The organism is Paenibacillus sp. 2003, from assembly GCF_031455635.1.
Taxonomy (GTDB): Bacteria; Bacillota; Bacilli; order Paenibacillales; family Paenibacillaceae; genus Paenibacillus; species Paenibacillus amylolyticus_B.
On record NZ_JAVDTB010000003.1, the window covers coordinates 115,343 to 570,632 of the forward strand.

The 455,290-nt window shown below is 46.8% G+C and carries 379 protein-coding genes, 2 pseudogenes and 1 other annotated feature (1 of these 382 only partly in view); of the genes and pseudogenes, 272 read left to right on the forward strand and 109 right to left on the reverse strand.

From position 1 onward, the window contains the following. Nucleotides 1-540, reverse strand: partial view of a hypothetical protein gene (locus J2X75_RS16025; protein ID WP_310337818.1) — the 5' portion only. 42 nt of this gene lie to the left of the window's left edge; only the first 540 of its 582 coding nucleotides appear in the window; the start codon lies at nt 538-540; its stop codon lies beyond the left edge, outside the window. A gap of 1,045 nt (nt 541-1,585) precedes the next feature. Between J2X75_RS16025 and J2X75_RS16030 the strand changes: the two genes are divergently transcribed. The 9 genes from J2X75_RS16030 to J2X75_RS16070 all read left to right on the forward strand — a co-directional run bounded on the left by J2X75_RS16030 (nt 1,586) and on the right by J2X75_RS16070 (nt 17,075). Next, a complete protein-coding gene (locus J2X75_RS16030; protein ID WP_310337820.1) occupies nt 1,586-2,608 on the forward strand; it encodes an ATP-grasp domain-containing protein in 1,023 nt (340 codons plus the stop codon). Nucleotides 2,609-2,718: 110 nt separating this feature from the next. Further along, nucleotides 2,719-4,137, forward strand: coding sequence for a diaminobutyrate--2-oxoglutarate transaminase (locus J2X75_RS16035; protein WP_310338494.1), 1,419 nt, complete (start codon nt 2,719-2,721; stop codon nt 4,135-4,137). Nucleotides 4,138-4,148: 11 nt separating this feature from the next. Then, complete coding sequence (locus J2X75_RS16040; RefSeq protein ID WP_310337822.1) at nt 4,149-5,564, forward strand: MFS transporter; 1,416 nt, start codon at nt 4,149-4,151, stop codon at nt 5,562-5,564. Beyond that, entirely contained in the window at nt 5,542-7,329 is a 1,788-nt protein-coding gene (locus J2X75_RS16045) for an IucA/IucC family protein (RefSeq protein ID WP_310338497.1), read from the forward strand. Before J2X75_RS16040 ends, J2X75_RS16045 begins: the two co-directional genes overlap by 23 nt. Then, a complete protein-coding gene (locus J2X75_RS16050; protein WP_310337824.1) occupies nt 7,304-9,316 on the forward strand; it encodes an IucA/IucC family protein in 2,013 nt (670 codons plus the stop codon). The genes J2X75_RS16045 and J2X75_RS16050 overlap by 26 nt, the downstream gene beginning before the upstream one ends. Further along, nucleotides 9,313-10,089 (forward strand): HpcH/HpaI aldolase family protein, encoded by a 777-nt coding sequence (locus tag J2X75_RS16055; RefSeq protein ID WP_310337826.1) that lies wholly within the window; start codon nt 9,313-9,315, stop codon nt 10,087-10,089. The genes J2X75_RS16050 and J2X75_RS16055 overlap by 4 nt, the downstream gene beginning before the upstream one ends. Next, entirely contained in the window at nt 10,086-11,465 is a 1,380-nt protein-coding gene (locus J2X75_RS16060; protein ID WP_310337827.1) for a type III PLP-dependent enzyme, read from the forward strand. The genes J2X75_RS16055 and J2X75_RS16060 overlap by 4 nt, the downstream gene beginning before the upstream one ends. Next, a complete protein-coding gene (locus tag J2X75_RS16065) occupies nt 11,425-13,272 on the forward strand; it encodes an IucA/IucC family protein (RefSeq protein ID WP_310337829.1) in 1,848 nt (615 codons plus the stop codon). Before J2X75_RS16060 ends, J2X75_RS16065 begins: the two co-directional genes overlap by 41 nt. A gap of 317 nt (nt 13,273-13,589) precedes the next feature. Further along, a complete protein-coding gene (locus tag J2X75_RS16070) occupies nt 13,590-17,075 on the forward strand; it encodes a glycoside hydrolase family 2 TIM barrel-domain containing protein (protein ID WP_310337830.1) in 3,486 nt (1,161 codons plus the stop codon). Nucleotides 17,076-17,184: 109 nt separating this feature from the next. Here the strand turns inward: J2X75_RS16070 and J2X75_RS16075 are convergent, their stop codons facing one another. Beyond that, a complete protein-coding gene (locus J2X75_RS16075; RefSeq protein WP_310337833.1) occupies nt 17,185-17,634 on the reverse strand; it encodes a hypothetical protein in 450 nt (149 codons plus the stop codon). A gap of 174 nt (nt 17,635-17,808) precedes the next feature. Here J2X75_RS16075 and J2X75_RS16080 point away from each other — a divergent pair, with 174 nt between their 5' ends. Then, the gene (locus J2X75_RS16080; protein ID WP_310337835.1) at nt 17,809-18,279 is read left to right on the forward strand and encodes a DUF4362 domain-containing protein; all 471 of its coding nucleotides are present in this window, start codon (nt 17,809-17,811) and stop codon (nt 18,277-18,279) included. Between the two features lie 153 nt (nt 18,280-18,432). Here J2X75_RS16080 and J2X75_RS16085 read toward each other — a convergent pair whose 3' ends face one another. Continuing rightward, nucleotides 18,433-18,663, reverse strand: coding sequence for a hypothetical protein (locus J2X75_RS16085; RefSeq protein ID WP_310337837.1), 231 nt, complete (start codon nt 18,661-18,663; stop codon nt 18,433-18,435). 87 nt (nt 18,664-18,750) lie between these two features. Between J2X75_RS16085 and J2X75_RS16090 the strand changes: the two genes are divergently transcribed. The 6 genes from J2X75_RS16090 (at nt 18,751) to J2X75_RS16115 (ending at nt 26,192) form a co-directional block, all read left to right on the forward strand. After that, complete coding sequence (locus tag J2X75_RS16090) at nt 18,751-19,131, forward strand: hypothetical protein (protein WP_310337840.1); 381 nt, start codon at nt 18,751-18,753, stop codon at nt 19,129-19,131. A gap of 481 nt (nt 19,132-19,612) precedes the next feature. Next, nucleotides 19,613-20,560, forward strand: a complete 948-nt coding sequence (locus tag J2X75_RS16095; protein ID WP_310337842.1) for a DUF4183 domain-containing protein — start codon at nt 19,613-19,615, stop codon at nt 20,558-20,560. 82 nt (nt 20,561-20,642) lie between these two features. Further along, complete coding sequence (locus J2X75_RS16100) at nt 20,643-20,927, forward strand: DUF4183 domain-containing protein (protein WP_310337843.1); 285 nt, start codon at nt 20,643-20,645, stop codon at nt 20,925-20,927. 255 nt (nt 20,928-21,182) lie between these two features. Next, nucleotides 21,183-22,391 carry a WXG100 family type VII secretion target gene (locus J2X75_RS16105; protein ID WP_310337845.1) on the forward strand — a complete coding sequence of 403 codons (1,209 nt, stop codon included), beginning with the start codon at nt 21,183-21,185 and terminating at the stop codon, nt 22,389-22,391. Then, nucleotides 22,391-22,867, forward strand: a complete 477-nt coding sequence (locus J2X75_RS16110) for a hypothetical protein (RefSeq protein WP_310337847.1) — start codon at nt 22,391-22,393, stop codon at nt 22,865-22,867. The genes J2X75_RS16105 and J2X75_RS16110 overlap by 1 nt, the downstream gene beginning before the upstream one ends. Before the next feature lie 187 nt (nt 22,868-23,054). Beyond that, nucleotides 23,055-26,192 carry a DUF3427 domain-containing protein gene (locus tag J2X75_RS16115; RefSeq protein WP_310337849.1) on the forward strand — a complete coding sequence of 1,046 codons (3,138 nt, stop codon included), beginning with the start codon at nt 23,055-23,057 and terminating at the stop codon, nt 26,190-26,192. Between the two features lie 223 nt (nt 26,193-26,415). On the opposite strand, the gene J2X75_RS16120 is transcribed toward J2X75_RS16115, so the two are convergent. After that, entirely contained in the window at nt 26,416-26,757 is a 342-nt protein-coding gene (locus J2X75_RS16120; RefSeq protein ID WP_210109680.1) for a helix-turn-helix domain-containing protein, read from the reverse strand. Between the two features lie 141 nt (nt 26,758-26,898). Here J2X75_RS16120 and J2X75_RS16125 point away from each other — a divergent pair, with 141 nt between their 5' ends. From J2X75_RS16125 to J2X75_RS16165, 9 genes and pseudogenes are all read left to right on the forward strand, one after another. Next, nucleotides 26,899-27,414 (forward strand): hypothetical protein, encoded by a 516-nt coding sequence (locus J2X75_RS16125; RefSeq protein WP_310337851.1) that lies wholly within the window; start codon nt 26,899-26,901, stop codon nt 27,412-27,414. A gap of 144 nt (nt 27,415-27,558) precedes the next feature. Further along, on the forward strand, nt 27,559-27,831 hold the full coding sequence (locus J2X75_RS16130; protein ID WP_310337853.1) for a hypothetical protein: 273 nt from the start codon (nt 27,559-27,561) through the stop codon (nt 27,829-27,831). Between the two features lie 161 nt (nt 27,832-27,992). After that, entirely contained in the window at nt 27,993-29,123 is a 1,131-nt protein-coding gene (locus J2X75_RS16135) for a WXG100 family type VII secretion target (protein ID WP_310337855.1), read from the forward strand. Further along, on the forward strand, nt 29,120-29,758 hold the full coding sequence (locus J2X75_RS16140) for a hypothetical protein (RefSeq protein ID WP_310337857.1): 639 nt from the start codon (nt 29,120-29,122) through the stop codon (nt 29,756-29,758). The genes J2X75_RS16135 and J2X75_RS16140 overlap by 4 nt, the downstream gene beginning before the upstream one ends. 138 nt (nt 29,759-29,896) lie before the next feature. Next, nucleotides 29,897-30,394 carry a hypothetical protein gene (locus J2X75_RS16145; RefSeq protein ID WP_310337859.1) on the forward strand — a complete coding sequence of 166 codons (498 nt, stop codon included), beginning with the start codon at nt 29,897-29,899 and terminating at the stop codon, nt 30,392-30,394. 226 nt (nt 30,395-30,620) lie between these two features. After that, nucleotides 30,621-30,946, forward strand: a pseudogene (locus tag J2X75_RS16150) (nucleoside triphosphate pyrophosphohydrolase). Beyond that, nucleotides 30,930-33,389 (forward strand): DEAD/DEAH box helicase family protein, encoded by a 2,460-nt coding sequence (locus J2X75_RS16155; RefSeq protein ID WP_310337860.1) that lies wholly within the window; start codon nt 30,930-30,932, stop codon nt 33,387-33,389. Before J2X75_RS16150 ends, J2X75_RS16155 begins: the two are co-directional and overlap by 17 nt. Nucleotides 33,390-33,914: 525 nt before the next feature. Beyond that, on the forward strand, nt 33,915-35,105 hold the full coding sequence (locus tag J2X75_RS16160; protein WP_310337862.1) for a matrixin family metalloprotease: 1,191 nt from the start codon (nt 33,915-33,917) through the stop codon (nt 35,103-35,105). 228 nt (nt 35,106-35,333) lie between these two features. Beyond that, a complete protein-coding gene (locus tag J2X75_RS16165; protein ID WP_310337864.1) occupies nt 35,334-35,717 on the forward strand; it encodes a hypothetical protein in 384 nt (127 codons plus the stop codon). 404 nt (nt 35,718-36,121) lie between these two features. On the opposite strand, the gene J2X75_RS16170 is transcribed toward J2X75_RS16165, so the two are convergent. From J2X75_RS16170 to J2X75_RS16190, 4 genes and pseudogenes are all read right to left on the reverse strand, one after another. Beyond that, nucleotides 36,122-36,460, reverse strand: coding sequence for a hypothetical protein (locus J2X75_RS16170; RefSeq protein WP_310337865.1), 339 nt, complete (start codon nt 36,458-36,460; stop codon nt 36,122-36,124). A gap of 329 nt (nt 36,461-36,789) precedes the next feature. Beyond that, nucleotides 36,790-37,556, reverse strand: a pseudogene (locus J2X75_RS16180) (MerR family transcriptional regulator). Then, nucleotides 37,531-38,457 carry a DUF2268 domain-containing putative Zn-dependent protease gene (locus J2X75_RS16185; RefSeq protein ID WP_310337869.1) on the reverse strand — a complete coding sequence of 309 codons (927 nt, stop codon included), beginning with the start codon at nt 38,455-38,457 and terminating at the stop codon, nt 37,531-37,533. Before J2X75_RS16185 ends, J2X75_RS16180 begins: the two are co-directional and overlap by 26 nt. 59 nt (nt 38,458-38,516) lie before the next feature. Then, the gene (locus tag J2X75_RS16190) at nt 38,517-39,776 is read right to left on the reverse strand and encodes an MFS transporter (protein ID WP_310337871.1); all 1,260 of its coding nucleotides are present in this window, start codon (nt 39,774-39,776) and stop codon (nt 38,517-38,519) included. Between the two features lie 273 nt (nt 39,777-40,049). On the opposite strand from J2X75_RS16190, the gene J2X75_RS16195 reads away from it, so the two are divergent. From J2X75_RS16195 to J2X75_RS16205, 3 genes are all read left to right on the forward strand, one after another. Next, nucleotides 40,050-41,339, forward strand: a complete 1,290-nt coding sequence (locus J2X75_RS16195; protein WP_310337873.1) for a galactokinase — start codon at nt 40,050-40,052, stop codon at nt 41,337-41,339. 240 nt (nt 41,340-41,579) lie between these two features. Next, nucleotides 41,580-41,861 (forward strand): hypothetical protein, encoded by a 282-nt coding sequence (locus tag J2X75_RS16200; protein ID WP_310337875.1) that lies wholly within the window; start codon nt 41,580-41,582, stop codon nt 41,859-41,861. A gap of 23 nt (nt 41,862-41,884) precedes the next feature. After that, nucleotides 41,885-42,013 (forward strand): hypothetical protein, encoded by a 129-nt coding sequence (locus J2X75_RS16205; RefSeq protein WP_310337876.1) that lies wholly within the window; start codon nt 41,885-41,887, stop codon nt 42,011-42,013. Nucleotides 42,014-42,353: 340 nt separating this feature from the next. Here J2X75_RS16205 and J2X75_RS16210 read toward each other — a convergent pair whose 3' ends face one another. Further along, complete coding sequence (locus J2X75_RS16210; RefSeq protein WP_150366238.1) at nt 42,354-42,602, reverse strand: hypothetical protein; 249 nt, start codon at nt 42,600-42,602, stop codon at nt 42,354-42,356. A gap of 148 nt (nt 42,603-42,750) precedes the next feature. On the opposite strand from J2X75_RS16210, the gene J2X75_RS16215 reads away from it, so the two are divergent. Then, nucleotides 42,751-44,112 carry a lipase family protein gene (locus tag J2X75_RS16215; RefSeq protein ID WP_310337879.1) on the forward strand — a complete coding sequence of 454 codons (1,362 nt, stop codon included), beginning with the start codon at nt 42,751-42,753 and terminating at the stop codon, nt 44,110-44,112. A 42-nt stretch (nt 44,113-44,154) separates the two neighbouring features. Beyond that, a complete protein-coding gene (locus J2X75_RS16220) occupies nt 44,155-44,451 on the forward strand; it encodes a WXG100 family type VII secretion target (protein ID WP_105600972.1) in 297 nt (98 codons plus the stop codon). A gap of 114 nt (nt 44,452-44,565) precedes the next feature. Here J2X75_RS16220 and J2X75_RS16225 read toward each other — a convergent pair whose 3' ends face one another. Together J2X75_RS16225 and J2X75_RS16230 are read right to left on the reverse strand one after the other, a co-directional pair. Further along, nucleotides 44,566-45,099 (reverse strand): hypothetical protein, encoded by a 534-nt coding sequence (locus J2X75_RS16225; protein WP_310337883.1) that lies wholly within the window; start codon nt 45,097-45,099, stop codon nt 44,566-44,568. 141 nt (nt 45,100-45,240) lie between these two features. After that, the gene (locus J2X75_RS16230) at nt 45,241-45,573 is read right to left on the reverse strand and encodes a hypothetical protein (protein ID WP_310337885.1); all 333 of its coding nucleotides are present in this window, start codon (nt 45,571-45,573) and stop codon (nt 45,241-45,243) included. 98 nt (nt 45,574-45,671) lie between these two features. Between J2X75_RS16230 and J2X75_RS16235 the strand changes: the two genes are divergently transcribed. Both J2X75_RS16235 and J2X75_RS16240 read left to right on the forward strand, forming a co-directional pair. After that, nucleotides 45,672-46,043: a hypothetical protein gene (locus J2X75_RS16235; RefSeq protein ID WP_310337887.1), complete on the forward strand. Its 372-nt coding sequence runs from the start codon at nt 45,672-45,674 to the stop codon at nt 46,041-46,043. Beyond that, nucleotides 46,040-46,543 (forward strand): hypothetical protein, encoded by a 504-nt coding sequence (locus J2X75_RS16240; protein WP_310337888.1) that lies wholly within the window; start codon nt 46,040-46,042, stop codon nt 46,541-46,543. Before J2X75_RS16235 ends, J2X75_RS16240 begins: the two co-directional genes overlap by 4 nt. Before the next feature lie 88 nt (nt 46,544-46,631). Here the strand turns inward: J2X75_RS16240 and J2X75_RS16245 are convergent, their stop codons facing one another. From J2X75_RS16245 to J2X75_RS16255, 3 genes are read right to left on the reverse strand one after another with little or no spacing between them, the layout of a single operon-like run. Next, nucleotides 46,632-47,795 (reverse strand): Ger(x)C family spore germination protein, encoded by a 1,164-nt coding sequence (locus tag J2X75_RS16245; RefSeq protein WP_310337889.1) that lies wholly within the window; start codon nt 47,793-47,795, stop codon nt 46,632-46,634. After that, complete coding sequence (locus tag J2X75_RS16250; RefSeq protein WP_310337891.1) at nt 47,792-49,294, reverse strand: spore germination protein; 1,503 nt, start codon at nt 49,292-49,294, stop codon at nt 47,792-47,794. The genes J2X75_RS16245 and J2X75_RS16250 overlap by 4 nt, the downstream gene beginning before the upstream one ends. Next, the gene (locus J2X75_RS16255; protein ID WP_310337893.1) at nt 49,266-50,387 is read right to left on the reverse strand and encodes a GerAB/ArcD/ProY family transporter; all 1,122 of its coding nucleotides are present in this window, start codon (nt 50,385-50,387) and stop codon (nt 49,266-49,268) included. The genes J2X75_RS16250 and J2X75_RS16255 overlap by 29 nt, the downstream gene beginning before the upstream one ends. Before the next feature lie 195 nt (nt 50,388-50,582). On the opposite strand from J2X75_RS16255, the gene J2X75_RS16260 reads away from it, so the two are divergent. From J2X75_RS16260 to J2X75_RS16355, 20 genes are all read left to right on the forward strand, one after another. Beyond that, nucleotides 50,583-51,476 carry an NAD(P)-dependent oxidoreductase gene (locus J2X75_RS16260; RefSeq protein WP_310337895.1) on the forward strand — a complete coding sequence of 298 codons (894 nt, stop codon included), beginning with the start codon at nt 50,583-50,585 and terminating at the stop codon, nt 51,474-51,476. A gap of 277 nt (nt 51,477-51,753) precedes the next feature. Continuing rightward, a complete protein-coding gene (locus J2X75_RS16265; RefSeq protein WP_017690394.1) occupies nt 51,754-52,485 on the forward strand; it encodes a nuclease-related domain-containing protein in 732 nt (243 codons plus the stop codon). Nucleotides 52,486-52,748: 263 nt separating this feature from the next. Beyond that, the gene (locus J2X75_RS16270; protein ID WP_310337897.1) at nt 52,749-53,639 is read left to right on the forward strand and encodes a hypothetical protein; all 891 of its coding nucleotides are present in this window, start codon (nt 52,749-52,751) and stop codon (nt 53,637-53,639) included. 227 nt (nt 53,640-53,866) lie between these two features. Then, nucleotides 53,867-55,642, forward strand: a complete 1,776-nt coding sequence (locus tag J2X75_RS16275) for a cache domain-containing sensor histidine kinase (RefSeq protein WP_310337898.1) — start codon at nt 53,867-53,869, stop codon at nt 55,640-55,642. Continuing rightward, nucleotides 55,639-56,703: a response regulator transcription factor gene (locus J2X75_RS16280; RefSeq protein WP_310337900.1), complete on the forward strand. Its 1,065-nt coding sequence runs from the start codon at nt 55,639-55,641 to the stop codon at nt 56,701-56,703. The genes J2X75_RS16275 and J2X75_RS16280 overlap by 4 nt, the downstream gene beginning before the upstream one ends. Before the next feature lie 271 nt (nt 56,704-56,974). Next, the gene (locus J2X75_RS16285) at nt 56,975-57,892 is read left to right on the forward strand and encodes an ABC transporter permease (RefSeq protein WP_310338498.1); all 918 of its coding nucleotides are present in this window, start codon (nt 56,975-56,977) and stop codon (nt 57,890-57,892) included. Between the two features lie 14 nt (nt 57,893-57,906). Next, complete coding sequence (locus J2X75_RS16290; RefSeq protein ID WP_310337902.1) at nt 57,907-58,776, forward strand: carbohydrate ABC transporter permease; 870 nt, start codon at nt 57,907-57,909, stop codon at nt 58,774-58,776. A gap of 60 nt (nt 58,777-58,836) precedes the next feature. Continuing rightward, nucleotides 58,837-60,492, forward strand: coding sequence for a type 2 periplasmic-binding domain-containing protein (locus J2X75_RS16295; RefSeq protein ID WP_310337904.1), 1,656 nt, complete (start codon nt 58,837-58,839; stop codon nt 60,490-60,492). Nucleotides 60,493-60,835: 343 nt separating this feature from the next. Continuing rightward, nucleotides 60,836-61,282: a tellurite resistance TerB family protein gene (locus J2X75_RS16300; RefSeq protein WP_091015805.1), complete on the forward strand. Its 447-nt coding sequence runs from the start codon at nt 60,836-60,838 to the stop codon at nt 61,280-61,282. A 40-nt stretch (nt 61,283-61,322) separates the two neighbouring features. Beyond that, nucleotides 61,323-61,916 carry a TerD family protein gene (locus J2X75_RS16305; RefSeq protein WP_091015803.1) on the forward strand — a complete coding sequence of 198 codons (594 nt, stop codon included), beginning with the start codon at nt 61,323-61,325 and terminating at the stop codon, nt 61,914-61,916. A gap of 90 nt (nt 61,917-62,006) precedes the next feature. Beyond that, entirely contained in the window at nt 62,007-62,582 is a 576-nt protein-coding gene (locus J2X75_RS16310) for a TerD family protein (RefSeq protein WP_076213449.1), read from the forward strand. Nucleotides 62,583-62,675: 93 nt separating this feature from the next. Continuing rightward, nucleotides 62,676-63,257 (forward strand): TerD family protein, encoded by a 582-nt coding sequence (locus J2X75_RS16315; protein ID WP_310337909.1) that lies wholly within the window; start codon nt 62,676-62,678, stop codon nt 63,255-63,257. A gap of 25 nt (nt 63,258-63,282) precedes the next feature. Then, on the forward strand, nt 63,283-64,539 hold the full coding sequence (locus tag J2X75_RS16320) for a TerD family protein (protein ID WP_310337910.1): 1,257 nt from the start codon (nt 63,283-63,285) through the stop codon (nt 64,537-64,539). 191 nt (nt 64,540-64,730) lie between these two features. After that, entirely contained in the window at nt 64,731-65,951 is a 1,221-nt protein-coding gene (locus J2X75_RS16325) for an HpcH/HpaI aldolase/citrate lyase family protein (RefSeq protein WP_150366329.1), read from the forward strand. Between the two features lie 67 nt (nt 65,952-66,018). After that, nucleotides 66,019-67,314: a phosphoribosyltransferase family protein gene (locus J2X75_RS16330; protein WP_397383873.1), complete on the forward strand. Its 1,296-nt coding sequence runs from the start codon at nt 66,019-66,021 to the stop codon at nt 67,312-67,314. Next, nucleotides 67,311-68,462, forward strand: a complete 1,152-nt coding sequence (locus tag J2X75_RS16335; RefSeq protein ID WP_310337915.1) for a cysteine protease StiP family protein — start codon at nt 67,311-67,313, stop codon at nt 68,460-68,462. Before J2X75_RS16330 ends, J2X75_RS16335 begins: the two co-directional genes overlap by 4 nt. Continuing rightward, nucleotides 68,462-69,310 carry an HAD family hydrolase gene (locus J2X75_RS16340; RefSeq protein WP_310338502.1) on the forward strand — a complete coding sequence of 283 codons (849 nt, stop codon included), beginning with the start codon at nt 68,462-68,464 and terminating at the stop codon, nt 69,308-69,310. Before J2X75_RS16335 ends, J2X75_RS16340 begins: the two co-directional genes overlap by 1 nt. Next, a complete protein-coding gene (locus J2X75_RS16345) occupies nt 69,311-70,360 on the forward strand; it encodes an ATP-grasp domain-containing protein (protein WP_124117250.1) in 1,050 nt (349 codons plus the stop codon). It abuts the gene before it with no gap. A gap of 305 nt (nt 70,361-70,665) precedes the next feature. Next, nucleotides 70,666-71,418, forward strand: a complete 753-nt coding sequence (locus tag J2X75_RS16350; RefSeq protein WP_307539514.1) for a hypothetical protein — start codon at nt 70,666-70,668, stop codon at nt 71,416-71,418. An 11-nt stretch (nt 71,419-71,429) separates the two neighbouring features. Then, the gene (locus J2X75_RS16355) at nt 71,430-72,533 is read left to right on the forward strand and encodes a toxic anion resistance protein (RefSeq protein WP_036606281.1); all 1,104 of its coding nucleotides are present in this window, start codon (nt 71,430-71,432) and stop codon (nt 72,531-72,533) included. Between the two features lie 326 nt (nt 72,534-72,859). On the opposite strand, the gene J2X75_RS16360 is transcribed toward J2X75_RS16355, so the two are convergent. The 3 genes from J2X75_RS16360 to J2X75_RS16370 are packed head-to-tail and all read right to left on the reverse strand — an operon-like array spanning nt 72,860 to nt 76,855. Further along, nucleotides 72,860-74,047 (reverse strand): Ger(x)C family spore germination protein, encoded by a 1,188-nt coding sequence (locus J2X75_RS16360; protein WP_310337919.1) that lies wholly within the window; start codon nt 74,045-74,047, stop codon nt 72,860-72,862. Continuing rightward, nucleotides 74,044-75,141, reverse strand: a complete 1,098-nt coding sequence (locus J2X75_RS16365) for a GerAB/ArcD/ProY family transporter (RefSeq protein ID WP_310337920.1) — start codon at nt 75,139-75,141, stop codon at nt 74,044-74,046. Before J2X75_RS16365 ends, J2X75_RS16360 begins: the two co-directional genes overlap by 4 nt. A 19-nt stretch (nt 75,142-75,160) precedes the next feature. Beyond that, a complete protein-coding gene (locus J2X75_RS16370; protein WP_310337922.1) occupies nt 75,161-76,855 on the reverse strand; it encodes a spore germination protein in 1,695 nt (564 codons plus the stop codon). A gap of 350 nt (nt 76,856-77,205) precedes the next feature. Between J2X75_RS16370 and J2X75_RS16375 the strand changes: the two genes are divergently transcribed. The 3 genes from J2X75_RS16375 to J2X75_RS16385 all read left to right on the forward strand — a co-directional run bounded on the left by J2X75_RS16375 (nt 77,206) and on the right by J2X75_RS16385 (nt 81,795). Next, on the forward strand, nt 77,206-79,014 hold the full coding sequence (locus J2X75_RS16375) for an ABC transporter ATP-binding protein (protein WP_310337924.1): 1,809 nt from the start codon (nt 77,206-77,208) through the stop codon (nt 79,012-79,014). Continuing rightward, nucleotides 78,995-80,833 carry an ABC transporter ATP-binding protein gene (locus J2X75_RS16380; RefSeq protein ID WP_310337926.1) on the forward strand — a complete coding sequence of 613 codons (1,839 nt, stop codon included), beginning with the start codon at nt 78,995-78,997 and terminating at the stop codon, nt 80,831-80,833. Before J2X75_RS16375 ends, J2X75_RS16380 begins: the two co-directional genes overlap by 20 nt. Nucleotides 80,834-81,459: 626 nt before the next feature. After that, nucleotides 81,460-81,795: a hypothetical protein gene (locus J2X75_RS16385; RefSeq protein WP_310337928.1), complete on the forward strand. Its 336-nt coding sequence runs from the start codon at nt 81,460-81,462 to the stop codon at nt 81,793-81,795. A 92-nt stretch (nt 81,796-81,887) separates the two neighbouring features. On the opposite strand, the gene J2X75_RS16390 is transcribed toward J2X75_RS16385, so the two are convergent. Beyond that, nucleotides 81,888-83,537, reverse strand: a complete 1,650-nt coding sequence (locus tag J2X75_RS16390) for a bifunctional metallophosphatase/5'-nucleotidase (RefSeq protein ID WP_310337929.1) — start codon at nt 83,535-83,537, stop codon at nt 81,888-81,890. Between the two features lie 259 nt (nt 83,538-83,796). Here J2X75_RS16390 and J2X75_RS16395 point away from each other — a divergent pair, with 259 nt between their 5' ends. The 5 genes from J2X75_RS16395 to J2X75_RS16415 all read left to right on the forward strand — a co-directional run bounded on the left by J2X75_RS16395 (nt 83,797) and on the right by J2X75_RS16415 (nt 87,997). Next, the gene (locus tag J2X75_RS16395; protein ID WP_397383784.1) at nt 83,797-84,792 is read left to right on the forward strand and encodes a phosphate/phosphite/phosphonate ABC transporter substrate-binding protein; all 996 of its coding nucleotides are present in this window, start codon (nt 83,797-83,799) and stop codon (nt 84,790-84,792) included. Between the two features lie 178 nt (nt 84,793-84,970). Then, nucleotides 84,971-85,768, forward strand: coding sequence for a phosphonate ABC transporter ATP-binding protein (phnC, locus tag J2X75_RS16400; RefSeq protein ID WP_310337932.1), 798 nt, complete (start codon nt 84,971-84,973; stop codon nt 85,766-85,768). Further along, the gene (phnE, locus tag J2X75_RS16405) at nt 85,765-86,616 is read left to right on the forward strand and encodes a phosphonate ABC transporter, permease protein PhnE (RefSeq protein WP_307539468.1); all 852 of its coding nucleotides are present in this window, start codon (nt 85,765-85,767) and stop codon (nt 86,614-86,616) included. The genes phnC and phnE (J2X75_RS16405) overlap by 4 nt, the downstream gene beginning before the upstream one ends. Further along, nucleotides 86,613-87,419, forward strand: a complete 807-nt coding sequence (phnE, locus tag J2X75_RS16410) for a phosphonate ABC transporter, permease protein PhnE (RefSeq protein ID WP_017690380.1) — start codon at nt 86,613-86,615, stop codon at nt 87,417-87,419. The genes phnE (J2X75_RS16405) and phnE (J2X75_RS16410) overlap by 4 nt, the downstream gene beginning before the upstream one ends. Before the next feature lie 317 nt (nt 87,420-87,736). Next, nucleotides 87,737-87,997: a hypothetical protein gene (locus J2X75_RS16415; protein ID WP_310337934.1), complete on the forward strand. Its 261-nt coding sequence runs from the start codon at nt 87,737-87,739 to the stop codon at nt 87,995-87,997. A 107-nt stretch (nt 87,998-88,104) separates the two neighbouring features. Here the strand turns inward: J2X75_RS16415 and J2X75_RS16420 are convergent, their stop codons facing one another. Beyond that, the gene (locus J2X75_RS16420) at nt 88,105-90,891 is read right to left on the reverse strand and encodes a DUF5689 domain-containing protein (protein ID WP_397383875.1); all 2,787 of its coding nucleotides are present in this window, start codon (nt 90,889-90,891) and stop codon (nt 88,105-88,107) included. Between the two features lie 222 nt (nt 90,892-91,113). Further along, on the reverse strand, nt 91,114-91,590 hold the full coding sequence (locus J2X75_RS16425) for an RNA polymerase sigma factor (RefSeq protein WP_076253376.1): 477 nt from the start codon (nt 91,588-91,590) through the stop codon (nt 91,114-91,116). 215 nt (nt 91,591-91,805) lie between these two features. On the opposite strand from J2X75_RS16425, the gene J2X75_RS16430 reads away from it, so the two are divergent. The 10 genes from J2X75_RS16430 to melA all read left to right on the forward strand — a co-directional run bounded on the left by J2X75_RS16430 (nt 91,806) and on the right by melA (nt 107,317). Continuing rightward, nucleotides 91,806-92,519, forward strand: coding sequence for a response regulator transcription factor (locus J2X75_RS16430; protein ID WP_036606313.1), 714 nt, complete (start codon nt 91,806-91,808; stop codon nt 92,517-92,519). Next, nucleotides 92,516-93,982, forward strand: coding sequence for a sensor histidine kinase (locus J2X75_RS16435; RefSeq protein ID WP_091015776.1), 1,467 nt, complete (start codon nt 92,516-92,518; stop codon nt 93,980-93,982). Before J2X75_RS16430 ends, J2X75_RS16435 begins: the two co-directional genes overlap by 4 nt. Further along, complete coding sequence (locus J2X75_RS16440; RefSeq protein WP_310337938.1) at nt 93,979-95,142, forward strand: hypothetical protein; 1,164 nt, start codon at nt 93,979-93,981, stop codon at nt 95,140-95,142. Before J2X75_RS16435 ends, J2X75_RS16440 begins: the two co-directional genes overlap by 4 nt. A 213-nt stretch (nt 95,143-95,355) precedes the next feature. Further along, entirely contained in the window at nt 95,356-96,039 is a 684-nt protein-coding gene (locus J2X75_RS16445; protein ID WP_310337940.1) for an ABC transporter ATP-binding protein, read from the forward strand. An 18-nt stretch (nt 96,040-96,057) separates the two neighbouring features. Beyond that, nucleotides 96,058-97,425 (forward strand): ABC transporter permease, encoded by a 1,368-nt coding sequence (locus J2X75_RS16450; protein WP_310337942.1) that lies wholly within the window; start codon nt 96,058-96,060, stop codon nt 97,423-97,425. 28 nt (nt 97,426-97,453) lie between these two features. After that, entirely contained in the window at nt 97,454-98,530 is a 1,077-nt protein-coding gene (locus tag J2X75_RS16455) for an efflux RND transporter periplasmic adaptor subunit (RefSeq protein WP_310337943.1), read from the forward strand. Between the two features lie 571 nt (nt 98,531-99,101). Beyond that, nucleotides 99,102-101,546, forward strand: coding sequence for a glycoside hydrolase family 6 protein (locus tag J2X75_RS16460; RefSeq protein ID WP_310337945.1), 2,445 nt, complete (start codon nt 99,102-99,104; stop codon nt 101,544-101,546). A 538-nt stretch (nt 101,547-102,084) separates the two neighbouring features. Then, nucleotides 102,085-104,421: a rhamnogalacturonan lyase gene (locus tag J2X75_RS16465; RefSeq protein WP_310338511.1), complete on the forward strand. Its 2,337-nt coding sequence runs from the start codon at nt 102,085-102,087 to the stop codon at nt 104,419-104,421. 241 nt (nt 104,422-104,662) lie between these two features. After that, nucleotides 104,663-105,676, forward strand: coding sequence for an AraC family transcriptional regulator (locus J2X75_RS16470; protein WP_310337946.1), 1,014 nt, complete (start codon nt 104,663-104,665; stop codon nt 105,674-105,676). Nucleotides 105,677-105,811: 135 nt separating this feature from the next. Then, on the forward strand, nt 105,812-107,317 hold the full coding sequence (gene melA / locus J2X75_RS16475; protein WP_310337947.1) for an alpha-glucosidase/alpha-galactosidase: 1,506 nt from the start codon (nt 105,812-105,814) through the stop codon (nt 107,315-107,317). Nucleotides 107,318-107,366: 49 nt separating this feature from the next. Here the strand turns inward: melA and J2X75_RS16480 are convergent, their stop codons facing one another. After that, nucleotides 107,367-107,792 (reverse strand): hypothetical protein, encoded by a 426-nt coding sequence (locus J2X75_RS16480; protein WP_310337949.1) that lies wholly within the window; start codon nt 107,790-107,792, stop codon nt 107,367-107,369. 308 nt (nt 107,793-108,100) lie between these two features. On the opposite strand from J2X75_RS16480, the gene J2X75_RS16485 reads away from it, so the two are divergent. From J2X75_RS16485 to J2X75_RS16515, 7 genes are all read left to right on the forward strand, one after another. After that, nucleotides 108,101-108,460, forward strand: a complete 360-nt coding sequence (locus J2X75_RS16485; protein WP_307539442.1) for a PadR family transcriptional regulator — start codon at nt 108,101-108,103, stop codon at nt 108,458-108,460. Further along, nucleotides 108,457-109,152: a permease prefix domain 1-containing protein gene (locus J2X75_RS16490; protein WP_310337950.1), complete on the forward strand. Its 696-nt coding sequence runs from the start codon at nt 108,457-108,459 to the stop codon at nt 109,150-109,152. Before J2X75_RS16485 ends, J2X75_RS16490 begins: the two co-directional genes overlap by 4 nt. Continuing rightward, nucleotides 109,149-109,706, forward strand: a complete 558-nt coding sequence (locus J2X75_RS16495; RefSeq protein WP_310337951.1) for a DUF4825 domain-containing protein — start codon at nt 109,149-109,151, stop codon at nt 109,704-109,706. The genes J2X75_RS16490 and J2X75_RS16495 overlap by 4 nt, the downstream gene beginning before the upstream one ends. Nucleotides 109,707-109,838: 132 nt before the next feature. Beyond that, nucleotides 109,839-110,609 carry an amino acid ABC transporter substrate-binding protein gene (locus J2X75_RS16500; RefSeq protein ID WP_036672520.1) on the forward strand — a complete coding sequence of 257 codons (771 nt, stop codon included), beginning with the start codon at nt 109,839-109,841 and terminating at the stop codon, nt 110,607-110,609. A 112-nt stretch (nt 110,610-110,721) separates the two neighbouring features. Then, nucleotides 110,722-111,381, forward strand: coding sequence for an amino acid ABC transporter permease (locus tag J2X75_RS16505; RefSeq protein WP_105600918.1), 660 nt, complete (start codon nt 110,722-110,724; stop codon nt 111,379-111,381). 33 nt (nt 111,382-111,414) lie between these two features. Then, on the forward strand, nt 111,415-112,170 hold the full coding sequence (locus tag J2X75_RS16510; protein ID WP_310337955.1) for an amino acid ABC transporter ATP-binding protein: 756 nt from the start codon (nt 111,415-111,417) through the stop codon (nt 112,168-112,170). 438 nt (nt 112,171-112,608) lie between these two features. Next, complete coding sequence (locus J2X75_RS16515; RefSeq protein WP_100526593.1) at nt 112,609-112,950, forward strand: DUF4190 domain-containing protein; 342 nt, start codon at nt 112,609-112,611, stop codon at nt 112,948-112,950. 130 nt (nt 112,951-113,080) lie between these two features. On the opposite strand, the gene J2X75_RS16520 is transcribed toward J2X75_RS16515, so the two are convergent. The 4 genes from J2X75_RS16520 to J2X75_RS16535 form a co-directional block, all read right to left on the reverse strand. After that, a complete protein-coding gene (locus J2X75_RS16520) occupies nt 113,081-115,267 on the reverse strand; it encodes a YhgE/Pip family protein (RefSeq protein ID WP_310338513.1) in 2,187 nt (728 codons plus the stop codon). 77 nt (nt 115,268-115,344) lie between these two features. Next, the gene (locus tag J2X75_RS16525; protein ID WP_310337959.1) at nt 115,345-115,923 is read right to left on the reverse strand and encodes a TetR/AcrR family transcriptional regulator; all 579 of its coding nucleotides are present in this window, start codon (nt 115,921-115,923) and stop codon (nt 115,345-115,347) included. A gap of 312 nt (nt 115,924-116,235) precedes the next feature. Continuing rightward, nucleotides 116,236-116,715, reverse strand: coding sequence for a hypothetical protein (locus J2X75_RS16530; protein ID WP_310337960.1), 480 nt, complete (start codon nt 116,713-116,715; stop codon nt 116,236-116,238). A 523-nt stretch (nt 116,716-117,238) separates the two neighbouring features. Then, entirely contained in the window at nt 117,239-118,975 is a 1,737-nt protein-coding gene (locus tag J2X75_RS16535; protein ID WP_310338516.1) for a methyl-accepting chemotaxis protein, read from the reverse strand. Between the two features lie 583 nt (nt 118,976-119,558). Here J2X75_RS16535 and J2X75_RS16540 point away from each other — a divergent pair. The 10 genes from J2X75_RS16540 (at nt 119,559) to J2X75_RS16585 (ending at nt 136,117) form a co-directional block, all read left to right on the forward strand. Continuing rightward, complete coding sequence (locus tag J2X75_RS16540) at nt 119,559-119,768, forward strand: tautomerase family protein (protein WP_076213555.1); 210 nt, start codon at nt 119,559-119,561, stop codon at nt 119,766-119,768. Nucleotides 119,769-119,824: 56 nt separating this feature from the next. Beyond that, entirely contained in the window at nt 119,825-120,742 is a 918-nt protein-coding gene (locus J2X75_RS16545; RefSeq protein ID WP_076213628.1) for an ABC transporter permease, read from the forward strand. A 12-nt stretch (nt 120,743-120,754) separates the two neighbouring features. Further along, nucleotides 120,755-121,633: a carbohydrate ABC transporter permease gene (locus J2X75_RS16550; protein WP_310337962.1), complete on the forward strand. Its 879-nt coding sequence runs from the start codon at nt 120,755-120,757 to the stop codon at nt 121,631-121,633. A 42-nt stretch (nt 121,634-121,675) separates the two neighbouring features. Then, complete coding sequence (locus J2X75_RS16555) at nt 121,676-122,713, forward strand: response regulator transcription factor (protein ID WP_310337963.1); 1,038 nt, start codon at nt 121,676-121,678, stop codon at nt 122,711-122,713. Then, complete coding sequence (locus tag J2X75_RS16560; protein ID WP_310337964.1) at nt 122,710-124,548, forward strand: cache domain-containing sensor histidine kinase; 1,839 nt, start codon at nt 122,710-122,712, stop codon at nt 124,546-124,548. Before J2X75_RS16555 ends, J2X75_RS16560 begins: the two co-directional genes overlap by 4 nt. A gap of 31 nt (nt 124,549-124,579) precedes the next feature. Beyond that, entirely contained in the window at nt 124,580-125,347 is a 768-nt protein-coding gene (locus J2X75_RS16565; protein WP_310337965.1) for an SDR family NAD(P)-dependent oxidoreductase, read from the forward strand. Between the two features lie 34 nt (nt 125,348-125,381). Further along, on the forward strand, nt 125,382-127,790 hold the full coding sequence (locus tag J2X75_RS16570) for a DUF4962 domain-containing protein (protein ID WP_310337966.1): 2,409 nt from the start codon (nt 125,382-125,384) through the stop codon (nt 127,788-127,790). 141 nt (nt 127,791-127,931) lie between these two features. After that, on the forward strand, nt 127,932-129,482 hold the full coding sequence (locus tag J2X75_RS16575; protein ID WP_310337967.1) for an extracellular solute-binding protein: 1,551 nt from the start codon (nt 127,932-127,934) through the stop codon (nt 129,480-129,482). 53 nt (nt 129,483-129,535) lie between these two features. Continuing rightward, the gene (locus tag J2X75_RS16580) at nt 129,536-133,969 is read left to right on the forward strand and encodes an alpha/beta hydrolase fold domain-containing protein (RefSeq protein ID WP_310337968.1); all 4,434 of its coding nucleotides are present in this window, start codon (nt 129,536-129,538) and stop codon (nt 133,967-133,969) included. A gap of 147 nt (nt 133,970-134,116) precedes the next feature. Then, a complete protein-coding gene (locus J2X75_RS16585; protein ID WP_310337970.1) occupies nt 134,117-136,117 on the forward strand; it encodes a CotH kinase family protein in 2,001 nt (666 codons plus the stop codon). Nucleotides 136,118-136,179: 62 nt separating this feature from the next. Here the strand turns inward: J2X75_RS16585 and J2X75_RS16590 are convergent, their stop codons facing one another. The 4 genes from J2X75_RS16590 to J2X75_RS16605 all read right to left on the reverse strand — a co-directional run bounded on the left by J2X75_RS16590 (nt 136,180) and on the right by J2X75_RS16605 (nt 139,298). Then, the gene (locus J2X75_RS16590) at nt 136,180-136,656 is read right to left on the reverse strand and encodes a DMT family transporter (RefSeq protein WP_310337972.1); all 477 of its coding nucleotides are present in this window, start codon (nt 136,654-136,656) and stop codon (nt 136,180-136,182) included. Nucleotides 136,657-136,865: 209 nt separating this feature from the next. Further along, nucleotides 136,866-137,255, reverse strand: coding sequence for a Rid family detoxifying hydrolase (locus J2X75_RS16595; protein ID WP_310337974.1), 390 nt, complete (start codon nt 137,253-137,255; stop codon nt 136,866-136,868). A 114-nt stretch (nt 137,256-137,369) separates the two neighbouring features. After that, nucleotides 137,370-138,371, reverse strand: coding sequence for an alpha/beta hydrolase (locus J2X75_RS16600; protein WP_310337976.1), 1,002 nt, complete (start codon nt 138,369-138,371; stop codon nt 137,370-137,372). A gap of 33 nt (nt 138,372-138,404) precedes the next feature. Further along, on the reverse strand, nt 138,405-139,298 hold the full coding sequence (locus tag J2X75_RS16605) for an MBL fold metallo-hydrolase (RefSeq protein ID WP_307539400.1): 894 nt from the start codon (nt 139,296-139,298) through the stop codon (nt 138,405-138,407). Between the two features lie 255 nt (nt 139,299-139,553). Here J2X75_RS16605 and J2X75_RS16610 point away from each other — a divergent pair, with 255 nt between their 5' ends. From J2X75_RS16610 to J2X75_RS16620, 3 genes are all read left to right on the forward strand, one after another. Further along, nucleotides 139,554-140,099 carry a helix-turn-helix domain-containing protein gene (locus J2X75_RS16610; RefSeq protein WP_307539398.1) on the forward strand — a complete coding sequence of 182 codons (546 nt, stop codon included), beginning with the start codon at nt 139,554-139,556 and terminating at the stop codon, nt 140,097-140,099. Between the two features lie 347 nt (nt 140,100-140,446). Beyond that, entirely contained in the window at nt 140,447-142,135 is a 1,689-nt protein-coding gene (locus J2X75_RS16615) for a methyl-accepting chemotaxis protein (protein WP_310337978.1), read from the forward strand. A 35-nt stretch (nt 142,136-142,170) separates the two neighbouring features. Continuing rightward, nucleotides 142,171-142,815: a Vat family streptogramin A O-acetyltransferase gene (locus tag J2X75_RS16620; protein WP_310337980.1), complete on the forward strand. Its 645-nt coding sequence runs from the start codon at nt 142,171-142,173 to the stop codon at nt 142,813-142,815. 332 nt (nt 142,816-143,147) lie between these two features. On the opposite strand, the gene J2X75_RS16625 is transcribed toward J2X75_RS16620, so the two are convergent. Then, complete coding sequence (locus J2X75_RS16625) at nt 143,148-143,420, reverse strand: HU family DNA-binding protein (protein ID WP_124117202.1); 273 nt, start codon at nt 143,418-143,420, stop codon at nt 143,148-143,150. Between the two features lie 97 nt (nt 143,421-143,517). Continuing rightward, nucleotides 143,518-143,718, reverse strand: a complete 201-nt coding sequence (locus J2X75_RS16630) for a cold-shock protein (RefSeq protein ID WP_017690333.1) — start codon at nt 143,716-143,718, stop codon at nt 143,518-143,520. 168 nt (nt 143,719-143,886) lie between these two features. Here J2X75_RS16630 and J2X75_RS16635 point away from each other — a divergent pair, with 168 nt between their 5' ends. The 7 genes from J2X75_RS16635 (at nt 143,887) to mglC (ending at nt 153,677) form a co-directional block, all read left to right on the forward strand. Further along, nucleotides 143,887-144,789 (forward strand): tyrosine-type recombinase/integrase, encoded by a 903-nt coding sequence (locus J2X75_RS16635; RefSeq protein WP_310337983.1) that lies wholly within the window; start codon nt 143,887-143,889, stop codon nt 144,787-144,789. Nucleotides 144,790-145,128: 339 nt separating this feature from the next. Further along, on the forward strand, nt 145,129-146,862 hold the full coding sequence (locus J2X75_RS16640; RefSeq protein WP_310337985.1) for a response regulator: 1,734 nt from the start codon (nt 145,129-145,131) through the stop codon (nt 146,860-146,862). Nucleotides 146,863-146,888: 26 nt separating this feature from the next. Next, entirely contained in the window at nt 146,889-148,685 is a 1,797-nt protein-coding gene (locus tag J2X75_RS16645; protein WP_310337987.1) for a histidine kinase, read from the forward strand. After that, complete coding sequence (locus J2X75_RS16650) at nt 148,663-149,838, forward strand: substrate-binding domain-containing protein (protein WP_310337988.1); 1,176 nt, start codon at nt 148,663-148,665, stop codon at nt 149,836-149,838. Before J2X75_RS16645 ends, J2X75_RS16650 begins: the two co-directional genes overlap by 23 nt. Before the next feature lie 162 nt (nt 149,839-150,000). After that, nucleotides 150,001-151,062: a galactose ABC transporter substrate-binding protein gene (locus J2X75_RS16655; RefSeq protein ID WP_310337990.1), complete on the forward strand. Its 1,062-nt coding sequence runs from the start codon at nt 150,001-150,003 to the stop codon at nt 151,060-151,062. 74 nt (nt 151,063-151,136) lie between these two features. Continuing rightward, entirely contained in the window at nt 151,137-152,642 is a 1,506-nt protein-coding gene (locus tag J2X75_RS16660; RefSeq protein ID WP_310337992.1) for a sugar ABC transporter ATP-binding protein, read from the forward strand. A gap of 15 nt (nt 152,643-152,657) precedes the next feature. Beyond that, nucleotides 152,658-153,677: a galactose/methyl galactoside ABC transporter permease MglC gene (gene mglC, locus J2X75_RS16665; RefSeq protein ID WP_017690326.1), complete on the forward strand. Its 1,020-nt coding sequence runs from the start codon at nt 152,658-152,660 to the stop codon at nt 153,675-153,677. A 277-nt stretch (nt 153,678-153,954) separates the two neighbouring features. Here mglC and J2X75_RS16670 read toward each other — a convergent pair whose 3' ends face one another. Then, nucleotides 153,955-154,290: a hypothetical protein gene (locus J2X75_RS16670; protein WP_105600891.1), complete on the reverse strand. Its 336-nt coding sequence runs from the start codon at nt 154,288-154,290 to the stop codon at nt 153,955-153,957. Nucleotides 154,291-154,705: 415 nt separating this feature from the next. Between J2X75_RS16670 and J2X75_RS16675 the strand changes: the two genes are divergently transcribed. Then, the gene (locus J2X75_RS16675) at nt 154,706-156,121 is read left to right on the forward strand and encodes an ATP-binding protein (RefSeq protein WP_310337996.1); all 1,416 of its coding nucleotides are present in this window, start codon (nt 154,706-154,708) and stop codon (nt 156,119-156,121) included. 137 nt (nt 156,122-156,258) lie between these two features. Here J2X75_RS16675 and J2X75_RS16680 read toward each other — a convergent pair whose 3' ends face one another. The 3 genes from J2X75_RS16680 to J2X75_RS16690 all read right to left on the reverse strand — a co-directional run bounded on the left by J2X75_RS16680 (nt 156,259) and on the right by J2X75_RS16690 (nt 160,406). Continuing rightward, nucleotides 156,259-158,091: an ABC transporter ATP-binding protein gene (locus J2X75_RS16680; protein ID WP_310337998.1), complete on the reverse strand. Its 1,833-nt coding sequence runs from the start codon at nt 158,089-158,091 to the stop codon at nt 156,259-156,261. Next, the gene (locus J2X75_RS16685) at nt 158,084-159,868 is read right to left on the reverse strand and encodes an ABC transporter ATP-binding protein (RefSeq protein WP_310338000.1); all 1,785 of its coding nucleotides are present in this window, start codon (nt 159,866-159,868) and stop codon (nt 158,084-158,086) included. Before J2X75_RS16685 ends, J2X75_RS16680 begins: the two co-directional genes overlap by 8 nt. A 103-nt stretch (nt 159,869-159,971) precedes the next feature. Then, nucleotides 159,972-160,406, reverse strand: a complete 435-nt coding sequence (locus tag J2X75_RS16690) for a MarR family winged helix-turn-helix transcriptional regulator (protein ID WP_310338002.1) — start codon at nt 160,404-160,406, stop codon at nt 159,972-159,974. Nucleotides 160,407-160,646: 240 nt separating this feature from the next. Between J2X75_RS16690 and J2X75_RS16695 the strand changes: the two genes are divergently transcribed. The 4 genes from J2X75_RS16695 to J2X75_RS16710 all read left to right on the forward strand — a co-directional run bounded on the left by J2X75_RS16695 (nt 160,647) and on the right by J2X75_RS16710 (nt 163,649). Then, nucleotides 160,647-161,585 carry an NUDIX domain-containing protein gene (locus J2X75_RS16695; RefSeq protein WP_310338004.1) on the forward strand — a complete coding sequence of 313 codons (939 nt, stop codon included), beginning with the start codon at nt 160,647-160,649 and terminating at the stop codon, nt 161,583-161,585. Nucleotides 161,586-161,695: 110 nt separating this feature from the next. After that, a complete protein-coding gene (locus J2X75_RS16700; protein ID WP_310338007.1) occupies nt 161,696-162,181 on the forward strand; it encodes a riboflavin biosynthesis intermediates N-glycosidase in 486 nt (161 codons plus the stop codon). A 112-nt stretch (nt 162,182-162,293) separates the two neighbouring features. Beyond that, the gene (locus J2X75_RS16705; protein WP_310338519.1) at nt 162,294-163,166 is read left to right on the forward strand and encodes a TIGR02452 family protein; all 873 of its coding nucleotides are present in this window, start codon (nt 162,294-162,296) and stop codon (nt 163,164-163,166) included. A gap of 60 nt (nt 163,167-163,226) precedes the next feature. Beyond that, complete coding sequence (locus J2X75_RS16710; protein WP_310338009.1) at nt 163,227-163,649, forward strand: macro domain-containing protein; 423 nt, start codon at nt 163,227-163,229, stop codon at nt 163,647-163,649. A 130-nt stretch (nt 163,650-163,779) separates the two neighbouring features. Here the strand turns inward: J2X75_RS16710 and J2X75_RS16715 are convergent, their stop codons facing one another. From J2X75_RS16715 to J2X75_RS16730, 4 genes are all read right to left on the reverse strand, one after another. Beyond that, nucleotides 163,780-164,727: an iron-hydroxamate ABC transporter substrate-binding protein gene (locus tag J2X75_RS16715; RefSeq protein WP_310338011.1), complete on the reverse strand. Its 948-nt coding sequence runs from the start codon at nt 164,725-164,727 to the stop codon at nt 163,780-163,782. 65 nt (nt 164,728-164,792) lie between these two features. After that, a complete protein-coding gene (locus tag J2X75_RS16720; RefSeq protein ID WP_310338013.1) occupies nt 164,793-165,815 on the reverse strand; it encodes a FecCD family ABC transporter permease in 1,023 nt (340 codons plus the stop codon). Nucleotides 165,816-165,817: 2 nt separating this feature from the next. Beyond that, nucleotides 165,818-166,891 carry a FecCD family ABC transporter permease gene (locus J2X75_RS16725; protein ID WP_310338014.1) on the reverse strand — a complete coding sequence of 358 codons (1,074 nt, stop codon included), beginning with the start codon at nt 166,889-166,891 and terminating at the stop codon, nt 165,818-165,820. Nucleotides 166,892-166,990: 99 nt separating this feature from the next. Next, nucleotides 166,991-168,721 carry an AraC family transcriptional regulator gene (locus J2X75_RS16730; RefSeq protein ID WP_310338016.1) on the reverse strand — a complete coding sequence of 577 codons (1,731 nt, stop codon included), beginning with the start codon at nt 168,719-168,721 and terminating at the stop codon, nt 166,991-166,993. A gap of 549 nt (nt 168,722-169,270) precedes the next feature. Between J2X75_RS16730 and J2X75_RS16735 the strand changes: the two genes are divergently transcribed. Together J2X75_RS16735 and J2X75_RS16740 are read left to right on the forward strand one after the other, a co-directional pair. After that, the gene (locus J2X75_RS16735; protein ID WP_310338017.1) at nt 169,271-170,272 is read left to right on the forward strand and encodes a Gfo/Idh/MocA family protein; all 1,002 of its coding nucleotides are present in this window, start codon (nt 169,271-169,273) and stop codon (nt 170,270-170,272) included. 21 nt (nt 170,273-170,293) lie between these two features. Beyond that, nucleotides 170,294-170,917 carry a pyroglutamyl-peptidase I gene (locus J2X75_RS16740; RefSeq protein ID WP_310338019.1) on the forward strand — a complete coding sequence of 208 codons (624 nt, stop codon included), beginning with the start codon at nt 170,294-170,296 and terminating at the stop codon, nt 170,915-170,917. Nucleotides 170,918-171,804: 887 nt separating this feature from the next. On the opposite strand, the gene J2X75_RS16745 is transcribed toward J2X75_RS16740, so the two are convergent. Both J2X75_RS16745 and J2X75_RS16750 read right to left on the reverse strand, forming a co-directional pair. Next, nucleotides 171,805-172,647, reverse strand: coding sequence for a 1,4-dihydroxy-6-naphtoate synthase (locus J2X75_RS16745; RefSeq protein WP_036672450.1), 843 nt, complete (start codon nt 172,645-172,647; stop codon nt 171,805-171,807). Continuing rightward, nucleotides 172,644-173,549, reverse strand: a complete 906-nt coding sequence (locus tag J2X75_RS16750) for a futalosine hydrolase (protein ID WP_310338022.1) — start codon at nt 173,547-173,549, stop codon at nt 172,644-172,646. The genes J2X75_RS16745 and J2X75_RS16750 overlap by 4 nt, the downstream gene beginning before the upstream one ends. 1,268 nt (nt 173,550-174,817) lie before the next feature. On the opposite strand from J2X75_RS16750, the gene J2X75_RS16755 reads away from it, so the two are divergent. The 11 genes from J2X75_RS16755 (at nt 174,818) to J2X75_RS16805 (ending at nt 186,945) form a co-directional block, all read left to right on the forward strand. Continuing rightward, nucleotides 174,818-175,207 carry a GntR family transcriptional regulator gene (locus tag J2X75_RS16755; protein ID WP_036606399.1) on the forward strand — a complete coding sequence of 130 codons (390 nt, stop codon included), beginning with the start codon at nt 174,818-174,820 and terminating at the stop codon, nt 175,205-175,207. Beyond that, a complete protein-coding gene (locus J2X75_RS16760; RefSeq protein WP_310338025.1) occupies nt 175,200-176,102 on the forward strand; it encodes an ABC transporter ATP-binding protein in 903 nt (300 codons plus the stop codon). The genes J2X75_RS16755 and J2X75_RS16760 overlap by 8 nt, the downstream gene beginning before the upstream one ends. Further along, on the forward strand, nt 176,077-178,104 hold the full coding sequence (locus tag J2X75_RS16765) for a hypothetical protein (protein ID WP_310338027.1): 2,028 nt from the start codon (nt 176,077-176,079) through the stop codon (nt 178,102-178,104). The genes J2X75_RS16760 and J2X75_RS16765 overlap by 26 nt, the downstream gene beginning before the upstream one ends. A gap of 478 nt (nt 178,105-178,582) precedes the next feature. After that, nucleotides 178,583-179,698: a hypothetical protein gene (locus J2X75_RS16770; protein ID WP_310338028.1), complete on the forward strand. Its 1,116-nt coding sequence runs from the start codon at nt 178,583-178,585 to the stop codon at nt 179,696-179,698. Between the two features lie 80 nt (nt 179,699-179,778). Beyond that, nucleotides 179,779-180,804 (forward strand): alpha/beta hydrolase, encoded by a 1,026-nt coding sequence (locus J2X75_RS16775; protein ID WP_310338030.1) that lies wholly within the window; start codon nt 179,779-179,781, stop codon nt 180,802-180,804. Nucleotides 180,805-180,856: 52 nt separating this feature from the next. Beyond that, nucleotides 180,857-181,399 carry a nickel-responsive transcriptional regulator NikR gene (gene nikR, locus J2X75_RS16780; RefSeq protein WP_091015683.1) on the forward strand — a complete coding sequence of 181 codons (543 nt, stop codon included), beginning with the start codon at nt 180,857-180,859 and terminating at the stop codon, nt 181,397-181,399. A 284-nt stretch (nt 181,400-181,683) separates the two neighbouring features. Beyond that, entirely contained in the window at nt 181,684-183,342 is a 1,659-nt protein-coding gene (locus tag J2X75_RS16785) for an ABC transporter substrate-binding protein (protein WP_310338033.1), read from the forward strand. 49 nt (nt 183,343-183,391) lie between these two features. Beyond that, on the forward strand, nt 183,392-184,387 hold the full coding sequence (locus J2X75_RS16790; protein ID WP_307539342.1) for an ABC transporter permease: 996 nt from the start codon (nt 183,392-183,394) through the stop codon (nt 184,385-184,387). Continuing rightward, on the forward strand, nt 184,384-185,391 hold the full coding sequence (locus tag J2X75_RS16795; protein ID WP_310338035.1) for an ABC transporter permease: 1,008 nt from the start codon (nt 184,384-184,386) through the stop codon (nt 185,389-185,391). The genes J2X75_RS16790 and J2X75_RS16795 overlap by 4 nt, the downstream gene beginning before the upstream one ends. Nucleotides 185,392-185,393: 2 nt before the next feature. Continuing rightward, nucleotides 185,394-186,350, forward strand: coding sequence for an ABC transporter ATP-binding protein (locus tag J2X75_RS16800; protein ID WP_310338037.1), 957 nt, complete (start codon nt 185,394-185,396; stop codon nt 186,348-186,350). Further along, nucleotides 186,340-186,945 (forward strand): ABC transporter ATP-binding protein, encoded by a 606-nt coding sequence (locus tag J2X75_RS16805; protein ID WP_310338040.1) that lies wholly within the window; start codon nt 186,340-186,342, stop codon nt 186,943-186,945. Before J2X75_RS16800 ends, J2X75_RS16805 begins: the two co-directional genes overlap by 11 nt. Nucleotides 186,946-187,129: 184 nt before the next feature. Here the strand turns inward: J2X75_RS16805 and J2X75_RS16810 are convergent, their stop codons facing one another. After that, the gene (locus J2X75_RS16810; RefSeq protein ID WP_310338041.1) at nt 187,130-188,323 is read right to left on the reverse strand and encodes a MalY/PatB family protein; all 1,194 of its coding nucleotides are present in this window, start codon (nt 188,321-188,323) and stop codon (nt 187,130-187,132) included. Between the two features lie 411 nt (nt 188,324-188,734). On the opposite strand from J2X75_RS16810, the gene J2X75_RS16815 reads away from it, so the two are divergent. Then, entirely contained in the window at nt 188,735-189,424 is a 690-nt protein-coding gene (locus J2X75_RS16815; RefSeq protein WP_310338043.1) for a stalk domain-containing protein, read from the forward strand. 198 nt (nt 189,425-189,622) lie between these two features. Here J2X75_RS16815 and J2X75_RS16820 read toward each other — a convergent pair whose 3' ends face one another. Continuing rightward, the gene (locus tag J2X75_RS16820; RefSeq protein WP_310338044.1) at nt 189,623-191,632 is read right to left on the reverse strand and encodes a S9 family peptidase; all 2,010 of its coding nucleotides are present in this window, start codon (nt 191,630-191,632) and stop codon (nt 189,623-189,625) included. 395 nt (nt 191,633-192,027) lie between these two features. Here J2X75_RS16820 and J2X75_RS16825 point away from each other — a divergent pair, with 395 nt between their 5' ends. The 6 genes from J2X75_RS16825 (at nt 192,028) to J2X75_RS16850 (ending at nt 196,219) form a co-directional block, all read left to right on the forward strand. Then, nucleotides 192,028-192,585, forward strand: coding sequence for an STM3941 family protein (locus J2X75_RS16825; RefSeq protein WP_307539327.1), 558 nt, complete (start codon nt 192,028-192,030; stop codon nt 192,583-192,585). Nucleotides 192,586-192,628: 43 nt separating this feature from the next. Next, the gene (locus J2X75_RS16830; protein ID WP_310338045.1) at nt 192,629-193,495 is read left to right on the forward strand and encodes an aldo/keto reductase; all 867 of its coding nucleotides are present in this window, start codon (nt 192,629-192,631) and stop codon (nt 193,493-193,495) included. 223 nt (nt 193,496-193,718) lie between these two features. Beyond that, nucleotides 193,719-194,105 carry a GntR family transcriptional regulator gene (locus J2X75_RS16835; RefSeq protein WP_091015665.1) on the forward strand — a complete coding sequence of 129 codons (387 nt, stop codon included), beginning with the start codon at nt 193,719-193,721 and terminating at the stop codon, nt 194,103-194,105. Further along, a complete protein-coding gene (locus J2X75_RS16840) occupies nt 194,098-194,796 on the forward strand; it encodes an ABC transporter ATP-binding protein (RefSeq protein WP_307539321.1) in 699 nt (232 codons plus the stop codon). Before J2X75_RS16835 ends, J2X75_RS16840 begins: the two co-directional genes overlap by 8 nt. Next, the gene (locus J2X75_RS16845; protein WP_210109606.1) at nt 194,793-195,533 is read left to right on the forward strand and encodes a hypothetical protein; all 741 of its coding nucleotides are present in this window, start codon (nt 194,793-194,795) and stop codon (nt 195,531-195,533) included. Before J2X75_RS16840 ends, J2X75_RS16845 begins: the two co-directional genes overlap by 4 nt. A gap of 185 nt (nt 195,534-195,718) precedes the next feature. Beyond that, nucleotides 195,719-196,219: an LURP-one-related family protein gene (locus tag J2X75_RS16850; RefSeq protein WP_310338048.1), complete on the forward strand. Its 501-nt coding sequence runs from the start codon at nt 195,719-195,721 to the stop codon at nt 196,217-196,219. Nucleotides 196,220-196,323: 104 nt separating this feature from the next. Here the strand turns inward: J2X75_RS16850 and J2X75_RS16855 are convergent, their stop codons facing one another. Next, the gene (locus J2X75_RS16855) at nt 196,324-197,208 is read right to left on the reverse strand and encodes a WYL domain-containing protein (protein ID WP_310338050.1); all 885 of its coding nucleotides are present in this window, start codon (nt 197,206-197,208) and stop codon (nt 196,324-196,326) included. Then, nucleotides 197,156-198,511 carry a helix-turn-helix transcriptional regulator gene (locus J2X75_RS16860; RefSeq protein ID WP_310338051.1) on the reverse strand — a complete coding sequence of 452 codons (1,356 nt, stop codon included), beginning with the start codon at nt 198,509-198,511 and terminating at the stop codon, nt 197,156-197,158. The genes J2X75_RS16855 and J2X75_RS16860 overlap by 53 nt, the downstream gene beginning before the upstream one ends. A gap of 370 nt (nt 198,512-198,881) precedes the next feature. Here J2X75_RS16860 and J2X75_RS16865 point away from each other — a divergent pair, with 370 nt between their 5' ends. The 3 genes from J2X75_RS16865 to J2X75_RS16875 are packed head-to-tail and all read left to right on the forward strand — an operon-like array spanning nt 198,882 to nt 201,657. Further along, entirely contained in the window at nt 198,882-200,375 is a 1,494-nt protein-coding gene (locus J2X75_RS16865; RefSeq protein ID WP_310338052.1) for a TROVE domain-containing protein, read from the forward strand. 26 nt (nt 200,376-200,401) lie between these two features. Continuing rightward, on the forward strand, nt 200,402-201,205 hold the full coding sequence (locus tag J2X75_RS16870) for a nucleotidyltransferase domain-containing protein (protein ID WP_310338054.1): 804 nt from the start codon (nt 200,402-200,404) through the stop codon (nt 201,203-201,205). An 11-nt stretch (nt 201,206-201,216) separates the two neighbouring features. Beyond that, complete coding sequence (locus J2X75_RS16875) at nt 201,217-201,657, forward strand: copper amine oxidase N-terminal domain-containing protein (protein ID WP_310338056.1); 441 nt, start codon at nt 201,217-201,219, stop codon at nt 201,655-201,657. Nucleotides 201,658-201,791: 134 nt separating this feature from the next. Here J2X75_RS16875 and J2X75_RS16880 read toward each other — a convergent pair whose 3' ends face one another. After that, nucleotides 201,792-202,184, reverse strand: a complete 393-nt coding sequence (locus J2X75_RS16880) for a RidA family protein (protein ID WP_310338058.1) — start codon at nt 202,182-202,184, stop codon at nt 201,792-201,794. A 276-nt stretch (nt 202,185-202,460) separates the two neighbouring features. Between J2X75_RS16880 and J2X75_RS16885 the strand changes: the two genes are divergently transcribed. Continuing rightward, nucleotides 202,461-202,712 carry an RNA-binding protein gene (locus J2X75_RS16885; RefSeq protein WP_047841868.1) on the forward strand — a complete coding sequence of 84 codons (252 nt, stop codon included), beginning with the start codon at nt 202,461-202,463 and terminating at the stop codon, nt 202,710-202,712. Between the two features lie 64 nt (nt 202,713-202,776). On the opposite strand, the gene J2X75_RS16890 is transcribed toward J2X75_RS16885, so the two are convergent. Beyond that, nucleotides 202,777-203,697 carry an AEC family transporter gene (locus J2X75_RS16890; RefSeq protein WP_017690279.1) on the reverse strand — a complete coding sequence of 307 codons (921 nt, stop codon included), beginning with the start codon at nt 203,695-203,697 and terminating at the stop codon, nt 202,777-202,779. Nucleotides 203,698-203,818: 121 nt separating this feature from the next. On the opposite strand from J2X75_RS16890, the gene J2X75_RS16895 reads away from it, so the two are divergent. From J2X75_RS16895 to J2X75_RS16905, 3 genes are all read left to right on the forward strand, one after another. Further along, on the forward strand, nt 203,819-204,334 hold the full coding sequence (locus tag J2X75_RS16895) for a mismatch-specific DNA-glycosylase (protein WP_310338060.1): 516 nt from the start codon (nt 203,819-203,821) through the stop codon (nt 204,332-204,334). Between the two features lie 226 nt (nt 204,335-204,560). Beyond that, on the forward strand, nt 204,561-205,136 hold the full coding sequence (locus J2X75_RS16900) for an RNA polymerase sigma factor (RefSeq protein ID WP_310338062.1): 576 nt from the start codon (nt 204,561-204,563) through the stop codon (nt 205,134-205,136). Further along, on the forward strand, nt 205,114-206,727 hold the full coding sequence (locus tag J2X75_RS16905; protein WP_310338064.1) for a hypothetical protein: 1,614 nt from the start codon (nt 205,114-205,116) through the stop codon (nt 206,725-206,727). The genes J2X75_RS16900 and J2X75_RS16905 overlap by 23 nt, the downstream gene beginning before the upstream one ends. Before the next feature lie 223 nt (nt 206,728-206,950). On the opposite strand, the gene J2X75_RS16910 is transcribed toward J2X75_RS16905, so the two are convergent. Continuing rightward, a complete protein-coding gene (locus tag J2X75_RS16910; protein WP_310338065.1) occupies nt 206,951-208,015 on the reverse strand; it encodes a LacI family DNA-binding transcriptional regulator in 1,065 nt (354 codons plus the stop codon). Nucleotides 208,016-208,214: 199 nt separating this feature from the next. On the opposite strand from J2X75_RS16910, the gene J2X75_RS16915 reads away from it, so the two are divergent. Next, complete coding sequence (locus J2X75_RS16915; RefSeq protein WP_310338067.1) at nt 208,215-209,534, forward strand: glycoside hydrolase family 125 protein; 1,320 nt, start codon at nt 208,215-208,217, stop codon at nt 209,532-209,534. Between the two features lie 304 nt (nt 209,535-209,838). Here J2X75_RS16915 and J2X75_RS16920 read toward each other — a convergent pair whose 3' ends face one another. Further along, nucleotides 209,839-210,894, reverse strand: a complete 1,056-nt coding sequence (locus J2X75_RS16920) for a Gfo/Idh/MocA family protein (RefSeq protein ID WP_310338068.1) — start codon at nt 210,892-210,894, stop codon at nt 209,839-209,841. A gap of 48 nt (nt 210,895-210,942) precedes the next feature. Further along, nucleotides 210,943-211,830: a sugar phosphate isomerase/epimerase family protein gene (locus J2X75_RS16925; RefSeq protein WP_310338070.1), complete on the reverse strand. Its 888-nt coding sequence runs from the start codon at nt 211,828-211,830 to the stop codon at nt 210,943-210,945. A 127-nt stretch (nt 211,831-211,957) separates the two neighbouring features. Between J2X75_RS16925 and J2X75_RS16930 the strand changes: the two genes are divergently transcribed. Beyond that, nucleotides 211,958-212,854: a helix-turn-helix transcriptional regulator gene (locus J2X75_RS16930; protein ID WP_310338072.1), complete on the forward strand. Its 897-nt coding sequence runs from the start codon at nt 211,958-211,960 to the stop codon at nt 212,852-212,854. 273 nt (nt 212,855-213,127) lie between these two features. Here the strand turns inward: J2X75_RS16930 and J2X75_RS16935 are convergent, their stop codons facing one another. Next, nucleotides 213,128-213,811, reverse strand: coding sequence for a serine/threonine protein kinase (locus J2X75_RS16935; protein ID WP_310338073.1), 684 nt, complete (start codon nt 213,809-213,811; stop codon nt 213,128-213,130). A 513-nt stretch (nt 213,812-214,324) separates the two neighbouring features. Between J2X75_RS16935 and J2X75_RS16940 the strand changes: the two genes are divergently transcribed. After that, a complete protein-coding gene (locus tag J2X75_RS16940; RefSeq protein WP_307539283.1) occupies nt 214,325-215,242 on the forward strand; it encodes a PD-(D/E)XK nuclease family protein in 918 nt (305 codons plus the stop codon). Nucleotides 215,243-215,409: 167 nt separating this feature from the next. Here the strand turns inward: J2X75_RS16940 and ald are convergent, their stop codons facing one another. After that, entirely contained in the window at nt 215,410-216,543 is a 1,134-nt protein-coding gene (gene ald, locus J2X75_RS16945) for an alanine dehydrogenase (RefSeq protein WP_310338075.1), read from the reverse strand. A 189-nt stretch (nt 216,544-216,732) separates the two neighbouring features. Here ald and J2X75_RS16950 point away from each other — a divergent pair, with 189 nt between their 5' ends. Then, a complete protein-coding gene (locus J2X75_RS16950) occupies nt 216,733-218,403 on the forward strand; it encodes a PucR family transcriptional regulator (protein WP_310338077.1) in 1,671 nt (556 codons plus the stop codon). A gap of 59 nt (nt 218,404-218,462) precedes the next feature. Here the strand turns inward: J2X75_RS16950 and J2X75_RS16955 are convergent, their stop codons facing one another. Further along, nucleotides 218,463-218,753, reverse strand: a complete 291-nt coding sequence (locus J2X75_RS16955; RefSeq protein ID WP_310338078.1) for a hypothetical protein — start codon at nt 218,751-218,753, stop codon at nt 218,463-218,465. 309 nt (nt 218,754-219,062) lie between these two features. Here J2X75_RS16955 and J2X75_RS16960 point away from each other — a divergent pair, with 309 nt between their 5' ends. Then, nucleotides 219,063-221,132, forward strand: a complete 2,070-nt coding sequence (locus J2X75_RS16960) for an nSTAND1 domain-containing NTPase (protein ID WP_310338080.1) — start codon at nt 219,063-219,065, stop codon at nt 221,130-221,132. 47 nt (nt 221,133-221,179) lie between these two features. Here the strand turns inward: J2X75_RS16960 and J2X75_RS16965 are convergent, their stop codons facing one another. Further along, on the reverse strand, nt 221,180-223,033 hold the full coding sequence (locus tag J2X75_RS16965) for a sigma-54 interaction domain-containing protein (RefSeq protein WP_310338082.1): 1,854 nt from the start codon (nt 223,031-223,033) through the stop codon (nt 221,180-221,182). A gap of 534 nt (nt 223,034-223,567) precedes the next feature. Next, complete coding sequence (locus tag J2X75_RS16970; protein WP_310338084.1) at nt 223,568-224,491, reverse strand: proline dehydrogenase family protein; 924 nt, start codon at nt 224,489-224,491, stop codon at nt 223,568-223,570. Between the two features lie 445 nt (nt 224,492-224,936). Between J2X75_RS16970 and pruA the strand changes: the two genes are divergently transcribed. Then, entirely contained in the window at nt 224,937-226,484 is a 1,548-nt protein-coding gene (gene pruA, locus J2X75_RS16975; protein WP_310338086.1) for an L-glutamate gamma-semialdehyde dehydrogenase, read from the forward strand. An 86-nt stretch (nt 226,485-226,570) separates the two neighbouring features. After that, nucleotides 226,571-227,875, forward strand: a complete 1,305-nt coding sequence (rpoN, locus tag J2X75_RS16980) for an RNA polymerase factor sigma-54 (protein ID WP_310338088.1) — start codon at nt 226,571-226,573, stop codon at nt 227,873-227,875. A gap of 123 nt (nt 227,876-227,998) precedes the next feature. Here the strand turns inward: rpoN and J2X75_RS16985 are convergent, their stop codons facing one another. Then, the gene (locus tag J2X75_RS16985) at nt 227,999-229,432 is read right to left on the reverse strand and encodes an aspartate ammonia-lyase (protein WP_124117146.1); all 1,434 of its coding nucleotides are present in this window, start codon (nt 229,430-229,432) and stop codon (nt 227,999-228,001) included. Nucleotides 229,433-229,766: 334 nt separating this feature from the next. On the opposite strand from J2X75_RS16985, the gene J2X75_RS16990 reads away from it, so the two are divergent. The 3 genes from J2X75_RS16990 (at nt 229,767) to J2X75_RS17000 (ending at nt 233,067) form a co-directional block, all read left to right on the forward strand. Beyond that, a complete protein-coding gene (locus tag J2X75_RS16990) occupies nt 229,767-231,044 on the forward strand; it encodes a methyl-accepting chemotaxis protein (protein WP_221819020.1) in 1,278 nt (425 codons plus the stop codon). Nucleotides 231,045-231,244: 200 nt separating this feature from the next. Beyond that, nucleotides 231,245-232,090, forward strand: a complete 846-nt coding sequence (locus tag J2X75_RS16995) for a hypothetical protein (RefSeq protein ID WP_310338090.1) — start codon at nt 231,245-231,247, stop codon at nt 232,088-232,090. 269 nt (nt 232,091-232,359) lie between these two features. Next, nucleotides 232,360-233,067 carry a stalk domain-containing protein gene (locus tag J2X75_RS17000; RefSeq protein WP_310338092.1) on the forward strand — a complete coding sequence of 236 codons (708 nt, stop codon included), beginning with the start codon at nt 232,360-232,362 and terminating at the stop codon, nt 233,065-233,067. Between the two features lie 145 nt (nt 233,068-233,212). On the opposite strand, the gene J2X75_RS17005 is transcribed toward J2X75_RS17000, so the two are convergent. Beyond that, complete coding sequence (locus J2X75_RS17005; RefSeq protein ID WP_310338094.1) at nt 233,213-234,187, reverse strand: ring-cleaving dioxygenase; 975 nt, start codon at nt 234,185-234,187, stop codon at nt 233,213-233,215. A 264-nt stretch (nt 234,188-234,451) separates the two neighbouring features. Here J2X75_RS17005 and J2X75_RS17010 point away from each other — a divergent pair, with 264 nt between their 5' ends. Further along, nucleotides 234,452-235,213 (forward strand): YwaF family protein, encoded by a 762-nt coding sequence (locus tag J2X75_RS17010; RefSeq protein WP_310338096.1) that lies wholly within the window; start codon nt 234,452-234,454, stop codon nt 235,211-235,213. 191 nt (nt 235,214-235,404) lie between these two features. On the opposite strand, the gene J2X75_RS17015 is transcribed toward J2X75_RS17010, so the two are convergent. The 3 genes from J2X75_RS17015 to J2X75_RS17025 all read right to left on the reverse strand — a co-directional run bounded on the left by J2X75_RS17015 (nt 235,405) and on the right by J2X75_RS17025 (nt 237,803). Further along, a complete protein-coding gene (locus J2X75_RS17015; RefSeq protein WP_036612094.1) occupies nt 235,405-236,199 on the reverse strand; it encodes an SDR family oxidoreductase in 795 nt (264 codons plus the stop codon). Nucleotides 236,200-236,409: 210 nt separating this feature from the next. After that, nucleotides 236,410-236,670 (reverse strand): YqkE family protein, encoded by a 261-nt coding sequence (locus J2X75_RS17020; RefSeq protein ID WP_310338098.1) that lies wholly within the window; start codon nt 236,668-236,670, stop codon nt 236,410-236,412. A gap of 485 nt (nt 236,671-237,155) precedes the next feature. Further along, nucleotides 237,156-237,803, reverse strand: a complete 648-nt coding sequence (locus J2X75_RS17025; RefSeq protein ID WP_124117140.1) for a peptidylprolyl isomerase — start codon at nt 237,801-237,803, stop codon at nt 237,156-237,158. A gap of 255 nt (nt 237,804-238,058) precedes the next feature. Here J2X75_RS17025 and J2X75_RS17030 point away from each other — a divergent pair, with 255 nt between their 5' ends. Continuing rightward, nucleotides 238,059-239,273: an MFS transporter gene (locus tag J2X75_RS17030; protein ID WP_307539252.1), complete on the forward strand. Its 1,215-nt coding sequence runs from the start codon at nt 238,059-238,061 to the stop codon at nt 239,271-239,273. A gap of 102 nt (nt 239,274-239,375) precedes the next feature. On the opposite strand, the gene J2X75_RS17035 is transcribed toward J2X75_RS17030, so the two are convergent. The 3 genes from J2X75_RS17035 to J2X75_RS17045 all read right to left on the reverse strand — a co-directional run bounded on the left by J2X75_RS17035 (nt 239,376) and on the right by J2X75_RS17045 (nt 240,261). Then, nucleotides 239,376-239,567, reverse strand: coding sequence for a hypothetical protein (locus J2X75_RS17035; RefSeq protein WP_036611535.1), 192 nt, complete (start codon nt 239,565-239,567; stop codon nt 239,376-239,378). Nucleotides 239,568-239,606: 39 nt separating this feature from the next. Further along, nucleotides 239,607-239,978, reverse strand: coding sequence for a hypothetical protein (locus tag J2X75_RS17040; protein WP_307539250.1), 372 nt, complete (start codon nt 239,976-239,978; stop codon nt 239,607-239,609). 121 nt (nt 239,979-240,099) lie between these two features. Further along, nucleotides 240,100-240,261, reverse strand: coding sequence for a hypothetical protein (locus J2X75_RS17045; protein WP_167483752.1), 162 nt, complete (start codon nt 240,259-240,261; stop codon nt 240,100-240,102). Nucleotides 240,262-240,406: 145 nt separating this feature from the next. Here J2X75_RS17045 and J2X75_RS17050 point away from each other — a divergent pair, with 145 nt between their 5' ends. Further along, nucleotides 240,407-240,688, forward strand: a complete 282-nt coding sequence (locus J2X75_RS17050; protein WP_017690238.1) for a hypothetical protein — start codon at nt 240,407-240,409, stop codon at nt 240,686-240,688. Nucleotides 240,689-240,841: 153 nt separating this feature from the next. Next, entirely contained in the window at nt 240,842-242,740 is a 1,899-nt protein-coding gene (locus tag J2X75_RS17055; protein ID WP_310338106.1) for a HAMP domain-containing sensor histidine kinase, read from the forward strand. A 77-nt stretch (nt 242,741-242,817) separates the two neighbouring features. Here J2X75_RS17055 and J2X75_RS17060 read toward each other — a convergent pair whose 3' ends face one another. After that, nucleotides 242,818-243,060, reverse strand: a complete 243-nt coding sequence (locus J2X75_RS17060; protein WP_091015589.1) for an NHLP leader peptide family RiPP precursor — start codon at nt 243,058-243,060, stop codon at nt 242,818-242,820. A 54-nt stretch (nt 243,061-243,114) separates the two neighbouring features. Then, nucleotides 243,115-244,062, reverse strand: coding sequence for a hypothetical protein (locus J2X75_RS17065; RefSeq protein ID WP_310338109.1), 948 nt, complete (start codon nt 244,060-244,062; stop codon nt 243,115-243,117). Between the two features lie 219 nt (nt 244,063-244,281). Here J2X75_RS17065 and J2X75_RS17070 point away from each other — a divergent pair, with 219 nt between their 5' ends. Continuing rightward, entirely contained in the window at nt 244,282-245,019 is a 738-nt protein-coding gene (locus tag J2X75_RS17070) for a hypothetical protein (protein WP_307539243.1), read from the forward strand. A gap of 36 nt (nt 245,020-245,055) precedes the next feature. Here the strand turns inward: J2X75_RS17070 and J2X75_RS17075 are convergent, their stop codons facing one another. Together J2X75_RS17075 and J2X75_RS17080 are read right to left on the reverse strand one after the other, a co-directional pair. Beyond that, entirely contained in the window at nt 245,056-246,309 is a 1,254-nt protein-coding gene (locus tag J2X75_RS17075; protein WP_310338110.1) for an acyltransferase, read from the reverse strand. A 176-nt stretch (nt 246,310-246,485) separates the two neighbouring features. Continuing rightward, the gene (locus J2X75_RS17080) at nt 246,486-247,481 is read right to left on the reverse strand and encodes an LCP family protein (protein ID WP_310338112.1); all 996 of its coding nucleotides are present in this window, start codon (nt 247,479-247,481) and stop codon (nt 246,486-246,488) included. Nucleotides 247,482-247,665: 184 nt separating this feature from the next. On the opposite strand from J2X75_RS17080, the gene J2X75_RS17085 reads away from it, so the two are divergent. From J2X75_RS17085 to J2X75_RS17105, 5 genes are all read left to right on the forward strand, one after another. Further along, nucleotides 247,666-248,217, forward strand: a complete 552-nt coding sequence (locus J2X75_RS17085; RefSeq protein WP_310338114.1) for an undecaprenyl-diphosphatase — start codon at nt 247,666-247,668, stop codon at nt 248,215-248,217. Between the two features lie 206 nt (nt 248,218-248,423). Next, nucleotides 248,424-250,160, forward strand: coding sequence for a methyl-accepting chemotaxis protein (locus J2X75_RS17090; protein WP_310338115.1), 1,737 nt, complete (start codon nt 248,424-248,426; stop codon nt 250,158-250,160). A gap of 341 nt (nt 250,161-250,501) precedes the next feature. Next, on the forward strand, nt 250,502-253,495 hold the full coding sequence (locus tag J2X75_RS17095; protein WP_310338526.1) for a glycoside hydrolase family 9 protein: 2,994 nt from the start codon (nt 250,502-250,504) through the stop codon (nt 253,493-253,495). A gap of 88 nt (nt 253,496-253,583) precedes the next feature. After that, entirely contained in the window at nt 253,584-256,859 is a 3,276-nt protein-coding gene (locus tag J2X75_RS17100; protein ID WP_310338117.1) for a glycoside hydrolase family 48 protein, read from the forward strand. A 528-nt stretch (nt 256,860-257,387) separates the two neighbouring features. Further along, nucleotides 257,388-258,182, forward strand: a complete 795-nt coding sequence (locus J2X75_RS17105) for a C40 family peptidase (RefSeq protein ID WP_310338118.1) — start codon at nt 257,388-257,390, stop codon at nt 258,180-258,182. Nucleotides 258,183-258,301: 119 nt separating this feature from the next. On the opposite strand, the gene J2X75_RS17110 is transcribed toward J2X75_RS17105, so the two are convergent. Next, complete coding sequence (locus tag J2X75_RS17110) at nt 258,302-259,207, reverse strand: ArsR/SmtB family transcription factor (RefSeq protein WP_047844139.1); 906 nt, start codon at nt 259,205-259,207, stop codon at nt 258,302-258,304. Nucleotides 259,208-259,389: 182 nt separating this feature from the next. Between J2X75_RS17110 and arfA the strand changes: the two genes are divergently transcribed. Further along, nucleotides 259,390-260,895 (forward strand): arabinosylfuranosidase ArfA, encoded by a 1,506-nt coding sequence (gene arfA, locus J2X75_RS17115; protein WP_310338122.1) that lies wholly within the window; start codon nt 259,390-259,392, stop codon nt 260,893-260,895. 517 nt (nt 260,896-261,412) lie between these two features. Here the strand turns inward: arfA and J2X75_RS17120 are convergent. Then, nucleotides 261,413-262,165 (reverse strand): MBL fold metallo-hydrolase, encoded by a 753-nt coding sequence (locus J2X75_RS17120; protein WP_310338125.1) that lies wholly within the window; start codon nt 262,163-262,165, stop codon nt 261,413-261,415. A 131-nt stretch (nt 262,166-262,296) separates the two neighbouring features. Between J2X75_RS17120 and J2X75_RS17125 the strand changes: the two genes are divergently transcribed. Then, complete coding sequence (locus J2X75_RS17125; RefSeq protein ID WP_310338128.1) at nt 262,297-262,728, forward strand: Lrp/AsnC family transcriptional regulator; 432 nt, start codon at nt 262,297-262,299, stop codon at nt 262,726-262,728. A 34-nt stretch (nt 262,729-262,762) separates the two neighbouring features. On the opposite strand, the gene J2X75_RS17130 is transcribed toward J2X75_RS17125, so the two are convergent. The 3 genes from J2X75_RS17130 to J2X75_RS17140 all read right to left on the reverse strand — a co-directional run bounded on the left by J2X75_RS17130 (nt 262,763) and on the right by J2X75_RS17140 (nt 266,920). Beyond that, nucleotides 262,763-263,263, reverse strand: a complete 501-nt coding sequence (locus tag J2X75_RS17130) for a hypothetical protein (RefSeq protein ID WP_310338131.1) — start codon at nt 263,261-263,263, stop codon at nt 262,763-262,765. Between the two features lie 104 nt (nt 263,264-263,367). Then, the gene (locus J2X75_RS17135; protein WP_310338133.1) at nt 263,368-265,185 is read right to left on the reverse strand and encodes an ABC transporter ATP-binding protein; all 1,818 of its coding nucleotides are present in this window, start codon (nt 265,183-265,185) and stop codon (nt 263,368-263,370) included. Then, complete coding sequence (locus J2X75_RS17140) at nt 265,178-266,920, reverse strand: ABC transporter ATP-binding protein (RefSeq protein ID WP_310338134.1); 1,743 nt, start codon at nt 266,918-266,920, stop codon at nt 265,178-265,180. Before J2X75_RS17140 ends, J2X75_RS17135 begins: the two co-directional genes overlap by 8 nt. A 361-nt stretch (nt 266,921-267,281) precedes the next feature. Between J2X75_RS17140 and J2X75_RS17145 the strand changes: the two genes are divergently transcribed. The 8 genes from J2X75_RS17145 (at nt 267,282) to J2X75_RS17180 (ending at nt 278,697) form a co-directional block, all read left to right on the forward strand. Continuing rightward, nucleotides 267,282-268,205: an S-layer homology domain-containing protein gene (locus J2X75_RS17145; RefSeq protein WP_091015562.1), complete on the forward strand. Its 924-nt coding sequence runs from the start codon at nt 267,282-267,284 to the stop codon at nt 268,203-268,205. 782 nt (nt 268,206-268,987) lie between these two features. Then, nucleotides 268,988-269,959, forward strand: coding sequence for an ABC transporter permease (locus tag J2X75_RS17150; RefSeq protein ID WP_036668763.1), 972 nt, complete (start codon nt 268,988-268,990; stop codon nt 269,957-269,959). Between the two features lie 15 nt (nt 269,960-269,974). After that, complete coding sequence (locus J2X75_RS17155; protein ID WP_036668765.1) at nt 269,975-270,883, forward strand: carbohydrate ABC transporter permease; 909 nt, start codon at nt 269,975-269,977, stop codon at nt 270,881-270,883. A gap of 41 nt (nt 270,884-270,924) precedes the next feature. Continuing rightward, the gene (locus J2X75_RS17160) at nt 270,925-272,520 is read left to right on the forward strand and encodes an extracellular solute-binding protein (protein ID WP_091015558.1); all 1,596 of its coding nucleotides are present in this window, start codon (nt 270,925-270,927) and stop codon (nt 272,518-272,520) included. A gap of 105 nt (nt 272,521-272,625) precedes the next feature. After that, entirely contained in the window at nt 272,626-273,912 is a 1,287-nt protein-coding gene (locus tag J2X75_RS17165) for an alpha-L-fucosidase (RefSeq protein ID WP_310338140.1), read from the forward strand. Nucleotides 273,913-273,975: 63 nt separating this feature from the next. After that, nucleotides 273,976-274,998, forward strand: a complete 1,023-nt coding sequence (locus J2X75_RS17170; protein ID WP_310338143.1) for a carbohydrate-binding family 9-like protein — start codon at nt 273,976-273,978, stop codon at nt 274,996-274,998. A 7-nt stretch (nt 274,999-275,005) separates the two neighbouring features. Further along, on the forward strand, nt 275,006-277,639 hold the full coding sequence (locus J2X75_RS17175) for a transglutaminase domain-containing protein (RefSeq protein WP_310338146.1): 2,634 nt from the start codon (nt 275,006-275,008) through the stop codon (nt 277,637-277,639). A gap of 5 nt (nt 277,640-277,644) precedes the next feature. Further along, nucleotides 277,645-278,697 (forward strand): glycoside hydrolase family 18 protein, encoded by a 1,053-nt coding sequence (locus J2X75_RS17180; RefSeq protein ID WP_310338148.1) that lies wholly within the window; start codon nt 277,645-277,647, stop codon nt 278,695-278,697. A gap of 198 nt (nt 278,698-278,895) precedes the next feature. Here J2X75_RS17180 and J2X75_RS17185 read toward each other — a convergent pair whose 3' ends face one another. Together J2X75_RS17185 and J2X75_RS17190 are read right to left on the reverse strand one after the other, a co-directional pair. Beyond that, the gene (locus J2X75_RS17185; protein WP_310338151.1) at nt 278,896-281,202 is read right to left on the reverse strand and encodes a helix-turn-helix domain-containing protein; all 2,307 of its coding nucleotides are present in this window, start codon (nt 281,200-281,202) and stop codon (nt 278,896-278,898) included. Between the two features lie 315 nt (nt 281,203-281,517). Continuing rightward, nucleotides 281,518-283,032, reverse strand: coding sequence for a glycoside hydrolase family 43 protein (locus tag J2X75_RS17190; RefSeq protein ID WP_310338529.1), 1,515 nt, complete (start codon nt 283,030-283,032; stop codon nt 281,518-281,520). 167 nt (nt 283,033-283,199) lie between these two features. Here J2X75_RS17190 and J2X75_RS17195 point away from each other — a divergent pair, with 167 nt between their 5' ends. Continuing rightward, nucleotides 283,200-284,069: a helix-turn-helix domain-containing protein gene (locus tag J2X75_RS17195; protein WP_397383827.1), complete on the forward strand. Its 870-nt coding sequence runs from the start codon at nt 283,200-283,202 to the stop codon at nt 284,067-284,069. Between the two features lie 73 nt (nt 284,070-284,142). Here the strand turns inward: J2X75_RS17195 and J2X75_RS17200 are convergent, their stop codons facing one another. The 4 genes from J2X75_RS17200 to J2X75_RS17215 form a co-directional block, all read right to left on the reverse strand. Then, a complete protein-coding gene (locus J2X75_RS17200) occupies nt 284,143-284,712 on the reverse strand; it encodes a YdeI/OmpD-associated family protein (protein ID WP_310338156.1) in 570 nt (189 codons plus the stop codon). Nucleotides 284,713-284,723: 11 nt separating this feature from the next. Next, entirely contained in the window at nt 284,724-285,233 is a 510-nt protein-coding gene (locus tag J2X75_RS17205; protein ID WP_124117111.1) for a DinB family protein, read from the reverse strand. 83 nt (nt 285,234-285,316) lie between these two features. Next, entirely contained in the window at nt 285,317-286,234 is a 918-nt protein-coding gene (locus J2X75_RS17210; protein ID WP_310338159.1) for a helix-turn-helix transcriptional regulator, read from the reverse strand. Nucleotides 286,235-286,508: 274 nt separating this feature from the next. Then, nucleotides 286,509-287,426, reverse strand: a complete 918-nt coding sequence (locus J2X75_RS17215) for an ArsR/SmtB family transcription factor (RefSeq protein WP_091033990.1) — start codon at nt 287,424-287,426, stop codon at nt 286,509-286,511. A 397-nt stretch (nt 287,427-287,823) separates the two neighbouring features. Here J2X75_RS17215 and abnA point away from each other — a divergent pair, with 397 nt between their 5' ends. From abnA to J2X75_RS17255, 8 genes are all read left to right on the forward strand, one after another. Continuing rightward, complete coding sequence (abnA, locus tag J2X75_RS17220) at nt 287,824-288,735, forward strand: arabinan endo-1,5-alpha-L-arabinosidase AbnA (RefSeq protein ID WP_206099161.1); 912 nt, start codon at nt 287,824-287,826, stop codon at nt 288,733-288,735. A gap of 131 nt (nt 288,736-288,866) precedes the next feature. Further along, on the forward strand, nt 288,867-290,210 hold the full coding sequence (locus J2X75_RS17225; protein WP_124117108.1) for an ABC transporter substrate-binding protein: 1,344 nt from the start codon (nt 288,867-288,869) through the stop codon (nt 290,208-290,210). A 157-nt stretch (nt 290,211-290,367) separates the two neighbouring features. Beyond that, entirely contained in the window at nt 290,368-291,258 is an 891-nt protein-coding gene (locus J2X75_RS17230) for a carbohydrate ABC transporter permease (RefSeq protein WP_124117107.1), read from the forward strand. 26 nt (nt 291,259-291,284) lie between these two features. Beyond that, nucleotides 291,285-292,127 carry a carbohydrate ABC transporter permease gene (locus J2X75_RS17235; protein ID WP_124117106.1) on the forward strand — a complete coding sequence of 281 codons (843 nt, stop codon included), beginning with the start codon at nt 291,285-291,287 and terminating at the stop codon, nt 292,125-292,127. Between the two features lie 56 nt (nt 292,128-292,183). Continuing rightward, nucleotides 292,184-293,605, forward strand: a complete 1,422-nt coding sequence (locus J2X75_RS17240; RefSeq protein WP_310338532.1) for an arabinan endo-1,5-alpha-L-arabinosidase — start codon at nt 292,184-292,186, stop codon at nt 293,603-293,605. Between the two features lie 562 nt (nt 293,606-294,167). Next, nucleotides 294,168-295,148, forward strand: a complete 981-nt coding sequence (locus J2X75_RS17245) for a glycoside hydrolase family 43 protein (RefSeq protein WP_310338171.1) — start codon at nt 294,168-294,170, stop codon at nt 295,146-295,148. 194 nt (nt 295,149-295,342) lie between these two features. Next, nucleotides 295,343-296,188 (forward strand): EcsC family protein, encoded by an 846-nt coding sequence (locus J2X75_RS17250; RefSeq protein ID WP_307539189.1) that lies wholly within the window; start codon nt 295,343-295,345, stop codon nt 296,186-296,188. A 58-nt stretch (nt 296,189-296,246) separates the two neighbouring features. Continuing rightward, entirely contained in the window at nt 296,247-296,735 is a 489-nt protein-coding gene (locus J2X75_RS17255) for a prolyl-tRNA synthetase associated domain-containing protein (protein WP_310338175.1), read from the forward strand. 124 nt (nt 296,736-296,859) lie between these two features. On the opposite strand, the gene J2X75_RS17260 is transcribed toward J2X75_RS17255, so the two are convergent. Continuing rightward, nucleotides 296,860-298,134 carry an MFS transporter gene (locus J2X75_RS17260; protein ID WP_310338178.1) on the reverse strand — a complete coding sequence of 425 codons (1,275 nt, stop codon included), beginning with the start codon at nt 298,132-298,134 and terminating at the stop codon, nt 296,860-296,862. Nucleotides 298,135-298,387: 253 nt separating this feature from the next. On the opposite strand from J2X75_RS17260, the gene J2X75_RS17265 reads away from it, so the two are divergent. Continuing rightward, nucleotides 298,388-298,600 (forward strand): hypothetical protein, encoded by a 213-nt coding sequence (locus J2X75_RS17265; protein WP_310338181.1) that lies wholly within the window; start codon nt 298,388-298,390, stop codon nt 298,598-298,600. 365 nt (nt 298,601-298,965) lie between these two features. Here J2X75_RS17265 and queF read toward each other — a convergent pair whose 3' ends face one another. The 6 genes from queF to J2X75_RS17295 all read right to left on the reverse strand — a co-directional run bounded on the left by queF (nt 298,966) and on the right by J2X75_RS17295 (nt 303,104). Beyond that, nucleotides 298,966-299,457: a preQ(1) synthase gene (queF, locus tag J2X75_RS17270; RefSeq protein ID WP_124117099.1), complete on the reverse strand. Its 492-nt coding sequence runs from the start codon at nt 299,455-299,457 to the stop codon at nt 298,966-298,968. Nucleotides 299,458-299,607: 150 nt separating this feature from the next. Next, nucleotides 299,608-300,381 (reverse strand): 7-carboxy-7-deazaguanine synthase QueE, encoded by a 774-nt coding sequence (gene queE, locus J2X75_RS17275; RefSeq protein ID WP_310338186.1) that lies wholly within the window; start codon nt 300,379-300,381, stop codon nt 299,608-299,610. Further along, on the reverse strand, nt 300,374-300,865 hold the full coding sequence (gene queD / locus J2X75_RS17280; protein WP_310338189.1) for a 6-carboxytetrahydropterin synthase QueD: 492 nt from the start codon (nt 300,863-300,865) through the stop codon (nt 300,374-300,376). The genes queE and queD overlap by 8 nt, the downstream gene beginning before the upstream one ends. Beyond that, the gene (queC, locus tag J2X75_RS17285; protein ID WP_310338535.1) at nt 300,862-301,539 is read right to left on the reverse strand and encodes a 7-cyano-7-deazaguanine synthase QueC; all 678 of its coding nucleotides are present in this window, start codon (nt 301,537-301,539) and stop codon (nt 300,862-300,864) included. Before queC ends, queD begins: the two co-directional genes overlap by 4 nt. A 386-nt stretch (nt 301,540-301,925) precedes the next feature. Then, complete coding sequence (locus J2X75_RS17290; RefSeq protein ID WP_124117097.1) at nt 301,926-302,630, reverse strand: AIM24 family protein; 705 nt, start codon at nt 302,628-302,630, stop codon at nt 301,926-301,928. Nucleotides 302,631-302,648: 18 nt separating this feature from the next. Continuing rightward, nucleotides 302,649-303,104, reverse strand: a complete 456-nt coding sequence (locus tag J2X75_RS17295; RefSeq protein ID WP_124117096.1) for a hypothetical protein — start codon at nt 303,102-303,104, stop codon at nt 302,649-302,651. A 330-nt stretch (nt 303,105-303,434) separates the two neighbouring features. Between J2X75_RS17295 and J2X75_RS17300 the strand changes: the two genes are divergently transcribed. The 3 genes from J2X75_RS17300 to J2X75_RS17310 all read left to right on the forward strand — a co-directional run bounded on the left by J2X75_RS17300 (nt 303,435) and on the right by J2X75_RS17310 (nt 305,637). Then, nucleotides 303,435-303,602, forward strand: a complete 168-nt coding sequence (locus tag J2X75_RS17300; RefSeq protein WP_017690196.1) for a hypothetical protein — start codon at nt 303,435-303,437, stop codon at nt 303,600-303,602. A 207-nt stretch (nt 303,603-303,809) separates the two neighbouring features. After that, nucleotides 303,810-304,514: a hypothetical protein gene (locus J2X75_RS17305; RefSeq protein ID WP_307539179.1), complete on the forward strand. Its 705-nt coding sequence runs from the start codon at nt 303,810-303,812 to the stop codon at nt 304,512-304,514. 151 nt (nt 304,515-304,665) lie between these two features. After that, the gene (locus tag J2X75_RS17310) at nt 304,666-305,637 is read left to right on the forward strand and encodes a helix-turn-helix transcriptional regulator (protein WP_310338203.1); all 972 of its coding nucleotides are present in this window, start codon (nt 304,666-304,668) and stop codon (nt 305,635-305,637) included. 57 nt (nt 305,638-305,694) lie between these two features. On the opposite strand, the gene J2X75_RS17315 is transcribed toward J2X75_RS17310, so the two are convergent. Further along, nucleotides 305,695-306,366, reverse strand: coding sequence for a 3'-5' exonuclease (locus J2X75_RS17315; protein ID WP_017690193.1), 672 nt, complete (start codon nt 306,364-306,366; stop codon nt 305,695-305,697). 435 nt (nt 306,367-306,801) lie between these two features. On the opposite strand from J2X75_RS17315, the gene J2X75_RS17320 reads away from it, so the two are divergent. Then, on the forward strand, nt 306,802-308,748 hold the full coding sequence (locus tag J2X75_RS17320; protein WP_310338208.1) for an FAD-dependent oxidoreductase: 1,947 nt from the start codon (nt 306,802-306,804) through the stop codon (nt 308,746-308,748). Nucleotides 308,749-309,115: 367 nt separating this feature from the next. Next, the gene (locus J2X75_RS17325) at nt 309,116-310,900 is read left to right on the forward strand and encodes a proline--tRNA ligase (protein ID WP_310338211.1); all 1,785 of its coding nucleotides are present in this window, start codon (nt 309,116-309,118) and stop codon (nt 310,898-310,900) included. A gap of 828 nt (nt 310,901-311,728) precedes the next feature. On the opposite strand, the gene J2X75_RS17330 is transcribed toward J2X75_RS17325, so the two are convergent. From J2X75_RS17330 to J2X75_RS17340, 3 genes are all read right to left on the reverse strand, one after another. Next, entirely contained in the window at nt 311,729-313,531 is a 1,803-nt protein-coding gene (locus tag J2X75_RS17330; RefSeq protein WP_310338214.1) for a 5'-nucleotidase C-terminal domain-containing protein, read from the reverse strand. Nucleotides 313,532-313,703: 172 nt separating this feature from the next. Continuing rightward, a complete protein-coding gene (locus J2X75_RS17335; protein WP_310338217.1) occupies nt 313,704-314,120 on the reverse strand; it encodes an ImmA/IrrE family metallo-endopeptidase in 417 nt (138 codons plus the stop codon). 42 nt (nt 314,121-314,162) lie between these two features. Further along, nucleotides 314,163-314,606 carry a helix-turn-helix domain-containing protein gene (locus tag J2X75_RS17340; RefSeq protein ID WP_310338539.1) on the reverse strand — a complete coding sequence of 148 codons (444 nt, stop codon included), beginning with the start codon at nt 314,604-314,606 and terminating at the stop codon, nt 314,163-314,165. Between the two features lie 744 nt (nt 314,607-315,350). Here J2X75_RS17340 and J2X75_RS17345 point away from each other — a divergent pair. The 7 genes from J2X75_RS17345 (at nt 315,351) to J2X75_RS17375 (ending at nt 321,336) form a co-directional block, all read left to right on the forward strand. Beyond that, the gene (locus J2X75_RS17345) at nt 315,351-315,833 is read left to right on the forward strand and encodes an ArpU family phage packaging/lysis transcriptional regulator (protein WP_310338220.1); all 483 of its coding nucleotides are present in this window, start codon (nt 315,351-315,353) and stop codon (nt 315,831-315,833) included. A gap of 55 nt (nt 315,834-315,888) precedes the next feature. Continuing rightward, a complete protein-coding gene (locus tag J2X75_RS17350) occupies nt 315,889-317,601 on the forward strand; it encodes a GAF domain-containing sensor histidine kinase (RefSeq protein WP_310338222.1) in 1,713 nt (570 codons plus the stop codon). Nucleotides 317,602-317,619: 18 nt separating this feature from the next. After that, on the forward strand, nt 317,620-318,354 hold the full coding sequence (locus tag J2X75_RS17355; protein WP_310338225.1) for a response regulator: 735 nt from the start codon (nt 317,620-317,622) through the stop codon (nt 318,352-318,354). Nucleotides 318,355-318,541: 187 nt separating this feature from the next. Next, entirely contained in the window at nt 318,542-319,117 is a 576-nt protein-coding gene (locus J2X75_RS17360) for an NADPH-dependent FMN reductase (protein ID WP_036611439.1), read from the forward strand. 44 nt (nt 319,118-319,161) lie between these two features. Beyond that, complete coding sequence (locus J2X75_RS17365) at nt 319,162-319,623, forward strand: VOC family protein (RefSeq protein ID WP_310338229.1); 462 nt, start codon at nt 319,162-319,164, stop codon at nt 319,621-319,623. After that, nucleotides 319,620-320,255 (forward strand): VOC family protein, encoded by a 636-nt coding sequence (locus J2X75_RS17370; protein ID WP_310338232.1) that lies wholly within the window; start codon nt 319,620-319,622, stop codon nt 320,253-320,255. The genes J2X75_RS17365 and J2X75_RS17370 overlap by 4 nt, the downstream gene beginning before the upstream one ends. A 121-nt stretch (nt 320,256-320,376) precedes the next feature. Continuing rightward, entirely contained in the window at nt 320,377-321,336 is a 960-nt protein-coding gene (locus tag J2X75_RS17375; protein WP_310338235.1) for a hypothetical protein, read from the forward strand. A gap of 99 nt (nt 321,337-321,435) precedes the next feature. Here the strand turns inward: J2X75_RS17375 and J2X75_RS17380 are convergent, their stop codons facing one another. Then, nucleotides 321,436-321,918 (reverse strand): hypothetical protein, encoded by a 483-nt coding sequence (locus tag J2X75_RS17380; protein WP_091015510.1) that lies wholly within the window; start codon nt 321,916-321,918, stop codon nt 321,436-321,438. Nucleotides 321,919-322,261: 343 nt separating this feature from the next. On the opposite strand from J2X75_RS17380, the gene J2X75_RS17385 reads away from it, so the two are divergent. Then, nucleotides 322,262-324,112, forward strand: a complete 1,851-nt coding sequence (locus J2X75_RS17385; protein ID WP_310338239.1) for a DUF4127 family protein — start codon at nt 322,262-322,264, stop codon at nt 324,110-324,112. Nucleotides 324,113-324,116: 4 nt separating this feature from the next. On the opposite strand, the gene J2X75_RS17390 is transcribed toward J2X75_RS17385, so the two are convergent. Beyond that, nucleotides 324,117-324,461, reverse strand: coding sequence for a DUF3139 domain-containing protein (locus J2X75_RS17390; protein ID WP_310338243.1), 345 nt, complete (start codon nt 324,459-324,461; stop codon nt 324,117-324,119). Between the two features lie 448 nt (nt 324,462-324,909). Here J2X75_RS17390 and J2X75_RS17395 point away from each other — a divergent pair, with 448 nt between their 5' ends. The 23 genes from J2X75_RS17395 (at nt 324,910) to J2X75_RS17505 (ending at nt 352,273) form a co-directional block, all read left to right on the forward strand. Beyond that, nucleotides 324,910-325,833, forward strand: a complete 924-nt coding sequence (locus J2X75_RS17395; RefSeq protein ID WP_310338246.1) for a hypothetical protein — start codon at nt 324,910-324,912, stop codon at nt 325,831-325,833. Nucleotides 325,834-326,027: 194 nt separating this feature from the next. Further along, nucleotides 326,028-326,228, forward strand: coding sequence for a YqzN/YkzM domain-containing protein (locus J2X75_RS17400; protein ID WP_310338249.1), 201 nt, complete (start codon nt 326,028-326,030; stop codon nt 326,226-326,228). Beyond that, complete coding sequence (locus J2X75_RS17405) at nt 326,228-327,691, forward strand: phage tail sheath subtilisin-like domain-containing protein (protein ID WP_310338252.1); 1,464 nt, start codon at nt 326,228-326,230, stop codon at nt 327,689-327,691. Before J2X75_RS17400 ends, J2X75_RS17405 begins: the two co-directional genes overlap by 1 nt. Nucleotides 327,692-327,841: 150 nt before the next feature. Then, nucleotides 327,842-328,249 carry a phage tail tube protein gene (locus J2X75_RS17410; RefSeq protein WP_124117078.1) on the forward strand — a complete coding sequence of 136 codons (408 nt, stop codon included), beginning with the start codon at nt 327,842-327,844 and terminating at the stop codon, nt 328,247-328,249. Nucleotides 328,250-328,417: 168 nt separating this feature from the next. Next, the gene (locus J2X75_RS17415) at nt 328,418-328,852 is read left to right on the forward strand and encodes a phage tail assembly chaperone (protein ID WP_017690174.1); all 435 of its coding nucleotides are present in this window, start codon (nt 328,418-328,420) and stop codon (nt 328,850-328,852) included. 183 nt (nt 328,853-329,035) lie between these two features. Next, nucleotides 329,036-330,778, forward strand: coding sequence for a hypothetical protein (locus J2X75_RS17420; protein ID WP_310338259.1), 1,743 nt, complete (start codon nt 329,036-329,038; stop codon nt 330,776-330,778). A 56-nt stretch (nt 330,779-330,834) separates the two neighbouring features. Further along, on the forward strand, nt 330,835-331,467 hold the full coding sequence (locus J2X75_RS17425) for a LysM peptidoglycan-binding domain-containing protein (protein ID WP_253509411.1): 633 nt from the start codon (nt 330,835-330,837) through the stop codon (nt 331,465-331,467). Further along, nucleotides 331,464-332,450: an XkdQ/YqbQ family protein gene (locus J2X75_RS17430; protein ID WP_310338261.1), complete on the forward strand. Its 987-nt coding sequence runs from the start codon at nt 331,464-331,466 to the stop codon at nt 332,448-332,450. The genes J2X75_RS17425 and J2X75_RS17430 overlap by 4 nt, the downstream gene beginning before the upstream one ends. Further along, a complete protein-coding gene (locus tag J2X75_RS17435; protein WP_145146389.1) occupies nt 332,443-332,853 on the forward strand; it encodes a hypothetical protein in 411 nt (136 codons plus the stop codon). The genes J2X75_RS17430 and J2X75_RS17435 overlap by 8 nt, the downstream gene beginning before the upstream one ends. Further along, nucleotides 332,846-333,301 carry a DUF2634 domain-containing protein gene (locus tag J2X75_RS17440; protein WP_310338264.1) on the forward strand — a complete coding sequence of 152 codons (456 nt, stop codon included), beginning with the start codon at nt 332,846-332,848 and terminating at the stop codon, nt 333,299-333,301. The genes J2X75_RS17435 and J2X75_RS17440 overlap by 8 nt, the downstream gene beginning before the upstream one ends. Before the next feature lie 4 nt (nt 333,302-333,305). Beyond that, nucleotides 333,306-334,445: a baseplate J/gp47 family protein gene (locus tag J2X75_RS17445; RefSeq protein ID WP_310338266.1), complete on the forward strand. Its 1,140-nt coding sequence runs from the start codon at nt 333,306-333,308 to the stop codon at nt 334,443-334,445. Between the two features lie 137 nt (nt 334,446-334,582). After that, on the forward strand, nt 334,583-335,173 hold the full coding sequence (locus J2X75_RS17450; RefSeq protein ID WP_310338269.1) for a YmfQ family protein: 591 nt from the start codon (nt 334,583-334,585) through the stop codon (nt 335,171-335,173). Next, entirely contained in the window at nt 335,173-336,411 is a 1,239-nt protein-coding gene (locus tag J2X75_RS17455; RefSeq protein WP_310338273.1) for a pyocin knob domain-containing protein, read from the forward strand. The genes J2X75_RS17450 and J2X75_RS17455 overlap by 1 nt, the downstream gene beginning before the upstream one ends. A 353-nt stretch (nt 336,412-336,764) precedes the next feature. Then, nucleotides 336,765-337,265, forward strand: coding sequence for a phage holin family protein (locus J2X75_RS17460; protein WP_310338275.1), 501 nt, complete (start codon nt 336,765-336,767; stop codon nt 337,263-337,265). Between the two features lie 378 nt (nt 337,266-337,643). Beyond that, entirely contained in the window at nt 337,644-338,591 is a 948-nt protein-coding gene (locus J2X75_RS17465) for a glycoside hydrolase family 25 protein (protein WP_310338277.1), read from the forward strand. A 917-nt stretch (nt 338,592-339,508) separates the two neighbouring features. Continuing rightward, nucleotides 339,509-341,155 (forward strand): ABC transporter substrate-binding protein, encoded by a 1,647-nt coding sequence (locus tag J2X75_RS17470; RefSeq protein ID WP_310338544.1) that lies wholly within the window; start codon nt 339,509-339,511, stop codon nt 341,153-341,155. 199 nt (nt 341,156-341,354) lie between these two features. Further along, a complete protein-coding gene (locus tag J2X75_RS17475; RefSeq protein ID WP_249911555.1) occupies nt 341,355-342,359 on the forward strand; it encodes an ABC transporter permease in 1,005 nt (334 codons plus the stop codon). A 36-nt stretch (nt 342,360-342,395) separates the two neighbouring features. Next, nucleotides 342,396-343,295: a nickel transporter permease gene (gene nikC / locus J2X75_RS17480; protein ID WP_124117053.1), complete on the forward strand. Its 900-nt coding sequence runs from the start codon at nt 342,396-342,398 to the stop codon at nt 343,293-343,295. 730 nt (nt 343,296-344,025) lie between these two features. Further along, on the forward strand, nt 344,026-345,906 hold the full coding sequence (gene htpG, locus J2X75_RS17485; protein ID WP_307539096.1) for a molecular chaperone HtpG: 1,881 nt from the start codon (nt 344,026-344,028) through the stop codon (nt 345,904-345,906). 589 nt (nt 345,907-346,495) lie between these two features. Then, the gene (locus J2X75_RS17490) at nt 346,496-347,911 is read left to right on the forward strand and encodes a deoxyguanosinetriphosphate triphosphohydrolase family protein (RefSeq protein WP_310338286.1); all 1,416 of its coding nucleotides are present in this window, start codon (nt 346,496-346,498) and stop codon (nt 347,909-347,911) included. 21 nt (nt 347,912-347,932) lie between these two features. Further along, nucleotides 347,933-348,958, forward strand: a complete 1,026-nt coding sequence (locus J2X75_RS17495) for an MsnO8 family LLM class oxidoreductase (protein WP_397383844.1) — start codon at nt 347,933-347,935, stop codon at nt 348,956-348,958. A gap of 285 nt (nt 348,959-349,243) precedes the next feature. Beyond that, complete coding sequence (locus J2X75_RS17500; RefSeq protein WP_310338289.1) at nt 349,244-350,956, forward strand: methyl-accepting chemotaxis protein; 1,713 nt, start codon at nt 349,244-349,246, stop codon at nt 350,954-350,956. Between the two features lie 339 nt (nt 350,957-351,295). Further along, nucleotides 351,296-352,273 (forward strand): TRM11 family SAM-dependent methyltransferase, encoded by a 978-nt coding sequence (locus tag J2X75_RS17505; RefSeq protein WP_310338292.1) that lies wholly within the window; start codon nt 351,296-351,298, stop codon nt 352,271-352,273. 178 nt (nt 352,274-352,451) lie between these two features. On the opposite strand, the gene J2X75_RS17510 is transcribed toward J2X75_RS17505, so the two are convergent. Then, a complete protein-coding gene (locus tag J2X75_RS17510; protein ID WP_310338296.1) occupies nt 352,452-353,408 on the reverse strand; it encodes a D-2-hydroxyacid dehydrogenase in 957 nt (318 codons plus the stop codon). 207 nt (nt 353,409-353,615) lie between these two features. Between J2X75_RS17510 and thpR the strand changes: the two genes are divergently transcribed. Together thpR and J2X75_RS17520 are read left to right on the forward strand one after the other, a co-directional pair. Further along, nucleotides 353,616-354,218 (forward strand): RNA 2',3'-cyclic phosphodiesterase, encoded by a 603-nt coding sequence (gene thpR / locus J2X75_RS17515; RefSeq protein ID WP_310338298.1) that lies wholly within the window; start codon nt 353,616-353,618, stop codon nt 354,216-354,218. Nucleotides 354,219-354,348: 130 nt separating this feature from the next. Further along, nucleotides 354,349-355,206: a cell wall hydrolase gene (locus tag J2X75_RS17520; protein ID WP_091033869.1), complete on the forward strand. Its 858-nt coding sequence runs from the start codon at nt 354,349-354,351 to the stop codon at nt 355,204-355,206. Nucleotides 355,207-355,480: 274 nt separating this feature from the next. On the opposite strand, the gene J2X75_RS17525 is transcribed toward J2X75_RS17520, so the two are convergent. Continuing rightward, entirely contained in the window at nt 355,481-356,695 is a 1,215-nt protein-coding gene (locus tag J2X75_RS17525) for an MGDG synthase family glycosyltransferase (protein ID WP_310338305.1), read from the reverse strand. Nucleotides 356,696-357,077: 382 nt separating this feature from the next. On the opposite strand from J2X75_RS17525, the gene J2X75_RS17530 reads away from it, so the two are divergent. From J2X75_RS17530 to gltB, 3 genes are all read left to right on the forward strand, one after another. Beyond that, nucleotides 357,078-357,659 carry a TetR/AcrR family transcriptional regulator gene (locus J2X75_RS17530; protein ID WP_036611349.1) on the forward strand — a complete coding sequence of 194 codons (582 nt, stop codon included), beginning with the start codon at nt 357,078-357,080 and terminating at the stop codon, nt 357,657-357,659. A gap of 206 nt (nt 357,660-357,865) precedes the next feature. Beyond that, nucleotides 357,866-360,148, forward strand: a complete 2,283-nt coding sequence (locus tag J2X75_RS17535) for a YhgE/Pip family protein (RefSeq protein ID WP_310338311.1) — start codon at nt 357,866-357,868, stop codon at nt 360,146-360,148. 672 nt (nt 360,149-360,820) lie between these two features. After that, nucleotides 360,821-365,419 carry a glutamate synthase large subunit gene (gene gltB, locus J2X75_RS17540; protein ID WP_150366613.1) on the forward strand — a complete coding sequence of 1,533 codons (4,599 nt, stop codon included), beginning with the start codon at nt 360,821-360,823 and terminating at the stop codon, nt 365,417-365,419. Nucleotides 365,420-365,902: 483 nt separating this feature from the next. On the opposite strand, the gene J2X75_RS17545 is transcribed toward gltB, so the two are convergent. Beyond that, nucleotides 365,903-366,271 (reverse strand): helix-turn-helix domain-containing protein, encoded by a 369-nt coding sequence (locus tag J2X75_RS17545; protein WP_076251429.1) that lies wholly within the window; start codon nt 366,269-366,271, stop codon nt 365,903-365,905. Nucleotides 366,272-366,649: 378 nt separating this feature from the next. Between J2X75_RS17545 and J2X75_RS17550 the strand changes: the two genes are divergently transcribed. The 28 genes from J2X75_RS17550 (at nt 366,650) to J2X75_RS17685 (ending at nt 393,918) form a co-directional block, all read left to right on the forward strand. Beyond that, nucleotides 366,650-367,054 (forward strand): hypothetical protein, encoded by a 405-nt coding sequence (locus tag J2X75_RS17550; protein ID WP_310338318.1) that lies wholly within the window; start codon nt 366,650-366,652, stop codon nt 367,052-367,054. A 155-nt stretch (nt 367,055-367,209) separates the two neighbouring features. Continuing rightward, nucleotides 367,210-367,968: a tyrosine-protein phosphatase gene (locus J2X75_RS17555; RefSeq protein ID WP_105597655.1), complete on the forward strand. Its 759-nt coding sequence runs from the start codon at nt 367,210-367,212 to the stop codon at nt 367,966-367,968. A gap of 32 nt (nt 367,969-368,000) precedes the next feature. After that, entirely contained in the window at nt 368,001-368,756 is a 756-nt protein-coding gene (locus tag J2X75_RS17560) for a YveK family protein (RefSeq protein ID WP_235431525.1), read from the forward strand. Then, nucleotides 368,737-369,414 carry a CpsD/CapB family tyrosine-protein kinase gene (locus J2X75_RS17565; RefSeq protein ID WP_091033856.1) on the forward strand — a complete coding sequence of 226 codons (678 nt, stop codon included), beginning with the start codon at nt 368,737-368,739 and terminating at the stop codon, nt 369,412-369,414. Before J2X75_RS17560 ends, J2X75_RS17565 begins: the two co-directional genes overlap by 20 nt. A 187-nt stretch (nt 369,415-369,601) precedes the next feature. Next, complete coding sequence (gene galU, locus J2X75_RS17570) at nt 369,602-370,504, forward strand: UTP--glucose-1-phosphate uridylyltransferase GalU (RefSeq protein WP_091035105.1); 903 nt, start codon at nt 369,602-369,604, stop codon at nt 370,502-370,504. Next, nucleotides 370,501-371,199, forward strand: a complete 699-nt coding sequence (locus J2X75_RS17575) for a sugar transferase (protein ID WP_397383849.1) — start codon at nt 370,501-370,503, stop codon at nt 371,197-371,199. The genes galU and J2X75_RS17575 overlap by 4 nt, the downstream gene beginning before the upstream one ends. A 34-nt stretch (nt 371,200-371,233) precedes the next feature. After that, nucleotides 371,234-372,610: an O-antigen ligase family protein gene (locus J2X75_RS17580; RefSeq protein WP_150366612.1), complete on the forward strand. Its 1,377-nt coding sequence runs from the start codon at nt 371,234-371,236 to the stop codon at nt 372,608-372,610. Then, nucleotides 372,607-373,065 (forward strand): PssD/Cps14F family polysaccharide biosynthesis glycosyltransferase, encoded by a 459-nt coding sequence (gene pssD / locus J2X75_RS17585; RefSeq protein ID WP_036611329.1) that lies wholly within the window; start codon nt 372,607-372,609, stop codon nt 373,063-373,065. Before J2X75_RS17580 ends, pssD begins: the two co-directional genes overlap by 4 nt. After that, complete coding sequence (gene pssE / locus J2X75_RS17590; protein ID WP_310338332.1) at nt 373,062-373,541, forward strand: PssE/Cps14G family polysaccharide biosynthesis glycosyltransferase; 480 nt, start codon at nt 373,062-373,064, stop codon at nt 373,539-373,541. Before pssD ends, pssE begins: the two co-directional genes overlap by 4 nt. Before the next feature lie 38 nt (nt 373,542-373,579). Beyond that, nucleotides 373,580-374,647 carry a glycosyltransferase family 4 protein gene (locus J2X75_RS17595; RefSeq protein ID WP_310338335.1) on the forward strand — a complete coding sequence of 356 codons (1,068 nt, stop codon included), beginning with the start codon at nt 373,580-373,582 and terminating at the stop codon, nt 374,645-374,647. Between the two features lie 21 nt (nt 374,648-374,668). After that, nucleotides 374,669-375,613 (forward strand): glycosyltransferase family 2 protein, encoded by a 945-nt coding sequence (locus J2X75_RS17600; protein ID WP_310338338.1) that lies wholly within the window; start codon nt 374,669-374,671, stop codon nt 375,611-375,613. Nucleotides 375,614-375,624: 11 nt separating this feature from the next. Further along, entirely contained in the window at nt 375,625-376,647 is a 1,023-nt protein-coding gene (locus J2X75_RS17605) for a glycosyltransferase (RefSeq protein WP_310338341.1), read from the forward strand. 43 nt (nt 376,648-376,690) lie between these two features. Beyond that, on the forward strand, nt 376,691-377,596 hold the full coding sequence (locus J2X75_RS17610; protein ID WP_307539070.1) for a glycosyltransferase: 906 nt from the start codon (nt 376,691-376,693) through the stop codon (nt 377,594-377,596). 8 nt (nt 377,597-377,604) lie between these two features. Next, nucleotides 377,605-378,981 (forward strand): lipopolysaccharide biosynthesis protein, encoded by a 1,377-nt coding sequence (locus tag J2X75_RS17615; protein ID WP_062833046.1) that lies wholly within the window; start codon nt 377,605-377,607, stop codon nt 378,979-378,981. After that, nucleotides 378,968-379,996, forward strand: coding sequence for a polysaccharide pyruvyl transferase family protein (locus J2X75_RS17620; protein ID WP_307539067.1), 1,029 nt, complete (start codon nt 378,968-378,970; stop codon nt 379,994-379,996). The genes J2X75_RS17615 and J2X75_RS17620 overlap by 14 nt, the downstream gene beginning before the upstream one ends. Beyond that, nucleotides 379,993-381,375 carry a sugar phosphate nucleotidyltransferase gene (locus tag J2X75_RS17625; RefSeq protein ID WP_310338349.1) on the forward strand — a complete coding sequence of 461 codons (1,383 nt, stop codon included), beginning with the start codon at nt 379,993-379,995 and terminating at the stop codon, nt 381,373-381,375. Before J2X75_RS17620 ends, J2X75_RS17625 begins: the two co-directional genes overlap by 4 nt. Nucleotides 381,376-381,407: 32 nt before the next feature. Continuing rightward, on the forward strand, nt 381,408-382,739 hold the full coding sequence (locus J2X75_RS17630) for a UDP-glucose dehydrogenase family protein (protein ID WP_307539063.1): 1,332 nt from the start codon (nt 381,408-381,410) through the stop codon (nt 382,737-382,739). Between the two features lie 13 nt (nt 382,740-382,752). After that, entirely contained in the window at nt 382,753-383,673 is a 921-nt protein-coding gene (locus tag J2X75_RS17635; RefSeq protein ID WP_310338353.1) for an LCP family glycopolymer transferase, read from the forward strand. A 21-nt stretch (nt 383,674-383,694) separates the two neighbouring features. After that, nucleotides 383,695-385,854, forward strand: coding sequence for a WD40/YVTN/BNR-like repeat-containing protein (locus J2X75_RS17640; protein ID WP_310338356.1), 2,160 nt, complete (start codon nt 383,695-383,697; stop codon nt 385,852-385,854). 16 nt (nt 385,855-385,870) lie between these two features. Next, nucleotides 385,871-386,449 carry a VanZ family protein gene (locus J2X75_RS17645; RefSeq protein WP_310338359.1) on the forward strand — a complete coding sequence of 193 codons (579 nt, stop codon included), beginning with the start codon at nt 385,871-385,873 and terminating at the stop codon, nt 386,447-386,449. Between the two features lie 84 nt (nt 386,450-386,533). Then, nucleotides 386,534-387,055, forward strand: a complete 522-nt coding sequence (locus J2X75_RS17650) for a hypothetical protein (RefSeq protein WP_307539056.1) — start codon at nt 386,534-386,536, stop codon at nt 387,053-387,055. A gap of 251 nt (nt 387,056-387,306) precedes the next feature. Next, complete coding sequence (locus tag J2X75_RS17655) at nt 387,307-387,558, forward strand: hypothetical protein (protein WP_143760279.1); 252 nt, start codon at nt 387,307-387,309, stop codon at nt 387,556-387,558. 32 nt (nt 387,559-387,590) lie between these two features. Further along, nucleotides 387,591-388,499, forward strand: coding sequence for an ABC transporter ATP-binding protein (locus tag J2X75_RS17660; protein WP_310338365.1), 909 nt, complete (start codon nt 387,591-387,593; stop codon nt 388,497-388,499). Continuing rightward, nucleotides 388,492-389,283 (forward strand): ABC transporter permease, encoded by a 792-nt coding sequence (locus tag J2X75_RS17665; protein ID WP_036668933.1) that lies wholly within the window; start codon nt 388,492-388,494, stop codon nt 389,281-389,283. Before J2X75_RS17660 ends, J2X75_RS17665 begins: the two co-directional genes overlap by 8 nt. A gap of 177 nt (nt 389,284-389,460) precedes the next feature. Further along, a complete protein-coding gene (locus J2X75_RS17670; RefSeq protein WP_091015415.1) occupies nt 389,461-390,534 on the forward strand; it encodes an AI-2E family transporter in 1,074 nt (357 codons plus the stop codon). Nucleotides 390,535-390,750: 216 nt separating this feature from the next. Then, nucleotides 390,751-391,146, forward strand: a complete 396-nt coding sequence (locus J2X75_RS17675; protein ID WP_310338369.1) for a GntR family transcriptional regulator — start codon at nt 390,751-390,753, stop codon at nt 391,144-391,146. Between the two features lie 23 nt (nt 391,147-391,169). After that, nucleotides 391,170-392,270: a DUF1648 domain-containing protein gene (locus J2X75_RS17680; protein WP_310338372.1), complete on the forward strand. Its 1,101-nt coding sequence runs from the start codon at nt 391,170-391,172 to the stop codon at nt 392,268-392,270. A gap of 58 nt (nt 392,271-392,328) precedes the next feature. Continuing rightward, nucleotides 392,329-393,918, forward strand: a complete 1,590-nt coding sequence (locus J2X75_RS17685; RefSeq protein ID WP_310338375.1) for an alpha/beta hydrolase family protein — start codon at nt 392,329-392,331, stop codon at nt 393,916-393,918. A gap of 125 nt (nt 393,919-394,043) precedes the next feature. On the opposite strand, the gene J2X75_RS17690 is transcribed toward J2X75_RS17685, so the two are convergent. Beyond that, a complete protein-coding gene (locus tag J2X75_RS17690) occupies nt 394,044-395,402 on the reverse strand; it encodes a hemolysin family protein (protein ID WP_124117020.1) in 1,359 nt (452 codons plus the stop codon). Nucleotides 395,403-395,778: 376 nt separating this feature from the next. Here J2X75_RS17690 and cls point away from each other — a divergent pair, with 376 nt between their 5' ends. Both cls and J2X75_RS17700 read left to right on the forward strand, forming a co-directional pair. Beyond that, entirely contained in the window at nt 395,779-397,218 is a 1,440-nt protein-coding gene (cls, locus tag J2X75_RS17695; protein ID WP_310338377.1) for a cardiolipin synthase, read from the forward strand. Between the two features lie 349 nt (nt 397,219-397,567). Beyond that, nucleotides 397,568-398,479 carry a YitT family protein gene (locus J2X75_RS17700; protein WP_307539037.1) on the forward strand — a complete coding sequence of 304 codons (912 nt, stop codon included), beginning with the start codon at nt 397,568-397,570 and terminating at the stop codon, nt 398,477-398,479. 55 nt (nt 398,480-398,534) lie between these two features. Here J2X75_RS17700 and ligD read toward each other — a convergent pair whose 3' ends face one another. From ligD to ku, 5 genes are all read right to left on the reverse strand, one after another. Continuing rightward, on the reverse strand, nt 398,535-399,425 hold the full coding sequence (gene ligD / locus J2X75_RS17705; protein ID WP_150366596.1) for a non-homologous end-joining DNA ligase: 891 nt from the start codon (nt 399,423-399,425) through the stop codon (nt 398,535-398,537). Between the two features lie 40 nt (nt 399,426-399,465). Next, nucleotides 399,466-400,416 (reverse strand): ATP-dependent DNA ligase, encoded by a 951-nt coding sequence (locus J2X75_RS17710; protein ID WP_310338383.1) that lies wholly within the window; start codon nt 400,414-400,416, stop codon nt 399,466-399,468. A gap of 53 nt (nt 400,417-400,469) precedes the next feature. Further along, nucleotides 400,470-401,567: a GerAB/ArcD/ProY family transporter gene (locus J2X75_RS17715; RefSeq protein ID WP_310338386.1), complete on the reverse strand. Its 1,098-nt coding sequence runs from the start codon at nt 401,565-401,567 to the stop codon at nt 400,470-400,472. Nucleotides 401,568-401,744: 177 nt separating this feature from the next. Next, nucleotides 401,745-402,614 carry a VOC family protein gene (locus tag J2X75_RS17720; RefSeq protein ID WP_310338389.1) on the reverse strand — a complete coding sequence of 290 codons (870 nt, stop codon included), beginning with the start codon at nt 402,612-402,614 and terminating at the stop codon, nt 401,745-401,747. 317 nt (nt 402,615-402,931) lie between these two features. Next, on the reverse strand, nt 402,932-403,846 hold the full coding sequence (ku, locus tag J2X75_RS17725; protein ID WP_017690092.1) for a non-homologous end joining protein Ku: 915 nt from the start codon (nt 403,844-403,846) through the stop codon (nt 402,932-402,934). Nucleotides 403,847-404,095: 249 nt separating this feature from the next. Here ku and J2X75_RS17730 point away from each other — a divergent pair, with 249 nt between their 5' ends. The 7 genes from J2X75_RS17730 to J2X75_RS17760 all read left to right on the forward strand — a co-directional run bounded on the left by J2X75_RS17730 (nt 404,096) and on the right by J2X75_RS17760 (nt 410,734). Next, the gene (locus tag J2X75_RS17730) at nt 404,096-404,392 is read left to right on the forward strand and encodes a hypothetical protein (RefSeq protein WP_192133236.1); all 297 of its coding nucleotides are present in this window, start codon (nt 404,096-404,098) and stop codon (nt 404,390-404,392) included. 4 nt (nt 404,393-404,396) lie between these two features. Then, on the forward strand, nt 404,397-404,573 hold the full coding sequence (locus J2X75_RS17735) for an H-type small acid-soluble spore protein (protein WP_026081228.1): 177 nt from the start codon (nt 404,397-404,399) through the stop codon (nt 404,571-404,573). 265 nt (nt 404,574-404,838) lie between these two features. Then, nucleotides 404,839-405,321 carry a tRNA (adenosine(37)-N6)-threonylcarbamoyltransferase complex ATPase subunit type 1 TsaE gene (tsaE, locus tag J2X75_RS17740; protein ID WP_310338395.1) on the forward strand — a complete coding sequence of 161 codons (483 nt, stop codon included), beginning with the start codon at nt 404,839-404,841 and terminating at the stop codon, nt 405,319-405,321. Nucleotides 405,322-405,323: 2 nt separating this feature from the next. Further along, the gene (gene tsaB, locus J2X75_RS17745) at nt 405,324-406,172 is read left to right on the forward strand and encodes a tRNA (adenosine(37)-N6)-threonylcarbamoyltransferase complex dimerization subunit type 1 TsaB (protein WP_397383881.1); all 849 of its coding nucleotides are present in this window, start codon (nt 405,324-405,326) and stop codon (nt 406,170-406,172) included. A gap of 239 nt (nt 406,173-406,411) precedes the next feature. Next, nucleotides 406,412-406,933, forward strand: coding sequence for a ribosomal protein S18-alanine N-acetyltransferase (rimI, locus tag J2X75_RS17750; protein ID WP_310338399.1), 522 nt, complete (start codon nt 406,412-406,414; stop codon nt 406,931-406,933). Continuing rightward, complete coding sequence (gene tsaD / locus J2X75_RS17755; protein ID WP_310338402.1) at nt 406,930-407,985, forward strand: tRNA (adenosine(37)-N6)-threonylcarbamoyltransferase complex transferase subunit TsaD; 1,056 nt, start codon at nt 406,930-406,932, stop codon at nt 407,983-407,985. Before rimI ends, tsaD begins: the two co-directional genes overlap by 4 nt. 515 nt (nt 407,986-408,500) lie before the next feature. Next, nucleotides 408,501-408,837 (forward strand) — a binding site (T-box leader). A 337-nt stretch (nt 408,838-409,174) separates the two neighbouring features. Continuing rightward, nucleotides 409,175-410,734, forward strand: a complete 1,560-nt coding sequence (locus J2X75_RS17760; protein WP_310338404.1) for a 2-isopropylmalate synthase — start codon at nt 409,175-409,177, stop codon at nt 410,732-410,734. A gap of 587 nt (nt 410,735-411,321) precedes the next feature. On the opposite strand, the gene J2X75_RS17765 is transcribed toward J2X75_RS17760, so the two are convergent. Then, entirely contained in the window at nt 411,322-413,280 is a 1,959-nt protein-coding gene (locus J2X75_RS17765) for an ABC-F family ATP-binding cassette domain-containing protein (RefSeq protein ID WP_307543280.1), read from the reverse strand. A gap of 279 nt (nt 413,281-413,559) precedes the next feature. Between J2X75_RS17765 and J2X75_RS17770 the strand changes: the two genes are divergently transcribed. From J2X75_RS17770 to J2X75_RS17805, 8 genes are all read left to right on the forward strand, one after another. After that, the gene (locus tag J2X75_RS17770; protein ID WP_310338407.1) at nt 413,560-414,198 is read left to right on the forward strand and encodes a 5-formyltetrahydrofolate cyclo-ligase; all 639 of its coding nucleotides are present in this window, start codon (nt 413,560-413,562) and stop codon (nt 414,196-414,198) included. Between the two features lie 15 nt (nt 414,199-414,213). Then, nucleotides 414,214-414,717, forward strand: coding sequence for a cyclic pyranopterin monophosphate synthase MoaC (moaC, locus tag J2X75_RS17775; protein WP_223869015.1), 504 nt, complete (start codon nt 414,214-414,216; stop codon nt 414,715-414,717). 37 nt (nt 414,718-414,754) lie between these two features. After that, nucleotides 414,755-415,240 carry a MogA/MoaB family molybdenum cofactor biosynthesis protein gene (locus tag J2X75_RS17780; RefSeq protein ID WP_017690080.1) on the forward strand — a complete coding sequence of 162 codons (486 nt, stop codon included), beginning with the start codon at nt 414,755-414,757 and terminating at the stop codon, nt 415,238-415,240. A 209-nt stretch (nt 415,241-415,449) separates the two neighbouring features. Continuing rightward, the gene (tatA, locus tag J2X75_RS17785) at nt 415,450-415,698 is read left to right on the forward strand and encodes a twin-arginine translocase TatA/TatE family subunit (protein WP_036611264.1); all 249 of its coding nucleotides are present in this window, start codon (nt 415,450-415,452) and stop codon (nt 415,696-415,698) included. 78 nt (nt 415,699-415,776) lie between these two features. Beyond that, a complete protein-coding gene (tatC, locus tag J2X75_RS17790) occupies nt 415,777-416,559 on the forward strand; it encodes a twin-arginine translocase subunit TatC (RefSeq protein WP_310338412.1) in 783 nt (260 codons plus the stop codon). A 473-nt stretch (nt 416,560-417,032) separates the two neighbouring features. Beyond that, nucleotides 417,033-417,314, forward strand: coding sequence for a co-chaperone GroES (groES, locus tag J2X75_RS17795; protein ID WP_017690077.1), 282 nt, complete (start codon nt 417,033-417,035; stop codon nt 417,312-417,314). Nucleotides 417,315-417,387: 73 nt separating this feature from the next. Continuing rightward, nucleotides 417,388-419,022, forward strand: a complete 1,635-nt coding sequence (groL, locus tag J2X75_RS17800; RefSeq protein WP_036611259.1) for a chaperonin GroEL — start codon at nt 417,388-417,390, stop codon at nt 419,020-419,022. A 182-nt stretch (nt 419,023-419,204) separates the two neighbouring features. Further along, nucleotides 419,205-419,441, forward strand: coding sequence for a hypothetical protein (locus J2X75_RS17805; protein ID WP_150366569.1), 237 nt, complete (start codon nt 419,205-419,207; stop codon nt 419,439-419,441). A gap of 606 nt (nt 419,442-420,047) precedes the next feature. On the opposite strand, the gene J2X75_RS17810 is transcribed toward J2X75_RS17805, so the two are convergent. Continuing rightward, complete coding sequence (locus J2X75_RS17810) at nt 420,048-420,734, reverse strand: hypothetical protein (RefSeq protein ID WP_310338417.1); 687 nt, start codon at nt 420,732-420,734, stop codon at nt 420,048-420,050. 151 nt (nt 420,735-420,885) lie between these two features. Beyond that, nucleotides 420,886-424,005 carry a beta-galactosidase, LacZ type gene (gene lacZ, locus J2X75_RS17815; protein WP_310338420.1) on the reverse strand — a complete coding sequence of 1,040 codons (3,120 nt, stop codon included), beginning with the start codon at nt 424,003-424,005 and terminating at the stop codon, nt 420,886-420,888. A gap of 105 nt (nt 424,006-424,110) precedes the next feature. Here lacZ and J2X75_RS17820 point away from each other — a divergent pair, with 105 nt between their 5' ends. The 14 genes from J2X75_RS17820 (at nt 424,111) to J2X75_RS17885 (ending at nt 442,847) form a co-directional block, all read left to right on the forward strand. Continuing rightward, a complete protein-coding gene (locus J2X75_RS17820; protein ID WP_310338423.1) occupies nt 424,111-424,965 on the forward strand; it encodes a helix-turn-helix transcriptional regulator in 855 nt (284 codons plus the stop codon). Nucleotides 424,966-425,204: 239 nt separating this feature from the next. Beyond that, complete coding sequence (locus tag J2X75_RS17825) at nt 425,205-426,140, forward strand: helix-turn-helix domain-containing protein (RefSeq protein ID WP_310338426.1); 936 nt, start codon at nt 425,205-425,207, stop codon at nt 426,138-426,140. Between the two features lie 27 nt (nt 426,141-426,167). After that, on the forward strand, nt 426,168-426,656 hold the full coding sequence (locus J2X75_RS17830; RefSeq protein WP_091033740.1) for a DinB family protein: 489 nt from the start codon (nt 426,168-426,170) through the stop codon (nt 426,654-426,656). 188 nt (nt 426,657-426,844) lie between these two features. Beyond that, nucleotides 426,845-427,132, forward strand: coding sequence for a hypothetical protein (locus tag J2X75_RS17835; protein ID WP_310338432.1), 288 nt, complete (start codon nt 426,845-426,847; stop codon nt 427,130-427,132). Nucleotides 427,133-427,314: 182 nt separating this feature from the next. Further along, nucleotides 427,315-427,650, forward strand: a complete 336-nt coding sequence (locus J2X75_RS17840; protein WP_310338435.1) for a hypothetical protein — start codon at nt 427,315-427,317, stop codon at nt 427,648-427,650. A gap of 119 nt (nt 427,651-427,769) precedes the next feature. Continuing rightward, nucleotides 427,770-428,294: a GNAT family N-acetyltransferase gene (locus tag J2X75_RS17845; RefSeq protein WP_307538996.1), complete on the forward strand. Its 525-nt coding sequence runs from the start codon at nt 427,770-427,772 to the stop codon at nt 428,292-428,294. Nucleotides 428,295-428,678: 384 nt separating this feature from the next. Beyond that, complete coding sequence (gene rhaD, locus J2X75_RS17850) at nt 428,679-429,524, forward strand: rhamnulose-1-phosphate aldolase (RefSeq protein ID WP_310338438.1); 846 nt, start codon at nt 428,679-428,681, stop codon at nt 429,522-429,524. A gap of 261 nt (nt 429,525-429,785) precedes the next feature. Beyond that, nucleotides 429,786-431,603 (forward strand): APC family permease, encoded by a 1,818-nt coding sequence (locus tag J2X75_RS17855; protein WP_091015362.1) that lies wholly within the window; start codon nt 429,786-429,788, stop codon nt 431,601-431,603. Between the two features lie 343 nt (nt 431,604-431,946). Further along, complete coding sequence (locus J2X75_RS17860) at nt 431,947-432,909, forward strand: carbohydrate ABC transporter permease (RefSeq protein ID WP_307538990.1); 963 nt, start codon at nt 431,947-431,949, stop codon at nt 432,907-432,909. Continuing rightward, nucleotides 432,906-433,727 carry a carbohydrate ABC transporter permease gene (locus J2X75_RS17865; RefSeq protein WP_036669010.1) on the forward strand — a complete coding sequence of 274 codons (822 nt, stop codon included), beginning with the start codon at nt 432,906-432,908 and terminating at the stop codon, nt 433,725-433,727. Before J2X75_RS17860 ends, J2X75_RS17865 begins: the two co-directional genes overlap by 4 nt. A 308-nt stretch (nt 433,728-434,035) precedes the next feature. After that, nucleotides 434,036-435,394, forward strand: coding sequence for an ABC transporter substrate-binding protein (locus J2X75_RS17870; RefSeq protein ID WP_397383865.1), 1,359 nt, complete (start codon nt 434,036-434,038; stop codon nt 435,392-435,394). 187 nt (nt 435,395-435,581) lie between these two features. Beyond that, complete coding sequence (locus tag J2X75_RS17875; RefSeq protein WP_310338443.1) at nt 435,582-436,736, forward strand: copper amine oxidase N-terminal domain-containing protein; 1,155 nt, start codon at nt 435,582-435,584, stop codon at nt 436,734-436,736. A 610-nt stretch (nt 436,737-437,346) separates the two neighbouring features. Continuing rightward, nucleotides 437,347-442,500: an S-layer homology domain-containing protein gene (locus J2X75_RS17880; protein ID WP_310338446.1), complete on the forward strand. Its 5,154-nt coding sequence runs from the start codon at nt 437,347-437,349 to the stop codon at nt 442,498-442,500. Nucleotides 442,501-442,634: 134 nt separating this feature from the next. Further along, a complete protein-coding gene (locus J2X75_RS17885) occupies nt 442,635-442,847 on the forward strand; it encodes an immunity 17 family protein (protein WP_047842001.1) in 213 nt (70 codons plus the stop codon). A gap of 253 nt (nt 442,848-443,100) precedes the next feature. Here J2X75_RS17885 and J2X75_RS17890 read toward each other — a convergent pair whose 3' ends face one another. Both J2X75_RS17890 and J2X75_RS17895 read right to left on the reverse strand, forming a co-directional pair. Then, complete coding sequence (locus J2X75_RS17890) at nt 443,101-445,689, reverse strand: glycine betaine ABC transporter substrate-binding protein (protein ID WP_310338453.1); 2,589 nt, start codon at nt 445,687-445,689, stop codon at nt 443,101-443,103. Then, nucleotides 445,655-446,884, reverse strand: coding sequence for a quaternary amine ABC transporter ATP-binding protein (locus J2X75_RS17895; protein ID WP_124116993.1), 1,230 nt, complete (start codon nt 446,882-446,884; stop codon nt 445,655-445,657). The genes J2X75_RS17890 and J2X75_RS17895 overlap by 35 nt, the downstream gene beginning before the upstream one ends. A 501-nt stretch (nt 446,885-447,385) precedes the next feature. Between J2X75_RS17895 and J2X75_RS17900 the strand changes: the two genes are divergently transcribed. Beyond that, a complete protein-coding gene (locus tag J2X75_RS17900) occupies nt 447,386-447,961 on the forward strand; it encodes a GbsR/MarR family transcriptional regulator (protein WP_105597693.1) in 576 nt (191 codons plus the stop codon). Between the two features lie 127 nt (nt 447,962-448,088). Here the strand turns inward: J2X75_RS17900 and J2X75_RS17905 are convergent, their stop codons facing one another. Continuing rightward, the gene (locus J2X75_RS17905; RefSeq protein ID WP_310338460.1) at nt 448,089-449,720 is read right to left on the reverse strand and encodes a helix-turn-helix domain-containing protein; all 1,632 of its coding nucleotides are present in this window, start codon (nt 449,718-449,720) and stop codon (nt 448,089-448,091) included. Between the two features lie 187 nt (nt 449,721-449,907). Continuing rightward, nucleotides 449,908-451,194 (reverse strand): DUF5050 domain-containing protein, encoded by a 1,287-nt coding sequence (locus J2X75_RS17910; protein WP_307538978.1) that lies wholly within the window; start codon nt 451,192-451,194, stop codon nt 449,908-449,910. Between the two features lie 242 nt (nt 451,195-451,436). Between J2X75_RS17910 and J2X75_RS17915 the strand changes: the two genes are divergently transcribed. Next, nucleotides 451,437-452,450, forward strand: a complete 1,014-nt coding sequence (locus J2X75_RS17915; RefSeq protein WP_310338465.1) for a Gfo/Idh/MocA family oxidoreductase — start codon at nt 451,437-451,439, stop codon at nt 452,448-452,450. 32 nt (nt 452,451-452,482) lie between these two features. Then, a complete protein-coding gene (locus J2X75_RS17920; protein WP_310338559.1) occupies nt 452,483-453,469 on the forward strand; it encodes a Gfo/Idh/MocA family protein in 987 nt (328 codons plus the stop codon). Nucleotides 453,470-453,472: 3 nt separating this feature from the next. Here J2X75_RS17920 and J2X75_RS17925 read toward each other — a convergent pair whose 3' ends face one another. Beyond that, nucleotides 453,473-454,267, reverse strand: a complete 795-nt coding sequence (locus J2X75_RS17925; protein WP_310338468.1) for a MurR/RpiR family transcriptional regulator — start codon at nt 454,265-454,267, stop codon at nt 453,473-453,475. 136 nt (nt 454,268-454,403) lie between these two features. Then, nucleotides 454,404-455,237 carry an ABC transporter permease subunit gene (locus J2X75_RS17930; RefSeq protein WP_124116987.1) on the reverse strand — a complete coding sequence of 278 codons (834 nt, stop codon included), beginning with the start codon at nt 455,235-455,237 and terminating at the stop codon, nt 454,404-454,406. Nucleotides 455,238-455,290 lie beyond the last annotated feature (53 nt).

Here is a 455,290-nt window from a genome sequence, read left to right on the forward strand (position 1 = left end):
TTTGTGAAACTTCTCGATATTTTTCTTGCCAGCAGCAATTTTGGCATTGGATTGTTTCAGGAGAGCACTGTTTACCGTTGTTTTGGAGACCGCTTTTTTAGCAAGTTGGAATCCTTCCAGCTGTGTATAGCTACCTTTGATCAAGTTGGCATGGATTTTTTTCAGCTCTGCATTTTGCGGTTTAATAAGCTTCAGCTTGGATACATATTTGGTGTAGTTAGGAATCGCAGTGTTGGTCAGTTTCAGGTAAACGGACTTGCGATTGGAAGATGTAATGTAAAATCCACCTCCCAAAGCATTAAAGGCTTTCTCCTCATATACCGACGCGGTATCCAACTGATCCAGGTAGTTCAGGAAATCTTCTTCTTCGGCTGTAGGGATCGGTTCTTGTTCGGACGTGTCAACTTCTTCATAGTATTCGTCTTCCGAATATGTAGTGGTTGAGTCATCCGCAGCTGAGGCGTAGGACCCCGCAGGTGCGAATACCCCGCCAAGCAAGACAAAACTCATAATGATTGATAGTACCCATGATTTCTTCACGTGTTAATATCCCCTATCTATAGATGTGATTTTATTCCAATGGATAATCTAACATAGTGCGACAAGAAATTACAGGAATTGTTTTACAGTAAAACCCTTGGTTGAATGCATATGAATGAATAATGTTTCACCAGCAAAAAGGGCATGCACTAGATGAAGCTAAAAGTAAGAAGAGAAATTGGTATGTTAATTAAGAAAGAAAAAATTACATATATGGTTGATGTGGAATTGGATTATATCGTTGATTTCAGAAGTGATATGGTTTGAAGTAGAATGAAAATTTTTTCCAAATAAATGCTTGTATAATGATTTCATCTCCATTACAATTCAGTTGATAATGAGATTCAATATCATTTATGAGAAAAAGGGAGACGGGTTACATCACATTGTGGCTGTTTACAACAAGTCCATCTACGTAGAAAGGTAAACCGGAAGATCTCGTTACACAGGACATGGTCCAGAAGGTTTTCCAGATGGAGTGTGAGATTGCAGTCGTCCACTGTCCGGCACACCAACCATTATCCCGCATGGAAGGGGAAGGAAGCTGAATGGAGAACAGCGTTACACTCAGCTGGCCTGAGGATCTGATGATGCAGATTTTGGCTGCGGAATATCGACTGACGAAGATCCCAAGAATTACTGTCCGACCTGTCTCAATTTAAACCATTAAGTATTTCTCTACGTGTTCCATGATTACTTCAATAATGATTCGACGAATGATTCAAGCTATATCTCTATTTTTAACCCTCCTCGTCAACGCTTCTACGTTCAATGCAGATAACAGAAACAGGCAAGCTCTTGCTTTCATTCGATCCAGAGATTGCCGCGTTTGTTGTACCTGTTATTCGATGTAACAAAACCACGCCGACATAAACTCACGTCAAAATCAATCTTATTTTTACTTAAAAGTTTATTATTGACAACAAAGAACGAATTGCCATAAAATAGATTTTATATGATATTGATAATCATTATCAATATAAATCACAATAAATATTGATGAACGTATGAGCGAGTACCTTCATTCGATCGAGGAGGATTTTCAGTGTTTCCGAAAGGGATTCATAATCTGCAAAACCGACTCATTATAAGTAAAGCAAGAGAAATGGGCATCACCTGTGAGCCACTTCTTGAGGGATGCGAAGATTTCTTGAAGCTGTCTGTAGGGGAAAAAGAGATCATCATTAACAAGACCAGATCTCATCGTCTGCCGTTAATCGCTGGACTGCTCGCGAAGAACAAGCAGGCATGTAATAAGCTGCTGCATGAACAGGGCATGCCTGTACCTTCCTTTATCGTGATTCCAGAGATGGGAAGCGAAGCAGTAACTTTTCTGAATAGATACGGCTCCATTGTAGTGAAACCGCTGGATGCGAGCAGCAGTGTGGGAGTAACGCTGGATGTGCGTACTGAAGAAGAACTGGAGACAGCCATTCATCTTGCGAGTGTCCACGGCAGCAGCATTATGTTGCAGCAATATGTAACCGGAATCGATTACAGAGTGCTGATCATCAACGGAGAAGTAGCGGCTGTAAACCAGTATCGGCCCGTCTATGTCGAGGGAGACGGAACTTCAACCGTTCGGGCATTAATTGAGCAGTTGAATCAGGAACGAATGAAGATGACGTCCATTGGTGAGTATGAAGCGTTTCCCCAGGTGGATGCAGAATCCGAACGACTGCTGGAGGTATTGCATGCACAAGGGACAACTCTGGATGAAGTTCCTGCTGCTGGTGAAGAAATCGAGCTATATGATCTCCGTAACTCAGCCGCCGGAAAAATCAGTGAATTCTACAAGGATTGTACCGAAAACATTCATCCCGAGAATGCGCAAATGATCATTCAGGCGGCCAAAACTCTTCAGATTGATGTAGCAGGGGTCGATGTTCGTTGTCGTGATATCCGCACGCCGATCTCCAGAGAAGAAGGGGGCATTCTGGAAGTGAACGCCTTGCCAGATCTGACACACCACGTCTTTCCCCATGGGGGGACAACTCGTGATGTGGTTCGGTTATATCTGGAATACTTGTGTCAGGAACAACTTGAATATAAGTCGTATAACTTATAACAACGTATAGATGACAATATATAACGAATATCAGATGACAGATGATAGATAACATCATTTATAAATCGGAACTTACCATGATTTTGAACCAATACTATGTCATATGCAAAATGCAAAACAAGAATCACAGGCAGCAGTTTCGGCTTGAATCGATTATAAGGAGCGTTAGGGCTATGTCAGTAGAGGTGCAGACGGAATATCTGAAGATGCAAAATGAGAAGGAGTCCAATGCAAGATCGTACCCCAGACATTTCCCGCTTGTCATTAGCAAGGCCCATGGGGTGAAGATTACGGATACGGAAGGCCGCGTATTCTACGACTGCCTAGCTGGTGCAGGGACATTGGCGCTGGGGCACAACCATGACACGGTGGTCAACGCCATTCGCGATGTTCTGGATCAGCAGATTCCGCTTCATACACTGGATTTAGCAACGCCGCTGAAGCTTTCATATATGCAAGAACTGTTTTCCATTCTTCCGGCAGAGATGCGAGACATAGCCAAAATCCAGTTCTGTGGTCCAACCGGAGCGGATGCAGTAGAAGCAGCCATTAAGCTGGTCAAACATGCAACAGGCGGCAAGTCCATTCTTGCCTTTCAGGGTGGTTATCACGGTTCGACCCAAGCGACGATGTCGATGAGTGGCAACCTGAGCAAGAAACAACATTTGCAAAGCCTGCTGCCGGATGTTCATTTCCTGCCGTTTCCTTATGAATACCGTTGCCCATTTGGTGTTGGTGAGGGCATGACGGCCCGGTTAAGCGCACAGTATATCGAGAACTTGCTCGATGATTGCGAGAGCGGTATTGCCGCACCATGCGGAGTCATTGTGGAGACGGTGCAGGGAGAGGGTGGAGCGATTCCAGCGGATATCGAATGGCTCAAGGAGTTACGCCGAATCACAGCAGAGCGAAGTATTCCGCTCATCATTGACGAAGTGCAGACCGGAATCGGACGGACAGGACGAATGTTTTCGTTCGAACATGCTGGAATCATTCCCGATGTAATCATCTGCTCCAAAGCGGTTGGCGGAAGTCTGCCCATGTCTGTTGTCATCTACCGGGAAGAACTGGATCAATGGCAACCTGGTGCACACACAGGTACGTTCCGTGGCAATCAACTAGCCATGGCAGCGGGACTTGCGACACTTCGTTATATTCGGGAACAGGATGTTTTACACAACGTACATCTGCGCAGTGAGCAGTTCATGAATCAACTGAATGCATTGAAAGAGCGGTATGCAGAGATTGGTGATGTGCGAGGCAGAGGATTGATGATTGGCGTTGAGGTGGTTGATTCAATGGGACGGAAGGATCGTCTGGGACATTATCTGCCTAATGGTGCGCTGGCTGAGTCTATTCAGCGTGAATGTTTCAAGAATGGATTAATTGTGGAACTGGGCGGGCGTCATTCAGCTGTTGTTCGTTTTCTGCCTCCGCTGAATATTACGGAGCAAGAAACGAATGCAATCCTTGCGATCTTTGAGAAATCGGTGGCTGAAGCGATTGCCTTAGCAACGTCCGCATGCTGAAGCTGTCCCTGATGAAAAGGCATGCAGTATTACTCGCGATTCTGATCGGTGCTTTTTCGCTGGTGCTGACCAACAGTGCATTCAACCTGCTGCTGCCTTATTTTGTGCAATATTATCAGATCTCTACGACAGCAGGAGGATGGATCATCGCCCTCTACATGCTAGCTATGACGTTAACGATGCCGCTGGCTTCCTTAATCGTAGACCGATTGGGCCGTAAGCAGACGTATATGTTGGGCATCAGTTTATACGGATTGTTCTCGGTGGCAGGTGCGTTGTTTTATCACTCCATCGAAGTACTCTTGCTGGTTCGTTTCATGCATGGCGTTGCCGCGGGACTGATGATTCCGTTATCACTTGTGTTGCTGTTTGATGTATACGGACCAGAGGTGCGAGGACGAATTACAGGAGCGTGGGGTTTGCTGCTTATGTTGGCTCCGGCTGCAGGGCCTACGCTGGGTGGATTCATCATTCAGTATGGACGGCTTGAAATGCTGTTCTGGCTTAATGTGCCGCTGGCTATATTCTCGTTCATCGGGTGCGGTCGAGTCATTCAGACCTATATCCCTGCACGTAGGAAAAAATGGCATCCATCCAGTGTCATAATGCTGATCTGCGCTGTAGGTGCCCTTAGTCTGGGGGTACAGTTGTACGCAAGTCCTGTCGTGGCAGTATGGGTACCTTGGATGCTGATTGCGCTTGGTGTGGTGTTGCTTATTCGTTTTGTCCAAACCGAGAATGGTCGCAAGGAACCACTGATCCGGTACCAGTTACTGCGGCGTAATGCCGTCTTTCCACTGACCGTGCTGATCTCGACCATTCAGGATTGTGTCATGTTTGGCGTGATCTTTGCATTGCCGTTATTGTTCCAGGACGTCTTCCACCTGTCGCCGGCCCTGTCCGGTGCGTTGTTCATTCCCTTGTCGATCTGTACAAGTCTGTTCATGTGGATTGGCGGCAGCTTGCTGGATCGTGGTCGGTCCATGCATTTTATCGCATGGGGTACGTTGCTGGTGTCCATATCGATCTTGTCGTTTGCGGTTCTGCCGATGGGAGCATCGATCTGGATCATCGGTATGCTCATGGCGTGCCGCGGAATTGGCGTTGGTCTGTCAGGCATGAGTATCTCGGCTATTGGTCTGCAAGCCTTACCGGATGAAGACATGCACGAAGGGTCGGTGTTATCAACCACGATTGAGCGTCTGGCTTCTTCGTTTGCGGTGATGGGCATGACCCTGTATTACGATATGCGCTGGCAATGGCTTGCCGGGGCAGGAACGTCCTTGGAGATGGCAAAATGGGGGGCGCTCAAAGAGATCTGTATCGGACTTGGCTGCGCCATACTGCTTACACTTCCCCTGGTCATACTTATAACCCGAAAGAAGGTTGGCATCATTGTTCGAGATGGAAAACAAGCTCCGGTCTGAGGCTGAGCAGCAGGCCCATGAACATTCGTGCAAGCTGTTGCTGAACTGTTACATACGTGAGCTTGCGCTAGAGAAAGAAAGCGATATTCGGATCAATCCAAATACGCTGTCGTACACTGTTACTTTTCAAGCTAGTAGGGTGAAGGTGACAGGACGCTTGTCTTATTATTCTGCCATAGGGGAGCATGAATACCTCAGCATGGAATCTGGCGGGGAAGCGGTGCATTATCACGACCTGGTTCGTTGGATCACATCTGAGCTAAGCGGGAATGGGGAACAGGGAGCGAGTTTGGATCAACGTGGAATGTTGAAGAGTGCGGTGGAAATGAAAAGTTCACTTGAGCTGGAGAATATACATCCATTGGGTGAAAATACGAACCGTGTCGAGGCGGCGTATGCCAGAGATTTTGCACAAAAGGTAGATAACAGTGTGCGTAACCTTACCTTGTATATCGAACAAGCAGCGGGTCTCGACATCCACGACTATCGCACATCGGAACAGTCTTTGTTGGTTGGTCATCCGTTTCACCCGTTCCCGAAGAACTCCAAAGGCTTCAGTGAGCAGGATGTGCAGAAGTACAGTCCGGAGTTACGGACATCATTTCAACTCTGTTATATCGCCGTGAGGCAGGATGTCTATATGCAGGAATGGGTCGATGACGAGGCGGCAATGGATTTGCATGACCTCCTGCGGAGTCATATGGAGCCTATTTTAAAAGGAAAGAGTGAAATGTATGGGCTGCTTCCCGTCCATCCATGGCAATACGCATACATATCACGGTTGTCCGAGGTACAGCACTATATTCGAGATGAAAAATTAATTTTGCTCGGCAGTGCGGGGCCAATCGTCTATCCAACTTCTTCTGTCCGTACAGTCTATATTCCGGCATGGAACTGCAATATCAAGCTGTCACTGAACATGCAGATCACCAACATGATCCGCACCAACAGTGCTGAGCAGATGCGCAGAACACTGGATGCCTCCAGATATGTCAGGCAGCATGACTGCTTCGGTGCTGAACCGAACACCCATATTGCGTATGAGACAGGTGTAGCGACTTGTGCTTTTGAAGATGAAGAGTTAACCAGTCTGTTTACGATAGCTTATCGGCCCGTTGAGTTTGACGTCGAGAATACGTATGTCTTATCCAGTCTGGTTGAAGCACCGCTTCCTGGGATGCGGTCGCGACTGATGACGATGCTGGGTGATGGACGTGACATAGCTGAGCGCTGGATGGATCGTTATCTGGCATGTTCTCTGCTGCCGATTGTACGGGCGGCGGGAGAGAAAGGCATTCACTTTGAAGCCCATTTGCAGAATACGCTTGTGACATTAAAGGATGGCATGCCTGTGGACTTTATCGTCCGCGATCTGGAAGGGGTCAGTGTGGATGAGGAACTTATCCGTGAGCAGGATCGTGCTGCGTCCGATTTATTATTTTATTCGCGAGAGAACGCCTGGTCGCGGACATCGTACTACTTTATCGTCAATCATCTGGGTTCTCTGATTCATGTCCTGGCGCGAGATGTGAACGTTCCGGAGGAGCATTATTGGAAGCAGGTACGTAAGGTACTTGAGGATGAACTGGAACGAACGGGCAATGCGTATGTACGGCATCTGCTGACTACGGAAGCATTCCTGGCCAAGCAAAATTTGGTGAGTTGTCTAAGGGGTATCAGCCAGACTCCGGTTTATGTGCCGGTGAGCAATCCAATGAAACGAATAGGGAGTGAAGTGCGTGGGAGTTGTGGGATACAGGGCTGAAGCAGGCGGCAGGACAGAAGCAGTCTACGTGGGTGTACAGGAACGGATCATGCGGCAGACGCTGGAGGCGATGTGGTTCGAAGGCATTTTGGACAGTGATGTGAGTGGAAGCGAATGGCGAACCAGCGGCCTTACATCTTCCGGCGATTCTGTGGCGTACACGTGTGAAGCCGAGCGGAAGTTTTCATTTGGCCGGGTGAAGGTGAAGAAGGGTTCGATTCAAAGGGAAGGCGTACCTTGCACCGATCTGGATCTGTTTTTGGAGGAAATCGTGCTGAACTCATTGAAGGGTGCCAATGTGACGGCTTTTATTCAGGAACTGCTCGAAACGATGGCAAAAGACAGCCAGTGCCGGGCGATATTACCCTTGAACATTCCGCGTGAAGATCGGCATTATGATGCGCTTGAAAGTCATATGACCGACGGTCATCTGTATCACCCGAGTTATAAGTCGAGGTTGGGATTTTCTCTGAAAGACAATCTGGCCTATGGCCCTGAGTTTAACTCTGAAGTTGCATTAGTCTGGGTGGCGGTGAAAAAAGAACTCGCTCAGATCGCTGTATCCGAGGGCTATAGCTCGGAAGAATTGGTAAGGCAGCATCTGACCGCGGAGGATGTACAGCGATATCAACACATCCTGCAACAACAAGGTCGAACGGGCATAGGTGAGACGGTCAACTTATATGTGGCGGGTGCAGGTCAGTTGGGGAGCAGTACCGAAGTTCGTGAGGGCGTTGGAGAGACAAGCCAAGCGAAGCTTCATGGGGCAGTTCGTGAAAAAGGTGAAACAGTCCGTAGCCCGGGCAGAGAAGGTAGCAAAGTTGATGGGGAAATAGCTTCTGACGCGGGTGATCGATATGTGTTCATTCCGGTTCATCCATGGCAGTGGGAGCACCAGTTGGAGTCGGTATTTGCCCGTCAACTGATGGATGGAGACATCGTGTATCTCGGTCCATCGTCTTCGCCCTATCGTGCACAGCAGTCAATCCGTTCACTATCGAACCGGGTGAACTCGGAAGCCCCTTACATTAAGCTGGCTCTCAGCATTACCAACACGTCGAGCACACGTATTCTGGCACAGCATACAACCCAGAACGCACCGTTGATCAGCGATTGGCTGGATAATCTCGTTCGTGAAGATGAGCTGTTGCAGCAAGAGCAGTTTGGCATTTTAAAAGAAATCATGGGACTGTCGTTCCGTTATGAGCAGTTGCCTGCAACGCAGTATGGACGGGCCTACGGTACACTCGGAGCCATCTGGCGGGAGAATGTATCGGTTCACCTGAAGCAAGGTGAGACGGCGTGGCCGCTGAATGCGCTGATGTTGGTACAACCGGATGGTGTTCCATTTATCCAGAATGCTGTAGAACGACATGGTGTGGAAAAGTGGAGCGAGGCTCTCGTTCGCACGGTTACACTGCCGATTATTCATCTGCTCTATGCACACGGGATTGCGCTGGAGTCTCATGCTCAGAATATCATTTTGGTACTGGAAGACGATCTCCCGAAACGAATCATTATCAAGGATCTGCATGATGGTGTCCGCTACGTACCGGATCAACTGTTACACCCGCAACAGGCACCGAAGCTGAACCCCGAGCCGGAAACTCATCGCAAGTTCAATCGGTATTCTTTCATCTATGCGGGAGATGTGTCGGAAGTCCGTGACTATACGTATGACGCATTCTTCTTTATCTGCATGACGGATATTGCGTTGGCCTTTGAGAAGTTTGGATTGTCAGAGCAGTCATTCTGGCAGCTATGCGCAGGTGTAATTGTGAATTATCAGAAGCAGCACCCGGAATACGCAGAGCGGTTTGTTGCATTTGACCTTTTTGCCGAAGATGCACTGATCGAAGAGATGACCAAGCGCCGTCTGTATGGGGATGGGGAGTTGTACTTCCGTAAGGCGAGCAATCCACTCAAGGTATCGAAGGATGAACTGGAATCACAGGGAACGCCCGAATTAAAGGGAATCATCGAATGAGAATTAATACGCTGAAGGAAAAAATTGCACGGAAACAGCCGGTGTATGGCCTTTTTGTATCTATCCCGCATCCAATCATCATTGAGATGATCGGGCATGCGGAATATGACTTTGTCATCATTGATCTGGAACATGCCACAACATCCATGGAGTCGATAGAGGAATTGATCCGGGCGGCGGAACTGGTCGGCCTAACTCCATTGGTACGTATCTCGAAGGTAGAGCGAGCGGAGATTCTTAAAGTGCTGGACTGTGGCGCCCAGGGCATCGTTATTCCGCATGTCGAGCAGCTGGAGCAGGTGGAAGAAGCGGTTCGTCACGCCTACTATCATCCGGTTGGCATGCGGAGTCTGAATAGTGGTCGTCCTGGTGTATTCGGGAAATATCCGCTCACGAGATACATTGGGGAAGCGAACGAACAAGTGATGATTGTCCCCATGATTGAAAGTGCAGAGGGCGTTCGGCAAAGTGCACAGATTCTGTCTCATCCTCAGGTGAGTTTTGTATTGGAAGGGGCGGCGGATCTGTCGCAATCCCTCGGCGTGCCATGGCAGACCGAGCACCCGGATGTGAGACGTGCGCTGGATGAATTGCATGCTACCGCGCAGCAGTGCGAAGTACCTTATGCTACGGTCACGAGAGGCGTGGAAGACATGGCGCTCTGGGCTGAGCGGGGAGTACATATATACGTGCTGGGTGATGATCGGAATACGGCGTTTCGGGCGTATGCCCAAAAGCGGAATGACTACAGAAATGTGGGTGGGCAGATATGAAACCGAGTGTATGGCATGCGATTGATGAACTACAACGCGGGATGGGAGAACCGGTATGTGCGTACGTCTATGATCTGGCTGGCATTCAGGAACAGGTACGTCAGATGTTGGGCAGCATGCCCCGGAACACACAATTGTTCTACGCGATCAAGGCGAATCCAGATCCACGCATCATTGAGGCGTTGCTTCCATTGGTAAAGGGCTTTGAAGTGGCTTCCATCGGAGAACTGCTCAAGGTAAAGGCTGTAAGTCGAGAGGTTCCGATTCTGTTTGGAGGTCCGGGTAAAAAGGAGAACGAGCTACGGTTAGCAATCGAGAATAACGTGAGTTATATCCATGTGGAAAGTCTGCTGGAGCTGAGGCGCATCATTGCGATTGCGAGGGTGCGAGCGATGGATCAGGAGCAGGCGCAGGGGAGCAGGCAGAAGCAAGATTGGGAGGAGGCGTATGAAGGCAAGCACATGCGAGGACAGGAGCAGGCACAGGAGGACAAGCATGAGCATTACGACGGTCAAGCGCAGGAAGTGCGCATTCTGCTCCGAATCAATCTTCGAAGCAGCACGTTACCCCGGACGAAGATTGTCATGGGCGGTGGGCCAAGTCCTTTTGGCATCGATGAAGAGTCGGTGGAAGAAGCGATCGAACTCATTCGTGTGGAAGGCGCGGGTATTGTTCGGTTGAGCGGGTTCCATTTTCACTCTTTGTCCAACAATATGGACGCCAGACTGCACGCCGAGATGATTGAGCTGTATTTGCAAAAGGTAGAGCAGTGGCAGCACCAGTATGGTCTTCCTGTGGAAGTGGTGAATGCAGGAGGTGGATTCGGGGTGACGTATGATGGAAGTCCCGGATTCGATTGGTCGCTGTTTACTTCCCTGCTTGAACAAAGTGAAGCCAGACAACGCCTTGCCACAAGTGGAGGCGAGTTGTATTTTGAATCGGGTCGACTGCTTGTGGCAGACCATGGGTATTATGCCGCAGAGGTTACGGATATCAAAACTTCTCATGATCAGCATTTTGCCGTGTTAAGAGGAGGTACGCACCACAATCGTTTACCTGCTTCATGGGGGCATAACCACCCGTTTCAAATTATGGAGACGGACCGTTGGAAGCATTCATTTGCCCGTCCAGAGGTAAGAGATCATCGAGTCCATATCGTAGGTGAGCTGTGTACACCCAAGGATCGCATGCATTCTGATGTGGAGGTAGCACTGCTGCGGGTGGGAGACATTGTTTTGTTTGAAAAGTCCGGAGCTTATTGTTGGACCATCTCGCATCATGATTTTCTGGGACATCCGCACCCGGCATTCCATTATCTAACGGAGGACAATAATCATGTCAACACTGATGAAGCGTTCCAGTCTGCAAGCCGCTGAACGCCGGATTATGGCGGATCTGATGAATTCATTTTTGGCCGAGCAATTACTCCCACTGGAGGATCACCCATTCATTGATTTTGCCGCAGCACCTGCACCGTTCAGACGATTGTATAAGGAATATGACGGCGAGGAGCAGAGACAGAATGGTGCTTCTAACATTAGATTGCATACGCAAGGCGTATTGTGCCTGATTGAAACAGGAGTAAGACAAGCGATTCAGTGGGTTCAGGGTTCAGCAATCTACGAAGAGAAAGCAGATGGAAACTGGGTTCTCCTTGATTCTCCGGCAGAGGTTGGACGTGCGGTGTTACAGAGGGCTTTGTCAGATGAAGACTATAGGCAACCCGGAGTGGCGGATTTCCTGACTAGTCTGGATATTGCTGTAGAGCAGTATGCTCTAGGCTGGGAACAAGTCCAGTATCTGTCCGCCAGCGTTCCGGCGACTGCTTATGAGTGGTTTATCAAAGGTGAACGTGTTGCTGCATTGCGGGATCGTCCATTCCACCCATCGTCCAAAGCCAAGGTGGGGTTCAATGCAGAGGATGTCACACAGTATGCAGCGGAGTTCGGGAAGGCGATTTCGCTCCGCTGGATGGCTATCCGTCTGGATGACGTGCAGCAAGGTTGCGAAGATGGACTGTCCATTTTGGACGTGTTAGACGATGTTCAGCGCGGAGTTTTGGAAGACGAGTTTGCCCAAAAAGGGATCACGCTCTACGAATATCTGCCGATGCCTGTTCATCCGTGGCAATTGGAACATGTGATTCTGCCTCGCTTCACTAGAGAAATTAAAGAGGGCAGCATTGTTGTATTGGATATAGAAGTGGGCGAAGTACAGGCCACATCCTCTCTACGCTCGATGGCTCCGTCAACCGAATCTAATTTGATGCTCAAGCTACCCGTTAGTGTGCTTTCGCTGGGGGCTGCTCGTTATCTGCCGGTGGTCAAACTGTTGAATGGTCTTGTGGGAGAACGGATGTTAAGACAGGCCGTTGCTTGTGACGAGATGTTGCAGGACAAGGTATATATGTGCGAAGAGCAGAACTGGTGGGGCTTCATGCCCGAATCCATGGGATTGTTCGACGATCATCCCCGGCATCTGGCTGCACAGATTCGTGTTTATCCCGCTGAATTGCTGAGTGAAGCCTACAAAGTCATCCCCATGGCTGCACTGAGTGTGAATCTGGAAGGGCATCATCTATTAACGGAGATTCTGGGAGATGACCTGAGCAGCGCGGATGTTCTCGACTTTTATACTAACGTAGCGACTACGTTCTATGACATCGTGATGCGTCTATTCAAGGTGGGCGTTGTACCTGAGATTCATGGTCAGAACTGCTGTCTGGTGTTACGGGATAATCAGGTAAACGGTCTCTTGTTCCGCGACCATGATTCCGTGCGTCTGCATCAGCCTTATCTGGATCAGCATGGTATTGCAGACCCTGCCTATCATATTCGACCTGGCTACTCGAACAGTCTGTATAACGAGACGATCCAGAAGCTGATCTTTTATGTTCAGTCGCTCGGGACGCAGGTGAATCTGGCTGCGATCATGGAGGCACTTAGCGAGGTGTATCACATCCCGGAAACGAAGTTATGGGAGATCACGGAGCAGGCCTGGAAGGAAGCGCTGACGCAGGTGCAGCTTCCTGAGGGTGACCGGGCTGCTCTTGCTCAAGCGATATTTGAGAGCGAGGCGTGGCCCGTGAAGTTAGTTGTCCGTCCGCTGCTTGAAGCGGATGGGGTGCCTGGCGCGATGCCATCGGGCAAAGGCAAAGGGTGGAACCCTTTTTACAAGGGATAGAGGTTGAGTAGTTAGTATAGGAGTGTAGAGAGAAGCGTGGCGGGATAAAGGATAGATATGGAACAGAGAAGGTGACCCGTTTGACGGGTTGCCTTTTTGGCTTATTGTCATTGGGAGTTGAAATGCTTGGAGGGGGAAAACGTTCAACAATCTGGCTAAAAAAACTTATGAAATGGGGGTACAGGAAAGAGACTGATGGTATAATCGGGTTATGTGTTATAGTCATAGTTGTGTATTACCGAAAAGGTTTTCGTAAAAATCGATATTTATTGTTGTAACCGTAATCATAATTTACTTCAAGAAAGTGAGAATCTACCATGAATCAGAAGAGGCTTTTTAATGATGGATGGCAATTTGCGAAAAGTAAGCTGGATGTCACGGAATCTGCGGGTCTGTTGTTCGAACCGGTTGAACTCCCCCACGATTGGCTGATCTACAACACGTTGGAACTGTACGAGGATAGCATTGGATGGTATCGCAAGACGTTCCGTTACACGAAGGATGAGCAGCAGATTTTGCTTTGTTTTGATGGCGTATATATGGATTCTTCGGTGTATGTGAACGGGTTGCTGGTTGGGGAGTGGAAGTATGGATATTCTGCTTTTGAACATGAGATCACGAATGCACTGGTGGAAGGCGAGAATGAGATTGTGGTCAAAGTGGTACATCAGAGTCCGAACAGCAGATGGTATTCCGGGGCTGGAATCTATCGCAACGTGTGGCTGAAGACAAGGGACCGCAACCATATTGTTACGGATGGAACGTATGTATCTATCAAGCAACAGCCAGATGGCTGGCAGGTGGAAGTGGATACGGAACTGAACCTGGAACAGAATCAGCAGGCAGAGTTGGTGCATACGATCCGGTATGAAGGTCAGGTGGTGGCATCCAGCCAAGCGAATGTTACGGCTTCGGTGGGTGAGAACGCGGTTGTATCGACAGATAGCCAACAGATCATTGTGGAGAATCCAAACCTGTGGAGCCCAGATGCACCGCATCTGTATGAGCTGGTCACCGAACTGAAACTGATCTCGGAAGATCAGAGCGAGAAGATCATTGAGACTGTATCCCAACGTATTGGATTCAAGGACGTTAAACTTGATCCGAGTGAAGGTTTCTATCTGAATGGGGTCCATACGAAGATGAATGGCGTGTGTGAACACCATGATCTCGGGGCGTTGGGTGCTGCTTTTAACCTGACGGCACTGAGAAGAAGATTCATCCTGCTGAAAGAGATGGGTGTCAACGCCATTCGAACTGCGCATAATATGCCAGCCAAAGAGTTCATGGAACTTGCGGACGAGATGGGGATGCTCGTGGTATCTGAAGCCTTCGATATGTGGGAACGTGCCAAAACGCCATATGACTATGCGAGGTTCTTCCCGGAGTGGGCGCATACGGACGTGAAGAGCTGGGTGAAGCGTGACCGTAACCATGTCAGTCTGATCATGTGGAGTATCGGGAATGAAATCTATGATACCCATGCGGATGAACGCGGCCAGGAAGTGACTGGGATGCTGATGGATTATGTGCTGGAATTTGATCCAAAGGGCAATGCGGGCGTGACCATTGGTTCCAACTACATGCCATGGGAAAATGCTCAAAAATGTGCGGATATCGTGAAGCTGGCTGGCTACAACTACGCGGAAAAGTACTACGACCAACATCATGCAGAACATCCGGACTGGATTATCTATGGCAGTGAGACCTCATCAGTGGTGCAAAGTCGTGGCATCTATCACTTCCCGTTCGAACAGCCTATTCTGGCTGATGATGACGAGCAGTGCTCGGCACTCGGGAACAGTACGACAAGCTGGGGCGCCAAGTCGGCAGAATATTGCATTCTGGCTGAGCGGGATCGTCCGTATTCACTGGGCCAATTCCTGTGGACCGGATTCGACTATATTGGAGAACCGACTCCGTATCATACGAAGAATTCGTATTTTGGACAGCTGGACACGGCAACGTTCCCGAAAGACGCTTATTATATCTACCAGGCGGCATGGACGGATTATAAGAAAAATCCGATGGTTCACCTGTTCCCTTATTGGGATTTCAACCCGGGTCAGATCATTGATGTACGCGTGTGCAGCAACGCGCCGAAGATTGAGCTGCAACTCAACGGGTTGACGATCGGCACCTACGACATCGATCACGCCCATGGAACACAGCTATCCGGCTGGTGGAAAGTCCCTTATGAAGAGGGTGAGCTGAAGGCGATCGCTTATGATGAGAACGGTGTTGTGATTGCAACCGATGTACAACGCTCCTTTACGGATGCGAAGAAGATTCGTCTGCAGGCGGATCGGGAGCAGCTACAGGCGAGCGGTACTGATCTCATTTTCGTGGAAATTACGGTGGAAGACGAATCGGGTAATCCGGTGCACAATGCAAACAACCGCGTGCAGGTTCAGGTGTCCGGTGCCGGGCGATTACTGGGTCTGGATAACGGTGACAGCACGGACTATGATCCATATAAAGGAGTCAGCAGAAGGTTGTTTAGCGGTAAACTGATGGCCATTATCGGGGCAACGGATGAGGCTGGAACCGTACGGATCGAAGTATCTTCGAAAGGATTGGAAGGTGCCGCAGCTGAGTATGAAGTGCAGGTTGTGGATGCGACGGATGTCGATGATCAGAAACAAGTGCAACCAGTTTTCATGGTCAATGAAGAACGTCCGGTGCTGACAGGTAACGCTCAGGAGATTCCTTTGCGGAAAATTGAGATCATCAGCGAATCAGGACAGCTTCTCGATCCGTCCAACCCGGAGCTGGTCGTAACGGCCAAGCTGTATCCGGAGAACACGTCCTATCGGGACATCGAGTGGGCCGCTGTGAATGATGGGGGCATCGAATCCAACATTGCCAAGGTGGAAGTCATTCCTGCGGGAACGGATGGCAATGGAGAGAATCAACATACGGTGAAAGTATCAGCGATTGGTGACGGGGCGTTCCGACTTCGCGCTACCAGTACAAATGGTACGGATAAAACGAAACTCATCTCACAGCTGGAATTCAAGGCGGACGGTCTCGGTACAGCCTACAAAGATCCATATGGATTCATCACTGGCGGACTGTACGATTACACTAAAGGTGAGGTTGGTAACGGGAATGAACGGGGTGTAGCAACAAGTCGGGATGGGGAGACCCATGTGGGCTTCCGCAATATCGACTTTGGACCCTATGGTTCCGATACGATCACCATTCCGATCTTTGCATTGTCGAGCGAGGAGTACTTTATTCAGATCTGGGAAGGCATGCCTGACGAAGAGGGCAGCACAATGATCGCGGATGTGGTATATGACAAGGAATCCAAATGGAATGTGTACCAGGAAGAGACATATCATCTGTCCAAACGCCTGAGTGGGATTACGTCGATCTGCTTTGTATTGAAGCAGAAGATTCATATTAAAGGGTTCTCCTTCGAGCGTCAGAGTCAGGCCTTTGAACAAAATGCGGCGGCATCCTGTGACCAACTCTATGGAGATACGTTCAAAATTGAGGGTGACCGTGTTGAAGGCATCGGGAACAACGTGTCGTTGGAGTTCGAAAACATGGACTTTACGGCAGAAGGCACGTCGAAGCTTGTCATTCATGGCCATTCACCAATAGATAAGAATACAATTCATATCCGCTTCGCAGGTGAGGATGGCCAGAGTAACCAGCTGGTTGAGTTCACACAATCCGAAGGATATGAGGAGCGTGTATTTGAGCTTGAACGGGTGACAGGTGTGCAAAAGGTAATCTTTATCTTCTTGCCGGGAAGTCAGTTTGACTTCGACTGGTTCCGTTTCGAGAAGTAAGTGTGATGTAAATATAAAACCCCTTCAAGCAGGCATCAGTTCATGGAAACGTGGATCTGAATCGCTTGCGTGAAGGGTTTTTTCTTATATGTAGGTGTGGGAGAAAACATCAATGAACCTGCTCTGCTTCAACTAAGAGATCTAAGTGATGACCTATTCGGCTATAAATGTACAACTTAATATCCGTGTCTTGTAATGCAAGCAGATTGATCGTTTTATCATTATTTCTGCTGATAGATGTTTCCATAGGTTCACTTACTTCATTGACATACATCTTCACATATACCGTGTGGTTGCTGTTGTTTTCAATCGAGATGTTGGCATTTTTTCCATTGGAAGAAACCATTGTGAAGCTGCCATTGTATGCGGAACGACCTTCATGTTGAGTTGGGGCAATGAGAAGAACAGAAGTAGATGCTGGGACGGAACGCTCCATTTCATGGGGTAATCCGTTTGACTGCGGTTTGTCCGTTGAAGCTAGAGTCGCTGTATTTGCCGAATGGGTGGATTTAAGTACAGATAGAGCCAGTGCTACACCAAGCATTGTTTTTAACATCATGAAATGAACCCCCTGCTGAATGATAAAATACTCTAAAATTTCGGTTCCTGTTACCTATACATTTCTATGATTCTAAACGTTCGAAACAGCAGGAGGGTTACGGGTAAATGGAAAAATAAGAATAATGATGCAACAAAGGATAATATTGAAACGTTCCATACATGAGGTGATGGAATGAAAATTATGCTTATCTTATTGTTAGCATTCATGCTGTTAACTGCCTGTGAGGCAAATAATCCAACAACGGATGCTCCCGGAATTACGCAAGCTTTTCCAGAAATTATTGAGCCCCATAATTCAGAGCAAGCGGAGCAAAGTGGGGATGTGGTTGTGCTTCATGGAGACATACGGAACGAAGATAAGTGGGACACATTTATGAAAAATGTGGAGAAAAAACAGCAGGATCAGGTTCGTGTAACGATGTATACCATTGAAGGTGGGGCTATTATCCAGGAATTGATATACGATGGCTCAGCTATTCAAGCGACTTACGATAACTCAAGGGATCTCTATGGCTCCAAACAGGGAATGAAGACCGACACCTGCAAAGGGATCAGGACGATGAAGAGTGAGCAGGGACGTATTTTTTACGTGTTAACTGGTTGTGAGAAGGAAGAGAACCCCTTTTGGATGCCTAAGCTTTAAATGAGATGTATCCACATGCAATTTCTTAATAAAAACTGTGAAGCCGAGGCTGGCTGTGCAGGTTTTTGTAGTTATATGAAAGGTGGAAAATCGGGATTTTATCTGTACAAAGCATTGGACTCTTTATTATAAAACGCGTCTGTTAAATCATTCTCAGACTACTTCATCGCCCTGAATCTCATAACCCAACTTCACTTCATGATCTGTATAGGTTTCATTAAGCAGGGTGATGGTAAGCCCTTCTACAGTTTTGGTTTGAGTTGGGATGTTTGAATCGGGAAGTGCGGATTCTACCTTATTAGTAACAAAAAAATAAAGTACAAGCGGAAGTAGCAATATGACAAGACCAATAATGAGAGCAATGATAATATTCTTTTTGTTCAATGTGAGTGCTCCTTTCAGAGAAAAAATGTATTGAAGTGCAGTTGATCATTAATAACCAATTATATCATATTCTGGAGGAGGGATTTAATGAAGAGGTTCTGGATGTTATGTATATTAATACTCCTATTAACAGGATGTGGTCAGGACAGTAGAGAGAAAGCCATAGAACAACTAACTCAGTTTCAGAGGAATGATGCATCACTTATTGTATTTACCGACCGTACTGCGGAGCGGCCATTTATTGTTGATTTACAGACGCAATTAAATAAAATGAATAACGAGAATTTGAGGGAAGAAGGTCCAATTACTAACGTGACCTTTTATAATGTCCGTGATGAAAACAAGTTTAATTATGAGAAGATTTTTGGTCTGAAATCATATCCATACATGATCCTGTTCGAGAAAGGCCAGATCACATTGGAAACGCAGGAACCGGAAGAGATCGTTCAGTATTTTAAGAAAAAGTAAGAGTCTACTGAAAAAGCTTGCCCGAACACGCAAAATATCTGGCCAATGAATTTTTCCATCTACTGCAACTTGAACGAGAAAATGAATCCTCCGTTTGATTCCAATCGACTTCGTTGAAATTTGCGTATAATTACTACGGTCAAGTTGGCGGGTGAAGATAGAATACAACCTATTGAGATTCATCCCGATGGATCGTCTGAGTTAAACATAAAATGTGATATGCGAGGTCTTGTCTGGAAAGACAAAAGACAACTATAGCAGGACTCTTGTCTTTTTTATTGGGCTTCATTCATAGTTATTCGCACACTCTCCGAATGTGCCACTGACATATACATAGGGCATACACACTATGTGCATCGGCCTAAGGAGAGTGACTATTTTGAAGAATCTGAACAAGAGGACAGCTACCCTCAACAAATTAAGGCCCAGACGTGCTAGATTAAAATGCAAAAACAAAATTCCACGAAAACGGAAATATAAGATGATTCGTAAAGTGTGCCGAAGAAAGTACCGCTCCCTGAAGCGTTCATTAAGATTACAGAAAATGGCCCGTGACAAAAAAGTCATTGCATTACCGAGAGGGGCAGGCAGCAACCTGGTATGTCGTGAGCCGAGCCCCATGCATGCTCCGTTGAGACAACATGAATTAAAGACTGTGAGTCTCCCCGGGACGCAAGGTGTGGCAGGCGCCCAAGGTCCCGCGGGCTCTCAAGGTGGGCTGGGTCAACCGGGAGTTCCCGGAGCACAGGGTCCCGCAGGCCCTCAAGGTGGGCTGGGTCAACCGGGGGTACCCGGAGCACAGGGTCCCGCAGGCCCTCAAGGCGAACCGGGTCAACCGGGAGCTCCCGGAGCGCAGGGTCCCGCAGGCCCTCAAGGTGAACCGGGTCAACCGGGAGCTCCCGGAGCGCAAGGCCCCGCAGGCCCTCAAGGTGAACCGGGTCAACCGGGGCTCCCCGGAGCACAGGGTCCCGCAGGCCCTCAGGGTGAGCCGGGCCAACCGGGGCTCCCCGGAGCGCAAGGCCCAGCAGGCCCTCAGGGTGAACCGGGCCAACCGGGAACTCCTGGAGCGCAAGGACCAACGGGGCCCCCAGGTGAGCAAGGTCCGCCGGGTACCATACCCGGAATTGAAATCATTCCTACGGCAAACCGATACTTTTATTTTCCGGACACCGATCTGGATTTGTCGGCCTCAGTTATAATTCCAGCCACAGCATTCACAAATGACGATGGCGGCAGCATAACCGAATTTGCCGGGATTGGACTTAACAGTTTTAACAATCTTTATATCAACGGGATTGTCCAACCAGGAAACTCATATAGTGTAAGTGCTGATAGGTTGTTTTTTTCGTCACAAAACGGTGTGATCTTTGCAGGGACGCCTATTATTATCGAGGTTATTATAATAACAACCAATATCATAAATGGTTAAAATTGGTTCTATTCACCGGTTCCTTTGCCCTCACTGCGCTCGAATCTACCACATATACTATGTCAGGTAGGAGGTGAGAAACATGCCACTCGTGACACCATTTCAGAACAGTTTGAGATTTGCTGCAACCATTGGTGATGGAACCGGGACTGGAGCAACGTTTGCGATTGCTGCGACCGCTTTTACAAATGATGCGGGTGTAGCTGCAACTGCATTCCCAGGCACCTACAACTACTACAATCTTTATATTAATGGTCTTATGCAAACAGCAGATACATCCTCGGCTACGACGACTACAATTACAATCCCTGGTGGAGATGCATTAAATGCAGGGACTCCAATTGTCGTACAATTTGTAGTGTCTTAATGAAGATGTAATCATGCTGTATCGTTATCTTGTGCGACTTCTATCTGAGGGTAGAAGTCGTTCTTTTTGTACAAGACTCTCGTCGACATAACAGTATTCATTCATGCATGAATGTGCAAAAATGGTTACCAAAGGATATTGCCCAACTACCGGATAACCTCTGAGGAAATGATCCTTCCGTTTGATTCCAATCCTCACTCTCACTTGTTAAAATTTAGGTACATAAACTATGGTCAGGTTGGCGGTGAAGATAGGATGCAACGTATTCAGGTACATCCCGATGTGTTGGACGAGAAAGCTCGATTGGTCCAGCAGAAGAAACAGGAACTGGAGCGAATGGTCTGGGAACTGGAGAAATCCATCTATATGTTGCAATCCGATTGGTCGGGTGTGACCGGAGAACGTTTCTTCTGGGATTTTATGCAGGCAAAAGAAGTGTTCCCGACTACACTCGGGCTGTTGGACGAAATCCAGAAAGAGTTTACGTTTATCGCAATGAACTTCAGAACAACGGACGGCTCAGGTGAGGTTGCGCTGTACATTCCAGAAGAACTAAAGCCAAGCTTCGGCACCGGACTGGTCGATAAAGCAATTGGTGACACCGTTACGGGACTTGGTGAGATGGCAGAATCGTTCATTTATAATCCGTTTAGTACATTAACCAGTCTGGCCTATGCCATGACCGTAGGCAAAGTTGTAGACGTTGGGCGGGGTATTGGATTTGCATGGGATGCGGCTTGGGGCACAGGAACGGCAAGGTCTGACATCGAGCAGTTTGTGGATGAGCAGAAGAAGCAGCTCGATGAGAGTGGAGCAGGATATTACGGTGGAGCGATGACGGGACAGGCCTTAGCATATGTATTGTTTGGGAAAGCCTTTCGTTCGATGGATGACAAGCATACCGATCTGGGTGGATCTGGTGGGGGCAAGAAGGAGGCAGATAAAGGGGGGAACCAATTTAATGCTGCAGCTACAAAAAAGACGAATAAAGGTTTAGAAATCGAATTTGAAAACCCGTACGGTAGTATAATAAAATGGGTTGAACAAAACCCTAAAAATATTCCAAGTGCAATCGAAAGTGCGATCAATAGTAGCAATACTGGCAAAGCAATTGAAGGTAAAGTAGGAGATTTCGTTCAGGGAAAAGTTGAAGTTACAGGATTTGGGCTAAAGTTAGATAATATATCTACTGGCAAACCTGCGGGGGATATTGATGTTATGACGAATAATCAAATCATAGAGGTTAAGAAGTCAATATCTTCTGTTAAAATGGATCAAATCGATAAGTACGTTAATCCAAATAACTCTCAATTTTTTAACTACGAGGGAAGAAGGATCGTGCTTTATATCGATGAAAGTTTTGATATCGCAAATAAGCAAACAGATAAAATGATTAAAGAATTCAATAGTAAAGGTGTAACTGTTGTGAATTCACTCGAAGAGCTAGGAGGAGTATTGAAATAATGGGAATGTCATCGTTTTTATTATTCAAACGTGGAGAAAGCACGTCAGCAAGTAATTTATTGAGTACTATTAATAATATATGTATAAAAGAGAAACTATTCTTTGATAATGATGAAGAAACTTACGATAGCGAAGGTACATTAAAATATACTCGACTATATATAAGCGACACGCCATTTAAGGAGAATTATTCAAGGACTCTTAGCTTTAGTGTATATGATGAACCTTACGAATTTCAAACCGTTACTTATGACTGGGATGATACGCAAAATGAATATTTTAAAGCAGTAGTTTCTGATGACTTTGATGATAATGAGGATTTATTATTTAAATTCCTTTTTGCTTTTCTGAATGAATTCCCCGATGCAAGAGTATGGATTGAAGAAGATTGGTTTTACAATCTAGAAGATATGAAACAGATAAAGGCATCCTACAATAATGATTGGTGTTATATCAACCCCAAAAACAACATTTAAATGAAGCACAAAAATTAAGATTTAGGCACTTCTACCAGACGGTGAGTAGAGGTGCTTTTTTCTATGAAATCAAACAACTAATGAAATCTTCCACCAATTGGTCGATAATATAGAAGAAGCAATTTTTAGCTCATTATATACATAAAGAACTATCCACAACCATCCTACACCCACACGAGGTACATTCATGAAACAAGGCATATATGAACAGCTTATCAACACCATCACCAGGCAGGAGATTTCTGCGCTGGACCCGGATGTGTATAACATTGGGACCGAGAAGCTGGATGCAGAGGAAGCACGTAAATTGCTGTCCACGTATTTGGCGGCGGTGACCCGACGAGCGCTCAAGATTGTACGGGAACAGACGGAAGATAAGACGGCAGTGTTGGCGCAGATTCGAACGTGTAATGAGATTATTGCTACCCTGAAAGGCACGCTGGGGGAAGAAGAGTACAACGAATTGCAACTCGATGAGCAGGGGGAAGTGTTGACCCATGTGTATTCCAAGCTGAACAGCATTCGTGCGGTCCGGGGTACACGAATCGTTCGTCCAGATACGCCGATCTCCCAAAGCTCGTTATTCACAGGTGCAAAGTCCGAACCGAGTATGTTATTGGAGCTGCAAAAGGAGATCGTGACCGCCGATCGGATCGATTGGCTGGTGTCATTTATTAAATTCAGCGGGCTTCGCCTGCTTCTGGAACAGCTTCAACAATTCACAGCGGGCGGTGGGAAACTGCGGATCATCACGACCACCTATATGGAGGCAACCGACCTTAAGGCTATTACCGAACTGAGCAAATTACCTAACACAGAGATCCAGATTTCCTATGATACCAAAGTGACCCGGCTGCACGCTAAAACGTACATTTTTCACCGCGATACTGGATTCACTACAGCCTATGTCGGCTCCTCTAACTTGTCCAACCCGGCGCTAACCAGTGGTATGGAGTGGAACCTCAAGGTGACGGAGAAGGACTCACTCGATGTGCTGCGCAAGATTGAAGCGACCTTCGAGAGTTATTGGAATGACCGTGAATTTACGCTATATGTAGCTGAAGATGAAGGCAATGAGGCACAGCTGAAGGCGGCTCTGAATCGTAAAAAAGATCAATCCAACCACTTTCACCTCGACATCCAGCCTTACGATTATCAAAAGGAAGTGCTGGAACAGCTGGACGCTGAGCGTACGCTGTACGGACGAAACCGCAACCTGATCGTCGCCGCCACAGGCGTTGGCAAAACGGTCATCTCTGCCTTTGACTACAAGCGATTCCGGGCAAGCCATGCGGAAGCCAAGCTGCTTTTTGTCGCCCATCGGGAAGAAATCTTGAAGCAAAGCCGGGACACGTTCCGGTATATCCTGAAGGATATGAACTTTGGCGAGCTGCATGTCGGGAATCATCGAGCAGAGGCGCTGGATCACTTGTTTGTTAGTATTCAGAGTCTTAACTCTATGAAGCTGACGGAGGTCACTAGCTCAGACTATTACGATTACATCATTGTGGATGAATTCCACCATACCGCTGCACCTTCATACCAGAAGCTGTTGTCCCATTACGAACCGCAGATTCTACTCGGACTCACTGCTACGCCTGAACGGATGGATGGCAGAGACATTACCGCCTACTTCGATCATACGATTGCCGCTGAGATCCGTCTAACCGATGCCATTGACCGGAAGCTACTGAGTCCTTTTCAATATTTTGGCGTCACCGATACTGTCGATCTATCTCAGGTGAAGTGGTCGCGTAAAGGCTACGATCTGAACGAACTGGAGAAGCTCTATACCCATAACAAAATCCGTGCCAACCAGATCATCCAAAGTCTGAACAAATACGTAACCGATCTGGACGATGTGAAGGGGCTTGGGTTCTGCGTAGGGGTGGATCATGCAATGTATATGGCAAAAATATTTAACGAAGTCGGCATTCCATCCATAGCCCTGCATGGCGGGTCGAGCGAACAGGAACGTCATTCTGCGAAAGGACAGCTGGTGAACGGGGAACTGCGCATGATCTTTGTCGTGGATCTGTACAATGAGGGCGTGGATATCCCTGAGGTGAACACCATCCTGTTCCTGCGTCCTACCGAAAGTCTGACCGTATTCCTGCAACAGTTGGGACGTGGACTACGGATGGCGGATGGCAAAGAGTGCTTGACCGTGCTCGACTTCATCGGGCAAGCGCATCAGGAATACAGGTTCCAGGATAAATTCCGCGCCCTGATCGGCGCTACTAAACATTCCATCTCGTACTACGTTGAGAATGGATTTTCGAACTTACCACGCGGCACGTTTATTCAATTGGAAAAGCAAGCGAAGGAATACGTCATGCGCAACCTCAAGCAGATGAGTCGTAATCGTAGAGCTTTGATCCAGAAGCTGCAAACGTTCCAGCAAGACACCGGACTGCCCCTGACCTTGGCTCATTTTGTGGAACATCACGGGATGACACTATATGATTTGTATGGTGGACGTACGGGGAGAAGGTATTTCCGGGGTATGTTGGCCGAAGCCGGACTGACAGAGCCAATCGAGAGTGAGCAAGATGAGTACATCCGCAGACTTCCGTCTGTGCTGACGATCAACTCCCGAAGCTGGCTGACGTTCCTGATCGACTTTATTGAAAAAGGGAAAGAACCGACCAACGCTGATGAACAACGCATGTTGATTATGTTCTATTACACTTTCCACCGGGCCGCGCCTGAGAAACTAGGGTTGAGCAGCATCGAAGAGGGTGTGCAGCGTGTGCTGTCTTGTGAAGCATTCCGAGCAGAGCTTGTGGATATTTTCCAATACAATCTGGCTCATCTGCGATTTGTGGATAAAAGCAATTCGTTCCCGTACACTTGTCCACTGGATATCCACTGTATGTATTCCATGGACCAAGTGCTTGCCGCCTTTGGTTATTGGAATGCCCAGCAATCGCCCACCTTCCGTGAAGGCGTGAAGTATTTTGCAGATGAACAGACCGATATCTTCTTCATTACATTGAACAAATCGGACAAAGATTTCTCACCATCTACGCTGTATGAGGATTATGCGATTAATGAGCGGCTATTCCACTGGCAGACACAGAGCCGAGTGTCGGAGCATACGGCTACGGCGCAGCGATATATTCATCATCAAGAGACAGGTAACCGGATTTTACTGTTCGTGCGGGAGTATAAGGAGGAGCATGGCTATACATCTCCATTTGTCTTCTTGGGGGAAGCCGATTATGTGAGTCATGAGGGGAACAAACCGATGAGCTTTGTATGGCGACTCCGGGAAGAGATGCCTGCGAAGATGGTGGCGGTGGCGAATAAGTGTATTGTTTGAAAACTAGCAGTATTAGAATATGTATGGAGGCAAGGTCATGTGGGATAGAATTTTGGATGCACAATTTTTATCTAAATTAGGCGGAGTGGGCGGGATTATTGCTCTTCGTAGCTTTATGCGGACTTTTTTAAGAAAGATCAGGTAATTACTTCTTTAATTTCTTCCAAGTTCGAGTAGAGAGAAACCCTATCAATCCATAAATGGACGGATAGGGTTTGCTGTTTTACATCAATACTCCTTTAATAACATTTTTGGCAACACGAATATTATCAGGAGAAGAATCTCTTAGCAGTTGTACAATTTCTTTGATTTGTTTCTCATCTTCAGTTACCTCAAACTCTTCTTCTATATAAGCAAATAATTGAATCAAATTAACATCCAGTGACTCAGCAATCTTTGCCAAGTTCACCAAAGAAACATTCTTTTCTCCACGTTCGATCTGTCCTATGTATGAAAAATGAAATCCACCTTTTTCTCCGAGGGATTCCTGTGAATACCCTCTTTCTTTGCGTAGTGCGCGAATTCTTGCTCCGACCAGCTTCAAAACTTCTCTGTCCTCGTTCATGGTATTCACCTCTCTATGTTCAAAAGTGTAGACAAGTTTCCTCAAGGTAAACACCAAACGAAGAATACAAATAATTTATTTGATTACTATATGTATCAATTTATTGTATAATACTGGTATTAACTCTTTGGAGGGATGACAATGGCAAGAAATTGGTCCATAACCGAAGCACATTGTAATCACCAAGTAGATTTTACCCCACGTTTGCAAGACCTTGATATCTCCACACAACCTAGGTCCAAACACATTCCTGCTTACCATATGCTACGTACCACAATAATGGCCTATCACCAACATGCTAAGTATCATCTCAAACTTGCCACCATCATGCGTAATCACAATCAGTTTAAAGCCTGCCTAATTCTATGTGATTGGGCTCTAGCCTCCATGATTAAGGCGCTTTATACCCATAAGTATCATTCAGTTCATCCACCCAAAGAACTCACCATGAACGAAATCTTGCCTCTAGTGCATACGGACAATGAACCCGGATTGGATATCGCTTTGTTCATCGGCACGATACAACATATGTCATCTTTAGAGGAATGCCAAGAGGATCAATATTTAGACCTTAATAACATCGAAAAGCTTCTTCAACGAACAGAAGAGATATTGGACGAGTTAGCCACTCGATTGAAGGATGATTTATCAGAGTAAGATGTTTTTTTATTGATCATTTGGGTTAAATGTTTGATTTATCTGTGTTACGCTTACAAAATGATATCATCCAAATAAAGGATATATGTTGCAGAGATTACAAAGGATTTTCTTTGCTTTGCATCGGGAAAGTAGGTGTACATCTTGAAAAGAGTAATTGCTATCGCGTTTTTCATATTATCTATATTGGAATTGGTTACTCTAATCCTAATTGGTAAAAGCATGATGACTGGGTATATGGAACCGAGTACGTTTAGCGGGATAATTTCATTCCCACTAGGCGCTACGTACCTCTCGATCTGGATGTTCTTTTCACGGCAAGAGTTTACCGGAGGACGAGTCGCGGCACAGATCAGTTTTACAGCGGCATTGTTGACGGCGTGCCCGTTGGTGTGTTTGTTGATCATTTTCTATTAAATGAAGAGATTAAGAAGATTTCCTTTGAATTAGGACCTATGAAGTACGTTGTTGGAAATATTGTTATGGTGAGAAAGGAAAAATCAGGATGTTAGAAGGATGTATATACACGAAGCTTCTGCTAACATGGTAAAATCCTAATTCTAACGGCGGAGAATAATATGAGTACAATTAAATTAACACCAGAGCAACTGTTGCATGTATCTAAACAGATTGAGCAAGGCAGGCAGCAGTTGGAAGGTATACGTAATGACCTGACTGCACGGATCGGATTCATCCAGTCTCAGTGGGCGGGAGCAACGCAGGAACGGTTTTTCTATGATTTTCAGCAGTCACGTTCAGTACTTGATCGAGCACTGGAAAGTATGGTTAAGTCATCCCAAGATCTGTTCGCGATCGCCGAGAGATTCGACCAAGCAGATCAGGAACAGGTGAGCTTGGGAGCCGTTGCTGGACAGATTGCTGCCCATATAATGATGAACCATAATATAAGTAACACAGAAGAACAAAGACGAATGGTATATAATCCTTTGTTTGGAGTTAACATGCCTGCGAGTGAAGCGGAGGATGGTATGCCAGGGCAAAAGGAGTTTGTTAAGTATTGGGAACAGGGTGGCACCTATGAAGAAATGAGAGCTGGACCGAAGCAACCGGAGTCTGGCGGTGTGGATATATATGATGAACAGATTAGCGCATTTAAGGAAGGTCATCATCCCGTAACTGGAGAATCCATACCTGCATGGCAAGCAGCAGTTTCTATAGGAGGTTTACAGGCTGCTAAGCTCGTGTTGGCTTTTTCAGGAACGTATAATAAGGGTTATAAGGTTCCGAAAGAAGGATTGAAGTTTCCGAACTCTAAACATGAAGTATCACCCGGAGGTTATCTATCTAATTCTGATAACGTGATGAAGAGTTCTAACGGAGGGAGATGGGGAGCACAAGATGTGCACCAGTATACTCAATACAAACAAACTCTTCTAAAAAAAGATGTGATGTCCAATTCGGAAGTTATAATTAGAGGCGAGAATCTATGGGATGAAAAGGCTAGAAAAACGTTAACAAGCAATGGTAGTAAAATAGAGGATTGGGCAAAAATGACATCCAAACAACAATATGAGACTCCCTATGGAAAGGGAGAAGTTCACTTCTACCAAAATCAAAAAACTGGAGAGCTGAGCACTTTTGACTTGAAGTTGAAAGTATCCAAACCTAGGAAGCTTAGGGAGGACGAAGATGACTTGTTTTGGATCATTGATCTAGATGGTAACTTTAACATAACTGGAGTGAGATGATGAGAGTACAACTTAAAAATAAATCGGAGATGCAAATAGATATATCTATTGATAAAAAATATACAGTATTTGAAATAGAGTCTATTCCGTCTGGAGAGCAGTATTACAGAATTGAAAATGATGCTAATCGGATTCTTTCTTATGATGCGACACTATTTAATGTGATCTCAGACAAACTTAGTGGTGAATGGATTGTATTAAATAAGCCCAATCAATCATCTACTAGACTGCCCGAGGAAATTGCATATTTAACCTTCTGGGAAGATTTCTACAATGATGAACCTAATGCGTTACGTGCATTCAAGCAAGTCAAATCCAGAGTATACTTAGAAGAATTAGAAGCTTCCGAGATAACAAATATTCTGGAGAGTGACAATCATGATGAGATTCATTTTGTCCTTAATGCATTTATAAGAGCTAAATGTGGAACTTATACGAAGGAAGTAATTCGGTTTGCAAAAACAAAGCTGAGTGATGATCTTTATTCAGAAGATGATATTTTATGGACTGCATTCAAATATTTGAGTTTATTTCAAGAGGAAGATATTAACGATTTCTTTGTGTACTACCTGACCAACATCGAGCTAGGGAATGATGATTTAACCGAAATTGCCAGTAACTACTTCGCATCATAATAGGAGTGGTGGATGGACGATCCATGTAAGTCCTATAACCAAAAGTTATTGAGCCGGCTGATATATCCATCTACAATACCGAATTATTGTCACATTGGAATTACATGAAAAGATTATATGATGTAAGAAGGTTTGGCTATGGACTTCATGGAAATGATTTTAATTGATTTTAACAAAAACAATTTAGATCAATTCATTAAGAATGATTTAAACATTCAGGTGGATCAGATCCAAAGTTCTCACTTTTATGATAACCGTAGTGAAAACGATATTGGATTTCAGCAAATAGAAAGCCTTGAAGAGATTCTTTCTCCTAAGGGAACGGGGAATATATTATTATCTCAGCTTAACCTAGGTCATACCTATAACGACGTGATGATTGTATTTTCATTCGATGAGGAATCTGGAGATATCGTTATGAATTTTCCTGAAGAGGAATTGTTCAGCGGAGAAAAACCAGAGACGATGTTAAAAGCTCAGAAATTAATAGAGTATATTCTTAATATTAAGAACAAGTATTCAATTGAGAAGGTTAGAATCGGTTATGAACCAGCTATGGATGATGACACTTGCTTGGTCGAGATTGATAAAGAAATGATGGATATGAAAACTATTATTGCAAAACTGTTGGCTTAGAATTCTTATGAACCAGTGTAGGATGCCGAACAATTAACATTACGAATTACTGAAAGCCCATTTCAACTCGAATACGAGTAGTCATGGGCTATTTTCATCTCTTGAATCCAATCTACTGCTTTACAAAATCAGCCTATCTCTTCCCATGGCAAATGGTATAATGGCAAAAAGGGAGATTCTGGCGCGAGGCTTGAAGGCTCTCACAGCAGAAAGGATGTTATACCACATGCCTACATACAACAAATTGGTGCGGGACGAGATCCGCATATTATCACATCCAGCGGTAAGGAATGCCGGACGCGCATTCTGGACCCGGAGGAATATAAGCAAGAACTAAGAACAAAGCTGCAAGAAGAATCGAATGAGTACTTAAGTGCAGGAACTGATCAGGAAGCGTTGGAAGAACTAGCCGACATGCTGGAGGTTATCCGGGCGCTGGCAGAGGTGCATGGTGCGAATGCGGCACAGCTGGATAAGCTACGGGCGGATAAGGCTGAGGCACGCGGTGGATTTCAGGAGAGAGTGTATCTGATCGATGTCGACGAAGCTTAACGTTAAACTCATTACAGATAACTTGGCAGACGAACTCATTTCCCGGATGCAGCATGCATCCGGGATTTATATTATGACGTCCTTTATCATGCAGTCCGGGGTGAAACTGCTGGCCCCGCACTTAAAGCGGGCGGCTGAGCGTGGGGCAGAAGTACGGATGCTCGCAGGAGATTATCTGTACATAACACAGCCAGAAGGATTGCGGGCGCTGTGTAAGGTTGATCCACGAATCGAGACACGGCTGTGGCGAAGTATGGGGACTTCTTTTCACCCGAAAGCGTATCTGTTCGATCATGACAACGGGGAAGGACTACTGATCGTCGGCTCGTCAAACTTTTCGTTCACGGCGCTGAAGACGGGGTATGAATGGAATCTCGCGATGAATGCGGAGGCGGAGCCGTATACGTTCCAGATGGCGTTGGACAAGTTCATGCAGAGCTTCTACCACGAGACAACCTTGCCGGTGAACCCGGATTCGATTGAACTGTATGAGGAAGAGTACCGCAAATATCACCAGAAGAATCCGGAGATGATCCAGCGCATTACGGAGATGGAAGAAGCGGAGTTTGGGACGGGTCTGCCAGAGGACAAAGAGGAAGAGACCGCCGAGCTGTCACTGGTGCCGATTCAACCGCGCTTTGCGCAGTTGGATGCCCTCGAAGCACTTCATGGCACGATGGAGGAGCAGTACGACAAGGCGATGGTAGTTATGGCGACCGGGCTCGGCAAAACGTATCTGGCGGGTTTCTTCGCCCAGCGGTTCCAGCGGGTGTTGTTTGTGGCGCATCGGGAAGAGATTCTGTTCCAGGCAAAGAAGTCTTTTCAACGGATCATGCCGGAGCGCAGTCATGGGATATATAACGGGCAGTATAAGGATGGGGCGGCGGATTGTGTGTATGCTTCGATCTTTACGCTGAGTATGCAGAAGCACCGGGATGGTTTTGCAATGGATGCATTTGATCTGATCGTGGTGGACGAATTCCATCATGCGGCGGCGAAGACGTATATGTCGGTGATTGAGCATTTTCAGCCGAAGTTCCTGCTAGGCATTACGGCGACCCCGGATCGACTGGATGGCAAGGATGTGTATGCGCTCTGTGATGGGAATGTGGCTTACCAGATGCATTTTATCGAAGCAATCCGACGAGGATGGCTGGCGCCATTTCAATATTACGGAGTATTCGACGATACGGATTATTCGCAGATTCGCTGGATCGGGACAAAGTATGATGAGGAACAGCTCATGGCCGTTCAGTTGCAAGAGGAGCACGTAGAGACGATCTATGCAGCCTGGTCCCGGCACAAACAGACGAGAACGATTGGTTTTTGCTCGTCGATCCGTCAGGCGGACTATTTAGCTGCGTATTTCCGAAGTCAGGGTGTGAAGGTACTTAGTCTGCATTCACGTACATCGGAGATGTCGCGGGAGGAAGCCATTCAGCAGCTTGATGCGGGTGAGCTGGAGGTTGTGCTGACGGTGGATCTGTTCAACGAAGGTACGGATATTCCACGTGTGGATAAGCTATTGTTCGTGCGTCCAACGGAGTCGCTCACGGTGTTTACCCAGCAGGTGGGGCGTGGTCTGCGGCTGGCGGAAGGCAAATCGCATTGTGTCATCATCGACCTGATCGGAAACTACCGGAATGCGGATGTGAAGCTGAGCCTTCTGGATGTGCGCGGAGACGAGGAATGCAGCGGAAAAACGATGGATTCGGCTGTGCCTGAAGTTCCGGCTAACTGTGGGATTCATCTGGAGACCCGTGTAGTGGACCTGCTTCAGGAGCTGAGCCGCAAACGGTTACCACGCCGCGAGAAATTGCATCATGATTCTCTGGATGTGAAGCGAGAACTGGGGCGTATTCCGACGTATCTGGAGCTGCACCTCATGGGGCGTTCGAAGAGTGTCGGGTATCGGAGCGAATTTGGCTCATATGTTGGGTTTCTGTATTGGGCAGAGCTGCTGACCCCATATGAGGGAGAGATGTACGTCCGGCACGAGGCTTGGCTGCGTGATGTGGAGAAGACGATTATGAACAAAAGCTACAAGATGATCGTGCTACTATACATGCTGGAGCGAGGCGAAGCGCACTGGATGGACCCGATCACGCCGGGGGAGATGGCGAGATTTTTCCATACGTACCTGACGGAGAAGGAATACCGGAAACGGAAGGACTTTTCAGACAAGGAAAAGCTTGCGCTCTGGGTATGGAACGAGAGGACGGCAACACGGATTGAGAAACTGATTATTGATATGCCGATGTCTATGTGGAGCAGGGCGAAGGGGAGTATGACGCGTTTCGAGGATGGCGTGTTTTCGCTGAATGTGCAGGTGCAGGATGCGGAGGAACAGGCGGTGTTATATCGCTGGACGAAGGAGATTTGTCTGTATCGGTTGCATGCGTATTTTGAACGTGGGACAGTAGCGGTTACATTAAGAGTTTAGTAATATTTTTATAACTAAATTATCATCGATGATATTCCTTGATAGTACCCCCATCTTTTTTTGAAAAGATATATGAAGCAATTGGAACCATTTCGGAATCAAGAAATACTACTTTGTAGCATGAAACCATGTGATCGTGATCTCCATTTTCACTGATACTATACACCTCACGGGTCTTAAAGGTATATCTTTTCAAGCTGCCAAATAAAGCCCGGAAAAAATACCATAAAGGTAAGGGGGGGGAGAAAATCGCCCTTTTTTTTCTTAAAGATTGCGAATTAGATAAAAAATAACATTTTAATGAAACTTGTACCTTTTTTTGTAGGGTATATATGGTATGTGCCCTTTTGCTTAGTAAAGCCTAGCACAACTTAGAATATAGAACACAATGCTTTATAAGCATTTCACGGGGAACCTTTGAAGGGAGGTGCTCTTTGGATTCTGTATGATCTAAGGTTCGAGCTCATTTCAGATCACGTTATTTTTAAGCTACTAAATTCTAGACTTATTGAGAGGGGAAAAAAGATGTCTAAAAAACAATTGAAAAAACCTTTAATTATAGCTGGCTCATTACTTTTGTTAATGAGTAGCGCAGGAACGTCTTTCGCTGCCTACAGTCATGATTTGTACCCTAACTATTGGCCACAGGGAAGATCAAGTGTCACTTATTCTATCCAATCTACTTTTGATTCTACTACCAAAACACAAATGCAAACTGCAATGAGCCAATGGAATAACGCATTGCCTTCAGGCAGCTTCCTTTACAAATCGGCTTCAGATACCAATGATTCGACACCAAGCCAAAACAACATCAATACTATAACAAAATATCCTTACGGAGCTGATGGGTTTACCGGCGAACATGTGCCTTATCTCAATTCTGCCGGAAAAGTAATTGAATCAGATATAAGAGTTAAAAGCAGCCACAACTGGTCCAACTCTCCAAAACCAAATTATCGTGATATTCAAAGTACGATGACTCATGAATTCGGTCATTCTCTTCGTGTAGGGCATTCTCCGATTTATGAAGATACCATGTTTGGCGAGGGATCATTGAATACAGACTACAAGAGAACGTTGACAACTGCTGATCGGGAGGCAGCCCAAGCTTCAGTGTCGAGATGGTTAACTAATTCACTGAGAACAAATGATGATGAAAGCTCCAATTCAGATCTTAGTGATAAGGTTGTTGTTCATTCTGAAGCTGAAGTTATTCAATTTGATAAGAATCAGCTTGTAAATGAAGCTGATGTTATTGTGTCTGGAACAGTTATTTCTCAAGAAGTGAAAAAAGACTTTGAAGGATTCCCTGTCACAGATACTACCATTCGGGTTCAAACTGTTTATAAAGGAGAACCTGGTGAAACAGTAACAATACGGGTTAAGGGTGGGGAAACAGATAATATGATTTACACCCTTAATGAAGAAGCCTCTTCTACATTTAAAATTGGAGAAGAAGCTATTGTATTTCTTACTGGCAATAAAGGATCGAGACCGGATAAGAACGATTTCGGCTATTATTTGGTAGGACAAGCTCAAGGAAAGTTTGAATCTGGTATCCAGTCACAGTCACAAGGCGTAGCCAAAAATAGTACAAATACTCACAGTTTGGATCTTAACAATATTCAGAATGAAATTAATTTGATCGAAAAATATAACAAATTAAATAACATTCCGAAATTATATCTTCCAGAAGGTCAAGAAAGTAATATTTAACTTGAACGGTATAAAAAAAGCAGTCCGAGTGGGCTGCTTTTTAAATTAAAATGCAACATTTATGGTTTTTATTACGTTTATTAGGTAACGAGTACCAAGGAGGGGATTGTCATAAAAGTAAAGTCAATATATTTTATTCTCAGTGTTGTAGCGGTTTTTTTACTGTCAGCTTGCGGAAGTGGTGTTACTGACTCAAGTCAGCAGAATGAACTAGGTGAACCTTATCGTGTGGCGTTGGATGAATTAATATCAACAGATAAGGCTCTTAATGAAAACATGGAGTATATCTCATTGGATTTCGATAAAGGACTTCCAATAAAGGATTCTGATAAAAAAAGCATCGAGGATTACCTTCAAAGCAAATATAATGTAAAGATATATAACCTAACCTATGAAGAATTGGTTGAAGAAGGACTGTCTGAACAGTCTGAAAGCAAGCTTAAAGGGGTTTTACTGAAAATTGAAAAGCAGGAGCAACAGTCAGATAATAACATTACCATAGAGGTCAGTAAGTATCGTTCCAATGAGGGTTCGCTCTCTGCAAAAATAACTTTAACCTATGAGAAAGGTCAATGGAGAATCGCTACTCATACTCCGACAAGAGAAAGTTAAAGAAAGTATTTGTGGATCACCCAAACACTGGTAAAGTATTTTATAATAATTTTAAAAGCCCTTATTAGGGCTTTTTTTGTCCTGTTTTTTCTGATTTTACTACCCTTAAAGAAAAGTTAGAATTATATTACATTACATTACATGTTCGTAAGAGTGCGACCATATTAGGCGTACATATAATCCTTAAAGGTATACCTTTAAGGACAAAGGAAAGGAAGCCTAGTGTTTACTAAGCTTCCTTGAAAACAGAAATTTAATGGGGTTTATGCTTTAGTCAGCATTATACAAATATTTATGAATACCGTCTTGTACTTTGTTGCTATGCCTCATTTCAGAATAGATAAGACTCAGTAAGACAGTTATCAGCACCAGTAAAACAGATACAATTTTTTGGAAATTATTCATTACCAATTATACCCTAAGTTAAATGTGTTACTTAAATCAAACATGTGTTCAACAGCACTGTGCCATTCCGTGACATGGCTTATTTGGAGTCCTGTATAAGGATATGCAGAAGCTGCCTTCCAACTGGTGCCGAGTTGAAAGTTATCTGTTGACTGAAGATTCTGTAACCAATCTGGTGTAATTACCCATTTTGCTGTGTCTGTGCTTTCTTCGGTTGTAGCAAAAAACAGCCCTTCTTTTGGTTCAATAGGAGCTGCATACAAAGATGTGCTAGTCACTGTGAACATAAGAGATGCAGGCAAGCTTAATCCAAACAATTTCACCTTGCCCTGAAACATTTCTTCACTCTCCTAAAATTATTTAAGCAGAAAATGATTGTATGTAACATAATATATATGAAATCATTTTCCAACTCTAATAATATATAACAAAATAAATCAAGAAAAGTTTCAGAAATATTATAAAATAGATTAAATTCACAAAAAAAAGGCGAATCGAAATGGTAATCGCCTTCTGATGATATTCTTGTTCCTCTGTGTCAGACAGTCCTCCGTAACTTATAAGCTTGACAAGTTATGGGCAAAAAAGACAAGGAGCGTTGGATTCTAGGAACGGGTGTAATTAATCGCTTGTCGTGTTACCGCGTCTGGAGGAGCTTGAAAGCAACTTATGCTTCCTCACCCTCCACATAAACCATAATCGCTTGATACAAAAACCTCAAAAAGTCCCCATCACCAAACTGATTAAAATAACCTACATAGCGGCGATCCGTCGTATAGGCTTCTGCGATACACCTCAGAATCTCATCATCACAGACCATAAACTGTTCCAGGCAACTCTTCCATTTACGACTAACGCTTGAACCTCACCAGAAGCAGGACTCAGATCCTGATGCTTCGCCAACTCCCGAAATATCTGCTCCATGTTAACCGAGAACTGCTGGTAGGCTTGTTCTTGCTCTTCCGCAGACAGCTGGCTCACATTGGCTTCAAATTCCTGATATTTCTCGGTATCTCCGTAGATGAACTTTGCCTCAGATTCATATTGTTGCTGGATAGACAGGATGGAAGAGTCGTCAAACAGATGAAGATGAGAGATATCCGTCCCATCCACATACTCGTCCAACTGGTCGATGATGGTTTCGAGTTTTTGTTTGCGTTGAACGAGTGTACTGCGATGCTCTCTTAGAATATTTTTTTGTTCACCTTTGGAGAGTTGCATCATGGCTGCAATGTCTTTCAAGGAGAAATTCATTTCTTTGAACAACAGAATCATTTGCAGATTCCCCAGTGCCTCTTGATCGTAATACCGATAGCCATTGTCCTCGACTTTGCTCGGTTTCAATAGATCTGTTTTATCGTAATAATGTAATGCGCGTTTGGTGATGCCTGTGATCTGAATAATATCTTTAACGGTGAAATAGGGTGTCTTCATTCCAAAAGTCCTTTGTTTCAGCAAGAATAACACTTGCCGGAGTAATAGTTGCTTCGGTGATCGGTGTACCTGTTTTGTTCAAGTAGTATTGAATTAGGTGATAACCGCAGGCATAGCCAGCCGCATAGGGCATACCTACGGGCGTGAAGTTTTGCATGATAGCAAGTTCATCGCCGTATAGATACGGATTAATCTGGTCAAAACCGGTGACATGCAGCTGGTCTTTCATTTTTGGTTTGATTACGGTATTCAAAGTCTCCATATCCGTTTTGGCTACCCAAGGGCCTAGCAACTTTGCTCCATACAGGGATGTCGCAAAGCTCTCGGCCAACCCCTCGCTAACAACCATCTCGCCAAGCGTAATCTGTGGATTCCACTGGATATATTGGTACCTCACATTATGATTGCATTCATGGGCTAACACGGATTGCATACGAGGTAGAGTATATCTATTTGGAATCAGGTTCGCAATAATGTAACCGGGGATTCCACCGTCTCCGCTGATACCTTCGTTCATGGTCAGTGAAGGGCTATTCTTATCACCCAATAAAATGGTATATAGATATTCGGAGACCGATAGCTCAATTCCGTGCTCTATAAAGGTGGATAGACTCGTATGAACAGCTTCATGACACTGTTGCCAAAATGTTTCAGACGAGATCGCAGCTAACGATTCGTTAATCTCAGGTGTGATATCTGCGGGAGCGATATTCATAAAGTTATTCATCATGATCACGTCGAAGCCATTAGGCTCTTGAGATCGAAACGGGATCTGTTGTATGTTCCATTTGTTCATAAAGGGACCCATCATACGCTCGCGGTATAACTCCAATTTCTCATCGGGTGCAGCCTGGATGATCTCTTCATAGATTTGATCTGAACGCAACGCGGTAATCTTCATCCTTAATCTCTCCTTCTTATTCGCTTGAGATCATTATCAAGTATGACCTAACGTAACAGTCAAGCGTTGATGTTAGGCTGCTGGTTCTCTGAATGATTCTTCATCTTTATGGTAAATACCAGACCAGACAGGATATAGATCAAGCTTAGCAAGAGATAAGGGAGTTGCAGCGAGAATACGCGATCGAACGTCGTTTCACTAACCCGCACCAATAGCCCACCGAGAAGCGTACCAACGGCACTAATGCCAAAGGACAGAAAGCGAAACACACTTCCGACCCGGCCAAGCATCTCATTAGGAACGGAACGTTGCAGGATGGAGGAACGGGTAACGTTGTAGACAATAATGAAAAATGCAGCACAGAAGTACAGACTGCCTACTAAGTACGCATTAGTAGTAAGACCCACCACACCGTAGATGATTCCCATGCACAGAATGGAGGAGATAATTAACTGTTTTGTGCTCCATTTCTTACGCATATATGCAACAGCCTGGCTACCTACAATGCTGCCGATGGTTGCGATGGAGATGAGGATACCGAATGCAAAAGCATCCAACTGAAGCACATCTCGTACAAAGAAAATCTGAGTAGCCAGAATGATGGAATACATCAGCGTAATGGTGACGGACAGAATGGCTAGACCACGCAGAAAACGATCATGATAGACATATTGAATACCGGACCACATCTCGCGTTTCCAATTCTTCATCGGGCGAACTTGCTTCTTGGTTGTTTCCGTATCCCCTGGGTAGAAGTTTCCCTTCAAACTGATCAAAAAGAGCAGAGCAATAACAGCCGTTACAGCGTCTATGGCAAAAGGAAAAACAATATGCAGGGTGATGATAAACCCTCCCAGAGCAACGCCCAGAATATCACTTGTGATTAACTGTCCTGCGGTGAACTGCCCATTCGCTTTCTCCAACTTACTTTCATCTACAAGTTGTGGGATGACCGTCTGTACTGTGCTGTCGAATACGACTCGGCTAAGACCAATTCCAAACATGAACAGAGCCAGAATCGGAATGCTCACCCATCCTCCCCAGATACATAACGTCAGTCCAAGCAGAAGCAACATTCGCGTAAAGCCTGCCCCAATCAGCATATGTTTGCGTGAGTATCGGTCGATGAGAACACCCACGGGCAGACTGAAGAGAAGCCAGGGTAAACGAAGTGCCGTCATGGTGACAGAGGCATACAGCGTATCGCTTGTAAGTGTTGAAATGAGCCAGGGAACGGCAGCAATTGTAAGACCATCACCCAAAAAAGTAAGCGAGAATGCACCGAATAACTTGGTATAGTTCGACTTAATTTTCATCATTCCCTCCACCAACAAGATGTAAAGCATAGCTATAATAAGAATGGGAAATAATGTGTTTTCACTTAATAACAATGTAAGTTATTGCAAAATGGATTTCAATCCTATTTTTACAATAAATAACTTCACAAAACGCTTACAAACTTTCAATTCTACCCTACCTTTTCCGCTGTGAAGCTGAGATAATGGGAGAGGAATAAGGCATGAAACAGATGCGACAACCATGTTCACCAACAGCCCAAAAATAAAAGCTGCACATCCATAGGAGGATTATTAATGACGACACAACCATTGAATCTGATCCAATCCACGGAGGGCCAAGCGTTACTAGCCCAAATGTATGGACAATCACAAGTAGAGGAACAGACCGCACGTTACACGAAGCTGAACGCAACGTTCGAAGAGTACTTTGGCGCACAAGAAGGAAGCAAGTTGTTCAGCGCGGCAGGACGCAGTGAGATTGGCGGCAATCATACGGATCATAACCATGGTAAAGTGCTGGCGGGCAGCATTACGCTGGATACGATTGCAGTGGCTGCACCAACTGCGGAGTCGGTTATTACCTTTTACTCAGAAGGTTATGACAAGAAATATGTAATCGATCTCACGGACCTCACGCCAAATACGGAAGACGATGGCACAACAGCATTGATTCGCGGTATGGCTGCGGGATTTGGAGAATTCGGATATAAGGTAGGCGGCTTCCAGGCGTACCTCTCCAGTAACGTGTTCTCGGCATCTGGGGTGAGTTCTTCGGCGTCATTCGAGATGCTGATCTGTACGATTTTGAATCACTTCTATAATGATGGTGCACTGGATGTTGTTACTTTGGCCAAAATCGGTCAGTATGCGGAGAACCATTATTGGAACAAACCTTCCGGTCTGCTGGATCAGATGGCTTGTGCGTACGGCGGACTGATTGCCATTGATTTTGAAAATCCTGCACAGCCGGTTATCGAGCCAGTTCAATGGGATTTCCAACAGAATGGTTACTCATTGGTCATTGTGAATACAGGTGGCAACCACGCCGATCTAACGGAAGATTACGCGGCTGTGCCCAATGAGATGAGAGCGGTTGCTCAGGCGCTGGGCAGTGAGTATGTTCGGGAAATTACAGCAGACACAATCTACGCCAACCTCAAGAAGGTTCGTGAAGCGGCTGGGGATCGTGCCGTGCTGCGTGCGCTTCATTTCCTGGAGGAAAATAATCGGGTCGATGGTGAGGTTCAGGCGTTGCGTGATGGACGTTTTGCTGATTTCCTGAAACTGATTACAGCATCCGGTAACTCGTCATGGAAGTGGCTGCAGAATGTATATCAGAGTGGTGCTGTGAAGGAACAGGAGATTGGCATCGCACTGGCACTGACCGAGAATTATCTGCAAAACCTAGGTGACGGCGCTTGTCGTATTCATGGTGGTGGATTCGCAGGGGTTATTCTTACAATTCTTCCGAACGAAAAAGTGGAAGAGTATATGTCATGGATGCACGACATGTTGGACACACCGATTATTGTTGTTAATGTGCGTGCGCAGGGTGCGGTATGCCTGAATGCATTGATCGCCTAATGCTGGCTAAACAGTACTCAGATAAATAGTTATAGTTATAATTCAGAAAAGTCCGGGCGATGCCCGGGCTTTTTGGGTTATTCCATTTTTGAAAAAACTTCAAACTTTTAAGGTCTGTAATGTGTTATTTAAGTAGTGGTTTAGTTAGGTTGGTAGTGACTAGAATACAGGCGTATTGATGATGGTTCGATTAGGTGAGAGGCTGTATCTCAATAATGTTCTCATGGGAGGAAGGATCAGATGATTACACCTACAGTGGCTGGGCAGGAAGAGACTCAATTATACGAGGAGTTGCGGCGTGCGATCGATGAATTCGAAGAGGGTGAGCAGCGGAAAATAGTTCTCAATCGGATGATTAAACAGCTAAGGTTCGCCAAGTGGCGCAAAGATCGAATGCGTAAGATCGATGCATACTGCCAAAAGATCAAGCCCGCGACACTTTGGATCATATTAGCCACAGGAGCACTTGCACCAGTCTTGTTGTTTAGTATGTTCATCTGGGTATCGTTGTGGGTGGAATGAAGCTGTAGAGAAGAGGGAAAAGTGTGAAGGAAAGATCGCTGACTGCGGTGGTGTACAGTGAATTACTGTGTCTGCTACTCGTAATCCAATTGATGAAACAGGAGGGCTTCGTATTTCACGTATCTGGTTCGAGTGAGGAGCTAGCATTATGAGTGTAGAGGCGGTGACGAGTGGAAAGATGTATATGGAGCGTCGCTGCCTGACAAAGTAATAAACCATTACTTTCACATATTTATGCAAATTGCTGAAATTATTCTGGTAACAACGTCCTATAACTAAAAATGTGTATGATTTACTGCCTGAAATTTATAAAGACTTTGTGCTCATTTCTTATATGTCGTATACACGATTAACAGAAGATGGACTATAATGATTCTACTTCTTTGGAAAAAAGAGGATGAGATTAGGCTATGAAATCCCTATTCATACATATGAAAGAGCCATGTATCTGTACAAGGCCCTATAGTTTTAAAAGTTAATATTTCTTATAAACTACTTAAGAGGTTTGATGTCTTCGGGCACTGAGCCTGTTTTGACTTCATAAGTATCATAATCCACCATTGAGAATATTTCTTGGGTCTTATTTCCTTTTACATACCCTGTCAGTGACACCGTATGAGACAAGTCAGACGGAATGAACTTGTGGCCTGTAAACTCAACATCAATTCCATAGGTTTCTTTAAAATAAGTTAGGCTTGCGATCTCGGCTTTTTGTACAATTTCTTTTTGCTCGTTCGACATACAACCTCCTAAAGTGAGTGTGATCGCGCAGATCATTAGTATAAAAAGTATAGCTGGTTTTTTCAATTTATCACCTCATATTCCTAATGTTGTCGTTTAGATATTGTGCATTATACAACTTTTGCTAAATAGAAGAAAGGGTGTCCCTATGAACGCCTACAAAACAGATGAATTATATATGAAAATTTCGGAACTTGCTTATACTGATGTTCCCGTAGGGAGAAGTAATATTCTGGACAAGGAAGAGTATAAAGATTGGAGAACAGTTGAACCTGACGGAGCAAAGCTGCACAGAAAATATTCTGGATTTGATGCAGTAGTACTTGAGAATCCCAAAACCAACCAAGTGATTATCGGTTATCGAGGAACTGAACCAGAAGGGAAGTTGACAGATAAATTCGCGGATTGGGAGACAGATGCTTTTGATGTCGTAGGAGGAAGAACGAGAAAGCTTGAAGATTCCATAACCGACCCAGAGCGTCATAATATCTTCAAAAATAGTCCATTCAAACTCATGATGGATAATTCAAGTTGGGAAAACAATCAGTTTCATCAAGCTGAAGAATTGTATGAGGCTGTACAGAAGGCTTATCCTGATTCAGATATTTCGTTAACAGGCCATTCTCTTGGCGGTGGTTTAGCTCAATATGTAGCTGCTCTTCATGATGTATCTGGTATGACGTATAGTGCTCCAAGTGTAATGAATCTGCTGGATGATATAAGTTTGGCTAAGGTGAATGAAGGTCACTTTGACAACAAAATGGTTAATGTGGTTCATCCGAGTGATTCTGTAGGAGCTGGCGGAGTAAGTGAATATGACAGGCACGTTGGACTTACGGTGTACAAGGGACAGGATTTTGATACCGCTAATGCAATGTATCAGAACTGGAAGTTTCAATTACAGTTAAAGGTCCCTTTTCAACCTCTCGGTGCAGGCTCCCCGATGTTGGTTCATGACGTTGGAATAGATGTAGATCTAGATAAGCTGTACATTGGAAATATCGTTAGATTATTGGATTCCTTCTCCAAGGACGAAGGCAAGGGGTACCACTCCATGAAGCAATATGAGTTTGATAAGGAGGGGAACTTAATTGGCCCGTTAATCGATCGGAGTACGGGAGAGACGCTTGATATTTCTCCAAGATGGACTGCACATCAGAAAGCAATGGCTGTGTTCTCTAATGTGATGTCTGGTGCAGTAGCTTCGTTTATATCTGGAGTAGGTAGTTCTGGTGGCGGTAAGATTCAATTAACACCGGAAGAATTAGCGCAGTCTGCTCGAGAAATGAGACTGAGTTTGAGTGGATTTTCCAACGATGCACAAGCTTCTTTTCAGATGTTCCAGACCCATATAGCAACGAGCGAAAGTCAGTCTTTTACACCTATTGCTTATAATGCAACAGCTACTTTGCAACAAATTAAGCGTTGGTACCAAGAATCCATAAGTGAGATTGCAGATTATATTGAACGAAAGAGAGAAGATTTCGTAATCGCCGATCAGCAAAAATAATAATGGAATTTATATAGATAGATTAACAGGAGGAAAGTGGACATGGGCAGAATATCCGTATCCCTGTCGGATTTACGAAGAGCCGTTCAACAATGCGAACAATTGCAGCAACGACTTGTACAACAGGAACAGAAGATGCGTTCGATTCATGGGAGGTTGCAGCAGGACTGGGTAGGAAGATCGGCAGAGGAGTTAACTTATAAGATGCAGTCTTTTGTAGAGGGAGCATCTGTGAAACTGACTGAACTTGAAGCTCATAAGGAGGAATTGAAGCAATACATTCGCAAGATGGAGGAAGCGGACAGAGAGGATCAAAGAAATCGCAGCAGGATACAGTGATTGTCTATATCTGCTCACACGTAAATAGTCAGATAGGAAGTAATCTTCCCACCTAACTATTGTTGCTTCGTTCATGTATCGATTGAAGTCACTTGCGCAAGCAGCTATTACTAATTAGTGTAAATCAGTATTATTCTTGTTCAAAGTTTGAATTTTCTCTTGGATATACTGGTGGTAATCGCGGAAGCTGCTGATGTGATGCAAAGAATCGGAGTTCTCAGACTGGATCTTAATTTTACCGTCCTGAGGCAAATTTTTCATCTCAGCAATGACGGATTTGGAACCTTGGATATCTCCGGACATGTCCTGAATTCGCTGTAATAATGCTGGATGTCCTTCATGCTGGAGCATTTCGGCGAGCGGTCTCATTTCCTCCAACTTTTGACTCGACCGTTCAAGTGTGGTCATCACCTTGTCTCCATCTGTACTTGCGCTAAGCGAAACCATTCGGTGGATGTGATCTTTCTCCATACGCTCAAGCGCCTCAAGATGGGAAGCTTCCAGTCGTTTGGGGTCGTTCCAACTTTCCGACCGAACAGTGTCATTTTGCTGCTGGGATGCATTATTCGCAGTGCCGTTACCACATCCCCATAACAGAGTCGAGCAGGTTAACACGGCTCCAATGGCGATGATACTTTTTAACCTCATGCTGTCACTCCTTCAATAATTTCCTGAAGGTAGTATGAGCTATAGTATTCAAAATCATGCTTCATCTTTTCATTTCTTTCCCATAATTAACAAAGGCAAAGAACGAGCTAACTGTATGTATCATTGCAGTGTAGCCGGATCTTATTTTTTGGGATTGCGGCTATCGATGAACCAACCCGGTCCTGTCACACTGATGACTTCACGTGTGTCATAGTTATATGAAACGGTAATATGCTCATCTTCGTGACCTGTTACATGACCATACAGGTACAAGCGGGAATGGACTGAAGGGTCGTCAATATCATGACTCGTGATGACAAAGTCTGCGTCATAATACTCCTTAATGTATTGGATGCTGACGGGTGTAGCTTTTTCAAGAATGTTTTGCTTATCTGATGTGGACAGGCTAGAACATCCTCCGATTGCAAGTGTAAAAACAAGTAAGTATAGAGCCATAAGTTTTGTTTTGATCAAGCTTTCATTCTCCTTTTTGGTGATAAACTCTAACGACACTTTTATTCTAATTTTTCTGCTAGTACAATTGCAACGGAATGTAACGAGGTGAGAAGTTAATGAATCTTTACACTAATAACATATGGCGCTGGACCATTAATCTTCTGTATCCTGCCATTATCTTTGTCTTCCAGAGCTGGGGACCAATATTGGATTCCTGGACGGGTCCCATTTTGTTTGTCGCGCTGTTCTGCTTTCTATGGAGCGATGTAAAAGACATGTTCCTCTCAACGGGACTGACATGGTTTATTGCCATCCCGTGTTGGTGGTATTGGATTGAACGTCCAAAACCATCGTTCGGTGCAGAACATTTTGCCGCACATCTATGGTTAATTGTACTTATGTACATTGTCTTCGTGCTTATTCCTCAGATGTTAATCCTGACTACTCGGTTGCGGGTAATGGATTATATTAGGGGGAAACAAATATGAGTCGCTTAAAAAGAATCAACAAGCCATACTTCATCTTCCTTATCTGGAATGTACTCATGATCGGCGCTGTACGTGGATTAACCTTCCAGCATGAGCCGGGTAGAGGGGTGTCTGGTAACGGTAACCTGGGACTTCTGGTGTTAGCTCCATCTCTTCTGACCTTTCTCATTCTCTGTATCTGGACGACAAATTTGTCCAAATGGTGGTTATATGATCAGCGTCAGCGCTGGGGAGGGAAGATATATGCCTGTGTACCCTTCGCGGCTCTCTTGCTGTGTGTGTTGTCTGTCGCTTGGGAGCTACACACCATCAACGACCTACACCTCCAGCTCAACGGATTTACGAATGATCCGGATTCGGCCGTTTACCGTTTTGGTTGGCTGAACCAGTACATAAACACCTTGTTTTATAACGTGCCGATCCTGCTGTTCGGCCTGTCTTTCTCCATATTGACAGGCTGGCTGATGGAATGGAAACTTCGCAGTCCTAGGTCCACCTAATCCGAACTGCAAACGAAATAAATCCTTCATCAAGACAAACACCCCTTAGCCGTCGTTTCATACGGGCAAAGGGGGGTTCACGTTCTTGCTAGACTTTCCTTTTATATTTCCCTGTATAGGGGATGGTGAGATGGATTTTCAGATCCTGGATCGAGTCTTCGGTAAGCATCATCTTGCTGCCATTGTTTGATAACTTACGCCAGAGCTTCGGATTTTTGCGATACAGTTTCTCCTGAAGGCCGTAAATATCCACACCACGCTCAAGGCCGTGACGATAGGTCTGCATAATCTGTTCCTGCAACTTCACTTCGCTAATCTGGATCATCTCCTCATAAGAGGTGGGCACCAGATATTCATACAGGGCAGTTAGGTATTGGGCATCAATATTGAACTTGACCTCTTCACCCTGAATGACAGGCTTGATTTTAATCTTTGGTAAACCTACACTGAGTGCCCCATAGATCGTTCCATCCTTCTGCACAAGCAAGGGAGCACGCCGCATGTCCTTGATCAGCCAGTGATAACCGGGAAGCTGACTGCGTGGAAGGTATTCAAAGTCAACGCCTGTCTTTTCGAAAAAGGCCCCCTCGATTAGAAATAAATCCTTTTTCTTCTCGTTCTCGGCCCATTGGGAATTGTTTAAGGCAATACTGGGCAGATACGTCGTGGTAGCCGGATCATTATGCGTTGCAATGAGCTTGAAGCTAAGCACGGGCGGATACAACGATTCTTCCAGATAAGTCGGGAGCGGATTATGAAGAATGCTATCCAAGGGCGACATATTATAAATGGACGTTGCACTTAGAATTTTCTCCAGTGGTTCGCGGGTTCCGTAGACCCAGGTCGTATAACGGGATTCTGGGAACCGTCCCAGCATATCGAACACTTCTTTGATGTGTTTGCTGGTGAGCACACCTTCCGCCATAACGATGGCTGTCACATGCCCCCAAGCCATGTGCAATTGAGCTGTGCGGAACAGTTCGTTCAGCGCCAGACTCATGGTTTTCCCTTCGGCATGGCCGACCCATACAGGTGGGATATCTGCACTTTTGGTTGAACTTTCACTTTTGGCGACACTGGCAAAATCCAGCGTTTGTACATACAGGTGATACATCCCGTCTTTGTAATCAATGCCAAAGGCTTTGGCGTAGTCTACCTGTTGAATCTCAAAAGCACTCCAGCATCCACTTGTCATCACGCACATCGATAGGCTTAACAGAACCAGCGTACATCTCCGCAACAAACGCTTCATCTTCCGTTCCCTTTCTTGCGGGGTTCTTGTGTTTCGAGATAGACGGGTCTGCGTTTACCCAGGCCTTTTGGCAGTTTGAATAATGAAGCTATCGCTTGTTTGAAATGAAGCGGTGTTAACGGCGTGAGATACGGAATGCCAAATGATTTGAGATCGGTCAGGTAGATGAGGAACAGAATCAACGACAGGATGAACCCAAAGATGCCGAGGGAAGCTCCCAGGACAAAACAAAGGAAGCGCAGGATCAGCACAGAACTGGTCATAACCTGGTTCACAATGGTTGCTCCCGCTACAACAGTGACTGCGATGATGACAATCATGAGGGGAGAGACCATACCGGCTCGAATGGCGGAATCTCCGATGATCAAACCGCCAACGACAGTTAATGTCTGGCCGATGGCACTCGGTAAACGTACCCCCGCCTCACGGAACAGCTCCATGAGCAGCATAATGAGAAACATCTCCACTCCCGATTCCATCGGCAGTCCCATACGGCCTACCGATATCGTGGCAACCAATGGGAAAGGAATCTGATCCATATGAAATGAGGTCAGCGCAATATAAAAGCCAGGCAGGAACACGGTGACCATCAGGCCAAGAAAGCGCAGCATCCGCCCTACGTTGACAGCTAAGAAGGGAAAGCTGGCATCTTCCGGTGATTTGAGCAAAAGAAACAGATTGACTGGCCCAATAATGGCGCTGGGATTGCCGTCTACAATGAGGATAAAACGTCCATTCAGGAGACATTCTGCAGCAAAGTCAGGCCTGCCCGTATAATGGGTGACGGGAAACAAAGTGATTTTCGAAGGTGACAGCAATTCTTCCAGTTCATTGGCGGTCAAAATACGTTCGGTCTCAATCTTACGCAACCGATCCTGGACGTCTTCTATTAGCTCCGGGTTCGCGATATTCTTGATATACATCAGGGCTACCTTGGTTGCAGAACGTGAACCGATCATTTCGATATTACAGGCCAGCTGGTTCGTACGCAGACGTGTACGTATCAGAGCAACATTGACGGCAAGGGGTTCAATGAATCCGTCTCTCGCTCCGCGAATCGAAACCTCGGTGGTCGATTCCTCCGGCGTTCGAGTGGGGATGTTGGAAATATCAATACTCCACATGGTTTGCAGGGAAGGAATACAGATCAACATATGGCCTTCAAATACACGGAGAGACATCAGTTCAGTTCCAAATGCCGGATCTTGCAGATCCATTCGGGTCCAATCCAGGCTGATGCATTTTTCAATGTCTGATGTACGGATAAAGTGTGTATTTTCATATGTTCGTTTGAGTTCTGGGAGAATAATATCGTAGATGGCTTCACTATCTACCATACCGCTGCAATAGGTCATAAGGAGTTGCATCGGAGGTTCTCCGAACATATGACTATTGATGATGACATCATCAGATCCGGCAAAAAAGGTATTCAGGTTGTGCTCGTTCATTCGGAACGGTTCAACTTCGCGGTTATTCTTGGGCTGGGTTGAGATCGGCATGTTCGGGAGCCTCCTTGTCCTTTTTGTGGATTAATGCGGCTATTGTTAATATCACGGTAACGACAGAGACATAGGCGAGCATGACCGGGAACTGAATATGGTCCACATAATAATCCACGTAATCAATGCGCCACCATTGCATCGCCATGAAGCTCATGATGACGGTGATGGTAAGAATGGCGATATATCGTTTCTTCGGCCTGCGGAAATTCAGCAGATCGACGATGAGATACAAAGATATGGCCACTCTTGCGAAAGAACCACTAAGCCACTGATAGATGGACAGAAAGTCAACGTGTTGCAGCAACTTGCCGATATTTACAAGTTTCCATTGCTCATAGGGACTGTTCCGTTGTTTTGCTGCTTCTTCTGGGCCGAATTCCACGATGGCTCCGATGGTTGGTCCAATCGCCATACTAAGCATGAACAAGCCGAGGATCAGAACATACCACCACCGAATTTTGCCTTTGACTTCATGTTGGAACAGCATGAGAATCCAGATTTCCATAAGCCCGGCAAGGGAGTAGATCATGCCCCGCCACACGGGGCCCATGCCGTTCTCCATGATCGGGAACAATAGGCTGTAGTCCTTATATTTCATATTGGCGGACATTACAAAATAACCGAGCAGAACTACAAAAGGCAGTAGAAGACTGGAAGTCATGGCAATGGAGCGTATGCCTTTAGCCGCTGCCCACGCAGCAACCAGTGCTCCGCCACCAGCCAGAACATAGGGAGGCGTGAATTGAAGATATGTGGATACGGTCCAGTTAGTTGTCTCGTACAACGTATGTGTGCCAAGTGTGAACAGCAGAATGGAAGCAGAGATCCGGAAGATCCAGGAAGGAACAGCACCGAATTCTCGTGTAATCCAATCTGTTAGCCGCTGTCCACGTACACGTCGAATGATGATATACATCATACACAGAAACAACATGAACAGTGGAGCGGCGGCTACGACAGACAACCAGCCGTCTCTGCCGCCAGCTTCGAGTATCGCTGGAACAGACAAGACATGGCAAACGAGCCCTGCACTTAATAAAAGGATGGAAAAGGACAACCAAATGGTAATTTGACCTTTTTCACGACTCATGGAAATCCTCCTTTCCAATGAAGGAAGTTTCCGTTAGGTTGTACAGCATACAGGAAGTTGATTCCTTTTTCAGATTTTTTCACAGAAAGTTGCAACCGATATGGACGGACTAAGCAGAAAGCTTTAACATACAGATATAGCAATGTCGAAGACAAGCACTGAGCGAAGCATAGAGAAATAGGGAGGAAACCTGCGATGACAAATACAACGAAGGCACCTGGAGAGACGAAAGTTGGCTTTATTGGTACAGGCGTGATGGGTAAAAGCATGGCTGGGCACATCCAGCAAGCGGGATACCCGCTTCATGTGTACACGCGAACTGCTGCCAAAGCGGAAGCGTTGGTGAAGGAAGGTGCCGTATGGCATGACACACCAGGCAAACTGGCTGCCGCGTGTGATGTCATCATCACAATGGTGGGGTATCCGAAGGATGTCGAGGAGATTTATCTCGGTGAGGATGGTCTCGTGGCCAATGCCAAACCGGGTTCATATCTGATTGATATGACAACATCCAGTCCGCTACTGGCTGCACGAATCTTTGAAGCTGCGGAAGCCAAAGGACTGCATGCACTGGACGCGCCTGTATCGGGCGGTGATATCGGAGCGCAGAACGCGAAGCTGTCCATTATGGTTGGAGGTAGCTCGGAGGCCTTTGAAGCCGTGCGTCCGCTGTTTGAGCAGATGGGCACCAACATTGTGCTGCAAGGCAAGGCGGGAGCCGGGCAGCATACCAAAATGTGCAACCAGATTGCCATTGCCTCTGGCATGATGGGGGTATGCGAAGCACTTGCCTATGCCAAGACGTCTGGTCTGGACGCGGAGACCGTGCTGAAGAGCATTGCTACCGGTGCAGCCGGAAGCTGGTCGCTCAGCAATCTCGGTCCGCGCATGATCGCAGGCGATTATGAGCCTGGATTCTATGTGAAACATTTTATCAAAGACATGGGAATTGCACTGGAGTCTGCAAAAGCGATGGGCATGAAAACGCCTGGTTTGGCTCTGGCCGAATCTCTGTATCAGGAAATAGCGAATAATGGTTTGGACGAGAAGGGTACTCAGGTGCTCTACACCTATTATCTTCAGGCTTAACATCCAAGAGAACAGCAGCGTATTCTTTTTCTATTCAGGAAAGGGTTGCGCTGTTTTTTTCAATTTTGCGGTTTGTTTATGCGTCTAAAGTCACGGAATTGGTTAAATGTTCATATGTACTTTGCGTATTGGAGAGATTTTGATCGTTTTCCCTTTATTTTTACCCCGCTTTATCCGACATAAGTAATAGAAGTTTACATAATGAATGTGTCAAAGGATGTTATTCCTCCTGTAATGGTCACCCGTAACCCACACTATAATAGAACGGAGCTTGCCCATGTTCAAGAAAATCCTGTCTCTGTTCAAGACACAACCAGAGCTTGCGAACCAGATTACAGCCTCCGCTTCAGCGTTACCATCGACGACAACCATTCCCCCGCGTATGGTCCGTAGTAAGCGCAAGAAAAAGGCGGAAGGGGATTGGACACGCCAGCCGGAGGAACCTAGTACAGCAGATCAGCTGATCGGTCTTCCAAGTCAATATAAAGTGCTGAACGACCTGCTCGTTACCAATCCGAAGTCACGCTCCGGTTATTCGCAGATTGATCATGTCGTGATCGGTCCGCGGGCAATCTTCGTGATCGAAACCCGAAATCTGACGACAGGTGAGATTCGCGGCGGAAGAAGAGAGGCCAATTGGTCAGTCAGCAGCAGCCGGGTCAAAATGTACAATCCACTCATGCAGCATCGTGCACATGTGGAAGCCATCCATGCACACCTCGGAGACTACAAAAGAGTACGTCTTGTCTCCATGGTGACCTTCACCAACCGTTGCCGCATCAGTGTTGATCCTGCTGTGAGATACGTGAATTCAGATGAACTGATCATCTACGATCATGAATTGGTGGAAACGATTCAGCGCAAGACGGAACGACTTGAGACTGAAGTTCCCGAAACAGTCTTTCAAGAGAAGGATATTCAGGCGATCTACGCTCTGCTCTCATCGGTCAATTCCACCGATCCTCAGATTCGGTCAGAGCATATGGAGAAGGCTAAAGGGATCAAATAATTACGCTTCACGAACACTGTTGTCCATACGGGCGGCAGTGTTTTTGTGTTGCGGTGGTAGTTAATGTGCGAGTAGTAAAAGGCTTTAGACACAGGTATATCGTCGTATACAACCGATTTTTAACTTATGATAGAATGTAAACCATGTCTAATTGTGTATCGCGCATGTTATATGAAAGGATATTTTTGTAAGTGAGTGTTCAAGTCTTGGAGCAGAGGTTAATGGTTCTCAGGAATATACATAGGATAGGGGAAGATTATACGATGAAATGGAATTATACGATAAAGACGTTCACAGTTATGCTTGGTTTGGCAGCGATTCTGACAGCTTGTGGTGGCGGAGCGAAGGAGACGTCATCGCTGGAGTCTGCTTCCGGTACAGAAGTTGCTTCATCAGAAACAAGCAGCTCGAATGCTGCCGTAACAGAAACCGCAGCAACCGGTTCGAATGGGAGTGAGGAGACAGGTTCAGCCGCAAAAGAATCTTCTTCAGCCGACGACGGCAAGATTGGAAAGGACTCCACACTGGAAGAGTTGAAGCAGCAGTATGCCGATAAACTCGGTTATATCCGTATCCCGCTTACGGATCATCCGGTGCGTCGGGTCAGTGAGGAAGGTTCCAAAAATATTAATGTAGCCAACTACAGCGATGCCGTTGTGGACATGAATGCAGGGGTGCCAATTCACTCTGATTCGCAGCGGTTGATTGATGATGCCTTTCCCTTTTTTACAACCGTACAAGCACCTGACGAATCTTATATAACTTGGGAAGAAGCAACCAATCTGGAGCGTGCCATGGTGAAAACACTGTTTATCGCGCGTGAAGGCCTGCTGATTACCGAAGATGCGATGAAAAATAAGGATTACAGCAGTACATCGTTCCAGGACTCCAAAGATTTTTTCAGCATTACCGCGAAATTTGAATCCATGGCGCCTGTCGCACAGCATCCGCGTGACATTACGTTGAGTACGTTATACGACAAAGCCCGCACGTCGTGGGGCAAGCTTGCTGCGATGGACCCGGAGCAGGATGAAGCGGCGTTTGCCGAGATGTACAAGACGACGAGAACCGATGCCAATAATGCCATGGGGTTGCTTAATGTTCTGTTGTCTACCAATGAGGAAGAACGGATCAAAGAGATTTACAGGGAATAAAAAAGCCGTGATTCAGAGTTAATCTGGATCATCCTGGTAACATGTCTGGATCACATGCCTTCAAACTCTGACTACCGATTGAAGCGGGGTCAGGGTTTTTCTGGTTTTTTCCAATAGGTGTATGATATGTTTTTAGGAGAAAGACATGTACGGAATATAGGTGAGGTGTGTGAAAGATGTGGTGGATGAAATTTTGTAAACGCTTTAAATTTAAAACGAAGCTTATCTTGTTTTTATCTACCGCAACGGTCTTAATCTCCGGAATCACAGGGTTGATCACCTATCGCATCCATATCGACCTGTTCAATGAAGAGGTCAGTCGCCAGTATAGTCTTACCGCAGAGCAGATTCTTGCACGTCTGGATTCCAGGGTACACGACATGTATAAAGTCACCGATTATATCACACTGAATCCCTCCGTAAAAAATGCCATCAAAGCACAGACCTCTGGCATCTCGTCCTATGATCAGATGAAGCTGGAAGATGAACTGGATGATCAGTTGTATCAGGTAAGGCTGGATGCACCGGAGATCATGGGGCTCCGCATATATGACCTGAAGGAAAACATATTTAATCTCGGCGCCTTTGCCGGCTCATTTCAACAGATGGATCCTTCCTATCTGGCAGAGATGGTTCATAGACTGGAAGGAACGGGCGGCGAATATGGTTGGAATCGTTTGGGGCCGGATGCTTTCTTGCAGGAGGAACAATCCAATTGGATTCTGGCGGGACGATTAATGCGGTCTGTTGATCTGGAGACCTATGGCGTAATGCTAATTCTGTTTAACACCTCGTTGTTCGAATCGTATCTCAAAGATCTGCGACTGAACGAGGAAGTTGCTGTCTACTTGTTTGACGCAGATGGTGAGCTTCTTTATGCCTTTCATAATCAGGATGCGGATCCACCACCACTTACCGAGCTAAGCCTAGGGGCGACTGAGATCAGGGACGAGCAGGGAACAACCCAATTGTATACGAAGCAAACGTCAGACAAAGCGGGCTTCACTTTGGTCAGCAAGGTCTCACTCGCTCAGATCCAGAACAAGGGAAAGATCATTGTAAAAGTTGCTGTGTTCTCTGCGCTAGCCAGCATATTATGCTCCTGGTTCATCATTACCGTAATTAGCGGCAGACTGTTGCGTCCACTTGCGAGTCTGGTCAACGCGATGAAAAGAGTGCGTGAAGGACAGTTCGATACACGGGTTCGGATCGAGACACGGGATGAGCTCGGTTTTATCGGTGAACGATTCAATGCAATGGCTTCCCGGATTGATACGCTTATACATGAAGTGTACGAGCGCGAACTCAGTGAAAAAGAAGCTGAACTCAAAGCTATTCAGGCCCAGCTGAATCCCCATTTTCTGTATAACACGCTGAGCATGTTTTTCTGGAAGTTCTATATGCTTGGTGATGAGAAATCGGCTCGCCTGGTCACTGCCTTGTCCGAGATGCTGCAGTATACGCTGGAACCCGTGCAGCAACTGACGACCGTGCAGGATGAGATGAAGCAAATAGATCACTACCTGCAGATTCAGCAGGCCCGGTATCAGGAAGCCTTGTCGATTGAAATTGCCGTTCCTGCTGAATTGCTTCGCTGTCAGGTGATCCGACTGTTGCTTCAGCCCATCGTGGAGAATGTTTTTGTTCATGCCTTCTCGGACAAAAGGAACAACCGCCATCTGGAGATTCGTGGCTCGCGGCAAAACGGGCATGAAGGAGAGCTGGATCTGCTCATCATTGAAATTTCAGATAACGGCTGCGGCATGCACGCATCGGTCATTGAACACATTATGACGCCAGTGGCACATGCGGATGAGGAACGTCAGCACATTGGCATGCGGAGTGTACTTCGAAGAATTGAGTTGATTCACGGTGAACCCTACGGTGTACAGATCGAGTCGACTGTGGGAGAGGGTACGCTAGTACGTCTTCGTTTGCCTTATCAGATCGGTGAGGACTCATGCCGGGAAATTCAGGTGACTGAGAGGAGTAGGTTCTGTTGAATGGACGTATGCTTGTAGTGGATGATGAAGCATTATTTCGTCAGGGTCTGATTCATCTGGTTCGCAATAACCCCCTCGGGTGGGAGGTCGTCGGGGAAGCGGCCGATGGAGAAGAAGCGATACAGGCTGTACACAGCTGCACACCCGATCTGATCATTACGGATATCAACATGCCTGTGATGGATGGTCTAGATTTGGCCGAACGCATACACGAGAGTGGACTGGACATTATGATTATCATTTTGACAGGTTATCGTGAGTTCGAATATGCACAGCGTGCCATCCGCTATGGAGCAATTGAATTTTTGTTAAAGCCGTTCTCGCTTGATGAAGCATGTCAGGTGTTACAAAAGGCACATGAACGATATCGCCGAAAACAGTCCGACATTCGGATCAGGGAACAATACAGCCAGGTGGACCGTACCGAGAGACTGCGAGAGGAACTGACTTCACTGGTGCTCCATCATCAATTCGGAGCGATAATGAATCGGATCGAGATGTTGCTAGAAGAAGCGTCCGGGATGAGCTTGTCACAAGGCAAAGCGGAGATTCATATGCTTATGAAGGTCATGATGGACTTACTGGTACAACAGCTTCAGCCTCAGGAATCCGGTGGTATGGACTCAACTGCCCCAGATCCACTGCTCTGGATTCATACCATACCTGAAGTCATCGCTTGGGCCAGATGCAAGAGCGAAGAGTGGGTGGATATGCTGATGCGGCTAACTCAGGAACAGCAGGATCATGTCGTTACACGAGTTATACAGTATATCGAAATGAACTATTCCAGCACATGCACGTTGCAGGCCGTGGCTGCCCATGTTCATGTGACACCCAACTACTTAAGCCATTTGTTCAAAAAAGAGACAGGACAAGGCTTCAGCCAATATGTCAGCAAGCGCCGAATCGATAAGGCGAAGTTGCTGCTGCACAGCACTCGGCAGAGCATGGCAGATATCGCGGAACTGACCGGGTTCGATAACTCCAGTTATTTTACAACCGTATTCAAACAGATGACGGGGGTATCGCCCCGCGAATATCGCAAGCAAGTAGCCAAGTAAAGTACCCGGTAGCAATCCTCCTTGAATTGCTGCAGGGTCACAATTAAAGAGAAGCCTCCTCTTAATATCTGTTCGTTTCCAAGGGCAACCCCACCATGTGGGGTTATTTTTGCGTAGAAAATTATAAAAGGATCGTTAAATAACAAATGTTTACGCTTACATTTTTATCTAAAATACAACTATAGTACATCAACAGTAGAGAGGAGTGATGGATGTGAAGGGGGAACTGACCGCAGGTCCGCCGTCTGGATTACAACCGCCGGATAGTGAAATGAAGCATCGGATTCGGCAGCAACGGCTTCGACGATTCAAGATGAATATACCGTTAATCTTGATGTTTGTTCCGGTGATTATGTTCTACCTTACCTTTCGTTATGCACCCATCGGAGGGCTGGTCATGGCCTTTAAGGATTACAACTTCTATGATGGGCTGTGGAACAGTCCATGGGTGGGCTTTCAGCATTTTCAGATGCTGTTCAGTGATCCGCGCACGGTGGAGATTATTCGCAACACCTTGTTCCTCAGTCTGTTAAGCATCATTATCGGGTTTCCCATTCCAATTATTCTGGCCATTATGCTGAATGAAGTGCGAAACATGGCCTTTAAGCGAACGGTGCAGACGGTGGTCTATATGCCACACTTCTTTTCCTGGGTCATCATTGCGATGATGATCATGACGGTTTTCTCTTTGGAAAATGGGATCGTAAATCGCTGGGTCGAGGCCTGGACGGGAGCACCTTATCCGTTCATGTACAACAAGGGTTCATGGGTTGCGGTGTTTGTTGGCTCAGGGATCTGGAAGGACATGGGCTTTAATGCCATCATTTTTCTCGCGGCACTAACGACCATTGATCCGAGCCAATACGAGGCTGCACAGATGGATGGGGCCAGCAAAATGCGCCAGATCTGGCATGTCACCCTTCCGGGTATACGCTCCACCATTATTCTCTTGCTGATTCTATCGATGGGGCGGGTGATGGAGGTCGGATTCGACCAGGTGTATATGCTTCAGAATTCCAATGTCAATGAGATAGCGGATGTAATCAGTACCTATATCTACCGCACCGGTCTTCAGGGAGCACAGTTCAGCCTGACAACAGCGATGGGATTGTTCGAATCACTTGTTGCATTTATCCTCATCTTTAGTGCAAATTATATCGCGCGTCGATTTAACGAAGGTTTGTGGTAGGGAGGGAGAACAGCATGAGAAAAACCAAAGGAGAAAAAGCCTTTTATCTAATCAATTATGTATTGTTGTCATTGGTTGCCGTCAGCTGTATCCTGCCCTTACTGAACATTGTTGCCTTGTCATTTAGTGATGCGAGAGCGGTTGTTTCAGGGCAAGTGGGGTTATGGCCCGTCGATTTCACCTGGTTCTCCTATCACAGCCTAATTACGGGAACGCCGATTCTGAATGCATTCTGGAATAGTGTGGAGATCACATTGATCGGTACAGGGCTCAGCATGGCGGTGACGATTATGGCGGCATATCCGCTGTCACGTAGACATTTTTATCATCGGCGCTTCTTTACGATGGCGATGGTGTTCACAATGATTTTTAACGGTGGACTCATCCCGACTTATTTGGTCGTGCAAAATCTCGGTCTTGTGAACAGTTACGGCGCGCTTTGGCTACCGGGCCTGGTGAGCACGTACAACATGCTGATTATGCGATCTTATTTTGAAAATCTGCCAGGGGAAGTGGACGAGGCTGCACGCATCGATGGTTGTGGTGAACTGGGGCTTTTGTTCCGCATCGTGTTGCCATTATCCAAACCTTTGCTGGCGACTATTGCTCTCTTTTACGGCGTGGGTTACTGGAATTCGTTCATGAGTGTGATGATTTATATCAATGATACGTCCAAATACAACATGACCGTGCTCGTCCAAAATATGATTATGTCCAATCTGAATGTACAGGATTTTACCGATCCAACGATGATATCGAATCTGACCCCGGAAGGCATTCGGGCAGCAGCTGTCATTGTGATGGTCATACCCATTTTGGCAGTGTATCCGTTCTTGCAGAAGTACTTCGTTAAAGGGGTCATGCTTGGATCAATTAAAGGTTAAAGCAGGCTGTGGGTTAACCCGCATGGGTTCATATTACAGGAGAGAAAGAGGGTCTTATCTATGGCGTTAACGATGAAGGCATGGATGAAGTCGGGTCTCGTTCTGGGCTTGATCGGTGGTTTGCTGGCGGGATGTACAGGAGGTAACGGTAGCGAACAGGCGGAAGGCGAAGGCAACAGGGGGAACATCACGTCAACAATCTATGATCGGGGCGCGGTCCCAAGCGGCATGGGTACAATCGAAGATAATATGTGGTCCAAGTGGATTAACGAGAATGGCCCGGCTAATGTAAAATATACAGCAGTTCCCCGCTGGGAATCCCAGTCCAAACTTAACGTATTATTCGCTTCTGGCAGCGCACCGGATATTATTTTTGAATTCGGTACGCCGATCCGTAACACACTGTTTAATCAGAAACAGCTGATGCCGTTGGATGAGTTGATCGAGAACTCGAGTGTGGAATACAAAGCCTTGATGGAGAAATATCCCCAGCTCAAGAAGGCCGGCATCAAAAGCGATGGTAAGCTCTATGAAGTGGGACGGATGAACGAGGTATTTCCACTGACGAGCTTTTTCATACGGGAAGACTGGCTGGAAAAGTTGAATCTGGAGGTACCGACCAATGAGGAAGAGATGTTGGCGGTAGCCAAGGCATTCACGGAAAATGATCCCGATGGAAACGGAGCTAATGATACATACGGCATCGGTGGATTTCAGTTCGGCGATACAGCGGGTCTGTTTCGCTATATGTACAACGCCAACTGGGTGAATGTGGAGGACGGGGAGATGGTGGTTGGTCCCAACAACATGAAAGAAGCCACGGCATTCAAACGTGCATTATATGAAGCAGGTGTGGTCGATAAGGACTTATTGACCGACAAGGATGGGGCCAAGGCGAAGCAGGATTTCCTGAATGGCAAAATCGGTATGTACGCGGCCATGACTTCGGATTATACCGGGTTTGCAGCGAAGGAACTGGATACACTGATGCAGAATGTTCCTGAGGCCAAATTAAAGGTCATCGCTCTGCCAACCACGTCCGTAGGACAGCACACGATGGTGTGGAATAACCCCGTTCAGATGACTGCAGCTGTGAATGCGCGAGCCAAAAATCTGGAAGCAGTTATGCAATATATCGATTTTCTGACCAAAACAGAGTCAGGCCGGACCTTCAAAAATGGATTTGAAAAAACGCATTATACGTTGAACGATCAAGGCTGTCCGCGTATCTCGGATCAGGAGAAATACAAGCAGGAGATCAGCTGGGCAGGCGATTACGCCATGTTGTACAGCCGTCTGGAGGAAGGCAAATGCGGGTACACAGAAATGCTGTTCAGCGAAGAGATTCCGTCGCAGAAGGAAGGACTTCGACTATTCAAAGAAGCGCGTGAGGTATACATGACGGATCTTCCGGTAGGAGAGGGTGTTACCCATTCAGAACATATGCCGCAGCTACCCAAGGAGCTTCAGGTGAAGTTGACCAATGTGACAACAGCGATCAACGATATTTTTACCCGTTCCATCATTGGCGGAAGCAAATATACGATCGAACAGGCTGCAACGGAAGCACAGCAGAAGTGGGAACAAGGCGGTGGCCCGGAGATTGAAGCATGGTACAAAGACTGGTGGGGCAAGGAAAAGGATAATGTACTCGTCTGGGACGACTTCTATGAAATCTATGAACAACAACAGGCTGATTTTGAAAAAGCAGAGTGAATTCATGGATTCAAATTATTCATAAAATTTATAATTTTGGTGTTGGTAGAAATAAGCGCTCTGATCCCCTGATCAGAGCCTTTTTATGTTTGGGCTTCAAATAGGGGAATATTTGACTGAAAAATGAAGTGAATAGAAAGTTCTCGCATCTCGCTTGAAACCATATCCAGAACGATGCGTATCATAAGGTATTAATTGTTTTTTAATGTAGAATATTGCCGTATTTCAGAGTATAGTTAAGGAATAATTTAACTTATATTCAATCATGATGTAAGGATGAAAATTACTGAAAACCATGAAAAAAAGTGAAGAGCACCATGTATGAAACTATTGGAGGTTGAGTATGAGTTCATTTAAAAGTTGGTTAAATTCAACAAAACAAGGACTTGAAGAGCAAGTCAAAAAGTTTAAAAATAAAGATTTTATGGATGCCGTGGTTGCAGGTTGTGCACTGGTTGCTTTTGCAGATGGTTCCATTGACGAAGCGGAAAAGAACAAGATGGCCGGTTATATCAACCTGAGTCAGGAATTGAAAGTATTCGATATGGCTGAAGTGATTACACGCTTCAATCATTATGTCGCGAACTTTGAGTTCTCTCCAGAGATCGGGAAGCAGGAAGCACTGAAGGCCATTGGGAAATTCAAAGGTAAGCCAGATGTAGGACGCGTTATTGTGGGCGTATGCAGTGCAATTGGTTCAGCGGACGGCAACTTTGATGATCAGGAGAAAAGAGTTGTTGCCGAGATCTGCAATGTACTTGGACTGAATCCGGGTGAATTCAATCTCTAAGTAGAGTAGATATTTTACATGTGAAGGGAGGTGAAAATCAGTGGCAAGCATTAATTTGGTCAAAGGACAGAAGATTGATTTAACCAAAGGCAATGCAGGACTTACGCAGGTGATTGCTGGTCTCGGTTGGGACCCGGTAACTGCCAAAGGGTTCTTCGGAAGAAAGAAACAAGCGGATATCGATTGTGATGCATCGGCGATCATGTTGAATGAAGAAGGCAAGTTGGTTAAGGACTCCAACCTGGTTTGCTTCCACAACAAGCAAAGTGCATGTGGTTCGGTTATCCACTCAGGTGACAATTTAACAGGACAGGGAGACGGTGACGATGAACAGATCAAAATGGATCTGTCCCGTATTCCTGCTGATGTTCATAAAGTATTAATCGTTGTTAATATCTACGATTGTGTCAATCGCAAGCAAGATTTTGGCATGATAGAGAAGGCTTATATTCGTATTCTGGATGGTAAAAACTCCAGTGAGCTCGTGAAGTTCAATCTATCCGATAACTACACAGGTTCAACAGCGTTGATCTGTGGGGAATTGTATCGTCATGGAGGCGAATGGAAATTCTCGGCAATTGGAGAGGGTTCCCATGCGGTACATATCAATGAACTCGCTCGCAGGTACTCCTAAGTACAAGATTTAACCTAAATCGACAATAATCCTGATATTCATATGTCACGATAACTACAATACACTTAAATAAGCGAGGATGATCATACGATGGCAATTAATCTCTCTAAAGGTCAAAAAATCGATCTGACTAAAACGAACCCAGGTTTGACAAAAATCACAGTAGGCTTGGGCTGGGATACCAATAAGTATGATGGTGGAAAAGACTTTGACCTGGATGTATCGGTATTCTGTGCCAATGCAAACGGTAAAGTAGAAGGCGAGAAAAACTTCATCTTCTTCAATAATCCACAAAATGAAAATGGTTCTGTTGTTCACACTGGTGACAACCGTACAGGAGATGGCGATGGTGATGATGAGCAGATCAATATCGACCTGCCTAACGTACCCGCCAATGTAGAGAAGATTGCATTCTCCATTACGATCTACGAAGCTACAGAACGTAGCCAGAACTTCGGACAAGTCTCCCGTGCTTATGTGCGAATCGTTAACGAAGCAAACAACGAAGAACTGATTCGTTTCGACCTGGGAGAAGACTTCTCCATCGAAACGGGTGTAGTTGTTGGTGAATTGTATCGTCATAGCGGCGAGTGGAAGTTCAGTGCCATCGGTAGTGGTTACCAGGATGGATTGGTTGGATTGACACGCGATTACGGTTTGCAATAGGACGTACAGAACGACTTACAGGATGGGAAGAACCGTCTCCTGGGCGGTTCTCCTTTTCATTTAATCACATATCTTGGAAAGGTGGAAAAACAAATGACGATCAGTCTTGCCAAAGGACAACGTATTGACCTGACTAAGACGAATCCGGGCCTTACCCGTGTGGTAGTTGGTTTAGGTTGGGACACGAACAAATATAGTGGTGGAGTCGATTTTGACCTGGACGCTTCGGCTTTTTTGTTGTACGAAGATGGAAAAGCCAAAGGTACGGATGACTTTGTTTTTTACAACAATCCAAGCGGCGGTGCGGGTTCAGTGACACATACCGGTGACAATCGTACGGGTGAGGGTGACGGCGATGATGAGCAAGTTGTCGTTGACTTCAGCAAAATCCCTGCGCAAATTCACCGGATCGGTATTACGGTAACCATCTATGATGGAGATGGACGAGGGCAGAATTTTGGACAAGTCTCCAATGCTTTTGTTCGTGTTGTAGATGCTGCAAGTGATCGGGAAGTGCTTCGGTTCGATCTCGGAGAAGACTACTCTACAGAAACAGCAGTAGTGTTCTGTGAGTTCTACCGTGCAGGTGCGGACTGGAAATTCCAGGCGGTAGGCAGCGGCTTCACAGGTGGACTATCTGCTTTATGCAAAAATTACGGACTGGATGCACAATAACTTGGCATAGAAAGGTGATTCTGCTATGGCGATTTCTGTCGTGAAAGGCCAGAAGAGTGATCTGACCAAAACCAATCCAGGCTTGTCCCGTCTAACGGTAGGCATTGGTTGGGAGGCAGCCTCGGGTGTGGAGCTGGACACATCCGCATTCCTTCTGGGTTCAGACAATAAAGTGGCTGGAGATGAGGATTTTATCTTCTATAACCAGCCCTCTACCGCGTTTATCACGTATATGGATGGTGGGCAGGTTAGCGGTGAGAAGAAACAGTTCGCCATTGAACTTGGCAAAATCCCTGCTCGAATTGAGAAAATCGCCTTCAGCCTGACGATTCATGACGGTGAAGCACGACGCCATCATTTTGGACAGGTTCAGCATGGTTTTCTACGGTTTGCCAATGCAGCTACAGGTCAGGAAGTGATGAGATATGATCTGGGAAGCGGTTTTACAGTGGAGACCGCGATTGTCATTGGTGAATTGTATCGCCATAACGGAGAATGGAAGTTCAATGCAATAGGATCGGGTTTTGCAGGAGGTTTGAATGCACTCTGTGCTAACTTTGGTGTGGATGTGGATGGTGGATCAGACGCTGCGCCAACCACATCAACCGTTCCCCCGACAGCTGCACCGACTCCACCACCCCCGGCACCCGCACCAGAACCGACGCCTGCTCCTGTCAATTCGATCAATTTCAGCAAAATTGAATTGAAGAAGAAGGGCGACACCATTAACCTCAAGAAAAATGCGGGGGGACTTGGTGAAATCCTGATTAACCTCAACTGGAATCAACAGGGTAGCAAAGGGTTATTTGGTCGCAGCAAGAGTGTGGATCTGGACTTGGGCTGCCTGTTCGAGATGAAGGATGGTACACGAGATGTGATTCAGGCATTGGGACAGACGTTTGGTTCACTCAACCGTTTCCCTTATATTGCACTGGATGGGGATGACCGGACGGGATCGGTTAAGACCGGAGAGAATCTACGGATTAATGGTGCCCGTATCTCGGAAATTGAGCGCATCTTGGTATTCACCTATATTTATGGTGGTGTGGCCAACTGGTCTCAAGTAGACGGTGTGGTAACCATCCAGCAGAAGGACGGCCCGGATATCATTGTCCGAATGAATGAATACGGGAGCCCGCTTGGCATGTGTGGCATCGCGATGTTACGCAATGTGAACAATGAGACATTCAGTATTGAACGAATCGTGCAGTTCTATAATGGGCATCAGGCGTTGGACGAGGCTCATGATTGGGGAATGCAGTGGGTTGCGGGAAGAAAGTAATCATTCGTATTTATTGAATATATAAACGCTGTATCGGTCAGCACCATTGCAAGGATACTGTTGACCAACGTTATCCTCGATAATAGACCATCAATCCCTCCAGACTAAGGAGGGATTGGTTTTTATGCCCCGACAGCTGGAATCAACTATTGCAGATTGGCTATTGCCAAAGGTGCGAGGAGGAGACAATCCTGAAATATTTTAACTTTTTGAGTCTGGAAGAAGAAGATACTCTATTTTTCTCTTCACCCGTCTCGTTCAATCACCGGACTTCCAAAGATTTACTGGCATATGCTGTTGGGGCTGCTTTATATATGCCCGCGACGCGCACACATATCGCGGACGACATTATGAATGGTAAACATGAAGGTCTGACGACCATTATTATTGATCTGGAGGATGCTGTGGGTGACGACCAAGTGGAGTTTGCCGAGCAGTGTCTGGTACAGCATCTAACTCAACTGATGACTTATATGGAGACAGGCATGCTGAGTCAGGATCAAATGCCTCTTCTGTTTGCACGTGTACGTTCACCACAACAGTTGGAACGTCTCATTGATACGTTGGGAGAATTGGTGTGCATGCTGACAGGCGTGGCATTGCCCAAGTTTTGTGTGGGCAATGGAAGAGCCTATTTTGACCAGATCCGCAAGTATAATCAACAGAAACCGGATCATTATCCCGTTCTCTATGGAATGCCTATATTGGAAACGGCTTCAATTATATATCGCGAGACACGTTGGGAGACCTTACTGGGCCTTCGGAACATCCTCGATGAAAATGTTGAATATGTGCTCAATGTACGCATTGGTGCGACCGATTTCTCCAGCCTTTTTGGACTACGCCGAAGCCCGGAATTGACCATATACGATATCGCCACGATCCGTGACTGCATCTCCGATATTATCAATCTGTTTGGACGAATGGACAAGCCGTATGTGATCTCAGGTCCTGTCTGGGAATATTTCAGTCAGCGGGAGCGTGTGTTCAAACCTCAATTACGACAGACTCCTTTCGAAGAAACCCTGGGTAAATCAGGGCTGCATCTGAGAATGAAATATATTACGAACACAATGGATGGATTGATGCGTGAAGTCATGATGGACAAGGAAAATGGAATTGTAGGCAAAACGATCATTCATCCTTCTCATATTAAGCCCGTACAAGCGATGTACGTTGTTACACATGAGGAATATTCCGATGCCCAAGACATTATCGCCCGTAATGACGGTAGCCTTGGTGTGTTCAAAAGTAATTACTATAACAAAATGAATGAGATTAAACCACACTTGAGCTGGGCGAATCGAATTCTAATCCGATCACAAATATATGGGGTGTTACATGAACAGCAGCATTTTGTCGGGCTCTTGCCCAAGCACGAACAACAACATAACTACGTTCCCAATTCTTGATCAATTCAGTCTGAACGTTCAGGTTACACATAACCCGCTGCAACTTCCACTAGAATCTCTATTTTCCATGGCTGCACGAATCAATAAGAAACGTTCATTTCTGTTTGTAAGCAGACTGCTGGGCAAGCACATCCCGGTTAACCCGTATACCTCGCTTCTGAGCGGCGCAGCATTAGCTGTTCTGTTATATGAGCACCTGACTGAAAAGACGGAAGAAACGAAAGTTCAGATCACCGAGTGGAAACGGGAAATGGTCGAAGGATTGATTGATCCCCAGCAAGCCCGGCAAGTGTATAACATGCTGTTGCAAGAAGGCTTGAGTTTGCCGGAAACGATTCGTTTTGTTGGTTTTGCCGAGACCGCTACAGCGTTGGGTCACAGCATGTACGAGATGTTTGCTGATCAAGCTTCCTATATTCACACCACTCGCGAATATGTTCCAGCGATGCATCCAGATATTCAATTTGAAGAAGAACATTCCCATGCGATGGCTCATCGTTGTTATGCGCTGGATCATGAAGCCTTTGCAGGAGAGGGCCCGATTGTTCTGGTGGACGACGAGATTACGACGGGCAAAACGACGTTGAATATCATTCGGGATATTCAGGCCAGATACCCCCGGAAGCAATATGTGATTGCTTCGCTGTTGGACTGGCGTACGGAAGCGGACGAGAATCGATTTGCCGAACTGGAAGCTGAACTGGGAATTACCATTACACCGTTAAGCCTGTTGAAGGGCCGCATTGAAGTGGTGGGTACTCCACAGTTGGAACCAACACAGCAAGATGAGCAGCTATCCCGTCCTGCCGTAACGCTTCAAACCTCTACCGTTGCCGATGCCTTCGATCAGCTGCACGCTACTTCGGAGGATGGTGAAGGTAAACGTAGCACAGCGAGCTACGTCCAGCATACGGGCAGGTTTGGTATGCAATCCCGGCATAATGGCATATTGCGCAAGGAGATTAGCCGAATTGCAGAGAGACTTCGGTCGCAGCGTAAGGGAGAACGGACGTTGGTGATGGGAACAGGGGAGTTCATGTACATTCCAATGCGTGTTGCTGCCGAGATGGGAGAAGGCGTGTTGTATCAATCCACTACCCGCAGTCCAATCCATACACATCCGGCTCCAGGATATGCTGTTAGTAGTGGTGCTGGATATGCCTCACCGGAAGACGCATCCGTTCGTAACTTTATCTATAACATCTCTCCAGGACAATATGACGAGATTTTTGTTCTGCTGGAGAGACAGATGTCCGAAGAACGAATGGAACCGATGTTGAAGGTACTGGGACAGTTGGGATGTGGACACATTCATATCGTATACTGCGGCTTGCCAGAGAAGACAGGGGACAACGAGCAATGAACTTAACTACACTGGAGCTTATCAGACAACGTGAGATTCCGTCTCCCGAGCCGATGGGCAGTTATGCTGCATCGGACGTTGTTTTCCTACTGAAGGATATCAGCCATGTGGATCTGGAAAAGGGAACGGGTGAACGGGAGCAAGCGATCCAATCCGGGGTTCATTATTCGGAGATGCTGCCCGTGGAATATCAGCCCACAGCAGAATACATCGAGCTGTTCCATCAGACGTTGGAACAATCCGCTGCAAGAATCGCGCGTCATACCGCTATTGTGGCTGAGAAGATTGTAGAGCGCAGGGGACTGAATCTGGTGCTGGTATCTCTGGCTCGAGCCGGAACGCCTGTGGGCATCCTGATCAAGCGTTATATTGAATTGAAATACAAAGTGACGATTCCGCATTATAGCATTTCAATTATTCGTGGCAAGGGTATGGACGAGAACGCAATTTTATATATTTTACAGCAGCATGGTCTGGAAACAGCCATTCAGTTTGTAGATGGTTGGACAGGAAAAGGGGCTATTCGCAAAGTGCTGAAAGAGTCCTGTGACCAAATGGAACGGACTTACGGTGTAAGCCTCGATGATGATCTTGCCGTGTTGGCCGATCCGGGGCAATGCTCAGGCACCTTTGGGACGAGGGAAGATTATCTCATTCCTAGCGCTTGTCTGAATTCCACTGTCTCTGGACTGGTGAGCCGTACAGTACTTCGCGATGATCTGATTGGGCCGGCAGATTTTCACGGGGCCAAATGGTATCGTGAATGGTCCTCTGCGGATGTGTCGACCCAATACGTGGATACTATTGCTCAGCATTTTCCGCAAATGATGGACCTGGCGGAAATTCAAACGGAGGACAATGCTACTGGTACTTCGGAAATTACCTGGAAAGGCTGGCAGGATATTGAGTCCATCCAGCAATCCTTTGGCATTACGAACATTAATCTGATCAAACCTGGAATCGGAGAAACAACACGGGTGTTACTGCGCCGTGTCCCTTGGAAGATTCTTGTGGACCGTCTGGATAATCCGGATTTGCAACATATCATGATGCTCGCCAGAGACAGAAATGTGCCGGTTGAGGTATATCCGGGACTAACCTATTCCTGTTGCGGTATTATTCAATCCCTGGGAGGTGGAGGAGAATGATGATCTACGCAAGTGATCTGGACCAGACGTTGGTGTACTCCCGTCGTGCGCTCCGTATTCCCGAAGATACACCGGGACTTGTTCCCGCAGAGTGGATTAACGGCAAGTTGTCCGCTTTTATGTCAGCATATGCACTGGAGCGGTTGCAGTCTTTGCCACAAGACATTGTATTTATGCCTGTGACGACACGTACCGTGGAGCAGTACCGACGTATTCATATTTTTCAGAACGAATGTATCCCGAAATATGCAGTGACGAGTAATGGTGGCAACATCATTGTTGACGGTCAGGTAGACGATGAATGGAATCTGCATATTCGTTCTTTGCTTCGTCAGCAGGCAGCTGCTCCCGAAGAGATCCTGGATTTATTTGACGATGTACTGAGCCCGGAATGGGTGATTAACCAGCGATTGTGTGATGAGCTGTTCTTTGCATTGCTAATCGAACGTGACAAGCTTCCTATGAAGCGCATTGCCGACAAGATTCGGGTGTTAGAGACGCTTGGATGGGAGAGTTCGATTCAGGGGCGGAAGCTCTATCTGGTGCCTTCGGCCGTGAACAAACGAGCTGCAGTGGAGCATATTAGGCAACGCATTGGCGATGTGCCTGTGATTGCTTCGGGTGATTCCTTGCTGGATCGTTGTTTGCTGGACTTTGCGCACCACGCCATTGCTCCGTCTCACGGAGAGTTACATGTGGAGAGACAGCGTGTACCTGAGCAGGTACCGTATCAATTTACGAAACAATTCGGTGCTTTTGCAGCAGATGAGATTCTCGATTACGTTCACCGTATTCATAACGATCAACAGACCCAGATAGACCATGCCGAGATAAGGGAGACCGTATAAATGAAAAAAATGAAGATTTACTTCAACCGTTGGTTCTCTGTAACGTATCATTATATGAATGCGATTCGGGACAATGAGGACGGCATGGAATTTGAGATCTACGGTACTCATCCTGATCCGGGACACATGGCATTACAGGGCTGTGATGTTGCAGAAGTTGAACCGCGTGTAACGGGCAGGGAATATGTTGATTTTTGCCTCGACTTTTGCCGCCGTCATCAGATTGATGTATTTATTCCACGCTGGAACATGCTGGACATCAGCAGACATATCTCCCTGTTCGAAGAGATCGGTACACGGGTTATCGTATGCTCGGACACGGAATTGCTGGAACAATTGATGGAGAAAGACCGGTTCTATGAATCGGTGCGTGAGAAAGGCATCATGGAGATTCCGGATTATTTCACGGTTAGTAATGCTGCACAATTCCAGCAAGCCTATGAGGCGCTGCGTGCACGTGGACATGATGTATGCTTCAAACCATGTAATGGTGAGGGTGGTATGGGATTCCGAGTGATTAACAATGAACGTGATCCGTTGCAGGAGTTGTTCGGATATGCGCTTAACTCGATTTCATATGAAGATGCCCTGCGTGCGTTCTCTTCTGCTCCGTCCTTTCCCAACGTCATGGTGATGGAGGTACTGGAAGGATATGAATACAGCATTGATTGTCTTTCGGATCGCAATGGGAAACTATTAACGGCTATTCCGCGTAGAAAAGAAAGAGGACGTTTGCGCTTGCTCGAAGAAAACGAGGAATTGCTGGCGATTGCCCGCAATGTGGCAGAGGTATATCGGATTCCTTATAATTTTAATATACAGATGAAATATCGCAAGGATACACCGAAGCTGCTGGAGATTAATCCGCGTATGTCGGGTGGGTTGCATATGTCTTGCCTGTCGGGCGTGAACTTCCCGTATCTGGCGGTCAAGTCTGCACTTGGCCATGATATTGGACCACTTCATCCGAAGTTTGGCATACTGGGAAGTCATATCGAACAGCCATTTATAATCGACGTTCAGAAGGTAAGCGGAGTACACCACGTCTAGCTGAGAATTTCCCTCAACATTGACACCTTCTGGATGGTTTTTTTACAATACGGATGAGAGGTTATTCAAAAAGTCCACTTTTGATTACGAATAATGCCTTACGGCATCATCAGCATCGAATATGAAATTCAGCCGAAATAAGCGGGAGGCTTACGAAGTATGTTTCCTTTGGATACATTGTGGTTGCTCACGTAGTTTTCCTACGCTCCGCTACTCCATTTCTATCTTCATTCCATCTTCTCGGTACTGAAAACAAGACTTTTTGAATATGCACTTTATGTGTTGTTAAGGCAGGAGGACAAGTAATGTTACGGAAAACGAAGATAGGTATAGGCGCATTGGTCGGTTATGGTCTCGCGGCCATCTCGAGTCCCTTTCTACCGGATGTCATCACGTGGGCAATTCCGGCACTGGCAACTGTGGTCGGGGGACTGATTCCTTCACGATCCACGTCACGTACACAGGTTCAGGGTTCGTCTTCAGCCCCTGTACCCATTACAGATATCGGAAATGAACCATCCCGCTTGAATGGTGGACAAGCACCGAGCGCAGTGCCAACAGGGGCAAGAGAAGCTTCTCTGGTACAGCCTCATTCGAGCTCCACTCCCGCACAACATGCGGGCTCAGAACAAGCGAAGCCTTCCCGCACCGAACCAGATCCTGTATTTGATCCGGTGATTGAATACCTGGAGGTTCTGGAGGACATGATCATCTCCGAAGGTCAGAAGAACGAGCTGGATAATGAGATCGTGGAGAAATCACTGGCTTTGTTTGCCCGTCTGCAGCGTGTGATTCCTTCTCTTCAGGAGCTAAACAACGGGGATATCAACCATACGGTGCGCAGACTTATTTTGAAAGACCTGAACGGGTTTATTAATCCATTTCTACGTTTAAGTGGAGAAGCCAAACGCAATAATCGGCGTATGCTTCTGAATGGTCTTCGAGACGTGGATTCCAAGATATCGGATATTGTATCAACGATTGAACATAAAGACTTAATGGAGCTCCAGAACAAAGCGGAACTAATACATCAACGGTATAACAGCTCTGAATTATAGGAGGGATTGGCATGGCAACGGAATGGGCTCAGTTGAAGCAGGAAGATGAGCAACGGATTAACCAGGAAGCAACGCAGCTTATTCAGAAAGTGTCCCAAAGTGATCCGGCTCATCTGGATACCTTAATGGATGATATCGGCAAGTTGGGCGTGAAAACACAAGAGAGAGCAGGACAGACTCTCAAGCTGCTTGATCGTCCAGTCAATGAACTGATGTCCGGGAATCGGGCAGAGGTATCCAACATGATCCTGAAGCTCCGTGATGAATGTGAGAGTTTGCAGCAGAGTAAAAATGTGAGTTTTGTCGGGAAGTTGTTACGTAAAAGCCCGCTGAAAAACTATGTATACCGTTATCAATCCGTTCGCACGAACATTGATGCCATCATTAACGGGTTGCGGGATGGCAAGGACAACCTGGAAGAAAGCATCGTGAACATGCGTCAATTGAAACGTTCTTCGATTCAGGAGATCTACAATCTGCAGACCAAAATCTCTTTTGGTAATCAATTGAAAGCATTGTTTGAAACCGAGATCGCCAAGCCTGAGAACGAGAATCGTAAAGCACATCTGGAGCGTGGGTTGCGCAAAGTGGTAACACGTACCCAATCCATGACAGAGATGATCATGCTGTACAATCAGGCGATTGCAGCTACCGACATCATTAATGATAACAATGACAAGCTGATTGATTCCGTTAATAACGCCATTGATAAAACAGCAAATCTGATCACCGTTTCGGCCATGATTGCGATGGCTCTTAATGATCAGGAGAAGGTTATTTCCGCTGTGGAAGCTACGAATAAGACGATTGAAGATCAGTTCAAGGAGAACGCCAGATTGTTGAAGACAACAACTGAGAAAACGAATGAACTGTTGTCCAAACCGGCCATGTCCCTTGAAGCGGTCAATCAGGCGATGGGTGATCTGATGTCTGCACTGGATCTGTCCGAGCAGTCTAATCGCCGGATCATCGAGAGCTGTAATGACTATACCAACAAGATGACAACACTTAACGCCAAAATGAGTGATCGACTGGGTCTGGAAGGGCCGAAAGCTGCTGCCATTCCGGAGAAAAATAAACCGGATTCCAGTGCATTAGGATCTTTCCTGGATTAGGGTAATAGGGCGAGACTCGCTGCATAAGCCAGGAGATTGCTAGATGTATATCTTTCTACGAGGGACGCCGAGTGCGTCTCTTTGTTTCATTTGTTTGATAAAATGAAGGTAAAATCTGAGGGGATTGGACGCTGCATCCATTTGACGGCATACTGATCCAAAACCGTGAAATGTGCAGTCTGATTGTATCAGAGCTGCTCCGTAACAAAGACTTTCATGTCATGTTGGCGTTTATGGAGGGACTTGGACCGGAAGATGCTGAACATCCAAGCTCTGATCCTGAGATCAGAGCTTTTTCTTTGTAGTATACCTTGCAGTGGTCTTCACTAATTTACGGTCATCGTAGAGGCGCCGGAATCTTCAATGTGTACCTTGACCTCAAAGGTTACAGGCACGGAAGTAAAAGCCTGATCCCAATTGTCTTTCAACTGTTCCCACAGACCGGGATGCTGAATTCGCAACGCCTGGCCAAAATTGGCCACCTCTACTTGCATTTTCTTCATTTTAGATATCGTGTGCTGTGCCAGATCCTTTATTCTGTCTTCGATAATAGCTGCTTCTCCGACCAGTACCTGACGGTCCATTTTCTTTTTATCCAAACCGAAGCTTTCGGAAAGACGACCGACCGACGATATAGTGACGTGAAACGAAACCTCGTTCTTATGAACGCGAGCCTTGATATCGCTTTTTGCCGATTTGATCTCATAAACGAAATCACGATGGGAGCGGGAGTCTGTACCCTTTACAACACCGCCTGTCAAATCTCCCTTAATCCATTGCAATCCCTCAACATCGGTTTCATTCAAGTATCCCGCGTATTTTTGCGTCTTCCCTCTGATTACACCCGCACCGGAAAGTTTGATGCCTTGTTTGATTGTGATGACATTAGGCAATACGAAGCTGGACTTCGATTTCAGCGGGCCAATCACTTTGGCCAGAGAAACCGGCTTAACAAGGCTGCTGTTGTGACTGCGGTTGTCAAAAAGATCTTTCAGCATGAAGGCAGGAGTTTTTCCCGATACCATTTCCTTGAACACATCGCTTGCTGTACCGGTACTTATAACGAGCAGAATGCTCAGCCGAATGTCGTTATCGGCTAAATAAAAATCCAGCAGTTCTTGCATGGGAACCTCCTGAAGCAATTCCGAGCTAATGACAATGGTTTTAAGGTGAAAGCCCGCAGGAGACTGATTGCTGAGATAGGATTTCCTTGTCATTTCCATGATTGAAACGCCCAGCTCTTCTTCATTATAAAACTTGTTTCCCTGTGAAGAAGAGCCCAAACTGCTTTCAGCTTCCGGAAGGATGAACTGAACAGTTCTCCGGATCTGTTTTTTCGGAGGCGGCTGGTCTGTTTCCTCGGCCGATGTCTCCGTTTGCTGCGATACCGCATCCAATGCAATACCGGCTTCCAGATTCCGTTCTTCAATGGGTGAACTGCTCCAGCAACCTGCAAGCAGTACGCAGCCAGCGATCATGGAAGTGGACAACAGGCGATGGCTCCACGTCTTCATGGCGAGTTCACCCGCCAACGGGCAATGAGGAGCAGAAGAAGAGGCATTGACGAGAACAGGATCATATTGGCCCTCCCAATGAATTGCCCCAGAGCGAAAACTTCATTTATGTTCTTGGGCAATTGGGACAGGATGCAGATAACGGGAAGAATAAGAAACAAACTTTTCTTATAGGGAACTTTGAAAATGTGGGATATGCCTAACGCAGCGCAATAAAAGACAATCGTAAAAATGGAAAAAATCTGTATGATCCAAATCGCGAGCAGCAGGGATTCGAAACGTTCCAGCAGGAGGTCTTCGACTTCCACGCTGCGGGCGAGATCAAAGAAAGGCCAGGTACGTGTAGGCACGCCTTCCAGAGAGAAAACGCCAATACAGATTATCACTGCAACCGTATAGAAGATGACGGCAAGTCCGATTCCCCATGCCATGGTTTGATAAGCTTTCTTGGGTGCTTGCATTCGGCACAATATAAACAGGAAACATTCGCTCCCACTGAAGGCGAGTGTGGTGGATGGCATACCTTTCATGATCGGCATCCATCCTTTTGCACCAACGGGACGGAGGTTGTTCAAGTCGAAAACAGAAAACCCTAGCAAATAGATAAGAATAAGCACGGTCACTGATATGGGGATAATAATCTGGCACAATTTTCCGATTGTGCTGATGCCTTCCATGCACAGATACAGGGATATCCACACAAACCAAGCCAAAATGGCCCAGCCTGGCGTACCCTCCAGCAGAAAGAAGGAGGCTACTTCTTCCATGGACCTCATCTCATAGCTGGCCAGATGAATGTAATACAGCACGACAACAAGCCCAATACATTTTCCGATGATTGTGCCTGTAATCTGCTGCACATATTCGTAGAAGTTGAGGTTTTGGAATCGCTGGCTGAGCAGGATCATAATGCAAGCTGTACCGAAGTTGAATACTCCTCCCAGAATGACCGATGCCCAGGCATCAACAGTGCCGACTTTATTAACAACTTCCCTTGGAAGGGTAAACAACTCCGCACCGATCATAAAACAAAGAATTAGCCCCAGCGTCTGTAATGTGGTTAGCTGATTCGATTCGGGCATTCCGGCTGTCATAATGAGATGCTCCTCTCCGTTAATTGCTGCGCTTGGGGTCCTTGGGCTTAAGCACCCCGGGACGATATTTCATAAATTGCAAAGGCACACGAATCATGTAGTCTTTCCAGTCTCTCAAGGATTGGGGTACAGCCAGATTCACATAAGAGATACCGAAGCTTTTCAGCTTGAGCATATGAACGACCAAAAATAAAAAAGACATGATTACGCCGTACAATCCGAACATGGCAGCGCTGAACATGATCGGAAAGCGCAGCAGACGCATGGATAGCCCTGCGCTGTACATCGGCACCGCAAACGAACAAATGGCCGTCACGGAAACGACGATGACCAGAATGGGGCTGACAATACCCGCATCCACCGCGGCCTGTCCAATGATAAGTCCGCCCACAATTCCCATGGCAGGACCAATAGGTTTAGGAAGACGAAGTCCCGCTTCACGCAATACTTCGATGGCGCCTTCCATGATGAAAGCCTCGATTAATGTCGAGAAGGGGACGCCTTGCCTTGTCCCGATAATGGATACAACCAGCTTGGTTGGGATTAGGCCAGGATGAAACGATATAAACGAAATGTACACTGCTGGGGCAAAAAGGGAAATTAACGTGGCTACAAAACGTAGGATACGAATCAGGGAGCTGGGAAGCCATCGTTCATAATAATCCTCTGGGGACTGTAACATCATGGCATAGGTCACCGGCATTAACAGCGCATAGGAAGATCCGTCCAGCAAAATGGCTACTCGGCCTTCCAGCAAGGCACCCATAACCCGGTCAGGGCGTTCAGTATTTTGAATCTGTGCAAATGGACTCAAAAAATTATCCTCGATCAGCTGTTCCACATACCCGTTCTCCAGCACTTCATCTACCTCAATCGTTTTTACGCGGCGTTTCACCTCTGCCACAAGGTCTTCATTGGCAATATCCTTAAAATACGTGACCATCAGCTGTTTCTGAACCCGTTTACCGACTTGGTAAGACACCATGGCAAGCCGATGGCTTTCCCCGTGTCTGCGCAGCATGGCCGTATTGTCGCTTAAGGTTTCCGTAAAGCCGATTCTGGGTCCGCGAAGAACGGCTTCCGAGACAGGTTCTTCTACAGAGCGAGTTTGTCCACGAGGGCTTCCCAACAGCAGGGCGCCTGGCATGCCCTCCATCAACAGCATGATGGAGCCGAATAAGACCTTGCGTAACGCTTGATGGACATCGACGACCCAATCGGTTTCCGAGATCAGCAAGACCTGCTTCACGAGGTAATCCTCCACCTTTTTATTCTTCCAATGCTCATCCTTTAAGGGTTCGTTCGCCCAGTCCAATAGGGGCTTTAATACATTCTGATCCAGTCCAGGTTTGTCGGTCAGGCCGTCCACAAAAAAAAGCACGGCTCGGGCCTTCACGTTTTCGAGATAAATGGACCTTTCTTTGATATCATCCATATCCAGAGCCACTCTTTTGAATTTGTCGAGATTCAGCTCATAGTCGCTGGTATAATGCAGCCCCCCTTCATCCGATTGCTGCCGGGTCTGACCCAGGTTTAATCCGAGTTCTTCTTCGGCTACCATCTCCTCTAATTTTTGCCTTCTTTGACTGTACCGCCCGTCAAATAGCTTAATTCGTCGTATGACAAGCAAAATGAGTAAAGGTGTAACAGTGAGAAAAAGGGCTTCAGCGATCGTACTCCATTCGGGTATGTGGTTCAGAATGAATTTCCACATATTGAGGCCTCCATTTCCAAAACAACCATTTTGTTTATATCATTACCAGAGATACCTAAATAATGTATGGGCTGTCGCGCAACTTTGCGGATTTTCATGTGAGCCATTCGAAGCCTGGGCATCCGGCTCCGTATGTTTGTTGCAGATCGATGTTCCCTGGTAGCCCATTTCAGGTTAATAATGAGAAGGTAGAAGATATTAACGATTTGGTGGTGCAAAATGCGATATAATAATCGTATTGGGTGCGTGAAGTTTTACATAAATTTAACCAAAAGAGATTAACGGAGCTGGCTGCGTGGACACCAAAAAATGAGTCACGATAACAAGCCCTCCGAGCCGGAGGAATGCTTATGATCAAGCTGTTGTACCACCTGAAGAAGTACCGAGTTGCCGCAATTGCAGCCCTGGTCATGATGTTAATTGAGCTGACGGTTGAGTTGGCTCAGCCTTACTTGATCTCCAAGATCATTGATAACGGGATTCAGCAGGAAGACCTGTCAGTCGTCTGGTTGTGGGGCGGCGTGCTCGTGGGCAGTGCTGTTGTGGCTTTTGCTGCCGGAATTGCAAGTTCGTTCTTTGCATCCCATGCGAGTTTGGGGTTCGGATACGATCTGCGCGAGAAGTTATATGAGAAAGTGCAAACGTTCTCTTATGCCGTATTCAATCGTTTCGCAACGTCGTCTCTGATTACGCGATTAACGGGGGATGTGACCCAGGTACAGGACACCGTCTTTATGAGTCTGCGCTTCATGACACGTGTGCCCCTGGTGGTGATTGGTAGCATGATTATGGCAGTGATCGTGAACCCGAGGTTAGGTCTGCTGCTGGTTGTCATGGTGCCTGTACTACTCATTGTTGTGGTGTGGATGATCAAAAAGGCAGCGCTGCTGTTCCGCAATGTGCAGCGCAGACTGGATGCCGTCAATGGAGTCATCCAGGAGAATCTGACAGGCATCCGGCTGATCCGTGTTTTCGTACGGATGGGCCATGAGATTGAACGCTTTGCCGGATTCAGCGGCAAGCTGATGAAAGGCACAATCTCCGCGCTGCGCCTGACGGAGACCACGATGCCGTTCATGCTGCTTATGATGAACGTTTGTATCATCGCCGTGTTATGGTTTGGACGAGTCGACATTGCCTCCGGTAATGCAACCGTGGGTGAAGTGGTCGCCGTCATTAACTACCTGCTTCGCACAATTGGTGCCATGTCTGCGTTGTCATGGATTCTGGTAACCTTCTCGAGAGCAAGCGCTTCGGCGCAACGACTGAATGAAGTGTTTAATACGGAGGATACATCGGAGACTGAACAGACGAAGTCGTTATCAACGTCTGCACCATCTGCTGGATCTATGAAATCTTCGCATTTTCCGCAATCTGTATACCCAGCGAAGAAACAGCGGGCTGTGCAGGGAGCGGTTGAATTCCGCAGTGTGGGCTTCAGTTATCCGAATAGTGAAATTACAGTACTGGATAACATCACATTCACGGCAAAAGCGGGGGAGCGCATTGCCATTATGGGAGCAACTGGCTCAGGCAAATCTTCACTGGTGCAGCTTATTCCCCGGTTATACACAGAGGATCAAGGAAAGGTACGGATTGATGGTGCTGATGCATCAGAGCTGGATCTGTCCATGCTGCGTGGTGCGATTGGTTATGTGCCTCAGGAGGTTGTCCTGTTTACCGGTTCCATACGGGAGAATATTGTCTGGGGTCAGGAAGATGCTACCTTGGAGGAGATCGTGGAAGCCGCGAAGCGCGCGCAGATCCATGAAACAATTGAGAATTTACCAAACGGTTATGATACATTGCTCGGTCAACGGGGAGTGAATCTCTCCGGTGGACAGAAGCAGCGACTTTCCATTGCACGAGCACTGGTACGTAGACCAAGAATTCTGATTCTGGACGATAGCACAAGTGCGCTGGATGTAGCTACGGAAGGCAGACTGCTCGATGCGCTGGAGGAATTGTCGTGTACCACGTTTATCATCACCCAGAAGATCAGTTCAACCACTTCGGCGGACCTGATTCTACTGCTTGATGATGGACAACTCATTGGGCAAGGAAAACATGAAGACCTGATGGAGTCGTCAGAGCTGTATCGTCGAATCCATGAATCACAATACGGGGAGGGTGCACAGCATGTTCAAAGCATTCATTGAGCCTTTCCGTCAGCCGCCACCGCCGATTGATCCGGAGACGTTACGATCAGGTGGTGGTCGCAAACCCAAGGCACGGGCGAAGAACTGGTCAGGTACGCTAGGTCGGATCTGGACCTATCTGGCACGTCGCAAGGTTAAGCTGTCCATGGTACTGTTGATGGTGTTTGCCAGTTCCGCACTCGCTTTGCTAGGCCCCTACATGGTAGGAGTGGCCGTAGATGATTTCATCGCGGGTGAAGCCGGCTCAAGCTGGACTCGGTTTCTGATTGGATTAACCGCAGTGTATGTCTTGTTCTCTCTTACATCATGGTTACAAAATATATGGATGATCGAAATTGCACAGGAAACCGTGTTCCGCATGAGGTATGATCTGTTCTCCCATCTGCACAAGCTGCCGATTCCATTCTTTGGTAAACGCCAGCAGGGGGAGATTATGAGTCGGGTGACCAATGATATCGAGAATGTCAGCGGTACGCTGAACAGCTCAGCCATCCAGATTTTTTCGAGTGTATTAACACTACTTGGGACATTTGGCGTTATGCTGTGGCTCAGTCCGCTACTGACCCTGCTTACCTTTATCGTTGTGCCTTTGATGGCCATTGGTATGCGTTGGATTACGCGCAGAACGGGACCTCTCTTCAAGGAGCGGCAGCGCAATCTCGGTGAACTTAACGGTTATATTGAAGAGACATTATCCGGGCAGCGGATCATTAAGGCATTCTCCCAAGAGGAGCGTGTGATTCGGGGTTTTGAGGAACGAAATACCCGCATCCGGATTTCCGGTTTCTGGGCACAGACGATCTCCGGTTTTATCCCGAAACTGATGAATGGATTGAATAACCTGAGCTTTGCGATTGTGGCAGGCATCGGTGGTATTCTGGCGATCCAGGGTTCCGTTACGGTCGGGGTGATTATTATCTTTGTGGAATATGCCCGTCAATTCACCCGTCCGCTGAATGATCTGGCGAACCAGTGGAATACGTTATTGTCCGCGATTGCGGGGGCTGAGCGCGTATTCGAGGTGCTGGACGAAGATGAGGAAGCGAAGGATGAAGGGGCAGCGGTATCTCTGGACAAGGTAGAGGGAGCGGTTCGTTTCGACAAAGTATCCTTTGGATACGATGAAGGACGTAACATTTTGCATGACATCAGCTTTGAAGCCAAACCGGGTGAGATGATTGCCCTTGTAGGTCCGACCGGAGCAGGGAAAACAACATTAATTCAGCTTTTATCCCGTTTCTATGATCCGACAGGTGGCACATTAACGGTAGATGGTCGTGATATGACCACCATTCGACGTGAGAATCTGCGGTCTCATATGGCGTTTGTGCTTCAGGATTCATTCCTGTTTCAGGGTACGATCCGGGAAAATATTCGGTTTGGCCGTCTGGACGCAACGGATGAAGAGGTGGAAGCAGCCTCCCGGCTGGCGAATGCCCATTCCTTCATTGTGAGAATGAAGGATGGATACGACAAAGTGCTCCAGGCCGACGGAAGCGGCATTAGTCAGGGACAGAAGCAGCTGCTCGCCATTGCCCGGGCAATTCTGGCGGACCCTTCCATCCTTGTGTTGGACGAGGCGACAAGCAGTATCGATACTGTTACGGAGATTAAAATTCAGGAAGGGCTGCAACGTCTGATGCAGGGACGAACCAGCTTTGTCATTGCCCACAGGCTGAACACGATCCGTCAGGCTGATCGAATCCTGGTGCTGAAGGATGGTCATCTGTTAGAGCAAGGATCGCATGATGACCTGCTGGAACAAGGTGGTTTCTACAGCGAGTTGTATTACAGTCAGTTGCGTAAGAAGGCGCAGTAGTCATTTGGGATAATATGTGAGAAGTAATAGAGGTTTTATTTTACAAAAAAAGAGCAGGGCTGGGGGCACGAAGCTCCTTACCTGCTCCTTTTTGCATATTGGTTTGAAGCATAAATGGATAATGGAGCCATGACGATATGTAAGCAGATGGATATAATGGAATAAGTTCATTTTTAAGGGAGGTCAACAGTGAATTGAAAAATGAAAAAGTCGCACACAGGCTTATTTTCTTCAATATCATCTATGCTATTACGCTTTTGCCGTATCCTTTTATATTGATAATGGGTCTATACACATATGTCTACAGTCAGTCGAGTAATCACCCATTGTTGGACATTATAACATCAGGCCTCATGGCTACGTATCCAATTGGTGTGTTAGTCTCGTTTATTTGTTGGGCGTTCTATCATTCCGGCAAATACAAATGGGCTGTAGCAACTGCCAATTTATTTCTGGTCTGGTTAGTTGCTTTTCTAATCGTTATCCTTATTTCTGACTATATTATGGCTTTCTTTTTGTTCAATGGACAGGGTAGTGAAGTAGCAATAAAGTAAAATGATTCTTATGGGAAAGATATGCTTCATACTAATGAAGTGATGCCTTAAAAGAGAGGAGGGCAATGCGGAATGGAATTCAAATTTGGGAATGCTGCTCTTCTTCTTCCCCCTTTACACATTATGATTATCGCAATAATTATTCTTTTCTTTCTGGTAAGGTGGAGCAAGCAATTAGAAACAAGGCGTTTTACGGTTTTCTTTTATTTTTTGATTAGTACGTTCATTACTCCAATTTATTCTCAAAGTACAACAAAAGGTGTCTTTGAGCTATGGATTCCTTTAGGATTTATAGTGATTTTCTTTTATTTGATTCGCAGCGAAAGAAATCATCCATCTAAAATGAAAGCAAGTATTCTAGGGTTTTCCATAGCCTTATATCAGTTAATTCTTCAATATATCGGATAACGGGATGGGACAGAATAGTTCAATAAGAACAAGTAAGCAATAGGTTGAAAACAAAAGAGCAGATCCTGATCACAGGACCCGCTCTTTCTCATTTAACTTCCAATAACTTTCCAGTTATTAGCCTGTTCAACCGTTAACGGTTGATGTCTGCGAATATAATCCTCCACCAGTGCGGCCATGTCCGTGGCACCTTCATGCAGTACCTTTTTGCCCGGGTACATTGCATAATCCCCGCCGCCAGCAGCACGGTAGCTGTTCATCACCACAGAGTACATGCCATCCATATCCATTGGCTTGCCTTCACGTTCCAACTTCACAACTCGACTGCCTACAGGTTGGGAGATATCCAGCTCGTATTCCATGCCAGCCCACATATCGTAATTATAATGTTGGGGTTTGGGTTCCATATAAGCCGGATTGACTGCCACCTCACCAGAAGCATTCACTTCAAAGTAACGAGCCGTTTGTTCCAGTGCCTCCCGGATATCCTGACCACTCAGCTCCAGCACCGTCAGCGTATTAGGATAGATGAAGTTGGATAACACGTCCCGAACGGTGATGTGACTCCCGAAACCGCGAGCTTCTTCACTCAGCATGGCGGTATTGGAGAGCTGCGCTCCAGTCGCTTCCATCTGCACTTGATGTACAAAAGCAATGAATGGATGTGCCTTGAGTCGCAGGGCCGTAGCATTGGTGATGGATAAATCCCCAGCCACCTGGCCAATGGGTTGATCAAGCCATGCTTGTGCCTCAGTTTCCAGATCATCTGTCAGTTTCATGACGGTTGCATCAGGTTCAATCTCATTATGTTCATCCAGAAGTAACAATCGAGCCTTCTTATCTGTAATCTGCCATTTCCCGCCCGATGATTGTTCCAACTGAACGGATACATGCCCCGCACCATTTCCGCTGAAGCCCGGCTGAATGACTGTTACACCATGAATATTAGCGGTAAGCTGACGATGCTGGTGTCCGGTAAGCAGCACATCGATACCTTCGATGTCCCGGCAGATGGCATAACCTAGATTTTCTCCAGTTAACCGTTCGGTGGGCTCGCCTGTCTCCAGATCACTCTCGAATCCGCCGTGATAACTGACAACCATTACATCTGGTTGTTCATGCTCATGGATATAGTTAACCCATGCACGAATAGTCTCTAAGGCATCAAGGAACTGTAACCCCTCAATATTTTTCGGATGCTCCCAGTTTGGAATGTAATGCGTAGTTGCGCCCAAGAGTGCAATTCGGACCCCGGAGGAGAGTGTCTTGATCAGATAGGGAGGCCCGAAGGCTGGTAGACCTGCACCTGGTGGAAGATCTGTCCGAGATTCTGATCCATTGGCACTGTCGTGCTCACCATGAACAATATTGGCTGACAGCCATGGGAAATTGGAAGCGCCAACTGCTCCGTGCAACAGATTCTGACCATAGTTAAACTCGTGATTGCCCATCACCGCCGCATCATAACCCAGTTCATTCAGTACTGTTATGAATGGATGCACTTCGTTGTTGGAAACCTGTGAAGCTGCATAGGAGGCCAAGGGTGATCCTTGCAGCAGATCCCCGTTATCCACCAGCATCAATTCAGGTGCACGTTCACGTTCCTTACGAATCAGGGAAGCCAGCAGGGCAAGTCCAGCCGGGCGGTAGGCGTTGGTATTGTAATGAATGGGACGGATGGCCCCGTGCAGATCACTGGTGAACAGAATGTCGAAGCTTGCCGTATGGTTTATGGATGTCATTTTACAATCTCCTCTAATATATAAGTTCAGATATATGGAATTACCATAAAACGGAGAAGACAGAATAGGCTGAAGAACCGAAGTATATGCCGTTATCTCCGATGTTCTTCCTAATATCTTCAACCATAATGAGCCTATTCTAACAGATACAAGTCCCGCTGACAGCCTGACAGGAAACTTTACAAAACTCCAAATTTCGTTTCACATCGCGCAAATATTTGGCAATTATAGTAGACAAGTACTGAAAAATAGAAACTCTTTGGAGGGTGTTCGTTTGAAGAAGTCTGCTTTATTTTTACCATTGTTGATTTTGGTTCTGTTTCTGAGTGCTTGTGGGTCTAGCAGTACAACAGGTTCGGCTAACGGGGATAATGCGAGTTCGAATGCATCCGGTACGTCTACGGCAGAGACAGAGAAAGCTGTCGAAGGTTATGTGCCAACTGAATTGACGGTTCAATTTGTTCCTTCCCAGAATGCAGATACGCTTGAAGCCAAAGCGAAACCGCTGGAGAAGCTGCTTGGTGACAAACTGGGCATTCCGGTAAAAGTCAGCGTATCCACCGACTACAACACAATTATTGAAGCAATGGCTTCCAACAAAGTAGACGTAGGTTTCTTGCCTCCGACAGCTTATGTACTGGCTAAAGAAAAAGGCGCTGCACAAGTTATTCTGCAAGCACAACGTTTTGGTGTTAATGATGAGACTGGAGCTCCTACAGAGCAACTGGCAGATTCATATAAATCCATGTTCATTGTAAAAAAAGATTCTCCGATTCAATCCATCGAGGACCTTAAAGGTAAAAAAGTCGCTTACCAAAACGTAACGTCTTCCGCAGGTTATGTATGGCCAGCAGGTCTGTTGCTGGACAGAGGGATTGATCCATTAAAAGATGTAACACCTGTAACGTTGAAAGGTCATGACCAAGGTGTTATCGCTGTATTGAACGGTGACGTTGATGCAGCAGCTATTTTCCAAGATGCCCGCAACACGGTAGCCAAAGACTACCCGACTGTATTTGAAGATACACGTGTACTGGCGTTCACTGAGCCTATTCCTAACGATACCATTGCCGTTCGTACAGACATGAATGCAGATTGGACTGCGAAGATCAAACAAGCCTTCATCGATATCGGTAAAGATACGGAAGGTCACCAGATCATCAAAGAAATCTATACGCATGAAGGTTATGTAGAGTCCGATGATAGCAAGTTTGAGATCGTTCGTCAGTATGGCGAAAAAGTGAAAGGTGAATAATTCTGATCCAAAAGTAGTTCGGGATCTGTTCACTTTGTAGTAGCTTTCTTGGATGGGAACAGCTTAATCGTAGCAATGGACAGGCCAGTTCAGCGTGATCTACGCTGCGCTGGCTTGTGCCATTATAGCAAGCACTTAGGTATGGTTGATCATTATGAATGAAAGAAGGATTATTGCCATGATTGAGCTTCATAACGTTACCAAAACTTACGCTAACGGCACCAAAGGCCTGGATAATATTAATCTGAAATTTGAGCAGGGGGAATTCATTGCTGTAGTGGGTCTGTCGGGTGCGGGTAAATCAACTCTCCTGCGATCCATTAATCGGCTGCACGACATTAGTGAGGGCGAGATTCTGATTAACGGAAGTTCCATCACGAAGGCGCAAGGCAAACGGCTACGCATGATCAGACGTGACATCGGCATGATCTTCCAGAGTTTCAATCTGGTGAAACGGTCCAGTGTACTTCGTAATGTACTCGCTGGACGCGTTGGATATCATTCCACCATGCGTACCATTCTGGGTCGTTTTCCAAAAGAGGATATTGAACTGGCATTCACTGCGCTGGATCGTGTGAATATCTCGGAGAAAGCTTATTCCCGTGCAGATCAGCTGTCTGGTGGACAACAACAGCGTGTGGCTATTGCCCGTGTACTGGCACAGGAAGCAAAAATCATTTTGGCCGACGAACCGGTTGCTTCACTTGACCCGCTTACAACAAAACAGGTCATGGATGACCTGAAACGCATCAATCAAGACCTTGGGATCACGACCATCGTCAACCTTCACTTTATTGATCTGGCGAGAGAGTATGCGACCCGTATTGTCGGATTGAGAGCAGGCGAGGTCGTATTCGACGGTCCGGTGGAAGAGGCAACGGATGAGCGCTTTGCAGAAATATACGGCAGACCGATTCTGGCTGACGAATTGTTGGACAAGCAGGCTGTGCATGAGCAGGGAGAAGTAATGGTATGAAGGGGCAGTCCAACGTTCCATTTCAGAATTCAGGCGGAGTGGGGAAGGAACCTGGTTCCAGCCCGGCTCAGGTTGTGAATCGCCCAAAACCGCCTGGGCGTACGAAACATCTGCTCACCTTAGTTATCATTCTGCTCTTATTGTGGGCAAGTGCGAAACAGACGGATGCCAGCTTTACGGAGTTGTTTGAAGGTTTTCCCAACATGTTGGATCTGCTGAAGGAGATGTTCCCACCCCGGTGGAGTTACTTTGATAATATCGTGCAAGGCATGCTGGAAACGATCCGAATGGCCCTGATTGGGACAACCATTGGTGCGATTATTGCGATTCCGGTCTCGATCATCTGTGCCGGTAACCTGATGCCAAGTCGCTGGATCTACTATCCGGCACGTTTTCTGCTGAACCTGATTCGGACTGTGCCGGATCTGCTGCTTGCTGCTTTGTTTGTCGCTGTGTTTGGTCTGGGACCCATCCCCGGAATCTTGGCACTGGCTGTGTTCTCGATAGGTCTGATTGCAAAGTTGACCTATGAGACGCTGGAAACCATTGATCAGGGGCCACTGGAAGCGATGACGGCTGTTGGTATGAATCGGATTCAGCTCATTGTATATGGCGTGGTGCCGCAACTGGCTGCCCAGTTCACATCGTATGTGCTGTATGCCTTCGAAATTAATGTACGTGCTGCTGCCATTCTGGGACTGGTGGGAGCCGGAGGAATCGGGCTCTATTACGAGGCCACACTTGGATTCCTGGAGTATGACAAGACCAGTGTAATCATTCTGTTTACCCTCGTCATTGTTCTAATCATTGATTATGTAAGTACTAAGCTGCGGGAGAAATTGCTATGATGAAAAATGAAACAAGCCGCATCCGGCCTAAACCACGGAAGAACCCACTTCGTTGGGTCATTGTGTTACTGCTGATCCTTGTGTATGTCTGGGCGCTTGCTGGTGTACCGTTTACTGGTTTCAAGGAAACCGCTGCTCAGATTATGAAGGCCATTGTAGCCGGGATTTTCTCACCGGATTGGGATTTTGTATATTTGCCTGAGGGGGAAGACCTGCTGCGAGGACTGCTGGATACACTGGCGATTTCCGTGCTGGGTACCGTAATCTCGGCTGTGCTCTGTATTCCATTTGCCTTCTGGTCTGCCCGTAACATGAGTGGGCATCGTTCCATCTCGGGCGCAGGTAAAATGGTACTGAGCTTTATCCGCACGTTCCCTGAGATTATCATGGCCTTGTTGTTCATTAAGGCAGTAGGTCCCGGATCGTTTGCAGGCGTACTCGCCCTTGGATTACACTCCATCGGCATGTTAGGCAAATTGTACGCGGATGAAGTTGAGAATATCGACTATGGCCCATCTGAGGCGCTGCTTGCCTCCGGAGCCAATCGCATGCAGCAGTTGTGGTTCGCCATCCTGCCGCAGGTTATGCCTGGATTCCTGAACTATACGTTGTATCGTTTTGAGATTAATGTACGTTCCGCGACCATACTGGGTGTAATCGGGGCAGGGGGGATTGGTACACCGTTAATCTTTGCACTTAGCACACGGAACTGGCCGCGAGTAGGTATTATCCTGCTGGGTATAATCGTGATGATCACGATTATTGACTTGATTTCGGGTTATATTCGTAAGAAGCTGGTGTAGAGTTAATGTGGAGCTACGAATATATTAGATGATAAATTAAGATAAGTTGATAGAGGAAGAAGAGAGGGCTATTCGGTGCCAGAATATTGGCAGGGATAGTCTTTTTTTGTGTCTGCAAAAAAACAACGGTGCATTCTTGTTGCTCAGCTAACCGTCGAGGAATAAGAATGTTCAAAGAATATGCATCACAATGATTGAATTATTTTCCAAATACATGTAAGATTAATAGGTTTCTATATAAAGGGAATTAAGGATATTAATTAATACTCCTCTTAGATATCCATACAAAAAATGAGTTTTTTAAAGGAAGGTGACCTATGGAATTATTTCAATATATATGGATTGGGTTTATGGTACTCCTATTACTGTACAGAATGATCTTTCAGAAGTTTAAAAAACATAACAAAGAAAATATTGGGCTCAGTGCAATCCTGATTATTTTCACAGGAAGCAGTTATACGATTACACAGATGAACTTAATTCTTGTCATTAGTGTCATCGCCGTGGCCGCTTATTGTGCTGTATGGAACAGCATTTTATTTGTTAGAAATGGATATGAGCCGGAACGATTGAAATGAGCTTATACTATTACCAAAAAACCGAAACCAATTTGCCCTGTGAATCAGGCGATGTTGGTTTCGGTTTTTTAGTTACTTGGTTAAACGTCAGGCTTCTTTACTGAGACTTAGCTAGCCAAAGGCAACGCTTTGGTTACTTGTACCGTAACTGTCTCGGTGCTGGTTACGCCTGCGGCGTTGATCAGCTCAGCACGGTACGTATACGTTCCGTTAGCGCGACCCGACAATTCAGTTGTAGCACTTTGAGAAGCTGGTGTTGCTGCGTTCAACGCTTGTGTATCAATCAATACATCATTCTCATAGAGACGGTATTCGGTTGCGTTTGTACCCCACCAGAGGTTCATGGATACGTTATAGTTGCCATCACCATCCCAGTTGTTTTGGGACAACGTAGCTTTGCCTGGAGCAGCATTGGTTACTTGTACCGTCAGCACGTCACTGCGTGTTGTGCCTTTGTCATTGGTCAACTCGGCTACGTAGGTATACGTGCCGTTTGCTTTACTTGTAATAGCTGTTTTGGAGGATTGAGCCGATGGTGAAGCCGCAGTCAACTTCTGCGTATCGATCAGAACGCCGTTCTCATACAGTTTGTACTCAGAACCGTTTTCGCCCCACCAGAGGTTCATGCTTACGTTATACGAACCTTCGAACAGGCCAGTGGTATATCCATTATCAGAAGAAAGCACCGGTTTACCCGGTGCTCCTGCAGCTGGAGTGGAAGGCACTTCGCCGCCACCTTGCTCTTCAGCAGGTACAAAATCATTCAAGCTTCTAGGTTTCAATTGATATACGTCTTTGAAAATAGCGGAAATGCCTGTGATATCGATATTGTCACCAGCAGCATAAGGGAAGGAAGTCTCCGTCACACCTGTACGGGTATCTACACGGATATGTGTGCTTGTTCCGTCTGCTGCTACGGCATCGAATTCAAATGATCCAACTGGTGTAGCACTGATGATATTCTCGATCGTTACATTTTTCAATTGAACCAGTTGACCTTGGTTCGCATCTGTAATTGCTGTAACTTCGATTGGAGCAGGTACGGAAGCCGCACCTGTTTTCTCAATCGCAATGATATCGGTAAGCTCGAACTCGCTGTTATAGATGGTTGTTGCTGCCGTTACTTTCACCTTGTCACCTGCATGGAAGCCGCTAGTATGCTGGAATACGTAGATTCCAGCAGTTTCATCTTGAAGATAGAAGGCTTGTCCACCAAACGCACCCGGCTCTGTCGTCACAACACCTTCGATAGTTACGGTAGTGCCAACGGCTTTGGTACGTGCTTCAGCAACTGTGATAGCTGCTGGAATCGGTCCTTCTTCTTCCGGAAGCTGTTCTGCTGGCACATTGCCAATAGTCACGGCATTGGTGATCAGGTTGCTGCCATTCAGACGCAGACGCAAGCTCGCAGCGCCAGTTGTACCTGGTTTGATACGGACGTTCAGATCTTTGATCCCACGACCTTGGCTGTCCGAGGTTACACTGAATGTGGAGCTATAGCCGTACGAAGTCGGCCAAGTACCACTTTCATTCTGTATCATGGCTACCTGTGTTCCGCCAGTCAGATAGATGCCGGCACTATAACCGGATACGGTTGTGTTTGGAGCCATGTTCTCCACAACGACACGAATCTGGAAGTCTTCTGCGTTTGGAAGTGTATCCTGTTTCACGAAGCTGTAAGCAGCGTTTGCGCTGGATGCAGGTCCACCGTAAGAACCAGCCTTGAACGTGGAACGATCGTACCACTTATATCCGGCAGCAGGTGCAGACCAAGGTTCAGCCTGTGGTTCTGTGGAAGCAGCCGGCTCTTCGAATGGCAACAGCGCTGTAGCTGTGTCCAGTTCAAGTCCGTTCACTTCAGTTAGGCTTGTGTAGTTCTCTTGTGTAGCGAGCCAGTTTACGGTGTTCACGAGCAACACGGCATCATCGGCTTCTTTAAAACCATCATAAGTCGTTTTGCGTGTGCCTGTCTCTTCACGCAAGTATTTTGGTGATGCATCTTCTACTGGAGAGGAGTCACCGATGAAGGCAGCTTTACCTGCGCCCAGCTTGGATACAGCCACATAAGGACCTTCTTCGATCCCGCCACCGTTGTAGACACCTTGGTCTACCGCGTTATTCCATTTTGCGTTGGTTTTTGGCAAGTACACAATACCTTTTGCCTTTTCCGGATCAGTGATTGCGAGGGTTGAACCTGCGTGCATGGCTACACCCGACACCCCTTCTGTGATGCCGAAGGCTTGATCTGCCGGTACTACGATATTGGCGTTGATATCGCCAAGTGCGTTATAGCGGAATCGTACGCCGAAGTTATCGGACAACCAGTCCGAACTGGTTATATTTTGCATCGCTTCAGAATTACGCTCATCTGTGCTCATGCCTTTGGCCGGATCTTCGAATGCTCCCCGACGATAGCCGTTGATGACTTCAGAGCCATCCCAGCGGTTTTTGTTACGGTCTGCATTATAGTGATCTCCCACAAAGAAGATGCTGCCACCCGTTTCAACATATTGTTTCAGTGCTGCTTGTTCGGATGTTTTGAAAGGAATTTGAGGCTCTGCAATAACGAATACGTTATACTCTTTCAGATCATCATAGGTAAATGGAGTTGTCTTGCGAAGTTCTTTGACATAGTAACCATCATTCGCGAGTGCATTCCCGAAGTCGGAGAAACCTCCATCAATGACCCAGTCTGCAGCTCCAGCCGTTTGGCCGTGAGAGTTGTCGAATAATACTTTCTTACCTGCATTTTGGTTCACAACCTTTGCCTGGATGAACGGTGCCGGGTCTGTCGGTCCTTCCGCATGAACCGATGCATCTCCGTTCCATAATCCGATCTGAAGCGGCAAAGCCATGGACAATGCCAGGAGTGATTTTAGAAATACTCCTCGCATACCTGTTAATTTACCCAACCAAATCCCTCCCAAATATTAGTTGATTCATGAGTTCGTCCATATTCTACCACATGAAAATCTCACATAGTCATAACAATTTGTAAAAATTAACTCGATATTTGTAAAATTGGGTCTTTTGACATATCCAAAGATAATTCGATCCGGTCTTTATTTATCCAATCTACCCTCGTATATTGATTTCGGCATAAAAAAAGCCATCTCTTATGAGATGACTTTGGCCCGAATTCGATTGACGGCATGGAAGACAGAGGATTTAATCATGCCTTCACTGCGATTCACCAGTTCTGCCGTTTCCTTAATGGAGTATCCGTGGATGAGGCGAAGTTCTAATATTTTACGATGTTCGGTGTTGTTAATATGGGAGACAAGATCATGAACACCTTCGCTAATTTCAAGGTGGGATGTATCGACGTGATGGGTAGGCACCTCCAGACGACTGTCTCGTCTGAGTGTACGGGTCCGCCTGCGGAAGCTGTCCATCGCCAGGTTACGGGCAATGCGTTTGAGATAATAGAGAATGCGATCTTCAGGGATATCCACGGTAACGTTCATTAGTCGAATGAAACAATCCTGTGCCAGATCTTCTGCGTCTTGCGGTTGTTTGACAATATGGGATAGATACCTTGTGATTTCTGATTTATAGTTGACATAAGCATCATTAATTTGTGTGCTGTTCATATGATGTGAATCCCCCTTGGATACAGATCAGGCTTGGGTCCGGTCTGGTATGAGTCTCTTATGATCCAAGTATATCGGGAGGTTGTTTCCAAAAGGTTCAGAGTTGTATCGGAGTTGTAACATTTCGTGCTTCCCTCTATTCAAGCATACGGCTTGGGATACAAAATATAGGCAGATGAAGGAAATTCATAGAGCAGGGAGATTACGAAAGTATCATGAGACAAAAAGAGATTTTAATTATTGAGGACGAGGAGTCCATTCGCGATATTTTGTCCTATTCGTTACGTAAGGAAGGATTTGAGATCAAGGAAGCAGCTACGGGAAAAGAGGGCCTGGATCTGCTTCGGGATTCGAAGCCGGATCTGATCCTGCTGGATCTGATGCTGCCAGATATGAGCGGTTTTGATGTGTGCAGGCAACTATCTGTGAACTCCAAGATCCCCGTCATCATGATCACTGCAAAGTCGGACATGCTGGACAAGGTACTTGGCATGGAGCTTGGGGCGGATGATTATATCACGAAGCCTTTTGATATCCGTGAGGTGGTTGCGCGCATTCGGGCGATTTTTCGTCGGATTGATCTGATCAGCGAGACACTGGAGAATCAGTCCTATGAGGTGGTAAGGCTAGGCAAGCATATTGAGATCCGCAAGGATGAACGGGAAGTGTGGAAAGACGGGGAACGGGCAGGACTCACGAATAAAGAATATGATCTGTTGTTATTTCTCGTGACCCATCATCGTAAGGTTCATACACGTTCTGAACTGCTGGACAAGGTATGGGGATTTGATTTTGCAGGGGATACCCGAACGGTGGACATTCATGTGCAACGGATTCGCAAGAAACTGGATAGTGGTGTGCAAGGCATTTCGATGATTGAAACGGTTTTCGGTGTGGGGTACAAGCTGAATATTCAGGTACAGACATGAAGTGGACGATCCAGTTCAAAATGGTGGTGCTATTCTCGGTCATTGTATTTATCGGATTCTCCGTCCTGCTGATTCTGTCCAATAAGGTAGCCCAGGAGAATATGTACCGGGAAGTGCATGAGGATATGGTGCAATCCAAAAGAAATCTGGATATCGCGCTGAATCAGTACTTCTTGATTCATAACAAACGCATGAGCAGAGACTCGCTCGAAGCAGGAAGTCGCGAGCTCGCGGAGCAGATTGGATCAGCCGTTGGTGGGGAGATTACGGTATACCGTCCCGATGCTTCGCCCTACGGATCTGCTGGTAGCAAGGTTAACGTTGCTAAGCGCTCTGACCATCCTGATGTGGAGGAAGCCATACAATCCCGGATCGCTTATACCACAGTTGTGGATAAAGGTCGGGTCACCTCCAGTCTGTCCTTCCCGCTTCAGATGGATCAACAATTGATTGGAATTGTGCAGTTGGAGAAGGATTACACCGACTTGTACAAACGCAATCTCCGGTTCCAGAATACGATCAAGCTGTTTGCAGCGGTTATTTTCGTATTTGTATTTATCGCATCCATCTTTATTTCCCGGAAAATTACACAACCCATCCGTGTACTGACGAAACGTTCTGCGGAAGTGGCCCATGGAAGTTTGAATGCGGACATTCAGATTACAACCAAGGATGAAATCGGTGAATTGGCTTCAAGCTTCACCGTCATGATTGATCGGGTACGGGAGCAGATTGATGTGATTGAGCGAGAGCGGGACGAAGTGAAGCAAGTACAGGCGCGAAGCAAAGTTTTTTTTGATAATGTGACGCATGAATTGAAGACACCCTTAACAACGATTCTGGGATACGCCCAGATTTTACGGGATAACGGATTTACCGACCAGGACTTTTTCGACAAGGGCATGAATTATATCATCAAGGAAAGCCAGCGTCTCAACACGATGGTTGCGGATATTCTGGAGGTCTCGGTCTCCTCTGCGGTCATTCAGGCGTACCGGTTCGAACGTATCGATATATCAGATATTATTCGTGAGGCTTGTGAGGACATGTCGATTAAGGCGAGCAAGTACAATATAGGCATTCACTATGAGCTGGAGGAACATCAGTATTTACAGGGAGATCGGGACAAGCTGAAAGAGGTCTTCCTCAACATCCTGGATAATTCGGTCAAATATAGTGATGTGAACTCCATTATCGAAGTACAATCCTTCCGGTTAGGTGATTCTATTGCTATTGTGATCCGTGATCAGGGGGAAGGAATCGGTGCTGAAGCGCTCCAACATGTATTTGAACCCTTTTACCAGGATAAAGGAATCAACAGGGCCGAGAAAGGCAGTGCCGGGCTGGGTTTGTCTATTGTGAAGAACATCGTTGAGCGTCATGGAGGAACAGTGGAGATGAAGAGCATCATGCGGGAAGGGACACAAGTGAATATCAGTCTTCCGGGGGAAATGAACGCATGAGACATCCTGGATTTTGGCGTAAAAACCGTGACAGATTGATGCTGTCAGGGTTGTTGATCGCATTTGTCAGCGGAATTTTTGGGATTGGGAGCCTGTTCAGTCTCGGAAATCTCAAACCAAGAACGGTGATTTTGCCAAGTGAGCAGTTCAACAGCCGTTTGGCACCACCACCGAGCAGTACGATTCAGATCGAGTCGGCTACCAAGATTCCAAATGACTTTGCGATCTTTGATTTTGAAGTGTTAGACCGGAATACGATTATATTTAATCAACCGGAATTTTCCTATTCGGGGCTCAAGCTGTCTCTCCTGCGTCTGGATGATAAGGAAGTGAAGAACATTGCGGCTAATACGGATTACGGTGTAACGATCAGCCCGGATCACAAGAAAATCATTTACTCCCAGTATCGGGCAGGTCAGACGCAGAAGACAACGTATGAGTATATGATACAGAGCGGGGAACGTCGCAAGCTTCCGTACGATAACTCGTATTATCGAGTGTTTGTAGGGGACAACTCCTACATCGGTCAGGATGATCTGTTATTTAAACAAGTTGATCTGAGCCAGGGGACGAGTCATGTCATCTACACGTATGAAGAGCTGATGAGCATGTTCACAGGACCAAGACAAGGGAAAGGTTCGAGTGATACGTTTATCGTTATGGATGTGTTGCAGGTCAGTGGGGATCACAAGCAGTTTTATATACTGGTGATGCTGAAAGACAAGTATGCCATCTATCGTGTATCGCTTGAGGATGAGCATGAAGTGAAGGCGTATGCTGCCATGGAAGACATCCAACAGTACAAGTTGCTGAAAAATGGTGACATGCTCATCCAGGGAACGATGAATAAGGTACAGGGGCTGTATCGATATCACGCAGCAGAGGGGCAGTATGACCTGTTATTACAAGGTTCGATCTGGAGCTTCGATCTGGATGCAGATGAATCGCGAATAGCTTACTTTTTCCCGATGGACAGTCAGAATCAAAAGAATGAGTTACATGTTGCCTACCTGAATGACAGCAAGATTTCGTCCGATACGGTGATCTATCGCAATATTGATAACTTCATCAGTCTGAAATGGAATGACGATGAATTATTTGCTGTAAGCAGCTCAGTGGATAAAAGTGAAATGTACCGCTTTAGTTTCAGAGCTTGGTAAGCTGTGGAAGGTATACGAATATAAGACCTTGGTCTGATGGAGCGATAGCTGCTCTGCGGACAAGGTCTTTTTGTTATGACATGTTACAAGTTGGATACAACTCCGGCCAGTCCAGATACATCTCCACCCTATAATGAAAAGGGAATGTGCTACGCGAATCTTTTTGAACAACCTCTGTACATATTTAGCAAGTAGAAAGGAAGAAATGTAGCAATGCTTCAAGTTGAACAATTATCCCACTCGTTCCGCAATGGCCAGGGAACCGTGCCGGTGCTTCAGGATATCAACCTGACGATTGAAGAAGGCAAGATGGTAGCCCTGTTGGGCAGTTCTGGTTCGGGTAAATCCACACTGCTGAATCTGATGGCGGGGCTGATGAAACCGGATCAGGGCAAGATTTGGATTGCGGGACAAGATATTGTACGTTTCAGTGAAAATCGCCTGGCTGAGTTCAGGCGCAGTCATATCGGGTTTATTTTCCAATCCTATGAGCTGCTGTCCAATCTTACGATCCGGGAAAATGTAGAGTTACCCTTGGTGTTCATGGGGATAAGCCCTTCGAAACGCAAAGCAAAAGCATTGAAGCTGTTGGAACAGGTTGGACTGGGTGAAAAAGCAAGCTTGTTTCCGTCCCAGTTGTCGGGCGGTCAACAACAACGTGTCAGTATTGCACGTTCGCTCATTACCGAACCCTCGGTGATCTTTGCAGATGAGCCTACCGGGAATCTGGATACCGAGACGGAGGAAGAGATTATTGCGATTTTGCAGCAGCTTAACCGGGATATGAATACAACCTTTGTCATTGTGACACATGAAGCAGAGGTCGCGGAGCAGATGCAAGTTGTGCTTACCCTGCAACATGGAATACTGGTCGAAGAGGCTGTAAGGGAAGTTTGAGGCAAAGGGAGAGGAAATGTGAGAATACGGGATGTAGCACGTATGGCCTGGGGACAGATCATTCGCAGAAAAATGGTCACACTGCTGTGTATGATGGGGCTGTCCATCGGCTCTGCCGCCATGATTATTGCACTTAGCGTAGGGCAGTCCGTACAGACCTATAGCGAGAAAACATTGAACGACAATTACAAGATGGATGAAATCACGATTACACCCAATGAAGGCATACGTACGGGGAACGGCAAGGGGAATGGTCAGACATCGAAGTTTGAACGGGGAGCTTTGACGTTGGAAAAGATTCAGATTATCCAAAGACTTCCTCATGTTGTTGCCGTGGCTCCCATGTTAAAGCTGGATTCGCTGGAAATGGTGCTTCCGGATGGTCGCAGCACGTATGTTGAGGTCATTGGTACCCAGCTGGAGACCCTGGGCGGGTTTGGATACAAGTATGCTGAGGGACGTGGTGCAGATGGTCGTATGGCGGTAACCAGTTATGGGACCGCATTCGGACTCGTAGATCCCAAAGTAACTCAGAAGTTATTCGAGCAGTTGAATGCTGATCCATATAACAATGCGCTTTTGGAAGAGTATATGACGATTGCATCGAAGCAGGATCAGCTCGTCCAGCAGCATGTTCAGTTTCGATATGAAGACTTTGTGAATGCGGGCAAAACCAGAATGAGCGGCTCTATACGCGTGTCTGGAGAGTTGAAGAAGCCTTCCAACATGGATGAGATGAGCGCTCAAAACGATAAAAAAGTATATCTGCCGCTCGATACAGCTCGTGCATTGCAGGATGAGCTTGGATTGCAACAGGCAGACAATAGTTCGGCCAAGCATCTTAACTCGGCTCTGGTCAAGGTTGAGGACAAACGTTATGTATCCCAGGTGGAAGAACAGATTAAAAAGCTGACGTTAAACACACAGAGTAATCTGTTCCAGGAGGAAGCGATGGCAGGTCAATTGGCGATGTACCAAAAAGCGGCATTGGGAATCGGTGGTTTTATCATGCTGCTGGCCTCATTATCCATTATTGTAGCGATGATTATGTCTACGCATCAGCGTCGTAAACAGATTGGTGTGATGAAGGTACTGGGCGCAAATCTGTGGCAGATCCGACAGATGTTTATTACGGAAGCAGCGATGCTTGGATTAATGGGCGGCGTGGCTGGTGTGGGGATTGCCTTTGCTGCCCTCGGCGGGGTGAATAGTCTGCTGGCGAGTCAGATGGCAGATCAGATGAATGGTCCGATGACCGTCGTTATTCAGCAGTCGGCTCTGCCACTGGGCATCGTGTTTGCTGTTCTGGTTGGCATTGTATCGGGTATATATCCGGCAATCAGCGCATCCCGAACCAATGCATTAACTGTGATCAAATCAATGTAATTTTATCAGCGAAAGGGAAATTGGGCACATGAAGAAATGGATTAAAATCATCATCACCGTTGTACTTTTGGCAGGTGCAGGGTACTGGTTGTATGAAAAGTACAAGCCAAAACCGGAGGTACCTATAGAGATTCCGCCCCCGATTACCTTTGATGTGACACAGGAAACGATGACACAAACGATACAGGTGAAAGGGAAATCCGTATACACCGATCAGACGGATATTTTCGCTCCGTATGCTTCCAACATCAAGCAGTGGCACGTGAAAAGTGGTGAGCAGGTGAGCAAAGGCGATATCCTTTTTACCCTCGATACTTCCACGTTACAAACGGAAGTAGAACAGTTGCAGAGTGATCTGGAGAAAGCCCAGCTAGAAAATAAGATGAATCAGGTTAGCCTGGATCAGGCGAATATGAGTGAGACGCTTGGCGTGACGGAAGAGGAGCGCAAGAAGGCATTTGCAGATCGGGAAGGTAAACGCCTGACGAATGAATTGAATCAAAAAGCGCTGGTCCTCAAGGAGAAGGAGATACAGAAAAAGCAGGCAGTAATAAGTAAGTCTGTTGTGTATGCTTCCGCTTCCGGTATATTTCAGATGAATGAAGAGGACAGCAAGACACGTGCGGTGACGGAAGGACAGCTGATCGGGTCCATTACAAATATCAGCAAACTGAAATTTATGACGATTGTTGGTGAGGAAGAAATGTTCAGGCTCAAGGTGGGAATGCCAGTTAAGGTGCGAATGACAGCACAGAAAGACCTGCAATTCACGGGGAAGGTGAGCAAGGTATCCAAATTCGCCCGCAAGAGTACGGATACGGACCTCAAGCAAGCATCCCAGTTTGACGTGGTCATTGATCTGAAGCCGGATGCCAGAATGTATGGAGGCGTGAGTCTGGAAGGCGATATCGAGACGATGCGGAAGGATAAAGTGACGGTAGTGTCCAGCCTCGCGATCATGCGGGATCAGACCGAGCCTTACGTACTGTTAGACAAAGGGAATGGACAGACAGAGCCGCTGACCATCCAGGCTGGAATGGAATCGGGGGACAAGACGGAAGTGGTTAGTGGCTTGAAACCAGGAGACATTGTCGTTTTGCCCTAGACGTAGGAATTTAAGAACAAGGCATTATATGTAATGATTATCTAGACGAAGGGTTGATTCGACCTTGAAAAACACGAGGTTCATTGTGGCATATAGCCATGATGAACCTTTTGTGTCGTTTGGAGCAAGGGAAGTCCAGATTCCTGCCTGGATTATGGAAAAAAATATAATTAAATTTATATAATTCAATTTACAGTAATATTTACATGTCGTATAATTAGAACATAAGGAGGTGAAACCGAACATCATGTTTGTAGATGGATAGGCGAAGACCTTTTTTTTTAACTGTTTGAAGAAAGCGCTTACCGAATTTAGGATTCAGACATCCCGTAGGTCATTATTCACACTTCTTCATGTCTAACACACGTTCAACCACACCCACCATATTATACTCATTCACATGATTCGCCCTCACACACCATTTGTTTGCTCAAGATTCCAGTTATACAACCAATTCTTTTGGAGGTGATACAACCAACTCATCCGAACGTTCTCTTCGTGCTAAGCATCATAATGACACAGAGGATCAGACATGAGTACAACCCAATCTAACTAAAGGAAAGGTGGAACTATGAAGACTAAATTGAAAACCAAATCGAGAGGTAAGAAGATCCTGCGCAAAGGTGTAAAACAAATGCTGGCAGCAACGCTGCTCGCTGCGGGGATTTTCCCTGGATTGTCTCCAGGCTTGACTCAGGCGGCTGAAGCACATGTGGATAATCCATTTGTAGGGGCAACGGCCTATCTGAATCAGGACTATTCAGCTCTCGTGGATACGTCCATTGCACTGACCAACGATGCTTCGTTGAAGGCCAAGATGGAGACTGTCAAATCGTATCCAACCGCAGTATGGGTTGACCGGATTGCTGCAATCTATGGCGGCACGGACAACGCTGGTCGCAAAAGTGTAGAGCAACATCTTGATGCCGTTCTCGCTCAAAAGAAGCCGGGTACACCGATAACCGCTTCATTTGTTATTTACAATCTGCCCGGACGGGATTGTCATGCACTCGCATCGAATGGTGAACTTCCACTAACACAGGCAGCACTGCAGACCTATAAAACGGATTATATTGATGTGCTTGCAGATATCTTCGCAGATCCGAAGTATCAGGACATTCGCATTATTGCCGTCATTGAACCGGACAGTCTGCCTAACCTTGTGACCAACCTGAGTACACCAGCTTGTGGTCAAGCCAGCTCAACAGGTATCTATGAGGCGGGTGTGAAGTATGCATTGGACAAGCTGCACGCCATTCCGAATGTGTACAACTATCTGGATATCGGCCACTCCGGCTGGCTCGGATGGGATAACAACCGTTCTGCAGCAGTAGCGCTGTATACAAGTGTTGTGCAAGGAACAGCCGCAGGTCTGAGCAGTGCAGATGGCTTCATTACAAATACAGCAAACACTACACCGCTGGGGGAGCCGAACCTGTCTAACCCTGATCTCAATATTGGTGGACAACCGATTAAATCTGCCAAGTTTTATGAGTGGAATCCTTATTTTGACGAAACCGATTTCACCGCTGCGCTGTATGCCGATTTCGTACAAGCTGGCTGGCCAAGCAGCACAGGTTTCCTCATTGATACTAGCCGGAATGGGTGGGGCGGGGTAGACCGTCCAGCATCTGCTACGGGCAGCAACATCAATGACTATGTGAATTCCGGACGTGTAGATCGCCGGGAGCATCGGGGGAACTGGTGTAATGCCAGTGGTGCAGGCATTGGTGAAGCACCTAAGGCTGCACCAGGACCAGCGCATCTGGATGCTTATGTATGGGTGAAACCTCCGGGTGAATCTGATGGCTCCAGCTCTGAAATTCCGAATAACGAAGGCAAAGGTTTCGACCGGATGTGTGATCCAACCTTCACAACTCGGGATGGTGTATTAACAGGTGCGTTGCCTAATGCTCCGGTATCGGGTCACTGGTTCCATGATCAATTCGTGGCACTGGTGAAAAACGCATTCCCTGTACTTCCTGCAAGTAACGGTGGAGGCAATCCTCCGGGGGGAACAACAGCTCCGGCAGCACCAGCAGCATTGACGGCTTCTGCCGGTAACGCTCAAGTCTCCTTGACGTGGACTGCTTCTACAGGGGCTACAAGTTATAGCGTGAAGCGGGCACTGAGTGCTTCAGGTCCATTCACAACGATTGCAGCTAATGTAAGTGGAACATCTTACAGCAACACCGGCCTGATCAATGGTACAACCTATTATTATGTGGTAACGGCAACAAATGCAGTAGGTGAAAGTGTTAACTCTGCAACAGCAATAGCTACACCGGTTGCAGGTGTAACGGCGCCAGCTGCACCGACTGCTCTTACAGCAACTGCAGGCAATGCGCAGGTGAGCCTGACGTGGACCGCTTCTACAGGTGCAACAAGTTATGATGTGAAACGCGCACTGAGTGCAACAGGTCCGTTCACAACAATCGCGGCGAATGTGAGCGGTACGTCCTACACCAACACTTCCCTGACGAACGGCACAACGTATCATTATGTGGTAAGTGCAGTGAATGCAGCAGGGCAAAGTGCCAATTCTGCTGTAGCTTCCGCGACACCTCAAAGTGTCGTTGTTCCAACGAGTGATCTTGTCGTGCAATATCGTGCTGGAGATACCAATGCTCAGGATAGCCAGATCAAACCGTATTTCAACATCAAAAATCTGGGTAGTACTGCTGTGAATCTGAGTGATCTGAAAATCAGATACTACTTTTCCAAAGAAGGCTCGGCTGCAATGGATTCTGCCATTGATTACGCTCAAGTTGGCGGAGCCAATATCCAGCGGACCTTCACAGACTCGTATGTGGAACTGAGCTTCACATCTGGCGCTGGCAACATTCAGGCTGGTGGACAGACTGGAGACATCCAGCTTCGCATGTACAAAACAGACTGGTCCAACTTTGACGAGACGAATGATTACTCCTTCGATCCAACGAAAACATCCTATCAGGATTGGAACAAAGTAACACTCTACCAAGGTGGAAACCTGGTGTGGGGCATTGAGCCTTAAAATTTAATGGTAATTGTCTTAACCGCAATCCTCCGTGTGTTAGAGGATTGCGGTTTTTGCTATGCATTACAAGAGTCATTCTAGATTGAAGTTCTTGATCATAAGAACGATTCGTAACCGGAACGGATAACCCTCAGAGTTGCAAGTACTTATTTCCTAAATGAGACTCCTAAAAACACTGATTATTGATCGTTTTGGACGGATATTTGCCTAGGGTCTGGCAGGCAGGATGTCTATAATAGAACCCGATGGGCGGGATCACCTCGCTCAGATTGGAAAGAGAATGAAAGGGGGACCGCACTCCGGTAGTCGGGCAAGCTGATTTCTCTTTTTTAATTTTGTAAGCGTAATCATTATGGGTTGAAACCTTCTTTCGAAGAAGGTCTGTGTGGATTAACGAACGTCCAATCATCATCAATGTGTATATGCGTCACCTATTCTGTCTCAAGGAGCGTGAAGGTGGATGAACTTAGAAACAACAGCGCCGGTACATAAGGGATCGGTGTCAGGTCGGCAATCCGGTCGCAGGAAGGCTCGTATGCCACTTGCAGCCAAGGTGCTCTCTTCGGCACTTAGCGTAGCTTTGCTCATTGGAGGAACAGTTGGCGTTACGGGAGCGGAAGCTTCCAACGGTAATGGGGCGACGGAGGCCAGCCTGCAATCACATAAGGGGGGCAGTCACGTGAAAGAGATTCAACTGGAATATCTGGATCGGGGTCTGGTGGCTGCTTCGACATCTGAAGGTGTTTTTCTTAGTTGGAGATTGCTTGGTGACGAAGCAACAGGGTATAGCGACAAAGGGCTGACAGGTACGGACTTTAACGTCTATCGTGATGGCAAAAAGATTGCTACTGTCACCGACAGCACCAACTATGTAGATGCAACGGGCAAATCGGATTCCCGTTATGAAGTGGCAGCGGTGAACAAGAAGGGCAAGGAAAGCAAACGCAGTGCATCCGTCAAACCTTGGGGGAACGGCTACGTGGATATTCCATTGCAGAAACCGGCCGATGGCGTGACGCCTGCCGGCGAAGCCTATACGTATTCCGCCAATGACATGAGCGTGGGTGATGTGGACGGGGATGGCCAGTATGAATTTTTCGTCAAATGGGACCCTTCCAACGCGAAGGACGTATCGCAAAAAGGATACACTGGTAAAACCTACATTGATGCGTACACCCTGGATGGACAGTTGTTGTACCGAATCGATCTTGGGGTTAACATCCGTGCAGGTGCTCACTATACACAGATGCTCGTTTATGATTTTGACGGGGATGGCAAAGCCGAGATGATGTTTAAGACTGCTCCGGGCACGAAGATTATCAAATATAATAAAAAAGGAAAAGTGACCTCCGAGAAGTACATCACGCTTCCGAAGCAGGATCGCAAGGCAGGGTACTCGAACGAAGATGATTATCGTTTAAGTGCTGATGGGTACTACGATCACGTGGTGGATATGTTCAGAAATTGGCATAAACATGATGAGGTTGTGAAGGGGAACTGGCCTGCGACATTGGAAGAGGCTTTTGGAATGGAGAAAAAATATAACTACCCATTATCTCAGCAGGATGCCGAGAGCCTGGCCGACTACTTCATTGATGTATATGCGGTAGAACGCAGCAACCGAAATGAGTTGCGCAAGTTTGAAGGTTTTATCGTGGATGGACCGGAGTACGTTACGGTATTTGAAGGTAAATCAGGCAAAGAGCTGGAGACCATCCCCTATGAACCTGAACGTCATGATGACGGCCTGATGTGGGGAGATTATGCCATGGCACGGATTGAACCGGGCAATCGGGTCGACCGTTTTCTGGCAGGCGTGGCGTATCTGGATGGCAAGAAACCGTCTGCAATCTTTGCACGCGGATACTACACACGTTCAACGATGGTTGCCTACAATTGGGACGGCAAGAAGCTGAAAAAGGAATGGAAAGTGGACAGCGGCTGGACACCGATGAAGAACCCATTTAATGACGGACCGCACGGCGTAGATGGCACAGATCCAGAGTACGGCTCCATAACAACCCAGGGAGCGCACTATTTCAGTGTGGCGGATGTGGATGGAGACGGCAAACAGGAGATTATCTATGGCTCCGCTACGATTGATCATGACGGCAGCGTGCTGTACAGCTCCACAGACCTGATGCCTGCCGAGAGTGCTGCACCGGGAACCATTGCTCGTCTGGGTCATGGGGACGCACTTCATGTGGCAGATATCGACCCGGATCGTCCGGGACTTGAGATATTCATGGTTCACGAGGGTGGTCCTTGGGCGCCATACGGCTATTCACTGCGTGATGCGAAGACCGGAGAAGTAATTTATGGTGGGTACACAGGGAAAGATACCGGTCGCGGCATGGTGGGGGATGTTGATCCGACTCGTCGTGGACTGGAGACATGGGCTGTAGGCTTGTGGACAGCTAAGGGTGAGAAAATCAGTGATCAGATGCCGGGAACAAATATGAATATCCGTTGGGCTGCCGATATGACGACACAGATCGTTGATGGTGCGATTGATGTTACACCAACCATCAAAGACTGGAGTCGTGGCACGTTGCTGACGGCGACAGGCACATTGACCAACAATCACACCAAAGGTACACCTGCTCTCGTGGCTGATGTGTTCGGGGATTGGCGAGAAGAGATGCTGGTAAGAACTGCGGACAGCTCAGCGATCCGCATCTATATGAGTACCGAGAAGACAGATCGCAAGTTGTACACGCTCATGCATGACGCGATGTATCGCGTGGGCATTGCAGGACAGAACAGTGGATACAACCAGCCTTCCTATCCGTCCTTCTACATGGCATCGGATATGGACTGGTCCAAAGTAACGCTGCCTAAGTTCTACACGCCAGGTAAGGGCGGAAAGTAAGCAGGCCGGAGTAATAATAGCTAGCAATAGCAACATAACATGTGTTCCTGATCAGCCTGTAACGTAACGCAGCGTCGTTAGTTTTAAGAGTTGGCATCGAAGCTTGGAAGCTCTGGAATCCCAATGTGTCCCGCACATGGAGGTTTCAGAGCTTTTTTTACATACAGTTTATATCCACCCGACAGAATTGTTACAATGGAGAAAAGTGAGGATTGATCGTTGAAGGACTGGAGGTATGCACATGAGTATCACTGAGCGCTGGACAGGAAGCCTATATCAGGAGGCATTGCGAACAGAGGACTGCGGGCCGCGTTTTTACGCGTATTATTACAAGCAATGGGACAACTACCGTATGTCCTATCACAATCATGATTCCACGGAGATCATGTATATTATTTCGGGAATGTGCCGGGTGGATGTGCAGATGCCGGATGGGAGTTCGGAACAGGCTGTTCTTAAAAAGGGGCAGTTCATTATGCTCGACGCTGGTGTCCCGCACCGTTTGCTGGTGGAAGATGGCGTGCCTTGCCGGATGCTCAATGTGGAGTTTGGATTCTCCGGATCGACAGCCGGTCAGCTGTCCATTCGACAGCTCGTACAGGAAGAGGAAGAAGTCCACACTTTGCTGGCTAATGCCTCGCCATATCTGGTACTGCCTGACCCGGAAGAGGTGTATCACATTATGAAAAGTCTGGTGCTGGAACTCGATCAGCGTGGTCTGTTGGAGCAGGGAAGATCGTCTGTCCCAATAGGCGTTATTCCCAGAGAGGACCGTGCACAACATCGCGAAGCCCGAAATCTGTCATCCCCGGAACAGGGAATGTTGGTGCGTACGTTGTTCATCCAGTTGATCGTCCGTGTGGCACGTCTGCGTGGGGAAATGAACCGGAGTGCGCCAGATCAGGCGGAGTTGTATGTCAAACGAACGATTGAATTCATGCATCATAATATGGATCGCAATATTCAGATGAAGGACATTGCCGCAGCCGTCAATCTGCATCCGGGTTATTTGCATCGCATTTTCCGTCAGCACACGCAGCGTACACCAACCGACTACCTGACGATGCTTCGCATGGAGAAGGCCAAGATGCTGCTTCAGCAGACCAATATCCCGATTTCAGAGATATCCGATTATGTCGGGGTAGGCAGTCGTCAGTATTTTCATATGTTGTTCAAAAAATATACAGGCTGTACGCCAGTTGAATTTCGCTCCTCTATGGAACGACATGTCAGTCAGTACCCGCCGAATGAATAAGTTAGGATTTTTGACAACAAGATCTTGAACAGGTCATGATTTTGATAACGCTTCCCTATTTGCCGTTGGTACAATGATTTCATGAAGAGAGTCATTAACCGAAGCGAAAGATTCGGATTAGGGGAGGATATAAACATGTCGTTTAAAGTGGCGTTTATCGGGGCAGGAAGTATCGGATTCACACGGGGATTGCTGCGGGATTTGCTGACGGTACCAGAGTTTAACAACATCGAAATTGCGTTCTGCGATATTAACCAGCACAATCTGGACATGGTGACTGAGCTGTGTCAGCGAGATATCCGTGAGAATGGATTGAATATTCCGATTCAACCGACAACGGATCGGAAAGAAGCGTTGAAAGATGCGAAGTATGTACTGTGTACGATTCGTGTTGGGGGACTGGAAGCATTTGCAACCGATGTGGATATTCCACTGAAATATGGGGTTGATCAATGTGTCGGCGACACGTTGTGTGCAGGTGGCATTATGTATGGACAACGCGGAATCGCTGAGATGTTGGATATCTGTAAAGATATTCGTGAGCAGAGCGCACCGGACGTGCTGCTCTTGAACTATTCCAATCCGATGGCAATGCTCACATGGGCTTGCAATAAGTATGGTGGTGTGCGGACGATCGGACTTTGTCATGGGGTACAACATGGTCATCATCAGATTGCTGAAGCTTTTGGTTTGAAAAAGAGTGAAGTGGATATTGTCTGTGCCGGCATCAACCATCAGACTTGGTATATTCAGGCTTCTCATGAAGGTAAAGATCTTACAGGTGATCTGCTCGAAGCTTTTGAGAAACATCCAGAGTACAGCCGTACCGAAAAAGTACGGATCGATATGCTGCGCCGCTTCGGATACTACAGTACGGAATCGAATGGTCACCTGAGTGAATATGTGCCGTGGTACCGCAAACGTCCGGAAGAGATCAACGAATGGATCGACCTGGGCAACTGGATCAATGGAGAGACAGGTGGCTATCTGCGGGTATGTACCGAGGGACGCAACTGGTTCGAGACTGATTTTCCTAACTGGATGAAGGATGAACCGATGCAATTCTTTCCGGAAAAACGGGGTGAGGAGCACGGTTCGTACATTATTGAAGGGCTGGAGACGGGACGTGTCTATCGCGGACATTTCAATACCGTTAATAATGGAGTAATCTCGAACCTGCCAGATGATGCGATTATTGAGGCACCGGGATATGTGGATCGCAACGGTATCTCCATGCCGCATGTAGGGGATCTGCCCCTTGGCCCGGCGGCGGTATGTAATGTGAGTATTTCCGTGCAACGTCTTGCGGTTGAAGCCGCTGTGAACGGAGACGACAAATTACTTCGTCAGGCGTTCATGATGGACCCGCTCGTGGGTGCCGTATGTAACCCAAAAGAGATCTGGCAGATGGTCGACGAGATGCTGGTTGCACAGGCCAAGTGGTTGCCACAGTATGGTGATGCTATCACTGCCGCAGAAGCGAGACTCGCTGCTGGTGACTTGATTCCAACGAAGGAATATGAAGGTGCAGCACGTCTTAAGGTGAAAACGGTGGAAGAAATGAAACAGGATCGCGATGCTGCCAACAAAAACGCGGGTGAATCCGATAAAGGGAAAGATAGAGAGAAAGTGCAGCAATAGATAAAAAGGCGTAAGGGCCTCTCCGAAATTGGAGGGGCCCTGTTTGTTTTTATTTTTTTTCGACACCACGGATCACAAAGGCAAAAGAGGTATCACCCAAGGAAACCTGCGAATTTTGAGGGGATGTCCACCGGGCAAAGGCTCCATAATAATGAGTTCCTTTTTCCTGTGACAACTGGAATGAACCTTCTCGCAAAGAGATGGGACGTGCCTTCCCATTCACATATTCAACCAGAGTGAACTCGTCAGGGGGTACATTCGTATCCAGATGAATAGATATATTCTCACCTACCAACACGGAGACAGGTACTTTACCTTCCAGCAGTTCCATATCCCCTGCATAGTCAGCACACATTCCCCAGCAATAACTGCCCTGTATAGCAGGAATAGAGATGCCGCTTTCGCTCTGAATAGTTGGCGTAGGTAGATTCTGAGGTAAGTTTGGCTCCGGTTCCTGAACCTGTTTTAATCCCATTTTGGCTTCCTTTACATTAGTTTCTGGTGGTGTTGCGGTAATATTTCTAGGGTTACTTGGAGTAGGATTACAGCCGAATAATATCAGCAAAGTTGATAGGCATACCAGTGAAGTCAATGTTCTGATCGTATTTAAGAATTGTATTCTAATCACCTCCCTGATATTTTCCAGACGAAAAACAAGAGAGGAATGTTGCTAATGTTGCTCACTGCGCGTCATATTTACCATGTGATACATATTACCTTTACAGACATAGTAATATGTCTTATAGTATACACAGGATTGAAGAAAGTCGGTGAAACTCGCAGATGGATGTGCAAGTGATTAACAGTGATCTGATTCGGGGCAATATTGACCCCATCATTCTGAGTGTACTTATACCCGCAGATAACTATGGCTACAGCATTATTAAGGAGATCTATCGTAAGAGCGGAGAGCAGTTTGAATTGAAGGAACCTACGCTTTATTCCAGTTTGAAGAGGCTGGAGAAGAGTGGATATGTGGAGTCCTACTGGGGGGAAGAGACGCAGGGAGGACGACGCAAATATTACCGAATTACATCGCAAGGCCTCGAAGCCTATAGAGAGCAGGTTCATGCTTGGCAAGCAGCCAAGGCACTGATTGATTGCATGATTGTCACTGGAGAAAAAGGAGATGAAGACCTATGAGATTGGATGCTCGCATCACCCGTCATGTGAATCGTTTGTTCGCTCACGCACAAGATACATTAGACAATCGAGAATTAAAAGAAGAGATTCACAGCAATCTCGTTGCGCGGATTGACGATTATATCTCGCAGGGGATGAGTGAAGAGAAGGCGTTCCAGACCGCCATTCAGTATATAGCTGGTATGGATGAAGTGATGAGTGACCATCGAAGGGTACAACGTGTTCCTTACTGGACAGCGTTGTTGCAGTCTGCTCTGATTTATAGCCTCATAGCCTGGATCATTACCATTCCAATGAGAGTGCTGATGCAAGGCTCCGCCATAAACAATCTGCTTATGATCGTGAGTCTCATTGTTGGTGGCACATATGTATTATATCTGTTGATTAACAAGTCGAACGATTCTGCAACTTCCGTGAAAACAACGGTTATTCGAATCCCTGCCTTAGTGCAGTGGAATCGCAGAATATGGTGGTTGTGGGCGGCATTAATACTCGTACTATGGGGAACGCAGGCGGCGTTGCGATTTGGAAGCAACATCTGGTTTAATCGACCCATTCAGGTGGATGGACCTTATCAGTTTGCTGTGATCGTCATTGCCTTTGCCATCCCATTACTGAGTGTTATTATTCCTTTAGTTGTGCATCGTGCGTATCGGATCATTAGCAAATATGAAGTGAGTGATGTGTCATGAGAGGGAAAAATATATGGATTATTGCACTCGTTGTTCTCGGTGTGGTTGGCCTCGTGTTCGTTGAGGGGTTTGTTAATCCGAGGAACGAGACAAAGCAGAATCGATATGAAGCAGAGCAGCAAAATCCGCTGACACATGATTTTGCCGCTTTAGCCAAATATCGCAGTCCCTACATGGGTGATAATTCAAACCTTAGTCATCTGAATCAGGCTTTACCTTTACGTGAAAGATTGAATGGTTACCAACTGTACCCGGAGACGTTCACGGTCCAAGTGAATTATAGCTTGGATACGCGTGAGACGGATGCAGAGGAACTTGAGCGGATACTGGTATATAATGCGGTTGCGAACTTTGTTATGATCGATAATCTGGAGCAGATCGTCTACCAGTTTGAGAATACCAGCCATACCTTACGTCGTGAATCTGCCCAACAATGGACAGGTACGGAATTAAAGGAGCTTCAGAACCCGGAGCTATGGAATTCGACTGTACGCGAGAAGCTGGTAGAACCGGTACAAGTGAAAGAGGCTTTTTCACAGATTGTTGACAATTAAGCTGCATGAAATAGAAGGAAATAGGCGAGAGACTCGACTCTTCTTCCATGCTATGTTATTATAAATCTCTGATAACGTGGTAACGAACTAAAGCGTTTGGGTTTTGGTTATAGACATGGAGGGGTTCGAGAGATGAGAAAAAAAGCGATTCTACTATTATTCATTAGCATATGTGTATTGATTGTGGCTGGTTGTTCCAGTTCCGCAAGCAAAGATGATAACACGATTGTTGTAGGAATTGACGACAAGTTTGCTCCAATGGGTTTCCGGGACGAGCAGAACGAAATTGTTGGTTTTGATATTGATTATGCAAGAGCTGCAGCGGAGAAAATGGGTAAAGAAATCACATTCCAACCAATCGACTGGTCTTCCAAAGAGTCAGAGCTGAACAGTGGCCGGATCGATATGATCTGGAACGGGTACACCATTACGGATGAGCGTAAAGAGAAAGTGCTCTTCACGAAGCCGTATTTGGAAAATAGTCAGGTAGCCATTACCTTGGCAGACTCACCAATTACAAAGCTGGATGAACTCGATGGTAAAAATGTGGGATTGCAGGCACTGTCCTCCGCGGCAGATGCACTTGCAGCAAGTCCCCTGAAGGATAAAGTCAAAGCTTCCGAATTTAAGGATAACGTGCTTGCACTGACGGATCTGAAGACAAAACGTCTGGATGCGGTCATCATTGATGAAGTGGTAGCGAGATACTACATGTCCAAAGAAGAGGGAACATTCAAACTGCTGGATGAATCTCTTGCACCGGAACAATATGGCATTGGTATCAAAAAAGGCAATGAAGAGCTTCTGAATCAGCTGCAAAAAGCGCTGGATGAGCTGAATGCAGACGGAACAGCAGCTAAGATCTCCACTCAATGGTTGGGTGAAGACAAGGTTCTGAAATAGGCAGGTTACACACCTGATATATAGTTAGAAACAAAACGGACCCCGTATTCCACGCTGGAGCGATTTATGCTTCGGAGGAATGCGGGGTTAACAGATTAGAGGAGACAAAACAATGAGTTGGGATTATCTATCGACCATTTTAAAACCGATGCTAGAGGGTGCGCAGACCACCATTTTCATGTTCTTGCTCGCGATCGTGTTATCCGTGCCGCTTGGATTTGCGGTCACGCTTGCGATGAGAAGCCAGATTAAACCACTGGCATGGATTGCCCATACGTATGTATATGTGATGCGAGGAACACCGCTACTGCTCCAAATTCTATTCTTCTGCTTCGGTTTACCGTTGCTGCCGGTGATTGGAGAGTATCTGGTGTTTGATCGTTTTGTTGCGGCAGGGATTGCTTTCATCCTGAACTATGCGGCGTACTTCGCTGAAATCTTCAGGGGAGGACTGCTTTCCATTGATAAAGGTCAACATGAGGCAGCGAAGGTACTGGGGTTAACAAAGTGGCAAACGATGACCAAAGTCATTATTCCTCAGATGATTCGTGTAGTATTGCCTGCAACGGCCAATGAGTCGATTACGCTCATCAAGGATACGGCACTGCTCTATGCCGTGGCTGTACCTGAGCTGTTGTATTACGCCCAAGCGGCGGTAAATCGCGACTTGCAGCTGATCCCTTTCTTCGTGGCAGCGGTTATGTATCTACTCATGACACTTGTGCTCACGGTGCTGTTCAAGGCATTGGAGAAGCGGTTTTCATTTGAATAAATTAAATCTGATCAATCAAAGGACTGTCTGCATATGACACATATAATAGAAGTAAATCAATTGAGAAAATCATTCGGCACACTTGATGTGCTGAAACAGGTATCCTTCAACGTGGAACCAGGCGAAGTAATTGCCGTCATCGGGCCTTCTGGTTCGGGAAAAAGTACGATGCTGCGCAGCCTGATTCATCTGGAGGATATTTCGGGCGGAACAATTCGTATTCAGGATCAGACGTTGGTTGATAATGGCCGTTACGCGAGTGCCGCAGATATTCGCAAGATTACGGATCGCATGGGCATGGTGTTTCAGCATTTTAACTTGTTCCCGCATCTGACCGTACAGGCTAATCTGGAACTTGCACCGAAAACTTTGAAAAAAGAAAGTTCAAGCGTCATCAGGCATCGCAGTCTTGAATTACTTGGAAAAGTAGGACTGTCGGACAAGGTTGATGCCTATCCAGCCAATCTGTCCGGTGGACAGAAACAGCGTGTTGCCATCGCTCGGGCACTGATGATGCAACCGGATATCCTCCTGTTCGATGAGCCGACGTCGGCGCTTGATCCAGAGCTGACTGGGGAAGTGTTGCGCGTAATCAAACAACTGGCGCAGGAAAATATGACGATGTTGATCGTCACGCATGAGATGGGCTTCGCCCGTGACGTTGCGGATCGTGTATTTTTCATGGATAACGGCGAGATCGCAGAGGCGGGGCCGCCAGAACAGATCTTCGGCAATCCAAAGCTTGCACGTACCCGGACGTTTTTGCAGCGGGTGGAAGTGGAAGGATAAAAGGCATTCCAAATCTAAGAAATGTCAAAAGAACGCAATCCTATGAGTAATAAGGGATTGCGTTCTTTTTTTTGAAAGTAATAGCTTATGTCCACAGGTATATGTTCCAGATCATCAATACTAGGGTCAACACGATATAAGTTACTACATTCCAATGTGTTCGAATTCTAAATGCCGTATAACTCATGATTCCAAACAAAACGATGCTAAAACATAAAACAGCTACATTATTTTGATAAAAAGCAATAAGTACAAGCATCACAATCATAAGTATATTCATGACTTTATCGATTTTCATCGTAGTGATCCCCCAAAGATATTCAGAAAAGTATTACGACTATAATAATATCTATATGTTAGAGGTATTCTTGATTTATATCATCACACGGATAAACGGGTCCTTAAATTCAAATCCTTAAAGAACAGGGAGGATTTACCTTGGAACATCGCGAAAATGATGTAGATCGTTATTATAACGACACATTGCCACCACCGCCTTATGTAGTACCAAAGACCAATAGTAAGTCGATTGTATCACTTGTTTTGGGGATTCTGTCCGTCACGATTCCTTACGTGGGTATTGTAATCGGCATCGTCGCGATTATATTTGCATCTTTGGCCTTCAAAGAGATCAGAGTTCGCATGGAGCAAGGAAAAGGGTTAGCGATTGCTGGCCTTGTCTGTGGAATCATAGGTACAGCCATTTATGTATTACTTATTTTGCTCGTACTATTGTTTAATTTCGCTATCTCAAGTTCTGAAATTTACTCTACATACTAGAAATATGAAGTTAGCAAACTTAGACTGTATCTTAAACTAAAAAAGCAAAGGCGTACTTTAAACTCACACCTCTTGTTGACCAGAAGAGGGTGGGGCTTAGGTACATGCCTTTGCTTTTTAATTTACGAATTTACAGGTGAAGTGCGACTTCACTGCTGACATTTTCGTTCTCCGACGTGCGATGCATCAGGAAATACGTTAAGGTTCCTCCAAGACCAATCACGGCGAAGATGCACAGAATACCAATCTGATCCCAAGCCACGCCGAACTGTTCACTTGAGATAACTGCTTTATAACCTGTTACCGAATAGGTCATAGGCAACCATGGGTTGAACACCTTCAACCAGTTTGGAATTAGTTCGAGCGGGAAGGTGCCCGCGCTGGTGGTGAGCTGGAAGATCAGCATCAGAATCGCGAGGAATCGTCCCGGATTTTCCAACCAAGTCACCAATGCCTGAATGATGTACATGAAGCTTAGGCTGGTCACAAAGCTGAACAAGAGGAACAACGGAACGCTCTGAACTTCCAGACCCAAGCCGTACAATACGAGCCATGAAGCAAGCAGGGATTGTACAGCACTCATGAGCGTGAAAGCCAGCGTTTTGCTCACAAAACGATTCCAGCCACTTGCCTCGCTAACCGTGCTGCCGCGTGTTGGCACAACCAGTGTGGCGATTAATGCCCCGACAAACAGCCCCAGTGACAGGAAGTATGGCGAGAATCCTGTACCGTAGTTAGGTACCTCGTTATATTTATGCTCATCGACTTGAACAGGCTCTGCATACATGGTTACCAGTTCATCGGTCTTTTTCACACTCCCCGTCTGCTCAGCCGCTTCATTCAGCTTGGTGGCAAGTTCGCCAGAGCCATCCGTTAACGTCAGCGTACCTTCTTTTAACTGACCGGCACCATCATCCAGCTTATGTGAGCCATCTGCAAGGGTTGAGATACCGTCTGTGAGCTGGCTTACACCCGCAACCAGCTTGCCTGTACCCGCATTTAATTGACCTGAACCGTCCGCAAGTTTGGCTCCTCCAGACGCTGCTTCGGATAATTTGGAATTGAATTGCTGTAGACCCGTCGCAAGCTTTTTATGTCCGGCGGATAATTGCGTGGCACCTTGTACCAGTTGTTGTTCACCCTGTACCAACTGGCTGCTGCCTTGATGCAGTTGCTGCTGTGCAGCGTACAGGTTTTGACTGCCTGCGACCAATTGCTGCCCGCCCTGATAGACCTGCTCGCTACCAGCGGCAACTGCCTGACTTGCGGCCAGGAGCTGCTGCACAGCTGGACTTGCGGCCAGTTCTGGACTCGCTTCGGCTAATTGGGCAAGACCTTGCGCAACCGCTTTGGCACCCTCGCTAACTTTGCCACTGCCCTCAACAGAACTTTGCAGCCCAGCAGTCAGCTTTGCACTGCCTTCCTCGGAAGCCGCCAGTCCTGCATCCAGTTTGGCTGCGCCTTCTTGAGCGGATTGAATCCCTGCCTGTAACTGTTTGCCACCTGCTTCAGCCTGCAATGCACCGTTACCAAGATTCGTGCCTGCCGCTGCCAATTGGGATAATCCATCGAACAGGGCACTCGCGCCTGTATGAAGATCATCTGTGCCTTGGGCGAGATTGGACGTACCTTCTTTTAATGTAACTACGCCCGTTTCGAGCTTGTCGGTACCTGCGGCCAGTTTGGACAGGTTCTCTTTTAATGCAGCAGTACCCTCATCCAGCTTGATTGCACCATCATGAATCTGACCTGCGCCATCCCCGGCATCCGCCAAACCGCCTGAAATTTTTTCGACCTGATCCAATAACGTTTCGGTATACGATTCTGTGACTTTGGCGGCGACTTTGGAGCGAATTTGTTTGACCGCCGTGCCGCCAATCTGACCTGCGAGGAAGTTGTATCCTTCATTGGGTTCATAGATCAGGTCTGCCGGCTCGGGGTGCTCATCCATCAGGGTTGTTGCTTTGGTGGAAAAGTCCTCCGGAATCACAATCGTCATATAATACGTGTTGTTTTGCATACCTTGTTCTGCTTGTTCACGAGTCACGAATTGCCAGTCGAAATCATCACTTTTTTTCAATTCATCGACGAGATTCTGACCGACCTCCAGTGATTTGTCATTGTAGACTGCGCCTTGATCCTTGTTGACCACGGCCACAGGTAACTCATTCATTTTGCCATAGGGATCCCAGAATGCGTTCAGGAACAGACCGCTATACAATACCGGAATGAACAGTACAACGAGAATTGGAATAAATACTTTTGGTTTCTTAAAGGCGGACTTCAGATCCTGCCCAAATACGTGGAATGATTTCATCATGTTCTCTCCCTATCCTTACGCTAATCCGTTTGTTCTATCTCTATTATGTGTTGAATCTAGTGGCATGCCTTTCTCTAGGTGGGGGATAAGCCATTCTGGAGAAAGAGGCCCACAAAATCCTTGATCTGATCCTTATGCAGCGTAGGGTGCGCTTTGTTCCAATCCGAGGTTAAGGTGACATACAGCTTCAGCAGGACAAAAGAAACCAGCTTGGGATTGTCCCTGCGAATCTGTTCCAACTCCATGGCACGGCTGACCTGACGCTCCAGATATTCGAGAATGGCTGTCTCCACTTTCTGCAAACCTTCCTTGGCTTGCGGTGTACCGAACTCGTTAACCTCCTGAAAGAGCTTGATCAACAGCTCATGTTCCTCCCGGTACTCCAGCAAAGAATCCATACTCATATGCACGTTATCCAGAAAGGAGTTTTCTTCCTTCACCGTCTGCTCTGTAATCTGTCTCATATCCGCAATGATCGAACGCAGAATCTCGCTGAACAGTTCTTCTTTATTTTCGAAAAAAGTATAGATCGTTCCCTTGCCCACATTGGCAAGTCTCGCAACCTGCTCCATCGTTGTGGCTTTGTAGCCAAACAGGGCAAAGGATTTCTCGGCAGAATCCATCACCTGTTGCCTTCGATCGATCGTTTTCATCGCGTATACACCTCCTTGTAGGTTGAAAGGTAATGGGTAAGGTAAATCCTTAGTGACCGTTTTACTATTATGGTCATTTGGTCGTTAACAACTGTAGCACTTGAACAGGGAAGATGGATGTGATCTTTGTCATAATAAAAGCTTGTAGAGGGAGAGAGGATATCTTACCAGATTCCTTGCATTAAAAAAGATGGTACGTGACTAAGAAACTAGTCACTATACCATCTTTTGTTTGTAATTAGTAATGTAGGAATACATTTTAGTAAATCAACCCTTTTAATCAGGCAGACAGGTAAAGAATGATTCTTAATGTTATTGTCCTCCTGTGTTAGTAGCCCATACAGGATACCATCCTTTAGCTATATTCTTTGTGTTGTACAGAACTAAATTTCCATCATTTTGCATGATTAGCAGGTCGCCCACAAGATTTTCAGGCACATTTCCCGGGCCATACCACGCATTGGCCCACGCCTGATTATCGGATGTCCAGTAGGGGGTATTGCTATAGTCCGTCAATTTCAATCTACCGTTGTATTGATCTATTACTAGCATATTTATTCTTAGATCTTTGACGTTGGTATTCCATAACAGAGTTTTATTGCGCACATTTCTTAACTCAAGAACTCCAAAGCCATTTAGTCCCATTATATATGTATTGTTGTTCGAGACTAACCGCTCTGCAGTGTGCATGGTGTCAGAAACCGTAAGTCTTTCTTGAAAAGCAAATGTTGTTGAGGAAAAAGGGAGAAGAAGTAGGAACATAGCTAAACTGAGCAAAAATGTCTTTTTCATGATATCCTCTTTTCTGGTTTTATTTGCTAAATGTAGAGTAACTATATCATAGTAAAGTTTTAAAATATATCATTATTTCCATAAATAAAAATAAATTGAATTTATAGAAATTGAAACATTCAACTCTTGCCCTGCGTCCAAAATCCAAGAGCCAATTATATATTAGAATGAGAGGAGGTCTACCTTGAAATATTGCTCCTACCTCCTGATGATATGTCTTGTCCTAATGGGTTGTTAAGACGCCTCATTGGATAGCAACGATACAACACCAGACCGAATTCAAAGAGAGGGACAAGACTTCACTTTTCAACCGGGAATAAGGTATAGAGGACAAGATGCCAACCACGAGATTTTCCATTTGAAACAACTTTTTGATATCGATCTGTAAATGGATGAAAAGACGATTTTAGAACCTACCCACCTACCCTGGTAACAACAAAAAAAACCAAGGCTTTGAGTTCAGTCGCTCATGAGCCTTGGTTTTTTACTGTGTCTTATTACTTTTATATATAACCTATTAATTCTATTCTGCGCGTACTTTAAAGAATGAGATCAGTTCTTGCAGTTGCTCGGATACAACCGAGAGCTCATCGGAGGCACTCACAATGGCTGCCATGGAGGCTTCCTGCTCATCAATTGACTGCTCAATTTGTTTACTACTGCTTGCTGCCTTGCTGACATTGGCAGACAGTTCATCGGCCGTGGCAGACATTTCTTGTGTGCTTGCCGAGATCTCTTCGGTAGAACTGGAGATATCCTGAATCTGGTTTGCAACTTTATTCGTAGCAGTCAGAATATTCTCGAAGAATACGCCAGTCTCTTGGGTAACTTCCAAGCCTTTGGTGACTTCCTTGGAACCCAACTGCATCGCCTCGGAAGATTGCATGATATCCCGTTGAATTTCTTCAATCAACTGTCGAATTTGCTTCGCTGATTCCTGGGATTGCTCTGCCAGGTTACGTACCTCACCTGCAACCACCGCAAAACCTCTTCCTTCTTCACCTGCGCGGGCTGCCTCGATTGAAGCGTTAAGTGCAAGCAAGTTGGTTTGTCCAGCAATCTCCGTAATCACGTTAACAATGTTGCTAATCTGGTTCGAGTTATTTTCCAAAGACTGAATCGAGTTTGACGTATTTTGCACCGCACCCGAGATCAGGCGCATCTGCTCAATGACTTGTTGCATTACCACATTACCTGTGCTGGAGCGCTGCTCCATGCTGAGTGCTTCATCTGCCACATCGGCTGAGCTGCTGGCGATCGTCTGCACTACCGTTGACATCTCTGTCATGGCACGTGCGTTCTCCACAGTGGCTTTGTCTTGTGACACCAGTCCAGTAGATATTTCTCGAATATTGGTGCTGATGGATTGAATGTTCACATTATTTTTCTCGGAAATGCCCAGTAGTTGTTTGGAAGATTCCGAGAGGTGATGCGAAGTATTCTGTACTTTATAGATGGTTGTATTGAATCGATCGATCATTGCATTGAACTTTTCGTTGATGATACCCAGATCATCTCGCCCGGTATCGATGGTTACGTCCAGATTACCCGTGCTGACTTCTTCGATACCTTTCATCAGATTGCGGATCGGAAGCAACGTTCTTTTCAGCAAAATGAATTGCAACACCATAAACAGGATCAGGAAACCGATCAGGAACATCAAACCGTACGTAAGCAGTTTGTTCAGACCTTTTGGAACGGCGCTTGCATCTACATCGAAGTAAAGAGCGGCGTACATGGAGCCATCTGCGTTATTAATCGGATAGATCAGAGTAGTCCAAGTTCCGTAGTCATCGGTGTAGAAATCACTGAAGGCCGGCTTTCCGTCCTTTTTCATCTGTTCCAGCACCACAACGTTATTCTCGGGCAGTGGGTACATGGCACCTGCGGGCAGATTGTCTTGCTCGAATGGCTCCAGCAGGTTCGTTGGAATTGCGATGATGGACGTTCCATTTCCTTGTTCGAGTTCTGAACCAAAAATGTACGCTTGCGCGATGTTTGGATAGAGTTCATGGATGGAATCGAGATAAGCCTTCATTTCCAGCTGTACAGGACCGGAGTAGCTTTTTTCCTTAGCCGCTTCTGCCACTTTGGCAGTGTCGAGATCGTCATACCATTTCTGGGTGATGACGGTAGCCTGATCGTGCAACTGTTCAACCAAAATGTTTTTTTGCAATTGATACGCGGCAGTAATCAGGATTACACCGATCAACATGATGCTGCCGAATGAAATCACCAAATTTTTGATGAAGAAAGGCATGGTACTCCAGCGAAGCTTATTAAACAAGATGATTCACTCCTTCTACGATTGTGAAAATGCACTATACCTGGATGGGATGCTATACGCTATGTAATCTAACGAATATTTAGTGGGAAATTGCTATCGTACAACTTCTATAATTCTGATTTTTGCTGTGGTTACGTGACATTCTCTCATGCTTCAGTGTGCTTTTTGCATTGTTTCAAGTTCTACTTCACTTATAGGACCCCCAGGTAAGTTACTTCGTAGATTATATCGTTATAAAGTCATGTTAATATTAGCTTTTAGAGCAAAAATGGTTCTAAGGTACTGGTTCTGTGGGCGTGTTTTTCGTTTTCGATCTTTATTACTACGTTTGTTAATGCAAGGTTCTAGTGAGATAGATGAAATTAATTACTATATATCCCGAAAATATTATGTTCCAAGAGGTCTCCATTCGTAAGGGGGCTTTTTGGGCTTGCTTGTCATGACCTAAAGAAAACACAAGTGAACGAAAAGACAGTCCATTGTTGCCCTATCGCAGGAACGCTAAGATGAAATTGTTAAAGCGTTTACATCACGTAAGGAAGGGAGCTTAAATCGGATGCCAGAAATTACGATCAGGCTGTATGAAGGCAGGACGGATGAGCAAAAGCAGGAGATAGTGGAGGTGTTCACACGCGAGCTCTCGCGTATTATCGACCGTGAGCCGGATTACATTTCTATCGAATTCAATGAAATCCCATGGGACGAGAACGTTCCTGATAACTTGAGAAGCACGCAATCACAGAAGCAGGGAGGGGAGAAGACGTGAAGCCGGCAGATATCGTGCCACCAAGCCGGGGTGCAACCGGACTTCACTCTTCTGGTCTGGGCGCTCGGCTCGGAGATGCGGGACGTTATCTGTGGCGATACCGGATACTATATCTGCTCTCATTACCGGGTATCCTGTATTTTTTCCTCTTCAAATATGTACCTTTATTCGGTTCAGTGATTGCCTTTCAGAACTACAACATTTTCAAAGGCATCACCGGAAGTGATTGGGTAGGCCTGGAGCACTTCCAGAAGATGTTCAGCCATTATGATTTTTTAAGAATTCTCAATAACACACTTCTGCTTGGACTATATGATCTTGTGATTGCATTCCCGGTACCGATCTTACTGGCGATTCTGCTGAATGAAGTGCGGATGATTGTTTTTAAGCGTTTGCTGCAAACGATTGTATACATGCCTCACTTTCTGTCCTGGGTCGTCATTAGCGGTATCTTCATGGGTATTTTCTCGATGGATGCCGGGGTGGTCAACAAGGCACTTGGATTTCTGGGCATGCAGCCGGTCTACTTCCTTGGAGAAGACTCGTACATTCGTTCCATTCTGATCGGTTCCGGGATCTGGCGCGACTCCGGGTACGGCACAATTATTTTCCTGGCAGCCATTGCGGGCATCAATCCCGATCTGTATGAGGCGGCAGAGGTGGACGGAGCCGGGCGTTTGAAGCAAATATGGTCGATTACCCTTCCATCCTTGCTGCCAACGATTATGATTCTGTTGCTGCTGCACATCGGAAAGTTCCTCGATCTGGGTTTTGAGCGTGTGTTTGTGTTCCTGAATCCGCTCAATCTGGAATCTGGTGAAATTCTGGATACGTATATCTACAAAGCCGGACTTCTCTCACAACAATACAGTTATACAACGGCCATCGGATTGTTCAAGTCGGTCGTGGGTTTGATGCTTATTCTACTCGGTAACTTCTTCAGCAAAAAAACAACCGGCGAAAGCCTGTATTAGGAGGCGAGATGGATGCGTACCCCCAGTGTCCGTTACCGTATATTTCGCATTGGAAATCTCGTTTTTCTTACGCTGCTCTCGTTGACGATGATTCTGCCTTTCATTAATGTGCTGGCCCAGTCACTTAGCAGCTCGGAAGCGATCATGGGCGGAAAGGTCAGCTTCTGGCCTGTAGCTTTTACCTGGATCAATTACGAATATGTATTCGGCGATGCTGCATTCTGGCGTGCCTTTGCGGTATCGGTTGGGGTGACGCTGTTCGGGACGCTGGTTAATCTTGCTGCAACGGCATCGCTGGCTTATCCCGTGTCCCGTCCAGAGTACAAGGGGCGATCTCTTGTTGTCATGTTTGTCCTGGTGACCGTCGTATTCTCGGCGCCGCTCATTCCGAACTTTATTCTGATGAAGGAGCTGCATCTGGTCAACAATCCACTGGTGCTGATTGTGCCAGGAGCGATTAACGCCTTTAACTTTTTCGTCATGCGTTCGTTCTTCTCACAGCTACCGGGTGAATTGATCGATGCCGCCCGCATCGATGGCTGTGGGGAGTTTGGCATCATCTGGCGTATCGTTATTCCATTGTCCAAACCGGCCATGGCATCACTCGGCATTTTCTATGCGGTCGGCCACTGGAATGCGTATTCCACCGCGCTTTATTATCTGAATGATCCGGCCTGGTGGCCAATCCAGGTCACACTCAAGAAGCTGTTTGAGAGTGACGATATTTCCGTCGATCCGGGTTCTGCCGTCTATAGCACCCTTGCACATACATCGCCGGAAGGCATCAAAATGGCGACCATCATCATCGCCACCTTGCCAATCATTATCATATACCCTTTCCTGCAAAAGCATTTTGTAAAAGGAATCATGGTCGGCTCCGTCAAATCTTAACTACAAGCAGCATACAGATCTGACGGAAACGGGGGAATGGCGATGTTCAGAATCTTGATTACGGACGATGAACCGATGATTCGGATGGGTCTGGCGAAGATGATTGAGCAAGCAGGTCTGTTCGATTGTGAGATTCGGCAGGCGGCGCATGGGGAAGAAGCCCTTCAGGTGGTGAAGGACTTTCGGCCACACATCCTGTTTACGGATATTCGCATGCCAACGATGGATGGCATTGAGTTGTGTCGACGTTTATCCGAGCAAGGCAGTACGATGCGCATTATTGTAGTCTCCGGTTATTCGGACTTTGAATATGCAAGAGCCTGTATGGATTATGGGGTAAAGCGATATTTGCTCAAACCTGTAGGACGACAGGAGCTTCATGAACTGCTGCTCAAATTGCTGGCGTCAGAAGAGGATAAACCTACGGTATCCCTTGTACCCGTGAGGGAGCTGAATGATTGGGCCATGCGTCTGGAAGAGGCTATATGGGAGTTAAGGCAATCCGATGTGACGGAGTTGCTCGCAGCATGGTCGAATCGTTATCCGGCATATGCCCTGGTGCCTGAGCAGATAGCAGAGCTTTTTCAGGAATTGCTGGAATTGATTGTGGCCCGCATGAACGCCCGTGGCAACGGAACGATGAGTACGTCCAGTGAGATAATTGTAAGCGCTTCCTCAAAGGAGTGCTTCGAGGCTCTGGGCAACGAAATCCAGACGTTGATGAATAGGATCAAGGAAAAGCGCAGTGGCAAGCGCAAGCATCCGGTGGAAGAAGCAAAGGCTTATCTGGAGCAGCATTTGCGCCGGGAAGTTTCACTGGACGAGATTGCTGCCAAGTTGGGCCTTAACCCGTCCTACTTCAGCCAACTGTTTAAACAGACCACCGGTCAGACCTTTATTCAATACCGGATACGCAGCAAAATGGAACTGGCCAAACGCATGCTGGAACAGCCGGGCAACCGGATTACGGATATATCCTACGAAGTGGGGTATGCGGATCATCCCCATTTTACCAAGACATTCAAGAAAATTACTGGACTGACCCCGTCTGAATACCGTAGCAAGTTGGGCATTGAATGATGAAGCGCAGCCTGTCGATCCGCTTGTTCTTTCATTTTGCCATCGTAATTACGTTGTCCCTGTCTGCCATTGGCTTGTTTACCTATACCTATGCCTCAACTGAGATGAACGATCAGCTGGCGGACAATATCGCCCAAACGATGCGTAATACGGCGTACCAGACCGATCTGTATTTGCAGAATTATGATCGTGCAACCTACTCCATCCTCTCAAATGGAAGTGTGAAGCACTTCCTCGATATGAATTCGGAGGATAGTTATGCCTATTACGATTATAGCCGCCAGATTAAAAGGAACGTGTTCCCGCCTGTTTTTATGTTATATCCACAGATCAAGTTCCTGTATGTTATCGGGGAGAACGGGCGGGTTGTCATCGATGACAACCAGAATTCAGCGGGCATACCCGATATCGATGCTGCACAGCAGTATAAGGAGTTGCTCGCTGCAACCCCTGCGAATGGCGAATCGACTTTGCTCACCCGCAGTATTCGCAGTGGACAGAGTTCGAATGTCATTACGATTGCACGCCGGATCAGGGGAATGTCCTCCTATACACCAAACGGAGTGCTGGCGATGGAAGTGAATGTGCTTGAGCTTGACAACATCTGGGGAGAACTCGATCTCGGTCAAGGGGGATATCAGTATGTGATGGATCAGAACGGAAATGTCATCTACCTTCCTGAGGTCGAGGAGGCGCAAACCGTGATGTCATCCAGCACCGTGGACAGACTTATGCACATGGAGGCAGGGTCACTGGAACAGAACACGGATGGCACCAAACGGCTGTTTATATCGGAACTGTCTGCCTATTCGGGCTGGCGCTTTGTTGCTTCCGTGCCGCTGTCAGAGCTTCAAAGGCCGATTGCAACGATTCGTTCAGCTACATTATGGGTTGGTGCAGGAACCTTGCTCGCAGCGCTTGTTGTGGCCTACCGGATCGGAGCATCTCAAGTGGAACCCATTCGGGTGCTGATGAACGGAATGAGACAGACGGAGAAGGGAATCTGGAACAAGGTGGAGATGAAGGAAAGGCGCGATGAGATCGGAGTGCTGATCCGCAGCTATAATCTGATGGTCAGCCGTTTGTCGGACATGATTGAGAGTGTATATGAGTCGGAGCTGCGCCGCCAGAAGTCGGAAATTGAGCTACAGCAGGAAGCGTTGGAACGACACCGTGCGGAATTCCAGGCGCTCCAGTTGCAGATCAATCCACATTTTCTCTACAACACATTGGAGACGATCAAATGTTATGCCGTCGTACAGGATTCCGAAGAAATTACGCAGATGGTGGAATCGATGGCTCATATGCTCCGTTATTCCATTCAGACCAATCTGGAGGAAATTACGGTTGCCAATGAGCTGAAGCATGTGCTGGCCTACCTTTCCATCATGAACCATCGCATGGATCGGGAGCTTGAAGTTGAGGTCATCATTGCACCGGATCTGTTGCTGGAAAAAATGGTTCGTCTCACCCTTCAGCCTCTGGTGGAAAATGTGCTGCAACATGCGTTTCCACAGGGCATGAACCCGGGCCATTTTATCCGCATCGATGCTCGGCGTCTGGAAGATCGATTTCTTGTCATCGTCCAGGATAATGGCATGGGCATGAGCAATGCACGTCTGGAGAAGCTGCGTCGCCGTCTGGAACTGAACCGTCTGGCAGGTGAAGACACCGATGATGTTTATCATCGCGGGGGGATCGGACTTATGAATGTACATCGCCGGATTCAGCTCGTATTTGGAGAAACGTACGGCTTGATGATGGAGAGTGAGGAAGGTATGGGAACGACCATTACGATGGCGCTTCCGGCGGACCAGCACAGCAAGCGAATTTAATTGAAACCAATAACAGGGAGGAAGATCAAACATGAATATCAATTTACAGAACAAAATTGCATTGGTAACAGGTTCCAGTGGAGGAATTGGTGCTGCTATTGCCGGAGCGTTGGCTCGTTGCGGGGCGAAGGTCGCTGTGAATGGTCTGCATAATATGGAGCGGGCGGAGGAAGTCGTGACTGCCATCCGGGATGCTGGTGGTGAAGCGGCGGCATTTCAGGCAGATGTGACGGATACGGATGCCATCAGAGCGATGGTTGGAGAGATAACACTCCGTTTCGGCGGTCCAATTGACCTGTTGGTTAACAACGCGGGACATCTGGTGGAGCGGAGCCCCATTGAAACGATGAGTGAGGAGCTGTACAACCGAATTATGGATGTCAATCTGAAGAGCACCGTCTTTGTCTCCAGAGCAGTCATTCCTGGCATGAAGGCAGCTGGAGGCGGGCGAATTATCAATCTGACCTCCGTAGCGGCTCATAATGGGGGCGGGCCGGGTGCAGCTATATACGCAGCATCCAAGGCGGCTGTCATTGCGTTAACCAAAGGACTCGCCAAAGAGCTGGCCCCTGGGGGGATTACGGTCAATGCCCTTTCACCGGGCTTCATCGGACAGACGGCGTTCCATGCTACGTTCACCTCAGCAGAAGGTCGGTCTTCTGCGGTAAACAGCATCCCGCTTGGACGGGAAGGAACTCCCGATGATGTCGCAGGAGCGGCGTTGTACCTGTGTTCCAACCTGGGTTCTTTTATAACCGGAGAGACGCTTGAAATCAATGGCGGCATGTATATGCGTTGATGTTACAACATTGCGATAAGGAGGGGACAAAACGATGGAAGTGAAGCGAAAGCTTGCAGAAAGATCGTTGTACCAACCCATCAGCGGGCCGTTCCATGTGGACTACGCTCCTGACGAGCATACCGTTCTGGCAGAGAACCCGCCAAGGTTTACCTGGATGGCGGCACAGCAGGAGGATGAGAATGCCTATCTGCTGCAAGTGTCGGCGAGCCCTTCTTTTCAGGAAGAAGAGACGATGACCTTTACGCCGCTCCCGTATAATTTTTTCACGCCTGACCTGGTGTTTGAACCTGGAGAGTATTATTGGCGATATGCGCTGCTTGTGGATCATCCAGTGCAGCAAGGGAGCGAATACGAAGCGGACGTCTTACAGGGGAAGCAAGGGACTGAAGTCGAAGGGCATGCCTCGCAAGGGAAGCAAGGGGAAATGTCGGCATGGAGTGAGGTGAGGCGGTTTATGGTCCCAGCGGGATTACCGGAGACACCTCTACCTTCCCGGGCACAGCGATACGTTTCCACAGACACATCTCGCCCAAGGCTGTGGCTTGGTGAGCGTGGACTGAATGCTCTTGCCGATGGCGTTGCGTCCGATTCCACGTATTGCGGCTGGGATGTGTTTATGGCAAATTCCGTGGAACCGTGGGCAAACCGTGAGCCAATTCGTGAACCGCTGCCTTACCCGGAGAACAAACGTGTCGCCACGTTGTGGAGACAAATGTACATTGACTGTCAGGAAACGTTATATGCGATTCGGCATCTCAGCATCGCGGGGCGGGTGCTTCGAGACGAACGGCTGCTTGAAGCGGCGAAAACCTGGCTGCTGCATGTGGCGGCCTGGGATACGGAGGGAACGACCTCCCGCGATTATAATGACGAGGCGGCCTTTCGGGTTGCCGCTGCGCTTGCTTGGGGTTATGACTGGCTGCATGATGAGTTGAACAGTGAAGAGCAGGAAGTGGTCAGGCGCAGTTTGCTTCGGCGGACAGAACAGGTAGCCCAGCATGTGATGGTCCGCTCGAAGATTCATCATGTGCCCTATGACAGCCATGCGGTGCGTTCATTGTCCTCCGTGCTTGTGCCCTGCTGTATGGCCTTGTTGCATGAGGAGCAGCAGGCTGCACAGTGGCTGGATTATGCGATCGATTATTATGCCTGTCTGTACTCCCCTTGGGGAGGGAGTGATGGAGGTTGGGCCGAAGGTCCAATGTATTGGACAACAGGCATGGCCTATGTGACCGAAGCGATGAATTTGCTGCGAAACTATGCGGGTATCGACTTTTTCCGTCGACCATTCTTCCAGCGTACCGGGGATTTTCCGTTCTACGTCTACCCGCCCGATGCACGGCGCGCCAGCTTTGGGGACCAGTCTACGCTGGGTGACCCGGTAAACTTGAAAACAGGTTATCTTGTGCGCCAACTGGCTGGGGTTACAGGCAATCGCTGGTACCAGTGGTATTTTGAGCGTGTACGCCAATCCGATCCGGGGACAGAGGGTGCTTTTTATAACTACGGTTGGTGGGACTTCCACTTTGACGAATTAGTATACCGCCACGATTATCCGCAGGTGGAGGAAGAGTCGCCTGTGGACATCGAGCCGCTTAAGTGGTTCCGTGATGTGGGGTGGGTAGCCATGCATCACCGGATGGACGATCCGGATGAGCATATGATGCTTCTGCTCAAGTCGAGCCGTTATGGCTCCATTAGCCACAGTCATGCCGATCAGAACAGCTTTACCCTGCATGCATTCGGTGAGCCGCTTGCAGCGGATACCGGCTATTATATCGCGCACGGCAGCTCCTTTCACCGGGAATGGCGCAGGCAGACACGCTCCAAAAACAATCTGCTGATTGGCGGAGCAGGTCAGTATGCCGAGAACAACAAAGTGCTGAACATGGCGGCAACCGGGCAGATCGAAGATGCCTATTGGCGGGATGGCGATGGCTATGTGCGCGCATTGGCGACCGATGCCTATGCCAGCACCGTACCCCATGTGAAGCGTGTTGTACGGGAAATACATTTTCTGCAATCATCCTACTTCGTCATTGTGGACCACATTGACCTGGAGAAACCAGACAGCGTCCAATGGCTGTTCCATGCACTGTACCCGCTACAACTGAAAGGGCAGACCTTCCGTCTGAACGGTACTAAGGCAGGGCTTGAGGGGACGTTTGTATATGCTTCCTCCGGTGAGCTGTCGCTCAGCCAGACAGATCAATTCGCAGAGGTGGACCCGGCAGAGTACGAAGGGCTGGACAGACATTATCATCTAAGTGCGGAAACACGGCCTGCCACAAGTCATACCATTGTAACGCTGCTTGTGCCATATAAGATTGAGGAGCCGAAGTATGTTCCCTATTTCATGGATGACCAGGATCACGGCATCCATCTTTATTTTACCGACAATGGTGTAACGAAGAAGATCGAGGTATCCAAGACGTACTAGTAAGTGATGACCTAAAGAAAACGCAATCTCATCTAAAACATCCCCATTGTTGCAGGCGGTGGGGATGTTTTACCATCTATATGTAAGCGCTTCACCGACAAGTGATACCTAAACCTAAATCAGGATGAAAAGAGGAGTAGCATGAAAAAGTGGATGGTCACAGGCATGGCGCTATTGCTGGCGGCAACCTTCATGGCGGGATGCAGCAAGGGAAGCGGGGCGGAATCCGGTGAGAATGGGGGAGACGGCAAGACAAGGTTCTCCATGTCACTGCGAACGCTGGCGTATACGTATGTGGAGAAGTCACCGGACATCAACCAGGATAAATGGGTTAAAAAGCTAGAGGAACTGACCAATAGTGATCTGAAAATCGTGCTCGTGCCTCATAAGGAATATGAGCAGAAAATGGTCCAGATGTTTGCCACCAACGATATTCCTGATGTGGTGCAGGGTGATGGCGGCGTCAACGGCAAGGAGATGGCGGGTTCGGTCGAAGCCGGAGTATTCCAGCCGCTGGATGAGCTGTTGCAGCAGTATGGGCAAGATTTGCTGAAAGCCGTGCCGAAGGAAGCATGGGACCAGGTCACCCATGACGGCCAGATCTATGCCATCCCCGAATATTTATCCAATCCATCCCGCCGGGCAACCTGGATTCGTAAGGATCTGCTGGATCAAACGGGATTGCCTGTGCCCACCACGGTGGATGAAACATTGGAAGTTCTGCGTGCCTTTAAAAAGCTTGGCGTGGAGAATCCATATATGGGGCGTGAAGATTTCAAATATGCAGATACCTTCTTTGGTGCCTATGATGTGCAACAGTTCCTCTCCATGATGGAGCAGCAGGGCGACCAGATTGTACCCAAGTTCATGGATAACGAGAATATGCAGCAAGCCCTGACGGTTTATAAGACAATGTACGAAGAAGGGCTGATTAACAAAGAGTTTGCGACCATCAATTCGACGGTATTCAAAAATACGATTCTCTCCGGTAAGGCGGGCATGTGGTCCATGAACGCCAACGAACTGATTCAATGGGAGAAGCAGATTAAAGCGTCGGTTCCCGATGCCAAAATCGAGATTATCCCTTCCCCTGTCGGCCCGGACGGAAAAGGCGGTTATTATCTGTACGGTCCGGTGACGCGTGCTTACTTTATTAATAAGGATGCGGCTGAACCGGCTTCCATTATCCGTTTCTTCAACTGGATGGTGTCCGACGAAGCCGAGAAATTCTTCACATACGGGACAGAAGGAGAGACCTATACAGAGGATAATGGTGTGATTTCATATACAGCACCAACGGATTCCGCTGGCGTGGACGAAGAGCGTTACCGTCAATCGTTCTTATGGTTCGTACAGGACACAACTTACAACAAAGGCTCCCTATCCCTGACTGAAGAAGGCAGAAAGCTGATGAATATTTATGATACGGTTTTAGCCAAAGAAGGTCGGGATGGCATCAACTTTGATCCACGGTTGGAGGCCTTTGTACAGAATCCGGAGATTGCTCCCAATTCGGATACACCCCCTCAGGTATTGCTTACTCACATGATCAAGATGGTTTATGGTAAGGAGCCGATCTCCGATTGGCCGAAGGTAGTTGAGGAATGGAAATCCAAAGGTGGCGATCAGGCCATTGAGGAAGCCACTCAGAAATTCAAGGACGGGGAAGGCATGTCTTTGCCGCGTCGCTAGAATTGTGCGGTATAAGCAATGATTACCATGAACAATAGGATGTCCTGATCACCGTGCGGAAGAAACAAGCCAACAAGAAGCAGCAGCTCTGGAGAACGGACAGATCGCAAAGGTATAACGTCAGAAGATTGGACTACCGTGCGGAGGGGATACAAGTGAATAAATTGTTCAAAACGTGGAAAAAGCGCGTTGTCCTTGTTGCCATGTCTATGATTCTCATTAACGGCACCATCGTTCCCGTGCATGAAGTTCGGGCGATGGAAGATGCTGTTCCTAGCTCTATTCTCAACCCTACACAGGAAGAAAGAGAAAATCTCTCGGAACCGGAGGGCCCGGAGTTGGAGATATACGCGGAAAACTTTGATGACCCGGATAATTTTGGCTCTACAGGCGGAATTGCGTTGAGAGCTCCCTGGCTCCAGGAAGGGGGAGGAGGAAGCAAGGCCAAGACGTCATCTTCCACAACTGCTCCCTCGCTGCCCAATATGATCAAGATGGACGGAACCGATGCGCTTGCACTGCCTCTAAACTTGACTGGGTACGGAAATATTCGGCTGAGCTACTACACGCGTGCTTCCTCCTATATAAGTGGAAGTGTGATTATTGAATGGTCGAAGGATGGTGGTACATCCTGGGCAACGCTGGAGACATTTGAACTTCCCCCGGGCACCCCGGACCTGAAGAACAAGGAAGGCAATACGCTAAAAAGCTGGACGCTGGGTTCGGAAGCGAACAATAACAGCAAGGTTAAAATTCGATTTCGGACAGGAGACGCCATGCAGGCCAACATGTATATCGACAATGTTGCCATTTACGGTCAGGCCATTCCGGGTATAGCGCCTGCCCCTTCCCCAGTGCCGCCTGGAGAAGAGAATACTGAGTTTACGCCACCCCAAGGAGTGACTTTATACGAGGATGTGGAGATTGGCATGGCTGGTGGGCGGCCGATGTATTCATCCATTGCCGTTCCCGAGACAGCGGCAGCTGAACCGATGCCAGTCGTGATCTATATTCACGGAGGTGGGTGGAATCACGGGGATCGGAAGCAGGCATTGAACTCCATATGCAATTATGTACTCAAACGCGGTTACATCGGTGTATCTCTGGACTACCGGCTGACGCCTGAGGCGCCTTTCCCTGCCCAGATTCAGGATGTCAAACTTGCTATCCGATATTTGCGGGCCCATGCCACCCAGTACAATCTGGACCCAAGTCGTATCGGCGTCTGGGGATCATCTGCGGGCGGTCACCTGGCCGCATTACTCGGGACCACGGGGGACTTGGTCGCTGGTGATCCCGTCGTGCTCGATACAGGGGTGACGGTAGATGTACCTGATCTGGAAGGTTCCGGCGGATGGCCTGAGTATTCCGACAAAGTGCAGGCGGTCGCCGACTGGTATGGACCCGCTGATTTTACGACGACATTTGCCAATAACTATAGCTCGGTCACGGCTCTGCTTGGCGGGCACCGTGCATTCGATGTACCGGAACAGGCCAGACTTGCCATGCCGGGCACCTATGCTTCACCGGATGATCCACCATTCTGGATTCGGCACGGTGATGCTGACGCCACCATTCCTTATACCGACAGTGTTACTTTTGCGGGACAGCTTCAATCTGCGGGTGTACCAATTGTGGATATGAAAGTCGTAGCTGGCCAGGGCCATGGATTTACAGGGACGGCTTCCGAGACCGCGAACGCAGAGGCATGGGCCTTCCTGGATGAACATGTGAAGAACCGGATCGTTACGGAGCCAATAATTTTCAAAAGCAATCCTGAAGACACTTCGCCTAGAGATGAAGAAGTGGATGAAGAAAAACCGTTGATTGAAAAGGTCATCGCCAGTAAGCTGCCAAGCGACGATGCGGCGATTGACAGCAGCAAGCCTGACCTGAATTTCAATCAGTCTACAGGTTCCAGCACCGGATTACTAAGCATCTCTTCCACTTCAACGACCCAAAAATATGTGTACTTCAAATTTGATATGTCCGGAAATGAGCCGGAAGGAGATCGGTATCGATTGCGGATTGCGGCCAAGAAAGGCACATCAAATGTTGATACCAAGTTGTCTCTGTACGGTTTGAATGAAACAGACTGGAGCGAATCTTCGTTAACCTGGTCGAATGCTCCGGTCCAAAGTCTGAGCGAAGGTTCGCTGCTGGACACATTCCAGGTTACGACAGATCGGAATGGAAGCCCGGCCGTCTATGAAGTGGATGTAACGGATGTTGTGAAGAGTCGTCCAGATGCGGGGCAGGTTGCATTTTTGCTTGCGGATGCGGAATCAACGGGTGTTTCCGTGAACGTATACACCAAGGAAGCGAACGGAACGAGTAATCCGCGTCCACAGTTATCTGTCATTGCTTTGATTGAAGAGGGCAGTGACACGCAGTCACCCGAATGGGAGCAGGGAGCCGAGCTGGAGATTCGCAACTGGGGAACGGATTTTGCGGAACTGAGATGGCCTGCTGCCAGTGACGATACGGCTGTATCTGCCTACCGGATTTATCGGGATGGAGTTCTGCTGAGCGAACAAGGTAAGCAGTCATTCCGGGACAGCGGACTTGCAGCGGAAACACCATATACATTTCAAGTGAGGGCGATTGACGAAGCGGGCAACATCAGCAGTACTTTATCAACCGAAATGACAACCCTTGGCGTCCCAGTATCGTCCCTGCCTGTGGCTTCTGTCACGGCAAGTGGCAGCGACGGCAACCTGGCGGCCAATACCCTCGACAATAACAGCTATACACGCTGGTCTGTTGCAGGAGAGGGGCAATGGATCACGTATGATCTGGGTCAGGTTCAGCAAGTGGGCTATGTTGGGATTGGTTTTTACAAAGGGGATGTCCGAAAGACATCTTTTGAGATTGAATCGTCTGTTGACGGTGAGCAGTGGACCCAGATATTTAACGGCGAAAGCAGTGGGGATACAACCGAAATGCAGGCATTTGATATCCCAGACACTTCTGTACGTTATGTACGGATCACCGGGCATGGCAATTCCGATGCAAGTATTTACACAAGTCTGACCGATGTGCATCTGTATGCCCCTTTTGCAAGGGGAGGGACACCTGTGGCTCTGATTCCATACGTCGTGCCACAACCACCTGAAGGGACGATGCCCTTTATCGCTCCAGGTCTGACGGAAACAGACGGCACACCACATGCTGTCCATGCTCCACATGCCGTGACCGGACGTACAATTGATGTACGGGATTATGGAGCAGATCCTGCTGACAACACGAGTGATGACCGACCAGCAATACAGGCCGCCATTGATGAGGCTAACGAGGGTGATGAAGTGTTCTTACCCAATGGGGTGTACAATTTGTTATCCGGGCCGGATGGAACCACCAACCTTATGCTCAAATCCGGGGTGAATCTGAGAGGAGAGAGCCGTGAAGGAACCGTGCTCCAGACATCGCTGGATCAGGTGACAGGCAGTGCCGTTCTGAAGGCATCAGCTCAGCATAGCATTCTCGTATCCAACATGACCCTAACTTCATCCTGGTCCGGCAGCTACACGACTGATCATCAATCCAATAATCCCTCCGCAGGGGGGCCGGATAGTCTGATTCACATCGCCAATTATGGCGAGGTACCATCGTATGACATTACAATTGACAGCGTAATTGTGGAAAAGTTCAAACGAATGGCTATCCGAATTGAGCACAGCCGCGATGTTGTTGTGAAGCATACAACTTTCCGCAATGCAACAGATCTGGGCCCTGGAGGTTCAGGTTACGGAATTTCGATTCAGGGAACGGCCAAGACCGATCGACTCGGCTTTGACAATGATACGTTATGGAATGTGGTGGAGGACAGTACATTTGAAGGTCCTTATCTCAGACATGGAGCACTGATTCAGTTTGTGGCTCACAATAACGTGTTACGCGGCAATACATTTAATGGAACCAAGCTGGATGCCATCGATCTTCATGGTGAACTTGAGTATTTAAATGAAATCTCCGGCAATGTCATTATGGATGTGCTGACAGGTGCAGGGATTGGGCTTGGCAATACAGGGGGTTCAGCGCCCAGCAACCACAGCAAGTCTGGCAAAGGGAACTACATTCATGACAACACAATCAAGAACAGCCGGATCGGTATTTCGGTGACGATGGGTACCCCCGATACTCTAATTGAGGATAATCTCATCGAGAATACAACCACGATTGCAGATGCGGCTGGAATCAAAGTATTGAATGGACCAGGTACGGTAATTCGGGGCAATGTGATTCGTAACAATACTGCCAATGGATACTGGGGCGTAAGGCTTGAGCGCGACAAAGGCGATGCTGGAGCTGGTAATATTGGCGAAGGGGACCCTGAGAACGTGTGGATTGAACATAACCTTATTGAAGGGAATACAAACGGAATCGGCCTCTTTGCAGGAGTAAGCATTCTAATGAAAGCCAACATTCTAAACAATGTAGATGAGGACTACTACAAAGCAGCAGGTGTGACCGTTACCGAGTTATAAAGAATCAGAATAAGTAGCCTGGCAGGTATCCAGCCTGAGGGGCTACTTTTTTTAATCATTGATTTAAGATTCACTAAAGGTTCGTCCCCTACCATGGTTACATAAGCCTCAGTTGCTTAACAGAAACCAAGAAGGAGGATTCATCATTTGAATATACTATTACGAAAAGTTGCAGTAACGGCTTTGTCCGTGACTATGGTAACGTCATCTTTTGGCCTGATGGCTGGTCCAAATGCGGCATTTGCCGAAGAGAGCACAGCGACAACCGTGAGTGCAGGCGTAACGCAAGCTTATGAATCGTTGTTCCAGACGGACAACGTGATTGATGTGAATGTAACGATTGATGATGCAGACTGGAAGAGTATGCTCGAAACCCCGCTGGATAAGGATTATAAGAAGGTAAGTGTGGAAGTGGACGGCAACAAGCTGGATAATGTTGGTTTCTCGACCAAGGGGAACCTGACCCTGAAAGCCGTAGCCTCGATGGAGGATTCGGATCGATACAGCTTCAGACTGAAGTTCGACAAATACGATAAAACACAAACCTTGCTCGGACTGGACAAAATGGTGCTGAATAACAACTATGCTGATCCATCCTACATGCGTGAGGTACTTCACTATGAAGCGCTTCGCAGTATTGGCATGGATGTACCGATGACAAACTACGTCAATCTGTATGTTAATGGCGAACTGGTAGGTTTCTACACCGGGGTTGAAGCCGTAGATGACAGTTACTTGGAACGCAATTACGGTGAGGATTACGAAGAAGGCGTGCTCTATGATACGGATGAGAAGAGTTATCTTCAATATGTAGAGGGCAGTGACTACAGTACACTCACCAAAGACTTGGGTACGGATAAGGACAAAGCCAAACTAAAAACCTTCATCCAAACGCTGAACGAGATGCCAGAAGGCGAAAAGGGTGATATCGAGAGTGTGCTGGACGTGGATTCGGCGCTTCAATATATTGCAGGCAACATGGTTTTTGGCAACTATGACAGTTATAACGGCGACAAAGGACACAACTACATGCTCTACAGTGATGCCGCTGGCAAGTTCACCGTTGTTCCTTGGGACTTCAACATGTCCTTCAACGGGTACTCGGGTGGAGGTGGACGTGGCACAACAACCGGCTCAACCACGACAAACACCAACGCAACAAACGTATCTGTGGACGAGCCCGTACTGGGCATTAACATGGAAAATGTACCGATGATTAATAACCTGCTTGCTGTGCCGGAGTATAAGGAAAAATATTTGAGCTACGTCAATGAACTGACAGACTATATGGAAGGCATTCAGGATCGTATTACTGGCCTTGCCGATGAGATTCGTCCTTATGTGGAAGCAGATCCCACGAAATTTTATACGACAGAACAGTTCGAATCCAACATCGCTTATTCTGCAAATGCAGACTCGGCAGGTGGTATGGGCGGTACACCACCAGCAGGATTTGAAGGCTTGACCCCACCTGAAGGCATGGAAGGTATGACGCCGCCTGAAGGTTTCGAAGGAATGACACCTCCAGATGGAACAACACCTCCAACTCAGCCGGGTGCTGCAACTGGAAACGGTACAACAGATGCAACAACGGGTACAGATAATACGCAGACACGTCCTGGCGGTAACTTTGGCGGTGGAGGCAGAGGTATGAGTTCCATGGCAGCCGGATCACTGACGACATTTGCACTGAACCGTCTTGCGAATCTGCAAGAGCAACTGGGACGTGAAGTGACACCTTTGCCGGAGACTGTGGAAGAGACAGGATCCAATACTTCATCCGGAGCAACGGACAAAACCATTTCCGTAACACTCGATGGTAAATCGATCACATTCCCGGACCAGGACCCGCTGCAGCAAAGTGGCCGAGTGATGGTTCCTGTGAACGCCATCCTTGAAGCTTTGGGTGCAGAAGTAACGTGGGACAAAACAGCGAAAATTGTAACAGCTGTTCTGAATGATCAGACCCTTGTCCTCAAGATCGGAAGCAGCACAGCAACGGTAAATGGAGAGACAATTGAAATTGATGCACCTGCGATCATTCAAAACAGTCGCACACTCGTACCCGTTCGCTTCATCTCAGAGGGACTGGGATTGACCGTGGATTGGGATCAAACCACTGCACAGGTAAGTCTTAGCTCCCAATAAAAACGATCTTCTGCCTGGCTGTCATTCTGCCGCTAAGAAGCAAGAAAAAGGGATTCGATAACTCATCGAATCCCTTGGTGTATTCTAATCGCTGTTCTTCGTACATAAGTTCTAATCGAGTTATATTCTTTCTCTATTGATAACGTTAAAACGTTGTTATAAGTATTTACTCTTTTTGGTAATCTCTGTATCGTTGATAGAATTACATCGCATACAATGAGGATGGAACCCCCAACTTGAACGAAGGTGACGGGAGTACCAAGCACGAAGAATCCAACCAACATAGCGACAAATTGTTGAAGATTGAGAAATATGGATGCTTTGGCGGCACCAACTTTTTGAATCTGATTGTTCCAGATGACTGCACATAAACCCTGGATGAGTAAAGCAGAACCAATTAAGAGCGCCCACCATATCAAGGAATGAGAACTTTGTTCATGGGGTTGCCATACAGCCACCGGGAACACGAGCATACAGCCGAGCAGCGTTGAATAGGCAGTTGCTTCGAGTGCGTCCATTCTTTGGGTGAGTTTTCTCATCAGGATGGCAGAACCGGAGAACGCAAGCAATGGAACACAGAGGAGATGGCAAGGCGGTATGCGGAATGATGCATGGCAGGAAATTCCTGTAGCACAAGGGAGCCGAATACGAAGTTGCTTCCATATAGAGTCGCACAAAGTAAGAGAAGTAGATAAGTTCGCAAGCCGATGCGCCTTCTTTCAAAAGTTTGACTAATCCAATAGTAGTTTTATTGGTTAAGTGGACGCTTGATGGCAACCAGTTCGATCTCAATCTCCGCGCCGCGTGGCAGCTTGGCTACCTGTACAGTGGTTCTTGCAGGATGATGGTTACCGAAATAATTGCTATACATATCATTCATTTCACCGAAGTGATCCAGGTTTGTCATAAAGACAGATGTTTTCACAACGTCTTCCAGGGTTAAGCTAGCTTCTGATAACACGTTCTGAAGATTCGTCAGGATCTGGCGGGTCTGTGCAACAATGCCTTCCTGTAATTTGCCCTCAGCATTGATCGGAAGTATTCCGGAAGTGTACAACGTATGATCAGTCATGATTGCTTGCGAATAAGGACCGATTGCTGCCGGCGCCTGTGTGGATGTAATAACCGTGTGATTCATGGAATATTTTCCTCCTTTAAGGTATAGATAGGTTGTTTATCTGTAAAGTGTAATGAAGAACCCGCGGCAATAAGCTGCGGGTCTCAGATCGGTTTGAAAACCGCTAACTGCGTGTTATTGACCCGCTGGTGCGTAGTTCTCATCCAGAAATGCTTGAACAGCCTGGAATGCTTGAACTCTATTTTTCTCGAGCAGTACCATATGAGTACCTTCACCAATCTCTACCCAACGGCGATAAGCAGCTCCGGTTAAGGAGGTAAAGAAATTTTGTGCCAAATCTAACGGTACATCAATATCCCACTCTGCATGAATGAGGAGTACAGGTACAGTGATATCTTTAGGTTCATAGAAGGCTTTGCCCACTGTCCAATATTCACGGATGTCCAAAATCGGTCCGTTGGTAGCGCGAATATGCTCCGGGTGTTCAGTTTTGTTAATAGGATCAGTAGCCAGAGTGGCTTCAACCCATTTTTCGAACCAACCCTCAGGGAGCAGGCTATCGCGTTTCCCTTCAGGAGCAGCACTTAACCAGCGTTCCTTCGTAGTACCTGCCGAAACAAGGCGGTAAGAGCCAAGCGGCCCGCCGGTATCGATAGGAATAGGTTTGTTGCTTAGCCACTGAGGAGCGATAAGGGTGAGTTTGTTCACTTTGTTGTTATTACGGCTTGTATATGCACCGGCGACTGTCCCACCCCAAGACATCCCAAGGATATTGACCTTCGACAGATTGCGATGTTGCAGGACGAAATCTACAGCTGAGCCAAAATCGCGAACTCCGGTTTCAGTACGGACAAGCGGAGGGTTCTGATCGGCTGGTTGTTCCATTTCCGGCGGTCTTGTGGACCCGCCATAACCACGAACATCTACGGCGTAGACGTCATAGCCATGACTTGCGAGGTAGTCCAGGAAAGTAAACCCGTCTAGCTCTACATCGTACAGGCTGCCAATGGGATACGTCGCACCATGGACCATGACGATTGTCTTCTCATTTGAGAACTCCTTCATAGATGCAGGACGTTTATTAAGGACGGATAGTTCAATTCCAGGCGTATCACTGGCTATCATAAAATTCTCAGATACGAGGGAGATCGATTTGTTGAATGTATGATTAGACATTATAGGTTTCGCCTCTCTTTGATGAAATATATTTTATATAAAGCGCCAGTTGAAGCCGTCTTCACTTCGGGTGACATAGCCGGCAGAACTCTCTGGGAAATGTGTGCTGAAATAAATAATGGGACGATCGGCGATGTATTCTAAAGCCCAGCGCCGTGAGGTCCGAGCCTGATCAGCAAATTCACAGTACATCGAATTCCAGTCTGGTCTTAAGACCTGTAATGGATGATGCATGATATCGGCGCCGAACAAAGCTTCTTCGCCACCGGAGGAGAGACGTATGGACATTTGCCCAATACTGTGACCTGGAGTCGGAATGAATGTAAATATGTCTAGAAACTTCCCGCCTTCTGGACCGATGGTCTCTGTCATGCCTGCCTCAATTATAGGAAGTATACTCTCTTCGTAAACATTGAAGTTTACTTCATTTACTTTGTTATGGCTTGCTTCGCTGGAGTAATATTCTTGTTCTGTAAGCGGAAATACGTACTTTGCATTCGGGAATGTCGGTATCCATTTGCCGTCAATCAGTCTCGTATTCCAACCAACATGATCTACATGCAAATGAGTAAGTAACACGTAATTAACTTCTTCCGGAGTAACACCAGCCTCTTGAAGCCGTTCCAGATAAGGCAACTGCAGATTAGAAAGATCCGGATTCAGTGGCAGGTTCTTGTCGTTTCCTGTAGCAGTATCAATAAGAATAGTATGATCAGGCGTCTTCACGACCCAGGTTCCAATACTCACGATCAGTTGTGAGTTTTCGTCAATTAAGCCCTCTGGTAAGGAGTGATGGTTCTCTTTCAGAAATGAAGGGTCCCATGTACCAGGGAAATAAATCTCTGGTGGGACGCCGCTGATTACCATCTCCGTGACTCGGGTAATCGTAGTGTCGCCTACAGTATAAGTCTTAGGCAGCTTAGTCATATGGCTCATCGCCTTCCTTAGAAATTTCGCTGGAAATGAAATGCTATATATAAAAGAATTATGTGTAAATGTCCCGGGATCATATTTGCACATCAACCTTACTAAAATCTTAGTCCAATAATGCTGTTAAATCAACGTTTTTGCACCGAAACTGAACCTTAGCAAGAAAGCTTGATATTGCTCAATATTTTAATTATGATCGAAATATAAATTTCGCTGACAGCGAAAAAAATAACTACACAGGAGAAACGAAGAATGAACTCTATAGGCGAGGTCATCAGAAATACCCGCAAAAAACAGAAATTAACCCTAAAAGATGTGGCAAAAGCAGGTTCCATCTCCTTATCTTTTCTCAGCGAAATCGAAAGAAACAAAGCGAATCCATCCATCAGCGTACTAAAACGGATTGCGAATGCGTTGAATGTAAATTTTACCGATCTATTTGGAGAAAAAGAGCAAAGTATTGTTGTGAGAAAAAAGGAACGTAAACCGCTGGTCCATTCTGAAGGCTCTCGTATTACATGGTATTCCCTTAGCGAGGGAGGCAGAAACAAGATGGGCCCCATATTGGGGGTGCTTGAAGAAGGAGCGACTTCTGGAAATATCGGGGTAGGACATAGCGAAGGCGAGGAGTTTCTGTATGTGCAGACAGGGTGCTTGGAGTTTGTACTAGGGAATGACAGATATACGTTAGATGAGGGAGACAGTATTTACTTTGATGCAAAGACACCACATAGCTATAAAAATGCATGGAAAGGAGAGACTGTGGTCATTGCCGTATCAACGCCTCCAACTTTTTGATTTCATGTCCCATGCCTACCGATAAAGGGTCACGTCTTTTCCGTGCAGGGAAGAGGTGTGGCTCTTTCTGTTTGGTTTAATATTCCATTGTTCACTGTTATTGAATTTTGGACATTCGTCTTGTTTAATCATTCACCAGAATTTCCAGACAGGAGGACTTTCTTACATGATTACGGAGAATGCGTAAAGTATTTGATTTTAATATGCGATTTTTGTGATAAAAATCACTGCGTCATTATAAATTATGTGATTACTACTACCGATAAGACTATAGTGATATTCGAAACGGAATCGAAATTGGCTTGGATATCCCCACAATTACATAGGGAAAAGGGTGGCTCACACACATGCGAAGCATGAGCATCGGTACCAAAATCAGTTTGATCGTTATCAGTATATTTATCGTCTTCTCTTCAGCCGTGGCGGTAAGTGTAATTCTGGAGATGAGACAGGGAATTACGACATTTGCTACAGAGAAGGCGAAGCGAGATCTGGAGATGGCGAATCATATCATCACATATAAGTATCCAGGAGATTGGGCCATCAAAGAAGGTCAATTATTCAAGGGAGATACTGCATTGGAAGGCAACTTCGAACTGGTGGATGAGATTGGACAAGCATCCGGGGACACGGTGACGATCTTCCGAGGTGACGAACGTGTTGCAACAAATGTCATGGTGGACGGAAAGCGTGCTGTTGGAACGAAGGTATCGGAAGAGGTCGCCCAGACCGTTTTGCAGCAAGGGGAAAAATATTTTGGTGAAGCCGTGGTTGTGGGTCAGAAATATCAAACGGCCTATGAACCCATCAAGAACGCATCCGGAGAGATTATAGGAATTTTCTATGTTGGTGCTTCTCAATCGTTAATTGATGTGATTATCTCCTCGTTCCTCAAAACATTCCTGATCGTATTCCTGCTTGCAATGTTGGTCGCAATTACCCTGATCCTGTTGTATGTTCGCAGGGTGAGAGCAAGAATCGAACGGGTATCTGGGGCGATTAAACGTGCGGGGACGGGCGATTTCACACAGCCGGTTGTGGACGACGTTCAAGACGAAATCGGCATGCTGGGCACGGGATACAATGAGATGAGAAGCAATCTGCAAATGATCATTCAGGGTGGACTTCAGGCTGCAGAGAAAGCAGAGCATTCGACTGGATTGCTGCTCAAGATTGCGGATCAGACGGCTAATGAATCGGGTCAGATCGCATCTTCTGTTGAACAAGTTGCACAGGGAGCGGAGCGTCAGACGATCAGCACGGAAGAAAATCTGCAGGCGATGGAAGAAGTGGCTATAGGCGTACAACGCATGGCAGATAAAGCTTCCAGCATTTCCGAGTCGGCACTGTATTCACGTAAACAGGCAGAAACCGGAGGTGAAGCGGTGCAACGTACCGTTCAGCAGATGTCTACAATTGAATCCTCTGTTACCAGAACGGATGAAGTCATTCGTCTACTGGAAGGGAAGTCGGCACAGATTAGCCAGATGGTATCCACCATTCATGAGATTGCGAATCAGACGAATCTGCTCGCCCTCAATGCATCCATTGAAGCGGCAAGAGCCGGGGAACATGGACGGGGATTCGCTGTAGTATCTACCGAGGTGCGTAAACTAGCTGAACAAGCTGGTGATTCTTCAGATCGTATTGAACAACTGGTCGAAGCCATGGAACAAGATATGAAGCAATCCCTTTCGGCGATGTCGAGAGTGAAAGACGACGTGCAGGAAGGGCTGCGCTTGACCCGGGAAACAGAACAAAACTTTAGTCTGATCCGGGATACGAACCTTTATATGGCCACCGAGATTGAAGACATGGCGGCAACGAGTGAGGAGATGTCCGCAGGTGTGGAGCAGATTGTGGCTTCCGTACATGAGATCGCTCGCCATGCACAGACGGCCAGTACCCATTCACAACAGGCGGCGGGTTCAGTGCACGAACAGCTTAAGTCGGTAGAGCAGATCAAAGCATCAGCGGCTATCTTGTCCGATGTGTCCTCAGAGCTACAGACCTCACTTAGTCCTTTTAAGATTTAATATCTGTTACAATAGGGAAAAGGAGGGACTGCACTATGGCTCCTGATAAAACAAAACTTTTCCCAAATGAGAATATTCGCACTGTATGTTACATTCAAAACCTGCCGCCACGTTCCAACGTGAACATTGGTGATTATACGTATTATAGCGATAACACGAATCCGCCAGAGCAATTCTATGACCGGATACAACATCATTATGACTTTATTGGTGATCGCCTGATAATTGGCAAGTTCTGTGCAATTGCGGAAGGTGTGACATTCATTATGAATGGTGCGAATCATCGGATGGAGGGGATGACCACGTATCCATTCAATATTTTTGGTGGAGGATGGGAGCGTGTGACACCTACACTGGAACAACTTCCATATAAGGGTGACACGGTACTGGGGAACGATGTATGGCTTGGACAACATGTGACGATCATGCCTGGTATCACGATTGGAGACGGGGCAATCGTTGCCTCCAATTCAACCGTTGTTAAGGACATTGAGCCCTATACGATTGTTGGTGGTAATCCAGCCAAGACTGTTAAAAAGCGTTTTGACGAAGAGACGATTGCACTGCTGCTGGAATTGAAGTGGTGGGATCAGGATGAGGAATGGCTGGATACGCATTTGGAACGTCTTGTCTCTACATATGATCTACAGATCGTGCGCGAACTTCTGAACAGCAAATAGGATGGTTGTGTATAAAAGACAAAAAAGCTGGTTCCTGACGGAGCCGGCTTCCAAGCAAATCAGGCCCTGGACCGTTTTGAGCGGATCAGGGCCTCTTGTTGTCCAAGATGAAATGTTAATTTAGCGGGTGGGTGGTCGTAGGTTGCAATCAGACTGTACTGATGGGGGCTTTAAATGAGTATGAGCTTCTGCATGATCCGAGTTTGTCTGTTTGCCTGAATAAAAGTTAATGATATCATCAACGGTAGTAAACACGACATTTAAATCCATATTATCATTGTGTGTTTGAATAAAAACCTCTTTTCAATGGGTTGTTACGTTTGTTACGTGGTTTAATTTAAAGCTTCTTTCATGCTTAAGCCTGCTGTGAATACAGGAACTTTACCTGCAGGTAGTTGAATTTCTTTGCCTGTTCTCCGACTTCTTCCCGTTCTTGCCTCACGCTTTTGTACTTCGAATTTCCCAAATCCAACCACTTGAACTTCTTTACCTTCTTTGAGAGCTTCGAGAATCGAATCCAGTACAACGGTTACAGCTTTTTCAGCATTCTTCTTGGAGAAACCGCCAGCCTTAGCTACTTCTGTGATCAATTGTTCTTTATCCATGGGAATACCTCGCTTTCATTCTTGGGATGTGAAACTTTGCTGTGACACCTATGAGTAAATAAAAAGCTGCCTTATTAATAAGGCAGCTTTCATATAATTAAAGTTTAGTAACGTTCTCAGCTTGTGGTCCACGGTTACCTTGAGTTACTTCAAATTGAACGCGTTGACCTTCGTCCAAAGATTTGTAACCTTCACCTTGAATTGCACTGAAATGAACGAATACGTCTGTTCCTTCTTCAGTTTCGATAAAGCCGAATCCTTTATCCGCGTTGAACCATTTCACTGTACCTGTTTGCATGTGATTCCTCCAAAAAATAAGTTTTTAGCCGATCATTATGACGAGTATAATTTAAAATTGACACTCACCTGGTGCATTTAAACCACGAACTTGATGTCCGCTAATGTATCGATTAATATTATAATACCATGTCCGCTAATATAAGTCAAGATTTGGAGGTATTTTCTAATGAATCAGTCATCAGGCATATCGGTGCAGCGGGAACCGACGATAGAAGAATTCATTCATATGCTTACCAATGAGGATGGATTGCATCCCAAAACCGTGAAGGAATATGCAAGTGATCTGAAGCACTTTATCGAATGGTACAAGGAAAGCACCATGCTTAGCGAAGAAATGACATTGCGAATCGAAGACGTAGATACATCCACTTTAGTCAACTATCGCGAAGATGCACACAAAGTTATGTTATTGAAGCCAGCCACCATTAACCGGAGGTTGATTACGCTGAAGCGTTTTTTCAAATGGGCTGTCTTGGAATCCAGGCTCAGTCATGACCCTTCCAAACCATTAAAATTCATTCCGGAAGACAAAGTCAGTCCACGCCGAATGACATCTGAAGAAGAGCAGGCATTCCTCGCGGCAGTGGAGAACGGTAACTCCCTTCGTGATCAGACCATCTTGACCCTTATGTTTCACACAGGCTTGCGAACGATGGAGGTATGCAACCTCAAGCCTCATGATATCGAACTAGGTAGACGAAGCGGTCACCTGACAGTTAGAGCCGATAAACGCAACGTGCAACGTATGATCCCTTTGAATATGCAGTGTGTTGTCATGTTGAATCAGTATTTATCTGATCTTGATACCGATCCTGCTTACCTTTTCCCTTCAGAGAAGACAAACGATCGTTTAACGGAGAGAGCATTGCGCCACCTGATTAAAAAAGTAATGATAGCAGCAGGGCTGGAAGGACTGAGTTCACACGACCTGCGTCATCGTTTTGGCTACGCCATGGCTGAGCATACGGCACTGCACCGCTTGGCCGAGATAATGGGACACACCAACCCAGATACAACAATGATTTATTTTAAAGCATTAAGTTCGAATCATCGTAGAGAACAAGAATGATGACTCTGAATTATAGTCAGAATCAAAACACCTCTTATTAGAAGTACTTCGAAATTTCCCGTGTTTGTATTACTTTAACCTACGCTTAGCATTCATATACTATCCTACCCATTTCACTTAGGCAGTGCCCGACAGGGTTGCCTTACCTCTATTAAAGAAAGCGATTACATATCCCTGATAATATTGTATATTATGATGGCAACCTTGGAACAGATCAACATGATCCCTTTGCATTTTGCTTCAATTCGGTGGGCAATAAGAAATCAAATGATTCACAATGCTACATATATTATTCGTTGCTAGGGCATAAGGCTCGTCATAAAAGGGAGGAATCCAATCGTGTACCGGGTACTGCTGGTGGATGATGAAGAAGATGTGCGTGAAGGACTTGTTGTAGAGGTCGATTGGGAAGCGCTCGATCTGCGGATTGTCGGTTTGGCTGAGAATGGGCGGGAAGCATTGGAGATGGCGGAGCGGGTAGAGCCGGATATTGTGGTGACGGATATCAGCATGCCATTCATGAATGGTCTGGAACTCGCGCAAAGATTGAGGAAGCGTAATCCACTCGTGAAGGTGGTCATTTTGACTGGATATGATGAATTTGATTATGCGAGGCAAGCCATCTCGTTAAGTGTGGATGAATATCTGCTGAAGCCGTTCTCGGCAGGGCATCTCACCGAACTGCTCACAAGATTGCGCGCCCAGATGGCGGCCGAAGTGGCCGAGCGTGAAGATGTACAGCAGCTGCGTGAGCACTATCATACCAGTTTGCCTTTATTACAGGCAGATCTGATGGCGACCTTACTCCATCGGCAGAAATCCTCGACATATATTCATAGCAAAGCCAAACAATGCGGATTGGATCTGACAGGAGAACGCTATGGGGTGTCCGTATTGACACTGCATATGGATGGAGATGTACAGAAGGAGAAGTCTGAGGGAGTATTCAGCGAGCCCCCACAGCTACATAACAAAACAACATCCGAGGTAGCGGATCAGTCTGAGATATTTGTTCCCGGAGGTTCCTTGCGTCAATCTGAGGATGCTGAGCTGAAACGCTTTGCTGCACTTAACATTGCCGCAGAAGTCTGGGCGGAGCATGGGGCTGGTCATGCCTTTATGCATCAGGAGACGATTGTCCTGCTCTATGTGGATCGCTCGGGCGGTACAGATGGAGCGAAGCGGCAACAGAAGGCATTGGAAAATGTGATGCGCAGCATCAACCACTATTTACGTATCCCGGCTACGGTGGGATCTGGTCAGATTGTCGATACACTCGCGGATGTGAATCATGCCTATGAAGATGCCCTGCTGGCATTGGATTATCGGCTTGTGCCCGGGACGGATTCAATCATATACATTGCGGACGTGGAGCGACAGACGGCGGGCAAGCTGCGATTCGACGAGTTGAAGCAGCAGACGCTGACACGATGTCTGAAGGCGGGTACGCAGGCGGAGCTGGAGGAAGCACTTGCGATCATTTTCCGGGAAATTACAGTGGAACACGGGCGAAGTGATATTCAGCTCTATTTAATTGAAGTATTAACAACAGTATGGAAGGCAGCACAGGCATCAGGAGAAGAGATGGAAGACATCTTTGGTGCAGGGTTCCAGTTGTATGCGGATTTGTTCCGACTGCCGGGTCTTACTGAGGCACAGAAGAAGGTACAGGAGGTCTGTCTACTCGTACAACATCGCATTGCCAGCGGTCGCCAGCATGTATACAAGGATATTGTCGAGCAGGCGTTAGTCTTCACCAAAGAGCATTATGCTGATCCGGACCTGTCCATTCAGAAGGTGTGCGGCCATCTGCATATCAGCTCCGGTTATTTTTGCGGCATTTTCAAAAAAGAAGTGCAACTTACCTTCCTGCAGTACCTGATGCAGATCCGAATGGAGGCAGCGCGTGAACTGCTTCGCTCGACAGAGCTGAAGTCGTTTGAGATTGCGGAGCAGGTTGGCTTTGCTGAACCAAATTACTTCAGTTTTTGTTTCAAAAAACATATTGGCGTCTCGCCCAAAGAATATCGTAAACAGGCTTCTCAGACGGCAAGTGAAGGTTCGATCCGATGAAGTTCTTTTCGAGATGGGGGAAGTCCATGGGACTTCAATTACGCTCCCGGCTGCGTTCGTCCAGAGTCAGCAGTATCCGGTTTATTATTACGTGGTCCTTTTCCGTTTTCATCGTCTTGGTGCTGACCATCATGGCGATGCTTCTGCATGACAAGTTCACGCAGGCTGCCGAGCGAAGTGCGGAACTGACGACGAGACAGATTGTGGATCAGGTCAGTTATAACCTGGAGGATTACGTCCGCAGTATGTCTCATCTGTACCGTGCCATTGAGGAACACATGTTGCGTGACGGGACATGGGAAGGGGAACTGGTGGACAAACAGCTCGACACACTGCTCAGCAGTCGGGAAGATATCATCTCTATTACTCTGCTTGATTCCACGGGGAAATTGCTCAAGAACCGACCTACAGCCGAATTAAAACCGAGTGCCCATGTGACACAGCAAGGGTGGTTTCAGTCTGCGCTTCGTGTGCCGGATCACCTGAGTTTCTCGTTACCTCATATTCAGAACATGTACACAGGCCCATATAAATGGGTCGTTTCCATGAGCAAAGGCATAACGATAAGGCAGAATGGTCAGGATCGGCAGGTTATTTTGCTGGTCGATATCAATTTCAAACAGATGGATGAACTGAGCCGTCGGGTCAGTCTGGGGCAACGAGGATACGTGTATATCATCGATGAGAGTGCGGGCAATATCGTGTACCATCCGCAGCAGCAATTGATGTATATGGGACTCAAAAGCGAGAATATCGAACAGGCTTTGGTGGCTTCCGGCAGTTACGAAGATGAAGCAGATGGACAGAAAAGGCTGAATACCGTGAAGTCCGTTGCCAATATCGGGTGGAAAATCGTCGGTGTTGCCTATCTGGATGAGATTATGACAACGCGTCAGGAAGTGAACGGATATCTCATTCGTGTATTGGTCGTTGTTCTGGTACTGGTCATTCTCGTATCCCTGTTTCTTTCCTCCAGTCTGACTCGCCCCATCCGGCGAATGGAACGGAAGATGAAGGCCGTAGAGCGCGGGGATTTCAACGTGGAGTTGCCTATTGAAGGGCCGCTGGAGGTTGAACGACTATCTCGTCGCTTCAACCTGATGGTTAATAAAATCAGGACCCTGATGGATGAGATTATCCACGAACAGGAACAGAAGCGGCGTCTGGAGCTGGAAGCCTTGCAGGCCCAGATCAATCCGCATTTTTTGTACAATACGCTGAATTCCGTGGTTCGCATGGTAGGTATGAGCCGTAATGAGGAAGTGATCACGATGATCACGTCTCTTTCGCGCCTGTTTCGCATCAGTCTAAGTCAAGGTAAAGCGATTATCACGATCAGGGAAGAGCTGGAGCATGCGCAGCATTATTTGACGATTCAGCAGATGAGGTTCAAGCGCAAATTCAACTTTACCATCAATGCAGATGAGACGCTCCTGGAATGCCTGACATTAAAGCTAGTGCTCCAACCCCTGATTGAGAACGCCATTGTTCATGGCATCGAGTACCACATGGACGAAGGACGTATTGAGGTCGATGTTTATTGTGAGTACAACAAGCTGGTGTTTCGCATTACAGATAATGGGGTCGGCATGACGGAAGAACAGATGTCGGGATTACTAAGTGGTCGTCCTGTGGTCAAAAGCGGTGCAGGCTCCGGCGTAGCGGTACGCAACGTCCATGACCGAATCCGGCTCTATTATGGGGAGGGCTTCGGACTTGAATTTGCAAGTGAGCTGGAAGAAGGCACCACGGTCTGGATTCGGATTCCCATTCAATCGCAGCAGAAGGAGGGCGAGCCTGATGACAGACAACCAAGTGAATAGGCACGATGACCATAGAGTTAAAGGATTGAATATTCGTACGTTTTGGAAAAAGGTTGCTGCGAGCTTCCCTGGAATTCGGAAACGTCGGTTAGTAACCCTGACAGCTGCAAGCTGCTGCTGTCTACTCATGTGCAGCGCCTGTGGCTTATCGAGTCCCGATGCTACGGCAGTACCGTCACGTATCGCGCTGATTACGCCAGCTGGGACAGGGGAACTTGCGGAAGCTATCCGGCTCGGCGCCGAAGCGGCTGCCAAAGAGAACGGAGCCGAACTGATTACCGTGGAAGCATACCCTTCCGATGGTGATGTGTACACGCCTGCCATTCTGGACTCTACTGGAAGTCAGATGCAGGTCAAACAGGCAAATATCCACAGCCAAAGGTTGTCTCGCAGTGCGCGAGAGCAGGCTCAAGTGGAGGCCGCCGCATCGGCTCTGAAGCAAGGGGCATCAGCTCTATTGGTTGACCCCCTAAGTGAGAAGGCTCTTAGCGATATCATTCAGGAGGCACAGACAACGAATTCCATTGGAACCATTGTTCCTGTTATTGTGCTTAACGATGAATTTCCCGTGAAAGGCATCACCAGCGTCATCTCCATGGATAATGTTGAGGCGGGAAGACAGGCCGGCCAGGCTATGGCGGAGCTTCTGGAAGGGAAAGGGCATGTGGCTTTATTGGGCCCCGATCCTCTTAATTCTGGTCTGATTCAGAGAGAGCAGGGAGTTATGGAAGCCTTGGTACAGTATCCTAATATTCAAGTGGAACCCAAATCGATATGTAATACACGGGATGGATGTTGGCAGACTGCGAAGCAATTGCTGGACCAGCAGGAAGTGGATGGCTTCATTACTCTTCAGGAACCGGCTTCTCTGGGAGCAGCTGATGAACTGAATCGACGCAAATCTGCGGACAAGGTAAGGATTGTTGGATTTGGCAGTGAACAACAGCAACTGGAGCAATTGCAAGAAGGGGTCTTTGATCATCTCATCGTCCAGAATGGATACAGTGCAGGTTATCTGGGATTGAATCAAGCCGTTGCGCGGCTGAACAATCAACAGGTGCAAGCGAGAGTGTTACTTGAAACCAAGCTGGTTAGTACAGACAATATGTTCTGGATGGATAACCAGAAGCTGTTGTTTCCTTTTGTACAATGAACGAGTGCCGGAACGAATGCTGAATAAAGAAATGAAGGTGTTTGTTAACTTGAGGAAGATTTCGATAGAACAGGTGAAGATATTGTATTCGAATTTAATGTAAACCCTTTCATAATAAAGACATCGGTGAAGCCGAATGAACTTGGGGGAGGTCATTAGGATATGAAGAAAACATGGATGACACTGTTGATTACGGCATGTATGGTTGTGGCGGCAGGGTGTAGCAGCGGCGGAGACAGTGCAGGTGGAAGTACGGGTACAGATACAGGAGGCCAGACAGCAGTCGGTACGGAAACGCCCAAGATTGGTGTTGCCATCTACAAATTTGACGATACATTCATGACAGGTGTACGTAATGCGATGACCGCAGCAGCGGAAGGCGTTGCGACTCTGGATATCGTGGATAGCCAGAATGCACAGCCAACCCAGAACGAGAAAGTGGATCTGTTTGTATCCAAGAAATATAATGCAATGGCCGTGAACCCGGTGGACCGGACCGCGGCAGGGGTCATCATTGACAAGGCCAAGGCAGCGAACATTCCAGTGGTATTCCTCAACCGTGAGCCAGTGGCTGAAGATATGAACAAGTGGAATAAGGTGTACTATGTAGGAGCCAAAGCGGAGGAGTCCGGTACAATCTCTGGACAGCTGATTGTGGATTACTGGAAAGCACATCCGGAAGCGGACAAAAACGGCGATGGCAAACTGCAATACGTCATGCTGAAAGGGGAACCGGGTCACCAGGATGCAGAGCTTCGGACCAAATATTCGGTTCAGGCGATCCAGGATGCCGGTATCGAAGTGGAAGCACTGGCGGAAGACACGGCGATGTGGGACCGCGTGAAGGGTCAGGAGAAAATGCAGGCGTTCCTGGCTTCCCATGGCGACAAGATTGAAGCCGTTCTTGCGAACAATGATGACATGGCCTTGGGAGCCATTGAGGCATTGAAAGCAGCCGGATACTTCAAGGATGGCAAATCCATGCCGGTTGTAGGTGTGGATGCAACAGCTCCAGCCATTCAAGCTCTACAGGATGGCACGATGCTGGGCACGGTGCTTAATGATGCCAAGAATCAGGGTGCAGCCACGGTGGCACTGGCTTCCGTACTTGCCAAAGGTGAGACACCAACGAAGGAAAATACCAAATACGACATTACAGATGGTAAATACGTCTGGATTGCATACAAAAAGATTACAAAAGACAACATTGCCGACGCCCAATAACAGCACGAGACAGGGACGTCCGACATTCGGGTAGCGTCCCTTTTTTGCCGGTCATATGGAAGGGAGGAACCAAGATGGAGTCACCTTACCTGCTGGAGATGAATGGAGTTTCCAAAGCATTTCCGGGTGTGCAGGCACTAAGTCAGGTCACATTAAAAGTGAAGCCGGGGACGGTTCACGCCTTGATGGGAGAGAATGGAGCGGGCAAATCCACACTTATGAAATGTCTGTTCGGGATGTATCACCCGGATGAAGGAACGATACGCATCGAAGGAAAGGATGTGGATATTCCGAATTCCAAAGCGGCACTTCAGCAAGGGATATCCATGATTCATCAGGAGCTGAATCCGGTCCCGCATCGTCCGGTGATGGAGAATATCTGGCTGGGTCGTTTTCCGATGAGGGGAATACTGGTGGACGAGAAACGGATGTATACCGATACGCTGGCCCTGTTCAAGGACTTGAGCCTGGATATTGATCCGAAGGCTCAGGCGGGAACACTGTCTGTCTCCAAAATTCAATCCATGGAGATTGCCAAGGCGGTCTCTTTTCAATCCAAAGTCATCGTCATGGATGAGCCAACTTCTTCCCTGACAGGCAAGGAAGTGGATCAGCTCTTTGCCATTATTAATGAACTGCGCAGTCGCGGCGTATCCATTATCTATATTTCACACAAGATGGAGGAGATCTTGACGATCTCGGATGAAGTGACGATCATGCGTGATGGCTTCGTTGTCGGGACATGGGATGCTGCTGATCTAACAACAGATCTGATCATTACGCGTATGGTTGGCCGTGATCTGGACGAACGTTTCCCGGAACGGACGAACGTACCCGGTGAAGTGATATTAAAAGCCGAGGGTCTGACATCAAGCCAGTCCAAATCGTTTTGTGATGTATCTTTTGAGCTGCGAAAAGGTGAAGTGCTTGGCATTGGCGGCCTGGTTGGAGCACAGCGGACAGAACTGATTGAGTCCTTGTTCGGACTGCGCGGACTCGCTTCAGGTACGATTTGGATTCATGGGCGCAAGGTGAAGATTAATTCCCCCGCAGCAGCGAAGCGTCATAACATTGCGTTGCTCACCGAAGAACGAAGAGTCACAGGAATCTTCCCGGTGTTGTCGGTGTATGAGAACACGATCATTGCCAGTCTGGGGCGCTACCGAAATCGCGTGGGCTTGCTGGACGAGAAGAAGGGCCGGGAAGAGGCACGGGAACAGACGCAGAAGTTTAGAACCAAAACGCCTTCAGTTAACACGCTGATTCGCAACCTATCTGGCGGTAATCAACAGAAAGTTCTACTGGCCCGCTGGTTGCTGACCGACCCGGAGATTCTGCTGCTGGATGAACCGACCCGTGGAATCGATGTAGGGGCCAAGTTCGAGATATACACCATTATTACGGAACTGGCTCGTCAAGGCAAAAGCATTATTATGATTAGCTCGGAGATGCCGGAACTGCTGGGTATGTCGGATCGCATTATGGTGATGAGCGAAGGGCGTCTCACCGGAATCGTGAACGGAGCCGAGGCAACAGAGCAGGATATTATGAGGCTGGCCGCGCAGCAGCGGATGGCTTAGTCAGGAGGGAAACAGATGAACACACAGATGATCAATCAAGTGAAACAATATGTAACACAGCGCGCCATCTTTATCGTATTGATTCTGCTCATCATTGGTATAGCTATTGCCGATCCGAATTTTCTTGCCTTCTCCACACTGCGGGACATCTTACAGCAATCCTCCACACGGGCTATTATTGCGCTTGGTGCAGCCTTTATCCTTGTCACGGGCGGGGTCGATCTGTCCGCTGGACGGGTGGTTGGTCTGACGGCTGTTGTATCGGCATCGATGCTGCAAATTGATGAGTATGCCAACCGCTTCTTCCCCGATCTGCCCCACTTATGGGTGGGTCTGCCGATCCTTGTCGGGATTACCGCGGGTCTATTCGTGGGATTGGTAAATGGACTGATTGTCGCCAAATTACATGTGCCCCCTTTTATCGCAACGCTGGGTACGATGGTTGCTGTGTACGGACTGAACTCCATTTATTTTGATACGGAACCCAACCAGTCACAGCCCATCGGAGGATTGAGACCCGATTTCACCGTTATTGGTTCTGGATACATTGATCTGGGCGGCGGTTACTCCATTCCATATATCGTCCTGATTGCCATTGCGGTAGCGTTAATCTGCTGGGTAATCTTTAACAAAACCCGGCTCGGCAAAAACATGTACGCCATCGGTGGCAACATTCAGGCGGCGCATGTATCCGGGATTCATGTAGCACGCAACCTGGTTGCCCTGTATGCCATTGCGGGTGCACTGTATGGTCTGGGTGGTGTGCTTGAGGCAGCACGCACAGGTGGAGCAACAAACAATTACGGTAACATGTATGAGTTGGATGCGATTGCCGCATGTGTGGTAGGTGGCGTATCAACGGCGGGAGGTATTGGAACGGTACCCGGGGTTATGGCGGGTGTGCTGATCTTCGGGGTCATTAACTATGGTCTGACGTTTATCGGTGTAAGTCCATACTGGCAGTTGATTATCAAAGGATTGATCATTGTTGCTGCGGTGGCTTTTGATATCCGTAAGTATATGGCGAAAAAATAAGATGAGCCTCAAGAGGTTACACCAGTCACTCCGATGACAGAACAACCTTCTGATCGCTGTTATCCCCAGATTTTTTGATTCCCTTCTAAAGAAGTGAAAATCCGGGGATAAAGGCGAGGTGTATGCTTCCGATGTAGCTTTCTTTCAGAAAGCTTTTAGCTCCGCTTCTTCAGGTTATTTCTGTCCTCTACGTTATCGTGTAAACAATTTGTTCATCTTATATGGAAAAGCAGCAAAGAAGCCAGCCCTCGGGATATAGAGAGCTGGCTTTAATTGTTTAACCATTGACCATCCAATCGATAACGGGGATAACTGGTCCAATGATACATAAGAGCAACATAAATCCGGCGACGTTATAAGATACACTGGTACCAAAATGCGCACGATATTTTTTGGCAATCAAGAAGGCTGGAATCCAGAAGAGGGCTGCTACTACAAAAGGAATGTGAAGTCCTTGAGTTCCGTTGCTATAAATCGGTATGTTTATTAAGTTAAAAAGATAATGACTGAACATAAAATTTGCTTTGCCCCATGGAAAGTTAAAGGCAAGGCCCATCGTCAGTACAAGCAGAGATAGCGTTCCGAAGCCCAGTGGTTTTCGTTGTGTTGTCATGTGATATCCTCCATAACTAAGTATTTATCCTAAATTAATCCATTAATGTATTGTACCACAATAATGATCTATGCGAAGAGGAATTGTTTCACTTTTGTTGATTACAATTACATCATATGTCCTATTGCCTTCATAATTTATACATTCATGCGAATTTGACGAGCCTCCACTAATCGACAACATCAGCTAATCATAATCGATATAATACATGTACATAAGTTGTTTGATGTGAGTTTTATGTCAAAGGGGGCGAGGCTGTTTGCTTAGTTACACGATGAAAATGGTGATATTCCCGCTAGGTTGTCTGCTTGTCATTCTGTCCTCTTATGTTCTCAGGCTTACCCCTCATATGGCAATAATGTCACTTTCGGCGACATTATTGGTAGCAAGTATTTATGGGGAGAGACGATATCCTGTGCTGCGAAAGTTTCAGTGGATTTTTCTCGGGATATTCCACTATTTCAGTGAACTCAACTGGTGTAACATGCTGTATTATATGCTCATTATTTCAATGATCCAGGACAAACCACGGTTGGCGCAGACCTTGCCGATTTCGTTGCTGCTTATGCTGCAATATACGGTGATTCGGCTTTCGTATGTGCCTGTAGATACATATGCTTTGCTGGTTTCGTTATTTGATCTGTTAACCTCGGTTGTTATCATTTTTTTGTATCATACCTTAATCAACAGTGAGGTCGAGAAGCGCAGGCTTCGGGAAAAAAATCGGTTCCTGACCTTGCATGATCCGCTTACCGGACTGTTGAATTACGAAGGTTACATGGAGGTGTTACATAAGACAGTAGAAGAGCAACGGTCTTTTTTGCTTGTCCTTTTGAACGTCAATAACTTTAGCGGCTTTAAAAAAGATTCAGAAGATCCTTGGTGTACGGTAATCACAGGTACAGGTCAGATGATCAGCAATCATTTCACCGAAGCCTATGGCATATCCCGGTATGCAGGAGACCGATTTGCGGTCGTTTTGCCGGAGATACAGGATGTGGAAGAACGAATGTCGTCACTGTTATCCGTGCAGCTTCAAGGATTCCAGGTAAGCTACAGCATCTCTCTGTACCCGGAGATGTCGGATTCGTTGCAGCACTTTATGACGGTAGCCGAGGATAGACTGCTTCAACAACAGCGCAGCAAATGGCTGAAAAATGAAGAAGAAGTATTTCGTTCCGAAAGGCTAAGGGCCGTAGGTGAACTGGCCGCGGGGATGGCTCATGAAATTCGGAACCCGCTTACCGCAATTCGGGGATTTCTGCAGCTGTCACGTGGACAAGCGTTTAATATCGCGCCATGGTATGAAGTGATTATGGGTGAGGTGACGAGAGTAACCGATCTGACAGCTGAATTTTTGCAGTTTTCCAAACCACATGCCAATCACATGAAGCCTGAACATTTGGGTCACTGCCTTGAACGAGTGATGTCTTTGACCGAGTCAGATGCGGCATCCCGAGGGCATCAAATTACGCTTGAAATGACTAATGAGCCAGTTGTAATCAACATGGATCGGGATAAGATTGTACAGGTATTGATCAATCTGATTCGTAACGCTTTTGAAGCAATGACAGACCCTGGTGAGGTTCATATGGATTTGTTACAGGAAGGAGACGTAGTACTTATTTCAATTACAGATACAGGAAGCGGTATTCCGGAAAATTCGCTATCCACAATCTTTAATCCATTTTATACAACCAAAGAAGAAGGTACGGGACTTGGACTCGCACTCTGCCAGAAAATCGTTCAGGATCACAATGGTAAAATTACCGTCCATAGCGAAATGGGGGTTGGTTCCACCTTCACACTTCATCTGCCAATGGAGACGTAAATCATATAACTTACCCAGAGAGAGCAATTAAATAGTCATTAGACAAAAACATAAAAACGCCGCATGGGTCCTGAAGAACCCCGTGCGGCGTTTAGTATTTCGATTAAACTAATGTGCAGTAGCAATGCAGACACACTTTAGTTCGACTTATTTAGCTGTCCCTGATGTAACTGATAATAGAATCCTTGTTGCTGCATCAACTCGTCATGGCTGCCCCGTTCAGCGATCTGTCCATCATCAATGACGAGAATCTGATCGGCTTCACGAATCGTGCTCAGTCTGTGGGCGATGACAAAGCTGGTACGGTCTTTCATTAAAGTGCGCATCGCTTCCTGAATGTGCATCTCCGTGCGCGTATCAATGCTGCTCGTTGCTTCATCCAGAATAAGAATGGCCGGATCAGCCAGAATTGCCCGGGCAATGGTCAGCAGTTGTCGTTGTCCCTGACTCAGATTACTTCCCCCGGAAATGATGGGGGTATCGTAGCCTTGTGACAGTTTGCGGATGAACGAATGTGCATTCGCCAGCTCAGCCGCTTGCCTGATCTGTTCATCGGTTGCGTCGGGCTTGCCGTAGGCGAGATTGTCGCGAATGGTACCCGAGAACAGGTAGGCATCCTGAAGTACAATGCCGAGTTGCCGACGGAGTTGATCCTTCTCCAGTTCCGAGATGTTACATCCATCGATGGTAATCCGTCCGCCTGTAATCTCGTAGAAACGGGGTAACAGGTTGATAATAGTCGTTTTGCCTGCACCGGTGGGTCCAACAAGTGCAATCATCTCACCAGGTTTTGCAGTAAAACTAACTTTCTTCAGAATGTCTCGCTCCGCACTATACCCGAAGGAGACGTCTTCAAATACCACCTTGCCTTGAATCTGGTCCAGTTGTTTCTTCTGTTCCTCCACGTATTCGCCAGGCGTATCCATAATGTGAAACACACGTTCAGCACCTGCGATTGCAGCCTGAATCAGATTGTACTGATTGGCAAGATCGTTGAGAGGCCGCTCAATCTGGCGGGAGTAAGCGAGAAAGCTGACGATTAGTCCGATGGACGTCAGATCATGATAAGCCATCCATCCACCTACAGAAGCCAGTATGGCAAACCCGATATTGTTCATCACGTTCATCGTAGGTCCAACCAAACCCGAAACAGTCTGGGCTTGTGTGCTGGATGTGCGCAGTTTCTCGTTCAGGTTCTGAAAATGTTGATGTGCTTGATCCTGACGGTTATAAGCCGCTACGACTTTTTGTCCAGCAATAGTTTCCTGAGCATACCCATTCAGCTCACCGAGTAATTTCTGCTGGGCGGTGAAGTGTTTGCGTGTTCTTGACGCGATCAGGCGAGTGGCGATGGTAATCAAAGGAACCGTTATCAGACTGAGCAGGGTAAGCCGAACATCGAGTGCAAACATGATCGACAAGGAACCAACGAGCAGGATGGCACTGGACATCAATTGAGTTACGCTTTGATTCAACGTTGTAGATACGTTATCGATATCATTGGTGGCCCGGCTCATCAGGTCCCCGCTTTGATTTTTATCAAAAAAACTGACAGGCAACTCTTGTAGTCGGGAGAACAACGCATGTCTCAGATCCTTAACGGTCAGTTGGGAGACACCAATCATGACATAGGATTGAGCCCACATCAGGAGTGAGCCAAGGACATAAACACTCAGCAAAAGAAGACATTCCTTCAGCAAACCCGCTGTTACTTTGGGCACGATATGTTCGTTAACGGCGCGGCCGAGAAGATAAGGTCCTGCCAGATTGAGCAGTGTTCCGAGAGCCGTCAGCACCAATGCAGCGATAACTCCTTTGCGATGACGTCCCATATACGACCACACCCGAATCAGGGCATGGCGAGCATTTTTCGCTCGGACTTTGGGGACAGGTCCTCTTCCCGCTGGTCCGGGTCTTCCGATGGGAGGCACGACCGTTTGTTGTATGGAGGAAGATGCAGGTTTAGCCAAATTGAACATCCTCCTTACGTTGCTGCGAATAATAGATGGCTTGATAGTGTGATGAATGAGCCATAAGGTCATCATGTGTGCCCCTGGCAACGATCTGTCCTTCATCAATGACATATATACAGTCTGCATCCTTTACGGAAGAGATCCGCTGTGCAATCAAAAATGTCGTGCTGTCTTTCATCAAGGTCTGCAAAGCCTTCTGAATGCTCGCTTCCGTACGCAAATCCACAGCACTGGTGCTATCATCCAGAATCAGTACTTCCGGTCGCATGAGCAGGGCGCGTGCAATGGATATACGTTGTCTCTGCCCACCGGACAGATTGACCCCGCGCTGACCCAGTTCCGTGTCATACCCGTCTTTCAGTTTCATAATAAAATCATCCGCTGCCGCAGCTTGTGCCGCAGCACGCAATTCAGCATCCGTTGCACCGGGCCGGCCGAAGCAAATGTTATCCCGGATGCTACCGCTGAACAGAATGGATTCCTGGAGCACAATGGATACACGGCTGCGAAGATCCTGAAGATCCCAGTGGCGAACGTTCACCCCGTTCACGAGCACTTCACCCTGAGAAGCATCATACAGACGGGGAATCAGCTGCACCAGTGAGGTTTTGCCTGAACCTGTTGAACCGATCAGAGCCACTTTCTCACCCGGGCGAGCCATCAGGCTAATGCCGGTAAGTGCATGGTCTCCGTCATAACGGAAAGATACGTCTCTGAATTCCACTTGACCGCCTGTGTGCGAGGGAAGGGGAGACGATTGGTATGAGTTCTGATCACGAATAGACGGCAGTGACTGTACTTTCCCGGAGTTATCGGTTCCTGATTGAATATCCGGCTGTGTATGTAACACCTCGTTGATCCGGGCGGCAGATACCTTGGCGCGGGAGAAACTCATCATCATCATGCCGATCGACGTGAGGGACGAGAGGACAACCGTGACATAGTTGATAAAAGCAATCAGATCTCCGGCAGCAATATCGCCTCCTACTACCTGAAAACCTCCGAACCACAATACCGCTACAATGGTAGCGTTGAGCATCAAGCTGAGCACAGGTGCATTCAGCGTTACAATACGCCAGGCTTTGACGGCGGTTGTCGTGTAATCTTCGTTGGATTGCTTGAACCGCTTTTTCTCCAGACGTGCACGTGCAAACGCCTTGACGACACGGATACCGGCAAGATTCTCCTGAAGGACAGCGTTGACCTGATCAAGCTTGTTCTGAACACTGGCGAACAGCGGATAGGAAGCTTTTATCAGGATAAATAAAATAATAAACAGTACCGGAACAGTCAGAATAAGAATGAGTGCCAGCTTCACACTAATCGTAAATGCCATGATGATACTGCCGATGATCAGCATTGGCGAACGGATAAACATCCGCAGCAGCATCTGCACAAAGGTCTGCATCTGGGTAATATCACTGGTCAGACGAGTGATCAGAGAGCCTTCCGGAAACGTATCCAGATTACGGAAGGAGAAGGTCTGAATATGGTCAAACAGTTCCTGGCGCAGATCCGTGCCGTATCCAACGGCAGCTTTGCTCGAATAGAGTGTACAGCCTGCGCCGCCAACCCAGCCGATTAACGCAACAAGTAACATGATCAGACCTGTAGTTACGATATGGGACAGATTCCCTGCAAGTACACCATCATCCACGATGCTGGACATCAGCTTGGGCTGGAGCAGGTCCATGGTTACCTCAAGTACCATGAGCAGCGGGGCAATGATCGCCGCTGACTTATACGGCGTCAAGAATCGTTTTAACGTCCACAATAGGAAATCACCTCAGTTTTAATTGCATAAGTGAATCAATTTCATCATACCTTTAGCTGCTTCAAGCAAATTGTTGTTAGCGATGTCGAGAGTTTGCATCACCTCAGGATTCACGCAGGTTTTGGAGCATACGCTGTGCAAGTAGAGACATGATCCGGGATTCTTCCGGGGTAAAATCTTTCTGAGCCTGCTGTTCCAACTCCTGAATCACTATCCTCAATTCTTGTAGCGCGGAGCGTCCCTGATCGGTCAGGTATACCCGCAGACTGCGCAGATCCTTCGGATCTGCTTCGCGTCTCACATAACCGGATGTTTCCATGCGCTTGAGCATGACGGTTACTGTTGCGGGGCTACGCTGAAGTTGTTCGGCCAGATTTTTCTGGGATTGGCCATCTTCCCGTTCAAGCTGGAACAGCAAAGGGGGCTGCCCCGGGTATAACTCGGGGTGGTTTACAAGTTTCTCATGAACCTTGTAACGTTTCAGTTTCACGAGTTCGGATAGCTGTCCCATTAATCGATCATTTTGGACTGGGTTCATATCATCTACTCCATTTCTACCTTCATTCGATCTTCTCGGTACTGAAAACCAGACTTTTTGAATATGCTCATTTAGTTAGTCGACTAACTAAATTTTAAGTTTGATTTGACATATCGTCAAGTGAATACAGATCATTTATTTTGGACTGGAAATATTGACCTGAGACAAAACGATGTGATAAATTGATATTATCTAATTGTTAATAACAAAACGTTAATAACAGAATGGGGTTTATATCGTATGACTAACGAAGGTTCCTCTGGAGGAAATGCTCCCGATTACCAGGAGCATCAGGATCAGGCACATCTCAGTGAACAACAGTTTCTGGAAACGTATAATGCGGGTGATTACGAACGTCCTTCCGTTACCGTGGACATGTTGGTATTTACAATTCGCAGTGAAGCTCAGGAGAATTATCGCAAGCTCGCGGAACCTGAACTCCAGTTGCTGCTGATTCGGCGGGGCGGCCATCCCTATCTGGGACAGTGGGCGTTACCGGGCGGATTTGTCTCCATGCAGGAATCATTGGAAGATGCTGCTCGGCGGGAATTGTTGACAGAGACGGGGCTTGATGATATTTATCTGGAGCAACTGTACACCTGGGGAGATGTGGAGCGAGATCCACGTACACGGGTTATCAGCTGTTCCTATATGGCGCTGGTCGATAGCAGCGAGCTGGAACTTCAGGCCGGTGATGATGCCAGTGAGGCCAGTTGGTTTCGTATGGAGCAGCGACTTCTGGAAGAGAAGCGCCATATCCATGAGCGTGGACGTGTGACAGAACGCAGATTGCAGTTGATTTTGACCAATGGAACAGAAGAGTTATCGGCAATTGTTGAAACAAAAGAAACGATAGAAGGAAAAGTACGGAGCCATCGTTTGACGTTGGGTGAGGTTCAGGGGATTGCATTTGATCATGCCAAAATCATTCATTATGCACTTGAACGTCTGCGATCCAAGATCGAGTACACGGATATTGCATTTAATCTGATGCCGGAGACGTTTACGCTGACTGCACTTCAGAAAGTATATGAGATCATCAGTGGCAAAAAACTGCTGGCAGCTGCTTTCCGGCGTAAAATCGCCGATTGGGTTATTGAGACCGGAGAGTATGCGAGCAGTGCCGGTCATCGACCATCACGTTTATACAGATTGAACCCAGAGAGGCAGACACCCTGAAAAGGGGAAGCATCAATGAAATAGGAGAAGCATCAATGAAATAGGAGAAGTGATTCAAGCCATGGGCGGGATCGCTGCATACATGAGGAACAAGTAAAGAGGGGATATGGATGGAAAAGTTTACGTTTTTCTGGCGGACTGTATCTCCGTTCTCGCAGTGGCACCCGGCGGATTTTACTGTGAACGGGGTTCACTACACAAGTGCGGAGCAATACATGATGCATCAGAAAGCGCTGCTGTTTGGCGATCATACCATCGCAGACAAGATTCTGAAGGCAAGCTCTGCTTCGGTACAAAAAAAGCTGGGCAGACAGGTCATGGGCTTCAACCAGATGGTATGGGAAGCTGAGTGCCAGCGCATCGTTTACGAGGGCAATTTGGCCAAATTTACACAAAACGAAGAACTGCTAACCGCGCTGCGCGCCACTCGTGGAACGACCCTTGTGGAAGCAAGTCCGGATGATCGCATTTGGGGTGTGGGACTGGCAGAGGAAGACCCGCGTATTCGGAATAGAAGAACATGGCGGGGAACCAACTTGTTGGGTGAGATTCTCACCCGTCTAAGAGAAGATATAGGAAGTGATTCAGATGAGTGACGATCAACAGTATAAGAACAATAGCAGCAATAACAAAAATAGCAGTGGGCGTTATAGCAACAACAGTAAACTCGATAGATCAACTGGTAATGCTGGCTCTAACTCACGTTCCATGAGGGCTAATATCGCACAGCAGACGTTGGCTATTTTGGATGAAGGTCAATACGTAAATGGTTATGATCGCAAGGTTGAGGTGGGTAACGATGTGCAGCAAGCGATCCGAAATTCGGTCTTATACCGTCCAGCAGAATTGTCCGCGCTCAGAGAAAAGCGTCGTACAGAAGCTCACGTTGGAATTCAACCCGCGGCCCCATCATCTGAAGTTGAAGCTGCATTGGGTCGCATTGAAGTTACTGGCGAGACTACACTTGGAGCCGCTTCACGTTTGGCGGTAGCTGAAGGAAGAGAAGATGTGGTCTGTCTAAACTTTGCATCGGCGAAAAATCCTGGCGGTGGCTTCCTTGGCGGAAGTCAGGCACAGGAAGAGAGTCTGGCCCGAGCGACAGGACTATACCCGTGCATCGCCCAGATGGATGAAATGTACGAGTACAATCGCAAACAGCGATCGGCTCTATATTCGGATTATATGATCTATTCACCTCGTGTTCCGGTAATCCGTGATGATGAAGACCGACTGCTGGACAAATTTTATGTATCATCATTCATTACTGCGCCGGCGGTGAATGCGGGTGTGGTGAAAGAGCGTGGGGAAGCGGATGATCTACAGATTGAGTCGGTGATGAAGGAACGCATCCGTTATATTCTGGACGTGGCTGTTGCGAATGGTCACCGCACGATTGTTCTGGGTGCGTACGGTTGCGGCGTATTTCGTAATGAACCGGCAGTAGTGGCGAAGTATTTTCATGATGTGTTAGTGGGAGAGGCATATAAGGATTCCTTTGAACGAATTGTATTTGCTGTATATGATCGATCAGCAGGTCAGAGAACTTTAAAGGCATTTCAACGTATTTTGGCAGAGGCCTAATTAAGTAGAACAAAGGATGTAGTTTAAAGAAGAAAGCGGGACAAAAGGGAGAGAGATGGCATGCAGTTCCATGAGAGACAACAGGATTTATTTGATCTGGGAGATGAGTACATGCTTGCGCACTGCATATCAGCTGATGCAAGGATGGGCAAGGGCATTGCCGTACAGTTCCGCGAGCGATTCGGTTTGGAGAATCTTCAAGAACAGGCCAAACAAGAGCCACTTGAGATTGGACGATGTTATCCGTTAGGACGGACGCTCAATCTGGTCACCAAAGCAAAGTTCTCCAATAAGCCGACGTACCAATCGTTGACGAATGCGGTAGAATCCATGCGGGACGTATGTGTGATGGGAGGTATTACGAAACTGGCGATGCCCCGGATCGGATGCGGGTTGGACAGACTGAAATGGGAGAAAGTCAGCCCAATTATTCAGAAAGCTTTTGCCGATACGGATGTTGAGATCATTGTCTGTGCACTGTGAGCGCACTTGGTGGAAGAGGATGGACTGCAGCTTGCTGGCAGATCCAAAGCAAAAACCTCAGCTTTGAGGGGATAGAGCGTAAGTATGATTCATACAAACGCTGTTCCGATTTCAAAGTGAGGTTTTTTGGTTATTTTTTGGAGAACATTTCTTTGGCTTCATCCATGGCCATTTTATTACCGATAGATGAGTAATCAAGCCAAGGTTGTGCCCCAATCGGGTAGACGTGACCGGCTTTGACTGCTTTCAGACCTTGCCAGATCGGATTGTTTTGCAGCTCCTTGAACATGGTTTGGGCTTCATCATCCGAATTCACAACCACAAAGATCGCATCTGCATCATAGTCTGGCAATATTTCACGGGAGACGACTTGATACGGTTTAGTCGAATCGATATCTGTGATCCCTTTGGCAGGCGTCAGACCGAGATCCTCGTACAAAATGGGACCCATGGGACGGCGTGTACTGAACACACGTAACTCTTTGGCAGTAACACGGATTGCCATTACTGTACCACCACCAATAGTGTCGTTAATGAGGGACTTCACTTCTTCCGTTTCGGTTGCGTAGTCCTGAATGTATTGCTCGGCTTCCTTCTCGCGATTCACGAGTTTGCCAATGTCTTTCAGATGGTCACGCCATGTACCGTCATCCAGATTGAAGACATGCACCGGAGCAATTTTTTCGAATTTGGCAATATCACCACCGGAGAATTCTTCGTCCAGATAGATCACATCGGGTTTCAGGGCAAGCAAAGCTTCCATATCCGGGTCTTTAACCGGACCAAGTGGCGTTGTGTTTTGAAGGCGATCAGCAACGTGGGACAGGAAACCTTTGGCTTCGCCACCGATAACAGAACCAACCGGCGTAATCCCGAGAGACAGCAGATCATTGGTCAGATGGATCGACATGGAGGCAATACGTGGCTCTCCTGAACTTGCACTGTTGTCCTGATTCTTGGTTGAAGTATCCGTGGACGAACCGCCAGAAGCAGATGGTGAAGTCTTGGCCGTTCCACAGGCAGCGAGTACAAGCACCAGACAGATACTCATGACAAGCATAAGGTTTTTCTTTAACATGGGTAGTCACATTCTCCTTGAACATCTCTTGGATGTCTTTATTGTTTTGTTTTTTGAAAAAAAGATCACTTGCTTCGTACTAAAAGGTACAAAAAGTAAGGTGCACCAATCGCAGCAACCACCACACCTGCCGGAATGGCATTAGGCTGAAAAATGGTTCGCCCGATTGTATCGGCGGTCACCAGAATAACCATACCGATGAGCCCGGCAGCAGGAATCAGATGCCGATGCATCGGACCGACAAGCCTGCGCGCCAGATGTGGTGCCGCCAGACCGATAAAGCCAATCCCTCCAGCCATCGATACACTGACGGCAGACAAGGCTACGGCACAGAGCAACAAAATAATACGCTGGGATCGAACAGGCGTCCCAATGCTGGTTGCGGCAGCATCTCCAAGGTTGAAGGCATCGAGGGTTTTGGATCGACTCCAAATGTACGAGATACATAACACCACCCAGGGAAGCAACGCTTGCACATGAATCCAGTCCCGGCCCCAGACGCTACCTGCCAACCAGCGAGCGGCAAAGGAATAGGTGTCTTCATCCAAACGTAGGGATAAGTAGAGGGTCAAGGCATGGAACCCGGCCGCTACCGCGATTCCCACCAGAATCAGCTTAATGGGTGATACGCCGTTATGGTGATCATAAGATAACAGCATGATGATCAGGGCGGCGGCAACACTGCCTGCAAAAGCAAACAACGGAATCAGCAAGGCTACAGAGCCATCCATCGTAAAGGAGAGACTAACAAACACCATTAGTCCAAACGCTGCCCCTGCATGTAATCCCAGAATGCCCGGGTCCGCCAATGGATTGCGGGTGATCCCTTGCAAGGCCGCTCCGGTAATACCAAGTCCCGCTCCGGCTAGTACAGTTACCAGGATGCGAGGCAGTCGGTAATCAAACAGTACAATCTGATCATCCGAACTGCCGTGACCAAGCAAGGTCTGTAACACAGCTACTGGGGAGAGGCGAATGGTTCCCGTGTTCAGGCTGATCACAATTACGGCAATGGCGATGCAGAGCAGTGTGATGCTGACGACTAACGAACGTTTACCTCGTGATCGTGAAGGTGTATTGAAATTCATCGCTACAAGGCCCTCCTTTCTTTACGGGCCAGATAGAGGAAGAACGGTACACCGACAAAAGCGACCATAATGCCTACCGCGAGCTCCTCGGGCGGGTTCACGATGCGTGAGCCCAGATCGGCGAGCACCAGTAATATCGCACCAAGCAGAGAAGACATCGGAATGATGAGTCGATAATCCACACCCACCAGTTTGCGGGAGATATGAGGGATGACCAGTCCGACAAATCCAATCGAGCCTACTGCCGACACGGACACACCAGCAAGCACAACAACTGCTGCGAGGGCGAGAAACCTCGTCCAACGCAGGTTGATCCCGAGATTAATCGCTACTTCTTCACCGAGTGACATAAGGGATACACGCCGGGCGAGTGGCATAATCAGCACCAGCGTCACGAGCAGTACGGGAAGAATCAACTTCAGATGCCGCCATTCTATTCCGCCAAAACCACCCGCATACCAGAAGGCCAGATCCTGACTCAGGTCAAAATAAATGGCAACGCCTGTGCTGAGCGAGGTTAACATGGCTGCAATAACGGCCCCTGCAACCGTCAGTCTGATGGAATTCAGACCACCCGGTGCTGCCATTCCAAGCAGGAAGATAAGGAGTGTGCCCAGAACAGCCCCCACGAATGATAAAACCATGATCCAGCCGTATGGCAGTCCGGGCCAAAAGGCAAAGCTCAATGCTACGACAAAAGTGGCTCCGGCATTGATGCCCAGAATGCCCGTGTCTGCCAGCGGATTACGTGTAATGCCTTGCATTAAAGCTCCTGCAACAGCAAAGGCAGCACCGATAATAACCGCGGCAAGGACACGAGGCAGCCGCAGTTCATGAATAATCTGATGTGGTGTCAAAGCCGGGTTGTACTGAAATATGGCAGCCCATACGGTTTCCAGCGTTAGCCCTTTGGCACCTAAAGAGATGGCGACAAACATACTTAGCAGCAGTATGGCTATGGCAGACAAAAATATCAGCCCAACGGTCACTGCAGATTTTCTTGAATTAGACGGACGATGTGGCAGTCCCGGATGTTGAATACGGGTCACTCCTTTGGTACCAACAACGTATTTCATTGTTATTGATTATCATTATCAATTAGTGATCATTATAGAATCTTAATTCAGGCCCGTACATGGCATAAATTAAGATTTTGAAGATGGACATTTTTTAGATTACAAAAGTGAAGGTTTGTTCGTCAACATAGAGAGCGCTTCATCGAGCTGGATGTTGATGGAATATGGAGCATATACGACCCATGAGTTCCAGTCGATGAGATGTACACGTCCGTTTTTTACCGCAGGATGGCTGTTCCACAGTGGATTCGAAGCGATCTCTTTCAAGAGTGTTGCCTTTTCATGCATAGAATTAATCGCCAGTACCAGCACATCTGCCTCCAGTCCGTCCCATTCTCCTGGTGTGAAGGGCAGCCAGTTGAATCCAACCCCGGGAGATTTGCCAGCCAGTTCGGTCTGAATACGCTGAGGAGCGGCCAATTGCAAAGTTCGATAAAAGACATGTCCAAAGTTCCGATGGCTGTACATCCGTGGACCTTTTGGCGTTAACGTGCCAACGGCAACGGTGATGTCCCCGACGAACTCCTTGATTTTTTTGCGTGCACGCTCTGCCTTGCGTTCATGTCGATCGAGCCAATCTGTCGCGGCTTGGGTACGATCCACAATGGAGGCAATCTGATGCAGATGACCGAAGACGTCTGTCTGGTTCCAGGGAATGGTGATGATGGGAGCGACATCGCCAATATGCTCCATGGCTTTTACAGTGGCATTGTCCTTGGTCAGAATCAAATCAGGATTCACATCGAGGAAAGCCTGACGTCCCTGTTCCCACGGTTCATAAGCGTGGAAGGGCAGTGCCAGCGATTTTGGCAGATGAGGCAGGTGACCCTGGATCTGAGCTGCGCATGGCGTGACGCCAAGTGTCATCAGATGGTCCGTGTATGGATAGGAGAGCGACACGATATTCCGATGGACCTGCTTCGCATAGGAAGTGGGAGCATACCCAGCATGGTTCCGGAAACGTCGGCTGAAATAGAATTCGTCACGGTAACCCACTTCACGAGCCACATCACGGATACGCAGATCGGAAGTGAGCAGCAATTCCTTGGCCCGGTTCATGCGCAGATGAGTGATGTATTCAATCGGATTCTTCTGCATGCGGCTCTTGAATAGCTGTGAGTAATAGGACGGGTGCATGTCAGCCAGTTCAGCCAGCTTTTCCAGCTTGATCTCGTGCATATAGTTTTCGCGCATGTATTGCAGGGTGGACCTGAGCCACTGTTCGGGTTCATCCTGCCCTGCCCCTACGTCAGTCTGGTCTTCTTGAGGCCAGAGCATATGTAACAGTTCCGTCAGGAGGAGTTGTGCTTTCAAGCCTGTTTCCAAACCTTCATTGCTTAATTGTGTAAGCTGTGCGGCAATGCGCTGTATACCGTAAAAGGGGCCCTGAATCCAGCCTGTAACAGGTGAACTGAGCTCACGTTCGTAGATACGTCTGGCTTTTGTTTTCTCCGTAGCCCGATACAGATCAAAGTGAATCATATACAGTTCAATATCATGGTCATCATCACTAATCAGTTCAATTGCAGTTCCTGGTAGGGACAGACAAGCTGATTTGCGAACCACGTGGGATTCGGTCCCATTCATGATCAGTTGGCCTGTGAATTTGTGCATATATATGAAGGTATGATGAGCAAGTTCAGTAGTGGACCAGCGCCATTTCCCACGGGTTATGATATGTTCTGCCTGACGAAGTTCGATCAGGGTATCATTCAGGAATGCATTCAGGCCTGCTCGGTTTGAGGATTCCTTTTCTGCATTGAGACTTGTCTGCTGATGCAACAGGTGTGGATTCATGCCGCTGTGGGCGGTACCGGGGATGGTAGTCATGGTGATATGCGGCCTCCTCTCTTATGAAAAGTTATTTGGTTAATGATTGAATCGGGAACGGGACTATATTCGCTCGAATCCGGATCATGCCGTGTGGACACATGTGCAAAATCTGGATCGCGCTTTGTGATAACTATACCAAGAGCTTACCGTCAGCTCGGAGACGCTGGAGTATAATTATTGGTTGCCTTGTCTGTCAGGGCTCGTTCGCAGTAAAGTCGATATTTTTATATACCTGTAAGACAGGGATAGGATGTTGTTAATCAGGTGTGATGGTTGATTTAACCGGATTATTGCTGGTTACAACCATGCCAAGGGACAAGACCTTTTGGCTCCTCGTCTGCTGATAATCTTAGCAAATCTACTGGAGAATTGAAATGTACACAGATATGTTCGAGGCCCTGATGAGCTTGAAGTCTACTGAGAGCATATATTCGAAATCGTTTTCTGACGTAAGCGATTCTTTTTGGTAAAATAAAGGGGATAACCTGTTGGCCTGATCTGAATCATGAACCTTTTTAACACCATTTGCAGTAGGGAGGCTTTAATATGACAGAAGTAGTGGGACGGAACAAAGTACGTTGGGGCATTATGGGCACGGGATGGATTGCATCCCAGTTTGCAAGGGATTTGGAGCATGCAGGAAACGCTGTGAAAGCAGCGGTAGGTTCACGGACAGCGGGAAGTGCGGAGAAGTTTGCAGCTGAATATGGTTTTGCACGCGCTTACGGTTCTTATGATGAGATGCTGCAAGATCCTGAAGTAGATATTATCTATGTGGCAACACCTCATCCTGTGCATAAGGAAAATGTAATGGCTTGTCTGGAGGCAGGCAAGGCGGTGCTCTGTGAAAAGCCGTTTACGATGAATGCACGCCAGTTGGAGCAACTGGTGGAGACGGCACGGGAGCGTAACCTTTTCCTGATGGAAGGGATGTGGACACGCTTTTTGCCTCCGATCGCTCAAGCCAGAGCATGGATTGCAGAAGGACGAATTGGTGAAGTACGTTTGCTCCAAGCAGACTTTGGATTTCGTGTCGGCTGGGAGCCGGAAGGAAGGTTGCTTAATCCGGATCTGGGTGGGGGAGCTTTGCTGGATGCAGGGGTGTACCCGATCTCCTTTGCTTCGATGATCTTTGGCGAACAGCCCCAGCATGTATGGAGTACGGCCAATATTGGTGAGACGGGTGTGGACGAGCAGTTTTCCGTATTGTTGTCCTATTCCGAGGGACGTTCTGCATCACTGAGTGCTGCCATTCGTCTGAACCTTAGCAATGAAGCGGTCATATACGGTACGGAAGGCAAGATTCGTCTTCCTTTATTCCTGGCGGGCAAAGAAGCCTATCTGCATGTGAATGGTCAGGACGAGCCGGAGAAGTTCACGGATGATCGAACATGTATAGGTTATGCTTTTGAGGCAGAAGAAGCGGGACGTTGCATCCTGGAAGGCCGCACGGAGAGCCATACTATTAAACTGGACGAATCCCTGGAAATCATGAAGCTGATGGACACGATCCGGGGCCAGTGGGGATTGCGTTACAAATCGGAGTAAACAGACAGGAGCTGACGTGTGATGGTGAAAATTCTGATATCCGGGTTTGAACCTTTTGGCGGAGATGCGGTGAATCCGACGGGGGCGTTAATGGAGGCTCTTGCAAACGAATTGATCGAGGGTGCTGAGCTAAAAACAGTGTTGTTGCCCGTGCACTTTGATGAATGTGCAGACCTGCTGATCGCAGAGATGGAAGCCTATGGGCCCGATGTTGTCATCGCCTGTGGGCTGGCCAAGGGCAGAACGTCCATCACACCGGAGCGGATTGCCGTTAATGTCAAAGACATTCCGCCTGGCTCCTACGCGGATAACCAGGGGCAGCGTCCCGTGGACGAGCCAATTGTAGAGGGTAGCCCGGACGGCCTATTTTCCACCTTGCCCATACGTGCCATGGTGAATGACATGTCCGCAGCGGGTATTCCAGCTACCGTGTCCAACACAGCAGGTACATATATCTGCAACAACACGATGTACCGGGTACTGGAATATATTCGTGTAAGGCAGCTTCCGATCCGTGCCGGATTTGTACACTTTCCAGCCTCCACAGAGATGGCTGTGTTGCAGCCTTCCGTTCCGTCGCTACCAATTCCCATGATGCTGGATGCTCTGCGAATTATGATCCGCACGGTTTTGGTGGATTCGTAGGGGATGGTTGCGGTCTTTCGGCTGCGGTTGCAGCAGATCGTAGGCGAGGTTTATTCGTAGACCACAGTTGTGAATGGGAGAACGGTGAGTTGGGAAGGGTTACAGTAGAGTTCCGAGATGACGTGGAGAGTGTGGAGTTGCATGGGTTTCTTTCTGCTTCTATCTTGGGTTGAGTAGGATGATAGGTATGAGAATAAATATGAAGTTAAATATATAGTGAAAAAAAGAGCTGTCCCATCGTCATGAGTCTGACGTTAGGGGACGGCTCTTTCTATGTCGTGTGTCATGTATGGTCCAACATGGTTAGTGAGGCCACTAGTTTGCAGCAAGTATCTTGATGCAAACTAGCGCCTAGTTAAAAATTAGACTCTAAAACCTAAAACCGCAAACCGCAAACCGCAAACCGCAAACCGCAAACCGCAAACCGCAAACCGCAAACCGCAAACCGCAAACCGCAAACCGGGTAAGGCTTATGCAAATCTTGCTGGGAGGTAGGGTTTCAGCGAAATAGGTACGGGGGAGTTAAAGGACAGACTCCAATTCGTGAGCCTTCAGAAGACGACCTTTATTAACCCTAAGTAACCAAGCTCTTAAAAAAAGACGTTAGAACACAACCATCACCCGGCTAGCTAAGAAGTTTGTATCACCGAATGTACCCAATGCAGGACTCTAACGAATTGAGCGCACGCTATTCGCTGGAAAAACGCATATACCAATTTCTAATGAGTTGTAGGATTGTTATTGTGTGGAATGAAGCGAGTTTGTTGGTGATATGAACGAATCTAGCCGAATACGATGTCTGAGATTCTTTAGAGTTCTCATCCCACGTTATTCGGCTAAAAAAGATGCGCTGGGTTCTTTAGATATAGAGCGTACAGATATAGGTGTCAGATTCGCAACAGATCAAGGTCGAACTCGGGAACGAGTCCTTCTTTCATGGCACGCCCAAGCAGTGCGGTAATTGCACCATAACCATCGTCACCCAGGTTGGCGCTGAACTCGTTAACGTACAGGCCGATATGCTGTGCAGCTACATCAGGGTCCATTTCTTGGGCATGTTCCATAACGTATGCTCTCGACTCATCGGGGTGCGCCCATGCATATTCAACGGAGGCGCGTGCCCATCCCGCGAGGGCATGAGCATCCATGTTGCGACGTGCAATGATTGCTCCAAGCGGAATCGGAAGACCCGTATCGCTTTCCCACCAGTTACCAAGATCCGTCATCAGTTTGAGGTCATAGTTCTGGTACGTGAAGCGTGCTTCATGGATAACAAGTCCGGCATCGATCTTGCCGTCCCGCACAGCAGGCATGATTTGGTCGAATGGCATGACAACAATCTCACCTACGCCACCAGGAACATTTTGTGCTGCCCACAGACGAAATAATAGATATGCTGTTGAGCGTTCACTGGGCACAGCAACCCGTCGTCCAGACAGATAGGCTGGATCGGTCGTACCGTTTGCGGTCAGAACCAGCGGACCGCATCCTCTGCCAAGTGCGCCTCCAGCAGGAAGCAGAGCATAGTCAGATAACACGTATGGCAGTGCTGCATAAGATATTTTCATCACTTCAGGTGTGTCGGGTCCATCCGGATTTGCCGCCAGACCATTGGTAATATCAATATCAGCATAACGGACATCCAGCTCAGGTGCGCCAGGGATCAACCCGTGCACCCACGCGTGAAAGATAAATGTGTCGTTTGGACAAGGGGAAAATGCAATTTTCATAATGTAATAACCTCCCGTAAAATGGAACTTGCAGCTTGAAGCGCATCGAGGGCATCCTTGATGCGCCAAGCGTCGCGGTCGCGTGGCCCGACCGCGTTGGATATGGCCCGCAGTTCGAGTGCTGGCACGCCGAACTGTTGGGCAGCTGTTGCCACGCCGAAGCCTTCCATACCTTCGGCGGCGGCATCCGGCACGCGGCGCAATAGCTCCGCAGCTGTCTCTGCTGTTCCGGTCGCCGTGGACACGGTGACCGCAGTGCCTCCGCTGACAGCGAGCCCTGCCCGCTGCAGCTCATGGCGCAGGCGAGCGGCATGCTCCGCGTCCGCCGCCACAATGGACGAGCCGAATCCGAGCTCGTCCACACTAAGGAAGCCGTCTGGCGTCTGCGAGCCCAGATCAGCAGCAACCATGGCGTCGGCTACCACGAGGGAGCCGACGTCTGCCCGGCCGGGGAACCCGCCGCCGATACCGGCACTGATCACCAGCATGTAGGCTGGTGAAGATCCGGCTCCGGCAAGGGGCCCCGGCCTTGAAGATGTGGCAGATGCCTGTGCCACATCCGATGGGCTTGGCGCGGTGGAACCGTGCGCCAACGCACTTGTGCTTGCAGCCGCTACGGCATATGCCAATGTAGCGGCTGTTCCTGCTGCGGCCGAGGCCGGGCCAACGCCCGCAGCGATGACGTCAAAACGTTCCGCGGCCGTATCTCCCAAACCACGGAGGACTGCATCTTTTTCCGCATCAACCGCGGTTACAATTAACACACGTTGTGATGAATTTGCTTGTACCGGACTTATATCTGAAGTGTTTATTTCCCCAGTTGAATCACCGTGGTGTCCACTATTTTCGAATGATGCGTTTGGTTTATTATTCTGATCTTCATCCTGTCTATGTTCATTCATCTCGGATTCTCCTTATGAGGTATTAGAGGCGTAGCATATGCCTCCATAGTATCTTTCTTACAACAAGCTTTTAGCTACACTTCTTTGAGTTATTACTGGCTTGTATATTTCTGTGTAAATGTATAGTTCAACTTATATAAATGGAATTCGGGTACATATTTGTTCACTACAAAAGGACATTTATCTTCATTTTGTCTTTCAAAGAGTGGACACTTTTTCTCAAAAGATACTATATCCATCCAGGAAAATGAAACACTATATATAGATGTTTTCAGATATAAAATTAAAAATGATCTATATGTAGGATATCAATTCCGAAGTGCTTTCTCATGTCCGTGTCCACCCTTTGAAAGACATATCTACAATATGTATGCTCAGTGTGGACAGCACGAGTTGGCCCTCCAAACGAACAGATAAACGATTGAAAAGGCTGGAGTCTGCCCGACCCATTCAACGCGAATGATATATAGACCTTCGGATTTTTAGACCAACAAGCCAAATGAATAACGGGCCCAGTCTACACTCGACACTGCATAGTAGCTCCATTTGTGCAAACCCGAATTTAAAGCAAGTACACAGTCTCGCTAACTCTGATTTAGCGGCCTACTGTACGGCCTACCGTTTGTGCAGACAATAGGTCTATAACACAACACAACACAACACAACACAACACAACACAACACAACACAACACAACACAACACAACACATCACATCTAACGCATAACAGACCTAACGATCAATCAGATTAAACGCGCACAAAAAAAGTAACAAAGATACAGTGATTATCGAACAATATTCCATCTCCATCATAACGGAAGGGGAAAGACCTGAACAACCTTTGCATGTAATTCTGTCAAAAGCGTTCAAGCAAAGGTTGCAGGTAGCCGTATCACTTCGAGTAGCCACATCCTAGCCACATCGCTTCAGATAGCCGTTTTGCCTCACCTCATGTGAACGTCACCCTGATCGTGCCACGTCCTAAGTCGAAATGAACTTGCTTCCAATAGTTTGATATGTCAAATAAATCATATAACCTATCTTTATTAACGTACTCCCAATAAAACAAGAAGTCAAAGTCAACGGTTGACAATTCGATTTGACTGTATTAATAATAGTAGTACAGTTAATACACCTAAAAGTTGAATACGTACAGCTGTACAGCTTAGGTAGCATCTTTTTTACACCCAGATATTTGCACATACACCTCAGATACAGTCATTTAAAACCCATAGGTTATTTCACACATTTACAGAAAGGAGGTGCGGGATGTTCGAATTAGATGTACGCAGCCGTAAGGCGATCTACGAGCAACTGGTGGACAAAGTCAAAGAAATGATCGTATACGGTATTCTAAAGCCCGACGAGCAGCTTCCTTCCGTTCGTGCGTTATCCACGCAGCTGACTGTGAATCCAAATACGATTCAAAAAGCGTATCGTGAGCTTGAACGTGAAGGTTACATTTATTCTTTGCAGGGAAAAGGGAGCTTCGTATCATCGTCAGTGGAACATCCGAATGAAGCCATGAGAGATGAGATCAGAGAGTCTCTGGTGAAGTTGATTGCAGAAGCTTCGTATTCCGGTTTGACCAAAGCGGATATGACGCTTTTGTTTGAGGAAGCGATGGCCCGTATAGAGAAGGAGGAGCCTCATGATTGAGCTGAATCAAGTCGTCAAAGCGTTTGAACAGGAAAAGGCAGTGGATGGCGTAACGATGCACATACATAAGGGGTCGATCTATGGTTTGCTCGGTTCCAACGGGGCAGGCAAGACATCGCTGCTCAAAATGATGGCTGGTATTTACCGTCAGGACAGCGGGACTGTTCGTATCGAAGATAATGAGATTTATGAAAATATGGATCTCAAAGGCCGCACAATTTTTATGGCAGATTCGCCCTACTTTTTCCCGCAATCTTCAATAACTCAGATGGCTGCATTTTATCGTTCCGTATATCCACGCTGGAATGAGGAACGGTTCAAGCAACTGGCTACCGTGTTCAAACTGGATGTAAAACGCAAGTTACATCGCATGTCCAAAGGCATGCGCCGTCAGGCAGCCGTATGGCTGGGACTTAGCTGTATGCCTGAAGTGCTGCTGATGGATGAGCCGATTGACGGCCTTGACCCGGTCATGCGGCAGCAGATCAAAAACTTGCTGTTCCAGGAAGCAGCTGAGCGTCAGGTAACCATTGTCATCTCGTCGCACAACTTGCGTGAGATCGAAGATCTGTGTGACCATGTGGCGATTATGCACAAAGGCCGAATTATTGTAGAGAAGGATCTCGATGATCTGAAGGCCGATACGCATAAAATCCAGGTCGCTTTCCGCCACCCGGACCACGCGAGAGCCATGGATGAGCAGATTGATATCTTGCATGAAGAGAAACGGGGAAGTGTATCCCTGTACATTGTCAAAGGCAACCGACAACAGGTAACCGATCAATTCCGTATACATGACCCGTATCTGCTGGATGTACTGCCTTTGACGCTCGAAGAAATCTTTATCTATGAAATGGAGGACGCAGGGTATGATATTCAACCGATTGTTCTGTAACCGGGGCATCCTGATCCAAAATTTCAGACAGCATGGATGGATAGGCATTTTGTATCTCATCACATTGTTGTTCTCACTTCCGTTATATATCGCTACCGAGTACAGGGATGTGCCACAGCAGATTACAAGTTTGTTTCAGGCTAATGGTGAAGTGCAGATATTGTTCGCCATTACACTGCCGGTAGCTGCGGGTATCTTTCTTTTCCGCTATGTTCAATCCGGTGCACCTTCTGATCTATTTCATAGTTTGCCGTTACGTCGTAAACATCTGTTAACGGTGAATCTGTTGACCGGATTTGCCATGATCCTGATTCCAATCTGGATTACAACTGCGATTACCGGCTGGGTATGGGCGGTACTGGAGCAACCTGCGTTTCTGTTTGATGGCAGTACAATCTGGATGTGGGGCTTGAGCATGAGTATCTACTCGCTGTTTATGTTCATGCTAACTGTGGCGGTCGGCATGTGTATTGGTCAATCTGTATTGCAGGGACTCACCGTGTACGCGCTCGTCTTGTTTCCTGTTGTCGTGTGGTTCATTATGTCACTTCATCTCCAGCATTATTTGCTCGGATATGCTTTTGAAGAAGTGGGCTTTAATGCGGAGAAACTCTCACTTGTCCTGCGTGTGGGTTCGATCAGTATCCTCCCTGTAATCCGTCAGGAGTTAATTATCTATGCGATATTTGCAATCCTGTTTATTCCTCTAACCTATGTACTTTATGCGAAGAGACAGGTTGAATCTGCTACTCAAGCAGTTACGTTTAAGCTTATAAAACCTATATTCCGCTTTGGATTGATGTTTACATTGGTTCTGATTGGCGGAGGTTACTTTACAATGATTGCTCCAAGAGGATCAGCTGGATGGGGAATCTTCGGATATATCCTCGGCGGAATTGTAGGTTATATCGTTGCGGAGATGATTATTCGCAAAACATGGCTGATCTGGAGCAGCAGGCTGCTACCCAAGCTGATTCTATATGGTATTATCGCTGGTCTGATACTGTACGTACCTATTGCCGACTGGAATGGATACGCCGCTCGAGTGCCTGAACTGAGCAAGGTGAACAGCATCAAGCTTGGTGGGGAGAATTATACCTACAGTAACGGTGTCAGTCAGAAAAAGGAAGATGCTCACCTCTATTCTAATGATCCGGAATACATGAGGGCAGTTATCGCTCTTCATCAAAAAATTGTGGATTCCGATCTTCCTTTATTAAATGATCCGATCAATCCAGGTATGCGTAATGATGAGTCTATATTAATTAACTACAAGCTGGATAACGGCAAAGTGATGAAACGTAAATACTACATTCCAGAAGCCGAATTCCATCAGGAATTAATGGCTCTGAAACAGTCCCAGGATTACAAAAGAGTTGCCTTTGAAACGTATAAGCTGGAAGAGGATGCACTAAGTTTTGGCATTCGCTCTGCCACTAGTTCTTACCGAAAGGTGTATATTAGCAATCCAGAGCAAGTCCGTGAATTCAAGGAACTCTTGAAACAGGACATTTTGGACCAGACTTATGAAGAACAGCGCTCTCCATGGCAGTCGTTTGCTTACGCGGAGATGAATCAGGACTCTACTTCGAAAGATCCATTTCAACCGAGGGAGATGTGGAATTTTGAGATCAAACCCAGCTATGATCGGGTATTGGCTTGGCTGAAGGAGAACAAATTATACGACCAGTTGCTTGTCCAGGCAGATGAGATTGTCTCCGCTCAGTTTGCGAAGCAGGAGATTAACAGTCCGGGTTCGCTTCAGTGGGCTACTCCGCAGCCAGAATATATTGATGGGAGTCTAAGCATCAAGAAGCAGGTCGCGACTCAAAACAAAGAGATCATTAGCGATCTACTCAAACGTCAACGGTCTGGTTATCTAACAGAGAAAGATACCATTTATCAGATTAAGTTGAATGTAACTCGTGGTGAGAACATCTACATGATGCTGAAAGAAGAGGATCTGACTGAGGAAATGAAAGCTATTTTGGTCAATCAATAAGCTGGGCTATATCAGTTGTTATCTATAAGCGGGAAGGGTTCTCCCGTTGATAAAAGGGTTGATATTAGACCAGTCAAACTATATAAATTGAACTAAACATTTACACAAAACGGAGAGGACAGAAAGGACCTGAAGAAGCGGAGCGTTCGCCTTTATCCCCGGATTTCCCCTTTATAAAAGGAATCAAAAAAATCTGGGGATAACAGCGATCGAAAGGTTGTTCTGTCATCGGAGTGTGCAGTGTAAATATTCTTTAGTTCAATTTATATAGACACGACTTGACCAGATACAGTGAATGGAATATATTAGAAAAAGGAAAGGTTCGAGCGACTCGTTCAATCGAATCTCATATGGAACGGCTTATGAGGGAAGCACCCGTAAGAGCAGGCTAATGCCTGACTTGCGGGTGCTTTTTTGTCGTTCGCTGATTTCGTTGGCTATTCTGCTAAATATTTTAGAAGAAAGGGTGTAGAGACGCATGCAAACAGAAGCATGGAAGGAAACGATAAATGATCAGGAGGCCATGTTAGCCATGGTATGTGGTCGTTCCCCTTTGGAACGATCAAGCTCACATCACTTCATGGAACATCATGGCTTGGTAGAAGGAAAGAAGGGCCGACAGCATATCGAAGATATAGCTACAGAAGATATATCTTTAATGGAGACGAGTGACATTCTATTCCCTTCTCCAATAGCAGGTAGCTATAGTCAAATGATGGAACAAAGTAACGTCCGGCGTCGTCAATTGTCATCATTCGCTCATCTTATTTTCGGATCACGCCTGCTTATAGGGCTTGTGATTCTGTTCAGCGCAGGCACGATTTATTTTGCTTCTTCAGTGGAGGCTGCGGGCATAGATCTTGGCGTAACAGCGCAGAAAGCCTGGGATTCCGTTTTGAACAAAGCCGATGCACAAACCAAGTTAACGTTGAAGCAAGCGTACGAGAAAGTGGGGAACTGGAAGGCTCAAGAGCAGGCTTGGGAACAAAAGATAAAGACACTTCATGCCGCCAATACCGCAGAGTTGGAGCGATTACGTGTAGAAATAAGACAAACCGATGACGCGAAGGTCGCAGCTCTAGCTGAAAAGGTAAAGCAAACCCAAGCCCGATATGAGCCGCTATTCGCCCTCTATAGTTCAGTCAATAGACAGTTGGATGCAGCCAAAGCCATCAAAAATAAGGAATGGAGTGCAGCGATCCGTACTCAGGCAGAGACGTTGAGACCCGTTGTGAAACTTGCCAGAGAAGACATCCGGATCAAGAAAAAGGAACTTGCTGAAGCACGTAAACGGAAGAACACTGAAATAAAACGCTTACGAGCTATGCTAGCAGGGGCCGACTCGGCGAAAAAACAGATTCAAACGGCTAAAAAACAGGCAACTCTGGCAAAAGAACGATATTCCAATGCTCTACAACAGTTCAAACAGAATACAAAGCAAGGCCAAACGTCACGTGTACTCAGCTCATTGAACACATTGGCTTCTGCAGCAGAGAAGTGGACAGGCACAAAACAAAACATTCATACACTGGAGCAAAAAGTATCTACTACGTATGTGAAAGTCAGACAGGAAATCGCGAAGAGACCCAAATAAGAGGAAACCTGGTTCTCCCTGCTACGTACACCACTTTAGATGTAAAGACGCTTCGATGATGATGGAACGAGGTGGAACTATTGCAGTCCAAATTGGAAACGAAACGTACGGGGGCAAAAGGTTTTAAACGTAAACGGTACTGGATTCCCAGCGTTGTACTCATTTTGATCATAGGTTTTATTGGGATTGGTGCACAATGGACACCTAAAATAACGGTGTTTTTATTAAAATCATTTATTGAGATTTCTAATCCAGATACGAACGGCAAGGATAGTATGATCTCGGGAGGCGTAACTCGTGTTGTGGATGTACCCTATGTAGATGAAGGGCGTAATGACAGTACGCTGGATATCTATTATCCTTCCGTAACATCGGAACCTTTGCCTGTTGTGTTGTGGGTTCATGGCGGTGGATGGGTCTTGGGTGATAAAGAGGATATCGCAGATTATGCCGTTCAATTAGCCAAACAGGGCTATGTTGTGGTCAGTATGAATTATGCGCTCGCACCGGATATGAAATATCCCATTCCTGTGGTCCAGACGAATCAGGCTTTGAGTTACGTGAAGAAACATATCAGTGATTATCAGGGTGACCCGGAAAACATATTTCTCGCAGGCAATTCGGCAGGTGCCCAGATTGCAAGTCAGACCGCGGCAGTGGTGACCAATCCTTCTCTCGCCAAACTGATGAATATAACACCAGCCGCCCAGCCGGAAGAGTTGCGTGGGGTTCTTCTATTCTGTGGTCCTTATAATCTGAGTACAGTAGCGGAAACGGGATTTCCGCTCATACGGACATTTCTCTGGTCATACACCGGAATCAAAACATTTGAAGACTATCCACGACTGAATGAAATGTCGACCGTGCTTCAGGCCACAGCAGCGTATCCGCCTGCATTTATTACCTCAGGCAATGATGACCCGTTGACCAGTCAATCGATTGAACTGGCACAAGTATTGAAGCGCCTTGATGTTGAGGTGGAAACCTTGTTTTTCTCGAACTCATCAGAGAAGCTGGGACATGATTATCAATTTGATCTGGAGAGTGACGCTGGACAACAGGCGATACATTCGGCAGTACGATTCATGCAACAGTGTAGTCGATGAGCAGACAAGTCTGTGGTACACTCGAAGCAAATGAGGGCGCAGGAGGAGAAGTATGGCAGATAAAGAAGATTTGACCCGGTTCGGGGTGGCGTTTCCTACACCTCTGATTGAGCAGTTTGACCATTATATTGAGGAACAGGGATACAAAAACCGATCTGAGGCTTTCCGTGATCTTGTTCGCAAAACATTACTGCAACCTTCTGCATTACAATCCGACCAGGATGTGGCAGGCACCATTGTGATGGTCTACGATCACCATATCAGTGATCTTCCCATTCGTTTGATGGAGCTGCAACATGAGGCGCATCATGACATCATTTCCAATATGCACGTGCACCTGAACCATGACCAATGCCTGGAGGTTATTGCCGTACGAGGGAATCTGGGGCGATTGCGTCATCTGCATCAGCAGATCCAGGTGCAAAAAGGTGTTTTGTATGCGGAGCTGTCTGTGACTTATGTAGATGAACTCAACAAACTGGCTCATGCTCAGAGTAGCGGTCAGGATGGCAATCCAATTCAAAGCCTGGATCATAATCACAGTGCGGGGCAGCATGGTCACAGCCATCATCATCATCATCGCTCTACGGAGTAAGACAAATACGAGTGTAATTTCTATGAAAATATAGCAAATCTAAAAAACAGACTATTGGTTAGATGCCAACTGTCTGTTTTTTTGTTTGTTATAATACCTGACTTTATAGAGCGCTACAAATGCTCGGTTATATAACTTTTTATTTATTGATTCTGAAAAATGAAAAAATATGGATTATGAAGTGAACTTTGTTGACATATGATTTATGTTTTGTGCTACAATTTCTCTAAAAAGTAACACGAAAAAAGGGAGTGCAGCACATATTTAGAGGGGGAACGACCAGAATGGGCAGATTTTCATGGAGATGGGGAAAACGAAAAGTTAGAACAGGATTAGGCATCTTGCTTGCATGTTCCATTGGTTTATCTGGTTGTGCACAGGGCACAGCGCCAACAGCTTCGTCAGTAGAGGATGGACAATCAGGAACAACCTCAACCAAAGACGAATTGGTGCTGGCCGTTGGCACCGAGCCGGAAGGTGGGTTTGATCCAACAACCGGATGGGGGCAATATGGGTCACCACTTTTCCAGAGTACCTTGCTGAAGAGGGATGCCAAGCTACAACTGGTTAACGATCTGGCAACGGCATACTCAGTTAGTGAAGATGGGCTGACCTGGACGGTTACACTTCGGAACGATGTAAAATTCTCTGATGGGGAGCCGCTTACGGCTGAAGATGTAAAATTTACGTTTGATACGGCTGCTCAGAGTGGGTCTGTCATTGATTTGACAAATATGGCTGATGTGAAGGCACCTGATGATAGCACGGTTGTATTTACACTGAAGTCGCCGCAGTCTACATTCATCAGTCTGCTGACGACACTTGGCATTGTACCTGAACACGCCTATGGCGCTGATTATGCAGAACACCCGGTCGGATCAGGACCGTACAAGCTGGTTCAGTGGGACAAAGGACAACAGGCTATCGTTGAAGCCAATGAAGAATATTACGGTAACAAGTCTGCATTCCACAAACTCACCTTCCTCTATCTGGATGAAGATGCAGCCTACGCCGCTGCACAGGCAGGTACGGTGGATATCGCTGCTATCCCGGCAGCGTTTAGCAAACAACAGGTGAATGGCATGACATTGGAGGCCGTGAAAACCGTAGATAACCGTGGCATCATGTTCCCCATGCAACCTGCTGGTGCCAAGTCGGGAGATGGTCTTCCCGCAGGAAATAATGTGACATCCGATCTGGCCATTCGCCAAGCGGTGAATGTTGTGATTGATCGTAAGGCTTTGGTTGAGGGTGTACTGGAAGGGTACGGTCGTCCAGCCTATTCCGTTAGTGATGATCTGCCTTGGAGTAATGCGGAAGCTGTATTTACAGATGCCAATCTCGAAGAAGCGAAGCAGATTCTGGCCGCTGGTGGCTGGGTAGATGCGGATGGTGACGGTATCGTCGAGAAAAAAGGCGTTAAGGCCGAGTTCAATCTGCTTTATTTTGCAGGTGATTTAACAAGACAATCTCTGGCGTTAGCTTCTGCGGATATGGTTGCCCAGGCGGGAATTAAAATCAATGTTGAAGGCAAAAGCCGTGAAGAGACGAAAAAGCTGGCTTACTCCAACGCTGTATTATTTGGTTGGGGCAGCCATGATCCACTGGAGACGTATAACCTCTATAGCAGTACCCACAAGGGAGAAGGATATTATAATGTGGGACTGTACAGTAATCCTGTCGTGGATTCATGGATGGAGAAGGCCCTTCAGGCAACCAGTGAGGAAGAGGCATTGCCCTTCTGGCAAAAAGCGGAATGGGATGGCACAACAGGTTTCAGTTATCAGGGGGATGCACCTTGGGCGTGGCTCGTAAATATAGATCATCTGTATCTGGTTACGAAAGGACTGAACATTGGTGAGCAGCAGATCCATCCCCATGGTCACGGCTGGCCGGTGACAACCAATCTGGAGGAATGGTCCTGGGATAACAGCACGAAGTAGGAAATAGGAAACCTAGCAGTAGCTTTAGCCTGAATTGGGGAGAGATTGGATGACGGGCAGAAATGGATGGGCCAGATTTGTTGGTTTTAAAGTGTTGCGACTTGTATCTTTATTGGTTGGAGTCAGTGTGTTGTCTTTTCTATTAATGCAATTCTCTCCTGTGGACCCGATTGAAGCCTACATTGGTGGAGACATGATCAGGGTAAGCGCCGAACAGCGCAGTCTTATCGAAGAACGGTGGGGATTGAATGAATCCCCTACAGAACGATTGCTCACTTGGGGACAAGCGCTTATTCAGGGAGATCTGGGAACTTCGATGATCTACAGACAACCTGTAGCGGATATTATTCAGGAACGGTTCATGAATTCTGTCGCGCTTATGGCTGTAGCTTGGATATTATCCGGCATCATTGGTTTCACTCTTGGTGTAGTTGCTGCCATGAGACGGGATTCGAAGCTGGATCGTCTGATCTGCTGGTATTGTTATACGCTTGCCTCCACGCCGGTATTCTGGATTGCGCTGTTGCTGCTGATGGTATTTGGGGTGTGGCTCGGATGGCTTCCAGTTGGCCTTGGGGTACCCGCAGGGATGTCGGCTGACCAGGTGACCTGGGGAGATCGGGCTATTCATATGATTCTGCCAGCGTTGACTCTCAGTCTGACCGGAGTAGCTTCCATCGCTTTGCATACCCGGCAGAAGCTTACGGATGTGCTGGAGTCGGATTATATTCTGTTTGCGAGAGCGCGGGGGGAGCGTGGATTTCAGCTGTTCCGTCGGCATGGGTTCAGACATGTTGTTTTGCCAGCCATCACGCTGCAGTTTGCTTCGTTCAGTGAACTGTTCGGTGGGGCTGTGCTTGCAGAACAGGTATTTTCATACCCCGGCCTTGGTCAGGCAACGGTTCAGGCGGGGTTGCGTGGAGATGTTCCACTGCTGCTTGGACTTGTGATGTGCAGTGCGATTTTTGTTTTCACAGGTAATATGGTGGCCGACATTCTGTATCGCTTGATTGATCCACGGATGAAGGAGGAGCTGATGTCATGAAGCAGACGCTAGAACGCTCCTCCGAGCAGACGGCAGAAACAGCCCGAGTACAGAAAGTGAAAACTGCGAATCAAGAGGTACGGTACAACGTTAATACGGGGTCTCTACAAGCTGAGAATGGAGAAGGAACAGGAACAACACGCCAAACGAGAAAAGATTATGCGGCTGCCAGCAATCAACGTTTCCGAAATCCTCGCCAAAGAGCGGTGATCTGGGGAAGCCTCGCGGTGATCTGGATTGCCATTGTGTGGTTGACGGGCAGGCTGCTTCCGGCTGGTTCTACGCTGACTTCATTAATGGATCGGAATTTGGCTCCAACCTGGGCGCATCCATTTGGCACGGATTGGCTTGGAAGAGATATGTTCATGCGTACATTAAAAGGTTTGGCAACCAGCATTCAAGTGGGATTACTTGCTGCATGTGGTGGCGGATTGATCGCAATGCTATTGGGTTTGGCTGCCGCTTCAAGCAAGGCTGCTGACCGGGTAATCTCATGGATTATCGACCTGTTCCTGAGTGTACCTCATCTGGTATCGCTGGTTATGCTGGCCTTTGTATTCGGTGGAGGTTTGGCAGGAGTGGCGGCAGCGATTGCGCTGACTCACTGGCCAAATCTGGCTCGGATTGTAAGAGCGGAGATGATTCAACTGAAATCCGCAGAATACATTCAGATTTCACACAGGTTGGGTCAATCGCGGTTACAGATTGCGGTGCAACATATGCTGCCACATCTGGTCCCGCAGCTGTTCGTGGGCGTATTGCTAATCTTTCCCCATGCGATTTTGCATGAAGCAGCCATTACGTTTCTGGGGCTGGGGTTGTCCCCGCAGCAACCGGCAATTGGAATTATTTTGTCAGAGTCGATGAGATATTTATCTGCTGGCATGTGGTGGCTCGCTTTTTTCCCTGGACTGGCATTGTTGCTGGTTGTTCGTGCGTTTGATGTATTGGGCAACAGTCTGAAGACATTGACGGGTACAGGTAGTTCAAGGGAGGTGAGGTAAATATGGCTCTGCTTGATATTGAGGGAGTATCGGTGTCATTTCGGCGCGCTCGCGGCTGGTTTGGGCACGAACAGACTTATGTCATTCAGAATCTGGATCTTTCCATAAACGAGGGTGAGATCATGGCTGTAGTAGGCGCAAGCGGATCAGGTAAAAGTGTGCTGGCGCAGGCCATTATGGGCATTCTGCCTGCCAATGCCAGGTTGGAGGGGAGAATAAGCTATAGTGGCGAGCCATTGACTCCAGAGCGGCAGCTTCATCTGCGTGGTGATGAGCTGATGTTAATCCCGCAATCCGTCAGTTATTTGGACCCGCTGATGAAGGTGGGAAGGCAAGTTCAGCCGATAACTCGAGATTTGGGAAGGAAGCGTAGATTCATGAATCAAACCCACTTGAAAAAGACGGAGCAGGAGCTGACGGATCGTTATCATCTTCCTCAAGAAACAGCCGGGAAATACCCGTTTGAGTTGTCCGGAGGTATGGCAAGGCGGGTGTTGATGGCTACAGCGACCTCAGGTCAGCCCAAGCTGATCATTGCCGATGAGCCGACACCAGGCATTCATCCCGAAGTACTGGCCGAGACAATGAAGCAATTTCGCAAGCTTGCGAATGAAGGTGTAGGAATTCTGTGGATTACTCATGATATCACGACAGCCCTGACGGTAGCGGATCGCATCGCTGTATTTTACGCGGGGGCCAATGTAGAGACGGCGCAGGTTGATGATTTTAAAGGGAATGGAGAACTTCTGCGCCATCCTTATACAAAAGCGCTCTGGAATGCGTTGCCGCAGAACGGATTTCAGCCACTCCCAGGCTCCCAGCCATTGGCAGGTCAAGAGATCACGGCAGGATGTTCATTTGCTCCCCGATGTAGCGCAGCAACCGTTGCATGTACCCGCGAACGTCCAGAGCTTCGTAAGGTACGGGGCGGAGAAGTGAGGTGTCTCCATGCCACTTGAAGCACAGAATGTAAGTTACCGTTACGATCAGAAATCATGGGTGTTTCAGCAGATGAATATGCAGGTGCAACAAGGCGAAGTCGTTGGCTTGTGGGGACCGAGTGGCTGTGGGAAAACAAGCCTTGGTCGCATCCTTGCAGGATATGCCGAACCCGTGGCAGGACAAGTGTTACTGGAGGGCGAACCACTCCCACGTACAGGCGTATGTCCGGTTCAGCTGGTGTTTCAGCACCCGGAGAAGGCTGTGAATCCACGCTGGCGGATGCGTCGTGTACTTCAGGAGGCGTCTGTGCAGGATGAACAGTTGCTTGAAGCATTGGGGATTCAGCAAACCTGGCTGGATCGCAGGCCGAGTGAATTATCCGGTGGAGAACTGCAGCGTTTCTGTGTGGCGCGGGCGCTCGGCACAGCGACACGTTACGTGATCGCAGATGAGATGACAACAATGCTGGATGCGATCACTCAGGCACAGATCTGGCATACCGTGATGGGGGTGGCTGGCCAGCGTAATTTGGGGCTATTGATCATAAGCCATGATCGGGATTTGCTGAACAGGTTGTGCGACAGAATTACACCGATGCCGATGTCACTGTAGTTTTAATTAGTTTTGAATAAATAAAATGATTGAATACAAAAGGGCACCCCTTGTGAAGTCATTGACCATGAATGTGAGTCATGGACTTGACTACGGGGCACCCCTTTTACCCTTTTGACAAATATTCGTCATTTAACGAACAGTACACGTTCTGTTCGCAACATACATAGATGTAACTGTCAGCTTATTTGCCCGACACATTGCTTAACAACGCAGATAATCTGCGCATCGCCTCTTCAACCGTAGAACGTGGACAGGCTACATTAATACGCATGAACCCTGTACCCTCCGTTCCAAAGAAGCTCCCGTCATTGAAAGCAAGCCCTGCTTCATGAAGAAGCATGTTGCATAGTTGTGCATGTGGGATATTCAGCTCCCGGAAATCCATCCATAACAGATAGGTCGCTTCGGGCAGATGCATTTTAATCTGAGGCATGTGTTCCGCGACATATTGCTGTACATACTCCATATTTCCACGGATATAGGCAAGGCACTCATCCAGCCATTCCTCAGCTCCGTTGTAAGCAGCTTCAGTTGCAACAGCACCCAGTGTGCTGATACTGGCAAGTCCCATCGTTTTTACACCCTGCGCGAACGATTCCCGTAACTTGGCATTGGGGATAATGATGTTGGATGTGCAGAGGCCAGGAATATTGAACGTTTTGCTTGGAGCCGTACAGATGATACTTAGATCAGAGACGGCGTCCGAGATCAGGGTCAATGGTGTATGAGTTCCCCGCTGATGAACAAGATCGGCATGAATTTCATCTGAAACCATCAGTACGTTGTATTGCAGACACAGTGACGTAAGCCCTTTAAGCTCCTCACGAGTCCATACCCGTCCAACCGGGTTATGAGGACTGCACAGAATCAGCATTTTGACCCGACCGGTCTGTAAGCTGGATTCCAGTTGTTCCAAATCCATCGTGTAATGACCGTTATTCTCTACCAGAGGATTGTTGATCAGTTCACGACCTTGACCACGTACTACTTCATAGAAGGGCGCATACACTGGAGTTTGGATGACCACTGCATCTCCCGGCCCCGTGAATCGTTGTACAGCAATACTGAGTGCGGGCACAATACCTGGAGTGAACACAATCCAGTCATCGTTAATTTTCCAGTTGTGGCGCCGTTCCATCCAGTCTGCAACAGCGGCATGATACGCTTCAGTCCGCACTGTATAACCAAAAATCCCGTGCTCCATCCGTGTTTGCAGGGCCTGAATGACGGATGGTGGAGCAGCAAAATCCATATCGGCCACCCACATCGGAAGCGCATCAGCAGCACCGAAGATCTCCTCAAGCGCATCCCATTTTTCTGATCCGGTAGAGATCCGGTTAATAGACTGATCAAATGTACTGTTATTGTTATTCATCGTATTTAATCCCCCTTGAGTTCCGTTCCTTTGACCACAAATCGACAAATAATTATCTAATACATTGGTTAATTTCGCAACTGTTGTGCGTGTATGATTAGCTTCATATGTACGGTCCGGAATTCAGGACTTTATTCATATAAGAACAACTTAACGAGCCAGAGAACAGCAGGCATACAACAAAGACTATTTTTGTACGCCCTTGGTCCTGTTTTGTTCTTATATTATTTACAACCCCTTGTCAGATGCTATTATATTGCTAACATTTGGTGGAACAACGGGCTGTTATCCGAATAAGCTCGTATCCATACAAGATGAGCATAACTACATGAGTCTTTCGTGTACATCGAGCGATCGTCTTGAATCGTATTATGCATAAGGCTGACATTTGAACTCAGGAGGCGTTTAAGGATGAAAAGCAAAAAGTGCTTCATTGCTGCGGGTGTGATTGGCATGGTGTTAACCGGATCGGCAGGTGTATATGCAGGTACACAACTGGAGACGATCAAAGCTTATCTGAACCATGGGCTCGCCATCGAAGTGAACGGACAGAAATTTACACCGACAGGTGACCAGGGCAAAAAGCTTGCACCAATTACATATCAAGGAAGTACATATCTCCCCGTTCGTTCGATTGCCGATGCGTTGAAGACCGAAGTGAAGTATGATTCCCAAAACAATAAAGTAAGCATCGGTTCTTCAAGCTCTTCTGGCGGGTCCACATCCACAGGCAATAGTGGATCGACATCGCCCTCAACAGGTACAAACACACAGGCGGCAGGCGTGAAGTCCAAGTATCTGCCAGCAGATTTCCCATTACCGAAGGATGCGAAGGCGACAAGTCTCATTGAGAACATCATGGATGGTAACAAAAAAGTAGTGCTCACGTACACAACCAAAGAAACGTTGCTAACCGTTGGAACATCCTACAAAGACTATTACCAGACCAAAAACTTGAGTCAGAACACTCAGGATATACAGGCAGACGGCTTCAGCATCGTGGGTCGTGAAGATGGCAAATATGCCGTAACGATCACGGGTTCTGTGTCTGCGACCAACAAGGACCTGAATGAAGTTACCGTAGTATGGGGCGAAGAGTAAGCGACGAATATAATCACACGCCCTAATACTATCCTGCTTGAGTTGTTCAAAGTATAGTGATCCGGATCCTTCTATTATTCATAAGGTAACGCCAAAAGCCGCCCGTTGAAATCGTAACAGATTTCATTGGACGGCTTTTAGGGTTGAATCCATATCTGGTTCTATACTCTCTGAATTAATAGTCTAAATAGTAGTCCGTTACAGGTACTCGTTAAACCATCCGGCAATATGCTCCAAACGGCGTACCCTTAAGTGAGGGTGACCTCCACGGGACAACTCGTGGTTGGCGCCTGGGAAACGAACGAGCCTTGTTGTCTGCTTACGCCGTTTCAACGCAATGTATAATTGCTCGGCCTGTTCAATTGGACACCGCAGATCCTGTTCGCCATGCAAAATGAGCAGCGGAGTACTCACGTTGCCGACATAAGCGAGCGGGGAATGTTTCCACAGTTTCTCCGTGTCATCCCACGCGTTACCGCCAATCTGATCTTCCGTGAAGAAATAGCCAATGTCACTGACGCCATAGAAGGATAACCAGTTGGAGATGGAACGCTGGGTAACAGCGGCCTTAAAGCGGTCCGTGTGTCCAACAATCCAGTTGGTCATGAAGCCACCATAACTGCCCCCGGTTACGCCCAATCTGGATTCATCGATAAACTCATATTGGGATAGGGCATAATCCACGCTCTCCATAAGATCGCGATAATCGCCACCGCCATAATCTCCGCGACAGGCATCTACGAATTGCTGCCCGTATCCGAGCCCCCCGCGTGGATTGATATACACAATAGCGTAGCCTTGTGCAGCGAGAATCTGGAACTCGTGCATAAATGTAAAACCATACATCATGTGCGGTCCGCCATGAATCTCCAGAATGGTCGGGATTTTGACCCCGTCGACCATGCCATGAGGTTTCATGATCCAACCTTGCAGACGCAGGCCATCTGAGGAATTAAACCAGAAGGTTTCCGGTGTACTAAGGTGGATCTCATCCTCAAACTGTGGATTGCTGCGGGTGAGTTGAATCGGTTCTACCCCGGGATCTTCCGGTTGTTCATACATATAGAGATCACCAGGATTTTGTGTATCGGCAACAGCAGCAACGATCTGCCCGTTTTCCAACTCGGCAAATTGATAAATCTCCCGTTCGTCAGGCCATATATAGTCGGCACTGCTGCCGTCTCGTGCGAATTTGGCGATGCGTACACTACCATGGATAGTCGCCAGACAGAGGATGGATGAACCATCCCTGCTGAATACAGGCCCCGTAGTTGTCAGATGTGATCGCATGTCGCCAACAATGCTGTGATTCAACTGTACGTCCCAATCGGTGCTCAGACATACGAGTTCACCACCTGATAACTGAAGGGTGTACAACTTCACAAGTGTGGCATTTCCATAGGAACGGTCACTGGCGAGCAGTGCAATGGATTGTCCATCCGGTGCAAAGGCCAGTCGGCTGAACGTATATCCTTCTTGGGTCAACTGCTGCACATCTGATCCGTCTGCCTTGGCAAGGTACACATGATTGGTCAGGGTGTAATCGTTATGATCCTCGCCATCTTCGGGCATCTGTGCAATCCAAGCGATGGATGTTCCGTCCGGGGACCAGGCATAGTCTCCAACGTCATAATGACCTGTAGTTACAGGAATTGCTTCCGCATCGATCGGTGCGAGAGCGAAGAGGTGGGAACGGCGACCGTTCCATAATCCACTGGCATCTGACTTCATGCGAATCCGGTCTACGACATGTTCTTGCAGCAGTTTGGGTTTATCGTCTATAGGATCTGTATGTTCTGATTCTTCATCTCCGCTCATATTCACGGATGATTTCACAAGTATGGTATGACCATCTGGTGACCAGAGCAGGGAACTGACGCCATGTTTCAGATGACTGATTTGCTGTGCTTCTCCGCCATCTGATGCGATAATCCACACTTGGGATTTCCCGTCAACCTCTCTTAAAAAGGCCAGCTGAGACCCATCGGGCGACCAGGCAGGGGAATGATCCTTCTCACCAGAGGTAAAGGGCCTGTCCTTTTGACTCCCCAGATGCAGCAGTCTCAGGTGAGAACAATAACCGTCACGTGCTTCATTCGTTTTCCGGCTTACATATACCAGTTGTCCGCTTTGAGGGGACGGAGTTGGATCATTAACCCATGTAATCTGATAAAGATCTTCCGATGTTATGCCGCGCTGACTCATCATTGTTTGTCCTCCCACCATGAATTAGAATTGGTTAATTTCCTAACCTTTCCATTTATATTAACGGAAAGCAAGTGACAGGACAATATGACTAAGGATGGGAGGGGAGACTTTTATAACAGCGATCGGAAGGTTGTTCTGTCATCGGAGTGACCCATGTAAAAATTCTTTAGTTCAATTCATATAGGTGTGTTAAAAGGAATTGCTCGAAGGATGACGAATCCTAATGTTGAATAAGCGCAGAAATGATGAAAAATGGTCTTAATTTAATGTTTAACTTCGGTGAATTTGGTTTAATGGACAATGCAATTCCTGTTCTACAATCAGGTATTTGGTTCATAGCCATTCGTTTATATAGAACTCGTATGATTCAGTCGTAATGAAGGAGGAACGTCACGTTGAGCACATCCTATGAGCAGCATGTAGAATATCCAAACCGGAAACGAATGGCGTGGCTTACGGCAGGGGCGGCACTTTTTGTGGCAGCCGGATTTTTTTTGATTTTTGATCGTTCTTCAGGTACGAATGATTCCATCCTTTCGGATGTGATTGGACTTCTATCCATTTTGTTTTTTGGGCTATGTTTCTGCTACAGTCTGGTAAAGATGATTAAGAAGGAACCTTCTTTTGTAATCGATGAGGATGGGTTTGTGGATGCATCTTCTTATACCGCAGGAGGAGCCGTGGCCTGGAGAGACGTTGAGAATATTTTTATGTATGAATTAATGGGACAGAAAATGATCGGGGTCAAATTGCGGGACGAGAAAGCCTTTCTGGATCGCCAGAACGGGATGAAACGCAAATTGATGACGGTCAACAGCAATATGGTCGATGCGACCATCAGCGTTGCCCAAAGTAGCCTCACAGTGCCACTGGATCAATTGTATATCATGATGATGAGCCACTGGAGACATGTGAGTGATAACATGATATATGATTCGTATAACCATCGTTAGAGAGGTCAGAATGTCCATAAGTCTTCAGAATGGAGGAATATAGATGATGCATGATAATCAGACACGCACAATTCTACTTCCGGATGGAACTGCCCTGCCTGCGATAGGGCAAGGCACATGGAACATGGGAGAGAAGCAATCCAGCCAAGAAGAAGAAATACGGGCACTGCGTTCCGGTATTGAACTGGGAATGACCGTGATTGATACGGCGGAGATGTATGCAGAAGGTGGGGCAGAAGTTGTTACGGGAAAGGCCATCTCGGGCCATCGTGACGAAGTTTTTCTCGTATCCAAAGTGTATCCCCATCATGCGGATCGCAAGCAGATGATTACGGCCTGTGAGCGTAGTCTTACGCGTCTTGGTACAGATCATCTGGATATGTATTTGCTCCACTGGCGAGGGGGAGTGCCACTCGAAGAAACGGTTCAGGCCTTGGAACAGTTGAAGCAATCTGGTAAAATCCTTCGCTGGGGTGTATCGAATCTGGATACAAGGGATATGCAGGAGTTATGGAGTTTGCCAGAGGGTTCTCAGTGCATGGTGAATCAGGTGCTTTACCATGCAGCTTCGCGTGGTATCGAACATGATCTGCTTCCCTGGATGCGCGAACGTAGCGTTCCTGTTATGGCGTATTGTCCACTGGCACAGGGCGGCAGACTTCGAAGTGAATTGTTGGAGCATCCCGTCATTCAGGAGATTGCGCAGGGTCGAGGAGTTACGACTTCGCAGATCGCATTAGCCTGGGTGATCAGGGATGGAGATGTGCTGGCGATTCCCAAGGCGGTACAGCTGAATCATGTGGCAGACAATGCAGCAGCAGTGAATATCGTTTTGACACAAGAGGAACTCACCCGGTTGGATGAGGCATTCCCTGCGCCTAAAGGTAAGGTACCTTTGGATATCGTGTAGCTGGCTCTTTTTATGGGATAAGCATATGAATAAGATAACAATACGATTAATAATGTTATGCAGAGCAGATCTTCACGATCTGCTCTTTTTTTGTATGGATATCAATAGTCGAAGCTGGCCCATCAATTGAGAGAATATATATTTTAACAAATGGGCTTTACAACACTATTTCACTAGTGTACTATGTAACTAACACACCAGTACAGAGAGGAGCGAGTGCTTTGTGACTATGGAATTTGATAACAACTTACCAATATATCTGCAGATTATGCAGTACATCAAGAGACAGATTGTAACCGGGACACTTCAGGCAGGTGACAAAATCCCTTCGGTTCGTGAACTGGCGGCTGAATTACAGATCAATCCCAATACAGTACAACGGACATTTCAGGAACTGGAGCGAGAAGAAGTGGTCGAAACCAAACGGGGCTTGGGCAGATATGTAACCAGTGAGGAGCGGAAGATTATGACGATCAAAAAAGAGATGGCCGGTGAATTGCTGGAACGCTTTCTGACCGGAATGCAGGAACTGGGGATTGAAGAGCAGGATATCTTATCGATCGTAGCCGATGCCGTTGCGGAAGGAAAGGGAGGAAAAACGCATGAGTAACATCCTTGAACTGAACCAGATTAACAAGACATATGGCAGTAAGAAAGCGCTCAGTAATATCACATTGGATATTGCTCCTGGCCGAATCGTAGGTTTGCTGGGTAGCAACGGCAGTGGCAAAAGTACGCTCATGAAACTGGTTGCAGGTTTGCTGCATCCAAGCAGTGGAACGATTCAAGTCACAGGTAAGCCTGTTGGGCTGGAGACGAAGTCACTGGTTTCATTTATGCCGGATCGTCCATTAACCGAGAAGTGGATGAAAGTGCGGGATGCGATTTCGTACTACCGCGATTTCTATGCTGATTTTGACGAGGAGAAGGCACGGGAGATGCTCGATTTCATGAACCTTGTCGAGAGTGATCGGGTGCGGCATCTATCGAAAGGTATGAATGAGAGACTACAACTAACACTGGCGCTATCCCGTAAGGCTCGTCTGTATCTACTGGATGAACCGATTGGCGGAGTAGATCCGGTTGCGCGTGGCAAGATTCTGGATGCGATCGTCAAATTCTATGATGAAGACAGCAGTCTGATCATTTCCACACATCTGGTGAATGATATCGAACGGATTTTTGATGAAGTGGTCTTCATTCGTGAAGGTCAGCTGGTGATGCGGGAAGAAGTGGAAACGCTCCGTCTGAAATATGGGAAAAGTGTGGATGAGATGTTCAAGGAGGTCTATGCGGAATGATGACATTATTGAAGTATGACTTTAGAAGGAACTGGAATACACTGCTGGCCGGGCTGGTTATTTTGATTATTGCGCAAGTGGCGCTTTCCCTTTTCATGTCTGAGGTCGCAGGGGTTGTGCTTGGCATTATGGGTTATGTTGGGGTAGGTGTGGCTGTTTATGTGAAGATGATCAAAACATACACGTCCAATATCCGCTCTTATAATCGCCGTCTTTTACCCGTAACGGGCCTATCCCATGTGTTGTCTCCTTTGATCTTTGGAGCTCTTTGCGGGTTGGGATTAGTTATTATATTTACGACTCATGCCTACATCTATATCTCAATGAAACTCCGAATGAACGTGGTTACCAATATTGATCTTTCGGGTCTGCATGTTTCGGATTATGTTAGTTTGTTACTGTTTATTGCTTGGGTTATGGTATTCATGACTGTCATCATCTTCCTTTCGATCTCGATTGCAGGCAGCTTCCGTTGGAGAACTGGACCATGGATCGGAATCGTTGCATTCTTAGTCCTCGTTAATCTGATTGGCTGGTTGGAGAATATAATTACGACAGGACGCTTCAGTCCAAATGAGATGTTCCGTTACACCGAAGAAAGTACAGGTATTGCAATCACAGCCAATGGCGTATTATGGTCGGACGGTATGTGGGGGAGTATTGTATTTGAAGTCATCGTAGCAGTTATCTTGGTGTGGGCTACCATTTATCTGAACAACAAAAAAGTTGAAGTCTGATGACAGGATAACTTTAACGTGATGCGGGCAACCAGGGTTGCTCGTTTTTTTTTTACATCCAGTGATGATCCGATTTTTGAATCCAACCCCATTAATAATACATAAATATAGATATATTGTGTGTACGATGCGAGACTAGGTTAAAGAGAACGAAAGGGGATATGTAAGGGAAAGGAGAACGTATTATGGAACTATACTTCAGGGATAATTTTTTTAACGCGGGTTACACCGAGATTATGAATCCGAATCAGGAACAGGCCGGACATCTGGATTTGAAAAGTGTCTTTGGCTCTTCGCTCGATGTATCCGATAACTCGGGATTGGTCTGTAGCGGCAAATTCCGCTTGTTAACCAATCGTTGGGATATCACTGCAACCGATGGGAGACATCTGGGAGTATTGCGAGCGAGGTTTAGTTTCTTCAGTAAAAAGTATGAGTATGATGCAGGATCGCGCGGTACGTACGATGTGTCTGCTCCGGCATTCTCGCAGGAATATGATATCAGTGGAAGTGGTGGACGCATCGTGGCAAGTTTCCGTCGCACCAGCGGCTGGTTTAGTTCAGGGGCATTTGTATTGGATAACCAGTCGGACCAACTGGACACATATGAATTAATTGCAGTGGTCATGGGAGTGCATGCGATTAACAAGAGACGAAATTCAGCTGCCAGCAGTGGTGGAACCTAGTCAGGCTCATGCACAGCAAAAAGGTTTGGATGAGATCATCCAGACCTTTTTATATATGGGTTTGTTTTTGAGCAAAGGGCTAGGGTTAACCGACTTTTACGAAATCAATGACCATCGGCTTTTGCGAGCGGTTTTTCCTCGGGTTGGCGGTGCTGAACTTCATTGGAGTATTCGGCATGTTTATCAGGCTCTTTTTCCGCATAACGGGCCAATGCCTTGGCAGCTGTTTCGGACATTCGCTCCCGCATCACTGTGTGGTCAGCAATTCGAACCCGTTTACCGAGAAAACGCATTTTGGATAAGACGTAATCCATCTCATTCCGCGGGACGGTCAGCTCGATCCGATATGTCTGCTTGGTTTCCATGTACTCGACCTGTTTCTCGAAGCAGGAGAAGGCATAGAGGATTCGGGACAGCTCCTGATTGAACTCAGGCAATACTTCGATGGTGATGGTCGTTTTACGCTTCTCCGTAATTGCAGCAATTCGGGCAGTGTACCCCGAAGCGGCATCCCGCTCAATCGGTTGAGCTTCCACGGTAACGATACTGTGCAGCTTGGTAGACATGAGTTTGTCGATGCGAGGCGCGTACCAGAGCACGTACCATTCTTTTTTGACCATGGAATACTCCAGTTTATATGGGAACCCCAATTCATCCTGGCTTGTGCGTCCATTACGGACGCGACCGATCAGCCGAAATCCCTGGCGATGAAGAATGATTAATCGTAACCGTCTAAGTAGTGGATGAGAGACACTGTTTTCCTCACTTTTGGCTTTTTCGGTCAGATAATCCTGAAGATTCAGATCCTGCTCATCATTCAGCATGTTGTGCATTTTATCCAATGTTACAGCACTCAGGGCTTCTCTTGCGGCAGGGTGATTCAGCATCATGCGAAGCCAGGCCCGTTCCTGTGAGGTCCAGGTGAACAGTCCGGTTTCATTCAGTCGGGTCATCATCTGGTAATTGAACATCTTCTCGAACAGGTTCATAATATTCCGCAATCTCCTTCCATTCCTTGATCATCTCCTGGCGTAGTCTCTGAGGTGCGATGATTTCGCAGCTTGAGCCAAAACTCCGCAACCACGGTTTGATCTCGGTGGTACCGTTGACCTGGATTTCGTAGAGAAAGGTATGATCCGTTTCGGGTATGATCTTGCCCCATTGACCTTGCAGACGAACCCGATCCAGAATGAAGTTGCGCTGACCACGCTCCGGGTGGAAAAAGCGAGCTTGAACTGTCACGGTACTCCCCGTATCTACCAGCCAACTGTAGCGACTAATGTCAGTCCACTGCTGCTTCAACTCGAGCATGTATTCCTCTTCGACTGAATCCTCTTCCTCCAGTTGGGTTATGCCTTCCATGCGGAATTTCACGAAGCCACGGCGGCCCTGATATCCAATGACATACCAACGACCATACTGATGGTCATAGATCACTTCAAGGGGCACGATCTGGTTGGATCGACCACCTGCTTCCCGTTCAAAGCGTGGATTCGTATTCTGTGAACTGTAGCTGGATGGTTTTTTCGGTGAATAATATAGGAACTGCACACGCTTGCGCTGACGAATCGCACTAAGCAGCGTGTAGAGATGAGCTTCGTCCAGGATACGAGAATAATAGTGATACTTGTAGATATAGGGTTCGGTGGCTTCTTCTTGCGGAAAACTTGCGGTAATGGCTTTCTTCAGACTGTCCCGCAATAAGTACCCCTGTACGGAAGGAACTTGGGTATTTGCCATCATATCGACAAAATCATACAACTCCAGCTGTTCCTCCACGGTTAATTCAGTAAGGACATCCTGTTGCAAGGCATAGCGATACGGTCTGCCACCCGGCTCTTTTCGAATAACCCCAACCTCTTCCAGATACTTCAGGTCGGAGCGAATGGTTTTCTCGTCAGGTAGTGCCAGATCTTCCGGCAGATCAGCACAGCAGGCGTCCAGCAGTTCCATCGCGGTCAGGGTTTTATGTTGTAAGGTATGCAAAAGGACAGAAAGTCGCTGAACTTCAGTCTCTTTCATCGACTTGGCGCGGAAGAGGAAGAGCAGCAGGGGTTCTGCCGACTCCCCGTATTGGAAGCGGACGAGATCTGCCATTTCCCGGCTTGCTTCGGCACCTGAGCGTTGGTCGGCGACGGTCTGCATGATTTCTTTTAATCTGCGATTGGTTTTATCAAAGGTATGTACGGATATGCCAAGCCGCTCGGCATACTGTTTGCGGTTATACGCACCGCTTGTTAGGGATAACATGCGTAAGAACTGAATTTCTTTGTCAAAACTCTCTCTTGCCATGAACATTCACTCCTTGTTATCCCTTCATTGTAGCAGGAAGAGTGGCGGGTTTCATTTAAACTTGTGAAGATTGACTCAATTTCAGAAAATGATTCGTCGCCATACTTTCGCCATGTTCGCGTGCAGATGTGTGAGGCATATTGAGGATGTGAAGCGGGGCAGCAGCAAGCACTGTGGATCAAGGTTCCGAGGCGCCAGGGAGGGTTACTTCGACTGTTAATCGACCAGGTCGTTGGTTCGAATCCAATCGCCGCCGTTCATGGCGGTGTAGCTCAGCGGTAGAGCGGGTATTATACCTTCCCACCTTTTTCCTCGGAACATTTTATTATGAAAGAACAGCCAATAGACTCACACCGGGAGGTCATGAGTGATGAGCAGAGCGAAACAATTATTTAATCAACCTCAGCCAACGACACGTAATCATGGGGGCTACGGAGCCTATGAGCGATTGGTGGAGGAACAATATATACAGATGTTGATGACCAATACATTAAACAATACGTTCTATGCAGATACACAGCAACTGATGCACGATGCAATGGTCAGTCATCAGGAGATGGCTGAGGTTGATGCAGGTTTTATGGCGCGGGCGCTGGTCTATGCTCGTAATGAAGGTTTGATGCGGTTACAGCCTCTATACGGGCTGGCATTTCTGTCCAAGGTGGACGCGGTTCAGTTTGCAAAGGTGTTCTCCCAAGTCGTACAGACACCGGCTGATTTGGCCGATTTTCTGACTATTCTGAGAGGAATGGGTCGGGGGCAGGGCGGCCGAGCGGTGAAGCGTCAGGTGAGTCTCTTTTTGAACGGCATTACTGAGTATTGGGCGATCAAATACAACGGGCGTGGGCGTGGATACAGTCTGGGCGATATGATCGCTACAGCACATCCCAAGCCGATAGATATGAAGCAGCAATCCTTGTTTCGTTATTTGCGCGGGCATGAGGTGGATCTGACGGAACTGCCGCAGTTACAAGCGCTGGAGGAACTAAAAGCTACGCCCAACCCCGCAAGCCGGATGCATCTGATTGAGAAAGGTAAACTCCCGTATTCGGTGGTCACCTCGATCATGCAACCGACACGTACGATGTGGGAGGCGTTAATGTCACAAATGCCGACCTTTGCGTTGCTGCGCCATCTGAACGCAATGGATCGGGCAGGTGTTTTTGAAAAATCAAAAAATATCGATGTTGTTACACGTCGTCTAACGGATGTGGAGGCCCTGCGCAAGTCGCGTATATTGCCTTTCCGATTCGCCAGTGCATATGAAATGATTGCGAGGGAAGAGTTGCGGGATGCTTTGCGACAAGCGGTAGAGCTATCCATTGGCAACCTACCAACGCTGCCGGGAAGAACGGCTATTTTCCTGGATCGTTCCGGTTCCATGCAAGGGGATTATTTACGGATTGGTTCGGTACTGGCGCTGGCGCTTTATAAACAAACTGGAGGTAACGCACTGTTCTGGTTATTCGACCATATGGTTGAAGATGCTCGTCCCAAGATGAATGAAAGCATTCTTTCCCAAGCTCACCGTATTCGCGCACAAGGTGGAACAGACACCGGTCGACCGGTGCGGGAACTTCGGGATATCGGAGAAAAAGTGGATCAGATCATTATGATCACCGATGAACAGCAGAATGAAGGCAGCCCGTTATATGCCGAGCTTGAGCGATATCGCCGGATGATGAATCCGGAGTTGAAGGCATTTATTGTGGATATAGCACCTTATCAGCAGGCAATGGTACCGCCACGGGATGGCAAAACCTTTTACATCTACGGTTGGAGTGAAACGGTATTGACGTATATTGCCGAGAATGTGGCAGGATATGATACACTCGCGAACCGGGTGAGAGAGATCGAGATTTAATTGAGGGAATTTGGAGGCGGCTGACCATGACCTACGTTCATGAAGAAATGAGAGATATGATTAGACAACAGCTGAAGCAGATTGAACAGGAGGAGCAGGTACGGATCATCTATGCCTGTGAATCAGGCAGCCGGGCGTGGGGATTTCCTTCCCAGGATAGTGATTACGATGTGCGTTTCCTGTATGTAAGACCGCTGGAATGGTACTTGTCGATTGAGGATAAAAGGGATGTTATTGAACGCCCGATCAGTGATCAGCTCGATATCAATGGTTGGGATCTGCGGAAGGCGTTGAAGTTGTTTCGCAAATCGAACCCGCCACTGCTGGAGTGGCTGCAATCCCCCATCCAGTATGATGAACGGTATAACGTGGCACAGCATATCCGTGCACTGTCGCCTTTGACCTTCTCACCCAAGTCCTGCATGTATCATTATCTGAATATGGCAAAGGGCAACTTCCGCGATTATTTACAAGGTGAGCAGGTGAAGATCAAAAAGTATTTCTATGTTCTACGTCCATTGCTCGCTTGTGGCTGGATTGAACGTTATGATGCGATGCCACCGATGGCATTCGAAGAGCTGGTGCAAGAACTTGTACCTGCGACTACACCGCTGTATACAGAGATTCATGAATTGCTGCGCCGGAAAAAGGCGGGTGAGGAACTGGATCTGGAGCCGCAGTTGCCAGCAGTACAGGCTTTCTTAGCCGAGAAGATCGAGCATTTTGAACGACTGGCTGGCCAGATGGAGAATGAGCAGATTATTCAATTTGAAGAATTGGACCGGATTTTCCGTTTTGCATTACAAGAGGTGTGGGGCGAACGGGGGTAAGAGGAAGAAAGTTGCGTACTGGCAACACTATTGCTGGTACCAAGAAAAGTAACAAGTCTTCAACGGCAACCCAAAAGAAAGCCACTCCTAAACCAGAATATATCAAGTCTGCTGTTCAGGTGAAGGTGAATGGTTCCAAGGTTATTTTCACTGAATCTCCTATTGTAATGAATAACACGAATCTCGTACCCCTGCGTGAGATGGCCAAAGCGTTGAAGGCCAAAACGTCTTGGGACAGTAAGACTCAAACCATTACCGTTACCAAAGACAAGTACAAGCTAATCTTTACCTTGGGTAGTAAAAAGGTGAAGGTTAACGGGAAAGAAGTCACCCTACAGGCAGCACCCAAAGAAATTAAGGGAACGACGTACATTCCGCTCAGAGTTTTGGTAGAAGGGCTTGGGGCATCCCTCACTTCATCTGGTAATACGCTGACGGTGAAAGTCAAATAATAAGAATAAGAATTCATAAAGAAGCAGGTTAGGAGTTCATCCGGCCCTGCTTCTTTTTTTGTATATGAACTTCGTTAAAGTGAAACCTCATCAGGCCATTTTACTTGGCGCTGCAACTTTTGACATGACTTGGATCAGTTGGTATGAGCAACGGCGCGAATCTCAATCAGTTGATGAGGAAAGGCGAGTCCGGAAGTTCCAACCATCGTGACAGCCGGACGATGCGTACCGATGTACTCTTTGTACACGGCAACACATGGCTCAAGATGCTCCTGAGGATGAACTAAAAAAATCTCCAGTTCAGCAATGTTCGACTTGGTCACATTAAATCCCGCGAGCACGCGATCCAGGTTATCCAGTGTCTGACGAACCTGTGCTTCAATATCATCGACACCAATAAACGTCCCCTGCATATCATGCGAAAATTGCCCTGCAATGTAGATCATACCGTTAACGCTGTATCCCTGAGCCACGCTAAATGCTTCTTCCCACGGGACACCGTGGCTATATATTTGAGCTGTAGACATATATTTCTCTCCTTTGGGAATTCAAGATAAGGTTAGTATAAACGGAGAAAAACGACTTGGGCAGTACGCACTTTCATGACAGTGACTATCCATAAGGATAGTGTGAACACGGTGTTTGTAAGCCTAACGACTCATTCCAGAGAATCTTTATATCAGGATATTTAATTTTGGTATAACTAACTTAAGTCCTATATCCTTCCCCTAGAATCTGGGTAATAATTATAGTAGGCAAGTGATTAATGGAATCTCATAACGTAACGATAGGGGGTAACCTGTATGGCATCTGTGATTCTGCTGGTGAAACAGACGGAGGACGATGAGAAGGTTATATATCGCTTCGGACCGAATGAGCGAAAGATGGGGCTCATTGAGATGAATAAGATCAAGGAAAGTGTGAGGGAACTGGAACCTGTCCAGGTGGATGGGGTAAGTCCGAGTTTTTTCTTTAACCGAGCCGCGCAGCGACTGGTACGATGTTTATTCAGGGAAGGCGGCAAATTCCCGGAACGAACGACGTTTGAATCATAATTATGGTAATCAGAAAAACAAGTCCACAACCCTGTTCGCAGGTCATGGACTTGTTTTTCTATATTCAGAACGTTTTGGCATAAGAGATCAGTGCCGTAATTGTGATGATATTAAGCAACGTTGAGATCAGCACCGTCTGGGCTGCAAAATCGGGTTCGTTATCGTATTCTTCCGCGAGAATGGATGCGTTGACACCGGTCGGCATACCCGAAGCGATAATGAGTGCCTGTGCAGCGATACCTTCCAACCCAAGCAGAAGCACAATCGATATTCCGATAGCCGGGCCGATCAGGAGTCGCAAAAATGTGCTAATATACACATCAAGACGGTATAGTTGAATTGGATATTTTACAATCTGTGCTCCGAGTGTCAGAAGCGCCACGGCAACCATACTTTGCTGCGCATAGGTCAGCGGCATGGACAGGAACGTAGGCAAGGGAACCTTCCACATGTGTAACAGAATCCCCAGCAAGAGCGCATACGGAACAGGCATTTTAAGAAATCCAATAATCACCGCACGGTAATTACCTTTGAGCTTCGCGCCCTGAATGGACAACACGCCATAGGTGAATGTCAGTAATGCCTGCAAAGACATGACCAGTGCCTGAATGGAAGAGGCGAGTGGATCGCCGCGGAATACCAGTGCATTGATGGGCAATCCATAGTTGCCTGCGTTATCCAGCATAATACTGTTGTTGAAGGCAGCCTTCATGCCTTTATTCATCCGAAGCGAGCGCGCAAATACAGAACCTACAATATAGAGAATCAATACATATATCGCGTAAAAGAGTGTCACGGTCCCAAGCAGTTCGCCCGACATATCCGAGTGGTACATGCTCATAAAGACGGCTGCGGGGGTAATACAATAGAAATTGATTTTGGCGAGTGTGTACAAGTCCAGCTTGAACACCTTTTGCATCCAGGACCCGACGGCAATGAGGAGAAAGACGGGCAGGACGACTTCAAGCATGATGTCTGCAATCATTAGTTCAGCTTCCTTTTTCATGAAAATTTCAATCCGATTTCGAAAATGCTTTGCTCATTATATCATTTTATACACAACCGAATGTGTGAATTGGCTAAAAAACATCAGGAGGGGTTGCATCATGATTCCAGATCATCTGGATGTTGGTTTATCGATATTGTTTATTGGTTTCAATCCGAGCATTACGTCTGGAGAGACGGGTCATCATTATGCTTACAAAGGAAACCGGTTCTGGCGCATTCTTGAACGGTCGGGATTAACCCCGCGTTTATACGATGCACAGGAGGATGGAGAGTTGCTGAAGCTGGGATATGGATTCACGAATATTGTGGCCCGTCCCACCAGAGGTATGGAGGATATTACAAAGGAAGAGTACGCAGAAGGACGACAGATTTTACGGCAAAAGCTGGAGAAATACCGACCGGACATCGCTTGTTTTGTTGGAAAAGGCGTGTACACCCAGTACAGCAAGCGTACCAAAGTACAATGGGGATTCCAGGATGACCCGGTCGTCAAGGAAATTCAGGAGTTCGTCGCTCCGTCGTCCAGTGGGCTCGTGCGCATGTCGATGGATGAGATTGTGTCGATCTATTCCCAGCTTGCTGATTTTGTTGCGGAGAAGAACAGGGAAGATTAAGAGGTAAGAAAGACAGGAGAGGTAAGATAGCAGCAGTAATAGGCTACCACGAAACCTATAGAGAATGTGCAGCGACAATCACAGAATGTTGGTACGCAGAGTTCACCCTGTCGGCTCCGCCGATGAGGGCGAATTCTTTTTTTTGGATAAAGTGAGAGGTTTCGGGACCGGCTTCCGTCTATATAGTACAGAACCATGCATGGAAGCTGTAGAGAAGGGGGATTACATGACTCAACAGATACCGGAGGAGGAGCTTATTGAGCGCATTGTTGCAGGGGATAAGCAATTGTTCTCCGTGCTTGTGGATCGATATAAAAATAAAGTCTACGGCATCATGCGCGGAATGGGTGCGAGTCATCCGGATGCACAGGATCTCGCTCAGGATACGTTTATTCGCATCTATCGTTATCTCCCGTCGCGGCGAGAGGGAAGCAGTTTCTCGTCGTGGGTATACAGCATTGCGGTGAATCGGATGCGGGATTTTATACGGGAAAAGAAACCCGTCATGTCTCCAGTCGATCAGGGGATCGAACCTGTCAGTAATGAAACACCTGAAAAGCGTGTGCTGCATAAAGAGATGCAGCGTGAAATATATCGCCAACTCGAACAGTTACCTGATTCGTATCGCTTGGTGTTATTACTGAAGTACACAAACGAGTTAAGTTATGAAGAGATTGCAGATATTACAGGCATGAGTTCAACCAAAGTGCGTAACGCCCTTTATCGCGGGAAAAAAACGCTGAGGAAGCAAATGGAACGTAAAGGAGGTTTAGCTACGTATGAAGCCTATTTCAAGGGATGAGGATCGGTTGTGGGAGGAGCACCTGTACCGTGAGGAGCCGGATGCGGATTTTACGCTGAAGGTCATGCAGAAGTTGGATGGGGTGTCCATGGAAAGTGGAGAAGAAGAGCATCCATTCTTAAAAAAATCCATGAGAGCACATTGGATGCTTCGGACTGGAATCGCCGCCGCGGCAGTTGTGATACTTGCCGGAGGGGCCTGGTTTGCTTTTGACCGAACAGCAGAGCCAGCACAACCCGCGGTAAATGCTGTGGATCGTCTGCCATTGCCTAACATACCTGTGCCTGAAGCATTGAAATATTCCTATTTTGCGGATGATTATAAACGTCTTAAACCTCTTGGACTTGTGGTTAATCCGGATATCAATATCAATGACCAGGGCTACACGCTTAAAATTGAAGACGTGCTTGTAGACCGATCTCATATGGTAATGACCATGCAACAAACAACACCTGATGGATTAGGGTTATCACGGTCACTGTATGCGATGGGGAGAATTCATGTTACGGATGAAGAGGGGCGACAGGTTGCCACTCTTGCAAGAGATGCAAGAACAAAGGGCCCTCTATCTGAACGATTGTTATTCCAGTTTGATGATGAAATTCCGGATCAAGTGGTCGTGCGGGGTGAACTGCGTAATTTAAATGTGGGCAGATATTATGATTACGAGAAGAAATCCTACGAAGATAGAGATGTTACGGTGGATTGGAGCTTCCAATTCAATATCGATATGACCAAAGCCAAATCATTGGCTGTTGAAAATTCTATGGATAACACATATACGACGCCAGAAGGACTAAAGCTTGATATGACACAGCTTGTACGTACGCCAAATGGAACCCGGCTAGATCTAAATGTGAAGCTGGAGGATAAGCTTCGTGGCAAAGTTGATGAGGATTGGGCGAACTATATGAGCATTATCTACCATCTTGAGATTCCTGAAACAAATGAATATCGAATTTTCAATGGAATAAGACCAGATGCCCGTCAAGCCAAGTTTCGACTCCAAGATCAGAGTGACTTAAGGAATGGTGGGCCGTTGAAGTTGTCAGAGACATGGGACCCTGCGTTTGTAACGGTAGATGCGAAGAACATTCGCTTTGTTCTGGATGGTTACACCCTCCCGGTGAAGGAAGAGAAATCAGTGGAAGTTGATCTGGAGAAGAGGCGTAAGGACACGAATTTTTATACTTTTGCACAATTTGAACAGCTTGGAGATAGAATATTATTCTATGATTTTGAGTACGAGCCACTGATGGAATCGTATGATCCTCCGAAGATTGATGTAAAGGAAGGGTATTCACTAGTTCTGAAGGGGAGTGGGACGTTCCGAAATGCTTTCATGGGTGATCGCTGGGTTGCAGTAGATTCGGATGGAAAAGAGTATCCTGTTGAAGTGAACGGTTATCCGGATCAACCTAATAATAACGGTGAATACGTTGAAGATGATCTGCAATTAAAAATTCGGGGGTTTAACGAAGAAAAGGGTACAAAATTCACTTTGAAAAGAACCGCAGTTAACCGAGAGTATCGCGATGTGAATTGGGAAGTGGACCTTCCGTCGTACAATAGCTTGCCCTGGCTGGAATAACCACTAGTACAATTCTCAGACATGAAGTAAATGAAAACTTCGAATGGATGTATAAGGATGGATCAACAGATTTAAGTGTGGATGTATAGACATATAAGGATATAAGCCTAATATACGAAAAGGCCCTGCATAATGGTATGCGGGGCCTTTTTCGTATGCACCAGACTTACGGGGGCATACCTAACGAATCCATCTTCAGAAAAGAGCAGTTACCCTTTCCGAATTATGCAGATTCCCTTGGAATTAACGTAGTCGATAACATAACCGTTTCTTTCGGCGTCCCCGGGCGTTCGATCCGGCGTTGTAAAGCTTCAACGGCACGCTGTCCGAGTTCCTCTTTACACAGATTAACTGTGGTCAGAGGCGGGGAAGACGTAACGGCAGAGTGTACATTGTCGATACCGATGACAAGGCAATCTTTAGGTGTGGAGATGCCCATCTCCTGTAATTTGTGCATCCACTGCAAAGCAATATCATCATTAACACCGATCCAGGCATCGGGACGTTTGTCATCTGGCATGCTTTGAATTGTGGTAGCCAATTGGTTAACCCATTCGCCGTTCTCATACGGAATATTCCATTCTCTGAAGCTGGTCGTATGACTGGTGTCCACATGGAAATGGTTCAAAGCCAACTCAATCCCGATTTTCCGCTGGGCGAAGCTCGCAGCACGACCATCATCTGTGATGAGACCGATTCTTCGGCAATTCATAGACATTAGATATCTAGCCACGGTGATGCCAGCTTCCAGATTATCATGGCTGATCGTATCACAATTCAGCAGGGGCTCCTGATGATCTACCAGAATAATAGGCCGGCCGGTCTGAGAGAGTCGTTGCAGAACCGTATGCGGGAAAGCCCCCATGACAATAATCCCGGCACAACGTTCCCAGTCCAAGTGAGGAGCAATAGCTTTTTCGGGAGAGGTGTTCTCGTCTGTCACTCCGAGTGAGGGAGATACAATGGCATGATGCCAACCACGCTCATTACAGGCGGAGATCATGCCTGACAGAACACGTTGCCAGTAGTGAGGTTCACCGCGGTTGAGCTGATTCATGCATATGAGAGCAAACGGTGGATCGGAAGGATCATCCACATGGTTTGCGGCAGCAGGACCGTTGGCAGCACCTGGAGTACTTTGGCGATATCCCAAAGCCCGAGCAAGTTCCAGTACCCGTGCACGTGTGGCTTCACTAACTCCCGTCTTGCCACTGAGTGCGCGGGAGACGGCATATTTGGATAATCCGAGCTGGTCAGCCAGCGTCTGAATGGATACTTTGCGTGACATATCATTACTCCTTCGTATGTAAGCGAACTGCATAAATCCATTGAGATGACCTCTAAGAATTGACGATCATCTTCGGACACAGTACACTTACAAATAATAATGTTATTATAATTTATCATAACAAAAATAACAATAGAGTTAGCATCGCAGAGTCAATCTAAATCATTTCATATACTTCAATTCAAAGGAGACAACGTCCATGGAACAGTTCAGATTACCAACAATCCCTATGCCACATCTGGAATTACCGCAAGCTGTGCAGGATATTCTGACTGAGGCGGACGAGCGTTTGCAACATCGACCGAGATTGCTGGCTCAGTTTCGCAATTGTTTTCCCAATACACTGGAAACGACCACGAAGCTACTTGAGGATGGGACAACCTTTGTAATAACAGGGGATATTCCCGCGATGTGGTTAAGGGATTCCGTAGAACAGGTCATGCATTATGTTCCGCTTGCCAAGGATGATGAGAAGTTGCAGCGTATTATTGGAGGCCTGATCAAACGGCATACGTTCTACGCTGATATGGATATCTATGCCAATGCGTTCAATGAAACGGCGAATGGTTGGCATTGGGATGCCAATGATGAGACGGAGATGTCACCGTGGGTGTGGGAACGGAAGTTTGAGCTGGATTCCCTTTGTTTCTCCATGAAGCTGGCTTATACATATTGGCGGGAGACGGAACTTACGGATATATTCGATGAGCGTTTCAAGAAAGTGATGGAGAATATCGTAGACTTATGGGAAACAGAGCAGCATCATGCAGAGCGTTCATCTTATCGGTTCATGCGCCGCAATTGTCCAGCTCATGATACGCTGCGTAATGAGGGGTTGGGTATGCCTGTGAATTACACGGGTATGATCTGGTCCGGATTCCGTCCGAGCGATGATGCCTGTGATTTTCATTATAATATTCCGGCGAATATGTTCGCTGCGGTAACCTTGCGCCAGATGGGGGAGATTGCGAAGTGGGTATTTCGGGATGAACAACTGGTGAGCCGGATGGCTCGATTGGAAGAAGACATACGACATGGCATTTCCCTGTACGGTACTTACCGTCATCCAGAGTATGGACAGATATATGCCTATGAGACGGACGGTTACGGTAACTTTTGTCTGATGGATGATGCGGGCACGCCTGGACTGATGTCCATTCCGTATATGGAGTATGCTTCGGTGGAGGATGCTGTGTATCAGAACACACGCCGATTCATTTTGAGTAGGGAGAATCCGTTCTACTATGAAGGGAAGGTAGCCAAAGGGATCGGTAGCCCCCACACCCCTCCGGGATACATCTGGCACATGGCGCTATCCATGCAGGGCTTAACCGCAGACAATGACGAGGAAATGCTGGCCATGATTGAATTGCTGGAGAACACGGATGCGGATACGGGATATATGCATGAAGGCTTCCACGCCGATGATCCTAACACGTTTACAAGACCATGGTTTGCCTGGTCCAACAGTCTGTTCTCGCAACTGGTGTATAAGGCAATGAAAAAAGGAATTCTATAAGTGATGTAATTCAAAAAAATAATTGTTCACTGCCTGCAAAGTGGCCGTTCCGGTTACGAATCGTTCTTTTGATCGCTGTTATCCCCGGATTTCCTGATCGCCTTTTGTAAAGTCGAAATCCGGGGATAAAGGCGAACACTTCGTTTCTTCAGAATCGATTTCGTCCCCTACACTACTTCTGCTATTTGGCATGACCTTTTTTTGACATCATTTTTAGAATAGGAGAGTAGGTAAAAAAACAATGAAGCCCAAACTGCTGAACTTTGCAGTTTGGGCTTTGTTTAATTGATGTACACAGGCTTTTCTATGTGTTTTTCAGCAGATCAGCGATGAACACTTTCTGGCCTGTACGTGCGCTTTCCAAAGATGCGAGGACCATAGCCATGCTGAACTGGTTATCACTGCAATCCGTTTCAGGCAATCGGCCTGTTTCCAGTGCGGCGAACATGTCTTCGAGACATCCGTGATGTCCTGTTTTGTCCATGACAGGCAGTTCCGCTTCAATCCGCTCGCTTGGCTGGAAAAAGGATGGTTTGCCGTCAGCATCCAGGCTTTGCGCAGTAACCACCTCAGCATAGATGTCATCATGACCATCCCAGATGGCGGTTCCTTTTTCACCGATTACGCGCCAGCTTGCTTCCCATGATGTGGGTACACCTTCTGCGCACCAGGATCCGCGATAGTTGAATACGGACCCGTCAGACATCTCAAATATACATAACGCCATCGCATTGCCCTGATACCAGGAACCTGGAGGATTGAACTCATGGCAATACACCGATACCGGGTTGGCTCCGAGAATATATCGTGCCTGATCAAACGTATGTATTGCCATATCGAGCAGTAGCGGGCTATCCATCAGATCACGGAATCCGCCGAAGTGTGGCCCGAGGAAGAAGTCGGCCCCTGCGTAACCAACCTGCCCTATAGCTCCGCCGGAAATGAGGTGCTGGTAGGCGCGGATACGCGGATCGAAACGGCGATTCTGCATGACCGCTTGAATGTGTCCTGTGCTGCGAGCGGTTTGCACAATATCTGTGCAGTCGGAGAAGGACTCTGCCAGTGGTTTCTCGCCAAATACATGACATCCTTCCTTCAGCGCCGTCATGGCAATGCCGTAATGACTCGCTGGAATCGTGACATCGAATACGATATTTGCACCAGTCGTTTTAATGGCCTCACGGATATCGGTGAACGTAGGGCAGGTGAGACTATGTCTAGTAGCAAAAGTAATGGCTGTCTGTTCATACAGATCGACCAGCCCAACGATCTCCGTATCCGGTCTTTGCAAGGCGTAGTCTGCCCATGTGTTCGCCATGGCACCGCAGCCAGCGATAATTACCTGATAAGGATGACTCATCCGCTCATCTCCTTCGTATGGATTGTGTTATACGGCTCGCATGGTTTCCTATACCGGGTTTGGCACAAAATCGCCACCACGGCATTGCTTCAAATATCGTAATGCATGCACCTGTCCGGTCATTTCGAGTTCGTCTTTGTAGACGGGATCATGCCAGCCTTCAATATCAATCGTGCCCTGATAACCGTTCTGACGCAGAATGGTGATAATGTCTGCCCAGTTATTATCCCCGAAGCCGGGTGTGCGGTGCCAGACAAATTCACGTGGGCCGTGCACGCCGTATTCCTTGACAATATCCCAGGCAATCGTGGCATCTTTGCCATGTACGTGGAAGACTTTGTGAGCCCATTTGCGTAGCTGTGGAATAGGATCGATCAGGCTGGACATTTGATGGCAAGGCTCCCACTCCAGGCCTACATTTTCATCTGGAACAGCATCGAACATCATCTCCCAGGCCGTTGGATTATGGGCAATGTTCCAGTCGCCTGTCTGCCAGGTTCCTCCCATATCACAGTTTTCAAAAGCAATCCGTACACCCCGGTCTGCTGCCCGGCGCGCCAGTTCACCAAATACTTCCTTGAAACGGGGAATGGACTCGTTAATGGGTTGATCGGTCAGACGTCCGGTGAACCCGGAGACGATATCTGCACCGAAGAGCTGTGCATGATCGATGACTCGCTCCCAGCTCGCGAGTGTATCCGCGTTGTCTCCCGCTCCAGTTAGCGGGTTACCAAACACACTCACCGCGGAGATGACAATGCCCTGTTCGTCCACGATTTCACGAACACGTTTCGCTGTCTCGGCGAGATCCAGATCGCCTGTCGTTTGCCAGAAAGTCAGATTGAATGATTCGAAACCGTGTTGCATGATCTGCGGGATCACTCGGACGGCGTCCTGCCCGCCTACAAGGGTACCGATGCGTAATGGATTTTTCATGGTTGTAATTCACTCCAATATTGGCTTATAGTACTTCGTGACACTCATTATAGACGGGGATTAACGGGATGGCTCTAAACAATCTTGTGTAATATTAGTCGGATCTTGTGAAGAGGGGGAAGAAGTCGTGCTGGATCTGAAAGCGCTTCACGAAAACACCCGAATTGATCATAAATCGCACCCGTTTCAGTTGTTCCGAAATCGGTGTTCGGATATGAAAGCCGAAGAATGCATTCTGTATTTGCATTGGCATGAACATTTTGAACTGATTGTCATGCGAAGGGGCAGTGCGCTGTTTCATATCGATAGCAAACCTTATGTAGTTCGAGCAGGTGAGGTCATCATCATTCCCGGAGGTGCGTTGCATGTCGGGTATGCCCTGGATGATGGGGATGTGCATTATGATTCCGTCGTGGTTAATCGTGCACTGTTTCATGATTTCACCCATGATCCCGTGCATGAGCAATATGTCGCGCCGTATCTGGAAGGCAGGGTGAGATTTCCGGTCAAACCGGCAGAGGAAAACGTAGCCTGTGTAGGCTATTATTCTTTGCTGAATGAAGCTGTGGAGGAGATGGCATTACAGCCCCCGGCTTATCAGCTGGTCGTGAAGTCCAAGCTGCATGCTTTGTTCACTCTGCTTGCTCGTACCTTTATGCCACAGCAGTTGCCCGATAGATCGGTTGGGTCGTATTTTCCTAATCGTGAACGTTTCAAACAGTTGATTGCGCAGATCGAAGCGGACCCCACCGGAAAGATGTCCGTTACCGAAGCGGCAAGCCATGTGGGACTGAATGCGTATCATTTCTGCAAAATGTTCAAAAAGCTGACCGGACGTACCTTCGTGGAATACGTGAACGGGTGCAGGATGAGTGAGGCGGAAAAACTACTGCAAGGCAGCAGTCTGACCATTACGGAGATCGCCGCCAGAGTCGGCTGCGACAACGCCAATTATTTTACGAAGTTATACAAACAATACAAGGGCATGACCCCCTCGCAGGGACGGGGGAGAAAAGAAGGTTGAGCGCGACCAGTTTAGCATTAGTCTCGAATAAAATGTCTATAAAGATGAGTGTGACCCTAAGTAACTCGCAGTCGCAATTGTGAGCAGAAGTAGAAGTAGAAGTAGAAGTAGAAGTAGAAGTAGAAGCAGAGCACACAGCAGTGGTTACCGTAACCATAATCATATGCATACGCACATATATGAAGAATAACCCGGATAAAGGCCTCTTCAAGGTATTATCCGGGTGGTTTTGATTCAATAATATCAAGACAATTATCTATGTGTACAACGTGCTCATTTCATAAATCTGGAGAACAGACGATTGGCTTTCTTGGCAAGGTCGTCCATTTTGACGTTGGCATGATCGAACTGATTGTATCCCCATTTGATCGTTTGCAGCATGCGTGGAGATATGGGCGTTCCTTTGATCCGTGGATAGATGTTGTGATAGGCCCAAACCAGATGCTCCCAGCGATTGTCATTGCCGTCCTGAATATACTCGGATACGTCAATCACTTTCCCGCGTCCGTTCTGAAGAATTACATTTTTCAGATGAATGTCGCGAGGGTTCAGCCCGCGGCTGCGAACGGCTTCTCGCGCTGCGTCCACATCGAGCATCACCTGCTCGGGGACGGGGATTCCCTTTTCCAAACATTCCAGCAGTGTATCCCCGGGTTCAAAACTGATCACGAGTACATTCCGGCCGCTGCCGTAATAGATAGGGAAGTATGGCAGGCCTTTGAGCTGCTCGTATACCTGTTTTTCATTTTCGAGTTTGTCCAAGGCATGATCCGAGTACATCTTGAAGGCATACTGCGGCAAGCCGTCATACGTAAATACAGCCGCGTCTGTACCTGTGCCAATGCAATTCAATCCTTCTACATCGCCGATGATGTTCACGAGCTCATTCCGGTCGCTTCCGATGACTTGCATATGTTGTAATGCTTCTTCCGCCTGGAACCAATCCGGTCGATTCATGGGTGGTGCCTCCTTTTAGGATATGCCTGTACAATATTTTTCATATAATCATTTTCTAACGAACCGAGTAAGTCTTATTTCACGTAAATCGGCAGATCTGAAAATGTAACGAATCAGAGACATGCTATTGACTCATTTGCTTGCAATAAACACGTTCTACAATCAAAATAAGACTAATTAGCGTGTCTGTGGTTCGTTAGATTCTGTAAAACCTCATGATCCACATGATAAGGTGTGTGAGATTCGTTAGCGCCGGGCCCGCACTGGCCCTGGGCCAGACCCGTACTAGCATCCAGGTCCCGGATTCGCTGCCCTCTATGAAGTATATTAAGCGTTCTGCTCCGCAATTTCATCTTTTGGTGATGTTACTATATAAACGATACGGATCGAATCGGAAACGGTTGCGTCTGAAGAAAATAACGGAAGCGCGCTTGCGGCAATGTTGCCCTGGCTTTATACTGTGAGCATTAAGGGATCTCATGCAGGTCCGGCATACAGAAAGGCAGATTACTTATGGCACAATACCCGCAGTGGTCTTATTCGCAGTCGCGGGCGAGTATGTTCGATGAGTGCCTGCGAAAATATTATTATCATTATTACGGTGCCCATAACGGCTGGAAGACAGACTCTGCTGATGAGATGCAGGTTCGTCTGTACCGTCTGAAGCAGCTCAGCAATCTGTACCTTGTCTTCGGGGACCTCGCGCATCGGATGTGTGAGTCGGCGGTACGCAGCAGGGAAGAGGGCAAAGATAAACCGCGTGAACATTTCCTGGAACAGACGATACGCAAGCTGCTGAATCAGGCGTATGTGGAATCCATGGACGCGGATCAGTGGCGGCTTAACCCCAAGAATCGCACGATGCTGTCCGAGATATATTACGGGGATGATACGTTGAATGACCGGATCGCCACGATCAAGGAACGGGCTTCAGCCTGTGTCGGTAACCTGTACCAGACGCTTACGTGGGAGGACTTGTCCCGGGCAAGTACGGACATTCTGGAGATCGAGAAATGGGATACCATGATGCTGCACGATACACGCGTGTATGTGAAGATGGACTTATTGTATCGGCGCAGTAACGGCAATATTGTCATTGTGGACTGGAAGACCGGCAAGGAAGATGACTTCTCCGATCAGCTAATGCTGTACGCATCCTATGTAAGAGAGCACTACCGGGTTCCCTTAGAACAGATTGAGCTGAGAGTGGAGTATCTGTTAACCGGAAAACACCGAGAGTTTACAGCCACAGAAGAGGATATCCGGAAGGTGGAGGAGAACGTGGGTCGTTACATTGAGGAGATGCGATCATGCGTGGAGGATGAGTATTATAACCGCCCCAAGGACGTCACCTACTTCACAGCGATGCCATCGCACCGGTCCTGCCGGGATTGCAACTTCCGCGAAGTATGCAGTGAGCGAGCAGTCTGAAGCGCCAAAACTGGAGGAACCTAAAGGCCTTATACCAACCAACAAGCTATCCTATATGTGAAAAAAAACAAGAAGCGCAAGCCGGGAACATCATCTGCCCGACTCGCGCTTCTATTGCGTTCCACAGGCCTGGCGACTATGCGCCGGGTGGAACGATCAGTTCAAGATTACTGGACAGCGGCGGTATTCTCCAGCGCCTGACCCGCAGGAACATAGGCATGCCCGAGATCCCGGGCAACCGCCTCATACGTGATGTGTCCATTCAGCGCGTTAACCGCGCTGCGAATGGACGAACTGCCGCGAATCGCGGCGGCTGCACCGTGGTTGGCCAGCTGCAGCGCATAAGGCATGGTGGCGTTGGTCAGCGCCACCGTGGACGTACGCGGCACGGCGCCTGGCATGTTCGCCACCGCGTAATGCACGACACCATGTTTCACATAGGTCGGTTCATCGTGGGTTGTGATATGATCAATGGTCTCAACGATCCCACCTTGATCAATCGCCACATCCACAATGACCGAACCCGGTGCCATCGTCTTAACCACTTGCTCGCTGACAAGTGTTGGCGCCTTGGCGCCCGGAATCAGCACCGCACAGATCAACAGATCTGCTGCCGCAACAGCTGCTGCAATGTTGGACGGGCTGGATACCAGTGTATGGATCTGATTGCCGAAGATATCATCCAACTGGCGCAGACGATTCAGATTCAGATCAAGGATGGTCACATCGGCGCCAAGACCAATAGCAATTTTGGCTGCATTTGTTCCCACCGTTCCGCCACCGATAATGACCACTTTCCCCCGACTGACGCCTGGTACACCGGACAACAGAATGCCCTTGCCACCTTCGGTCTTCTCCAGTAACTGTGCTCCGATCTGGGAGGCCATGCGGCCTGCAACTTCACTCATAGGGGTTAGCAGGGGTAGAGCACTGTTGACCTCCAACGTCTCATACGCAATAGCCGTTACCCGACTTTTAATAAGGGCTTTGGCAAGCTCCGGTTCCGCTGCGAGGTGCAGGTATGTGAACAGAATCAGTCCCGGACGAAAATACTCATATTCACTGGCAAGTGGTTCTTTCACCTTGATGATCATATCGGCTTCGGTCCACACTGACTTGGCATCAATCCGAATCTCGGCGCCCGCAGTTTGATATTCATGATCCGTGAATCCACTGCCGATCCCGGCGCCTTGTTCAATCAGTACCTGGTGACCGGCTCTGATGAAATCAGCAGCCCCGGCCGGAGTCATTGCTACACGATTCTCATTATTCTTGATTTCTTTGGGAATTCCGATTCTCATCACCATGCACCTCGTCCATTTATTGGTTGTTAGCTTATACTACAAGTTTATGACTTGAATAATCGTTTTGCACCTTACTTGATGTCTAATCTTTAGGAAATGAACTCAACATATTGTCGAAAAAGACTGTTCAGGACATTTGTCCATGGATTATAATGTAAGAAAAAATAACACGAAGAGGGATCGCCATTGCGAAATGACCGTGTGTTTACGATCAAAGATATCCTTGCACGTCCGGTATTTGGCCGAGCACGACTAGCGGCAGGGAAGGATGGAGTGAACCGTCAGGTTGGCTGGGTTCATGTATTGGAGATTACGAATGTATCCCCATTCGTAAGCCCCCATGATCTTATTTTATCCACTGGACTGTGGCTTCAATCGGAAGAAGGGCGTGAAGAGTATCTGCTCCAGCTCATTGGCAGTGAGGCAGCGGGGTTATGTGTGGAGTTTGGTACCAGCATATACGGGATCCCGGAAGAACTGATTGAACTGGCGGACAGACACCAGTTTCCGCTGATCGTATTTGAGCAACCGGTCCGTTTTGTCGAGATTACACAGGATATTCACTCTCTGCTCATTAATCATCAACATCAACTGCTGAAAAGTCTCGAAGCATACTCTCGTCAGCTTCAGCAACGAACATTACAGAGTACGGATATGTCTGCTGTGCTGAACCTGTTGTATGAGTACGCTGCAAAACCGGTGGTGTACATTTCGTCCATGGAGCCGGGCAGTTTTGTGCCCGAACTTGTTCCGGAGATGGAACAGGCCATCTATACCTGGTATGAGCAGGAGGTAGAACATCTGGATTTGAATGATTCAGATACCGAATTATGGTTCCACATGAACGAAGAGAAGGCTCTGTTATGTCATCCGGTCGTCTGTTTCGGTCAGGTTTTTTCTGCTGTAGGCATGATTGTGCATCCTGCGGCTCCAGTGGAATATCTCAAGCTGTTGCTCGATTATACGGCGAAGGCGGCGGCAGCGCTCACGCTTCGTTCCCAGTTTCTTGAGGAGAAGATGGTCCGCAATCAGAATGAACTGATCCAGGATCTGATGAATGGCAACATCCATCAGGAGGAACAGGCTCAGACTCGAATGGGGCTTCGTTTGCTGGTGAAGGGACAGTACTGGTTTGCAGGAGGGGTCATCGAGATTGAGCATCGATTGAAGGGTACAGGCCGGGAGCGAATGGAAGCGAATCATCAGGATGTTCTTGTCCTGCTGCGTTCCCTGCTCAAGAAGAACAATCTGCCTAGCCTGATTATGCTAAAGAACAACCAGGTATATCTGTGCTGTGCGAAGGAAGCGGTAACGGCTGCTGCACGTCATCAACTGCTGCGATTACTGGAAGGGATTGCCCAGGACGTGAAACGGTTTGCCAGTCGTAACTTGAAGCAGGTTATGATTCATGTGGGATTTGGCAAGTTACGCAACCGTTTGATCAGCCTGCCGGAGAGCCTTCAGGAGGCCTATCAGGTGATCGAAGTTTCAAGATCGGTAGATCCGATGGAACATGTTCACTTTTACGAACGTATGGGTATATATCAAATGTTAAAGGCATTGCCCCAATCCTTCCTGCAACCCTTTGTCCAGGATCACCTGGGTATGTTGATTGAATATGACCAAACGCATCACCTGCGATTGGTAGAGACGTTAGATGTTTACCTGCAGAACTTTGGTTCCAAGCGGGATGCGGCCGCCCAGTTATTTATTCATCGGCAAACGTTGTACAACAGACTGGAGAAGCTGGAAGAACTGATGGGTCCAGGTTACATGGATCAAGGGAGAAGAATCTGTCTGGAGATGGCGCTGCTTGCGCACGCGATGATTGAGAATGGACAGTGGCAATCCTCTTGATGAGGTGAAAGGGATGCAAGACAGACTGTGCATCGATCTTACACTACCTTGAGCACAGTCTAGCAGTTTTTACTAATTCGCCGGGTATGTCGTAATGAAGCAGGCAGGCGTTGCAGAGTGGAAGTGGAGCGTCGGCCCCGATAAAGCTTCGTTTGACCAGAGGAAGGTGCCAGTGATAATGAAGAAGGGGCAGCAAGCCGATAAGGGGGTGATGAACGGTCGGGGCGTCCTTCCGGTTCTACTTCATTGACTGTCGTTGAAATTCCACTTTGGTGGAGCCACTCATTAAGTCGTTTTGGATTGATTCCGAGTTGTCCGCTCAGATTACAGATATCGAGGTTTATTCTCACACAAATCCGCCTTTCTTGGAATATCGGGCTGGTAGTAGGTTTGAAAGGGAAGCATGAATTCGAGATCGGTAAATGCTCATGTACATGTTGGGTGTGCTTGATCGGCGGAATGATCCATTATGTTAAGAAATAGCGCGGAGTGTATATGTATACCTTGTTCCCATGTCCGCTGTTTTGAATATTTCCAATAAATTGGCTTTTAACAAGATTCTATCACTTCACATGCAATTGTGCGTCTCAATATAGTCTCATTTTTGGAGAGGATATATTGTATATTAAAAGTACCAGTATCTAGTACGGAGGACATATATGGGAAACAGTAATGAGGCACAATACGACAAATATGTTGAGGATGGGACACGTTTCGTCGGTCGAGCCAAGGAACTAACGATACTGGAGCGTTGGTTCAATCATCCGGAAGCCCCATTGACCATATTTTCAATTACAGGCATGGGAGGCATCGGCAAATCTTCCCTGCTCTCAGAGATGATATCCGTATCTCGGAATCGAGGTGCGACAGCAATCTGGATGGATGGCCGATCCTGCGGGGCAACACCTTCCGTTTTTATGGATTATTTGTCCTCGACATTGGGGCTGGAAACACTGGATAGTGAAGGGTACACTCGACCACTGAGTCTGCTGAAAGACACGTCAATCGATAAGCGAGTAGTCTTGGCAGTGGATAACTATGAAGAACTCGCACTACTTGAAAGTTGGTTCATGGAAGCCTTCGTATCCAAACTTCCGTTAAGAGGGATACTTGTCATTCTTGCCTCACGCCCGGAACTGGCCTCTGCCTGGCGGACACATCCCCGATTGCATCAGCGATTTGTACAGATGAAGCTACAACATTTTACAGTTGATGAGGTTACGGAGTATATCACGGTAGCAGGCTCTCTGAATCAGGGCGTGGCAGGCAGCATTGCGAGAATGACCGATGGACACCCGCTAGGTCTGGCTCTTGCGGTGGAGGCTGCGGATCAGAGGCGGAATCTTCCGCAGTCTGAATGGGCTGAACTGTCGCATATGATCAGCGCCCGATTATTATTGGAACTTACAATTCCCCGTTTACATCCCATGGTGGAGGTGCTAACACTGCTTGAGACAGCCAATCAGGAGTTGTTATCATCTGTACTGGATATGACCGTGACGACAGAAGAGTACCACATACTGAGACAGATGTCGTTTATCCGTTCCGGCCCGGATGGTCTTGCCCTGCATGACATGGCCAGGGTGCATCTGCTGCGAGATTTTCGGCAACGTGAGCCTCATCGGTTGCAGGCAATGCGTATCAAAATCGCGAAGTTGCTAAAACCGCTGCATGAACAGGCAGGGCCTCATGAGCGTCGCCAGATCGCCCGGAAGATGCTGTTGCTCTGTCAGGAATCCATGCTTCAATACCGCAAGTACGCGGATGTGTCCCGTGATTCCTTGTTCTCACCTCTCGAAACGATGAGAAGCGAGGATCTGCCCGTTCTGCACAGCCTGTTACAGCAATGGTGCGAATACAGCGTGGAACCAAGACAGGCGTTATCCTATGGTCCCTTCCTGGATGAACTTGCACAACGTTATCCCGAAGGGATTGTATTGATGCGTGACAAGCTCGGGGAGACAATCGCCATGTTTATCACAGTACTTGTACATAGGGATAGCAGGGAGCTGCTCCTGAAATATTTTCCGAATGAGATACATGAATGCTTCACACCACAGGAGCTTGAGAGTGATCCGGATCAGAGTGATACGCACTTTGCATTACTGGCTGCGGCAAGAGATGATGTGCCTGGTTACACACGAGAAGAACTGGTGGGATACATGGCATTGGACCGTCTGTCCCTGTTGGGCGATGGTGCGAGAGCGATACTGGTTGCAACGAATCCTCACCTGAAATTATTCTTGCAAAGTATTGGATTCCAGATGCGGGGAACCCGCACCCGTGTCTGTGACCGTTTTGAGGACCGAGCGGACATACTTGATTTGGATCTGCGTAGTGGGCAATTCGGAGAGTGGGTCATGTCTCTGCTTGATCCGGAATCAACGGTGAATCGTATACAGCCGGAAACAACGGAAGCGGGTGGAGGAGTCTGGACTGAACAGGATGTTCGCAAGATGTTGGGATACCTTCGTTCTCCGGGAGAATTGCATGAATATGCTGGCAGAATTAAAGGGGTAAAGGATGGAATCCAGTTACAGCTGTATGTCATGGATCTGTTGGAAGGCAGAGTGCATGGCCTGTCTCCACAGGATCAGATGCTGTTATACGCGGCCTACTGGACGCATGCTGGCAATCCAACTGCCGCAGCCCAGACGTGTTCCATGAGTCGGGCGACATTTTATCGCCATCTCAGAACAGCGCTGACTCGCTTGGCGCGGATTTTGTAGGGTTCTATTCGTTCATCATACCGATAATAACGACAAGAAGAGGCTGGTCATAGACCAAGCCTCTTCATGCGATTATAGAGCGTTGCCCTTGAGATGCCAAGTTGCTTGGCGAGTATTCGTTTGTTGCCACCTGCTGCTTTCAGATATTGAATTAGAAGTTGGGCCTCATGGGTGTCCAATTTTTGCTGGTAGGTAACACCGGAGACAAGTTCGGAATCATCCGAGATATCTAATTCGTCCACATTTGCAACCGTTCGAGGTTCTTGTTCTGATTCTGCTCCCGCCGAATCCTGAGGTTTCTGATTTTCGTTGTTGGCATGTGAATGAAATCCAGATGTCAGTTGAACTTCGGACTGTTCTTGCATGGTGAGGGAAGTGAGGGTATCAGGCAGATATTCCTGCTTCACCTCACCATCAGTCGTCAGAATGGTCAGGCGCTCGATCACATTTCGTAATTCACGTACATTGCCTGGCCAATCATATTGGAACAGCAACTTGAACACTTCAGGTGGAACCAACTCAATATGACGGTTATAGAGCAATGAGAATTCTTGAAGGAACGTCTGGGTTAATTCATACATATCTTCCTTGCGCATACGCAGAGGAGGGATGACAAGGTTAATGACATTCAGTCGATAGTAGAGATCTTCCCGGAATTGATTGCGGGCAATCATACGCTGTAGATTCTGGTTGGTCGCAGCGATAATCCGGCAGTCGGCCTGTTTCATTCGTGTTCCCCCCACAGGAAAGTAACTCTTCTCCTGCAACACCCGAAGCAGCTTCACTTGCAATTCCAATGGCATCTCACCGATCTCATCCAGAAAAAGAGTACCCCCTTCGGCAAGCTCAATCTTGCCCTTTTTTCCTTTGGGATCCGCTCCGGAGAACGCGCCTTTCTCATAGCCGAATAATTCACTTTCAAACAATGAAGCGGGAATTGCCCCGCAGTTAATAGCGATGAACGGTGCAGTCTGCAATTCACGAAGATCATGAATGGCTTTGGCGAATAACTCCTTGCCAGTGCCGCTCTCTCCGAGGATAAGTACGGTTGCTGAGGTGGTGCTGATCTTACGAATGGTCTCCAGACACTGCTTAATGACCGTGCTGCTGCCCTTGATTCTGGCGAATGGATCTAATTCGGGCCGTAGCCGAGCAACGGCTTTCTCCAGGTGCTGGACTTTGGAGGTCATATGTAATAGTTCCTGATGTAATCGGATTTCGGTTGTTATATCCACTTCGGCAGCAACTGCACCCACAATATGTCCATCCAGTTGGACCGGACGAGCATTAATCAGGGCGAAGAGGTCGGGCCGTGGCTGATGCTGTTTGCGATAGACCGTTTCGCCGGTATACAACGTCTTGAGAGACTGTAGCCGATCTGGAGGGAAAAAGTCCGCTGCGGGTTGTCCAATGATTTCTTTTTTGCTGATCGAAAAAACATGCTCCGCGCCAGTTGTCCAGTAGGCTACCTTGGCATCTTCATTAATTAATGTCAGAGCTGAACCCGCTGTCTCCAGTGTGGTCTCAAAATAAGCTTCTATCAGGCGATGCGCATGCATCATGGCATGCAAAACATCGGATACGGAGATATATCCCTCATATTCGCCCTGATCATTCTTTATTAATAGAAGAGGGCTCGTAGCAAATAAGGGGATCACTTCCGCAAGTTCGATCGAAGCAGAGACGACAGGCACAGGAAGACGGCCGTATGGTACTGTTCTATTGGGTTGGCTGTACAACCAGGCGTATTCTGTATTACAGCGCATAAAGACAGGTCTGTCCGTACCTATATGGAGTTCTGAAGGTATAGACTGAAGTGGGTGTTCGTCATACAGGGCTTCATCTAGAATACACATATCGGTTCGTAACAAAGCTTTCAGCTCAGGTAATAAATGTCTCATCAGAATCACCTCGGTTACAGCATATACTTAGGCAAAATGAATAATGTGAAATTATGTATATTATAACGTTCTGGTGTAGTTGTGTATATATTTTTTGACATCGGGTGTGCAGGTTGGGATGTTGGACTCGATAAATAAAAATCCACTTTTAATTGTATGCGATTACATTGGATTGAAAAGAAGATGAGTGTTGATTTTAGCTAGAATCCAAGGCCTCTGAGTGAATATCATGTTATAAAAATTGACGTATATATTTTTGCGAAATGGAGCAGATAGACCGGATAGACGAGGGAAGTGGTGTGATTTAACTGTAAGAAGAGGTACTGGTGTGTCTATTATATTGGACATTTCAATTTGGGATTTCTTATTTTTTAGACATATGAATGAATTGACAACGTGTTAAAGATTGAGAATTCAGTTTTATCGCTCAAATAACCATGCTTTCCAAAATAACAGGACAGCATGGTTATAGGGAAAACCTTTCTGGGTGGGGGAAGTACTTACAAACAAAATATGATAAGTTCAATCGAAGTTTTATCTAAACATATTTTTAACGACCATCCAGAGATTAGCCGGTTTTTCGGCTAAACGACGGGTATAGTACGGATACCACATGGTGCCATAAGGTACGTAACAACGAATGCGATAGCCTTCTTTGGCGAGACGTTCCTGTTCGCTCATGCGCAGACCATATAACATCTGGAATTCAAAGGCATCCGGCGAGATTCCCCGATCTTTGGCGTATTGTTTCGTCCAGTTAATGATGTGATCATCATGCGAGGCAACCGCAGTGTACACACCCTGATCGAGGTGATTACGAATCATCGTTTTGAATTGATGAATGACTTCAGAAGTATTCTGATAGGCGACTGATCCAGGTTCTTTGTAAGCACCTTTAACCAGACGAAGCCGGATGCCTTCCCGAATCATATCACGCGTATCTTCTTCGGTGCGATGCAGATAGGCTTGCAAGACTGTGCCCGTATTGTGCAGTCCTTCCGAGTGCAGTCTTCGAACAATATCCAGCGTTGCTTGAGTAAATGGACTATCCTCCATATCAATTCGGACAAATAAGTCATGCAATTTGGCTTGTGCGGCAACGGTACGGATATTTCGATAACCCTCTTCCGGGTCGAGTGCGAGGCCCATCTGGGTTGGTTTCAGTGAGACGTTGGAGTCTGCCCCTTCACGTGCAATGCCTTCTACCAGTCGTACATACTCATCCCTGTATAATGCCGCTTCGCTCAGACGTGTGATACCTTCGCCTAGATGATCGAGCGTAGCCATAATGCCTTTATTATTGAGTATGTGGATCTCTTTGAGAGCTTCTTCCAAGGTGTTTCCTGCGATAAACTTGCCTGCCAGCTTCTTACCATATCTAATTGACAGGTTCTCTACAGCTTTGTTGCCTGCCACGGTTAATAAGGTTTTGCGATATATTTCCGTTCCTACACTCATTTTCGTTTCCTCCTTCAGCATTGTGCATCATTCGATTCAGGCTCGGTTAAATCATGCTTTTTATTCCTAATTAGAAGCAAGAAGCGTGCCAGATTTAGCGATGGTCTACTATTTTTCATGAAAATTATCTATTTAAATTGAACTAAACATTTACACAAAACGGAGAGGACAGAAAGAACCTGAAGAAGTGGAGCGCTCGCCTTTATCCCCGGATTTTCCCTCTATAAAAAGGAGCAAAAAAATCTGGGGATAACAGCGATCGGAAGGTTATTCTGTCAACGGAGTGGCCCGTGTGAATTTTCAGTAGTTGAATTTAACGAGAAAAATATTTCAATCCCAACCGGAGTTGGCACGGATTTTGCTACATATATTTGGTGATGAGTAACATGCAAAATAATTCAGGCGAGCAGCCAGCGAACCCCACATCCTGAAGGAGGAATCATTGATGAATATCCCTTTTGTTAACGAACCATTCACACCTTTTGCGGTCCAGGCGAACCAGGAAGCATTTGAAGACGCACTTCGTCAGGTAGAAGCTGAACTTGGGCAGGAATACCCGATTATTATTGGTGGGCAAAAAATAACAAGCAGCCGCACGTTAACGTCCGTGAACCCAGCGGCCAAGAATCAAGTTGTCGGAACGATCCATCAGGCAGATCAGGAATTGGCCGAAAAGGCCATTCAGAAAGCGGCGGAGACATTCCACACATGGAAACATATTGACCCGAATGAACGGGCTCGTTATCTATACAAAGCAGCTGCCATTATGCGCCGTCGCAAGCATGAATTCTCCGCATGGATGGTTTATGAAGCCGGCAAGACCTGGCCTGAAGCCGATGCGGATACAGCGGAAGCCATTGATTTTATGGAATTCTATGCACGGGAAATGCAGCGACTGAGTGAACCGCAGCCCCTCGTACGGATTGCAGGGGAAGATAATGAACTGAGTTATATACCGCTGGGCGTGGGCGTTGTCATTCCACCTTGGAACTTCCCGCTGGCGATTATGGCAGGCATGACCTCTGCTGCACTGGTATCCGGCAACACCGTGGTGTTAAAGCCCGCCAGCACAACTCCGGTGATTGCCGCGAAGTTTATGGAGCTGCTCGCAGAAGTTGGTCTGCCGGATGGCGTCGTGAACTTTTTACCAGGATCAGGCAGTGAAGTGGGCGATTATCTCGTGGATCATGCGCTCACCCGGTTTATCAGTTTCACCGGTTCCAGAGATGTAGGACTGCGAATTAATGAACGTGCAGCACGTACAGCTCCAGGTCAGAAGTGGATTAAACGGGTTATTGCAGAGATGGGCGGCAAGGATTCCATCGTAGTTGACAGTGACAGTGATCTGGAACTCGCGGCAGAGTCCATTACCGCTTCGGCATTTGGTTTCTCAGGACAAAAATGTTCGGCGTGTTCCCGTGCCATTATTCATAAGGATGTATATGATGAAGTATTGCAAAAAGTGATTGAACGGACACAGAAACTGACGATGGGTAGTCCTCTTGAGGTTGGTAGTCAGGTTGGGCCGGTTATCGATAACAAGGCATATGCAAAGATCACGGAATATATTGAAATCGGCAAGGGTGAGGGGCGTCTTGTGCACGGTGGCGGTACCGGGAATGTCGAAGGTTATTTCATTGAACCAACCATAATTGCCGATGTGGACCCGAAAGCCCGGATTGCTCAGGATGAAATTTTTGGACCTGTGCTTGCGTTCATCAAAGCAGAATCTTTCCAGGACGCACTGGATATCGCCAATAATACAGACTATGGTCTGACCGGCGCGGTGATCTCACGTAATCGTGAACATCTGGAACAGGCAAGACGCGAATACTTTGCGGGTAATCTGTATTTCAACCGGAAATGTACCGGAGCACTGGTGGGCACACATCCATTTGGCGGATTTAACATGTCAGGCACGGATTCCAAGGCAGGTGGAAGAGACTATCTGCTGTTGTTTACACAGGCAAAGCTGGTATCGGAGAAATACTAGACAGAAACTCATGGTTAGACGAAAAACTTCTTACATTCGCTTGAATAGTATGCTATTATCCCTGCAACGCATAAGGAGGGGAACGGATGTTAGGTGTTCAGTTGGTGCAGGAACAACGTATTCGGCTGTCCATCACGCCGGAGATGAAACAATCCTTTCATTTGCTGACCATGTCTGGCCAGGATCTGACTCGTTACTTGCTTGACGCGGCGGAGGAAAATCCAGTTCTTGAACTGGAAGAACAAGCTGCGCCTCTCGCCAGGGTGCCACGGCGATTGGATCAGCGCAGGCATGATTCCTACGATCCGCTGCTTCAGGTCAGAGGTGCCGAGTCTACACTGGAACAATTGCTGATTGCGCAAATTCGAGTGATGACACTTCCGGACGAATTGGAGAATGTGGCAGTATATTTGGCAGGATGCGTCAATGATGATGGTTATCTCACCGTTGAACTGGCAGAGGTGCAAGCAGCGCTTGAGCAACCGATGAGCAAGATTGCAGCGGGACTGGAGCTTCTCCAATCGCTGGACCCTGCTGGTGTAGGGGCGCGGAATCTGCAAGAATGTCTGTTGCTCCAGATTAGACGTGATCCATCAGCAACGCTGAATGCGGAGCGGATGGTGGAAGCCGGATTGGAAGCACTGGTTCCTTTTCACCCAGGTAGAACAGGAAGTCGATTAGGTATGACTTCACGGGAAGCTCAGACTGCCTATGACTATATTACACGTCTGGACCCCAAGCCCTGTCGATCCATCGGATGTACAGAACGGCCACATTACATTATTCCGGATGCCGTTGTCGGGTTGCGTAACGGTGAGGTCCATTATAGTCTGCATGCAGCAGGTAACCCTCGTGTATCAATGAATGAAGCGTGCTTCCGCTGGATCAGGGAAGAGGCTCCGAACGCAATTTGGTCTACATGCGTGGCAGAGGCAAGGGCTATCATTCGGAGTGTACACCTGCGGCGCAGGACTTTAGTGCATGTGCTGGCGGCAGTGATGGAAGAGCAAAAGCAATTTTTGGTCAAAGGCCCATCCGCGCTAAAACCACTTAATCTGGCTGTTATTGCAGAGAAGATTGGCATGCATGAATCAACGGTAAGTCGTGCGGTGAACGGTAAATACATTGAGACCCCACATGGTGTGTATGAACTTAGGGCTTTTTTTGACTCTGGAATCAGTACAACGTCAGGGAATAAAACATCAGCATCAGCGGTGAAACGCAGATTAAAAGAAATCATTCGCATGGAACAGACTCAGCGTCCATACTCCGATAGTCATTTGGCTACACTGCTCGCCGAGGAGGGGATTGTTATCTCCCGCAGAACGGTTGCCAAGTACAGGGAGGAACTTCAGATTCTGCCTTCCCTTGAGCGTAAACGATGGGCTTAATCAAATAGCTGGCGTCTTATCATCTCAGAATACAAGAACCCCCGCAAACCGTATAAACGGTCTGCGGGGGTTCTTGTTAATCATTCGTGTTTGGGTTGCTGCTGCACCAGTTTTCCTGATTACCTACAAACGTTCCATATTACGCAGGAAGTGTTCTCCGGCAATTCCTGGTGTAGTCATCTGTTCCGGATGAAGAATTTCTTCCAGTTCTTCCGGTGTCAGCAGTCCGCGTTCCAGGATAATCTCCTGTAAGGAAAGTCCAGTCTTGAGCGCTTCCTTCACGATGGAGGCTGCCACATTATAACCTAAGTGCGGGTTCAACGCCGTAACCACACTGAAACTTTGCTTCATGATTAATTCGCAGCGTTCACGGTTAGCTTCCATCTCTTCCACTGCATAACGTGTGAAAACATCGATACCGTTATTCATAATTTTCAGGGATTGCAGCAAGTTGAACGCAATAACTGGGCCCATGACATTCAGCTCGAATTGACCGGCTTCACACGCCATACAGATCGTATGGTCGTTCCCCATCACCTGGAAGGATACCTGGTTAATGACTTCCGCCATAACCGGGTTGACTTTGCCCGGCATAATGGACGAACCTGGCTGACGCGGTGGCAAGAGCAATTCATTGAATCCTGCACGCGGACCTGAAGCCATCATGCGAATATCATTACAGATTTTGGACAGGCTGACCGCACATACCTTCAGCGCCGCTGAAAGTTCCAGATAGGCATCTGTGTTCTGCGTTGCATCCACGAGATCCTCAGCTGTTTGTAGTGGAAGTCCGGTAACAGCTGACAGGTGCTCTGTAACCTTGACGATATATTCGGGTTTGGCATTAAGTCCAGTACCTACCGCAGTTGCACCCATGTTAATGGTAAGCAGGCGGCGATTGGCGAATTCAAGACGCTCGATATCCCGTCCGATGACGCGGGCATAAGCGCCGAATTCTTGTCCAAGGCGAATAGGCACGGCATCCTGAAGATGGGTACGGCCAACCTTAACCACATCGTTGAATTCCACTTCTTTTTTATGGAACGCCTCCTGCAGTCTTTTCATGGTAGCGAGTAACGTTTCCGACAGTTGGTACGCCGCAATACGCAGTGCTGTAGGTACCACGTCATTGGTGGACTGGGACATGTTTACATGATTATTGGGATTGCAATGGAAGTAGTCTCCCTTGCTTTTAGTTAACAGTTCCAGCCCGCGGTTGGCCAAAATTTCGTTCATATTCATATTCATGGAGGTGCCTGCACCGCCCTGAATGGAGTCTACAATAAAATGATCCAGATGATGGCCTTTCATCATTTCTTCAGCCGCCATGACGATCACCTCGCCAATCTTGCTTGGCAGCATCTTCAACTCCATGTTGGTAATCGCTGCTGCCTTCTTCACCGCAGCCAGAGCCGTGATCAGCTCCCGGTGTACCGGAACGCCGGTAATCGGGAAGTTTTCCACGGCCCGTACCGTCTGAATTCCGTAATAAGCATAAGCCGGGATTTCTTTTTCACCGATAAAATCTTTCTCCGTCCGTGTGGACATAGTAGACATCTCGTTCGCCTCCAGTGGCATCAATAAAAATAGTTCGGCTTCAGCATTGCTGAAGCGCACTCAGTATATCATTTAAGCAAAATGGATGCCAATCTAAATCATTTGGCCTCTTGTGCCGATAATAAATAAAATTAGGGATATTAAATGGAATATTATTCAATTTTCAAGAAAGGGAGGAGTGTCCAAGCTTGTCTTATACATTATGCGCTTTATGGTAGAGAAGTCATGCATGAACGGCAAGTATGGGAGGAATAGAACGTTTTCAGTGATGTATATCACATGAAATTTGGTACTTGATTGGTAAAATAGGAAAAAAGGACTACGGGGTGTGCACATGAAATGGACTTTAGGAGCAAAGACTGTCGCAGGTCTGGTACTGATTTCGATTATTACCTACGGAACTAGCGGCTTTTTTATATTTTTTGTCAAAGACTGGATTACATTAGATATTCCGAATTGGGTATACATATCGATTATCCTGATCATGGGAGTTTGCTGGAACGGGATTTTGGGATGGTTTGCCTCACGCTGGCTGACTCGTCCAATCGTTCACCTGTCCCGGGCTGCACAGCAGGTTTCAGCGGGCGATCTGACAACCGAAATTCCACAGCGACGCACGCAGGATGAACTTACAGTATTATATGATGCTTTTCGCGCAATGGTTTCTAACCTTCGAAGCATTGTAAATGATATTGCAGACAGTACAAGAACGACTTCACAGAACGCACAGTCTCTGAGTGAAGCGATTACCCAAGCCGCTGAACAGATCGAGATGATGTCGGATGCGGTGGATCATATTGCGGTAGGCGTAGAAGAGCAGAAGGTCACTTCCCATCAATCTCTGATCACTGCGGATGAGATGCTGAACGATTTCCAGCGTATGCATAGCCAGTCCATGGACATGACAGAGATGTCCGGTCAGATGGAACGATCGGTGGATCATACAAAACAGACTTTCTCATCGTTGATGAAAGGAATGGACGAGCTGGCCGAGTCGCACAATCGTTCCCGCGACATTATGCTGTTGCTGGAGAAGGAAGCCTCCGATATCGAGGTAATTACCCATTCTGTCAAAAACATTGCTGAGGAAACAGGGTTACTTGCCCTGAATGCTTCCATTGAGGCTGCTCGAGCTGGTGAAGAAGGTTCTGGTTTTGCAGTCGTGGCGCAGCAGATCCGCAAGCTGGCAGACGAAAGTAAGGAATCGGTACATCGTATTAATGAGCTGATTAGTCGTGTACAGCAGCGGATCAGGGAGACAGCCCAACTGTCTCATGAGCAGCATGGTCTCGTGGTTAATGAATCGGAGCGGACCATCTCTGTGGATCAGACGTTGCATGAACTGACAGGAACAGTGGAAGTATTTATGAAGGGTGCGCATGATATCGGTTCCAAGATTGCAGAACAGACTGGTCGCGTGGAGCAAACGCACGGTCATGTGAAGAAGATCCAGGGGAAAGCCGGATCGTTCTCGGATGAGGCGAGACGAATTATGGATGCCGCACACGAAGAGACAGCCATCATGGAGGAGATTTCATCCTCGGCTGAAGAACTGAGACAATTAACCGATCGGTTATTGGACAAAACCAAAGCATTCCGAATGCAGCCTTAAGCTGTGTTCGGGATTTTTTTTGTTTTTTTTGAGAACAGTTTTGGCATGATAATTTGCTTATTCTGGTTAAAGCCGAACGTTCTTTCGTGAAAACGGAAATTTGTAAAGATTATTTTATGAAAGATTAACAAATTCGCAACTTGCAGGCGATAAATGAAGATATAATAGGATTATCACAACAGATAAAGGAGCCCAGTATATTGAAAACTTGGACAGGTATCCTGCTGATGATTATTTTGGCGGTAGCTACGATTAGTACAACTTCGGCTGCCAGAACCATGAATGAATCGCAAAAACAGCTTAATATAGATGATCAATCCAGCCAGACCGCAGTGGTCGAGGCTTCCAATATAGATAAACTGCATGACACAGCGAAGACAACACAGGAATCCATCCCCGTGAAAGAGGAATATGTTTCGGTAGCTCCAGAGAATGAGAACGTCAGATTATACCCTATGAAAGTCGAGGGTTCAGGATATATATACAACGGAATGATTTTGGAAGTGGACGGCAAGATACAAGAATTTAGTGATTGGCAGGGAGAAGGTGGGTCTTACAAACCCGAAGTGCACGAGCTGGATCTGAATGGAGACGGCCAGAAAGAAATTATTGTTCTGTACACGGAAGGTCATGGAACAGGTATTTATTTGGGACAAGCACATATTATTAATCCGGTAACGCTGGAAGAAATGAAGATGCAATCTCTGGATGAGATTGCGAAACAGCATGTGAAGTCGAAAGTTACGGTTAGTTCAGACCGCGTGGATGTTGATGTCGCCGTTGATGGCGTTCAAGCAGAACCTTTACGGATCGAGGAAGATACGAGTGGCGGCGTATATAACGAAGAGTTGGGATTCGGTGGAGTTACCTATTACAGTGTAGAAGATGGCCAGCTTGTCGTATCAGCAGCAGGATCTTACGGAGCGGCACTATATGCCGGTGATCTGACATTCACTTATGAGTATCAAGATGGCGAGTGGAAGGCCGTAGATTTGAAGTACAGCATGGAAGTGTATGAAGAAGAATATTATGAAACTTTTGATTAATGGCGTCATGTTGATATCGTAGTGCAGCGGGAATTTGGAAGTTCTCGAATGTGAAATGTAGTGAGCATCTGAACAGAATACCTCCTTATCTGCGTTTGCAGACAGTGGGAAACAGGGCGAGGCTGAAAAAAATCGGGACATACAGCCTCGTTTTGTGCTGCCCGGAAATGGGCACAGGGTACTAAAAATGCAGTAAACAATTGACATTATCACTTTAGTCGTTTAAATGTATAAAGGAAAAATCATTTTAACATTCAGGAGGGATTTTGATGAAGAAGAAGGTTGTACTGGGTTTGATGGTAGGCACATTAACGCTTGGGATCGGAACAGGTGCACTCGCAGCAACAGGACTGGAACAGATTAAAGCCTATCTGAACAGCAAGATTACGCTAAAAATGGATGGTGCTACAGTGACAGCCAAAGATGCCAATGGTAAAACAGTGTTGCCTATCACTTACAACGGAACGACTTATTTGCCTGTGCGTGCTGTGGGATCCTTGCTTGGGACAGAGATCACTTATGACAGTGCAACTTCATCCGTCCTGATTGGTGGGAAAAATGAAACCGGGCCAGTAACCAACGATAAAGTAACACTAAGTACACTGGGAACAACGGTGTTGGGATCTACCGCATGGCATACCAAAGATCCTGCCGAGACAACTTACAAAGGCAAGGATTACAAAGATGTATATCTGCATACGGATTCCGTGAAGCAAGGTGATGACTTCCAGATTATGACGAGTAAAAAGTATTCTTCCTTGCATCTTGAATTGGCTGCTCTTACAGGTAATCAGGAGATACAGGTCATCAACCAGGACAATACGGTTCTCAAAAAGCTGAGCATATCGCCGGGCAACGGATTGGTTAGCCTGGATGTGGATGTATCGGGTACTGAAGCTGTTTTTGTTGAGATTGTTTCAGAAGATCCGGGTTCATCGCTATTTGTTCCGTTGACTACATCGTATCTAACCAAATAAAAATGATAAGGGTTTAACGCGAGTTACGCTGATGGCAAAATAAAAAACGATGATCATCTGTGCAATGTCTGGATAGGAATCCAAGACGCATGATAATCATCGTTTTTATTTCGATTCAAGCCGGATTGCATAGCTTCAAGCGAGATTAACGAATGACGGTATCCAGCGGTTTGAGATTAGCTTCAATCTCGGCGCGGCGACCTTCAAGGAATGGTGGCAAAGCAAGCGATTCACCCAGATGCTCCAATTCTTCGTCTGTATCAAATCCCGGACCATCGGTTGCAAGTTCGAACAGAATACCGTTTGCTTCACGGAAGTACAGGGAGCGGAAGTAGAAGCGATCTACAAAACCGGAGTTAGGGAATTGGAAGTTACGAACCCGTTCCACCCATTGTTTCAGTTCTTCTTCGTTATCCACACGGAACGCAACATGGTGTACGCTGCCACGTCCAGGACGCTCTTGAGCAAGGTCATTCCGCTCCTCAACATGCACCTCGGAGCCGCTGCCACCTTCACCGGATTCAAAAACGAGTACATCAGGTTGACCTGGAGTAAAGGCAGGGTAACTTCCTTTAGCTCTGAAACCGAGCAGTTCGGTAAGGACCGAAGAGGTAAGGGAAGCATCTTTTACCGTAAGATGGATAGGGCCAAGACCTATAATGCCATACTCGGCAGGCACAGGGCTCTGATCCCATGGTTTGCCACCAGCGACACCTGTGTTGTTTTCATCCGAGACCAGAATCAGACGTTGTCCTTCAAAGTCTGTGAATGAGAGCGTCGCACGACCACCCCGTTCAACAATTTCTCCATGTGGGACTTCGAATTCGTCAAAACGCTGCTGCCAGTACGTTAGTGCCGCATCACTTGGAACGCGCAGTGACGTTCCAGATATGCTGTTCACACCTTCACGAGTCTGTCCGGCCATCGGAATCTCGAAGAAGGTAAGTTCGGTACCCGGATTGCCTTTCTCATCGCCATAGAAGAGATGGTAAACAGACACGTCGTCCTGGTTGACTGTTTTTTTAATGAGGCGCAGACCCATGATGTTGGTGTAGAAACGATAGTTCTGATCGGCATGTGCGGTTAGAGCTGATACGTGGTGAAGTCCTTTGATTTGCATAATAATTCCTCCTAGATGAAGTGGGATAGTGTAAATGTTCAGTTGAACATTTGTTGAGTGCTGTATTTTTATCATTTCGATTAAGAAAGTTACTAACTTTTCGTTTGTTTTGGTTCTGGATTTATCTTAACATAAAGATATTTAAATTACAATGCTTATTTAGAATTCCAACTGGACAGTAATTTCATTCAATGGCAAAATGAAAAAGTTAACATTAAAGAGAGATAATGTTGGTGAGATCCTTGTAAAGGAGAGAAGAGATGCATGGCGTATCCACCATGGCTGGACCCTTATGATGCAGAGCCGTTTATCCTGTTCTCCACTTCACATATCGTTTCAATTAGCGTAATTACAGCATTGATTGTACTGATGTTTTTGCTTCGACACCATCTTCGATCATGGTCAGAGAGGGCACGCTGCATACTGCGAATTGTTCTGGCTTGTACCATGTTTGCTTGCGAAATCGTGCTGCAACTCTGGTATGTGTATGGAGGGATATGGAGCCTGCAGACGTCACTGCCACTCGAACTATGCAGTCTGTCTCTGCTATTATCGGCATTGTTACTGCTGACACGCAGTCGACTATTGCATTCTGCACTGCTGTTTGCAGGCATTGCTGGAGCCCTTATGGCGATCCTTACTCCTAATCTGGGTTATGGTTATGCACATTTTCGATTCATTCAATTTTTCGTTGCTCATGCCTGTATCATTCTGGCTTTACTCTACATGACCTGGGTGGAACAGCTGCGACCTAGCTGGAGATCTGTAGCAGGTTCAATGATATTTGTGAATGTGGCGGCATTAATCGTATACGTTGTAGATGTCATGCTTGACGCGAATTACATGTTTCTAAGATATAAACCAAGTACACCCTCGGTGCTTGATATGCTAGGTCCGTATCCCATGTATATTCTTGGGGAAGAGATACTTGCGCTAGTCTTGTTCTCGCTAATGTACGTTTTGCTCTTTGCCATTCCAGACTGGTTGAACCATCGTGTGAAAAAAGGTAAAAGCAATGCAGTTTAGCGGTAATCCTTGCATGCGCCCGCCCGTATTATAATTCTCAGCATTTTGCATAATTCTAATCCTACCGCTCACGGGATTTATGCGAAATGCTCTTCACTATATATAAAATATCCCGCAGTAATCTGAACGGATCAGATGCTTACGGGATGTTTGGACGTTGTCCCTGAAAGGGGGCAACTTATATTTATATTTTATCCACGGAGCAGAGATTCCGCACCATCCACATAGATTCGTGTACCTGTAACATGAGAGGCTTCATCGGAAGCGAGGAACAGAACGAGGTTCGCCACTTGCTTCGACGTTCCAGGTTCGCCCTTGAGCGGATGTTCATGACCCTCAGGGAATTCAACAGGAATCTGTACTTCTTTCAGATCATCCGACGGGTAGGTGTTATCATCAATGTTGGTATCGATGGCACCTGGGCAGACGGCATTAACACGAATCTTATAACGAGCCAGCTCGAGTGCAGCCATCTTTGTAAACGCAGTTTGTCCGGCTTTGCTGGAAGCGTATGCAGAGAAACCGATCCCTGAGAAGACCCGGTTACCGTTGATGGAACTGGTAATAATGATGCTGCCGCCATGTTCTTTCAGATGGGGGATGGCATATTTGACGGTTGCAAAGGTTCCGCGCATATTGATCTCCATCGTCTGGTCCCAGTCCTCGATTTCCATCGTTTCGATCGGGGCCATCGTTCCGTTAATGCCGGCATTTGCAAATATGATATCCAGTTTACCCGCTTCAGCCGCAGCCTGATTGATCGCTTTCTGCACATTATCCGGTTTGGAGATATCACATTCGATCACATACGCTTCTCCGCCAGCCTTTTCAATCGTCTGCTTGGTTTCCTCCGCATTTTCGGGTGTACGATCCAGCATGTACACTTTGGCTCCATGCTCGGCGAAACGAATAGCGGTAGCCTGACCAATACCCGATCCACCTCCGGTTACAATCGCCACTTTGCCTTCCAAACGTTGTTCTGTCATCTCTGATCCCTCCGTATGGTATAGATTATCGTTGTACGCTCTACTTTTACATACCCGGCTCAAGACTGGTGAATCATATGTGTCTATATCAAAAAGAACAGGACCGCAATGCGGCCCTGTTCTGTGAGCAGATCAGCTTCATGATCTGTCTGCTGTGAACTTATTTTGGCATGTGAATGGTGGGAAACTCATTCAAGTCATGTCCGAAACTTACTTATGTTTCTTCCAGTCCATTGCACTGTTATTGAGCAAATATTCGAAATCGTTATCCCGGCGTTTCTGCTCCGCTTGGCGAGCTTCTTCTGCCTGTTGACGCTCCTGCTCTTTAAGAGCCGCTTCAGCAGCCTTGGCTTCAACCGCCTGAGCTTTCAGCTTCTCCAGCACATCGCTGCTCAGTAGATCTTTCAGTGTTGTAGGTTTATCCTGTGCTACTGCTTTGGGAGCAGGGGGGCGTTTTTTGGATTTTGCCATAGGAAAATCTCCTTTCCAAACATGAATCAGGTTCCATTTCTCGTACAGTAGTCATAGTATATCAGGTTCCCGTAATGCATTCCATGAAACTGCGGAACAAAAAGCAGGAAAATGAGGGTTGCGTGACGAATGAAATCGGGTATAAAATCATATACTATTACCGATACTGCGACTATTCCCTGGAGAAAGGAGTCGTTGTTCGTGGAAGTAAACCGTGGTTTACTGAAAGGGCTTGCATGGGGTGTTGCCTTTAGCTGCCCGTTATGGATTGCGATTATCGGCTGGTTACGTTTGATGGGATGGATGTATTGAGGATGATGCCGGAAGAGGTCATTTTTTATAAAGTCATATATGTAACCGCTATCATTAAAATCAATAAATGAAGCTCTGCCTTGCGAGATTCGCACAGGACAGAGCTTTTGTTTGTTTAGAGTTCATTAACAAGTCATAACCATGGATTATCATCCGTTTGGCAAGGATGTTAATTAAGGCATTTTTACCGGTTCTGGATATTCCAGACCGTGGGTGTCTACCGTAACCTTTTTCATAACTTGATCCTTAACGGGTTTGTCACCTTCACCTATTTCCTGAGCTGCAATGTTATCCACAGTTTCTATGCCCTCCGTTACTTTACCGAAGGAAGCATAGGCGTTATCCAAATGATCCGCGTCAGCTAACATGATGAAGAACTGAGAACCAGCCGAATCCAAATTATCTCCGCGTGCCATAGAAATGACTCCGCGGGTATGATTCAGGTGATTTTTGTGACCGTTGGATGTAAATTCACCCTTAATGGCATACCCAGGGCCACCTCGACCATTACCGTCTGGATCTCCGCCCTGAATCATGAAACCTGGAATAACACGGTGAAAGATTGTGCCATCATAGAAACCCTGATTCGCTAGTGAAATAAAATTGTTCACCGTATTGGGCGCAATTTCCGGATACAGCTCAATGACGATCTTCTGTCCATCTGCCATTTCAATGGTAGCTACCGGATTGGGACCCGTTGGTTCAACTGGAGCTGGTGTTTCTGTAGCGCCACTCGAAGGGCGTCCACAACCACTAATGACGATAAGCAGCATCGCGATTACCAGCGAGACCACTGTATTTTTTTTCCACTGTAAAGACATGAAAACGTTCCTCCTTGCATCTCTGCATTATATATTTTCTCCAAATCATATTTGGATATTTACCCAACTATCATACCGTTTTTGTGGACAGGATGGCAATGTAATACATGTGTTTGTGGTGAACAAGGGATGGCCTTCGTGGAATGATGGGTGTAAAATAAGGAAAATGCTTCCGCATCGGGACGTACGGGTCTGTTCCGTCCGCTCCAATACACGGCAGTCCCGGCGTCAGAAACGGAAAGGGCGTGCGGGTATATGAACTTCTCGTGGAAGCGCAATCTGGTCATATTGTGGATTGGTGTATTTTTTTGTAGCACCGCGTATTCGATCTCGATTCCATTTCTGCCCCTGTTTCTAAGTACTGACTTGGGGGTTCGTGATCACCTGGAGTTATGGTCAGGACTGGCATTTGGCATTACGTTTCTCGCGAGTGCACTCGTATCTCCGTTCTGGGGATCCCTGGCTGATAAATACGGACGCAAGCCCATGCTGATCCGGTCGGGATACAGCCTTGCCGTCTTGTATTTAATCAATTATTTCGTGCAGGACCCGTATTCGCTGATTGTTGTTCGATTGTTTCAGGGTCTGCTTGCAGGGTTTGTTCCGGCAGCGATTGCTCTGGTAGGTACGAATACACCTGAAGAGAAGACTGGTTATGCCCTTGGTATTATGTCCACTGCAGGAGCCACTGGTGGTATTATCGGACCGTTAATTGGTGGCGTGGTGAGTCATTATTATGGTAACCGGAATGCATTTTTGTTTTCGGCTATTGTTGTGTTAGTCTCAGCAATCATCGCAACCTTCTGGGTAAAAGAAGAGAACTTCAACCGGAACAAAGCTCGTTCCCACGTCATGGATGACATTCGTGAAGCGAGAGCGAATCGTTTGTTTATGACGGTGCTTGGCATGATGGGTATATGTACATTCTCCGTCATGATTCTGGAGCCACTATTGACGGTATATGTGATGGAGATGGGCGTTCAGCCGGATCGTGCCTCACTCAGCTCGGGTATTATTTTCTCAGCGGTGGGGGTAGCAACCGTTATTATGGCGCCGCGGTGGGGCAAGATTGGTTCAAGGATTGGATACGGTAAAGTGTTGATCATTGGACTGGTTGGTGGGGCTGTAGGGAATCTTCTACAGTTCTTTACAACAGGTTATATAGCATTCGGCATTTTACGATTTGTGTATGGGTTATTCTTTGCGGCTGTATTTCCGGCAATTAACGCCATGATTGTGCAGGCTACCGCATCGAGTTTCCGGGGCAGGGCCTTTAGTCTGAATCAATCCGCTGCCCAGATTGGGACGATGGCAGGGCCGATCATTGGTGGTGTACTTGGGGGCTGGCTGCCGATACGCTGGATATTTATTATTAATGGAGTGGCATTGATCATCACTGCGATTGTAGCGAAGTGGTCAGGGTTGGATCACAAACTGCCCGTGGCAAGTAAGGTTCCCGCTAAGCGATGATGCTGGATCACTGAGAGTAAGTGAACTTACAGGTAACAAAAAAGATGACGCTGTGAAATTACAGACGTCATCTTTTTTAAGTCTACTACGGATCTATATAAGTTAGTCATCCGAAGAGGGCTTACGAGAAGCCTTCTCTTTGGGAATGGCATGCTCGACCGCATCACGTTGATCCTCATCCTCAAGTGCTTCGGGGAAGGAGTCCTCAGTGAACAGTCCGAAGTCCGGGTCAATATCTCGTTCGGTCACGAGATTATCCGGTTCATGCACATGCTTTTGGCGATCTTCCTTCATCGTGTATGCACCTCCTAATTCAGGATGTCATAACAGCCGTTAATGGCGTGGTGGAATGTCGTTCTCCGGTTTGGCATCCGCACCAGCACCATTAAGCAGATCGGTACCATGCAGCGCATCCGGATCGGGTGCAGCAGGATCAACCGGACTGTTGGGTTGTAGAAGATCTGCATCCGGTACAGATTCCAGCGGTGTCTCAGCCAAACGTGAATCCAATTCCGGCTCGTCCACAGCAGTTGCGGCTACGGGTGCCGGATCCGTATCTTCCGTTACAATCCGTCTGCCGGAAACTTCATCAAAGGTATCCATATCGCCTTCCGGGACTTCCGTCTCTGGGGGAATATCGCGGGACCTCTGATAACGGTCATAATAGCGGTCGCTCTCTTCGTTACTAATTGGTTTGTCAGACATGAGTAACACTTCCTTTCATTGTCGGTTGTCCAAAACTTCTTACCCCGTAGTTACCCAAAGCGCTAGTGTTGTAATCTTGCACAGGTTATTATCTCCGGGTGTTCACTACGATATGAATGCCTTAGAATTTGGGGAATACATATTTAACCAAGAAGTATAAGAATCCGAAAAAGATAATGATATATGCGGCATATTTAATAAATGTGGAAGCGACCTTACTTGAATCCGATTTATGTTGAACATCCTTGTGTTCCACCTCTACCGTACGATGTGGCTCATTCATTGTAATCATCTCCTTAGCGTGTTTGTTTGCTTTGAGAAACCATTACACCCGGATCAAAGGATTGAATCGCAGCCACCGTTTTTACAGCTTTTCCTGTTTTGCCTATGTTATGATGAAGCTTGAATATGTAAGGGAGGAATTTCATGTGGACTGGTTCACACTGGGCAATATGATCACACGCATCCGTATCGGACAAAAGGCGTCCACACCCGGGTTCTCCCGTACCGTCATCCGTCGTCCGGATGGTTTGTTTTGGGTAGGCGGTATATGGTCCGGGCAAGTTGTACAGTTACGGGATTTCCTTTTTTCCGACATATGGACCATCTATGATGATGAGGAGACAGAGCAGTGGCTTGAATTTCGCAGTCAAGTTGAACAGAAAGAACGGGAAATGATAGTGAACCAGTTCGAAGACTTGCGTGATTAATCGGATAACTTTAACAATAAAATGGAAATAAGACTATAAATCGACTTAAATGTGAAATTTCATTTTATCTCAAGAAGGTGACGTGACAAACGGTGGCGAATGATAAATGAGAGAATCTAAGATAGGGAAAATTGGAACTTTGAGGTGCTGTGAATGAAAAATGTGCCCAAAGCTATCGTCATCTTATGGATGAGTGTATTGATTATTCTAGGCATGCCACATGGGATAGTCTTTGCAACTACAGGAGCGGTTCAGCAACCTGTATCCATTACAGGATGGGAAGTAAAATGGGGGAACGTTGACGATCAAGGGTTCATCAGTGAGGTTAAGGGAGCAGACGAGATATGGGAAAAGCAGAACAGCGATAAGTTAGAGTATAGCAATACGGATCGATCGAATTCTTTATGGACTCGCCTGACCATTCCTGAGTTGAGTGAGGAAAGTTCAGCCATTCGATTTGAGAACATTAAAGGTAATCATATTGTTGTTTATCTGGAAGACCGCAAGGTCTACGAGAACTACCATTACAATTATGATAATAATGCTGTGTTGCTGCCCTTATCCAGCGAAAATTCAGGTGACACGCTCTATGTATGGTCACAAAATGAAAAAGGCCGTCTGGGGATACAAGGTACTGTTCAGGTTGGACCTTATGCCGCGTTACAGGAGAAATATATTCATAACGGACTTATTGATGTGATTTTGGGCGCGACCTTTGTTTTCACAGCGATTACGATGCTGAGTTGTACGTTCTTCCTTGGCAAATTCCATAAGGGATTATGGATCTCGCTATGCATCGTGATGGGTTCCATCGGCACGATGATCATCACGTACTCGCAATTTTTGTATACGTTCTATCAGGTATATGGTGACCTGTATTCTGTAGTTTTTGATCTGGCGATGCTGCTGGGTATGCCAGCGCTATGTTATTTTTTTGAACAGATTATCGGGCCAGGACTGCATGGAATCTTCACCAAACTGCGAAAAATACTATTCATATATTCAGTTATCGCTGTGTTCTCACTATTTATCTATGTTACTTCAGGTGGGCAATGGGAGATCCTCTACAATCTGCTCGTACAACGTGTGGTTGGCATTGTGCTGGTCATTCTGCTGACAATCCTGTTGGTTGGTACCATCGCCAAAGCGCTGCAACGAAATCGGGAAGCTATGCTGCTTGCGACGGGATTCGGTACATTTGCCTTGATCAGTGTGGCTGAACTGTTGTGGTATTATCAGCGGAGTGGGACGTATCATCTGTTATGGTGGAAATGGTCCATGGTTGCATTTGTGATCTCGTTGATTGCCATTCTCGGAAGTCGTTTTGCCGAAAAACATACTAAAGTTCTAGAATATTCCAAGGAACTGGAGCTGTTCAACAATGAGTTGCAGCGATCTGAAAAGATGGAGATTATTAGTGAATTGGCCGCTTCCGTTGCCCATGAAGTTCGTAATCCACTTCAGGTGACAAGAGGGTTCCTGCAACTTATGACGGAACAGGAAGACAACAAAAATAAGGGGTATGTGCGAATTGCACTGGAAGAACTTGATCGGGCATCGGGCATCATAACGGATTTTCTTACCTTTGCAAAACCTGAGTTTGACCATATTATCTCGCTCAATATCTCGGATGAATTCAATCATATTGAAGGCATTCTTGTACCGATGGCTAATCTGGAAGGTGGTAAAATCACCACCGACATTCCGCCAGATCTATATATTCGAGGTAATTCCTCGAAGTTCAAGCAGGCTTTTATCAATATTATCAAGAACAGTATTGAAGCTTTGCAGGGACAAGGCCAGATTGATATCTGGGCGTACAAGCAGGATGGAATGATTAAGGTGCATGTCAGGGATAACGGAGAAGGGATGGACGAGGAAGCACTCTCCCGGTTGGGCGAGCCTTATTTCTCCAATAAAATCAAAGGCACAGGCCTGGGCATGATGGTGACATTCCGAATTGTTGAAGCGATGCAAGGACAGATCAGCTTTACAAGCACCAAAGGGGTAGGAACAGAAGCGGTTGTATCTTTTGCCGAGTTCGTCGAATGACGAACTCACAGAAGGATACAGCGGCTTTTTTTGTTCCTACCCCTGATTTCTTACACTACAAGATTAGCTCACCCGAATTAACTTCTCCAAGGTCCGCAATTCACATCATAATTTACTTTGGAAGGATTGGGAGGTATGACAAGCACATAGTCATTTTGCTGCTCCTCAACAGTACGTACCTGAATGTGCTCCGGAATTACGATGCCGAACGCTTCACGAAGCGCCTGCTTCGGATTGGAATGCAATTGTTGTCTGAAGTGCTCGTCAGTCCAAGCCTTTTCAATAATATCCTCATGCAACGTTTTCTCTGATACCATCATCGTCAACATTCCCTTCATATTTAAAATTAAACTGAATCAGCTTAGTCCTTATGCTCAGAATCCCAACTGTTGCTCGCTAATCCAGTGATGAAACCCGCCTTGGAGAAGCTGTTTCTTCCGTTGTGTAATGTCCTGAACAGCTTGTACTAAAATGCTGCATAAATAAGAATTAAACGCTTCGAGATGCGATATTCCTAAGTTAGACGATGTTAGTGTACGATTATAGTGATAAGCAATGTCTACGTAAGAGTTCATGAGTTGTGTATTGTATACATTGTCATGTATACGTTCGCTTAGAGGATGAACTGGATAGTTGTGATTCAGTGCTGCGGATATGTGGGAGAGGTAGCTGTTGTAGTTTCCATGCACAGCATCTTGTTGCGTGTCTGTGAAGTCATCGGTCATCTGGAGGGTCATGAGTGTGATGTTGATGGCAGAACACACCGGGATGATCCGGTCGGACTGATTCAGCAGAAGCAGTGCACCAGTAGCTCCAATGAGCAGAGGGGCAGCCTTTTGTGCAATCAACAAGGGATTCTGTTGGAAATAATCAATGGAATGCTCACCCGTAACACTCACGGCCCAATCCACTACATATTGTCTGAAATAGACCCAGAACGTGGAGGAAGGATTGAATAATACTGAGTAAAGTTGAAGTGCATCCATGTAATATAAATTACCCAGGGATAACTTCAATGTGGCATTCTCCGGTTGTTCATCCATCACGTCGTCCTGATTCAGAAAATATAACATATGGATGAGACAGGCTGTACTTAATTGGTGTGCTTTCTCTGGGGGTAGTTTATCTGAGTGTTGCATCCAAAGTGGAATGATGTACCCGATGTAGCTGTGTCCCGAATCTCGTAACAGCGGATTAACCGAACGAAGCTGCTCTAATGCATGTCCTGACAAGGGTTCGGGATATTCCCGTACGAGTTGTTCCGCTGAAGCAAACACGACCTCCAGATCGGATCTAAACGGATCTAACCAATCTTTCCGCACTGTTACATCTCGTCCTTCCTGCGATAAGGTGGTCCAGGACTGTTCGACTAGATCATGAAGTTACATTCATTATAGCGGAAATAAAATGAAAAAAATAGGATTTTTTGTGATCAATTGTGAGAAAAATGATGACTTTTTGTATTTTATGGCATAAAAAAGTGGATTTTAGGCTCAAACTAGGAAGGCACAGGATTTCGACATCGGAAAGGCGGCAGAAAAATGAATTTGAAATGGAAAACATGGATGGCAGCCGGATTGGCAGCCGTAGTTATAACAGCAGCAACAGGACATGTAGCATTCGCTGATTCAACCGTTCGGGCTGAGGAACATGGCAATGCGTCAAAAGTTTCTTCCTCCGGCAAACCAGCGAAGCCATGCATGCAGGCAGGACACGGTCTGTTCATGATTGGTGAGACGGCAGACTTACTTGGGATTGGACTTCGGGATCTGAAAGAACAGATGGAACTTGGCAAGACGTTGTCCCAGATTGCGAAAGAGCGTAAGGGACTTAGTGAGGAGCAGTTATTACAGAAGTTGAAGCCTACACTTGCACAGCGTCTGGATCAAGCTGTAGATGAAGGGTGCCTCACCAAGGAACAAGCTGCAGCCACGAAGGCGGACATGGATACCAAGTTGAAAAAGGTCATTAATACCCCCCTGCGTGATTTGCGGCGTGAATTTGCCCACCATGGCAAACGTTCCATGGTGGATAAGGGCGAAATTGCCCGGTTTATTGGAGTCACGCCTGCTCAATTGCACGAGCAGCTTCAGGGAGGGAAATCTCTGGCTGAGATTGCTCAGGCAAAAGGCATTAGCGAAACGCAGCTGGTGGACAAGCTGAAGGAACAATTAACGGGTGATCTGAAGAGATTTGTGAATCAGAAGGGCAACGTACATCCAGCCCCGGGTCCCCAGGAACCTGTTCCTGGACGATCAACTTCGAGTGAAGTGAAATAAAGAAGAGCGTCTCCATAAGGGGACGCTCTTCTTGCTTCATAATGTCTCACGCGTTCCCCGACTGTGGGCGGGAATAGGTGAGGGGCTTGGCTGGGGTGAGTTTCTCTTATCCGCATTAACAGAAGAATTAGGTATAGAACGTGGTTTGCGTATTAACCCTACGGTGAAACGTGAGCCAGGAAGCTTGGATAATGCCCAACTGATTGCAAGAGCAATACCAACCGTTACAAGGAACGATAGCAACGTTACAGGCAGATGCCATCCACTGAGTTGAAGCGGTCTGGTTACATAAGCGATCGCGTAGATCACCAGTGCATGAACCAGATATCCACCAAATGAATAGCGGCCAATCCAGGATAACAGGCGCTGAAACCGTGTATCTTTGCCCCGCATCAGTACAAGGAAACCATACATCATAAACATCTGAGCCATAATGATCAGGAATGTGGTTGGTTTCAGATAGGTGGAGATATTCAGATTAACAACATCCCCGGACCCACGCAGCACATCGTAACCAAGCCATATATACATCCCTATAAACAGACAGATCGTCCATGGCAGCACCTTCGTGGTCCAACTCCTCCAGCTATCCACTGACCAGGCACATACGGCACCCAGTAAAAAGTAGAACCAGTACATCACCCATGAATAGGAGCGATATTGCAGTAACGTTGACCAAGGCTCAGACATGGATTCTGTCCAGCCCCCCATATTATAGTAGGACCATTTCATAAGCAGGCCGTAGAATGCAGCTGCCAAGACAATGAGTGCCACAATGATTTGCATGGGCGTGAAACGTGAGGCGTTCTGGATACGTATCTGGATGGCTTTTGCTCCTGTCCAGAATAGGGGAAACAGAATATAGAACTGAAACACCATAATGACAAACCAGAGATGATATCCCGTCTGCGGGACAAACAGTTCACGAATCAGACTGCGAAAATCCGGTATGCCTGCAAGCCAGAACGCGGGGGTGAAGATACGGACAGACAGCCAGTAGATCAGTGTCCATACGACAAACGGCATATAGATATCGCCAAATCGCTTTCGAATGAAGCGAGGATATTCCGGTTTGGTGTTACGATGATGGTAAAACAACATTACACCCGATAGAAATACAAACGTTGGCGTACCAAATCGGGTCAGATGATAAATCATGGTCAGCATAATGGAATCCGGTTGTTCAATATCAGCGCGATAGATATACTCAGCGATACTATGCTGCATGACGATTGCCAGAAAGGCAATGCCCCGCAGTTCGGTCCATTCTGCTATTCGCGGTTTTTTCACACGTAATCCTCCCTCCAGGAACCGGAGTTCATCATATAAGGGTACCCGTTAAACATTAAGGCTGCATTAAATGGAGAAAATAGGTACAAAAAAAGACGGCCGAAACCGTCTTTTCTGTGGGCATAAAACTGAAATATACGTGTTTAATAATCGCTTTATTTTCAACTCTGTTATTCTTAGTTCTGTTCCTCTGATGATGGAGTCTCTGAGGACTCGGCATCTTCTTCAAACAGTTTCTGAATGTAGGACTGGAGTTTGGTCACATCAACACCCAGTACCTGAGCTGAGCCGACCAGTTCATTGGTGAGTAGTTTGTTCGGTGGAATCTGCTGCTGATCGATATCGTTCACATGGATATCGAAGCCAAGTGATGCGAGTTTTAACATCTGGGTTGGACTGAGGTCTGTCTCAATATAAGGAGCGATGGCTTCCAGGATATCCGGGATTTTGAAGAGCGACGTAGTGCTCTGCATTTTCTTGGCCAGCTCGGTCATAAAGATCCGCTGCCGTTCGGTACGGGTAAAATCCGAGGTGGCATCATGCCGGAACCGAACATATTGCAGGGCGGTTTTGCCGTCCATAAGCTGCAACCCTTTTTTCAAGTCAATGTCGTACATATGTTTATCTGCTTTACTGGTGTAATACATGTCTTTCTCCACGTCAATCTCAATACCGCCTACCGCATCAACGAGTGCCATGAAACCTGTAAAGTCTGTGTAGACATAATGCTGAATGGGAATACCGAGCAGATCACTGACGGTTTGTTTGGTCAGCTCCGCACCCCCGTAGGAAAAGGCTGCATTAAGTCTGCTTTTGTCATGCCCTGGAATGGCTACATAGGTATCTCGCAGTACAGAGAATAGATGGGCTTTCTTGGTGACTGGATCAATGGATGCCACCATGACAGAGTCCGAACGCCCTGCATCGTCGCCTCTTGAGTCTCCACCAAGGAGCAGAATGTTCACCCGTTCCTGGCCCTCCCATCTGGGAATCGTTGTAGATGGTGTGTCTGAATCGCTGTCTGTGCCGGAAGAGGACGAGTTGGATGAAGTCCCGGAAGCAGTGGAGATGCTATTGGCAAAATGAACAATCGAATATCCGTAATATACAACGACACCTGTAATCGCAAGTGCCAGGGTCAGGGCTGTACCCCATAACCATTTTTTAAGCATAATCTTCACCTTTCTATGATTGAACTGATATGTAACCCAAACTAGTTTAACAAAAAGAAAGCAAAATGTCCTCTTTGATTTCGTAACTTCGGTCAATGTGAGGATTATTTGACAAATAGTTAGTGTATATTTATTATGTAAAAAATAATCTTGTTTTGTGTAATGGGGGTATTAAAAGCCAGTTATGAATCAATCACTATTTAATTGGATTAATCAGTTTGCAGACCAAATACCGTTTCTGGACTGGTTTATGATCACATCATCCGAGTATGCGGTTTGGGTCATGATCGCACTGCTCGTTATCGTATGGTTTCTCGGCGATCCATCGAAACAACGAATTGTTTTTTATGCCTGTGTGGCTTCCATTGTAGCGCTAGTTCTGGCCAAGTGGGGGATATCACCAGCGGTCGGTCATCCAAGACCTTTTGTGGAAGGGACTGTGCATCAGCTGGTATCCCATGTACCTGATCCTTCTTTTCCAAGTAAACATGCTTCCTTTGTATTTGCTCTAGCGGCTGCTTCATTCTTTATTGGACGTCGCTTCGGGTCATGGATGTTGTTACTCGCTGTGTTGACAGGGGTGTCTCGTGTATATGTTGGTGTGCATTATCCAGGAGATATTCTGGGAGGATTCATTCTCGGAAGTCTGCTTAGTGTGGTTCTGATTACAACCCGCAATTATACCAAGTCGATTCCCGACTTTTTCATTAACATACACCGACGTGTTTTTCGTTAGCGATTGAAAGCAATGTCTAGTGAAGTTTTGGTAGTTTAGTTTATTGAAAGAAGTCTCTTATCTCTGGTTCTGCCAAAGATGGGAGGCTTCTTTTGTGTTATGTTCGAAGTTAAATGAAATTTAGAGAAATTGAATTCTGACATCTACAATTCATGGCGATAGGTGACGATATACTATAAATATGTATTATTTGAGGAGTGGGACACATGGAAGATACGCGGGGGAATATGTTGGGGAAATTGAAGTTAACGATTCGAGGCAAGCTACTGACTGGTTTTCTGATAGTCGTGGCTCTGTTGATTATTGTAAGCGGCTATGCACTAGTACAGATCCATGATATGTCTAATAAAGCGGCTGCTGTGGATAAGACCTGGATGCCGAGTGTAAGCCTCCTGGGCTTGATGAATGGTGATATCTCAGACGTAGAGCGGTTGGCGTTGGCGATTATCGTTGAACAAGACGAAGAAGAAAATATTAAGGTGAATGAAGCGTTAAAGTTGCTCCTCACGAAGATTGAGGATGAGCGTAAACAGTTGCTTACATACATTGAGAGCAATGATGAAGCGATGAAGCTCTACAATGATTTCAGTACGAATTATGATGCTTATGTGGAGAAAATGCCAGCATTCATAGAATTCGGTATTGCAAATAACTATGAAGAAGCAAGTAGACTGCACACTGAAGCCTATCCAATGTGGTACACAGCAAACGACTCTATCACCAAGTTAATCACTTTAGGCAATGAAGGATCGGATGCAGCAACGAATGAGTCTGTTGTGATGGCAGAGAATACATTTAATGTGATTTTGGCAGTGACGATTTTTGCATTCCTGGTAGCTGTATTTATTGCCTTCTTCATTGCAAGCATCATTTCACGTCCAATCAAAAAGATGAATGAAGCGGCCATGGCTATTGCCAATGGTGATCTGACGGGTAAGACGATTGTGCTCAAGAACAAAGACGAATTGGGAACGCTCGCGGCTTCCTTCAATACCATGAGTGGCAATTTGCGCTCCATGATTGAATCAGTATCGATGACTTCCGAACAGGTAGCCGCTTCATCGGAGGAGCTTCTTGCAAGTGCAGAGCAGAATACCCAAGCCTCGGAACAGATTTCCCAAACGGTCGAGGAACTGGCTGTAGGTACGTCTGATCAAGTTGATATTGTGAAGCGCTCTTCACAGGCGATGAATGAGATGGCTCTCGGATCAGAGCAGATTGCCGAGCTTGCTCAGAGTGTATCCGTATCTGCTGTAGATGCGGCGAATCAATCTTCCGAAGGAAATATGATTATTCAGCAAGCGGTTGAACAGATGGGTTCTGTTCGAAATTCCATTGCTTCGCTTACAGAATTGGTTACAGGGCTGGGGGAACGTTCAGCAGAGATTGGAACCATTACCGAGGTAATCAATAACATTGCCCGGCAGACCAATCTGCTTGCACTGAATGCAGCCATTGAAGCCGCACGAGCAGGAGAGCATGGACGTGGTTTCGCCGTAGTTGCGGGAGAAGTGCGGAAGCTCGCTGAGGAATCTTCTACATCTGCGCAACGAATTACGGATCTCGTTCAATTGATTCAGAAAGATACGGATCATGCTGTTCAGGCAGTCAAAGTGAACAGCAGTGAGACAGAAGCAGGAATCGAGATGGTTACTGCGGCAGGACAAGCGTTTGAGCAGATCTCGGATGCGGTCAACAAAGTTGCGGGTGAAATCCAGGAAGTGTCTGCAGGTTCAGAGGAAATGTCGGCGAGTACAACTGAGGTTGTAGGATATGTAAGTCAAATTTCCAACATTGCTGGAGAGGCAGCGGGCGGGGTTCATAATGTATCTGCCGCAACTCAGCAGCAGTTGGCTTCGATGGAAGAGATTGCTTCATCCGCAGGTTCATTATCCAAAATGGCCGAAGAACTGCAGGAGCAGATTAACAAGTTCAAAGTGTAACTAATGAGATGTTCTGACACCTAAGGTGTACAGAAACATACAGATGAGATGGTCAGAATACCATTCAATTTGTGGTTTTGATTACAGCAAGGGTGAGAAGCTGTTTCTCTAACGCGTATGTGCGTTAGAGAAACAGCTTTTTTTGTCGCATGACGCAGAGCAGGTCACAACAATGTTATTGCAGAAGTCACCAACGCTTATATAGCTAGTGAAACAAACGGCTATAATGGTAATTAATGGTGGAACTTACACTGAAATACACCATGGGGAGGAGCGATATAAACTTGCAGTCCAGAGTAATGCATACGGAATATTGATGAAGAGGAGATGAATAGTTGAACATGAAGGGGAGCTGGTGGAGACGAGTCGCTATGATCGCGTTATCGGCAGGACTACTGGCAGGGAGTTTATCGATGGGCACAGGAATTCGTAAGGCGGATGCGGCCGCCGGAAATCAGAACTATGCTGAAGCACTGCAAAAGGCCATTTACTTCTATGAAGCACAGCGTTCGGGACCGTTGCCAGCCAGTAATCGGGTCGAATGGCGTGGTAATTCGGGCATGCAGGATGGGGCTGATGTAGGCGTTGATCTGACCGGAGGATGGTATGATGCCGGAGATCATGTGAAGTTTGGTTTTCCGATGGCTGCTTCCGCAACGATGCTCGCCTGGTCTGTCGTGGAATACAGTGACGGATATGAACAGGCCGGACAACTGGAGGAGATCAAGGATAATATCCGATGGGCGACCGACTATTTTATGAAAGCGCATACGAAACCAAATGAATTATGGGGACAAGTGGGGGCAGGTAATACCGACCATGCCTGGTGGGGACCCGCAGAAGTCATGCAGATGAACCGTCCTTCATTCAAGATCGATGCTTCATGCCCGGGCAGTGATCTGGCGGCAGAAACGGCTGCCGCACTGGCAGCGTCATCGATTGTATTTGCAGATGATGATCCGGCATATTCGGCCAGACTGCTCCAACATGCGAAAGAGCTGTACAACTTCGCAGATACATATCGGGGGGAATACACCGATTGTATCACTGATGCCGCAACGTTTTATAATTCGTGGACAGGATACGAAGACGAGCTGGCATGGGGCGGAGCATGGCTTTATTTAGCTACTAATGATAGCGCTTACTTGTCCAAAGCCATTGCAGCTACGGACCGGTGGTCTTCTAGCGGAGGCTCAGCCAATTGGCCGTATACCTGGACACAAGGTTGGGACAGTAAACATTATGGTGCCCAGATCCTGCTTGCCCGTATTACGTCCAGTTTGAACATGCCGGAGGCGACGAGATTTATTCAGTCGACTGAGCGCAATCTGGATTATTGGACGGTTGGAGTCAATGGGACACGAGTTAAGTATACGCCAGGAGGTCTGGCGTGGCTGGATCAGTGGGGCTCGCTCCGATATGCAGCGAATGCATCCTTTATTTCTTTTGTATACTCCGACTGGGTCAGTGATCCTGTGAAAAAGTCAAGATATCAGGATTTTGCTGTCTCACAGATGAATTATATTCTGGGCGATAATCCGCGTCAGAGCAGTTATGTGGTCGGATATGGGCAAAATGCACCTCAACATCCGCATCATCGGACCGCTCACGGTTCATGGCTGAATAACGAAGATATCCCGGCTAACCATCGCCACATTCTGTATGGTGCCATGGTCGGTGGCCCGGATGCATCGGATGGATATACCGATGATATCGGGGATTACGTGAGTAATGAGGTCGCAACCGATTACAATGCTGGTTTTACCGGCGCACTGGCAAAGATGAATTTGCTATTTGGTCAGAATCATCAGCCCCTTGCGAACTTTCCTGCACCTGAGGTGAAGGGAGATGAGTTCTTTGTGGAGGCTGCGATCAAATCATCAGGTGCCAATTATACGGAAATCAGAGCACAGCTTAATAATCGTTCTGCTTGGCCTGCCCGAATGGGAGATCAACTGTCTTTTAAGTATTTCCTGGATTTGAGTGAAGTGTATGCTGCCGGACGTAGCGTATCGGACGTCCAAGTGACAACCTCCTATACGGAGGGGGCGACGGTATCCCAACCCGTTGTGGTGAATGCAGCCCAGCATATCTATGCCATTACGGCGAACTTCGGTAATACCAAGATCTATCCAGGTGGGGAAGGAAATTATCGTAAAGAAGTACAGTTCCGCATTACAGGCCCACAGGGTGCATGGAATGCCAGCAATGATCATTCGTTCCAGACGCTGACCACAGGTACTCCTGTGAAGAGCATATACCTTCCAGTCTATGATGCAGGGGTGAAGGTGTATGGACAGGAGCCTGGTGTTACACCAGTCACGGTTCCAGGCGCACCTGCTGGCGTGCAGGCTGTAGGGGGAAGCAGTCAGGTTAACCTGACCTGGGCCGCTGTATCCGGGGCCGAATCGTATACGGTGAAGCGTTCCGAAGTGAGTGGAGGACCATATACAACTGTTGCAACAGGTGTTAATGGATTGACCTACATGAACACGGGACTGACCAACGGGACGACTTATTATTATGTAGTGACTGCTGTGAATTCAGCAGGGGAATCATCGGGTTCTGTGCAGGTGTCGGCTACCCCGCAAGCAGCTTCGACGGTGCCGGGAGCACTGACTTTAAGTGGGACAGCTGGTAATGCGCAGTCGGTCCTGTCTTGGACAGCAGCCTCGGGCGCTACTAGCTATAAGGTACAACGTTCGGTGGCAGGTGGGACATATGCAGATGTGGCAACCGGATTGTCCGTGTTGACTTACACCGATACAACAGCGCTGAATGGCACCACGTACAATTACCGGATTGCAGCCGTGAATGCGAACGGACAGACACTGTCCAATGTCCTGGCACTGACGCCTTCTGCACCTCCGGTGACGACCGGTACACTCGAAGTGCAGTACCGCAGCGGAGGGTCCGGGAATTCAAGTAATGCGGTGACTCCGCAGTTCAACGTGAAGAATACCGGAACACAGGCGATTGATCTCAGTACCGTGAAGATCCGATATTATTTCACCAAGGATGGTGCGGATCAAATGACCTTCTGGTGTGATTATGCCGAGATGGGAACGGCCAATGTTGAAGGTACATTTGTCGCAGTGAATCCGGAGAAGGGTACCGCAGATACGTATCTGGAGATTAGCTTCAAGTCGGGAGCAGGCAGTTTGGTCGCTGGAGCAGAGACCGGCGTGATTCAAGCACGCTTTTCCAAAAATAACTGGAGCAATTTCGATCAAAGTAATGATTATTCCTATGATGCTTCCAAGACGGCTTTTGCCGTATGGAACAAGGTAACCGGGTATCAGGGAAACACCAAAGTATGGGGCTTGGAGCCGTAACTGGCTGAATGTCAGAAGACGAAGAGCAGCATGGGCAGACCAACAACACTTATATTCAATTTCCACTATTCCAGGGAGGTATATATTAATGTTGAAATCAGCTGCGAAAAAAAGTTTAACAGCCATGCTGGCGGGAACCGTCATGTTGACCGGATACACCGGACTCTGGGCAGGGCCGCAAACAGCACATGCCGCAGATCAGGCCATCGAGATTCAGGCAGACAGCATTAATGAAGCCCGGTTTTTGCAATTGTATGATCAGTTGAAAGATCCTGCGAACGGATATTTTTCGCCAGAGGGTCTACCGTATCATTCCATTGAGACGCTGTTGAGTGAGGCCCCGGATTATGGTCATATGACGACGTCAGAGGCATACAGTTACTGGCTGTGGTTGGAAACCATGTATGGCCACTACACGGGAGATTGGTCCCAATTGGAAGCAGCTTGGGACAGTATGGAGAAATACATTATCCCGGTCAACGAAGGTGACGGCAAGGAAGAGCAGCCTACGATGAGCTCATATAACCCAAACAGCCCTGCTACGTATGCAGCGGAAAAACCTTTCCCTGATCAATATCCATCGCAACTTAATGGTCAATATGCAGCGGGTAAAGACCCGATTGATGCCGAACTTAAGGCGACCTATGGTGACAATCAGACCTATCTCATGCACTGGCTGGTCGACGTGGATGACTGGTATGGATATGGAAACCTGTTGAATCCATCACATACGGCTACCTATGTGAACACGTTCCAGCGTGGGGAGCAGGAGTCTGTGTGGGAAGCCATTCCGCATCCATCCCAGGATGATAAATCTTTTGGTAAGGCAAATGAAGGTTTCATGAGCTTGTTCACAAAGGAAACTCAGGTACCGTCAGCGCAATGGCGTTACACTAACGCAACGGATGCCGATGCGCGTGCTGTACAGGTGCTGTATTGGGCGAAGGAGATGGGATACAACAATCCGGAATATCTGGATAAAGCGAAGAAGATGGGGGACTATCTGCGCTATGGTATGTATGATAAATACTTCCAAAAAATTGGGAGTGCAAAGAGCGGTACACCAACTCCGGGTACAGGCAAGGATTCCAACATGTATCTCATGGCTTGGTATACGTCTTGGGGCGGTGGCTTGGGTCAAGGTGGGGATTGGGCTTGGCGCATTGGAGCGAGCCATACCCATCAGGCTTATCAAAACCCGGTTGCAGCGTATGCTTTGTCTGATCCGGCAGGCGGCCTGATTCCGAAATCAGCAACAGCGAAGGCAGATTGGAATGCTACGCTGAAACGTCAGTTGGAATTCTACACTTGGCTACAATCCCATGAAGGAGCTATCGGCGGGGGAGCAACGAACAGTCTGGATGGTTCATACAAAGCCTATCCGGCAGGCGTAAGTACATTCTACGACATGGCTTATCAGGAGGCACCTGTATATCGTGATCCGGATTCCAACACCTGGTTTGGATTCCAGGCATGGCCGCTGGAGCGTGTAGCCGAGATGTACTATATTCTTGCGGAGAGCGGTGATTTGACCTCTGAGAACTTCCAGATGGCCAAAAAGGTAATCACGAAGTGGATCGACTGGAGTAAGGATTATGTATTTGTGGGTGAGCGTCCGGTGACGGATGCGCAAGGCTATTATCTGAATGCGGCTGGACAGCGCATTTTGGGTGGAACTAATGTTCAGGTAGCAACAACGCAGGCTCCGGGAGAGTTCTGGATTCCGGGTGGTCAGGAATGGCAGGGTCAACCTGACAAATGGAACGGATTCAGTTCGTTTACGGAAAATCCGAACTTCCGTGTAACGACCAAAGATCCAGTGCAGGACACAGGAGTTCTGGGAAGTTACGTTAAAGCTCTGACCTTCTTCGCAGCGGGAACACAGGCAGAGAACGGCACACTTAGCGCGGAAGGCCAAGAAGCCAAGGATTTGGCCGAGGCTCTGCTGGATACAGCTTGGGATTACAATGATGGTGTGGGGATTGTTACGGAAGAAGAACGTAAAGACTACTTCCGCTTCTTTGCCAAAGAGATCTATATCCCGGCGAACTGGTCTGGAACCTTTGGTCAAGGCAATACGATTCCAGGTACAGCAGGTGTACCTTCCGATCCGGCGAAAGGTGGCAATGGCGTATACATTGGATACTCCGATCTGCGTCCGGCCATCAAGCAAGATCCGGCATGGGCTTACCTGGATAATCTGTACAAAACGTCATATAATCCGACAACGAAGCAGTGGGAAAACGGTGCACCAACCTTTACGTATCACCGCTTCTGGTCACAGGTGGATATGGCTACAGCGTATGGGGAGTATGATCGTCTCCTCGGAGATTCCGATAGTCCGGAAGTGGAAGTACCCGCTGCTCCTGCTGGCGTAACAGCAACTGGAGGAAGTGAGCAAGTGGTTCTGAATTGGAACGCAGCCGCTGGTGCAGCCTCGTATACCGTGAAGCGTGCAGAGGTGAATGGTGGTCCTTATACGTCTGTAGCGACAGGGATCACAGGATCGACATTCACGGATACAGGCTTGGCCAACGGTACAACGTATTATTATGTCATCACTGCGGTGAATGCCGTAGGTGAGTCTGCACCGTCGACACAGGCATCTGCAACACCACTCGCAGGTACTGTTGTGCCAGGCGTATTCAACCTTACTGGAACGGCTGGCGATGCCCAGGCGGTACTGACATGGACTGCATCAACTGGAGCATCAAGTTATAAGGTACAACGTTCGGTAGGCACCGGGGCATATGCTGATCTGGCAACAGGTTTGACCGCACTGACGTATACCGACGCTACTGCGGTGAATGGTACGGCTTATAATTATAGAGTCGTAGCCATTAATACGAGTGGTCAGACGAATTCAAATGTATTGGTGTTGACCCCATTGGCACCTCCAGTTACTACGGGAACGCTTGAAGTACAATACCGTAATGGTAGTTCAGGAACTTCGGTCAATGCGATTACTCCACAATTTAATGTGAAGAATACAGGTACAACTGCTGTCGACTTGAGCAAAGTGAAGGTCCGGTATTATTTCACCAAGGATAGTGCCGCTGATCTGAGTTTCTGGTGTGATTATGCACAGATTGGCAGCGGTAACGTGGAAGGGCATTTTGTTTCGATAGATCCGGCCAAGGGCACGGCAGATACGTATCTGGAGATTGAATTCAAAGCAGGTGCCGGGAGTTTGGCCGCAGGTGCCGAAACCGGAATCATCCAGGGACGTTTCTCGAAAAACAACTGGACGAATTTTGATCAAACGAATGATTATTCCTTTGATTCCACCCAAACGGCCTTCAGTGCCTGGACAAAAGTGACAGCTTATCAGGATGGCGCCAAGGTATGGGGAATTGAACCTTAAATGAGTTGATCGACCAGTTGTAGAGTGATGTTACTCATCATATAGGTTAAGCCAGGGAGAAATCCCTGGCTTTTCTTTTTTTTATGGAAAAGCAAAAATGAAATACGAAATAATCAAACGGACACTGCTAATAAATCGATCTGTATCCAGGTTGGAGGCAGAAATGTGAATACGGGGAACAGTATATAGAAATTGAACCATAGTAATGTTTACCATATTTGCGATTTTAAACATTAAAATCTAGTTCGTATGGCGCATGTCCTGGATGAGAATTGACCTAACTCTTGTATCGTGGAAAAATGAAGCATATCAAATAGTTACAATAATTTAACCTTTGTAAAAGAAGGAATCAGCAGTGCTTTTTGCCAATAGATGATGGACAGACCCTGATACTTAGTGCTCAAGTGCGCCTGCATCAATACAGGACTTTCGACTGATGAACGTTATGGATAGCCCGTTTACAATGGGGCAAGCCCGGGAGAACCAAGCCAGGTTAAAATTCTGTAACATCAGGGGGAACTCGACATCATGAACTGGAAGAAAACGATTATTACGGCAAGTGTCACAGCATCGATGCTGATGGGAAGTCTGACAACAGGAGCACTAACGGCACAGGTATCGGCAGCTGCTGTTGACAATTCACAAGTAAAAGTAATTTGGGGCGTAAACCTACGCACAACACCTTCTTCTTCTGCAAAGATTGTTCGCTTGGTCGCTAAAGGGGAAACGGTAACGGTGCTTCAGCAATCCGGTTCGAATTGGTATAAGATTAAGGATTCTGCTAATCGGACAGGCTACATATCTTCTTCATCCAAATACACACAAGCGATTAGTGGCGGCACAAGCGGATCTGGTTCGAATAGTGGTACATCGGTGACCGGCAATGCGTCTGTAGAAAAAGTGATTGCGGCGGGAATGAAATATTTGGGAACACCGTATGAATTCGGAGCGAGTCGTAACAGCACAGCTACATTTGACTGTTCCAGCTTTGTACGTCAGGCTTTTATCGATGCACTTGGCATCAAGCTTCCAGCTGATTCTCGTAAACAGGGAGCCTATGTGAAAGCTAAGGGTGCGGTTCAGACCAACTGGAAAAACCTGAAACGTGGTGATCTGATGTATTTCATGTCGTACAAAGGCAGCTCTGCGTCATCGTATTCGGGTGTGAATAAATCTACTGCAACGATTACTCATACAGGGATTTACCTGGGCGACGGCAAGGTATTACATACGTATTCCAACGCTGGCGGTGGTGTAACAACTAGTGATATCTCCGGCAAACACTGGGAGTATCGCTTCCTGTTTGGTGGCAGTGCGCTGTAGGCTAGAACAAGACCTTCATATATAATCCGAGCATGTTCATATGCATACAAAACACCTTCCATTCTGCCTTTGACAGGCGAGTGGGAGGTGTTTTGGTGTTAATTATTATTTTGAAAAACTCAATCGTGATAATACAGTCGGAACAGGATATCCTGGTTGTAGTTACCGAATCCCTCACCATATAAGGTAAGCCCGCCTACATGCTGAGCATCTTCTTCCACCGAAAGACGAAGGGTCCACTGGTTGCGTTCGACCGGAATATCTGCAAGTGTAATGTCGGATAGATGTTGTCCATCAATAAACGTACCCTCATTGGTAATTCGCAGTACCTTGAGCATGCCGTACTGATTGACACTGTCACTCCACCATTCCGGGGTGAACATGCCACGTCCGTTGCCTGAATCTCCAGGGCTTGTCCATTCCCCTAATCGGATGCCATTCAGCATGAATGTAATATCCGAGGGCCAATTTGGATTCACCGAAGGTGCTTCTGACCCGATCTCAAGGGACAATTCAATGGCATTGATCTGCTGTCCGGATAAGATATAGTTTGGAATTTTGTACTCCACAAATCCACGGCCAAACCATAGAATATGGGCATGCATCCGCTCGGGGTCGAGAAAATAACGAGGGTCATCATACTGACCGATAACATGATTGGACGTAGCCAGACCACATGTCGGATAGACGTCAAAGTGAGTATAGTGGCCCACAGGGACGGAAACCTCGTGCAGCTTGCGGGCTGTCCCGCTTTCCTGTGGCATGGAGATGCCAATCCAGTCTACAGCAAGGCTGTTCATTTTATGTGTGCCGCCGTCTTTACGTATCATTTTGGACTGAATAATGCCCACATCCTGAAGTTTGCGGACATGCATGGTCACGATGGCACTACTCAGACCCAGTGAAGCAGCAAGGTCCTTCACATTCATCGGAGTCTCTGCAACAAGGCGGATGATCTGTAGACGGACTTCACTGGCAAGTGCTTCATATAGGGGGAGCCATTCGGCATCGGTATTTGCTCTGATCACAGTTGTTCCTCCATTTTATCTGTATAGAATTAAGTTAAACATAAATTCAGTAAAAAGAATAACATTTTGCAAAATTCAGGTTGAAATTAAGGCTATAATCGATTTTAATATAAATATGAACGTTGATCCATAGAATATCAATTAATTTTTATATTAATCTTAAGGAGTTGAAATTCATTATGGAAAAAGCAAAAATGACGGTAGATAAAGATTTTACAATTGGTGTAGTGGATAAGCGCTTGTACGGATCATTTATTGAGCATCTGGGACGTGCCGTCTATGGCGGGATTTACGAGCCGGGGCATCCATCAGCAAACGAACAGGGTTTCCGCACGGATGTACTGGAGATGGTCAAGGAGTTGAATGTACCGATTGTACGTTATCCTGGAGGTAATTTTGTATCCGGTTACAATTGGGAAGATTCGGTTGGGCCTGTGTCAGAACGCAAACGCAGACTGGAACTGGCCTGGAGAACGATTGAGACCAATGAATTTGGCTTCAACGAATTCGTGGACTGGGCGAAACAGGCTAATTCTGAAGTCATGATGGCTGTCAATCTGGGAACACGGGGCGCCGATGCAGCACGTAACATTGTAGAGTACAGCAACCATCCAGAAGGTTCGTATTATAGTGATCTTCGTATCAAGCATGGATACAAGCAGCCACATGCGATCAAAACATGGTGTCTGGGCAACGAGATGGATGGCCCTTGGCAGATCGGTCACAAAACGGCAGAAGAGTATGGACGTGCAGCTGTTGAAGCGGCAAAAGTCATGAAGTGGACTGACCCGACAATTGAACTGGTAGCCTGCGGAAGTTCAAACCTGAATATGCCATCATTCCCGGAATGGGAAGCAACGGTGCTGGATCATACGTATGATCACGTGGAGTATCTGTCCTTGCATCAATACTACGGCAATCAAGAGCAAGATACGCCAACGTTCCTGGCACGCTCGCTTGAAATGGATCGTTTTATCGATACCGTGAAGGCAACTTGTGATTATATCAAAGCGAAGAAACGCAGCAAAAAAACGATGTATCTGTCCTTTGATGAGTGGAATGTATGGTATCACTCCAATGAAAATGATTCGAAGATGGACCCTTGGCAGATTGCTCCGCCACAGCTGGAGGATATCTACAATCATGAGGATGCACTGCTTGTTGGATGTATGCTGATCAGTATGCTCAAACATGCGGATCGGGTTAAAATGGCCTGTCTGGCACAACTCGTTAACGTAATTGCACCAATCATGACAGATACGGGCGGTGGTTCATGGAGACAGACAATCTTCTATCCATTTATGCATACGTCCCTCTTCGGGCGTGGAACAGCATTGGTGCCATTGATCCAGTCTCCAAAATACGATACAAAACAAATCACAGATGTTCCTTATCTGGAAGCTATTGCGGTTCATAACGAAGAGCAGGGTGAAGTGACTGTATTCGCAGTCAACCGTCATCTGGAAGAATTCCTTCCGCTCGAAGTGGATCTGCGCAGCTTCGGGAAGTGTACCGTGATCGAGCATATCGTGCTGGAGAGTGATGATCTCAAAGCATTTAATACGGCAGCACAACCAAACCGCGTTGCTCCTCATAATCGCGGAGGTGCAGTCATCTCCGATACCCTGATTACAGCGAGTTTGGCGAAAGCGTCATGGAACGTGATCCGTTTGAAAGTCCAGTAGGGGATAGCATAAAGGGATGTGACACGTGAGAGCGCAATGGCAGGCATGATGCCCGAGAAGGAAGCCAGCGGCTCAGCGTGTTCCTTCAATCAAAAAAGCTGGGTGCGAGTTCATCGCATCCAGCTTTTTTCGTTGTGTTTTGTAGGGAAAGGGAAGGCATGGGGGACATGAGTAATGATGTGGCAGACAAGGTAGCATATAAGTTAGGTAACGGCGTGTGTTGAAAATGGAGTACATGGTCATGTGCATACATGCTAACTAACCTAGGACGCCTTATTGTGCCGATTATCGTTATAGTAGAAATTTAACGAATCTGAGACACGTTATCCTGGCAAAAAGATGGATAAATCTCGGGAAAAGTATGCCCGGAGCGGAAATAAGTGTCTAGGATTCGTTAGAATATTAGAGTATCCAACAACAGACTAATAGCGTGTGCTGAGTTCGTTACAATTCACCCACCTGTGTGAAAAGGTTATTTCTCTTCAGCTTTGATTCAGCGTAGCTTCCGCTTCAAAACTCAAAACTCAAAACTTTCGCCGTCACGTGGGATGAGCACCTGACCATCCAACTGCTCTGATGCCAGATAAGTCGCAAGATCCGTACGAGACATCACACAATGGTTAATCGCATCCATGTGCACAGCGATGACATGAGCAGATGGCGCATGGCGTTTCACGGCTACAACGTCAGGCCCGTCCATTGTAATGGGATCACCCTCCAGGAAGCGTGCGCCTCCGGCATTCACAACAATGACTTCAGGCGTATATTGACGAATGGCCTCAGCAGGTTCTTCACACCAGATGGTATCCCCAGCGATATAGGTGACGGGTTCTCCGTCTGCTTCAAGTACGAAACCGGACACGTTGCCCATACGTTCTCCGATTTCACCTGTACCATGATGCCCGGATGTACGGGCGAATCGGACAGAGTGATGCTCATGTTTTTCATCTACAGCTGTTACATTTGTGAATCCGGCACCCAAAAATACATTTTCATCCCCGGGCTGGCAGAACAGAGGAATGTCTTTATCAAGTTGTTTCGTTGCTGCTTCATCCCAGTGATCCGGATGGGTGTGTGTCACAATCAACAGATCTGGATTCAGGTAATCCGTATCGGTTTCAGGCAGAGCTACTCTTGGATTACGTAACTCATTGGGTGTATTGGGGATTGCGGGGATGACTTCGGCGTCCATTAGCATTGGATCAACGAGAATGTTCAGCCCTCCGTATTCCAGCCACAGTGTTGCATTGCGAATCAATTGAATTTTCATTATATTTGCACTCCTTCGGGTTGTTTAATAGTATTACCCTATATGGTATACAACCCGTTTAACGTAGTACATAACATGATGAATGGAATTAGACCACACTAATTTCACCGTGAAAGGATTGCTGAAGCAAGATGAATGAAATGATAGATGACACGGATATCCGTATTTTGCAGATCCTGATTCAGGATGCCAAACGTTCTCACAAAGAGATCGGTGAACAGGTTCATCTCACGGGACAGGCCGTCGGTGCAAGAGTGCGCAAGTTGCAAGACCTGGATGTAATCGAAGGGTACACGGTAAAATGGAACCCGGAACGCCTTGGCCTCGGCTTACAGGCATTTGTCACGGTTTTCTTGAACTCCGGTGACAGACATGCTGCCTTTCGTACATTCATTACTGATCGTAAGGACATCGTTGAAGTCCATCGCGTCAGCGGAGAAGGCTGTTATCTGATGAGAGTGCAGACCGGCACCACAGAGCAGCTTGGCCAACTGCTTGAAGCATTGCTACCTTACGGCAATTACAAAGTCAGCCTGTCCATAGGTGTAGAGAAATCACAGTGATATGTGGGGAGCTTGTCCTCATCCATCCCGGTACTCAAAGAGCTTGCTGCTGTTCCTGCAAAGTCTCCTGAAGCAAAGTCACTGCCTGGTTCAGCTCTTTTTTGCTGAGTAGATGATCCGTTTGAATATGAGTCCGGGTGCCATCCTTCAGGAACAGAACAATCATGGGAGAAGCAGAAAGGAGCCATTTGCTGCGGGCAGGTGAGGCGAGTTCCACTTTGCGAATCCGGCTCCATGGAATCTTCCGTTTGCCCGTGCTTAACGCATCATCATCCCAGGATAACAACACGGCGGGAGTTCTGGTTAGTCGTGAGTCGAACATGAAAAACAACGGTCCAACAAACCACATACCCAGCACGGCTGCGATAGAATAGTATATCGTCTCCAGTCTTTCGGCTTGTCCGTCCACGATGATCCATAATAGGCTCACGCACAAGAGAAGGAAAAGAAAGCATAAACTTCCTTTCCATAGCGCAGTGCTGCGTTGGTAATGAATCTGCTGATGGTCACGCTTGGGTGTTTCGGGTTGATGCATGGATGCTCCTCCTAATTAACAATGCTGATCGATATGCCAAACGTGCCGCCTGCATGAGCAGAGCGGCATGTTCAACGTTCTGTATTTACTATAACTCAGGTTCATTACCCTGATATAGCTGAATTTTTACCTGCATCACGCGCATGGGTGTACAAGTCTGAATATACACCTTTGGCTGCGATTAGTTCCTGGTGCGGTCCTTCCTCCACAATCTCGCCATTCTCCATCACCAGAATTCGATCGGCATGCATCACCGTGGACAGGCGATGAGCAATGACAATGGTGGTGCGTCCCTGGGATACCGATTCCAGCGCCTGCTGCACGAGCTGTTCCGTGTGTGAGTCCAGATTGGCGGTTGCCTCATCCAGGATGAGCACTCGGGGCTGGAACACAACGATCCGGGCAAACGATATCAACTGCCGCTCCCCGGCGGACAGTCCGCTTCCGCGTTCGGATAGATGCGTATCATATCCTTGAGGCAAACGTGAAATCATCGCATGTGCTCCGACAAACCGGCAGGCCTCAATTGCTTGCTCTCGCGTAATATCCTCACGAAACATCCTCACATTATCAATGATGGAACCTGAGAACAGGAAGGGTTCCTGTTGAATCAGACCCACGATCCGATGAAGCTTAGCCTGCGGCAGATGCCGGATATCGGTACCATCGATCTCAATACTGCCCTTGTCTACGTCATAGAAGCGATTAAGCAGGGAGATCAGGGTGCTTTTGCCAGCACCTGTTGTGCCCACGATACCTACCATTTCACCCGGATAGAGGTGCAGGTTCATCTGTTGGATCAAGGGCCGGTCTGCCCGATAACCAAATGACACATCGTTAAAATCAATCTGGCCCATCACGTTCCGAGGTTCCAGCGAAGAGGCCTGCCTAGGCTCAGGATCGGCAACTTCAGGCCGCGTATTCAGAATGTTCCAGATGCGATCCATGGATACGGTGGTGGACTGGAATGTATTCCATTGCATCGTAATCTGGTTAATCGGTTGAAAGAACTGACGAATATAGCTGATAAACGCATACAATACCCCGACTTGCAGGGACTCACCCAGTACGGCGCGACCTCCAAGCCAGACCATCATGACAAGTGCCGCATTGCCAAGGATATCAAACGTTCGGTTGAATATGACATTGGAGCGGGCTTGAGCAATATTGGCTTTCAAGTGGAGCGCATTCTGTTCCGAGAAACGTTTTTTCTGTTCCTCTTCCTGGTGAAAAGCCTGAATCAAGAACATGCCGGACAAGTTCTCCGCCGTAAAAGCGATTAAACGGGAAAGCCGGGTACGAGCATTTTGATAAGCTTTCCGCAGTCGACTACGGAATAATACCGCAACCACTGCAATGACAGGCAGAACGATCAGGGAGTATGTCGCCAGCACAGGATCAAGTTGGAACATAAAGACGATAATGAGCACCAGCATCATGCCATCCCGAATCAGACTGAGCAGTACTTGAGTGAAAAAGCTGCTGATGGTCTCCGTATCACTGGATACGTTCGTAACCAGACTGCCGATATGGAAACGGTCAAAGAAGGACATGGACATCTTGGAGATATGCTTGAACAGGTCTTTTCTGATCCGGGATACAATGTTCTGTCCCACATGCTGCAACAGATTATTCTGGATATAGGTAAAAATAAAACTGATGACCGCCAGCCCAAGAAAGATGGCTGCGAGCTGAACGAGAAAGCCCACACTGGTCTGGCCTACGGCCAGATGATCATCGATGGCGATCTTCACCAGATAGGGTTGCAGCAGATCTGCCGATATGCCAAGCAGTGAGCAGAAGAAGATACCGGCAAAAGCCCATTTATGCGGTTTGGCGTATGCCATCATCGCTTTAAACGAAGTTCGTTTACTTTGATCGGCCTCTGCATCTGGGTGAAGTTCAGCGTTAGCGTTAGACATGATGTAATCCCTCCTCCTGCAAACGGTAGGTGGCCGCATATAACCCCTTGGCAGCCATCAACTGAGCATGTGTTCCCTGCTCAGCGACTCGCCCTTCATCCAGAACGATGATATCGTCTGCATGACGGACCGCGCTGATGCGATGAGAGATGATCAATGTGGTTTTGCCCTTGCCGATCTCGCGCAAACTGCGCAGAATACCACTCTCGGTGACAGCATCAACCGCGCTCATACTGTCATCCAGAATAAGTAACTGTGCTTGTTTGATCAGTCCTCTTGCAAGGCTGGTTCGCTGACGCTGTCCACCAGACAGGGTGAGTCCACGTTCGCCAAGACGTGTATCGAAGCGATCAGGAAAACGGACAATATTGTCATAGATCATGGCTTGTCGTGCACTATGTTCCACTGTATCCAGCGATACTTCCCGGTCGCTGAATGCGATGTTATCCCGGATGGTGGTACTAAACAGGAATCCATCCTGAGGGACATAGGCGATGCGTGATCTAAGACTTTCCAGCGACAGCTGCCGAATATCGGTACCATTGATGCGAATCGTTCCTTCAGGTGGTTCATATGTACGCAGCAACAGCTTAACGAGGGTGCTTTTACCTGAGCCGGTCTTGCCTACAATGCCGACCGTTCGCCCGGCACGGATATTGAGTTGAATGTTTTTGAGAGCAGGAGATGAACTGCCGGGATAGGAGAAGGTTAGATTCTCCATGGTGATATCTTGTACGGTTTGGAGCGATGTGGCTTCAGGAAGTTCACGTACATCCGCTACTTCGCTGAGCAGGTCATTCACCCGCTCCAGGGATGCGCCTGAGCGCTGAACGGTATTAATAACATTGCCGATCTGTTGAAGCGGTCCCATGATCATGCGCAGATATAAGGTTAAGGCGACAAAACTCCCTAGTGTAATAGAATTCTGCATGGTCATAATACCTCCGACAAGCAGAGAAACGACCAATGAGATGGCTCCCAGCAGCGGGAGCAAAGCCTGAAACAACGAAGACAGACGAACCAGACGAAGCTGTTTGCTCTTGATTGCATCGACGGTAGTTCCAAAGCGTGCACGAGCACTGTCTTCAATGGCAAACGTCTTGGTTACGCGAATACCACCCAGTTGTTCTTCTGCGGATTCCGTCATGGTTGCAAGAGCTTCCTGTACGTCACGAGAACGCTTGCGAATCCGCGGACCAAAAAACACGACCAGAAATGGAATCGCCAGCAAAGGTACAACGCTGATTAGAATGAGTGTCAACGGAATCCCGCTAAGCAGCATCATGACAATGCAAGACAACAGCAGGAAGGTGGCATTGGTCATGAGCGTCACGCCATTGGAGATTGCTTCACGTACGGAAGTAACATCGTTCATGACATAACTCAGCAGTTTTCCGTTCCCCTGTTTGGAGAAATAATGTTCGCTAAGTTCGGAAAACTTACTGAATATACGCTCACGTGTCATGAATTCGAAGCGTCGACCAAGCTTCATAATCATGAACTGTCCGGTACCAAACAGCACATTATACCCGATGGCAATAGCCAAAAGAGACAGGCTGTACCTTACGATTGTCTGCATCTGAAGTGTGTTCTGCATCAATTGATCCGTGAAACTGCCAAGTATTCGGGGCAAGGATGCTTGCCCCACATTGGAGGCAATAATCAGAAGAACAGCAACCAGATAGACAGGCCAGTTCGATACAACATAACCGCGAAGTAATCCTTTCTTGGACATAAGCATTGTTCTCCTTTTGTTATAGGTGAAGTCAGTTCAGCGGGTGGAGTCAAGAAAAGGGCCGACACCTGTTATTAGCGCGTCGTGCCCTCTTACTGTATGCGATCTGGTTCGTTGTTTATCCGTCATCCGATGGATTTCTCTATTCTTATTTTTGCGCTAATCCGATGGGATGTCAACGAAGCCAGTTAGCAAACCGTAGGTGAATCGGATTAGCTACGACGGAGAAGAGTTCTATGCCGTGTTCCCGTGTTGTATTCACCACATGTCGAAATTACTGAAACATTTTCTGAGGGTATCCCGTCTGTAGGAATGAAGAGGTAAAAAATAGGCTTTACTAATCATATGGAGGTGCCAGGAAATGAAACATAAAAAAGGATTGGCTGCAACGCTTGCACTCTGCGTTTCTTTGACAGCAGGAGGTGCATCGGTATTTGCTTTTACAGATGTGAAGGATGAAGGTCAGAAGTCGGTTGTGGATTCATTGAAATCAAAAGGCATTGTTAACGGAGTAACAGCGGATCTGTTCCGTCCAGATCTTGCATTGTCCGAGCCTCAGGGTGTTCAACTGATTGTGAACGCATTTGGTCTAAAAAATGAATTTGCGGAAGCATCCGCTCAGAATAAAATCAGTCCGGATACGTGGTATGCCGATGCGGTGCAGGCCGCTACTCAGAATGGACTGTCCATTCCGGTTGAAGTGAACCCACAGGGCAAGATGACGCGTGAACTGTTTGTCATTTTGCTACATGAAGGGATTAACACAACCGGGAATTATCCGGTCATCATGAAGTATAATCTTGTTAAGGACGAAAATAAAATCGGTAAGGACGCCATATCTGCAGTCCAGAACCTGCTGAACATGAACATCATTGAACTGGATAAGGACGGGAATTTCCGTCCAGATCAGTCGCTTACCCGTATGGAGGCTGCAAGCATGATCTTTAATGCACTCGAATTTGTGGATAAACACGGCAATGGCGGCTCAGCAGAGCCAACTCCAACCAATCCAGGTGAAGGCCAACAAGCGATTGTACCTGAAGTAACAACGACCAAGGTTGATGACAAAACAACCAAAGTTAAACTCAGTGCTGAAATGCCACACCCTGGTTATGGATTGAAGATTGATGATGTGAAGTTGGAGAAGGATGGACGCGCGATTGTGCTTTATTCCATTATTCAACCTGATCCAGACATGATGTATCCGATGGTTATCACAAATGTGACTGCAGAAACGGATATCCCAACAGGGTATACAGCAGAAGCTCAACCTTCTGGTAAGTAAATTCACTGAAAACCCTACAACTGAACATGGTTAAAACGGATGTGTATCTTCAAAACGACTCTCCATACATGTATGGAGAGTCGTTTTTTATTTGAGTTGAAACTTTACCCAGGTTTTCATATGATCATTTATATTACATTCAGTGTAAATAATCCTGTCGTTTTTTTATAAAGAAATGGATATCTGCTTAGGATGTAAAGCCAGTTCCTGTTAGCGGAATGGCTTTTTTTAATGGTCTTTTCCGAAATATCTACTGTTTTCAGATTCCACACCTTGTGCAAAATCTACATATATGATTCCATACTTCCAGTGTTTATAAGCGTTTATGTATCCTAAAGCCAAAGATAAAAACAACATATATACGAAAGAGGGAGGAGAAATATAGAATAAAGGCAAGCCATTATAGGTTTGTAATGTGCGAAAGATATATGACAGATAATATTACATTAAAGTATGATGGCTGTAGACATCAATACCGTGTCCCATGCGTATATGTGGGTTTTGACTTTAAGGTCTGTTTTCTAACCTAAGTTCGGATCTGACATCTTTCAAGTTCATGTGATGAAACTCTCAATGACAACTACAGGAGGGAAAAAGGTCAAATTCTACATGTTTTACAACCCCGAAATGACAATGACAAGCTGGCAACAAAAGTGTAAACCCCCGTTGTAACAGTATATTCCGTGATTTTAGAAGTGAAGATTGAAATGGCATATTTACGAATTAGGCAATGAACCATAAACTCGGTATGTAAGCGTTACCAAAAAAGGAGGAAACAACTGATGCAACCAGATGGGAAGTCCGCCTTATCGCAAAACTTATCGGTATACACCAATCCGAGCAGTAAGAAAAATAAATTATGGAGAAGGACGATTCGGAACTGGGAGTTGTATCTGTTTATTGCACCAGCCTTTCTATATTTTCTGATATTCCATTATGGTCCGATGTACGGCATACAAATTGCATTTAAAAACTTTATCCCAACGCTTGGTGTCACAGGAAGCCCATGGGTCGGATTTGATCATTTCATCCGTTTCTTCAATTCGTATTATTTCTGGGATTTATTATGGAACACCCTTAGCATCAGCTTGTATGAGCTGGCTATAGGTTTTCCACTGCCGATTATTCTTGCGTTAGCGTTCAATGAAGTGAAGGATTCCTTCTTCAAGCGTACTGTGCAGACCGTCACGTATGCACCGCATTTCATTTCGGTCGTTGTGATGTCGGGGATGATCATTACCTTTTTATCACCCTCGTCAGGCATGATTGTCAATTTGGTACAGGCTCTTGGATTCCAGGCACCTCAATTCCTGACGGACCCTGCGTGGTTCAAGACAGTGTATGTACTGTCGGGAGTCTGGCAAAGTGCAGGCTGGGGCACCATTATATACCTTGCCGCTCTATCGGGTGTGGACCCGCAACTGCATGAAGCGGCTGTGGTGGATGGTGCGAGCCGGTTTAAACGGATTTTGCATATTAACATTCCAGCGATCATCCCTACGATCACCATCTTGTTAATTCTGAATATGGGCAGTATTCTGGGCGTCGGATTTGAGAAAATCCTGCTGCTGCAAAATCCGCTGAACATGGGCTCGTCCGATGTCATCTCAACATTTGTCTATCGGTCCGGTCTGGTCGATGCACAGTACAGTTTCTCTACGGCGGTGGGATTGTTCAACTCTGTAGTTAATGCGATTCTGCTTATTACCGTGAATCAGATTGCACGCCGTACCAGTGAAAACAGCCTATGGTAAAAGGAGGGAATACACATGTCATCCGCTGTGAAAGAAAGCAGAAGTGATAAATTGTTCTTATTGTGCAATTACATCTATCTGACGGTAGCGCTCGTCATTGTGCTGTATCCGCTGTTATACATCATCAGTGCTTCAATCAGTGATCCCAAATATGTAGCCTCCGGTGAGATGTGGTTACTACCAAAAGGGATTACGTTTGAAGGTTACGCCCGGGTGTTTGAGAACACCAACATCTGGATTGGGTACAAAAATACGATTATCTATACCGTTGTAGGCACCATCGTTAACCTGATTGTTACACTACCGGCAGCCTATGCGCTCAGCCGCTCGGACTTTGTGGGACGTGGATTCTTCATGGCAATGTTTATGGTAACGATGTTCTTCGGCGGAGGGCTTGTCCCAAGTTACCTGCTGGTCAAGGATCTTGGTATGGTGAACAGCATGTGGGCACTTATTCTGCCCGGGGCTGCATCCATCTGGAATATTATCGTATGCCGGACGTTCTTCCAATCGACCATTCCCAAGGAGTTACAGGAAGCGGCGCATATTGATGGGTGTACCAACACCCGGTTGTTCATCAAGATTGTGCTCCCGCTTTCCATGCCAATCATTGCAGTGATGGCGCTCTTCTATGGAGTCGGACACTGGAACAGCTATTTTAGTGCCATGATCTATCTGAATGATTCTTCCAAGTACCCGCTGCAGCTCTTTCTGCGCCAGATTCTGGTGCTTCAGGAAATGGCTGCTCAAGGGGGAGGCGCTATCGATACGTCTTCAGCAACGGCGATGAATACCAAAGCGGAGATCGCTGCACTGGTCAAATATGCTGTCATTATTGTTGCCACCCTACCAGTCATTGCAGTGTATCCATTCCTCCAGCGTTACTTTGTACAGGGTGTTATGATCGGTTCCGTTAAGGGATGATCTTAATCCATATACCACATTAAACAAGGGGAGTTGTTGTTATGAAAAAGCTTCGCAAGGCTTCATCCATTACACTCTGTCTCACCTTATTCGCAACATTGCTTGCAGCTTGTGGTTCAACCAATGAAGACGGAAGCACGACCTCCAAAGTAGAGGGGGTCAAAAAAGAAGGTTTCCCCATTGTAGACAAAACGCTAACGTTAAAGGTCATGTCCCAGGATGCGGGCGTAGCCGATTGGAGCACGATGCCTGTGCTGCAAGAAATGGAGAAACTGTCGGGCATCAAGCTGGAGTACCAGCTCTCACCAATCGACAGCTTTGAAACGAAGAAAAATCTGGTTTTCGCGAGCGGAGACTTGCCCGATATGTTCTATGCTGCGGACCTCAAGCCAGCCGAGCAGGTGACATATGGCAGTCAGGGCATTCTGATCCCGTTGGAAAAATACATTGACGAGGGTTACGCCCCGAATATCAAAAAGATTCTCGATGAGAACCCGGATGTCCGCAAATCATTTACAACACCTGATGGACATATGTATGCACTCCCATTCATTGATAAAGCCGCCGTGTGGTATAGAGGCCCAATGTGGTACAACGGGGAATTCTTGAAGGCACTTAACGTTGAAGAGCCTAAGACCACGGAAGAATTGTATACGTATCTCAAGCGTGTAAAAGAAGAAGATCCTAATGGCAATGGCCAGCAAGATGAAATTCCGCTGACTTCTGTAAAACTGGATGATCTTCGCATGTTTTTCTTCGGCTTCTGGGGAATGTACAACGAAGGCATCTATTCTGATAAGGACGGAAAAGTTCACTACCCTTATCAAGAAGAAGGTTATAAAGGGTATCTGACATTCATGAATCGCTTGTGGAAGGAAGATTTGCTGGATCATGAGACCTTCTCTCAAACAGGCGATCAGAAAAAAGCAAAAGGTGAAAGCAACAAACTTGCACTGTTCAACGATTACCATCCATACTTCACGCTCGGCGGTGAACCGAGCACGGATCATCCGCTGATGACACCCGTGAAGAGCGAAGTGGCAGACTCCCCGGTATACGGCAAACACCCGGGTATGTCGGCTCGCGGTACCTTTGCTATTACGAGCAGTAACCCGTCACCTGAGGCGACGATGCGATGGATCGATTACTTGTACAGCTATGAAGGTGCGACTCTGTTCAATCAAGGTCCGGAAGGAGTGTTATGGCAATTCAAAGACAAGGAAAATCACGTAAAAGAGTGGCTCCCCGTTCCTGGGGGTGGGGATCGTGAGGAATACCGCGGTAAAATCACTCCGAACTTTGGTATCTTGACACCGGGCATTAATGATCCCGAAGTAGCGAAGGGTCTTCGCACCGAATTTGATGAGTGGATTGACCAGCAGAATCAAGAGAAGTTGGTACCTATCGGAAAAGCACCATTTCCTAACGTTTATTTGACGAATGAAGAGCAAAGCGAAGCAACCGCTCTATTGTCTGACCTGGATACGTACGTTAAACAGATGGAAGCGAAGTTTGTGACCGGCCAGGAACCACTTGAGAACTGGGATAAGTACATTGCACAGATGAAGAAAATGGGCAGTGACCGTATCATCGAACTGTATCAGGGGGCATATGACCGCTGGAATTCGGGGCAATAAAGCCTATCGAGGTACATCCCATGCAGAAAGACAGCAGTTAGCTTCAATAATGTTAGCTGCATTAAATTTTTCGCATATAAGAATTCTCGGGGGAGGTGGACCGTTATGCAGAAATGGTTTGAAGAAGCCAAACTGGGGATATTCATCCACTATGGCATCTACGCGGTGGACGGGGTTGCGGAATCCTGGTCCTTCTATAATGGCAGGATATCCCATGAAGAATATATGAAACAGTTGGATGGTTTTACGGCATCGGAATTTAATGCGGAAAAGTGGGCGGACCTGATTGAGAAGTCTGGTGCCCGGTATGCCGTATTGACAACGAAGCATCATGATGGCGTTGCGTTATGGGATACGCAATATAGCGATCTCAATGTTGTCAAACAGACACCAGCAAATCGTGACATTGTGAAGGAATATGCGGAAGCGATTCGGGAAAAGGGCATTCATCTGGGGATGTATTTCTCGCTCATTGATTGGTCACACCCGGATTATCCTAGCGTGTATGAAGGTGGAAAAGTACCGGAGGATCTCAGTAGTGTCAACCGGCATTCAAGTCCTGTGGACGGCGTTCAGGATCAGGCAAAGTGGCAGAAGTTCCTGCAATTTAATAACCATCAACTGGGAGAGATTTTAACAAATTACGGAAAGGTGGATCTGCTGTGGTTTGATGGGGACTGGGAACGGAGCGCCCAACAGTGGAATCTGCCGGAGTTCAAGCATTATCTGCAATCTTTTAACCCGGATATCATCATCAACTCCCGCCTTCAAGGTTATGGGGATTACAAAACGCCTGAGCAGGGCATTCCGATTACAAGACCGGAGGGACCCTGGGAATTCTGCACCACAATCAACACATCATGGGGTTATGTGCCAACAGATCATAAATACAAGTCGTTAAATCAGATCATTCGAATGTTCTGTGACTGCATTTCCATGGGCGGTAATATGTTGCTGGATATCGGTCCGCGTGAAGATGGCACCATCGATCAGAGGCAGGAGGATATTCTGCTTGGACTGGGAGCTTGGATCCGAACCCATGAAGAGGCCGTCTTCGGCACGGGTGAAGGCATTATGCCTCGCTATTATCTGGGGGGAAGCACCGTATCCGAGGATCGAAAGACGCTGTACCTGTTTGTGTATGACGATCCAAAAGAGAATGTGTGCATCAAGGGTCTTTGCAATCCGATCAAGAAAATTACCGTGCTGCATTCGGGCAAAGAGCTTAATCATGAGATTCATGGGGGCGTGCCTTGGTTCAATATCCCGGGGACAACGTGGATCAAGATGACCCCGGAGGACACGCATGAACAGGTGACCGTTCTTAAGCTCGAATTCAATGAGGAGCTGGAAATGTACGGCGGCTCTGGAGCCGTTGTCACCCATAACTAACCATTACGGGGAGGGCGTGTGCTGGTAGATGCATGCCCTCCCTTACGAATTGGAGAGAGTGACATGAACAGAAGTGGAGTGCCAGAACCCAGGATTGAGTATGCTCCCAAACATTATATATGCAAGCGTGCGCAGGAACCGTTGGTGTTAGACGGTCGTGTGGATAAGGCATTTTGGAATGCGGCTCATTGGACGGAGGATTTCGTTGATATCGAAGGTGATCTTCGTCCGAAGCCAGAGAAACAGACACGGGTAAAAATGCTGTGGGATGACGACTATTTCTATTTTGCTGCCGAGCTGATTGAAGATCAGATCTGGGCTACCCTGACTGAGCGTGATTCCGTTATTTTTTATGACAATGACTTTGAGATTTTTATCGATCCCGACGGGGATTCCCATCAATATTATGAGTTCGAGATCAATGCGCTCAATACCGTATGGGACCTGTTATTAGTGAAGCCGTATCGGGATGGTGGGCCTCCGGTTAACGGTTGGGATATTAACGGTCTCAAGACGGCCGTATATATTGATGGTGAACTGAACAATCCTGGGGCGGATAACCGGAAATGGAGCGTTGAAGTCGCAATTCCCTGGACCAGTCTAAAGGAATGTGCCGAAGGAAACCGTCCACCTGCACCAGGTGAATTCTGGCGCGTCAACTTCTCGCGTGTGGAGTGGCAGACCGAGGTACAGGACGGTGAATACCGCAAGGTGCTGAATCCAGATACGGGCAACCCTTATCCGGAGGACAACTGGGTGTGGTCACCTATGGGTATTATCAACATGCATTACCCGGAGTTATGGGGTTATGTTGTGTTCTCGGATGACGAAACGGATCAGTCGTTTGAGTTGCCAGAAGACGAACGAATCAAATGGGAGCTTCGCAGGCTCTACTACCGTGAACGCAATTATTATGAAACCCATGGTGAATTTACACAGGATGTGAAGCTGCTTATGGGTGAGGAATCATGGAGCTGTGAGCCTGTTATTGAAACGACTCGCAGCCTGTTCCAGATTACTGCGCCGTCTTCGGACGGAACGGCCTTGATCTGTATTCGGGAAGACGGAAAGCTGTGGAAGGAGTGATAACGCAATGACCAGCCAAACCTTGGTATTTTCCCTTGATGCACAGTCATTGGAGAGAATCGAGCAGAAGTTCCAGGAGAAGGTACGTTTTGCAGAGGCTCGCAAATCGGAATTGTTTCATGTTTTTCAGCAGGAGCTAACGCATGAAGAGGCATGGGCGTTGAAGGTTGTCTATGCCTATATGCCGGTAAACGACATGGCTGATTATAACGGGGACTTGTTCTTAAGTCATGTGCGACGGGCTTTGGACACTCGCAAACGTGTGCCTTGGGGAGAACGCGTTCCTGATCATTTGTTCCTTCATTTTGTACTGCCTTATCGCATAAATACGGAAAATATTGAAGATTTCCGCGGTTTGATCTATGACGAATTAGCCGAGCGGACAGCGAAGTTATCCATGGCTGATGCCATTCTGGAGACCAATTACTGGTGTCATGAGAAAGCGACCTATATTGGCAGTGATCTGCGCACGATATCACCGCTGACGATGATCCGGAATGCTCGTGGTCGATGCGGCGAAGAATCCACGCTGGCGGTGGCCGCTCTTCGCAGCATCGGTATACCTGCCCGTCAGGTCTATACACCGCGCTGGGCTCACTGTGACAGTAACCATGCTTGGGTAGAAGCCTGGGCAGATGGTCAATGGTATTACATCGGGGCATGTGAGCCTGAAGCCCGTCTGAACCAGGGGTGGTTCACCCCGCCAGCCCGCAGGGCCATGCTGATTAATACAAGGATCTATGCCGACTATCCCGGACCAGAGGATATTACGCTCTCGGAAAAGGGATTTACGGAAATTAATTTGCTTGAGAACTATGCGCCCACACGCAACATCTATGTGAAGGTGAAAAATGAACAGGGAGAGCCCGTACCCGGCGCGAGTGTTCGTTTTGAGCTGTACAATACGGCTGAATTCTATCCGATTGCCGAAATTAGGACGGATGCACAAGGGGAAGCGACCTTTAAGACTGGCTGTGGTGACCTTTTGATTCGTGCGGTCAGCGGCGGCAAGTGGAGTGAGATCCTATTTAAGGCTCAGGAAAACAAGGTTATAGAGCTTGTGCTGAACTCATCAGAGCAGCCTACAGGGATTGCAGATTTCGATATGGTTCCTCCTCCGGAAAGGGAGGGAGAGGTCGTGGTTGCATTACCGGAAGAGAAGATTGAGATTCATAATCGTCGTCTGGAGGAAGGATCGCAGACCCGGAGCGAGTATGAGGACACGTTCCTGAGTGAGGAGGAAGCTGTCTCGCTGGCTAAAAAGGTTGGACTGCCCTCGGTACGTGTGTGGGATGTTCTCCGCAAGGCACGGGGGAACAGTCAGGAAATTGCAGCTTTCCTAGAGGCACGTTCCAATCCATACGGTGAGTGGCCGCTCCGGTTGCTGGAGTCGATGAATGAAAAAGATTTAATTGATACTTTTCGCCAGACGCTGGATGATCATCTGATCGGTGCGCTCTCGCAGCAAGGATCTTGGGCGGAAGATACATTTGTGAGATACATCCTGTGTCCGCGGATTTCCTATGAGATGCTGGTCCCTTATCGAGGTGTATTCCACAATGCCTTTTCGGCAGATGAGGCGGCAGCGTTCAGGGAGAATCCCTCGACACTTGCCCGAATGCTGGAACAGCAATATGAATACTATGAAGATCTTCCTAATCTAAAAGGCAAAGGGAATCCAATAGGGACGTTTAGTCTAATGAAGGGAGACTCTCAGTCGCTGGATATTTTGTTTGTGGCTGTATGTCGCAGTTTGGGTATTCCGGCCCGATTACATCCCAGCGCACAGAAACCACAGTATCTAAGTGGCAAAGGCTGGGAGGATGCAGTGTTAAGTCTCACCTCACCTCAAACTCAGAAGAGCACAAGCTGGGGAATGCTCCATCTTCATAGGGATATAAAGGTTACGCAGGATACACCTGAAGCATCTTATTTCGAAAATTTCTCGTTTGCCCTTCTGGAAGATGGCGTCTACAAGACGTTGATTTATCCTTATGGCAGTACGGATGTCTATAGTGAGCCATATGAGGTTGAGGCAGGAGCTTATCGCTTAACGACAGGCGTTAGGCTGAAAGATGGAACGGCAAAAGTACGATTCGTTTACTTTACCGTGAGCGCTGGAGATACCACTGAGGTTGTCTTGTCTTATCGCGAGACTGAGGTTGATATTCCTGTACTGGGTAAACTGGCACCAGGAAGTATACTGACCCGTCTGGATGGTTCAGAGGTAGAACTGGAGGAACTTCTGGGATCGGAGGGTGCCATCGCTGCCTGGATTGAACCGGAGCGGGAACCGACCAAACATCTGATTCGTGAACTGTGCGAGCTGGCAGAGCCGCTGGATAAGCTGGGTATACCAATCGTACTCATGATCGGAGATATGGAATGGAACGCTTCTTTTGACCCTGTTGGTTATCCAAAGCTGCCTGTACGTACGGTTTTTGTACGAGATTCCAGTTATGCTTCCTTGTCAGGCTTCAATTCGAAGCCTGCGGCTTATGAAGCGGGTTATCCACATCTGTTTGTGCTGGATACTCTGCATCAAGTTCGTTATTCGGCTTCCGGGTACAAGATTGGTACCGGGAAGGAAGCCTTGCAGATTGCTGCTGCGATATCTCAATCATCGATTGGATCGGAGTGAAGAGAGTGATGAAATATATTGCTGCGGGTTATGCCGTTGATTCAGTTCTTCCTGACATGACACATGAGGATCTGTCGAAGTTAACACATCTGAACATAGCCTTCGGACATGTCAAGAATGATGCAATCACTACCGAGCATTTAAAAAATGGCCATGTGATCCAGAACATCAAGCGGGAGCATCCAAATCTTACAGTGCTGTTGTCTGTAGGTGGATGGAGCGCTGGCGGTTTTTCCGAAGCCGCCTCAACCCAGGCGGGAAGGGACAGCATGGCTGCATCGGCGTTTAGGGCGCTGGAGGAATATCCTTTTGACGGGATCGATCTGGACTGGGAATATCCTTGTTACGGTGAAGCTGGTATCGCATCCAGCCCAGATGATAAACGGAATTTCACCTTACTTCTCAAGACAATGCGGAAGGCACTGAGTGCCAAGGGAGAAGAGGATGGCCGTCATTATCTGCTCACCATTGCAGCAGGGGCTGATCAATACTACGTTGATGGTACAGAAATGGCCGAGGTGCAGCAGTACCTGGACTACGTGCAGTTGATGACCTATGATATGCGCGGCGGTTTTCAGGTTCTGACCGGACACCATACGAATCTGTACACGCCAACAGGAGATCTGTTTCGAATTAGTACGGATGCTTCCGTGGCCCTGTTTGTTCGCGCTGGTGTCCCGAAGGAGAAGATTGTGATCGGAGCTGCGTTCTATTCCCGAATCTGGAATGAGGTTCCTGACCGAAACCACGGGCTCCATCAAATGGCTGGTAGCACAGGCGGCTACGGTCCGTCATTTGCCGAGCTGGAAGCGAAGTACATTAACAAGAATGGCTTCATTCGTTATTGGGATGAAGAAGCCTGTGCACCGTTTCTGTTTAATGGGTCCAGCCTCATATCTTATGATGATGAAGAATCGATCCAATGCAAATGTGATTACGTAAAGGATCAAGGTCTGGCCGGGATCATGTTCTGGGAGTACGGCTGTGATCCGACTCACCGTTTGCTGGGTGCAGTACATCAAGGGCTGAAGGTTCTTCCGGCTGGGAAAATCGGATAAGGCCGCCGGCCGCGACGAATCAGATTATTCCTTCGGACTAAAAACATACGAAGGGGCCGTCCTATACGTCATGAGCATGACGTATAGGACGGCCCTTGTTTGCGTTATTTTGGTCTAATGAATCAGGCACTGTTATTCGCTCTCATATACATTGTTTACTGTTCTGAGATGTAACCATCACAGAGACGATATCTCCCTTTATCCAATACATTCCTCATCATCATCATCATCATCAGGGGAATCGGCGGAGCCGTTGGGACGGTGCAATTTACGGTATTGCCCTGGGGTATAACCCGTCTCTTTTTTGAATTTGCGGATGAAGTTTGGTGTATCCAGGTAACCGACACGCGTGATGATATCTTTTAACGGATCGGTAGTATGCAGCAGTAGTCGAATGACCTCATCCATCCGTTTCTGCCAGATATATTGGGTAAAGTTCATGCCGATCTTTTCTTTGAAAGAACGACTGAAATAGGATGAAGAGATCGTGAATTTCGATGAAATCGTACCTAAACTGAGATCATAATCAGAGAAATTGGCATCGATATACGCAACGATTTCATCCATAAGAGAGCTTTCTTCCGTCTCACTCTTCGCCTCGACATGGGCGCAGATTTCAGCGGCGAGGCCTGTCAGTTTTTTCTCCAAATCCTCCAACGAGTCGTAGGAAGTGATCCTTGGAAGTTGATCAACCACATGATGGATTCCAAGCTCCGAGGCGGTTTTGAGCATGGTATTCAGAATATCAAAGCAGATGCAACGCAGCAGCGGTACAGACGGCATTTCGGATTTCAGGGTATTCAACGCAGTTGACACCATCTGAACCGCCACATCATAGCTGCCTTGTTTTAAGCTCTGAACCAGCTTTAATAACACATCCTTAGGGACCCAGAAGGAAGAATCCTGTACATCGGAACCGGAAAGGTTGTTAAAGTATGTACTGCTGCCCTGTCCATGCAGCATCGATGCTTCCAGAGCGGTCGAGGCCTCAATGTAGGATTGATTCAGCTGTTTCGGATAAGTGTACCGATTGCCTATCCCGATCGCGGGCGCGACCCCGGTGTGTTCAATCACCATCCATTGCAGTTTTTCAACGATAGGCTCCATACGGGTATTCAGGCTACCTTCATGCCCAATTTCGGCATCGAATCCCACGATAAGGGCCAATTGGTCTGCCTGTGGCAGCTCCACGCCGTAAGCATAAGCAGACAACTCGGGCAGCTCCACATCGTTCATCAGCTGCATGACAGTAGGTTGCTCGGGGTTATCACCGATAGGAAAAGCATGCATTTCCCAGCCCATGATCATGACAAAATAATGGGATCGGTTAAAGCGTATGCCAAGCTTATCCGTAAACTCAGAGGGAAAATCTCCGGTGTGACCGTGCTTCAGCAACATGAGCAAAATATGATTGCGAGCATAGGGCTCCTGAAGATCTACGCGCTGACTATAATCATGCAGTGTTTTCTTAATCCATTCCAGCTCGTTGGTGGTGGAGGATGGATCAGGATCATTCTTCAACCGAATGAACTCCATTAAGTCTGAAATCGGATGGTACTGTCTTCGGGCCAACATAATGGCGAGGAACGTGCCCATCACCACCATGAAGGAGAAAACAAGAACAACAAAGGTGCGAATATGAACGATTCGGCTAAAAAATTGGTTGCTGGGCATAGCGGTTACATAAGTCCAACCCGCATCCGATTTAACGGATACAACCGAATGTGGTTCTTGATTTAATGAGATGCTGTGCGTTCCGGGTTCAAGAGCAAACAGAGCGTTAACTTCCTGTTCGGATATGATTTCTCCCTTGTAATTGGCTGCCAGTACTTGCCCGAAATTATCGAAAATATAAGTCATCCCGTGATAGTCGCTGAGGATGGAATCAATTAGGCCCGTCAGATTGGACTCGTGAATCAGGTACATGACGGTTCCATGGGCGGGCGTATTGTTAGGTGCAATCGGTACAAGGTAGGCCAGCATGGAATTGGGTATTCTGGTTCCTTGGACGACCTGCTCCGCTGGACGTATCGTGGGGGACTGTACGCTATTCAAATCCCGGATCATGTCTGTTTTGTTCCACGTAGTAAATTTGTAGCGACCAGTGAATACATCCAGGTTCTCAGAACCTTGAGAAGAATAGATGTTATCATCTCCACGGAAGAACAGGAATAACTCATCGATAATGGAACTGGTGGCTTTGTATTTGACCAATGCGCCGATTGATTCCCGACTATAGTACGGATGGTGGGTCCAATACCGCGTTAACTGCTCATCGTAGGCGATGCGAAAAGCGATGTCTTGGAGTTCCTTCATGCGATCATCAATGACCGTTTTGGCTTGAGTGAGCTGATTGACATTGGTCTGTTCAATCTCTGAACGGAGCGTGTCCACAGCGTTGTGATAAATAATGATGGTTAAAATAACAAGAGGGATAAGGAAAATGGAGATATAGGATAGTGTGTACTTAAACAGAAGCTTGGACTTGAAGTGATTCCATTTCATATCTGCAACCTCCCGTTTTTCTTTCGTGCTGCAGCGATAGCGCTCTCATATGGGCAGTGAAGGTATTGCCAAGATGGTAGCTGCTGGGGTGTTCCTTCTAAAAATACTAGGAGAACTTCTCTAATAAAGCAATGGTTCTTTTATAAATTCCAGTGCAATCCGTAAGAAAGATATAGTTATAGCAAAATCCCCTCAAAGTTCACTCATTTCCTTATGCTACCACACAAGGCTTTTCAAAGAGTATCTACTTTAAGGGGATAATTTTAGCTGATCATATATTATATTTTCTATTACTGAATATAGGAGTTAAAACGATTATTCGTTCAGAGGTTCATAGTCAAACCAATCGTAACTTGCAGGTGTACACTCCTCCGATGGAGCATAGGCGTACATGGCTATCATCACACCAGTGAAACCACTCGCCACTTCGGTAGATAACAGATGTGTTTCTCCTGAACCCACTTCAATGGCATCGGATGAACCTTGCTGGTAGAGGAACGTGAAGTGATTACGGTCAGCCTTGATTTGTAATACAACCGGCCCCTTGTCACAGTCAAGCACCTGTTCGGTTCGCATAGAGCCGACGGTTCGTCGCAATACGATTTTCTTCTGACCGTCAATCCGAGTTACAGCCAAATCATAATGATATTTATGATTCATAAATACCGTTAATCCAGCTTCCTCACCGCTCGCATTTGGCTCATAATACAGCTCGGTGGCCGTATTGCATAAGAAATGGCTTAATCGACGCCCGACAAAGGCAGGATTTTGTCCATCATCGAGTGAAACCGAATGACCACGAAGGATGAGCTGCCCGGGATTTTCAGTGAGCGTCCAACTACCCGGAGCCGGATTACGTAAGAAGATCCAGTTCATGCCTAATGATGGTTCGTCAAAATCATCCCGAATAGCCTGAGGTGACCAAGGGTGCTCAGCAAACAAAGGCCCAGTCATCTCCTGCTCGATATGTCCGTCCACACCGATCACCGGCCAACCGGTATCCGTCCAAGTGACAGGTGCCAGGAACGTTTCGCGTCCCAGATGGTGCCGCATGGGGTAACCTGCTGGACGGATGCCAAGAGATACGGCCCACCAGCTTCCATCCTGGATCTGGACAAGGTCTGCATGTCCAGTTGCATGGATACTGGTTTTCATGCTTCGATTGGACAGAATCGGATTATGAGGACACGGATCAAATGGTCCATACGGCTCTGTGCTCCGGGCAATGGTCTCCATATGACCATACTCGGTTCCACCTTCGGCGATCATCAGATAGTAGAGGCCGTTTATTTGATACAAGTGCGGAGCTTCGGGTGCTGCTCCTCCGGTTCCAGTCCAGATCAATCGGCTATCGGTTAGTCTGGCTCCGGTCGTGATGTCTATCTCGCACTGATAGATGCCCTCGCCCTCATCGCCGTTAGAGGCCGTTTGAAAATACACATGTCCATCTTCATCGAAGAGAAAAGAGGGATCAATGCCGCCCTGATCAACAAAAATCGGAGCAGACCATGGTCCCTCGGGCTGGGCACTACGTACATAAAAATTTCCGCCGCCGCTGACATTGGTTGTTGTCATGTAGAACCAGCCATCATGGTACCGGAGTGTTGGGGCGAAAATGCCGCCAGAGCTGCCTGCATTCGCTAGAGGGAGTTGCTCCGTTGTTGTGAGGACATGGCCGATCTGTTGCCAGTTCACAAGGTCTTTGCTGTGGAAGATGGGCACACCTGGGAAATATTCAAAGGTACTGGTTACCAGATAATAGTCTTCATCTACACGGCAGATACTCGGATCTGGATAAAACCCCGGAATCACCGGATTGGTATATTTCATCATGTTATGCTCCTATTCATGTCGAAAGTGTAATATGGACCTGGACGTATGAGAGGTATCCTTGCTACAAGGGGAATTATATCGTCTTTAATCATTTCCAACCTTGATTTTTCGGTCCTCGAATAGCATGATATAGACATTCAACCCAACATGGTTTGCGGAGGGGAATGCTTTTGAGTAATGCATATTTGAGATGGTTTACCTCAGATCAAGAGTTTCCATTTTTTATTCAGTACGGTGGACACGACCAAGACATGGAACTTCATAATCATGTGGACTTTACGGAACTTGTCATTGTTCTGAGTGGTCATGCAACCCATGTAGTGAATACCGAGGAATTTTTTATTAAAAAAGGGAACGCATTTGTGATTAATGGCGACACCCATCATGCGTATAAAGACCCTCATGATTTTAGGATCTGTAACATTATGTTCAGTCCCGAGATGCTTGCTTCGGCTGGGCCCGATCTGAGAAAATCTAACGGCTTCCAGGCTCTGTTTGTTTTGGAACCGTTTTATCGTAATATTCACTTCTTTCCGAGTAAACTTTCGTTATCCATTTCCAGTCTGGAGTATGTAGAATCACTGATATCGTTCATGATTGAGGAGTATCAGAGTAAACAGCAAGGGTATCAGACGATGTTGATCTCACGTCTTACGGAGATGGTTGTTTATTTGTCGAGGCAATATGATACGCAGGAGAAAGGGATCGAAGGTAATAATCTGATGCATCTGGCAAATGCCATTTCATTTATTGAAGATCATTATCTGGAGCCACTGTCGCTAGAGGATATTGCGGGGAAGTCAAATATCTCTATAAGGCATCTGAACCGGATTTTTCGATCCTATTATCAGATGACCCCGATCTCTTATCTGCAAAAGTTGCGTCTGGAGAAGGCTTGTCATTTGTTGAAAAACGGGAATCTGTCCATCACGGAAATTTCGTATGAATGTGGATTTAACGACAGTAATTATTTCACCCGCCAGTTCAAGAAAGCTTTTGGCAAATCTCCCAAAACATACAGGCAGACTCATTAATACCTGACCGAATATAAGACACCAAAACAGGGCCTCCTCATCTGGAGGTCCTGTCTGCTGTCTCAGGGAACATTTAATAATCCAAAAGCCGTCCGTTGTCATGCCACTGACCGTACATTTTATTTTCCTTTGTGTTGGTTATGAATTTATCCAATCTGCTCTGGAATAATGCTGGCTGATTCTTAACACTTTGGATCGTATCGATCCGAACGTTTTGATACAGGGTAGGGAAGGCCATGAAATTTGCATAAACCTGATGGTCTTCTTTCAACCTTTGTGTGATCACACCATCAATTATGAAAGCATTTGGCTCCATAACAGGAAGAACCTCTCTACCCTCGTCATGCATGAAGCCCAACTTTTCAAGTCGACGGACACGTTCCTTGTTCAATTCAGTCCATGAGCTGCGTTTACTTCTAGGAGATAATCTCTGTGCTAATTGAGTCTCGGATATTTTCTTTTTGACTCCATCGATCCAGCCAAAGCACAGCGACTCCTCAACCACGTCCAAATACAGCAGGGTATTCGGCACGGGTTTTATGCTTATCATTACCCAGCAAGATTTCTCAACTTTTCCATGCGTCCGCAACCAATTTCTCAATTCATCCCTCGATGTCACGGGGATACAATGTACATTTTCCATCCGATTATCAACTATACTTGAGCCTGTTCCTGATACCAAAAGAGTGAATAGTCATTCATGATGGAGGCATGCCCCAATTGACGCAGCATGGTAGAAACATTGCCTCGATGATAGGTTCCGTGGTTAACCACATGGATTACGATATCCGATAAGCTGGTTTTGCGAATTCCTGCAAATGGATTATCGAGTAGAATGGTTTGCTCCAGATCAGCTCGGTCTCGTAACCACTCACTGTATTGTGCCGACAGGTCGGTAAAACATTGGATGTACTCATCCACAGAACCGTGAATTTCACTATTGAGTGGTATGCATGCTTGCAGTGCCTCGGGCATACCGGTGCCAGTTAACACCAGGTACCACATCTTATCCACTGTATAGATATGGCTGAGTGCGTGAGCAATGGTTGGATATGAACTATTCACTTCCTGACTCAGTACAGAAGAGGGCAGTTCCTTGATTCTGCCCAGGATCGTTTGGTTGGCCCATGCGTGGTAGTTATACATTTGTTCCGGATGATTCATGAATGATCGTCTCCTTTAATTTGGCTATGGATTGGGTTAACTTACTGAGATGATTATAAAAAAAGAAGTATGACAACAGCGTGTCATACTTCTTCATAGAGCTTAAGTGCGTTTCGAAGTTGTTCTTTCAGAATGCCTCGTAATTCAATCGGTTCAAGCACCTCAGCGCCACTACCCAAACTAAGCAGAAACGAGCATAACCACTTGGCTTGTAACGGTTGATGAACCTGGATACGCATCGTCATACTTCCATCCTCGTGAAATTGCTTATCTGCCTGTTGAAAATGATCCATGGCTTCCGCGAGCGCTTCCGGGTTCACCCGAAATACCACATTACTTACCTGATCTTGCCATGACGGATCTGACTCAACTGTCTCTTGGGGAAGCTCAAGGTGGGGTTGGAAGTGTTCCGATGTCAGTTGCACGTTCATCATCCGGGACAGTCGGAACTCGCGATAATCCTGCCGTGTCTGGCAAAATCCGTATACATACCAATTACGATATTTAAAATGAAGTCTTACCGGTTCCAGATGGCGGGGTGTATGTTCATTCTTTGTATTGATGTAGTCAAAACAGACAACCTGATGATCCGTAATACCTTTACGCAGATGAGGAAGGGCGTCAGGTTCTGTTCGGCGAGTCTCCAGATCCACCGACAGACTTGAGGTTTGATGCTCCGGTCCAATCGTTTGCAGACGTTCAATCGTGCCTTGTGCACGTGCATCTTCGAATACTGTGGATAGACTGCTCAGGACCGTGATCAGGGAATCCACATCATAAGAACCGAGCAAGCTTTTATCCATCTTGTATCCGTCCATCATGCCGTAGCCGCCTTTGAGTCCCTGATGGGAGACGACCGGGAAGCCAGCGGCACAAATTACATCAATATCCCGATAGATCGTTCTTGGGGACACCTGAAACTCTTCCGCCAAGGTGGAAGCAGACAATACTTCGTGGTTCAGCAGTTTATATATGATTGAGATTAATCGCTCCAATTTCAAAAGGTATCCCCGCCCGTTATTCCATTTTGTCATTACAGGCCATTATTATATCACGCCAGGGTAAACAAGATGGAGGATTACAGAGGGTCTATAGAAGTCATATCATCCAGTATGTTTTGTTCCAACATGATTGGACAAGTTCTTCGGTGTGATGAAATAAAAAAGAGTGCTGGATAGCACCCTTTCGAAGACACATGATTGTTGTTGTGTTGAACAGTTATGTTAGCAGATCGGTCGAACTTAATTAATATCGAGTGAATCGTCAGAGCCGGCTCTACTCTTCTTGCACGTTATAGAGAACCCGAGCGAGCAGATTCTGTCCATAGTTTCCAAAGTTTTTACCAAAGATCGTTAAACCCCGTTTGTTCAAAGGTTCGTCCGTAACCGCAATGCGGAAATGAATATCGCTTTTGTAATCCAGCCCAATCTGGTCCAACGTCACGTCCGAGATGCGGCATCCGTCGATATAGCTGCCTTCCTGTGTAATCCGGATCAGCTTCAGCATGCCGTACTGATTCAAGTGGGGAGGCCACCATTCCGGGTTGAAGGTACCGCGTGTATTGCCAAAATCCCCCGGACTTGTCCAGCAGCCAATCTCAATACCGTTAATGTAGAAATAAATATCCGAAGGGTAATTGTCACAAAAGCCAGGGGCCTCCGATCCCAGTTCCATCGACAACTGAATTTCGCTAAAGGACTGATTAGGTTTGAGATAGTTGGGAATCCGATACTCGAGATAACCTTCAGCCAGCCAGATCATCTCCGCATCAATTCGCAGTGGATCAGCAAAGTAACGCGGATCATCGAACTCTCCAACAATGCTGTCCCGGGTAGCGAGACCACATGTAGGTGCAGCCTGATAATCGCTGTAATGACCGACCTGAATTTCCACCTCATAACGATTGTTAATCTCCTGTGAACGCAGATCAACCATCAATTTTTCCTCATTAAGATAACATATCTTCTGAATTCCATGTTTGCCAACAGCGGTGTTGATCTCGATCAATCCGCTCTCTTCAAGCTTCTTGATATGCATTGTGATAGCGCCATTGCTCAGTCCCAGCTTGGTTGCAAGATCATTGAGATTAAGACTTTGGTTCTTGGCCAGCAGCTCGATGATCTGAATCCGGATTTCCGAACTGAGCGCTTTGAAGATATTCACACCCGACATCAGATCTTTAATATAAATCATAGGTGGATTTCCTTTCCCCGTTCTGAACAAAGTCTTCGACACAGACATTTGCACATTTATATGTTTTATTTCAGATAATTATAAATCATTCCCTCATGGAAGGGAAGGGTGGAGAAATAGAAGCCAAAACCCTTGTGTATAGCGTAAATACGAAAATATAATCTATATTTTGTTCACTATTCCGGTTAAAATAAGTGTTAATCAGTTCACATATATTTGAAATATACCATTGAAATGTAATGTAACCGCTTTTATAATCCTATTATACCTAAATTGATTCATTACTTCATGAACCTAATTAACCATTTGATCAGGAAAGGTGGAGTTTGGTTTGGAAAAGTTAAGCAATGTGAAGAGGTTTAAGTGGAAACGGTTGGCGTTACCGGCATTACTTGTGATGGTATTACTGCTGGCAGGTCAGTCAAAAGCTTTGGCGGCGTTCTGGAATCTGACCGGAGATACCGCTGTTCATGATCCGTCGATTATTAAAGAGGGCAGTTCCTGGTACACCTTTTCAACCGGCCCGGGCATCCAAGTATTGAAATCCGATAATGGATCGTCCTGGTATCGTGTTCCACAAATCTTCTTAAGTAAGCCGTCCTGGTGGGCTTCTGCCGTTCCGGGACAAAGCGGATTGGATGTATGGGCACCGGACGTAGAGCAGTATAACGGAAAAGTATGGCTCTATTATTCGATCTCCACCTTTGGCTCCAATCGGTCTGCGATTGGTCTTGCGTCTGCGAACAGCATTGGAGCAGGGCAATGGAAGGACGAAGGATTGGTGCTTCAAACCACGACCGCCAATAATTATAATGCCATTGATCCGAATCTGGTCATTGATGCTTCAGGCAATCCATGGCTGGCCTTCGGTTCTTTCTGGAGCGGTCTGAAGATTGTCAAGCTGGACAAAAATACGATGAAACCGACGGGAAGTATAACTTCCATTGCTGCGCGCCCGAATAACGGAGGTGCTATTGAAGGACCAAGTATTGTATATCGTGGCGGCTACTATTACCTGTTTGCTTCCATCGATTCTTGCTGCCAAGGGGTGAACAGTACCTACAAAATGGTTTATGGACGTTCGACCAGTATAACAGGCCCTTATGTGGACAAAAACGGAGTTAATATGCTGAATGGTGGCGGAACGATATTGGATACAGGCAATGTGAAATGGAAAGGTCCAGGTGGTCAGGACGTGTACAACGGCAATGTCATCGCAAGACATGCCTATGATGCAGAGGATAATGGCAATCCAAAATTGCTGATTAATGACTTGTTGTGGGACGCTAATGGATGGCCGAAGTACTGATTTATTTTAGATAAATATAAAATGTTTTATAAAAGTGTTGACTAAAGTGATCTGGATTTGATAAATTAACAACAGAAATCCTATTTCATCCAATTGAATACGGTTACAAGTCCAGATCAGGAGGGGTTCAGATGGTAAAGAAAAAGAATTGGGTCACATTTATGCTTCTTATGCTGGTAAGTGCACTGGTACTTGCGGGCTGCGGAGGAGGAAGCGGCGGTGCAAGTGGGGACAAGGAGTTAACGTTTATGTTCCGCGGGGGCACAGATGAGCAGAAAGCATACCAGGCAGTGGTCAAGAAATTCGAAGAAGATCATCCGGGTGTGAAAGTCAAAATTATTGTAACGGCTGCGGATCAATATGCAACCAAGCTGAGAGCGGCAATTACAGGCAACAGCTTGCCTGACGTATTTTATTTTAACCCAGGCGATATTAAGGCCTATGTGAACAGCAATGTTCTCATGAATCTTACACCATACATTGAAAATAATGCGGATGTTGATTTGAATAACATCTGGAAATATGGAGTGGATCTATACCGTTATGACGGCAAGATGGCAGGACAGGGTGATCTTTACGGCATGCCGAAGGACCTCGGGCCATTTGCACTAGGCTACAACAAGACTTTGTTTGAAAAAGAAGGCATTCCATTCCCTGACAAGGATAAACCATATACATGGGAAGAGTTCATTAAGGTGAATCAGCAAGCGACCAAGGATACCAACGGGGACGGTAAACCGGATGTATTCGGTACAGGTTTTAACGTACAGTGGGCACTGCAATCCTTTGTATGGAGCAATGGCGGGGACTGGCTGGATGAGAGCAAAACGAAGGTGACCATTGATGATCCGAAATTCGCAGAAGCTCTGCAATTCTTCGCGGATATGCAGAACGTATACAACATTACACCTTCCATTGAGGAAGCGCAAACATTGGATACCTATCAACGCTGGATGAAAGGGGAAATGGCCTTCTTCCCTGTAGGTCCTTGGGATATGAGTACATTCGAGACTTTGCCTTTCGAGTATGATTTGTTACCTTTCCCTGCGGGATCGACTGGCAAGTCGGCTACGTGGATTGGTTCCCTGGGAATTGGGGTATCTGCGAAATCGAAACATCCGGAAGAAGCGGCAGCATTGGTGAACTACCTAACCGCTTCGAAAGAAAGTATGCAGCAACTGGTAGATGCCAAGGTACAGATTCCGAATCTGCTTGATATGGCAGACGAGTGGGCCAAAGATACATCCACGAAACCATCCAACAAGCAGGAATTCATTGATATCGTAGAGGATTACGGACGTTCTTTGCCAGGTAACTACACGTACAATGCGGAGTGGTATGACCTCTTCTTCACAGACATCCAGCCGGTATTAGATGGCAAGATTACAGCCGCTGATTATGTGAAGCAACAACAGCCAAAAATGCAGAAGCTGCTCGACAAAGCGGTTGAACAGGAACAGAAATCTCAGAAATAGTAGATAGGAAAGGGTGATGCCGGCAGCCTGCAATCATGCTGCTGGCATCATTCGTATTGGGACTTATTGGATTCCATACGGGCATGTGGCATTCGTTGATCGGCAAGGTTCAATCGAAGAATGCCACATGCTGATACTAGAAACAGGGGTGAACGCCGTGATTACGAAATCGAGTTTGTATCGCAAAGAGATGCTGTACGGATATCTGTTTATCTTACCTCCGATTCTTGGGTTGCTGATCTTTGTCATGTTCCCATTCCTCTACTCCCTCTATGGTTCCTTTACCGACTGGGATGGATTGGGACAGATGAACTTTATCGGATTGGCCAACTTCAAGGACTTGCTAACGGATGACTTATTTTACAAAGCGATGTTTAATACATTCTTCCTGATGCTCGGGATCCCGATTGGCCTTTTGCTGGCATTGTTGCTGGCTATGGGTTTGAATCGTAAAATTCCCGGGACTACGACCTTCCGTGTAATTTATTATATTCCGGTCATCTCCTCCCTGGCTGCGGTGTCCATCATGTGGAACTGGGCGTATAACGGGGATTACGGTCTGGTGAACCAGTTCCTCGGCCTGTTTGGCATTGAGGGTCCCAACTGGCTCGCGAACAAAGACACAGTCAAACCAGCACTGATTATTATGACGGTATGGAAAGGTTTGGGATACACCATGTTATTGTACTTGGCAGCGCTGCAAAGTGTATCACGTACATATTATGAGGCGGCTGAACTGGATGGAGCCAATGGGTTCCAGATTTTCCGCAATATCACCTGGCCAATGGTGAAGCCTGTTACCTTTTTCCTCGTCGTTACAAATATCATTGGCGGCTCCCAGATCTTTACCGAGATGAACATTATGACGCCTACAGGTGGTCCTGAATATTCATCGGCTTCGATTGTCTTCTATATTTGGCAGAAAGCCTTCAGTAACCTTCAAATGGGTTATGCGTCAGCCATGGCCATGATTCTTGGTATTTTCATTTTTGTCATTACCTTGGTGCAATTCAAAATGAACGAAAAATCAGCCTATGATGGGGATTAATTGTCAAGGGAAGGAGTGAATCGGAGATGTCTTACAGTCAAAAAAGGAATTTAACGAACACGATCATTTTTATCGTACTCGCGATCGGTGCTATTGCGATGGTAGCACCACTGATCTGGATGCTATCCACCTCATTGAAGGAGAAGCAGGATGTATTCGCGCTTCCACCAGTGTGGATACCTGAAGTGTTTCAATTTGGAAAGTATAAGGAAATATGGGAAGCAGGCCCTCTGCTAAGCGGGATCAAAAACAGCCTCATTGTTGCGGTGAGTGTAACGATCGTCGGTACGTTTACATCCAGTATCGCTGCGTTTGCTTTTGCCAAATTGAGGTTTCCACATAAAAACAAACTGTTTCTTGCTTTGCTTGCTTCCATGATGATTCCATATCCAACAGTCATGATTCCACAGTTCATGATGTTCTCAAAGCTTGGCTGGACAGATACATTATTGCCGCTTATTGTACCGGGGTTGTTCGGTAATGTGATTATGATCTTCTTCCTCCGGCAATATCTGCTTAGTGTGCCAGATGCCATTATTGAAGCAGCCAAAATTGATGGAAGTTCCTATTTCCGGCTCTATTCCAGTATTACATTCCCGTTAATTAAACCTGCCGTTGCTGCACAGTTAATTCTGTGGTTCATGGGGATCTGGAACGATTATCTTGCACCGATTATCTATCTGAATTCACCGGAGAAGCAGACGCTGCAGCTGGTCATTGCCAACTTCAATGCCACGTATGCAATCCAGACGGATTATCCACTTATTATGGCAGCGTCGATTGTGGCTCTGTTACCGGTATTAATCATCTTCCTGATCTTCCAGAAACAGATTATTGAATCGGTTGCCATTTCGGGAGTGAAGGGATGAATCAGCGGAAGAGATTCCGGGGTTGGACATTTTCGAAGAGAGGGGTGGTTGCTTCCATGTTGCTGATGCTAATTGCTGGAGCTACGGGTTGTTCTGGAGAAGGAGCAGGAGAAACGGTGTCCCGTCCGGTCTTTCCTGAAGCTCCGCAAGATACGCTGTTGTATGACACCTCCATATTGGATGACGAATCCCGGTGGACGGTAAACAATGCACATGATCCGGCCATTATCAAAACAGACCAGGGATACTACGTCTATTCCACAGACGTTCGTGTAGCAGGAGAAGCAAAACCCGGCGTCATGGTACGCAAATCAGATGATCTGATCCACTGGAAGTGGGTAGGTCAAGCTCTCCCGGGTATTCCGCAAGAAGCGCTGGACTGGACAGGTGCGGTCAATCTGTGGGCACCGGATGTGATTCAGGCTGGTGATACCTATCGGATGTATTATTCGGCTTCTTCTTTTGGCAGTACCCAGTCGGCTATTGGTCTTCAGACATCCTCATCTCCCGAAGGTCCTTGGACAGATGAAGGACTGGTTGTGAAAACTTCTGCGAATGAACAGGACAAATTAAATGCCATTGATGCCAATCCCATTGTAGATGCCGAAGGCAATCCGTGGATGGTATATGGTTCATTCTTTGACGGAATCTACATTGCGCCACTTGATCCCGACACCGGGAAATTCAAGGACGAGGGTTATGGTACTCGCATTGCCGCTCGGGATCGTGCAACTGAAGAAGGTGCAGTCGAAGGTCCATACATTGTGTATAACCCGGAGTTCAAAAAGTATTATCTGTTCGTTTCATATGATTCCTTGTTCGAAGATTATAACGTGCGGGTTGCGCGTGCTGATTCAATCACAGGACCGTACACGGACATAAACGGCAATAACATGCTGGATACAGAGTATCTGCCGCAATATGAGATCGGCACCAAAATTCTCGGCGGTTATCGCTTCACAGAAGGCGAGGGCTGGGTTGCGCCCGGACATAACTCCGTTCTGAAGGACGGAGACGATTATTACATCGTGCATCATGCACGGGGTGAGACGGATAAAAACTGGCCCTATCTTCATGTTCGCAAAATGTTATGGACGAAGGACGGCTGGCCTGTCGTTTCACCTGAACGTTACGCAGGTGAGACTACACAGGATATTCCGAAGTCCATGATTGCCGGGGAATGGGAAGGCATGGCGATTGATCCGTCCGTGGACGGGCAGATTCAAGCCGTGCCTTATACCCTAACAAGCAACGGTAAAATTAAAAGCGAAAAAGGTTCAGGAACCTGGACATTTGATGACAAACAAACACTGACACTGAAGTGGAAAGAAAGCCCATGGGGCGGAGCCTCCACAGAAGAGCTGAAACTGCTGCCGTCCTGGGACTGGGAGAGAAGCCAGCCCGCGCTGGTGGTGACAGGTCTTAATGACCGCGGTGTGGCGGTCTGGGGCAAGCAGATCAGCGCAGCGGAGGAGTAAGGGGGCGAGCAGCGAGCGCGGTAAGAGCGAGCTGCCGTGCCAAGGTGCACAAGCAGTGAGGGGGAGCAAGGAGCCGCAGGAGCGAGTTTGGCATCCGATTTCAACCGCCAGGAGCGGTGATAAAAAGAAATCGGATGCCAAGAGAGCGCCAAGGCCCTGCCACCACTGAACGTCCGCTGTGCATGCAAAGCTAGCCTATAGCTCTGCGGCTAGCCCTGCATTACATGGGGAGAGTTGACCGTGCGAAGCGGTCAACCCCATAAGACCGAGCCACACAATGGCTCGAAGTTGAGTTGTAACCCAGCGAGCGCGATAAGAGCGAGCTGCCGCTCCGAGGGTGCACAAGCAGTGAGGGGGAGGAAGGAGCCGCAGGAGCGAGTTTGGCATCCGATTTCAACCGCCAGGAGCGGTGATAAAAAGAAATCGGATGCCAAGAGAGCACCAAGGCCCTACCACCCCCGAACGTCCGCTGTGCACCACCCAAAAAGGTTTTCGCTTTTTTCGCAATTGGGTTACATTCCCCAACTTCGAGCCAAACAACATTTGAAAGGGGAGCATTCCCATGACTGATTCTATTACATTTACTAATCCCATCCTGGAGCAACGCGCTGATCCGTGGGTGTACCGTCATACAGACGGTTACTATTATTTTTCCGCTTCTGTACCAGCCTTTGATCGGATTGAGATCCGGCGAGCAGAGACTTTGGAAGAGTTAAGAGATGCTGAGCCGGTAACGGCTTGGACCAAGCGTGACACGGGGCCGATGAGTGCCAACATCTGGGCACCGGAGATTCATTTTATCGATGGCAAATGGTACATACACTACGCTGCGGCTCACACCAGTGAGACCAACGAAGGACTGTTCGATCACCGTATGTATGTTCTGGAGAACGATTCCGCGAATCCACTCGAAGGAGAGTGGGTAGAAAAGGGACAGATACACACACGGTGGGAATCATTCGCGCTGGATGCAACAACCTTTGAACATAAGGGAATTCGCTATCTGGTCTGGGCACAAAAAGATCCGGATATTGTGGGCAACTCGAACCTGTACATTGCCGAAATGGAAAACCCGTGGACGCTGCGCGGCGAACAGGTAATGATCTCTACACCTGAGTACGATTGGGAAATCATCGGCTTTAAGGTGAATGAAGGCCCAGCCGTGATGCATCGGAATGGGCGGTTGTTTATCGGCTACTCGGCAAGCGCGACCGATTACAATTATTGCATGGGTCTGCTTACCGCAGATGAAAATGCCGATTTGCTTGATCCGACCAGCTGGGCGAAATCACCCGAACCGGTATTCCAGACTTGTGAAGCGAACGGCCAATACGGCCCGGGCCATAATAGCTTTACGGTGTCACCGGATGGCAAGACCGATATTCTGATTTATCATGCGCGTAATTACAAAGACATCGAGGGTGATCCCTTGTATGATCCGAACCGCCATGCCCGTGCTCAAGTAATTCATTGGCGTGAAGATGGCACACCTGATTTCGGTGTTCCGGCACCGGATGGCAGCGCAGTAGCGGAAGCAAAATAAGAGGTAATGAAACCTTGAATACGAGAGCCCTTAGTTAGCGAGTGATGCTGATTAAGGGCTCTTTTGTATGTGAACGATAAGATAGAGTGCCTGAACATATGTATCCTGGACACAAAACAAAGCAACCACAACGATGATTTCTGCGTATGAGAAAGATACAGATTACGATGCAGAACCTATTAGGAGGATCACATATGGATTCACGCGAGACGTTGGACTTGGAGCTTGAACAGATTTTGAAATGGGAGAAACAACAGAAAGACTTGTTTATTTGGGATAAAATCGGGCGTTTGCCCTTTGCGATGTTGGATAAAGTGATGCCTAAAGCGCTGAAACAGAAGATCGGCGATTCCCTGAATGACGTGGGTCAGTATGTGCAGAATGGGGGCAAGTTCCTCGTACAGAAGAAAAAAGTAGCCAAGCTGCTGCAAGAGGAAGCTGAGAGGTCCGGTTATTCCATGATGGACACGACCGATCGTCTGGAGCAGGATGCTGAAGCGGAGGGGATAGCGAAGATTCATAGTGTAGAGAATCTGCCACTTCAGGTGCTGGACCAGGTGGCTGATAACATCACAGAGAGTCGAACCAAGTTTGCCGCGGCTCAGGGAGCAGCTACAGGGTTTGGTGGCATCGTAACCATAGCAGCAGATATTCCGATGGTGATGGGGCTTTCTCTGAAGGTACTGCAGGAGATGGCTCTATGTTATGGTTATGATCCCGATGAACCGCTGGAGCGTATCTTTATCGTCAAATGTCTGCAATTCTCTTCCGCCGATATTGTAGGCAAGAAAGCGATCATTGAAGAACTGGCCGCCTACGACGATCCGGACAAGCCCATTGAAGTGGTATCGCAGATGCAGGGCTGGCGGGAAGTTTTTAACTCCTACAGTGAATCCTTTGGCTGGAAGAAGCTGTTCCAACTCGTGCCGATTGCCGGCATGGTGTTTGGTTCCGTGAGCAACAAAAATACAATTCGAGATGTAGCCGAAGCAGGTAAAATGTTGTACAAAAAACGGCTGATCCTTCAGCGTTTGAAGTAACATTACAGAAGAAGTAATATTAGAAAAGAATATTTATATTGAAAGAGATGAATTTGATATGTTAAACAAACAGGGTTTCTATGATCTATTGGATCGCAATAATATCGTTTACGAGAGCATTGAACATCCCGCAGTATATACGATGGAAGAAATATTCTCTTATCAAATTCCACATACAGAACATATCGTTAAAAATCTATTTCTGCGTGATGACAAGAAGCGCAACTATTATCTGGTGACGATTGCTGGAACGAAGTCCGTTGATTTGAGAAGTTTAAGCGAAAAGATACCTAGCCGCAAATTAAGTTTTGCCAGTGAAAAGGATTTGTTGGAATTCCTCGGATTGGAAAAAGGGCACGTCAACCCTATGGGGGTTCTCAATAATATTCAGAAAAACGTGACCGTAGTTTTTGACAAGGATCTAGTTGGTCAGAAAATCGGAATTCATCCGATGGAAAATACGGCGACGGTATTCCTTGAATTTGAAGATGTGAAGGAACTAATTACAGCTCAAGGCAGCAACGTTGTCATGTGGGACGTGGAATAAACGGTTGAACTAAATACGAGAACAACAAATATAACAAAAAAGGTTCCTGCCATCTCTGTATATACAGAGATGGCGGGAACCTTTTTGTTATGGTTAAACTTTTTATTCAGCTTGCAAATGTAGGTTACTCTTCACTACCGTTTTCTTTCGCCCAGATATTGAGTAATTTATCGGATGGAAGCAAGAACGTGAAGATCCCGAGCAGGGGCAGGAAGCTGCACATCTGCATTACGGGTGATACACCGAAAACGTCAATCCAGTTGCCCAGCACGAGTGCGCCCAGGCCTCCCATACCAAATGCCAGACCTGTGATCAGGCCGGAGACCGTTCCGATTTTGCCTGGAATCAGCATTTGTGCATAGACAACCGTAACCGAGAAGCTGGATAACATGATAAAACCAATAATGGTGAGCAGTACACCTGTCCAGAACAGATTTGCATAGGGCAACAACAGCGCCAGTGGAGCAGCTCCGGCCATGGACAGGAAGATCAGGTTGCGTTTGCCGAATCTGTCCGCCAATGGGCCTCCGAAGAACGTACCCAGTGCCCCGGCAGCCAGGAACAAGAAGATATAGATCTGCGCGTCCTCTGTGGACAATCCAAAGGTATCTTTCAGATTAAATGCATAGAAGCTGCCGATGGAAGCGATATACCAAGAACGAACAAAAACAAGCAAGATTAATATCGTAATGGCGGCAGTAATCTTTTTGCGCAAAGCAGGATTGGGTGCACGACGAGCAGCAGCCTGTCTACGCAGATATCCTCCCGATTGCAGCATACGTCCATACCAACGGGCTATGTAGATCTGAACTGCAATTCCCATGGCAGCAATGCCTGTAAATCCAATGGCACCGAACAGTCCAAACGGGATAAAGATCCAGCGTGTAAGCAATGGGGCAAGCGATTGCCCTGCGTTACCACCAACCTGGAAGATGGACTGTGCCAGTCCACGGCGTTGACCGGCAGCCATGTGTGATACACGCGAACCTTCGGGATGGAAAGCAGCGGAACCCAGACCGACAAAGATAACGGAAATCAGGACAGCCATATAACTGTCGGCGAAGGCCAACAGCAACATACCGGTAAATGTAAAACCCATGCCGATGGGCAGGATAGATGGTGTCGGTTTTTTATCAGCAAACCAGCCTACGACAGGCTGCATAATGGAAGCGGTAAAGTTGATAGCAAATGAGATCCATCCGATCTGAGTATACGTGAGATGCATGGAATCTTTCAGAATCGGAAAAATGGCGGGAATAACCGACTGGATCGAATCATTGAATAGATGGACCAAACTGATGGCAATAAGTATCCGGTATACGGTGCTTTGGGCATCCGATTCGGGTGGGGCTTTCGAACGCGCTGCGGCGTCCTTGGTTAAAGTGGATTGAGTAGACATGTACAATTCTCCTTTGGTCGCGGTCACGAGGGATCAGCGCCTGATGTTGTAATATATGCGTGTAAGCATATTGTTACATAATAGGATAGATTGATTGGACCGACAAGGGGAACAAGGGAAAACGTTGATGAATTCAACTCTATTTCCAAGGTGTTTATTAATAGCATTGCATTTACAAAATAAAAGTATTACTTTAGCATCTACTGTAAGAAGACCCATATTTATGTGTAAGAAGGATAGAGGAGGGATGGAAATGAAATCCTTATCACCTTATGAATCCGCCAAACGTGAGTTGGTGATGACTATTTTGTATATGGCTGTAATAACGTTTCAGGTTATCTATGTAGCACCAAAATCTCTATCTGCTGCTATCGTCATATTTATCATTTTTCAGTCAATTGGTGTGCTGATGTTGAGACATTACATCAAAAAAGTCACAGAACTAAAGAAAGATCGATCTACTTGAAAGTGACTCTAAGCTTAGGGTAGAGACGGAGGTTTTGCAGGATTAAACTAAAAAGCCGAACTTCTTAAGCTATATAAGCTGAATTAATCATTTACAAGGTAACGGAGAGGACAGAAAAAACCTGAAAAAGCGAAGCGTTCGCCTAAAAGCTTTCTGAAAGAAAGCTGCATCGGAAGCATACGCCATCCCCGGATTTTCCCCTTTTAGAAAAGGAAATGTAAAAAAATCTGGGGATAACAGCGATTGGAAGGTTGTTCTGTCATCGTAGTGTCAGTGTAAATAATCTTTAGTTCAACTTATATAGCAGAGTTCGGCTTTTGGCATTCTATGATTCTATCTTATACAGAATGGATGAACCTGACGATTTAGCGATTATCAATCGTCTCCGGATACATATCATGATTCATCATGCGGTGGTCGGCCATCTGCTCATACTTCGTTCCCGGCTTACCATAGTTCGTATATGGGTCAATGGAAATACCGCCGCGCGGTGTGAATTTGCCCCATACTTCGATGTAGCGGGGGTCCATCAGCTTGATCAGGTCGTTCATGATGATGTTCACACAGTCCTCGTGGAAATCACCATGGTTACGGAAGCTGAACAGGTACAGCTTGAGTGATTTACTCTCGACCATTTTGATATCAGGAATGTAACTGATATAGATCGTTGCAAAGTCCGGCTGACCCGTAATCGGGCACAGGCTGGTGAACTCCGGGCAATTGAATTTTACAAAATAATCGCGGTACGGATGTTTGTTATCAAAGTTCTCCAGGATGCCCGGATCATATTCAAACGTATATTTTACGTTCTGGTTGCCCAGCAACGTCACATCTTGCATCTCATCAGGTTGTCTCATCGGTTATTAAATGCTCCTTGTTTCCGTCAAAGCCGAAGCCTCGCGGTATATATGAATAGGCAATTTTTTGCCTGTATAATTCTCTTCATTGTCTGAGGACCTTTCGCCCTCATCCTTACATCATGCCGCCCATTCCACCCATACTGCCCATTAGACGCCGCGTTTATTGCCCCATACCAGCGTATGAAGCTGTGGAAGCACACGAACATTGTTCAGGTCATCGGAGGCACTGACTTGGTCGATCAGCCACTCATAACGAGCAAGCAGTGAGGACGCCAGATCTGGCGTATCGGCGGAAGTCACATCCGGGTTCCCGGTTTGTAAAAATAAATCTGTGCCCGGATACCGCGCGTGTACACGGCGGGCATAGTCCAGGTCTGTCTCATCGAAGATCACGATCTTCAGACTATGATTTCTTTCTACCGGGCCAGCGGCCAGCCTTCCGATCAGATCATCCAGCGCGGCCCAATCGGTGTCCATGCCGGAGCTGGGTGGCTTGGGCGAGACGGTGACTTCGTCAATGTCCGCCAGCCAAGGCTGCCAGCGGGAGCCCTGCGTCTCCACCGCAGTGCGGATGCCGTTCTCCCGCAGCAGGGCAACCAACCCGCCCAGCGAAGCGAGCAGGGCGGGATTACCGCCAGAGATGGTGACATGGGAGAAACGGGTGCCGCCAACGCGGCGCAATTCTTCCCATACGTCCTCTGGCGTAATCATCCGAATCTGGTCCTTGCCACTGCCGTCCCAGGTAAAGGCCGAGTCACACCAGGAGCAGCGATAATCGCAGCCCGCGGTGCGAACAAACATCGTTTTTTGCCCGATGACCATGCCTTCGCCTTGAACCGTCGGACCAAAAATCTCCATCACGGGAATACGAGCCTCTTTGCGAGATCCCGTCTCATTCACCTGCTGTGTCACACTACTCATGGATCATCCACTCCCGTCTCGCTTCCGCGTAACTGGTTGGTGTCTCGAAGAGTCGGACAAACTCCGTCCGCCCACCATCGGTCAGCCCGGCATAGGGCTCCGTCTGGAGCGCATGTTCCATCTGTTCGAACAGCCAAACGACCATATTTTCAGCCGTTGTATTCATTAAAGGAAGTGTCTCGTTGAGGTACTGATGATCCAGATATCCCTCAATTTGAGTTTTCCATATATCTTTGATATGTCCAAAATCAACCGTCAGCCCGGTCTCACCCGGATAACCGCTGATGCCAAAAATAACTTTATACGTATGACCGTGCAGGTTTCTGCACTTGCCTTCATAACAATGCAGGTGATGTGCTGCGTCAAAGGTGAATTCTTTGCTTACAAGCACACGTTTGCGGTGATAGCGCAGCTGGGTGGGTAGAATATCTTCTCCGATGCGTTGCAGATGCTCTACAATACGGAATGTTCCTGGCTCTCTCATCGCACATCCACTCCCGTAGATCCGGCAGCACGTTGCTGTACATAACGATCCAGTCCGGCTTTGCGCAGTTTGCAGGCAGGGCATTCTCCGCATCCATCGCCGATCACGCCGTTATAACAGGTCAAGGTACGCTCGCGTACATAATCAAAAGCACCGAGATCATCGGCCATCTTCCACGTTTGGGCTTTGTCCAGCCACATGAGCGGGGTGTGAATGACAAATGGATAGTCCATCGACAGATTAAGTGTCACATTCATCGATTTCACAAATGAATCCCGGCAATCCGGGTATCCGCTGAAATCTGTCTCGCATACACCTGTAACCAGGTGACGTGCTCCTTTTTGCTTTGCCATGATGGCCGCAAAACTGAGGAACAGCAGATTTCGTCCATCTACAAATGTACTCGGCAGTTCGCCTTCTTCATGCGTAATATCCACATCCGTGCGAGTGAGCGCATTGGGGGCGAGCTGATTTAACAGACTCATATCGAGTACCGTTTGCTGTACGCCCAGATCACGAGCGATCTCGGCTGCACATTCAATCTCCAGCTTGTGGCGCTGACCGTAATCAAATGTAACAACCTCGACTTCGGCAAACTGCTGTTTGGCCCAGAACAGACACGTGGTACTATCCTGACCGCCGCTGAATACAACGACTGCTTTTTCTTCGTTCAACATAAAAAAACCTCTCTATCTTCTTGAGATCAAACCATGCACATAGGCATAGAGTGTCGGAAGAACAGAGAAGTTCATGAACTGGCATCCATCAAAAAACACACTTTCTCGATAACCGCTTCAAAAAAGAAGGCAAGAGTAAGTGTCCTTAGTTTTTTACGTACATGATTGCATGGTGACCGCAACGTGTACGCAAGACTTATACTGACCAACACATGGTCAAGTCTTATAGAGGGAGTTCGCGAACCTCTCCCATGCCACAGGCATGGATTTTCTTCTTCAATTGTCTGAACCATTATAACATGAAACCGCGTGGTGACCACCCCACTGGAGCATAGTGGCAGCTAATCGGTCGGCTCCATCAACTAACAGCTTATTTGATCAGTTTATTTGATCAATACATTGCCGAAAGGGATAACTTCTTTCAGAATTCGTTTGAACAGTCCCTCATCGTTAAGATCCTGTTCCAAGCGGTGATTCTCACGTCCAGCCTGAAAGAGTACAGATCCATGTCCTGTCATCTTCCAATGATAATTCATATGCTGACTGGCAAGGTTGTTACCATATACGGTGAGTTCAAGATGTGCATTTTCGGGATAGGCAATAATGCTGCCAGCATCCACATAGAGCGGCGCTGTTGGATGAAGTTCCTGTTGGCAGACCTGGCCTTGAGTGAGCAATCCGATTTTGCCTTTGCCGGAAAATTTCATTTTCACTGCATCACGGGTGATCAGCATGTTTTTGATTTTCTGAATTTTGGTATGCATGGTTACACCATCAGAGTAGAAGAACAGGTGGCGGAAGTCATAGAGCAGGTCACTGTCCTCCGTGAGCGCCACTTCCTTCATCGTGAATCCGGGAGGCAGGGCAGCCACAAATTGGCAGGGTCCGGTGATTTCGGATTTAATCAGCTTTTTTTTGCGATATATGCCCGTGATATTCATGAATTTGTCATTGCGACTCCCACTTGGACCGCGGAAGGCCACAATTTGCTGCGGATGCAAAATATGAAGGCGGTCATCTTTAATCAGTGAAAATGTGACGACTTGTCCTGCTCCGCCTGCTTCAGCATTGTTCAGGTGTATGTTCATGCAGTTGCTCCTGTTCTTTTATACTCGGCCGGAACGGCGACGCATTCCCCAGCGCATCACACGAATCAGAATAAAGTAACCCAATATGAGAGAAACGACAGTGATGATCGTCGTCTGAATTCGTTTGGTGGTAGCTGCTTTGGCATTCTGGTCGTCCTGTAACTTACTTACCATTTCAGTGAGTTTCTGGTTCTGAGCCAGCAGTTGTTCGTTCTGGGTCTTAAATGCTTCGACATTGGCCTGGGCTTGTCCCAACTGAGCAGACGTTTGATTTAATTGCTCCATTGTTTGCTTATAACTTTCCTGCAGAGCGTTCACTTCTCCGGGCAATTCGGAGACTCGCTCCCATCCGCTGTATATATCCGTGAAAATATTGGCACTGGCAGCACTTGCTGTCGAAGCGATCGAAACGGTAAATAGAATGCATGTGGTGAATAACACCCGAATGAAATAACCCTGAATGGATTTTGGCATCGTTAACACCTCTTTCTTCGGTTAGATAGATCAAGCGCCGAATTCGTCGTCTATTGTTGAAATACGGCTCTTACATTATACGTCAAAACCGGGACGATGGGTTCAAGATGATATCGTTTTATTACCCGAAATATTTAAAATTATTTAGGAACAGGGCTGTTTAACTTACAAAGCTGCCGGGTAATAGAACGATAGGCAAGCACACCGGACCGTTTAACAGATCTTTTACTTCAGTTCCGGGTGCATGCTATTCACAAATGCGCAATTTAATGAACGATACCAATATATCCGATTGAATATAAGATCGTGAACATGAAGGAGTAGAAACATATGTATACAACAGATCAGAACACATCAACCAAAACAATCATGATCACTGTGAATGGAGAGCCAGTAGGGCGTAAGCTGGTCATTGACAGTGTCACCTATGCACCGGTAAACGAAGCAGATGGTGTGCAATATTTACACAAAATGGGAATCGATCATCCTACTGTTTAATTTGGGACTTGTCATAGATAAGTGATTGATAAGCTTGGCCTAGTGCCAGGCTTTTTCGTCGTTTATTGTCGTATTGAGACGGATTTAGGGATATAAAACTAATATATTGGAAAAATTTAATGAGAACATGTGTTCCGTGACAATATAGTGTCCATTCACCCTGATAACTTAGAAGATAATACATATAAATCGGGGGAGAGACTACCAGTGAACTCAGTCTTTGAAGTATCTTATTCGTGGAATAAAGAGGCCATACCGACAGGGGGAGCCGACCCCGTATATATGATGGTAGAGTGGCGTAACGGTGCCCCTGCCAAAAGACTTAGGAAAATAGCACCCAAAATTGTATCAAGAGATTTGGAACTTTTGCTCAAACCGGAATATGGAGTACAGCTAAAAGGCATCTATGGATGTCGTTCCAAAGAAACGGATATTGGCTGGTTATTGAGGCTTGGGGATATGTACAAGGGAGAAAGTAAACAAATTTTGCTTGAATTCGTCATGGGACCCCATGCATCAGGAAAAGCTGCCGTATGTTCAGCCTACTGGAGCACGAGGAAGTTGAAGCAAAGTCAACGTGTATTGTTACGAAGAGAACAGTTGTATATTCAGTACACCAGTCATCTGGGCATGTTGCGACAGCCGGAAGATCCCAAGGTGGAGAAGACGATCAAATTAAGTGAAACCGTGCCCCTGATCAAACAAGCCCTGCGCGCCTACGAAAGAGGCCGGGTGCAAGAGGGAAGTAATATGTTACGTCGTCGTGCTGATGCGTTGTTAATTGAAGCTGCGCGGAAGCAAGATCTGGACTATTACGCGGAAGCCGAGATCGTTGAAAAGTTGCGTTATCACTATGAGATAACGTTTACAACAGGATATCATGATCGTGAAAAAAAGATATTAGGGGAATAGGGTTGATTTCAGATGGTAACGGTATAGAGAGAGTCTACATATTTGAAGGTGAAGTTTAGGAGAAGGTCGAATGTATGTATCAATATCATATTAAACAATGGATGGAGTTGTATCAAATTTATTGAAACAACATCGTGGAGGGTCCGGCAAAATGACAGACCGACTAATCCGATTAATGCGCATTATCACACTGGTGCAGGCCAAGCCGGGCATACTGGCACGTGAGCTTGCCCAGCGATGCGAGACGACGGAAAGGACGATATACCGCGACATGGAGGCCCTCAGTGCAATGCATATCCCGATCGCCAATATGGGACACGGGCAAGGGTACATGTTTATCAGCCAATTTGCCATGTATCCGCTAAATTGGTCTGATGAAGAAGCCCAAGCTTTCATGCATCTTGCTGAAGTTATGGAGAATATTCGTCCTTTGCTGAAACCTGCTTTTGAGAGCGCTTATGAGAAAGTGGTTGCTGCGAGTCAGAAAAACAAAACAGAACGAGTGGAATGGTCGGAGCAAATTAGTGGATTGTTCAAAGCGGGATTGCCCGCATGGCAAAATGAAAACAACGATTCGCAGAATCAATCCCTGATTACCCTGCTTCAGGCTGGCATTTCACAGAACACCATTGAAGGGGAGTATCTGTCTCAAGGTAAAAAAGGGATCGTTCGCATAGATCCTTACTGTCTTATCCCTCGTGAATACAGATTTGAGCTGTTAGGGTATTGTCACCTGTCGGAGAAACTTCGAATATTTCAGGTGAGCCGGCTGCAAAGGATACGGATATTGCCACGCACGTTTCGCAAAGAGGATTATCTGATGCAATCGCACTTCCGCATTCCTTGGGCATACGAGGGAAGTACGGAGTGGACTGCGTTCAAAATTCGATTTGCACCTCATGCTGTGGAGCGTGTGATGCAGGAGCAATTTTTTATGCGACCCATCCTAACCATTGAACCGGAAGGTAGCCTGTTATTTGAAGCCATATTAAGTGATGTTGACGAATTTCTCGTATGGATATCTAAATATGGACCTGATGCGGAAGTTCTCGAACCGGAGATCTTCCGCATCAAGATGAAAGAACGCCTAAAATATTGGCAACAAATGTACAATAAAAGTTGAGATTAGAATGCCACCTATCCTAAGGCAAAACACGATTAAGTACTGTGCTGTTGACGGTTACTCTTTGGTTTTGAAAAGGCTTGCCAGATTGCCAAAAGGGGATTCTTTCTCTTCATCTTCTGTGGAGCTGGAATAGACAACCTTGGATGTAATGCCCTCATCATCGGCTGCACAGTTGTTTTCAAGAGTGAATCGGTCAAATTGATGCATAAACACCTTGGCTGTATTAATGGCATCATCCAAGGCACGGTGCTGGGTACCATCAAATTCAATTCCGCAGATTTCAAGAGCCTGAGCGAGTCCGAGTTGGCGGAACTTGCCTTCTTTACGAACGGTGCGGGACCATTGTTGCTGGAGATCGTTATGATTGGTGATCCAGGCCACATCAAGTTGATGGGTGCGACAATGAGAGATCAGTTTGCTGCGGTCATCGGGTCCCCAGGAACACATGTAATAGGGGTCACTTCCCATCCAGGCAATGAATTGGTTCAATGCTGCCGGAAAAAGAGGGGCTGCATCAATATCTTTCTGTGTGATACCTGTAAACTGAATCGTGTCAGTGGACAGAACAGACTTATTGGAAGGACGAACATACGTATGGAACGTATCCGTTACAACCAATCCATCCGCACTTTCCGTAACTTTGACGGCACCAATATCAATAATTTCAGAAGAATAGCGAGTATTGCGGCTTACCGTGAATTCAAGATCATATATGATATATGGCATAGGACAAGCTCCTTTATCGATTAATACCTGTGATAGATTTCTATTTCTCTATATTACAGGGAACGTGCTGCCATGTCAGCCATCGCTAGAGAATTCATTGTAGTCAGGATGAACGAACAGTCTGAGTGTTTAATGATCTTTCTGATGCATTTCCGGTTTTGGTAAGTCTTTACTTCGCAAAAAGTGGTCGTTATAATGAGGAAAGTTAGGGACTTTCCTATATTTTGTTTGTATTTATGGCAACATAAAAGTAGAATTTTCCGTCTTATTATCAAAACTTCCTAACACCGTTTGAAGTGTTGGGGAGTTTTTTTATTGTTTATAGCATACTCGTGTAGGAAAGGAGAAAAAGTTAGTTGGTTGTTGCTATAACATAGGAAAACTACTCACGAGTTAGTATGATTGAATTTAAAGTACATATGGAGGTTTGTGTCTTTGATTAGTAGAAAATTGAAAATAACAGCAATTACAGCCAGTGTGTTTATTGTTTTAATGAGCGCTGCATATGGTGCATTTTATATTTGGAACAAGAATTATAAATTTAATAATAATTATGTATGGCAGCCTTTGGAGGAAGTGCAATCTACACTAAACCTGAAAGATTCCTATAACGTTATTGTAGCTGGAACGGATCCGGAAGGTATTACTGCTGCCTTATCGGCTGCTCGTAACGGGATGCGTGTATTGCTGGTGGAAGCAAGAGATCGCAACATGTTGGGAGGATTGTTGACCGAGGGAGGCCTTAATACGCTGGATTTAAATTATTCCCCTGAACAACCGCAGTTATTGAGTAGTTTGCGGCAGCCTGACTTTTTGAACAAAGGCATTTTCCAGGAATGGTTTGACCAGATCGAGGGTAGTTCATTTGATACCAATACTGCGGCTAACATTTTCTATCGGATGGTTCGTTCTGAACCTAATATTGACCTGTTGATGAATGCTAAGGAATTAGTTCCCCTTACTGAACAATCTACGGGAGATCACACGACAATAACGGGTATGAACATAACTAAAGAAGATGGAACAACTGTTCAGGTCTCAACCCGCTCCATCATTGATGCAACGCAAGATGCGGATATTGCAGCCGCTGCAGGAGTTCCATATTCCATAGGTAGACAAGATATTGGAGACGGTAAATCCAAAATGGTCTCTACGCTTGTATTCAAGCTAAGCGGTGTTACTGATAAGGTATGGCAAAAGTTTAGGGAAAGAGAGGGAACCGGGGTTGATAAGATGAGTGCTTGGGGGTACGGTGATGCTAGAAAATATGAATCCTCCAATCCACAACATATTAAGATTCGAAGTCTGAATATCGGAAGACAAAATGATGATACAATCTTGATTAATACGATGCAAATCTTTGGGGTAGATCCGTTAGATCCGATATCTGTGAAAAAAGGTCTGGAAATCGGGCGTAAAGAAGCCCCACTAATTGTTGATTTTCTGAAGAAAAATTATGATGAATTTGCAGGGCTACAATATGCTGGAACAGCAGACGAGCTTTACGTCAGGGAGTCACGTCATATCTATGGCGAGTACCGATTAACATTAGCTGATGTCATGGAAAATCGTGATCATTGGGATGCCATTGGATACGGCTCATACGATATTGATATTCAGAGCACGAGTGTTGGAAATCCCGGCACGATTATGTTGAGTCCGATTCAATATGGTGTACCCTTTCGCTCGCTTGTACCGCTAAAGGTTGATGGTTTACTCGTCGTTGGACGTGCAGCAAGTTTTGATACAATCCCACACGGTAGTGCAAGAGTTGTCCCACTGGGAATGGCAGAGGGAGAAGCAGCAGGAGCGGCGGTCAAGCTGGCATATATCCATAAGGAGTCCTTCCGCGAACTCTCAACTTCCGAAGAGCGAGCATCTGAACTACGTAAGATGCTGGAGAATCAGGGTATGGATCTGAAAGTTCATCGTTTCGAGCAGCCTGATTATATGGAGCATAAGGATTACAAGGGATTGCTGGCTGCAGCGAGTATGTATATGACTTCAGGCAATTATAATAACGATGGTTGGGAACTGGATAAAGGAATGAATCCAGAACGATTTTTAAGTAAATTGAAAAGAATGCAAGCGATGTTTCCAGAAGCTTACTCAGGCAGTGCCGACCAAGCTCTAGCAAATATGGAGAATGCCGTAACCCTACCTTTAACGTTGGATCAGGCTGCGTATATGTTATGTCTGGCAATGGGATCTTCAGAAACGGAAACTTCACTTGAACAGGCACTTGCTCAATTACAAACGCAAAACTTTATAAGTGCCAACACGCTTGCTGGCATTGCTGACAAGAACAATCTTACAAATGGGGATGCGTTTATGCTCATTCGTGATGTAGTGGAGTATTATTCTGGAGTTGTATTCGACTAATTGGTTGACAATTACTTGTAAATGAACTAATGTGGTCAAAAATGATAACAGCGTTATAACGAGGACATGATTGTGCAAGCCAGCTTCAACAGAGAGGGAACAGTGTGCTGCAAGGTTCCTGTAGCTGCTTCATAATTCCTACCTCGCGAGCTGCGGAAGAGAATGCCCATACAGGGTTGCAACCTCCGCCGGCAGGGCCCGTTATGCCCCGTAGGACTGCATGTTACAGATCGCATAGGTTGCGAACGGATTAATTTGCAGTTAAATAAGGGTGGTACCACGACACATTCGTCCCTTGACGGATGTGTCTTTTTGCTGTTTATGCGCCGTATTTGATAACAAAAAGGAAGATTAGGAGTGTGTTCAGATGCGTCAAAGTGAAATGCTTGTTCCAACATTACGTGAAGCGCCAGCGGAGGCAGATGCAGCAGGACATCGCTGGTTACTGCGTTCCGGCATGATTCGCCAACTGGCAGCAGGGATCTACAGTTACCTGCCCCTTGGACGGCGTATATTGTTAAATGTTGAACGGATCGTTCGTGAAGAGATGGATCGTGCCGGGTGTCAGGAAGTGTTGCTGCCGATTATGCAGCCTGCGGAGTTGTGGGAAGAATCCGGAAGATACACACAGTATGGTCCCGAATTGATGCGTCTGAAGGATCGTCATGCACGGGAATTTGCTCTTGGACCAACACATGAGGAAGTCGTAACCGCTTTAGCGCGGGACGAGGTGAGTTCGTATCGTAAGCTGCCATTCACCCTGTACCAGATCGGAACCAAGTTCCGGGATGAACGCCGTCCTCGATTTGGATTGCTGCGTGGACGAGAGTTCATCATGAAGGATGCGTACTCTTTTGCTTCGGACTGGGAAGAGCTTGATCGGACTTATCAGGCGATGAACACGGCGTATAGTCGCATTCTGGAGCGTTGTGGTCTGGACTATATCCGTGTTGAGGCTGACGCAGGAACGATTGGCGGTCAAGGGGAAACACATGAGTTCATGGCTCTTGCTGATGTGGGTGAGGACACGATTGTAACCTGCAAACATTGTGGATATGCTGCAAATCTGGAGAAAGCAGATTATCAGACTTCTGGAGATATTGAGAAAAAAGAAGGAAGTTTGGAAGTTCCAGCCGACTCTGCGAGTGCAGACTCCGCGCTTCAAACGGATGAACATTCAGGAGCGGAAAAGGTAGTACGCATCTCCACACCTGGCGTTCGTACGATCGCAGAGTTAAGTTCCTTTGTTGGCGAAGGGGCTGAACATATGATCAAAACGCTGCTTTATGTGGCGGATGGTCAGCTCGTCGCTGCGCTTGTGCGTGGAGATCATGAACTGAATGACATCGCATTGAAGCAGGTGTTGGGGGCAGAGGAACTGATCCTTGCAGACGATGCAGCCATTGCGGCACATCCAAATCTGAAGGTAGGATTCCTGGGTCCGATTGGACTAAATCTGCCGATGGTGGTGGACGCTGACGTGGCAGTGATGAAGAGTGCAATTACAGGAGCCAATGAAGTGGATGTGCATGTTTCCGGCGTACGCCCAGGCTTTGATTTTGCATTGGAGCGAGTAGAACGAATCCGTTTTGCTGCGGAAGGGGATGCTTGTCCAACATGTGGATCACCACTTGTGTTTACCAAAGGTATTGAGGTTGGACATATTTTCAAATTGGGAACGAAATATAGTGATGCCATGGGCGCTTCATTCCTGGATCGTAATGGTCGCCAATGCGCGCCAGTCATGGGATGTTACGGCATTGGCGTATCCCGCCTGATGGCTGCGATAGCTGAACAATATGCAGGAGATGAAGGCATAAGATGGCCTGCCGCTGTTGCGCCTTATGATGTGCATCTGATTACAGTAAGTTGGAAGGATGAGCAGCAGCGTCAGCTCACTCTCGAACTGGAACAACAATTGATCGATGGCGGTTACACGGTATTGGTTGATGACCGAGATGAACGTCCGGGTGTGAAATTCAAGGATGCGGAGCTGATCGGATTGCCTGTGCAGATCGTTATTGGCCGAGGAGCAGCAGAAGGACAGGTCGAACTGGGATCACACGCACTTGCAGCATCAGGTGAATTGAAACGAATCGCTTTGACGGCACAGGAAGCTGTGCTTTATGTGAAGGAACAGCTCACTTTCTAAATAAGTTGAACTAATCATTTACACAGAGACGGAGAGGACAGAAAAAACCTGAAAAAGCGAAGCGTTCGCCTAAAAGCTTTCTGAAAGAAAGCTGCATCGGAAGCATACGCTATCACCGGATTTTTCCCTTGAGAAAAGGGAATTAAAAAAATTTGGGGATAACAGCGATTGGAAGGTTATTCTGTCATCGGAGTGTACGTGTGAACATATCTTTAGTTCAACTTATATAGATCAAGGGGAATCGCTAATTATATGAGTTTATATAATAGTACCGAATATGATGCGGTAGATGATTTTGATTGCTGAAATTCCAATGTGAGCATGAAAAAGAGGGCTATAGGCATGCAATTTGGTAGGGTTTTATGAGTGATATCATACGAAATAACTATATTTGGACATATGTATTTAGTATACAAATGATTTTATGATTAAGGAATTGAAGATGATCATACGCAGGCGGATTTATGTGCAAGTATGCAATTTTGAGAAGATAGAGATGTCGAAATTAAATGTACAATAACCGCATGAGCACGGTCATTCCGGAGAGTTTTTATATAGTTCGGTGTCGAAGGCACATGATAAAGTTGGTCCGTAAAGGCCTGGCTGGGATTTATTTTTGCCTCAGATGATTGTCAGAATCAGCAGGATATGTCCACAGGAAATGTTCAAGTATCTGATGTGGTTTGATGTTTAAGAACGGAGATACAAAAGGGTGTCCCCTTAACCAGTAATCTGGCCTGAGGGACACCCTTTTTGTTATGACAAGATAGATCCGTATGTTGATGCACTATAAGCGGTCATGCCTATATGCACTTTGCTTTGCTTAGCTTAAGAAGCTGCGGGCAATTTCAATTGTTGACCTGGATAAATCCAGTGTGGATTTTTGATATTGTTCAGCTTTTGCAATGCCTGCCAAGTTGTGCCGTATTGTTTGGAGATAGAGTACAGGGAATCTCCGGATTTCACAACATGCAGTTTAGCTGGAGCAGGTTTGCTTGGCGTCGGTTTAGACGGTTTTTCCGGTTTTGGTGTTTCTGGTTTTGGCTTGGTTGGAGCTGGTGTTTCTGTTGCCGGAGTTTCCGGCTCTACTGCAGGTTTTTTCGCTTCACTGATCCGACCATCTGTTTTGATGTCTACAGCGCCAAGCTTCTGCATGTAATTGATCAATGCTTCGTCCAGCGCGCCATACATACCCGTAGTTGGATATTTGGCAAACATGGTGTATTCGTCACCACCAACAGCTGTGAAATCATTGGTTGCCAGTGTATACGTTGCTTCCGGATCAAGGGCTTTATCGCCCACGGTTACGGAATGTACACGGCTACCTTCAGCAGCGGAAGCGTCGATTTTGAACTTGATTCCAGATACTTGCGGGAATCCACCGCTTGGTTCCGGATAGGAGGCTACACCGACTTCAAGGGCTGCCAGGATATCGGACCCTTTCACTTCAAGGGTTACCACTTGATTACCAAAAGGAAGCACTGTGATAACATCACCTTTAGTTACGATCCCTTTTTCGATGGAAGCACGGATACCACCACCGTTAGTCAATGCGATGTCGGCTTTGCTGACATCACGAATGGCATCTGCAAGGAGGTCACCCAGGTTGGTTTCACCTGCACGTACCTGCTCACGTTTACCATCCAGCAGAATGGCTGTATTGGCTACTTCTTCTTTCAAAATAGGCTCTTGTTCTTTTTGAATGGAGTTCACGAGAGCCGCGACTTTCTCATTCGGTTTGATGTCTTTTGCTTCAGTTTCATCAATTAATGTTGCTTGTTTCTTCGTTACTTTACCACCGTCTACCCACAGATCAATGACACCGACGTAGTTAGTGTATTCTCCTGCACTTGCGATCAATGTTCCGTTATCGGATACAAGACCGTCCTGCAGTATTGTGTGGCTGTGACCATCAATGAATATATCGATGCCAGGAACTTCTTTAACTACTTTTAAACTAGTATCCGTGCTGGACGCGTCTTGTCCAAGGTGTCCCAATACCACAACAACATCTACTTTGCTGCGGATTTCGTTTACCAGAACTTTGGCTTCCGCAGATGGATCTGTAATATCAAGACCTTCTACGTTTTTGGGATTCGTTTTGTACAACGTTTCCGGTGTTGTCAAAGCGATGATACCAATTTTCACGCCATCTACCTCTTTAATGAGGTAAGGATCGAAGAGACGTGTTCCGTCTTTTTTCTTCACATTGGCACTCAGCATGGGGAAGTTCATCATGTCTGCCAGTTCGATCAGACGATCCGAACCGTAGTTGAATTCGTGGTTACCCGGTACGATGGCTTGGTATCCCATTTCATTCATGACTTTCACGATGCTCTCACCATTAACGAGAGTGGCAAAAGTTGTACCATGCACAGCATCTCCAGCATCAAGCAAGAGTGTGTTCGGGTTTTCGCTACGATATTTGTCAGCGATTCCAGCTACTTTGGCAAAACCCATAGCAGGTGAAGATTCAACTGCACGGGCATGCGTATCATTCGTATGTAGAATGGTAATGTGTTTGCCTGTGCCCGGAGTGGTGGTATCCGTTGCAGCCGCGGCAATACCTACACTGCCAAACAGCAAACAGACCGTTAGCAGAAGTGAAACGTAATTCTTCCAGATTTTCATATGAATCCGAAACCTCCCCAATTAATAATCTACTTGAGTGTTTACACAGCTCACGTAGTATTTTAACAGACTATTATTAGGAAATCTCGCGAATTACGTAAAAATAAGTAACCTGAAAGTGACATGTAAATCTGCTATTGGAAAATATAATCTTTGTAAAGAACGTATGTTCTTAAAGGGTGTAAAAAAAATGCTGCGCTTCACGCGGCAGTCCGGTACGTAAACAAAATTTCTCCAAAGATTCATCCGGTTCAGGAATCACTCCGGAGGTTAGCAATTGAATGGCAAAACGATTGGCCTGTCTTTCCAGCTTTCCTGGAGCAAAATAGGAATGTTCCTCCAGAAAGAATCGATTAATCCCTTTATGAAGCCGGTCGTGTCCAAGCTCATGGGCACATACGAACCGCTGCCATTCCGGCGGCAAATCATTGTGTATGACGATGAACCTGCGCCGGAGCTTCCGAAAGTACAGTCCTTTGGTGGACTTCCCCAAATTGGTGAAACGAATCTGTATTCCAACCGCGCGGGCAATGCTGAAAGGGCAGTTGGTCCGGTGTTTTCGAATCAGCTTTGTTACGATGTCATCCATATGATCTCACCTGCTGCCTCATTAAATTCAGTGGGTCATGCCTCATGGGCGCTTGTCCGATTCTTCTGTCTTTTTGCGTTTGTTCATCTGTTTGGCTTCCCAGAACAGACCTGTCAGCACATCCTTGATTCGTTTCTTGTCATCTTCATCGAGTGGAATGCCGTCAAACATCAGATCATCATCGTCCTCCAACATCTTTTTGAAATCACGACGGTCTTTGTATGTAGCCCATTCCGGTACATCCTGAAGTTCAGTGGAACTCCCTGGTTCAATATAGCCAGCCTGTTTCATCATCTCTGTATAGGGCACCGAGAGTGCATCTGAAATCTTGCGGATGGTCGCTGGTTTCGGCACACCCCGGACCCCGTTCTCAATACGTGAAATCTGTGAGTTGCTTATTCCGGCTGCTTCGGCGAGCTGATTGATGCTGTATCCCTGTTGCTCGCGCAGTTGTTTCATATAAGGACCAAAAGCGTGCTCCACAATTATGCCAACTCCTTCGATTCGTACAAGTACTTGAGTTATAAAGAAGACAGTTGGATGGGGGAGGTAGATGTGCGTTCTATGCCCGTTCCGGATTCGGATCGTTCTTTTGATTGCTGTTATCCCCGGATTTCCTGTTTCCCTTTCCTAAAGGGTGAAATCCGTTGATAAAGGCGAACGCTTTGCTTCTTCAGAATCGATTCCGTCTCCTTCACTATGTATGCGCGTGATACACACCCAAGTCCCTTCCCGAAAAATCTCGGTGGCTTCTTTATAAAAATCAAATGACTTATACGGAAGTTCATTAATTAAACAGTACTATAACGTATATATACCATTAGGTAAAGAGATATGAAACAATTATGCCAAAAGGCATAGGAAATGAGAGCGAAGGTTTTATTTTATCGTCAAAACGAACCAAAATGAAGGTTTACTCCGATCTCCAGAAAGTGGTATCCTCAAATAGAAATACGAACACTATACGAACAAAATGTAACATTGCCACAGGTTGGAGTTTAAAAAATGACCCTTGAAGAAGGAAATTCCCCGGATTATACCGATTTGGAGTGATTCCAAAAGGCAACAGGGGGAAATTGGAGACATGTCGTTATTTATTTAGGAAACTGGACAACTCTATGAATAAGAGTGTTTTGCCATCGTGCAAAGTACGATTGCAAAACAACATGACGTGAACGATAGAGTGAGAGATATGAATGGAGTAAAGAACACTAAAGGAGGAAGATAAATATGGAATTGATGCTGCCCGAATTGGACCGACGCAAAACGCAAACGGCTGTTGAAGCTGCGCTGGAAAAATACCGAATCTATAAAACGATTGCATTTGAAGAACGAGAGGTTATGGTGACGGCAAGTTATGCCGAGCGTTTCCACGGTGCAACCAATGTGACGGGGGATTCCACGGCGAGAACGGCGATCTACAATGTGGACGTGCAGCGCGCGCGTCAGGCATATTGCGATACGATTGATTTTGTTGTATCCCGGCTGAGTGAAAAGGAACGTATACTCGTCTGTGAACGATATCTGAAAGACGATGATGTGTTTGACTATAAAGTGTATAATCATGTGTTTGATCCACCTGTCAGCAAGGATACGTACACGAAGATTCGTACACGTGCTTTCTACAAAATGGCACTGGCTCTGTCAGATCGAGGTCTGATTAATATGGAGCCTTTGTCTGTGTCCCGCAAAGAGCGACAGAAGCTGGGCTGAGTGAGCGATTGAAGAAGTTGATCCTTTAATATCCAAGGTGGATTGGTTACAATAGTTGAACAAACCACAGTTGGCATCAGCCAAAGGAGAGAAGTCTGCCATGTCGGAAGAAGTCGGAATGCAGGAAATGGTCACGTTGAAGACAATCGCGGAAACGCTCAATACCTCCAATGATCTGAACTTAATGCTGGATACCGTGGTCGGCAAATTACTGGAGTTGACCGGATTAACGGCAGGTTGGATGTTTCTGATTAATGAACGTGGAGACTATACCTGTGTTTCGGATTATAATCTGCCCCCGGCATTACTGCGTAAAGATAAGGAGCCAATGCGAACGGGGACCTGCTGGTGTGTGAACCGCTTTAAGGACGGTGAACTCAATCATGCGGTCAACATCATTAACTGTAAACGGCTGGAGGATGCGGTGGAATTCCAATGGGGAGATACCCATGATATTACCCACCATGCAACCGTCCCGTTAAGGTCAGGTGAGAAGATGCTCGGCCTGCTCAACGTGGCTGCGCCAGCCAAGGAACATTTCAGTGACAGTGAACTGGCGCTGTTACAGGGCGTGGCGTACCAGATTGGTAGTGCGGTAGAGCGGATGAGATTGTATCGCGCGGAGCAGCGACGAGCTGATCTGTATGCCAAGCTGGGGGAGTTCAGCACAGCCTTGGGTCTTGCAGTGAACGAATGCAGCAATTCTGATGCTTTTTCTTTAAAAGTTGTACAGCTGCTTGGGCAGCATTATGATTGGCCTTTTGCTACAATTATTCAGCAGAAAAACGGAATGTTCGTCTTGCAGGCAGCCTATGCGGATGATAAGGTTCGAACGTTATCAAGTACTCCGTTATCTTCAGAAGTGACGGGCCACATTAACCATGTAATTAATAGTCATCGTGCTACATCTCTGTCTGGGACAGAGATCGCTGAGATATTTACCTTGTGCAAGTCTGAACAGGTTATGAATTCCATTGCCTCGGGAATTGCGGCTCCCCTTCCATACCATACGCCAGGGGAAATGGGAATTCTGGTGATCGGAATAGGAACATCAGGTCCACTGCAGGCGGACCGTGAAGTGCTGGAGGCATTGGCCGAACATATTGCTGCCTCATGGGAGAGTCTGAAGCTGGCGGAGAATCGCCGCGAACTTGCACGAATGGAAGAGAGAAACCGTTTGGCTCGCGATCTGCATGATTCGGTTAATCAGATTTTATTTTCACTATCGTTAACTGCTAAAGGCGCGGAAAGTATGTTATCCGGCTCTGAGCAGTTGCACCCGGCAGCGGAAGCGATGAAGGATATTCGGGCTTTGTCTCAGGAGGCGCTCAAGGAAATGCGCGCATTGATTATGCAGCTCCGTCCCGCGGGACTGGAAGCAGGGCTGCTCCATGCGCTACAGGAATACGGCACCAGCCAGGGTCTTCAAGTGGTGATGAATCGGACGGGAATGAGGTCTTTACCGCGTAATATAGAAGAAGCATTGTGGCGAATCGGACAGGAAGCGCTGAATAATGTACGGAAACACGCGGATGTTCCTTCTGCTGAGGTCACCCTCAAGTTAAGTGATCATGAAGTGGTGCTCACCGTCACAGATCAGGGAAAAGGTGGTACGGAAAGGCCAAAAGCCTCGTCTGGAAGCTCCCTTGGCCTGTCCATTATGAAGGAACGGGCTCAATCGCTCGGGGGCAGCTTAGAAGTAGTGAGTTCTCCCCGCAAGGGAACAACAGTAACGGCAGTCATTCCACTTCCGTTCGAATCTGTATAAAGTCAGGGGGAAGAAGAGATGCCGATTACAATTTTGCTCGCAGATGATCATGCGATGGTGAGAAGAGGTTTGCACGTTTTTTTGACCACACAGCAAGACATGGAGGTTGTCGGTGAAGCATCGAACGGACAGGAAGCACTGGCGCAGGCGGAAGCGTTAAAACCTGACGTGGTATTAATGGATCTGCATATGCCGGTCATGGACGGAATTGAAACAGCCAGACGGCTGCGCACGTTATTGCCAGCAACGCGAATCATTGTGCTCACATCGTTTTCCGATCAGGATCATGTGGTTCCTGCTGTGCGTGCAGGGGTGAAAGGATATCTACTCAAGGATATTGAACCGGAGGATCTGGCTGTGGCCATTCGCAATGTGCATGCAGGTCAGGTAGAATTGCATCCCGCCGCAGCAGGTCAATTGATGCATGTGATGGCTTCATCCGATTGGTCTATAAATGAACAGCAACCACAGTATATACCGACAGATCAGTCAGCAGACAGTCAACATCAGGAGCCAAAGCAGGTTGGAAAATCAAATGAAACATCCCTTGGTGGTCCGGATATGCTCACTCGCCGTGAACAAGAGGTTCTGGGGCTGATTGCTCAAGGATTGAGCAACAAGGAAATTGCAGTCCAATTGGTCATCACCGAAAAAACGGTCAAAACCCATGTCAGTCATCTGCTCGACAAACTGGGGCTGGCGGATCGGACACAAGCGGCTCTTCATGCCGTAAGAAATGGCTGGGTCGTCTGACCAATTCCGACATATCTTCATACTTAAGTCGTATAAACTCAACCTAAAGGTTGAGTTTTTTGGTATTTCAAGTTAAGTCTATCTGCTGACGATTTGGATGCAAAAGAAAGGTAAGATAAGAGTAGAAATAACAGATCGGTTGAAACATGAGAGTTTGAATTATTAAAAACCAAGGAGAGTGACATGAATGAATATTGTTATTTTGGCAGGAAGCAATCGGAACAATGCAACCAGTACACGTCTGGGAGAGTATGCTGTGGAGATTATTCGAGGTCAGGGACATCAGGCCAGCCTGTTTGATCTGTATCAGACACCACTTCCATTCTACGCGCCAGATGAAAAACAAGCGGATCATGAACATCTGGCAGACCTGAATACACGTATGCTCGCGGCTGATGCAATCATCCTGTCTACACCAGAGTATCACGGCAGTATTAGCGGTGTGCTCAAAAATGCACTGGACCACCTGAGTCAGGCTCATTTCAGCGGCAAGCCCGTCCTGTCCATCAGCTCCTCTGGCGGAGCGGTGGGGGTAAGTTCGCTTTTACAACTGCAAGCGATTGTTCGCAATCTGCATGGTATCAATGCCCAAGAGTGGATATCTATTGGGGGTGCGCAGCGCAGACGATTCGAAGCGACATTTGACGGATACGAGGAGTACGAAGGCAGTCAGGATATAGAGGACCGGGTGCAGCGGGTCATTGGATCGTTTTTAAATCTGGCCCAGACGTTAACGAATGCGCGGAATTCAACCATGAGTTGAGAACGAAGGAAGATGAAAAATCGGAAAAGGAAAAGAGGTTGAGCATGATGATTACAGGCATATTTGAAACACATCTAAACGTGACGGATCTGGAGAGATCCCATCACTTCTATGAAACGGTCCTTGGTTTACCTCATGCCTACGGGCAGAAAGAACGTGGAAACTCCTTCTACTGGATTGGTGGAAAAGGCAATGCCATGCTGGGATTGTGGCAAAAGGATCCTTCCGAGGTGAAACGTCAGCACTTTGCTTTTCATGTATCTCTGGAGGATATGAAACATGCGGTGGCTCACCTGGAGAACAAAGGAATCAAGACACAGAACTTCTTGAATGATGATATCGGAGAACTGTACGTCTTCGGCTGGATGCCTGCGGTATCTGTATATTTTAACGATCCGGATGGTCATTTGCTTGAATTCATCGCCATGCTCCCGGATGAAGCGAAGCCTGAACTTGGCATGGTGCCGTGGAGTCAGTGGGAGGAGATGCAGGAGAAGAACATATGATGATTGAAGAATTACGGTTATATACAACACGGCTGGAGGACCTCAAGCAATTTTATAGCGTTACGTTGGGAATGGAGGTGTCCAATGCGACGGATCAGGCCTTCAACCTGCAGGTTGGAAGGACAAAGATGATTTTCAAACCGTGTGAAACAGATCGTGAGCCCTTTTATCATGTGGCTTGGTCGATTCCGACGAATCGGTTCAAGGAAGCGAAGCAGTGGGCTGCATCACGTGTTGTTTTAAGCAGACAAGGAGATCGGGATGAGACGTACTCTACTAACTGGAACTCTCATTCTCTCTATTTCGAAGATCCGGCAGGCAATATTATCGAGTTGATTGCTCATCATCGTATTCAAAACGAGAGTGACCATGACTTCTCGACTCAAGATATATTACAGGTGTGTGAGATTGGCCTAGTGACGGAGGATGTTCTGTCTACGGTGAATGAGCTTCAGCGGATTGGACTCTCGCGCTGGGGTGAGGTTAGTGATACCTTTGCTCCTGTAGGAGATGTACATGGTTTATTTATTGTGGTGAAGAAGGATCGGACGTGGTTTTTCTCTACGCAAAAAGCAGAGATTTATCCGCTGGAAGTATCCATCCGTGGGGTGGGCAAGCTTCGAATTGGCTAAACTTTGCATTCCGGGGCAAAACGGGCATATGTGGAGCATTTCCATCATGTTATAGAAGTAAACGCTTTATTTATTCATTCCAAGGTAGTTTCTCTGATGGGCTTACATATGATGAAGGGTGGTGGCAAGCTTGGATCGACGTTTGTTGGAAGATGGACTAGCGATTATCGTTTCCAGTCGGGAACGTACAGGAGATCTGTGGCACGCCCATTATGGGGCGGGTGCGATTGCGGCATATTTTTGGGTACGGGAAAATCGTCTCACTGCCCTTGCCGCCGGCAGTGTTACGGCCGAAGCAAAAGCCATGCTTCGCCAGCATGGAATCAGCCCTGGTCAGACCTCTCCGGTTGGTGAAATGATGCCCAGGGAAGATGCCGAAGCGCGTATTACGGACGCATTGGATCGAACGATTGGAGAGCTGCACTGGGTTGGACACCAGGCCATCTACGGGGCAATCAGCCTGAAAGCCATTCGTGAACTGGATGGATGGGGTACTGCGGAGGATATTGGTCGGCTGGTTGAACTGATCGATTCATTCGATCGAACCATCCCGGGAAGATCCTGGATGAACACAACGATGAAAGAAATTCGCAGTCTTAAGCCGGAAAAAAGCGATGGTTTCCCAGAGATTGAAGATCCAGTTCAGTTGTCACGTCTGATTCTGGATGAGCTTGGTGCGTTCCAGACCATATATCACGCGGAAGCGCATCATGACCTGATTGGTCATATGCTCACCTACGGACATGCGCTTAACATATTATATGAACTGGGTTATCCGGCATTATTCCACAAAGGCATTCCGCCTTTCCTTACCATGGTGAAGGCACTACGCTTAAGCCGAGATGTGGATATTGAACAGGAGATGCCGACATTGCAATCACCCGTAGACCTGCTGCCACTGGAACGAGCGGAACGATCAGTGGCGCTACCTCATGAATTGGAATATTGGCTCACCGACAGACGTTCCCGTGACTGGAACGGAGGTCATGTATTTAAATTCCCGTTCAGCTTCTATCATCATGCCAAGAACGGGGAGCCTGTACCGGAAACATGGGAGAACTTTCGTTATATCATCGCGTGAGATAAAACATACATTTCAGAAGGGGTGTCCGTCATGACGGACACCCCTTATAGGCATTATTCTGGTCTACCGAATTGTGGGCTCCTGTACTGTACCTGTTTAACGGGGCCAAATTTCAAGGATAAAAAGGATCAGCATGACTCTGGACACCAGCATGTATGGTGATTTTCGTACGGGCTGACGCGCTGCCCATATTCCCCAGGAACTCATAAGTGCAATACTCCCCCAGAACATCCATAAAGAGATGCCTTCGGGTGTAAATAGAAAGGACAGCTTGGGCAGTCCCCTGTTGCCAGCCCCAAGAAGGACAGTGGTCATATAGACGAGGACAAGGAAAAACAACTCAAAGAGCAGGGTTTGCAGCCAGAAATAATAGATGTTGAACACTCGTAGCATGATGACTGTGATCAGGATAAACAGGATACCAACGGATAAGAATGTTGCCGCGGTCCATCCAATGAGAGATGTTGTTATAACATCTGTTTCCTGATATAAGATGTACATCGCCAACGCATACATAGCGGGGCCCGCCATATAACTGGTGACAGCAATCCAAAGATAGAAGAAATACCTCTTTTTCATGGTCATATCCATCCTTTATTGTTCGTAGGATTTGAAAGCTACTTATGTCATATAAACATCATCAGGATGGGTTTGGTTGGACTACCGATAGGAGTTTCTCGCGAAAAATCGGCATTTAACCGCCATAGAGACGACTACATTCAGGCGTAACTCATCCCGATTACCATCAGCGCGAGGGGGCAAAGGCGGTAAAATGGTATTATCGGATCAGCAGCAAGGAAGACACACCGACAGCTCATACGCTAACGTACAGCCGGCCAGGGGGCTGGTTTTTAATTCGGTGATTGCATCCTTGCCCTGATCGGGTATTAAAGACTAAACAGATAACAGGAGGCTACGTGATATGAAAACAGTATTGTATGTTCCACTGGATGATCGTCCAGCGAATCTGGATGATGTGATTGTGCAAGGGAAAGCAGCCGGTATCCATATCGTTACACCGAACCTGAGTGATATTAAGAATCGTCTGGACTCGGAGAAAACCGTAGATGGCACAACGCTGCTCGGCACCTCTACGCCGGTTTATGGCAAACCGTCCAAGATTCATGACTTTATTCTGAAACATGCTGCCAAAGTCGACGGATTTATTATCTCATCCGATATGCTCGCATATGGCGGCCTGATTGGCAGTCGTCAACTCCGCGAAGATGGAGGAGGCGCCTATCCAGAATACGATAATGAGACCACGCGTTTGCTGGATGTGATCCGCGTGATCAAGCAAAAATATCCACGCAAACCCGTATTTGTAATGGATACCATCATGCGTTTGGCTACAACCTCGTTTGCAGATGGCTTGGCGCTTGATGCATATAATGAGTCCCGTGCGTTGATGCAGCAGCCACGTCAGACATACACCGAGTTTGAGGATATTATCAAAGGTTATAACCTGTCCCCGGATGGAGTGGAATATGGGACAACGACCTATTTTGATAAAGAACAGTATTACAATACAAGACAGCATAAGTTCAAAACAAATCTGTACATTCTGGATCAACTGGCTCGCACAGGTTATATCGATTTCCTTGCAGTTGGTGTTGACGATGCTAACACCCAGGGGGTTCAGATCAATGAAATCAAATATGTAGAAGCGCGGATCAATGAATGGCTGGGTGGAACCAATGGACAAAATCCGGATCGTGCTATCATCTTGCCGGATGCAGATGGTCTGGGGCACGCTTTGGTTGCTCGCATGGCAAACCAGTTGTTCCGAGGCGGGGCGAGGACACGTTACGCAGTGAAATATTTTGGTCCTCACGGCAATTCCATCATTAACACGTATGAATACATGGATGTACACGAGAATGTGGTTCGTCATGTGGATATTGTAGGTGGTGTGCTTGTAGCGGATTCGGCATATCCTGAACCGGATGTGGTGACGGATGTGGGTGCTGGCTTGGAAAATGAACAGCTAGTGGCTGTAGCAGCCGATCAAGTTGTCCCGTTTGACATGACCTCCGAACTGGATCGTATGACGAAGGGTCACCCAGGTAATTCCGGGGAGAACACGGGCATCGACATTGAGATTATCGCCATTACTGCTCTGGATCAGGTGCAGGCTGCGTTGGAGCAATTGACACTGAATAGTGAGCAAGGTCTGCCTTCGGTGTTGATTGATTTTGTGGGTAAAGGGCCAGCCAATGTTGATGTTGCTGAAGCGTTGCTAAACAGTCCATATACCGGACGGGTTCTGGGATACAGTGCCTGGAATACGCCGGGCAACAAAATCGGTATTGCCGTAGGCATGGGGCAGTCGAGGTACGCATTGATCACAACAGAGAAGCATGAGCACAAGTTGCGAGATGCGATGAACGCGCATGGCTCGTTGTTGTTTAAGCGTTTCCTGAAGGATTATTACTACAAAGCGGTAGCGATTGCGGACATCCGCACGTATTCCCGAGCCCATGCGCTGTATACCAACGTAGCTACCCTTTCGGATCAAAATATGTTGCTGTTCAACTCAGAGGAAGACTATGCCCATTTGCAAACATTGCTCCGTGATCTGATGCAAACTTATACCACCGCGCTTGCGAATAAGACAGCCTTCCAGACAGGCAATGTGGCGATTAAGCAGATCTGTAATGACGAATTGTCCTATGCCACGTATGGCAGTGCGCTGTTGGAATATGCGAATCCCGATTTCATCTGGGGCCGTGCATTTGAGATTACGTTGAACCCGCAGGTTACGCTGAACTAAACTGTTATCTCACCATGGGCTCCTCATGTTTGGGATCATCACTGGTATGACTGTACTGCTTAATCTCGCCGTTGTTAAAAATGATATATTGATACTTCGCTTCGAGTTCATCCGCGAATGTTACTGAGGCACCGTAAGGTGCTTCTGAACTTTTTGAAGAGTAAGTACCTTTTACGTCGATAAGCTGCTCGGGTGAATAACCTTTTTGTTCAATCAGGTAAGTGGTTATCTGTTGTCCAGCATCATTTATCTTAAGCGGATTACCAAACAGTCCCAAGTAGGCCCAGCAAGATATCCCGAGTATAAATGCTAAGATGACAAGTGAAGTGATCTTGAATGTTTTACTCATAGGTATTCCTCTCTCTTTTAAGTAAGCGACAACGAATTTGATAATGAAATATTAATATATTTGGATAAATTTATCAATTCATCAATTCATTGATCTTAATCTTAATGCTTACTTAGGTATCCTTTAAAATGATGATTCCAGAATCGTCTTTTTTCCACCCGAATGACTCCCTTAATCGCACCGAAGTCGTACGGAACACCATCCGCGCTAGGGATAAAAGGGTGTAAGATTGTATTATCGGATCAATAACAAGGGACACACCGAAAGCACATACGCTAATGTACAGACCGGCCAAATGGCCGGTCTTTTTGATGCGGTGAATGTAGTCCCGGTACTGGTTCGGTCGGAACACAGACTCTGAGTTAAAAGGGGGAGTCTACTGCTGCTGCACTGTCGCTGCATCGTGTGGGCAGATCTCAAACTTGCAGCCAAAGGGGGCGAAATGAATGTGTCTATAAGAAATGAAATTAGCACTGCCGTGAGCACCAGTAAAATGAGTACGCTCATTAAAAAAACGCTGAAACAGAAGCTCGCTGTACTTGTTCCAGATTGGGACGGTCGTGTGCTGGATGCACCTGCGTCAGGCGAAGTGTTGGCTGGGCCTTGTGCCGTGGTTGCGTTTGCGGAAGAGGTGCCGAAGTCTGCCTGGGCGGGATATCGACGGATTATTAAAATCTCACCATACGCTCGTCCGGAAGATGGTGGCGCTGAACAAGTGGAAGCTTGGTCAGCCCTTCTAATCAATGGGTTGCACCAGGTAAGGCTGGTGGATGAATCAGGTGGCGCATTCACATGTATCTATCTGGGTTCTTCAGATAGTGACCGGGTGGATGCAGGGTCTGGCATGCTTACACGCAGTCTCCGGTTTGGGGTGTATGTTCCCGAAGACTCGGGAGCTGTCCTCGCTAAAACAGGCGACGCGTGGTTAGCTGCGCTTCAAGGCTGGACACTGCAGGAGCTTGGCTCGAACTGGTCGGTATATGGGGATGTCTGGCCCGGTGGATACGATATGCCGTCTGTATTGTGGCGATTGGCTGGATGCAGCACGTCTGTGGCGGGCACTTCAGCATTGGAGGTACGACAACAGTGGATTGGGCATGTGCTCACCGATCATCCAGTGCTAACACGCCAGACCGTTACCCGGTTGGCCCGACAACTTGCAGTGCAATCTCGTCTTGCCATCACTGAAACGGGTGGCGAAGAGCAAGAAGGTAACACGCGATATATCACAGTGGATGAAGTCACAGCAGATTTACAGGCAGATGCCTATCTGAACGGACAGATTCGTCTGACACTACAGCAGCGGATTCGTCGTCCGGGTACAAATGTGCCTTTGATTCGTGAGATTCACCATAGCAAAGGGATGGAATAGATGTTGAGCCCAGAGGAACCGTCTATTAAAGGTGGTTCCAGATGATTTAGATTGAGAATATAGCTTTGAGATGATAGATGTAGCATCAACATTATAGCTTCAAATTCATAGGTTCATAGGGTCGAAAATTCATAGGTTACGCTTAAAGATCAATGTCACGAAATTAGTAGTCCAACAAATGAGGTGAGATGGCAATGGCAAGCTCAGTGAAAAAAAGTAAACAGACAGCCCCGCGGTATACACGGGCTGAACTGATGAATCATGCAGAAGCCCTCTTTGCCGTTAAGGCAGAGGTGCTGTACGGTGCGCTGTACGAAGCGGCGCAAGAGACGTTTTCCATAGAAGAAACGCAAGAACGAATTAACCAATTTATGAAAGCGAAGGTGAAGGAATAATGGCAGGTGGAACTTGGGAGCAAACAAATCGTCCGGTCCTTCCGGGCTTATATATGAATTTTCAGGCAGCAGCATCCTCGGCCATTCAAGCGGGTACGCGGGGGACGGTCGTTGTGCCAATCAAGGCCAACTGGGGTCCGGTAGGGACTTTTGTTGAGGTAGGGAGCGAAGCGGCGATTGAACGTATTTATGCGGCGAATGTGCTGGACAACGGTACGGCTTATACGTCCTTGAAGCTCGCCCTGTTGGGTGGGCCGAAGAAGTTGCTCGCTTATCGGGTAGCAAGTGCTGCGGCCAAAGTAGCTACGCTTACTTTGAAGGACAGCAGTGATGCCAATGTGCTGCAACTGGATGCGAAGTATCCGGGGGATCGTGCAAATGGATTCTACGTCACCATCCAGCCAGGTGTGATTGATAATACGAAACATGAAGTGCGCCTCTTTGAAGGTAACCGGATGTTGTATGCGCTCCTGACAGCGGATATTACAGCAGCTTCTTTGGCAAAAGAGATTAACGCGGATGAACAAAATGTCTGGGTAACGGCGCAGGCGATTGGCGATGGTACTGGCGTGGTTGCTACCGTTGCGGGTGCCGCATTCAAAGGCGGCGTAAGTGGCAACGGCGACCTGACCAATGCAGAGTACATTGCTGTACAGGGTGCGCTGGAAGGGGAGCAATTCGACGTCTTGGCTTTGGATCAGGCGGCAGATGCACCTCTGCTTGCGAGTTTTGCGGCATGGGTGAAACGTGTGCGTAGTGAAGGTAAACCGGTGGTGGCTGTATTTGGCGGTTCCGCAGCAGATGATACCTCTGCTACAGCAGCACAAAAAGCGGCAGCACGTTCGCTTACGCTCAACCATGAGGGTGTGATTAATGTCGGTACAGGCGTACGCCTTGGAGATGCATTCTACAGCTCCGCGGAGACGTCCGCCTATGTTGCGGGACTGATTGCAGGACAACGTCTGAACCAATCCACAACCTATGCAGCTACTCCGTTCGATGATGTGACACGTCGCTGGACACGTGCAGAACAGGAGCAGGCAGTACAGAATGGCGTATTTATTTTCTTCCATGATGGACGTCAGGTGAAAGCACTTCGCGGTGTAAACACACTGGTAACGCCAGCCGCTGGACAGAATAATGCTTGGAAAAAAATCCGTTCCATTCGTGTGTTGGACGCGATCAACACGGATTTGCAACGTTCCGCGGAAGATACGTATATCGGTAAAGTGAACAATACCGAAGAGGGTCGTCAGGCACTGATTAGTGCCATGAAGGCCTATTTGGCGTTGCTCGCACAGAGCAATGTGATTGAAGCTGACGGTTACGATGTCATTCTTGATCCGGCGTATTATGGTGCGGCACCAGTTCTCAAACCGGAAGCGGATCAGGTATTCCTGCAATGGAATGTAAAGCTGACGGATGTGATGGAGCAGTTGTTTGGTACATTTTACGTGCAATAAGGTTGTGTGGAAGAAAGAACTGTTTTTCTAGAATTATTACTATAAGTTGAACTGATGGTTTATACGATAACAGCGATCGGAAGATTGTTCTGACTGCGGAGTTATACCGTGTAATATTTATTAGTTCAACGAACCCAAGGAGGAAAATATATGTTGGATGCGTCAAGAGTAATTCTCGGTACCCATGGTCAGTTGCATATCGATGGTGTGTGGCAGACAAACATTAACAAGTTGGAAGCGAGTGTGGAGATTGAAAAGCGTGAGCTGAACCTGGTCGGTAACGACTGGAAGGTGCACAAAAACGGCGCAAAAAAAGGAACAGGCACGATGACGGGCTACAAAGTTACTTCCGATATGATCCAGCGCGGTTTCACCAAATTCGAGATTATTTCCAAGCTGAACGATCCTGAATCGTATGGACATGAGAGTGTTTTGCTGAAAGGTTGCATGGTGGACAAAATCCAGCTTGCCAACTGGACAGCGGGTGAGGAAGTACCGGAGGAAACGGGCTTTACGTTTGAAGGATTTGAATTGCTGAATCCGATTGTGGCGAACTAAGCTTTGAAATAGACACGTTATTGGGCTAGTTTGCTCCAGCGTGGTTTCATAGTTACTTCATATATTATGACATCATTGTAGGCCGAGATGATCTCGGTCTCTTTGTTGTCTCTACAGGCTTGGAAGATGGCATAAATCATATGTGAAATAAGAAGGAGATAACGCCAGATGAGTATGAATGAAAATATGTCCGAAGAACAGATTTTGGATCAGTTGTTTGAAGCAGCAGAACGTTTGCCAGAGGAGAATGTGCGCATTCAGCGTCTGGATCTGCTGTTGACCTTGCGTGGACTGACGTCTTCTAAAGTAGATCACATTCGCGAACGCTGTACGATTCGTAAAACGACCAAAGGCCGCACCGAGGAAAAGGTGGACACCGAAACGTTTAACGCGCTGCTCATTTCTGAAGCAACCGTGAAATTAAAAGTCCGCAGCCTGGAATTGTCCGGCTGGGGAGACACCCGTATTACTGGCCGTATGAAGCTATCCGGTGGCGAACAGGCGGTACGTCGTATGTTGCTGGCTGGTGAATTGGATGCCGTAGGTGATAAAGTGCTGGAGCTGTCCGGCTTCGGTGTGGAGATTGAAGACCTAAAAAACTGATTCACTCCGGCGGGATGACCACGTTCCTGTATCACATGTGGGTGCGTCATCATCTCCGGCCCGGAGAGTTCTGGTCTTTGCCACGCGGGGAGCGCTCGCTGTTGATTGCGTTCTCGGAAGAGGAAATGTCAGCGATAACTTCGCAAATGAATCGATAACGAAATAGGGCAGGAGGTGAAAAAAATGGCAGAAATGATTGTAGGTCTATCCAAATCCAATGCGGAAATGCGGACAACCCTTCGTTATCTGGATCAGATCCAACGCTCAACCGAACGTCTGGGCAGAGTTCGTTATCAGAGTCTGATCAAGGTGAACAATGAATTGAGAACGACTGGACGCAGGTTGGAGCATATTTATAGTATGGCTGTGCGAATCAGCAGGCTGCGAATCACACCAACGATTGGGTTGATTGATAAGCTGAGTCCGGCACTGGATCTCGCATGGGCGAAACTGAACAGTTTCAGGGACCAGATGGTTACGGCTTCGGGAACAGTATCGCTTGAGGTTCGGCAGAAGATCGAAGTGGCAATGGGTAAAGGAGGGCCAACTGGCCCAACTATGGCTGTCATGATTCAAAATAACAAAAATATCACTAATGCTACGAAGGAAGAAGATCCTAAGAGTTGGTTGGATAAATGGATTTTTGACCCTGCCGACAAGATTAATAGTTTGTTTGATGTATTTAATAACGTTAAGGGAATATTTGATAAATTCAAAAAGAAAAAAGAAGAAAGTCCTGTACCAGATCCAACCAGAAGTCCAGCATCCAAATGCTGCTGTTGCACAGGTGGAAAGATGGGCAAGAACCGTAGAGTTCGTTCACCGAATGCGGATGGTGGTGGATCAGATCGTGGAAGACGAAATTACCGAAGTGGTGGAAGGTCTAGTAATCGTTCGAACCGGGGCCCATCGCCAGTACCCAATCCTGTACCTGATACTCCAACTCCTCCAGCCGATCGCAACCGTAATAGGGGAGGCGGTAGAAGAATACGAGGAAGCGGTAGATTAGGATTTGCGGATGGTGGATTGGGATCTTTAACCGACATGCTGGCTGGTAATGGATTGATGGATAATTTAAGTAGTGGCTTTGCCAAAGGAGCAAAAAGGTTGCTTGGACCCATCAGCATGCTTGCTGATGTAGCGAATGTAGCGACAGCACCTCCGGAAGAGCGTGGCCGAGCGGTGGGTTCGATGATAGGCGGCACAGCAGGTACTGCGATTGGTAGCGCCATCGGTAGCGTTCTTTTGCCTGGCATCGGGACATGGGTTGGTGGTGCAGTAGGTGGTTGGGCTGGAAGTGCAGCAGGCGGCTGGATTGGAGATAAAGCGAAGGATATTGGAAACTTTATGTCTAGTGCTACCGAGGGTGTAGGGGATGCTTTGTCGGGTGCAGCCGATTATGTCTCTGAGAAAACAAAAAAAATCACCGATGGCATATCCGGCTTCTTTGGATTTGGTTCTAAAAAAGAAGAAAAGACTGTCTCGGCAGCAACGGTGGCTGCACCGTCTCCAGTTGCAACAGGCCCGCAGATGGCACCTGCCTATATGCCACCGGCACTGACCATGACAGGCCCAACGGCTTATATGAACAGCAAAGTCGGTCAGCCTACATCTGCTGGATTCATGGGAACAAGCATGATGCAGAGCCAAGCGATGGCGCTTGGTAACGGTGCGCAGACGAATGGGAAATCGTCCACGATGACGGTACAGATATCTGAAGACCAGATGAGCAGTCTGTCCGGTTACTTGAAGGATTTCAAAATCGAAACTACCAATCAGATTGCGATCAATATTCCACCAGGTGCGGTGCAGGTGACCGTGCGCGAAAATGCGATTGATTATGACGCAGTTTCTCACCAGGTGGGGCAACGGATCTCTAACGAGTTCCGCCGTGCGATGCAAAATCGCAAAACAATTATGGCCTAAGCAGAAAGGAGGCCGCAGATATGTCAGTACTTGAAGATAAAGTTGGTCCTAACAAAATGTCATTTACGTTGAAGGACGGCAACACTCCATTTCAATTCCCAGTGAACCCTGAAGAAGTTAATATTTCCAGGTCTAAGGGATATGAAACGGTCAATATGTTGGAGCATGGCGAGTTTGATTTTGCACAAGGGGAGAAGGTGAAGGAGATCACCTTCTCTTCTTTTTTTCCCAAAAGATTTGATCCGTCCTATTGCATGGATGAAAAATCTTTTCTAGATCCACGTGTGGCGATGAATGTGCTGAACACCTTTCTGATCTCCAAAAAGCCGCTGCGTTTCATCATTTCAGAGACGGGCGTGAACGTGCCTGTTTTTATTGTTTCGCTTAATTCGAGCTTTCGTGGGGGGGAGACAGGGGATATTTATTTCGACCTGACCCTACGCACATGGCGGGATTCCAAGGTGGAAAAGGTGGGCTCTGCGGCATCCGGGAGCAAGTCAGGTTCTCGTACCGATTTGAAAAAAACCAGCAAGACCTACACTGTCAAATCTGGTGACTCCCTGTCCAAAATAGCAAAGCTGGAGCTGGGCAGCAGTTCCAAATGGAACGAGATCTACAAGCTCAACGCTAAGATCATCGGGAGTGATCCGAACCGGATCAAACCCGGGCAAAAGCTGGTGATGCCATGACCTATAAGGTTATTGTCGACGACAAATATGACATCACCAAGCTGGTGGAGACGATTACGCTGAAGGACTCGCTCGAGCAGATTGCATATCAGGCCAACATCCGGCTGGCGGTGTCTGCATCTTCCGGTCTGCCTTCGATTTCACCGGGTATGGCGGTGCGGATTAGTGGGGTTCCTTTTGGCGAAAAAACCATGGTTCATCTGCTGCATCCTGCGGTCATCTGGGAGGTGGAAAGCTCGAACAGCGGCACCAAGCGGCTGTCCCTCACGGTGTACGACCGGATGATTTATCTGGAAAAATCGGAGGACGAGTTCCTGCTTCCGAAGGACCAGACTGCTACGCAACGACTTAAAACCTACGCCAAAGAGTGGAAGATTCCATACGCTGCACTGCCGGAAACCAAGACCAAGCTGGGCAAAGCCGTGTATCGATCACAGACGATTTTTTCGATGATCTTTGCCGATCTGAAGGAAACGGCCAAGTCTGGTGGGGACATGTACCATCCACGGATGACACCCGGCGGGTTGCAGCTCTTTCAGGTGGGCAGTAACGCGAAGGTGTATGAACTTGATCGACTGATTGATCTGACCCAGATGCGCACACTCGAAGGGGCGGTTACCAAAGTTAAAGTGATGGCAGCGTCGGAGTCACCGAGTGGTAAAGAGGTCCCTTCCAAAGTGCTCGCGATTGAGCAGGATAATGTGGAAGAACTGGGCACATTGCAAAAGCTGGTCGAGGACGATCAGGTGAAATCGACAACTGCCGCGAAAAAACTGGCGAAAAGTCATCTGACGGGTATTCAGGAGACCTTTACGATATCCGCACCGGATATGAATACGATTCGCGCCGGGGATGCGGTGTTGTTAAAAGGACTGAAGCTGATCGTCATGTCGGTTAGCCGTGATCTGTCTGCCGGGCCTGGAACGATGACGTTGGAGCTGGGAACGGCTGAGCTGGTGAAAAGGAGGTATTACCTTGAATAAAGATGATCCGTATGGGCATTTTGCCGACGTCATGCGGGGTGCGATGAGTACACACTCTCGTCAGGCTGTGAGCGGGCTGGGAGCAGTACTGGGTACGATGACATCGTCCGGCGTGAAGCTGGATGATTTCAAGCACGAAGTGCAGGATTATCTCGTGGCCGAATTGCCGGGCACGCTTGGACTGCCGGAGCGCGAGGCTACTGGCGCGATTTCCGGTATATCTGACGTGGCAAACGGCGGAACGACGGGCACGGGACGGTTTCTTTTGCAAGAAGAGGAAGTGGAAGAAGCGGTGTGGTCTCTTGGTAAAGGATTAAAAGCGGGAGATCGAGTGCTGGCGATGCGGGTGAATGGCGGTAACGACATTGTGGTGCTGTGTAAGGTGGTGAGTGCGCATGCCTAGTTTGTTCCCGGAAACGGGTGTGGTATGGGGAGATGAGGAGGATCTGTCGGGGGCGGCTTCGGAAGAGGTAAGCTTTGGACGGAGCTGGCGATTCGATTACGATGCAGGGGATTTTGTATTGACCCCAAGTGGCAAAGTAGCCGCGGCGGATGCACATGAAGCCTGGGTGCAGTGGTGCATTAAGGCCGTGAAAACGCCAAGGTACAGACATGTGATTTACTCCCGGAACTATGGTTCGGAGCTGGAGGACCTGGTGGGGCAGGGTGACAGCCGGGGTGTGATGGAAAGTGAAATTAGCCGGATGGTGACGGAGACGTTACTGGCTGATCCACGCACGGATTCGGTAGACCAGTTTACGTTTGATTGGAATCGGGAGCAGTGCATGTTCTCGTGTCGGGTGGCAAGTGTGCAGGAAGAGATGTTTATTCTGGAAAGTGAGGTGATCTGACGGGATGGCTGAGATTCCGCGTTATTTGGAGGACCAGACGGAGGAACAGATTATGCAGCGCATGCTGGATCGTCTGCCCGCGGATCTGGATAAGTCGGAGGGTTCGTTCCTGTGGGATGCGGAGGCTCCGGTTGCGTTTATGCTGTCTGAAGCAGCTTTGTGGGCGCAGGAATTACTGCGGCGCGGGTTTGCAAGTACTGCTGCGAGCAGTGATCCGAATTTTCGTTCGGAAGAGCTGGATCTGCGGGCAGGAGAGCACGGCATCACGCGGCGAGCTGCGGTGGCGGCACAAGGTGCGGTGAAATTTGCGGGTACGCCGGGGAAAGTGGTGCCTGCGGGAACGGTCGTGGCTACACTCGCGGATGAAGTATCTGCTGAAGCTTCGCTCGAATATGAGACGGTGGGACGTGTGGAACTGGATGCCGAGGGCTTCGGGGTGGTAGGCGTGCGAGCGCTTGTTGCCGGAAAAGAAAGCAATGTGCCTGCTGGAACGGTAACGGTGCTGTCTACACCTGTAAGTGGTGTGACCTCTGTCACGAACGTTGTGGTGATCAAAGGCGGTGCAGATATTGAGGCAGATACAGCGCTGCTGGAACGCTTTTATGCCAAAGTGCGCAACCAAGGAACCAGTGGCAACAAAGCACAATATGTACAGTGGGCCAGTGAAGTGCCGGGAGTTGGTGCAACACGTGTTATTCCGTTATGGCAAGGCCCTGGCACGGTGGGATTGTATCTGTTGGACACGGAAAAACGTGCTGCGGGCACCGATCTGGTGGCGGCGGTACAGAAGTACGTTGACCCCACGCAAGATGGACAGGGTGAAGGCGTGGCACCGGCGGGGCCAGTGGTGTCCGTGATGCCAGCCGTGGAAGTGCCGATGAATATTCAGGTGAAACTGACGCTTGCCAGTGATGCGACACTCGCCGATGTTCGGGCATTGATCGAACGCGGGGTGACCGCGTATCTGAAGCAGTTGGCTTTTGCCGATCCACTCGTTCGTTACACCCGCATTGCCGCGATTCTGCTGGACATTCCGCCCATTATCGACTATTCGGAGCTTACCGTGAACGGTGTGAGTGACCAGAATATCGAGATGACCGCGAGCCAGGTGGCCGTGCTGGGGAAGGTGGATGTGCATGAGTAGTGTTGGGCAGATGGTGGATGAGAAAGTAGTTTGGGAGTGCGGAGGCCTAGGGAGATTGGGAGAAGTACGCCGATCTGAGTTAAAGCTGGTGAGCGAGACGTTTCATGATGATGTGCAAGGAAGGGAGGGGACAGGGCATGAGTGCTCCTTCTATTGTAGATGTTGGACTGACGAGTGAGAAAGGGCGGGAGTTGTTCTCGTATTTGCCAAGGTATTATGAGACTTCACGTGTCATGCAGGCCGATATGCAGGCCAAAGGCACCGAGATGGATATGCTGTATCAGGCGCTGGATGAAACATTGGATCAATCTTTTGTCCGTACAGCGACGTGGGGCCTGGATTTCTGGGAGCAGGAGCTTGGCATTGAGACAGATCATCTCAAACCCGTAGAACAGCGGCGTGCCGTGGTGGAATCGAAGCTGCGCGGGGCAGGAAAGTTCTCGGGCAGGCAGGTTGCGAATGTGGCTGAGGCGTATGCCGGGGGCAAGGTGGATGTAACTTTTCAGCCGGAAGCGTGGAGTTTTACGGTGAGCTTTGTGGACACGATGGGCATCCCGCCCAATATCGATGATCTCAAACGGGCGATTGAAGAACTGAAACCGGCCCATATGGCCGTGGAATATGAGTATCGCTATCTGATCTGGGACGATCTGGACAAGAAGCAGAAAACATGGGATGAACTGGACGCCGCGTCCTTGACGTGGAATGAACTGGAGGTGTGGGCGTAATGCCACAAGAAACAGATCGATTGAAATTACCTCTTCCCTTGGGGAACGAGAATGTGACCCGGGAGAGTATTAATGAAATTTTTGAAAAGATTGATGCAGGGGTGGCGTCACAGGCGGATTTGGATACGCTTCGTGAAGCGGTGAGTCAGATGGATATTCCCGATGCGTCTTTGACGCAGAAAGGGAAGGTGCAGTTGTCGAGTAAGACGGATGGAACGTCCGAGACGGTGGCTGCGACGGAGAAGGCGGTAAGGGATACGAGGGTTGCGGCTCAGGATACCGCTAAAGCTTATGTTGATGCGAAGACATGGCAGAAGTTCAAGCTTACTGCAGATGATGGTAGTAGTCAAAGATTATCAGATGGGGCCGATCTGGATTTTGTCACAGCAAATGGACAATATAATGGAGTCAACTTAGGGAACGCTCCAACACCTCAAAGTGTGAATGAATGGTGGTATATCGAGGTACAGCGCCATTCAATCAACACTAATTATGTTTTACAAAGGGCGAGTAGGCTTAACGGAACGTCTTATCAACCCACTCTTTACCAAAGGATTAAGCTGAATGGTATTTGGGGAGCTTGGAGTCCTGACGTTTTTCAATCTGGCGTTGATGCGAAACAAGGTATCGTGGATGCCATTAACGCCAAGGGCGGAAGTGCATCCACATCTGATTCATGGGCAACGTTAGCGGCTAAGATTCAGGTGATTCAAACGGGGGTGTATTCAGCCTCAATACCAGCTTTAAGTTATGCAGATGTTAATGTGCCAGCAAATCAAACTGCTTGGGTGCGAAACTTAGTAACGATCCCCGCTAATGTTAAGACGGTATCATTGGCGCCTGTATCGGGGTCAAGTCAATGGTCCTTGCGTATAAGTTCAAGCTACGGAGGGCAAATTTCATTTGCTTTAAAAGACGCAAACGGAGTTGTTTGGAAGCTGACACCATCTGCATGGGGAGGAGCAGCCCAAGGGGCTGTGTCTGTCTATGGAATGCAAATAGATTTAGTCGCAGGCACTGCCACTTCTTTATATTTAAGTGCTAAAGATAACTGGGCACTTAATGAAGTTACACCTGCTAATAATGTCGGTTCTATATCTGCTTATGGAGCAGAAGCAAAGCCTGCTGGTTTTGACAGTTCGCGCGATATGATTTTAGGAGTGTATGCTAATGCTGTATATAGCAGCATTTGGAATGCAGGTAGTTGGGGAACCAACATTCGATTGCTAACAACTTGATGACAACATACAGAGATAACTGAAAACAAAGGGGATATGGAAAGGTGTGACGTTGTGGGCAGATACCGGTTATACCGTCCTATCATTGTGATCGCACTCATTTTAATGTTTATTACAAGTCTAATTGCGGTGGTGCATGGTGAAAATGTGGAACTCGTTAACACTACAACATAAATGTAGGACAACAGAAGATCTAATAGGTAAGCCAATCCTAACACAAGGATTATACCTATGTAATAATAAGCATGTTGTGGTATTAGACATTAGAATATAGAGAGACGTAATGTTAGGAAGTGAACTTGTTGTCATGAAGTGAAAGTGAGCTCGTAAACCTTGTATAGAGAGGTGAAACCATGGAACGATGGGATACCCTATGGAAATGGGGAATTGCACTCATGAGCAGCTCAGTAACCTACTTCTTTGGAGGATGGTCGGGCGTACTCGGCGTACTACTCGTGTTCGTCATCCTCGATTACCTAACGGGCATCGCAGCAGCGGGTATGAGTGGCAAGTTAGAAAGTAATGTTGGCATGTTCGGCATCGCGCGAAAGGTATTTATATTTGCAATGGTATCGGTGGCTCATTTGGTGGACGGTGTTCTGGGAGACGGACATTTGTTCAGGGATGCGGTCGCCTTTTTTTATATCGCAAATGAGTTGTTGTCCATTATCGAAAACGGGGGCAAGTTGGGCGCTCCAATCCCGCCAGTGATCCGACAGGCAATTGAAGTGCTCAAGGGCAAAGGGGGAACCGGGGAACTCCCCGGTAACTTCTCCCCGAGTGCCAAAGATTCTTTTTCACAGGCAGATCCAGATGACATAGATTCACAGACAACAGAAGATAACGTTAAGTAGCGTTTAATATTGCGAGTATATAGTTATATTGAACGTTTGTTGATCACTATGAATGTCGGATTAAACAGAATTAATCTATAAATAAGCAAAGCTATATAAGGCCGCTAAACTTAACATTTTCACACAATAACGGAGAGGACAGAAAAAACCTGAAAAAGCGAAGCGGTCGCCTTTATCCCCGGATTTTCCCCTTTAGAAAAGGAAATAAAAAAATCTGGGGATAACAGCGATTGGAAGGTTATTCTGTCATCGGAGTGTCCGTGTGAACAAGGCTCAGTTCATTTCCAACACATCAAGGACACGCACACAAGCAACACCTGATCCAGCCGCATTAACTATATACAAACGGCAATTTGCCGCATAAAGGGTGTGAGAAACATGCAAACGAGAAGTTCGGGCAACACACAGGGCATTGACGTCTCCCGATACCAGGGCAATATTGACTGGGCGAAAGTGAAGGCAAGTGGCATGACATTTGTATTCATCAAGGCAACCGAGGGACAGACATATACCGATCCAAATTACCAGAAAAATGTAACCGGTGCACTGGCGGCGGGTATGCTGGTGGGAACGTACCATTTCTTCCGCGCGACATCTACCGATGGTGCCAAGGCAGAAGCGGCACATTACGCCAATACACTTAACAAAGTTGGAGGCGCCGAGGCATTACAACTGCCACCCGTCATGGACTACGAGAACAACCCCGGCAACCTGAGCAAAGCGCAGATGAATACAGTTGCCAAAGCTTTTTTAACCGAATTACAACGTCTGACAGGTGTAAAACCGATCATATACACGGGCAATTCATTTGCCGGGAATTTTGACACATCACTCAGTTCATACGATCTGTGGATCGCGCGTTACAGCAACACCCGTGTACCGGACGACCAGCCGGCATGGAAGCGTTGGACGTTCTGGCAGTATACGGATTCAGGCAAGGTGAATGGTATTAGTGGCAACGTGGATATGAATGAATTCGAGGGAACAGCGGCACAGCTCAGAGCAAGATACGCAGCAGCCACTCCAAAACCCCCGGAGCCATCCAATCCAACGAATCCAAGTAATCCGAATCCACCAACCGTACCACCGAAAGGGGGCGAACCGATGACAGCCGAAGAGAAAGCAGCGTTTGATGCGCTCAAATCCCAAGTCGACAAACTGCAGGCGCGTCAGCAAATGGAAGTTCCAGTATGGGCAAAGGCAGCTGTGGATGCAGCACTGGCATACGACACTAAAAATCCATTGTTCAGCATCGATAATGGGGCAAGTTATGATTTTTACCGTTTTATTACCGTGATGCATCGCAGAGGTTTGTTTAAAAAGTGAGCTGATTGTTAGCAAATTAATATGTTGATCTTATATAAATGTGGATTGAGTGGAGAAGGAACACGAGACGTTTTTTGTCGATCTGTGTTCCTTTTTTGTGTTTTGTGTAAGTAATATTAACGCATATAATAAAGTTGAAGACTTATGTCTGTAAATCTCTTGTCTAATTGATTAATGTGATGTAAAGTAAGTTACACGAAATTGTTTTTCACTACAGTTTATTTACACAATCCTCCTCATCATGACAAAACCATAACATAAGAAGTTATTGTAATGTCTCCCTGTTGTACAATCCAACATCTCAAGATGACTCGTTCATACATTTTACACATCCAATCTGCAAGAGAAAGCCACCGTAATTAAACAACTTACACATCCAAACAACCTAGCCTAGGTTGAGTTTCTTTCATCCGTATTGCAAACGATACCTAGTCCAGCTCCTACACTCCATACTCAAAATGACCCGCGACCGCTCAAGGAGCAGAATTTATTGGTACCCAGCAGCGTAGTATCCATATGCCCATCTGTATTTTTAATCTACCAACTTAAACTTGCTCTAACCAGTCCATACCCACTCGCTGTGGATTATTGACCTAAGTTCAAATAAAACGCAACAATTTCATTCAATTTCATAGATTCATCTTACAAGATACGTTGTTGAACCTTTTTCATTTTCGATAAAAGTAAACAAACCATGTCCTCACTCCTGTGCACGATGATCTGAAATTCACCTGTACCCATGCTGTTTTTACAGTTCATATACATGCCGTACTTTTCCCAGAACTTTAACTCAGGTATCGAAGGCATCTAAAGCCTTTTATATGATACATAGCACCAAACCGATTGCCAACATTGGAGATTATTCATGCCAGCATCACACACATTATGAGACAGGGAAGGGTGTTGTACGTATGCGAATGAGAAAAAAATGGATGTCCGGTGTTCTAACCATGGCCTTAAGTACCGTATTGGTGTTGTCCGGTTGCTCCAGTAACGAGAGTGGGGAGAATACGCCTGCTCCGGCGGAAGGAAGCGATCCTCCAACCGAAACGGTAGCACAGGATACGATGATTATGGGGCGTGGTGGGGATTCCGTAGCACTCGACCCGGCGATTGTAACAGACGGGGAGTCACTGAAGATTGGGCATCAGGTATTTGATTCATTGCTGGACTATAAGGAAGGCGGAACAGAGGTCGTTCCTGGACTCGCAGAGAGCTGGGAGATTTCGGCGGATGGGCTCAAGTATGTGTTTAAGCTGAAGTCCGGTGTGAAATTCCATGATGGAACTGACTTCAACGCAGAGGCTGTTGTGTTCAACTTCAACCGCTGGGGTGATCCAGCGAGTGAATATAAATTCGAGGGAGATTCCTTCGATTATTACGATTCCATGTTTGGTCCAGAGGACGGACGTGTGATCAAGGAAGTGAAGGCGACGGATGAAACTACGGTGGAGTTCACATTGAACCAGCCACAAGCGCCTTTCCTGCAAAATATTGCAATGACGCCATTTGGCATTGCCAGCCCAACCGCGATTCAGGAGAAAAAAGAAAACTTCAAGAGCGAGCCTGTGGGCACGGGCCCATTTGTATTCAAAGAGTGGAAGCGTAACGACTCCATCACCCTGGAGAAAAACGCGAACTACTGGAAAGAAGGACTACCGAAGCTGAACAAAGTAATCGTTCGTTCCATTCCGGATAATACCGCTCGCTTCAATGCCCTGCAAAACGGTGAGATTGATGTCATGGAAGACTTGAACCCGGACGATCTGTCCATCCTTGAAGGCAACAGCGAGTTGCAGAAGATTGAGCGTCCACCGTTCAACGTGGCGTATATCGGCTTTAACTTCAAGAAGAAACCATTTGATAATGTCAAAGTCAGACAAGCCCTCAACCATGCGGTGAACAAGCAGGCCCTTATTGATGCGTTCTTTGCTGGACAAGCTGAGCCTGCTGTTAACCCGATGCCGCCAACGCTGTGGGGGTACAACGATACCATTGAGGATTACCCATATGATCTGGAAAAAGCAAAAGCTCTATTGGCCGAAGCTGGCTTCCCTGACGGTTTGCCTGATCCGATAACCTTCTATGCGATGCCGGTATCCCGCCCGTATATGCCTGATGGCAAGAAGGTTGCGGAAGCGATCCAGGCCGATTTTGAGAAAATCGGAGTGACCGTCACCATCGAATCACCGGAGTGGGCAACGTATCTCGAAGATACAAAGGCCGGGGAGAAGGACGACATTTACATGCTCGGCTGGACAGGTGACAATGGTGACCCGGATAACTTCCTGTATACATTGCTGGATAAAGATGCCATTCCAAGCAACAACCGCAGTTATTATGTAAACGAAGAATTACACACATTGCTGACGGGTGCACAGAAAGAAACAGATCAGGAGAAACGTGCGGAGCTTTACAAACAAGCGCAGGAGATGATCAAGGAAGACGCACCATGGATTCCTCTGGTACACACGACGCCAATTCTGGCAGGTAAAGCCAACCTGAAAGGTTTCGTCCCTTCTCCACTGGGCACCGAATCCTATGCCGGTGCTTATTTTGAGTAAGCTGTAAGCTGAACTTATCCAATTCAGGATAACTGCGATCTGAAGATGGCACTGAGTGATTACGTTTTAATTCTTTCTTACAAAGCGCTGGTGAGACGAAATGCTTGGCAGAACCCACATCCGGACGTAACTATCCAAAGCATGCGTGTCTGCCGGCGCTTTTTATTTTGCACGATATGTCGAAGGCAGGTGAACAGGATTGAACAGCTATATTGTCAAACGTGTGCTTGTGTTGCTGCCCGTACTGCTGGGCATGACCCTGATTGTCTTTTCCATCATCCACGCCATTCCGGGTGACCCGGCTGAGACCATACTTGGGCAAAAGGCAACCGAACAATCCAAGCAGGCCCTTCGTGACCAGCTTGGTCTGGATAAACCCTGGTTCCAGCAATATTTCGCCTACTTGGGCGATTTGCTCAAAGGCGACCTGGGAACATCCATCCGCACCAAGGTGCCTATTGCCCAGGAAATTGTGCCTTATCTGACAGCAACCCTTGAATTAACGATGGCGAGTATGTTGTTTGCTGTCATTATTGGGGTGAATGCCGGGATTGTCAGTGCATGGAAGCACAACTCCTGGTTTGATTATTGTTGCATGGTTATTGCTTTGGTGGGTGTATCCATGCCAATCTTCTGGCTCGGTCTGATGGAACAATGGCTGTTTGCGAACAAGTTACAGTGGCTGCCGTCCATTGGGCGCATGAATGCACGTGATCCAGTGGAAGCCATTACGGGCTTGTATGTGCTGGATACGATGATTGCCGGACGCTGGGATCAGTTGTGGACCGTAACGAAACATTTGTTGCTCCCGAGTATTGCGCTCGGCACCATTCCAATGGCCGTTATTGCCCGGATGACCCGTTCCAGCATGCTGGAAGTGATGAGTTCCGATTACATTCGTACAGCGAAGGCGAAGGGACTGGGTCCGTTTTTTGTTGTATATGGACATGCCCTCAAAAATGCGTTTATTCCCGTACTCACGGTTATAGGCATCCAGACGGGTTCGTTGCTTGGGGGTGCAGTGCTGACCGAGACGATCTTCGCTTGGCCGGGCGTCGGACGTTATATATATGAAGCGATTAGTTCGCGGGACTATCCGGTGATCCAGAGTGGCATTCTGATCGTGGCGTTCTTTTTCGTGGTGATCAACCTGATTGTGGACTTGCTCTACGCCGTGTTTGATCCGCGGATTAGTTATAAATAGGATTCCATCATTCATATCCAGGAAAGGAGATACTGCATGGCCAAATTATCGACCAATACCGGACCATCCATTGACGCTGCGTCGGCGAGTACATCCGGTCCATGGCGGGAAGCGTGGAGAACGTTTCGGAAAAATCGGCTTGCGCTTGCAGGTCTGATTATTATCGTATTTTTTATCCTGTTGGCCTTCCTCGCGCCATACATTGCACCTTACGATTACAAGGAACAGGTGCTGGTGGATCGGCTTCAGGCTCCTTCGGCAGAGCATTGGTTTGGTACCGATGATCTGGGGCGTGATGTGTTTTCCAGAGTGCTGCATGGGGCGCGTATTTCCTTGTGGGTGGGCTTCTTCTCCGTCATTGGTTCCATTATTGCGGGTACGCTGCTTGGTCTGATTGCCGGGTTTTATGGAAAATGGGCGGACATGCTCATCTCGCGTCTATTTGATATCTTGCTCGCCTTTCCGGGGATATTACTGGCCATCGCCATTGTAGCGATATTAGGCCCGTCGTTGCAAAATGCACTGCTCGCCATCGCCATCGTGAACATCCCGACCTACGGAAGGCTGGTGCGTTCACGGGTACTCAGCTTGAGACAGGAGGAATTCATTACGTCGGCACGGACACTTGGAGCGGGCAATGGGCGAATCTTGTTTCGCCACATCTTGCCCAATAGCCTTACTCCGCTGATCGTGCAAGGTACATTGGGAATTGGAACGGCGATCATCGAAGCTGCTGCACTCGGATTTCTGGGCATGGGCGCGCAACCACCCGATCCCGAATGGGGTAAAATGCTGTCGGACTCCCGTCAGTTTATACAAAAAGCACCGTGGACACTGATTTTCCCCGGCGTTTCCATTATGTTGACCGTTCTCGGCTTCAACCTCATGGGCGATGGCCTGCGCGATACCCTTGATCCGAAAATGGCGAAAAAGTAGAAGTTTCTAATTCTAACCGTAATTGTTTCTTCTATGCCGGTTCGAACTTTGGTTCGAGGCGGCTTTTGTTTTACCTGCGGGATTACGTTAAAATGATTGGTGATGTGCAAAAGTAGAAGGGTTATTCGATCTTTTTGTTAAAATAACCGCCTGCGTATTGACACCCAATTTTCCCATATGTTATATAAAAGGAAGGGTTTAGCACTCCGATCATTAGAGTGCTAACAAATGATGTTTTTACTACACGACTACATATGGAATGATTCTGTTTTTGAAAATAGAGATTGAACCTGGGTAGGAGATACGAAGCCAAGGTGCGCAACAGAATCTGAAGAAGCGAAATGTTTGCTTAATCAACAGACTTCATTTAAATAGAAGGCTCTAATCCTCAAACAAGTTCCTGATCAGATGCAAAAGTAGTGCAGGGGACGAAATCGATTTGGAGGAAGCGAAGCGTTCGCCTTTATCACCGGATTTCTCCCATTTAAAAAAGGGAATCAAAGAAATACGGGGATAACAGCGATTCGAAAAACGATTCGTAACCGGAACGGCTATATTGCAGAACATCATACATTTTGAAGATTAGCCAATCTATTGGATCTGATGATCAAGCGTTTAAGCTTCGAATGATTTTCCGGCACCCGTAAGTTTTGTATGAAAAACTCAAGGATCTACTTTCTATTTTCAATCAAATCATTCGATATCCAATTTGAAAGGAGTCCAACCACTCATGGCTAAAAAAGAATTCCAGGCTGAATCCAAACGTTTGCTGGATATGATGATCAACTCCATTTACACCCAAAGAGAAATCTTTTTGAGAGAATTGATCTCCAACTCCAGTGACGCCATTGATAAAATTTATTACAGAGCACTGACAGACGATACGCTCGTTTTCAACAAAGAGGACTACTTCATCAAGCTCACGATCGACAAAGAGAATCGCACGCTCACACTGACGGATACCGGAATCGGGATGACGCAGGAAGAGCTGGAGAACAACCTGGGGGTTATCGCGAAGAGTGGTTCCCTGGCGTTCAAGAAGGAAAATGAAGCTAAAGACGGCCACAACATCATTGGACAATTTGGGGTTGGTTTCTACTCTGCATTTATGGTTGCGGACAAGCTGACCGTAACAAGTAAAACGCTGGGCAGCGACGAGGCTTGGAAATGGGAGTCCGAAGGCGCGGATGGTTACACGATCACACCAGCTGAGAAAGATTCCGTAGGTACAGAGATCGTGCTGACGATCAAAGAAAATACCGAAGAAGATTCGTATGACGAGTTTTTGGAAGAGTACCGCCTGAGATCCATCATCAAGAAATACTCTGACTTCATTCGCTACCCGATCAAGATGGATGTAACGGGTCAACGTCCGAAAGAGGGCACGGAGAACGAGTTCGAGGAATACCAAGAAGAACAAACCGTGAACAGCATGGTGCCGATCTGGCGTAAAAATAAAAGCGAACTGACCGAAGAAGATTACAATAACTTCTATATGGAAAAACGCTACGGTTTTGACAAACCGCTTAAACACCTGCACATCAGCGCAGATGGCGCTGTGGTATACAATGCAATCCTGTTTATCCCGGAGAACACGCCGTTTGACTACTACACGAAAGAGTATGAAAAAGGCCTTGAACTCTACTCCAACGGTGTATTGATCATGGATAAATGCGGGGATCTGTTGCCAGATTACTTTGGATTTGTCAAAGGTATGGTGGATTCCGAAGACCTGTCCCTGAACATCTCCCGTGAGATGTTGCAACATGACCGTCAGCTTAGCCTGATCGCGAAGAACATTAAGAACAAAATCAAGAGCCAACTGCAAAGCCTGTTGAAGGACGAGCGTGAGAACTACGAGAAGTTCTACCAAGCGTTTGGTCGTCAATTGAAATATGGTGTATACAGCGACTATGGTGTGAATAAGGATACATTGCAGGATCTGCTGTTGTTCACGTCTTCCAAAGAGAGCAAACTCGTGAGTCTGGACGAGTACGTCTCCAGAATGCCGGAAGATCAGAAGTATATCTACTATGCATCTGGTGAATCGATTAGCCGTATTGAGAAGCTGCCACAGATCGAGGGTGTTCTTGAGAAAGGGTACGAAGTATTGTACTTTACCGATGACATCGACGAGTTCGCAATCAAGATGATCACGAACTACAAGGAGAAAGAATTCAAATCCATCTCCAGTGGTGACCTGGGTATTGAAGATAACGCGGACAAAGAAGAAACGGACGCTCAGGACAACGACAACAAAGAGTTGTTTGAAGCAATGCAAGCTCAATTGGCTGGTAAAGTCAAAGCGGTTAAAGCTTCCAAACGCCTCAGAAGCCATCCGGTATGTTTGTCCACCGAAGGTGAATTGACGATTGAAATGGAGAAAATCCTGAAAGCTATGCCGAACAGCGAAAACGTACAAGCCGACAAAGTGCTGGAAATCAACGTGAATCACGATGTTTTCAAATCGTTGAAAGACGCTTTCGCGCAGGATCAGGAAAAACTGAACCTCTACACAAGCTTGTTGTACCATCAGGCATTGCTAATTGAGGGACTGCCAATTCAAGATCCAGTAGAGTTCACTAACGATATCTGTAAGGTTATGGTGTAATACCTTTGCACCCACCATCTCTACCCCGACAGGGCGTTTCAGTCCTGTCGGTTTTTTTGTTTTTACCCACAACGGGGAGGGCGCGGGGGAGGCAGACCATCATTGTAGTGATGGATGAACATTTTAATGGGATTTTTTAGCCTTTCAAAGTATTGAAGAATTCCCCCTTTATAGGGAATGTAACGTCATTTATATTGGGAGTGAATCAAACAGCGAAGTAGTGAAGGGGACGGAATCGATTCTGAAGAAGCGAAGCGTTCGCCTTTATTCCCGAATTTCTCCCTATTTAAAGGGAATCAAAGAAATTTGGGAATAACAGCGATCATAAGAACGATCCGTAACCGTAACGGCCACACAAACTGTATAAGTCACTTTTTTCATCATAAGTCACATTAGTGAAAGTTCAATATGAATCATTGTCATTTAGATGCACGGATGATAGTCTGGCAGGGTATAATAAGAGAAGATGACTGTTCATTACAAGATGATGTAAGAAGAGATGACAATCGCAGACAGGTTTTACTTTTCGAAACCACAGATGTTGTGTATAATCACTCAAAATAGAGACAGTCGGCTAGGAGTGATCCCCATGCAATGGAACGATCTGAGAGAACATAGACAATATCCTGAATTAACCAAATTGGATGGATCTCGTGCAGCGTATGAACGGGACTATTCGAGACTCATTCATTCACCGACCTTCCGTCGGTTACAGGGCAAATCGCAGGTGTTTGGCGCAGGAACGGGCGATTATTATCGTACTCGCTTGACCCATTCCCTGGAGGTGGCACAGATTGCACGAGAGGCTGCCCGAAGTCTGATTCGCCGTTTTCCCGAGGTGGACTGGGACCGCGCGGACAACCCCGGCCTTATTATTGATTCAGAAGTGGTGGAGTGCGCTGCAATCGCACATGACTTCGGTCACCCGCCGTTTGGACATAAAGGTGAAGAAGTATTGGATGGTATTCTGGATGACCTCATTAACACCGAGGCTAAGAAAATCATGAAAAAAAGCCGCAGCGCCAAAGTTCCCAAGGTGGAGTCTGAAGTCCGTGCCGAGCTAAAACGGAAATACGAGCATTTTGAAGGCAATGCACACAATTTCCGTCTCATTATGCACTTGGAGAAGCGTGAAGATATCGACGGACTGAACCTGTCTGATGCGGTATTACTAGGAATCAACAAGTATCCGTACCCTGGGACAGAGAGCAAGAAAGGCATGTATCATCATGAGTGGCAATATATTCGGGAGATCCGTGATCGCTGGAACGTACCGGCAGGCAAGAAGACGCTGGAAGCACAGTTGATGGACCTCTGCGACGATATTGCGTACTCCTCACATGACCTGGAGGATGGCATCAAAGCAGGCAAAATTGAAGTACATGAACATTTCCTGCAAGATCCACATGTGAATCGACTGATTGTGGATAAGATTACAACGCTGGAGGATCTGTTCTGGAACGGATGGACTCGAGAAGCGATTGGGCAAAAGGTAGAAGAGGTCCTCGCTTCGTTCCTGCGCATCTGGAATGAGAAGATGCCGTTCTGCGAGCATGATTACTCGCGTACCCGTCGTGAAGTGAAGGCCTACTGGGTGAGCTTTTTTGTAGGCAGCCTTGGCGTTATTGACGAAGGCGACTGGAAGAAGGTAACTTTTGTCCGTGAAGGGGCTGAAGACCTTGATATGCTGCGTACGGTGAGTGTGCTCAAGAGTTTTGCCTGGGTGACCATGATTCGTGACCTGCGTGTGCAGCGGCTACAGAAGCGCAGTGAGTGGATGATTAAGCGATTATGGGATGCATTCCTCGATCCGGAAACGTCCAAATCCATTATTCCATCCGACTGGCTGCAGCGGTATGAGAAGGATCAAGCCAAAGCCCAGCCAATCTGGACTTGGGAACACATGGTGATCGATTATATCGCAGGAATGACGGATGCATTTGCCGAGAAAATATATAATGAACTATACGGTCTGAAGGTGGGTTCCATCTACGATCTGGATTAAAATTAACCGATATAAAGGGAGATGAGACGCGTGGCTAAGCGAATGAGTGAGACGTTCAGTCTGGGCGTACTTGACCTTGTTCCAAGGTTAAACGATGCCACAGCGGAACAGGCACTTCAACAATCGGTTACACTTGCGCAACATGCCGAGGCTTGGGGATACGCCCGATACTGGACATCAGAGCATCATGATATGGCTGAACTGGCATCGGCCTCTCCCGAAGTACTGTTATCGCACATCGGAGCAAGGACAACAACGATCCAACTTGGCTCTGGTGCGGTCTTGTTGCCGCATTATAGCCCACTCAAGGTTGCGGAGTCGTTCCGCCTGCTGGCTGCGCTCTATCCGGGGCGCATTGAGCTTGGGCTCGGACGTGCTCCTGGCGGTGGACCTCATGCCACGATGGCACTCAGTGGCAATTACTTGCAGCATGTGTCCAAGCTGCCCGAATCACTTGCAGCACTCACAGAATTGCTGGAAGACCGCTACATGTACGAGGATCATCCCGTGACAGCTCGTCCGATTCCCAAGCTTCCGTTATCACTCTGGATGTTGGGAACTAACGTGAAGAGTGCAGAATTTGCGGCACGGTTTGGCATGGGATATGTATTTGGTCAATTCATGAGTGATGCCGATGGTACAGAGGCTGTAAGGCGATACCGGGAAGGATTTATTCCTAGTGCAACTATGAAGGAGCCTGAGGTTATGGTGGCAGTCAGCGTATTGTGTGCCGAGTCGGAGACGGATGCTATGGCCTGGAGTCGTGACATGTTGGAGAGACGCGAGGCAAATGGGAAAGAACGTTCAACTGAGCAGAATTCAAGTGGTATCACGGTCTCTAACACGAATGATGCAGCCGTTATTGATCATAATGAATCGGTGCGGCACTATGCAGGTACAGCTGATCAGGTATGGGCGCGATTGCAACAGGTGAGTAGCAGGTTGGATACGGAGAGGTTGCTTCTGGTTACGGCAGGACCAGATTATGAGCGCAGGTTGGATTCATATCGATTGCTGGCTGAGCATAAGACAGCAATACTGAACTAGGCTGATCGCTTTATGATGTTAGCCGTTGAAATCCGAACAAACCGAAGAGCTGCAGATCGGGACTTTACCGTATGCTGCAGCTCTTCGGTTTGAACTTTGTCAAGGTTCAACAATCTTTTACAAAACCAAGCATCTTAATGACAAAATAATGTTATAATACTTTACGTCTATTTTCCTATCGATATAATATAGATAAGTTCATTTGACAAGAGGTCAAAAGAAGGGGAAAACAATGACAAACGCACCTGCATTCGGGATGACCGAAGAGGTCAAGGGGGAAATCATATGTTCAGCAGATTCAAGATCAAGAGTATCGGTCTGCGTATCAGCATCGCGTTCTACTTGTTAATCCTCTGTTTAATTGTTTTGAGTGTCACGATTGTCACCCGGATGAATTCAATTGAAACCAATACCAATGAAATTACGAACAATTGGATGCCATCAATCCAGCAAATTAATCGGTTAAACTATACCACAGAGCATGTCCTGTCACTAAGTTATCGTCACTTTGACGCGGAAGAAACAGACAAGGCATTTTTGTCAGAAGAGCGTACCAAGTATATTCGTGAAACGACGCAGGCGATTAAAATTTATGATCAGCAGGAGAAGTCTGCGGAAGAGCTCGAACACTGGACTGCGTTCAAGAACAAATGGGAAGCATATCTCAAGATTAATACGCAATCGATCAAGCTGAGTGATGAGGGTCAGACACAGCTGGCGAAGGAAGTATCTGATAAAGGTGCTGATTCCTTTGACACCATGCAAGTCGATCTTGATTATCTCGTGGAATACAATCAGGAACAGTCCAATCTTGCGGCGGCCCAAACGATCAGATCGGTGCAGGATGGTAGATTAATTATCATTATCGGTGTTCTTGTCATGATTGTCATTACAGCGATCAGCATTCCGGTTATTCGTTCACAGGTCGTGAAACCATTGCTACGTGTCATTAGTGCGGTGAAACTGATTGCAGAAGGCCAATTGAATGTTCAGGACATACATACCAAACATGAGGATGAAGTCGGTGTTCTGGCCAAAGCGGTGAATGACATGAAAGGTAACCTGACTTCCATGGTTCTGAGCGTCAGAAGAATTGCGCAAGCTGTCAATCTGCAAAGTGGGGAACTGGCAATATCCTCAGAAGAGGTTAAGATTGGTAGTCGCCAAATTGCTGTGACCATGGAAGAGTCAGCCAAGGCCGCGGAGAGCCAGGCAGAGACAGCCGTGGAATCAGCCCGTACGGTTGAAGTGTTGAATGATCACATTCAGAATCATACGGAACAAGGCAGTCAGCTACGCGTCATGTCGGATCTTGTACTGGAGCAAGGGCTGAATGGCCGCAAGGCGATGGAACAGTCGGTACAGCAGATGCAACAGATTTCCGGTTCGGTCTCGGCTTCCATGAACAAGATGGAACAGTTGAATCGTAAAAATGAAGATATTTCCAAGCTGGTTCAGGTCATTCATGACATTGCACGTCAAACCAATCTGCTGGCATTGAATGCCTCCATTGAGGCAGCACGTGCGGGAGAGAGTGGACGCGGATTCGCTGTAGTTGCATCAGAAGTGCGGAAGTTATCTGAGGCTGTGCAGACTTCGGTCGAAGAGATCACAGCGATTACCGAGGATATTCAGCAGGAGTCACAAGGTGTGGTTGCGGAATTACGTACGGGCGTTCAGGAGACCGAACTGGGTCAGGAACATGTGCTTGCTTCAGGTCAACTCTTCCGTACAATTAACGAATCAGTGGAAGGCATGGTTGGTGTCATCAGCACGATGACAGATGGACTGGCAGGCATGCAGGAAGCAAGCGGACGAATGAATGATTTCAGTCAGCAGATTTCCGCTGTTTCGGAACAATCGGCAGCGAGTGTGGAAGAAGTTTCTGCATCGGCGGAAGAGCAAGTAAGTTCCATGGAAACGATTAGCGGCAACATTCAAAGTCTGAAAGAATTATCGGAAGATTTGCTTACATCCATTGAAAAATTAAAAATATAACCTTCTTCTTATAATAGAAGAAGCTGGAATCAAGCAGGCGGCGATTGGTGAGAAATCAGTATGATATATGAGCTGTTGGCCTATAACGTTTGCCAGCAAGAATGATTAGGTTTCCAATGTTAGAGTCTCAAAATAAAGTAAGGTGTTCCTCAATCATGGGAACGCCTTATTTTTTCTTTCCAGATAGATACGTGCAAGGAAATGGATAGTTGTCTAGGGGCCTAACATTGTATACAATGACTACCTGAAGCAAACGTATGAGTCGTATTTGATATGTCTTCAATGAGCTTACTATTTATATAGAAGAAACATGATTAATGAAGGAAGGAGAGGGGGATTTTGCCTGATGATACACTTGGTATTTACGCTACTTCTGGGAAACACCTCTACACCTTTGCTTGCCACGAGAACGAGCAAGAATTATGCATGCTGGAGCTGAATACGCTGCTTGAACCGAGTTTGGAGATCCGTATGAATATGGGGTCGTATGTGTGGTCGGAACGATGTATTCCACCTGGACGCAGTCCTTTTATCCATGGCAGACTGGACGTGATCGGCGAAGGGGATGCCGTGACTGATTTGCTTCCTCTTGCCAGAGATATTCACCTGTTGCCTGAAGAGACATTTAAGGTGGTTTGTCTGAAAGAAGGGGATCATACCCCTGATTATGCACAGTCTCGTCAACTGGAAAAAGAAGTTGGTATGTGTATTAAAGGCAAGGCACAGATGAAACAACCTAAGGTGACTTTCGGCCTAATCCGAACAGGAGAAAAATGGATCTTGGGCCAGTGGACAGAAGCGGATCGATCATGGCAGATTCACCGACAGAAGCCGCAAAATTACTCAACTGGATTTGGCATCACGCTTGCGAGATCGCTGGTTAATATTGCTGTTCCGAGAGTAGAAAATCATCGATTGCTTGATCCATGCTGCGGTATGGGAACGGTTGTGATTGAGGCTTTATCCATGGGAATTGATGCAAAAGGTAACGATCTCAATCCGCTGGCTGTCCGAGGTGCGCGAATCAATCTGCCGCATTATGGATATGATTCAGATCGAATCACACTGGGGGATATGAATGAACTGCAAGATTTGTATGATGCAGCAATTCTGGACATGCCCTATAACCTCTGCTCTGTACTTCCGGATGCTGAGCAACGAGCCATGCTGGAGAGTTTGCGCAGATTGGCAAAACGGGCGGTGATTGTTTCCACAGAGTGGGTAGAAGAGCACTTGTTGGAAGCGGGATGGGCTGTAAAAGAGTACCAAACAGTACACAAAGGCACGTTTATACGTCATATTTGGCTTTGTATGTAAGCTTAAAAAACAAAAAAAATCTACCTTAGGGAAATTTCCAGAGGTAGATTTTTTTATTGCTTACATATCCATTGAACTAACCGTTTACACTAGAACGTAGAGGACAGAAATATTTCTTTAGTTCTATTGATATCGTTGATCTGATTTGCATAATATTGCATGGGAACGGGTGTTTGTGTTAATATTTATGACTATAATCCACAAGGTTCAACGGCAGGGTATCGCCAGCGACGTAAGCTTCCAGATTTTTGACGAAAATATCGACTGCTCGATCCGCGTATTGCTCTGTACTTCCTGCGATATGAGGCGTAATTAACACGTTATCCATGCCCCATAGCGGGTGGTCTGCTGGAAGTGGTTCTTCTTCGAACACGTCCAGTGCGGCGAAAGCAACTTGACCGTTTTGGAGTGCATTCAACAACGCTTCCGTTTTCACACTGGGGCCACGGCCTACATTGACGAAGCATGAACCAGATCGGAACTGCTCAAATGCAGTTTGATCATATATATGTTTGGTTTCATCAGTTAGCGGTAAAATGTTAATTACATAATCGCCTTGGCTCAAGGCTTCATGTAAACCAGTCATGTCGTACATTTGGTCCACATTGGGGACGTCCTTACCTGAGCGGCGAACTCCGATCGTGTGCATGCCGAGTGCTTTGAGAATACGTGCTGTTTCCGTACCGATCTCACCTACACCCACGATGACCGCTGTTTTGCCATGCAGTTCCGGCAGTGGTTTGGCAGGAGCTTTCCATTCGGCCTGCTGTTGATGCAGCATAGCTTGTCTCAGCCAGCGACTGTGGGATAACATCATGCCCAGAATAATTTCGGTGATTGGAATCGCGTGAACTCCATTTGCACTGGTCACCTGAACGTTCTTTTGTTGCAGATCTGCGAAGGGGAGATTGTCCACACCAGCAGACCAGACCTGAACCCACTTCAACAGGCTGTCCTGTTTCAATGCATGTTCTGTGACGAGTGGGGACCAGCCGAGAATAATCTCAGCTTCTTTCAACTCAGCGGGGTCCAATTCCTTGGCTTTTCCGAATTTCAGGGTGTATCCCGGTGCAGCATTCTGAATGCGTTGTTGCTGTTCTTCGGATAGAGATGGAAAACATACAATTTTACCCATAATGTGTGGTCCTCCTGAGATAAATAGTTTGATGAGTTTGATAATTAAAGTGTATCAGATTTGGTGTTGGATGTGCATTAAGGTGGGAAATGCAGGAATCTAGCCTTATTTGCAAATGGTTATATTTGTGTCACTCTATACTTACCCAACTTGAAACGATATGTGTAGTTATGAAATAATAGAGCGAACTTTAGAGAGGTGTATGCAATGAATAACCAATCACATCAGGATCATTCATCCCGACGGGAAAGATTGTTTGTAGCCATTCGTCTTCCTGTTGCTGTTCAGCAGTCTCTTCAGATGGATGCGAGGCTTGTACAGAACAAGCTGGATTTTCGTAAATGGACAGATCATAGAGATTATCATATAACCGTGCAATTTTTGGGAGATACGTTAGTTAGTGACATCGGGCACCTTCGAAAAGCATTGCGCTCAGCAGCAAGCGGATTCCAGCCGTTTGAACTTCAGCTCTCCGACTGGGGCACATTTGGACTTGAAGAAGCACCTAAGGTGCTTTGGAAAGGTGTTAGCGGAGAGATAGAGCGCTTGTTTTCATTGCAAAAACAAATCGTGCAGGCGACTTCGCCCCTTGGATATGAAGCTGAATTAAGACCTTATGCTCCCCACATTACCATTGCCAGAAAATATCTGGGACAGGTTCCAGGTAATGAGAATAAAGGGGTATCTGGAGTGCTTCCGGAACATTCCACAGGTGCTAATTCATGGATGGTGGAGGACATTGTACTTTATGTGACAAGGCTGGGGCAATCGCCAATGTATGAGGTCGTGGATACGTTCTCTTTTTCCTGATAATCATTTTTATGCCATAAAATCACATTGACATAACGTTTATCCCTATGTAATATTAGCCATCGTTATTCAAATTCTTTTTTTTGGGTTACTTAGTTAAGGGAATTGTTTCGACAGGAGGAATCTTCGAATGAACATTATAAGCAAAAATCGTTGGGTAGCACCGATGTTATCAGTGCTGCTTGTATGTATAGTGGGGGTAAATGTCGTTCAGGCGACGGGGAAGTGGAATGAAGCTAGTGATAGTAAACAGATGACCGAACTTGCGGCTTCTGTGCAAAATAACCAAACATCTACGCAAGAAGAGAGGCGCATGATGGAAGATGGGACAAGTCTGTCCTCTAATCTGTCTGCCCAAACCGTAGCGTGGACTGAATCTCTGCCAGCGAAGAACTGGCTTACGACTGCTCAAGAAGAGCAGGAACTGCAAGAAGCCAAGGCCAAGAACAAAGCTAGAGCGGTAGCTGCGGCCAAAGCCAAAAAAGAAGCTGCACTGAAATTGGCCAAAGTGAAACGTGCCAAAGAAGTAGCTGCTGTAACAACTCCCCCCCAAAAACTATACTTTACACGGACCAAACTTCTGAACCAGGAAGACTCGAAACTTGCAACCTGGTCATACAGTGTGTCCGATAAAGAACTGCATCTGCTGCAAAAAATCGTTATGGCAGAAGCGGAAGGTGAACCGTACGAAGGCAAAGTGGCAGTTGCCAATGTTGTCTTAAACCGGCTGCGGTCAGCCAATTTTCCCGATACCATTTACAAGGTCATCTATCAGAAATCCCAGTTTAGTCCTGTAGCGAACGGACGTATGAAACGTGTGGTTCCCAACGAGGACAGCATCAAAGCAGTGAATGCTGCGTTGAACGGGAAGAAGGAAGTTGCCGATGATACGTATTATTTCTTATCATTGACGCTTGCCGACGATCTGACAGTTGCTCGCTCGCAGAAAAAAGTAAAAACGATCGGTCATCATACTTTTTACAAGTAATCGACCCGTAAATTCTGCAAACAGGCAGGGTAGTTAACTGTGTGTGCATCACACGGCCCTTGGAAAAGCCTGAATCGTAGTTTTATTTCGTTATTTAAAATATGGTTATACTCTAAATTACCCTTTTTTCTGCCAAATCATACGGTGGAATTCGTGAAAATAAAAGAAGGTTCCCTTCCAAAAATTCGGAAGGGAACCTTCTTTGTATATCGTAAGCAATTGTCTTGTTCCCTATAACACCTCGTGAGAGCTGTTCTATAGGTCCATAGAGACGTCAGAATGGTATTCTGGTACCTGACAAGGATGTGGCAGTAATTCCGGCTGTGAAGCGCTCCACGGAGGTTGTTGTGACTTCGGCTGTAGTCGGAAACAATAAGTTATGAACAGCTTGAGCACAGCACTTCGGATCATAGACCGAATGGTTACCTGAAATATGTGCTACGTTCAGCGGGCTTTCAGTTTGAGTAGATGCCTGCTCAACTAGTTGTCTGAAACGATTGGTAATCACGTCGGCAGAGTGAATGACCTGGCCGTATCCGGCTTGTACAAAGTATTCACAGTTCTCTTCCTCTTGACCTGCAATCGGAGGAATAAACAACATCGGTAGACCCTTGGCCAGCGCTTCAGTGCATGTCATGCCACCTGGCTTTGTAATCAGCACATCGGATACATCCATCAGTTTGCTTACTTCTCGTGTATATCCCAGAATACGAATATTCGGATGCTGGAAGCAAGGCATTTCCTTCATTTTTGCAATCATTTTTTCATTGCTTCCTAGACAGAAGACCAATTGAACACGATCTGCCCAAGACGTGAGAGCTTTCATATGATCCTCATCAAACGAAAGTCCCCATCCGCCACCCATAAGTAGCGCTGTAGGCATGTTCTGAAGCCCCATCTCTTCCCGTAGCTTCACCTTATCTCCAGCTTCCCAGAAGTCTGGATGCACAGGGATTCCCGTGATCTGAATATGGGAGGGATCGACACCCCGGATCTCAAGCAATGCTTTGACCTGAGGGGTAGAGACCAGATATTTGTTCACTTCCGGATTAATCCATGTTCCGTGCACGTCATAATCCGTCACAACCGTATAGAGCGGGATATTCAGACCCTGGCGTTTAAGCCGGGAGATGACAGCATTCGGAAAAGGATGGGTACAGATCACCGCATCGGGTTTCAGTTGGGATACGACCTGTGCCGTCTGTGTATAGAAAATTCGGTGCAACGCCAGCTTGGTAAAACCATTTAATGATTTATTGTACTGTGTGCGGTACAACAGGCTGACCAGTTTGGGTTGAACCGATAGTGTCTTTCGATATGCAGAGAAAATTAGTGGAGCTACCGTTGGGTTCAAAAATTTGCCTAGTTCAATGACACGACTGTGAACATGTGGACTGACTTTTTTGATGCCATGTGCCAGCGCATGAGCGGCCTGAGTGTGACCGGTACCGAAACCTTCCGATAATAAGAGCACTCTTGGTTTTCGCATGAGTTCACCTTTATTCATAAGTTTTAATTCAAAAAGAAAATATTCATTGTTTATTCTAGCTATGGAATGCGTTACTACATGAATATACATTGAAGCACAAAATCATGTTTCTTCTATGAATATTTACACCATATATCTTACAATGAGACAACTTAAACTTCATTATATACACGTATTATCTGAGTCATCTTACACTATAGACGACGACAGAAGGAGTTTCCACTGCATTTCGGTTAAAAAATATTAACACAATTTTTAAAATGTTAGGGTTGCAATCTTATTGCGAAGGTGGTATTCTATTTTTTGACCGAATGACTGAATTGTATTTTTGGTCATTTATATGGAACGTTTAAACAATGAATCAGCATAAAGGAGGGATACGATGGCTCCGATTGACAGGAGACAGCAGGTTATTCATGCAGCAGCCCAGTCGTTTGCCATGTTTGGATACAAAGCAACGACGATGGATCAGGTCGCCAAGATTGCGAACGTTGGCAAAGGAACGATCTATACGTTTTTCACCAATAAGGAACAATTGTTTGATCAGATCCTGGTAGAAGTGATTCAGGAAATGAAGAACATCGCGCATCGTGAAGTACATCAGGAAAGTGCATTTTTCGATAATCTGTTTCGGGTACTGGATGCATTGTTAGAGTTTCGTCGTGATCACGATCTGCTCGTTAAGTTATCTCAGGAGCTGAAGGACTTTGGAACGCTGCAGGCCAAGGAAGGATTGGACAAGGTGGAGAAAGTAATCTCCGACTTTCTGGCTAAGGAGCTTGAGAAAGCAAAAGACAATGGAGAGATTCGAGATTGTGATCCGCAAGTCGTCGCATTTATGATGATTCGCCTGTATATTGCACTCACCTCAGACTGGAGCAAACAACATCAACCGCTGAGCAAAGAGGAAATTAAGACTTACTTTCGCCTTTTCTTAATGGAAGGAATTGCTGCTGTAACGTAATCCGAATTTAATCTACTATAATATAAGGATTTTTACGCGTATCAAGCAGGGAGGCTTGTCGGAAGACAGGTTGTTTTTTTGTCCAAAAGTGACCGTTTGAGGAAAGTGGTCAGTTCGTGTTTCAGTATGTTTTCTGGAATGCGACATTGTATTTCATTATGGTTATTCCTGCTCATGGAGCAGAGAGATTAAGGGGAGAAAATGACATGAAATCTTTATCCGTGTTTTTCAAGGATGTGGGATCGGCCGTGAGAAACCCGAAGGTTTTGATCCCTGTTATTGCAATTATGTTTATACCGATCCTGTATAGTGGCATCTATCTGGCGGCCTATTGGGACCCGTATGGTCATGTGGATGAGATGCCGGTTGCCGTTGTCAATCTGGATAAAGGCGCTGAGCTGGAGGGCAAATCCCTCCATGTGGGTAGTGATCTGGTGGATGAGCTGAAGAAAAATGCCGATTTCAAATGGGATTTTGTCAGTGCGAGTCAAGCCAAAGAAGGCATGAGTAATGACAAATATTATATGCAAATTACGATTCCGGAGAACTTCTCATCCCAAGCAACAACATTGCTCGATGACAAGCCGGAGCCGGCTGATCTGATCTATGAACCGAATGGCAATTACAGTTTTGTCGGTGCACAGATTGGTAAGACCGCTATTAAGGACCTGAAAGCAAAAGTCTCAGCCAAAGTAACGGAATCCTATGCAGAAACATTGCTAGACAAGTTCTCCGAAGTATCGGATGGCTTGGCTGAGGCAGGCGATGGGGCTGGTGAACTGAATACCGGCGCAGGCAAACTGGATGATGGTGCTGTTAAGCTCAAGGATAACCTGGCGAAGCTTGCATCAGGAACGCTTGAACTTCAGGAAGGACTTTCTCCATTGAGTGATGGTGTTAACGCGCTGCACACAGGGGCAACCAAGCTTGAAAGTGGAACATCGAATCTTGTATCCGGTCTGCAACAGCTTCAGGCAGCTGCTTCGAGCCAGCTTCAGAGCGGAGCAGATCAGTTGAAGGATGGCAGCGCCAAGTTGGAAACCGGACTCCAGTCTTCACTGGATGGCACAAGTAAGTTGCAGGCTGGCCTGAAATCGTCAGAACAGGGCAGTGCGAAGCTGTCGGATGGTCTGCAAAGTGCCGTTCAGGGCAGCGGCACACTGGCAACAGGCCTGCAATCGGCTGTAGATGGCAGTTCCAAGGTTGCTGATGGAGCACAGGATGTAGCCGCCGGATTGAAACAGCTTGCTGCATCAAACCCGGAACTGGCCGAAAATGCGGATGTACAGAAACTGCTTGCAGCAAGTGAGGCTGTCGCTGACGGCAGTGCACAACTGCATGAGAGCGAGCAGAAACTTGCGCAGGGTGCAGATCAACTGCATCAGGGTAACCAGCAGCTGGCTGCGGGTGCAGCCGAGCTTCATGGAGGCCAGGAGCAACTTCTTGCTGGTGCGAACCAGCTGGTGGATGGTCAGCAGCAATTGCTAGCTGGTGCCGGACAGCTTAGTCAAGGAGGTGCGAAGCTCTCCGATGGTCTTAAGCAGTTCAGCGGCAAACTGGGCGATGCTGCAAGTGGTGGTACATTGCTTGCAGATGGCGCCAAGCAGCTGGGCTCAGGGACAACAGCTTTGCAAACGGGTGTGGGTAAACTCAGTGGTGGCGTTAATTCACTAACCGATGGTTCCAAGCAACTGGGTGATGGCGCGGGCAAACTGGCTGACGGTCTTACCGAGCTAAAAGATGGCTCAGGTGAACTGGCAACCAAGCTGAATGATGCCGCTCAGAAAACATCCGAAGTTAAGAAAACGGATGATGTGGTGAATATGTTCGCTGAACCTGTAAACTCCTCGGAGAACACAGCAGAGAACGTGAGTAATTATGGTACAGGATTGACACCGTTCTTCCTGTCGATCGGTCTGTTTGTGGGATCGCTGATTTCTACGATTGTATTGAAAATGCGGGAAACGTCCGTACCTGGTGCAACAGGCTGGAATCGTTTTGTCAGCCGGACACTGGTATTTGGCTCCGTGAGTATTTTCCAATCGGTTATTGTGGCAAGTTTCATGTTATATGGTCTTGGACTGGAGACGCACAGCGTAGGGCTGTTCTACCTGTTTACCATTATTACGGGGCTGACCTTCATGTTGATCGTTCAGGCACTTGTAACCTGGCTGGATCTGCCTGGACGTTATGTTGTCATTCTGCTTCTGGTCTTCCAGCTTGCGGCTAGTGCAGGGACCTTCCCGGTAGAACTGATTCCATCATGGCTTCAGGCATTTAGCCCTTGGTTGCCAATGACACACAGCATTATGGGCTTCAAAGCCGTGGTATCGAGTGGTAATCTGGATGTGATGTGGCATCAGGCAGGAATTCTTAGCATCTATGCAGGTGTATCCATCCTGCTGACGCTTGCTTACTTCCTCTGGAATGGCAGACGTCCGAAAAAAGAAGTCGAACAGGCTGATTCTGGTCAAGTTGTGACGGCATAAGTCGAACCTGATCTTCAGCAGGGTCATATTTTTGAAAAAAACTTTATTTTCTTGTAGTGAAATTATGCAATATAGTAGTCAAATAGTGCAAATAGCCTGTGACCCCAAAAAGGGGTTGCAGGCTATTTTGTATACAAATGCATAGAGAAGTAAAGTTTCGCTGGCTTAAGCAGTGAAAATTTGGTGGAATTATGGATAAACCTAGGCTGTACATGGAACGATTTTCTTCTGTCAGCAATTTAATTCAGTTGTACTCTGGCTTAAAAAGTGTATAATTATTCGAAAAAGAGATGAATTTAAACGTCACTACTGTAAAGCTGTACTGCAAAACATTTCTTATCAGAGGTATTAAAAAGTTTAAATTGCGCTGATGTTAGGTCGGTGTTAAAATAATAGAACTATATCAAAAAAAACGTCGCTCCATTTCAGTAGCCGTGCCAGCGGCTGCGTGTTGATTTATACAGGTTGTTTGCCGGATCGTCCGGATCAGCTCATCTCATTTAATGGCTTCTGCCCAATAGCAGGCATTATTTTTGACAGTCTCATGCTGTCACCTCTTCTATCTAGCAGGCTCTATCGCAAGCGAAAGGCCAGCTCCTCCCGTTTCATTGTTGCCTGTTGCCTATGTTCTTGATCTTTCCGAAATACTTCATTATAGAAAGGTTGCGTTCCATGAGACACATCGGATTACCTCCAAAACAGGGTCTGTATGACCCGCAGTTCGAAAAAGACGCATGCGGAATGGGTTTTGTTGCCAACATCAAAGGAGTACCTTCACACGATATCGTTAGTCAGGCACTGACCATGCTTAGTAACATGGAGCACCGTGGAGGACAGGGAAGTGAACCAAATTCCGGTGACGGAGCAGGTATCCTGATTCAGATCCCACATCGCTATTTTGCACAGGAAGCGGAACGTCTTGGTTTTGCATTGCCTGAACAGGGTTTCTATGGCGTAGGGATGTTGTTCATGTCCCAAGACCCTGCCATCCGTAGTGCACATGAAGAGAGCCTTAAGAAGATTATTGAAGAAGAAGGACAGACGTTCCTGGGTTTCCGGGATGTTCCTACTTTTGATGAAATGCTTGGCCGTTCTGCACTTGCAGCGAAACCTTATGTACGTCAGGTGTTCATTGGAAGATCAGCAGATGTGAAGGATGAGCTTGGATTCGAGCGTAAGCTGTATGTTATTCGCAGACGTGCTGAGCTGGCTATTCGTTATTCGGCAGATGAAGCAGAAGGCGGTTCATTCTACCTTCCAAGCTTGTCTTGTCGCAAAATTGTATATAAAGGCATGCTGACAACGGAACAGGTGGGAGAGTTCTATCTGGATCTGCAGCAAGACCTTGTTGAATCGGCTATTGCACTCGTGCATTCCCGTTTCAGTACGAACACCTTCCCGAGCTGGGAACGTGCCCACCCGTATCGCTTCATGATCCACAACGGTGAGATCAACACGATGCGTGGTAACGTGAACTGGATGCATGCTAGACAGTCCTTGTTCGAGAGCGAGTTGTTCGGTGACGACATCGCGAAAGTAAAACCGGTCATCAATCCAGACGGTTCGGATACAGCCATGTTTGATAACACACTGGAGTTCCTGTATCTGAGTGGACGTTCCCTGCCACACGTGGCCATGATGATGGTTCCTGAACCTTGGAGCACGGATGAGGGAATGGACCCTGCCAAAAAGGCATTTTATGAGTATCACAGCACGATGATGGAGCCTTGGGATGGGCCAGCAGCAATGGCCTTTACAGATGGTTTGCAAATTGGTGCAACACTTGACCGTAACGGTTTGCGTCCAGCTCGTTATTATGTAACCAAAGATGACCGTATTATCCTGTCCTCAGAAGTTGGGGTACTTGATATCGCACCGGAAGAGATCCTGTACAAAGATCGTCTGCGCCCAGGTCGGATGTTACTTGTGGATACACAAGAAGGCCGCATCATCGCGGATGAGGAAGTAAAAGCAATCATTGCAGCCGAGAATCCGTATCAGGATTGGCTTGATGAGCATTTGATGGATCTGAGCGAGTTGCCGGAAGCACCGGAACTTCCTGATCCAAAACATGATAACGTGACCCAGCTTCAGCTGGCATATGGTTATACATTTGAAGAACTGCGCAAAATCCTGGAGCCCATGGCAACAACAGGTATGGAAGCTACGGGTTCGATGGGTTATGATGCACCGCTGGCTGTGCTGTCGGATCGTCCGCAGCGTCTGTACAACTACTTTAAACAGATGTTCGCCCAGGTAACCAATCCGCCAATCGATGCAATCCGTGAAGAGATTGTAACGTCTACGGCAACAACCATTGGACCTGAGCGCAACTTGTTGAATCCAGAACCGGAGAGCTGTCGCCAGATCCGTCTGGATACACCGGTATTGTCGAATGAAGACTTTGCGAAGATTCGCCATGTGCGTCGCCCAGGCTTCCGCTCCATGACGATTCCAATCTTCTTCACCGCTGCGGAAGGAGCAGAAGGACTTCGCAAAGCGATGGATTTGCTCTTCGAAGCTGCGGATCGTGTCATAGACAAAGGACATAACATTTTGATCCTGTCTGACCGCGGTGTGGACGCAGAGAATGCTGCCATTCCTGCATTGCTTGCTGTAGCAGGTCTGCATCACCATCTGATTCGCCAGGGAACCAGAACTAAAGTCAGCATTATGCTCGAATCGGCAGAACCGCGTGATATTCACCACTACGCGTTGCTGCTGGGTTACGGTGTAAGTGCGGTGAACCCTTATCTGGCCTTTGAAACGCTGGATGACATGATTCAGCAAGGGTTGCTGCGTGGTATCTCGCATGAGAAAGCAGTGAAAAACTACATTAAAGCAGCTACCAAAGGCGTTACTAAAGTGTTGTCCAAAATGGGGATTTCTACGATTCAATCGTATCGTGGAGCTCAAATATTCGAAGCGGTAGGTCTGAAATCAGACTTCGTTGACCGTTACTTTACCTGGACACCTTCCCGTATCGGTGGAATTGGGTTGGAAGAAGTGGCAGCCGAAGCGTTGACACATCATAACCGTGCCTTTACGGAAAAAGACGGTAACGATAAAGTATTGGATTCCGGTGGGGATTATCAATGGCGTAACGACGGAGAAGAGCATCTGTTCAATCCGCAAACCATTCATACCCTGCAACATGCGGTACGCACTGGGGATTACAAGCTGTATAAAAAATATTCCAAACTTGTACAAGGTGAGAATGATCAACTGTTGACCATTCGCTCCATGCTGAAACTGAAACCAGTTGGAGATTCCATTCCACTCGAAGAAGTTGAATCCGTAGAAGATATCATGCGTCGTTTCAAAACAGGTGCAATGTCCTTCGGTTCGATCAGTAAAGAGGCGCATGAAGATCTTGCCATTGCTATGAACCGTGTTGGAGGTAAATCCAATACCGGTGAAGGTGGAGAAGATCCGGCTCGCTTCATTAAAGATAGCAACGGGGATTCCCGTCGCAGTGCGATTAAACAGGTAGCATCCGGACGTTTTGGTGTTACATCCAACTACTTGGTTAATGCCGACGAAATTCAGATCAAAATGGCACAGGGAGCTAAACCAGGTGAAGGCGGACAACTGCCAGGACGTAAAGTGTATCCTTGGGTTGCTGAAGTCCGTGGTTCAACACCAGGTGTAGGTCTGATCTCACCTCCACCGCATCACGATATCTACTCGATCGAAGATCTGGCAGAGTTGATCTATGACTTGAAAAATGCCAATCCGCGTGCTGAGATTAACGTGAAGCTTGTATCGGAAGTGGGCGTGGGTACCATCGCAGCTGGTGTAGCCAAAGGCCGTGCCGATATTATCCTTGTCAGCGGTTATGACGGTGGTACAGGTGCATCACCGCAAGGTTCGATTCGCCACGCAGGTATGCCTTGGGAACTAGGTCTTGCAGAGACACATCAAACGTTGATGCTGAACAATCTGCGTGACCGTGTTGTCCTCGAAACAGACGGTAAAATGCTTAACGGCCGTGACTTGGCGATTGCAGCCTTGCTTGGAGCAGAAGAGTATGGTTTCTCTACAGCACCGCTCGTTGCACTTGGTTGTATCATGATGCGTGTCTGTCAAATGGATACCTGTCCGGTTGGTGTAGCGACACAGAATCCGGAATTGCGTAAAAATTATATGGGTGATCCAGCTCATGTGGTTAACTTCATGCGATTTGTTGCTGAGGATGTGCGTGAGATCATGGCTGATCTTGGTTTCCGTACTATTCAGGAGATGGTCGGACGTACAGATTGCCTCGAAACGGTAGAAGCCGTAGATCACTGGAAGAAAAAAGGTGTGGATCTGTCTGTATTGCTGCACGTGCCTGAAATGCCGGAAGGCTCTGCACGTTACCGCACACAGCATCAGAATCACCAATTGGAAGAAACGCTGGATATGCAACAATTGCTGCCACTGGCACAGTCTGCTATTGAATCCGGTCAACCGGTTGAAGCGGTGCTTCCAATTACAAACGTTAACCGTGCAGTAGGTACCATTTTGGGTAGTGAGATCACACGCAAATATGGACTCGCAGGATTGCCTGAAGATACGGTTAAATTCAAATTTGTCGGCTCTGCCGGACAAAGCTTTGGGGCCTTTGTACCTAAAGGTATGACCTTGACCGTTGAAGGGGATTCCAATGACTACGTAGGTAAAGGACTGTCCGGAGGTAAACTGATCGTGATGCCTTCTCCGAAAGCAACGTTTGAGGCGGAAGATAACATCATTATCGGTAACACGGCTCTCTACGGAGCAACAAGCGGCGAAGCATATATCCGTGGTATTGCGGGTGAGCGATTTGCTGTACGTAACTCGGGCGCCAAAGTAGTCGTTGAAGGTGTAGGCGACCATGGTTGTGAGTATATGACAGGTGGACGTGTCGTTGTACTGGGCGATACAGGTCGTAACTTTGCAGCAGGGATGTCTGGAGGTATTGCCTATGTGTATGATCCGGAAGGCACATTCCTGAAACGTTGTAATCTGGAAATGGTTCTTTTGGAGCGTATCGAAGATGTGGCCGAAAGTGCAGATCTGCGAGGCATGATTCAACGTCATGTTGCCAATACAGGAAGTGCTGTCGGTCAGCGCGTTCTGGATAACTGGCAAGATGCGCTGAATCAGTTCGTTCGGGTTATTCCGAAGGACTTCAAACGTATGACAGAACAGATCGAACGGATTCAGGCAACAGGTTTGACTGGAGAAGCAGCGCTGCTTGCAGCGTTTGAAGCGAATATGCGTGAACTTGCACGTGCTGGAGGTTAATAACTGCCTTGTTCAAACGTATAAGTGCATGAACAGGTTGTATTAAGAATAATAGGAGCAATATGGTTGCCATTCCGGCACCATATTGCTCCTATTTTGCTTTCGACAAAATTAGAACCCCTTCAAAAAACGTTATCGCCATGAGACGACAACATCGAGGAACTTTCTCAAGTATAATAAGGCTAGTTTTGGAGGGCAGGGAAAGTATAAAGATAAGAGAGGTTAGCGGAATGAATATGAAGCATCCAAACAGGGACGATCGTAGGCCGACAGGTAAACAAGTCGAAGCAACCCAGATGGACATCATGAAGGTTTTACTGCAATGCGGAATCGACCCGGAGCGTTGGAACCATTTCGTATCCTCCGTCAACAACAAGCGTCCTTGACACAATAGACAAGCATGGAATGAAAGGAAATTAAGACACAAAAAAAGCCCAGAAGCCAGAGATGTTATCTCTCGGGAACTGGGTCCTCTTTTCGGGTTTAGTCCATACTGCGTTCCATTCGGACAAACGCAATAAAACGACGTGCCTCTTCTTCTGTTAAGGACTTCCCATCAATCATCAGATCGAAGCGTTCCAACACTTCCTTATCCGATAACTCCAAGGTATCAACGAAATCACGTACATCTTCATCCATCACAACATCGCTTTGCTTTGTACGTCCTATAAGATAATCAATAGACACCTCAAAGATGTCAGCAAGTCTCGTTAACACTTCGAAATCCGGTTTACGACGGTTCTTCTCGTAGTGGGAGAGAGCAGCTCTGGTAATATGAATGGAGCTCGCAAGTTCTTCTTGAGTAAGTCCCCGCTGTTCCCGTAATTCAGCAATGCGATTTCCGTAGCTCATAAGCTATTTCCCCCTGAACGACATCAAATATATATTGAAACAATCCTGAGCCAAGTGTTTGATCAGGGCAGCTTTCCTGCAAAAGAGTAACTCCTCATGTGTTTCCTTTAACCCATTTCCATTTGTAAATAGGTCTGTCTAAGGACATCTCAAATTGTCGTAAATCAAAAGAACCATGTCCAAATACCGCTTGACATGATACGTATTGTATCGTAAATTGGACGTATGGAGTTACAAAATGTATCATTTGGAATATTTTAAGTATCTCCTAGTTGCCTGGACCATATACCTGTGAGAAGGAAGTGGAGGCAGTCCATGTAGGCTAATCCATTCTAAAGGAATGAAACCATGTATTCAATAATTCAGGAATGGGCTGATATGAAATTAAATGTCCATATGTACATTCAGGAGTTTCAAGGGAAAATGGTAGACCGCAAAAGACGCCCTGTTCTGTTACTTGGAATGGACACTCAAGCAATCACCTTCCTGAGCGACCTGAACTTGCCGGTATCATCAGAAATGCTCATTGGTTTGGATGTTGAAGATCAACATGTATGTGTAAGACTTCACGCAAGGTTGCAATGGAAACAGCCCTTCGGAGAGCTCACAATGTATCATTCAAACTTGCATATTCAGCACGAACAGAAACTATATATAACTGGACAGTTAAACACAATGCTTATTGAAGTTCAGTTTCCCGCGGTTTCCCGTTTTCAGTATGAAAAGGCAACAGAACAAAAGGCTCTGCAGGAACCCTATCATTACATTGATTTCACCATATAATTCCAAGTCGATTCTTAACATTTTCTGAACAAAACATGTACTTAACGCCATTTTACTATATTTCATAGCGTTATGCATTAGTTCTTTAACACCAAAAGCATTTGCGCAATGAATAAAGGGGCGAGGGGGCTCATACTATTTCAGGAAGTTTGGATATGGTTGAAATGCACTGCCACATATTATCCGGCCTGGATGATGGTCCTGTTCGAATGGAGCAGTCCGTTGCGATGGCTGAGAAGGCGGCAGCCTCAGGAATTACCTCCATTATTGCTACTCCGCATCACCTGAACGGGCAATACAACAATGAACCGATGGTGGTCAATCAGGCCGTGAACCTGCTTCATGCAGAACTTCGCAAACGTAACATTCGCCTGGAGATCCGTCCCGGACAGGAGATCAGGGTGCATGACAACCTGATTGGAGACTTATATGCAGGAAAGTGCTGCACACTCGCCGGAAGTCGTTACATGTTGCTGGAACTGCCCTTTGGTCATATTCCCTCACAGTTCCCCAGGATACTGCATGAATTACGAATAGCGGGAATTACCCCTATTATTGCTCATCCGGAACGCAATCGTGTCATTTTGAAGAAGCCAAGGTTGTTGGCTGATTACTTGAGTCAAGGCGGGCTATGTCAGCTTACGGCTCAATCTTTCACTGGGCTTTTCGGACGGAAAGTTCGGCAGTGGTGTTTTCATTTTTGTAAAGAAAACGGGTTTCATTTCATTTCATCAGATGCACATGATACGTGCAAAAGGACATTTGCCATAAGTGAAGGGGAGCGGGCTATCGAGCGTCGATTTGGAGCTGAAGCCGTTAAGCGGCTGGCAGAGAATGCGTCGCACATTCTATCGAATTCGTGCCTGGTCACAGAACGCTGGAAACCTCGCAAATGGCTACTGTCCATCTGGTAGTTACATAGGATAGATCACAACGTATAGGAGGAATGAAAGTGGAACTGAAAGGATATTTTCGACTCTTACAAAAGAAACTGTGGTTGATTGTTGCAATTGCTTTGATAGCGGGTGTGGGTGCAGGGGTTAAAAGCATTTTCTTCACCCAGCCCATCTATGAGGCAAGTTCCAAACTGATCGTGAACCAGACCTCTAATGTTCAAGGCCAGGCGATGATGGATTTTAGCATGATTCAAACCAATATCAAACTCATTAACTCATACAGAGAAATTATTAAATCGTCAGCCATAATGGATAAAGTCGCTACTACGTATCCGGACCTAGGCTTAACCTCTGCACAGCTCATGAACAGCACCTCCGTCTCTACAGCCAGCGAATCCCAAGTGATGAGCATAACTGTACAAGGGACTACCTACGAAAAAGCCGCAAAAACGGTCAATGCCATCTCCAACGTGTTCCAATCTCAAATCCCCCTAATCATGAAAATCGATAATGTGGCTATCCTCAGTGAAGCAAAAGTGGATAGTAACGCATCTCCAATCAATATGAAAACAACATTAAGCATCATTGTCAGTCTGTTCGCAGGTCTTGTGCTCGCGATTGCACTTGTATTCCTGCTGGATTATCTGGATGACACATTCAAATCCGAAGCTGAACTTGAAAAAGAGCTGGGTCTGCCTGTGCTTACAGTGATATCCAAAATGAAAAAAGATGATCTGAAAAATACGAAAAATTACGTATCTCAACAGAAAGTGGGGGATGGCAAATATGTCGCGGCTAACCAATGAAAATAACAGTCTGGTGACCTATTTTAACTCCAAATCTCAAATCTCGGAGGGATACCGTAAATTACGGACGAACATCCAGTTCTCCTCAATCGACAGTCATATCAAAAAAATCATGGTGGCTTCCGCCGAATCCGGCGAAGGCAAGACCACAACCATTAGCAACCTGGCGGTAACCTATGCCCAGGAAGGCAAAAAAGTTCTGCTGATTGATGCGGATCTGCGTAATCCTTCCTTGCACCAGGTGTTTTCCGTACCCAATCATATCGGTCTTAGTAGTGTGCTGTCTAATCAGTACAGTGTGGAAGACGTGCTTAGAGAGAGCTATATCGACAATCTCCAATTGTTCACTTCTGGTCCAATTCCACCGAACCCTTCCGAGATGATCGGTTCCAACCGGATGAAAAGGCTGATCGAGAAGTTAGAGGATCAATATGATGTCATCATGTTTGATACACCGCCGGTGCTAGCGGTAACGGATGCACTCATTGTGAGTTCGCTGTGTGATGGCGTGCTGCTGGTCGTGAACTCGGGCAAGGTCAAGAAGGAACTGGTGAAGAAGACCAAGGCTGCTCTGGAGCATGTGAATGCGCGAATCCTGGGCGCAATTCTGAACAATATCAAAAACGTTGCAGTTCCGGTGGGTTACGGAGAGAAGTAAACCTTCCATCCAATGCTCCCAAGTAAACAGGTAATGTCTACTGCACCTTTATCACTGTAGGCACTCGGTCATGCTGTGGGTTCAATGAACCTTAGACGTTAATCGTCGAAGGTATGACGTGAGGACGGGTTAGATGCCCTGGTTCAACTTTTATCAAACTAAAAAAAAAGAGGATAGGGTGGTATTTATGAAAAAAGTGAGAAAAGCAATCATTCCTGCAGCTGGACTAGGTACACGATTTTTGCCAGCCACAAAAGCGATGCCCAAAGAAATGCTCCCTATTGTGGACAAACCAACTATACAGTATATCGTTGAGGAAGCCATTGCCTCTGGAATCGAAGACATCATCATCGTAACTGGTAAAGGGAAACGGGCAATTGAAGATCATTTCGACAACGCTTTTGAATTGGAACATAACTTGCTGGAAAAAGGGAAGCTGGGCCTGCTTGAAGAGGTTCGCAAATCCTCTAACGTGGATATCCACTACATAAGACAAAAAGAGGCCAAAGGACTTGGTCATGCTGTCTGGTGTGCACGTAACTTTATCGGTGACGAACCTTTTGCCGTGTTGCTCGGAGATGACATCGTCGTATCGGAAGTTCCATGCACCAAACAATTGATTGATCAATATGATCAGGTTCAACATTCCATTGTTGGCGTACAAACCGTACTTGCTGAACAAACAGACAGATACGGCATTGTGGACCCGCTTCAATCGGATGGCCGTTTGACAGAGGTTCTCAGGTTCGTAGAGAAACCTGCCCAAGGCACAGCGCCTTCCAACCTGGCGATTATGGGGAGATACGTACTGAGTCCAGAGATTTTCGAACATCTGGAGCAACAAGAGATTGGTCAAGGGGGAGAGATTCAATTAACAGACGCGATTCAGCGCTTAAATGAGACACAAGGAGTGTATGCTTACGATTTCGAGGGAGTACGTTATGATGTGGGCGAGAAACTGGGATTCATTTTGACAACCATCGACTTCGCTCTGCAAAAACAGGAACTTAGAATTCCTATGCTGCAAGCTCTACAACAAATTTTGGAAAAAGAGTCGGTAGAACATGCAGCCGGGGGGGAGTTTGAATGAGTCCATCTCCCCAATCGAAGGAAGCGGAGATTGTTATGGACCCAAGTCTGGGGTACAATGCAACAACGATGTCAGGACAAAATGCGGATAAAGTGTATCTATTTATGAAAAGAATGCTCGATTTGCTGGGTTCTTTCATAGGTTTGATCATTTTGTGCCCCTTGTTTGCGGTCATCGGATTACTGATCAAAATCGAGGCCCCGCAGGGGTCTGTTTTTTTTCGTCAGGTACGGGTCGGACAGAATGGAAAAGAGTTTCACATGTACAAATTCAGGTCCATGGTTGCGAATGCAGAAGATCTGCTGGAACAGCTGATTGATCAGAATGAAGTGAATGGAAATATGTTCAAAATGAAAAATGATCCCCGTATTACCCGGATTGGCAAGTTCATTCGGAAAACCAGTCTGGATGAGCTGCCTCAGTTGTGGAACGTGTTCAGAGGAGAGATGAGTCTCGTTGGACCCAGACCGGCTCTGCCCAGAGAAGTGAAGAACTACACTTCCTATGACAGACAACGTCTTCAGATGATCCCCGGATGTACGGGATTATGGCAAGTCAGCGGTCGAAATAGTGTTGGTTTTGAAGAAATGGTGGAGCTGGATCTGACGTATGCCCGTGAGCGCAGCATGATGGTGGATATCAAAATTATCTTCAGAACGTTCAAGGTGCTGGTAGGTTCGAAGGATGCGTTTTGAAACACGATTCTGGCTTTGAGGTGGCATAGCAGATATGCAAAAGACCGGTATACTTGCTGCATTGAATATGAAGTCGTTTAATATCATTCTTTTTTCGCTGGTAATTGTCTTCGCAGCAATCTATCTTCCGCTAGTCTCGGTTGTTGCACTCATAGTTGTGATTCTGCTGGGCGTTTATATTAAACAGCCCAGCTGGATTTTTATGATTCTCATCGTAAGTTTTTCATTGTCCATTGACAAAATATTTAGCATTCATCTGGCAGGACTGGATTCGCTGTCCTTCTACAAGCTGGCGATTCTGGGTTTTGTCGTCTCTCTTTTTTTACGCTTTGGTATTCGCAAAGATCTGATATATCCTGCACTGGCGATTGGTTTTTTATTTGTGGAGAGTTATTTTCTATCTGATCTGCCCAGTAAGGTTAGTCCGCTCGATCCATTCAAGGCCTTTCTGGGAGTCATTGTTCCTTTTTTGTTGCTGATGCCCCATTTTTCAAGAGAAATCAGTCAACGAATTATACGTGTACTCGCATGGTTGCCGCTGTTCAGTCTGGCTGGTGGTTATATTCTGCAACTCGTCGGCATATTGTCCATTACTAACCTGGAGATGTCGGGTGTAACCCGGTTACAGGGAGCCAACATCGCCGCGCATCTGGCCATGTTGTGTTTTATCTCCATCTGTGTCTGTCTGATTCAGATCAAGCAAGGCCATCAGGTTGTTCTGTATTACATGCTTACCTTGACACATCTGGTCATTCTGGTCCAGACGGGAACAAGGGGGCCACTTATTGCGCTTATTCCGATTATTCTGGTCTATCTTTTTGATCAACTGAAAGCCTTCATCAAAGGCAGAGTCAGTGCCATTATTCCTCTCATTCTGTTCGTTGTCGCTGTGGCCTATATGGTGATTGCGCAGTGGGACAATTATGAGATGAGGTCAGAGAGCAAAGGCTTGTCGGGAAGGGATGTAGCCTGGAATTATTTTATTGGCAAAGCAAATGAGTATCCGATCTTTGGACGTGGACTCGGCTCAACTCTTGTAGCAAATGATGGAAGTATTTTTTCTGGATTCGTTGTTCCTCATAATGAATACATTCGTTTTTATTACGATGGCGGGTTAGTTGGAGCCATCCTGTTATTTCTATCGCTGCTGCTGGTGTTTCGGGCTGTTTACTTCCGATTGGGCGGCATGATCCGGTTGTATTTTGCCGGTATGATTATCGGTTTCCTGACCTATTCCTTTTTTGACAATACCCTGTCCACGGTTCATCTGATTGCTCCATTCTGTATCTTCCTGAACGCGTTATATGCTACGGGAAATGGAGTTCATTCCAAGTCAGGGGCTGAAGCAGAAGTGGATATACAGATACAGCGAGCCAAGGATGTATCCTTTTCAAAGGAGATTAGAACATGAAGGTCTGTTTGATCAGTTCTACAGGCGGTCATTTTGATGAATTAACCAAAATTATTCCTGCGGTTGAAGAACATGATTATTTCCTGATTACCGAGAAGAATAAAAGCAGAAAAGTAGATTCTGCACAGGGCAAAGTATACTTCTTAATGCAGCAAGAGCGTAAAAATGCGATGTTCTTGCTAATCTTTGTGGCTAATATTATCAAGTCGTTCTTTCTATATCTGCGTGAGCGTCCAAAGGTGATCATTACAACAGGGGCCGGAGCTACCTACCCTTTTTGCCTTATCGGTAAAATCTTCGGTGCCAAGCTGATTTATATCGAAAGTTATGCCAAAATCTATTCCTCCAGCGCAACCGGGAGATTGATGTACAAAATCTCGGATGAGTTCTTCATCCAATGGGAAACGTTGCAGGATAGCTATCCCAATGCAAAATACAGGGGGGCTTTATTTTGATATTTGCTATCGTTGGAACCCAGCGGTTTCCCTTCAATCGGATGTTTGAGCTTATTGATGAGGCGATTGAGGCAGGAATTATTGAAGAAGAGGTTGTTGCCCAATCCGGATATACCGAGTATCAGCCACGAAATTTTACTGTGATTCCTTTCCTCACCCAGGAAGAGATGAATGAATATGTGGAACGCAGCAGATGCATTATTTCTCATGCGGGTGTTGGCTCCATTACAAATTGTCTTGAACGCGGCAAGCCCGTTATTGTCATTCCACGCCGGAAAGAATGGGGCGAGCATGTGGATGACCATCAGCTTGAAATCTCCAAGGTTTTTCAGGAAAACGGCTATGTGGCCGTCGCGGAGAGTCGGGCTGAATTGCAAAAGTTGGTTCCTTGCATAGAGGAGCTGACGTTCCAGCCCTATGTGAGAAAACAGTCTGATCTGATCTCATCCATTAAAAATTACGTGAATAGTCTGTAAGTGGTCTGAAGATTAACCATGAAAAAAAGGAGTCTATCATGAAACCAAAAGTATTGGTTGTTGGATCATCCTTGAAGGATATGGGCGGAATTGTGAGTGTCATCAAAAACATTGAGGATTCCTCCATCTCGGAAATGTACGCCATGCAGCGGGTCGAAACGTATATCACGGGCAGCGTGTTCTCACGGTTGCTTATTTTTATACGGGGATTCATTCAATTCTGGATGAAATTGTACACGTTTAAGCCGGATATCGTGCATATTCATATGGCGAACAACGGGAGCTTTTATCGGAAGTCTCTATTTCTGCTAACGGCACGAAAGTTGTTTCGAAAGTCAGTTATTCTGCATGTTCATGCGGCCAGCTTTGATGATTTCTACAATCAATTTGCTCTGCAGCGCAAGTATTGTCACTACATTCTGAATCAGGCAGACAAGTTGATTGTCTTGTCCCAGACGTGGAAAGATTACTTTGCTACGATTGTGCCGGAGACAGCGATTGAGGTTCTTTATAACGGGGTCTTTGTCAAAGAACCGTTTGTGAGAGAACAACAAGCAGCCGTTAATGCTCTCTTCATGGGCAGACTCGGTGAGCGAAAAGGAGTCTACGATCTGCTTCAGTCCATTCAGCAATTGAAGGCGCTAGGCGTTACAGCTACCTTCAATCTGGCAGGGGATGGCGAAGTCGAAGAAGTCAAAGCAATCGTGCAGCAGTATGGAATAGAGGATCGTGTCAATGTACTCGGCTGGATTAACGGAGAGCAAAAGGAAAAGCTGATGCGGGAAGCGGATCTATTGGTCCTGCCTTCTTATCATGAGGGATTACCTATGGCCATACTTGAAGCAATGAATTGTGGCTTGCCCATTATATCGACCACCGTCGGAGGCATCCCCGAAGTGATTACATCCGGTCATAATGGGCTGTTAATCGAGCCGGGAGATGTGCACGGGCTGACATCAGCGCTGGAATACCTCATCACGGATGAAGAGGTTAGAGCAAGAATGGGTTCACATAACAGAGCGATTATATCGGATAAGTTCGATATGAATCTTCTCGTAGGCAGATTGTCAGGAATATATGATGCACTTCAAGTGAAGGTATCCTAGTGAACAGGAAAAGGTGATGAAATGAACCCCTTGGTATCTTGCATCATTACGACCCATAACCGGGCCGATTTATTGAAAAATGCGTTGAAAAGTGTACGTGAGCAAACACATCCGTATCTGGAAATTTTCATTGTGGATGATGGATCAGAAGATCAGACGCCAGAGATCTGTCAGGCATGGACCCGGGAAGATTCACGGATTCGGTACATCCGGGTTCCATATCCCAAAGGAGCCAACCATGCACGGAATGTAGGGATATCCCAAGCCAATGGCAAGTACATTGCCTTCCTGGATGATGATGATGAATGGATGCCTGACAAAATAAAAACCCAGGCGGAAGTGCTGGAGCGTACACAGGAATCATTCACTTTTTGCAGCAAGTATCTCGCATACACGAATGAGCAGCATCAGGTGGTCAAACGGAAATTGTCGGTGGAACCTCGCGATGTTGTGCGGTATGAGGATCTGCTTACATTCAACTGGATTGGGGAAACGTCCAAAATCATGGTACTTACCTCACTGGCTCGTGAAGTTCGATTCGATGAAAATCTGACATCCGCTCAGGATTATGACTTTTATCTGCGCATATTGAAACGAGGCTACATCGCCGTGAACGTGAAAGAACCGCTGGTGGATATCAATATCCATAGTGGTCCACGAATTTCAACCTCTACAACGGCCAAGTACAAGGGCCAACGCAAGATTATATTAAAATACTACAATGACATGTCCAAGGAACAGAAGCGTCGTCAGTTACACCATTATCGAATGCTCGAATGGTCGAGAAATACACTTCGCAATAATGTTTATTTGAAAAAAGCACTGTCGCTGTATCCCTGGTGGAAAGATTGGGTGCTGCTCAAGCGTAATATCAAAATTATGATGCAAGGATTTTTAATGAGATTTCATGCAAGGCGCGCAGTTGAAACGTATACAGAGGAACCTGTGCGAATGAAACTAAAGTAAGAGGTGCCTGGATGGAAAATCCGACGGTGTATATGCTGCCCAAGATGATTGAGAACAATAAATTCAATGAGCTGTTATCCGATTCCATTGAGAACAAGGGATGGGAAGTGAAACAGTTTACCAAAAGAGATCTAATCAAACTGAAAAAAAATGATGTGCTGCATTTTCATTGGCCCAGCTTCTATTACAGAGGTTCTTCCGTGCTGACAACCGTGATCAAGTCCATTCTGTATGTATTGATGATTTGTTTTGCACGTTTGCGCGGGGCCAAATTGTTTTGGACGGTGCATAACATCTGGCCTCACAACAGCGGTAAGACGCGCTTCGATTATTGGATGAGAAAAATACTGGTCCGAAACTGCTCCAAGCTGATTGTCATGGGCAAACCCCTGATCTCTGAGATCTGTTCGACGTTTGGGATTGATTCTAGCATGATCGAGGTTATTCCTCATGGACATTACAAGGGAGTGTATCAGGGAAAAGGCGTGAATATCCGCTCCCGGTTTGGCATCCCGGAGGATAGTTATGTGTATGCTTTCTTCGGTCAGGTGTCGCCTTACAAAGGCGTGGATGATTTGCTGGAGGCATTCAAGGATCTGGATTCCGAACAAGCCCATCTGTTGATTGCTGGCAAAAAGGTAAAGGATTATGACCTTGGAGATGAATTTCTCAAGAGTGGACATATCCATACCCATTTTCATTTCATCGAAGATGATGAATATTCGGACTATTTCGATGCAGTCGATTCGATCATTCTTCCATACAAGCAAATTGCAACTTCCGGTAGTGCGATTCTGGCATTGACCTTCTGTAAACCGGTGGTGGCACCACGGATTGGCTTATTGGAGGAATACCTGCCCGAAGATTGTGCGGTCCTCTACGAACCTTCGGATCCGGATGGGTTGCTTAAAGCGATGAATATGATCCGATTAAAACAATCGGAGTTTCAGGAAGGCAGTGGTTTTGTCAAAGCGTTGGAGCGGCTGGATTGGCCAGTGATTGCCCAAAGGACACTTACCCTGTACTCCAGTTAGTACAGATGAACGGGTGGACCTAATTGAAAAATATGGGGATGAAATGATGAAGGTAACCGTCGCGATCTGTACGTATAACCGTGCACATGATGCGGTAGAGGCCATACGAAGTGCAATACAACAGAATTACGCAAGCAGCGACTATGAGATCATACTCATTGATAACAATTCGAAAGACAACACACGGGAAATCGTTCTCCAAACCATCTTGCAGCATGAAAACCATTCGATCCGTTATGTGTTGGAAGAAAAGCAAGGGTTGTCTGTAGCCCGTAACCGGGCCATTCACGAGGCGCGCGGCGAGTATATCCTGTTCCTTGACGATGATGCCTTTGCTTGCAGGGATTGGATTCGTCAAATTGTTAGCGTGTTTGAGATGAATGAAAACATCGGTTGTGTCGGAGGCAAGATTGACCCGATCTGGGAAGTGCCTGAGCCAATGTGGATTCCACCGGAGAACAGGTCGCTATTCACCATTCTGGATTTTGCAGATGAAGTCACTGAAATGAAAAGTCCTTATATTCCATTTGGGGCAAATGTGGCTTTTCGTTTATCCGTCTTTGATCAACTGGCTCCCTTCCGTGAAGATCTTGGAAGAGTGGGGAACAACCTTCTCTCCAGTGAAGAGAGTGAATTAATTGCAAGAATACGGACAAAGTTCAAGGTATACTACACGCCGTATGGTGCGGTACAACATAAAGTAGCCAAAGAGCGAACGACAAAGAACTGGTTTCTGCGCCGAATCTATTGGCAAGGTGTGAGTGATGCCATTCGTGATCAGGATCGTGGTGTTGTGCGTACGGCCAAACATGGCATCAAGCTTGCACAGGGGATCACAACCTCACTGATCTACATTTATAATGCAGATCGGTTCACACGTCAGCTTGCCAAAGTATGTTACCGAAACGGCATGATTGTTGGGTCGCTTCGTCAAAACAGTAAGGGATGAGGATCGCTATGGCGCAAGTTGCACTTCGCAAAGTATTCAGAGGAAACGGCTTAATGAGTGCCATATTTCAGACAAGTGGAACCAATCTGCTGGTCATGACACTGACGATGTTGTCTTCCATTTTGACGTCACGTATGTTCGGTGTGGAGGGAAAGGGTGCATTCTCGGCCATCCTGTTCTGGCCAGCACTCTTAACCGGTTTGGTCGGATTTGGACTACCAACTTCTATCATTTATAACATCAAACAGAGCGCAACCGAGAAGAGTGCACAGTATGTGCGGTTAAGCTTTCTTTTTCAAGTTCCGGTGTGCATCATCATTGGTATTGTGGCCTGGTTTGGGTTACCTTTCTGGCTCTCCAGCTTTCCGCCGGAGGTCGTGCAGATATCCAGATGGTATACGATTGCTACCGTTCCTGTACTTATTGTCATCAATCTCATATCAGCGCTCTCGCAGAGTCGGGAGAAATTCGCTGTATATAATGGTATCCGGTTAATGATCCCCCTGTTTAATGTAGGCGGGCTTTTTGTGTTATGGGGCTTGGGCATGCTGAGCATTCAGCTCGCGGCTGCGATCTATTTTGTAACCAGCTTCTCAGTGGTGGCGTGGGCTATCTATGCGAACCGTAATGAATTAAGACTGAGATGGTTCAAGGATCGGGTGGACCAGAGTTCAGCCAAGAAGCTTTTTGGTTATGGCAGCAAGGTGTATGGCGTTGAATTGTTAGGAACGCTGTATACCCAGTTTGATAAAATCATTATTTTGGCTTTGCTCACCCCGCGTGATTTTGGACTGTATTCCGTCGTATTTGCGTTATCCCGAATCTACAATGCCGTTCAGACGGCGATTAGCAATGTTGTTTTTCCAAAAGTGACCGGATTGCCCCAAGAGCAGATTATTCGAACAGTTGGCAGAGCCTTCCGCATCTCGCTCATGGTCATGATGATCATTGTAATACCCACCATGTTTGTGGGGAACTACCTGATGGGTCTTCTGTTTGGCTCCGAATTTTTGGAAGCAAGCGTTGCATTTTATATTTTGGCTGTTGAATGCATCATTGGTGGTGGCTCCTGGATTCTGGCATCCGCATTTAATGCACTTGGTCGGCCTGGACTTGTGATGATCAGACAGCTCATTGCACTCTCGGTGACGGTGGCTTTGTTCTTTGTATTCACCCCGCTGTGGGGGCTCAACGGAATTGCGATTGCATTATTGATCGGGTCCATTGTGCGAATGGTGGTTACTGTGGCCGCCATGAAAATTGTATTTAAGGTAAAGTTTGCCGCCATGTTCTATGACAAAGAAGATTTGCCGTTCCTCTATGAACGGTTAAACAAAAAAAGAAGAAGAGTCACCCAAGGAGGAGATGGAGATGCTGGGCACTAACAATATTCATCCAATGGAAGAGTTGAAGGGACATTTACGTCAGATTTTGAAGGTCATTCCACCTCGTACCGAAATCTATTATTTGGATTACCCGGTGCATAGTAACGGTGGCGACTTGTTGATTATGAAAGGTACTGAGGCTTTCTTCCGGGACAATGATATTCATGTACGTGCCAGATACAGCATTCTGGATTGCCCTTTGTCCCTCAAGGTTCCGGAAGGTATCACGATTGTGTTGCACGGGGGAGGTAACTTTGGTGATCTGTACCCTGCCCATCAGAAATTGAGAGAGCGCATGATTGCCCAGCATCCGAATCACCGGATTGTCATTCTGCCACAGACGATGTTTTACAAGAGTGATATTGAATTGAAGAAGACAGCCCAAGTATTCAATCGTCATAAGGATGTACACTTTTTTGTCCGGGATACCTTATCTTATGAGATAGCCAGTAAAGAATTTCAACAAACAAATGTCTATCTGTCTCCTGATATGGCGCATCAATTGTGGCCTCTTAAGTCCAAGAGCAAGCCTAGTGCAGAGATGTTGTATTTCTTCCGTAAAGACATTGAGAAAACTCAGAATCAGGTGCATTACGAATCCGTCAGTGGACCTAAGGCCACGTTTAAAGACTGGGAGACATTGTACAACCGGGTAGACCGGAAGATCATTCGCATGATTACATCCCGGTTAAAGTCAGGAAAAGGCAGCTCTTTTGCCCGCTGGTTGTGGTACAAATACTCTGATCGGATGGTACATACGGCCATTAAGGAATTCAATAAATACCAAACCATTACGACATCCCGTCTGCATGGACATATTCTGGCCTGTCTCCTGGATCAACCGAACATCCTGCTGGATAATTCATACGGCAAAAACTCAAATTATTATGCAGCTTGGACCAAGAGCAATCCGGCAGGCAGACTGGAGTCCAATCAGACCAGCACATATAACAAACCAACCGAGACCGGCAAGGGAGCAAGTACGGTTGTGTTGTCGGATGGTGCAGCCCTATGAGAAGTATTCTGTTATCCGGCGGTTCTGGCAAGCGTCTCTGGCCGTTATCCAACGATTCCAGATCCAAGCAATTTCTTAAAGTTCTTCATGGGCCAGAGGGAAATCCGGAATCCATGGTACAGCGGGTATGGCGACAGCTGAATCATGCCGGACTTGCATCAGAGTCGCTTATCGCGACCAGTTTGCCACAGGTGGAGATTCTGACTTCTCAGCTGGGAGACGATGTGAGACTGGTTGTCGAGCCCGAGCGTAGAGATACGTTTCCTGCGATTGCGCTGGCAGCCTCCTATCTGTATTCCGTAGAGAGTGTAAGTCTGAATGAGACAATTGCAGTGTTGCCAGTAGATCCTTTTGTTGAAAAAGAGTTCTTTGAGGTTCTGGCAACCTTGCCAGAGATGCTCGATAAATCAGGTGCCGATCTGGCCTTAATGGGAGTGGTGCCGACGTATCCGTCAGAGAAGTACGGATATATCATTCCGCAATCTTCATCTCCCAGTGAAAGTAGCAACGAATATGTTAATGTAGCGAAGTTCCAGGAGAAACCCTGCGAATCCGATGCGGCGCTCATGATTGAGCAGGCCGCATTATGGAATTGCGGGGTTTTTGCTTTTAAGCTGGGATATTTAATTAATCTGCTCATTAAGATGGAACTGCCGATACAGTATGACGAGATACTGAAACAGTACGGAAGACTGCACAAAATCAGTTTTGATTACCAGGTGGTCGAGAGAGCCAATCAGATTATCGCTATTCCGTATAACGGTTTCTGGAAAGATCTAGGCACGTGGAACACACTCACGGAAGAGATGGGAAGCTCGGTTGTGGGAAAAGGGTGGATTACGGGAGATTCCCTGAATACCCACCTGGTCAATGAATTGAACATTCCGGTTGCCATATTGGGCTTGTCGGATGTGGTGGTCGCCGTGAGTCCGGATGGGATTCTGGTCAGTGACAAAGAAGCCAGTCCACGGATCAAGGAGATCTTGAAGAACGAGGATCAACGTCCCATGTATGAGGAGCGTAGGTGGGGTTGCTATCGGGTTTTGGATTACACAAGAAACGAAGCTGGCGGAGAGGTTCTCACCAAACGAATCTGCATCAGTGCCGGGAAAAACCTGAGTTATCAATATCATTTGCTTCGCAATGAGGTATGGACGGTTGTATCGGGAACAGGGGAATTGATTCTGGATGGACAGAGCCGAATGATCGGGCAAGGAGATACGGTGATCATTGACCGGAGTATGCTTCATTCCGTCAGGGCCGTTACGGAACTGGAGATCATTGAAGTACAGATCGGCAGTCAGCTGATTGAGGAAGATATCGTTAGAGTGTCTACCGAATGGCAGGACATTGTTCAAACATATGTGAAGCATGCGTAACCAACACATTAGGACATGGGGGAGATTATGGAATGAATATTACGGTGATTGGCACAGGGTATGTGGGTTTGGTATCGGGCGTATGTTTTTCGGAACTGGGAAATAACGTTATCTGTGTCGACAACAATGTGGAAAAAGTGAATATGTTAATGGACGGTCATGTTCCGATCTATGAACCAGGTCTAAAGGATATCATGAATGCCAATATGAAAGCAGGAAGGCTGTCCTTCACCACCAACATTCAGGATGCTATCAGCCGTTCGGATATCATCATTATCGCGGTGGGTACGCCATCTCTGCCAAATGGCGAAGCGAATCTGAGCTTCATTGAGCTTGTCGCGCGAGAAATAGGTTCTTATATGGATAATTATAAAATAATAATGACTAAAAGCACTGTTCCTGTCGGAACGAACGATCGTATTCAGGAATGGATCAGCAGTTTGACGAATCATCCATTCGACATGGCATCGGTACCGGAGTTCCTGCGAGAAGGTACCGCTGTACAGGATACGCTTTATCCTGACCGGATAGTCATTGGGACACATAGTGAGCGGGCAGTCGCCACGTTGAAAGAGCTGCATCAGCCATTAACCGATCAGATTATTGTTACGGATATTCGTTCGGCCGAAATGATTAAATATGCATCCAATGCTTTCCTAGCAACCAAGATCTCATTTATCAACGAAATCTCTAATATCTGTGAGAAAGTAGGAGCAGATGTCAGCCGCGTTGCCGAAGGCATGGGCTATGACAGACGAATCGGTGCCTCCTTTCTCAAGGCAGGCATTGGTTATGGAGGTTCCTGTTTCCCTAAGGATACACAGGCTCTGATTCAAATTGCAGGTAATGTGGATTATGACTTCAAACTGCTGAAGTCCGTGGTGGAAGTGAACAAAGATCAACGCTTTAACGTCATTCGTAAACTGGAAGACGCACTAGGCTCACTCGAAGGGAAGGAGATTGCCATCTGGGGGCTCGCTTTCAAACCGGATACCGATGACGTTCGTGATGCTCCGGCGATTGAGATCATTCAGCGTTTGCTTGAGCAGGGGGCAGTGATTCGGGCGTATGACCCCATCGCTACCGAGAACTTCCGCAAAGAGGTGGATTCCCCATCCATTACGTGGGAAGAGCGTGCCATGAAAGCGGCGGAAGGTGCTGATGCACTCTGTGTTCTGACGGAATGGAAAGAGTTCATGGAGGTTAATCTGACTGATTTGGCAGCGCATATGAGTCAACCCATCCTGATCGATGGAAGAAACATCTACGGAGAAGATCAGATTAAAGATACATCCTTCCAATACTACTCTGTTGGTCGTCCAGGTCTAACCAATATCGATGGTAGAAAAACGGCAGTCATCTAACGGAGGCCATAACATGAGACGCGGGATCAAAATAACATTAGGTGCCATTTCCCTTGTTGCAGTTGTCATGATTGGATATTCTGTGTATCTGTATTCGCATGTTAAATCAGCGGCGGATCAAATGTATGAACCCCGGGAACCCATCAAGCAGGTATCTATTGTTGACCAGCGGGGTGGGGGAGATTTCCCTGTGGACATGGAGAATGAAGAACCTTTTAATGCTTTGATCCTGGGTGTGGATGAACGTTCCAATGATCGGGGGCGCTCCGACACCATGATTGTATTAAGTGTTAATCCTGCGAAACAATCCGCACTTATGTTTAACATCCCCCGAGATACCAGAACGAATATTGTTGGTCACGGCACCGAGGATAAGATCAACCATGCCTATGCTTTTGGGGGCGTTAACATGTCTGTGCAAACGGTGGAACAATTGCTTGATGTTCCCATACATTACTACATGAAAGTGAATATGGAGGGCTTTGCACAAGTCATCGACATGGTGGGTGGAGTGAATGTGAATAACCCGTTTGCATTTGACTATGAGGGTTACCGGTTCGAGCAAGGGAATATTCATCTGGATGGTGAAGCTGCTTTGGGATTTTCGCGGATGCGTTATGATGATCCGAAGGGAGATCTCGGGCGGAATGACCGCCAGCGGGAGATCATCAAACAAGTGCTGAAGAATACGGTCCAGGTATCTAACGTGTTGCAACTGGAGACGTTGCTGGACGAAGTCAGTGCTCACGTTAGAACCGACGTTACCTTTGATGAGATGAAGCAGATGTTCTCCAATTATCGTTCGGTACTGGATCATATTGAATCCGTTGAGATTAAAGGCACGGGCAAGAAAATAGACGGAGTGTATTACTATATCGTGGATCAGTCGGAACGAGACAGGATACATCAGATGATTGAAGAACATTCAAAATGATCGGATAGGGCGGTGAACCAGATGCGTATCTCCAGGCTAATGAAATTGTCCCTGATTGTGCTACTAATGTATATGCTCATGATACCGGCAAGTACAAATTATGTTCAATCAGCTCAAAACTATCAATGGAATAATATACCTATTGGTGGTGGGGGGTACGTTACGGGGGTGGTCATTCATCCGACTGAGCCTGATCTGGTTTACGCTCGAACTGACGTTGGAGGAGTCTATCGGTTGGATGCAGATTCAGGAGATTGGATCCCACTACTTGATCATTTCGGAGATGAGGACAGCAATCTATACGGCGTGGATGGAATTGCGCTGGATCAGCAAAACCCCAATGTCGTGTATATCGCTGCTGGGAAGTATGGGAACGTGGGGCCGAGTGATATTCTGAAATCCACAGATCGGGGAGAGACCTGGATTCGAACCGGACTTAATCTTCGGAATGAATCGAATGGAAATATCCATCGAGCCATGGGAGAGAGCATCGCGGTTAATCCCACGAATTCCAATTACCTGCACGTGGGTACACGATATGATGGATTGTACACTTCCAGTGATGGTGCAGCCACTTGGAGCAAGGTATGGGATGTACCTAGCGGGCTGTCCGGTGAGGGAATTCGGAGTGTAGCTTATGGATTGAATCCCGTGACCAAGCAAGGTCAAGTTGTGTATGCGGGGGTTCGCGGCATTGGTGTGTATAGCAAAGCACCAAGAAGCAATGGTCAGACCACTTGGCAACTTACCGGAAGAAGCCCCGAATATCCTGCGCGTATGACTGTGGCGAAGAACGGGACGTTGTATGTGACAACGGATAATCAAGGCGTTTACAAGTTCAATGGTGTGCAGTGGACGAATATAACACCCAGCTCCAGTTACTCATCTTATTATGGAATCACAATTGATCCCAATAATGATAATCACATCCTGGCAGCCGTTCGAACAGGCGGGGATAATCTGCCACTGTATCGTTCCGTTAATGGCGGACAGAGTTGGACAACAGTGAGCAAAACGCTGGTATCCAAACCGTCATGGTGGACACCCAACATGTTTTTCTCAGCGACATCCAGTATCAAGTTTGATCCGCATAATCCGGGTACCGTATATGCCACAGACTGGTTTGGCGTGTACAAAACGGAAAATATCAATGGTACCAATGGATTGACTGGCAATACAGCGAGTACTTGGGAAGCCATTACCGATGGTCATGAAGAAGTCGTCGCACTCACGGCATCCACACCACCTCAGGGTGTTTCATTCTTCAGTGGTTTAACGGATCAGGTCGGATTTAGACATGAAAATGTAACCGATGTTCCTCTTAATAAAATCCCGCTCGCGGGTATGCGAGAAATTGTAAGTATTGACTATCACGAAGCAAATCCGAATTACATGATATTTCTGGGAAGCAGCGACTGGTATGGTACGACCACACGTTTATTTGTCTCTTCCAATAATGGAGTTACCGTAACTCCAATGAATGTTCCGGCTGGCTCCAAACTGGGGAGGGTCGCCTACTCGGCCATTAATCCGAATGTAATTGTTTATTACCCCCAGACCGGTAATCCGGTCAGAAGCACGAATCGTGGCGCAACCTGGCAAAATATGAACGGTGCCCCTTTTCAGGCTATCGGGGGGAATATGGTCTTTGCCTATAATCATCCACTGGCTGCCGATCGCATCAATGGATATAAATTTTATATGTATGCTGCTGGTTATCTGTATCGCTCAACGGATGCAGGTGCCAACTGGTCCAAAGCCAATGCGGTTCGCCTTCCTGTTAATACGGATATCAATACAAGCTCCATTAAAGTCGAGGCTGCACCTGGTGTGGCGAATGCCGTATGGGTAAGTTTGGGAACTGATGGACTATATGCATCGACCAACTCGGGAAATACATTTTCCAAGATCCAGAGCGTACAGAATTCCAAATTATTTGCCTTTGGAAAGGCTCAGCCAGGCAAATTGGTTCCAGCCGTCTATGTATATGGCACCGTAAATAATGTGAAAGGATTCTTCCGTTCAGATGATATGGGGGCAACCTGGAACAATATAGGTCCTTTAGGTGATGGAATCGGGCTGGGCAATGAACCGCAGATTATGGCGGCAGACCGTCAAATCTATGGTCAGGTATATGTAGGTACAAATGGCAGAGGCATGTATGTTGGATCAATAGAATAACGATAGAGATATGAAAGTGGTGAAGATCAAAATGATGGAGGAGGGCTCCGGGCGCACGAGACAAAAGCATGTACGAAGAACGTACGGATTTCTCATTGCTCTGCTGTTGATTGTGATCTGGATTCTGGTCATCTGGTCCATGTCCACGCAATCCTCTCAACAGCAAGACATTCAGCCTTGGCTTCATAAATGGTCTCAAAAATTGCACATCGGTTTTACACTTCCTGATGTGCAATTCACTTATGGGGAGTATGAGTATTCGCTGAAGCAGCGGCCGTATGATTTTGCAGAGTTCGTCTTTCGCAAGAGTGCGCACTTATTTGTATACGCTGTGCTCGCCGTGCTTGTGTACGGCGGGCTGCGGTACAGAAGAACATCCCTTGTGACCAGTATCGTTTCTGCTCTGGCTGTGGTGTTTGTCATAGCCTCCATTGATGAGTATATTCAGCAGTTCAGCCCGGACCGGACAAGCTCGATACGTGATGTTGGAGTAGACTTGCTTGGCGGCTGCTGTGGGATTGCCATATATGCAGGGCTTCAGTCCATGATCCGAAGGATCAGAAAGGGAAAGCGTACTTCCATTCGCAGCGAGTGATTTCCCAGGAAATTAGATGTATCGTTCAACTTCTACTTGTCTGCCATCCATCATAAGTATGGAGTAGGACAAGGAGGACTGGACATGCTGCGAAGAAGGAACCGCAATGCTTTGCTCAAAAAGATCGGGTTCATCACGATCATTGTATTATTGCTGTGGTTGATTGCCAGAACCATTCCGTATTTGTTTCAGGCAGATACAACGGATGAAGCTGCTGCTGTTGCCGAAGAGTTTTACAAATATGAGCAGACGGGTGACTTCGGCAGTTCATGGGAACTCTTTCATCCCCTGATGAAAGAGCGGTTTCCCAAGAGTGCTTACGTACAGAACAGAGCACATATATTTATGCAGCATTTTGGCGTGGAAACGTTTGAGCTGGAGATGGAAAAGCCGGAGCGCGAGTTCGATGTAACCGTGATTGATGGCGTTAAGCCATTTTCTGAAGCCTACAGAATTCGGGTCACCCAGAAGTACTCAGGTACCTTTGGCCAATTCGATATTGTGCAGACCTGTTATCTGGTAGAGGATGGCGATGAGTGGACCTTACTCTGGTATTATCCAAATCAGAAAAATGAGGATACCTCGCAGATCGACAATAGTGACTGATCAGGAAATAATATTAACCCATACATTGAACCGAATTGTATCATTTACCTAACATGAGGCTCCGTAAATGCGAGACTTTTGTCGCATTTATGGAGCTTTTTTTGCGTTTTGCTTGTTTTCATGCCTGTAAAGCCTTGACATTAGTCTCGGTGTCAAGTAAATTACGAGATAGATACAAAATGTATCAATTTTCAGCGTCTAACGACAAATAACAAGGACTTCTAAGCTCCTTGTGAGGGGAAGGAATATCATTGATCGAAACGGGCCGCTTTTACTGTGTCAGTTGTGGGATGATTGTGTCGGTCACTAGAAGCTCTGTCGAAATGAAGGAAGAGGGCAATGGAGGCAATCACGTATTTCGCACCGGATTCTACCGGAGTGAAATGCCGCTTGGATGCTGTGAAGCGTGTGTAGTTGAAGCGAAACGTCAGGGGAAATCCCAGTTTGCGGGACAATATACTAAAGATTATGATACACTATGTTCATATGAGAAACGGGCATGAGTTATGTGCTCGTCCATGAAGGAGGGGATTGAATGCAGCAGGAGCCGGTCGTCCGGATTCAGGGCGTCAGCAAAATCATATCCTCCCGATCATTGGTCAGCGACCTGACTCTGGATATTTCTCCGGGGCAGGTTTTTGGTTTTTTAGGACCTAATGGCGCGGGGAAAACAACAACGATTCGAATGATGGTTGGATTGATGTCCATTAGTAAAGGTGACATTTTCATCTCGGGACACAGTGTGAAGAATGAATTTGAGAAGGCGGTAGCCCAGGTAGGAGCTATTGTGGAAAATCCGGAAATGTACAAGTTTCTGACCGGGTACCAGAATCTCGTTCACTTTGCCCGCATGTCGCCGGGAGTTACGAAGGAACGTATAGCGGAAACGATTGAACGTGTGGGGCTTACGGCCCGTATTCACGATAAGGTCAAAACCTATTCACTGGGCATGCGCCAGCGTCTGGGTGTCGCGCAAGCGATATTACATAAACCGAAGCTGCTTGTGCTGGATGAGCCGACCAATGGTTTGGACCCGCAGGGTATACGGGAACTGAGAGATTATTTGCGTCAGCTCACCCAAGAGGAAGGTATTACGGTCTTTGTATCCAGTCATTTATTGTCGGAGATGGAGCTGATGTGTGATACGGTGGCCATCATCCAGAATGGCAAGTTGATCGATGTAAGAAACCTTCGGGCTGAAGCCGGTTCGGATGCATTAATCGAAGTTGCTTTTGAGCTGAATGATGCTGACCGCGCTGCGGATCTGATTCAGGGTGCTATCGTACAGGGCAATGTCCTGGTGATGCGAGTGTCTCGTGAGCAGATTCCGGATATCAATGCCAAGCTGGTTAGCGAAGGGTTTCAGGTATACGGTATTCGTAACGTGACTCACACCCTGGAAGAACAATTCTTGCAAGTCACTGGGGGTGGAGGCATTGGGTAGTTTTGGTAATCTGATATTGAACGAGAATATGAAAATTTTCCGTCGTCCCCGTACCTGGATCATGTTATCAATTCTGGCGCTGATCTCGCTATTAATGCCAGTGTTACTGCGAGAAGGCATGGGGTCCAATGAAGTTTTGTACTGGGAAGCGGCTGTAACGACCATCCAGATTACGTTTTTCCTGAACACGATCTTCTGTGTTGTGATTGCAGCGGAATCGGTTGCGGGCGAATTTACCTGGGGAACCATTAAGCTATTGCTGATCCGTCCATGGTCACGAAGCAAAGTACTTGCTTCCAAATATCTGACCGTCGTTGGCTTCAGTATTGTCAGTACATTGCTGATCATCGCGATGGCCATGCTAACGTCTTATATCCTTTTCTCGCATGATGCTCCGGGAGGAAGCAGTAGTCCGGCTACGAATGCTCTGACGTTATGGGGATATTTGTACGTTGATCTGTTCATTACACTTGCGATTGCCTTTATGGTGTCCTCCGTATTTCGTTCAGGTGCACTTGCGATTGGATTATCCCTGTTCATTATGTTCTCACAGAGTATCTTCTCACTCATATTTAATCCGGTCCGTTATGAGTGGGCCAAGTATGTTCTATTCAACAACATGGATCTTAGCAAATACATGACCTCCGGGGCGGATTTTGCGCTAATGGGTGGTCCAAGTGCAGGAATGACACTGGGTTTCTCCATTGCAGTTCTGGCGGTGTATTACGTTATTTTCATGGTGATTTCCTGGGTTGTATTCAGCAAAAGAGATGTGGCAGGCTAACGCCTGCTTCTTTTTTTTGCTCCAATACTGTTTTGGAAAGAAAAAAAAGTGTATATTCAGCATCGCCTGTGGCATGACTGTCATTTAAGGGTACTTAGTATCATAAGTAAATGACTAGATATACATATGAACGCCGCAGTCACTTTGGCAGAGCAGCGCATGGAGGGATCACGTTTCTTGATAAATAACAAGTTCTACCGCATATGCACAGCGATAATTCTGTTGCTACTCATCGTGTATCTGGGGGAAAAAGTGAACTTTATTTTCAGCCCCCTGACCTCACTGATTCACATCATCATCATTCCGCTGCTGATTGCTGGTTTCTTCTATTATCTGCTGCGCCCGCTCGTCGATTATATGGAAAGGCATAAGATTAAACGTGCATTGTCAGTTCTGATTATTTATGTCGTAATTGCATTAATACTTGCAGGTTTTAGTGTGCTTGTATGGCCTTCCCTGCGTGAACAATTGATGAATTTTGTGGAGAATGCTCCAGCGTTGGTTACTTCACTCAGCGATCAGTTGAATGCACTTGAAAAGAGCAATTTTGTATCCAGATACCTGCCTGATGATTCCAATCTATTCTCACGATTATCCGATGTTCTGAGCCAAGGGATCACGCAGGTAACCGATTATGTCTCCGGGTTATTCTCCGTGGTATCCAATCTGGTTATTATTCTGGCAACGTTCCCGATCATGTTGTATTACATGCTTAAGGAAGGCAGCAAGTTTGGAACGAATCTAACCTTATTATTGCCAAGACATTATCGGAAGGACGGGGAAGAGACCGTCCATGAGATCGATGAAGCACTAAGTAACTATATTGTTGGGCGGGTTATTGTTAATGTAGCCCTGGGGATTCTGATGTATATCGGTTTTCTCATCTTAGGTTTGCCTTACGCTTTGCTGCTGACTGTTGTATCGATTATTCTGAACTTCATCCCTTATGTGGGTGCTTTGCTGGCAGCTATCCCGGTTGTCATTGTTGCGTTTATCGAATCACCTTCGATGGCGATCTGGTCCCTGGTCATCATTGTAATCGCACAGCAAATTCAGGATAACCTGATCTCACCTTATGTCTATGGCAAGCAGCTTGATATTCATCCACTGACTACCGTTATCCTTTTGCTCGTGGGTGCTGACCTGGGAAATATCTTGGGTATGATCATCGTGATTCCCCTATATATGATTCTGAAAATTATAGTTCGCAAAATCCATTATCGGATTGTCGAAGATAAGACTGAAACTTAAATGGAATTTGAAATACAACGCTGTCATGTGCCACTACTAATGTTTGTTATTGAATCACATCGATAAGCTCAACAGGATAAGCCGCATATCAATGGTGAAGGGTCAGGTAAGTTTGCCCTCGCCATTGGTATGCGGCTTTTTTTCATCCATATTGCTCACTCATGTTATATCTGTTATACTTGGTATATAACAGATAACAAAAAAGAAGGTGAACCCTTGATTATTCAACTGGATATGCAATCCGAACTTCCCATCTATTCGCAACTTGTTTATCAAATTATTGAAGGCATTGCTAGTGGTGAGTTACAGCTAGGTGAGGCGTTACCATCGGTTCGGAATTTGGCCGCAGATATCGGTGTTAACCTTCACACCGTCAACAAGGCTTACACACTACTCAAGCAAGATGGATACATTCTGGTTCATAGACAAAAGGGAGTTGTGGTAAACCCTGATGGAATGCCAGATTTAACAGATGATTTTTTGAAAAAGCAGCAAGGAGAATTAAGACCGATTATTGCGGAAGCGATATGTCGCGGAATGACCAAAGAGGAACTATCTGCAGTGTTAGACCAAATGTATGATGATGTGAAGATGGGTCACAACAAAGAATAAAGAATCAAGGGAGTGTGTTATGTATGCAACTATTTAGTATATTGCCTATCATTTTAATTTTTGCTCCATTAGCCTTACTGCTATCCTTTGCACCTTATGTGACAAGGGAAACAATCAGCTTTGGGGTTACGGTAAGTCAATATAATTACTACACACCAGTATTACGTAAGCTCCGGAGAACGTTTGCTACAGTAAGTCTGATCGGAAACGGGTTGATTATTCTCACCTGTCTGTATATACTCCGATCTGCCAATGAAGAGTCTACCACAATGATCACCGGTGTTTGCACAATGATATTCATTGTGTACTGGGCCGCACTACACATATTATTTCATTTCAAGATGAAAAAGATAAAAGAAACACTTACAACTGTAGAAGTACCTCAAAGGGTTAAAATCGATACCACCTTCCGCCAAAATAAACTCACCTATTCCAACTATTGGTTTCTCGTTCACATGGCTATTATTGTAGCCATTGCGATCATTACAATCTTGAATTATAACGCACTACCTAACGTCATTCCGATGAAATATGATTTTCAGGGCAATGTCACTTCCAGTGTGCCCAAAACCTACCTTTCGGTATTGGCTATTAACCTTGTACAGCTAGGAATCATTGCACTGATGATGTTGGTGAACTGGAGTATTAAAACAAGCAAACAACAGCTTACTCCATCTAATCCTGCCCAATTTGCTGCTGATCATATCCGATTCCGCCGTAAGTGGTCCCTATTTACGATCATAACAGGCTTACTTCTTACCATCTTATTTGCCTTCATTCAGATAAATATGTTCGTTCCTAATCAGGTCTTGTTAACAGCGATTAGTCTGATCACCTCAGTGGCGATCTTATTAGGCGCTATATTGCTGTCTCTTACAGGCAGACAAGGCGGTGGAAAAATTAGGAACCATCAGGAAGATCGCGAACGGTTCAAGGAGCAGCCTGTGAATGACGATGATTACTGGAAACTTGGTTTTATTTACTTCAATCCCAAAGATCCCTCTTTTACCGTAGAAAAACGTTATGGAATAGGTTGGACGATTAACTTCGCTCGTCCACTATCTTGGGTCCTAGTGTTATTCATTATTGCTATTGTTGTTTTAAGCAGAGTTCTGAGCCAATAAATGCTCATAATTCTATGCATATAATAGATGAAAATAATTATTAGGAGGAGTTATTACAATGAACAATTGGAAAAAGCTATTACTTTCTCTTACTTTCGTAGGTCTCATTCTTCCGGTGACATCCATCTCAGAAGCTGCTGAAAAATCCGCTGGTAGTGAAAATCTTGTTCCTATTCGTGAGATTGCAGAACAGAATGGGGCAGAGGTATCTTGGCAACAAAAAACAGGAGAAATCACAATACGAAAAAGTGAGCTTACTATTGTAGTTAAGGTAGGAGAGAAACAGGCGATGGTGAATGGGCAAGCCATATCCTTAAACAATCCTGTTCAGTTAACGAAAGGAGTTACCTTTGTGGATGGGGCATTTCTTTCCGAGACGCTGAAGGCAGCACCTGAGGATATATTCATTTCCCTTATTAGTGAGGGCGATGGCAAGGAGGCTGCCAAGTATGTTCATACCTCTGTGAGTGGAGTGTTGTCACCCACGTTGTTGAGTCAGCTGTGGGGAGCTTTAGAAGGACAAAATGGAAAAATTACAAGTGAAGCCATAGCTAAGCATGTAGAAAATAATACAGTGCATCGCAATGTTACCTATACGTTCAAAACAGAGCTGACTCGTATAAATATTACGGTCAGAATGAATCATAACGGACTTGTGGATGATTTGCATATTGCCTCCGCTACGCCAGATGTGTATCAAAAACCAAGTTACGACGACCCATCTGCCTATACAGAACAAGACATTACGGTTGGTCAGGGTGATTTAGCTTTGCCAGGGACATTAACTTTGCCCAAGGGAGAGGGACCTTTCCCGGTTGTCATTCTGGTACACGGATCTGGGCCTAGCAATCAAGATGCTGCCATTGGTGGTGCAAAGCCGTTTCGCGATCTTGCGGTAGGTTTAGCTTCACAAGGAGTTGCTGTATTAAGATACGATAAGGTCACGTATGAGCATACCTATAAGGTGGCTTCACAGCCTAAATTCACATTAAAACAAGAGAGCGTAGATCAGGTAAACGATGCAGTGGAAATCCTTAAAAAGAATGCACATATTGATTCTACAGCGATTTTTGTAGCTGGACATAGTCAAGGCGGGTTTGCAATGCCGTTAATCATTGCTGAGGATAAACAACATGATATTGCAGGAAGTATTCTACTTGCTGCACCAAGTAGTAGCTTTGTGGATGTGCTTACTGAGCAGCAGGACGAATTGGTAGAGCGGATGAAGCAGCTTGGTTTAGACACGGATGTCATTCAAGGGCAAGCTGATTTTTATAAAAATGTGGCTGCGATCGTTAAAGATCCAAAATATTCTGTAGATCATCTTCCTGAGGCGTTTCCACTTCAACCTGCTTATTGGTGGTTTGAGCAGAGAGATTATGTGCCTGCGGAACTGGCTAAAACACAAAATACACCTATGCTTGTTATACAAGGCGAAAACGATGTGCAAGTGTCTATGAATCAATTCCAAACCTGGAAATTGTCTCTTCAAGGTCATTCCAATGTAATGTACAATAGCTATCCAAAGGTAAATCATCTTTTATCCAACTATGATGGACTTTCAATCGGTCAAGAGTACGCTGAGCCATCTAATGTCTCCAAAGCCATTATCGATGATATTGCGAAGTGGGTATTAAAATCAAACTAAAAACGGGAGTTCCATTCTTGGGTTGAATGATAACTTGGAGAAGTGGCGGATAGGGCGAGATATAATAAGAAGAGGAGCACTTACCCAAATAGGCAAGTGCTCCTCTTCTTATTTATAAATTTGCTTTATTTAGACCAATTGGACTCTTTCTCGTCTTCATCTGTGTAATCAGACATGGTCAGTGGTTCCTTGGGAACAACGGCCACTTTGTAGAACCGATTTTTGTCTTTTTCCAGCAAAACAAAGATTAGATTTTCGAACTCATATTCTTCCTGTTCGTTCATCTCGGGACGATGGCTGTAGAGCCATCCACCAATGGTGTCCCACTCATCTGCATCCAGGCTGGACATAAACATGTCGTTCACCTTCGATAAGGAAACCTTGCCATCCATAATGACATAGTTCTCATTGATGACTTGAATATCTTCCACTTCGTCTGCGTCGAACTCGTCGCGAATCTCACCAACAATCTGCTCAAGTACATCCTCGATGGTTACAATTCCGGAAGTTCCTCCATATTCGTCGACAAGTACGGCGATATGTACGCCATCCTTCTGCATTTTCTTGAGCAAGTCCTTCACAGGAGTTGTTTCGTGAACAGCCGATACAGGCTGAATCAGGGAGGATAGATCGACAGGTTCATCGTTTCCGTAAAGTTCCAGGAAGAATTGTTTCGTATTAATGATACCGATGATATCGTCTTTACTCTCATTCACTACTGGAAAACGTGTATATTGTTCTTCACGAATGATCTCCAGGTTTTCCTCGTTTGTTCTATTCACATAAAGGCAGACCATATCGGTCCGGGGTACCATGATTTCTTTGGCTAACATTTCATCAAAAGCAAAGATCCGGCTTACATAACCGAATTCGGCTTGGTTGATTTTACCACTTTCAAAACTTTCATTAATGATGATCTGTAACTCTTCTTCGGAGTGTGCATCTTCATGTTCAGAAGCAGGTTTGATTCCGAACAGTTTCACCAGTTGGTTCGCTGAGCCGTTTAACAGCCAGATAAAAGGATACATAATTCGGTTAAACCAGATGATAGGTGTAGACGTCAGCAGTGCAACAGTCTCGGCTTTCCGGATTGCAATCGTTTTTGGAGCGAGTTCACCAACCACAACATGCAGATACGTGATGGAAGCAAACGCGATTACAAACGATAAGAATGAAGAAACCGCCTCAGGAATTTGCATGCTTTCGAACACAGGGTGGAGAATTTTCTCTACCGTTGGTTCACCAAGCCAGCCCAGTCCCAGAGATGTGATCGTGATTCCAAGCTGGCAGGCGGACAAATAACCATCCAGATTGGCAACGGCTTGTTTAACAGCCAGCGCACGCTTGTTTCCTTCTGCAATCATTTGGTCGATCCGGCTCGGTCTAACCCGTACCAGAGCGAATTCCACTGCAACAAAAAACGCCGAAAGTCCTATCAAAAAAGCAACCATTACTAAATTTAACGCATACCTCTCACTTTCCATTCACTGCTCTTCTCCTTTAGGTAATAAGTTTTTAACGATTATTATATCTAATTTTACGTAAGAAGACCACCTCCCGACAAAGAAATGAGGAAGAGTCTGGAAAGTGAAATGAGCAGATTGGTGTCACAATGCGAATCTGTTCCATCATTAAACTGATATGTAGAAGGTAACACAGTCAGAATATACAATAAACAAAGTAGAAATTTGAATTTCCAGAATCAAGTATTCCGTCTGCTTATGTAAAGTTTTATCTAAACAAACGTTACGAATAGGGGGTACATTGGGTATCTATGATTAGCTGTATACATAATCGTCAAAGCTGTGTAGGTGAGAGAAGGGCAAGGTCATGAAGCTTGCCACTTGAGGAGGAAGCCAAATGTTCTGGCTGGTCATTATATTACTCGTATTTATTTTCCAGGCAGCCACAATTCTTTTGCTGGAATTTCGTAATCCGGCTAAAGCTGTGGCTTGGCTGTTTATTTTGTTCTGCGTGCCTTTGATCGGTTTTGTAGTGTACTATTTCGTGGCGCAGGATTATAACAAACGAAAAAAACTCCGCAAGGGTGGATCGCGCATCTTCCGTGAAATGAAGGAAACGATTTGGGAACAAGCCCACATCATTGGAGATGTCGAACAGATGCCTGGTGATCGTTTCAGCCACCAGCATCGATTGTTTAACCTGTTATCCCATCTGTCGGAGAGCCCGATTACAGGTTGTAACCACAGTACGGTGCTCACAAATGGTGAAGAGGCATTTGCGGCAATGCTGAGGGAAATGGAAAAAGCAAAGCATCATCTGCATGTGGAATTTTACATTTTCCGTGATGATGTGATCAGTACGAAGTTTCAGGATGTCATGATTCGCAAGGCACAGGAGGGCGTGAAGGTTCGGTTTATTTGTGACGGTCTCGGCAGTCACAAGATGAGCTGGAATTTTATCCGCAAACTGCAGGATGTAGGTGTGGAGTTTCATTATTTTCTACCGCCACTGATTGCAACGATTGACCGAAGAGTCAACTACCGGAATCACCGTAAAATTGTCGTTGTGGATGGACAAGTTGGCTTTGTGGGTGGCATTAATGTAGGCGATGATTACCTTGGACAATATCCAGAGGTGGGTTTCTGGCGGGATACACATGTGCAGATCGAGGGAGATGCCGTGTACTTCCTGCAAAGTACGTTCCTTAACGACTGGAAATTGGCTTCCGGTGAGCGAATTACCGAACCCCAGCTTGCGGAATTATTTCCACCCCACATCTGTAGCGGGGAAGAGCGAATTCAGATTCTGGCCAGTGGGCCGGATCAGGACTGGGATGCCATTCAGGAAATGTGTTTTGGGGCCATTTCGGTAGCCTGTGACCGGATTTACATTACCACACCTTATTTTATCCCTGATCCTGCCCTGTATGAGGCACTCAAAACAGCTGCTGTCAGTGGCGTTGATGTGAAAATTATCATTCCGTATCAATCCGATTCAAAGCTTGTTCATTTGGCATCCCTTTCATATGTAGAGGAACTCCTGCGAGCAGGTGTTGAGTTCTTCCAATATCGCAAAGGTTTTGTACATGCCAAAGTGATGATTGTGGATGAGTTGCTTGCAACGGTAGGCACGGCCAATATGGATATGCGCAGTTTTTTTTGCAATTTTGAGTTAACGGCTGTCCTGTTCGAGTCCTCTCCGATTCGTCGTTTAATCACTGACTTTGAACGTGATCTCGGGGAATGCAGTCAGATCGATGGGGAGGTATTTCAGAAGCGTTCACGACGGCAAAAAGGCGCAGAAATGCTTTCTCGGATGCTTTCTCCGCTTCTTTAGCCGATTTAGGGCAGATTTCTGAAGATAAGTTCACTTTTTGTGAATTTATCTTCTTTTTGCTAAGTATTTTGCGCAAATTTGATCTTTTATGATATAATAGATATATAAATTATGTCTTGGTGAAGGAGGGGAGTCTGAGGGAAAACAGGCTCCCTTTTGCTCTCTTTTGAAAGTGCAAACCGGGATGAAGACCATTTTGAATCCATTTTATATCGCCTTTAGATGCTTGTGCTTGTATAGCCAGGGTACATGTAGAACGCAGTTTGCTGTTTTCTAGATGTAGATTCACCCTGAGTATTTAAATGATTTATAAAATGGATTCACACACTGATTTAACGGGGGGGATACCATGTCCAATGTAACGGTGAAAGAACTAACAGCCAAGCCAGCTGACCGCGGGGTCAAAAGCTCGGTGTTTACATTAAAGCTGCTGCAACGTATTGTGATGATTCTGATTGGTGCTGCACTAATGGCTGTATCACTTGAAATATTCCTTGTGCCCAATGGCGTAATTGATGGTGGGATTACAGGTATTTCGATTATGGTGTCAGAGCTTACACATCTGCCGCTCGGAATATTCCTGACCTTGCTCAACTTGCCTTTCCTGATTCTGGGTTACAAGCAGATTGGTAAAACATTTGCGTTATCCACACTGCTGGGGATCGTGGTCATGTCCATCGGTACATCATTATTGCACCATGTTCCTGCATTAACACCGGGAGAGCCTTTGCTCGGAGCTGTATTTGGCGGATTGATCCTGGGTGTGGGTGTTGGACTTGTCATTCGGTCTGGCGGTTCACTGGATGGTACGGAGATTGTGGCCATCTTGCTTAGTGAGAAGTCACCTTTGTCTGTAGGACAGATCGTATTGTTCATTAACGTGTTTATTTTCGCAGGTGCAGGATTTGTATTCGGCTGGCCGAATGCCCTGTATTCCATGATTGCATATTATATTGCGATGAAGATGATTGATATTGTGAATGAAGGACTTGACCAGTCCAAATCGGTATGGATCATTAGTGAGAAATATCGTGATATTGGTTCAGCCCTGACAGACCGTCTCGGTCGGGGTGTAACTTTCCTGGATGGAGAGGGCGGATTCAGCGGGGATGAGAAGAAGATTATTTTCGTTGTAATCACCCGGTTGGAAGAAGCCAAGCTCAAGTCCATCGTTGAAGACTGGGACCCGCAAGCCTTTGTGGCGATCGGTAACATTCATGACGTGAAGGGCGGACGTTTCAAGAAAAAAGGTATCCATTAGCGATTGATATATACATGAATGATAATAGCCGACACCCTTGTGATGAGGGAGTCGGCTATTTTTTCTTCAAATGTTTGAGAATGTGTTCAACGGGTTGGGGTTCAACAGCTGCGATTAAATCACCGGTTTTGTTCAAGCGTTCAATAATGTTCATCAGATGATAATCCTGGATGGAGACGTTGCTTCGAACCTCATCCCAGGTAAGGGGTGTAGAGACAGTGGCGCCAGATTTGGCACGTGGTGTATAGGGAGCGGCAAGGGTTTTGCCTCCATAATGCTGGAGATAGTCAAAATAAATGCGGTCTCCTCGGTCCTTTTTAAGTCGTTCCAGTGTGAACAGATCCGGGTGCTTCTGAGTGACATATTTGCCTACAAAATAACCAACCTCTCTCAATTCATCAAAGGTTACCCCTTGGATAATCGGAACGATGATCTGAACTCCTGTTGCGCCCGAAGTTTTGGGAATGGACCTCAGACCGAGGGAAGTCAGGGTTTCGCCAACGATGAGTGCAGCTTGCATAATCCGGGGCTCATGTTCCTGAGAGGGGTCCAGATCAATCATCCATTCACTGGGCAGATGGCTTCCCACAGTATGCAGAGAAGGATGAAATTCAAGTGCAGCCAGATTGCCAAGCCATAACAATTCGGGAAGTCCATTCATGACCACATAGCGGATGCCGTCGTGAACTTCAGTGTGCACATAATCTGGGACAGGCTCAGGGGCATTCTTTTGATAGAAAAATGTTCCTCCAGCGCCGTGGGGATATCTTATCGTGGTGAGAAGTCGATTGCTCGTATACGTGAGCAGATAAGGAGCCAGAGCGGCCAGCTTTTGCAGATAGATGGCTTTGGTAACACCCGCATCCGGCCATAACAACTTGTCCGGGTTTGTGACCGTCAGTTCTGTGCCTTCTATTATGATGGTTCCCTGGATCTTGGGGGCCATATGGAATACCTCCTATATGTGTAATCAATCTTGGACTGACTCATTGAAGAAGCTGGTTCGCCAGACAATCCTCACGGGTTACCTCTGCGAAGGTCTGAATACTGGGATGGCGTAGAGTGTTATGGTGAGTCAGCTCCATATATTGCACTTTGACTCCTATTCGTGGTTCCACCCAGGTGGTCTCTGCACTGCGCTCGGGTACATTATGGAACGGTCTGTCCTGCCTGATCAGAGGCTCGACTTGATGTGTGAGTTCCCGCCACGTATTGGAGTTCAGCTTGCCAGTCCCGACATGACCAATATAGACAAAATCAGGCCCATCATATACACCGACCGCGACGGCATTCACAATACCGCTCCGGTACGTGACTCCCCCGATCATGGCATATACATCATGCATGATTTTGACCTTCTGCCAGCGCTGATCCTTGCCCTGTATGCCATAACTGCTGGTGAGATCCTTGCAGACAATGCCTTCCATCTGATGTTGTCTCATGACCGTAAGCAGGGAAGTGGCATCAAGCGTATTGGTGACCTCCTGAACATGGGGAGCGGTGTTAAGGACCTCGTGCAACAGGCGCTGTCGATCTGCCAAAGACTGATCCGTCACCCATTTCCCCTCATAAAACAGGATATCAAATACCATATATGTGACCGGAATCTGATGTATGGCTTGGGCGATACCTTCGGGTCTGCTCATCCGATCCCGCCGCAGAACATGATAAAACGAAGGTTTTCCGGTGTCTGGGTCCAGCGCAATAACTTCTCCATCCAAAATATAAGAGGAGCCTGAACATAGATTGCGTGGTGTTACCAGCTCGGGATACTGTGCGGTTCGATCATGTAATCTGCGATTTACCAGGCGCAACTCATGCCCGTCCTCATAGGCAAGCATGCGGACTCCATCCCACTTGACCTGGGCAATCCATTGCGGCCCTGTGGGCAAAGTATCTCTGGAGATGGGTTCGAATGGAATCAACGGTTTGAACATGGGGAACACCTTCCTCGATCTAACCAATTAGCGTAGGTTAATTCGGAATTTAGTTATATTTTTTGAAAACGGGACTTCATATGATGCACCAGAATGAGCAGTAACGGAAGTGCTATGCCACAGGTCAGATCCCAATCAATCCAATAGGGAATAACGACCTTGAGATAAAAGTTCTCGTTCGGAGAGATTAGAATAGACATGGCGAGAATAAGCATGGCACCAGGCAGGATCAGAGAACGGTGACTGGACAAGCGAAACAGGTGGGCGACGCCCAGGACAAAACCGTAGAAGAACAGAGCGGCTTTGAAGAAAACAGCGATAATCCAGACCGATGCTATGAAGGCTTCGATGCGTTGCACAAAGTTTCCGATATTGATCTTCTGTGAAAGGTTGAATGAAGCGAACCAGTGATGCTGGGTCATCCATGGTCCCATTACGAGCAGACACATACTTAGCGTCAGTGTGAGTAACAATCCGCCAATCATCCCTGCTAACAGGATGTCCTTCTCCAGATGGGGCTCATTTTTTGTGTAGGGAAAAAGCATCATGAAGATGCATAACTCACAGTAGGGATATGTGAGTACAGCAACAAAACCTTTGAATGGATCAAGAAATCCTTGTGCAAGCACAGGTTGGATGTTAGCTAAATGTATATGGGGGATTAGACACACCGTCAGAATAAGCAGGAACAACACGATCAGAGGAAGAAAGACCTCAGCAGTTTTACCAATGCTCTCCAGACCCGACAGAAGCCCCCAGACAAGTGCACACATAAAAACCAAATGCAGAATCAGTAATGGAGATTCCGGCAAGATATGGGTAGACATAAAATCGCCAATCTCCCTAATGAACGTTGAGGTACTGATCAGGAAATAAAAAATATAAAAAGAGCCAAACAGGGTCCCGATCCAGGGTCCCAGTGTTCGAAGGGCATTTTGAATCAGATTTAACCGGGGATGCAGTTTGTAGGAAACAAGCATAATGAAGAGTATGCCAAGACCCCCTGCGACTCCCAACAAGGCTGATAACCAGGCATCCTGATGAGCGTAGGATGTGATCATGGAAGGGAAGATCAGAATTTGCTCCCCAATTGTGCACAGGAACATGAGTGAAGCGAGCTGTCTAACAGTCAAACGTCCCTTTTCGATCATGAGGTATCTCCTTAACATATCTTGTCTATGTATTGGTTAGAATGCACCAATTGTGCCAGTTTTATAAAAGCCAACTCAAAAAGCCCGTGCAGCCGATCTCTCTGTGATGTAGAGAAATCAGTTACCCGGGCTTAATAAAATGAGGTTAAGCAAACATATTGTAACGCTTAAACAAAATCAGTTCGTAGTTGTCAGACGTATACGAATATTTTGTGGGTCTACCGTAAACCAGGTACTCTCCACTTGTGTAACGACTGCGCCGGATTGACGCAATTGTTCAAGTGCTTGTTCCACGTGATCCTTTGTGGCGTACACAATGGTGAAGTAGTCAATTCCTGTAGCGTTATCTGGATTAACAGGTGCATTCACTCCTGCCCAGATATTCAATCCCAGATGATGATGATAGCCGCCTGCGGATACAAATAGTGCTGACATGTTGGCGAAGTTACCCACGATATCGAAACCGAGTACGCCGGTGTAGAAGTTGCGGGCTTCTTCCAGGCTGCGGACGTGGAAATGTACGTGACCAATAACGGTGCCAGCAGGCAGACCCTGCCAAGGTTCATTCTCCGATATGGCAAACAGGCTTTCCACATCAACAGGATCACTTGCCATTACGTAGTTATTGTCGCTATCCCGTTTCCAGGTATCACGTGCACGGTCGGCGTAGATCTCAATCCCGTTCTGATCGGGATCGGAGATATAGAAGGCTTCGCTGACCAAGTGATCGCCTTGGCCGATATCGATACCGGATGCAGCCAGATTACGAAGAGCAAGACCCAGGGACTTGCGGTCAGGCAGCAGGATGGCGAAATGGTACAAGCCAGCGTGTGAGCGTTCCGGCAGGGTAATTCCATCCGTGAGCTCTTCTAATCGCAGCAGGGACTGTTTTCCGTCGGCTGTGAGTTTAGCCACTTTGCCACTCCGCTCCAGCAATTTCAATCCAACCACATCGGTATAGAACTTAATCGAACGGTCCAGGTTCATAATTCGGAGACTCACTTCACCCAGATGGGTTGTGGCAGGGATTTGATACGTTGTATTCATGATTGTTTCCTCCTGATCATAGATAATATGGGTTCTCGTTTGATTGTTTATATGCGTTGAAAACGGATTATTAAATGGCATGCTGTTGAAGAAGAATTACAGCGTGACTGTATATTCATAAATAAGTTACTTTTCATAAGTTAATATAAAATATAAATCAGCTTTCGTCAATTGCATTTTGCAATTATAGCTGGAGTTTGATTGACAAGAACTGTTTCAATAGTTCTGTAAAACAAAAAAATCCGACTGTGAAGCCGGATCGGAGTAAACCTCATTACATGAGTTATATAACGGAATCGGTCTTGCCTTAGCGGCATTCAAACTTTTGGTTTGGGTGTCGCCTTTTTTCTTTTGGCTGGTGCAGCAGGTGTATCGGATTCTCCTCCGGCAACCGCTTGAGCAGGCGTTTTTCGTGGCGCACGTTTCTTAGGCTTAGCCGTTGTTGTCCCAGGGTCAGCCGGAATAGGCTTCACGGCCTCGATACTTGCCTGCAAGGCAGCCATCAAATCCATCACATTGGCTTCAGGTTTGGCTGGAGCAATCTTGATTTCTTCGCCCGCCACTTTGTGCTGGATAAGATCCAGCAGTTTGCTTCGATAGTCATCGGTGTATTTACCGGGTTCAAAAGGCGTGGACAATTGATCAATCAGCAACTTTGCCATCGTGAGTTCCTTTTCATTCACGTTCTGCACTTCCGGTAAGTTGGGCACCTGGGAGACAGGACGAATCTCGTCCGGATAGAAAATCGTCTCCATAGAGAGGCAATCTTCCAGCACACGTATGGCAGCCAGACTGCTCTTTGAGCGAATGGAGATTTTGGCGATGCCAATTTTGCCGGTATCCCGCATGGCGTTCATCAAGAGCTGGTAGGCATTTCCACCAGCCTGATCTGGCGATAGGTAATAAGTTTTCTGAAAATAGATCGGATCAATCTCAGTCAAGTCGACAAAATCCAGTATGGTAATGGTTTTGCTGGTGGAATCATTTAATGCTTCCAATTCATCTTTCTCGAAGAGAACAAACTTTCCCTTTTCATATTCATAGCCTTTGGTGATCTCTTCCCACTTTACGTCCACTTCACAGGAAGGACATTGACGAACATAAGCGAGCGGGCTGCCGCAGACTTTATGGATATAGCGCATCGAGATGTCTTTGTCTTCGGTAGCCGAGAACATTTTGACAGGGACATGCACAAGGCCAAAACTGATTGCACCTTTCCAGACGGTATGCATAGGTCGGCTCCTTTCGAAAGGTTGTTCAAAAATTCCGCTTTCTCGGTATTGAAAACCAGACTTTTTGAACACGGATTTATATTCAATAGTATGGGCATCTGGTTCAAGGGATAATCGTTTTGTAGACGAACAATTCGTATGGTTCGGCAAGAGTCGGGGATGATAACAGAAACATGCTTGGATTCCGACAGGAAGATGAGCATGCGATAGGTAGTTATTCTCGCAGCACATATGCCGGGAGGTGCAATATTGAAAAACAGACGTGATGAGGAAGAAGCACACAAGCATGCATTTTCTCCATATCCTCTTGCCAAAGCCGAAAGTGCTGAAGAATTCTATACACCTGCTACAGCTGTAAACTGGGAAGCGGTCACTTCGGAAGAATTGCCCCTTGATCGGGAGTCGTTCATGCTCGACATTGACCGGATGGTGAATGAAGGGTTAGGCGGGGGGCAGGTTACGGAAGATAACGGTTATATTGGTGATAGCACAACAGACACCATGATTAGGGAAGACCACGAAGATCCAGAAGGGGAGTATGAATAAAATGATGGATGCGAAACGCGCCAAAGCGATCTATGATTCGAAGGATACCATTGCCGTTACATTGGAGGGAGATCCAGTCTGGATCGAGAATGTGGATGAAGCCAATGGCATGGCAACCGTTCAGGTTGGCAGCAGACCGGGAAATACCCAGACGGTTCGTGTGGATCGTTTGGAGGAGTAGATACAAGTAGCATATAGTTATTGAGGCATTCGAGAATGAATAAAAGCAGAAATATATGCATAACACGGCCGGTACCGAGAGGTGCCGGTTTTTGGTCTTTCCTAGTAGCTGTCTGAAACTTCGAAGGAAGCGAGTTATGAGACACGTCTAATAATGCATGTTGTATTCCGCTTGTCTCCTTGGATGTTGCGGGGGAAGAAAGGGACCGATATAATAAGGTTCAAAGTGAACTCAGGCGGCTGGACCGCCAAAGGTGGGGCGAATATTGAATCAGACGCACGAGCAGTGGGGGTATCAATCCCATGGCATTGCAGATACAGAAGCACTCGCTTCCGCACTTGCCAGACAGGCAAACGCCGGCATGGTGATTGCTTTGGATGGTGATCTGGGCGCGGGAAAAACGGCATTTTCACAGAAATTTGCCTGGCATTTAGGTGTACGTGATGTGGTAAGCAGTCCCACATTCACGCTAATCAAGGAGTACGAAGGGCGTCTGCCTTTATATCACATGGATGTATATCGCATATCGCTGGAAGAAGCGGATGAGCTTGGACTTGATGAATATTTCTATGGAGCCGGAGTCAGTCTGGTGGAGTGGTCGAGTATCATTCCCGAATTGCTGCCGCAAGAGCACTTGCATGTGCAGATTGAAACAACGGGCCTGGAGGATCGAACGATTACACTGAATGGGTACGGCGAGACTTATGCAGCCATGTGCCGACAGTTCAGACAGAATGGGGTCAAATGATGATGGAAGATTTACAAAAAGAGCCGCGTCAGCGGTTTTTGGCGTTGGATACATCCACCGCAGTGATGGCAGCTGCGATGATGGAAGATCATGCGCTTCTGGAAGAACGCAATGAACGGGCTGAGCGTAACCATTCGGTACACGTTGTACCGGTGATGGAGCAGCTGCTGGCCGCCAGCAACACACAGCCTGGTCAACTGGACGGCATTGCCGTTGGCGTTGGCCCAGGCTCGTACACGGGCATCCGCATTGCGGTGACCGCGGCGAAGACACTGGCCTGGGCGTGGGACATCCCTGTAGCCGGGGTGTCCAGCCTTCAGGCCATCGCCTGGGGCGGCTGGCACAGCGGCCTTGCCGCCAAGGCAGAAGCTGCGGCAGAGGAAGCCGCAGCAGGGGCTGGCGGGACGCCATCCGCGGACCAGGGCAGCACAGGTGCTGCCCCTGTCCACTGGATCGTTCCGCTTGTGGATGCACGGCGCGGTCAAGCGTGCACCGCGCTGTTTGCCTCCGCCGGGAGCGATGCGCCCCGGCGTTTGGCGCCTGATGCCATCCGCAAGATGGACGGATGGCTGGAAACTCTCGCCGCCCGCATGGCGGAGGCGGCGCCGGAAGAGCGGCCCGCAGCCGTCTGGATCGTCGGCGAGACGGGCCCTCATGCTGCGGCAGCGGCGGAGCTTCGCTGCCCCGCAGGAACGGCGCTCCAGCTCGTGCCTTATGAGCTGGAAGGCCGCTGGGTTGGGCGCCTTGGCGCCGCCGCGCTGCTTGCAGGTCAGCGTGATGACGTGCATGCGCTGGTGCCAAACTACACCCAGTTGTCTGAAGCGGAAGCCAATCTGCTGCGCAAAGGCTAAAAGAGGTTGTTCAAAAAGTCCGCTTTTGATTACGAAGGATACCTGGTGGCATCATCAGCATCGAATATGGAATTCAGCCGAAATAAGCGGGAGGCTTACGAAGTATGTTTCCTTTGGAAACATTGTGGTTGCTCACGTAGTTTTCCCTACGCTCCGCTACTCCATTTATAGCTTCATCTCATCTTCTCGGTACTGAAAACCGGTCTTTTTGAACACGCACTAAAGGGGAGGGGAAGCAGATGGACAATGTGGCGAATAATAAGCAGGAAGCAACGCTTCAGTTCAGGTTCATGACACTCGCGGATATTCCCGATGTGATGGAGATTGAACATGAGGCCTTTACCCTGCCCTGGACGGAAGAAGCATTTCAAAATGAATTGACACACAATCATTTTGCTAAATATATGGTGATGGAATTGGAAGGCAAGGCCATTGGCTATGCAGGTATGTGGACCATCATGGATGAAGCCCATATTACCAATATTGCAGTCAGAGGCGCGTATCGTGGACGCAAGCTTGGTGAAAAGTTACTGGATGAATTAATGAGCACAGCGGCTTATCTCGGGATGGAACGAATGACGCTGGAGGTCAGAGTCTCGAACAGCATTGCTCAGCGTTTATATCAGAAAAAAGGGTTTGAATCGGCGGGTCTTCGTAAAGGGTATTACTCCGATAATGGGGAAGATGCGATGATTATGTGGGCGAACTTGCCGTCTGCAGGCCGGAGCGGCCAAGAGGAAGGAAGCGTACTGGATTCATGAACGAACTCAATGAAAAAATAAATTCTGCACCATCTTACATTTTGGCGGTGGAGACAAGCTGTGATGAAACATCGGTAGCTGTTGTTCAGGATGGGAGAGAAGTGCTATCCAATCTGATCTCAAGTCAGATCGAGACGCATAAGGCATTTGGTGGAGTGGTACCTGAAGTGGCTTCACGCAAACACGTTGAAGTCATTACGTTGATGCTGGAACAAGCGATCGAACAGTCCGGCATTCGTCCACGTGATCTAAGTGCAATCGCCGTAACACAGGGGCCTGGGCTGGTCGGAGCACTGCTGGTGGGTATCGTTGCGGCCAAAACGATGGCGATGGCACTAGGCAAACCGCTCATTGGTACACATCATATTGCGGGGCATATCTATGCCAACCGACTTACTCATGAACTGCAATATCCAGCGATGGCACTGGTCGTATCCGGTGGACATACAGAACTTGTGCATATGGAATCCGAGGGCAAGTTCAAACTGATTGGTCGTACACGTGATGATGCTGTAGGCGAAGCGTATGACAAAGTAGCACGTGCATTGGGTTGTCCTTATCCGGGTGGCCCGCATGTGGACCGGATGGCATCTGAAGCGGAGGATGTAGTGCCATTACCACGGGTATGGCTGGAAGCGGGTTCGTACGATTTCAGTCTAAGTGGTCTTAAGTCTGCTGTATTGAATGCGCTCAACCAAGCCAAAATGCGCGGAGAAACCTTGGAGCCGTCTGCGGTTGCACGTGGTTTCCAGGAAGCTGTTGTTGAAGTATTGGTGGAGAAAGCCGTTAGAGCAGTTCGTGAATATGATTCACGACAATTGCTGTTGTGTGGTGGTGTTGCAGCAAACCGGGGATTGCGCTCGGCTTTACAGGAGCGATGCACGAAGGAAGGGCTTGAACTGTTAATCCCGCCAATGGAATATTGTACGGATAACGCGGCCATGATAGGAGCAGCTGCGTATCTGAAATGGCAGCGGGGAGAAATAGCTGAATTTGATGCGAAGGCAGATCCGGGACTTTCCTTGGAGGAATGGTCCGTACAGTCCGTATAGGCAAGCAGTTTGAGATTAAGAGTTGACAGCAGGGATGTAAAGAATGTATATTTAGTTACAAATTTAAACAGGAATTCAGATTCCTGAACTGATAAACGCGATGAACAGGAATAGTAAGGTCATTCCCGGTCTTAGAGAGCTGCGGTACGGTGCAACGCAGTCGAAGGAAACCTGAAACTCACCTGGAAGCGGAACGATGGAACACGGTGACTCCTTGGGAGAATCCGAAGGCCGATCATGGCCCAAAGTACATGGTTACGGGTTGCCTCCGTGAATGGGCCGTTGTCGGTAGGACCGTTTTTACAAGGATCAACTGACGATAACTGAGGGGGCTTTCAGGCTGCTTCAAGTGATCCGGATATGCGAAAGCATTCAGGGTTGTCTTGAATGAACAGGAAGGAAGTCAACAAGAGTGGTACCGCGAAGGTGAACAGCCTGTCGTCTCTTGCATTATTGCATGAGGTGGCAGGCTTTTTTGATTTTCAAAATAAAGATGAATGAAGTTAGGTCATATTATAAATGTGATGAACGGGAGCAGTAGAATGATAAAGCGCTCAGAGAGCTGCGGGGTGGTGCGACGCAGTGGCTGGAATCATTCGAATCTCGCCCGGGAACGGAGCTGTGGAAGCGTGGGGACGATATCAATCGCCCAGTTGTCCTGATGGACAACAACATGTGTTACACAGCAACGGTTAACCCCCGTTATAGGGTGTTTCTCCGAATTCCATTGGTGTCGTGCGTGTACGCACATCCAGCGGATCGGAGACGACGAGGTGGATGGAGTCCGGCGCAAGCCTGGCCCATCAAGCGAGAGTGGTACCGCGGAGGGGATAATAACCCGCCGTCTCTTATATGAGATGGCGGGTTATTTGTGTTTGCTGCCGGCAGCAGGGTGGGCATGGGAAGAACCATATGGAGATATGAAAAGTCAGAGGATCAGGGTGTAAGTCGACGTACACTCTGTCATGAGGGTAAGCGGGATATACAACGAACCAGTGATGAACATTGAACAACAAGTATAGGCACTAAACATTCATCAGGCTTTAATGATCACCCAGGACTAAGCTACAAACAACATACGCATTTACAAACAAAATATATAACAACAGTGACGGCGATTAGCGGGTGTTCTTGTGGCACGTGGATCGTAACGAAAATATTTATAAAAATTTGATGGAGGTTGATGGATATGACAACAACTAATAACAAACGCATGATTGAGATTTTTGATACAACGCTGCGCGATGGAGAACAGGCACCAGGAGCAAGTCTGCAACCCGAGCAAAAGATTGAACTGGCACACCAACTGGCTTCTTTGGGTATCGACGTCATTGAGCCTGGATTCCCGATCTCCAGTCCAGGTGAGTTCGCGGCGGTTCAGGCGATTTCGAGACAGTTGCAGAACGTGGAGATCTGTGGATTCGCGCGTGCGGTCAAAGGTGATATCGATGCAGCAGTTCAAGCAACAGCGGATGCAGCACGTCGTCGAATTCACCTGTTTATCTCTTCTTCGGATATTCATATTGAGCATCAACTACGCCGTCCGCGCAGTGAAGTGGTGGCTACCGCTCGTGAGATGGTATCGTATGCACGCCAGTTCACGGACATCGTAGAGTTCACTGCTATGGATGCGGCTCGTACCAAGATGGACGATCTGATTGAAATGGTTGAAGTCGCTATTGAAGCTGGAGCGAGTATTATCAATCTGCCGGATACGGTCGGTTATGCCCTGCCACATGAGTATGGCGAGATGTTCCGCCGGGTACGTGAGGGTGCAAGAGGCGGCGATCAGGTTCGCTATAGTGCACACTGTCACAATGATCTGGGCCTGGCCGTAGCCAATAGTTTGGCTGCAATTGCCAATGGGGCTTCCCAGATTGAAGTGACGATCAATGGTATCGGAGAACGGACGGGGAACTGTGCACTGGAAGAACTGATTATGGCGCTGGAGACCCGGGGAGATGCAATTGGTGCAACGACCAACATTAAGCTGAACCAGCTATATGAGACTTCTCGTCAGATTAGCCGTGCCATGCACTTCCCGATTGCATACAACAAACCGGTGGTGGGACGTAATGCATTCCAGCATGAATCTGGCATCCATCAGGATGGTCTGCTGAAGAATCGGAGTACCTATGAGATTATGGACCCGGAAGCGCTGGGTATCCCGCGCAGCATGATTATTCTGGGCAAACACTCCGGTCGTCACGCCCTGAAGGATCGGGTTCGCAAATACGGTTTTGAGCCGGATGAGCAACAGATGGAGCAATTGTATGAGGTGTTCAAAGAAACCGCAGACCAGCAAAAAGTGGTCAGTGACGACCAGTTGCTGCAGATGGTTAGCCAGACCATGAATATTCCTGCACAGGATTATGAGCTGGTTGAATTGCAGGTGACGGCGGGCAGCATGACGGATCGAATGGCTGCTGTTCGTATTCGCACAAGTGCAGGAGAACAGTCCTATTCTGCCGTTGGCGGGGGACCCGTGGATGCAACCATTCGTGCCATTGGTCAGAGCATTTCCGACGATATTGCATTTGTCGATATGGAGATGCATGCCTTGAGTGGGGGAGAGGGTGCAAGCGCGGAGGCTGTAGTTACTGTGGAGCGTGCAGGACGTGAGTTCCGGGGGACGGCAACGCATAATGATATCGTCATGGCTGCCGGTTTGGCTTATGTAGCGGCTTGTAATGCTGCTGGGCTGAAGGCTGAGTCTTCCGAACATCATGAACAAGAAGCGCATGCGTAAACCATCTTTGCTAGATCGCATCTACAGCGGCAATAGTAGCAATTGCGATTTGATGTAAATATGCAGGGCATATAGTAAATAAATGACGGGCAGGCCTTGAACGACAAAGGTCTGCTTTTGTCTTATTATGGAGGAACATTGAGGAGCGGGAGAATGCATTTGTCAAGGTGTGACTATAGTTATCCACATATCCAGTGTAATTTGTGGGTAACTACCGCAAAGTCAAACCAGTAGAGTTTTCGAAACGAAAAGGGTTTAGGGGATAGAATGACTCCTTACTATCCACAAAGTTGTGGATAAAGTGGATAACTTAGTGGATAAATATGGTTTTTGTGTGTAAAAGGCTATTCTACCGCTGTATAATTAAGCTTATTAATGTGCTTGCTATCTTGCTTTCTTGTGGATAATTGTGTGGGAAAGGGGGATAAAAATATTTCTCTTCATTCGAGTAAATTTGACAAAAGCCAAAACAGTTCTCCCAACCTCCGTAACAAACAAAAAGCTGATCCCAATAAGGAATCAGCCGGTGGTACAGCTATACTTGTATGGACGCGATCAAGCCATGGTCTGAGTCTGTACTATTCGTACTATTCCATAGCTAGTTCTTCCCAGTCCTCGTATGCCTTAGTGAGTTCTGATTTGTGTTTCTCCGATTGTTGCTGGAGTTCTTGCAGCTTCATATAATCCTGATAGATTTCAGGCAGAGCCATCTGTGCCTCAAGCTCTGTAATCTTCGTTTCCAACTCCGCAATCTGTTGTTCCAGAGCTTCCTGCTTGCGTTGCCGGTTACGTTCTTCACGCTTCGCCTGTTTTTCCGCTTCGAATGAAGCCGCTCCGGATTTTTCGGTTGTGGCTGTGTTCAGATCGGATTTGGACGAGTTCTTGGTTGAAGCCTGACGTGCCTCAGCAGCTTCACGTGCGATGTCCTCAAGCTCCTGTTTCTTCTCCACATAATCATCGTAATTACCGAGATAGTGTTCCGTGCCGCCTGGATGAAGTTCGACAATGCGTTCAGCCATTTTGTTGAGGAAGTACCGGTCATGGGAGATGAACAGCAGGGTGCCTTCATAATCCATTAATGCCGCTTCCAGCACTTCTTTGGCAAACAGGTCGAGATGGTTCGTAGGCTCATCCAGAATGAGCATATTGGCTTCCTTCAGCATCAGCTTGGAGAGAGAGACACGTGCTTTCTCACCGCCGCTGAGGGAGGAGATCTTCTTGAGCACATCGTCACCGCTGAATAAAAAGTTCCCCAGTACGGTCCGAATGCGTGCTTCTTCCATCCCGGGATAGGCACTCCACAGTTCTTCCAGAACCGTGTTGGACGGATTGAGCCCAGTCTGTTCCTGATCATAATAGCCAATCTGCACTTTTGTTCCCCATTGGATCTCCCCGGTTACCGGACGTAAACTTCCCGTAAGACACTTCAGCATGGTGGATTTACCAATACCGTTTGGACCAATCAGAGCAACGGTTTCCCCGCGCCGCAGATCGAAGGATACGTTGCGGAACAATGGAGAAGCCTCGTCATAAGCGACGGACAGCTGATCCACTCGAAGTACTTCCTTGCCTGACATAACGGCGGTTTCGAAGGAAAAATGGGCTTTTTTCAAATCTCCCATCGGTTTATCGAGGCGCTCCATTTTGTCGAGGGCTTTGCGCCGGCTTTGCGCCCGTTTGGTCGTCGACGCACGTACAATATTTTTCTGGACAAAATCTTCCATCTTGGAGATTTCACCCTGTTGTTTCTCATATTGCTTCATCTGAGTTTCATATTCGGCAGCTTTGAGTTCCATATAACGGCTGTAATTGCCCGTATATTTTTTGGAGCGGTGACGTTCGATCTCAACGATGGTCGTTACGAGTCGATCAAGGAAGTACCGGTCATGGGATACCACGAGCAGTGCGCCTGAATAACCTCTCAGATAATCTTCCAACCAAGTAAGGGTGGCGATATCGAGATAGTTGGTAGGCTCGTCCAGCATGAGCAGATCGGGTGCCTGAAGCAAAATACGAGCAAGAGCAAGGCGTGTCTTCTGCCCGCCGCTCAGAGTAGCAATGGGGGTGTCTGGCGAAAATTCGCCGAATCCCATCCCGTGCAGTACGCTGCGAATGCGGGTTTCCATCTCATAACCACCATGGTCCTTGAACCAATCGGAGCGTTTCGCATAACGTTCCAGCAGGTCAGCGTACTTTTTCTCGTCTTCCATCTGGGCAGGGTCGGCAATATCGCGTTCCATCTGACGCAAATCAGCTTCAGCCTGTGTCAGGTGAGCGAAGACGTTCATCATTTCTTCCCAGATGCTGCGATCGGATTGCAGCCCGCTGTTCTGAGCGAGGTAACCGAGCGTTGTTTCTTTGGACTTGAAAATCTGTCCTCCGTCATAGGACATTTCACCGGCTACAATTTTGAGCAAAGTGGATTTCCCTGCACCGTTTACACCAACGAGGCCGATGCGCTCGCGTTCTAATATTTGTAAGTTCACGCCGTCCAGGATTGGATCGACACCAAAACGTTTGATAATTCCGGATACTTGCAGCAGCATAAAATTAAGTTCCTCCATAGGTCCAGTTCTTGATATGACAACTATATCCCAGTTTACATGAAATACAGAGCAATTGCACCGATTGGGAACGCATGGGGCATGTAGTCTTTTTGATCAATCAATGATAAACTGAAAGAAGGCATGTTATTACATGAGGATTTTGCAGAAAATGAATCATTTTAACCATTTCAACAAGATGACAACTGGTCATAACATATAAATTGTTTTTAATGAGAGCTTTTTTCTACCTTCCCTATCAACAGGAGGTTATTCAAGGATATGCAGGATCATGCGGAACTGAAAAGTCAGCTTCGATCCAGACTAAGACAGAGCCGTGATTTGATGGATGCGAGCATGCGTCAGCAGGCAATGACTAAGATTAACGCTGGAGTGAAGCTGGAGCTGGAGCGCCTTAGACAGGCCAAGAGTAAGGTCGTGAACAGACCACTCGTTATATTCAGTTATTTGTCCTATGGAAGCGAAGCATCCACAGCTTTTCTGTTTCAAGAGGGCTGGAACCATGGAGATGTGATGTTTGCACCGAAAGTATGGGCGAATCCACCCCGAATGGAGCTACGGCGAGTGACCGGAGAACAGGATCTGGAGCCAGGCCTATGGGGGATACCTGAACCTAAGGATTCCTGTGAAGTCCTGACGCCTGATGATTGGCCGGATATCGATCTCGTATTGGTACCGGGGCTTGGTTATGATCTCCATGGAGGGCGTATTGGTTATGGTGGCGGTTATTATGATCGTTTTGCCGAGACGCTTGCAGCAACATGTGTGATGACGGGCAAGAAACCGTTGATGGCTGCGATGGTATTGCCGGGTCAGCTACAAGAGGAGATCCCAATGGACCTGCTCGATCTGCGGATTGATCTGTTGATAACAACCGAAGGTATATTACATATCGAATAAAGGGTTGTGATGTGATTGAGTTCAGAAGTGAACAACGGCCAGGCTTCGGGTGGCAAACTGACCCATTTTAATGAACAGGGGCGGGCCCGGATGGTTGATATTTCGGGTAAGGAAATTACCGTACGTACGGCTGTGGCCGTAACGAAAGTGACGATGAATCCAGATACACTGGAAGCGATTCGGGAGGGCCGAATCGGCAAAGGTGATGTTCTGGCTGTGGCTCAGATTGCCGGGATTCAAGGCGCGAAGAAAACGTCGGATTGGATTCCGATGTGCCATCCGCTGGCACTGACGGGTGTGGATATTCGTTTTCATGATAACGGAGTGGATGAATTACACATTGAAGTTACTGTCAAAACCGAAGGCAAAACGGGTGTTGAGATGGAGGCGCTCACGGCTGCCTCAGCTGCAGCACTGACGGTCTATGACATGTGCAAGGCCATGCAAAAAGATATGATTATCGGTCCAACCATGCTGAATTCCAAGAGTGGTGGCAAAAACGGTGATTACAGCCGATAGGCAATATTTATTTTCATAGAGGAGAAGGGTGATCTTTATGGTGTGGAGAACAGCAATCCTGACAGCCAGTGACAAAGGAGCCCGCGGGGAACGTGAGGATACGAGTGCACAAGTCATTCGGGAGCTGGTGGAAGAAGAGCTGGGTGGTCAAATCGTGGAGTACCGTATCGTTCCGGATGAACCCGATGAGATTATTGCGGCTTTGATTGAGATGACGGATTATTTTCACGCCGATCTGGTGCTGACTACCGGTGGCACGGAGCTGGCCATTCGTGATATTACTCCGGAAGCGACCCGGCGCGTAATTGAGCGGGAAGTTCCCGGGATGGCAGAGGCCATGCGGTACAGTGTAATGAGCAAAAACCGTTCTGCAATGCTGTTCCGTGGGGTATGTGGCATTCGTGGACGCACGCTGATTGTTAATCTGCCAGGTACACCAAAGGGTGTGCACGAACATCTGGCGGCCATTATGGATCAGCTTCCGGAAGCGCTGCTGATGGTTACGGGTCAGTTCAAGCAATAATCGAGCACGGACTCTGGGGCAAGATATCCGATTAGCCATGAACCGGTGTTAGATTGTTATAGTGACATCTCTTATTTGTGAATTTTGCGGGTTATGTAAGTGGTTACATCTATGGTATGATGGGCTTAAATTAAGAACGCAGCAGAGACATCTATGAACATCTGGCCGAGTATGCGCATCTTCGAAGCTTGAGACGAGGAGGATTATCAATGTTAAGTTCCATTGGACCAACGGGTTTTATTTTGCTGGCCGTGATTGCATTGTTGTTGTTTGGACCCAACAAACTTCCGGAACTGGGACGTGCAGTTGGGCGTACCTTCCGTGAATTCAAAGAGGGCGCTCGCGAGATTATCTCTGAGGATGACTCGTCCAATCGCAAAGAGCAGGAGAAAGCGAAACCGCTGGCGGCTGAGAGCACACCTGCAGACAAGCCTGCTGATAAACGCCTGCCGGAATAATCTTGACGGCAATGAAAGAGAAATCCCTTCCTGCCGGAAGGGTTTTGTATTTTAAGCTGGCAATAATGGGGGGCAGGCATGACGCAGCAAATGGAAGAAATGTCGATTACGGAACATCTGAGTGAGCTGCGGAAGCGGCTGATCTACGTATTAAGTATTTTTGTGCTGGGACTCATTGCAGGATTTTTTGTGGCGGACCCGGTATACCAATATCTGACGAAGTCAGAGTCGGCAAAGGGTTTTGTATTACATGCCTTCTCGTTCTGGGACGGGATTGGCATCTACATGAAGATTGCCGGTTTGTTTTCACTTATTATTACGCTGCCGTTTACGGTGTATCAGATCTGGAAGTTTGTTAGTCCAGGGCTAAAGCCGCGCGAGCGAAAAGCAACGCTGAAGTATGTGCCCTATGTGTTTATTTTATTTCTGACAGGTATGGCTTTCTCGTATTATGTTATTTTTCCGATGGCACTCGCCTTCACAACAGCGATTACGGAGAAGATGGGGCTTGTGGAGACCTACGGGATGAAACAGTATTTCAGCTTCTTGTTTGGAATCGTGCTGCCTGTGTCCCTGTTATTCGAACTTCCTTTACTTATTATGTTTCTGACAGGACTGCGGATTCTGAATCCCATTCGCCTTCGCAAGATGCGCAGAGTTGCTTATTTTGTTCTGATCTTCATTGCAGTGGTTATTACACCTCCAGACTTTATATCCGATCTGCTGGTGATGATTCCCTTGCTCCTGTTATATGAAATCAGTGTGTTATTATCCGCAATCGTATACCGCAAGCAGCTTGCGGCCGATGAAGAGATTGAATCCCGCTACGTTCGTGCCGAGGATAAAAAACATGTGGGCTAGAACATAAGTTGATATGAAAATGGAACAGAGGATATCTCATTCATTGCTGGTGTATGACTGGTATGTGTGTGGATGAGGATGATCTGTAATGTGCCCGGAAAAGACGGTCTGTTCTTATCCGGGCTATTGTTGTAGATTGTTCCCCTGTAAGCAAGGACAAGCAGGCATATTATGCTCAACAATGGATACAATGGGAAAGGGGCTGTCTGCTAAGCGTTGCAGAAGGGCTGAAGAATTTCGTAGAATAAGAGTAGCGAGTTGCAACATTTATCCAGGCATTCCGGGTGTTATTTGGTTGTGATGATGTAAATTCAACGTAAATTCTCGCAGGAATTCGTCAAAAGGACTTGAAATCATGCTTCAAGTTGAGTATCATAAAGTTGGTTGTTAGCACTGAACACTGTCGAGTGCTAATACATATGGCTACAACCTACAAAGCAACGTTATATAATTTCAAAAGGAGGCTATTTTTCATGATCAGACCTTTAGGTGAACGCGTATTGGTAGAACCACTGGAGCAAGAACAAACAACTTCTTTCGGGATCGTACTCCCGGACTCCGCCAAAGAAAAACCGCAAGAGGGTAGAATCATTGCAGTTGGTGCAGGAGTATTGAAAGACGGCGTACGTGTGGCTCTGGAAGTGAAAGAAGGAGATCGCGTTATTTTCTCCAAATATGCCGGTACAGAAATCAAATTCGAAGGTAAAGAATATTTGATTATGAAAGAAAGCGATATTCACGCGATTCTCGACTAATTCAAATTTAATCGGTTAACCGAACCATATAGCAGTACCATTTTCCAACAAAAACTAGGGAGGTTTTCTTAACATGGCTAAAGACATTAAATTCAGTGAAGACGCTCGTCGCTCCATGCTTCGTGGTGTGGATGCATTGGCTAATGCAGTAAAAGTAACACTCGGTCCTAAAGGCCGTAACGTGGTTCTGGAGAAAAAATTCGGAAGCCCGCTCATCACTAACGATGGTGTAACCATTGCTAAAGAAATCGAACTGGAAGATGCATTCGAGAACATGGGTGCACAACTGGTTAAAGAAGTAGCAACGAAAACCAACGATGTTGCCGGTGACGGTACTACAACAGCAACTGTATTGGCGCAAGCGCTGATCACAGAAGGTCTGAAAAACGTAACTGCAGGCGCTAGCCCAATCGGTATCCGTAAAGGGATCGACAAAGCGGTTAAAGCTGCGGTTGCTGAATTGCAATCCATCTCCAAACCAATCGATTCCAAACAATCCATCGCACAAGTTGCAGCAATCTCTGCAGCTGACGAAGAAGTAGGCGAACTGATCGCTGAAGCTATGGAAAAAGTAGGTAAAGATGGCGTAATCACAGTAGAAGAATCCAAAGGATTCGCTACAGAGCTTGAAGTGGTTGAAGGTATGCAATTCGACCGTGGATACATCTCTCCTTACATGATCACTGATACGGACAAAATGGAAGCTGTTTTGGACAATCCGTACATCTTGATCACAGACAAAAAAATCTCCAGCACGCAAGATATCTTGCCATTGCTTGAGAAAATCGTTCAACAAGGCAAACCGCTGGTATTGATCGCTGAAGATATCGAAGGCGAAGCACTGGCTATGCTGGTTGTGAACAAATTGCGTGGTACATTCAATGCTGTAGCTGTTAAAGCTCCAGGATTTGGTGACCGTCGTAAAGCAATGCTGCAAGACATCGCTGCCCTCACTGGTGGCCAATTGATCACAGAAGAACTGGGACTGGACCTGAAATCCGCTGTTGTGGAACAACTGGGTACAGCTCGTCAAATCCGTGTAACAAAAGAAAACACAATCATTGTTGACGGTGCTGGTAACAAATCCGATATCGATGCACGTGTTAGCCAAATCCGTACACAACTGGAAGAAACAACTTCCGAGTTCGACAAAGAGAAATTGCAAGAGCGTCTGGCTAAATTGTCCGGCGGTGTAGCAGTAATCAAAGTTGGTGCGGCTACTGAAACAGAATTGAAAGAACGCAAACTTCGCATCGAAGATGCCCTGAACGCAACTCGCGCAGCGGTTGAAGAAGGTATCGTATCCGGTGGTGGTACAGCGCTCATGAACGTATATAGCGCGGTTGCGGCTGTAGCTCTGTCTGGTGACGAGCAAACAGGCGTAAACATCGTCCTGCGTGCTCTGGAAGCACCAATCCGCACAATCGCAGCTAACGCTGGCGAAGAAGGTTCCGTAATCGTGGAACGTCTGAAAAAAGAACAAACAGGCATCGGCTTCAACGCTGCAACTGGCGAGTGGGTTAACATGATCGAAGCTGGTATCGTTGACCCTGCGAAAGTAACTCGTTATGCATTGCAAAACGCGGCTTCCGTAGCAGCAATGTTCCTGACTACTGAAGCGGTTATCGCTGACAAACCAGAACCAGCAGGTGCTGGTGGCGGAATGCCTGACATGGGCGGTATGGGTGGAATGGGCGGCATGATGTAATAAAGGTGTAAAAACCTTTGTAATGCCGATTAGATGAAAGGCTCCCGAGAGGGAGCCTTTTTTATATAATTAGATAGGATGCTTTGAATAGGAAGCCCTAAGATTGAAACCTCGTTCCTATGGTTTCGTATGTACTGTGATACATAGAGAGCTTATCAGTAACGACTTGAGGAGGAAATGATTTGAGAAAGGGTACAAAGTGGGTATTATGGATTCTGGGCTTGATGCTCGCTGCAATATTTATCAACTTTTTTATGAATTTATATAGTTTTGCTTATGCACTGATTACCGTGCTTTTACTTGCCTTTATGGGATGGGGATTCTTAGCAAAGTTAAAGAACGACGTTCGGCAGCATGAAGACCATCATAGAAGAGAGCACGAGTCTGCGATCGATGACATTGATCGATATACAAGATAGGTTACACATACATGATTTTTCACACGTAAACTTGCTTAGCTCTGATCTGATAATCTAGCCAATTGATTTATCAGCCGTTTTTCGAGATTGATTTTTCAATTTATGGTTATTTTATTATATTGGAGGGATTTTATGAAATTATTTAAATTGCCATTGATTCTTTGCACTATAGTACTTTTATCTATTTTGTCAGCTTGTGGTGCGGATGATATTATACACGGAAAAAGCGATAACTGGGATGTGTCTCTTCAGAGATCAACAGGGAACTATAGTATCACCTAAATTGGTGATGAAACGCACATAAAGGATTTTGTGTTTGACCTCAGTGGCAATAATATAGACCAACAGGGGAAAGCGCTGGAAGAACAAGAGGTTCCGTTCAGTATGTCGGGTACGGTTACTGAAGCGGAGAAAACGAAAGACCCGATTACCTTTAAAATGAGTTGGAACAATCAAAGCGAGACTGTAACTTTTGAGTAACTCTCGCATGGTGGAGGCGTTCATCATTGGTTTGGTGGCAAACACTGAATCATTCCTATAGTACATACCACACGTTAGGCCGTTCCTTCATGGAGCGGCCTTTTTACCTTTTTGCACAATCGCATCTTATTTCGCAACAGTTATTTCAAAAGTAGAGTGATCATGATCCTGTACGCTGAAGCGATATTCCAATCCGTTGCGAATAGTCGCTCCATCAAAATCAGGCTGATTCACATCGCGATCCAATAGACGCATATCCTGAATGACATCTTGTGCATCGTTATACGAGTACTCACTATTGGTTGTGAGAATGAGTGTTGCGATAGCAGTCAAAAAAATCCCACCTGTTGGTTTACGCGTATCACCAGTTCCATATAACCTGATTTCCTGTACGCTCTCATCCGCATTCACTACACCAACCAAGCGCAATTCATCATTGAATACATACTCGAAAGTACCAGTGCCCTGCTCGGAAGAGTCTTTCATATCCAAGCGGGTAATACTCAAACCATTCAGTCGGTATTTGCCCACGGCGCCATTAAACTTGTTTTTAAATTCATCGGTAGTCATGTGGAGGCCCGAAAGTTTAATCTGGGGTGAAGGGGTCTGATCTATTTCAGACTGAGTAGAGTTCGAAGATAAATTCAGCATCCCATATAAACCTATTGAAGCAATCGCAAAAAAGGCCGTCGTTAGAAAAATAAATCTGATCGGCAACCTATTACCTTTGCGAATAGATAAGATCATCAGAATAAGAAATCCCAAAAAAACGATAAATCCAAGAATGAAGAGACTGGTAAACAGATATTGCAAATTCTCACCTCGTAATAGAGTAATAGCTGGAAAAAATCTTTCTTGCACCTCATTCATTATAATGTTCCCATGAAAAAGTTCAAACTCTCACTACTCACTGCCCCAACAAAAAAAGCACTGCTGGCATACTGCCAGCAGTGCTTGCTTGGTGTTATACAGGTCTTACCGTAAAGGTGAAGTGATACGCGCGGTTGGCCGGCAAAGTGTATTCAGCGTGGGTACGTGCGCCCCAGCTGTCATCTCCACCAACACCCATTTGTTTGTAATTGATGCGAGCGACAGTCTGTGTGCTCTGAGGTAATTTGTACACATGGTCGTTTGCTTCCAGTTCCTCAGGAGTCCACGGCAACGCATTGATTTCAAATGGTATGATGGCTTCAACATGCAGGCCACTTTGACCATCCGCTGACGTAATTTCAGCAAAGCGTACATCGGTTTTGTTACCACACTCTTGTGGTTTCAGATATGGAACAAATTGATCTCGAACCGCACCTGTGTAATAACCGAGACGTGCACTGGTCAGACGGTCTGCGTAGTTGTCATGCGGACCTCTGCCGTACCAGGATATCGTATCCAGGCTGCTATTCAGTTGCAGCAGCATACCAAATTCCGGTAGATCGGGTAGGCCCTCGCCTGGAATAAGAGTTTGGCTGATTTCGAGCACGCCATCCGGACTAATTCGGTACGTAATAGACAGCGTACATCCCGGATGTTGATCCCACGTATAATCGCTCGTCACTAGAATGCCTTGCTCGTCTGCATGGTGCTCAAAGCGAATTAATCTGCTGGTAGCGTGAGCATCTCTCCAGAAGGCAGAACGCTCATTCAGGCGGTTCCCCATATCATTGTCTGTCATGGCTCTCCAGAAATTTGGCCGGACAGGTGCGAGCAATTGCTCCTGATTGTTGATCTGATAGGACGTTAACGCGCCAGTAGCTGGATTGAAGCTCAAGGTTACTTTATCCGTTGCCACTCTAAGTTCATCTTGCAGATTCTGAACATGTAGCGCATTGCCTTGCCCTTGTTGTACCGATTGGATTGGATGCAATCGCGGAGATACCACGAACTGATCCCAGGCAATTTCGTGACCTATTCCTGCCCATTTGGTTGCGACTTTCGTAACCAGAGATACAGTCAGCACCGCTTCCTGGAACAGATCGGACGATGGCGTGTAAGGGATTCGGACTTCAACCGATTCGCCAGGAGGTACCGGGATATCCAACGTGCCGTTCTCTACAGACTTGCCATCGTGAGTTACTGTCCATACGAGCGAATATTCGCTCAGATCCGTGAACAGGAACTGGTTTTTGATACGAAGCAGGCCGTCTTTCACATCAACGGTTTCCATACGAACGTTCTGATAACATTTCTTCACTTCTTCCAGCTTCGGTGTAACCGTCTTATCGGCGAGAATCAGTCCGTTCCCGCAGAAATTGCCATCATGAGGAGATTCACCGAAGTCGCCGCCATAAGCAAAATATTCTACACCGTCTGCCGTAGTGGTACGAATGGACTGATCGACCCAGTCCCAGATGAATGCACCCTGCAACACATCATATTTATCGAACAATTCCCAGTACAGATGCAGACCTCCACAGGAGTTACCCATGGCATGGCTGTATTCGCAGATAATATAAGGCTTCTTAGGTCCCTTCATGCGCGCGTATTGTTCCACATCTTGTGGGCTGATATACATTGTCGATTCAATATCGCTTGCCGAATCGGAAGGGCGATAGTGGAAGGTACCTTCATAATGAACGAGACGGGTTGGATCGACTTGTTTCAGATAATCGTACATAGCGATGAAGTTATCGCCCCCGAAGGACTCATTACCCAGAGACCAGATAATAACAGACGGATGGTTTTTGTCCCGCTGGAACATTGAGTTACAGCGATCTATTACGTTACTACGCCATTCCGGCTTGCTCGCGGGAATATTGTTCTCGTTCATTTCCTTTTGCCCATAATCCCAGGTGCCGTGAGTCTCCAGATTCGTTTCGTCAATGACATAGAGGCCATATTCATCACACAGTTCGTACCAGAGTGACTGATTCGGATAATGGGATGTGCGCACAGCGTTAACGTTATAGGACTTCATCAACTCGATGTCACGGATCATGTCTTCCCGCCCAATGGCTCGACCCTTATCCGGGGAAAATTCATGACGATTCACGCCTTTGAACACAATGCGTTTGCCGTTGATTTGCATCAGGCCGTCCTTCAGTTCAAACTTGCGGAATCCGATCCGGCTGCGAACCGCTTCCATTGTCTCGCCTGATTCGTCCTGAATGGACAGTACAAGTGTATACAGATGAGGGGTCTCGGCGCTCCATAGAAGCGGCTTCATAACCTCTGCTGACAACTGGAATGAAAGTTCATCCTCACCCTGGAAAGTAACCGCCGCAGTAAGTGGTTGCTTCAGTACAGTCTGCTGTTGTGCATCATAGAGCTGTGCCTGAACGGACAATCCGGCAGTAGTCTGCACCGCATTATGATTAAATAACTTCAAATCCAGCAGTAGCTCCGCATCCTGATAGGCATCATCAAGTTCAGTGCGAACAAAGAAATCGGCGATCTGAATCGGTGAAGGTGAGTGCAGGTATACACCACGGAATATGCCGCTTAGCCGCCAGAAATCCTGATTCTCCAGCCAGCTCGCATCACACCAGCGATATACCTCTACAGCCAGTTTGTTCTCACCTTCGGTCAGATACGGTGTAATATCAAATTCTGCGGGCGTGAACGTGTCTTCACTATAACCGACGAGCTCCCCGTTAACCCATACATAAAAGGCAGATTCAACGCCCTCAAAGTGCAGCAGGACAGGCCGGTCTTTCCAGTCCGCAGGAACCGTAAACGTGCGGATGTACGAACCCACCGGATTATAGGTTGTTGGTGCAAATGGTGGCTTCAATTCAGGCTCACGCTCGACCCACGGATACGTCATATTTGTATAGTGGGGATAATCGTAACCTTGCAGCTGCCAGTTGGAAGGAACGGCGATCTCGTCCCAGTCACTGGCATCATAATTGTTCTCATAAAAGGATGTAATCCGTTGCTCCGGTGTCTCCGCAAAGGCAAACTTCCATTGACCATTCAGTGATTCGTACCATGGCGATGCGCTGGAATCATTGGACAATGCTTCTGTTAAAGATGGAAACGCTATCATAGATGCATGTGCGGGTAGACGGCCTACTTGAAAAGTCTCGGGATTATTGTTCCATTCCGGGTATCCATTTGCCGGAGGGGTGTGTACCAGTTTCTTTCGCATAACAGCAACTCCTTCTGAAATGTTATAATATTGTCATTATAGAATTGAATGATGACTTAGAGAATAAAGAATATTGCCCATATATATCACAATATGAAACTAACGATGAAGAAAGTGGTGTACTGGATGGATACCCGGATTTTTTTTGGTAAAACAGAAGAAGCTGCTCGCCTGCCGATCTATATGACGACGGTTGGTTACTGGGAACACCAATATGAAACCGAGCGTCCAGAGGGATTCCCGGATTATCAGATCCACCAGATTATTCATGGTCAGGGGAGACTGATTATACAAGAAGACGAGTATATCGTAGGACCAGGTGACGTTTTCTTTCTGTATCCCGATGTACCGCATCGATATATGCCCATCAGTGACCGTTGGGAGCTGGCTTGGGTCTCGTTTCAGGGGAGAGAGGCCAGCCAGTTATTATCTTATGCGGGGATTACCGGTTCACGCGTATGCAGACTCAGGACAGCCACGCTGCTGCATGGCCTGGAGCAACTTCTGGTTAGAGGAGAGAATGGCGGTGATACGGATTACGCAGATTACGATGTTGAATGCTCCAAACAATTATATGCCCTGCTGCTGGATCTGAAGCCACTGCTCATCGCATCCGCCAATTATAATGATGAACTGGAGCGCTTGAAGCCTGTGCTGCGTTATATCGCAGAGCATCTGGATCGTTCACTTTCGCTGAAGGAACTGGCCGATGTGGCTGTGGTATCTCCCCAATATTTGTGCAGGCTGTTTCAGAAGGCGCTCCATATCAGACCTGTATTTTACGTGAACCAGGAACGGATCAATCGGAGCAAACAACTTATGTTCAGTGAGAGAGAGCTTCGAATATATGAAGTTGCTGATCGGGTGGGTTACGAGAATGCCAGTTATTTCTGTGCGATGTTCAAAAGGCATACAGGCATGAGTCCAGAGCGTTTTCGCAAACTGCACGGACTGAATTGAAAGTCTGAATCTTGTTCTTTATTTTGAATTTTGATCTGTTATTCATCCCAATTTCAGTTTTTATTAAGGTTGGGAGGTAAGATAAGTCTTGTAAACCCCTTCTCGTGTTAAATAGATGTGTGACTGGCCCTATCGGATTGTCCTCCGGTAGGGCACTTTTTTTCTTCATTTCTTCGGTTGGTGGTATGATAGATGAATACATATTGTGTAACCAACTCTAGTGACCGGAGGATGGAATTGTGGATCATAGTCTGCACCCGTTGTTTAAGCCGATTCAGATGAATGGAACGTACCCTAACAGTTATTATGTTGAGAAAATACCTGCTGCCGGTCTGATGGCTTATGTGGCCTGTTATTGGGAATCTGGATATCTTCCAAACTCGCATGCGGATGTTACTTCGGGAGAAGATCGAGAGCCATCGGTGATGACTGTGCCTGCTCGGGTATTGCCGGATGGTTGCACGGATATGCTGATTACATACGACCCGGTCTGTTCAGAGCACTCCTATGCTTACTGTGGCAATTATACACTGCCGTTCGCTCTACCTGAGCCAACCGTTCATGGTCCTCCTGCTGGAGACTACACCTTTGGTGTCCGGTTCTTCCCGGGTGGAGCGCATGTCTTCCACGGCATGCCTCTGGAGTGGTTTACGGATAAGCGAATTACACTTCAGGAATGTTGGCCGGAGAAGCTGAACGAGCTTCAGGAACGGATGGCCAGAACGAATAGTTTTGCAGAGCGGGTAGAGGTTATGAATGCGTACTTGAGTCCGTTGCCCGTACAGGCAAGCACATCTGAGAACAATTTGATGAAAAACGTGCTGCACCGCATCTTTATAGATGGGGGACGTATGAGTGTCCAAGAGCTGGCGATGCGTGAAGTGATCAGTGAACGGCAGTTGCATCGCAAGTTCTCGGAATGGGTAGGAATCAGCCCCAAGCGATTCAGTGAGGTGGTTCGTTTTCATCGTGTGCTGAGCGATATTCATCAGGGGAACACGGCAGACTGGGCAATGCTTGCCCAGAATCATGGATTTTTCGACCAAGCCCATCTGATTCGGCAATTTCGCAAGTTTTATGGAGAGACTCCGTTGACAGCGGCCAGGGAACATGGCAGAATGTTGTCCGATTTGTACAATAGATCGGTAGCACCTTCGGTTATACTGAAGTCGTGAGAATAAAAGATAAGGGAGACATCATATATGAATGGAACATTACAGATTCGGGATCATTTGTTGAATGAATTGGAAACAGGCGTACGGACGGGGGCTTCGTTAATTCGCTTGATCCGTTCGGAGGATTGGTCTTATCGTCCACAGGAGAATATGCGTTCATTGGTGGAACTAGTGCATCATTTTATCCAGATTACCGCATCTGATCTTGCCATTATGCAGGAAAAAGGTGAAGCTGAGGTTGGGCTGGTAGAGAATAGCCTATCGGGGATTGAGGATATCGAGAAGCTTGAAGCAACGTTATGGAGCAATTTCGAATCCTACAAAGCCTATATCACGGGATTGAGCGAAGATGACTTTTTGAATCGTTCAACGAAAGCTTTTTATATGGAACATGGTCACTTGCAGGTTCAATGGCAGATTGAAACGGTAACGCATGTATTCCATCACCGTTCGCAGCTGTATAACTACCTCAAGCAGCAGGGTCATGAATTGAATTTCTTCATGCTGTATGCGTAGTTAGACTTGTACTATTAAAGTAAACTGAATTGGCTCCATCGGACGTTCCGGTGGGGCATTTTTGCGTACAGTTGTCTATCAATCTATGAAGTCTATCAAAATTGGACGTAATGACACTGGTAATTCACCGTTGCTTTAATAGATTTCAAGCATAGAATACCGTATCAAAGCAAAAGGAGGTGATTTCAATGGCCATCCTTTTACCACAACAGTTTTATAATTTGGCAGCAGGTGTGGGCAAATCCTACTATGAGAATTTGGCTGGGGGCACTAATGCCAGCATCACGGTTAACAACTTTGGTCCGTTTGCAGTTGATTTGGTTGTTACTCGCGTGAATGCACCTGTCATCACGTATTTAATTCCTGCCGGCAACAGCCTTACACTGTCTGTAAACTTGCTGCTCGTAGCTGCCTTATTGACTAGTGCAGCTGGTGCTTCAACAGGTACGATTCAAGTGGCAACATCTGATTTCTAATTGTTGTTGCGGGTCCAATTGACCTCTGTCGGACATCTTGTCGACGGGGGTCTTCTTTTTTTTATGTGGAACCTTCTGGATTGAAAGTGATATTATACTAGAGTCTTATTATTTGATTAATAGGTTGTTATAAGAATGGTAAAGGTGAACTTGAGACAAAAGAAACATCTCTGGATGGTGTGATGTTAAGAATGCGTGTTCAGAGCGGGACATTTGCCAAAAATGAGTGGGTAACTGGTTATGATGTTCAGCATGCGGCAGTAGCGGATCCTCCATATTTGTTTGCTTACAAAGATTCGAAAATGAGTCTTAAAATCTTGGGAGATGCCGGAGATATTTTGAATGGCTTGAAGAATAACTACTTCTTCTCGTTTACATATCAAAAGGGAAAAGTATATAAAAGTGTTGGTGTTGGAGATGAGTACAATCCTAAGCAATTTAATTCTTTTATAAAAAGTATAGAAAAAGAGATCAAGCCTCACATTAATCAATTCGAGAAATTGGCTAAGCAATTATAAGTGTTATTACAAGGAATGAACATATACAGATTATAAATGTTGTTTACCCCGACGGTCATTCGATTAATTTAAGGTATAGGCGGCACGCAGATTTGTGTTGGCATACAGGAGGTTAGTGGATGATGAACAGAACAATCTTATTTGAAACCGAGCGGTTGGAATGTGCGACGTGGAATGAAGGAGATCGTGCGCTGGCATTTGCGTTGTGGGGCGATCATGAGGTTGCCAAATGGATTAGTAGCAAGGGATTTCTGAGTGAGGATGAAGTAGAAGCGCGATTGACACAGGAGATTCAAAGGCAGAAGGAAGCGGGTGTGCAATATTGGCCCCTTTTTGAGAAAGAATCGGAGGTGTTTGTCGGTTGCTGTGGCCTGCGTCCGTATTCTCCAGAAGAGGAGATCTATGAATTGGGATTTCATCTAACCCGGGATCACTGGGGCAAAGGGTATGCCCAGGAAGCGGCGCAGGCGGTAATCGGTTATGCCTTTGACAAAATGAATGTGAAGGCACTGTTTGCCGGGCATCATCCGGATAATGAAGTGTCACGTCACATCTTGATCAAGCTGGGATTTGAGTATACAGGTGATGAACGCTATGAACCGACAGGAAAGATGCATCCATCGTATATGCTCCAAAGTTCTTAAATCTCTTTCGGAGTATGGACAGGCCTCAGCGTATCACGCTTAACGTGAATTCGATCCAAAGAGGTATACGTTCCTTACTGGATCAGCTAGCTTTTCATGCTTTTTTTATTTCGCTTTCAGCTTCTATTAAGGTAGCGGAGGTATGATAAATCTTGTAAACCCCTTCTCGTGTTAAATAGATGTGTGACTGACCCCGCCGGGCGCCGGTGGGGTATTTTTTTGTTTTATTTTTCAAACAAACAAAACTAAACAAAAAAAATAAAAGAATATTTCTGTGTTTATTATTGACTAACAAAGATAAACAAAGGTATAATGAATGTGAAATTAGGAACTTACTATGTACGTGGCAAGCCATATTATTTACAATATAAGGAGAGATTGATCATGAACGTGACCCTTACGAATGATACAATGCAGGCTACAGGTTTCCATATTCCATTTGTCCGTGAGATGGCTGAGATTACACAACATATGTGGAAAAATGGCTGGGATGAGCGTAATGGCGGTAATGTCAGCTATCTGCTGGAGGAAGAGGAAGTTGCCCAATATATCGATATCCATCATGTGATTCGCAAGATCAAACCAGCATTTTCGGTACAGGAGCTGGCAGGCAAATATTTTATCGTGACCGCATCGGGCAAATATTTCAAAAATGTACTCGCTGATCCGGAGAGTAATCTAGGGTTGCTGCGTGTATCGCAAGATGGACAGGAGCTGGAAGTGCTCTGGGGATTGAAGTCGGGCGCGAACCCAACAAGTGAGTTGCCTACACATTTCATGAGCCATATCGAACGTTTGAAATTGGACCCGAACCACCGGGTTGTCATGCACAACCATGCCACTCATGTATTGGCCATGACGTTTATCCACGAATTGGATGAAGCAAAATTTACGAAGACTCTCTGGCAGATGTGCACGGAGTGTGTAGTTGTATTCCCGGATGGCATTGGCATTATTCCATGGATGATTCCTGGATCGAATGAGATAGGCCGCGAAACGGCTGAGAAAATGAAAGAATACCACGCGGTCATCTGGCCGCAACATGGCATATTCGGAACAGGTACAACGATTGATGAGGCTTTTGGTCTGATTGAGACCATCGAGAAGGCCGCCCAAGTGTATATGCTGGTTGCTGGTCACGAGATCCGGCAGAGAATTACGGATGAGCAGCTGACCACACTGGCACAAGCGTTTGGTGTTACTCCTCGTCCCGGAATTCTGGGCAGTTAACATAGTCAACGCATAGATCAAGGAAGTGGTCTTTGGTTCATTGAACCGGAGGCCATTTCCTTTTTTTTGACGAACAATCGTCATTTTGGTTCAAAAAAGTTCAAATTGCTGAACAAGAATGGCTTTGTTATCGATTATTGAATCGTAGAATGCATTATCACGCGCTGGCGAATTTCGGGTGAAATGACGTATTGTCAATGGCTCTGCGATTTTGCATAATAACAATGCTTCACAGATGAGAGACGGAAGGAAGTTATGATCATGCTTGGCAAAATGAAGAGAATCTTAATAGGCAAGCCCATGAAATCGGCTGAACTGGATGGAGAAAAATTGGGGAAATGGAAGGCACTCGCCATCCTGTCCTCGGATGCCCTATCGTCCGTTGCCTACGGTACGGAACAGATTTTGCTGGTGCTTGTTGCGGCCGGATTCGCCGCCCTGTGGTACTCTGTTCCGATTTCCATCGCCGTGCTGGGATTACTCGTCATTTTAATTTTTTCCTATCGCCAGACGATATTTGCTTATCCAACAGGGGGCGGCGCTTATATCGTAGCCAAGGATAACCTGGGTACAACATCCAGTCTGATTGCCGGAGGATCTCTGCTAGTCGATTATATTTTGACCGTTGCGGTAAGTTCGTCCGCAGGTACGGATGCGATTACGTCGGCTTTTCCTATGCTGCATGACTACAGTGTTGTGATTGCTCTGATTATGATTGTTTTTCTAACCATTATGAATTTGCGGGGAGTGACGGAGTCGGCGTCTGTGCTGGCGATCCCCATATATCTGTTTATCTTTTCGATCGCAATTCTGATTATCTCGGGCGGAATCAAGTTTCTTGCCGGGGGGATGGAAGCAGCTGCACCAGAATTCGGAACAAGTCTATCCCATGTGAGTATGTTTCTGTTATTGAAAGCATTCAGCTCCGGATGTTCGGCCTTGACTGGCGTGGAAGCGGTAAGTAACGCGATCCCGAACTTCAAGCAGCCTGCCGAGAAAAATGCCGCGGGTACATTACTGCTTATGGGTTGTATATTAGGAGCCATGTTCATCGGCATCACCTTACTGGCTTATGGGTACGGAGTGAAGCCTGATCCCAAAGCAACGGTCATTTCCCAGATTGCTGAAGCGACGTTTGGCAGGGGCACGATGTATTTTATCATCCAGGGTGTAACGGCACTGATCCTGTTCCTGGCAGCCAACACAGCTTATTCGGCTTTTCCGCTGTTATCCTTCATGATGGCAAAGGATAAATACATGCCGCATGCATTTATGGTCAGAGGAGACCGCCTTGGTTTCTCAAACGGGATCATTTTTCTTAGTGTGATGTCTGCGCTGCTGGTGGTCGGGTTCAAAGGAAATACGGAAAGCCTGATTCCGCTCTATGCGGTAGGGGTGTTCATTCCATTTACCCTGTCGCAGCTGGGCATGATGATTCGTTGGATCAAGGTCAAACCATCCGGCTGGCAGATGAAGCTGCTCGTTAATACGATCGGTATGCTGACTACATTATCGATTACCCTGATCTTTATTTTCACCAAGTTCACACAGACATGGGTCATCTTTATCTTTTTGCCACTCGTTGTTTATGTGTTCATGCGTATTCACCGTCACTATTGCAACATTGCCGATGAGCTGCGAATTGACATTCAGGTGGAAAAACCAGCCCACAAAGGCAATACCATTATCATTCCTGTTGCAGGCATTACCCGGGTCGTCATGAATACGATCAGTTATGCGCAGACGATGTCGGATCACGTGGTCGCGCTGTATATTGGATTCGATGATGAGGCCATACGCAAGATGGAGCAGAAGTGGGAAGAGTGGAATCCAGGTGTTCGTCTGGTCGTGATCAAATCGAGATACCGCAGCATTATGGGGCCGCTGAAGAAATTCATTGATACCGTAGAGTGGAAAACGGCTGAGACCGATCACATCACCGTATTGATTCCGCAATTCATCACCAAGCACTGGTGGCAAAATGTACTGCACAACCAGACCAGCTTCATGATCCGGGCTTATCTGATTAATTACAAAGACGTGATTGTCACCACGGTGCCATATCATCTTAATCGTTAACTCGAACGGTTCATTGCTTCACCCCGTTTGGAAGATTTACAGATTATTGTAAAATGAGTCACTTCTATTAATGGACTAATGTTCATATTCCATTTACACATATAACCGTAAGGACATCTCCAAACAGGGGAGTTCTTGCGGTTTTTTGTCGTGAAATCCGGTCTGGATAGCGCTTTTGAATGGATACACATTTGCGTAAAGTCCCTTGTCCATGATTAACGTTACGTTGATTCAGAATGAATTTTGCTGTGACATTCGACTCGTACACTAGATAACGTGGTGCTGAAGTTGATGTAACATTTCACACACACTGAATGCGTGAAACAAGGGGGAAGAAAATCCGATGAGTGAGCTTGATAACCGGATCAGCTTGCCCGCCGCCAAACGGCGCGTAACCGGTACGAGTGAGCGACGGACAGCCTCGCTGCGCGTGCAGCGAATGCGGGAGAATCTGCTGGCCTATGGTTTCCTGGCACCATCGCTGCTTTTGTTTGCAGTGTTTCTGTTTTACCCGATGTTTAAGTCCGTGTACCTGAGTCTGCATTCCACAGATCCGACGGGACAGATTGCGGCTTATGTAGGACTGGATAACTTCAAGGCCGTGTTCCAATCAGGACTGTTTATGCAAGGGATGAAAGTGACATTACTATTTGTCCTGTTTACAGTCCCCACGGGCATGCTAGCTGCTCTGATTCTGGCTGCACTGACTCACAATAGGTTCAAGGGAATGCGTGTGTTCCAATTTGTATTCTCTCTGCCCGTGGTGTTATCCGTCGGTTCGTCAGCGGTGATCTGGAAGTTTCTATTCCATCCGACCCTGGGCATGCTGAATTATCTGCTTGGCAAAGTAGGCATCGATCCAATTCCCTGGCTCACCAGCCCGGATTGGGCATTGATCTCGATCTCCATCATGACCATCTGGATGAACCTCGGGTTCAACTACATTATTCTATCCAGTGGTCTGGCAGGCATCCCGGATGAGATCTACGAGAGTGCCAAGATTGATGGCGCAGGAGCATTGCTTACGTTTCGTAAAATCTCGATGCCGCTACTGTCACCAACGTTATTTTTTGTTACGGTCGTATCGATCATTGGCGCTTTTCAATCGTTCGGTCAGATCAACATTCTAACCCGGGGTGGCCCGATGGACAGTACGAATGTGTTTGTCTATTCCATCTATCAGGAAGCCTTCGTTAATTTCCGCTTTGGTACAGGTAGTGCACAGGCACTGATCCTGTTCGTGGTGATTATGCTGCTGACCCTGATACAGTTTAAATGGGTAGAAAGGAAAGTGCATTACCAATGAGTGCGACATGGACCAAAACGCTGTTGTATGTATTACTGACGATCTGTGCAGCACTTGTGTTGTATCCGGTGATGTACACCTTTTTCATGGCCGTGATGACGCCGGAAGATGCGAGCGCTTATCCGCCGCATATCATTCCAAATTCCATCGATCTGTCCAACTTTAGCGAAGTATTTGATATTGTTCCGATCGGCCGATTTATCGGCAATACCTTTCTTGTCGCAGGACTGACAACGCTTGGTCAACTGATTACAGCGAGTATGGCAGCCTATGCTTTTGCGAAAATGCAGTTCAAAGGCAAAAACGTCATCTTCAGCATGTTTGTCGCAACGATGATGATTCCATGGGAAGTAACGATGATCCCCAACTACCTGACGGTTCGCAGCTGGGGTTGGCTGGATAGTTACCAGGGGCTGACGGTGCCGTTTCTGGCAACGGCGTTTGGTACATTCCTGTTGAGACAGTTCTTCATGCAACTGCCCAAGGAACTGTTTGAGGCGGCGAGGATCGACGGTTGTGGTCATATTCGCTATTTCATATCGCACGTCTTGCCTTTGTCCCGTCCGGCACTTGGTACATTGGCAATCTATTCATTCTTAAGCATGTACAATTCGTATCTCTGGCCGCTGCTGGTGACAAATACACCGGAAATGAGAACCGCACAGATCGGAATCTCGATGTTGGAGTTCCAGGAATCTACAGCGTGGAATCTGGTATTTGCCGGAACAGCCATGGTGATTCTACCATCCTTACTGTTATTGATCTTCGGGTTGAAACAGCTTGTCCGCGGAATGGCCGCAGGCGCGTTGAAGGGGTAAGGCAATGAAAGTTTTACAAGTATTTAAGTGAATGGAAGATCTGAAGGTTTTGATACCAGGAGCGAATAAAATGAGGCTCGCATTTTCAATAAGTCTCTTGAAGAGCTGCAAAAGTAGTGAAGGAGAAGAATCGATTCTGAAGAAGCGAAGCGTTCGCCTTTATCACCGGATTTTCCCCTTTGAGAGGGGGAATGAAAAAAATCCGGGGATAACAGCGATCAAAAGAACGATTCATATCCGGAACGGCCATCTTGCAGCACCTATGCACTTATTATTACGCGAGCCATATAAAAGGAGAGCGATTTCGTTTGAAAAAAAGAGGAACATTTGCATTAATGCTGACTGCACTCATGTTGGTCATCTCCGCTTGCGGAACAAAAGCTGAAACAAGCAGCCCGGCAAGTGGAGCTCAAGCAGAAGCGGCCGCGGCCGAAACAACACAATTGACGTGGTGGCATTCCATGTCTGGCGCTGGGGAGAAAGCCATTAATCAACTCGCTTCTGACTTTAATGCTAGCCATCCCGACATTCAGGTGAAGCCCATCTATCAAGGGAAGTACGATGAGAGCTTGAACAAACTCAAAGCATCCATGGGCTCAGACAGCGGTCCAGACATTATCCAGGTCTATGAGATCGGCAGCAAATTCATGATCGATTCTGGCATGATTACGCCAGTACAACAGTTCATCGACAAGGATCAGTTCGACCTGTCCCAACTGGAGCCAAACATTATCCGATACTACACCATCGATGGAAAATTGAATGCCATGCCGTTTAACACATCCAACCCGATCCTGTACTACAACAAGGATATGTTCAAAGCAGCGGGTCTGGATCCGGAGAACCCGCCGAAGACATATGAAGAGTTTGAGCAAGCAGCAAAGGCATTGGCGAAAGACGGTAAGCCAGGTGCATCCATGGCGATCTACGGCTGGTTTATGGAACAGTTCTTTGCAAACCAGAATGCAGATTATGTAAACAATGGAAACGGAAGAACTGAAGCAGCTACAGAGTCTCTGCTGAATTCCGAAGCTGGAGTGAAGACATTAACATGGTGGAAAAAGATGATTGACGAGAAAACCCTCTCCAATCTGGGACGTAGCACAGACGATACAACAGCAGCATTTACCGCTCAGCAAATCGGTATGACCCTGGATTCCACGGCTGGCCTACGTAAAATCGTAGAAGGTTCAGGTGGCAAGTTTGAACTGGGAACAGGTTTCCTGCCTCGTCCAGCGGATGCCAAAGAAGGCGGCGTTGTAGTGGGTGGAGCAAGCCTGTACATCATGAACAACAAATCGGAAGCACAACAACAAGCAGCATGGGAATTCATCAAGTACTTGGCTACACCAGAGGTACAAGCAAACTGGAGTGTTGCGACAGGATACTTCCCTATTACGACAGCAGCCTACAATGAGCAAGTATTAAAGGATAATATGGCGAAGTACCCGCAATTCCAGACAGCAGTCGACCAATTGCACGCTTCCGCGGATTCGACAGCAACATCCGGGGCATTAATGGGTGTATTCCCGGAAGCTAGACAACTTGTCGAAGGAGCGATTGAAACGGTCCTGAATGGACAAGGTACACCACAGGAAGCATTGGATGCAGCAGCTAAACAAATTACAGACAAGATTGCGCAATATAACAGTACGGTGAAGAAATAATTTAATTCATATCCATGTAGAATGCAGTGATTAAGCTGCATTCAATTTTTTTGTTTTACTAAAGAGAAAGACTAACATTTTTTGTTAATGATTCCGAAAATAGAAATAGGAAGCTAAAAGGGGTATCCCAATAAATAGATTCATGAAGAGAAATAGACATAATAAAAATAAGAAGGAGTACAAGTGAATGAAAAGAGTAACGGTTCTAATGATGGTATTTATGTTATTTTTTGTCTCAAGTGTTTATGGGGAGGAACTTAAAGTTAAAAATATTGAACTCATCCCTAATACTACAGTTTCGGTCGGTTCTAAGATTAATCTTAATATAGTTGTTGTGTATGATGACGAATTCTCAATACATAGCGATAACGATCCATATTACAGAAGAAATACGGGTCTTTCGAAAACAGATTATACGATCAGTGAACCTCATATACTTCAAGTGCTGAGCACTGGGCTGGTAAAGGTAACAGGTGTAGGTTCTTCAACAATTACTGTTAAAGTCGAAAATGTTGAAAGATCAGTTACCATCTCAGGTAGTTTGGATGAAGCGATTGATGGGGGATACATAAAAAATGGTGTGACTCTTGTTCCGATGAAAGAGGTATTCAAGGCACTGGGGGGGAGTGTTAATTATATTGCTCAACAGGGCACCTTCGAGATTAAAATTGGTTCTACTAGACTAACTCTCCCGAAAACTGGAACAAAGGCAACTTTAAATGGAGAGCCATTAACTCTCAAGTCACCACTACTTGTTCAAAATGGCGTAACTTTGTTTCCTGCCTCTGTTCTCTCAGATGCTTTGGATGGAGTGTTGACTTATAACTCTAAAGCTAAGCAGATGCAAATATCCATTGGTAAGGGAAAAATGACTATCAATATTGAACAACCTCAAAAACAAAACAGTGTAACAGCTGCAACCCCAACAAAAGGAAAACTTTATGCTGTACCAGCTACTGGAGACATGAAAGGGTGGAGCATTCTCAAGGGTCATCCTTACGAAAAAAGCATCCGTGTGTACTTCAAAGTCAATGGGTCAACTGTACAAATATATACTAAGGATATAAGAAAGGTAGATCTGAATAAAAAAGTAACATGGACCGATTTAGAGGGGAAAAAACACACAAATACGGTAAAACAGTTATATACTGTTTTTGGGGAATTAAGTAATGAATATACTAGTGACATACTATATAAAATGTTTGGAAAAACGTATTCAGACTGGATTGGTTCAACTTCACTGAATGCAGATCGATACGTTGACCAGTACTTGGAGCAACAAGGATTAATTGAACCCTATGGAAGTAATATTACTTTGACACCAGACACGGAAGTATATTGAAAACCGTCTGTAACATTTCGAAAAAGTGAAATTAGTATCATTTTTCATATTTTATATTATCCCACAAGAAAGTCTCTGAGAGTAATTGGAGATGTTCTTGTGGTTTTTTTGATGTGGTTATATGTCTTTGTTAATTATCAGGTGATAATTAACATTCTATTAACTCATACTGATTTTGCGCTTAATAGTTCTCTTTTATACTCAGTTAATGTGGTGATCTAAAGTGATCCGTACATATCGTTTTATCATGTGAAAATGCATGTCTCAAGACTCAGGTTTTAGTGGGTTTAAAGAAATGAGGACTGTCACTAAATGTCGAATTCGTATATACATTCATTATAAATGTTAATTTATTTGACATTAAATAACCATATATCTAACACTTATGTAACTTTAATAGGCTTAATAACGTGTTTTTAGTTGAAATTTAGTACTATTTATTCATTATTATAGAGATTAGTTTAGAAAATGTGATATAAGTGTTCTATTTTCTTTCATAACGAAGAAATATTATTTACACAGGTCGCTTATTCAGTTATCTTATATTTGAACTAATGTACAAGCTGTCTGAACAAATGATTGTCAAGTTAAAAACATGGGGGTAGGACGAATGAAAAACAAGCAAGTGAAACGTTGGGTTCAAGGGTTTCTGGTTTTCGTTCTTGTCGTTACAGGTGCAGTACCAATAGGCGGATTAAGTAGCACCGCATATGCTGAAGAGGAAAGTGTAGTAACGGAAGAGCCACAAACAAGTGATCAGGAGACCTCCATACCAGATGCTGTCCCAACTGAAGAATCGTCAGGCCCAGAGTCACCGACCAATGAAGATGATGCTTTTGATGGACCTGAGAGTGAGGAACCAGCTGAGACGGATAATGCAGAAGTGCAGGAAGCAGACGGGACTGGAATCATATCCATTGCAGATGCGCGAATACTTGCACCAAATACAAATGTAGCCGTTTCAGGTGTCGTAACGTACAGTGAACTCTCCGGAGAATTCACGAATTATTATATCCAAGATGAAGAAGCTGGCATTGTAGTCCGAGCGAAGAATCAAGTTGAGGTGGGGGATCGAATAGAAGTGTATGGTCCAATAACCCATTACAGCGGACTCGTCCAGATCGAGAAGGATAAGTCAGGTTTTACCGAAGGATACATCAAGGTAACTGAGCAAAATGTAACAATCCCAGAACCTAAAAATATGGTGTCCACAGACTTTGTAAGACCATCAGATCAAAGTAGCAAAGGTGCAGGCGAAAAGTATGAGGGAATGTTTGTCGAAGTAAGAAATATTCAGGTAACACGAGGCAGTAGTTCGACGTTTTACGCTACGGATAGCCATGGTGCCGAGATGACGATTTATGCCAAAAACTCTCCTACAGCGCTAACGGTCGGCAAAACCTACGAATATGTGCAAGGTGTTCTAACCTTCAACAGTAATTACGGATTAGAGATTTTGCCTAGGACAGCCGCAGATGTTGTAGAAAATAGCCTGTCTGTGATGGCAAGTGTTCCATCCGGCGGGATTCCCCGAAACAATGAAGTCATATTAACCTCTCCAGCCAAGAGCGCAGTCGTACATTACACAACGGATGGAACAGAGCCTACTATTTCTTCCGACATGTATAGTAGTCCAATAGTGATTGATCAAGACATCGTAATCAAGGCTGTTGCCATTCTTAATGGACAATCCAGTGCAGTGTACACCTTTACGTATCAAATACTTCCTGATAAAGAAAATTTGCGAATCCATGATATTCAGGGTGCAGGACATACCTCTGTTTTTAACGGATATGATGTTAAGGATATCGAAGGTATTGTTACCTCCGTCAGTACAAGCAGTTTTTACATGCAAGAGATCCCGGATGAGATTGACAATGATGTTCGGACCTCCGAAGCCATTCAGGTATATAAACCTAGTCATGGAGTTATCGTTGGCAATCAAGTGAAGGTATCCGGTAAAGTTACGGAATATGGAGCGGTTAACGAGTTAACCACCACGCAAATTACGGGAAGTACCATTGTAAAATCGATCGAAAAAGTCGATCTACCTGCACCTGTGAAGTTGGGTGTCAATGGACGAGTCATTCCAACAGTCATTGATTCGGACTCTTTTGCAGAATTTAATCCCGAGACGGATGCGATAGACTTCTATGAAAGTCTGGAAGGCATGCGTGTTGAACTGGAAAAGCCTGAAATTATAGGTCCTTACTCTAGTCAACCGGGCTTGGCCGTTGTTGTGGATAATGGTGAGAACAACCCACTTCGCACACCTAATGGTGGTGTAATTCTGACCGATAACAAGAAAGGTGTAAATGAAAGTGATCTCAACCCGCAGCGTCTGTTTATCGGCAAGAAACCTTCCAAAGCAGTAAAAACAGGCGATAAGTTGGATGGTAATGTAGTCGGAGTAATGACCTACTCTAGTGGCAATTTCAAGGTGAGTCCGGAAGGGAGTTTGCCAGCAGTTATCCCTGGAGAAACGAAACAAGCGACTACTTCCATTGAACAAGCGGCAGATAAACTGACCATTGCTACGTTTAATGTGGAGAACTTTAGCAAAAAAGATGCAACACGAGCCAGTAAAATCGGCAAAATTATCGTGGATAATCTGAACACGCCAGACATCATTGGCATTATGGAAGTTCAGGATAACGATGGCGATGCCGACACGGGCACAACAGCGTCCAATGAGAGTTTTCAGACTCTAATTGATGCAATCAAAACGAACAACGGACCAACATATCGATATAGTGAGATTTCTCCGGAAAATAACAAGGATGGCGGGGCACCTGGTGCCAATATTCGTGTAGGATTCCTTTATCAACCGAACCGTGTATCGTTGGCTACTGGTATCGGAAAAGGAAATGCTACGACAGCGATCACAGTCAAAGCTGACGGCAGTCTCTCCAATAACCCGGGTCGTATTGCACCAGGGGATGAGGCGTTCGCCAGCTCCCGCAAACCACTTGCCGCTGAATTCGAATTCAATGGTGAACGTGTAGTGGTGATTGCCAATCACTTCAATTCCAAAGGTGGAGACCTGAAACCTTTTGGAAACATACAGCCTGCCACTCGAAGCAGTGAAATTCAACGTGCGAAGCAAGCTGCATTGGTGAATGGATTTGTGAAAGAGTTACTGAACAAAGACCCTGATGTAAATGTCGCCGTTCTCGGTGATTTCAATGACTTCCAATTCTCAAATACATTGAACATTGTCGAAGGTAATGAACTGGACAATCTGGTAAACGAACTGCCAGAGAATCAGCGTTACTCCTACATCTATGATGGAAACTCTCAGACACTGGATCACATACTGGTGAGCAAAAACCTAACTGAGACAGCAGCCATCGAAGTGGTACATGTGAATGCCGATTTTGAGACAGCAGATGGACGGGTGAGTGACCATGACCCACTGCTCGCACAATTGAGTATTGGAGACCCAGTGGAAGAAGGGGACTTTAACCTGCGCGTACTACACACGAATGATACGCATGCGCATCTGGATAACATCCCGCGCCGAGTAACGGCAATTAAGGAAGCACGCAATGATAGTACCCTGGTGCTGGATGCAGGGGATGTATTCTCTGGTACATTGTACTTCAATCTGTTTAATGGTCTGGCTGATCTGGAGTTCATGAACATGATCGGATATGATGCCATGACTTTTGGTAACCATGAGTTTGATAAAGGTCCAAGCGTACTGAAATCATTTATTGAAAAAGCAGAGTTCCCGTTTGTGAGTGCTAATATTGATTATTCAAAGGATGCGAGTTTGAGCGGTTTGTACAACAATAGCATCGGTAACCCGGCTGATAAAGCCGAAATCTATCCGGCGATTATTACGGAAGTGAATGGTGAGCGAGTCGGTATTTTCGGATTAACGACACCTGACACGGTATCTCTTTCTTCACCAGGAGATGACTTGAAGTTTACGGATTACAAGGCAAGTGCACAAGCAACTGTACAAATGCTGCAAAATGAAGGTATTAATAAAATCATTGCTTTGACTCACCTTGGCTACTCTGAGGATCTGAAATTAGCTGAAGCCGTAGAAGGAATCGATATTGTGGTAGGTGGTCATTCACACACCATTCTGAACGCACCAGTTTTGGTGGATACCCATGCGGACCCAACTTTGGTTGTGCAGACTGGGGAATATGACGTTTCTCTTGGTCAATTGGATGTTACGTTTGATGAAGCAGGTATATTGAAGAAGTGGAATGGCAAATTGCTGAGTCTGGATACGAAAGATGCTACCAACCAATTCATCTATGCTGATGATGTGGAAGCTGCAAACAAGCTGGAAGAATATGCTCCTCAGTTGGAACAGTTCAAGAAAACGATTATCGGTAAAACAAATGTCTTCCTGGATGGAGAACGTGGCACTGTGCGGAAACAGGAAACCAATTTAGGAAACCTGATGACAGATGGTATGCTGGAGAAAGTGAAATCTATTGTTCAGGAAAACGACGTCAAAGGATACGTCGCGATCCAGAACGGCGGTGGCATTCGTGCTTCATTTCAGACAGGTGATATTACGCTGGGTAATCTCCTGACTGTGATGCCATTCGGTAATAACCTGTCTGCGTTGAAAATGACAGGCAAGGAAATCACAGCCGCGCTGGAAAATGGCGTTAGTGGTGTGGAAACGGGAGAAGGGCGCTTCCCACAAGTGGCAGGCATGCGTTTCTACTACGATTCCACGAAACCAGGCGAGAAAATTGATGTAACGACCAATACCGTAACCCAAGTGGGTCAACGTGTGGTCAAAGTTCAGATTAAGAATGCAGATGGTACGTACTCGGATATTGATCCGAACGGGTATTATATCGTTGCTACCAATTCATTCATGGCTAACGGTGGAGACTTCTATCGAGCTATGAGAATAGCGAAAGATGATAATCGATTCTACGAATTGAATCTGGTCGATTATGAAATCTTCCATGAACATTTGGACCGTGTAGGTACAGTCGATCAAAAGACGGAAGGACGCAGTATGGATTTGAAGGGAGCGCCACTTCCGGGGGACGGAAATGGAAGCAATCCTGGTAATGGTGGCAATAATGGAAGTAATCCGGGCAGTGGTAACAGTGGTGGAGGGTCTACAACACCTACTCCGCCTGTAACTCCAACCACACCGACTACACCAACCAATCCTACAAACCCAATTACGCCAACCGTTCCGGGTAATGGAGGAAATCCTAATCCAACCACACCTGTTGTAGACCTGAAGGACATCGGAAATCACTGGGCTGCTGCTGCCATTGAGCAGGCCATTTCCCGGGGAATTGTGAACGGATATCAGGATGGTAATTTCCGTCCGAATGCACCAGCGACACGCGCCGAATTCATTGTGATGTTGGGAAGAGCATTTGAACTTCCAGCCAGCAACAAGGCATTGACGTTTAAGGATGCTGCTGGGATACCTGCATGGGCACAATCCTTTATTGCTCAGGCAGTGGATCAAGGCATCATTAGTGGGTACACGGATGATACGTTCCGTTCATCGGGTAAAGTATCGCGGGTAGAGATGACGGTTATGCTCGTCAGAGCACTCGGTCTTCCAGTGGAGTCCAATCCGGCACTGAGTTTCGCGGATGCAGATAAAGTATCGGCGTGGGCTGTTCCATATATCGCTGCTGCATATGATGCAGGACTGGTGAAGGGAACAGGGAAGAATATGTTTAACCCACTCGCTGAAGCAACACGTGCTGAAGTGGTAACCTTGTTATTGGCGGCAAGCGATTTGAAAAAGCAATAAAACACATGATATAGACGGTGTAAAACAGCTTGCAGACTTTCATCTGCAAGCTGTTTTTTTTCTAATTTATGCCTGTTAATTTTCACCAAGTGAAGGTATAGTAGACAGGATTATATTGAAGGAGTGTTGACGACATGCAAGATCAACCCGTTTTAATCGCACTATTTGCCATAGCGGCAGGAATTTTTAGTTTGCTCGGTGGTATCAACAATTGGGATTGGTTTATGAAGAGCTTTAGAGCAGGAATTTTTGTAAAGACTATTGGAAGACAGGGCGCAAGAGTAGTATATGGTATTCTCGGTGTAGTCATGATTGTCATTGGTGTACTACTGTTACTGATCGGATAGTTACTGGGAAATAAACGGACTCACCAAGTATCATCTACATACGATGTTCATGAGCGAAGGCAAAGTAAGAGGATATGTGAGAAGAGTAAAATGGAAAAGCGCGTGAATGCTTGAAGTAGAAGTATGCAGTATGACCAGGATAGAATATCAAATCAAATAGCATGCCTGAAAAAATCATAGCCATAACAAAAAGACCACCGAAAAATTTCGGTGGTCTTTTTACCAAATTCAGGTTTATTCATCTCAATCTGGTTTAATTATCTTTTAAGTCTTCAACAGAATTGATATCCATGTAAGTCGGAACAACCAGACCTTGTTTAACTCCTGTCATGCTGACAGCGATATCTTCAATCTGGTCACCATATGTCTCCCAGTAGTCCCCATGTGTAAGCGGGAGCCAAACGGCTGGAGAAGCATCAATATCACCTGCTGCCAAGCCTGCCCACATTGGACCAGCTTCGACTTGCAGTGCTTTGACTGTGTAACCCAGATCCGTCTCAAGCACATACTTCATCAGGTTGGTACTCGCAATTTCAGAGTCCCATGCAACATAACCGAGACGTAAATTGTCACCTTTAACCGGGGTTAACCCCTTGGTCCATTCTTCAATTTGGTCCGGATGTTTTTCTGCATAAGTCTTGGCAGCTTCTTCAGGCGAAACGCCCTTTTGAATGTCTACCATGATTTCACTCATTTGATCCGCAGTCCAATTAAAACGAGAGAAGAACTCATAGGCAACGGGATGATCTTCTTTGATTCCCTTACGTCCAACCGTGTGAACTTCCTCTGCATCGCCGAAAATTAAGTCGGGATCGTCCAAATACTTCAGATCATACTGATTGAACATCCAGTGCGGAGTCCAACCCGTAACGATGATTGGTTCTTCATTTTTATAAGCTTTGTCCAATGATGCAGTCATTGCTGCTCCAGAGCCTTCAATCAGATTCCAGTTAGACAAATCATAATGCTTAATGGCGTTTGCCGTAGCTTTCATCAGACCTGCACCTGGATCAATACCAACGATCTGGTGATTAACCTCTTCGCCCACATTGGCACTTGCCGATGGAGTGGAAGAAGCGGCACCTGTCTCCAGATCTGCAATCGAATTGACTTCAGTCATGTAACTAGGAACCACGAGGCCTGTACGTACACCTGTCATATTAGCCCCCAGATCGTCCACCTGGTCTTTGTAACGTTCCCAGTAGTCTGCGTGTGTCAATGGCAGCCAAGCTGCTGGAGAGGCATCTACGTCGCCTGAGGCAACACCTGTCCACATTGGTCCGGCTTCGACTTGCAGAGCGTTAACTTTATAACCCAATTTGTTTTCCATCACATATTTCAGCAAGTTCGTACTTGCGATTTCGGAATCCCAAGCCACATAGCTAAGTTTGAATGCATCACCATTCACTGGAGTCAAACCTTTGGTCCACTCAGCAATCTGATCGGCATGTTTCTCAGCATAGGCTTTAGCTGCTTCTTCTGCGGATGTGCCATCCTGGATAGCAGTCATCATTTCACCCATTTCATCCGATGTCCATTGGAAACGGGACAGGAATTCAAACGCAACAGGGTGATCTTCTTTCAGACCTTTACGGGCGATGGTATGAATTTCTTCAGCATCACCGAAAGATTTCTCAGGGTCTTCCAGATATTTCAGATCATATTTGTTGAACATCCAGTGCGGAGTCCAACCTGTAATAATGATTGGTTCTTCATTTTTGATCGCTTTGTCCAGCGTGGCCGTCATGGCTGCACCAGAGCCTTCAATCAGAGTCCAGTCAGTCAATTTATAGTCTTCGATCGCTTTTGCAGCAGACTTCATGATACCAGCCCCTGGATCGATACCAATAATCTGATAGTTGACTTCTTGACCTACAGCATTGGCTGCTGAATTGTTGCCACCAGCGGAAGTTGTGCCACCAACGAAGTATTGTGAGAAACCAGCTACAAGCACAAGGAATGTTGCCGCAGCAGTGATCCATGCTTTTTGCTTGGCTGTAATGCGTGAGTTCTTTTTGCGACCTGGCATAAACACATTTTGTGTAAAACGGTCCAGGACAATCGCGAGTACAACAACAGCCAGACCGGCTTCGAAACCTTTACCGATTTGCAGTTGTGTTACAGCACGATAGACTTCCGCACCAATACCTTGTGCACCAATCATGGATGCAATAACAACCATGGACAGTGACAGCATGATGGTCTGGTTAATACCGGACATCACGGTAGGCAAAGCGAGTGGAAGTTGTACTTTGAACAACTTTTGCATGGAAGTTGAGCCGAATGCATCAGCTGCTTCAACCAATTCGCCAGATACCTGTCTGATACCCAGGTGAGTCAGACGAATCGTTGGCGGAATCGCAAATATAACGGATGCGATAACACCTGGAACGACACCTAGACTAAAGAATGTAACCGCAGGCAGCAAGTAGACAAATGCAGGCATCGTCTGCATGAAGTCAAGCAGCGGGGTAATGATACGCGCCGCAGTTTTACTGTATGCGAGCCAGATTCCGACAGGCACACCAAGCAGGATCGAAACCAATCCTGAAGTGATAACCAGACCGAGTGTGTCCATCGATTGGGACCAGTATCCCAAGTTATCTACGAGCAAGAACCCGATAACCGTAAATAGTGTCAGTGGGAGTCGACCTACGAGGAACGCAAGAACACCCAATATGGCAATGAACAGGAGTGGATGGGGCAGCATGAACAGCCCGGAGAAGAATCCGACTACTGCTTGAATAACAACAGAGATTACATTAAACAATCCGGAGAGCGAGGAGCTCATCCAGTCAACGATGGATTCAATCCACGATGCTAGTGGTATTTTGGGAATCATTCGCAAGTTCCTCCTTTACTGCAACTTCACCGCTAAGTGCACCCAGCAGGGCACCGCGGACGATAACACCTTGCAGACGGCCATTCTCACCAACAACAGCGAGCGGCACATGGGCAGAACTTACAATCTCGAACAATTCATGAATCAAGGTCTCAGGCGCAACAGTAGGCCCGTCCGTGATCAGAATGTCGTTCAATAATTTGTTTTCGCGCATGGCACGGGTTGCATCTTCAGCTGTAATAACACCAAGCAATTTTTTCGAACGGTCAATGACAAACAGGTTGGAAATACCACGTTCGCGCATTAATTCGAGGGCAACACGAGGACCACGATCAAGCGTAATTGTTTCAGGGCGACGCATTACGTGAGATGCTGTAAGGACCTTGGACAGATCCACGTCTTCGACGAAGCGGGCCACATATGAGTTGGCCGGTTGAATCATGATTTCTTCCGGTGTACCGATCTGCACAACTGCGCCGTCTTTCATGAGGGCAATACGATCGCCGATGCGCAGCGCTTCGTCCAAGTCATGGGTAATGAAAATAATGGTCTTTTTCATTTTATCCTGAAGCTCGATCAACTCATCTTGCATATCACGGCGAATCAATGGATCAAGAGCACTGAAGGCTTCATCCATCAGTAGTACTTCCGGGTCATTGGCAAGTGCACGCGCCAAGCCGACACGTTGCTGCATCCCGCCACTGAGTTCATCTGGCATTTTGTCTTCCCAGCCTTTAAGGCCAACCAGCTCCAGTGAAGTTTTCGCCTTCTCCCGGCGTACTTCCTTGTCTACTTTTTGTATTTCCAATCCATACTCCACATTATCAAGAACGGTACGGTGCGGGAACAACGCAAACTTCTGGAAGACCATGCTGATCGTTTTCCGGCGCACTTCGCGCAATTGTTCTTTGTTCATCTTGCGTAGATCCTTACCATGGACCAGAATTTCTCCGGATGTTGGTTCAATCAAACGGTTGAACATCCGAACCAGTGTGGATTTACCACTCCCGGACAGTCCCATAATAACGAAAATCTCGCCTTCTTTAATGTCCATGTTGACCCGGTTGACACCAACCGTTATCTGTTTTTCTTTGGCCAACTTTTCTTTACCCCAACCTTGCTCCAGTAATTGCAGACCTTGCTCGGTTTGGGGGCCAAACAATTTACTTACGTTTTTCACTTCAAGTATGGTCATGTTTTCACCCCTTCTGATGTGTTGTGCACTTCGAACGGCTTTCAGCATCCATAAGCCCATACACTTATGCGCCCAGCCACGAAATCCGGTAGTTGTTGCTTCGCTTCCCGTCTTTCTGGGTAACGAGTTTAATACTAACAATACTTAACCAGTATATCAACCGAATAAACAGTACATAATGTTTGTACAGTAAAAACTGTACAAAGTTTTTCGTCCAAATACTCCGTCATTCTCCTTATTCTGGCTAATAAGGCAGCTTTACATTTGACATTGCTTTTCCTACAATAGAAAATGAGCTGAATTGAAGCTGAATTTTTTGGTTAAAAGATAGTCATAGGCAATTGTAGCCTGGTAAAGTTCCCATTTTCATACATTGGGTGAATGAAAGCCCTCTGGCATATATGATGTCCGGCCGAGTGCTTTCCCATGTAAGCAGGACTTTTAAAGTGTTGCAATTATTTCGCCAAAGACTGTGGAATGTTCAGAATGGAGGTTGCAAGCATGGGCTTGGACCATTTACAAGAGGAACAGCAGGCAACCGTGCTGAAGATTCGTAAGCGTGTCATTGAAGCCATTGGACGTAATATGGATCTTTACGGCGTTACGCTGTCGACGGGACACTTATATGGATTGCTATTTTTTGCAGACAAACCAATGACCCTTGACGATATGGGACGGGAAATGGAAATGAGCAAAACGAGTATGAGTACAGGTGTACGAACACTGCTGGATTTGAAAATGGTAAATAAAGTATGGAGCAAAGGCTCCAGGAAAGATCTATATGAAGTGGAATATGACTGGCATCAGACATTTACGGATTATTTTGCAATTAAGTGGAGAAAAGCCGTGGAGAGTAACCTTCAGATTCTGCGCAAATCGATTGAAGAACTGAATCGACTAGTCGATGATTTGGATGAAGAGGCGGATGCTGAACTTATCCACATCCTGATGGAAGACAAACACAAAGTTTTGCAAGCGGAAGCATATTACAAATGGTTGGATCGGTTGATTGATACCATGGAAAATGAAGAGATATACAAGCTGGTTCCGAAGGAAGAGATTAAGGAACATTCATAATGACATGCAAAGGGCCCTTTCCGTTAGAGGAGAGGGCCCTTTGGCCTGTGCAATATCTTACTGAATTATAATGAAGGAACACGTTGTAAAAGATAATCTTGTCCATCGTATCAACCTATGTTCACATCTAATGTCCGATCAGACCTGCCTGAGGAAAGACTACAGACTGCTGAGCAATCTGTTCCAGTTCGTTCAGAATCTGCAACCGGCCAGCCGGGGTCCAGCATAACCGTTGCCAGTTCGAAATATCGTGAACGTTACCATACAATACAGCAGGGGATCGATTCCACGATGCCGTTTGTTTCATGCGTCGGAACACCTTTTCACTGGCAGGCTGAAGCGAAGCACGATGGATCAACAGGTAATCCGTGTCCAGCACGGGGATACTATCCGCTGCATACTCATTTCTGGAACTTTCGGGAGATACAAGCTGAGCAGGCTGGAGTCCCAATTCAGCATACAATAAGTGATTTAATGGATGCTCGCCAGTTCCTTGTAAGCGAATAAACTGATTCGTAACCTCCATCAGAGCCAACCGTTTTTGTCCGAAATAGGGTTGTAGGTTCAGGCTTGCTTCAAGCTTGCGAAACGCAAGTTCTTTGAAATTTAGCAACGCTTGCTTCTCACGTCCGACCAGTTCGGCTATGCGAATATGGTTCTCTTTCCAGTCATCAGTGGACTCCAAGATGATGGTGGGTGCAATACTTTTCAGGTGATCGTAATAGGGCTTGTGGTAAAAGTCACCGATGATCAAGTCTGGCTTCGCCTGCCGAAGTTGATCTAATTGTCTGGTTAATCGGCGTTCTTGTTCATATTCATCCGATTCTCGATCAAACACACCTTCACCTTCCAGCACAGCTACCGGGCGCAGTCCAAGCGAGGCCAAGTTCTCATGGAATCCCATAATGGATGCCGTAGCTACGCGAAGTTGATCTCTTTTCATATATACGCTGGGAGCAATCCTCAAGGTTTGTTTGAATTTGCGACTAAAATAATATTCATTGCCATACCCGACAGATACCGCGACGTCTTTGAGGACACAGGATTCCTCTGTCAGCTGTTTCTTGGCTTCGTTTATACGTAAACGATTGAGGTAATCGGTCGGTGACATGCCTTTGGCCTTCTTGAAACTGCGTGAATAAGAGCTTGGTGTGAGTCCAGCAATCTTGGCAAGCTGATCCATGCTGATTCCTTCACTCATATAACGTCGCATATACATAATACTGCGTTCCAAGGCAGGGTCTACTTTCTCATGATTGGCTTCCAGTCGGTTCTCTGAGATAAAATGCAACAGTTCATGAAGCTGGCTATGTATACTGATAAAGTGATCCGGTTGAAGACCGCGATAGGTTTCATACAGTTGTTCCAAACGTAATACAGCCTGCTGCTCATGACGAACCAGCAACCTGCCTGTCTGCCAATCCAGCGGGAAGGCGGGTGATGAGGTCATATTCCATTCACCGCGCACTTGCTGCAAACAAACCGTATCCATGCTTAGCAATATACATTCGGTCACATTCGAGCGTGCAGCGGCCTCAATGGTTGTTCCTGGCTTCAGTACAAACAAGTTGCCCGCTTGCGCCGTATAGACTGTATCATTTAGGACCAGAACACCGTCTCCTTGCAAAATAAGACAGAGCATGGGCCGTGACACCGTCTTGCCTTGCACACGGAAATTCTCCCCACGACGCACACGGCACATGGAGGAGAGGAGTGGTAGAGATGAGGTTTCAGCAATGAAGGGAAACTGTTCAGTCATACGGACCATCCTTTTGTCTTATTTTCTTAATGATAACAATTATCATTCTCATATGGAAGATGTTTTTGAAAAATAGTTTTCGACAACCAAAAAAGGACTACCAAGAGCCGTTATGGCTGCATGGTAATCCTTTTTGTTATGGACAAGTCCGTTGAATGGGGCTATATGCCTGAATCAACATTATATGTTAGTACGGTGTCACCAATAGAATATTGTCGAGGAAAACGTCACTCATTACTTTTTTCCCTGTTCCACCCGTTTGCACGTGATACAAGCGATATTGATCTTTGGCATTGATATAGAAGAGGCCCGCAACATCATCTCTGATATGGAATGCATCCCATTCGTCCCCGGTAAGTTTCGTTACCTTGAGAGCTGTATTAACCGAATAGAGTCCGTTGTTGCCCGAGATGTATGCAGCCGTAGATGTACCATTGGTCAATTGATTCGCAACATACGTTACATTTGTCAGGTTCAGGTTGGCGGATTTGGTCACTTTGTTGCCCGAGACCGTTTTGGCATAAGCCTTTTTGTCTGCATCAATAAGGACAACCTTGTCTGTACCTAAGGCACTTACTTCCCGAACGCTTTTGTTATGAAGCTGAAGTGTTTTGGCTGAAGTCGTTAACGCAAACGCTTTGCCTTTGGCATAATTGTAATCCTTATTGTTGTCGAGAACGATTCCTTTGTTGTACACGTAAAGATTGTTTCCCCAACCACCGGAATATACAGCATTCACATCCAGTTTGGCTTTGGGATTAACCGGAGTTGCTTTGCCAGTGTTGTAATTCACCTTATACATGACAACAGCATTGGTAGAATAGAAATCCTCGTACGGGTCTGTATTTACCATCAGTTGCAGTTCGTTTTTGGCTTGATTTGTAAAATAACGTCCTTCCACCGCGCCTGCGGCAATCCGCTGCACAGCTCCAGAACCGTTGGACGTTTTGGACACGATCCACGTGTTTCCATTAACCAACGCATTATAGTAGGCACGCCCTTTGGTTACCAGGAGGAATGGGAAGTCGGTATCAGCCTTGTCAGCAATCTTGGTGACAGCTGAAGCGGCACTATTGCCATTCGCGCGATAAATGGTACCTGTAGCATCCAGATAATAGATGAATCCGTTATCCGTATAATAGCTGAGTACATCTGTAGCAAATGTCTCTGCCGCATCGGTGGACCCGTCATTTGGAACCCGAAGCAAAGTTGTGGAAGAAGCAGTCTGCGTGTAGTAGAGATAAGAGCCTGCCGCGTGCAAGTCCACACCTTGGAAATCAATTAATACTTCTGTTGTATTGCTGCCATCCGCGGAAACTTTGTACAAAACTCCGTCGGACTCATAATACACTGTGGATTGGCTAAGTGAAGCTGCCTGGGCTGCGGTTCCACCTCCCAATGTCATTGCTGCAATGAGTGTAAATAACAGCAATGTACAGATGGTGCGTTGCAAGTATGTATACCCTGTTTTCATTCGTTCATCGTCCCCTTCGTTCTTCTATATGTATGTCGTTAATTCCTTATGTTATATCGGTAAACTATGGAAGATATGTTAGATCTCCAACATGAAAAAAGAAGAGGATGAAATTGAATTTCATAGTCATTCAAACCGGAAATCGAATTGCGCATGATGCTGCCAATCCAGTGCCAAAGCATTCTCCGCCTGACTTGATCGTGATAACATTACACTCAACCAGAGCAGAGGAGTGAACGATCATGTTAATGAATATGGCGATCATCGGATTTGGGAACGCAGTGGTGAATTATCATTTGCCTTATCTGGACAAAAAAGAAAACATCAAGGTGAAGACGATATACCGTCGCGAGGAAGATCGGGTTGGCGATACAGAGCGTGAATCACGCTATCCCGAGATTACTTTTACGACGAATATCGAAGACATATTGCAGGATGATGAGATTGAGTTGATTGTTGTTGCCTCCCATGTGGATAGCCATGTTGAGTACGCCAAGCTGGCCTTGGAACACGGAAAACATGTGCTGGTGGAGAAACCTTTTGCCTCCACTTCTGCGGAAGCCAAAGATATCTTTGAACTAGCTACTCGTAAAAATCTCATCGCCATGCCAAATCAAAATCGCAGATTTGATGGTGACTTCCTGACATTGAAAAAAGTGATTGAGGGCGGCAAACTGGGGAATATTGTTGAAATCCAGTCCCACTATGATTATTTTCAGCCACAGTACACGAGAAGTGGATTTGGATTGCTGCATGGTTTGGCCGTACATACGATCGATCAGTTAATCTCCATCTATGGCGTAGCTGACCGAATTGATTATGATGTTCGGAGTTTGATCGCGCCGGGTGAATCCGATGATTATATCGATATTGATTTTCGTTATGGACGAATGAAGGCCACGATTAAGTGCAGTCTGCTTGTGAAGATCGAGCATCCAAAATTCATTGTCCACGGTGATCGAGGGAGCTTTGTTAAATACAGCAGTGGGCATCAAACGAAAAATGGAGATGGACGAACCAGGGTATCCATTCAAGCTGAACCGGAGGATAACTGGGGGACGATTAGTTATGTGGACGATGAGGGAACATCACATACGGAGAAAGTTCCTTCGGAAGCGACAGACTATGGCATTTTATATGATCAACTGCTTCAAGCCATTCGACATAACGGTGATAAACCGGTCAAGGATGAAGAGGTTTTATATGTATTGGATATTTTACATGACGGAATCGAAGCGGCGAAGAAAGCCACCTGACAAACAACCAACGACAGGAGCGAAACGATATGATGAATGTAGCAACGATTGGTACAGGGTCCATTGTGGATGCCATTTTAGCTGCGATAAATGAACTGTATGATGTTACGTGTACAGCGATGTACTCCCGAAAGAGAGAGACAGCACAGGAGCTTGCATGGAAGTATGAGGTCGATACCATCTATACGGACCTGGAATCCCTATTTTCAGATACAAATGTAGATCTCGTATATATTGCTTCACCAAACAGCATGCACTACAAACAGGCCTATCAGGCACTTCAGCATGGCAAACATGTCGTCTGCGAAAAACCGTTCACGTCCACGCTTCAGGAAGCAGAAACGCTGATTGCACTTGCAAAAGAAAAGAATCTGTTGCTGTTTGAAGCCATCTCCAACATTCATCTGCCCAATATTAAAGTCATACAGGAGCAGCTACCAAAGCTCGGTCCGATCAAACTCATCCAGTGTAACTACAGTCAATACTCGCGCAAATACAATGATCTGCTTGCAGGGGAAACACCGAACGTATTCAATCCACAATTCTCTGGTGGAGCGCTGATGGATATCAATATTTATAATCTGCATCTGGTCATGAATCTGTTTGGCAGTCCGAATACCGTATCGTATACCGCGAACCAGCATGCAAACGGCATTGATACGTCAGGTGTTGTGGTTCTCAAGTATCCGGAGTTTATTGCGGAATGTGTAGGTGCCAAAGACACAAACAGCATGAACTTTGTACTCATTCAGGGAGAGAAAGGTTATCTTCAGGTTGTGGGAGGAGCAAACGGTTGCCGGGAGATCAAGCTTCAAATCGGGAATGAGCCTGCTGAGGCGTATAATGCCCAGACTAAATCCAATTGGCTGTACTATGAGTGGGAAGCGTTCAGGGACATTCATGCAAGTGGTGATTACAAACGGTGTTACGAACTACTCGAACACAGCCAGTCTGTGATGAGTGTACTTATGAGTGCACGTCAGGATGCCGGAATTGTATTTGCAGCAGATCCACGGTAATCGTTAATACTTATCGCTAATGCTCCCCATGTATAACATGTCGAAAATGTAGAGTACCGAGACCATCGAAGACATTTTGGATAGCCTTAATTGTTCATTGTATCCATAAGCCAGCAGCGTTTCATCACAATGCTTGGATAGGGTTGAATGGTTGTTGCCCGTGACCGCGATGACTTTCATGTGTTTGCTATTGAGCACTTTGGCGGCTTCAATCATGGATTGGTTCTCACCTGTGTGTGAGATAACAAAAGACAGCGTCAGGCTATTGGGATTCATCGTGTTCAAGTAATGCATGTTGGGACTATTGTGAGCAATCGCAGATATGCCGAGTTCATTCCACTTGGCACAGGCCTGTTGAGCCAGATAATAATTCATATCACTGCCATAGATATCGATACGTCCGGATTCTTTGACCCAGCTCGCGATTCGTAGCAAAACAGGAGCATTTAACATCCGGCGGGTATCATCCAGCGCTTGCTGGTACAGGTAAGGAACCGAGTCGATGGCAGCCAGCACGTTGCCTTGTTCTGCAATTGCATGCTCCTGAGTCTGCAACGAGGAAGGCATCTGTTGATATTCAAGGGCAAGCTTTAACTGAAAGTCTGGGTACCCCTTGGTACCCAGCTTTTTGCATAGGCGAACAATGGTGGAAGAGCTTGTATAAGTCTGCTGAGCCAGTTCATGGGCTGTAGAATCAAATACAACTTCGGGGTTGCTCAGGATATAGTCCACAATATGTTTCTCCTGTGCCGTTAATTGTGAAGCATATTTTAATTTTTGAAGTAGTTTGGATTCCATACAGTTGTTCCATTCCTCTCTAAAATCATCCCATAGCATATATCTCCACATCATAACCTGCACTTATTTATTTCTCAATCTGTATAGCGGAGCGACAGTGTAGTTTGTTGAATTTCGTCGCTACACTCCACATCATTCAGATCTGACTTTCCGCCAGTTGCTGACGACTATTCCACGCCGTGACCAGACGAAGAAGAACCAAACTTATGAGCAGGAGCACTGCTCCAATCATGAGTAACATCCAAGGACCAATCAGCAGCATGCCACTGGCTTGACCAGCGACCAAGGCGATGAGGGGAAGGACAATTAATCCGCCAAGCTGATAGGCTTCCTGGAACCCACGGACCTTGGCCGAGATCAGCACGTTCAATAAAATGACCATAAGACTGCAAGCGGGAACAACCCAGACGACAAGTATGATCCAGTTCAGATTGGGAAACATCAACGTTCCAAACATGGGGTACATCAGAATATTGGCAATGATTCCATAGATCAGGAAAGTAACCCAGGATAATAGAATGGAAGGGATCAGGGCAGCTAGCACTTTGCCTTTAAAAAGAGTGTTCATACTTATCGGTGTGAATAACAACCCTTCCAGCGTCTTACGTTCCTTCTCACCAGCGAAACTATTGGCCGTCAGAATACTGGAGGCCATCACCGGAATGATGAGAAACAAGGGAGCGAACATATACATGGCCAAGTAATAGACAATACGATGATTATCTGTAGGCATGGAAGCAAGCTGGGGAATCTGTCCACCATGGGTTAACGCATCCAATGATTCGAGTAGAAAGCTGATGTTGCCCAGAGAACGAAGTTCCATTCTGGAGGCCGCCCACAGGAGGGCGGAGGGCATGATGATTCCAATAATCAGTGGGACGATTAACATGGGCAACCAGAGCTGAACGCTGGCTGTGACGGACCGGATATCTTTACGTACCAGTGCACGTATGGCTTGGCGGTTATTCATGGTGGTGTGCCTCCCTTATGGCAAAATAGATACTTTCCAGATCACTGCCCGTG

Coding starts and splice junctions, on each gene's coding strand:
- J2X75_RS16035 (WP_310338494.1), top strand. CDS start 2,719: ATGCAAAACAAGAATCACAGGCAGCAGTTTCGGCTTGAATCGATTATA.
- J2X75_RS16040 (WP_310337822.1), top strand. CDS start 4,149: ATGAAAAGGCATGCAGTATTACTCGCGATTCTGATCGGTGCTTTTTCG.
- J2X75_RS16045 (WP_310338497.1), top strand. CDS start 5,542: ATGGAAAACAAGCTCCGGTCTGAGGCTGAGCAGCAGGCCCATGAACAT.
- J2X75_RS16055 (WP_310337826.1), top strand. CDS start 9,313: ATGAGAATTAATACGCTGAAGGAAAAAATTGCACGGAAACAGCCGGTG.
- J2X75_RS16060 (WP_310337827.1), top strand. CDS start 10,086: ATGAAACCGAGTGTATGGCATGCGATTGATGAACTACAACGCGGGATG.
- J2X75_RS16065 (WP_310337829.1), top strand. CDS start 11,425: ATGTCAACACTGATGAAGCGTTCCAGTCTGCAAGCCGCTGAACGCCGG.
- J2X75_RS16070 (WP_310337830.1), top strand. CDS start 13,590: ATGAATCAGAAGAGGCTTTTTAATGATGGATGGCAATTTGCGAAAAGT.
- J2X75_RS16075 (WP_310337833.1), bottom strand. CDS start 17,634: ATGATGTTAAAAACAATGCTTGGTGTAGCACTGGCTCTATCTGTACTT.
- J2X75_RS16080 (WP_310337835.1), top strand. CDS start 17,809: ATGAAAATTATGCTTATCTTATTGTTAGCATTCATGCTGTTAACTGCC.
- J2X75_RS16090 (WP_310337840.1), top strand. CDS start 18,751: ATGAAGAGGTTCTGGATGTTATGTATATTAATACTCCTATTAACAGGA.
- J2X75_RS16095 (WP_310337842.1), top strand. CDS start 19,613: ATGATTCGTAAAGTGTGCCGAAGAAAGTACCGCTCCCTGAAGCGTTCA.
- J2X75_RS16100 (WP_310337843.1), top strand. CDS start 20,643: ATGCCACTCGTGACACCATTTCAGAACAGTTTGAGATTTGCTGCAACC.
- J2X75_RS16105 (WP_310337845.1), top strand. CDS start 21,183: ATGCAACGTATTCAGGTACATCCCGATGTGTTGGACGAGAAAGCTCGA.
- J2X75_RS16110 (WP_310337847.1), top strand. CDS start 22,391: ATGGGAATGTCATCGTTTTTATTATTCAAACGTGGAGAAAGCACGTCA.
- J2X75_RS16115 (WP_310337849.1), top strand. CDS start 23,055: ATGAAACAAGGCATATATGAACAGCTTATCAACACCATCACCAGGCAG.
- J2X75_RS16120 (WP_210109680.1), bottom strand. CDS start 26,757: ATGAACGAGGACAGAGAAGTTTTGAAGCTGGTCGGAGCAAGAATTCGC.
- J2X75_RS16125 (WP_310337851.1), top strand. CDS start 26,899: ATGGCAAGAAATTGGTCCATAACCGAAGCACATTGTAATCACCAAGTA.
- J2X75_RS16135 (WP_310337855.1), top strand. CDS start 27,993: ATGAGTACAATTAAATTAACACCAGAGCAACTGTTGCATGTATCTAAA.
- J2X75_RS16140 (WP_310337857.1), top strand. CDS start 29,120: ATGATGAGAGTACAACTTAAAAATAAATCGGAGATGCAAATAGATATA.
- J2X75_RS16145 (WP_310337859.1), top strand. CDS start 29,897: ATGGACTTCATGGAAATGATTTTAATTGATTTTAACAAAAACAATTTA.
- J2X75_RS16155 (WP_310337860.1), top strand. CDS start 30,930: ATGTCGACGAAGCTTAACGTTAAACTCATTACAGATAACTTGGCAGAC.
- J2X75_RS16160 (WP_310337862.1), top strand. CDS start 33,915: ATGTCTAAAAAACAATTGAAAAAACCTTTAATTATAGCTGGCTCATTA.
- J2X75_RS16170 (WP_310337865.1), bottom strand. CDS start 36,460: ATGTTTCAGGGCAAGGTGAAATTGTTTGGATTAAGCTTGCCTGCATCT.
- J2X75_RS16185 (WP_310337869.1), bottom strand. CDS start 38,457: ATGAAGATTACCGCGTTGCGTTCAGATCAAATCTATGAAGAGATCATC.
- J2X75_RS16190 (WP_310337871.1), bottom strand. CDS start 39,776: ATGATGAAAATTAAGTCGAACTATACCAAGTTATTCGGTGCATTCTCG.
- J2X75_RS16195 (WP_310337873.1), top strand. CDS start 40,050: ATGACGACACAACCATTGAATCTGATCCAATCCACGGAGGGCCAAGCG.
- J2X75_RS16200 (WP_310337875.1), top strand. CDS start 41,580: ATGATTACACCTACAGTGGCTGGGCAGGAAGAGACTCAATTATACGAG.
- J2X75_RS16210 (WP_150366238.1), bottom strand. CDS start 42,602: ATGTCGAACGAGCAAAAAGAAATTGTACAAAAAGCCGAGATCGCAAGC.
- J2X75_RS16215 (WP_310337879.1), top strand. CDS start 42,751: ATGAACGCCTACAAAACAGATGAATTATATATGAAAATTTCGGAACTT.
- J2X75_RS16220 (WP_105600972.1), top strand. CDS start 44,155: ATGGGCAGAATATCCGTATCCCTGTCGGATTTACGAAGAGCCGTTCAA.
- J2X75_RS16225 (WP_310337883.1), bottom strand. CDS start 45,099: ATGAGGTTAAAAAGTATCATCGCCATTGGAGCCGTGTTAACCTGCTCG.
- J2X75_RS16235 (WP_310337887.1), top strand. CDS start 45,672: ATGAATCTTTACACTAATAACATATGGCGCTGGACCATTAATCTTCTG.
- J2X75_RS16240 (WP_310337888.1), top strand. CDS start 46,040: ATGAGTCGCTTAAAAAGAATCAACAAGCCATACTTCATCTTCCTTATC.
- J2X75_RS16245 (WP_310337889.1), bottom strand. CDS start 47,795: ATGAAGCGTTTGTTGCGGAGATGTACGCTGGTTCTGTTAAGCCTATCG.
- J2X75_RS16250 (WP_310337891.1), bottom strand. CDS start 49,294: ATGCCGATCTCAACCCAGCCCAAGAATAACCGCGAAGTTGAACCGTTC.
- J2X75_RS16255 (WP_310337893.1), bottom strand. CDS start 50,387: ATGAGTCGTGAAAAAGGTCAAATTACCATTTGGTTGTCCTTTTCCATC.
- J2X75_RS16260 (WP_310337895.1), top strand. CDS start 50,583: ATGACAAATACAACGAAGGCACCTGGAGAGACGAAAGTTGGCTTTATT.
- J2X75_RS16265 (WP_017690394.1), top strand. CDS start 51,754: ATGTTCAAGAAAATCCTGTCTCTGTTCAAGACACAACCAGAGCTTGCG.
- J2X75_RS16270 (WP_310337897.1), top strand. CDS start 52,749: ATGAAATGGAATTATACGATAAAGACGTTCACAGTTATGCTTGGTTTG.
- J2X75_RS16285 (WP_310338498.1), top strand. CDS start 56,975: ATGAAGCATCGGATTCGGCAGCAACGGCTTCGACGATTCAAGATGAAT.
- J2X75_RS16290 (WP_310337902.1), top strand. CDS start 57,907: ATGAGAAAAACCAAAGGAGAAAAAGCCTTTTATCTAATCAATTATGTA.
- J2X75_RS16295 (WP_310337904.1), top strand. CDS start 58,837: ATGGCGTTAACGATGAAGGCATGGATGAAGTCGGGTCTCGTTCTGGGC.
- J2X75_RS16300 (WP_091015805.1), top strand. CDS start 60,836: ATGAGTTCATTTAAAAGTTGGTTAAATTCAACAAAACAAGGACTTGAA.
- J2X75_RS16310 (WP_076213449.1), top strand. CDS start 62,007: ATGGCAATTAATCTCTCTAAAGGTCAAAAAATCGATCTGACTAAAACG.
- J2X75_RS16315 (WP_310337909.1), top strand. CDS start 62,676: ATGACGATCAGTCTTGCCAAAGGACAACGTATTGACCTGACTAAGACG.
- J2X75_RS16320 (WP_310337910.1), top strand. CDS start 63,283: ATGGCGATTTCTGTCGTGAAAGGCCAGAAGAGTGATCTGACCAAAACC.
- J2X75_RS16330 (WP_397383873.1), top strand. CDS start 66,019: ATGGCTGCACGAATCAATAAGAAACGTTCATTTCTGTTTGTAAGCAGA.
- J2X75_RS16335 (WP_310337915.1), top strand. CDS start 67,311: ATGAACTTAACTACACTGGAGCTTATCAGACAACGTGAGATTCCGTCT.
- J2X75_RS16340 (WP_310338502.1), top strand. CDS start 68,462: ATGATCTACGCAAGTGATCTGGACCAGACGTTGGTGTACTCCCGTCGT.
- J2X75_RS16345 (WP_124117250.1), top strand. CDS start 69,311: ATGAAAAAAATGAAGATTTACTTCAACCGTTGGTTCTCTGTAACGTAT.
- J2X75_RS16350 (WP_307539514.1), top strand. CDS start 70,666: ATGTTACGGAAAACGAAGATAGGTATAGGCGCATTGGTCGGTTATGGT.
- J2X75_RS16355 (WP_036606281.1), top strand. CDS start 71,430: ATGGCAACGGAATGGGCTCAGTTGAAGCAGGAAGATGAGCAACGGATT.
- J2X75_RS16360 (WP_310337919.1), bottom strand. CDS start 74,047: ATGAAGACGTGGAGCCATCGCCTGTTGTCCACTTCCATGATCGCTGGC.
- J2X75_RS16365 (WP_310337920.1), bottom strand. CDS start 75,141: ATGACAGCCGGAATGCCCGAATCGAATCAGCTAACCACATTACAGACG.
- J2X75_RS16370 (WP_310337922.1), bottom strand. CDS start 76,855: ATGTGGAAATTCATTCTGAACCACATACCCGAATGGAGTACGATCGCT.
- J2X75_RS16375 (WP_310337924.1), top strand. CDS start 77,206: ATGATCAAGCTGTTGTACCACCTGAAGAAGTACCGAGTTGCCGCAATT.
- J2X75_RS16380 (WP_310337926.1), top strand. CDS start 78,995: ATGTTCAAAGCATTCATTGAGCCTTTCCGTCAGCCGCCACCGCCGATT.
- J2X75_RS16385 (WP_310337928.1), top strand. CDS start 81,460: ATGGAATTCAAATTTGGGAATGCTGCTCTTCTTCTTCCCCCTTTACAC.
- J2X75_RS16390 (WP_310337929.1), bottom strand. CDS start 83,537: ATGACATCCATAAACCATACGGCAAGCTTCGACATTCTGTTCACCAGT.
- phnC (WP_310337932.1), top strand. CDS start 84,971: ATGATTGAGCTTCATAACGTTACCAAAACTTACGCTAACGGCACCAAA.
- phnE (WP_307539468.1), top strand. CDS start 85,765: ATGAAGGGGCAGTCCAACGTTCCATTTCAGAATTCAGGCGGAGTGGGG.
- phnE (WP_017690380.1), top strand. CDS start 86,613: ATGATGAAAAATGAAACAAGCCGCATCCGGCCTAAACCACGGAAGAAC.
- J2X75_RS16415 (WP_310337934.1), top strand. CDS start 87,737: ATGGAATTATTTCAATATATATGGATTGGGTTTATGGTACTCCTATTA.
- J2X75_RS16420 (WP_397383875.1), bottom strand. CDS start 90,891: ATGCGAGGAGTATTTCTAAAATCACTCCTGGCATTGTCCATGGCTTTG.
- J2X75_RS16425 (WP_076253376.1), bottom strand. CDS start 91,590: ATGAACAGCACACAAATTAATGATGCTTATGTCAACTATAAATCAGAA.
- J2X75_RS16430 (WP_036606313.1), top strand. CDS start 91,806: ATGAGACAAAAAGAGATTTTAATTATTGAGGACGAGGAGTCCATTCGC.
- J2X75_RS16435 (WP_091015776.1), top strand. CDS start 92,516: ATGAAGTGGACGATCCAGTTCAAAATGGTGGTGCTATTCTCGGTCATT.
- J2X75_RS16440 (WP_310337938.1), top strand. CDS start 93,979: ATGAGACATCCTGGATTTTGGCGTAAAAACCGTGACAGATTGATGCTG.
- J2X75_RS16445 (WP_310337940.1), top strand. CDS start 95,356: ATGCTTCAAGTTGAACAATTATCCCACTCGTTCCGCAATGGCCAGGGA.
- J2X75_RS16455 (WP_310337943.1), top strand. CDS start 97,454: ATGAAGAAATGGATTAAAATCATCATCACCGTTGTACTTTTGGCAGGT.
- J2X75_RS16460 (WP_310337945.1), top strand. CDS start 99,102: ATGAAGACTAAATTGAAAACCAAATCGAGAGGTAAGAAGATCCTGCGC.
- J2X75_RS16465 (WP_310338511.1), top strand. CDS start 102,085: ATGCCACTTGCAGCCAAGGTGCTCTCTTCGGCACTTAGCGTAGCTTTG.
- J2X75_RS16470 (WP_310337946.1), top strand. CDS start 104,663: ATGAGTATCACTGAGCGCTGGACAGGAAGCCTATATCAGGAGGCATTG.
- melA (WP_310337947.1), top strand. CDS start 105,812: ATGTCGTTTAAAGTGGCGTTTATCGGGGCAGGAAGTATCGGATTCACA.
- J2X75_RS16480 (WP_310337949.1), bottom strand. CDS start 107,792: ATGGGATTAAAACAGGTTCAGGAACCGGAGCCAAACTTACCTCAGAAT.
- J2X75_RS16485 (WP_307539442.1), top strand. CDS start 108,101: ATGGATGTGCAAGTGATTAACAGTGATCTGATTCGGGGCAATATTGAC.
- J2X75_RS16490 (WP_310337950.1), top strand. CDS start 108,457: ATGAGATTGGATGCTCGCATCACCCGTCATGTGAATCGTTTGTTCGCT.
- J2X75_RS16495 (WP_310337951.1), top strand. CDS start 109,149: ATGAGAGGGAAAAATATATGGATTATTGCACTCGTTGTTCTCGGTGTG.
- J2X75_RS16500 (WP_036672520.1), top strand. CDS start 109,839: ATGAGAAAAAAAGCGATTCTACTATTATTCATTAGCATATGTGTATTG.
- J2X75_RS16505 (WP_105600918.1), top strand. CDS start 110,722: ATGAGTTGGGATTATCTATCGACCATTTTAAAACCGATGCTAGAGGGT.
- J2X75_RS16510 (WP_310337955.1), top strand. CDS start 111,415: ATGACACATATAATAGAAGTAAATCAATTGAGAAAATCATTCGGCACA.
- J2X75_RS16520 (WP_310338513.1), bottom strand. CDS start 115,267: ATGAAATCATTCCACGTATTTGGGCAGGATCTGAAGTCCGCCTTTAAG.
- J2X75_RS16525 (WP_310337959.1), bottom strand. CDS start 115,923: ATGAAAACGATCGATCGAAGGCAACAGGTGATGGATTCTGCCGAGAAA.
- J2X75_RS16530 (WP_310337960.1), bottom strand. CDS start 116,715: ATGAAAAAGACATTTTTGCTCAGTTTAGCTATGTTCCTACTTCTTCTC.
- J2X75_RS16535 (WP_310338516.1), bottom strand. CDS start 118,975: ATGCCTTTCTTCATCAAAAATTTGGTGATTTCATTCGGCAGCATCATG.
- J2X75_RS16540 (WP_076213555.1), top strand. CDS start 119,559: ATGCCAGAAATTACGATCAGGCTGTATGAAGGCAGGACGGATGAGCAA.
- J2X75_RS16550 (WP_310337962.1), top strand. CDS start 120,755: ATGCGTACCCCCAGTGTCCGTTACCGTATATTTCGCATTGGAAATCTC.
- J2X75_RS16555 (WP_310337963.1), top strand. CDS start 121,676: ATGTTCAGAATCTTGATTACGGACGATGAACCGATGATTCGGATGGGT.
- J2X75_RS16560 (WP_310337964.1), top strand. CDS start 122,710: ATGATGAAGCGCAGCCTGTCGATCCGCTTGTTCTTTCATTTTGCCATC.
- J2X75_RS16565 (WP_310337965.1), top strand. CDS start 124,580: ATGAATATCAATTTACAGAACAAAATTGCATTGGTAACAGGTTCCAGT.
- J2X75_RS16570 (WP_310337966.1), top strand. CDS start 125,382: ATGGAAGTGAAGCGAAAGCTTGCAGAAAGATCGTTGTACCAACCCATC.
- J2X75_RS16575 (WP_310337967.1), top strand. CDS start 127,932: ATGAAAAAGTGGATGGTCACAGGCATGGCGCTATTGCTGGCGGCAACC.
- J2X75_RS16590 (WP_310337972.1), bottom strand. CDS start 136,656: ATGAGAAAACTCACCCAAAGAATGGACGCACTCGAAGCAACTGCCTAT.
- J2X75_RS16595 (WP_310337974.1), bottom strand. CDS start 137,255: ATGAATCACACGGTTATTACATCCACACAGGCGCCGGCAGCAATCGGT.
- J2X75_RS16600 (WP_310337976.1), bottom strand. CDS start 138,371: ATGTCTAATCATACATTCAACAAATCGATCTCCCTCGTATCTGAGAAT.
- J2X75_RS16605 (WP_307539400.1), bottom strand. CDS start 139,298: ATGACTAAGCTGCCTAAGACTTATACTGTAGGCGACACTACGATTACC.
- J2X75_RS16610 (WP_307539398.1), top strand. CDS start 139,554: ATGAACTCTATAGGCGAGGTCATCAGAAATACCCGCAAAAAACAGAAA.
- J2X75_RS16615 (WP_310337978.1), top strand. CDS start 140,447: ATGCGAAGCATGAGCATCGGTACCAAAATCAGTTTGATCGTTATCAGT.
- J2X75_RS16620 (WP_310337980.1), top strand. CDS start 142,171: ATGGCTCCTGATAAAACAAAACTTTTCCCAAATGAGAATATTCGCACT.
- J2X75_RS16625 (WP_124117202.1), bottom strand. CDS start 143,420: ATGGATAAAGAACAATTGATCACAGAAGTAGCTAAGGCTGGCGGTTTC.
- J2X75_RS16630 (WP_017690333.1), bottom strand. CDS start 143,718: ATGCAAACAGGTACAGTGAAATGGTTCAACGCGGATAAAGGATTCGGC.
- J2X75_RS16635 (WP_310337983.1), top strand. CDS start 143,887: ATGAATCAGTCATCAGGCATATCGGTGCAGCGGGAACCGACGATAGAA.
- J2X75_RS16645 (WP_310337987.1), top strand. CDS start 146,889: ATGGGACTTCAATTACGCTCCCGGCTGCGTTCGTCCAGAGTCAGCAGT.
- J2X75_RS16650 (WP_310337988.1), top strand. CDS start 148,663: ATGACAGACAACCAAGTGAATAGGCACGATGACCATAGAGTTAAAGGA.
- J2X75_RS16655 (WP_310337990.1), top strand. CDS start 150,001: ATGAAGAAAACATGGATGACACTGTTGATTACGGCATGTATGGTTGTG.
- J2X75_RS16660 (WP_310337992.1), top strand. CDS start 151,137: ATGGAGTCACCTTACCTGCTGGAGATGAATGGAGTTTCCAAAGCATTT.
- mglC (WP_017690326.1), top strand. CDS start 152,658: ATGAACACACAGATGATCAATCAAGTGAAACAATATGTAACACAGCGC.
- J2X75_RS16670 (WP_105600891.1), bottom strand. CDS start 154,290: ATGACAACACAACGAAAACCACTGGGCTTCGGAACGCTATCTCTGCTT.
- J2X75_RS16690 (WP_310338002.1), bottom strand. CDS start 160,406: ATGAACCCAGTCCAAAATGATCGATTAATGGGACAGCTATCCGAACTC.
- J2X75_RS16695 (WP_310338004.1), top strand. CDS start 160,647: ATGACTAACGAAGGTTCCTCTGGAGGAAATGCTCCCGATTACCAGGAG.
- J2X75_RS16700 (WP_310338007.1), top strand. CDS start 161,696: ATGGAAAAGTTTACGTTTTTCTGGCGGACTGTATCTCCGTTCTCGCAG.
- J2X75_RS16705 (WP_310338519.1), top strand. CDS start 162,294: ATGAGGGCTAATATCGCACAGCAGACGTTGGCTATTTTGGATGAAGGT.
- J2X75_RS16710 (WP_310338009.1), top strand. CDS start 163,227: ATGCAGTTCCATGAGAGACAACAGGATTTATTTGATCTGGGAGATGAG.
- J2X75_RS16715 (WP_310338011.1), bottom strand. CDS start 164,727: ATGTTAAAGAAAAACCTTATGCTTGTCATGAGTATCTGTCTGGTGCTT.
- J2X75_RS16720 (WP_310338013.1), bottom strand. CDS start 165,815: ATGAATTTCAATACACCTTCACGATCACGAGGTAAACGTTCGTTAGTC.
- J2X75_RS16725 (WP_310338014.1), bottom strand. CDS start 166,891: ATGAAATACGTTGTTGGTACCAAAGGAGTGACCCGTATTCAACATCCG.
- J2X75_RS16730 (WP_310338016.1), bottom strand. CDS start 168,721: ATGACTACCATCCCCGGTACCGCCCACAGCGGCATGAATCCACACCTG.
- J2X75_RS16735 (WP_310338017.1), top strand. CDS start 169,271: ATGACAGAAGTAGTGGGACGGAACAAAGTACGTTGGGGCATTATGGGC.
- J2X75_RS16740 (WP_310338019.1), top strand. CDS start 170,294: ATGGTGAAAATTCTGATATCCGGGTTTGAACCTTTTGGCGGAGATGCG.
- J2X75_RS16745 (WP_036672450.1), bottom strand. CDS start 172,647: ATGAAAATTGCATTTTCCCCTTGTCCAAACGACACATTTATCTTTCAC.
- J2X75_RS16750 (WP_310338022.1), bottom strand. CDS start 173,549: ATGAATGAACATAGACAGGATGAAGATCAGAATAATAAACCAAACGCA.
- J2X75_RS16755 (WP_036606399.1), top strand. CDS start 174,818: ATGTTCGAATTAGATGTACGCAGCCGTAAGGCGATCTACGAGCAACTG.
- J2X75_RS16760 (WP_310338025.1), top strand. CDS start 175,200: ATGATTGAGCTGAATCAAGTCGTCAAAGCGTTTGAACAGGAAAAGGCA.
- J2X75_RS16765 (WP_310338027.1), top strand. CDS start 176,077: ATGATATTCAACCGATTGTTCTGTAACCGGGGCATCCTGATCCAAAAT.
- J2X75_RS16770 (WP_310338028.1), top strand. CDS start 178,583: ATGCAAACAGAAGCATGGAAGGAAACGATAAATGATCAGGAGGCCATG.
- nikR (WP_091015683.1), top strand. CDS start 180,857: ATGGCAGATAAAGAAGATTTGACCCGGTTCGGGGTGGCGTTTCCTACA.
- J2X75_RS16785 (WP_310338033.1), top strand. CDS start 181,684: ATGGGCAGATTTTCATGGAGATGGGGAAAACGAAAAGTTAGAACAGGA.
- J2X75_RS16790 (WP_307539342.1), top strand. CDS start 183,392: ATGACGGGCAGAAATGGATGGGCCAGATTTGTTGGTTTTAAAGTGTTG.
- J2X75_RS16795 (WP_310338035.1), top strand. CDS start 184,384: ATGAAGCAGACGCTAGAACGCTCCTCCGAGCAGACGGCAGAAACAGCC.
- J2X75_RS16800 (WP_310338037.1), top strand. CDS start 185,394: ATGGCTCTGCTTGATATTGAGGGAGTATCGGTGTCATTTCGGCGCGCT.
- J2X75_RS16805 (WP_310338040.1), top strand. CDS start 186,340: ATGCCACTTGAAGCACAGAATGTAAGTTACCGTTACGATCAGAAATCA.
- J2X75_RS16810 (WP_310338041.1), bottom strand. CDS start 188,323: ATGAATAACAATAACAGTACATTTGATCAGTCTATTAACCGGATCTCT.
- J2X75_RS16815 (WP_310338043.1), top strand. CDS start 188,735: ATGAAAAGCAAAAAGTGCTTCATTGCTGCGGGTGTGATTGGCATGGTG.
- J2X75_RS16820 (WP_310338044.1), bottom strand. CDS start 191,632: ATGATGAGTCAGCGCGGCATAACATCGGAAGATCTTTATCAGATTACA.
- J2X75_RS16830 (WP_310338045.1), top strand. CDS start 192,629: ATGATGCATGATAATCAGACACGCACAATTCTACTTCCGGATGGAACT.
- J2X75_RS16840 (WP_307539321.1), top strand. CDS start 194,098: ATGAGTAACATCCTTGAACTGAACCAGATTAACAAGACATATGGCAGT.
- J2X75_RS16845 (WP_210109606.1), top strand. CDS start 194,793: ATGATGACATTATTGAAGTATGACTTTAGAAGGAACTGGAATACACTG.
- J2X75_RS16850 (WP_310338048.1), top strand. CDS start 195,719: ATGGAACTATACTTCAGGGATAATTTTTTTAACGCGGGTTACACCGAG.
- J2X75_RS16855 (WP_310338050.1), bottom strand. CDS start 197,208: ATGAACCTGTTCGAGAAGATGTTCAATTACCAGATGATGACCCGACTG.
- J2X75_RS16860 (WP_310338051.1), bottom strand. CDS start 198,511: ATGGCAAGAGAGAGTTTTGACAAAGAAATTCAGTTCTTACGCATGTTA.
- J2X75_RS16865 (WP_310338052.1), top strand. CDS start 198,882: ATGAGCAGAGCGAAACAATTATTTAATCAACCTCAGCCAACGACACGT.
- J2X75_RS16870 (WP_310338054.1), top strand. CDS start 200,402: ATGACCTACGTTCATGAAGAAATGAGAGATATGATTAGACAACAGCTG.
- J2X75_RS16880 (WP_310338058.1), bottom strand. CDS start 202,184: ATGTCTACAGCTCAAATATATAGCCACGGTGTCCCGTGGGAAGAAGCA.
- J2X75_RS16885 (WP_047841868.1), top strand. CDS start 202,461: ATGGCATCTGTGATTCTGCTGGTGAAACAGACGGAGGACGATGAGAAG.
- J2X75_RS16890 (WP_017690279.1), bottom strand. CDS start 203,697: ATGATTGCAGACATCATGCTTGAAGTCGTCCTGCCCGTCTTTCTCCTC.
- J2X75_RS16895 (WP_310338060.1), top strand. CDS start 203,819: ATGATTCCAGATCATCTGGATGTTGGTTTATCGATATTGTTTATTGGT.
- J2X75_RS16900 (WP_310338062.1), top strand. CDS start 204,561: ATGACTCAACAGATACCGGAGGAGGAGCTTATTGAGCGCATTGTTGCA.
- J2X75_RS16905 (WP_310338064.1), top strand. CDS start 205,114: ATGAAGCCTATTTCAAGGGATGAGGATCGGTTGTGGGAGGAGCACCTG.
- J2X75_RS16910 (WP_310338065.1), bottom strand. CDS start 208,015: ATGTCACGCAAAGTATCCATTCAGACGCTGGCTGACCAGCTCGGATTA.
- J2X75_RS16915 (WP_310338067.1), top strand. CDS start 208,215: ATGGAACAGTTCAGATTACCAACAATCCCTATGCCACATCTGGAATTA.
- J2X75_RS16920 (WP_310338068.1), bottom strand. CDS start 210,894: ATGAGTCATCCTTATCAGGTAATTATCGCTGGCTGCGGTGCCATGGCG.
- J2X75_RS16925 (WP_310338070.1), bottom strand. CDS start 211,830: ATGAAAAATCCATTACGCATCGGTACCCTTGTAGGCGGGCAGGACGCC.
- J2X75_RS16935 (WP_310338073.1), bottom strand. CDS start 213,811: ATGAATCGACCGGATTGGTTCCAGGCGGAAGAAGCATTACAACATATG.
- J2X75_RS16940 (WP_307539283.1), top strand. CDS start 214,325: ATGGCACAATACCCGCAGTGGTCTTATTCGCAGTCGCGGGCGAGTATG.
- ald (WP_310338075.1), bottom strand. CDS start 216,543: ATGAGAATCGGAATTCCCAAAGAAATCAAGAATAATGAGAATCGTGTA.
- J2X75_RS16960 (WP_310338080.1), top strand. CDS start 219,063: ATGGGAAACAGTAATGAGGCACAATACGACAAATATGTTGAGGATGGG.
- J2X75_RS16965 (WP_310338082.1), bottom strand. CDS start 223,033: ATGAGACATTTATTACCTGAGCTGAAAGCTTTGTTACGAACCGATATG.
- J2X75_RS16970 (WP_310338084.1), bottom strand. CDS start 224,491: ATGAGTGTAGGAACGGAAATATATCGCAAAACCTTATTAACCGTGGCA.
- pruA (WP_310338086.1), top strand. CDS start 224,937: ATGAATATCCCTTTTGTTAACGAACCATTCACACCTTTTGCGGTCCAG.
- rpoN (WP_310338088.1), top strand. CDS start 226,571: ATGTTAGGTGTTCAGTTGGTGCAGGAACAACGTATTCGGCTGTCCATC.
- J2X75_RS16985 (WP_124117146.1), bottom strand. CDS start 229,432: ATGTCTACTATGTCCACACGGACGGAGAAAGATTTTATCGGTGAAAAA.
- J2X75_RS16990 (WP_221819020.1), top strand. CDS start 229,767: ATGAAATGGACTTTAGGAGCAAAGACTGTCGCAGGTCTGGTACTGATT.
- J2X75_RS17000 (WP_310338092.1), top strand. CDS start 232,360: ATGAAGAAGAAGGTTGTACTGGGTTTGATGGTAGGCACATTAACGCTT.
- J2X75_RS17005 (WP_310338094.1), bottom strand. CDS start 234,187: ATGCAAATCAAAGGACTTCACCACGTATCAGCTCTAACCGCACATGCC.
- J2X75_RS17010 (WP_310338096.1), top strand. CDS start 234,452: ATGGCGTATCCACCATGGCTGGACCCTTATGATGCAGAGCCGTTTATC.
- J2X75_RS17015 (WP_036612094.1), bottom strand. CDS start 236,199: ATGACAGAACAACGTTTGGAAGGCAAAGTGGCGATTGTAACCGGAGGT.
- J2X75_RS17020 (WP_310338098.1), bottom strand. CDS start 236,670: ATGGCAAAATCCAAAAAACGCCCCCCTGCTCCCAAAGCAGTAGCACAG.
- J2X75_RS17025 (WP_124117140.1), bottom strand. CDS start 237,803: ATGTCTTTACAGTGGAAAAAAAATACAGTGGTCTCGCTGGTAATCGCG.
- J2X75_RS17030 (WP_307539252.1), top strand. CDS start 238,059: ATGAACTTCTCGTGGAAGCGCAATCTGGTCATATTGTGGATTGGTGTA.
- J2X75_RS17035 (WP_036611535.1), bottom strand. CDS start 239,567: ATGAAGGAAGATCGCCAAAAGCATGTGCATGAACCGGATAATCTCGTG.
- J2X75_RS17040 (WP_307539250.1), bottom strand. CDS start 239,978: ATGTCTGACAAACCAATTAGTAACGAAGAGAGCGACCGCTATTATGAC.
- J2X75_RS17045 (WP_167483752.1), bottom strand. CDS start 240,261: ATGAATGAGCCACATCGTACGGTAGAGGTGGAACACAAGGATGTTCAA.
- J2X75_RS17055 (WP_310338106.1), top strand. CDS start 240,842: ATGAAAAATGTGCCCAAAGCTATCGTCATCTTATGGATGAGTGTATTG.
- J2X75_RS17060 (WP_091015589.1), bottom strand. CDS start 243,060: ATGATGGTATCAGAGAAAACGTTGCATGAGGATATTATTGAAAAGGCT.
- J2X75_RS17070 (WP_307539243.1), top strand. CDS start 244,282: ATGAATTTGAAATGGAAAACATGGATGGCAGCCGGATTGGCAGCCGTA.
- J2X75_RS17080 (WP_310338112.1), bottom strand. CDS start 247,481: ATGCTTAAAAAATGGTTATGGGGTACAGCCCTGACCCTGGCACTTGCG.
- J2X75_RS17085 (WP_310338114.1), top strand. CDS start 247,666: ATGAATCAATCACTATTTAATTGGATTAATCAGTTTGCAGACCAAATA.
- J2X75_RS17090 (WP_310338115.1), top strand. CDS start 248,424: ATGGAAGATACGCGGGGGAATATGTTGGGGAAATTGAAGTTAACGATT.
- J2X75_RS17095 (WP_310338526.1), top strand. CDS start 250,502: ATGAAGGGGAGCTGGTGGAGACGAGTCGCTATGATCGCGTTATCGGCA.
- J2X75_RS17100 (WP_310338117.1), top strand. CDS start 253,584: ATGTTGAAATCAGCTGCGAAAAAAAGTTTAACAGCCATGCTGGCGGGA.
- J2X75_RS17105 (WP_310338118.1), top strand. CDS start 257,388: ATGAACTGGAAGAAAACGATTATTACGGCAAGTGTCACAGCATCGATG.
- arfA (WP_310338122.1), top strand. CDS start 259,390: ATGGAAAAAGCAAAAATGACGGTAGATAAAGATTTTACAATTGGTGTA.
- J2X75_RS17120 (WP_310338125.1), bottom strand. CDS start 262,165: ATGAAAATTCAATTGATTCGCAATGCAACACTGTGGCTGGAATACGGA.
- J2X75_RS17125 (WP_310338128.1), top strand. CDS start 262,297: ATGAATGAAATGATAGATGACACGGATATCCGTATTTTGCAGATCCTG.
- J2X75_RS17130 (WP_310338131.1), bottom strand. CDS start 263,263: ATGCATCAACCCGAAACACCCAAGCGTGACCATCAGCAGATTCATTAC.
- J2X75_RS17135 (WP_310338133.1), bottom strand. CDS start 265,185: ATGTCTAACGCTAACGCTGAACTTCACCCAGATGCAGAGGCCGATCAA.
- J2X75_RS17140 (WP_310338134.1), bottom strand. CDS start 266,920: ATGTCCAAGAAAGGATTACTTCGCGGTTATGTTGTATCGAACTGGCCT.
- J2X75_RS17145 (WP_091015562.1), top strand. CDS start 267,282: ATGAAACATAAAAAAGGATTGGCTGCAACGCTTGCACTCTGCGTTTCT.
- J2X75_RS17150 (WP_036668763.1), top strand. CDS start 268,988: ATGCAACCAGATGGGAAGTCCGCCTTATCGCAAAACTTATCGGTATAC.
- J2X75_RS17155 (WP_036668765.1), top strand. CDS start 269,975: ATGTCATCCGCTGTGAAAGAAAGCAGAAGTGATAAATTGTTCTTATTG.
- J2X75_RS17160 (WP_091015558.1), top strand. CDS start 270,925: ATGAAAAAGCTTCGCAAGGCTTCATCCATTACACTCTGTCTCACCTTA.
- J2X75_RS17165 (WP_310338140.1), top strand. CDS start 272,626: ATGCAGAAATGGTTTGAAGAAGCCAAACTGGGGATATTCATCCACTAT.
- J2X75_RS17170 (WP_310338143.1), top strand. CDS start 273,976: ATGAACAGAAGTGGAGTGCCAGAACCCAGGATTGAGTATGCTCCCAAA.
- J2X75_RS17175 (WP_310338146.1), top strand. CDS start 275,006: ATGACCAGCCAAACCTTGGTATTTTCCCTTGATGCACAGTCATTGGAG.
- J2X75_RS17185 (WP_310338151.1), bottom strand. CDS start 281,202: ATGAAATGGAATCACTTCAAGTCCAAGCTTCTGTTTAAGTACACACTA.
- J2X75_RS17190 (WP_310338529.1), bottom strand. CDS start 283,032: ATGAAATATACCAATCCGGTGATTCCGGGGTTTTATCCAGATCCGAGT.
- J2X75_RS17195 (WP_397383827.1), top strand. CDS start 283,200: ATGCTTTTGAGTAATGCATATTTGAGATGGTTTACCTCAGATCAAGAG.
- J2X75_RS17200 (WP_310338156.1), bottom strand. CDS start 284,712: ATGGAAAATGTACATTGTATCCCCGTGACATCGAGGGATGAATTGAGA.
- J2X75_RS17205 (WP_124117111.1), bottom strand. CDS start 285,233: ATGAATCATCCGGAACAAATGTATAACTACCACGCATGGGCCAACCAA.
- J2X75_RS17215 (WP_091033990.1), bottom strand. CDS start 287,426: ATGATTTATATTAAAGATCTGATGTCGGGTGTGAATATCTTCAAAGCG.
- abnA (WP_206099161.1), top strand. CDS start 287,824: ATGGTATTACTGCTGGCAGGTCAGTCAAAAGCTTTGGCGGCGTTCTGG.
- J2X75_RS17225 (WP_124117108.1), top strand. CDS start 288,867: ATGGTAAAGAAAAAGAATTGGGTCACATTTATGCTTCTTATGCTGGTA.
- J2X75_RS17235 (WP_124117106.1), top strand. CDS start 291,285: ATGTCTTACAGTCAAAAAAGGAATTTAACGAACACGATCATTTTTATC.
- J2X75_RS17240 (WP_310338532.1), top strand. CDS start 292,184: ATGTTGCTGATGCTAATTGCTGGAGCTACGGGTTGTTCTGGAGAAGGA.
- J2X75_RS17245 (WP_310338171.1), top strand. CDS start 294,168: ATGACTGATTCTATTACATTTACTAATCCCATCCTGGAGCAACGCGCT.
- J2X75_RS17250 (WP_307539189.1), top strand. CDS start 295,343: ATGGATTCACGCGAGACGTTGGACTTGGAGCTTGAACAGATTTTGAAA.
- J2X75_RS17255 (WP_310338175.1), top strand. CDS start 296,247: ATGTTAAACAAACAGGGTTTCTATGATCTATTGGATCGCAATAATATC.
- J2X75_RS17260 (WP_310338178.1), bottom strand. CDS start 298,134: ATGTCTACTCAATCCACTTTAACCAAGGACGCCGCAGCGCGTTCGAAA.
- J2X75_RS17265 (WP_310338181.1), top strand. CDS start 298,388: ATGAAATCCTTATCACCTTATGAATCCGCCAAACGTGAGTTGGTGATG.
- queF (WP_124117099.1), bottom strand. CDS start 299,457: ATGAGACAACCTGATGAGATGCAAGATGTGACGTTGCTGGGCAACCAG.
- queE (WP_310338186.1), bottom strand. CDS start 300,381: ATGAGTAGTGTGACACAGCAGGTGAATGAGACGGGATCTCGCAAAGAG.
- queD (WP_310338189.1), bottom strand. CDS start 300,865: ATGAGAGAGCCAGGAACATTCCGTATTGTAGAGCATCTGCAACGCATC.
- J2X75_RS17290 (WP_124117097.1), bottom strand. CDS start 302,630: ATGAACATACACCTGAACAATGCTGAAGCAGGCGGAGCAGGACAAGTC.
- J2X75_RS17295 (WP_124117096.1), bottom strand. CDS start 303,104: ATGCCAAAATCCATTCAGGGTTATTTCATTCGGGTGTTATTCACCACA.
- J2X75_RS17300 (WP_017690196.1), top strand. CDS start 303,435: ATGTATACAACAGATCAGAACACATCAACCAAAACAATCATGATCACT.
- J2X75_RS17310 (WP_310338203.1), top strand. CDS start 304,666: ATGACAGACCGACTAATCCGATTAATGCGCATTATCACACTGGTGCAG.
- J2X75_RS17315 (WP_017690193.1), bottom strand. CDS start 306,366: ATGCCATATATCATATATGATCTTGAATTCACGGTAAGCCGCAATACT.
- J2X75_RS17325 (WP_310338211.1), top strand. CDS start 309,116: ATGCGTCAAAGTGAAATGCTTGTTCCAACATTACGTGAAGCGCCAGCG.
- J2X75_RS17330 (WP_310338214.1), bottom strand. CDS start 313,531: ATGAAAATCTGGAAGAATTACGTTTCACTTCTGCTAACGGTCTGTTTG.
- J2X75_RS17335 (WP_310338217.1), bottom strand. CDS start 314,120: ATGGATGACATCGTAACAAAGCTGATTCGAAAACACCGGACCAACTGC.
- J2X75_RS17345 (WP_310338220.1), top strand. CDS start 315,351: ATGGAATTGATGCTGCCCGAATTGGACCGACGCAAAACGCAAACGGCT.
- J2X75_RS17355 (WP_310338225.1), top strand. CDS start 317,620: ATGCCGATTACAATTTTGCTCGCAGATGATCATGCGATGGTGAGAAGA.
- J2X75_RS17360 (WP_036611439.1), top strand. CDS start 318,542: ATGAATATTGTTATTTTGGCAGGAAGCAATCGGAACAATGCAACCAGT.
- J2X75_RS17365 (WP_310338229.1), top strand. CDS start 319,162: ATGATGATTACAGGCATATTTGAAACACATCTAAACGTGACGGATCTG.
- J2X75_RS17370 (WP_310338232.1), top strand. CDS start 319,620: ATGATGATTGAAGAATTACGGTTATATACAACACGGCTGGAGGACCTC.
- J2X75_RS17380 (WP_091015510.1), bottom strand. CDS start 321,918: ATGAAAAAGAGGTATTTCTTCTATCTTTGGATTGCTGTCACCAGTTAT.
- J2X75_RS17385 (WP_310338239.1), top strand. CDS start 322,262: ATGAAAACAGTATTGTATGTTCCACTGGATGATCGTCCAGCGAATCTG.
- J2X75_RS17390 (WP_310338243.1), bottom strand. CDS start 324,461: ATGAGTAAAACATTCAAGATCACTTCACTTGTCATCTTAGCATTTATA.
- J2X75_RS17400 (WP_310338249.1), top strand. CDS start 326,028: ATGGCAAGCTCAGTGAAAAAAAGTAAACAGACAGCCCCGCGGTATACA.
- J2X75_RS17405 (WP_310338252.1), top strand. CDS start 326,228: ATGGCAGGTGGAACTTGGGAGCAAACAAATCGTCCGGTCCTTCCGGGC.
- J2X75_RS17410 (WP_124117078.1), top strand. CDS start 327,842: ATGTTGGATGCGTCAAGAGTAATTCTCGGTACCCATGGTCAGTTGCAT.
- J2X75_RS17415 (WP_017690174.1), top strand. CDS start 328,418: ATGAGTATGAATGAAAATATGTCCGAAGAACAGATTTTGGATCAGTTG.
- J2X75_RS17420 (WP_310338259.1), top strand. CDS start 329,036: ATGGCAGAAATGATTGTAGGTCTATCCAAATCCAATGCGGAAATGCGG.
- J2X75_RS17425 (WP_253509411.1), top strand. CDS start 330,835: ATGTCATTTACGTTGAAGGACGGCAACACTCCATTTCAATTCCCAGTG.
- J2X75_RS17430 (WP_310338261.1), top strand. CDS start 331,464: ATGACCTATAAGGTTATTGTCGACGACAAATATGACATCACCAAGCTG.
- J2X75_RS17440 (WP_310338264.1), top strand. CDS start 332,846: ATGCCTAGTTTGTTCCCGGAAACGGGTGTGGTATGGGGAGATGAGGAG.
- J2X75_RS17445 (WP_310338266.1), top strand. CDS start 333,306: ATGGCTGAGATTCCGCGTTATTTGGAGGACCAGACGGAGGAACAGATT.
- J2X75_RS17450 (WP_310338269.1), top strand. CDS start 334,583: ATGAGTGCTCCTTCTATTGTAGATGTTGGACTGACGAGTGAGAAAGGG.
- J2X75_RS17455 (WP_310338273.1), top strand. CDS start 335,173: ATGCCACAAGAAACAGATCGATTGAAATTACCTCTTCCCTTGGGGAAC.
- J2X75_RS17460 (WP_310338275.1), top strand. CDS start 336,765: ATGGAACGATGGGATACCCTATGGAAATGGGGAATTGCACTCATGAGC.
- J2X75_RS17465 (WP_310338277.1), top strand. CDS start 337,644: ATGCAAACGAGAAGTTCGGGCAACACACAGGGCATTGACGTCTCCCGA.
- J2X75_RS17470 (WP_310338544.1), top strand. CDS start 339,509: ATGAGAAAAAAATGGATGTCCGGTGTTCTAACCATGGCCTTAAGTACC.
- nikC (WP_124117053.1), top strand. CDS start 342,396: ATGGCCAAATTATCGACCAATACCGGACCATCCATTGACGCTGCGTCG.
- htpG (WP_307539096.1), top strand. CDS start 344,026: ATGGCTAAAAAAGAATTCCAGGCTGAATCCAAACGTTTGCTGGATATG.
- J2X75_RS17490 (WP_310338286.1), top strand. CDS start 346,496: ATGCAATGGAACGATCTGAGAGAACATAGACAATATCCTGAATTAACC.
- J2X75_RS17495 (WP_397383844.1), top strand. CDS start 347,933: ATGAGACGCGTGGCTAAGCGAATGAGTGAGACGTTCAGTCTGGGCGTA.
- J2X75_RS17500 (WP_310338289.1), top strand. CDS start 349,244: ATGTTCAGCAGATTCAAGATCAAGAGTATCGGTCTGCGTATCAGCATC.
- J2X75_RS17510 (WP_310338296.1), bottom strand. CDS start 353,408: ATGGGTAAAATTGTATGTTTTCCATCTCTATCCGAAGAACAGCAACAA.
- thpR (WP_310338298.1), top strand. CDS start 353,616: ATGAATAACCAATCACATCAGGATCATTCATCCCGACGGGAAAGATTG.
- J2X75_RS17520 (WP_091033869.1), top strand. CDS start 354,349: ATGAACATTATAAGCAAAAATCGTTGGGTAGCACCGATGTTATCAGTG.
- J2X75_RS17525 (WP_310338305.1), bottom strand. CDS start 356,695: ATGCGAAAACCAAGAGTGCTCTTATTATCGGAAGGTTTCGGTACCGGT.
- J2X75_RS17530 (WP_036611349.1), top strand. CDS start 357,078: ATGGCTCCGATTGACAGGAGACAGCAGGTTATTCATGCAGCAGCCCAG.
- J2X75_RS17535 (WP_310338311.1), top strand. CDS start 357,866: ATGAAATCTTTATCCGTGTTTTTCAAGGATGTGGGATCGGCCGTGAGA.
- gltB (WP_150366613.1), top strand. CDS start 360,821: ATGAGACACATCGGATTACCTCCAAAACAGGGTCTGTATGACCCGCAG.
- J2X75_RS17545 (WP_076251429.1), bottom strand. CDS start 366,271: ATGAGCTACGGAAATCGCATTGCTGAATTACGGGAACAGCGGGGACTT.
- J2X75_RS17550 (WP_310338318.1), top strand. CDS start 366,650: ATGAAATTAAATGTCCATATGTACATTCAGGAGTTTCAAGGGAAAATG.
- J2X75_RS17555 (WP_105597655.1), top strand. CDS start 367,210: ATGGTTGAAATGCACTGCCACATATTATCCGGCCTGGATGATGGTCCT.
- J2X75_RS17560 (WP_235431525.1), top strand. CDS start 368,001: ATGAAAGTGGAACTGAAAGGATATTTTCGACTCTTACAAAAGAAACTG.
- J2X75_RS17565 (WP_091033856.1), top strand. CDS start 368,737: ATGTCGCGGCTAACCAATGAAAATAACAGTCTGGTGACCTATTTTAAC.
- galU (WP_091035105.1), top strand. CDS start 369,602: ATGAAAAAAGTGAGAAAAGCAATCATTCCTGCAGCTGGACTAGGTACA.
- J2X75_RS17575 (WP_397383849.1), top strand. CDS start 370,501: ATGAGTCCATCTCCCCAATCGAAGGAAGCGGAGATTGTTATGGACCCA.
- J2X75_RS17580 (WP_150366612.1), top strand. CDS start 371,234: ATGCAAAAGACCGGTATACTTGCTGCATTGAATATGAAGTCGTTTAAT.
- pssD (WP_036611329.1), top strand. CDS start 372,607: ATGAAGGTCTGTTTGATCAGTTCTACAGGCGGTCATTTTGATGAATTA.
- J2X75_RS17595 (WP_310338335.1), top strand. CDS start 373,580: ATGAAACCAAAAGTATTGGTTGTTGGATCATCCTTGAAGGATATGGGC.
- J2X75_RS17600 (WP_310338338.1), top strand. CDS start 374,669: ATGAACCCCTTGGTATCTTGCATCATTACGACCCATAACCGGGCCGAT.
- J2X75_RS17605 (WP_310338341.1), top strand. CDS start 375,625: ATGGAAAATCCGACGGTGTATATGCTGCCCAAGATGATTGAGAACAAT.
- J2X75_RS17610 (WP_307539070.1), top strand. CDS start 376,691: ATGATGAAGGTAACCGTCGCGATCTGTACGTATAACCGTGCACATGAT.
- J2X75_RS17615 (WP_062833046.1), top strand. CDS start 377,605: ATGGCGCAAGTTGCACTTCGCAAAGTATTCAGAGGAAACGGCTTAATG.
- J2X75_RS17620 (WP_307539067.1), top strand. CDS start 378,968: ATGCTGGGCACTAACAATATTCATCCAATGGAAGAGTTGAAGGGACAT.
- J2X75_RS17625 (WP_310338349.1), top strand. CDS start 379,993: ATGAGAAGTATTCTGTTATCCGGCGGTTCTGGCAAGCGTCTCTGGCCG.
- J2X75_RS17630 (WP_307539063.1), top strand. CDS start 381,408: ATGAATATTACGGTGATTGGCACAGGGTATGTGGGTTTGGTATCGGGC.
- J2X75_RS17635 (WP_310338353.1), top strand. CDS start 382,753: ATGAGACGCGGGATCAAAATAACATTAGGTGCCATTTCCCTTGTTGCA.
- J2X75_RS17640 (WP_310338356.1), top strand. CDS start 383,695: ATGCGTATCTCCAGGCTAATGAAATTGTCCCTGATTGTGCTACTAATG.
- J2X75_RS17650 (WP_307539056.1), top strand. CDS start 386,534: ATGCTGCGAAGAAGGAACCGCAATGCTTTGCTCAAAAAGATCGGGTTC.
- J2X75_RS17660 (WP_310338365.1), top strand. CDS start 387,591: ATGCAGCAGGAGCCGGTCGTCCGGATTCAGGGCGTCAGCAAAATCATA.
- J2X75_RS17680 (WP_310338372.1), top strand. CDS start 391,170: ATGCAACTATTTAGTATATTGCCTATCATTTTAATTTTTGCTCCATTA.
- J2X75_RS17685 (WP_310338375.1), top strand. CDS start 392,329: ATGAACAATTGGAAAAAGCTATTACTTTCTCTTACTTTCGTAGGTCTC.
- J2X75_RS17690 (WP_124117020.1), bottom strand. CDS start 395,402: ATGGAAAGTGAGAGGTATGCGTTAAATTTAGTAATGGTTGCTTTTTTG.
- cls (WP_310338377.1), top strand. CDS start 395,779: ATGTTCTGGCTGGTCATTATATTACTCGTATTTATTTTCCAGGCAGCC.
- J2X75_RS17700 (WP_307539037.1), top strand. CDS start 397,568: ATGTCCAATGTAACGGTGAAAGAACTAACAGCCAAGCCAGCTGACCGC.
- ligD (WP_150366596.1), bottom strand. CDS start 399,425: ATGGCCCCCAAGATCCAGGGAACCATCATAATAGAAGGCACAGAACTG.
- J2X75_RS17710 (WP_310338383.1), bottom strand. CDS start 400,416: ATGTTCAAACCGTTGATTCCATTCGAACCCATCTCCAGAGATACTTTG.
- J2X75_RS17715 (WP_310338386.1), bottom strand. CDS start 401,567: ATGATCGAAAAGGGACGTTTGACTGTTAGACAGCTCGCTTCACTCATG.
- J2X75_RS17720 (WP_310338389.1), bottom strand. CDS start 402,614: ATGAATACAACGTATCAAATCCCTGCCACAACCCATCTGGGTGAAGTG.
- ku (WP_017690092.1), bottom strand. CDS start 403,846: ATGCATACCGTCTGGAAAGGTGCAATCAGTTTTGGCCTTGTGCATGTC.
- J2X75_RS17735 (WP_026081228.1), top strand. CDS start 404,397: ATGGATGCGAAACGCGCCAAAGCGATCTATGATTCGAAGGATACCATT.
- tsaB (WP_397383881.1), top strand. CDS start 405,324: ATGGAAGATTTACAAAAAGAGCCGCGTCAGCGGTTTTTGGCGTTGGAT.
- rimI (WP_310338399.1), top strand. CDS start 406,412: ATGGACAATGTGGCGAATAATAAGCAGGAAGCAACGCTTCAGTTCAGG.
- tsaD (WP_310338402.1), top strand. CDS start 406,930: ATGAACGAACTCAATGAAAAAATAAATTCTGCACCATCTTACATTTTG.
- J2X75_RS17760 (WP_310338404.1), top strand. CDS start 409,175: ATGACAACAACTAATAACAAACGCATGATTGAGATTTTTGATACAACG.
- J2X75_RS17765 (WP_307543280.1), bottom strand. CDS start 413,280: ATGCTGCTGCAAGTATCCGGAATTATCAAACGTTTTGGTGTCGATCCA.
- J2X75_RS17770 (WP_310338407.1), top strand. CDS start 413,560: ATGCAGGATCATGCGGAACTGAAAAGTCAGCTTCGATCCAGACTAAGA.
- J2X75_RS17780 (WP_017690080.1), top strand. CDS start 414,755: ATGGTGTGGAGAACAGCAATCCTGACAGCCAGTGACAAAGGAGCCCGC.
- tatA (WP_036611264.1), top strand. CDS start 415,450: ATGTTAAGTTCCATTGGACCAACGGGTTTTATTTTGCTGGCCGTGATT.
- tatC (WP_310338412.1), top strand. CDS start 415,777: ATGACGCAGCAAATGGAAGAAATGTCGATTACGGAACATCTGAGTGAG.
- groES (WP_017690077.1), top strand. CDS start 417,033: ATGATCAGACCTTTAGGTGAACGCGTATTGGTAGAACCACTGGAGCAA.
- groL (WP_036611259.1), top strand. CDS start 417,388: ATGGCTAAAGACATTAAATTCAGTGAAGACGCTCGTCGCTCCATGCTT.
- lacZ (WP_310338420.1), bottom strand. CDS start 424,005: ATGCGAAAGAAACTGGTACACACCCCTCCGGCAAATGGATACCCGGAA.
- J2X75_RS17820 (WP_310338423.1), top strand. CDS start 424,111: ATGAAGAAAGTGGTGTACTGGATGGATACCCGGATTTTTTTTGGTAAA.
- J2X75_RS17830 (WP_091033740.1), top strand. CDS start 426,168: ATGAATGGAACATTACAGATTCGGGATCATTTGTTGAATGAATTGGAA.
- J2X75_RS17835 (WP_310338432.1), top strand. CDS start 426,845: ATGGCCATCCTTTTACCACAACAGTTTTATAATTTGGCAGCAGGTGTG.
- J2X75_RS17840 (WP_310338435.1), top strand. CDS start 427,315: ATGTTAAGAATGCGTGTTCAGAGCGGGACATTTGCCAAAAATGAGTGG.
- J2X75_RS17845 (WP_307538996.1), top strand. CDS start 427,770: ATGATGAACAGAACAATCTTATTTGAAACCGAGCGGTTGGAATGTGCG.
- rhaD (WP_310338438.1), top strand. CDS start 428,679: ATGAACGTGACCCTTACGAATGATACAATGCAGGCTACAGGTTTCCAT.
- J2X75_RS17855 (WP_091015362.1), top strand. CDS start 429,786: ATGCTTGGCAAAATGAAGAGAATCTTAATAGGCAAGCCCATGAAATCG.
- J2X75_RS17860 (WP_307538990.1), top strand. CDS start 431,947: ATGAGTGAGCTTGATAACCGGATCAGCTTGCCCGCCGCCAAACGGCGC.
- J2X75_RS17865 (WP_036669010.1), top strand. CDS start 432,906: ATGAGTGCGACATGGACCAAAACGCTGTTGTATGTATTACTGACGATC.
- J2X75_RS17875 (WP_310338443.1), top strand. CDS start 435,582: ATGAAAAGAGTAACGGTTCTAATGATGGTATTTATGTTATTTTTTGTC.
- J2X75_RS17880 (WP_310338446.1), top strand. CDS start 437,347: ATGAAAAACAAGCAAGTGAAACGTTGGGTTCAAGGGTTTCTGGTTTTC.
- J2X75_RS17885 (WP_047842001.1), top strand. CDS start 442,635: ATGCAAGATCAACCCGTTTTAATCGCACTATTTGCCATAGCGGCAGGA.
- J2X75_RS17890 (WP_310338453.1), bottom strand. CDS start 445,689: ATGATTCCCAAAATACCACTAGCATCGTGGATTGAATCCATCGTTGAC.
- J2X75_RS17895 (WP_124116993.1), bottom strand. CDS start 446,884: ATGACCATACTTGAAGTGAAAAACGTAAGTAAATTGTTTGGCCCCCAA.
- J2X75_RS17900 (WP_105597693.1), top strand. CDS start 447,386: ATGGGCTTGGACCATTTACAAGAGGAACAGCAGGCAACCGTGCTGAAG.
- J2X75_RS17905 (WP_310338460.1), bottom strand. CDS start 449,720: ATGACTGAACAGTTTCCCTTCATTGCTGAAACCTCATCTCTACCACTC.
- J2X75_RS17910 (WP_307538978.1), bottom strand. CDS start 451,194: ATGAAAACAGGGTATACATACTTGCAACGCACCATCTGTACATTGCTG.
- J2X75_RS17915 (WP_310338465.1), top strand. CDS start 451,437: ATGTTAATGAATATGGCGATCATCGGATTTGGGAACGCAGTGGTGAAT.
- J2X75_RS17920 (WP_310338559.1), top strand. CDS start 452,483: ATGAATGTAGCAACGATTGGTACAGGGTCCATTGTGGATGCCATTTTA.
- J2X75_RS17925 (WP_310338468.1), bottom strand. CDS start 454,267: ATGGAATCCAAACTACTTCAAAAATTAAAATATGCTTCACAATTAACG.
- J2X75_RS17930 (WP_124116987.1), bottom strand. CDS start 455,237: ATGAATAACCGCCAAGCCATACGTGCACTGGTACGTAAAGATATCCGG.